This window comes from Bradyrhizobium sp. USDA 4502 (assembly GCF_054063355.1).
In genome coordinates this window covers 5,442,791-5,897,388 of record NZ_JBSSGF010000001.1, presented here as the reverse complement: position 1 = coordinate 5,897,388, position 454,598 = coordinate 5,442,791, and the positions used below count along the sequence as shown (strand labels likewise).

The window sequence follows — 454,598 nt, the reverse complement described above, 5'->3', positions numbered from 1 at the left end:
CGCGGCAGGCGAGGTAGACGTTGTCCTGCACCGTGAGGCCGGGGAACAGCGCCGAGATCTGGTAGGTGCGGCGTAAGCCCCGGCGGATCCGCTCATAGGGCGGGAACTGGGTGATATCCTCGCCGAAGAAGCGGATCGTGCCGGAGGAAGGCGCAAAGTCGCCGGTGATGCAGTTGAACAGCGTCGTCTTGCCGGCGCCGTTCGAGCCAAGCACCGCGCGCCTTTCGCCGGGCCGCACCGTGATGGTGACGTCGGTCAGCGCCGCCAGCGCGCCGAACAGCCTGGTCACGCCGCGCAGCTCGAGCGCCGCGCCAGCGCCGACCACGGACAGCCGCTGCGCGACGCTATCCATGGCGACCTCCGCCTGAACGTTGCGTCGAGGATGCGTTGCGCCGCCGCCAGCGTTCCCACAGGCCGATCACGCCGTCGGATGACCAGAACACGATGGCGAGGAAGCCGAGCCCGATCAGCAGCCGGAAGCGGTTGCCGTCGAGTCCGAACTTGATCAGCACGTCGAGCGCGAAAGTCCGCAGCAGCACGAAGATCAGCGCGCCGATGAAGGGTCCGATCGGCCGCGTGATGCCGCCCACCACGGCGATGATCAGGACGTCGATGCAGGCGCCGACGCTGACCGAGCCGGGCGAGATCTGCCGGTAGTTCCAGACCTGCAGCACGCCGCCGAGCGCGGCGATGAAGGCGGCGAAGGCGTAGGCCGCGATGCGGTGCGCATTGGGGTTGAAGCCGAGCGCCGCCATGCGGCGGGAATTGTCGCGGACGCCCTGCAGCGCGAGGCCGAACGGCGCCCGCGAGACATACTGGACGGCGAAGTAGCAGATCGCGGCGACGCCGAGCGTGACATAATAGAAGGCGATATCGGCGCGCCAGTCGACGCCCCAGAACTGCGGCGTCGCGACGGTGTTGATGCCGGTGTGGCCGTTGAAGATCGCCCAATTCTGGTTGGTAAAGTAGTAGAACGCGGCACCGATCGCGAGCGTAATCATGATGGTGTAGATGCCCTCGGTGCGCACCGCGAGCGCGCCGCCGAGCGTGCCGAACAGCGTCGCCAGCGCCAGCGCCATCGGGGTTGCCAGCCACCACGGCCAGCCGAGGCTGATATTGGCGTTGCCGCTGATGCCGAACACCGCGACCATGTAGCCGGCGAAGCCCGCGATGGTGAGCTGCATCAGGCTGACCATGCCGCCATAGCCGGCGAGGAACATCAGGCTGAGCGCGATGATGCCGAGGATCAGCGTGGTGGCGAAGATCTCGATCAGGAAGAAACCGTTGGCGATCAGCGGCATGATCACGAGGATCAGCGCGACCAGCCAGGCCGCCGGGTTCTGGAATTCCGGCCAGGCACGGATGAAGGCTCGGCGGGCCGCGTTGGCGGATGGATCGGGGCGGAACTGGGTGCTCTGGAGCAGCGACATCTGTCATCGCCTCGCGAGCAGGCCCTGCGGCCGCAGCGCCAGCACCAGCACCATGATCAGGAAGGTGACGACGATGGCGTAGGTCGGGATGTAGACCGAGCCGAGCTGCTCGGCGAGGCCGATGATGACGGCGCCGAGCGCCGCTCCCGGGATCGAGCCCATGCCGCCGACGATCACGACGACGAGGGAGGCGAGCAGGAACCGCGTATCCTCGCCCGGCGACAGCGACTGGAAGGTGCCGCCGACCACGCCGGCAATGCCGGCAAGGCCCGCGCCGAGCGCGAACACCAGCACGAACACCAGCTGGATCCGCACGCCGGTGGCGGCCAGGATGTCGCGGTCGTCGACGCCGGCACGCACGATCATGCCGATCCGCGTCCGGTTGAGCGCCAGCCACATCGCGATTCCGATCACGACGGACGCAGCGAAGATCACCAGCCGCACCAGCGGGTATTGCAGATAGACCGGTTCGCCCGTTGATTTGATCGCGGTCAGCAGCGGCAGCTGGATCGGGCCGATCAGCCAGCTCGGGGTCTGGATCTGGTAGAAATCGCCGCCGAACACCCAGAGCATCAGATCGGCGAACACGATCGACAGCCCGATCGTCACCATCGTCTGCCTGAGGTCCTGACCCTCCATGCGTCGGAACACGACGAGCTGCAGGATCACGCCGACCAGCGCCACCGCGATGAAGGCGATGATGAAGCTGAGGAGCCACGACCCGGTCCAGCTGCTGATCGCGTAGCCGACATAGCCGCCGAACAGATAGAGCGAGCCGTGCGCAAGGTTGACGTTGCGCATCAGGCCGAAGATCAGCGTGAAGCCGCTGGCCACCAGGAAGTAGAGCCCGCCGAGCGTGATGCCGTTCAGCACCGCGTTGAGGAACACGCGCTTGCGGCCGATCGCGGCCTCCAGCCCCGGCGGCCAGATCGCGAACACCAGCCACGCGAGCACCGCGACCGCGATGATCACGATCAGCGCCCAGGCCGGATGGCGTTCGATGAACCTGGCCATCTCCGTCGCGTTCCCTCACTGGTCGCGACCGTCTGCCGGGCCGCGTGTCCAGTATCCTACCGAGGGCGTAAGCTCAGGATTTGATCGACAGTATCTTTTATCGTGCGCTCCGGAACTCCTTCACGGCCGCAACACCTTGGCGGCGCGGCGATAGTCGGTCGGGGCCATGCCGACATTGGCGGCGAAGAAGCGGGTGAAGCCGCTCTGCGAGGAGAAGCCGAGGTCGAAGCCGATATCGGCGATCGGCGTCTCGGTCGCCACCAGCGCATCGAGCGCCTGCTCCATGATCAGCGTGTTCATGTAGAGGTGAGGGGTGACGCCGGTCTGGGTGCGGAACAGCCGGTAGAAATGCGGCCGCGACAGCCCGGCCTCGCGCGCGATCGCATCGAGCTCGATCTCGGCGCCGGGGCTTTCCGACATCAGCTTGATCGATTTGCGCACCCTGAAATCGGTCACCGCGGCCGCCGCGCGCGCATCCTGCGCGGCCTGCCAGCTCTCCTCGTAGCAGGAGTCGATCAGCTGCCGGAGTTCGCAATCGAGGCTGCGCAGCGACGGCGCGCCGCACACTAGTGCTGCGGTGCGGCGGATCAGCCGGTCGAGCGCTTCGGTGCGCGGAAAGAAGGTGCGGCCGAACCGCAGGCCCTGTGCCGTCGCGGGCTGCGGCGCGAACCATTCGGCGTTGACATAGAGCACGAAGAAGATCGCGCCGTGATCCATGTCGGTCGGCAGAAAGTTGTGCGGTTCCCACGGGTTGACCGCGACGACGGTGTCGTCCTTGAGCAGCAGCCGCTGCTCCGAGACGTCGATCTGCGCCGGCGTTCCGCCGACATGAAAGATCAGATGCCCCTCGCGGTGCGCATGCACGTTGAAGGGACGGTTCAACTGATAGACCGTCGCGCGACCGAACCGGCCGTGGAAGACGGCAAGCGCCCTGCTCATGCCTCCCCTCCCGCGGGATGTTCTTGTCTTTTCGACAAGCGTTCATCATCCGCCCGCGGAAAGCAAGGGCGAGCAGGGCTCTTGATGCAACCGCGCACCATGCCCCGGCCGTTCAGCCTGCACTGCAACAAATACGTCAGTACTTCTTGCACTCCGGGACCGTGCGGCTCGGCAGGCCGATCTTGGCGAACACCGCCGGATCGTAGCCCAGCGTCTGGTTGACGTTCGGGATCACCTTGACGACCTTGCTGAACAGTGCGCCCTTGCCGTCATCGACCACCTCGGTGACGAAATTGGTGCCGATCGCCTGGCGGTTGGAGTCGAGCTTGATCTTGCCGTTCGGCGCGTCGATCTCGATCTTCGCCAGCGCGTCCTTGAGCTTGGCCTGGTTGTTGGAGAGATCGCCATTGACCTGGCGCAGCGCCAGGATCAGCGCCATCGTCGAGCCGTAATAGTTGGTCGCGAGCAGCGACGGGCTCGGGAAGCGTTTGGCCGGCGGGAAGGCATCCTGATAGGCCTTCACGAATTTCTGCCAGCCCGGATCCTCCCAGGTATCGGCCTGGCCGCTCGCGGCGATGGTGCCGATCAGCGCGTTCTTGGCGTTGCCCTTCGACGACAGGATGGTCTGGTCGATCATGATCGAGCCGCCCATCAGATGCGCCTTGCCGCCGGCCTGCTGATACTGGTTGAGGAAGTTGACGGCGTCGGCGCCGCCGAGGCCGAGATAGATCGCGTCGACGTCGTCAGGCAGCGCGGCGATCACGGAGGCAAAGTCCTTGGTGCCGAGCGGCACCCATTGTCGGTTGGTGACCTGGCCGCCGGCGCCGCAGAACTCGAGCACCAGGCCAAATACCTGGGTGTAGATGAAGGAGTAGTCCTCGCCGACGGTCGCGATCTTGCGATAGCCCTTGGTCTCGTAGGCGTATTTGCCGAGGCCGACCTGCCACTGCGCGCCGTCCATGTTGTAGCGGAAGAAGTTCGGCGCCGGATCGACATAGGTCGTCTCCTGCGCGCCGGAGGCGGCGTTGACGAAGGTCAGCTCCGGATGGGTCTTGGCGAAGTTCTTGACCGCGATGCCTTCGTCGCCGGACAGCGGCGACAGCAGGATCTGCACCTTGTCCTGCTCGATCAGCTTGCGCACCGCGCGCACCGCGGAGTCGGGCGTCGCGTCGGTCGAGGCGACGACGAATTCGAGCTCCTTGTCGCCGATCTTCTTGCCGAGCACGTTGAGCGCCGTCTGGAAGCCGCGCATGCCGTCCTCGCCGAGCACCGTGTAGGTGCCCTCGAGCGTCGCGGTGACGCCGACCTTGATCTTCTCCTGAGCGAACGCCGTGCCCGAAAGCAACAGGCTGCTCAACGCAATCAGTCCCAAACTGCCTTTCAACATCGCGCTCCTCCCTCTGCGTTGTCGCCGGCGTCCACTTGCCGTGCGAAGGCTGATGGGCGTCCGGTTGTTGCCGGCAAAGCTAGCCGAAGGCAGGCGCGGCGCGGATGTCGTCGACGCGGGGTGGCTTAACGGGCAGTCTCATTTTGATTGTTGCGCCGCAGCGCGGCTCGCGGCGCAAAGCCGCGGAGCTTGTTCGGTGTCGTCACCCGGGAAAGCGGGTGATCCAGTATATTCGAGAAACGGCGGTGCTGGAGCCGAGAGGTTGGGGCGTACTGGATGCGCGGATGACGACGCCGGAGAGGAATGCGAGCAGGCAGCTTCCTTCGCGTCGTCCCGGCGAAGGCCGGGACCCATACGCCGCGGCGGACGTTGTTGTAAGGACACGTCGTTCCAGCGATGCTTGACAATCGGAATTTGTGGTTATGGGTCCCGGCCTTCGCCGGGACGACACTCAATTTGTTGCGCGACTTGTGAGTCATACCGTTTGCGTTCTCGCGACATATTTTGTCCGAGCTTTGCTCTTCTTTCCGCCCTCTCTTGAACAGAGGGCGCAGGGAAAGCCGGGTGCCGATCGCACCCATGGGCCCCGAGCAATGGGTAGAAAGCTCGGGGGTAGGACCACAGGTGTAACCGGAAACAACCCGGCTTTCCTGCGCGATGGGTTACGGCTTATACATGCTCTCCCCGGCGAGACTGGGCTTTTTTGTCACCGCCCTCGCAAACGCTTGCGCGCTTTGCGAGAGGACACCTGCCGCTAGGGCGTCAGGCCTGCACGATTTCGCCGTCCGCTTCATGCGCACTCGTCAGTTGCGCTTGTCGCGTCCACCGCATCTCACCGCAACACCCGTGACGATGCGCAGCGCCCCTCGATCGGGTGAGACGGGCGTTTCTATACACTGAGTTACGCTTCGGATAAAGCGAAATATTTTTGCTGCGGGGACTTGCGCCGTCGGGCAAATCAGTGGCAGGGGGCACGCTCATGCCAGCTCCAGTCCGCCGTCGACGGTTATGATCTGACCGGTCATCCATTGCGTGGCGGGACCGGCGAGCCGCACGATCCATTCGGCCACGTCGTCCGGAAGGCCGCGTCGTCCAAGCGGGATGCGTGTGCGTTCCTGCTCCTTTACGGCCGCCGCCTGCTCGTCGCTGAGACCCATCATGCCGGTGAGCGCGCCGGATTCGGTCGGCCCCGCCGCAACGGCGTTCACTCTCACGCCGAGCGGCGCAAGCTCGAGCGCCCAGCAGCGGGTCAAATGCTCCAGCGCCGCCTTGCTCGCTGCGTAGTGCGACAGGCCTGCCGCCGGCTTGTGTCCGTAGGTGCTGGAGACGTTGACGATGGCGCCGCGCGTCGCCGTCAGGTGCGGAAGCGCGGCGGCGGCGAGCAGGCTCGGCCCGACCACATTGACCGCGAAGATGTCCGTGATCCGGTCGGCCGTCGCATCTTCCAGCGCCAGGATCGCGCCGGCGCCCGCATTGTTGATGACGGCATCGAGCCTGCCCCAGGCCGCGATCGCCTTGGCGACCGTGCGCCGCGCATCATCGGCGGAGGCGGCATCCGCGATCAGGCCCGTGATGTTCGGATGCTCGGCAACCGCTTCCTCGAGGGGGCCGGGCCGGCGGCCGGTGACCAGCACCTTGTCGCCTTGCCGTGCGAAGGCGAGGGGCGGCCGCGCGGCCGATGCCGGAGGTGCCGCCGGTCAGGATGATGACCTTGTCGTTCTTCATGTGATCGTCCTTTACGAAACTGCGATTGAGGTGAGGTCGAGCGCGAGCAGCAAGAGAGGCTCACCTCTTCCCATCGGGGAGAGCCAGGCTGAAGCCGGGCTCGATCATTCGATTCAAAATCAGGCCCTTCGGGCCGAGATGAACGCGAGGATGTCGGCATTGACGATGCCGGGCTGCGTGGTGCAGAGGCCGTGCGGCAGCAGGTCATAGATCTTGAGCTGGCTGTGCTGCAGCAGCTTGGCCGACAGCAGGGCGGAATCGGAGACCGGCACGATCTGGTCGTCGCCACCATGCAGAACGAGCGTGGGAACGGTGATGGCCTTCAGGTCATCGGTGAAATCGGTCTCCGAGAAGGCCTTGATGCAGTCGTGGTGCGCCTTGGCGCTTCCGGTCATGCCCTGGCGCCACCAATTCCAGATCACCGGCTGCGATGTTTCGGCACCGGGACGATTGTAACCGTAGAACGGGCCGGATGCGAAATCGAAGTAGAATTGCGCGCGGTTGGCGGCGAGCTGATTGCGCAGGCTGTCGAAGACCTCGATGGGCAGGCCACCGGGATTGGCCTCGGTCTTCAACATCAGCGGCGGCACGGCACCGATCAGGACCAGCTTCGCCACACGATTCTTGCCGTGGCGCGCGACATAACGCGCGGCCTCGCCGCCACCGGTGGAGTGGCCGATGTGAATGGCATTGCGAAGATCGAGATGCTCGACGAGGGCCGCGACATCAGCCGCGTAGTGATCCATGTCGTGCCCGTCGCTGACCTGGCTCGATCGGCCGTGACCGCGTCGATCATGGGCGATGACGCGGTAGCCGCGGCCGAGGAAGAACAGCATCTGGGCATCACAGTCGTCGGAGCTGAGCGGCCAGCCGTGGTGGAAGACGATCGGCTGGGCAGATTTCGGTCCCCAATCCTTGTAGAAGATGTGCACGCCATCTGTTGTCGTGATCGAGGTGACGGGACGCACCGTGTCGCCGGCGCCGGTCGGAGCTTTTGTTTCCTTGCCGACGGCGGATGTCGAGCGGATTGTCAGCGACATTGCCGACATGATCGAAGCCGTGAGCAGCTTTCGTCGCGACGTCCGTGCGAGCCGGGCGACCGAGTTGTTCCAGGCCATCTTGCTTGTCTCCTGTTGTTAGCGTGGGCATGCTGATGGTTTACGCCGTCAATTGCGCCGCTGCCCCAGAGCGATTGAGACCGTTGCAGCGCAATTGCTGCTAGCGCATGCGGCGCCGCCAATTGCTCGGCGTATCTCCGGTCAACCTCCTGAAGGCCGCGGCAAACGCGGTCTGGGAGGCGTAGCCCAGCGCGGCCGACACCGTGACGACGGACGCGTCGGTATCGCGCAGCATCTTCATGGCCTGCTCGAGTCGGTGCTGGCGCAGGAAAGCATGCGGCGAGAGCCCGGTGCTCTCCTTGAAGGCGCGGCAGAAGTGGAAGCGCGACAACCCCGCATCCGACGCCAGCGCGGCGAGCGAGACGTCCGCATCGCTGTCCGAGCGCAGGCGCTCGATGGCACGACGAAGCACCGCAGGCGACAGCCCGCCGACCGCCGGCGGCACATTGATGGTCGAGCCGGAATGCGCGACGAGCAGGCGGGTCGCCAACAGGTCCGTCAGCTGCTGCCTGAACAGGGTATCCAACGCGGTGTTGTTCTCCAGGAGGTCAGCCCCGCTGGTCAGCAATCGCGCCGTGATGGCGTCGGGATGTCCGATCCGTTCGGTCAGATCTGCCAGAGCACCCAGATCGGCTTCGCTTGCGATGCGCTCGAGCGTGGCGTGTGGAAGATAAAGCTGGATCAGATTCAAGAGTTGAGGCGAATCTGCGCGGCCCGCCGAACCGGCCGCAACGACATCCCACCGCGAGGTCGCGCCGGCGGGAATGACCGTCACCACCCCCGGCCGCGCGGTGCCGATCGCAACCGATTTTCCGCTCCGCCGCTCGAGCCGTTGAATGCCGGCGGGATAGGCCATGATGACGTGGTCGGCCATCGGCTTGACGATCTCATGCACGGGATCGTGTTGCCAGTAGGCAATCGAGCCGCCGGATGGCTCCAGAGCGAAGCGGACCGGCCTCGTCTTCAGCACGCGTGCCATTTCGGTATTGGCCGAGCGCTGGCCGGGAAGCGGCGGGCCATCCGGGCGGTCGTCGGGTGTCGCCGGCCGATCGTTCGGAAGATCATGCAGGACAGGCTTGTTCATGGATTTGCCTTCGCGCCGCTGACGGTGCCACTGATATCGAGCATGACGGCTTTCCCGGATCATGAGTGCGCGGCCGGCATGCCAGCTGGCCGCGATGCGGGAAAAAAGGCACGGTTTCCGAGACGGCGATACTGTGCCGCGGGATAGCCTCTGTTCGCCGGTCGTCAGGTCATCCCACGTCCTCCGCTGCGGCGATCCATCCGGCTGCGAACGGGACGCCGGCGTACATGGGTTTCCATGAGGTGCGGCCGGGACGTGGCGGGGTTACAATCGGGGCGTAAACCGCCCAGCTTGATCAACTCCGGCCCTCATTTGACCAATAGCGCCAAACACGACAGTGCCGATCTTGAGGCTGCTCCCAAGATTGACGCCAAGATTGACCGCAAGGCTGATCGCTCGCGGGCGAGGCAGCCCAGCACGATGCCAGCGTTGCCCCGCCAGCGCGCTTTCCTGGCGATCGCAGCCTGCCTCGCCGGCATTACCGCCAGCTGGCTCACGAAATCGCCCTTCGGCCTGCTGGCCGTGGTGGCTGCCCTATACCTCCATGTCGACCGACGGGCAGCCCTGCTCCTGCGGGTCGTGTGGGCCGTCGCGTTCGTCGGCGCGATTGCCGCGCATTTCCATGCGCACGACCCCCAGAGCGCCGCGCTATCGCTGGCGCTGTTTGCCATCCTCGCGCTTTGCATCGGCGAGATCGTCGCGATCCCGTCATCGGTAAAGCTGAGCGCCGATGCGGTGCAGGCCATGCGGATCATCGAGAGCATGCCGGCCTACACCTGGTCGGCGAGCCCGGATGGTCACATCACCCATGTGAGTGCGAGTACGCTGGCCTATCTCGGCGAGCTCGCCGACAAGACCGGGCTGTTTCACGTTCTGGACAATGCCGGCTGGCGGCGTGCCATCCATCCCGACGACTATGCGCAGGTGATGGAGATCCGCCGCCATTCCCTGAAGACCGGCATTCCGTTCGATGCAGAGTATCGGGTGCGCGGCTCGGACGGAACCTATCGCTGGTTTCGGTCGTTCGGTTCGCTGTCGCGCGATGAGCGGGGCGAACTGGCCGGCTGGTACGGCACGATGATCGATATCGAGGCGAAGAGGCAGGCGGAGGACGCGCTGCGCAAGAGCGAACGCCAGCTTCAGCAACTGATCGACGCGGTGCCCGCGCTGATCTGGAGCACGACGCCGGATGGAACGCCGACCTATGTCAACAAGCGGTTCAAGGTCGCAACCGGTGCTTCCCTCGAGGACATCACCGCGCCCGACGGATCGCCGTCGCTGAGTGTCGTTCACCCGGACGACAGGGCGGCCGCGATTGCGGCGATCACCCACTCGTTCAGGACGGGCGAGCCTTACGTCATGATCTATCGCCAGCTCCGCGCCGGGGGTGCCTACCACTGGACGGAGACCCGCGCCGAGCCGCTGCGCGACGATGCCGGCAATATCATCCAGTGGTACGGCGTGAGCGTCGATATCCACGACCTGGTGACGGCCCAGGAGGCGGTGAAGGAGAGCGAGCGATCGCTGCGCCAACTCGTCGAGACGCTGCCGGCCATGATCGATTGCGCCGCGCCGGATGGCGAGCCGATCTATCGCAGCCGTCAGCTCCGCGAGTTTCTTGGATACGATCTCGAGGAGCTCGACGGCAATGAGAAGGGGCGCCTCGAAGCGACGCTCGACGCCGGTGTCCATCCCGACGACCTTGACGGCGTCAAGCAGCGATACGCGCACTCATTGGCGTCGGGCGAGCCGTATGCCCGCAGGCACCGTCTGCGGCGTTTCGACGGCGAGTATCGCTGGGTCGAGACCCGCGCCGGCGCGATGCGCAACGCCGATGGCGCCATCGTGCAGTGGAATGTGATCTGTCTGGACATCGACGCCGAGGTGCGGGCGCAGGAAGAGTTACGGATGGCGCAGGCCGAGCTTGCCGGCGCAAGCCAGGCGGCGAGCCTTGCCGAGCTCTCGGCATCGATCGCGCACGAGGTGAACCAGCCGCTGGCCGCCGTCGTGGCCAATTCGCATGCCTGCCAGCGCTGGTTGACGGCGGACCCGCCAAACCTGGAGCGGGCGCGCAAGACGGTCGAGCGCATCATCCGCGACGCGAATGGCGCCGCCGATGTCGTGAGCCGCATCCGCGCCTTGTTCAGGCAATCGCTCGACAAGCGAAGCAGCGCGGAGTTGGGCAGCATCATCGCCGAGGTGCGCGAGCTGATGTCCGAAGAAGCCGTGCGGCGCCCGCATCCGGCTCGATATCGATGTCGAATCCGCCATACCGCCCGTGACCGTCGATCGCGTTCAGATCCAGCAGGTTCTGAGCAACCTGATCCGCAACGGCATGGAGGCCATGGAGCGGGCCATCGACGACAGATCGATCCGGATCCGCCTCGATCGGATCGAGGATGCGGTTCGGGTGCGGATCAGCGACCGTGGCCCGGGCGTCGAATTCCCAGACCGGGTGTTTCAGCCGTTTTTCACGACGAAGGAGTCCGGGATGGGCATGGGCCTTGCGATCTGCCGCTCGATCGTCGAGTCGCATGGTGGGCATTTGTGGGCGGAAGAAAATGAGCCGCACGGCGCCAGCTTCATTTTCACATTGCCGATCGAGGCGAACAGGGCGACATGACGGCCGAGGAGCAGATTGTCTTAATCGTGGACGACGACGAGCGCACTCGCGAGGCGTTGAGCGAGCTGTTGGCCTCGCATGGCGTCGAGACCGCGACGTTCGCCTGCGCCGGGGCGTATATCGACGCCGGGAAGCCGGACGTGCCGGCCTGTCTGGTGCTCGACGTCGAGCTACCCGACATCAACGGGCTCGATCTGCAGCGGCAGATCGCGCAGGGCGATCATCCGCCGATCGTGTTCATCACCGGGCATGGCGATATCCCGTCGTCGGTTCGTGCCATCAAGCATGGTGCGCTGGATTTTCTGACCAAGCCGTTCAGCGATGACGACGTGATGGCCGCGATCCGGGCGGCGATCGACCAGGACCGGGTCAGGAGGGCGGATCGCGCCGAACTCTCCGGCTTGCGGCAGCGTTACCTCAGCCTGACGCCGCGTGAGCGTGACGTGCTGCCGCTCGTGGTCAGCGGCCTCATGAACAAGCAGGCGGCAGCGGAACTCGGCATCAGCGAGGTGACGCTTCAGATCCATCGAAGGAATGTGATGCAGAAAATGGCGGCGGCGTCGCTCGCCGACCTCGTGCGCAGCGCGGAGCGGCTGCAAATTCCCGTCACCCACTCCCGGCGCGGCGGAGGGACCGACCGTGAGTAAGAGGGTTGTCGCTGTTGTCGACGACGATCCGAGGCTGGTTGAATCGCTGGCGGAGCTGTTGGAGTCCGCAGGCTATCAGACATGCTGCTTCTCGTCGGCGCAGGCGCTGCTCGCTGCCGGCTTTGCCAATGTGGACGTGCTCATCACCGATGTCGGCATTCCCGGGGTTGATGGCTTCGAGCTTCGCAGGCGCGCCCTGAAGCAGCGGCCGGACCTGCCGGTGTTCCTGATCAGCGGTCGCCATGAGGTGGCGGATCAGAGCCGTGCCCAGGGATTGAGCGGATTCTTCCGCAAGCCGTTCGACGGCCAGGCGCTGCTCGCCGCGGTGGATGATGCCCTGCGTGACGGAAGGGAGGGGAAGCATGAGGATTGACGCGCCGCTGCAACGACGCCTGCCGTCAGCCCGGCCGCTGCCGGGCGATAATGCTGCGCAACCGGTCGTCCTGATCGTCGATGACGATGCGTCGGTGCGGGAGGCGTTGTCCGAATTGATCCTGTCGGTCGGCTTCCAGTCGATCGGCTTCGCTTCCACCAGGGAGTTGCTCGAGGCGGATGTCCTGCAACGCCCCGGCTGTCTCATCCTCGACGTGCGGATGCCGGGCGCCAGCGGTCTCGACCTGCAAGCCTATCTGGTCCAGAACGGCAATCCCAAGCCGATCATCTTCCTGACCGGACATGGCGACATTCCGATGACCGTGCAGGCGATGAAGGCCGGCGCCATCGACTTCCTCACCAAGCCAGTGCGGGACCAGGCGTTGCTCGACGCCGTGCTCGCCGGCATCACGATGGATGCGGCGCGCCGGCAGCAGGCCCTGGTCGTCAAGGGCTATCTCGAACGCGTCAGGATGCTGACACCGCGCGAGCGCGAGGTGCTGCACAGGGTTGCGCATGGCGGCGTCAACAAGCAGATCGCCTTCGAGCTCGGGATCAGCGAGGTGACCGTCAAGCTGCATCGTGCCAACGTCATGCGCAAGCTGCAGGCGTCTTCGATCGGTGACCTCATCCGGATCTGGGAGGCGCTGCCGAAAGCCGTGCGCGAGACCGCCGTCGAAGGATGATCCTGGCACTCTTCCGCAAGCTGAGCAGGAACTCGATCACGCGTTGGAACAACACGCGGCCCGATGACGCAGCTCTCGGTTGACCTGCCGACGGTTCGAGCATCAGGCCAAACGATGGCGCGACGCGCGTGGCGGATTGTTCGCAAAGCGCAGTTGCCGGAACCGATCGCAGCGAGCGTCGGAAATTTCGATAATTGGGACGAACGTCGAAGTTCCCCTACGTTTGCCCAACATTGTCCATCATGAGTCTATCAACTTCGCGTGTGGTGCCTGTTGAATGCGGAGACAGGGGATCGCCGGAACCTGAGGTGCAGAGACTCGGGTCGCGTCAACAGGCAGGCGGAGCGGAACAATCAAGCAAATCGTGGTGCAACGATGCCCGCCGCCTTTGCCGGGGCGGGCAAGGCGAAGGTATTTCATTGCTGCGGCGCGACGCGTTCTGCGTTCAGCGTGCGTCGCTGTCGTCGGTTGCTCGCTGTGCGAGCAGGCTCACGCGCTCGACTTCTTTGGTCTGTTCGGTTCCGACGATCCGCCGCCGGTCAGCGCCACGACGCTGTCCTATCGGTTGGAGATCGAAGCCAAGACGCCGGAGGGCAAGAACGATAGCGACGCCGAACAGGCATTGCGCGATGCCGCCGGCACCTATCGCCTTCGACAGGAACCGCCCCCGGACGGGGAAGGTCTCGCGCGCCGGCTGCAGGCAGATATCAATCCGCTGCTCGATGCCCTTTGGGGGCTTGGTCGCTACAACGCTCAGATCGATGTGACGATAGATGGAGTTCCAATCTCCCTCGACGAGATCGGGCTGGCCGCGGCGGCGCGTCGGGCCGACAGCTTTCGCAATCGGACCGTTGTGCCCGTCAAGGTCATCGCGCGACTTGGTCCGTTGTTCAAGCTGCGCGCCGTAGATGTAGACTATCCGCGCGACCAAGCGCCGCAGGGATTGCCGCGCCGCGCGTTTGCGCTGAAGTCCGGCGATCCCGCGATCTCTGCCGACCTGCGCGCCGCGCAGGTGAAGCTCGTCGACTGGTTCCGCAGCAACGGACATCCGCTCGCGAAGGTCGCCGACGTCAAGGCCACCGTCGATCATGGCGCCGCCGCGATGGACCTTCGGCTGCGGGTCGAAGCGGGCCCCAAGGCCGGCATCGGCGCCGTGACGATCTCGGGCGGAGACGTCGATCCGAGAGTGGTGGCCACGCACGTCTACCTGAGGGAAGGCGAGCCTTATTCGCCAGAGCGGCTCGCCTTGGCGAAAACCTCGATCGCAAAGATCCCGGCCATCGGGGGAATTCGCGTCCGCGAGGCGGACCAGCTCGATGAGAATGGCAATCTGCCGGTCTTCATCGATTTGACGGAAAGGCCCAGGCACGCGGTGGGCCTCTCGGCGAAATATTCCACCGTCGATGGTCCCGGCATTGCTGGCTACTACGAGGATCGGAACATATTCGGCGGCGGCGAGCGCCTGAGGCTCGAAGCGTCCGCCTCGCTTTTGCAACGGATCGACGGCACGTCCTTCACCGGCTTCAATAATCTGAGCGGCTCGGATTTCGGCGCACGCTTTACCGGCACCTTCATCAAGCCGGGCTTGTTCGGTACGGCCAACGATCTACTGATCGAGGCCACTGCGTTCCGCGAGCGTGTCGGCAACAACGACCTCGGCGGTTACACTGACGACACGGTGCGCGGCACATTCGGCGTGATCCATCGCCTTTCGGAGGCGGCTTCGCTGCAGGCCGGTCTCCAGGTCGAGCAATCGAAATCGCAGGACGTGCTGGGGCGGGTCGATGCGACATTGATCGGCTTCACGGCGACCGGCCGCTACGACACGACAGACAATCCGCTCGACCCCACGCGCGGTGTGCGCCTCTCGGCGACCGTCAATGCCTATCCGAAGCTGATGGGTTCCACGATCGATCTGTTCGAAGCGCGGGTTGCGGGCTCGGCCTATTATGCGCTCGACGAGCAGGCCGACTACGTGCTGGCGGGTCGGTTGGCCGCAGGCTTGCTTGCGGGCGCGCCGCTCGACCAGATTCCGGACGCACATCGCTTCTTCGCTGGCGGCGGCGGATCCGTACGCGGTTACGGCTTCAACACCATTTCGCCGATGATGTTCGGTCAAATCACCGGTGGTCGCAGCCTGATCGAGGGCTCCGCCGAGGTGCGGGTCAGGATCACTCCCACCATCGGCCTCGTGCCATTCTTCGACTTTGGCACCGCCTCCCGATCGTCCCTGCCAGGCTTCGACGACTATGTGGGCTACGGCGCGGGACTTGGCTTGCGCTATCTCACGCCGGTCGGCCCGATCCGCCTTGACGTTGCGACACCGCTGAACCCTCGCCCCGGCGACAGCCGTTACGCGATCTATGTCAGCATTGGGCAGGCCTTCTGATGCGCATCCGACGGCTGTTCATTATCGGTTCCGCCGTCGCGGCCTTGGGTCTCATCGCTGTCGCGGTGCTTGGTGTCGTTCTCTACCGAATGGTGGGCGGTAGCGGCGAGAACCAGCAGGATGTGCTAGCCAGTCTCGTCTCGCGGACGCTCTCGACGCCGGCGACCCAGGTCCATGTCGGCGCCGTCGATGGTGTGCTGTCCTCGGATGCAACGGTCCGCGACGTTAGCATCACCGACAAGGACGGTGTCTGGCTGACGCTCGACAAGGCGCGCCTCGTCTGGCGACGCAGCGCATTGTTGCTGGGGCGGCTGGAAATCGACCGTCTCGAGATCGGCACGCTTGAGATCAAGCGAAAGCCGCTTCCGTCCGATCAGCCTGCCGCCGAGTCCGATCAGCCGATCCTGCCTGACCTTCCGGTGAAGGTGCAGGTGAAGGCTTTCGACCTGCGGGCCCTGACGCTGGGACAGTCGATTCTGGGTGAAGCTTTGAGTGTCGCGGCGACCGGCAATACCGAGCTCGGCTCGCCCTCGGAAGGGCTCGTCTTCAACCTCGATGCCACCCGCAAGGATTTTCCGGGCCACTTCAAGGCCGCTCTCGCCTACGTTCCGCAGGGAAATGCGCTTACCCTCGACGTCACGCTCGACGAGCCAGCCCACGGACTCATGTCGAAGCTCGGCCATCTGCCGGGCGAGCCGCCCGTCACATTCGCACTGGGCGGCAAGGGCACGCTCGACAGCTTTCGCGGTGCCCTGAAGTTGCAGGCCGGCCCCACGATCGATGCGACCGGCACGATTGCGCTTGACCGAAACGGCGCGGCCCGAGTGCTCGCAACGCGCCTTGCCAGTCACCTCGAACCGTTGTTGCCGGCGATCGCCGCGCCGGTCTTCGCCGGCGAAACCCATCTCGACAGTACGACACATTTTGGTGACGACGGCAGCATCGCCCTGGACGGGCTGACGCTGACGAGCCGTCTCGCACGGCTCGACGCGAAAGGTTTGCTCGGAGCCGACAAGGTCGTGGATTTTGCGGCTTCGATCCGCTCCTTGCCAAGCAACGGCGACGTGACCGAGACTGACCAAGGCTCGATCCGCAGCCTCGTTTTCGACAGCCGCGTCAACGGCCCAATCAAGGCTCCCACAGCATCGGTCAAGCTCGCGCTGTCGGGTGCTCATCTGCCGGACGGAGACATCGAGACGCTTGATGCTTCGATCACGGCCGTTCCTCGTGCCGAGGCCGGCGATCCGGCAACGCGCATCATCCTTGACGCGAACCTGCGTGCTTCCGGCATCGCGCCACGCGACGCGAGTTTGGCGGCCGCGATCGGCAACACCGCGTCGCTCGTGCTCCACGGCGATACCGACCTGGGCGGCCGCGCCAGGATCGAGCGTCTCGAGATCGGCACATCAACGGTTCAGGCCACCTATACAGGCGATGTCAGCGCCGATCGCCTGAATGGCCGGGCAACCGGAACCGTGCCCGACCTCGGCGCCTTTGCCGACCTTGCCGGGTTGAAGCTCAAGGGCTCGGTGGCGTTCGGCCTCGATCTCGACACGGATTTACAGCGTGGCAGCTTCGATATCAGAATGTCAGGTGCCGGCGAGAAGCTTGCGACGGGACTTGCGGCGCTCGATGGGCTTGCGGGGGCGCGGCTCGCACTCGCAGCCGACATCTCTGCTGATGGTCGCGACACTTACACGGTCCGCGACGCGTCGATCGATGGTGCCCGTGTTGCGGTTCGCGCCAAAGGAACAGTGACGCGCGACTCGAGCGACCTGTCGGCGCGTGTGGACCTGCCGGATCTCTCGGCGGCCGATGCGCGCCTCACCGGTGCGGGAGCTGTCGACGTCGGCCTGACCGGCGGGCTCGCACATCCCGGGGTTTCGTTCGCGGCCTCGGTGGATCGCGCCACCGCGATGCGGCGTCCGATTCCGCATCTGGCGCTCGCCGCGACGGTCAACGACATCAACGGAGTCTGTGCTGTCGAGGTCAAGCTCGACGGCTCCGTCGACGGCAAGCCAGCGCGCGGGATTGTTCAGGTGAGCCGTCGATCGTCGGAGCCCGACGATCGCGCAGCTCCCGCCGCTGCCGGTTGGCACGCAAAGACCATCGACATCGCGATCGGATCGGTATCCCTGAAGGGGGCAGCAACGATCGACGCCCAGAGATTCGCCAGCGGGCAGATTCGCTTCGCAGCCGGGGCGCTCGCCGATCTCTCGCCGCTTGCCCTTACAGAGCTCGCCGGTTCGGCCTCACTCGACCTTGCCGCTTCGGCCGATGGCGGCCAACAGTCGATCCGGCTTGCCGGCAAGGGCGCGGGAATCCGTGCCGCGGGTGCGGCCGTCCGCAGTTTCGATCTGCGCGCCGATGGCGCCGATCTCTACAGCCATCCGGTGCTCAATGCTGATGCGCAGGTCAATGGTGCCGAGTTCGGCGGTCAGACAGTCTCAAACGTCACGCTGGCGGCCGCGGGCAATGCCGATGCGAGCACGATCGGCCTGTCCGCCAAGGCTGCCGGATTCGATCTCGATGCCGCGGGTGCACTGACCACCAGGGAGCGGGTGCGGTTCGATCTCAACCGCTTCACCGCGCGCCGTGGCGCCAAAGCGATTGCGCTGCAGGGCCCCGCGGGCTTCACGCTCGACGATGGCACGGTGTTGATCGAGCATCTGGCGCTCGGGATTGGACGTGGCCGCTTCACGGTGGACGGCAAAGCCGGTCAGGTGCTCGACCTTAAGGCCATGGCCAGCGCGATCCCGCTCGGCGAGGCCGATGTCGCGATACCCGGTCTGGGCCTGAGCGGGACCCTCGACGCGTCAGCGGCCATTGCGGGCTCCATGAGCGCGCCGACCGGCCAGTACAAGGTCGCGGTCAAGCAGCTCACCGCGCCGCAGACCAGAAGCGCCGGCCTGCCGCCGATCGACGTTGCCGCGGACGGACGGCTCGATGGCAGCCGCGCGAGCCTGAACACCACAATTGCCGCGGGAAGAGCCGGTGCGATCGCGGCGTCGGGCACGGTGCCGCTCGACGCCACGAGTCCGATCGCGCTGACCGCGAAGGGCCGCCTCGATGCCGCCATCGCCAATGCCGCGCTTTCCGCCTCCGGCCGTACCGTGTCCGGCAGCGTTACGCTCGATGCCCGTGTCGGCGGCACGCGTACCAGGCCACAGATCGGCGGTGTCGCCACCATGAGCGGAGGTACCTTCCGTGACAGCATGCTCGGTACGCGCCTCGATGCCGTCGAGGCGAAAATCACCGCCGAAGGAGAGCGCATCGTCGTGGAGCGCCTGACCGCGGTGACGCCCAACGGCGGTACGTTGTCCGGCTCCGGTGAGGTACGGGTCGCCCCGGATGCAGGTTTTCCAGGCACGGTCTTGATTCGCGGTCAGCAGGCGACGCTTGCCTCCAGCGCGCTGGCGACCGCGCAGGCCAATCTCGCTATCGACGTCACAGGCGCCCTGGCGCGCGATCCGCGGATCGTCGGTCGCGTCGACTTGACTCGCGTCAACGTCGATATTCCGGATCGCCTGCCGTCGACGCTGAAGCCGATCGACGGCATCAACCATGTGAACGCCTCGGGACAGGCCGCTGTACGGCTTGCAGCTGCGCGCAAGGCCGAAACGCCGAAAGGCAACAAGAAGCGTCCGGCGCTCTTCAACGCCGCGCTGGACGTGACAGTTTCGGCGCCGAACCACGTCTTCATCCATGGCCGCGGGGTAACCGCGGAACTCGGCGGCTCCGTTCATGTCGGCGGTACGAGCAACGCGCCGGTTCCGAAGGGAGCCTTCTCACTCTATCAGGGCAAGCTGGTGGTGCTCGGAAAGACGCTGACCTTCACCAAAGGCAATCTCTCCTTCAATGGTGATCTCGCGCCCGAGCTCGATTTCGCGGCAGAGATACAGGCCTCTGACATCACCGCGCAGGTCGGAATCTCGGGCCCGGCGGCCGCGCCGGTCTTCGCCTTCCATTCGCAGCCCGAGTTGCCGCAGGACGAGATCCTGTCGCGCATTCTCTTTCAGAAAGCTTCGGGCAGCCTGACGACCTCGCAGGCCGTGCAGCTCGCAGGGGCCGCGGCTCAGTTCGCAAGCGGTGGCGAGGGAACGGTGGACCGCATGCGCCGCTCGCTCGGGGTCGACAATCTGGATGTGGGCGCCGGAGCGGGCGGTCCGATGGTCGGTGCCTCGCGCGCGATCGGCGACAGGCTAAGCGTGGGCGTGCGGACGGGCGCGAGCGCCAGCCAGTCAGGAGTGTCGGCCAATGTCGACGTGACGCGCCATATCCGCGTCGAGTCGGATGTCGATGCGAAGGGCTCGACATCCGTCGGAGTCGGCACGCGATTCGAATGGTAATGGCGACCGAGATCGCGCCTCACTTCGTGGTGTAGCCGCCGTTGACGAGGATGGTCTGGCCGGTCATCCACCAGCCGTCCGACACCAGCAGGCGGATCCACGGCACGATATCCTTGATGTCGGTGAGCCCGGTCTTCGAGAACCCCGACAGCGCCGCCGCCGATTTGTGATAGGCGACCGCGTCCGCGCCTTCGGCCGGATAGAAGAACGGCGTGTCCATCGGGCCGGGGCCGATCGCGGTGACCGAGATGCCGCGCGCGCCGAATTCCTTCGAGGCCGCGCGGGTGAAATGCTCGACCGGGGCCTTGGTGCCGGCATAGGCCGCATAGAACGGTGTGTAGGCGCCGAGCAGCGACGTCACCAGCGTGCAGATCTTGCCGTTGTCGTTGACGTGGCGGCCGGCCTCCTTGAGGAAGAAGAACGCGGACTTGGCGTTGATCGCGCTCATCGCGTCATATTCGGCCTCCGAGATCTCGACCATCGGTTTCTTCAACACCTTGCCGACGGTGTTGATCGCGATGTCGGGACGGCCGATCGCGGCGACCGCGTCGGTGAACAGTTTTTCCATCGCGCCTACTGTTGTGAGATTGGCCTGGAAGGCGACCGCCTTGCTACCTGCGGCCTGCAGCGCCGCCACCGTCGCGTCGGCATCGGCCTTGGTGGCCGCGCTGTTGTAGTGGATCGCGATCGCCCTGGCGCCGTGGGCGGCGAGATCGCGCGCGATCAGGCCGCCGAGATTCTTGGCGCCGCCGGCGATGATGACGGTTTTGCCCTTGATGCTGTGGTCGGTCATGGCGTTCGCCTCTCCAGGTCTCGCGGCCGCGCCCTGCGGCCGCTTTCTGGAGACGACAATATCGTCTGGAATTTGCCGATAAAGCCATGCATCCTGATATCACTTGTCGGGAATGGCGAACAATCGGGGACGATTTTGGACCGCATCGACCTGTTCCGCATCTTCGCTCGCGTCGTCGAGTGCGCGAGTTTTACGCGGGCGGCCGATACGCTGGGCGTGCCGCGCTCGTCGGTCTCGTCAGCGGTCGCAGAACTGGAGCAGCGCGTCGGCACGCGGCTGCTGCATCGCACGACGCGAAAGGTGTCGCCCACGCATGACGGCGCGGCGTTTTACGAACGAGCCTTGCGCGTCGTTGCCGATGTCGACGAGGCCGAGACCCTGTTTCGGCACGCCGCCGCCGAACCGTCCGGCAGGCTCAGGGTCGACGTGCCCGGGCGGATCGGCCGCCTGATCATCGCGCCGGCGTTGCCGGCTTTCCTTGATCGTTATCCGCAGATCAACATCGATCTCGGCGTCACCGATCGCGCTATCAACCTGATCGAGGATTCCGCCGATTGCGTCGTGCGCGTCGGCCCGCTCAGCGATTCCGGTCTGATCGCGCGGCCGCTCGGCAATCTGACGCTGATCAATGTCGCAAGCCCCGGATATCTCGCGTGCCACGGCACGCCGCGAACGCCCGACGATCTCGGCGCGCATTGGGCGGTCAACTACGCCTCGCCTTCCACCGGCCGCATCGAGGAATGGGAGTGGTGCGAGCAGGGCGCAACGCGCAGCATCGCGATGCGCGGCCGCGTCACCGTCAACAGCGCCGAGGCCTATATCGCCTGCTGCCTCGCCGGCCTCGGCCTGATCCAGATTCCCGCCTACGACGTGAAGCGGCACCTCGATGCCGGAGAGCTCGTCGAGCTGATGCCGCGGCACCGCGCCGCGCCGATGCCGATGACCTTGCTCTATCCGCACCGTCAGCATCTGTCGCGGCGGCTGCAGGTGTTTGCCGACTGGTTGACGGATTTGCTGAAGCAGAAGCTGCTCGCGGTGGAGTAGGGGCGCAGGCTGGCGTTCCCGGTCGTCGGGACGTATAATCTCGGTGCTCGTGACGGTAATCTGATGACCACTTTGGTAAGCAAACTCGGCCCCGCAATCGCAGTGTTGGCGCTGTGCCTGAGCGGCCAGCAGCAGGCCAATGCCCAAGCCGGCCCGGTGCGCTACTGGACGCCGGGCTCGCTGTTCGGCTTCGGCGGCAGTCTCGCCGACGGCCAGAAGGCAGATACCTACGGAAACTTTCCGAGCTTTGACGCCGCCGGCGCGCGAGGCGGCGATTTCTCGTATCTGAACGGCCGGCCCGACGGCTGGTTCGCCGGCAGCGAAGGCGGTCGCGTCGGCTGGAACGCGCTCGGCCAATCGGCGGCGTTCGGCTCGCTGGAATATCAGGGCGCGCAGTTCGGCTACAATTTCAGGGGTGTCGGTAATACGCCCGTGACCTTCTTCGCCGGCTTCGACACCCTGAAATACAATCCGCCCGGTGCCGGCGGGCCGCTGGCGCCGTTCAGCGGCAATCCCGGTGTCAACGCCGGCTATTCGGCGCGCGCGGGACTCGAGTTCCGGCCGACTTCGAATCTCAGCCTGTCCTTCGGCGCGAGCTTCACCCAGCAAGGGGCGGAGCGGATGGACAGCGACATTCATTCGCAGCTGCTGCCCGGCCAGTCTCCGGTCCTGTTCGGCGGGCGCTGAAGCGCGATGAGATTAGGCTGAATCGTTATCGCGCTTTAGCTCTTTGTTTGAGCATGATCTTTTCGGAAAACCGCTTCGCACTTTTCCGAATCATGCTTTAGCGCGTCAGCGCAAGACGGCAGCGCCGCGGTCCTGATTCAACCAAAACTTCAGAACCCAAGAAGGCTCGAAGTCACGGGCACAGTCAGGATCGAAACATGGACATGCAGGGCAAGATCGCACTCGTCACCGCCGCGGCATCCGGCGCGGGCCGCGCCGGGGCACGCATCCTCGCGCGCGAGGGCGCGGCGGTCGCGGTGGTCGACCAGAACGAGGCTGGCGCGAAGGCGGTGGTCGACGAGATCAAAAAGGGCGGCGGGCGCGCGCTGGCGCTGACCGGCGATCTGCGCGACGACGGCTTTGCGCGCGACATCGTCACGGCGACCGTGAAGGAATTTGGAGCGCTCGACTGCGTGTGGAATCACCTCGGCATTCCCGGTCCGTCCGTGATCGACGATCTGGAAGGCTGGGATCTCAGCGTCGATCTCAACCTGCGCTCGCAGCTGATCACCACCAACGCGGCGCTCGGCCAGATGACCGCACGGCGGCAGGGCAGCATCCTGTTCACTGCATCGACCTCGGGCCTGGTCGGCTCGCCGTGGAGTCCGACCTATTCGGCGGCCAAGGCCGGCGTGATCGGGCTGGCGCGCGCGCTCGCCAAGCGCCACGCCAAGGACGGCGTCCGCGTCAACGCGATCTGCCCCGGTGCGATCGACACGCCGATGCTGCGGGTGTTCGTCAACCGGCCGGACCAGCCGGGCCACAACGAGGCCGATCCAGAGGAGCTGATCAAGGCCGCGGTCACCCGCAATCCGATGGGCCGCGCCGCGCGTCCCGAGGAGATCGCGGAGGTCGCGGTGTTCCTGCTGTCGGACAAGGCGTCGTTCGTCACCGGCATCGCGATGCCGGTCGACGGCGGGACGGTGGCGTAGCGTCTTCCAGGAATTGCCCTAAAGCATGATCCGGAAAAGTGCGAAGCGGTTTTCCGAAAAGATCATGCTCAAACAAAGAGCTAAAGCGCGATGACGATTCAACCTAATCTCATCGCGCTTTAGAACTTCGCCCTGATGCCGGCATAGGCCGCGAGCGGCATGCCGGGCACGAAGGTGCGCGGATCGGTCAGCTGCGCCATCAGGTTGGGCGCAGCTCCGGCGCTGGCGAAGCCGCCGGTCTCGTAGAACGCGCCGCCGAGATAATAATGCTGGTTGAAGACGTTGTTGATCAGGCCGAACACCTCGATATTCGGCGTGATCTTGTAGGAGGTGTGCAGGTTCACGACCGCGTAGGCCGGGACCTTCTGGCTCTGGTTGGTGTCGTCGCCGATCAGCCATTGGCTGCCGACCACGTTGATGTCGGCGCCGACCTTCCATGCGTCGGTGGCGAGGTACTCGACACCTGCCTTGAAGCGGTGCGCCGGAATGCCCGGGATTTGGTCGCCCGGCTTGACGTTGATGAACCGGACGTCATCGTTGTTCGGGTCGGTCAGGGCGTTCGGGTTGTCGGGAGCCGGCAACGTGTTTGCGCTTCGATAGGTCGCGTCGATGAAGGTGTAGTTGGCATAGGCGTTCCAGCGATTGACGCGGTAGTCGAGCTTGGCTTCGATGCCCTGCCGCAGGGTCTGCCCCGCATTCTGGAAATAGCCGAAATTACCTGTGCCGATGGGGCTCTGCACCCGGATGATATCGTCGTCGGACAGAGTGTGGAACGCGCCGAGGCCCCAGCTCAGCATGCCGGTCCTGGCATCGTTGCCCCAGGTGCCGCGGAAGCCGGCCTCGATAGTGTGCGACACCACCTGCTTGAGCGGCGGATCGGACACCAGGAAGGAATCGATGACGCAGGGGCGGGCCGGATCGGAGCAGCCGAGCTCGAGCGGCGTCGGCGCGCGGTTGGCCTCTGAATAGCCGGCATAAACGGTGAGGTTCGGCGTGATCTTGTAGGTGCCGCCGATCACCGGGTTGAGGCGCTGGAATCGGTTGCTGCTGTTGAGCTGGTCATTTGTCCCGGTCTGGTCCTGCAGATCGATCTGGGCATAGTTGAATCGTCCACCAGCAGTGACCGAGAACCTGTTCGTCACGTCGAAGGTATCGGTGAGATATACGCCGGTGTAGGTGTTGGTTGCGCGCAGGTCGACCGGGGCGAGACCGGCATCGGGCTGGTTGATGAAGATGCCGGTGCCGGTCACGAACAGGTTGTTCGGATCGATGGTTCCGAGCTCGCTGGTCGCCGTGAATTTCGTGTTGCCGTGGTCGACACTGACGCCCATCACAACGTGGTTGTCGTGTCCGAACAGCTTGTCCGAGTTGGTCAGCTGGGCTGTGCCGCCGAAGCTGTTGGTCGCGGCCCGGTTGCGGTCGACTTCGCCAAGGAAGGCGTTGCCCAGCGTGTTCGGAACCGAGGGACCTCCCGCCGGACCGAAAATCGGCAGGTCGTCGCCGATGCACAAACTGTCTCCCGCGTCGCAGGCATGCACGTCGGTGCCGTTGCCGTCGACATGGGTCTGCCGGAAGCCGCGGAAATAGGCATTGCCCTGGAAGGACCAGGTATCCGAGAAATTATGGTTCAGCGTGGCGTTGACGAAGGCGAGCTGAAGCAGCGTCGTCTGCGGCCAGGTGTAGACGCTCGACCAGCGCTGATTAAGCATCTGCACCGGCGTCGCTGCGACGTTGCCGAGCAGGTTGCTGGCGCCGGTGAAATTGACATGAAATTCGGTGTCGTCGCTGCGTGCGCCAACGTCCACATACATGCGGTTGATGTGCGACGAATTGGCGTAGTCGCGCCAGCCGCGATCATACGCGGATTCGAACGCAGCGTAGGCGGAGATGTTGTCCCTCTGGCCGCCGGCCTGCACGCTGCCCTGCACGCGCCCGTAAGAGCCGCCGAACAGTTCAGCCTCGGAGCCCTGATAGGTGAAGCCGTTCTTCATCTGGATGCTCAGCGCGCCGCCGATCGCGTTGAGGCCGAACACCGGATTGTTGGGAAACAATGCGACGCTGTCGATGGCCTTTTCCGGGATGAAATCCCAGTTGACCACGTCGCCCCAGGATTCGTTGATGCGCACGCCGTTCTGATAGACCGCGATGCCCTGCGGCGTGCCCTGGACCGGCGAGGCGGTAAAGCCGCGGTAGTCGAGATTGCGCTGGAACGGATTGCCGGTCTGGTCGCCGAGCGTGACGCCGGGCAGCTTGCGGTTCACAGCATCGAGGAAGTTAGTCGAGTAGTTGTGGCTGAAATCCTGCGTCGTCATCACCGCGGTGTTGGACGGGACCTTGTCGCGATCAATCAGGGTGGAGTCGCGGTCGGAGGGGCTGGGTGCAGCGGTGCCGACATCGGGTCCCGCTGCCGGAGCAACAGGTCCGGTTCGGGTTCGCGCGGTTCGCGTGGTCCGAACCACCGGCCGTGCCGCCGGCCTTGCGCTGCGGGTGCCGGCCAGCGGTGTGGGCGCAATCACGTTGACGGGCGGCAGTTCGGTGGGGGCCGGATCGGCCGTCTGAGCATGCAGGACAGTCGATGGCAGTGCAGAGCCAATAACGGCCAGCACGGCCGCAGCGCCGTGCGTATAGACCGAAGAAGACAAAGACCGTGTTGCCGCACGCAACAACGCACCAGCCATGACGCCCACCCCTAAGCCGCGGTTCGGCTTGATCCCCAACGAACCTTGGCTCGGAGACTGCGGGAGCGGCGTGGCTTTGGCAAACAACATCAGTCCCGGAAGGCCGGGATTCTTTTCCAACTGTAATCGGGAAAAATTCCCGATTTTGATGGACGGGCACGTGAGCCCAATAGGGGCCGGATGATTCCGGCCGACTTGGCGCAAATTGCTGCCCAAAAGGTGGGCATCGCCGCCTTTTGGGACCGCCGATCGTCTAGTCCTTGAACTCGCAGCCGAGGCGCAGCAGGGCCTCGTCGACCCAGCGGCGGTCGCTGGTGCCGGCGAGGATTTGCTGGATGGCCTTTTCCTCGGTCGCCTTCTTGGCCTCGGTCAGCTTGCAGATCGCCTCGGCGTCGTCATAGGGCACGCAGAGCACGCCGTCGTCGTCGGCCACGACGAGATCGCCGGGCTCGACGATCATGCCGTCGATCGAGACGGCGCAGTTGATCTCGCCCGGGCCGTCCTTGTAGGGTCCGCGATGGGCGACGCCGGCGGCGAACACCGGGAATGATCCGGCGCGGATCGCGCCGGCATCGCGGATCGAGCCGTCGATCACGAAGCCCGCGACGCCCTTCTTCTCGGCCAGCGTCGACATGATCTCGCCGATGATGGCGTTGACCAGCACGCCGCCGGCATCGACCACGATGACGTCGCCGGGCTGGGCCAGGTCGATCGCCTTGTGGACCATCAGATTGTCGCCGGGCCGGGTCTTGACCGTCAGCGCCGGGCCGCCGAGCCAGCCGCCCGCGTGCATCGGCCGCAGCCGGTTGGTGCCCGCGATCCGTGACATCGAATCGCTGATATTGGCGACCGGCAGGGTGCGGTAGCGCGCGACGAGATCGGGCGACACTTTCCGCTTCGCCTTGTGAATAGCAAATCCTATGGCCATCGGTTTTCTCCGGTGTGTTGGGCGTGATTGTACGTTTGCAATCGGGACGACGGAAATATCTTGCTTGTAGGACCATCACCGTCATTGCGAGCGAAGCGAAGCAATCCATGCTTCCGCAGATGCGGAGCGATGGATTGCTTCGTCGCCGACGCTCCTCGCAATGACGGGGCCGTAAACATCGATCGCTTCGCTCAATGCGCGCGGCGGTCGAGATGGGCGTTGAGGCGAGGATAGACGCGGCGGGCATTGCCTTCAAAGATCTTGGCCTTGTCCGCCGCGCTCAGCGGCAGCGCGTCGATATAGCGCCGGGTGTCGTCGAAGTGATGACCGGTTTCAGGATCGATGCCGCGCACGGCGCCGACCATTTCCGACGCGAACAGGATGTTCTCGACGGGAATCACCCTGGTCAACAGCTCGATGCCGGGCAAGTGATAGACGCAGGTGTCGAAGAACACGTTCTTCAAGAGATGCTCCGACAGCGGCGGCAGCTTCATGTCCTGCGCCAGGCCGCGGTAGCGGCCCCAGTGATAGGGCACCGCGCCGCCGCCATGCGGGATGATGAACCGCAGGGTCGGGAAGCGCTTGAACAGGTCCGAGGTCAGGAACTGCATGAAGGCGGTGGTGTCGCCGTTGAGGTAATGCGCGCCGGTGCCGTGGAAGCAGGGATTGCAGGACGAGGAGACATGGACCATCGCCGGCACGTCGAGCTCGACCATCTTCTCATACAGCGGATACCACCATTCGTCGGTCAGCGGCGGATCGCACCAATAGCCGCCGGCGGGATCGGGGTTGAGATTGCAGCCGACGAAGCCGAGCTGCGTCACGCAGCGCTCCAGCTCCTCGATGCAGTTCGCGGGCTTGACGACCGGGCTCTGCGGCAGCTGGCAGACGGGGACGAAGTTCTGCGGGAACAGCGTGCAGACCCGGTGCACGAGGTCGTTGCAGATCGTGGTCCATTCGCGGCTGGTCGCTTCCTTGCCGACGTGATGCGCCATGCCGGCCGCGCGCGGCGAGAAGATGGTGACGTCGGTGCCGCGCTCCCTTTGCAGGCGAAGCTGCGCGCCCTCGACGCTGGAGCGGATCTCGTCATCGGTGATGCCGAGATTGGTGGTGAGCGGCCGGCGCGACTTGTCGGCGAGGCCCGCGAGCTGCTTGTCGCGGAAGATCTGCAGCTTGGCCGGCTCGGTGGTGTAATGGCCGTGACAATCGATGATCATGGTTGCTTCCTTGGCAGGGGTGTCAGTGGGCGACGGATGACGGGATCGCGTCCGTCAATTCCGTCTCGCGCGGCTTGACGCGCATGGTGGCGGCGATGGCGGAGGCGACGAGCAGGAAGCCGGCGATCCCGACCAGCGCCCAGGAGAAGCTTCCGGTGGAGTCCTTGATCAGCCCGATGCACCACGGCCCGATCAGCCCGCCGAACTGCGCCAGCGTGTTGACCAGCGCGATCGAGGCGGCGCCGGCCGCGCCCGTCAGCAGCGAGGCATTGATGCTCCAGAACAGCGGGTTGCCGGCATTGAGGCTGAAGCCGACGATGCACAGGAACGCGAAGGCCAGCACCGGGCTCGCGACATAGGCGCTGCCGAGCATCGCGACCGCGGCCAGCAGATAGACCGCCGCGAGATGAAACTTGCGATCGCCGGTCTTGTCCGAGCTGCGACTGACCACGATGGTGCCGATGACGCCGAGCAGCGGCGGGATTGCCGAGAGGAAGCCGACCTGGATGTTGCTGAGATTGCCCATGCCCTTGATGATCTGCGGCAGCCACAGCAAGAGCCCGTAGATCCCGACCAGTGCGCAGCCGAACAGCGCCGCCAGCAGCCAGACCCGGATATCGAGCACGCATTCGATCAACCTGTGCTGCCCCTGTTGTTCAATCTCGGCCCGCTCGGCGGCGAGTTCGCCCTCCAGCCAGGCCGCCTGTTCCTTGGTGAGCCAGCTCGCCTTGGCCGGGCGGTCGGTGAGATAATAGAGCGTGAACAGGCCGAGCAGAATGGTCGGCACGCCCTCGGCAAGGAACATCCATTGCCAGCCGTGGAGACCGGCAGTGCCATCGAACCAGGTCATGATGCTGGTCGAGATCGGCCCGCCCAAAACCGCCGAGAACGAGCCGGCGATGATGTATCCCGCCACCGCGCGGGCGCGATAGCGCGCCGGGAACCAGTAGGTGAGGTAAAGCACCACGCCGGGCATGAAGCCGGCTTCCGCGACGCCGAGGCCGAACCGCATCACATAGAGGCTGAGCGGATCCCAGACGAAGGCGGTCAGCGCGGCGACGAGGCCCCAGGTGATCAGGATGCGCGCCAGCCAGATCCGGGCCCCGAGCCAGTGCAGCATCAGGTTGCTCGGCACCTCGAGCACCATGTAGCCGAGGAAGAAGATGCTGGCCGCGAAGCCGAAGATCGCGGGGCTGAGGCCGAGATCCTTGTTCATCGTCAGCCCGGCATAGCCGAGATTGATACGGTCGAGATAGTTGAAGAACATCATCACGAACAGGATCGGGATCAGCCGCCAATAAACGCGGTGGATGGTCTGCTGTTCGAGCTCGCTGACAGAAGATGCGGTCACTGAAATCCTCCCGTTCATTGCGATGGCGTTCATTGGGTCGCGACGCCATTTCGGATGTTGTTGGGCTGTCCGGTCTCTCGTTCGTGCGGCAGGCGTTCGGCCCCGTCCGGCGCGCCGCCCGCTGCCATTGTTCTGAGGTCGATGCCCTGCTGCTCGGGCAGCAGCAATGCCGCGCAGAAGGCGGCGGTGTAGCCGCAGATCGCGCAGATCGCCATTGCGTCGCCGAGATGCATTCGCGTCGAGAGAATGCCGACGGTCGCCGGCACGATCGAGCCGAGGCCGCGCCCTGCGCTCAGCGCAAAGCCGGCGCCGTTGGCGCGGATGCTGGTCGGAAACAGCTCGGCAAAGGTCGGCATCAGGCCGGAGGCGAGGCCGGCCTGCAGCGCGCCGAGGAAGAATCCGAGGATGATGGTGATGCCTTGGCCGATCGGCGCCTGGGTGTAGACGACGACGTTCAGTGCCTGGCAGACCAGGAACAGCATGAAACCCTTGCGGCGGCCGATGCGGTCGGCGATCAGGCCGAAGGCGATCGGTCCGACGAACGATCCGAAGATGTTGACTGCGAGATAGCCGGCGGTGTGCGTGACCGGCAGATGCAGCCCGGTTTGCAGATAGGTCGGCAGCCAGGTGATCATCACATAAGCCGCGCCGAGCGTGCCCGTGGTGAAGAAGGTCGCGACCAGCGTCTTGAACAGATGCTCGCCGGTGAAGATGGTCCAGAAGCTGTGCGTCGGCGAGGCGGCGCGCTGTGCCTTCTCCTCGACGAAGATCGTGGATTCCGGCACGAAGCGGCGGACGAAGAAGACCAGCAGCGCGGGGAGGATTCCGATCGCGAAGAACACGCGCCAGGCCATGTTCTGCGACAGCCAGCCGAAGATGACGGGAAACAGCGCCACCGACAGCGCATTGCCGACGGCGTATCCGCTCTGGATCGCGGCGGCGACGCGGCCGCGCATGCCGGCCGAAACCACTTCGGCGACCAGCACGGCACCGACCGCGGCCTCGCCGCCATAGCCCATGCCCTGGACGGCGCGTGCGACCAAGAGATACCAGAAGCCGTCGGCAAAGGCGGCGGCAAAGGTCGAGACCGCGACCAAGAGGATGGTGAATTGCAGCACGCGCACCCGGCCGAACCGGTCCGCGGCAATTCCGGCGACCCAGCCGCCCAGGGCGGTGCCGATCAACGAGCTGGAAGCCAGAATGCCGGCGTCAGGCCGCGACAGGCTCAGCGTTGCGATCAGCGCCGGCGTGACGAGCGCGTAGATCGTCGTGTCCATCGAATCGAGTGCAAGGCCGCCGAAGGCGGCGAAGAAGGTCTTGCGTTCGACGGCGGACAGCTTGGACAGCCACCCCAGATCCATGTTCGTTTCCTCTTGTTGCGGCCTCTTGCTGGGCCGTTTCTGCGAGATTTAAGGTGCGTCGAGTGCCGCCGGGTTCACCACATTCGCGCGATCGATGTCGCGTTGCGTGAGGACCGCGACAATGTTGCGCGCAGCCTCGACGCCGGTCCGCGTGATCGATGCGCCGGTTTGGGCTGCGATATGCGGCGTCACGATCAGGTTCGGTGCCTGCAGGATCGGCCTGTCCTTGGCCGGCGGCTCCTCCGCCAGCGTGTCGAGGCCGGCACCGGCGAGATGGCAGCTTCTCAGCGCCGCGCACAGCGCGTCCTCGTCGACCAGCGCGCCGCGCGCGGTGTTGATCAGGAGGGAGCCCGGCTTCATGGCGTTGAGCCGCCCGGCATCGATCATGCCGCGCGTCGCATCGGTCAGCGGTGCATGCAGGCTGACGATGTCGGAGACCGCGAGCAGCTCGGCGAGATCGGCGGCTTCGCGCGCCAGCGCCGGATCGACGCGGCCTCTGGTTCGGCCGAGCGCGACGACGCTCATGCCGAGCGCGGCCGCCGCGCGCGCGACGTGCCGGGCGATGCGGCCGAAGCCGACCAGGCCGATTGTGCGGCCGCGGATTTCGCGGCCGCGATAGGTGGCGCGGTTCCAGGCGCCGGAATGGGTTCGCGCGTTCAAGCTGACGACGTCGCGCCCGAGCGCGAGGATCAGCGCGATGGTGTGCTCGGCAACCGCAGGCGCATTCGCATCGCCCGCGACCATCACCAGCACGCGCCTGGCGGTTGCGGCATCGATATCGACGCTGTCGACGCCGGCGCCGTGCTTTGCGATCACGCGCAGGTGCGGATTGCCGGCGATGGTGGCGGCGGAGAACACCGGATTGCCGCGCATCAGGATCGCCTGCGTCGGCGCCCGCGCCATCTCGTGCGCGAGACGGTCGGGCGTGACGGCATCGCGCATCAGCACGACATCTGCACCGATCTCGCTGAGGACATTGACGGCAGCCGGCGCGAGGCTGTCGCCGGTGACGAGAACGCGAAACGGAACGGTCATCTTCTATCGTCCGCTGCGATATTGCATGGCTGACCCGCTGCGAGCGCCGCGCCGTCGTGCCTGAACCTGACGCATTTCGCGCGCTTCTCCCTTGGAGGACTGGTGATTTCGCGCGAAGATCGGGAAACGGCCCCGTGAGGTCAAATACCTTGTTGACCCCCGACTTATAGGGAATCGGAATAAGCGATGGATTACAGGCAGCTTCGTTACTTCATCGCGGTAGCCGAAGAGCTCAGCTTCAGCCGCGCCGCCAAACGCTTGCATGTCAGCCAGCCGCCGCTGAGCACGCAGATCAAGGCGATGGAGGAAGAACTCGGCACGCGCCTGTTGGCGCGCACGCGGCGCGCGGTGGAACTGACGCAGGCCGGGCAGTTGCTGCTGGAACATGCGCGGCGTGCGGTCAGCGAGCTTGATCTGGCGTCGGAGACGGTGCGCCGTGCGGCGCGCGGCGAGGCCGGGATGATCCGGGTCGGCTTCACCGGCTCGGTCCCGATGCTCGACATGTTCGCCGAGCTGTTCCGCAGCTTTCGCGCCAGCTATCCGCGGGTGAAGATCGAGCTCCGGCACATGTCGACGGCAACGCAGCTGCGCGCGCTTGCCGACGCCGAACTCGATGTCGCGATCATGCGCCCGCCGCTCGATTTCAGGCCGGCGGCCGATCTGCAGGTCCATCTGGTGTGGCGCGACCGGCTGATGGTGTTCCTGCCGCTGGATCATCCGCTGGCCGGCGCGAAGGGCGCGCTCGAGATGGCCAACCTTGCCGAGCATGAATTCGTCGGTATGGCCGAGAGCGGCTGCGGTGTCGGCGATCAGGCCGCGATGCTGTGCCGGCGGGCGGGCTTTGCCCCGCGTGTGGTGCAGGAGGCGCATGAATTGCGCACCGTGCTCAGCCTGGTCGCGGCCGGGATCGGGCTTTCGATCCTGCCGTCCTGCTACCAGCAGGCCGGCGTGATGAATGTGGTGGCGAAGCCGCTGGACACGCCGGATGCGGAGAGCCGCATGCTGGTGGCGATGCGCTCCAACGCTTCGCTGCTGCCGCGCCGGTTCGTCGAATGCGCGCTGCAGGCGGCGTCGCGCAGCGCACCGCCGCTCGTCCCCGAGGTCGCAGCAATGAGTCGTTGATCGTGCTTCACGCCCTATACTTTCGTCGACCGTAGTCTTCCGGCATCCCGTCTGGCCCTGCTCTTGCATCGTTCAATGTCAGGTGCTGGGGCGCGGATGTGTCGTGTTCTCGCCTGCGGCGGCAGCGTCGCAGACGAGCAGTCTGTGACGCGCGCCCGCAGCTGGATCGACACTTACGGAGACGACGACATGCACGCCATCACGCGTGCGGCACTGCTGCTCGGGACGATGTGGCTGACATCGCCGACCCTGGCGCGAGACGACGGCCGCTACGCCAATTCACCGCTGAAGCCTTGGTTCGAAAGCCTGCGCAGCGGCTATGGACAATGCTGCTCGGATGCCGACGGCTATGTGGTCGCCGATCCCGACTGGGAGTCGGATCACGGCCACTATCGCGTGCTCATCGACAATGAATGGGTTGTCGTGCCGAACGAGGCGGTGATCACCGAGCCGAACAAGGTCGGGCGCACCATGGTGTGGAAGCACTATATCGACGGCCACCCGCGCGTGCGCTGCTTCATGCCGGGCAGCATGACCTGAGCCGCATCGTACGGGCTGCAACTCAGGCCGGCGGGACGAACACCCGGTTCGGGAATGCCTGCTCGACGACGTCGAGAAACGCGCGAACCTTTGCGCCGACCAGCCGTCGCGAGCTCTGCAGTGCCCAGATCTCGACCGGAGGTCTGGCATCTGTTCCCCAATAGGCAAGCCGACCCGCGGCAATGTCGTCATCGACCAGCAGCTTCGGCAGCAGGGCCGCGCCCGCGCCTGCGAGCACCGCATCGCGCATCATCAGCATCGATGAGAGACGCAGCATTGGCCGCGGCCTGAGCATCATCTCTTCGCGTTCATTCCGGATGCGCCAGACCATATCGGGCGGCGTCGGCGACATCAGAACGGCATCGACGGTGACGCCATCGGGATCGCGCGCGGCGGTCATCGGTCGTTGCTGATCGGGATGCGCCACGACCAGCAGCTCGTCGCTGAGGAAGCGGCGGCCGACCAGACGTTCATCCGGTGACGGGTTGATACGGATGACGAGGTCATAGCCGTCTTCCACCGGATCGACCAGGCGATCCTCGGCGACGATCTCGAGCTGGACGTCGGGATAGGCGCGCGCAAAGCGCGCACCGATCCGGCCGAACGCGACATGGGCGAGCAAGACCGGCGCGCTGACCCGCAAGCGGCCGCGCGGTGTCGATGCGCCGAGCACCACGGCTTCGCCGGCCTCGGCGATGTCGGACAATGGACCGCTGGTGCGCTCGTGCAGCGCGCGGCCCTCATCGGTCAATCGCAGGCTCTGCGAACCCCGCTCGATCAAGCGGACGCCGAGACTCTGTTCCAGTTCGGCGACGCGGCGGGACAGCGTGGCCTTGGCCCGTCCGGAAGCGCGGCTGGCGCGGCCGAGCCCGCCATGAGCGGCCACCAGATTGAAATCGGCGAGTGCCTGAAGGTCCATCGAACTGTTCCATATTCGAAACGATGTGTTCAGATAATGCCATCTCCAAAGGAAAATTGGAACAGATAGCTTCTCCGCAACGGCAGACGGTCTGCCCCAAAAGAGGAGTATGCGACATGACCATTCTGGTGACAGGCAGCACGGGCACCATCGGCACCCAGGTTCTCAATCATCTCGCCGGTCAGGGCGTCGAGGTTCGGGCCCTGACGCGTTCGCCCGGCAAGGCGCAATTTCCGCAGCACGTGACGGCGGTTCGCGGCGATCTTGCCGACGTGGATTCGGTCCGCGCGGCGCTCATTGGCGTCAGCACGCTGTTCCTGCTGGTGCCGAATGCCGCCGACGAACTGACGCAGGCGATGCTGACGCTGACCGCCGCGCGCGAGGCCGGCGTCAAGGGCATCGTCTATCTCTCGGTGTTCAAGGGCGTGGCCTATGCGGACGTGCCGCATTTCGCCGGCAAGCACACGGTCGAGCGGATGATCGAGGCGCTCGATCTTCCCGCGACCATCCTGCGTCCGTCCTATTTCATCCAGAACGATCTTCGGCTGAAGGAGCCGCTGCTGAACTTCGGCGCCTACGGCATGCCGATCGGCGCGAAGGGCATCTCGATGGTCGACATCCGCGATATCGGCGAGGCGGCCGCGATCGAGTTGCTGCGCCGCGAGCGCGCGTCCGCACCGCTGGGCCGCGAGACCTACGCGCTGGTCGGCCCCGACGTCGTGACCGGCGAGGGCGCGGCTGCGATCTGGCGCGATGAGCTTGGCCGCGCGGTCAGCTATGGCGGGGACGATCTCGCGGCGATGGAGCAGCGTTTCAAGGCAGCGATGCCGGCATGGCTCGCGCTCGACATGCGCCTCATGTTCGGCCGGTACCAGAGCGACGGCGCGGTCGCGACGGCCGATGAGCTGGCACGCCTGACGAAGCTGCTCGGCCGCGCGCCGCGGGCCTATCGCGATTTCGCCCGCGACGCCGCCGCGCAGTGGCACAAGGGCTAGCTGCGAATGAAGGCTTTACAGCGAAGCAAGCGCTTCCTTCACCTCTCCCCTGCGTGCGCAGGGGTGTCCGGGGAAATTCAGGCATAGCGGAGCTCCATCTGGTCAGGTGAGATGGTTGATTTCCGACGGCTGGGGTTGATGGGCGGAGGTTTGTCGATGGCAGCGAGGGATCGACGCGTGAGCAGGAGCTGGCCGACGAGTTCGGCGAACCTGAGCGGGAGCATTTTGATGCAGTTGGTGTGAGCGGCGATGCGCAGCAGCAGGTAGGCAATCATCGCAGCGAGCACCTGAAGGCGGATCGCGTTGTCGTTGGCGCCGAGGAACTTGCGAATATCGAGATGCTGCTTGATCCAGCGGAACAGCAGCTCGATTTGCCATCGGCTCTTGTAGAGGGCGGCGATCTCGACGGCGCTACGGGCAAGGTCGTTGGTCAGGAGTGTGATCTTGCCGCCTTTCTCGCGTCTGATCTTGATGCGGCGGAGCGGGATTGGAAGGCGCGAATCGCCCTTGCTGGTGAGCTTCACCTCGTCATCGGCAAGGATTTCGAAGCCATCCCCGTTACGCTTGCGGATGGCGCGATGCCTGAGCGAGCGAAGACGGATGCTCGTCTTCGCCCGGGTAACGAAGAAAGCCTTGCTATCATTGATCTTCTGCCACCAGTCGAAACGGCAATAGCCCTTGTCAAACACATAGGTGGTGGCGGGCTGGATTGGGGTCTGTCGGCCGATCTCGATGTCATTGACGTTCGCGGCCGTCATCTCGACGCAGGTCGGGACATCGCTCCTTGGGTCGTAGACGACATGCAGCTTCATGCCGCGGATGCGGCCGTTCCACGTCGCCCAACTGCAGACCTTGCCGAGCGGGATCGGACTGGCGTCGATCAGACGCACCATCTCCATGCCTTCACTCCGCAGCTGGCGACGCGCCATCGCCGACAGCGCCGCAAAGGTTTGCGCGAAAATGCCGATCGGACGGCGGGCATTGGCATCGGACAACGTCGAGCGCGACAGCTTGCCGGTTCCCAAGTGATAGTGATGCTGCGAATTGGCGTTGAAGCCAGTCACCACCCCGCGCAGACTGCTGTTGCCGCTAAGCTGGGCATAGATCAGCGCCACCAGATGATCCCAGCTCCTGAACGACTTGTCGTAGGCATCCCCGTCCAGACGATCCACAACCGTCTGAAACTGCCGTCGATTGATCGGTTCAAGCAGCCTTCCAAAAATGCTACCGCGATATCGCATGCTCGGCCCTCTGTGTCTCGACAACCAGAAAAGACCGATTTGCCTCGGTCCTGCCGAGCATGCACCGCGACACAGTGAATCATTCCCCGGACACCCCTGCTGCGTGCGGGGAGAGGTCGCATCGCATCGAAGATGCGATGCGGGTGAGGCGGAGCCTCCGCGAATTTTTCTGGCTCCGTTGACGTGGTGACAGCCCCTCACCCCAACCCTCTCCCCGTAAGAACGGGGCGAGGGAGCGCAGTTCCGTTGCGGCCGCCAAGCGAACACGATGTCTAGTTGCTACGGCGCACGAGGAAGCGCGTGATCACGCCGCCAAGCGTGGCGTGGTCGAGCGGTTCGGTGAGCGAAGTCTTGGCGGCTTCGATCAGGGCATCCGGCGCGAGGCCGCGGCGCAGGTCGCAAAGCGCGCCGGCATAGTCGGCGGTGAATTCCGGATGCGGCTGCACCGACAGCGTCGTGCCGTTGGCGTAGAGCAGGGCGGCGTGCGGCGTGAACGCGGACGACAGGATGGTGCGTGCGGAGGCGGGCGCGTCGACCACCTGGTCCTGATGCGAGCAGGCGACGGCGATCGTCTCGCCGTCGATCAGTCCGTTGTCCGGCGCGATCCGATAGACATGGCGTCCGATGCCCCAGCCTTTCTCGGATTTGCGCACCGTGCCGCCGAGCGCCTGCGCGATCAGCTGATGGCCGAAGCAGACGCCGACAGTCGGAATGCGCTTGTCATGGGCCGTGCGCACGAAGGCTTCGAGCGGCGCGATCCACGCGACGTCGTCGTAGACGCCGGCGGCCGATCCCGTGATCAGGATCGCATCCAATGCGACCGGATCCGGCAGCGTCTCGCCATTGGCGAGGCTGACGACGTCGCAGCCAACAGATGGATCGGCGGTCGCCACCATCCGCTGAAACATCTGCGGATAGCTGCCGTGGCGCTCGCGGGCTTGCGGGTTGACGAGCCCGGTTTCGATGATGGTGATGCGGGGCATGGAACGCGCTGACGGATGAGCGGGGACGCCTCAGCCTTTACTCCGAAAGCGCCAATGGCGACAAGCTGCGCGTGGGCGGTTGCCGATCAATTCCGCGACGGTACCGCCGCGTCGATCGTGGCGGTGTGCTGCGCTGTCGGCGCCGGCGTCGTTGCGACGATCACGGGCTCGGTGCGGTAGCGCGGCAGCTGATCCTCGAGCGAGTAGCCGACGCAGAGCGCGAGGCTCGACCAGACCGCCATGCTGAAATACAGCGACATCCAGGCGATCTCCTCGCGCCATTCCGCGATGTCATGGGTCACGACCCAGCGCCGGCTGACGTCGCGCAGGCCTTCCAGCGGATGCAGCAGCGTGCCGCCGGCGGCGAGGTTGGCGCGCCAGCGATTCAGATACATCGGGACGTCGACGGTCATCAGGAAGGCGAGGAAGCCGGCGATGCCGACGATCGCGACGATGAAGGCCCAGCGCACCGGGCCATGAAACTCCGGCAGCAGCCGGCACAGAGCAATCCCGACCAGGAAGAACACCACCGCCCAGATCGAGTTCTCGATCGCGTTGCAGAGATAATGGGTGGTCAGCACCGCATACCAGGAGAAGCATTCCGCGATCACGATCAGCGGCACGATGATCCAGGCGATGTTCACGGTGGTCTCGGCGCCGGTCATGGTGCCGAGCTGATGCAGGATGATCGCCCATTGCGCGGCGAAGCAGACCTCGGCGACGGTGGCGACGGTGCGGCCGACCACGACGCTCGACAGCCAGGTGTCGAACAGGCAGATGCGCTGCACGTCGGCGCGCGGCAGGACCGAGCGGAAAGCACAGCCGAACACATAGGCCGCGCACAGCAGCATCATCAGGCCGATGCCCGAGGTGTTGCTGAAGCTGCCATTGGCCTGTTCATTGAACTGGCGGTAGAGCGCGAACCAGACCGCGATGTTGGCGGCGCTGACGAGGCTCAAGAAGCCCCACCACCGGACCACTGGATTTGACCAAGCCAGCGAAACCGGCCGTGCCCGCCACTCCATGCTCATTCACCGCTCCGCGTGTAACCGAATTGATATTGAACTGTAGCAATTCTGTCATAGAAGGCGGCGAATCACGAACTAAAAAAATTGCGTGTGGGAGCGAGCCGGGCAGATCCGATTGTGACAGTGCCCGATTGTGACAGTGTCCGATTGTGACAGTGCGCGATTGTGACAGTGCGTGGTGGTGCGTGACCGTCAGCCGCGCAGCGCGGTCTCGGGAATGGTGCGGCGGACCACTTCGCGCATCGCGAAGCTGGAATGGATGCGGGCGACGCCCGGCATCCGCGACAGATGCTGCTTGTGGATGCGCTCGAAGTCGGCGATGTCGCGGGCGATCACCTGCAGATGATAATCGTCGCTGCCCGACATCAGATGGCAGGACACGACGTCGGGACAGCGTGCGATCGCCGCCTCGAAGGCTGCGAGATAATCCTCGCTCTGCTTCTCCAGCGTGATGGTGACGACGACGGTCGTCACGAGTCCAAGCGTTGATGGTTCGAGGTCGACGCGATAGCCGCGGATCACGCCGATCTCCTCGAGATGGCGGATGCGTCGCGCGCAGGCGGTCGGCGACAACCCGACCTTCTCGGCAAGCTCGATCTGGCTGGCGCGGGCATCAGCGACCAGCTCGGCGAGGATTTTGAGGTCGATACGATCGAGACCGTCCACGCAGATTTCCTTCAAGGGCTGAGCTGGAAGCGAAGGATATGGGCGTATTCGGCTGTGAGCAAGCCGGAAATCGCTGAGAAACGCCATGTGACGGGGCATAGCCTTGATGGCGGCGGAAACGAATCCTTCAAGGAGCGGACCATGCGCATCGGCGTGCCCAAGGAAATCAAGGTCGAGGAATATCGGGTCGGGCTGACGCCTGCCTCGGTGCGGGAATATGTGGCGCACGGCCACGAGGTCGTGGTCCAGCGCGGCGCCGGTGACGGCATCGGTGCCGGCGACGACGTCTACACCCTGGCCGGCGCGCGCATCGCCGACACCGCCGAAGAAGTGTTTTCCGTCGCCGAGATGATCGTGAAAGTGAAGGAGCCGCAGCCGACCGAATGGATCAGGCTGCGCGAGGGACAGATCCTCTTCACCTATCTGCATCTCGCGCCCGACGTGCCGCAGACCTCGGGTCTGATCGCCTCCGGCTGCACGGCGGTGGCCTATGAGACGGTGACCGACGCACATGGCGGACTGCCGCTGCTCGCGCCGATGAGCGAAGTCGCCGGGCGGCTCGCGATCGAGGCCGCGGGCGTCGCGCTGCGCAAATCCGCCGACGGCATGGGCAAGCTGCTCGGTGGCGTGCCCGGCGTTCCGCCGGCGCGGGTTGCGATCATCGGCGGCGGCGTGGTCGGCACCCATGCGGCGCGGATGGCGGCAGGCCTTGGCAGCGAAGTCACCATTCTCGACCGCTCATTGCCGCGGCTGCGCGCGCTCGACGACCTCTTCCTCGGCCGCGTCCGCACCCGTTACGCCACGCTGGAAGCGATCGAGCAGGAGGTCTTCGCGGCTGATGTTGTGATCGGCGCGGTGCTGGTGCCGGGCGCCAGCGCGCCAAAGCTGGTGTCGCGCGCGCAGCTTGCAGGCATGAAACGCCGCGCGGTGCTGGTCGACGTCGCGATCGACCAGGGCGGCTGCTTCGAGACCTCGAAGCCGACCACGCATCAGGCGCCGACTTACCTCGTTGACGACATCGTGCATTATTGCGTCGCCAATATGCCGGGCGCGGTGCCGGTCACCTCGAGCCACGCGCTCAATCATGCCACCTTGCCGTTCGGGCTGGCGCTGGCATCGAAGGGGCTGCGCGCGCTGGTCGAGGATCCGCATCTGCGCGCCGGCCTCAACGTGCATCGCGGCCGCATCACCAACCGCGCCGTGGCCGAAAGCCAGCATCTGTCGGCCGTGATGCCGGAAGAAGCGCTGGCGTCGTAGGAAATTCGAAAGATCTAACTGCAGCGCGGGTCCCAACCTCCCCTTCAAAAGGGGAGGTTGCTTTGCTCGCCAGAGCAAAGCGGGTGGGGATCAACTCTCTCCACATAGAGCGTCGCCTGCGGCTGACCCCCATCCCGACCTTCCCCCTTTCAGGGGGAAGGAGAAGACAGATATTTAGTCCGAATGCTTCGCTTCATCCGGGCTACGGCTCCGTCATCCGCACGACGCGTTATGCGTCCCAAGAGGTCATTTCTCAACGAATCTTGGCCCGGCTTCATCTGTCAATTCTTTCAGCCGGCTCTGCATGACATCAATGATGTGCGCGCGCTTTGCCGCGATACGTTCGATGGGGCCGCCGATGCCGATAGCCAGCGGAGCGCGTCGCTTTGGCAGAGGAACGAGCATGCCTATTGTGTTTGCGCCCGGCGTCGTGCGGCCGCCTGACTCGGAATAGCCGCGGCGGCGAATGCGCTCGACCTCCTCGAGAAAGGCGGATTCGCGAACGCGCGCCGATTGACTCGGCTCCTCGGCGTTGTTGCGCCGGATAATGCCGCGAATTTTGGTGTTCGGCATTTGGCTCAGCAGCACATGTCCGAGCGCGGTCCGCACCATCGGTCGTATTTGACCGGCTTGTGCCGTGTACTGAAGCTGAGAGCCGCCAGGGACCACGTGCAGATATTGCATCCCGGCCGCGCCGGCCTGTTGTCCGAGCATGACGGTTTCGCCGCCCGTCGCGGTCCAGAGTTCCTCCATCAGATCGGTGAGCTTGGTATCACGGAACGGGGAACGACGGATCCAGTCACCGAGCAGATTGACCCGGTAACTGGGGATGAAGAGCCGGGTCTTTCGCTCGTATTCCAGGTAGTTCAATTCGACGAGACATCGAAGCAACATTGACGTGCTCGATTGCGGCATCTCCAACGCGGACGATATTTCGGTCACGGAAGCAGCCCGCTTTGTTTTCCGAAAGAACTCCAGAACTGCAAACGTCCGCATGGCCGATTTGACGATGGCCGTCTTATTCGGATTCGGCATGGCTGGCTCCTCGGTGGGTCAAGTACCGCACCTCCATCACATATGTGATGTTAGGGCAAAACTGCTTCACTTGACGACAACTTTGGCCCAGATTGGCGCCAATAAGATCAAGCCGCATGGAAACGCAGAGAGCAGGGGAAGGCGGATGCCCGGCCGAAGTTTGCTCGAGAAGATCTGGGGCCAGCATGTCATTGCTCGCCTCAGCGAAGACACAGACCTCCTTCATATCGACCGCCATCTGCTGCACGATCTCGGTGGCTCGCGCGGCCTGCTCGATCTGAAGAGCCGGAGCCTCAAGGTCCACAATCCCGAACTGACCTTTGCAACGCCGGATCACGCGCTGTCGACGGCGCCGGGCCGCGCCGGAACCAGCAAGATCGGACTGGAATTGCTGGCTGCGCTGCGGGTCGAGACCTCGGCGAGCGGCATCACGCTGTTCGACGTCGATCAGCCCGGCCAGGGCATCGTCCACGTCATCGGTCCGGAGCTCGGCCTGAGCCTGCCAGGCGCGACCATCGTCTGCGGCGACAGCCACACCTGCACCCATGGCGGCTTGGGGGCGCTCGCCTTCGGCATCGGATCGAGCGAGCTCACCCATGTGCTGGCGACGCAGGCGCTGATCCAGCGCCGCCCGAAGACGATGCGCGCGCGCTTCGAGGGCAAGCTGCCGCTCGGCGTCACCGCCAAGGACATGATCCTGGCGCTGATCGGCCATATCGGCGCCGCCGGCGGCACCGGCTATGCGGTCGAATATGCCGGCAGTGCGATCCGCGCGCTGCCGATCGAGGGCCGGCTCACGATCTGCAACCTCTCGATCGAGCTCGGCGCCAAGATGGGCATGGTCGCGCCGGACGAAAAGACGTTCGAATTCCTCCGCGGCCGTCCCTATGCGCCGCAAGGCGAGATGTGGGATCTCGCGGTGAAAGCGTGGCGCGAATTGCCGAGCGATCCCGACGCGGTGTTCGACCGCGAGGTCGTGATCGATGTCGAGAAGATCATCCCGCAGGTGACCTGGGGCATCAGCCCCGAGCACGTCGTCGGTGTCGACGGCGTGATTCCCGACCCGAAGGCGGTCGACGATCCCTTGCGGCGCGCCGCGATCGAGACTGCGCTCGAGTATATGGGCCTGCAAGGCGGGGCGCCGATCGCGGGCACGCCGGTCGATTGGGTGTTCATCGGCTCCTGCACCAACAGCCGGCTCAGCGATCTGCGCGCCGCGGCCGAGGTTGCGCGCGGCCGCAAGGTCGCGGCCGGGGTCCGCGCCTGGGTGGTACCAGGCTCGGAGAACGTCAAGCGCGAGGCGGTCGCCGAAGGGCTCGACAAGATCTTCATCGACGCCGGCTTCGAGTGGCGCGAGCCGGGCTGCTCGATGTGCCTTGCCGCCAATGGCGAGGTGGTGGCGCCCGGGCAGCGCTCGGTCTCGACCTCGAACCGCAATTTCGTCGGCCGGCAGGGGCCGCGCGCGCGGACGCATCTGGCGAGCCCCGCGAGTGCCGCAGCATCCGCCATTGCCGGTGCGATCGCCGATGTCAGGATGATGGGACGCTAGAGTATGCCAAAACCGTTCGACAAGCTCACCGCAACCGCCGCGCCGATCATGCGCGGCAATATCGATACCGACGTCATCATCCGCATCGAGCGGCTGGTGGGCAATTCGATCCGCGGCACGCTCGGTAAATGGGCGTTCGGCTCGCTGCGCTATCTGCCCGACGGCTCGGAGAATCCGGAGTTCATCCTGAACCGCGAGCCGTACCGCGAGGCGGAGATTCTGGTGACCGGGCCGAATTTCGGCTGCGGCTCCTCGCGCGAGGGCGCGGTGTGGTCGCTGCAGGAGCGCGGCATCCGCGCCATCATCGGCTCCGGCTTCGGCGACATCTTCTTCGCCAACTGCTTCCAGAACGGAATCCTGCCCGTCATCGTCGACAAGGCGGTGGTCGATCAGCTTGCCGCCGACATCGAGGCGACGCAGGGCGCGGGCAAGGTCTCGATCGACCTCGAGGCCCAGACCGTCGTCTCGCCGTCGGGCGCGCGGCATTCGTTCGAGATCGATCCGCGGCGGCGCGAGGGGCTGCTGAAGGGGCTCGACGAGGTGGCGCTGACGCTGCAGCGCGACGACGAAATCCACGCCTTCCAGGCCTCCGACCGCGCGGCGCGGCCATGGATTCATTCGACAACGACACCCGCTTCAAGGACACCGGCATGAGCACGCAATCCAACATGGTCAAGGTCGCCGTCGTCGGCGGCGAGGGCATCGGCCCCGAGGTCACCGCGCAGTCGCGTCGCGTGCTCGACTGGTTCGCGGCGAAGCGTAACGTGCCGATGACGCTGCGCGAGGCGCAATACGGCTTGATCCCGTATCTGGCGACCGGCAAGGTGCTGCCCGAGGACACCGCCGAGGCGATGGACGAGGCCGATGCGATCCTGTGGGGCGCGACCGGCGGGCCGGAGACCACCGAAGTGCCCGCGGCCGCGCGCAAGGCCGGCAGTCTGCTGGGGCTGCGCAGCAAATACGATCTCTACGCCAATCTGCGGCCGATCGTGGCGAGCCCGGCACTGTCGGCCTCCGCGCCGCTCAAGGCCGAGGTGCTCGACGGCGTCGATTTCGTCATCATCCGCGAATTGACCAGCGGCATCTATTTCGGCGAGCCGCGCGGCATCGAGACGCTGCCCGACGGCCAGCGCCGCGGCTTCAACACCGAGCAATACACCACGAACCAGATCCGCCGCGTGGCGCGCTCGGCCTTCGAACTGGCGCGGACCCGGCGTAACAAGGTCTGCTCGGTCGACAAGGCCAATGTGCTGGAGACCAGTGTGGTCTGGCGGGAGGAGGTGATCAAGCTGCACAAGGAGGAGTTCTCCGACGTCGAGCTGACCCATCTCTATGTCGACAACGCCGCGATGCAGATCGTGCGCGAACCGCGGCAGTTCGACGTGATGGTGACCGGCAACATCTTCGGCGACATCCTGTCGGACTGCGCGGCGATGGCTTCGGGCTCGCTCGGCATGCTGCCGTCGGCCTCGCTCGGCCCGGTCGATCGCTTCGGCCGGCGCAAGGCGCTCTATGAGCCGGTGCATGGCAGCGCGCCCGATATCGCGGGCAAGGGCATCGCCAATCCGCTCGGTTCGATCCTGAGTGTCGCGATGCTGCTGCGCCTGACGCTAAACCGGCCCGAGGACGCCGACCTGCTCGAGAAGGCGGTGCAGACCGCGCTGGCCTCCGGCGCCCGCACGGCCGATATCGCCGAGGCCGGGGCGAAAAAGCTGTCGACCGTCCAGATGGGCGATGCGGTGCTCGGCGCACTCGACAGGATCTCGGCCAAGGAGCACGCGTGATGGCGCGCCTCACCATGCCCCACATTTCAAGGCGATCGGCGCTGACGGTCATCGCCGCCGGCGGCGCCGCGCTGGCGACCGGGCGTGCGTGGGCGCAGGCGGCCGCGGGCCGCGCGATCTATCCGGTCGCGGTGCCAGTCTATCAGACGCAGTTCGTCGCCGACCGTATAGGCTACTTCAAGGAGGCCGGGCTCGACTGCAAGCTGGTGCAGGGCGGCAGCGGCGTGAAGACCCGCGAGATCATCGCCTCGTCGCAGGGCGATATCGGCATCGGCGACGTCACCCATCCGATGCAGCTGACCAATCACGGCCGCGCCGCGCGCGTGCTGTTGCCGGTCGACACGCGATCGAACTCGGTGATGTTCATTATCCGCAAGGATCTGAAGGACCAGGGCATCAACTCGCTGGAGGCGTTCACGCAATGGAAGCGGCCCGACGGCCGCAAGCCGATCGTCTCGGTCTCCTCGCTCGGCGGCACCAACCATGTCTGGTCGTCCTATTACATGGAAACCATGGGGCTTGACGACAAGGTGACCTGGATCGGCACCGGCAATGTCGACACCATGCTGGGATCGCTGAAGTCGAAGCAGGTCGATATCCTCGTCAGCTCGCTGTCGCTGTTGAACGAGGCACAGCAGCAGGGCTGGGGCGAATTGCTGTTCGATGGCACCGACGAGGCGATCTGGAACAAGCATATCGGCGGCAAGGTGCCGGTCACGGCGCATTTCACGCTGCAAGCCACCATCGACAAGGACCCGGCCAAGATGCAGGCCTACGTCACCGCGCTGTGGCGGGCCTCGCAGTGGATCAAGACTCACAAGCCGACCGAGGTCTACGACGCCATCGAGCCCTATGTCGGCAGCACCTCGCGCGAGGCCAATCTGCTGGAGATCACGTCGATCCAGAAGGTCGCGGATTATGAGGGCTCGATCGACGCCGCGAGCTTCGCTCGCGGCGAGAAGGTCTGGTTCCGCGAGATGACCGGCATCAAGCCGCTCAAGATCGCCGATGTGGTCAATTCGAACCTGATCGAAGCGGCGCGAAAGGCCTATCCGGGTTGAGCGCGCTCGAGACAAGCGCAACCGTATCGCCGCGCGCCTCGGCCGATCGCCGCGTCGAGGTCAAGGGCCTGAGCAAGTCGTTCCAGCTCGCCAAAACCACGATCGAGGCCGTGCGCGACGTCACCTTCGACGTCCGCCGCGGCGAGTTCGTCGCGCTGCTCGGGCCGTCGGGCTCCGGCAAGAGCACCGTGCTCAACATGATCGCCTCGCTGATCCGCCCGACCGGCGGCGAGATCCTGATCGACGGCAAGCGCGTCGTCGCCGGCAAGGCGACGCCCAATGTCGGCTATGTGTTCCAGCGCGACACACTGTTTCCGTGGCGGACCGTCGGCGACAATATCGGCTACGGGCTGGAGTTATCAGGCGTGCCGGCTCACGAACGGAACGAGCGCATCGCCGAATGCGTCGCGCAGGCCGGCCTGAAGGGATTCGAGAACGCCTATCCGTCGGCGCTGTCGGGCGGCATGCGCCAGCGCGCGGCGCTGATGCGGACGCTGATCGTCGAGCCGCAGATCCTGTTGATGGACGAGCCGTTCGGCGCGCTCGACACCCACACCAAGATCGACATGCACGAGGTGCTGCTTCGGATCTGGGAGCGCGAGCAGCAGACCGTGCTGTTCGTGACCCACGATCTCGGCGAGGCACTGACATTGGCCGACCGCATCATCCTGTTCTCGGCGCGGCCGGGCCGGATCAAGGACATGTTCGAGGTCGATTTCGACCGCCCGCGCGATGCGGTGAAGGTGCGCGAGACCCCGCATTATGCCGAGATGTTCCAGCACATCTGGCATTCGCTGGGCGAGGAATTCGTCAAGGGCCGCAGCACATGAAACGGTACGGCACGCTCGGCACGGTCGGCTGGCAGGTCTTGATCTGCGTTGTCGTGCTGTCAGTCTGGCAATGGGGCTACGACCTCCGCACCAAACTGCCCTGGCTGGTGCCCGACCTGCTCGATCCCTACTTCATCTCGAAGCCGTCGATGATCTTCGATAACTTCCTGATCCAGAGCTGCCTGACCTCGAAGCTCGGCGCCTTCAACAGCTGGTTCAACGGCGACTTCGGAAAGTGCCTGGCGCGCAACGAGAACAACCTCTGGGCCGCGACCGCCATTACCCTGAAGAATACCTTCTTCGGCTTCGTCACCGGCGTGGTCAGCGGCTTCGTCGCCGGACTGATCCTGGGACGATCCGATCGGCTGAGCGCGATCTTTCAGCCCTTCATCACCGCGGTGAATTCGATCCCGCGGATCGCGCTGGCGCCGATCATCGTGCTGGCATTCGGGATCGGCGACATGTCCAAGATCGTGACGTCGTGGATCGTCGTCGTGTTCCTGGTGTTCTTCAACACATTCGAGGGCGCCCGCTCGATCGACGAGGGTTTCACCAACGCGGCGCGGCTGCTCGGTGCCAGCGAGTGGCAGATCACCAGGACGGTGGTGATCCCCTCGACCATGGCCTGGGTGTTCGCCTCGCTGACGCCCGCGATCTCCTTCGCGCTGATCGGCGTGATCGTCGGCGAGTTCATCGGCGCCGAGCGCGGCATCGGTCGCCTCATCATCGAATCGGAGGCGCGCGGCGAGGCCTCGGGCATGATGGTTGCGGTCGTGGTGCTGATGCTGGTCGGCGTGGTGCTGTCGGCGATCATCTGGCGGCTGCAGGCCTATCTGTTGCGCTGGCAGCGGCAGCGCAGCGCCGAGTAGGCCGCGGGCCGTGGCGACGTCGCATTTGCCGCCACGGCCGGGCTGGATCTAGGCTGCATTTTCCGATGGCGAGGTCTCGCCGTCGAGCCAGTCCTGTTCCTTTGCCAGCGCGCGCCAAGCCGCTTCCATTCGCTTGAAGCGATTGTAGGTCGGCCCGTCGTCGGCACGCTCGGCAAGTTGCGCGCAGTTCTCCGCATTGTCGCGGAAGTGCTGTGACTGTTTCATGGAACGTCCTCCTATTAGTTAAGGACGTGGGACATCAATTCAGGCTATTCAACGCGTGGAACATGGGTATTTCGCCACACAGATGAATGCCTGTTCAGCGAGTTCCCGGCGCGATATTTCGCGACTGAGCGTGAGCAATTGCAGCACGGTCGATACAGGAACGGTGCGTCGCACTCGACGTTCCTCCTTCACGTCGCAACTGGAGGAGGAGAGACGGCATGAGGACGTATCTGCTAACCGCGGCCATGGTGACCGCGATCGCATCGCCTGTGTTCGCCGATGATATCGGTGTCCGCGCAGGTCCCGTCGGCGCAGGCGTAACGGTTGGTCGGGCACCCGAATATCGCGATCGCGATCGTGATCGCACCACGGTGATCAGGGAGCGTGAGCCGCGCCATGACCGGACCACGGTCATCAAGAAGCGGGACGAATTCGGCAATCGCAGCAAGACCGTCATCCATAACGACGACGATTGACGCCAACTCAGGCGATCTTGTGTGAGCATGAACGTCCGTCGCTGACCTCGTCACGGCGGACGTTTGCTTGGTGCCCCAGGCATGGAGCGACGATGGCGGCCGAGACGGAGCTCAAATTCCACGTTCCCGCGCGCAAGCTCAAGGGACTGAAGAAACCGCTGGTCGCCGGCAGCAAGAGCGGTGCACCATCCGAGAGCGATCTCGTCTCGACTTATTTCGACACCGCGAAGCACAAGCTCAAGCGGCACGGACTGACGTTGCGCGTGCGGCGGGATGGCGGCAACTATGTTCAGACTATCAAGTCGGGAGCGGGTCCGCAGTTTGAACGGGGCGAATGGGAGACTGACCTAGCGAACGGAAACCTCAACCTCGACAAGGCTGAAGGCACGCCGCTCGAAGACCTCGCGTCTGGCAGGCTGGGTCGCAAGCTGAAGCCGGTGTTCGAGACGTCGGTGCGGCGTATCACCGTGCCGCTGCGGACCAAACGCAGCGAGATCGAACTCGCGATCGATCGCGGCTGCACCACGGCCGGGCACCGTTCGCGCCGAATCGACGAGGTCGAACTCGAGCTCAAGAGCGGCCGCCCGCTCGACCTGTTCCGGGTCGCCAGGGCGCTGGAGCGGAAGGCGGCGGCGGAGCTCGATCTGCGTTCGAAAGCCGAACACGGCTATGAACTTGCCGATGGCGAGGAGCATGTCGTCGTCTCCGCCGGGAGCATCGTGCTCGACGCCGGACTTACCGCCGGCGCGGCGTTTCGGGTAATCGCGCGCGCCGCGCTTCGTCATTTCTCGTCGAATGCCGATGCCGTCCGCGAGAGCGAGGCGGAAGGCATTCACCAAATGCGGGTCGGGTTGCGGCGGCTGCGCGCCGCGATCTCGCTGTTCTCGAAGATCCTCACCGTAGCCCCGACGGAAGACATCAAGACGCAGCTGAAATGGCTCACCAACGCGCTCGCGCCGGCGCGCGAGCTTGATGTGTTCGTCAAGGAAGATATCGAGCCAGCATCGCATGACGCGCTGCTGCGGCGCGGCGGCAAAGCGATCCGGCAGGAGTTTTCCGGCCGCCGCGATCGTGCATTTGCCGGCGCGAGGCACGCGGTCAATTCGCGGCGCTATCGCTCCATGCTGATCGACACGTTGCAATGGATCGAGGCAAAGCGGACCATTGCCGCGGAGGACGAAGGCGGTCCGATCGAGGACTTCGCCGCCGCGCTGCTGCATCGCCGCATCAGGAAGCTGCGCAAGGATGGCCGGCGTCTCGACGAGCTGTCGGCCCGGGAGCGGCACAAGGTGCGCATCAGGGCCAAGAAGCTCAGATACGCGATCGATTTCTTCGAAAGCCTGTTTCCGCGCAAGGGTGAACGCAAGCAACTCGCGCGGCTGTCCAGGCACCTGAAGCGGGTCCAGGATGCGCTTGGCTCGCTCAACGATTTTGTCGCGCACCGCAAGCTGGCGGTCGATGCGACGCTGAAGTCCCCGCATCGGAAAGAGCGCGCCAGCGCCTTTGCCTCGGGCGTTGTGCTTGGCCGAGAGGAACAGGCGGTCAAGCCGCTGATCAAGGTCGCCGCGAAGGAAGTGCGAGGACTCCAGAAATTTTGACGAGCGTGTGGTGGCGAACCTCGGACATCTATGCTGCTGGTGATGCCCCCGACTGCCTCTCCCGCTCGGCCGCTTCGATGCGACATTCCTCTGCGTAGGCACGCAGGCGCTCGGCCGTCAACGAGTCCATGCCGGTGCGTGCCAGCCGCTCGGCGCGGTCGGCCTGATCTCTGAGATCATTGATGGTCCGGGTCATGTGTGCCTCCATGCCCGGACAATTTGAATCGAATTGCGACGTTCCCCGGCCGGTCAGGACGTGGCTAACGGGTGGTTAAGGAGGCACGGTTGCTCAGGTCACCGGCGCCGGGTTGAACAGCGTCAGATCGTTGTGGATGCCCCAGCGGTCCGACCACGGCTTGGTGCGCCCGCTCGCGACGTCGAGGATCAGGCGGAACAGGTCCCAGCCGGTTTCCTCGATGGTCTTCTCGCCGGTGGCGATGCAGCCGGCGTCGAAATCGATCAGGTCCTTCCAGCGTCGTGCCAGCTCGCTGCGGGTCGCGACCTTGATGACCGGCGCGGCGGCGAGGCCATAGGGCGTGCCGCGGCCGGTAGTGAACACCTGCAAGGTCATGCCGGAGGCGAGCTGCAGCGTGCCGCAGATGAAGTCGCTCGCCGGCGTCGCCGCAAACAGCATGCCCTTCTGCCGCGCCTTCTCGCCCGGCGACAGCACGCCCGCGATCGGGCCGGAGCCCGACTTGACGATCGAGCCGAGCGACTTCTCGACGATGTTGGCGAGCCCGCCCTTCTTGTTGCCCGGCGTGGTGTTGGCGCTGCGGTCGGCGCCGCCGCGCGCGAGATAGCCGTCATACCATTCCATCTCGCGGATCAGGGCGCGGCCGACATCCTCGTTGACGGCGCGGCGGGTCAGCAGCTGGATCGCGTCGCGCACCTCGGTGACTTCCGAGAACATCACGGTCGCGCCGGCGCGCACCAAGAGGTCCGCGGCAAAGCCCACCGCGGGGTTCGCGGTGACGCCGGAGAACGCGTCGCTGCCGCCGCATTGCAGGCCGATCACAAGGTCAGCGGCCGGGCAGGTCTCGCGCTTGCGCGCGTTGAGCACCTTCAGCCGGGCCTCGGCCTGGGTCATGATGGCGTCGACGATGGCGCCGAAGCCGTCAAACGCCTCGTCCTGCATCCGCACGATGGCATCGCCGACGCCCTCCGGCACCAGCCGTTCGGGCGCGAGCTTCTCGCAGCCGAGTCCGACGACAAGGATCTCGCCGCCGAAATTCGGATTGAGCGCGAGATTCTGCAGGGTGCGGATCGGCACCACGGCGTCGGGCGCCGTGATCGCGACGCCGCAGCCATAGGCGTGCGTCAACGGCACGACGTCGTCGACATTGGGATATTTCGGCAAGAGCTCGGCGCGGATGCGCTTCACGGCATATTCCATCGTGCCCTTGACGCATTGCACGGAGGAGGAGATGCCGAGGATGTTCTTGGTGCCGACCGAGCCGTCGGGATTGCGATAGCCCTCGAAGGTGAAGCCTTCGAGCGGCGGCAGCGCGGGCGGCACCGCGGTCGCGATCTCGAGCTGATCGAGCGGTGGCGCCTCGGGCATGCGGATGCGTGCCTCGTCGACCCACTCACCGGCCAGGATCGGCGACAGCGCCGTGCCGATCACCTCGCCATAGCGGACGATCGGCGCGCCCTCGGCGATGTCTTCGAGCGCGGTCTTGTGGCCCTGCGGCACGAAAGCACGCAGCGTCAGGCCGCACGCGAAGCGGGAGCCGGCGGGCAGCCCGAAATCATTCACGACGATCGCGACATTGTCGCGCTCGTTGAGCTTGATGTAGCGGGGCTGCTCCTGCGCGCCGATCGACTGGTCCATGCCGTATTCCTCCTGGCTTCACTTCACCTCTCCCGCTTGCGGGGGGAGGTCGGATCGCATCGAAGATGCGATCCGGGTGGGGGCTCTCTCCACAGTATGATTCGTGGAGAGAGCCCCACCCCGACCCTCTCCCGCAAGCGGGAGAGGGGGCGCGGCGTCTTACGAGGCTGCACTCTGTTCCAACTGCTTCAGCCCGGGAACGTGTAAGCCGTCTTCACCGTGGTGTAGAACTCGCGGGCATAGGCACCCTGTTCGCGTGCGCCGTAGCTCGAGCCTTTGCGGCCGCCGAACGGGACGTGGTAGTCGACGCCGGCGGTCGGCAGGTTGACCATCACCATGCCGGCTTCGCTGTTGCGCTTGTAGTGCGAGGCGTATTTCAGGCTTGACGTGCAGATGCCCGAGGCGAGGCCGAACTCGGTGTCGTTCGAGATCGCCAGCGCCTCTTCATAATCCTTGGCGCGGATCACGCAGGCCACCGGGCCAAAGATCTCCTCGCGGGCGATGCGCATCTGGTTGGTCGCCTCGGTGAACAGCGCCGGCTGCAGATAGAAGCCGGGCGTCTCGCGGTTCAACAATTCGCCGCCCCAGTGCAGGCGGGCGCCTTCATCCTGGCCGATCTTGATGTAGCGGAGGTCCTGGTCGAGCTGGCTCTGGTCGACCACCGGGCCGACATGCACGCCGCTCTTCAGCGCGTCATCCACCGAAAGCCCCTTCATCCGCTCGGTCATCGCGGCAACGAAGCGGTCGTGAATTCCCGCCGTGACGATCAGGCGCGAGGACGCGGTGCAGCGCTGGCCCGTCGAGAAATAGGCCCCGTTGACGGCGACCTCGACCGCGACCTTCACGTCGGCGTCGTCGAGAACGACCAGCGGGTTCTTGCCGCCCATCTCGAGCTGGAACTTCTTCATGGGGTTGGAGAGCACGCAGGCCTGCGCGATCTTGCGGCCGGTCTGCACCGAGCCGGTGAAGGAGATCGCTGCGACATCGGGATGATCGAGCAGGGTCTGGCCGACCACCGAGCCCGAGCCGACCACGAGGTTGAAGACCCCCGCCGGAATGCCGGAACGCGCGATGATCTCGGACAGTGCATGGGCGGAGCCCGGCACCAGCTCGGCCGGCTTGAACACCACCGTGTTGCCGTAGCAAAGCGCCGGCGCGATCTTCCACGCCGGGATTGCGATCGGGAAATTCCATGGCGTGATCATGCCGACGACGCCGACGGGCTCGCGGGTGATCTCAACGTCGAGGCCGGGGCGCACCGATGCGCCTTTCTCGCCCAGCAGCCGCAGCGCTTCGCCGGCGAAGAATGCGAAGATCTGTCCGGCGCGCGCCACCTCGCCGATGCCTTCCGGCAGCGTCTTGCCCTCCTCGCGGGCGAGCAGGCGGCCGAGCTCTTCCTTGCGGGCGAGGATTTCGACCGAGATCCTGGTCAGCGCGTCGAAGCGTTCCTGCGGCGTCGAGCGCGCCCAGGCCGGGAATGCGGCCTTCGCGGCGGCGATCGCCTTTTCGGTCTGCGCCTTGTCGGCCTTGGCGTATTCGCCGACGACATCGGTCGTGTTGGAGGGGTTGATGTCCCGCGTGATGCCTGTTCCGTCGACCCATTCGCCGGCGATGAAGTTCTTCTGGTGAGCGGTCATGTTTCCAACCTTTCTTGTTAGCGCACGAGGCAGGGACGCTTGTCGTCGAAGGTCCACCCCTGGATCAGGAACTGCATGGCCAGCGCGTCGTCGCGGGCGCCGAGACCATGCTGTTTGTATAGCGCGTTCGCGGCCTCGATGGCACCGCGATCGAGCTCGATGCCGAGGCCCGGCCGATCCGGGATCGCGATCTTGCCGCCCTTGATCTGCAGCGGCTGGCGCGTCAACGCCTGGCCGTCCTGCCAGATCCAGTGGGTGTCGATCGCGGTCACCTTGCCGGGCGCGGCGGCGCCGACATGGGTGAACATCGCCAGCGAAATATCGAAATGGTTGTTCGAGTGCGAGCCCCAGGTCAGGCCGTTGTCGCGGCAGGTCTGCGCGACCCGCACCGAGCCCTGCATGGTCCAGAAATGCGGATCGGCGAGCGGAATGTCGACTGCGCCAAGCCGCAATGCGTGCGAGAGCTGGCGCCAGTCGGTCGCGATCATGTTGGTCGCGGTCGGCAGCCCGGTGGCGCGGCGGAACTCGGCCATGATCTCACGGCCGGAGAAGCCGGCCTCGGCGCCGCAGGGATCCTCGGCATAGGCGAGCACGCCATGCATGTTGCTGCACAGCCGGATCGCCTCGTCGAGCGACCAGGCGCCGTTCGGGTCGAGCGTGACGCGCGCCTTCGGGAAGCGTTTTGCAATTGCGGTGACGGCCTCGATCTCCTCTTCGCCCCTGAGCACGCCACCCTTGAGCTTGAAATCGGCAAAGCCGTAATGCGCCTGCGTCGCTTCGGCGAGGCGCACGATGGCATCCGGCGTCATTGCAACCTGATGGCGCAGATCGAACCAGTCGGGCTTGCCGGTCTCGCCCTCGACGTAAGGAAGGTTGGTCTTCCTGCGGTCGCCGACGAAGAAGAGATAGCCGAGCGTCTCGACGCTTGAGCGCTGCTGGCCTTCGCCAAGCAGCGCCGCGACCGGGAGATTGAGATGCTGGCCGAGCAGGTCGAGCAGCGCGGATTCCACCGCGGTGACCGCGTGAATGGTGATGCGGAGGTCGAAGGTCTGCTTGCCGCGGCCGCCTGCGTCGCGATCGGCGAAGGCCTGGCGCATCGAGGCCAGGATGTTGTTGCAGGCGCCGATGGTCTGGCCGACGACGAGGCCGCTTGCGTCCTCGAGCGTCTTCTTGATCTTCTCGCCGCCCGGCACCTCGCCGACGCCGGTGTGGCCGGAGTTGTCGGTGAGGATAACGAGGTTGCGGGTGAAGAACGGCGCATGCGCGCCGCTCAGATTGAGGAGCATGCCGTCGCGGCCGGCGACCGGGATCACCTCCATCGCCGTGACAACGGGTGCCCCGGCAAAGCCGGTGCGGATCGTGTCCTGGATCATCTGCTCCTCCCCTTCGTCCTTTGCTGTTTTCGCGGCCGTTCAGCTTATTCTGCCGCCTGCTGCGCGGCGGCCCGCGGCAGCTTTGCTACCAGCGCCGCGAGCTCGGCGATCTCCTGCTCGGTAAGATCGGTCAGCGGCGGCCGCACCGGGCCGGAGTAGCGGCCAATCACCTTCATGCCGGCCTTGATGATCGACACCGCATAACCCTTCTTGCGGTTGCGTATCGCGATCAGCGGCAGGATGAAATCCTTCAGGCCTGCATGGATGGTCTGATGATCGCGCCGGCGCACCGCGGCGTAGAAATTGGTGGCGAATTCGGGCACGAAATTGAACACCGCCGACGAATAGGTGGTCACGCCCATGTCGAGATAGGGCAGGGCGAAGGTCTCCGCGGTCGGCAGGCCGCCGATATAGGTCAGGCGATCGCCGAGCCGGGTGTAGACGCGGGTCATCAGCTCGATATCGCCGATGCCGTCCTTGTAGCCGACGAGGTTCGGGCAGCGCTCGCAGAGGCGCGCCAGCGTATCGGGCTGCAGGATCGCATTGTCGCGGTTGTAGACGATGACGCCGATCTTGACCGACGAACACACCGCCTCGACATGGGCGGCGAGGCCGTCCTGCTCGGCATGCGTGAGATAGGGCGGCAGCAGCAGCAGGCCGTCGGCACCGGCCTTCTCGGCGCCGACAGCGATCTCGCGCGCGATCGCGGTGCCGTAGCCGGTGCCGGCCAGCACGGGAACGCGACCCTTGGTCTCGTCGACCGCGATCTTCACGACGTGCGGAACTTCACTTGGCGTCAGCGAGAAGAACTCGCCGGTGCCGCCGGCGGCGAACAGGCCGGCGACGTCATAGCCGCACAGCCAGTCCATGTTGGCGCGATAGGTCGCCTCGTCGAACGAATAATCCGCGTTGAACGGGGTCACGGGGAAGGACAGGAGGCCGCCACCGATTCTAGCGGCCATCTCCTGAGGGGTCATCTTGCTCATGGCGCCACTCCTTGAATGTTTCTGGGAACGGGATGCGCGAGCAGCGCGCGTCCATGGCGGAATTTCTAGGGAATGCTTCGATGCGCGTCCAAGCCAAACGCGGTATCGAGCGATGCTAACTCTGCATCAATCGCCGCGCAGATGCGGCGCTGCGATTTCGGTTGCGATCTCGATCAGCGGCGGCAGCAACTGGTTCTCGTGATCGCGCCGCCAAACCATGAACAGCTCGACCGGCACGGGTGATCGCAGCTTCAGCGGCTTCAGCTTGACCTCCGCGATCTTCAGGCTGGCGGCCGCTTCCGGCACGATCGCAACGCCAAGCCCGGCGCGCACCATGGCGAGGATCGAGTGGATCTGGCTGAGATGCTGCACATAGCGCGGCAGCACGTCGGCGCGCGTGAACATCGACACCAGGAGATCATGGAAGTAGCGCGCCTCATAGGGCGAATACATCACGAAGGGCTGGTCGTCGAAATCCTTGATGCTGACGGTCTCGGCCGCGGCCAGCGGATGCTTCTTCGGGATCGCGGCGAGCAACGGCTCGGCCACGACGCGCCGGCTGGCGAATTCCGGCCGCGCGATCGGCGGGCGCAGCAGGCCGGCATCGATCTGCCCGGTGGTGAGCGCCTCGAACTGATCGCCGGAGACCATCTCCTTCAGCGAAAAATCGACCTCGGGCAGGCGCGAGCGGCAGGCCGCGATCAGGTCGGGCAGGAAGCCGTAGGCGGCCGCGGCGGTGAAGCCGATCTTGAGCGAGCCGGTCTTGCCGAGCGCGATGCGGCGGGCCACCTGCGAGGCCGATTCCGCCAGCTTCAGGATGCGCCGCGCCTCGGGCAGGAAACTGCGTCCGGCCGGCGTCAGCCGCACCGAGCGGCTGGTGCGTTCCAACAGCGGCGCGTCGATGATGTGCTCGAGTACCTGGATCTGCCGGCTCAGCGGCGGCTGCGTCATGTTGAGCCGCGCCGCGGCGCGGCCGAAGTGCAATTCTTCGGCCACCGTGACAAAGCAGCGGAGCTGGCTCAGGTCGAACATCGATGCAAGCCCGGAATTGATCGCGCGGGGATTTGTACGTTCTAGCATCGATGCCTCCCACTGGCCAAGAAGACAAAAAAGCAGATAAACAAGCAGACAAAGACGGCGGCCGAAGCCGCCGTTTGGTTTTCTGCTCCCTCTCCCCGTTCTTACGGGGAGAGGGTTGGGGTGAGGGGCTCTCTCTGCGCAACGGCCGCCTCGATGTGCACGCGCGATCCGAACGAGTCGGAAGGACTGTCTCTGCGGAGACGTATTGCTTCGCCTCTCACCCGAAATTCGCTGTGCGAATTTCGACCTCTCCCCGCGGAAGGCGGGGAGAGGTGAAGCGCGCTCACGCCGCCTTGAGCTGCACCCGCTTGATCTCGCCGACGATGAACAGATAGGCGATCGCCGCGACCAGCGCGTTGGCACCGACGAACACCAGCGCGCCGTTGAACGAGCCGGTGGCGGCCAGAATGTAGCCGATGACGATCGGCGTCGTGATCGAGGACAGGTTACCGAAGGTGTTGAACAAGCCGCCGGAGACGCCGCCGGCTTCCTTCGGCGAGGTGTCGGAGACGACCGCCCAGCCGAGCGCGCCGATGCCCTTGCCGAAGAAGGCGAGCGCCATGAAGCCGACCACCAGCGCCTGGCCGTCGACATAGTTGCAGGCGATGATCGACATCGACAGCAGCATGCCGCCGACGATCGGGATCTTGCGCGCCATGGTCAGCGAGCCGGTGCGGCGCAGGATATAGTCCGAGATCACCCCGCCGAGCACGCCGCCGATGAAGCCGCACAGCGCCGGCAAGGTCGCGACGAAGCCGGCCTGCAGGATCGAGAGCCCGCGCTCCTTCACCAGATAGACCGGGAACCAGGTCAGGAAGAAATAGGTCAGGGTGTTGATGCAGTATTGGCCGATATAGACGCCGAGCATCATCCGGTTGCCGAGCAGCTGGCGGATGTGGTCCCAGCTGGGGCCGCTGTCCTGAGTCTTGCCAGCCTTCGCCGCGTCCATGTCGACAAGCGCGCCGCCCTGCTTGATGTAGTCGAATTCGGCCTCGTTGATCGCGGGGTGTTCCTTGGGCTCGTAGATGGTCTTGATCCAGGCAATGCCCGTGACGATGCCGAGCGCACCCATCACGTAGAACACATGGCGCCAGCCATACTCATGGGCGATCCAGCCCATCAGCGGCGCGAAGATCACGGTGGCGAAATACTGCCCCGAATTGAAGAAGGCCGAGGCGGTGCCGCGTTCATTGCCGGGGAACCAGGAGGCGACGATGCGGGCATTGGCCGGGAATGACGGCGCCTCGGCGATGCCGACCAGGAAGCGCAGGGCAAACAGCAGGACCACGGCCGCGCCCGCGGAGAGGAATCCGACCAGGCCCTGCGTTGCGGTGAAGATCGACCAGACGATGATGCTGATCGCATAGACCCATTTGGAGCCGAAGCGGTCGAGCAGCCAGCCGCACGGCACCTGCGCGACCACATAGGACCAGCCGAACGCCGAGAACACGTAGCCCATCGCGACCGGATCGAGATGCAGTTCCTTGGAAAGGGCGGGGCCGGCGATCGAGAGCGTGGCGCGATCGGCATAGTTCACGGTGGTGACGAGAAACAGCATCGTCACGATCAAGAGCCGGACGCGGGATCGCCGCGTGTCTGCGGCGGACACAATTGCGCTCATTAGCGCCTCCTCGAAAATTTCCTCGGGGTCTGTCCTAGAGACATGACGACAATGGGTCCAAGCCGAAACGGGTATTGATCCATACCGATTTTGAATGGATCGGCCCGGTGTCATTCCACCTTTGCCGCTATTGCCAGGGTTTCGTATTTAGTGTACCAATAGTACAGTTATTAAGGGCGCAGCGTTGCGCCCGGCTGCTCGAGGTCGAATGCTGATGACCACGCCGCGCGACTATGAGGTGTTCGAGGCAGGTGATGTGACGCTGCAGGGCGGTGCCGTGTTTCCGCAACTGAGGCTCGCCTACAAGACCTATGGCACGCTGAATGCGGCGCGGGACAACGTCATCCTCTATCCGACGTCGTTCGCCGCACGGCACACCGACATCGAATGGCTGGTACAGCCGGGCGGCGCGCTCGATCCCGAGCGCTACTTCATCGTCATCGCGAATCTGTTCGGCAATGGCCTGTCGTCCTCGCCGTCGAATTCGGCCGAGGTGCTCGGCGGCGCGCCGTTTCCTGCCTTCACCTATCATGACGCGGTCGCGATCCAGCGGCGGCTGCTGGTTGAGCGGTTCGGCGTGACAAAGCTCGCGCTGGTCTATGGCTGGTCGATGGGCGGCATGCAGGCCTATCACTGGGCCGCGCGGTATCCCGACATGGTGGAGCGCGCAGCCGTGGTTTGCGGCAGCGCGCGATGTTCGCCGTATAATCATGTGTTCCTCGAAGGCGTGAGGGCCGCGCTGACCGCCGACCCGGCCTACCGGGACGGCCGCTTCGTCAGCAAGCCCGCGGCGGGCCTTCGTGCGATGGGGCGCGTCTACGCCGGCTGGGCGATGTCGCATGAGTTCTATCGCGAGGAAGTCTGGCGCGCGGCCGGCTTTAACTCGCTGGAAGACTACCTCGCGGGATCCTGGGACGGTGCCTTCGCGCGGCGCGATGCGAATGATCTGATGGTGCAGATCGCGATCTGGCAGGCCGGCGATATCAGCCGTTGCGATCAATTCGGCGGCGACTTCGACCGGGCGCTGGCCGCGATCAAGGCGCATGTCCTGCTGATGCCGGGGCGTACCGATCGCTATTTCGACCCGCGCGACAACGAGGCTGAACTCGGCCGCCTGGTCAACGCGCGCTCGGCCGCGCTGCATGCGATTCCGTCGATCCACGGGCACCGGGCCGGCAATCCCGCCAACAACGCCGAAGACCGCGCCTTCATCAACGCCGAAATCTCGGCGCTGCTGCAACGCTGACAGGTGAGACGACATGAGCACCGCAGAGACCAGTGACGCCGGACCCCGCCTGAAGCCGCTCAGCCCGCTGACCTTGCGCGATTTGTCGACCAAGTCGAACCTTGCCGGCGCGGTGCGCGCGGCAAGCCATTACGGGATGATCGTCATCGTCGGCGCGCTGATCTCTCTGGTCTCATCGCGCTACGGTCTGCCATGGGCGCTGCCGCTGATTGCCGTGCAGGGCTACTTCGTCGCATTCCTGTTCATGGTGGTGCATGAGACCGCGCACAAGACGGCGTTCCGCAGTCCAGTGCTCAATCTTGTCGTCGGCAATCTGTCCGCCTTCATGATCGGACTGCCCTACCAGTACTACTGCCTGTTTCACTGGGACCATCATCGCTACACGCAGGATCCGGAGAAAGACCCGGAGCTGATCGTCGGCCCCAAGCCCGCGTCGGACACCCAGCTGGCGATCGCCTATTCGGGACTGCTGCAGGTGTTGGTTCGCATCCGCCTGATGTTTTGGCATGCACTCACCGGAAAGGTGGTCGTGCCGTGGATTCCGGAGCACAAGCGCGCCTCGATCGTGCTGGAGGCGAGGCTCTATCTCGCGGGCTATCTGCTGTTGCTCGCGGCCTCGTTCGCGCTGCACAGTGCGATCCTGCTCTGGGTGTGGATCGTGCCGCTCCTGGCCGGTCAGCTCATCCTGCGCCCCTATCTCTATGCCGAGCACACCGGCTGCGAGCGGACGCGGAGCGCGTTCGAGAATACGCGCACCACGATGACCGGCAGGATCATGAAATGGTTCGCCTGGAACATGCCTTACCATGTCGAGCACCACGCCTATCCCACGGTGCCGTTCCATGCGCTGCCGAAGCTGAACGCCATCGTCGATGGCCACATCGTGTATCGCGGCAGCAGTTACCGGGCCGTCACGCGCGAGACCTGGGTCTGGTTCCGCCGTCAGCGCCAACGCTCTGCTTGATAGTCAAGCGTCCGCGCGGGGCCGCAGCACCAGATTGACGAGATTGCGGGCGTAGGCCGGCGTCAACGGCTTGATGCCGAAGACGTAGCGATAGAACAGGCTGCCATAGATCGCATCATAGATATCGGCGGGGACGCCCGGTGCGTCGATGCTGCCGTCCTTCTGGCCGGCGGAGATGATCTCCAGCATCTTGCTGCGACGCAGGCCAAGGTAACGCTCGTAAAACAGCTCCGCCGTGCCGGTCTTCGAGATACATTCCGAGATCACGGCGAGCTGCACCCGGCCGAACTCGCCCTGCAACGCCTCGACATAGGTTGCGACGTGGCGGCGGATGCGGGCCACCGGACTGCCGGTTTCGGGCAGCGGCACGGCCCGCGAGGCCTGGTCGAGGAAGGCATCGATCAGCAACGCTTCGCGCGACGGCCACCATTTGTAGATCGTCATCTTCGAGACGTTGGAATGTTTGGCGATCGCGTCGATGGTGGTCGCGGCGAGGCCCGTCGTCGCCATCAGCTGATAGGCGCCTTCCAGGATCGCGGCCGTTGTCGCGGCGGAGCGCGGCCGCCCGCGCCGCCCCGTTGCCGCTTCCTCTGTTTCCGTCTTGCCGCTGGCCATGGCCGGACTTCGCGTCCCGCGTCTTTCAATCATTGCGCTGCATGCGGGCATAGCATGAAATCGCGCTCGGTTTCAGATCGTCGCCGACGCTGATAGTGTACAACGCGCAAGCCAAAGCTTGCGTGCGGCACATTGCCCTCGCTCTGTCCAGCTCAGCCGATCGAACAGGAGTGTCCCCGTGAAGGCCGTCTACAGTGATCTGCACCGCAGCCATGATCCGCAATTCTTCCTGGTCCGCGGTGTGGTCCAGCGTACCACCGAACAGCCCGAACGCGCCGACCGCCTGCTGGCGGGCCTGAAGGCCGGCAAGCACACGCTGATCGAGCCGACCAGGTTCGGGCAGGGGCCGCGGGCGCGCGTGCACAGTCCGGAATATCTGAGCTTTCTCGCGGACGCCTGGGACGAATGGTCGGCGCTCGGCAATGCCGGGCCGGAGATGATCGCGAACATCCATCCGGTGCGCAATGCCGGCACGTACCCTGCTCATATCGTCGGCAAGCTCGGCTGGCACACGATGGACACCGCGGCTCCGATCGGTCCCGGGACCTGGGCAGGCGCCTGCGCCTCGAGCGACGTCGCGGTCACCGCCGCGCAGATGGTGCTGGACGGCGAGGATGCCGTCTACGCGCTGTGCCGCCCGCCCGGCCACCACGCCTATCGCGACCTCGCCGGCGGCTTCTGCTTCCTCAACAACAGCGCGATCGCGGCCGAGCATCTGCGCCAGAAGCATGAGCGCGTCGCGATCCTCGACGTCGACGTGCATCACGGCAACGGCACGCAGGGCATCTTCTACGAGCGGCCGGATGTCTTCACCGTCTCGATCCACGCCGATCCGTCGTTCTTCTACCCCTTCGTCTGGGGCTATGCGAATGAGCGCGGCGCCGCAGGTGGCCTCGGCACCAATCTCAACATTCCCCTCGCCAAGGGCACCGGTGACGACGACTACATGAAGGCGCTTGCCGTGGCGGAGAAGGCGATCCGCTCCTTTGCCCCGACCGCGCTCGTGGTTGCGCTCGGTCTCGACGCCTCCGAGAAGGACCCGCTTGCCGGTCTCGCCGTCACCACCGACGGCTTCCGTCGCATCGGCGAGGGGCTGGCTCGCTTCGGATTGCCGACGGTGCTGGTGCAGGAGGGCGGCTATCTCTCCGACATCCTCGGCGCCAATCTGACGGCGGTGCTCGGCGGGTTTGAGGCCGCACGCTAGCGCGGTCTCGGGCGAGGCGGTGACCGGTCCGCGCAAGGAAAGCCTGTCAAAACAGGATTCTGGAGCATCGGCCTTGATTGATCAAAGCCGACGCCCCGGCCGCGAGGCGCGCAACAGAGCGTCGTGCACTTGCGTGTCCGCAACCAAAATCACATCATGCCGTTGGTATTCGGCGCTGGCTTATGATTCTGCCTGGCGGCTTCAGCCGGCCAGGTGGACAGCAACGCGAGGACGGCCATGAGTGACCTGCTTCGCATCGCCATTGTCGGCTTTGGCGAGATCGCGTGCCGGCAGCACCTGCCTGCGATCGCGAAGACGTCAGGCGTGGCTCTCGTTGCGGTGGTTGATCCCGTGAAGACTCCGCCCGGCCTGCCGCATTTCCGCGACATGCAGGAGCTGTTGCGCGACGGGCCGGAGATCGACGCGGTCGCGCTGTGTACGCCACCGCAGGTGCGCCACGCGCAGGCCGCCGCCGCACTCGCGTCGGCCAAGCATGTGCTGCTGGAGAAGCCGCCGGGCACGACGTTAAGCGAACTCACGCCGCTGATCGCGGCCGCGCAGGAGGCGGGCCGGACATTGTTTGCCACATGGCATTCACGCTATGCGGCCGCGGTCGGTCCTGCGCGGCAATTGCTCGCGAGACGCACCATCAACAAGGTGACCATCATCTGGAAGGAAGACGTGCGCGTCTGGCACCCAGGCCAGGCCTGGATCTTCGAGGCGGGTGGCTTCGGCGTGTTCGATCCCGGCATCAACGCGCTGTCGATCCTGACCGAGATCCTGCCGCGTGCGGTCTTTATCAGGAGCGCGGCGTTGGACTTTCCGTCCAATCGGGAGGCGCCGATTGCGGCAGAGATCGAACTTGCCGACGCGGGCGGATTGCCAATTCACGCCGAATTCGATTTCCGCCAGACCGGATCGCCGAGCTGGGACATCCTGTGCGAGACCGAGGCCGGGCCCGTGACGCTGTCGAAAGGTGGAAGGCAGCTGCGCGATGGCGGCAGGCTGGTGGTCGATGCGCCGGATGAGGAATATCCCGCGCTGTACCGCCGCTTCGTCGCGCTGACCTCGGAAGGAAAATCCGATGTCGACCTCGCGCCCTTGCGGCTTGTCGCCGATAGCTTCATGCTCGGGCGACGGCGCCTCGTCGAGGCGTTCGAGGACTGACAATGACATCAGCCAGCATTGGTCGCGCTCCCTTCGGCAAATTGCACGACGGCACCGTGGTCGAGCGCGTGATCTTGCGCGGTGAACATGGTTTTGAGGCCGCCATCCTTCCGTTCGGCGCCACGCTGCAAGCGCTGCTTGCGCCGGATCGTGACGGGCATTGCGACGACATCGTGCTTGGCCACGATAGGCTCGACGGCTATCTCGCACAGCGCAAATTCTTCGGCGCGACGATCGGGCGCTATGCCAACCGGATCGCCGGCGCGCGCTTCGTGCTCGATGGCGAGACGGTCACGCTCGAGGCCAACAATGGCCCCAATGCGTTGCACGGCGGCCTGCAGGGCTTCGATCGCAAGCTGTGGCGGATCGTCGAACTATCAGATGAACCGGAACCGACGCTGGTGCTGGCGCGCGAGAGCCCGCATGGCGAGGAGGGCTATCCGGGCAATCTCGCGGCGCGCGTGACCTATCGCGTGCGCAGTCCGATGGAGCTCTCGGTCACCTACGAGGCGACGACCGACCGGCCGACCTGCCTCAACCTCACCAATCATAGTTTCTTCAATCTCGAGGGCGCGCGCTCGGGCATGCAGATCCTCGATCACCGCCTGACGATCGTCTCCGACCATTTCCTCGCGGTGGATGCCACGGCGATCCCGCTCCACGAGCCGCCGCGGCCGGTCGACGGCACGCCGTTCGATTTCCGCAAGCCTACAGCCATCGGCGCGCGGATCAGGATGCATGACGAGCAGCTCCAGCTTGGGCGCGGCTATGACCACAATTTCTGTCTGGCTTCGGGGGCGGGCCTTCGTCTCGCTGCGCGCCTCGAGGCGCCGCACAGCGGCCGTGTGATGGAGCTGCTCACCGATCAGCCGGGACTGCAGTTCTATTCCGGCAATTTCCTCGACGGCTCGACCGCTGGCAAGGGCGATCGTCTCTACCGGCAATCCGACGCGCTCTGTCTCGAGCCGCATGCCTGGCCTGATACGCCGAACCGGCCCGACTTCCCGTCGGCGCGGCTCGATCCGGGGCAGTTCTATCGGCGCAGCATCGTCTACCGCTTCTCAACCGCGTGAGTGACGCCATGACCGACCGTGCCGCCGAGCCGTTGATGGAAGAGGTGCCGACATCGGTGCTGTCGGCGGAGCGTTGCCATCTCGGCGAAGGCCCGACCTATGATGCGGCGACCGACACCGCCTGGTGGTTTCGATATCCGCGAGCGCCGGCTGTTCGAGCATCGATTTGCAGGTGGCCGCACCGTCATTCACGAACTGCCGAAAATGGCGAGTGCATTGGCGCGGATCGACGGCGAGCGACAGCTGATCCTTACCGAAGATGGACTTTATGTACGGCACGTTGCCGACGGCCGCCTCGAGCTGTTCGCCGCGCTGGAGGCCGACAATCCGCTGACGCGCTCCAACGATGCGCGTGTGCATCCGTCGGGCACGTTCTGGCTCGGCACCATGGGGCGCCATGCCGAGCAGGGTGCCGGCGCGATCTATGCGCTGCGTCAGGGCCGCATCGTGCGGCTGTATCCGGGGATCACCATCCCGAATGCGATCTGCTTTTCGCCCGCGGGCGACATCGGCTATTTCGCCGATACCGCGACCAACGTGCTGCATCGCGTGCCGCTCGATCCATCAACAGGACTGCCGGTCGGCGAGGCCACCGAATTGATCAGGCATCGAGGCCGCGGCGGGCTCGACGGCGCGATCGTCGATGCCGACGGGATGATCTGGAACGCGCGCTGGGGCGGCGGTTGCGTCGACGTTTACGATCCCACCGGCCGGCATCTGCGTTCGCTACGCGTACCGGCGAGGCAATCGAGCTACCCGGCGTTCGTCGGCCGCGACTTCTCGCGCGTGCTGGTCACCACGGCCTGGCAGGACATGGATGAGGCGCGGCGTGCGGCCGATCCCGAGCATGGCAGGACGTTCCTGCTCGAGGCCGCCGCGCGCGGTCGGGCCGAGCCTGACGTCAAACTATCCTGACGCAGCGCGGCGTTGTTGACGCGACCGGATTATTTGGACGATAGTACAAATATGGTCCGCAAACCTGCCAGGTCTGACGTGAAGGCCGCCGCCGGCACCCGCAAGCCGAACATGCGCGAGGCGATCCTCGCCGCGGCGGAGGAATTGTTCTCGACCTACGGCTTCAACGCCGTCTCGGTGCGCGACATCGCGCAGGCCGCCGGCGCCAATCCGGGCAGCGTGACCTATCATTTCAGGACCAAGGACGGCCTGCTGCTGGAAATCTATCGGCGCCATTGCGGCCCGATGAACCGGCGGCGCTCCGAGCTCTTGGCCGCGGCGCGGCGGGTGCGTGATCTGCAGGACCGGCTGGAGGCGATCGTGCGCGCCTATGTGTTGCCGGCCTTTACGTCCGGCAGCGATCTTGCCGGCGGCGGAACGCGGTTCACGCGATTGCGCGCGATCATGTCGGCCGAGGGCAATGAGGTCGTGCGCAAGATCATTGCGCAGACCTTCGACGACACCAGTCACGCCTTCATCGACGCGATTCATGAAAGCCTGCCGCATATTCCTCGTACCGATCTGGTCTGGCGCAGCCACTTCCTGCTCGGCGCGCTCTACTACACGCTGGTGACGCCGGAGCGCGTCTCGCGCCTGTCGCGCGGCAGCGCCGACGGCACCGATGCCGGCCACGCCATCGAGGAGCTGGTGCGCGCCACCGTCGCCGCGTTGCAGGCCGCGCCGCTCGACGAAGGGGCGCCGCGCAAGATCCCGGGCGCAAATCCGGGGCGAGTGGTGACCTGAACGTCCGGAGCTTGTCGCGATGGAGAAACTTCGGCTACGCGCCGTGCTCGGCAATCATCCGCACATCCGGGCGATGAAGAACGGTGAGCTTCGCTCCGACCTGTTCGATCTCGACTTCACCGAATTCACGCCGACCAACGCCGCGTTCAAGCCGATGGTGCGCGAGCAGGCCTTCGACGTCTGCGAGATGGCGATCGTGACCTATCTGATGGCAAGGGCGCACGGCAAGCCGCTGGTGCTGCTGCCGGCGGCGATGGTCGGCCGCTTCCAGCACGGCCATGCGCTCTATCGCGCCGACCTCGGTACGCTCGTGCCTGCCGATCTCGAAGGCACGCGGGTCGGCATCCGCTCGTTCACGACCACGACCGGGGCATGGATGCGCGGCATCCTTGCCAATGACCATGGCGTGAACCTCGACAGGATCAACTGGGTCACGTTCGAGGATCCGCATGTCGCGGAATATGTCGACAGCACCGAGCGTGCGCCGAAGGGCAAGACCATCGTCCAGATGCTGAGGGACGGCGAGCTCGATGCCGTGCTGGGCGAGACCTCCAGCGATCCGGCATTCAAGCCATTGTTCGCCGATCCAGCCGCAGAGGCGTCCCTGTGGTATGCGCGGCACGGCGTGGTGCCGGTCAATCATCTGGTGGTGGTGACATCGCGGCTTGCGGCGTCGCGGCCGGACGTGGTGCGGAGCCTGTACGAGCTGCTCAAGCGCGGCAAGGCAGCGGCCGGCCCGCCCGGCATGCCGGACCTGCTGCCGTTCGGCGTTGCGGCGAACCGCAAGCCGCTCGAGCTGATGATCGACTATTGCGTGCAGCAGGCGTTGATCCGCCGGCGCGTCACGGTCGACGAGCTGTTCGACGACACAACACGGGACCTGAACTGATGACAATCTCCTGCGATCCGCGGCAATGGCAGGTCGGCATGCTCGGCTATGGCGAGGTCGGTCGCATCCTTGCCGAGGATCTGCGCCAGCAGGGCGTGAGGGTTTCGGCCTACGACATCAAGCTCGACCGCGGGCAGGGCGCGGCGCTGCGCGCACACGCGGCGGAGATCGGCGTCGAGCTCGCGCAATCCCATGCCGTTCTTGCGGCGCGGGCCGATTTCATCATCTCGGCGGTGACGGCGAGCCAGGCGGTGCCGGTGGCCGCGGCCTGCGCACCTGCAATCCGGAGCGGGGTCTGGTTTCTCGATTTCAACTCGGCCTCGCCCGGCGCCAAGCAGCGCGCGGCGGCGTACATCGACAGCGCCGGTGGCCGCTATGTCGAGGGCGCGGTGATGACTTCGCTGCCGCCGTACCGGATCAGGGTGCCGCTGCTGCTCGGCGGCCAAGGCGCGCGGGAGCTGGCGCCGCTGCTGGTCGCGCTCGGTTTTGCGGCGAAGGTCGCAAGCGACGAGCTTGGGGTCTCCTCTGCAGTCAAGATGTGTCGCAGCATCATGATCAAGGGGCTGGAGGCCATGGTGATCGAGAGCTTCACCACCGCGCGCGCCTATGGCGTCGAGGATGCGGTGCTCGCCTCGCTCAAGGAGACCTTTCCGTCGATCGACTGGGAGAAGCAGGGCGCCTATTTCTTTCAGCGGGTGATCGAGCACGGCCGGCGGCGCGCCGAGGAGGTGCGCGAGGTGGCGGAGACCGTGCGCGAGGCCGGGCTGACGCCATGGTCTGCCTCCGGCACCGCCGAGCGGCAGGGCTGGATCGCCGACCTTGCCGATGAGGGCGTGTTCGGAGCCAAGGGAACGCCGGACTTCGCCCGCAGCGCCGACTGGCGTACCGAGGCCGACCGGATTCTCGCGCGCATCAAGTCCTGAGGTCTCGCCCGGAGAATCCGCCGCGTTCCCTGCCGACGCGCAATGCGCTATTGCTCCATGAACAGTTTGTTCTGGAGGCACTCCCATGAAGAATTCCGGCAAGGTCGTCGCCATCACGGGGGCGGCACGCGGCATCGGCAAGGCCTGCGCGGCGCGCTTCCTGTCCGACGGCGCCAGGGTCGTCATCTCGGATGTCGACGCTGCAGGGCTTGTCCACACCGCCCAGGAGCTCGGACATATCGATCAGTTGCGGGCCGTCGAGGCCGACGTCAGCAAGCGCGCCGATGTCGACCGCATCGTCGCGACCGCGGTGAAGGAATTCGGCCGGCTCGACGTCATGGTCAACAATGCCGGCGTCGCGCGCAACCGCGACTTCCTCGACATCAGCGAGGCCGAATTCGACGACGTGATGGGCATCAACCTCAAGGGCGCGTTCTTCGGCGTCCAGGCTGCGGCGCGCCAGATGATCGCGCAGGGCGGTGGCGGCGTCGTCGTCAACATGTCCTCGGTCAACGCGCTGCTCGCGATCCCCTCGCTCGCGACCTATGCGATGTCCAAGGGCGCGATGAAGCAGCTCACCTCGGTCGCCGCCGTGGCGCTGGCGTCGCACGGCATTCGCGTCGTGGCGGTCGGACCCGGCACGATCCTGACCGAGATGGTGGCGACGGCGATCTTCTCGTCCGAGGATGCGCGGCGCAGCGTGCTGTCGCGCACGCCGGCCGGCCGCTGCGGCGAGCCGAGCGAGGTCGCTGCCGTCGTGGCATTCCTGGCCAGCGACGATGCCTCCTACATCACCGGCCAGACCATCTATCCCGACGGCGGGCGGTTGATCCTGAACTACACGGTCCCGGTCAGCGAGAAGAAGTAGCGGGCAGGTTTAATCGCGAGCACACTGCCAAAATATCGAAAACAACCCCATGCAAAGGAGCCGGCCGGCGGCCGGCCTTCGACCAGGCGACTTGACGCGCCGGGCAAATCGGGGCTATTATTCCATTATTCAGAAATCGTGCGATCGCCATCCGGCGTCATCACCCGCGCATGCGCATGCGGGTGATTCAGTATTCCAGAGGCGGTCGTGCTTGAGCCGATGGGCCGCCGCGGACTGGATCGCCCAGTTGAACCGGGCGATGACCGGTGAGGATGAGGACGCCGCTACCGGCCCTTGAACTGCGGCTTGCGCTTCTCCATGAAAGCGCTGCGGCCTTCGCGGAAGTCCGCACTGTCCATGCATTCGATGCCGACCTGCTTGATCGCCGCCATGTCGCGGTCGGCTGGATCCCTCAGCACCTGCGCGATGGTGATCTTGGCGGCCTTGATCGCCAGCGGCGCATTGCCGGAAATGGTGCGCGCGATCTCCATGGTCGCGTCCCAGAGCTCGGCGTCCGGCAGCACGCGATCGACGAGGCCAATTCGCAGCGCCTCGGCGGAATCGATCCGCATGCCCGTATACATGATCAGCCGCGCCCAGGACGGCCCGACCAGCGACACCAGATGGCGCAGCCCGTCATAGCCATAGGCGATGCCGAGCTTGGCGGCGGGTATGCCGAACTGGCCGCTCGAGCCGGAGATGCGGATATCGGTCAGCATCGCGACCTGCATGCCGCCGCCGAGGCAGAAGCCGCGGATGCAGGCGATGGTCGGCTTCGGATAGTCGGCGAGCAGGGCGCGCTGGGCGGCGCTGCGCCGTGAATATTCCTCGGAGGCCTCGGCGTTGTGCCTCGTCTTCTCGAACTGGCTGATATCGGCGCCCGATACGAAGGCCTTGTCGCCGGCGCCAACCAGGATCACGACGCGGACAGCCGGATCGTCGCGCAACGATGTCAGCGCCTCGCCGAGCCCCTCCCACATCTCCAGCGACATCGCATTGCGCTTGTCGGGATTGTTGAAGGTGATGACGCCGACGCCGTCGACGACGTCCTGCAGGATCTTGCCGTCGGCAAGCGATTTGTTTGACATGTTGAGCCTATGAGGGTCCGGACTGATCGAGCGAAGGCTAGCACCCGGCCGACAGCCGGGGCAGGCGGTTTGGAGCACGGCGCGATTGCATTGCCGGGTAGCAACTCTCCCGGTAGTTGTACGGTTCGCAAAATAAACTGCCGGGCAACGGTTGCGCCATAGAGTGCGCCGCCGGCGCTCCGTCCCGGCTTAACTTTTTCCTAGTTTTTCGACGGTATGGCTGTACGCACCTGCGCGCCAGGACCATTCGGCCACGCGCTGGAATGCGTGCCGCAGCTCCCCGCTACCATCGCGTCGGTAGCGGACTTCCCCACCCGGACCGGCAGTGAAGCCGGTCAATCCCGACCTCCGTGCATTCACATCGCCTCGGGCGAGGTTCAGTCGTGTCCGTCGAAAAGTTTCTCAAGCAACGCGCGGTCAAGATCACCGTCAACGGCAGCTACACGTTGCCGAACTGGTACGATGCCCAGGGCAAATTGCGCACCTTCGCCTGCCGCACCACGCGCGTCTCGCCGTTCCGGATGATCGTGGACGTGCCCGTCGTCGGCAAGGTCGGCGACCGGCTGACTTCGTATTTCGAGGAGTTCGGCAAGTTCGAGGGCTGCATCACCGACACGATGAGCGGCAGCTTCCTGCTCGAGCTCGAGATGACGCATGCCATGCGCGAGAAGTTCGCCGACAAGCTGACCTGGATCGAGAAGAAGCAAAAGGATCCGAGCATCCGCGAGGCGCGCAACAACCCGCGTTTCGTTCCCGTCGCGCCGCATGCCATGTTGACGCTGGCGGACGGCACCATGCAGAGCTGCTTCATCATCGATATGTCGCTGTCCGGCGCGGCGGTCTCCTCCGAGGCGCAGCCGCCGGTCGGCATGCCGCTGGCGATCGGCGCCTGCGTCGGGCGGGTGGTCCGGCATCTGCCGAACGGCTTCGCCATCAAGTTCGTCGAGACCTACAAGCAGAGCGAGCTGGCCCGCATGATCTCGCGCAAATCCAAGGAGCTGCAGGTGGTCTCGGTCGACGCGGACCCTGTCGCCTAGACTTGGGCGTGTACTCATAAATCTGGTACGCGCGTGCGGAGATAGCGAGGTCTGAGTTGTCCTCCAAAGCAGACATCGACGGACGCCTAAGTGAATGTCCGCAACGGGCCAAGGCCGGACTCCCCCGCTGACTGGCCGTTCAATGATTACCCCCATCGATAACACGGAGCGCCGGTTGGCTAGCCGTGAGCGGCACGTTGTAGGTCACGATCGGCTGGGTGAGACCCTTCAACGAAAGTGCGCCAAGATGTTCAGTCGCTACGCTTCCTTTGAGAGCCACGTTGACGCGCTGGCTGAGCAGAATTTGGCCGTCCTTAGCCTCGCCGCACAGCCGTGCCGCCACATTGCACACGGTGCCAATCGCAGTATATCCGAAGCGCTCGGAAAATCCGATCTGGCCCAAGGTCGCGTAACCCTGGGCGATGCCGGCGCCAAATCCCAACTCACGGCCTCGCTCGCGCCAGGCCGCGGTCAGCGACGACGCAGCCTCGCGCATCGCGACGGCCATATCGACCGCGCGCAGAGCCGGGTCGGGGATCGGTACGGGGTCGTTGAAGAACACCATGATCCCGTCGCCGGAGAACTGGTCGAGCGTCCCCTCGAACTGGCTGACGAGCGGCCCGAGCGCGCCGTGATACTCGCGCAGGAAATTCAACACCTCCTCTGGCTCGGCGCTCTCGGTGAAGGCAGTATAGCCGCGCAAATCGCAGAACACGACCACGATCTCGCGGCGGTGGCTTTCGAGGATCTTCTCGTTTCCCTGCGAGACGATCAGTTCGGCCAGTTGTGGAGCGAGGAAGCGCTTCAGACGTCCGATGCGGCCCAATTCCTCGACTTGCTCGGCGACCCGCGCTTCGAGGCCCCGATTAAGCTCGGCTACTTGATCTGTGCGCTCCCGCAGTTCCTTGAGCAGCCGCGTGTTCTCGATGGCGATCACGGCTTGTGCCGCAAAATTTTCCAGCAACTCGACCTGCTTGTCGCTGAATTCTTGCACCTCCTTGCGGTAGACGGCAAAGGCGCCGACAAGCTTGCTCTCTTTGAGCATCGGCACAATCAGAACGGTGCGGGCTGCGGCGACCTTGTAGATCAGATCGTCGGGATGCTCGGTGGCAATATCGGCAATGTGAACCAGCGCCTTGGTCTCGACGAGGCGCCCCAGCGAAGGCGCCCCATCAAACGGCGCGATGAAGTGTGGCGGCGTTTCTTGGTCGGGCGCATACGATTGCGGCACGTTTTGCGCGGCCATTCGCGCTACCCGCCGCAACCTGTCGCCTTCGTATAGGAGCAGCGTCCCAAAACTGGCGCTGCAGATGCGCACGGCATTTTTCAGCATGGCCTCGAACACCGGCCCAAGCTCGCCAGGCGAACTGGCTATGACCTTCAATATCTCGGCCGTAGCCGCTTGCTGCTCGCGGGCCTCCTGCAACTCTTTGGTCACATCGGAGATCGGAGAAATGCCGCGCTTATTTTTAATGGGCTTTTTGTGGTCGCCCATAGAGTTCGCCTTGCGGGTTTTCGCCGCGCTCCTCTTGCCTCTCGTTTTTGACGGCCGCGCCATATCTTACCCTGGGGGTCAGGAGGCGCATCTTATAGGGTCAGGCCACAATTCTGGAAGGGCGGGTATAGCCAGAATTATCCCTTGCCAAATGGCCAGGCCGATGTCTGCTCCGGGTCTTGGTCGTGTAAAAACGCCAGTCCCGAGGCAGTCGGGACTGGATTGGTGTCATGCCGCGATCGCAGCCATCAGCGGCTTGATCCCGACGATGTTCATGACCCGTGTCAGATTGTAGGCCAGGACGGAGAGCGCCATTTCGGCCGCCACTTTCGGAAGCGTTTTGGTGAGGAAGTGTGTCGCTCCCATGCGGGCCTTCATGGTGCCGAACGGATGCTCGACAGTTTCGCGGCGCTGACGCATGGCGTGCGGGCTTGCATCAAGGCGCTGCTGCACAGCCTCGAGCAGATGCTCATGCTCCCATCGCGTAATCCGCCGTTCTGACCCAGGCGTGCATTGGGTCTTGAGCGAACAGCTTTGACAGGCCGTGGTCCAGTAGCGCCGCAGCACCTTGCTGTCTTCTTCATTCGTATAGCGATATGATAGCCGCTCCCCGGCCGGGCAGCGATAGACGTCCTCCTCTGGCAAATAGGCAAAGTCCTGTTTACCGAAGCGTCCGTCTGCCTTAGCGCCGGACGTTAGCGGTTTGGGCAGAGTTACCGTGATGCCCGCTTCGTGGCACGCAAGGATCTCTGGGCTGTTGAAGTAGCCGCGATCGGCTACAGCTTCGAGCGTCTCAGTCTTCAGAACAGCCTTCGCCCGCTTGGCCATATTGGCAAGTTGTGCCCGATCCGAGCCGCTGTTCGTCACCTCGTGCGTCACAATCAGATGGTGTTCGGTGTCTACGGCGACCTGTACGTTGTAGCCGACAACACCAGAGCCGCGCCCGCTCGTCGCCATCGAGCGGCTGTCGGGGTCGGTCAGGGAGATTTGCTGGTCGGGTGACGCAAGCATCTGCTTCTCGTAGACGGCAAGCTTGCCCATTTCCTCCTTCAGTTTCGTCAGCTTCTCGGTAAGCCTCGTCACCTTCGTGGCCAGGGCCTCGGTCGGCTCCTGGCGGTCGGCCGTGTCAAGTTGGCTCAGATAGCGCGCGACGCTCTCCTCCAACTGAGCACGCCGTCGCTCCATCTTCGCGCGCGTGAAGTTCCTGTCCCGGTTGTTCACGGCCTTGAACTTGCTGCCATCGATGGCGACGCTCGCCGTCGCCAGCAGACCCATCTCTCGGCAGAGTTCGACGAAGCGCGCACATACCCTGCGCAGCGCCAGGCCGTTGTCCTTGCGGAAGTCCGCAATCGTCTTGTGATCGGGAGCGAGCCGACCCAGCAGCCACATCACCTCGACGTTGCGCCCGGCCTCTCGTTCCAGCCGCCGGCTCGACTGTACCCGGTTCAGATAACCGTAAATGTAAAGCTTCAGGAGCACCGAGGGATGGTACGACGGCCGACCGGTGGCCGCCGGCTCCACACCCTCAAAGCCCATCTCAGCCAAACCGAGCGCATCGACAAATACGTCGATCACGCGAACAGGGTTGCTCTCGTCAATGAAGTCATCGAGGCATTCGGGCAACAGCGACCGCTGTCCACGATCCGCCTCTTCAACGAAGCGCCTCATCGATTCCCCCAAAGAATCACAGGAGAATCATAACAGCAGCCCAGCGTTTTCACACAGCCAGGGTCAGAAGGCGACATCCGCGTGGTCGGGGTCGCGAGTCCGCTTTACCTCTCGAAAGCGGACATCCCGGATTTATGAGTACGCACCTTGGTCTGCGGCCGCGCGTCCGATCCGCGCATTACGTCAGCTCGTCCGGATCTTCGGCCGCGCGCATCCGCGAGATAGTGTCCTCGGTTGCATTTGGACCGGCCGCCGCGATCGCGATCTCGCGCGCCAAATTGGTGCATTCGGCCCACATCAGGAAGAACACCAGCGGCGGGCGTTCGCGCGCTTCCAGCAGTTGCCGGCAGCGCTCGGCCGCGCCGTCGATCGCCCACCACTGTTGGGCGACCACCATGACCCTGCGGAAGCTCCGCAACGTGCCGGAAAATTTTTGCGGATCCGCGCCCACGAGCGCGCCGCAATGGTTCAGCCAGTTCAGGCCAGCGTAGATCGCAATCCCGTAGTCTTCGATCGCGGTGCCGGTGAAATCGACGACGGTCTTGTCGTGCGCGCGCTGGCGCAGGAAAGCATCGATCATCTCCGCCTGGCGGGCCGGATCGACCAGCAGCGAGATGTCCTGCCGCGGCACCATTGGGACATAGCGCATCGCCTCGAGCCGCGTGTGCTCCCAGATGGCGCTGATGTCGCCGAGCAGATCGCCGGACTTGCGTTTGCAGGCCGGATAGACCAGCACGCCATTGTCGGCGAGATCGAGATAGCGCGGGACCACCTTGTCGAGCGCGGCGAGAAACGCCGCCGGATCGCTGAGGCCGCGCAAATCGCTGGCGGCGTCTTCCGCTTGTGCAGGCTTGTTGCCGCGTGTCCAGCCGAAATTGGCCATCCCCGGACGCCCCGATCTCAACCCGGCTATCAGGTTAGTTGGAAAATGCGGCGAAGCAAATGCGGCATTTGCTGCTGCGCCGCCGTGCGTGCCCGCCGCTGCCGGTTGACGCGAGAGACCGCCGCGCCTAGCTGATGGTTAATGGCGCAACGCAGGTTGTTGCCGCTTTCGGGACCTATCGCCATGACCGCTTCTGATCGGCAATCGCATTGGCAGACCGTCTATCTGACCAAGGGAGAGCAGCAGGTGAGTTGGTCGCAGGCCGATCCGCAGCCATCGCTGCGTCTGATCGAATCGATCGCACCGGGCCGCGACGCGTCGATCATCGACATCGGCGGCGGGGCCTCGCGCCTCGTCGATGCGTTGCTTGCGGGCGGTTTCCACGATCTGACGGTGCTCGACCTCTCCGAAGCGGCGCTGGCGAGCGCGCGGGAACGGATCGGCGCAGCAGGTGACGCGGTGCGCTGGATCGTAGGTGACGCGACGATCTGGCAGCCGCAGCAGACCTTCGACATCTGGCACGATCGCGCGGCGTTTCACTTCCTGGTCGAGGAACCAGACCGCGCAGCTTATCTCGACCGGCTGCATCGCGGCGTCAAAGCAGGCGGGCACGCCGTGATAGGCACCTTCGCGCTGGACGGCCCGGAGAAGTGCAGCGGCCTGCCGGTGCAGCGCTATGACCCCGCGACGCTCAGCAGGACCATTGGTCCGGCATTCGAGTTGATCGCGCATGAGGCGCACCGGCACGTCACGCCCTGGGGCGCGACGCAGTCATTCCAGTTCAGTGTGCTGCGGCGCAAGTGACCGGCCAGAAGGAGAGCTGAGATGACGGACGCGCCACGGACGATCGGCGAGATCGCGAGCTATCACGCTCATGTCTATTACGACCCCGCGACCAGCCGGGACGAGGCGGAGCGGCTGCGCAACTGGATCGGCGAGCGCTTCCTGGTCACGCTCGGACGCTGGCACGACGTCAAGGTCGGCCCGCACGATCAGGCGATGTATCAGGTGGCGTTTGCGGCCGAGCTGTTTCCGACCCTGGTGCCGTGGCTGATGCTGAACCACGGCAGCCTGAGCATCCTGGTCCATCCCAACACCACCAATCCGCGCCGCGACCACCACGACGATCCGCTCTGGATCGGCACGCCGCTCGCCGTCCATGCCGACAAGCTGCCCGAAGAGGCCGAGATGGAGCAGGCGCCCGCGCCGAACACGTCGCCGACATTGCACCCGTGAGCGTCGTCGCCGGTCGCCGGGGTGCGTAAAGTTTGACGTAATTGTGCTGCAGCCAAGTCGTTTCAAACTCATCGCGTTTTGCAACGTGAGGTTAAGTCACGGTTCCTAGGCTCACCCGATAATTTCAGGGGCGGGCGCATTTGGGCATGTTCTTTTCGTTTCGAAGCCGGTCGTTGTGGCGGGTGGTGGGACCGCTGCTGGCCATCGTGTTGCTGCTGGGCGGCCTGTCGGCGGGCAGCCTGCAGGTGATGTCCGCGGTCAGGGCCTATGTGGCCGGCGAAAGCATGTGGTCGAAGGGGCAGAAGGACGCCATCCACTACCTGCAGACCTATGTCAGCACCGGTGCGCCGCTCTATCTGCAGAAGTTCGATGCCGCGATCGCGGTGCCGCTGGCCGATCGCACGGCGCGGCGCGCGCTGGAAGCGCCGGGCGACAATGACGCGGTGGCGAGGGCCGGCTTCGCCAGGGCAGGTAATCATGATGACGACATCGGCGGCCTGATCTGGCTGTTCAAATATTTCCGCACGATGCACCACGTGGCCGGCGCGGTGACGGCATGGCGCAATTCGGATGCGCTGCTCGATCAGCTGATTGAAATCCGGAACGAGGCGGCGAGCGACGTCGCGCTGCACGATCCGTCGGCTGCGACCATCAGGCATTGGGCCGAACGGATCGGTACGGTCGATGCGGCGCTGAGCACGCTCGCCGTCGATTTCTCCGATCATCTGGGCAAGGCGTCGCGTCAGGTCTCCGCGCTGCTGCTGCTGGTCAACTTCGTGATCGCGGCCTGCCTTGCCGGCATCGTGCTGGTCCACACGCGGCGGATGCTGTGGCGGCGCTGGCTTGCCGAGACCGCGCTCGCGGTCGAGAAGGAGCGCGCCCAGCTCACGCTGGCGTCGATCGGCGATGCCGTCATCGTGACGACGCAGGACGATCGGGTCGACTACATGAACGCCGCCGCGCAGCGGCTCATCGCGGCAGGGCAGGAGGTGACGGGACGGCCGCTAGCGTCGCTGTTCAACATTGCCGAGCAGCCGGTGCGCGGATCGTTCGACGCCGCCGACGAAAGCCGGCCACAGCTCCTGGTGCGGCCGGACCACTCCAGCGTGCCGGTCTCGGTGGTCGAGACCCCGATCGTGCATGCCGGAGAACCGGCCGGCCGCGTCATGATCATTCACGACATGACCGCCGAGCGGCGGCTGGTCGAGGAATTGGCGTGGGCTGCCTCGCATGACGCGCTCACCGGCCTTGCCAACCGCCGGCAGTTCGAGTTCGAACTGCACAAGGCGATGTCGGGCTCGCCGGCCGTCGGCGCCGACCTGATGCTGATCGATCTCGATCAGTTCAAGATCGTCAACGACACCTGCGGCCACATGGCGGGCGACCGGTTGCTGAAGCAGGTGGCGAGGCTGCTGGCGACCGAAGTCGGCAGCAGCGGCCTTGTCGCGCGTCTTGGCGGCGACGAGTTCGGCATTCTGCTGCGTGACGACGGCTCCGCGACGCACGACGTCGCTGCCGACGTTGCGGAGCGGGTCAGGGCGGTGATCGAGCAGTCGAGCTTCATTTATGAGGGGGCGAGCTTCCGGATCAGCGCGAGCATCGGCCTGGTCGGGCTGGCCGACAGTGCCGGCGTGCAGGACGCGTTGCGGCTTGCCGACGTTGCCTGTTTCCTTGCCAAGGACAAGGGACGCAATCGCGTCCAGGAGCACCGCCCGTCCGACACCGGCATGGCCGTGCGCGTTGCCGAGATGAGCTGGGTCAATCGCATTCGCAAGGGACTGGATGAGGGGCGCTTCTGCCTCTACGAGCAGGAGATCCGCCCGGTGAACGGCGTGCTGAAGGGCAACGACCGGCGCGAGCTCTTGCTGCGCCTGCGCGACGAGAGCGGCGCGCTGGTGCCGCCCGGCAGTTTCCTGCCCGCCGCCGAACGCTACGGGCTGATGTCGCTGATCGACCGCTGGGTGGTTCGCCGCGCCTTCGAGATCATCGCCGAGCGCAAGCACCAGCCGCGCAAGATTGCGAGCTACGCCATCAACCTGTCCGGCGCCACCATCGGCGACAGCGACTTCGTCGACTTCGTCGCCGGGCTGTTCGCGCAGCTTGACGTTTCGCCGGCATCGGTGTGTTTCGAGATCACCGAGACCAGCGCAATCTCGAACCTCGACGAGGCGCAGAAGTTCATCGCGCGGCTGCGCGAGATCGGCTGCAGCTTCTCGCTCGACGATTTCGGCACCGGCATGTCCTCGATGGCCTATCTGAAGCACCTGCCGGTCGACATCATCAAGATCGACGGTTCGTTCGTGAAGGAGATCCTGAACAGCAAGGTCGATCGGGCGATGGTCGAGATGATCACCAAGACCGCGAAGATCATGCAGAAGCAGGTGGTCGCGGAGTTCGTCGAGAACCTCGCGATCCTGGACGAGCTGCGCCAGATCGGGGTCGATTACGCCCAGGGTTACGCCATCGGGAAGCCGGTCCCGGTGCTCACTCTCTGGGAAGAAAAGATCGCCTGAGCTGCCGAAATCGTCCCGAATCGGGACCTTTTCGGTCAATTCAGCCCGCCCAAGGCTGATTCTCTGGCACTTTCCATCCGAAAAACGTTTAAAAAACCTCTCGTTGTGCGCTTTGTCTCGATTATGCCTTACTCTAATTCCCTGATATGATGAGTGATCGGTGAATCCCGGTGGGCCGGGTAACAGGCCCCAGAGCACCGAACTTGGGGATTGATGGGTCAACGAACGACGAAACCTGCCCGGCGTAAGTCGAGCCGCGGCATGTCTCTGGTGGGCAGCACGGCGTTTGCCGTGAGCGCGCTTGCCCTTTCGTCTGGCCTTGCCGCCTGGATGGTCGGCATCGACCCCACCGCTTGGCTTCACGGTCCGGCGCTCGCCAACACCTCAGCCTCGCTGAACTTCGACGATCGCTTCGGCTCGCGCTCCACGATCAATTCGGCCTCACTCTATTATCCACTGCGCCGCGGGTTCCGTTCGAGCCGCGGCGATTTCAATTCCGAGTTCGGCCAGATCGAGGACGCGCTGTCCGGCCAGCTGCGCGACACGCAGACCGAACTGCCGACCAGCCAGTCGGCGACGGCCTCCGTCGCCGCCACGACCACAGCGACGACGTCCACCGTGCCGATGCCGCGGTCGCGGCCGGCCGAGGCCAATCTGCTTGCGCGTAACGATCAACCGCCACCGCCACAGGCGCCGGTGCAGCAGGGCGACAATCGGACGTTCCTGCAGAAGATTGCCGACATGATGCCGGGCAAGATGCAGCTGGCCTCGCTCGATCCGAATGATGGATTGTTGTCCGGTCCGAGCCCCGACCTCGGCAAGCTCGGTTATGACAGCACGACGGCGGTCTACGACATCACCGGCCGCATCGTGTACATGCCCGACGGCACCAAGTTCGAGGCGCATTCAGGCCTCGGCAATCTGCTCGACGACCCGGCACACGTGAATGCCCGCAACGCAGGCGCGACGCCGCCCGGCATCTATGAGATGAAGCCGCGCGAGAAGCTGTTCCACGGCGTGCCCGCGCTGCGCATGACCCCGGTCGATGGCAGCGACACGTTCGGGCGCGTTGGCCTCTTGGTCCACAGCTACATGCTCGGACCGAATGGCGACTCCAACGGCTGCATCTCGGTCAAGCACTACGACAAGTTCCTGCAGGCCTACCGCAGCGGCACGATCAAGCGCATCGCCGTCGTCATCAACATCAAGGATGTTCAGTCGGCCTCGACCCGCGCGGCGTCGAACTCGTAGGCCGCGCGCCGGCGCCTCCGGCAAATTGCGCAGGCTCCTGAAGAGTCCAGCCTTCGATCCGCTGACCGACTCCAGCGCGGCCTGGCTGCTTCTTCCATCGTCTCGGAAAATCGCACCACGTTGTCGCCAGCTCTCCCTGGAGGCGGCGCCGGCTTGATTGTCTCCACCGACACGGTGCAATTATGTATACCGAAAATCGGACATGAATACCCTGATACCTCATAATTGTCTATTTTGCGGATACGATGTATACATAGCGTATTCATAAACGCTGAGAGGCGGACCAGTGCCAAAACCCTTTCCAATGAACGCGTGGTACGCGGCCGGCTGGGATGCCGAGATCAAGCACGCGCTGTTGCCGCGGACGATCTGCGGAAAGCATGTCGTGATGTACCGGAAGGGCGACGGCGAGGTGGTGGCGCTGGAGGATGCCTGCTGGCACCGCCTCGTGCCGCTCTCCAAGGGCCGGCTCGATGGCGATGCCGTGGTCTGCGGCTATCACGGCCTGAAATACAATGCGCAGGGCCGCTGCACCTTCATGCCCTCGCAGGAGACGATCAATCCGTCGGCCTGCGTCCGCGCCTTTCCCGTCGTCGAGCGCCATCGCTTCATCTGGCTCTGGATGGGCGATCCCGCACTGGCCGATCCCGCGCTGGTGCCGGACATGCACTGGAATCACGATCCGGCCTGGGCCGGCGACGGCAAGACCATTCACGTCAAATGCGACTATCGCCTCGTTGTCGACAATCTGATGGACCTGACGCACGAGACCTTCGTGCACGGCTCGAGCATCGGCAATGATGCGGTCGCCGAGGCGCCGTTCGACGTCACCCATGGCGAGAAGACGGTCACCGTGACGCGCTGGATGAAGGGCATCGAGGCGCCGCCGTTCTGGGCCAGGCAGCTGCAGAAGCCGGGCCCGGTCGATCGCTGGCAGATCATCCGCTTCGAAGCGCCGTGCACCGTCAACATCGACGTCGGCGTCGCGCCGGCCGGTTCGGGCGCGCCGGAGGGCGATCGTTCGCAGGGCGTCAACGGCTATGTGCTGAACACGATCACGCCCGAGACCGAGAAGACCTGCCATTACTTCTGGGCGTTCGTCCGCAATCACCGCATCACCGAGCAGCGGCTGACCTCGGAAATCCGCGACGGCGTCGCCGGCATCTTCCATGAGGATGAGATCATCCTGGAAGCGCAGCAGCGGGCGATGGACGAGAATCCGGACCGGGTGTTCTACAATCTCAACATCGACGCCGGCGCAATGTGGGCACGGCGCGTCATCGACCGCATGGTGGCGAAGGAAAATCCGCCGCAGCAGCTGCAGGCTGCCGAGTAGGCGAGGGGCGAGCCATGGCGGAACGCGAGACCGATCGTTCAGTGTCGCAGACCGTGCGGGCGCAGCTTGCGCTGCGCGACCTCGTTCTCTCCGGCGGCCTGCGGCCCGGCGAGCGGATCTCGGAGCTGCAGGCGGTCGAGTTCACCGGCGTGTCGCGCACGCCGGTGCGGATGGCGCTGGTCCGGCTGGAGGAGGAAGGCCTGCTGGAGGCGATCCCTTCCGGCGGCTTCATGGTCAAGGCATTTTCCGAGCGCGACATTCTCGATTCGATCGAGCTGCGCGGCACGCTGGAGGGCCTGGCCGCGCGCTTCGCCGCCGAGCGCGGCGTCTCGTCGCGTGATCTCGAGCCGCTGAAGGAATGCCTCAACGAGATCGACGGCCTGGTGCGGCAGGATCCGATTTCGGTCGAAGCCTTTTCGTCCTATGTCGCGTTCAACGCGCGCTTCCACGCGTTGCTCACCGAGCTGTCGCGCAGCCCGCCGCTGATCCGGCAGATCGACCGCGCCTCGGCGCTGCCATTCGCCTCGCCGAGCGGCTTCGTGATGGCGCAATCGGCGTTGCCTGAGGCGCGCCAGATCCTGCTGATCGCGCAGGATCACCATCGCATTGTGGTCGACGCCATCGAGAACCGCGAGGGCGCGCGCGCCGAGGCGATCATGCGCGAGCACGCAAGGCTTGCGGCACGCAATCTGCGGCTGGCGCTGCGCAATCGCAGCCATCTCGATCTGCTGCCGGCGCTGGCGCTGATCAATTCGGCAGCCGGCTGAGCGGAGAACGCCATGCGATTCATCGAGACCTGGACATCCGCCACGCTGCTCGCCGTGCGCGACCTCACGCCCGGCATCCGTGAATTCCTGCTGCGGCCGGATAACTTTACGGGTGCGCCCTATCCGGTCGGCAGCCATATCGATGTCGGCGTCACCATCGAAGGCCAGCCGCAGACCCGCTCCTATTCGCTGGTCGGCGAAGTCGATCCGCAGGGCTACCGGATCGCAGTTCGGCGCGCAGCGGATTCCCGCGGCGGCTCGCGCTACATGTGGTCGCTCGCGCCGGGCGTGCGGCTCACCGTCACGCTGCCGACCTCGCTGGTGCAGCTCGACTGGACGCGGCGGCAGTTCTGCCTGATCGCGGGCGGCATCGGCATCACGCCGATCGTCGGTGCGGCACAGGCGCTCGCCCGCCGCGACGCCGGCGTGACGCTGCACTATGCCGTGCGCACGCGCGGCGATGCGGTCTATCTCGATATGCTTGAGCGTGCGCTCGGCGACCGCCTCACCGTTCATGCCGGCGACGAAGGCAGGCGGCTCGACCTCGACGGCGTCTTTGCGGCGCTGCCGCAGGACACCATGACACTGTTCTGCGGCCCGATGCGGATGCTGGACGCGGCGCGGCGCGCCTGGGAGGCATCCGGCCGCCCGCTCTCCGACTTGCGCTACGAGACCTTTGGATCGAGCGGGCTGCTGCCGACCGAGCCGTTCCGCGTGCGGCTCAGGGGCGAGGGGACTGAGCTGGGGACCGAGTTCGTCATCCCGCGCGACCGGTCGATGCTGGACGTGCTCAACGAAGCCGGTCATGAGGTGATGAGCGACTGCCGGCGCGGTGAATGCGGGGTCTGCGCGCTCGACGTGGTCGATGTCGACGGCGAGATCGACCATCGCGACGTCTTCTTCAGTGACCATCAGAAGCGGGAGAGCCGCAAGATCTGCGCCTGCGTCTCGCGTGCCCGCGGCACCATCACGGTCGACACCCTGCATCGGTCGGACGCGCCCTGACGAGCCGAGCGGCGCTACGCCGCGTGCACCGAGTGCTGCGGATCGTGATCGAGCAGTGCGGAGATCTCGCTGCCTGACATCGGCCGCCCGATCAGATAGCCCTGGACCTCGTCGCAACTGGTCTGGCGGAGATATTCGAGCTGATCCGCGGTCTCGACGCCTTCGGCCACGACGCCGATCTGCAGCTCCTGCGCGAGGCCGATCACCGATTTGACGATCGCGGCGCAGTCCGGCTGGGTCAGCATGTCCCGGATGAAGGATTGATCGATCTTGATACGGCTGAACGGCAGCTTGCGCAGATAGGTCAGCGACGAGAAGCCGGTGCCGAAATCGTCGAGCGCGACCGTCAGGCCGAGCTCGAGCAGCGCGTGCAGGATCGCGGGCGCCGATCCGTATTTCGAGATCAGCATCGACTCGGTGATCTCGATCTCGAGACGGTTCGGCGCGACGTTCGCCTCGGCCAGCGCGTCGACGATCGTCTGCAGGATGCCGACGTTCTGGAACTGGACCGCGGAGAAATTGACTGCGATCCGGATGTCGTCCGGCCAGCGCGACAGCATCGTGCAGGCGCGGCGGATCACCCACTCGCCGAGCTGGTGGATCAGTCCGCTTTCCTCGGCGATCGGGATGAAGACGGTCGGCGGGATCAGGCCGCGCGTCGGATGCTGCCAGCGCAGCAGGGCCTCGAAGCCGGTGACGCGGCCTTTGCGGATGTCGAGGAACGGCTGGTAGACCAGAAACAGCTCGTCCGCCTCGATCGCGTGCTCGAGATCCCGCTGCAGGGCACGGCGGTCGCGCGCCGACCGGTCGTCGCTGGCCTCGAAGAAGCAGATGGTGCCGGGCGCGGATTTCTTCGCCCGGTAAAGCGCGATGTCGACATGCTTGAGCAGGTCGTGGGACGTGCTGCCGTCCCGCGGCGCCAGCACGATGCCGATGCTGATCGTCCGGTTGACCTCCAGCCCATCGATCGGGAACGGCTCGGCAAAGGCCGCGACGAACCGTTCGGCGATCGCCAGCGCGTCCTCGGGCCGCGTCAGATTCGACATGATCAGCGCGAACTCGTCGCCGCCGATCCGTGCGACATGTTCGGCCGCGCGCGTGCAGCGCTGCAGCCGGGCCGCCACCTGCACCAGGAACTCGTCGCCTGCCGGATGGCCGAACCTGTCGTTGACCTCCTTGAAGCGATCGAGATCGAGCAGCAGCACCGCGAATTCCTCGCCCGACCGCGCCAGTCGGTTCAGTGCGCCGTTGAGCGCCTCATTGAAGGCGACGCGGTTCGGCAGATGCGTCAGCGGATCCTGCCTCACCGTCCGCTCGGCCTCGTGCTGGGCGATGATCCGGCGCCTGAACTCGAACGCGTTGACGAACACGCCGCGCAGCAGCACCGAACCGTAGACCAGCACCAGCACGGCCATCAGGAGGTAGACGAAATCGCCGTCCCGGCCGAGGCAGATCGCGGTGCCGACGAAGATCGGCGCGGTGAACGCAATCGCGGCGATCGGGATGGTGGAGAACGCGAAGGCGCCGCCGGCCAGCATTCCGGCGCACAGGCAGGTGATGACGAGCTGGGCGCCGCTCGATGCGTTCGCGAAGAAGGCGACGGGGACGACGCCCCAGGCCGTCCCGAGCGCCAGCGCATTGCGCACCAGCCGGTACATGGTTCGGCGCGACACGAATTGCGGCTTGGCGATGCGGCGCGATGCCCGCGCCTGCAAGCCGAAGAACAGCGCCGCGCTGCCCACGGCGGCCGCCCACACCAGCGCAAAGGCCCAGTCCGGCGATTGCCACAGCGCAATCGCCAGCACCATCGCGTTGCAGGCGTTGGCCAGCATGATGCCGAAGGAATAGCCGAGCACCAGCGAGACCTGTTCGGCGCGGATGTGGCCGGCAAGCGCTTCATCCGTCGGTGGTGCACCGAAGGCCGCGAGGTCGCCCGCGAACAGGGTCGCGAAATATGATCTCAGATGGGTCCGCATCACTACTTGCCTGCCCGGTTTGGCCATGGCGCAGTGGCGAAGAATTCTCTGCAAACCTTTGACAAACTATGAACTATTGGAACGGACCGTGCCGCGGCCGGCCGCTCCTTCGGTTCCACCGGCAGGCATTGCTAACAAATCGATACAAATGCGTGACGCGAGGTCACGGAGCGGCAAAGCTTGCCGCGGGCCGCGCTGCTTGATCCCCCGCGGGTTTTTCGCAATGAGTCGGGTTCCCGCGAACGGCAAAAACCAGAAGGTGCGCATGAGTCTCCCGATGACGAACCACGATCCCGGGTTCCGTATCACGCGGGCCAGCCATGTCGTCCTGAGCGTTCGTGATCTTGCGGCGAGCCGGCAGTTCTACGAAAAGGTGATTGGGCTGATCCTGACCGCGGAGGAGGGCGGCGCACTCTATTTCCGCGGCGTCGAGGAGGCCTGTCATCACAGCCTTGTGTTGCGCAAAGGCGAGGGCGCCGCCTGCGCACGGCTCGGCCTGCGGGTCTTTCAGGACGATGACCTCGACCGGCTCAAGGCCTTCTTCGAAGCGCAGGGATGCCGGGCCGCCTGGGCCGAGGTGCCGCATCAGGGCCGCACCCTGCATGCGACCGATCCGGCCGGCACGCCGCTGGAGTTCTGCGCAACCATGCCGGTCGAGCCGCGCATGATCACCAAATTCACCCGCCATGCCGGCGGCTCGGCGCTGCGGCTCGATCACTACCAGGTGCTGACGCCCGAAGTGCGCAAGGCATGCGAGTTCTACACCGCGGCAGGCTTCCGGCTCAGCGAATATATCGCGCCGGTGGGCACATTGGATCTGCGCGGCGTATTCCTGCAGCGCAAGGGCAATCCGCACGACATCGTGTTCTTCAACGGCGCCGGACCGCGGCTGCATCATTTCGCGTTTCTCGCGCCCGAGGTTCACCATCTGCTCAACGCCTGCGATGTCGCCGGCGAGCTCGGCTATGGCGCGGCCGTTGAACGCGGCCCCGGGCGCCATGGGCCGGGACACGCGATGTATGTCTACATGCGCGATCCCGATGGGCATCGCGTCGAGCTGTTCAACACGCACTACCAGATCATGGACATCGAGAACGAGCCGGTCGGGTGGGATCCGTCCGACCACACGATCTCGTTCCCGTGGGGACTGCCGGCGCGGCAGGCCTGGTTCGAGGAGGCGACGCCGTTCGAAGGTGTCGCGATCCGCGAGCCGCAAATGAAGCCGAAGCCGCTGACGCTCGAGAGCTACCTCGCGAAGTAGCATGTCATTGTCAGCCGATTATCCCATCCATGACGTGGCCATCGTCGGTCTCGGGCCGGTCGGTGCCATCTTCGCCAATCTGCTCGCGAAATCCGGCTTGAGGGTCGCCATCGTCGAGCGCGTTGCCGACATCTACGACAAGCCGCGCGCGATCACGCTCGACCACGAGGCGCTGCGCGTGCTGCAGGCGATCGGGCTCGGCGATTTCATGGAGCAGGCGATCGCCCCGCATAACGGCTCGCACTATCTCGGCGTCGACGGCGAGATCATCAAGATCTTCGATCCGATGCCGCCGCCGTTTCCGCTCGGCTGGATTCCGAACGTGACCTTCGTGCAGCCGGACGTCGAGCAGGCGCTGCGCGACAAGCTCGCCGACTATCCGCATGCCGACATTTTCCTTGCGGCCACGGGCGTGGCGCTGCAGCAGGACGATGGCGCGGTGATGCTGACGGCGCGCCGCGAGTCCGGTGAGGAGTTCTTGATCCGCGCGCGCTATCTGGTCGGCTGCGACGGCGCCAACAGCTTCGTCCGCAAGCAGCTCGGTATCGGCCTCGACGACCTCGCCTTCGATGAATGGTGGATGGTGGTCGACACGCTGACCAGCGATCCCGCCAGGCGGCCGGCCAGGAGTTTTCAGTATTGCTGGCCGTCGCGTCCCGGCACCTTCGTGCCGGGCCCGCGCAATTTGCGGCGCTGGGAGATCAAGTTGCTGCCCGGCGAGGACCCCGAGGCGGCCGGCACGCCCGACAACGTCGTGAAGCTGCTCAAGCGTTTCACCGATATCTCGGACCTCACGATCTGGCGCTCGGCGGTCTATCGTTTTCACGCGCTGCTCGGCCGGCGCTGGCGCGACCGCCGCGTGCTGCTGATGGGCGATGCCGTGCACCAGACGCCACCGTTCCTCGGGCAAGGGCTGTGCGCGGGTATCCGCGATGCGGTGAACCTGGCCTGGAAGTTGCGGCTGGTTCTTCGTGGCGACGCCGGCGATGCGCTGCTCGACAGTTACGAGATCGAGCGCAAGCCGCATGTCCGCGCCGTCGTCGCCAGCGCCAAGGAATTCGGCAAGATCATCGGCGAGCTCGATCCGGTGGCCGCCGTCGAACGCGACATGCGGCTGCGCGCCGACCTGAAGGCCGGCAAGGCCGAAACCATCAGGCAAAAATTCATCCCCGATCTCGTCTCCGGCCTGATCGCGCGCGATGCCGCGCTTGCCGGGCGGCTGTTCGTGCAGCCGCATGTGCGCGCGCCGGATGGGCGGACCTGCCGGCTCGACGATCTGCTGCAACCGGAATTCGCGATCGTGACGACCGCGGCGGCTCCGATGGCGTGGCTGTCGGACGCGTTCGCTGCCGCCTGGCAGCGTCTGTCGGGTGAGCGCGTCGTCATCGCCACATCAGACGAAACTGCCGATCGAGGCGGTATCCTGACCGTGATCGAACGCGACGGTTTGTTCGCGGACTGGATGCGGCAGCATGACTCCGCGGCGGTCATCGTGCGGCCGGACCGCTACGTCTTCGGCGCCGCGCGCAATGCCGGCGAGCTCAGTATGCTTGTCGAGCAACTGCTCCAGAACCTCAGCGCAGGGCGCTAGTCTTTTCAAGCCGCCGCTTTGTCTGTACCACCGGAAGAAAGAAATTCCGGGGGAAACCAGTGAACAACAACAACGATGCGGCAGAGTATGATTACGTCATCGTCGGCGCCGGCTCGGCCGGTTGCGTACTCGCCAACCGGCTGAGCGCTGACGGCAAGCACTCGGTGCTGCTGCTCGAGGCCGGACCGAAGGACAGCAACATCTGGATCCATGTCCCGCTCGGCTACGGCAAGTTGTTCAAGGAAAAATCCGTCAACTGGATGTACCAGACCGAGCCCGAGCCGGGCCTGAACGGGCGGCAGGTGTTCCAGCCGCGCGGCAAGGTGCTCGGCGGCTCCAGCTCGATCAACGGCCTGCTCTATGTGCGCGGCCAGCACGAGGACTATGACCGCTGGCGACAGCGCGGCAATGCCGGCTGGGGCTATGACGACGTCCTGCCCTATTTCAGGAAGGCGGAGGATCAGCAGCGCGGCTCCAACACCTATCACGGCGCCGGCGGCCCGCTGCCGGTGTCGGATTGGCGGCATCATGATCCGCTGTCGGAAGCCTTCGTGCATGCCGCAACCGAAGTCGGCATTCCTACCAATCCGGATTTCAACGGCGCGACCCAGGAGGGCGCGGGCTTCTTCCAGACCACGACGCGGCGCGGCCGGCGCGCCTCGACGGCGCGGTCCTATCTGCGGCCGGCGCTGACGCGCGGCAATCTTCATGTCGAGACCTCGGCGCTGGCGCAGCGCATCCTGTTCGACGGCAAGCGCGCGAGCGGCGTCGCCTACAAGCAAGACGGTCAGTTGCGCAAGGCCAAGGCGCGCAAGGAGGTGCTGGTATCGAGCGGTGCGTACAACTCGCCGCAATTGTTGCAGCTCTCCGGCGTCGGCCCGGCCGATCTGTTGAAGCAGCACGGCATCGACATCGTGCTCGATGCGCCCGGCGTCGGCAACGATCTGCAGGATCACATGCAGGTCCGCATCGTCACGCGCTGCGCGCAGACCGTCACGCTGAATGACGTCATCAATCATCCCGTGCGCCGCGTCATGGCGGGCCTCCGCTACGCCGCGCTGCGCAAGGGACCGTTGACGATCGCCGCCGGCACCTCCGGCGCGTTCTTCAAGACCAGCCCGCGGCTGGCCTCGCCCGACATCCAGATCCACTTCCTGCCGTTCTCGACCGACAAGATGGGCGAGCAGCTGCATCCGTTCTCGGGCTTCACGGCCTCGGTCTGCCAGCTGCGTCCGGAGAGCCGCGGTTCGCTGAAGATCAGGAGCGCGGACCCGGGCGTGCCGCCGGAAATCCGCATCAACTATCTGGCGACCGAGACCGATCGCCGCGCCTTCATCGACGGCATCCGTATCCTGCGCAAGATCCTGGCCGCGCCGGCGCTGAAATCCTATTCAGTGGGCGAGGTCGATCCCGGCGCCACGGTGGTCAGCGACGACGACCTGCTCGATTTCTGCCGGCGCACCGGCAGTACGGTCTATCATCCGACCTCGACCTGCCGGATGGGCAACGATCCGCTCGCGGTGGTCGACCAGCGGCTCAAGGTGCGCGGCATCGAAGGTCTGCGCGTGGTCGATGCGTCCGTCATGCCGGACCTGATGTCGGGCAATACCAATGCGCCGACGATCATGATCGCGGAAAAGGCGTCCGACATGATTTTGGAGGACGCGCGGTAGGAGTCCTCAGTTCCGTCATCCCCGCGCAAAGGCTTCGCCTTTGTCGCTGGAGGAGCGCGCTCTCGCGCGCGTCTCGAAGGATGCACGGCCCCGATATTTTCGACGCGTCGCCCTCCTTACTCGTGGCCAGACCTGGGCCGTCGACCCTCCGAGACGACCGCTGCGCGGTCTCCTCAGGGTGACGGTGAGGGAAGCTCCGTAGCCCGGATGAAGCGAAGCGTAATCCGGGGCTAGTCTAGCGACGGAGGAGAGAGTCCCGGATTGCGCTGCGCTCCATCCGGGCTACAAGGTCTCAGCCCTTATACGCGCGCACCCGCGCGACCATCTGCTCGACATGGGCTATCGGCGTCTCGGGGAGAATGCCGTGGCCGAGATTGAAGATCATCCGTCCCTTGCCGAAGTTCTCCAGCACATCGTCCACCGCGCGGTCGAGCGCGGCGCCGCCGGCGATCAGGGCCAGCGGATCGAGATTGCCCTGCACCGCGACCCGGCTCTGCACGCGCTCGCGGATCATCGACGGCTCGGTGGCCCAATCGATCGAGACCGCATCGACGCCGGTTTGCTCGACATAGGCCGGCAGCATGCCTGCCGCGCCGCGCGGGAAGCCGATGATCCTGGCATCGGAGACCTGCTTGCGCACCCCGGCCACGATGCGCCGGGTCGGCTCGATCGCCCAGCGGGCGAACTCGCGCGGCGGCAGCACGCCGGCCCAGGTGTCGAAGATCTGCAGGCAGTCGGCGCCGGCCTTCAACTGGCCGACGAGATAGTGGATCGAGTTCTCGACCAGCACGTCGATGATCTTGGCGAACGCATCCGGATGGCGGTAGGCAAGCATCCGCGCGGGTGCCTGGTCCGGCGTGCCCTGTCCGGCCACCATGTAGGTCGCAACCGTCCACGGTGCGCCGCAGAAGCCGATCAGTGCGATCTCGGGGGCGAGTTCGCGACGGACGCGGCGCAGTGCTTCAAAAACCGGCTCGAGCGTGTCGAAGTTGGCATCGGTTGCCAACGTCGCGATTTCGCCGGGCGTTGCCAGCGGATCGAGCCGCGGTCCTTCGCCGGCCTCGAAGCGCACAGAGCGGCCGAGCGCGTAGGGGATTACCAGGATGTCGGAGAAGATGATCGCGGCGTCGAAGTTGAACCGGCGGATCGGCTGCAGCGTGACCTCGGCGGCGAATTCGGGCGTGAAGCAGAGATCGAGGAAGCCGCCGGCCTTGGCGCGCAGCTCGCGATATTCCGGCAGATAGCGGCCGGCCTGCCGCATCATCCAGAGCGGCGGCACGGCCTGGCGGTGGCCCGATAGCACGTCGATGAGCGGCTTCTTGGTGGGATCCTGGGGCACGCGGATAGTTCCTGATCACGGTCAAATTTGCGCCCCTGATACACGCTGCAGCGCAATGGGCCAAGGCGGTTCTGGAACCCCCCTTTGCGCGGCCGCGTTGTCCCCCGAATGGAGGGACGACATGGCCGACAAATTCGATCCTGCCCCGCACGACAAGCATGCCGAGAAGCCGCACGAGGCGCAGGCTGCCGACCGCAAGGCCCGCACCCGGCTGAAGGAGGGGCTCGAGGATACCTTCCCGGCCTCCGATCCGGTCAGCGCCACGCAGCCCGCGCCGTCAAAGCACGACGGCAATCGGGACAATTAGCTGGTGTATGCCAGCGGCTGCTAACCACGATGCCAAGAGAGTTCCACATGCGGCGAACTATTCGCCGCGGAGCGATGGCCCGGAGCACCGGGCCCGTCCGCATACCGTGATCGCCGGGATAGTCTAGACGGGGCCGCTTGCGGGGCGCTGCATCCGGTCAGATTCGAAGGTCACGCCGAGCCGGCGCTCCAGGCGCCAGGCCACAATGCAGTGCCGCCGGATCGGTTCGCTCTCGATCTCGAGGTCGAACGCGAGCGGGATTGCGACGTCGCTTTCCACGGCGAGCCCCGCGCCGCCGGTCGAGAGGTTGAGCACAAGACATCCGACACTGCTGTTGCGGAAGAAGATCGTCCCGCGCTTCAGCAGGATCGTTCGTTGGCTGTCGGTCTTGTATCTTATCGTTGTGCTCACGGCAGTCTCCTCCCCCGATGTGATGCCCGTCGCGATCGGTCCCCTCAAGCGCGATGGTCGCGCTTTCGCTTCTTGTTCGAGCACGATCTCCGCGCAAACGCTTTGCGTTTGTCGCGAGGGAAAACCGCTTCGTACTCTTCCGGATCATGCTCTAGTTCACCAGCACGGCGCCATCGCAGCGGATGCCCAGCACCCAAACGTCGACCTGGCCGAGCCCGATGCCGAGCGTCGCGAGCAGCGACGCCAGCACCTGATCGACTGAACTCGTCACGCCGTTCAGGATGCTCATGACGAGCGCCCCCAATCCCGGGATCGGCAGCCCGAGCGGGCCGAGATTGATGGTCAGCGAGAGGTCGCCGAGCAGACTTCCTGTCAGCGATGAAAGGAAGTTGGTCGTCGTCACCGTCTTCTTGGTGCCCGACTGGATGTCGCTGTAGCTGAAATTGACATTGGTCGGCGTGGTGTTGCCCATGCCGGCATGGGCGAGGCCGGTGACGGTGGCGAGACCAAGGTTGACCAGTGTCGCCGGCGGCGGATTGGGCTTGGTCGTGAAGTTGGTCATGTCGGCGACCGTGACGTTGCCGATCCATGCATCCACGATCCCAGGCGTCACGCCGATCGTGACCTGCGAGGTGTTGATGTTGGGGTGGCCGCAGGACACCGCGTTGAGCGTCGCGGTGCCCGAGGCGACCTCGACATAGACCGGGAGATTGATCGCAGACACGGTGCCGGAGCCGAGCACATTGATGGTCGCCAGGATCCTGGTCTGCGCGGTGTGGACGCTCACACCCTGGGTGCCGATCGCGATCCAGCTCGAGCCGACCGGGCGCTCGCCGATCGTTGCGATCACGGAGACGTTGGCGATGCCGGGCAGGCCGAGATTGATCGAGGTCGCGATCTGATGGTTGCCGTTGGCGATCTGCGCCACCGTGGAAATCAGGTCGAACACCGAAACGCTGGCGCCGACCTTGGGTTTCTGCCCCACCGTGAGATTGGCGAAGGGACCGAGGTCGACCAGCGTGCCGGGCGAAATCTTGGTGGTGGAGCCGGTGACGGCCTGGGAGATCGTCGACAGCGCGGTGGTCGCCGCGTTGGCGCCGTTGGTGATCTGCTGGGTGGTCAGCGCCGACGCGACGATGTCGCCGACCTTGATGTTGCTGCTCAGCAGGTCGCTATAGGTGACGCCGGTCAGGTTGACCCGGGTCGCCAGTGCCGACAGGAAGTCCAGTGCGTCGATCTTCGCGCTGATCAGCGCATTGTAGTCCATCACCGAGAGCGACAGCGTGGTGCCGAGCATCGAGCCGAGCAGCGCATTGAGCGCGCCGCCGTTGACCGAGAGCAGCCTCGACCCGATCGCGAACGAGGCCATTTCGGTCGATGTCGCGGTGGCGGTCGTCTTGATGGTGAAGCTGCTCGCGCCGGTGAGGTACCGCGCGAAGTAGAGCGGGGTCTGGGTGTTCAGCGTGACCCGCGCGGCGTTGGGAGTGCCGACCGCCGGGGTCACGAAACGGGCCTGCGGCGCGATGGCGCTGTTTGCGGTGTAGGTTCCTGTCTCGACCTTGACCAGCGCACTGGCCGGGTACTTGTTCTGCGTCACCGTCGCGGTGGCGGCGTTGACCGGATTGTTCAGGTTGGCGGCGGCGACGATCGCGGCGAGATCGGCGGTGCTCTGCGTCTTGCGCCGGTCGGCGAAGATCGTGCCGAGATCGATGGCAAGACCAGCGCACCCGATCAGGAGCGTCATCAGGCCGGCGCTGATCATCGCGAAGTTTCCTCGTTCGTCGGCGCCAAAGCGCCGCATCAGTATGAGGACGCCTCTCATCCTAGAATCCCCCGTACTGAATCGCCGCGGAGCGGACGATGGTGCTCGCCGGGGCGGGGACGAAGGGCAGCTTGTAGATGAAGTTGCCGGCCGCGTTGTAGTTGACCGTCACGACGTAGACGTTGGCATTCGATGGAGACGGCGCGGCATTGACCGTGAGATTGCCGGGGACGAGCAATGGATAGGTCGACGCGTTGGCGGTGACGTAGCTCGTCGCGAGGCTGTTGCGTTCGGTGTCGGTCATTCCCGCGATGGATGACCGCGCCGCTTCGGCGGCGAGTTGCTGAACGCCATGCACCATGGCGAGATACGAGCCGAAGACGATGATGCCGAAAATGAAGGCAAGAAACAGCGGCAGCATCAGCGCGAATTCGACAGCGGACGCACCGTTTCGGCAGCGAAAAAACCTGGTCATTGCAACACACCTCGAAACGCCAACGACGACGTCACGTTGCGAGGCTTTGATTAAGGAAAACTATGAAAACGCTTCCGCGAATCAGCGGCCGCAATTCAGACTTATCGGGTCAGTGAAGCGTTATGGGGCGATCAGAATATTTGATGCGATATCCGCAAAAACCCGGGGTGTGGTGCGGTTGAGGTGCTGCAGCGTGTGGAGATGTAGTTGTTGGATACCGTGATACGCGGAGCAATGCACGTAACAATACATATGGCCTGCAATATCAGTGCCTTGGCGGGTAATTGTAGCTAAACAAAAGTGCAACCAAATGTTAGTATAGCCTGATCACATACTGTGGAGATTGGAATTGCGTCCCGTGCTGAGACTGGAGGGCTCGCGATGCATAGACCGCGTCAGCATTTGAATATTCCTACTGAAATCGTTCGCACCGTCGTTGCGATCGCGGAGACAGGCAGCCTGTCGAAAGCCGGGGAGCGTCTCGGCCTCAGCCAGCCGGCGATCAGTTCGCAGGTCAAGCGCCTGCAAAGCCTGATTGGTGGCGCACTCTTCGTCAGAACCGCAAACGGCACCACGACCACCGAGCTCGGCAAGGTCGCCGTGCAGCAGGCGAGGCGCATCCTCGAAGCCAACGATCAACTGCTTCGGCTCGGCGGCAATCATGAAGGACCCCAGCCGTTGCGGCTGGGAATCAGCACGATGCTCGCGGAGGAATTCCTGAAGCTGCATCCCTCCGATGCACTCGCCGACGTTCTGCTGCACGCCGACATGTCACCGGCCGTCATCAGGGGGTTGATCGACGGCTACATCGACATCGCGTTCGTCTACAGCAACCCTTCGCAGGAGAACGAAGACGAGGTGACGATCGCCGCCGAAGCCGAGGAGCGGTCGGTGTGGGTGCGATCGCGCGATTTTGTGCTGCGGCCGGGCGCCCCGATCCCGATCCTGGCCTGGCCTGGTGACGACTGGATGATCCGGACGCTCACCAAGCACAACATCACGTACAAGATCGTGTTCAGGAGCCCGAACCACCAGCTGCGACTGGAAGCCGCCCGGGCCGGGTACGGCCTGACGGCGTGCCCCGAGCGGATGATCCCGTCCTCGCTGATCTCGGCGAAGGATTATTATCTTCCGGAGCTTCCGTTGCAGAAGCGCCTGCTGTGCGTTCGCCCTGGTCTCGAAGGCAGCCGCGCCACGGCGATGGTGCAGCGGTTGTCCAGCCTGTTCTTCAGCGGCGCGAAGCCGATGCGTCAGGTGAGCAACATGTAGCCGGTGCTGCCGCGGTCCGGCGGCACCGATCAATAGTGCGGTGGGCGTTCGTTGGCGGGGCCGGGCGCCGGGCGTTCGGCCTCCTGAAGCCGGTCGCGCAACTCGGCGATCTGGCGCGTCAGCGCGTCGATCTGCTTCCATTGTGCCGTGATGGTCTGGTTCAGCGTCTCGATGGCCTCGTCCTGATAGGTCAGGCGAACCTCCAGCGCATCGATCCGCTCGCTCAGCTTGGCCGTGTCATTCATGGACGGCAGCCTCGCAGGGGGCAGCCTCGCGCTCCGCGTCGCTCGAACGCGCACCCGCACGCTCGCGCAGGCCGTGGCCGAGCGCAACACGCTCGTCGAACACAAAACAGTCGCCGCGCCAGCGGCTGTCCTGCTGCGGGGTTTCCTCGAGATATTTCAGGATGCCGCCCTTGAGGTGATAGACCTCGGCAAAACCTTGCGCGAGCAGATAGGCGCTGGCCTTCTCGCAGCGGATGCCGCCGGTGCAGAACATCGCAATCCTGCGGTGCTTCGCCGGATCGAGGTTTCTCGCCGCAAATTCCTTGAATTGTCCAAAGCTCGCGATCCTGGGATCCACCGCGCCTTCGAACGTGCCCATCGCGACCTCGAACGCGTTGCGGGTATCGAGCACCACGATGTCAGGCGCGGCGATCAGCTCGTTCCAGTCGGCGGCATCGACATAGGTGCCGACCTGCCGCGTCGGATCGACCGTGGTGTCGCCGAGCGTGACGATCTCCTTCTTCAGCCGCACCTTGAGCCGCTGGAACGGCATTTGCGCGGCTTCGGAGAACTTCAGCTCGAGATTGTCGAGGCGGCCGCCGAACAGCGTTCCGTACCTGAGCTCCGCAACGAAGTCATCGATGCCTTGGTCGGTGCCGGCAATGGTGCCGTTGATGCCCTCATGGGCGAGCAGCACGCTGCCCTTGAGATCGAGCCCGGCGCAGAACGCGCGCAGCGGCTCGCGCAGCGCGCGGAAGTCCGGCAGCGCGGCGAACTGGTAGAAGGCGGCGACCTTGAAGGGCATCGCCGGGATTTATCAGGCCGGCCAAGCCGGCGAAACCCGCAAAGCCATGCATTGTCGGGATATTTCCCCTGGCATGCCAGGCATTGCTCAGCCGGGGATGAGTGTGCCATGTACTTTGTACTCCCTTGGCATCATCCGCCGCAGCCGCATCAGACCATCACGATCAAGCGAGCACTCCGTTATGAGGAATTTCCATTTCGCCGGCCGTTCCACGGTCCACGCCCAGAACGCGATGGTGGCGACGTCGCATCCGGAAGCGGCGCTCGCGGCCATCGAGGTGATGCGCGAGGGCGGCACGGCCGCCGACGCGGCGGTTGCAGCCTGTGCGCTGCTCGGCGTCATCGAGCCGCAATCGACCGGCATCGGCGGCGACTGCTTCGCGCTGATCCAGCCGAGGGGGGAAGGCAAGATCACCGCCTATAACGGCAGCGGCCGGGCGCCGATGGCGGCGACCGCCGACTGGTATCTCGAGCGCAAGATCCATTCGGTGCCGCTGACCTCGGCACATGCGGTCAGCATTCCCGGCGCGGTCGATGCCTGGGACGTGATCCTGAAGGACCACGGCAAGTTCGGCTTCGACCGGCTGCTGCAGCCCGCGATCAAGGCCGCCGAAGAGGGCTACGTGGTCGCGCCGCGCATCGCCTTCGACTGGAAGAACGGCTTCGAGAAGCTGAAGAACGGCACCAACACCGAGCGCTATCTGTTGCCGCACGGCAGGCCCGCGGTTGCCGGCGACGTGATCCGCCAGCCCGAGCTCGGCAAGACGCTGCGCGCGATCGCGCAAAAGGGCCGCGACGCCTTCTATAGCGGCGAGATCGCCGCCGACATGGTCGACACGCTGCGCGGCATCGGCGGCCTGCACACGCTCGAGGACTTCGCCGCGCACTCGACCGAGGCGACCTCGCCGATCGGCACGATGTACAAGGGCTACGACGTCTGGCAGTGCCCGCCGAACGGCCCCGGCATCACCATGCTGGTCATGCTCAACATCCTGTCGCGCTTCGACCTGACCAAGTTCAAGCCGCTCAGCATCGAGCGCTTCCATCTCGAGGCCGAGGCGGCACGCATCGCCTACATGATGCGCGAGCAGCATATCGGCGATCCCCAGCACGTGCATGTCGACGTTGCCGGCATCCTCGCCAGGGAATTCGCCGAAGAGCACATCAAGAACATCCGGATGGACCGGCTGCTCGAACTGCCGAACGTCGCGCCGCCGATGAATCCGTCGACGGTCTACATCACGGTGGTCGACAAGGATCGCAACGTCTGCTCGTTCATCAATTCGATCGCGCATTCGTTCGGCTCGGCGATCGTCTCCAACAAGACCGGCGTCCTGCTGCAGAACCGCGCCGGCGGCTTCCGCATCCAGCCCGGACATCCGAATTGCATCGCACCGGGCAAGCGTCCGCTGCACACCATCATCCCGGCGCTGGTCACCAGGAACGGCCGTGCGCTGATGCCGTACGGCGTGATGGGCGGGCAGTACCAGCCGGTCGGCCAGACCCGTGTGCTGACCAACATGCTCGACTATGGCTGCGACATTCAGGAAGCCATCGATATGCCGCGCGGCCTGCACTACGAAGGCGTCTACCAGCTCGAGGACTCTGTGCCGGCGGAGATCGTCGAAGGCCTGAAGAAGATCGGTCACAAGACCACCAGCGTGGTCGCGCCGCTCGGCGGCGGCCAGGGCATCTGGATCGATTGGGACAAGGGGACGCTGACCGGTGGCTCCGACCCGCGCAAGGACGGCTGCGCGCTCGGCTACTGATTGTCGCGGCCGATCAGGGGCCGCCGGAAACAAGGTGTTGTCGCGGGGATGGTGCTAGTCCTGCCCCGCGGAAGCCCGTCACCGGCATCACCTACTCATATCTGGCGGCGCAACTGATCGGTGATCTCATCGCGGGCGCGTCGTCGCCATTGATCGGCGATTTTGCGCTGGACCGCGACGGCGGCATGGCCGGTCACTGAAAAATGGCTAGGGATTCGACCCGCACTGGGCTAGAGACGGCCGTCCTTCACGAGAGGTGCAAGATGCGATCTTCCCGACGCACGATCATCAAGACTGCATTTGCCGGCCTTGCGGCGGCAGTCTCCACGTCCGTTGTCAGCGGGACAGCAACGGCCCAAACTGCAGGAAAGCCCATGACCACAGCTTCAGGCCTCCAGATCATCGACAGCAAGGTCGGCACCGGCGCCTCGCCGAAGACCGGCCAGACCTGCGTCATGCACTATACCGGCTGGCTCTACGAGAACGGCCAGAAGGGCAAGAAATTCGACTCCTCCGTCGATCGCAACGAGCCGTTCGAGTTTCCGATCGGCCAGGGTCACGTGATCAAGGGCTGGGACGAGGGCGTCGCCACCATGAAGGTCGGCGGCAAGCGCACCCTGATCATCCCGCCGAACCTCGGCTACGGCGCGCGCGGCGCCGGCGGCGTGATCCCTCCGAACGCCACGCTGATGTTCGACGTCGAACTGCTTGGCGTCAAATAAGCCGATGGGCGTCAAGTAACCGGCTCACAACAACAAGGGCGCAGCGATGAAGATCTCGATCCTCGACGATTATTTCGACACGCTGCGCACCCTCGATTGCTACCGCAAGCTCGACGGGTATGACGTCAAGATCTGGAACGATCACGTCCAGGACGTCGATGCACTCGCCGAACGGCTGCGCGATACCGACGCGCTGGTCCTGATCCGCGAGCGAACCCAGATCCGCACGCCGCTGCTCGAACGTCTGCCGAAGCTGAAGCTGATCAGCCAGCGCAGCGTCTATCCGCATATCGACATCGACACCTGCACGCGGCTCGGCATCATCGTGTCGTCGAGCCAGCATGCCGATACGCCGTCCTACGCCACCGCCGAGTTCACCTGGGGCATGATCCTCGCGGCGATGCGCGCGATCCCGCAACAGATGGCGGCGCTGAAGGCGGGCAAGTGGCAGATCGGCGTCGGTCATACGCTGCGCGGCAAGACGCTCGGCATCTATGGCTACGGCCGCATCGGCGCCGTGGTCGCGGGCTATGGCAAGGCGTTCGGCATGAACGTGCTGGTCTGGGCGCGCGAGCCGGCGATGGCGAAGGCGCGCGCCGACGGCTATGAGACATCAGTCAGCAAGGCGGATTTCTTTGCCCGCTGCGACGTGCTGTCGCTGCATATGCGCTTGGTCGACGCGACGCGCGGCATCGTCAAGGCGGAAGACCTCGCGCGGATGAAGCAGACCGCGCTGATCGTCAACAACAGCCGCGCGCCGCTGATCGAGCCGGGCGCGCTGGTCAATGCGCTGCGTGCCGGCCGGCCCGGGATGGCCGCGATCGACGTCTACGAGAAGGAGCCGCTGCGCGACACGGCGGACCCGCTACTCAACATGGACAATGTGGTCTGTACGCCGCATCTCGGCTACGTCTCGCGCGACGAGTACGAAATCCAGTTCACCGACATTTTCGACCAGATATTGGCGTACGCGGCGGGTACGCCGACCAATGTCGTGAACCCGGATGTGCTGGCACATCCGCGCCCGCGCGGCTGAGCAGCGTCGTTCATGCTCGATCGGCCGGCTCGATGGGGCGGCCGTGTCATCTCTCGTTCAGCGAGGCCAGTGAGCCGCTGAGGTCACCCTGCCGACGATCCTCTTGATGCCGCCGAGTGCCTTCTGTCCCTTGCCCTTGGCTTCCAGGATCGCGCCTCTGCCCTGCATCGCCGGAGAGCCGGTGACCTTGCCAAGACGCCGCTTGAACCTGCCGATCGCCTCGTTGGCCGTGCCCTTGATCCTATCGGTCGTGCTACCCATGAAATTACTCCTTCGAATACGCTGAGATAACGCGCCGGAACATGGCGATGTTCCGATTCGGCGAGGTTCCGATTTTCCGCTCGCCTGCGCGGCTGCTTTTCGCTAGCGTTCCACGCACGAAATCAGGCCAACGAAAGCAAGAATGATGAGCGGTTCCCACGATCACACCCATTCCCACGACCATCACCATCACGACGACGAGCGCTGGAAGCACGACGGCGTCCGCGTGATTCCCGGCAACCAGCTCGATCCGAATGTGCCGTCGACCGCCGGCATGGACCGCAAGGCCGCGATCAATTTTGCCCGGGTCGGGGCGCAGAAATTGTGGGCAGGCACCGTCAGCATCAAGCCGGATGCCAAGACCGGCGCGCATCATCACGGCCATCTCGAAAGCATCATCTATGTCGTCAAGGGCAAGGCGCGGATGCGCTGGGGCGAGAAGCTGCAGTTCACCGCCGAGGCCGGCCCCGGCGACTTCATCTTCGTGCCGCCCTACGTGCCGCATCAGGAGATCAACGCCAGCCGCGACGAGGTGCTGGAATGCGTGCTGGTGCGCTCCGACGGCGAGGCGGTCGCGATCAATCTCGACATCGAGCCGATCGAGAAGCCGGAGACCGTGCTGTGGGTCGACCCGGTGCACCGCCATCCCGACGAGAAGAAATAGCCGCGACATTTGCGTCGAGATTCCGGGTTCACGCTTCGCGTGCCCCGGAATGACAGTCCAGGGGAGGAGGCCAGCATGACGCTCGTGCGTTACGAGAGCGCCGACCACGTCGCGACCATCACGATGGACCGCGTCTCCTCGCACAACGCGCTCAACAATGCGCTGTGCGACGAGCTGCAAAATGCCTGGCGGCGCTTTCGCGACAGCGATGACCGCGTCGCGGTGCTGGCCTCGGCCGAGGAGAAGTACTTCTGTGTCGGCGCTGACGTCCGGGATTTCCCCGCCAATATGTGGCAGGCGGTGCCCGGGCTCGGTGTCGAGCTCGACAAGCCGGTGATCGCGGCGACGTCGGGCTGGGTGGTGGGCGGCGGCTTCGTTCTGGTGCAGATGGCCGACATCTGCGTCGCCTCGGAGACGACGCGGTTCGTCTATCCGGAAGCCAAGATCGGCACCACCGGCGGCGGCGTCTCCTCGGTGCTGGCGCGCATGCCGCACAAGATCGCGATGGAGTTCCTGCTCGTCGGCGAGGAGCTGTCGGCCGAGCGGGCCTACCAGATCGGCTTCGTCAACCGCATCACGCCACCGGGGCAGCACCTTGCGGCGGCGCAGGAGCTGGCGGCCAAGATCGCGGGCAACGCGCCGCTGGTGGTGCAGGCGCTCAAGAAGCTCGCGCGTGACGCGATGCCGAAGGGGCCGCTGGAGACGGTCGCGGAGGTGCGCCGGCAGCTCGACGCCATCAAGGACAGCGACGACCTCAAGGAAGGCGCCAGGGCGTTCAGCGAGAAGCGCAAGCCGAGATTTACGGGGCGATGACCTTTTCCGTCATTGCGAGGGGCTCGCGACAAAATTGCAAGCAATTTTGCGCTGCGACGAAGCAATCCATCTGTCCCCGAGCGGAGATATGGATTGCTTCGCTGCGCTCGCAATGACGGGGCCTAACCCCTAGGCAAACACCCGGTGATCGATCACACCGTTCGGCACCACATAGCCGTAACGCGTGTTCGACGGCTCTACGCCAGCCTTCTCATACTGCGCCTTCATCATCGCAAAGCGATCGCCCTTGAGGTCGAGCATCGCGCGCTTCGGCTGGATGTTGTAGAGCCGGGCGTTGTTGTCGCCGAAGATCGCCGTCTTCACCGGCCCGTCGGCGGGGCCGAGCGGTGCGTAACCGAACTTCTTCTGCATCATCTCGGGGATCTCCAGCCGCCGCAGGCCCTCGATCTGCCATTGCGGCGCGCCGGTCCACAGCGCATCGGTACCCCAGCAGACGTGGTCGGCGCCGAGCCCCTTGATCAAGGTCCCCATCAGCGCGGCGCAGACATTGGGTTCGGCGACCAGCGTGGTCGCGAACAATTGCCCGACATCGCCATAGACATTGTTGACGCCGTACTGCGCCGGGATGTCGGCGAGATCCGAGGTCCAGGCGATGCGGCCGGTGCGCTCGAACTCGGCGAGCGCGACCTTCGGATCGCCGCCGACATGGCGATAGGCCGAGTGGTAGATGATGAAGTTGAGCTGCGGCCAGTCCTTGGCGGCCTTTCCGACATCGGCAACGTCGGCGAAGCCGCGCAGATTCGGATACTGCTTCTCTATCCCGGGCGGAAACAGTCCCTTGTGGACGCAGACGTTCCTGATGCCCGCCTTCACCATCTTCTCATAACCCTTGTAGGCGACCTTCTCGTCGTCAAGCCGCCAGGGGTAGCGACTGATCTCCTTGTGGGTGTTGTCGCCGATCGTGTAGCCCTTGCAGGATTCCGGCTTCAGCGCCAATGCGGCGTCGAGCTTGTCGAGCCAGCCGGGCTGCCCGGGCGTGAAGATGGCGTGGCAGAACACGCGCCGCGAGCCGGCCTCGTCGTTCATTTTCTTGCGCGCGTCGGCCATCTGCTCGTTGGTCAGGAACCAGTCCTGCTCGATATCCGACGGCGCCGAGGAGATCAGCGCGATCTTGGTGTCGGAATCGAGAAACATCTCCTTCTTGTAGTTGTCGAACTTGAGATCCTCGATGGTCTGCTCGTGATCGTTGAGCTCCTTGTTCCAGCCGGCCTTGCCGACCGCCTTGCGCATTTCCACAAAACCCATGATGCGGGTGTCGTCGCGCAGGAAATGCGTGTGCATGTCCATGATGAACTGGTCTTTCAGGGAGTTGGCGCGCTCCTGCGCCATTGCGGGTGTCGCGGCCTCCGCCGGCGTCACGACGAATAGCTCCCCGTAAACCTGGTTCATCGCGACGAAGGAGGCGGCCATGCCGGCCGCGGTCTGGAAGAATCTCCGGCGATCGAGGCCCTGCTTGCCGCCGAGATCGTCGGCCATCGCGAGCAGCCGCGCCTCGACCTCGCGCTGACGTTCGTTCTGCGGGTCGGGATAGAATTCGTCGCTGGAGACGATCTGGGTCGGGATCGGCGTCTGGTGCTGGCACAGTTCGGAGGGCATCAAGGCGGCAAGTTCATCGTCGGTGAGATTGCTGCTCATTCTTCGCTCCCGCTTCTCGCCGGATTTTTCCGGTCGGATCGCGGAGACTAGGACCAAGTCCGCCCGTCGTCCGCGCCGTTTGCCGGAAACCGCATTCACAAAATCGTGCATCGGATTGGCGGACGCGAGATGCGCCCGTCGCGCAACCGGACATGCGCGCTGCTATGCTCGATCGCACCGGATCGGACGAAGAAATCCGGAAGGGAGCGAACCATGATGTCATCTGACCATTCGCGGCGCAGCATGATCAAAGCCATCGGCATTGCAACGGCCGCCGGCGTGTTCGGCGCAGCGTCGGCACAGGCAGTGCCCGCGGTTCCTGTCGAAGGAGAAATATGGAGCAACGAATACTGGGCGAAGAAGGGTGACATCCCCTTGTGGATGTTCCGCAAGCGGATCGGTGCGCCGAAGCCGGGCGAGCCCGCGCGGCCGGTGGTGTTCTTCGTCCACGGCTCGTCGGTGACATCACGGGTGTTCGACCTCACGGTGCCGGGCAAGGGCGAGTATTCGCTGCTGAACACATTTGCCCGCTACGGCTTCGATTGCTGGACCATGGACCACGAGAACTACGGCAAGTCCGGCCGCACCTCGGGCAATGCGGATATCGCGAGCGGCGTCGAGGATCTGAAGGCCGCGGTCGAGGTGATCGCGCGCGAGACCGGGCAGGGGCGATACCACTTCGTCGGCGAATCCTCCGGCGCGTTGCGGGCCGGCGCTTTCGCAATGGCCGCACCCGAGCGCATCGACCGCCTGGTGTTCGCGGCCTTCACCTACAAGGGCGAGGGCTCGCCGACGCTGGCAAAGCGCGCCGAGCAGCTCGCATATTATCGCAGCCACAACATGCGCAAGCGCGACCGCGACATGATCCGCTCAATCGCAACCCGCGACAGGCCCGGCACGTCGGACCCCGCCGTGGTCGAGCTGCTGGCCGATGTCGAGATGCAGTTCGGCGACCAGATCCCGACCGGCACCTATCTGGACATGACCGCCAATTTGCCGGTGGTGCATCCGGAGAAGGTGCTGGCGCCGGTGCTGCTGGTCCGCGGCGAATATGACGGCATCGCCGCGGTTCCGGACCTCGAGGAGTTCTTCAACAAGCTGCCGAACGGCGATCGGCAGTTCATCATCCTGCCCGGCACCGCCCATTCGGTGGCGCTTGCCACCAATCGGGAGCTGTTCTGGCATGTGACGCGGGCATTCCTGACCATGCCGACACCGATTGTGACCTGACGTCACCCTGCGGCAGGACGCCGCAAGAAAAATCGGCGCGGTGATGTCGGGACGCGGCGAGGCGGTTCGTCCTCGGGGCACAACCCCGCGAAAAGGAGCGCCTTTCATGGCCAAGCCGACAATGATCTTCGTCAACCTGCCGGTCAGCAATCTCGCCCACGCGACCGCCTTCTATGAGGCGATCGGCGCGACCAAGAACGCGCAATTTTCCGACCACACCGCCTCCTGCATGGTGATCTCCGACACGATTCACGTCATGCTGCTGACGCACGACAAGTTCCGCGAATTCACCCCGAAGAAAATTGCCGACACCAAGTCCACGAGCGAAGTGCTGATCTGCCTGTCCGCCGACAGCCGCGACGCGGTCGACGGCTACGTCGCCAAGGCGAAGGGCGCGGGCGGCAGCGCCGATCCGTCGCCGCAGCAGGATTACGGCTTCATGTACGGCCGCAGCTTCGAGGATCCCGATGGTCACATCTGGGAAGTGATGTGGATGGACGTCGAGGCGGCGATGAAGGCGCAGTCCGCCGCGGCGACCGCCTGATCGCATCCCGTCATCACGAGGAGCTCAGCATGTCCAAGGTATCTCCCTGCCTGTGGTTCAACGGCGAGGCCGAGGAGGCCGCGAACCTCTACGTCTCGCTGCTGCCCAACTCTCGGATCGAGACGGTCCAGAAGAACGTCATCGACAGCCCCGGCGGAAAGGCCGGCACGGTGCTGCTGGTCGAATTCACGCTCGCCGGTCAGCGCTTCATGGCGCTGAACGGCGGGATGAGGATGGAGCATACCCACGCGGTCTCGTTCGCGATCGACTGTGTCGACCAGGCCGAGGTCGATCGCCTGTGGGATGCGCTGCTCGCGGCCGGCGGCACCGCCGAGCAGTGTGGCTGGCTGCGCGATCGTTATGGCGTCGCTTGGCAGATCGTGCCGGCGGCGGTCCGCCAATATCTCGGCGGGCCCGACGCCGCCGGCGCCGCGCGTGTGATGCAAGCCGTGCTCGGGATGATCAAGCTCGATATCGAAGGTCTGCGCCGGGCCTATCAGGGCGAGGCGGCGGCGTAAGGCAAGGCTTCGCTGGCATCGCCCGGCGCGCCGCCTTCGCTAAAGCTTCGGCGCGTCAGGGATTCGTGGCCTCGTCGAAGCCTTGGCGTAGACGGGACCGGGCGATCCAGCATTCCAGAGACTTCGGTGCTCCGCCGACACGCGGCGTACTGGATGCCCCGCATGAAGCGGGGCATGATAGTGCGCCTGCCACCGTGAACCCGGCTGCGGCCCGGCGGTGCCGTCCAAGGAACGGGTCGGTGATCCAGCCGTTGTGACGCGGAAGCCAAGTCGGCCGCCACAATCGAACCAGCCCTGGTTGCCAATTGTCGGCACGATGGTTCCGTCACATGACCGTGGCGACGGATCGCGGATGCAGCTGATATCGTATATTTGTCGCAAGCTGCGTTCCCCTCGCACCGTGCTTGCCCTTTGAACATCGTATCCAAATCTCCTTCTGTTCCGCGACGTCCCGCCGCGCGCACGGCGATCGTCGCGGCAATCGTCTTCATCGTCGCCCATGTCGTGCTGCTGCTCGGGATCACGGCGCCGGACAAGCTCTATTTCGACGAGGTGCATTACGTGCCGGCGGCGCGGCAGATGCTGCTGCCGGTGCGCGAGGGGGCGATCCTCAACCCGATGCATCCGCCGCTCGCCAAGGAGATCATCGCCCTCTCGATCAAGGCATTCGGCGACGTGCCGCTCGGATGGCGCTATCCCGCGGCGCTGTTCGGTGCGCTGGCGCTGGTCGGCGTCTATCTCGGCGGGCTTGCGCTGTTCGCGTCGCAGCAACGCGCGATCGCTGCCGCGCTGCTCGCCTTCTTCAACCAGATGCTGTTCGTGCAGTCGCGGATCGCGATGCTGGATATTTTCGCACTCGCCTTCGGCCTGTTCGCGATCGCGGCGTTCGTCCACGGCTTCAGGCAAAAGCAGCCGCAATCCGCCTTTGCGTTGGCGGGCCTCTTCGCGGGGCTTGCCAGTGCCTGCAAATGGAGCGGGCTGTTCGTGCTCGCGACCTGCATCGCGATCGTCGCTGTGATCCGCCTGATGCAAGGCTGGCGCACGCGCTTTGCCGACGGCAATGCGGAGGATTGGTACCGGCCGGAGCTATGGCCGGATTTTCGTCTTCCTCACTTCATCGTCTGTTTCGTGCTGATCCCGGCGGCCGTTTATCTCGCGACCTTCGTGCCGCTCTGCGGCCTCTCGTTCACGGATATCATCGAGGCGCAGCGCCGCATCTTTGCCGACAACACCACGACCGCCATCGCGGGCCACACCTATATGAGCTCGTGGCCGTCCTGGCCGTTCCTGCTGCGCCCTGTCTGGTACCTGTTCGAGAAGGTCGGTGATGACAGGTTCGCCGCGATCGTGCTCCTCGGCAACCCGTTGGTGCTGTGGCCGGCATTGATCGCGCTGATCATTGCGCTGCGCGACTGGATCGTCGGGCGCGGCCGTGATGCATTTCTCGTGCTGGCGTTCTACCTCGGCCCGTATCTCGCCTGGGCGCTGCTGCCGCGCACGCTCGGTTTCATCTATTACTATCTCCCCGCGGCGACCACCGCGAGTTTCGTGCTGGTCTACGCCTTGACGCGCAAGGGTGCGCCGCGCTGGCTGCTGTGGGCGTTCGTTGCGGTTGGATGCGCAGGGTTTGTTGCGATGCTGCCGGTCACGGCTGCTGTCATCGAGACGTCGATGGCGACGTTCAACCGGTTGATGCTGTTTCAGGGCTGGATATGACGGTCTTTAAAGCAAAGTGATCCGCCTGCCGGGCATGGCAGGCGGATCGAGGCTGCGGGAGGTTACTGCGAGGCGGTCTTGGTATCCATGTTGACGACCTGCACGCGTCGATTGGTCGGGTCCATCGGCGCGCTCGGGTCCTTCGGCCGGGTCTTTCCGTAGCCGACCGTCACGAGATCCGAGCCGTTCAGGCCGTAATGCTCGACCAGAAATTTCTTGATGGTGTCGGCGCGGCGCTCCGACAGGTCCTGGTTATAGGCCTCGCCGCCGATCGCGTCGGTGTGGCCGGCGACGACGAAGGTCGAGCCCTTCATGCTGGCATCGGACAGTGCCTTGCCGAGCTCCTGCATCGCCTGGGTCGAGCCCTTGCTGATGTCGGCCGAGTTGTAGTCGAAGTGGATCTCCAGATCGATCTTCGGCTTGTTCGCCGCGATGTCGGCGATCTCCTGGCGTTCAACGCGCGACAACGAACGGGTCTGCCGGTTGCGGACGGTGTTGAGGAAGCTTGCCTCCTTGGCGGAAGCCGCGAGGTCGACCTGCGTGCCGGCGGAAAGGCCGCGGGTGGCCGACTTCGGCTTCAGCGCATTGAGAATCTGTGCGGCCGGAACGGCCTCGCTGCCGGCCAGTGCGACGCCCGCCGTCATCGACAGCGCGGCGCCGATTGTCAGAAAAGACAAGGAAAAAGAGCGGGTCATGGTTTTCGTCCTCAAATGTCGGGCTAGCCAATCCGGCTTGCTGTCGTTTTGATGCTGGAAGAATAGGACCGGTTCAAAGCCCGGAATGTGATCTGGGTCACGGTTGGGTGTGCCGCCCCGCCTTGCGCCAGGCAGGGCAGGCGGGAGAGCGAGGACATCATGGCCCACGTCAATCGCGTCCTCCGCTCGATCAATGACGAAGCCGCCTCGCGCTACGTCGATATCTTCCTTCGCCCGGACGGCACCATCGGCTTCGAGGAATATCGGCGGGACGCCGAAGATGGCCGCGGCTGGTTTCCGGTTGGCGGGCATTCGTCCCGCATCTTCCATGGAGAAAGCGCCGCGCTCGCGGCGGCGACCAGGGACGTTCCGTGGTTGCGGCGGGTCGTCGGATCGACGTAGCCGCTCCGAATGATGCGGAGCTGATTTCCGCCGCGCGGCTCTCCACAGCTGCGCGAATCTCACTACATTGCTGGGGCAATGTCCCGCGCCGCCGAACCCCTTTTGTTGAACAATGCTGCCGCCCGCCATATCTGGCTGCGCGCGCAGCGGCTCGATACAAAGGTGCCGTTCGGCGAGGGGGCGTCAGCGGTGGCGGCCGCCGTCGATCATCTCGGCTATGTGCAGATCGACACCATCAACGTGATCGAGCGCTGCCATCACCACATCCTGTTCAGCCGCATTCCGGACTACCGCCGCGCCGACCTCAAGCAGGCGCAGAGCCGGGACAAGAGCGTGTTCGAGTACTGGACGCACGCGCTGTCCTACATTCCGTCCAAGGACATCGGCTTCTTCCTGCCGGCGATGAAGGCGCACAAGCGCGAGGGCCACAAATGGTTCTCGTCGGTGACCCCGGCGGATACGCGCAAGGTGCTGCGGCTGCTTCGTGCCGGTCCGCTGACGATCCGCGACATCGATGACGACGTGCTGACCGAGAAGGAGCATCTCTGGCAGAGCCGCAAGCCCTCCAAGCGCGCGCTGCAGCTCGCCTTCTACGGCGGCGTGGTCACGATCAGCGAGCGCGCCGGCATGCTGAAGACCTATGAGTTGATGACCCGGCACTTCGGCTGGGACAAGCCGCCGAAGCCGGCCCCGGCCTCGGCCCGGACCGCCTATCTGCTCGACCGCGCGCTGCGCTCGCAGGGCATCGTCAGCCTGGATTCGATCTGCCATCTCGATGCGCCGAGCAAGAAGGCGGTACGCAGCCTGATCGAGGCGCGCCTGCGCCGCAAGGAACTGGTCCGGGTCGCGCTGGAAGGCGCCGGCAAGCAGGAGCATTGGGCACGGCCCGAGGTGCTGGACGCGACCGGCGAGGGTGATCCCACCCTGGTTCACATCCTCTCGCCGTTCGATCCGCTGATCATCCAGCGCAAGCGCACCGAGCTGTTCTTCGGCTATGGCCACCGTTTCGAGGCCTATGTGCCGAAGGAGAAGCGCCTGTTCGGCTATTTCGCGCTGCCGGTGCTGGTCGGTGACGACATCGTCGCCGCCCTCGACCTCAAGACCGACCGGCAGAGCAAGAAGCTCCTGATGCAGAAATGGAGCTGGGTCGGCAACGGCAAGAAGCAGGCGGCACGCAAGGAGCTGAAGCGGCGCATCGAGGAAGAGCTCGACCGCTTCGAGCGCTTCCAGCTCGCGGACTAGCTTCCATCGATGATCAGATTGCGTTGAGTAAGCATCAGCATCGCATCTGCGTTCCCTCTTCCGCTTGCGGGGGAGGGCTAGGGTGGGGGCTCTCTCCACGAGTCGTATCGCGGAGAGAGCCCCCACCCGGTTCGCATCTGTCGATGCGAACCGACCTCCCCCGCAAGGGGGAGAGGTGCAGCGAGTTCGCCGCGGGACCCGATTCCACCTAACCGCATCGCGCTTCAGCACTGTCGCCGCTGGTCGTCCGTTTGTCGCTTGGGGTTCCCGTTTGCGCTGTGAGCTATGAGTTTTTGCCATTGCTCAAAGCGGAGCCAGCCAATAATCCTCACGGCAAGCAACACCCGGGGAAAGCTCATGAGCCAGACAGCAACCATCGCGCCCGATCGCGGCGTCCGCAGCGAGATCGAGACGTCGACGATCCGCGCGATCTCCTGGCGGCTGATCCCGTTCCTGATCCTGGCCTACTTCTTCTCCTATCTCGACCGCGTCAATCTCGGTTTCGCCGCGCTCACCATGAACAGCGAGCTGAAGTTCTCGCCGGTGGTGTTCTCGTTCGGCGCCGGCATTTTCTTCATCGGCTATTTCATTTTCGAGGTGCCGAGCAACCTGGCGCTGGAGCGGTTCGGCGCCAGCAAGTGGATCGCCCGCATCATGGTGAGCTGGGGCATCCTCTCGGCGTTGATGGCGGCGGTCTATGACGAGCACAGCTTCTACGCGCTGCGCTTCTTCCTCGGGGTGGCCGAGGCCGGCTTCTTCCCCGGCATCATCCTCTATCTGACCTACTGGTACCCGGCCGAGTATCGTGCGCGCTTCCTCGCCGCCTTCGCGCTCGCGGTGCCGATCTCGACCGTGATCGGCGCGCCGATCTCCGGCCTGCTGCTCGGCCTCGACGGCGTGATGGGCTTGAAGGGCTGGCAGTGGCTGTTCGTCATCGAGGGCATTCCCTCGGTGCTGCTCGGCATCGTCACCTGGTTCTACCTGACCGACCGGCCGGAGAAGGCCGAGTGGCTCTCGGCCGAGCAGAAGGCGTGGCTCAAGGCGAAGCTCGACGCCGAGGTCGCGGCCAAGCAGGCGGCGAAGCATTTCACCTTGGGCGAGGCGCTGTCCTCGCCCAAGGTGCTGGCGCTCAGCGCGATCTATTTCGGTTTCGTCGCCTCGCTCTACGGCATGCAGTTTTGGCTGCCGCAGATCGTCAAGGCGTTCGGTCTGACCAACGCGCAGACCGGCTTCGTCACCGCGATCCCGTACGCATTCGGCACCGTCGCGATGATCCTGTGGGCGCGCCGTTCCGATGCCACCCGCGAGCGCGTGTTCCATGTCGGCGCGCCGCTGCTGCTGACCGCGCTGGCGCTCGCGGTCTCCAGCTACATCACCGATCCGGTCATGACGATGGTGGTGCTGACGGTCGCCGCGATCGGCGTGTTCTGCACCTTCGCGGTGTTCTGGACGCTGCCGACCGCCTGGCTCTCCGGCACCGCTGCCGCCGGCGCGATCGCGCTGATCAACTCGATCGGCAACCTCGCCGGTTTCGGCGGGCCCTATCTGATCGGCTGGGTCAAGGAAGCCACCGGCAGCACGTCGACCGGGCTGCTGGTGCTGTCGCTGTTGCCGCTCGCGGCGGGCCTGCTGGTTTTCCTCGGTAGCCATGAGACCAAGACCGAGTTCGCGGGGGCGAAGTAGCTCGCCCTCAAATCACGTGCTCCCGTAGCCCGGATGGAGCGCAGCGCAATCCGGGGACCCTCCCGCCACCGGTGAGGTCCCGGATTTCGCTCCGCTTCACCCGGGGCTACGCATTTTCCGAACTCCGCACCCGCCAAATCCGATCCCGCTCACGAATTGGTTATCACTGACGAATATTGACATTTATCAGTGATAAATCGATACTCTTCATCAGTCGTCAGCCCGATGGAGATTTCAGATGTTCGTTCGTTCCGTTTTCTCGAGCTATTACAAGCTCTTAACCGGAGCGTCGCTGGCTTTCGCGGTGTTCGCGCTGACCGGCTGCAATGAAAAGGCGGCTGAAAACGCCGATCCGGGACGCCCCGTTCTGGTGGCGACCGTCCATTATGAAGCTGAAACCCCTGAGCGCAGCTTTGTCGGCACCATCAAGCCCCGTATCGAAGCCGATATGGGCTTTCGGGTCGCCGGCAAGGTGGCCAAGCGGCTGGTCGAGGTCGGACAGACAGTCGACGTCGACCAGCCCTTGGCCACCCTCGACGAGGTCGACCTGAAGCTGCAGGCCGAGCAGGCGGAGGCGGAATTCCGCGCCGCCACCGGCGTGCTCGCGCAGGCCGGCGCCGCCGAGCAGCGCGCCAAGGATCTGAAGGCCAAGGGCTGGACCACCGACGCGGCACTCGATTCCGCCAAGGCCGCCGGCGACGAGGCCCGCGCGCGGCTGAACCGTGCCGAGCGCTCGGTCGAGCTGACCAGGAATTCCCTCTCTTATGCAACGCTGGTGGCCGACACCCGGGGTGTCGTCACAGCGACCATGATCGAGCCCGGCCAGGTGGTTGCCGCGGGCCAGGCTTCGATCCGTGTCGCCCGACTTGGCGAGAAGGAAGCTGTCGTCGCGATCCCAGAGACGCTTCTTGCTCGTGCCAGGTCGGGCGTAGCCACGGTGACGCTGTGGTCGGACGCCAAGAAGAGCTATGCCGCCAGGCTGCGCGAGGTCGCGCCGCAGGCCGATCCCGCCACCCGCACCTATCTCGCAAAATTCTCGCTGCCGGACGCCGACGAGGCGGTTTCGCTCGGCATGACCGCGACGCTGACGCTCGCCGACAAGGCGAGCGAGCGGGTGGCCAAGTTGCCTCTGTCGGCGCTGTACAGCCAGGGCGGCGATCCCTCGCTCTACATCGTCGACGACAAGGGCGACATCGCGCTGAAGCCGGTCAAGGTGAAGGCCTATGAGAGCAACAACGTCGTCATCTCCGGCGGCGTCGACGATGGCGCCAAGGTGGTCGCCCTCGGTGTGCAGAAACTCGATCCGAGCCAGAAGGTGCGGGTCGTGTCGTCGCTGTCGTTCTAACCCTCGCATAGCAGCGGAAACGGTTCTGGGACTGGTCTAGAACTTGGAGAGTTCGATGAAGCGCTTCAACCTTTCGGCCTGGGCGGTCAGCCATCCGACGCTGGTCCTGTTCCTGATGATCATCCTCGCCGCCGCGGGCTTCTTCTCCTACGAGAAGCTCGGCCGCGCCGAGGATCCGTTCTTCACCGTCAAGGTGGTGAACGTCTCGGTGATGTGGCCGGGCGCGACCTCGCAGGAAATGCAGATGCAGGTCGCCGATCCGATCGAGAAGAAACTGCAGGAGCTGCCGTTCTTCGACAAGGTGCAGACCTATTCCAAGCCGGGCTTCACGGCGATGCAGGTCTCCTTCAAGGATTCGACCTCGCCGAAGGACGTGCCCTATCTCTTCTATCTCCTGCGCAAGAAGCTGGTCGATGTGCAGGGCGAGCTGCCCTCCGGCATACTCGGTCCCGTCGTCAACGACGAATTCTCCGACGTCGATTCGATCCTCTATATGATGACCGGCGACGGCGCCAATTATGCGCAGCTCAAGAAGGTCGCGGAGGGTTTTCGCCAGCGCCTGCTCAAGGTGCCGGGCGTCACCAAGATCGATCTCTACGGCACCCAGGACGAGCGTATTTTCGTCGAGTTCTCGCATGCCAAGCTGGCGACGCTCGGCATCACGCCGCAGGCGCTGTTCGATTCGCTCGCCAAGCAGAATAACGTCACCCCGGCCGGTACCGTCGAGAGCTCATCGCAGCGCGTGCCGCTGCGCGTCACCGGCGCGCTTGACGGCGTCAAGGCGGTTGCCGAGACGCCGGTCGAGAGCAACGGCCGCGTGTTCCGGCTCGGCGATATCGCGACCGTAAGCCACGGCTATGTCGATCCGCCGAGCTTCAAGGTGCGTCAGGAAGGCAAGCCGGCGCTCGGCATCGGCGTCGTCACCGCCAAGGGCGCCAACATCCTCGAGCTCGGCAAGGAGGTCCAGAAGGCGACCGCCGAGTTCCTGAAGGCGGTGCCGCAGGGCGTCGATGTCCAGCAGATCGCCGACCAGCCCAAGGTGGTCGAGCACGCCGTCGGCGAGTTCGTGCACTCCTTCGTCGAGGCGCTCGCGATCGTGCTGTTCGTCTCCTTTGTCGCGCTCGGCTGGCGCACCGGCATCGTGGTCGCGCTGTCGGTGCCGCTGGTGCTCGGCATCGTCTTCATCGTGATGAACGCAATGTCGCTCGACCTGCACCGTATCACGCTCGGCGCGCTGATCATTGCGCTCGGCCTTTTGGTCGACGACGCCATTATCGCGGTCGAGATGATGGTGGTGAGGATGGAGCAGGGCTGGGACCGCATGAAGGCGGCGTCCTTTGCCTGGGAATCCACCGCGTTTCCGATGCTCACGGGAACGCTGGTCACGGCCGCTGGCTTCCTCCCCATCGGCTTTGCCAATTCTGCGGTCGGCGAATATGCCGGCGGCATCTTCTGGATCGTGGCGATCTCGCTGGTCGCCTCCTGGTTCGTCGCGGTGATCTTCACGCCCTATATCGGCGTCAAGCTGTTGCCCAACATCAAGGTGCACCAGAACCACGATCCGCACGCGATCTACGAGACGCGGATGTATCGCGGCCTGCGCAGCGTCGTGCAGTGGTGCGTCGATCACCGCATCAAGGTGGTGGCGGCGACCGTCGGCGTCTTCGTTGCCTCCATCGTTGCGTTCGGCCACGTCCAGCAGCAGTTCTTCCCGCTGTCGGAGCGGCCCGAGTTGTTCCTGCAGCTGCGTCTGCCCGAGGGCACCGCCTTCAACGTCACCGAGAAGGCGGTGAAGCAGGCCGAAGGGCTGCTGAAGGGCGATGACGACATCCAGACCTACACCGCCTATGTCGGCCAGGGCTCGCCGCGCTTCTGGCTCGGCCTCAACCCGCAGCTGCCGAACGAGGCGTTTGCCGAGATCGTGATCCTCGCCAAGAACGTCGAGGCGCGAGAGCGCGTTAAGGCCAAGATCGAGCAGGCCGCCGCCGACGGCGCTTTGAACCAGGCGCGGGTCCGGGTCGACCGCTTCAATTTCGGTCCGCCGGTCGGCTTCCCGGTCCAGTTCCGCGTGATCGGCCCCGATGCCAACAAGGTGCGCGACATCGCCTACCAGGTGCGCGACGTCATGCGCCAGAACAAGAACGTCAAGGACGTCCAGCTCGACTGGAACGAGCAGTCGCCCTACCTGAAGCTCGCCGTCGACCAGGATCGGGCGCGTGCGCTCGGCCTGACCCCGCAGGACGTCTCGCAGGCGCTGGCGATGCTGATCTCGGGCGCGCCGGTCACCACGATCCGCGACGGCATCGAGAAGGTCGGCGTGGTCGCCCGCGCGGTGCCGTCCGAGCGGCTCGATCTCGGCCGCGTCGGCGATCTCACCATCACCACGCGCAACGGCGTCGCCGTCCCGCTGCAGCAGATTGCCAAGATCGAATATGCGCATGAGGAGCCGATCCTGTGGCGGCGCAACCGCGACATGGCGATCACCGTGCGCTCCGACGTCGTCGACGGCGTGCAGGCGCCCGACGTCACCAACCAGATCTCGCCGAAGCTGAAGGACATCCAGGCCCATCTCGAGCCAGCCTACCGGATCGAGCCGGGCGGGGCGTTCGAGGAATCCGCCAAGGGCAATGCGTCGATCTTCATCCTCTTCCCCGTGATGGTGATGGTGATGCTGACGCTGCTGATGATCCAGCTGCAGAGCTTCTCGCGCCTGTTCCTGGTGTTCCTGACCGCGCCGCTCGGCATCGTCGGCGCCTCGCTGGGGCTCAACGTCGCCAACCAGCCGTTCGGCTTCGTGGCGCTGCTCGGCCTGATCGCGCTCGCCGGCATGATCATGCGCAACGCCGTGATCCTGGTCGACCAGATCGAGAGCGACGTGGCGTCCGGCCTGACCCGGCGCGAGGCGATCGTCGAAGCCACCGTCCGGCGCGCCCGGCCGGTGGTGCTGACGGCCCTGGCCGCCATCCTCGCCATGATCCCGCTGTCGCGCTCGGCATTCTGGGGCCCGATGGCGATCACCATCATGGGCGGTTTGTTTGTTGCGACTTTCCTGACCTTGCTGTATCTGCCGGGCCTTTACGCCCTCTGGTTCCGCAAGACCCTCGAGGAAAGCGGCTCCGAGCAAACCAATACTGCGCCGCAGCATGCCGGCGATGCGCAACGCGCATTTCCGCTTGCTGAGGCGGCCGAATAATTGAAGATTGAGCAGGCCAACATGACACTGATCTCGGAACATAGCGAAACCGACACCCGCGAGCGGATTCTCGTGGTGGCGGAGCGCTTGTTCCGGCAGATCGGGTATCAGAAGACGACGGTCGCCGACATCGCCAAAGAGCTGCGGATGAGCCCCGCCAACGTGTACCGCTTCTTCGATTCGAAGAAGTCGATCCACGAGGGCGTGGCCCGCGGCCTGATGGGCGAGGTCGAGATCGAGGCCCGGCGCATCGCGCGCTCGGAAGGGCCGGCGGCGCCACGCTTGCGCCAGATGATGACGACCATCAATCGCATGAACACCGAGCGCTATGTCGGCGATTCCAAGATGCACGAGATGGTCGAGATCGCGATGCAGGAGGACTGGGACGTCTGCGTCGCCCATATGGAGTGTATCGCCTCCATTATCGGCGAGGTGATCGCGCAAGGAGCCGCGTCGGGGGAGTTCGAGATCAAGGACCTGCAGCTCGCCTCGCTGTGCGCCTGCACCGCGATGATGCGGTTCTTCCATCCCCAGATGATCGCCCAATGTGCCACCAAGCCGGGCCCGACCATCGACCAGATGATCGATTTCGTGATCGCCGGCCTGTCGCCGCGCGGCCGCGCCAATTGAGCGCCAGGGCTGACATTTTCGTCAGTTGACTTCCTTGTCATTCCGGGGCGATGCGTAAGCATCGAACCCGGAATCTCGAGATTCCGGGTCTGGTCCTTACGGACCATCCCGGAATGACGAGGACGCAATCGTGACCGTCAAAGACCTGCATTTCTACGAGCCGAAGAACGGCCACGGCCTGAAGCACGACCCGTTCAACGCCATCGTCGCGCCGCGGCCGATCGGCTGGATCTCCTCGCGCGACAAGGGCGGCAACGTCAACCTCGCGCCCTACAGCTTCTTCAACGCGTTCTGCTATGTGCCGCCGATCATCGGCTTCTCCTCCACCAACTGGAAGGATAGCGTCGCCAACATCCAGGACACCGGCGAGTTCGTCTGGAATCTGGCGACGATGGATCTCGCCAGACACATGAACGCGACCGCGGCGCATGTCGCGCGCGATGTCGACGAATTCAGGCTCGCGGGGCTTACGCAGGTCGCCGGCAAGCTCGTCAACGTGCCGCGGGTCGCCGAAAGCCCGGTGTCGTTCGAATGCAAGGTGAGCCAGATCGTCCAGCTCCAGGGCGCCGACGGCAAGAAGGCCGAGGCCTGGCTGACGCTCGGCGAGGTCGTCGCCGTCCACATCGACAAGGCCTTCATCAAGGACGGCGTCTACCAGACCGGCCTCGCGCGCCCGATCGTCCGCGCCGGCCGCCGCGGCGACTACTTCGAGATCAAGCCGGAAAACATGTTCGAGATGATCCGGCCGGATTGAGTGCTGCTCTATCCTCCCTCTCCCCGTTCTTCACGGGGTCGAGACGAGCGAAGCTCGCTCTTAGAGGGTAGGGTGAGGGGCTGCTTCCACCAGTTGTGATGGTCGTGAGACCTGTACCCCTTCACCCTAAATTCAAGCTGCGCTTGAATTTCGACCTCTCCCCGCAAGCGGGGCGAGGTAAGGGACGTTGCTCCGCTGCGGATTCGTGCGCTCCGCAACGACGGCCCGCACCACAACAATGTGAAATTTCCGCGCGCGGGGATGAAAAACCGTCACTCGCAACCTCTCCGAGAGCAGTCTAACCTCCACCCGCCAGGCCGGATCAACGGCCGGCCAACAGAGTGGGAGGATGCGATGACACGCCACGAGCGGAGCGATCCGAACGAAGAACAACGCGATCCGAATGTTTCACGGCGCACGCTGGTTCAGGGACTTGCGGTTTCCGCCGCTGCCGTAGCTAGCATCGGCAACGCGCTGGCCCAGAACGCGCCCGCGCCGGTCGGGCCGCCGACGACGATCACCAGCCCGCCGCGCGACTTCAGTCCGCGCGGTGCGCCGACCACCTATTTCTGGGACCCCGACATCATCGCGGTCGATCCGTCCTTCAACGACCTTGCCCAGCCCAACACCTCGATCAAGCGCCTCTATACCGGCCTGTTGTGGGCGGAAGGCCCGGCCTGGAGTTCGCAGGGCCGCTATCTGCTGTGGAGCGACATCCCTAACAACCGGCAGATGCGCTGGTCGGAAGATGACGGCCATGTCAGCGTCTTCCGCATGCCGTCGAACTACTCGAACGGCAATTCGTTCGACTTCCAGGGCCGCCAGCTGTCCTGCGAGCATCTCACCCGCCGCGTGACGCGCTACGAGAATGACGGCACCGCGACCGTGCTCGCCGACAACTATCAGGGCAAGCGGCTGAACTCGCCGAACGACGTCGTCGCGCATCCGGACGGCAGCTACTGGTTCACCGATCCGCCCTATGGCGGCCAGCTCTATGAGGGCGAGCCTGATGCCGCGGGCGGCCCGAGCAATCCGGCCGGCAAGCTCAATCCCCGGATCGGCCAGCCGGCGGGCTTCGTCCCGGCCAAGCGCGAACTGCCGACCAATTGCTACCGCATCGATCCCTCGGGCCGCGTCGATCTCGTGGTCAGCGAGGACCAGGTGCCGGATCCGAACGGCCTCTGCTTCTCGCCCGACTACAAGAAGCTCTACGTGGTCTCGACCGGCAAGGGACCGGGCGATAGCGGACCCGGCGGCAAGGGTGACGTTTTCGTGTTCGATGTCGGCGCCGACAACAAGCTTTCCAACGGCAAGCGGTTCAGCGATTTTACGATCGACGGCGTGAAGTGCGGACCGGACGGTATCCGCTGCGACGTCAACGGCAATGTCTGGTGCTCGAGCAATGCCGGCCGCGCGGTCGGTTACAGCGGCGTGACGGTGTGGTCGCCGGAAGGCAAGCTGCTCGGCCGTATCCGGCTGCCCGAGGTCTGCGGCAACATCACCTTCGGTGGTCCCAAGCGCAACCGCCTGTTCATGGCCGCAAGCCAGTCGCTCTACGCGGTCTATACCGCAACCCAGGGAGCGGGACCCGCCTAGCTCGTCCTGCATGGGGATGGCGTCTGCGCCATCCCCGGCTACCTGATTGTCGCAGCTCAGCTTTCGGAACTGAACGCGTGGCGTGCCGTTAACAAAATGGCGCCTGGGCCGCGTCAATTTCGCTTTATCTGCGAAGCGAAGTGTTCACCGGTGAACGGCACTTTCCGATAAGATCACCCATCCGCGCCGCCGTTTCATGAGGGATCCGCCATGAGCTTCCGCCGCGACTATATGACAAAACCGATCTTCTCCTGGGCGCGTGGCGTGCTGCCGACGATGTCGGACACCGAGCGCGAGGCGCTGGAAGCCGGCGACGTCTGGTGGGACGCCGATCTTTTCACCGGCAATCCCGACTGGTCGAAATTGCTGGCGTTCGCGCCGGCCAGATTGACCGAGGAAGAGCAAGCCTTCCTGCACGGTCCGGTCGACGAGCTCTGCAGGATGCTCGACGAATGGAAGATCAACTGGGAATGGCGCGACCTACCGCCCGAAGTCTGGGCCTTCATCAAAGCCAAGAAATTCTTCGGCATGATCATCCCGAAGGAATACGGCGGCCTCGGCTTCTCGCCCTACGCGCATTCCGAGGTGGTGCGCAAGATCTCGTCGCGCTCGCTGACCGCGGCCGTCACCGTGATGGTGCCGAACTCGCTCGGGCCCGGAGAGCTCTTGATGCGGTTCGGCACCAAGGAGCAGCAGGACAAATGGCTGCCGCGCCTCGCCTCCGGACAGGACATTCCATGTTTCGGCCTGACCAGCCCGGAGGCAGGCTCCGACGCCGCCTCGATGATCGACACCGGCATCATCTGCAGGGGCAATTTCGAAGGCCGTGAGGTGCTCGGCTTGAGGCTCAACTGGCACAAGCGCTACATCACGCTCGGCCCGGTCGCGACGCTGCTCGGCCTTGCCTTCAAGGCCTATGATCCCGATCACCTCGTCGGCAGCGAGGAAGAGCTCGGCATCACCGTCGCGCTGATCCCGACCCATCTGCCGGGCGTGTCGATCGGCCACCGCCATCTGCCGGCGATGCAGGTGTTCCAGAACGGCCCGAACTGGGGCAAGGACGTCTTCATCCCGCTCGACTACATCATCGGCGGCGAGGCACGGCTCGGTCATGGCTGGAAGATGCTGATGACGGCGCTCGCCGCCGGCCGCGGCATCTCGCTGCCGTCGCTGTCGGCGGCCGGCGCTGCCTATGCCGCGCGCACCACCGGCGCCTATGCCCGCATCCGCGAGCAGTTCGGCATCTCGATCTCGAAATTCGAAGGCATCGAGGAGCCGCTCGCCCGCATCGCCGGCACGGCCTATCTGCTCGACGCCGCGCGACGGCTGACCTGCGCCGCACTGAACGAGGGGCATCATCCCGCCGTCATCTCCGGGATCATGAAGCTGCACGCCACCGAGAGGATGCGGATCGCGATCGACGACGCCATGGACATCCATGGCGGCAAGGCCGTGATCGACGGGCCGCAGAATTATCTCGGCGGGCTCTACCGCTCGGTGCCGGTCGGCATCACGGTCGAGGGCGCCAACATCCTGACCCGCAATCTGATCGTGTTCGGGCAGGGCGCGATCCGCGCGCATCCATATCTGTTGCTGGAGATGAACGCGCTCGGCGAGACCGACCGCGACAAGGGTCTGACCGCGTTCGACACCGCGTTCTGGAAACATATCGGCCACAGCTTCGCGACCATGTTCCGCGCCTGGGGCCGCAGCTGGAGTTTTGGGATGTTCGCACCGGCGCCGGATGCCGGCGATGCGACCGAGTTCTATCGCCAGCTGTCGCGCTACTCGTCGGCGTTCGCGCTGTGCGCCGACATGGCGCTGCTCACCCTCGGCGGCGCGCTGAAGCGCAAGGAGATGCTCTCGGCACGCTTCGGCGACATCCTGTCCGAGCTGTATTTGCTCTCCGCTGCTTTGAAACGCTGGCAGGACGAGGGCCGACAGAAGGAGGATCTTCCCGCGCTCGAATGGTGCATGGCGTCCGGCTTCAAGACCATCGAGAACCGCTTTGCGGAAATCTTCGCCAATCTGCCGAACCGCCCGGTGGCTTGGCTGCTGAAATTCCTGGTCCAGCCGTTCGGTGCCCGCGTCACCGGCCCGACGGACCGCGTCGTGCAGCAATGCGCGCAGCTCGTGCTGTCGCCGTCAGCGGCGCGCGACCGGCTGACGCCGGACCTCGCCTTTGTCGAGGACGACGGCGGCATCGCAAGGCTGGAGAAGGCCTTCCGCCTCGTCACCGAGGCCGAGGATGCCGCCAAGCAGCTGCGCGCGGCGCGCCTGCATGACTGGAAGGAGGCGGTCAAGAAGGGCGTCATCACCGAGGCCGACGGCGAGAAGCTTGCCGCTGCCCACGAGGCCGTCGCCAAAGTCATCGAGGTCGATGATTTTGCGCCGGAGGCGCTGTCCCCGATTTACAAGAAATCCGCCGACGTGCATCAGTTCTTCCAGGAACTTGGTGAGCAGAGGGCGGCGAGCTGATGGCGCGACCAGTCTTTATCGTCGACGGCAGCCGGACGCCGTTCCTGAAGGCGCGCTCCGGTCCCGGCCCGTTCACCCCGGTCGATCTTGCCGTACAATGCGGTCGGCCGCTGCTGGCACGGCAGCCTTTCGCGCCCACCGCCTTCGACCAGGTGATCCTCGGCTGCGTCAACGTGATCGCCGACGAGATGAACCCGGCACGGGTTGCGGCGCTCAGGCTCGGTATGGGCGAACAGATGGTCGCCTTCACGGTGCAGATCAATTGCGGCTCCGGCATGCAGTCGATCGACACCGGCTATCGCTACATCCGCGAGGGCATCTCCGACCTGATCCTCGCCGGCGGTGCCGAAGCCTTGAGCCACGCGCCGCTGGTCTGGCCCAATTCGGGCGTGCGCTGGTTTGCCGGCTTCGCCGGCGCCAAGGGGCTAGGTGCCAAGATCGCCGCGGCGCTGAAGGTGAAGCCGAGTTACTTCAAGCCGATCATCGGCCTCGAGCGCGGGCTGACCGACCCGATCACCGAGCTCAACATGGGGCAGACCGCCGAGAAGGTCGGTCATCTCTTCGGCATTACGCGCGCGCAGTCTGATGCGTATGCCGCCGAGAGCCATCAGCGGCTGGCCAACGCGCAGCAGCAGGGCTTTCTCAAGGGCGAGGTCGAGACCGCGTTCTCCCGCGACGGCAAGTTCTTCGACCATGACGACGGCGTCCGACCGGACTCGACGCCCGAGACGCTCGCAAAGCTGAAGCCGGTGTTCGAGCGTCCGTGGGGCCAGGTCACCGCCGGCAATTCCTCGCAGATCACCGACGGCGCCTCCTGGGTGATCCTGGCGTCGGAGAAGGCGGCGGCCAAGCACGGGCTGACGCCGAAGGCCGTCATCCTCGACAGCCAATGGTCGGCGCTTGATCCCTCGATCATGGGCCTCGGCCCGGTGCTCTCGGCGAGCGCGCTGCTCAAGCGCAATAGCCTGACCTTGCAGGATGTCGAGACCTGGGAGCTGAACGAGGCCTTCGCCACCCAGGTGCTGGGCTGCCTCGCGGCATGGAACGACGAAAAATTCTGCCGCGAGATCCTTGGGCTCGATGGCGCGGCCGGCGAGATCGACCGCGCGAAGTTGAACGTCGACGGCGGCGCGATCAGCCTCGGCCATCCGGTCGGCACCAGCGGCAACCGCATCGTGCTGCATCTGGTCAATGCGATGAAGCGGCTCGGCACCAGGCGCGGCGTCGCCACCGAATGCATCGGTGGCGGGCAGGGCGGCGCGATGTTGATAGAGACGGTGTGATCATGGATTCACGGATCATGGACCTTCTCGCCGATCGCGTGCTCGAACTCGGGCCGAAGCCTGCCGCCGACAGTCCCTACAAGAATTTCAAGCTGACGCGCGATGACGACGGTATCGCCTGGCTGCTGTTCGACCGCGCCGGCGCCAGCGCCAACACGCTGTCCGCCGATCTACTCGAGGAGCTCGATGCCATCGTCGCGGCGCTGGAGAACCAGCGGCCGGCGGGTCTCGTGGTGCGCTCGGCCAAGCCAAGCGGCTTCATCGCCGGCGCTGACGTCAATGAGTTTCGCGGCGCCAGCGATTCCAGCGCGGTCGAGACCGCGATCGGTCGCGCCCATGCGGTGATCGACCGGCTCGAGGCGCTGCGCGTGCCGTCGGTCGCCGTCATCCACGGCTTCTGCCTCGGCGGCGGCCTCGAGGTCGCGCTGGCCTGCCAGATGCGGATCGCGATCGACGATGCCAGGTTCGGTTTCCCAGAGGTGATGCTCGGCCTGCATCCAGGTCTTGGCGGCACCGTGCGCTTCACCGAGCTGGTCAACCCGATGCAGGCGATGACCTTGATGTTGACCGGCAAGACCATCGACGCGCGCCGCGCCAAGGCGCTCGGCCTGGTCGACGCCGTCACCCAGGAGCGCCATGTCCGCAACGCGGCGAAGGATGCGGTGTTCGGCCGGCTGAAGCGCGCCAGGCCGGGCGCGCTCAACTCGATTCTCAATCTTGGTCCGGTCAGGGGCTTCCTCGCCTCGCGGATGCGCAGCGAGGCCGAGAAGGCCGCGCCGCGCAAGCATTACCCGGCGCCCTATGCGCTGATCGATCTGTGGGAGAAGCACGCCGGCAACCGCGCGGCGATGCTGAATGCGGAGAAGGCCTCGTTCGCCAATCTGATGGTGACACCGACCGCGCAGAACCTGATCCGTGTGTTCTTCCTGCGAGAGCAGATGAAGAAGCTCGCCGGCAGCGGCAACAAGGTTGCGCACGTCCATGTCATCGGCGCCGGCGCGATGGGCGGCGATATCGCGGCGTGGTGCGCCAACCAGGACATGCGGGTGACGCTCGCCGACATGAAGGCCGAGCCAATTGCGGGCGCGATGAAGCGCGCCGCGGAGTTGTTCGGCAAGATCATGCGCAAGCGGATCGACCAGCGCGACGCGCTCGACCGGCTGATCCCCGACATGGACGGCGAGGGCGTCCGCAATGCCGATCTGATCATCGAGGCGGTGCCAGAAAAGCTCGAGCTGAAGCAGAAGGTCTATGCCGGCCTCGAGCCGAAGCTGAAGCCGGGCGCGATCCTCGCCACCAACACCTCGAGCATCCCGCTGCAGGACCTGCGCACCACGCTGGCACGGCCGGAGCGGCTGCTCGGCCTGCACTTCTTCAACCCGGTGTCGCGGCTGCAACTCGTCGAGGTCGTCAGCCATGACGGCACCGATGCGGCGATGCTCAAGGAGGCGCTCGCGTTCGTCGGCGCCATCGACCGCCTGCCGCTGCCGGTGAAGAGCTCGCCGGGCTTCCTCGTCAATCGCGCGCTGACGCCCTACATGCTGGAAGCGATGATGATGCTGGACGAGAAGACCGATCAGCGCCTGATCGACGCAGCCGCCGTCGAGTTCGGCATGCCGATGGGGCCGATCGAACTCGCCGACCAGGTCGGCCTCGATATCTGCCTCGATGTCGGCGACATGCTGCGCTCGAAGTTCGGCGACACGCTGCCGCCGACGCCTGCGTGGTTGCGTGAAAAAGTCGCCAAAGGCGAGCTCGGCCGCAAGACCGGCAAGGGCTTCTACACCTGGAAGGACGGCAAGGCGGAAAAGGCGCCGCTGCCGGAGACCGGTCCCCGGGTCACCGATGAGATGATCGACCGCCTGGTGCTGCCGATCTCGAATGTCTGCGTCGCGGCCTTGCGCGAAGGCATCGTCGACAATCCCGATATGGTCGACGGCGCGATGATCTTCGGCACCGGCTATGCCCCGTTCCGCGGCGGCCCGCTCAACTATGCGCGCAGCCGCGGCGTCGACGATGTGGTGTCGGCCATGCAGGCCTTGATGCGCAAGTTCGGCGGACGATTTGCGCCGGATCCCGGCTGGGAGGCATTCAAGTGAGCGATTCGCAAGTGACCGGCTCGCAAGTGACCGACGCCCACGCTCACGCGCCGCTGAGCAACGACGCCGAGCCGAAGGGCGATCTCTGCATCCGCACGCTGGCGATGCCGGCCGACACCAATGCCAATGGCGACATCTTCGGCGGCTGGCTGCTCAGCCAGATGGATCTCGGTGGCGGCGTGTTCGCCTCCAAGGTGGCGAAGTCGCGCACCGTGACGGTCGCGATCGACGCGATGAACTTCCGCAAGGCGGTCAATGTCGGCGATCTCGTCTCCGTCCACGCCAATCTGGTGCGCATCGGCCGCACCTCGATCACGGTGCATCTCGAGGCCTGGGTGCTGCGCCGCCGCGAGCAGCAGTCGATCCTCGTGACCGACGGCAATTTCACCTATGTCTCGATCGACGAGCAGGGCCATCCGCAACCGATTCAGCGCGACGGCGCGACGATCGAAACCTGACATCCTCCGCGCGCCAGTGCCGCTGATTCGGTGGGAAAGGAAACGCGTCGAAACTGAGTCCGGAGCGTGGTTTGATTGCAAAAACCCGGAGTTTTTGGCGCTTCGCCGCGCAAAATAATCGAGGAACAAACAGCCAGCGACTCCGTTGTCGGGCCGAAGTCAAACCGAGGCTGACAATGTCCGACAGTTACGTGATCGAAGTGAGTTCGCAGACGGCGGGTATCGTGGTGCGCGATACGCGTGGTTATCAGTTCTTTGCTGCATCGCACCTTTTTGACCGCCTTGAAGGCCAGATCTTCCGCAATGCGCGCGAGGCCGAGCGCGCGGCGCGCCGGCTGCTCGCCGGTCAATCCATGCAGATGGCATCGTAGAACGCCTTCGCGTCATTGCGCATGGCCCGGGCGAAGCGTCCACCTTCGCCCAGGCCTTCCCTGACCCGGCACTGCACGTTGACCTCCGTGCCGAACGGTCGCACCATGGGCGACTCGCCGTTTCAAGGGGGCCGCCGTGGCCGGACTCTCCCATCGCCAGACTGAAATCCTCAACATCGCGCGCGCGTTCGGCCGGGTCATGGTCGAAGACCTCGCCAAGCGGTTCGAGGTGTCGGCGCAGACCATCCGCAAGGACCTCAACGATCTCTGCGACCAGCGCTCGCTGACCCGCATCCATGGCGGCGCGATCATCGCCTCGGGCGTCGAGAACCTCGCTTACGAGGCGCGCCGCTTCGTCGCCGCCGAGGAAAAGAAGGCGATCGGCGCTGCCGCGGCGGCACGGATTCCGAACGGCTGCTCGCTGTTCATCAATATCGGCACCACCACGGAAGAGGTCGCGAGCGCGCTGACCTCGCATGAGGACCTGCTGGTCATCACCAACAACCTCAACGTCGCGATGCTGCTCTACCGCCATCCGCGCATCGAGGTGGTGGTGGCCGGCGGCACGGTGCGCCGCGCCGACGGCGCCGTGGTCGGCTCCACCGCGACCCAGCTGATCGGCCAGTTCAAGGTCGACTACGCCATCATCGGCGCATCCGCCATCGACGAGGAGGGCGCGCTGCTCGACTTCGACTATCGCGAGGTGCAGGTCGCGCAGGCGATCATCGCCAATGCGCGCAACGTGATGCTGGTCTCGGACTCGACCAAGCTGCGCCGCAGCGCGCCGGTGCGGATCGCCCATATGAGCCAGATCCAGACCTTCGTGACCGATTCACCGCTTCCTGCGGGCCTCGCCAATATCTGCCACAGCCGCGGTATCGAGGTGGTCGTCGCGATGGACAAGCCGCAAGTCGATCTCGACGACAACGCCGCCGACGCGGCACCCGCGGCGCTGCGCAGCGCGCAAGGCGCTTGATCTCTCAAGTTTTAGCGAACCTGTTTCGGATGCCTTTCGGCCGCTGTTGTAGCCTGCCTGAGGTGGAGCGGTTCATTGGTCAGCACGCAATTCAAGATCGTCACGGCATTGGGCATGGCGGCGATGTTCGGCGTCGTCTCGTTTGTCCTTGGCTTTAACGTCGCATCCGCGTGCGCGACGGCGCTGGCCGGCGCTGTTTCTGCGCTTGTGGTCATGCGTGCGTTCGATGGTGAGACCCAGCCGCCATCGAAGAGCGTCCGTGCCGACATCTTTCGCCTCGGCAGCGAGAGCCGCCAGGCCTGGCTTTCGGAACTGGAACAGCAGAACGGCCGTGGCAGGAAACTGCTTTACGGACTGTCGCGGATCTTCCTTTCGGGATCGCCGTGTCAGCGCATCGCGAGCGGGGGCTTCCTCGCGCAGTCGGTAATCGGCCTGGTGGCGATCGTCCTGTTCTGGCTTGGCCAGGCGATGGGCTTTGACATGCGGCTGTTCGCAATCCCGCCGTTCGGGAGCCTGTTTGCGGATGGCATCCCGATGTCGGCTGAAGCAATCGCGGGGGTGAGGTTCGAGCACCTCTTCCTGCCGCTGGTCGCGCTCTACGCCGTCACGTTTTCCCTGTTCCTGATCGCATTGCTTGGCGATCTCGCGACCATCCTGCGCGATGGCGAGAGCAGTGGAAGTATCTCACGATGCCGCTGTTCTGCTTTGCATTCTGGGCACTCCTGGCGCACCGAAAATCATCGGGATATAGCGCCCTGCAAGTCGCGCTCGGCGGCGGACACCTCTGGGCCTATGTCGCGATCTTCGTGTTCTTTCCGCTTTTCTTTCTCGTGCTGTCGGCGTCGCTGCCAGGCAATCGGGCGATCCGATGAACAGGGCTCGCTCGATCGGGCGAATCTATCTCCGCTTCGCGCTCAAATGGTATGCGATCCTTTTCGTCGCATCGTTGGTCTTCTACGTCCTGTTCGCCAGCGGTCACACATTCGTCGCGTCGACCGGTGTGCTCTTGCTCGCCGTCTACTTTGTGCGCGACAGCCGAGCTTGCGCCAAGCGGGTAGGCGGTGAAGTTCACCGTACCTACGATCCCGAAAAGGCTCTGCCGGAATTGCGCGTCGGACGATCGCCACAGCGTCCCTGACCGTCCGCCACCGCCTTGCCTGGCGTCACGCCAAGCGTCGCTCGTCCCGTCCCTCCAAAAGCCCTGACCACGGGCACTCCGCCCAAAGAATCCCCAGCCCGAGTTCCCCATTTTCACTTTGCTTTCGTTTTTGGTTGTGATTTACTCCAATACGAAAGTAAAACCGTCAAAGCGAAGGCGGTTGCCGGGGGAAGCGTTCTTTGGACCAGATTTACGACCTCGCCATCATTGGAGGCGGCGTTAATGGCTGCGGCATCGCACGCGATGCGGCGGGCCGGGGTAACTCTGTTTTCCTCTGTGAAATGAATGACTTGGCTAGCGGGACGTCGTCCTGGTCGACCAAGCTCGTGCATGGCGGTCTGCGCTATCTCGAATATTACGAGTTTCGTTTGGTGCGCGAGGCGCTGATCGAACGCGAAATCCTCTGGCAGATCGCGCCCCACATCATTCGGCCGCTACGTTTCGTTTTGCCGCACCACGCCGGCCTGCGTCCGGCCTGGCTGCTGCGGCTCGGCCTCTTCCTCTACGACCATATCGGCGGCCGGCATTTGCTGCCGGCGACGCGCTCGGTCGATCTGACGCGCGACGCGGTCGGCAAGCCGCTGATCCCGGGCCGCTACACCAAGGGCTTTGAATATTCCGACTGCTTCGTCGACGATGCCCGGCTGGTTGCGCTGACCGCGCGCGATGCCGCCGATCGCGGCGCCGAGATCCGCACCCGCACCCGCGCGGTCGAGATCAGGCAAGTCGACGGCGTCTGGCACGTCACGGTCGAGGACAGCGTCACGGGTGCCCGCGACACGATCCAGTCACGCGTGCTGGTCAATGCCGGCGGTCCCTGGGTCGAACAGGTCCTGGCCTCGGGCGCCGGCGTCAACGCGCGCGCCAAGGTGCGCCTGGTGCAGGGCTCGCACATCGTGGTGCCCAAGCTCTACGACCACGACCGTGCCTACATCTTCCAGAACGCCGACGGCCGCATCATCTTCGTCATTCCCTATCAGAACGACTTCTCGCTGATCGGTACCACCGATCGCGACTATGACGGCGATCCGGCCAAGGTGAAGGCGACGCAGGAGGAGATCGAATATCTCTGCGCGTCCGCCAGCGCGTATCTCGCCAAGCCGGTGAAGCCCGAGGACGTGGTCTGGAATTACTCCGGCGTGCGTCCGCTCTATGACGACGGCGCCAGCGAAGCCAAGGCCGCGACCCGCGACTACGTGTTCGAGCTAGATACGCCCGGCGGTGCGCCGCTACTGTCGATCTATGGCGGCAAGATCACGACCTATCGCCGGCTCTCCGAAGAGGCGCTGGAGCGGCTGTCGCCTTATCTCCGCGGCACAAAGGCGCAGGAGGGCTGGACCGGCAAGGCGCCGCTGCCCGGCGGCGACATGGATGTATCCGCGGTCGCGGCGCTGAGCGCCGAATTGATCCGCACCTATCCGTTTCTCGCGCAATCGCACGCCAATCGTCTCGCGCATGCCTATGGCACGCGCGCCAGCAAAGTCTTGGGCAATGCAACATCGACGGCCGATCTTGGCCGCTCCTTCGGCGCCACCTTGACGGAAAGCGAAGTCAGGTACCTGATGGCGAACGAATGGGCTCGGACTGCGGACGATGTCGTCTGGCGGCGATCCAAGCTGGGCTTGCGGATGACGGCGGGTGAAATCGCCGCGCTCGACGAGTGGATGCTCGCCAACCGCGTGTCCGGTGAACGTCCCCTCCGCGAAGCGGGAGGACGGGCATGAGCGTCACACTGCAGAATGTCACGCGAACCGTGGATGGCATTCCGACCATCCGCGACGTGTCGCTGACGCTGGAGCGTGGCACGCTCAGCGTGCTGCTCGGGCCGACGCTGTCGGGCAAGACCTCGATCATGCGGCTGCTCGCCGGCCTCGACAAGCCGACCACCGGCCGCGTGTTGGTCGACGGCAAGGACGTCACCGGCGCCGACGTGCGGCAGCGTTCGGTCGCGATGGTCTATCAGCAGTTCATCAACTATCCCTCGCTGACGGTCTACGAGAACATCGCCTCGCCGCTGCGCGTGCAGGGCAAGCCGCGCGCCGAGATCGAGCGGCGGGTGGCGGAAGCGGCCGGCCTGTTGCGGCTCGAGCCGTTCCTGAAGCGCACGCCGCTGCAACTCTCCGGCGGCCAGCAGCAGCGCACCGCGATCGCGCGGGCGCTGGTCAAGGGCGCCGACCTCGTGCTGCTCGACGAGCCGCTCGCCAATCTCGACTACAAGCTGCGCGAGGAGCTGCGCGCCGAGCTGCCGCGCATCTTCGAGGCCTCCGGCGCGATCTTCGTCTATGCCACCACCGAACCGTCGGAAGCGCTGCTGCTCGGCGGCGACACGGTGTGCATGTGGCAAGGCCAGGCGCTGCAAACCGGCGCGACGCCGAAGGTCTACCGCCATCCCGACACGCTGCGCGTTGCCCAGGTGTTTTCCGATCCGCCGCTCAACATCATCGGCATCGAGAAGAAGGGCGCGCAAGTGATCTATGCCGGCGGCGAGCAGGCGCCCGCGGCCGGCCTCTATGCCAATCTGCCCGACGGCCGCTACCGGACCGGCTTCCGCGCACACCAGCTCGAGGTCGGGAATGTCGCGGCCGGCCGCCACAAATTTTCCGCCGCGGTGACCGTGACCGAGATCACCGGGTCGGAGAGCTTTGTGCACGTCCATGTCCACGGCTCGAATTGGGTCGCGGTGCTGCACGGCGTGCACGAATATGAACCCGGGCAGGTGCTCGATGCCGCGCTCGATCCCGACAACATCTTCGTGTTCGACGCCGCCGACCGCCTCGTCGCATCGCCCGCGACCTCGTTTTCGGGCAACGTGCATCGCAGTGCGCGCGCTGCAAACGCGTCAGCCGGCAACGGCAAGTGAGGGAGATGCTTCATGGCCCGCATTGACCTCGTCGATCTCGCGCACTCCTACGGCGGCAACGACGCGCCGCAGGAATCCTTTGCGCTGAAGCCGGTCACCATGACCTGGCGGCAGGGCGGCGCCTATGCGCTGCTCGGGCCGTCCGGCTGCGGCAAGACCACGCTGCTCAACCTGATCTCCGGCATCGTGACGCCGTCGCGCGGAAAGATCCTGTTCGACGGCCGTGACATCACGCCGCTGTCGACGCAGAAGCGCAACATCGCGCAGGTGTTCCAGTTCCCGGTGATCTACGACACCATGACGGTCGGCCAGAACCTGGCCTTCCCGCTGAAGAATCGCGGCGTCGCGAAGGCCGAGGTCGACGCGCGCGTCAGGCAGATCGCCGATCTGCTCGACCTCACGCCCTATCTCAAACGCAAGGCGACGCGGCTCACCGCCGACGCCAAGCAGAAGATCTCGCTCGGTCGCGGCCTGGTGCGCTCCGACGTCGCGGCCGTCCTGTTCGACGAACCGCTGACGGTGATCGATCCCGAGCTGAAGTGGCAGCTGCGCTCCAAGCTGAAGGCGCTGCATCGCGAGCTCGACCTCACGATGATCTACGTCACCCACGACCAGACCGAGGCGCTGACCTTCGCCGACACCGTCGTCGTGATGCACGACGGCCGCGTGGTGCAGAGCGGCACGCCGGCCGAATTGTTCGACAAGCCGGCGCACACCTTCGTCGGCTATTTCATCGGCTCGCCCGGCATGAACATCGTGCCCGCCGAGGTCAGTGGTCACGAGGCGCGGGTCGACGGCCATGTCATCGGCCTGCATCGAAACTATGGTGTGCTGCCTGCTGGCAAGAAGATCGAGATCGGCGTGCGGCCGGAATTCGTCGATATCGCGTCGCCGGCGTCAGGGCTGCTGTCGGCCACCATCGAGCGGATCGACGATCTCGGCCGCATCCAGTTCGCCCGCGTGCGGGTCGGCGATACCAAATTCGCCGCGCGCGTGCCGCCGGGCTTCTCGGTCTCCGGCAACACCGCCGGGCTGATCTTCAATCCCGCGCACGTCCACGTCTATGCCGACAGCCATTTGGTGGAGGGGGTCGCCTGATGGACAAGACGATCAACCAAAAAGCCTGGTTCCTGGTGCTGCCGGTGTTCCTGGTGGTGGCGTTCTCGGCGGTGCTGCCGCTGATGACCGTCGTGAACTATTCGATGCAGGACACCTTCGGCAACAACCAGTTCTTCTGGAACGGGGTCGGCTGGTTCAAGGAGCTGCTCGATCCATCGACCGATCTCGGCGGGCGCTTCCTGGCCTCGCTCGGCCGCAACCTGTTCTTCTCTGCGGTGATCCTCGCGATCGAGGTGCCGCTCGGCATCATCGTCGCGCTGTCGATGCCGCGCGAAGGCTGGAGCGTCGCGGCCTGCCTCGTCATCCTCGCCTTGCCGCTGCTGATTCCGTGGAACGTGGTCGGCACCATCTGGCAGATCTTCGGCCGGCCCGATATCGGCCTGCTCGGCTATGTGCTGAACCACCTCGGCCTCAACTACAATTACGTGTCCAATGAGGTCGACGCCTGGGTCACGGTCATCGTGATGGACGTCTGGCACTGGACCAGCCTCGTCGCGCTGCTCTGCTACGCCGGGCTGAAGTCGATCCCCGACGCCTATTACCAGGCGGCGCAGATCGACGGCGCCTCGCGCTGGGCGGTGTTCAAGGCGATCCAGCTGCCGAAGATGAACCGCGTGCTGCTGATCGCGGTGCTGCTGCGCTTCATGGACAGTTTCATGATCTACACCGAGCCGTTCGTGGTCACCGGCGGCGGCCCCGGCAATTCGACGACCTTCGTCTCGATCGAGCTCGTCAAGATTGCGCTCGGCCAGTTCGACCTCGGCAAGGCCGCGGCGCTGTCGCTGGTCTACAATCTGATCATCCTGATCGTGTGCTGGGTATTCTACACCGTGATGGTCAATGCCGGCTCCGAGCGTCCGGCCAAGGAAGGAGCGGCGTGATGCATTCGATCCCCGGCCGCCGCCTGATCATGGCGCTGTTTTTGATCTTCCTGCTGTTGCCGATCTACTGGCTCGTCAACATGAGCTTCAAGACCAACGCCGAGATCGTCTCGACGATGACGCTGTGGCCGCACACGCCGACGCTGCAGCACTACAAGCGCATCTTCACCGACGAGAGCTGGTATTCGGGCTACATCAATTCGCTCGAATACGTGGTGCTCAACACAATCATCTCGATCGCGGTGGCGTTGCCGGCGGCCTATGCGTTCTCGCGCTACCGCTTCCTCGGCGACAAGCATCTGTTCTTCTGGCTGCTGTCAAACCGCATGGCGCCGGCGGCGGTCTACGCGCTGCCGTTCTTTAACCTGTATTCGGCGATCGGCCTGTTCGATACGCCGTGGGCGGTCGCGCTCGCGCACTGCATCTTCAATGTGCCGCTGGCGGTGTGGATCCTCGAAGGCTTCGTCTCCGGCGTGCCGCGCGAGATCGACGAGACCGCGTTCCTCGATGGCTATTCGTTCCCGCGCTTCTTCATCAAGATCCTGGTGCCGCTCATCGCAAGCGGCATCGGCGTCGCCGCCTTCTTCTGCTTCATGTTCTCCTGGGTCGAGCTGCTGCTCGCGCGCACGCTGACCTCGGTGCAGGCCAAGCCGATCGCGGCGATCATGACGCGCACGGTCTCGGCGGCCGGCATGGACTGGGGCCTGCTCGCCGCCGCCGGCGTGCTCACCATCATTCCGGGCGCGCTGGTGATCTGGTTCGTCCGCAACTACATCGCGCGCGGCTTCGCGCTCGGCCGGGTCTAGGAGGCGATCATGGAATCCATCGCATGGATGGCCTGGACGCTGCCGACCGCGATCTTCTTCGTACTGCTGGCCTCGACGCTCGGCGTGATGACCTGGCTCGCGGCGGTTTATCCCGAGGCCGAGCGGGTCGGCGTGCTGCGCATCCCGACCACGCGCGGCGATCGTTTGTTCATTTCGCTGGTGCTGGCGGCGGTGATCCACCTGGTGTGGATCGGCCTCGTCGGCACCGATCCGATCCTCACCCTGCCGATCGGCGAGGGCGTGGAAATTTCGAGCCTGTGGCTCGCAACGCTGATTTCGCTTCTTTCAGCCGTGGCGATCTTTCGCACCGTCTGACGAAAGCGAAGAAGAGCAGATCCGGGGTCAACCCGGGCCTGGGGTTTTGTTTGTCGCTGCAACCGGAGGAATCATAATGCGACATTTGAGAACGACAAAGGATAGTCTTTTGACTATGACCAGCGCCGCCGCGCTGATCGCGGCCTCGCTCGCGGTCGCCACGCCGGCCCGCGCCGCCGACGATGCCGTGATCCAGAAGTGGATCGCGGAATTCCAGCCCTCGACGCTGTCGAAGGAAGACCAGAAGAAGGAGCTTGAGTGGTTCGCCAAGGCCGCCGAACCCTTCAAGGGCATGGAGATCAACGTCGTCTCGGAAACGATCACGACGCACGAATATGAATCGCAGACGCTGGCCAAGGCGTTCTCCGAACTGACCGGCATCAAGCTCAAGCACGACATCATCCAGGAAGGTGACGTCGTCGAGAAGCTGCAGACCCAGATGCAGTCGGGCAAGAACGTCTATGACGGCTGGATCAACGATTCCGACCTGATCGGAACACACTTCCGCTACGGCCAGACCATCATCCTGTCGGACTACATGAAGGGTGAGGGCAAGGAGGTCACCGACCCGATGCTCGACGTCGACGACTTCATCGGCAAGTCGTTCACCACGGCGCCGGACGGCAAGCTCTACCAGTTGCCCGACCAGCAGTTCGCGAACCTCTACTGGTTCCGCTACGACTGGTTCACCAACCCCGAGTACAAGGCCAAGTTCAAGGCCAAGTATGGCTACGAGCTCGGCGTGCCCGTGAACTGGTCGGCCTATGAAGACATCGCTGAGTTCTTCACCAACGACATCAAGGAGATCAACGGCGTCAAGGTCTACGGCCATATGGACTATGGCAAGAAGGATCCCTCGCTCGGCTGGCGGTTCACCGACGCGTGGCTGTCGATGGCCGGCAACGGCGACAAGGGTATCCCGAACGGCCTGCCGGTCGACGAGTGGGGTATCCGCATGGAAGGCTGCCGTCCGGTCGGCTCCTCGGTCGAGCGTGGTGGCGACACCAACGGCCCGGCCGCGGTCTACTCGATCACCAAATATCTCGACTGGCTGAAGAAGTATGCCCCGCCGCAGGCCCAGGGCATGACCTTCTCGGAAGCAGGTCCTGTGCCGGCGCAAGGCAACATCGCTCAGCAGATGTTCTGGTACACCGCCTTCACCGCCGACATGGTGAAGCCGGGCATCGCCGTGATGAACGCGGACGGTACGCCGAAGTGGCGTATGGCTCCGTCGCCGCACGGCGCTTACTGGAAGGAAGGCATGAAGCTCGGCTATCAGGACGCCGGCTCCGTGACGCTCCTGAAGTCGACCCCGCCGGATCGCCGCAAGGCAGCCTGGCTCTATCTGCAGTTCATCATCTCGAAGTCGGTGTCGCTGAAGAAGAGCCATGTCGGTCTCACCTTCATCCGTGAGTCCGATATCTGGGACAAGTCGTTCACCGAGCGTGCGCCGAAGCTCGGCGGCCTGATCGAGTTCTACCGCTCGCCCGCGCGCGTGCAGTGGACCCCGACCGGCAACAACGTGCCCGATTATCCGAAGCTCGCGCAGCTGTGGTGGCAGAACATCGGCGATGCGTCGTCCGGTACCAAGACGCCGCAGCAGGCGATGGACGCGCTGGCCGCGGCCCAGGATTCGGTGATGGAGCGTCTTGAGAAGTCCGGTGTGCAGGGCGCCTGCGGACCGAAGCTGAACAAGAAGGAATCCGCCGAGTTCTGGTACAAGAAGGCCGAGAAGGACGGCACCATCGCTCCGCAGCGCAAGCTCGCGAACGAGAAGCCGAAGGGCGAGACGATCGACTACGACACGCTGATCAAGTCGTGGCCGGCCAACCCGCCGAAGCGCGCCGAAGCGAAGTAAGGCGCAAGCAAAGGCGTACCAGCCCACGCCATCCGAAGACGACGAAAGGCCGGGAGCGATCCCGGCCTTTTTGCTGATTGCCAGGTCATTCCGGGATGGTGCGCAAGCACCAGACCTCAGGTGCGCAACTGCGCACCGGGGAATCTCGAGATTCCGGGTTCGATGCTTCGCATCGCCCCGGAATGACGATGTGGAGAGAGGAGCGCTCCCTACTCCGCCGCCTCGGTCGCCTTCAGCGTCGGATAATCCGTGTAGCCCTTGGCGCCGCCGCCGTAGAAGGTCGCCTTGTCCCACTCGTTGAGCGGCGCGCCGGTCTTGAGCCGCTCGACCAGATCGGGGTTGGAGATGAACGGCTTGCCGAACGCGATCAGGTCAGCCGCGCCGGCTTCCAGCACCTTCTCCGCCAGCGCGAAGTCGTAACCGTTGTTGGCGACATAGGCCTGCTTGAAGCGCTTGCGCAGCGAGGCGTAGTCGAACGGCGCGATATCGCGCGGGCCGCCGGTTGCGCCCTCGACGACGTGGAGATAGGTCAGCTTCAGCGCACTGAGCTGGTCGACGATGTAGTCGAACAGCGCTTGCGGATTGGAGTCGGTGATGTCGTTGGCCGGCGTCACCGGCGAGATCCGGATGCCGGTGCGATCGGCGCCGGCCTCGGTGGCGACCGCCTTGGACACGTCCAGCATCAGCTGGGCGCGGTTCTCGATTCCGCCGCCATAAGCGTCGGTGCGCTTGTTGGTGCCGTCGCGGGCGAACTGGTCGAGCAGATAGCCGTTGGCGCCATGGATCTCGACGCCGTCGAAGCCGGCCGCCAGCGCATTCGCCGTGCCGCGCTTGAAGTCCTCGATGATCCCGGGAATTTCCGACAATTCGAGCGCGCGCGGCTCGGACACGTCGGCAAACGTGCCGTTCACGAAGGTCTTGGTCTTGGCCTTGATGGCGCTCGGCGCCACCGGCGCGCCGCCGTTCGGCTGCAGTGCGACATGCGAGATGCGGCCGACATGCCAGAGCTGGATGAAGATGCGGCCACCGCGCTCATGCACCCGATCGGTGACCCTGCGCCAGCCCTCGACCTGTTCCTTCGAATAGATGCCGGGCGTGTCCTGATAGCCCTGGCCCTGCTGCGAGACCTGGCTCGCCTCGGTGATCAGAAGGCCGGCGGAGGCGCGCTGGCCGTAATAGTCCACCGCGAGCGGGCTCGGCACCATGCCGGGCGGCACCGCGCGGTTGCGCGTCAGTGGCGCCATCACCAGGCGGTTCGGCAGCGTCAGCGCGCCGAGCTTGTAGGGCTCGAGAAGTTTGGTCGATTGGCTCATGTAAATGTTCCAGAGAATGACTGATGAAGGACAATTGTGCATTGCCGCGACGAGCGCAATGCCCGAGGCATTCGCGCTCCGCAGACTAGCCGCGCACAATTCCGCCCATGTGGCCGGCATCGAGGAACAAGGTGTGCGCGTTGACGTAGGAGGATTCATTCGAAATCAGGAACAGCGCAGTATAGGCGACCTCCCAGCCGGTGCCCTGGCGGCCGAAAGGCACTGTCACGGCGCGGTCCGATCGCCTGCGGCTGGCGTCGCGCCCCATCGGCGTGTCCATGAAGCCGGGCGCGATCACATTGCAGCGAATGCCCTTGTCCTCGCCGGCCCGCGCGATCGCCCGCCCCAGCGCGATCTGCGCCGCCTTGGAGGATTCATAGGCCGGGTTGCGGCCGCCGGCGCGCTGGCTCGCCATTGAGGAGATCAGGATGATCGCGCCGCCCGGCGCCATCACCTCCAGCGCCTTCTGCGCGAACAGCATGTGGCTGCGCACATTGACGGCATAGTCGCGGTCCCAGGCTTCGGCCGTCATCTTGGGCAGCGACAGGCCGGAGGAGATGCCGACATTGAGCGCCAGCCCGTCGAGCCCGCCGAGCCGCTGCGCGCAGCGTTCGACCGCGGGCGCGATCGCCGCGACGTCGGCGACATCGACCACGTCGGTGAAGGCCTTGCCGCCTTCGCCTGTGATCTGCGCGACGGTGTCGTCGGCGGCGTCCTTGTTGACGTCGAGGCAGGCGACCGACGCGCCCTCGCGCGCGAACAGCACGCTCATGGCGCGGCCGTTGCCGATCGGCGGGGCTTCATCCACGGTTGTGCGCTGTCCCGCGCCGACCACGATGACGCGCCGCCCGGCGAGGCGGCCGTGGTTCTTCGCCAGTCCGAGCGCTTCGGCATGCAGCGAAGCGGACGGATCGATGGCTTTCGGTGCGTGGGTTGTGGTCGACATGGCGTGCTCCCTGACGTCTTGTTGTTGTCAGGGAGCAGTAGCACGGGCGAGGGCGTGAAGCGAAAATCCCGTCGCGGGGAATATGGATCGCCGAAGCGCGTCAGCTGACGCCGAGGAAATCGCGCTTGCCGATCTCGACGCCGTTGTGGCGCAGGATGTCGTGCGCGGTCACGGCGTGGAAATAGAAGTTCGGGAACGAGAACGCGCTGAGGAATTGCTGACCCTTCAGGGTCATCGTGCGATCGGGGCCGATCGGGAAGGTGACGTCCCTGGCGTCGGCGCCGTCGAACTGCTCCGGCTTGAACGACTTCACATAGTCGATGGTCTTGGCGAGCCGCTGCTTCAGTTCACCGATGCTCTTCTCGGTGTCGGGCGTCGACGGCACCTCGCTATGGGTCAACCGCGCACAGCCGCGTGCGGCGTGATCGCAGACCAGCTGCACCTGCTTGGTCAGCGGCAGCATGTCGGGATAGAGCCGCGATCCCAGCAGCACCTCGGGCGCGATCTTCTTGGCCTCGCAATGCGCCTCGGCCTTGGTCAGCTCGCCGGTGAGGCTGTTGAGGATCTGCAGGTAGGCGGGGACGACGGCGTCATGAAAGGACATGTGATGCTCCCTGTTCTGATGAAATCCGGATGTTACCGAACGGCGATGCTGCAAGTGGGGCGGCAAGGGGAAGAATACAACTGCGGGGAGCTGTAACACTTGGTCAAATATTTCCCGCGGGCGGCATTCTTGATCCCGTCATCCTGAGGAGCGCGAAGCGCGTCTCGAAGGATGCACGGCCCCAGTGTGGCCGATTCATCCTTCGAGGCTCGCTCCGCTCGCACCTCAGGATGACGGATCGCCAGAGTCTGCGTAGCCCGGATGGAGCGCAGCGCAATCCGGGGAGGCGCATCGGGGCTTGTCCCGGATTGCGCTGCGCCGCATCCGGGCTACGGAAAATGGGCGTTTGCTCTACCGCATCCCCGGTGCCGCGGCATCGGCGGCAGGCTGGGTGCGGCCGCCGCGCATCCGCGCCAGGAGCTCCGCGGTCGGCCAGGAATCCGCCGGCAGGCCGTATTTCATCTGCATCGCCTTCACCGCGCTGCGGCTTGCCTGTCCGAGCACGCCGTCGATCTTGCCGACGTCGTAGCCGGCGCGCGCGAGCAGTCCCTGCAGCTCCTTGATCTCATTGAACGGCAATTGCGCGACCGGACCGTGCGGCCGCTGCATCGGCGGTGCGCCCGCGATGCGGCCGGCGAGATAGCCGGCGGTGGTCGAATAGATCAGCGAGTTGTTCCACTCGGTGTAGGCGGCGAAGTTCGCATAGGCGAGGAACGCCGGACCCATCCGGCCCATCGGCAGCAGCAGCGAGGCCGGCATCTTGTCATTCGGCAACGGCTTGCCGTCGGTCAAGCTGACGCCGAGCGCCACCCATTTCGAGCGCGGCAGCTTGATGGTGAGGTCGGCCTGGTCCCACGGGAAGTTTGCCGCCTGCGGCACGCGCACCTCCTGCAGCCACGGCTCGCCGCGCCGCCATTTCAATCCGGTGGCGATGTAGTTCGCGGTCGAGCCGATCACGTCGGGGCCGCTTTGCAGGAGATTGCGGTGGCCGTCGCCGTCATAGTCGACCGCGTAATTGAAATAATGCGTCGGCAAGAATTGCGTCTGGCCGAGCTCGCCGGCCCATGAGCCGATCATCTCGTCGGGTGTCAGGTCGCCGCGCTCGATGATCTTCAGCGCGGCGATGGTCTCGCCCTGGAACATTTCGGAGCGGCGGCAATCATAGGCCAGCGACACCAGCGATTTCAGCGTCGGCAAATTGCCCATCTGGACGCCGAAATCGCTCTCAAGTCCCCAGAACGCGGCGATCACCGCCGGCGGCACGCCATATTCCTTTTCGGCGCGCGCGAACGCCGCGGCATAAGTCCGGATGTATTGCTGGCCCTGCTGCATGCGATAGTTCGCGGCCATGCGGCCGGCGAACTGGGTGAAGATCTGCCCGAACACGCGCTGGCCGCGGTCGCGGTTGACGATGCCCTGGTCGTAGATCAGGTAGGGCGCGGCCTCCGCGATCGTGCGCTGCGAGACGCCGGCGGCGGCCGCCTTCTGCTTCAGCTCGGCGAGGAAGCGATCGAAGTTCTGCCCGTTGTTGCAGGACGCAGCCCTCGGCGAGGCGACGGCGGCAGGACGCGGCCTGACCGACGCGGGATTCAAGGGGCTGGGCAACGGCTGCTGCGCCGAGGCGAAGGTAGTGAACGCCAGCGCCCCCGCGATCGCTGCGATCATGATCGGGGCGCGGAGGGAAGAGGCTGGCATCGATGTCACCGGCTGGAAAAAGGGGAATTGAGGTCCAATCTGCATACACCAGGGCGACACCGGGCAACAACGGGGGTGCCGCTCTTAGACCAATTGGGCTGAGGTAGGTTGAGCCGCCGCCGCTATGATCGGCCGGTGATTCGCGGGCAGGGGTGCCGGCGGATCGATCACGCCCGGAGGGACCCATGTGGAGTTTTCTCGAGCGTCTTTTGGATTCGTCGACGTTTTCGCCGCACGGCATCTGCCTGCTGTGGGAGCCGGAGCTGATCTGGCTCCACGTGATTTCAGACGCGATCATTGCCGCTTCGTATTTCTCGATCCCGTTTGCGCTGGCGATCCTCGTCTCCAAGCGGCGCGATTTCCAGTTCGGCTGGATGGCCTGGCCGTTCGCCGCGTTCATCCTCGCCTGCGGCCTGACCCATGTGTTCTCGATCTACACGCTGTGGGTGCCGATCTACGGTCTCGAGGGCCTGCTCAAGGCACTGACCGCTGTCGCCTCGATCTTCACCGCAGTGCTGCTCTGGCCGCTGATCCCGCGGATTCTCGCGATCCCGACCGAAGAGCAGTTGCGCGAGGCCCATGTCGCGCTCGCCGAGGAGGGACGCCAGCGCCAGCGCTCGGAATTCCTGCTCGAGCGCTTTCGCGAGGCCGAGGCGAATGAGAGCAAGATCCGTCAGGCGCAGAAGATGGAAGCGGTCGGCCAGCTCACCGGCGGCATTGCGCACGACTTCAACAACATCCTCACCGTCATCACCGGCACGATCGACATCCTGGCCGAGGCAGTCACTCACAACCGCCAGCTCACGGAGATCACCGCGCTGATCCGCGACGCCGCCGAGCGCGGCGCATCGCTGACGCGGCATCTGCTCGCCTTCGCGCGCAAGCAGCCGCTGCAGCCGAGCGACGTCGACGTCAACGCGTTGATGGTCGACACCATAGAGCTGCTGCGGCCGACCATCGGCGACCATGTCGACATCGATTTTCGCGCCGCACCCGATCTGCCGCGCGCACTGGTCGATGGTAACCAGCTCGTCACCGCGATCATCAACCTTGCGCTCAACGCGCGCGACGCGATGCCGAAGGGCGGCCGGCTGACGATCGAGACCCGCACGGCCGAGCTCAAGCCATCGGACGTGAGCGGCCATGACGGGCTTGCCGCCGGCGACTATGTCGCGATCGCGCTGACCGACAACGGCCGGGGCATTGCGGAAGTCGATCTGGCCAAGGTGTTCGAGCCGTTCTTCACCACCAAGGACGTCGGCAAGGGCACCGGGCTCGGCCTCAGCATGGTGTACGGCTTCGTCAAGCAATCCAACGGCCACGTCGTGCTCGACAGTGAGATCGGTCGCGGCACCAGGGTGATGCTCTATCTGCCGCGCGCGGCAGTGGTCTCAGCGGCAGCAGTGCCCGAACAGCGGCAGCCGGACGCGCGCGGCGCGCGGGAAATCGTGCTCGTCGTCGAGGACGACAGACTGGTGCGCTCCTATGTGCTGACCCAGATCGAGAGCCTCGGCTACACCACGCAGTCGGCCAATAATGGCCGCGAAGCCCTTGCCGTGCTCGACAGCGGCGCGCCGATCGATCTGTTGTTCACCGACGTCATCATGCCGGGCGCGATGAACGGGCGCGACCTCGCCACCGAGGCGCGGAAGCGCCGCCCGGGTCTCCGCGTCCTCTTCACGTCGGGCTATACCGATGACGCCATCGACCAGGACGGCAAACTCGTGCAGGGCATCCTGTTCCTGGCAAAACCCTACAGCCGCGCCGAGCTCGCCCGCATGTTGCGCGTCGCGCTGCGCGAGGAGGGGGTGGTGATCGCGCAGGAGCCGGCGGCGTAGCGTGCTTCCGAACCGGCGGCGTAGGCACGATCTCGTAGCCCGGATGAGCGAAGCGATATCCGGGGCGGTGCCCCCGCATGTCGCTTCGCTCATGCGGGCTACGGACGGCGCCGCACATGACCAATCATTAACCCGCGCCGCGTCGCTGCGACGCACTGGTTCCCCTTGCGGCTTCCGCGGCAAAATCCCTACCTCAGCGACGTCAGTTGTGGCAGCATTCCGCTCGCCGTGAGGGAACAACGATGAATTATTTCCGCACCGCGCTCCTGCTTGCCGGCCTCACCGCCCTGTTCATGGGAGTCGGCTATCTGATCGGCGGCGGCACCGGCGCCGTGATCGCGCTGATGGTCGCGGCTGCGACAAATCTGTTCACCTACTGGAATTCCGATCGCATGGTGCTGTCGATGTACGGCGCCCATCAGGTCGATGCGGGCTCGGCGCCCGAACTCTACAATCTCGTCGCCGAGCTCGCACAGCGCGCCGCTCTCCCGATGCCGCGCGTATTCCTGATGGACGAGGCGCAGCCCAATGCGTTCGCGACCGGCCGCAACCCGGAGAACGCGGCGGTCGCCGTCACCACGGGCCTGATGCAGCAACTCAGCCGCGAGGAGCTTGCCGGCGTGATCGCGCATGAGCTTGCGCATATCAAGCATCACGACACGCTCACCATGACGATCACGGCGACGATCGCCGGCGCGATCTCGATGCTGGCGCAGTTCGGTATGTTCTTCGGCGGCAACCGCAACAACAACGGCCCCGGCATTGTCGGATCGATCGCGATGATGATCCTGGCGCCGCTCGGCGCCATGCTGGTGCAGATGGCGATCAGTCGCACCCGCGAATACGCCGCCGACAATTATGGCGCACGCATCGTCGGCCAGCCGATGTGGCTTGCCTCCGCGCTCGCGAAGATCGAGAACGCCGCGCATCAGGTGCCGAACATGGAGGCCGAGCGCAATCCGGCCACCGCGCACATGTTCATCATCAACCCGCTGTCGGGCCACGGCGTCGACAACCTGTTCGCGACCCACCCCTCGACCGCGAACCGCATCGCCGCGCTGCAGCAGCTCGCCGCCGAGCTCGGCACCCAGACCGCGCCGCGCCCGGCCGGTGGAAGCTATCCGCCGCGCAGCCCGTGGGGCGGATCCGGCCAGCGCGGCCCGTGGGGGTAGGGTGAGACCAAGCCGTAGCCGCGAAGGCGGTGTGCTCCCTCGCCCCGTTCTTAGGGGAGAGGGTTGGGGTGAGGGGCTGTCTCCGCAAATACGGCGATAGCTGCATTCGCGGAAGCTCCCCCTCACCCGGAACGCATCTAGCGATGCGTTCCGACCTCTCCCCGCACGCGGGGCGAGGTGAAGTGAAGGCAGCTGCTACGCGCTCGCGGCGTCCAGCCGTTCGACCTGATCCTTGCTCAGCTCAAGTTTGGTCGCCGCGACCAGCGTTGCGACCTGCTCGGGCCTGGTGGCGCTGACAATCGGCGCGGTGACGGAGGGTTTTGCCATCAGCCAGGCGAGCGCGACCGCGGCCGGCTCGGCGCGGGTTTCCGCGGCGACCTCGTCGAGACCGGCCAGGATGCGCATGCCGCGCGGGTTCATGTATTTTGGAATGCTGCGTGCCCCGCGCGGGCTCTTGGCGAAGTCGCTCTCCGAGCGATATTTGCCGGTCAAAAATCCGGCGGCGAGCGAGAAGAATGTGATCACGCCGACGTCGTTCGCCTCGCAGACGCGTTGCAGCGCGCGTTCGTAGCTTGAGCGTTCCGCGAGGCTGTATTCGGGCTGCATGCTCTCGTAGCGCGGCAGGCCGTTCGCCTTGGCAATGTCGAGCGCGCTCTGGAGTCGCTCCGCCGAGAAGTTCGAGGCGCCGATCGCCCTGACCTTGCCGGCCTTGACCAGTTTGTCATAGGCCGCGAGCGTCTCTTCCTGCGGTGTCGTCTCATCGTCCTTGTGGGACTGGTAGAGGTCGATGAAATCGGTCTGCAGCCGCCGCAGCGAGTCCTCGACGGCGCGCGCGATGTAGTCCGGCTTCAGCCCGACATTGCCGCCGCCCATGTCCATGCCGACCTTGGTGGCGAGGATGACGCGGTTGCGGTTGCCGCGCGCCTTCATCCATTTGCCGATGATCGTCTCGGATTCGCCGCCGCTGTGGCCCGGCACCCAGCGCGAATAGACATCCGCCGTATCCAGGAATGTCAGCCCCTGATCGAGCACGGTGTCGAGCAGGCGAAACGACGACGTCTCGTCCACGGTCCAGCCGAATACATTGCAGCCGAAGCACAGGGGAGGGACAGTGAGGCCGGAGCGGCCGAGCGCGCGATGCTTCATGAGTTTTCTTTCGCTTGTTCTTGATAGCGGGCGCCGGACACTGAGGCAGATCGCCCTTGTTTGCAAGGCGTTGTGCCGCAACCGCCTGGCAGGCGCTTGGCGGACGCGGATGGATCGGGACCGCTCGTCGGTCAGGTCAGGCACGCTGCCCCTCGACGCTGCATCGACTAAGGAAGAGATTCTGTCGCAGAGCAGAAACGCGATTTTATTTGCCGCGGGTCTGATGTAGATTGCGCGGCGAGCTGCCACCGGTTGCGCCGAAATCCGGAGAATGAGCGGCAGCGCGACTGGCCATCGGCAGGCCATTTCTTCTCATTTTTCAGTACGAAATGCTCTGCCCGGGCCGCGCGCCTGGGTGAAAGTTTTTTTCATTTCAACCAAACGGAGCGATTGCCATGCATTTCTGCTTCTCTGGTGAATACACCCCGCGTTCCCTGAACAACATCATGGAAAACCCGACGACCAATCGATACGAGGCCGCGAAGAAGTTGATCGAGGCCGCCGGCGGGAAACTGATTTCGATGTACAGCACGGCGACCGATGGCCCCGGCGTGATGGTGATCTTCGACGTGCCGGATCCGAGCTTCGCGCCCGCGATCAGCGGCGTGGTGGTTGCGGCCGGCGCCATGCAGAACGTGAGGCTGGTCCGGCTCTTTACCCAGGACGAGATCAAGGTGGTGCGTCAGCACGCGACCAAGCTCAAGACCGCTTACACGCCGCCCGGTGGCTAGCAGACCGAGCGATCCAAGACGGCGCAGATTGATCTGATGGCCGGTGTCACTCTCGCGCGGCGGCGCTTGCTGGCGTCCCGCGCGGAGGCGAGGGCCGTTGCGCGCCGCTGATCCGGGGCGTCAACGGATGGGCACCAGCTCAGGCGGATGTCCTGGCTACGTGCATGCCGGCCACAGCCCCGGCCGGTTGTGCCGTCGCATGACGTCCGCCGCCTCGCTCGGCCTCCGCTTCAGCAAGACGAGCGCAGTACGCGCTAAGGCGCGATGAGATCAGGGCGTGTACTCATGAATTCTTCGCGTCCGCTTTGATCTCGGAAGCTGACGTTGAGGCCGACATCGCCGTATGTCGGCCTTGGGCCAATAAGCAACATCCAAAGAAGTTCAGTTGACTACGTGCGGGCCTCAAAGTTCATGTTGAACGGCGTCTCGGTCGCGCGACCGAACTACTTAGAGCCCGCCCCTATAACGCATGCTCGCATGTCCAGCCCTTCTTAGCGGACGACTAGCAAATGCGACAGGGGATGCGAAGTATCGCCTTGGCCGACCAGCGCCGCTTGGGGATGGAAAATCACACCCCCCGCTTCTTCAGACCGAGCCCCTCGAACTGCGTCTTCTGCTCGTCACTCAGGTTCCAACGGAAATCGTCGACCGCGTCGTTCACGCTGATGATCGCCTCTCTCATCGCTTCCAACCGCGCCTTTGCGGCCTTAAGGCGGGCCGGCGGGGTGAGCGCGTCCTTTGGCGGGCATGGGTTTAAGGCTTCCATGGTGCCCATCGTGGTATCCTGCACCACTTCGAGCGCTGCGCGTTGCGTATCGTTCAGTTTCAGGCTGGCGACGATGTCGTCGAGGGGCCATTGCTGGGCGACGAGCTGGCGGTATTGCTTTTCGGCCTGTTGCTCGTCTTGCGGTTCACGGCTCGCCTGGCAGGCGGCGTCCTGCATCTCCTTCAGCTTCGCGGCCGCAGCGTTAGCGCGGCGGTCGCGTTCGGGCGAGTTGAGCTGGGCCTTCTGTTCATCGCTTAGGAGATCGTAGAATTTTTGAAATGGCGGCATAACGGTCGCAACTGCGCTCAGCATCGCGTTGACGCGGCTCTGCATGGCCGCGAATCGCTCCAGCGCGGTGGTTGCGGTCTGTGCTGGACAGGAAGCGCGGATGGTGTTGCCGGCGGAAATCCAGGCGCTCGCGAGCTCGTCGAAGGCTGCGCGCTGCGCCTCGTTCGCCGCGACCGCCAGGCCGATCCGCTCGAGGGGAAGGCCGGTCGTCTCGGCGGTGTCGCCGCTACAGAATTCCTGCACCGAGGGCGCTTTGCGATGCCGCCTCCCGGCGGGGCGCTCGGCCGCAAACGCTGAGAGATCGCTCGCAGCGTAAGGCGAGAAGATCGCGGCGTAGAGATCGCCGTAGCCATAGGCCCAGAAGCCGGTGCCATCATTGAGAAGCGCGTAGTCATAGAGATCGCTATAGGCAAACGGCCAGAAGAGCGGACCGACCCAGCCGTATGAACCGTCGGAGTGCTGCCACCAGCCTTGCGCAGCTCGGCCGCCCTGCCAGCCGGCCAGCGCGGCGACGGCAGTGAGCTGCGCGCGCTCACTCGGGCCGATCGACTCGGCGGCGGGGCGAAGATCTTGCGGTCTTAGAGCAGCCATGCGGACGCGGCTGTGGCGCGCCGCTATGCGTGCGTGGCGGAGACCTGCGACCGACAGCACGCCGGCCATCGCGAAGCGCGCGACACCCACGGGGCCGCCAACGCGCAGGCGGAAACCCGCCTCGGCCGCGCTCGGCAGCGCTCCCAGAACGCCAATTACAACGCCGGCCGCAGCCATTCCAAGGCGGGACTTTGACATGATCTCTCCCTCGGTCTCTCCCTTGGCGGTCCAGGCCACATCGCGTCACAAATATGACTCGCAGCGGAACCGAAAGTTCCTCCCGCCGTTTTCATTGGGTGAACCTGCGGTCAGGTGACGACGTCAACGGATTAGTCGCGTCGAGTACACGCGCTGGGTCGAATCGTCATCGCGCTTTAGTTTGGTGTGTGATTCGCGCAAACGCGTTGTCGCGAGGGAAAGCCGCTTCGCACTTTTCCGGATCATGCTTTAGCGCACGTCGTCCTCGGTCGAATCCTCCTCCGTTTTCGGCGGCCAGGCGCCGCGCCGGACCAGCGCCTCGTGCAGGAGATGTGCACGCTGTTCGTCGCACCCGATGGCTGCAAGGTGGTCGAGGGCGCGATCGGCAAGGACGGCTGGTGCAAGGCTTTTGCCGCGGTGGATTGATCGGTGGATTGATCCTTGGCTCACAACTCCCGCGCATTCGAGAACGCGAACGAGGACACGCGCCGCGTGGTCTCGTCCAGGATCAGGGTGCGCGTGATCGGCGGCTCGGCGCGCTGGCTGCAATTCTCGCGCTCGCAAAGCCGGCAGTTGACGCCAATCGGGGTGCCCTCGACCTTTTCCAGATCCATGCCGGTGGCATAGACGAGTTTTGCCGCATGACGGATCTCGCAGCCGAGCCCGATCGCAAAGCGCGGCTGTGGCCGCGGGTAGGGCGCCACCGGCCGGCGCACCATCTGCGCGATGGAGAAGTAGCGCGTGCCGTCCGGCAATTCGATCACCTGGCTGAGCAGGCGATCCGGCATGTCGAAGGTCGAATGCACGTTCCAGAGCGGGCAGGTGCCGCCGAACTTGGAGAACGGGAAGGTGCCGGAGGAGAACCGCTTCGACACGTTGCCGGCATTGTCGACGCGGAGCAGGAAGAATGGCACGCCGCGCGCGTTCGGCCGCTGCAGCGTGGTGAGGCGGTGGCAGACCTGCTCGAAGCCGGCGTTGAAGCGCTGCGCCAGCACGTGGACGTCGTAGCTCAAGGCTTCGGCTGCGGAATGAAACGCCTGATAGGGCATCATCGCGGCGGCTGCGAAGTAATTGGCGAGCGTGATGCGGTAGAGCCGGCGCGCGGTATCGTCGAGCGGACCGGCGCGGCTGACGATGGCGTCGATCGCGGCGCCGCACTCGACAAAGCCGATCTGCAGCGCAAGCTGGAAGCTGCGGCCGGAGCTGTCGACGAGTTCGGAGATCAAGAGCTGCCGGCGATGCCGATCGAAACGGCGCAGCGTCTCGCGCATCACGTCGACCGGCATCACGCGGGTCAGAATCGAATGTTTTTCGCGCAAGCGCGTGGTCAGCGCCGTGAACAGGCCTTCGGTCGGCACGTTGAGCTCGTCGCGTAAATTCTCCGCGGCGGTCTCGAGCTCCGGAAAATAGTTGCGGTTGGCCTCGATCAGGTCACGCACCCGCTCGATCGGATTGGCGTCGAATTGCGAGCCTTCGCGGTCGGCCATCTGCGCCGCCACCAGCGTTTCGCCGCGGCGCGCCTCGGTGTAGGCGGCGTAGAGCCGCTGCAGCGCATGCGTCACGCCGGGGCAGAGTTCGGCGAGGTCCCGCAGCTCCTGCTTCGGCAGGTCGATCTGGCGGAACAGGGGATCGGAGAAGATCTCGTTGAGTTCCGCGAAGAAGCGGTCCTCGTCGGCGGTGGCGAGGTCGCGCAAGTCGAGGTCGTAGGTCTCGGCCAGCCGCAGCAGGATCTGCGCCGTCACCGGGCGCTGGTTGCGCTCGATCAGGTTGATGTAGGAGGGCGAGATGCCTAGCCCCTCGGCGATCTGGGTCTGCGACAGCCCCAATTGCTGGCGGATCCGCCGGAAGCGCGGACCCACGAATAGCTTCTTTCCGGATTCACCGGGCACGGGTTGGTCTCGCTTGCCGCAGCAAATTCTGACCGCCTCGCCCCGCGCGCGGGGAGAGGCCGGATCGCATCGCCAGATGCGATCCGGGTGAGGGGGACTCTCCGCGAGTCTCGCTGCGGAGACAGCCCCTCACCCCAACCCTCTCCCCGTAAGAACGGGGAGAGGGAGAAGAAAAACCGGCGGGCATGGCAGGCTTCCTGACCTATTTTGTGACAGAATTTACAAATCGACATTTATTACAAGTTCAGATGTTACATGACATCACCAATAAAAAACAAGGCATCTGTACGAACTTCTTGTTTTCGCGTTTATCTCCTGACACGCGGTTCGCAATGCTCTGTCAAGAATGTCGATGCGAGCAGGTTGCGGGAATTAAGGTACAGGCGGCTGGGCAAAGGCAGCCCGATTTTTTGAAGGAGACTGACGATGAGCAAGGGCAGCAATTTCTGGGTGATCGGCGGCGAGTTCGGGTCGATGAACTTCCACAAGCTCGTCGAAGGCTCGGCCCAGGTCCGCGGTCCGTTCAAGACCCGCAAGGAAGCCGAAGAGTGCTGGAAGGAAGTCTCGGAAGAGAGTCGCCACAAGGCCGGCGTGCGCTTCTCCATCGTCGAGGAGCCGTCGCGGGTTTCGGCCTGAGCGCCAGAATTTTCAGAGCTAAGAAAACGTCCAAGGACGGCGGCCCCATCCGGTTCATCCGGGTGGGGTCGACCGCTTTTGGGACAGCGTCAGGTCTTTGATCTGGGGATAAGTGGCCGCCTAAGTGCTTGGGAACCAACGCCCTTTGCGGACATCTTGGTTGCTGATAGGTTAATGCGCAGGAAACCCGTCACCACGAGACCGTAAGGCATGTCCGATCCGCAGAACACCGGCAGTGAGGCGCGCGAGATGCGGCCGACGCTGCGAGAGGCGCTGCGGCGGGCGCGGATCGAGGCGGCCGATCGCACCGGCGTCGTCGTCGAGTTGCGCGACGCCGAGGTGGCGCGGCTCGAGATCCTCAACGATGCGCTCGATCCGTTGTTCGCGCAGGTGCCGGACAAGGTCGATCTGTTCGACCGCGGCATCAGCCAGGGCGAGACGCCGCGGCTGTGGATCGACGTCGTCGCGCATGTGCTGATGGGGCGCGACAAGCGGATCTACCGCTTCGTGCAGGACACGAGGTTCGGCCGCATCGTGCTCGCCGAATCGCATGACGTGGCCGCGATCGTCGATGCCGTCACCGACTATGTCGCGCGCCGCCTGATCGAGCGCGAGCATGCGATGGTGGCAACGCCGCTTCCGGTTGCCGAGCCGCCGGCGCCGCCCCCCGTGCCGGTGGCGCCGAGGCGCCGCGGCGGGATCGGCATGTTCGTGTTCGGCTTCGTCATGGGCGCGCTCGCGCTGTTCGGTCTCGCGCTGTATGCGAGCTTGCAAAACTTCTAGCCGCTCAAGGGGCGGGGCATCGTGGTCATAACACCCGCCTCGGCATTTTTCGGCGTCCTGGCGGCAGCCGCGGTGGTCGGCAGCGCGGTGCTGTTCGGCAAGTGGCAGACATTGCGGCGCGCCGAATACATCCGCACCTTTCACTGGCCGGCGGGCCTGTTGGCGCGGCTCGAGAAGCGTCACCCCGGCTTCACCCGCAAGGACAGTGCGCTGGTCTCGCGCGGCCTGCGGCAGTTCTTCCTCGCCTATCTGATGAGCGGCAAGCGCTACGTCTCGATGCCGTCGCAGGCGGCCGACGACCTCTGGCACGAATTCATTCTCTACACCCGCGAATACGACGCGTTCTGCCGCCGCGCCTTCGGCAGCTTCCTGCATCACACCCCCGCGGTCGTCCTGGTGAAGGAACGGCGCAGGAGCAATGAGGGGCTGCGGCGGGTCTGGTGGTACTGCTGCAAATACGAGAACATCGATCCGGTCAGGCCGACTCGGCTGCCGCTGCTGTTCGCGCTCGACGCCAAGCTGAGCATCGCGAACGGTTTCATCTATCACACCGACTGCGAGGCGCTGCGCCGCAGCGGCATCGGCGGCAGCAGTCCCTATTGCGGCGGCGATTTCTCCGACTCCTCGATCGACGGATCGTCAGCCGGCTTCGGCGATGCCGGCAGCGACGGGAGTGGCGGCGGCGATGGCGGTGACGGCGGTGGTGGCGGCGGCGACAGCGGAGGCGGCTGCGGCGGTGGGTGTGGCGGCGGCGGGGGCGGCGATTAGGAAAGTCGTGCTTGCTTCAATTCGCGAATGCCGGCGTGCTCGCCGAGCCCGCGCACGGTCTGCTCGCAGCGCCACGCATTGCCGTCACGCTCGATCGTGAACAAATTGTAGGCCGCCGCCGGATAGTGCTTGCGCGCCAGCGCCGATGCCGACGGCACGCCGATCGCCGGGATCTTCCGCTCCGGGCCGTCGAACCACATCGTCGAATGGATGTGGTCGTGGCCATGCAGCACCAGCTCGACGCCGTGGCGCCTGAGCAGCGCCAGCAGCTGATGCGAATCGGTCAGCCGCTTGGCGCGGCCGTCGGAGTGCAGCGGGTGATGCACCAGGAGGACGCGGAAGGCGTCCTCCCGCGACAGCTGCGCGAGGATCGCATCAAGCGCATCGAGCTGGGGATGGCCGAGCCAGCCGGTCGCCATCAGCGGCGGCGTCGGCACCGCCGAGGAGACGCCGATCAGTGCCACCGGCCCGCGGCGGCGCACGAACGGAAAATGCGTTGCCGCGCCGTCGGCGTCGCCGCGCAGGTAGTCGCCGAAATGACTGACGAAGCGATGCCGGGTCGCGCGCACATAGGCGTCGTGGTTGCCGGGGACCACGGTGACGTCGGCAGGCAAACCTACCTCCTCCAGCCATTGCCGGGCCGGATTGAACTCGGCATCCAGTGCCAAATTGACCAGATCTCCGGTCACGGCGATGTGGTCCGGCTGCTGCGCCTGCATGTCCGACACCAGCGCATCGAGCACGTCGCGGCGGTGATATTTATGACGGTTGCGCGTCCAGTTCAGGTAGCCGAAGGCGCGCTTGCCGGCCAGATCGCGCAGCCGCGCCGCCGGCAGCGGCGGCAGATGCGGGTCCGACAGATGCGCGAGGCGGAACGCCGCCATCATGCGATTCCCTTCGGATCGTCCGCGAAAAGTGGCCGGCAGCCGGTCATGTCGTGCTATCCCGAACGTCCTGCCCTGTATTGGCAAGAGCCGCGCAGGCGCGCAAGGATCAAAGCACGGATCAAGCACCATGATGTCGAGGGTTCAGTGACGGTCCTGCTCGATTTACGCAAGCGCTACGAGCCGCAGATCAGATGGGTGTTTCATTTCTACTGGCGGCTTGTCCGCAGCATGACGCTCGGGGTCCGTGCCGTCGTGCTCGATGCCGACAACAGGGTGTTCCTGGTCAAGCACAGCTACGTCCACGGCTGGTATCTGCCCGGCGGCGGGGTCGAGGTCGGCGAAAGTTTTATCGAGTCGCTGCGGCGCGAATTGGAGGAGGAGGGGCGGATCGAGCTCAAGGGCGAGCCGGTGCTGCATGGCATCTTCCACAACAGCCACGTCTCGCCGCGCGATCATGTCGCGGTCTACGTCGTCAGGAACTACCGGCAGGACCGCCTGCCGGAGCCGAATCGCGAGATCGTGGCCTGCGGCTTCTTCGATCCGGCTGATCTGCCTGACGAGACCACCCCGGGCACGCGGCTGCGGATCGCGGAGGTGCTCGAGGGCAAGCCGCCGACGGCGACATGGCGGTGATGGACCGCGCCCGCGCCAGATGCTATCCCGCGCCCCACAATGACCGAATTGTCCCTGACCATCCTGCCCGAGACCCCGAAAGACGCCCAGGCGATCGAGCGTCTGCACGAGCGCACCTTCGGGCCTGGCCGCTTCGTGCTCAGCGCCTACCGGCTGCGCGAGCATGTCGATCATTTGCTCGATGTCTCCTTCACGGCGCGGATCGGCACGCTGCTGGTCGGCTCGGTGCGCCAGCTGCCGGTCACGATCGGCGATACGCCGGCCCTGATGCTTGGGCCGTTGACGGTCGAGCCGCCGTTCCGCAGCCGCGGCGTCGGCCGTGCGCTGCTCGAGCGTGCGATCAACGACGCCCGCGCCAAGGGCCATCGGCTGATCGTGCTGGTCGGCGACGAGCCATACTACGCACGGGTCGGCTTCAAGCCGGTCCCGAAGGGACGAATGACCATGCCCGGCCCGGTCGATTACAGTCGCCTGCTTGTCATGGAACTGGTCGACGGCGCGGCCGAGGGCGTGTCCGGGCCGATCCAGCCGGACTGGAGCAAGGCGATCTGACTCCGCGCGAGCGGTGCCGGAACGGTTGCGCACCATCGGAAACTGAAGCACAGTTGAGGCAAGCGCCGGGACAAGACCGGCGCATGTCATATCAACAGGGAGAGTGCGCGCCATGATCAAAGTCAGTGTGATGTATCCGAACAATCCAGGCGCACGCTTTGATCACGACTATTATCGCGACAAGCACATGCCGCTGGTGAAGGCGCGCCTCGGCGACGCGTGCAAATACTACACCGTCGACAAGGGTCTCGCCGGGGGCGCGCCGGGGCAACCTGCAACCTATGTCGGAATGTGCCACATCTTCTGCGACTCGGTTGAGGCCTTCGCGGCCGGCATGGGCAAGCACGCCCAGGAGATCATGGGCGACATCCCGAATTACACCGACCAGCAGCCGGTGATCCAGATCAGCGAAGTCGTCGTCGGCCACTGACGACACAAGCGTTAGAGTTTGATCCCTCTGCCGCTGGCGGCAGAGGGATACGCTTGGCTCAGAACTTCAGATTGGCGAACGCCCGCACGCCGAGGCCCGGCATAAGCACCTCGTCCTTGGTATAGGAAACGGAGTTGCGGATGTTCTGGTTGAGCAGGTTGTTGCCGGCCAGACCAAGCGTCATCTCGCGCGCGCCGATCCATGACGAATTCAGCTTGGTGTTGTAGGTGATCTCCGCGTTGAGGAGATTGTAGCCCGCGGTCGGGGTCTCTCCGATGACAGCGATGTCGTTCTGCGCGAAGGCGTGCACCAGATTGATGCGGGTCAGCCAGTTGCTGTCGCGCCAATAGAAGCCGCCGCCAAGCCGCACCGGTGGAATCCGCGGCACGTTGCTGCCGTCGGTGAAGGTGGCGCGCACCACGTCGAACTGGTTCTCGATGCCCCAGATGCCGCCGTTGAGCGGGCCGATGTCGAACTGGCTCTGGAATTCGGCGCCGCGGAAGATCGCGTCGCGCTGCGAATAAACCGCCTGCCGCGCCTCATTGTTGGGATCGCCATTGCCGCAGGAGTCGAAATCGTCGCCGCACATCACCCCGGTCAGGCGGCGATAGATGAAGTTGCTGAAGCGGGTGTAATAGGCGGTGGCCTCGAAGCGGAACGGTCCGGTCGCCTTGCGCAGGCCGATCTCGACCGATTTCGCGGTCTCGATGGTCAGGTTCGGATTGCCGATGTCGAATGTCGCGGTCGCATCATGCGCGCCGCGCGAGAACAGCTCCGCAGGCTTCGGCGCGCGTTCGACATATTGCGCGGTGATGCTGCCGACGAGATCGCCGGGCAGGTTCTGCAGCAGCCCGATGCTGCCGCTGACCGGCGTGTAGGACGGATTGCGTGCGATCGAGCTCTGCGGTACGCCGTCAGGCAGATAGTCCGCCGGGAAATTCGGCATCGATCCGTGCAGGTCGACATGCTCGATGCGGCCGGCGATTTGCGCCTTGGTCGAATCCGTGAATTTGAATTCGTTGAACACGTAACCCGCGACGCGGTTGTTGTTGTTCGGACTCCACAGCCCGTTGAACAGCGAGCCCGGATCGTCCGGGCTCGGCGCGGTCAGCTCCTGATGCCCGGCCTGCACGCCGAACGCCGTCGTCACCGTGGCGAAGCGCGCGTTGAACGGCATCATCTGGACCTCGACGCGGGCTTCCTGCTCCTTGTTGGTGAAGGTCTGCCGCACGCCGTCGCTGAACGGGTCGGTCGGATCGGCGAGGCCGAGCTCGTTATGGCGATAGTCGGTCGCGCCGACCCAGAACCGCACCGCGTCGATCGCAGCAGTATAGGGCCGATACTCGCCCTTGACGGCGATCTTGGTCTGGTGCGCGTCGATCCGGGTCTGGTGATCGGCGCCGTCGGTGCCGGGGATGTGGTAGAGCGAGTCGTTCTGGGTGATCGCCGCGCCGATATAGCCGCCCTGGAAGAAATAGGAGGCGCCGACCGACGCGCCGTCCGACTGCGTCGCGGAGTTCGGCTGGCGGCCGTTGAATGGCTGGCCGGGCACAAATAAATAGGGATAGCTCGGGATGCTGTAGTCGCTGGTGGTGCGGCCATAGACGTCGGCATGCACGGCGACATTGTTGCCGCCGGCGTCCAGCAGCATGCCGCCCTCGACGCCGCGGTTGACCGAGCTCACCGAGGTGCGGGTCTCGACATTGAGGCAACCCGGCGCGCCAGCGTCGGCCAGCGGCGCCTTTACCGGCAATCCGTAGCTCTGGAACGGCGCCGCCGCGCAGGTCGGCATCGCATCGGGAATCCGGTTGTTGGTGGCGCTGACGACGCCGCCGATCGAGGTCGAGCCGTAGCGCAGCGCGGCCGGGCCGCGCACCACTTCGATCTGGTTGGTCGAGAGTGGATCGATCGGGACGAAATGATCCTCGCCGAGATCCGACACGCCGCCGCCGCCGAGACCGTTTTCGACGATACCGACGCGATTGACGTCGAGGCCGCGGATGATCGGCCGGCTCGACGCGCCGGGCGCGAAGCTCGAACCGGTGATGCCGGGTTTGGAAAACAGGAGGTCGCCAAGCGTGGCGCTGCCGGAGCGCCGCAGTTCCTCGTTGGGTATCACGGTGACGGTGGCGAACTGATCGGTCACCACGGGCAGCACGCCTTGCTGCGGTGCCGGTGCGGGCGCCGCAGGCGCCGGTTGCGCGGCCGCGGCGCGTTCGCGATTGCGGCCCGGCGCGGCCCGGACAATATGGCTCGGCGTGCGCGTTGGCGCCGTCCGGTGCCGTTGGATCGGGCTCGGTGCCGTCACGGTGATGTCAGGGAGTTGCGTCGGCGTGTCGTCGGCCAGGGCATTGTGGCTCATCGCGCCCAGCAATAGCCAGCTCACGCTCCCGATGTGGAGTGCTCGTTTCTTCTGAAGTGTCATTGTCCCGATCCAGGCCCGTCGAAATGACGGATCGATTCCGATTTGCCCCATCGGCGCAGGTCGCGAATGTGGCGCGGCCGTCCGCTCAGGGCGTGCAGCAATCAGTCGATGTCAGGACAGGGGAGGTGCGCGGGAGTGGAAGGCCGCCGGCGCCGATTTCAGATGGGCGAATTCGGCATTGGTAGTGCGGAACAGAAGCTCGATGGCTTCCGGCAGCAACAGCACCGGCGGCGCCGTGAACAGCATGCTGCTCGCGAGCGAGATGACGGCGCAGATCGCGCAATTGTCGGCCGGATGCCGCTCGTTGTCGTGATTGGCGGGCTGGGTCGTCCCGGTCACCTGGACCGCGAGGTCCGGCGTCGCCGAGGTCCCGATATAGGCGAGATCGACCAGCGACAGCCCGGTCTGGACTGCGGGTGCCGCTTGCGCAGCCGCGATCGGATGGAAATGCCCGAACGACAGCATGAACTGGACGGCGAGCGCGAACAGCGCAAGCCGCGAGCCAGTCTTGATGTGTCGCCGGAACCACTGCATGTCTGATGACGCCCGCCCAATCGGGAGCGCGTCAACACCCCAGCGCCCCGATGTTACATTATAACATCGGATGGCGTCCGCGATGTCAACCGGCGTTCAGACAAACCGTGTCGATGCATTGCCTGTGTGTGCTTGATGCAACGCAGACGTGAGCCCGGCCGGGCTCAGCGTCCCTCGCGCAGCCATGTTGCCGCGAATGCGCCGAGCAACAGCAGCAGGCCGACCAGGCCGCCGAACATCGGCAGCACGCCGACACCCTTGACGACGCTGGCGTCGCGCATCTTGACGCCGAGCCAGCCGTCGCCGCGGAAGATCGAGGAGGAGCGCACCGGCACGACGCGCGGCATATCGAGGCTCGAACCGTCGACGATGCGCCGTGCATCGCCGCCGGTCGCCTGCGCCAGCGGCTTCAGCATGTCGGTGGTCGAGGTGACCTCCGAGAATTCCTTCGGGTTGGTCGGGCCGACATTGATCAGCGCCTTCAGCGTGCCGTCGGTGGCCTGCCACAGGCCGAGCTCGTTGGCGGGCAGCGTCGCGCGCCACTCGCCGGGATCGCCGGCGGTGAGCGTCAGTTCATGCGTGGTGCCGCTCGGCGACGTCACGGTGACCGGCGAGACGGTGTCGGCCATGGTCTGGCGCACCACCATGAGATCCTTGCCCTGCACCTGCATGCGCAGCGCCTCTTCGTCGAGGTCGGGCTGCTTCATCAGCCAGTGCGACACCCGCCGCAACAAATCGAGATGCGGGCCGCCGCCCTCGTAGCCGCGCGCCCACAGCCAGATGTGGTCCGAGAGCAGCAGCGCGACGCGGCCTTCGCCGAAGCGCGACAGCAGCAGCAGCGGCTTGCCGTCGGCTCCGGTCATGACCGGCGGATTGATCGCGTTGCGGGTATCGACGGTGCGGAAGAACCGGCTCCAATGCGGCGGCTCGGCATTCGAGCCTTCCAGCCCGCGCGTCACCGGATGGCGCTTACCGGCATCGCTCAGATGCGCGTAGAACGGCTTCTCGGTCACGCCGACCGGTTCGGCCGGCAGCACGGAGTCCAGCGGCGTGCGCCAGATGCTGGTGGTCGAGGCGTAGTCGGGGCCGGCGGAGACCAGCACCGCGCCGCCGGCGCGGACATAGCGCGCGATGTTGTCGAAATAGGCGATCGGCAGCACGCCCTGGCGGGCGTAGCGGTCGAAGATGATCAGCTGGAATTCGTTGATCTTCTGCTGGAACAGCTCGCGGGTCGGAAATGCGATCAGCGACAGCTCGTTGATCGGCGTGCCGTCCTGCTTCTCCGGCGGACGCAGAATGGTGAAGTGAACGAGATCGACGCTGGGGTCGGACTTCAGGAGGTTGCGCCAGGTGCGTTCGCCGGAATGCGGCTCGCCGGACACCAGCAGCACGCGCAGCTTGTCGCGCACGCCGTCGATCGCGACCACGGCGCGGTTGTTGACCGGCGTCAGCTCGTTCTCGAGCGGCGAGGCCTCGATCTCGACGATGTTGGGCCCGGCGTGCTTGATGTCGATGTCGACGCTCGAGGTCTGGCCGCTGGTCAGCGTGCGCTCGTTGATCACTTCGCCGTCGCGGCGGATCGTGACCTTGGCGCGCTCGCCGGTGACGCCCTGGTCGTCGAGCCGGAAGGTGATGGTCTGGGTTTGGCCGACGATGCCGAAGCGCGGCGCGGCGGTGATCGCGATGCGGCGGTCGCGCTCGTCCTTGCGGCCGGTGATCAGCGCGTGCACCGGCGCCTGGAAGCCGAGCGCCTGGGCGTTGGCGGGAATGTCATGCACGCGGCCATCGGTGATCATGAAGGCGCCGGCGACGCGCTCGACCGGAACGTCCGACAGCGCCGACGTCAGCGCCCCGAACAGCTTCGTTCCGTCGGTCTCGCCATCGGCCTGACCGGCCTCGACGACGCGGACCTCGAGGCCCTTGATCTGCTTCAGGCTGTCGACCAGCGCCTGCCGCGCCTTGTCGGTCTCCTGGTTGCGCGTGCCGAAATTCTGGCTCGGGCTCTTGTCGACCACGACGGCAGCGACCGAGGACAGCGGCTCGCGGTCCTCGCGGGTGAAGGAGGGATTGGCCAGTGCCAGCAGGATCAGCGCCAGCGCCGCGACCCGCACCGCGGCGCCCCGCGCGCGCGACACCAGGAGCAGCACGGCAATGACGACGATCGCGCCGAGCGCAAGCCACAGCACGAGCGAAGGAACCAGCGGTGTGAACGCGATACCATAGTTCATGACGTCACTCCGTCATTCCGGGGCGATGCGAAAGCATCGAACCCGGAATCTCGAGATTCCGGGTCTGGTCCTTCGGACCATCCCGGAATGACGGTGTTGGCAGCTGAAGCACTTGCATCTCTATTGTCCCAGCCGCTCGATCAAGGCAGGCGCGTGCACCTGGTCGGCCTTGTAGTTGCCGGTCAGCGTGTACATCACGATGTTGACGCCGGCGCGGAAGGCGAATTCGCGCTGGCGCGGCTCGCCCGGCGTTAGCGGCAGCATCGGCTGGCCGTCGGGGCGGATCGCCCAGGCGCCGGCGAGGTCGTTCGACGTGATGATGATCGGCGAGACGCCGTCGCCGCCGCGCGCCGGGCGCTGCGCAGCCTCGTCGTCGTCCTCGCGCGGCAGCGCCTCGACCCAGGTCTGGCCGGAGTTGAAGCGGCCGGGGAAGTCGCGCAGCAGATAGAACGTCTTGGTCAGCACGTGCTCGCGCGGCACCGGTTCGAGCTCGGGTACGTCGAGGGTCGACAGCAATTCGCGCAGCGTCTGCATGCCGGGCGTTTGCGATGAGCCGTTGTCCCCCGGCGGCGCTTCGACGGCGTCACGGGTATCGAAGATGACGGTGCCGCCCTGCTTCATGTAGGCGTCGATCTTGTTGATGGCGTCCTGCGGCGGCTTCGGCGCGCCCGGCACGATCGGCCAGTAGATCAGGGGGAAGAAAGCCAGCTCGTCGCGCGCGGGATCGATGCCGACGGGATCGCCGGCTTCCAGCGCGGTGCGCTGTCCGAGGAACAGCGTCAGTCCGGACATCCCCGCCTTGACGATGGAATCGACATCGGCATTGCCGGTCACGACGTAGGCCAGCCGCGTCTGCGACACCGCCTTGATGGCGAAGTCGTCGCTGCTGGCGTTCTGCGCGCGGCTCGGCGAGGGCACCATCGTGGTCGCAAGGATGAAGGCCAACGCGAGCGCGGCCGGTGCCGCGCGCCGCCGGATCAGCGCGGCAAGGCCGCCGCCGAGCATGGCCACCACGATCGCATCGAGCAGGAACAGCGCCAGCGCCGTCGACAGCATGATGCCTCTCAAATCGCGCGGCTCGGCGTTGGTGTAGCTCGCACGCGTCGCGCGCAGGGCCGAGGTGTCGAGCGGCGCGATCCGATCGGCGGAGGCGAGCGTGTTGACCGCGATCGGGCTCTCGGCAGTGCCGTAGAAGCCGGGCGGATGGTCGGCCGTGCCGCGATCGCGATAGTCCGCCGACATCGGCTTGGCGCTCGAGGGCGGCGGGCCGAAGACGCCGAAGCCGTCGAGCGTGCGCAGCGGCGCAACCGTCTCGGCATTGGGATCGCTGGCGACGCCCGGGCCGGGCTTCGAGGTATAGCCGGACATGTCGATCAGCCGGCGCAGCATCTCGACGAAGGTGCCGGACATCGGCAGATCCGACCAGCGCATGTCGGCGCCGACATGGAACAGGCTGACCACGCCCTTGCCGCGACGCTCGCCGGTGACCAGCGGCGTGCCGTCCTCCAGCGAGGCCCAGCTCTTGGTCGAGAGCACGGCGTCGGGCTCGGCCAGCACCTGGCGGTTGACGGTGATGTCCTTCGGCACGGTGAGGCCCGAGAACGGGCCATCGGCGGCGAACGAGGCCATGTGCTGCGGCTTCTCCCAGGTCAGGCTGCCGCCGAGCGTGCGTCCGCCGCGGCGGAGCTTGACGGGAACGAGGTCGTCATCGGCCTGGGCGAGGCGCGGACCTGCGAAGCGCACCAGCACGCCGCCTTGCTCGATCCAGGCATTGAGCCGGTCGCGGATCTCCGGCGACAGCGTGCCGACGTCGGCCATCACGATCATCGGCAACCGCTGGTCGAGGAATTGCCCGATCACCTGCTGTGGCGCGCCGCGATCGCCGAGCCTGACATCGGCAAATGGCGATAGCGCGCGGGAGAGATAGAAGGTCGACGCCAACAGCGGCTGCGCGGTGTCGTTACTCGCACCCGAGACCACGCCGATGGCGCGGCGGCGCCAGCGCCGGTCGAGCAGCTGCACGGCGCCGGCCGAATGCTCGCCGGAAATTTCGAGCCGTGCGATGTCGTTGCGCAACTCGACCGGAAGATCGAAGGCGGCTTCGGTCTCGCGATCCTGCGGTCCGAATGTGTAGCGCGCCTCGCCGATCGGCGAGCCCTTGGCGTCGACCGCGCGCACCGTTCCCGCCGCGATGCCGCTCTCGGTGCGCAGCACCTTCACCGTCATCTTGGCGGCGGCGTTCTCGGCCGCGACCAGCGCCTGCGCCGACTGCGCTCCGCCCGCATAGATCGTCAGATTGCGGCTTTCGATCACCTTGCCGAGCCCCTCGGTGAATTCGCTGCCGCGTCCGGTGTCGACGCCGTCGGACAGCCAGGCGATGTCGCAGTCGCCGGTCGACTTGAGGAAACGTCCAAGCGCGCCGAGAGTTTCAACCCGATCGACCGAGTAGGGCTTCGGCGCGAGCTGGCGCAGCGCGACGCGCGCGGCGCCGGCCGGCATCAGCGTGATGTCGCGCGCGGGCTCGGACAGCGGCACCAGCGCGACGCCACGGCGGTCGCTGTCGGCGTTGGCGATCAGTTCGTCGGCGGCCCTGATCCGCGCGTCCCAGCTCGAGGCCGCGCTCCAGCCGTCGTCGAGCAGGATCACCAGCGGCAATTTACCGGCGGCAACGCCGCGTCTGCGGATTCCAGATCGGGCCGGCAGCGGCGAAGATGACGAGCGCGGCGGCGGCGAGCCGCAGCAGCGTCAGCCACCACGGCGTGCGCGACGGCGTCTCCTCCTTGGGCGCGATGTCGAACAACAGCCGCGTCGGCGGGAATTCGATCCGGCGCGGCCGCGGCGGCATCACGCGCAACAGCCACCACAGCGCCGGCAGGCTGACCAGCCCCAGCAGCAGCAGCGGTTCGGCGAAGGAGAGGGGGAGGCCTGCGATCATGCGCTGCGTCCCGCCTTGACTATTGAGCGGCCACCGCCCTTGCTCACCATCATGCCGGCATGCAGGAACAGCAGCAGCTCGGCCGCGGAGCGGCTGGTGGTGTGGGTCGAGAACAGCCAGTCGAGCCGATTGGTCTCGCCGCGGATCTGGTCGCGATGCAGCGCGACCCGGGCGACATAATCGCTCGCCCAGCTCTCGGCGCGGCCCGCGGTGATGACGCTGCCGATCTCCGGCTCGACGAATTCGACCCGGCCGGAATAGGGGAAGGTCTCTTCGGCGGGATCGACGACCTGGATCAGGGTGCCGTGCGCGCCGGAGGAGGAAAGCCCGGCCAGCATCGCCGTGATCTCCGTGATCGGCGACCAGAAATCCGACAACACGACGACTTCGGCCAGCGACGATGGCACGAAGGACGGCGGCAGGCTCGCGCGCGTCGTCTCGTCGTGCAACATCGCTTCCGCCATCTTGTCGATCACGTTGAGGCTTGCGGTCGGGTTCAGCAGGCCGGGAATGCCGACGCGTTCTCCGCCCGCAACGAGCAGCTCGGCGAGCGCGAAGGCTACGATCAGTCCGCGCTCCAGCTTGCTGTCGCGCGCCTCGCGCGAGGCAAAGGCCATCGACGGCGAGCGGTCGGGCCAGATCCACACCGTGTGCGCGGCTTCCCACTCCTGCTCGCGGACATAGAGATGGTCGTCGCGCGCCGAGCGGCGCCAATCGACGCGCTGCGACGGCTCGCCGGAGACGAAGCGGCGGTATTGCCAGAAATTCTCGCCCGAGCCGGCGCGGCGGCGGCCGTGCAGGCCATGGATGACGTTGGCAGCGACACGGCGGGCCTCAAGCACCAGACGCGGCAGCGATGCGGCGAGCGTTCGGCTTTCGCCATCGGCACGTCGAACCGCAAGGATCTCCTCGTTCTGGTGCCTGTTGTCTGCGGCCATCAACCGATCCGGGTCTTCAGTTGCTTGATCACGTCGGGAATGGTGCGGCCCTCGGCGCGCGCCGAGAACGTCAGCGCCATGCGGTGCTTGAGCACGGGCTCTGCGAGATCGAGCACATCGTCGATCGACGGCGCGAGTCTCCCGTCGAGCAATGCACGGGCACGCACCGCGAGCATCAAGGCCTGGCTGGCGCGCGGACCCGGGCCCCATGCGATCAGCTTGCCGGCCTCGCCGCCCTCGGTGCCGGGACGCGCGGCGCGGACCAGCGTCAGGATCGCCTCGACCACGGAATCACCGACCGGCAGGCGGCGCACCAGGCGTTGCGCGGTGAGCAGCGTCTCCGCGTCCATCGACGGCTTGGCCGCGGCCTCTTCGGCGCCGGTGGTTTCGAACAGGATGCGCCGCTCGGCGTCGCGATCGGGATAGTCGACGTCGATTTCCATCAGGAAGCGGTCGAGCTGCGCCTCGGGCAGCGGATAGGTGCCTTCCTGCTCGAGCGGGTTCTGCGTCGCGAGCACGTGGAACGGCTTTGGCAAATCATGCCGCGCGCCGGCAATGGTGATGTGCTGCTCCTGCATGGCTTGCAGCAGCGCCGACTGGGTGCGCGGGCTGGCGCGGTTGATCTCGTCGGCCATCAGCAACTGCGCGAACACGGGACCTGCGATGAAGCGGAACGAACGCTTGCCCGCCGAGCTCTCGTCGAGCACTTCGGCGCCGAGAATGTCCGACGGCATCAGGTCGGGGGTGAACTGAATGCGCTTGGCATCGAGGCCGAGCGTGACGCCGAGGGTCTCGACCAGCTTGGTCTTGGCGAGGCCGGGCACGCCGATCAACAGCGCGTGGCCGCCCGACAGAATCGTCACCAGGGTGTTTTCGATCACCTGCTCCTGGCCGAAGATGACGGTGGAGACCGCTTCCTTGGCGGCCTTGATCTGGCCCGCGACCTGCTCGGCCGAACGGACGATCACATCCTCCAGTTTCTCGACGCTGTCTGCACCAGCCATTCGATCCGCTCCTTTTTGACGATGCGCGCACATCGGCGCGTCGTCATCATCTGTCGTCATCTCGGCCCTCATGCTAAACCTGAGCGAAGGCCATGTATTCGTTGAATTAAACTATCCCCACCTTATCGGTGTTTCAGGGTATGAACGGCATCACGATGTGGCGAGAATGACATCCCGATCACATCTCAGGATATGTGCACCAAACGTGCCAGATTGAAGGTAGGAAACCTTAAGGCAAACAATGGCGAAGCAAGGGCAGAGCGATTCCGGCAGGGAAACTACGGGCCTCGGGAGCAAGGGTCTCGAAGGGCTCACCACGGCCGCCAATCAAGCTGCGACATCGGGTCCGGCCGGACGCAAGGGCCTGCCGCCGGTTCACCTGTGGAATCCGCCATTCTGCGGCGATCTCGACATGCGAATCGCGCCTGACGGCACCTGGTTCTACATGGGAACGCCGATCGGCCGCCCCGCGCTGGTGCGGCTGTTCTCCACGATCCTGAAGCGCGAGGACGGCAAGCACTTTCTCGTGACACCGGTGGAGAAGGTCGGCATCCGCGTCGATGACGCGCCGTTCCTTGCCGTGGAAATGCAGGCCGGGGAAGACGCGCGCGGCCGCCTGCTCAGGTTCCGCACCAATGTCGACGATTGGGTCGATTGCGAGAAAGGCCACGGCCTCAGATTCGAGGCGGCCGAGGACGGCGGATTGACGCCCTATCTGCACGTCCGCGCCGATTTGTGGGCCAAGGTCACCCGCGCGCTCTATTACGATCTGGTTGACATGGGCGAGCAGCGGATGGTCGATGGTCAGGAGATGTTCGGCATCGAGTCCGGCGGCGAGTTCTTCGCGATGGCCGATGCCAGTCAGGTGAGGGACGCACTTTGAACGAGCCGTTGCTGAAGGTGGAGCCGGCGACGATCAGCTCGACGGAATTCTTCGCGCGGGCCCGCACGCGGCTCACTTTCGATGTGCCGCCGGGCCTGGTCGATCCGCATATCATTCCGCGCACCGGAGATTCCGGCAACGACCGCATGCTCGAGATCGTGGCGCAGGAGCAGCCGGTGCGGCCGGCCGCGGTGCTGATCCCGGTGGTCGATCATTCCGAGCCGACCGTGCTGTTGACGCAGCGCTCGCCCAATCTGTCGAGCCATGCCGGCCAGATCTCGTTTCCCGGCGGCAAGATCGACGCCACCGACGCTTCGCCGCTCGATGCCGCGCTGCGCGAGGCCTGCGAGGAAGTCGGGCTGAAGCGGGAATTCATCGACCCGGTCGGCTATCTCGACCTTTATGGCACCGCGTTCGGCTTCCGCATTCTGCCGACGGTCGCGAAGGTGAAGCCGGGATTCACGCTTGCGATCAACGAGGCGGAGGTGGTCGATGCGTTCGAGGTGCCGCTCGCCTTCCTGATGAATCCCGAGAATCATCAGATCCACACCAAGGAATTCCGCGGCATGGACCGGTCCTATTACGCGATGCCGTTCGCCGAGCGCTACATCTGGGGCGCGACCGCGGGCATTCTGCGCGTGCTGTATGAGCGGATCTATCTGTCATGATCCGCACGGTATTGACCGAGATCGGAATCTTTCTGGTCCCGTTCGCGGTCTATGCCATCTTCCTCATCGCGACGCGGTCCGGCGTGACGCTGCCGGCGTCATGGCCGCTCGACATGATCGCAAAGCTGACGCTGGTGGCGCTGGTGATGGTCATCGTGAGCTTCGTGCTGTTGGCCGAATTGACTGGCGCGCCGCCGAATTCGACCTACGTTCCAGCCCATATCGAAAACGGCAAGCTGGTGCCGGGAGTTGAGAAATGAGCGAGGTGCGCCTGTTGTCCGACGCGCCATGGCTCGCTTCCGGGCCTGCGGCGCGCGTGCTCGGCCTGCTCAACGCCGACGGCGAGGAAGCCCGAGTGATCGGTGGGGCCGTGCGCAACGCCTTGATGCGGATTCCGCTCGCCGACATCGACATTGCCACCACGGCGCTGCCTGAGGAGGTGATCCGCCGCGCCAAGCGGGCGGGCATCAAGAGCGTGCCGACCGGTATCGAGCACGGCACGGTGACCCTGGTCGTCGACAGCCAGCCCTTCGAGGTGACGACGCTGCGCGAGGATACCGAGACCTATGGCCGCAAGGCCAGGGTGGCGTTCGGGCGCGACTGGGTGCGTGACGCCGAGCGGCGCGACTTCACCATCAACGGCCTGTCGGTCGACGCTTCGGGCGTCGTGCACGATCACGTCGGCGGCCTCGCCGACATCGAGGCGAGGCGCGTGCGCTTCATCGGCGATCCCGCGCAGCGGATTGCCGAGGACTATCTGCGCATCCTGCGCTTCTTCCGTTTCCATGCCGCCTATGGCGCGGGCGAGGTCGATCGCGCCGGCTATCTCGCCTGCATCGGCGGGCGCGCCGGATTGGCCGGCCTCTCCGCCGAGCGGATCCGCATGGAGATGCTCAAGCTCGTGGTCGCGAACGGCGCCGCAAGTGCAGTGGTCGCGATGGGTGACGGTGGCTTGCTGCAGCCGCTGTTCGGCGGCGTCGCCTATACCGGCCCGCTTGCGGCGATGATCGAGATCGAGCGGCTGATGAAGCTCGCGCCGAGCGCGATGCGAAGGCTCGCCGCGCTGACGGTCGCCGTGACCGAGGACGCGCGGCGCATCGCTGGCCGGCTGCGGCTCTCCAACGCCGAGGCCAAGGCGCTCGATTCGATGGGCCATCGCTGGTGGCGCTTGCCCGGCATGGACGAGGCGCATGCCAGGCGCAGGCTCTACCGGCTCGACGAGGAGCCGTATCGCGACCGGGTGCTATTGGCCTGGGCGCGAACCGGCGCGGACCAGGATGTCGATCAATGGCGCGCGCTCGCCACGCTGCCGGAGCGCTGGCGCGCGCCGCACTTTCCGTTGCGGGCGTCGGATTTCATCGCGCGCGGCATTGCCGAGGGACCGGCACTCGGACATGTCCTGACCCTGGCGGAGGATGCCTGGTTGGCCGCGAACTTTCCGCTGGAGCCGAAGATGCTGTCTGATATCGCCGACCAGACTGCGGCCCGTTTCACCCGCGACCATCGGCTTTGAATTTTCTCTGAGTTTTCTTGCCGACGTCTCGATGCCGCCGTGGTCAGCGGCGGCACGGTGACGATTGGCTGAACGACGATCGGTCGAACGTCGCATGGAGGCGATGCTGCCGGCATCCGCCAGTCAGCATCGCGCCAACGGATCTCACGCCGCCTTGCGCTTCTTCTTGCGGTCGCCGTCGTCGTCTTCGTCCTCGTCGTCTTCTTCTTCCGCGTCGTCCTCGTCTTCGTCGTCTTCCTCTTCATCGTCCTCCGGATCGAGCTCGGTCGATTCGAGTGCGACAAGCGGCAAGGTTTCGCGAAACAGATCGCCGTCCGTACCCATCCACAGGCACGCGACCTTGTCCTCGTCGATTTCGACGACCGTGATCGGATGGCCGCCGGACTTCAGCATGACAACATCGCCTGGTTTCAGTTCCATGATTTTCCTCCGCGCTGGATGACGCGGACGGCAGGCTAGCGACCGGTGATGACAGTCAAATCACGGCCGGCGCCTGGCGCAGTGGATTTGCTGTGAAATCAGCCGCTGTGTTATTTCCGCGCGGCCGGAACCAGTTCGCCCAGCGAGCGGATGATGCGGTCCGGCTTCACCGTCGATCCCGGCGGCAGCCCGACACCGTGCACGTCCATCCAGATCGCGTAGATGCCAAGCCGCTGTGGCGCCACGACTTCCCACTCGAGATTGTCGCCGATCATCCAGGTGTCCGGTGCGGTGACGCCGAGCGCTTCCATCGCGTGCAGGTAGGCGCGCTCCTCCGGCTTGCCGAAGCCGTGCTCGCCCTCGATCTGGATGTGATCGAAACGATGGCCGAGCGCGAAGCGCTCGACCTTGGCGCGCTGCATGTCGGCGGCGCCGTTGGTGACCAGCGCGAGCTTGATGCCAAGCGCCTTCAACGCATCGATCGCTTCATGCGCGCCGGGGAAGACGAACATCTCCTCCTCGCGGTAGGCAGTGAAGCGATCGGCGATGCGGTCGGCGAGATCGTCGGGCAGCGCGCGGTGACCGGCCGCCGCAAGCGCCGCGAAGCCGCCCTTCACGGTGAGCCGCCGCGCCTCGCCGAGCTTGATCCGCCAGATCGGCTCGGCGGTCGACCAGAATTGCCTCGCGTAGGCCAACAGCGCCGTCGCGACCTGATCCGGGGGCAGGGGCGCCAGCTCCGCGGCGAACTCCGTGGTGATCGTGTTCCAGGCGATCTCGGGGCGTCCATAGGCCGACAGGATGGTGTCATCCATGTCGATCAGCATCGCGCGCGGCAGGTTCATCACGGCCATTTCACCTCCGGCGGCAGCGACGACAGGATCGAATCCACATTGCCGCCGGTCTTCAGGCCGAAGATCGTGCCGCGGTCATAGAGCAGGTTGAACTCGACATAGCGTCCGCGGCGGACCAACTGCTCGTCACGATCCTCCGCGCTCCAGGCGGCCGCGAAATTGCGCCGCACCAGGTCGGGATAGATCTTCAGGAAGCTGCGCCCGACGTCCTGGGTGAAGGCGAGATCGGCTTCCCAGTCGCCGCTGTCGTGCCAGTCATAGAAGATGCCGCCGATGCCGCGGGCTTCCTTGCGGTGCGGCAGATAGAAATACTCGTCGCACCATGTCTTGTACTTGTCGTAGTCGGCAACGCCGTTCGGCCCGCTGCACGCTTCTTTCATCGCGGCATGGAAGGCGACCGTATCGGGGTCCTCCTGGGTGCGTCGGCGGTTCAGCACCGGCGTCAGGTCGGCGCCGCCGCCGAACCACGCCTTGGTGGTGACGACGAAGCGGGTGTTCATGTGCACGGCGGGCACATTCGGATTGCGCAGATGCGCGATCAGCGAAATGCCCGACGCCCAAAATCGTGGATCGTCGGCGGCACCTGGAATCTGCGCGCGGAATTCGGGGGCGAACTCGCCGTGCACGGTCGAGCAGTGCACGCCGACCTTCTCGAACAGCCGGCCCTTCATGATCGACATCACGCCGCCGCCGCCCGGCTTGCCGGTGTGGTCGGTGCGGTCCCAGGGGGTCCGCGCGAACCGGCCGGCGGCGCCGGGATAAAGCGTGGACGGGGCGTCGTCCTCGAGCTTCTCGAAGGCCGCGCAGATGTCGTTGCGCAGCGCCTCGAACCAGCCGCGCGCACGCGCCTTGCGGTCCTCGATGATGGCGGGGTCTGTTGGCAGCATGACTAACCTTGCGGGCCGAAGTATGTGCAGCTCTCGTTGCAGCTGTCGCGATGGACGCTGACGCGGGTCAGCTTGCCTGCGTGTTGCAACCGCTCCCAGATGAAGCGCGACAGATTCTCCAGCGTCGGCACGCCGATCGCCTCGATCTTGTTCAGGAACTTGTGGTCGAGCGTCTTCTGCACCTCGGCCATGGCGCGTTCGAGCAGGCCGAGATCGACTACCATCCCGGTTTTCGGATCGGGCGTGCCGCGCACGGTGACTTCGGCGCGAAAGGAGTGGCCGTGAATCTCCTCGCTGGCGGTGCCAAAGGTCGTTCCGGACAGCGCGTGCGCAGCCTCGAACCGAAACGCTTTCGTCAATTCCCACATCTCGTTCAACAATCCGATTCTGTTAGTTCATCTAATCCCGAGCGTCTTGTGCGTCTGCACGCTAAGGCGCCATTGCGGGTGCTTCAGGCAATAGGCGATCGCCCGCTCGGTATTCTCGATCACGTCGGGGCCGTCCATCGGCTGCAGCGAGAAGCGCTCGAAGGCGAGGCCTGCGAAATCCTCCGGTGTGTTCTCCACCTGCGGATAGACCAGTTTGAGCTCGTGCCCCTTGCGCACCACGAGCTCGGCTGCAGCCTTGGGACTGACGCAGATCCAGTCGAGCCCGTCGGGCGGGACGATGGTGCCGTTGGTCTCGATCGCGATCGCAAAGCCGTGGCCGTGCAGGGCATCGATCAAGGCCGCGTCGACCTGCAGCAGCGGTTCGCCCCCAGTCAGGACGACGTAGCGGTCGGCCTCGCCTCCTGTCCATTGCGCGGCAATGGTGCCGCCAAGCTCTTCCGCGGTCGCATAACGGCCGCCCAGCGTGCCGTCGGTGCCGACGAAATCGGTGTCGCAGAACTTGCAGACAGCGCCGGCGCGGTCCTGCTCGCGGCCGCTCCAGAGGTTGCAGCCGGCGAAGCGGCAGAACACGGAAGCGCGGCCCGCATGGGCGCCTTCGCCCTGCAGGGTGAGAAAGATCTCCTTGACCGCGTAGCTCACCAAAAATCCCTTAAGTTGCCGAACCGGCAATTCCCGAACCGGCGCTTCCTGAACCGGTCTGCCGCAGCGCCTCGCCGACGGCCATGGCCGCCGTGACGGCCACATTGAGCGAACGCATGGTCGGCCGGATCGGAATCACCAGCCGCGCATCTGCGGCGGCCACCACCGCGTCGGTCACCCCCGCCGTCTCGCGCCCGAACAGCAGGACATCGGAGGCCGTATACGCGAAATCAAGATAGGATTTCGCCGCCTTGGTCGTGAACAGCACCAGCCGGCATCCGGCCTCGGCCCGCCATTCCTCGAATTTCGACCATGAGTCGTGACGCTTCAACCGCACATGGTCGAGATAGTCCATACCCGCCCGGCGGAAATTCCGATCCGAGGTGTCGAATCCCGCCGGTTCGATGATATGGGCTGACACGTCCAGGCAAGCGCAGAGGCGCAGAATCGTCCCTGTATTCTGGGGGATGTCGGGCTGGAACAGCGCGATCTGCATGGTGCGGGCGGCCTGTGAAATCCGGATGAAATTGTCTCAATAAAACATCGCTCGGCGCGGATTTCGTGCATTGCACGTGTGCGAGCCGATAGCGGGCTTGCGCTCGTCCGGCAAGGGTGCCAATAGAACGATTCTGGACTGCTGTTCCGCCATTTGGGGTGGGGAATAGCGGTTTTCTGCCGCCGCGGGGGCCGCGGGCGCCGGCAGCCTTTCTTGGGGCGCGTCCTGCGTCTCCAGGGCGGTTCCACCGGCTGCAGAAAAGAAAGGGCTAGGAATCGTGACGACAGCGTCTTCGGCGGACCATCCGACACGCCGTGATTTTCTCTTTGTTGCAACCGGAGCTGCCGCCGCGGTCGGCGCAGCCGCCACCGTCTGGCCGCTTGTTGCGCAGATGAACCCGGATGCCGCGACGATCGCGGCCGGCGCGCCGATCGAGGTCGATCTGACGCCGATCGCCGAGGGCCAGGACATCAAGGTCTTCTGGCGCGGCAAGCCGATCTACATCAGCCATCGCACCAAGAAGCAGATCCAGGAGGCCCAGAGCGTGGCGCTCTCGAGCCTGCCCGACCCGCAGCCCGACTCGGCCCGCGTCAAGGCCGGCCACGACCAGTGGCTGGTTGTGATCGGCATCTGCACCCATCTCGGCTGCATCCCGATCGCCCATGAAGGCAATTACGACGGCTTCTTCTGCCCCTGCCACGGCTCGCAGTACGACTCCTCCGGTCGTATCCGCCAGGGGCCGGCGCCCGCCAACCTGGCGGTGCCGCCTTACGCCTTCCTTTCCGACACCAAAATCCAGATAGGCTAAGTCCCGGCCCCTCCGGGATTTCAGCTTCCACTTGGACCCATCGCGTCGTTTTTCTTCTTCAGGATCGCATCAATGAGCGGACCATCTGATTTCCAACCGAGCAACCCCGCCTTGAAGTGGATCGAACGGCGCCTTCCGATCTTCGGCCTGATCCACTCCTCGTTCGTGGCCTATCCGACGCCGCGCAACCTGAACTACTGGTGGACCTTCGGCGCCATCCTTTCGATGATGCTGGCGCTGCAGATCCTGACCGGCGTGATCCTGGCGATGCACTACACGCCGCACGCCGACCTCGCCTTCAAGTCGGTCGAACTGATCGTCCGCGACGTCAATTACGGCTGGCTGCTGCGCAACATGCATGCGTGCGGCGCGTCGATGTTCTTCTTCGCCGTCTACATCCATATGTTCCGCGGCCTCTATTACGGGTCGTACAAGGAGCCGCGTGAGGTGCTGTGGATCCTCGGCGTCATCATCTACCTCCTGATGATGGCGACGGGCTTCATGGGCTACGTGCTGCCGTGGGGCCAGATGAGCTTCTGGGGCGCCACCGTCATCACCAATCTGTTCTCGGCCGTGCCCTATTTCGGCGAGAGCATCGTGACCCTGCTGTGGGGCGGCTATTCGGTCGGCAACCCGACACTGAACCGCTTCTTCTCGCTGCACTATCTGCTCCCGTTCGTGATCGCCGGCGTGGTCGTGCTGCACGTCTGGGCGCTGCACGTCGCGGGTCAGAACAACCCGGCCGGCGTCGAGGCCAAGACTGAGAAGGACACCGTTGCGTTCACGCCGTATGCGACGATCAAGGACATGTTCGGCGTGTCCTGCTTCCTGATCTTCTTCGCCTGGTTCATCTTCTACATGCCGAACTATCTCGGCGACGCCGACAACTACATCCCGGCGAACCCGGGCGTGACGCCGGCGCACATCGTGCCTGAATGGTACTACCTGCCGTTCTATGCGATCCTGCGTTCGATCCCGAACAAGCTCGCCGGCGTCGTGGCGATGTTCTCGGCGATCATCATCCTGTGCTTCCTGCCCTGGCTCGACAGCGCACGGACCCGTTCGTCGAAGTATCGCCCGCTGGCCAAGCAGTTCTTCTGGATCTTCGTGGTGGTCTGCATCCTGCTCGGTTACCTCGGCTCGCAGCCGCCGGAAGGCATCTATGTGATCGCCGGCCGCATCCTGACGGTCTGCTACTTCGCCTACTTCCTGATTGTGCTGCCGCTGCTCGCCCGCATCGAGACGCCGCGTCCGGTGCCGAACTCGATCGCCGACGACGTGCTGGCGAAGAGCAAGGGCAGGGCCGCGACCGCGGCCTCTGTGATGCTCGCGATGGTGGTGGCCGGCAGCCTGCTCGTCGGCGGCACCCAGAACGCCAAGGCCGAGGAGAGTGGCAACGCGCCGCCGGCCCAGAAGTGGTCGTTCTCCGGTCCTTTCGGCACCTATGACCGTGGCTCGCTGCAGCGCGGCTTGAAGGTCTACAAGGAAGTCTGTGCCGCCTGTCACGGCCTGTCCTATGTCGCGTTCCGCAACCTCGCCGATCCCGGCGGTCCCGGCTATTCGCCGGCGCAGGCGGCGGCGTTCGCGTCCGAGTACAAGATCAAGGACGGTCCGAACGACCAGGGCGAGATGTTCGAGCGTCCGGGCCGCCCGGCGGATTACTTCCCGTCGCCGTTCCCGAACGAGCAGGCCGCGCGCGCGGCCAATGGCGGCGCGGCGCCGCCCGACCTCTCGCTGATCACCAAGGCGCGGTCCTACAAGCGCGGCTTCCCGCAGTTCGCGATCGACTTCTTCACCCAGTACCAGGAGCAGGGACCCGACTACGTCGACGCCATCCTGCAGGGCTTCGAGGACAAGGCTCCGGCGGGCGTCACGATCCCGGAGGGCTCGTACTACAACAAGTACTTCCCCGGCCACGCCATCAAGATGCCGAAGCCGCTGTCCGATGGTCAGGTGACCTTCGACGACGGTTCGCCGGCGACGGTCAAGCAGTACGCGCATGACGTCACCACGTTCCTGATGTGGGCCGCCGAGCCGCACATGGAGGAGCGCAAGCGGATCGGCATGCAGGTGTTCTTCTTCCTGGTCGTCTTCGCCTTCCTGATGTACTTCACCAAGCGCAAGGTCTGGGCCAACGCCCACTGATCTCGGGTACGGCATAGCGAGTTTGAAAAAGCCCCTTCGGGGGCTTTTTTGTTTGCAATCTCTCCGTCATTCCGGGGTGACGCGGTAGCATCGAACCCGGAATGACAGTGTCGTCAATTGCGTCGGCCGCCGAGTGCGGACAAGATGCCGGCCAATCAGCCGGCAAACATTGCGGAGGAACTCATGGGTACCAGCATCAGCTTCAAGCGTCCGGACGGCAAGGAAGCGTCGGGCTATCTCGCCAATGCGGCGCGCGGCAACGCACCCGGCGTCGTCGTGATCCAGGAATGGTGGGGCCTGTCGGACCAGATCAAGGGCCTGTGCGACCGCTTCGCGGTGGCTGGCTTCGATGCGCTGGCGCCCGATCTCTACAAGGGCAAGGTGGTGCCGTATCACGACACCGATGCCGCGGGCAAAGAGATGAACTCGCTCGACTTCATGGACGCCACCACGCAGACGGTGCGCGGCGCCGCGCAGTATCTCGCCAAGAACGGCGCCAAGGTCGGCCTGACCGGCTTCTGTCTCGGCGGCGCGGTGACCATCATCGGCTCGGTGCATGTGCCGGAACTGACCGCGGGCGTCGTGTTCTACGGCATTCCGCCGGAGCAGGCCGCCAAGCCCGCCGACGTCAGGATTCCGCTGCAGGCGCATTTCGCCAACAAGGACGACTGGTGCACGCCCGAGCTCGTCAGCAATTTCGAGAAGACGATGAAGGCCGCCGGCAAGTCGCTCGAGCTGTTCCGCTACGACGCCGAGCACGCCTTCGTCAACGAGCAGCGCCAGTCGGTGCACGACCGCGAGGCCGCCGAACTCGCCTGGGGCCGCGCCACGGACTTCTTCAAGAAGCACCTAGGGTAAGGCGATTGCAAAACCACCGGCGTCGTCCCGGCCAAGGCCGGGACCCATACGCCGTGGCTTTTGCAATGGGCACGCTGGCAGTCATCTCGCCAAATAACTACGCCCTGTGGTTATGGGTCCCTGCTCCCGTGCGCAATTGCGCACTAGGCAGGGACGACGGCGAGACTTAACTTTCCTTCACCCCGTCCCACCACGGGCAGGTCCCCGACATCAGCCTGAAATTGCCTTCCATCACCTGCACCGGTGCGCGCTTGCCCTCGGCGGCGGCGCGCATCCGCATCTCGCGCGCGACGGCGCGGTCCCCCGGCGACAGCCAGACCCGCTCGTGGCCCCACAGGCTCGGGCCGTCATGCATCTCGAACGGCGTCCAGTTCGCCGGATCGATCTCGCGGCCGCCCCAGCCGCACTCGACCATGAAGGCGGACGGCGACCTCGCGTAGAACGACGTCATCAGGTCGTTGGTGTGGCGGCCGAGCGTGACGTTGACGCGGTCTTCCTGCTGCGCGACGTCATAGGCTTGGCCGACATCGTCGAGCGAGAACAGCTCGACCATCAGATGATGCATGCCGTTCGTGCCGGTCTCGATCAGCGCCAGCGAGTGGTGGCGGGCATTGACGTGGAAGAAATAGGCGCGGAACGGTTTTTCGATGTAGTCGCTGAGGCCGAAGCCGAGCACGTCGACATAGAAGCTCATCACCGGGGCGATGTTCTCGACGGTCAGCACGGCGTGGCCGAGGCCGAGCGGCCCGGTGCGGAAGCCGGAGATCGAGCGGCCCGGCCTGAACGGCGTGTCGTCAATCTCGGCGCCATGAAACGCCTCGAGGCGGTTGCCGGCGGGATCCCGAAACGAGATCAAACCGCGCACCCGCCTGCTATCTACGAGCGCCTGCGGCTCTGATGTCACCGCGACGCCGGCGCGCTCCAGCCGTGCCGCCAGCGCGTCGAGGGCCGCACGGTCAGCCACCTCCCAGCCGAAGAACCGGGTGCCTTCGCCCTGGGCGCGGTCGATCACGATGCGCTGCTTGCGGTCGTCCATCCGGAACGCGAGCAACGAGTTGCCGCGCTCGACCGCCTGCAGCCCGACGAGGCCAGTGCCGAACTGCCGCCAGTCGTCAAGCGCGTCGGAGCCGAAGCCGGCATATCCGAGACCCAAAATCGCCATCTGCGCCTCCGCTATCTGTCTGTTTTTTGGGCGGCCGGCCGGCCGCCATTTCGGCAAATGCTACGCGGTTTCTTGCCCCTTCAAACCCCGAAAATGCCGTCCAGGGGGCGTCCCGCCTTGGGGCAGGGCTGCCGGGCCATCCCTTGACACGGCCCGCGCCGGGTGGTGAGTAACGGGCATGAGCACCGTTGCCAGCCCATCCCGTCGTTGGTGGCCCACCTTCTCATAGGTGGCCGGTGCGTTTTCTTTTTTCACAAACGTCGAAGGTCGCCATCGCAGTGCGACCGATGGTTAGTTTATTTGCCCTTCGTTTGTCCTGTGTGGCGCTCTCTCGGCAAGTCTCGTAAGAGGATCACATGAACAGGACAGTCTTCTCCCTGCCGGCTCGAAGCGAATATCTGACCAATGGCGGCCTTGCGGTCGCGCGCGTGGTCGAGCAGTTCACCGGCGGCGCCAACCGCCTCGACGATTTGATCGCGCTACTGGACCGCCGCCGCGGCGTGGTGCTGTCCTCGGGCACGACGGTACCGGGCCGCTACGAGAGCTTTGACCTCGGCTTTGCCGATCCGCCGCTGGTGCTGGAGACGTCAGGTACGAACTTCTCGTTGCAGGCGCTGAACCCGCGCGGCGAGGTCCTGATCGCCTTCCTCGGCGACGTGCTGCGCGAGCCCTGCGTCGTGATCTCAGAGCGGAGCGCAACGCGGCTCGCCGGCCACATCATCCGCGGCGCCGCGCCGGTCGAGGAAGACCAGCGCACCCGCCGCGCCAGCGTGATGTCGCTGGTGCGCGACATGGTGGCGGCGTTCACCTCCAATGCCGATCCGCTGCTCGGCCTGTTCGGCGCCTTCGCCTACGACCTCGTGTTCCAGATCGAGGACCTCGTGCAGAAGCGCGCCCGCGAGGCCGACCAGCGCGACATCGTGCTCTACGTGCCGGACCGCCTCTTGGCCTATGACCGCGCCACCGGCCGCGGCGTGGCGCTCACTTACGAGTTCGCGTGGAAGGGCAAATCCACCGCCGGCCTGTCGCAGGAGACCGCGCCGAGCCTCTACGCCAGGAACGGCCGGCAGGGCTTTGCCGATCACGCCCCGGGCGAGTACCAGGCGACCGTCGAGGTCGCGCGCGCGGCGTTTGCCCGCGGCGATCTGTTCGAGGCGGTGCCCGGGCAGCTGTTTGCCGAGCCCTGCGAGCGCTCGCCGGCGGAAGTGTTCCAGCGGCTCTGCCGCATCAACCCGTCGCCCTACGGCGCGCTGATGAATCTCGGCGCCGGCGAATTCCTGGTCTCGGCGTCGCCGGAGATGTTCGTCCGTTCCGATGGCCGCCGGGTCGAGACCTGCCCGATCTCGGGCACCATCGCGCGAGGTTCGGATTCGATCGGCGATGCCGAGCAGATCCGAAAGCTGTTGAACTCGGAGAAGGACGAGTTCGAGCTCAACATGTGCACCGACGTCGACCGCAACGACAAGGCGCGCGTCTGCGTGCCCGGCACCATCAAGGTGCTGGCGCGGCGTCAGATCGAGACCTACTCAAAGCTGTTCCACACCGTCGACCACGTCGAAGGCATCCTGCGGCCGGGCTTCGATTCGCTCGACGCCTTCCTGACCCACGCCTGGGCCGTGACCGTGACCGGCGCGCCGAAACTGTGGGCGATGCAGTTCGTCGAGGATCACGAGCGGTCGCCGCGGCGCTGGTATGCCGGCGCGATCGGCTGCGTCAATTTCGACGGCAGCATCAACACCGGGCTCACCATCCGCACCATCCGCATGAAGGACGGTCTCGCCGAGGTGCGCGTCGGCGCGACCTGCCTGTTCGATTCAGATCCCGCCGCCGAGGATCGTGAGTGCCAGGTCAAGGCGGCGGCGCTGTTCCAGGCGCTGCGCGGCGATCCGCCGAAGCCGCTGTCGGATTTCGCGCCCGACGCCACCGGCTCCGGCAAGAACGTGCTCTTGATCGATCACGACGACAGCTTCGTGCACATGCTGGCCGATTACTTCCGCCAGGTCGGTGCCAACGTCACCGTGGTCAGGCATATCCATGCCCAGGACATGCTCAAGAAGAAGGGCTGGGACCTCCTGGTGCTGTCGCCCGGGCCGGGGCGCCCGGAGGATTTCGGCATCGCGAAGACCATCGACACCGCGCTGGAGAAGCAGCTGCCGATCTTCGGCGTCTGCCTCGGCGTGCAGGCGATCGGCGAGTATTTCGGCGGCCAGCTTGGCCAGCTCGGCCAGCCCGCGCATGGCCGTCCCTCGCGCGTCCAGGTGCGTGGTGGCCGGCTGATGCAGAACCTGCCCAATGAGATCGTGATCGGCCGCTACCACTCGCTCTATGTCGAGCGCGACAGCGTGCCCGAGGTGCTGGCGGTGACCGCGACCACCGAAGACGGTGTCGCGATGGTGATCGAGCACAAGACCCTGCCGGTCGGCGGCGTGCAATTCCATCCGGAATCGCTGATGTCGCTCGGCAACGAGGTCGGCCTGCGCATTGTCGAGAATGCATTCCGGCTTAATGTGAGTAGCAAGTGAAGGCTAAGTTTAACCATCGTCATTCCGGGATGGTGCGTTAGCACCAGACCCGGAATCTCGAGATTCCAGGTTCGATGCTTCGCATCGCCCCGGAATGACCCTCAGAGCGAGACCAATGACCTTCGACCACGACATCAAGGCGACCGTTCGCACCATCCCGGACTACCCGAAGAAGGGCATCCTGTTTCGCGACATCACGACGCTGCTGGCGGATGCTCGCGCCTTCCGCCGCGCGGTCGATGAGCTGGTGCATCCCTGGGCGGGGGCGAAGGTCGACAAGGTCGCCGGCATCGAGGCCCGCGGCTTCATCCTCGGCGGCGCGGTGGCGCATCAGCTCTCCGCCGGCTTCGTGCCGATCCGCAAGAAGGGCAAGCTGCCGCACACCACGGTGCGGATTGCCTATTCGCTTGAATACGGCATCGACGAGATGGAGATGCATGCCGACGCCGTGCAGCCCGGCGAGCGCGTGATCCTGGTCGACGATCTGATCGCGACCGGCGGCACCGCGGAGGGCGCGGTGAAGCTGCTGCGCCAGATCGGCGCCAATGTGGTCGCCGCCTGCTTCATCGTCGACCTGCCTGACCTCGGCGGCGCGGCCAAGCTGCGCGCGATGGACGTTCCGGTGCGCACGCTGATGGCGTTCGAGGGGCATTGATCTCTTAGCCTCGCCCCGCGTGCGGGGAGAGGCCGGATCGCATCGAAGATGCGATCCGGGTGAGGGGACTCTCCGCGCACTCCAATCTCGGTCGAATTTGCGGAACCAGCCCCTCACCCCGACCCTCTCCCCGCAAGAGCGGGGCGAGGGAGCAGAGTCATCCCCGCTGCAGCAGCATGCTCAATTCGAGATCGCGGAACGTCGTGTAATTCCGCCGGATCCATTGATGCAGCTCGGTCGATGAATCCCTTTCCTGGCGCAGATAGCCGGTGAAGGAGAAGTTCAGCCGGTCGATATAGGTCTTCAGGAACACCGGCAGCGCGCGGAAGCGCAGCACCCGGCTGGCGGTCATGACCGGCGGCAGCTCGCCGCGCACCACGAACTCGTTGTCGATGACGATCAGCGCATTCGGCGGGATCGTGCCGAGCAGCGTCTGGTAGCCGCGCACCGAGGCGCGGTCGGTATCGGCGACGTACAGGATCACGGGTGAGACGCGGCGGCGCAGCGCCTCCTTCATCAGCCCGATCTCGTCGCACATTTTGAAGAATTCGTCGAAGGCGTGGTAGCCGAGGTCGATCACCTTGCCGATGCCGTCATTGACGATGACGCGGTCCATCAGCTGCATCTTGCCGTAGGTGTCGATCACATCTGCCGTTTCGGTGATCCGCGGCAGGTAGTCGAGCAGCGACGGCTCCTTCAGATTGATGTCGTAGCAGACCACGTCGCCGTTCTTGAGCAGCAGGAATTCGCCGAGCAGCCGCGCGATCAGCGTCTTGCCGACCTGCGGGCGGGGCGAGCAGATGATGTAAACGGGCGTCGATGACATCGCCCGCTATATCAGGCCAAATTTTCGCCTAATCCAGCCCCATCAAGGTCGAAGGTCCGACTATTTTTCGCCTTTGGCCGACTTGGCGCCGACCAGGTCGGTCAGCTTGATCCGGTCGTACTCGCTCCAGACATTGGCGAGCCAGTGCCGGACATAGCCGCGCAGCACGAAGGAGTAGTTGGCGGCGTCGTCGTTGATGCCCTTGTTGGCGACGAATTTCAGGAACGGAACCGAGGAGACCTCGACCTGCTCATAGGCCATTTCGTTGAGCTTCGGGATGGTCAGGTCCACGGCATCCTTGATGCGGTGGAAGTAGGAATTGTAGGTCGCCTGGTCCCACTGGAAGAACTGGGTGTCGTTGATGAAGTTCTTCACCAGGAAATATTTCGCGCCGCTCATGAAGTTGGCGGTTTCGGCGATCTCGTCCAGCGAAGCGATCGACGGGCCGAGGATATGGAACACGGCGAAGGTGATCTGGCCGGAACGCGCCGCGTCGAGGAAGCCGATATCGCGCAGCGAGGCCAGCGCGGGCGACAACAGGCCGGCGCGGACGTCGATCACGGTAACCGAGGGCCCCGAGTTCAGCGTGTCGAAGATCTTCATCTGGTCCGCGGTCGTCGTCATGTCGACGATCTCGGTGATGTCAGGATGGAAGCGCTTCAGCGTGCCGCGCGGCGATTCGGTGTCGAACGCCCGGGTCTGCACGTTATTGGCACTGAAATAGTCCAGGAGCGTCCGCGAGACGGTGGTCTTGCCGACCCCGCCCTTGTCGGCGCCCACCACGATCACAACCGGCTTTGCCATGGAAGTCCCTTAAAGCGCGCTCCCGATCGCGATGGCGATCGGCAAGTCCCCACACTGCTTTGGGCGCGAACATGGCAGAAACGAGGGAGAATTCAATTCCTTAAGGCGTCCACGATCGGTTTGGTGGGAATTTCCTTAATGGACTGAGTAAGCTAGGGCCATGATCCGGAAAAATGCGCAGCGGTTTTCCGAGACAATCATGGTCAAATCAAACCGCTACAGCGGTCAGCGGCGCGGGCCCCAAGGGCCCTGGAGCGGACCTTGAAGCGGACCAAACGGTCCCTGCCTCGGAGTTGTGTCCGGCAGCGGCGGCGGATTGTCCGGCTGTGCCGTCGGCGTATCGCCCCATGGGCCATGGGTCGCCGGCGGAGGCTGGTCGCCCGCCGCGGACGGCTCATCCTGCGGCTCCGTCTCGTCCGGCAGCGCCAGCGGTCCGGGATCGTGGCCGCCGGCGTATTTCACCAGGGCATCGACCCGGGACTTGACCGAGGGATGGGTGGCAAACAGGTCGGCAAACCCCTCGCGCGGATTGTCGACGCAGAGTTCCATCACCGCCGAGGTGGCGTCCGGCAGCTCGCCGCGGTTCTCGATCTTGCGCAGTGCAGAGATCATCGCGTCGGGGTTCTTGGTCAGCTCCACCGATCCGGCATCGGCGAGGAATTCGCGCGAGCGCGACAGCGCGAGCTTGACCACTTGCGACAGCAGCCAGGCCAGCACGATCAGCGCGACCGCGATGATGATCACGATGATCGCGCCGCCACCGGAGCCCTTGCTGTCGCGGTCCGAGGAGGATGACGACGATCGTGAGGATGACGACCAGCCGCCACCGCCGCCGCTCGAGTTCCACGACAGGTTCGTGAACAGGCGGAAGAACAGCTCGCCGAAGAAGCCGACCACGCCGGCGATGATCACGGCGATCACCATCAGCTGCACGTCGCCGTTCTTGATATGGGTGAGCTCGTGGCCGAGCACGGCCTCGATCTCCTTATCGTTCAGCGCCTTCAACAGGCCGGTGGTGACGGTGATGGCGTATTGGCTCCGGTTCAGTCCGGTCGCGAACGCATTCAGCGCCGGGCTGTCTATCACCTTCAGCCTCGGCATCGGGATGCCGCGCGAGATGCAGAGATTTTCCAAGAGATTGTAGAGCCGCGGCTCTTGCTGCCGCGTCACGCTCTCGCCGCCGGTGACGGCATCGATCATCTTCTGGTGGAAGAAATAGGCGATCACGATCCAGGCCGCTGCCGCGATCGTCGCCCACGGCAAGGCCGAGACCAGGTCGCGCAAGGCCCGCGTCAGGTAATAGTCGACGGTGCGGCCGCTATCGATCATCACCTCCGCGACCAGCGCGCCGGCATAGACCAGCACGTAGATCAGCAGGAACAGGCCGGCAAGCAGCAGCATCGAACGAAACTTGTTCGATGCGACATGCGTGTAGAGACCATAGGCGGCCATGGTGCGCGTCCGCTCTCACCGTCATTCCGGGGCGCGCGGCACGCGCGAACCCCAATGCGCAATTGCGCTTTGTGGAATCTCGAGATTAGTGAGTGAGATGAGATTCCGGGTTCGATGCGTTGCATCGCCCCGGAATGACCGAAGGGGCGTCATCTCGAAGGAAGTAATCAGAACTTCACGCTGGGCGCCGCCTCGACTTCCGTGCGGCTGGCGCCGAGGTCGAAGAAATCCTTGCGGGTGAAGCCGAACATGCCGGCGAACAGCGCGGCCGGCATCTGCTGGATGCCGGTGTTGTATTCCTGGACCGCATTGTTGAAGAAGCGGCGGCTGGCGGCGATCTTGTTCTCGAGATCGGAGAGCTCGGAGGCGAGCTGCTGGAAATTGGCGTTGGCCTTGAGGTCCGGATAGGCCTCCGACAGCGCGATCAGCCGGCCGAGCGCGCCGGAGAGCTGGTTTTCCGCCGCCGAGACCTGGGCCGGACCCTGCGCCGACATCGCCGAATTGCGCGCCTTGATGACGTCGTCGAGCGTGCCGCGCTCATGCGCAGCATAGCCCTTCACGGTCTCGACCAGGTTTGGGATCAGGTCGTGACGCTGCTTGAGCTGCACGTCGATGTCGGCAAAGGCCTGTCCGACCCGCTGGCTGAGCGCCACGAGGCGGTTGTAGGCGCCGAATGCAAACAGCACGAGAAGCACGATGACGCCGATAACGATCCAGCTGGTCGACATGACGGGGCAGCTCCTGATGGACGAGACGGCGGCACCGTAGCCCAAGATCGGGGCGCAGGGCAGCCCGCCGCGGAAAGGTGGGCAAGCGTTAGTCGGTGATGGCCGCAAATTAGTTCAATATCGTCCCGGCGAAGGCCGGCAACTGTTATGTTGGATTGGTCTGCAGGTACGGCTTTCGGTCTCGCATCATGGCATTGAGGACCGTCAACAGCTTCCTGGCGACGGCGATGAGGGCGAGTTTGGCTGGTTTTCCGGCCTGTCGCAGTCGTGCATAGAAGGCCTTGAACGGATCGGCCCTGCGAACTGCGTTGAGGGCCGCCATATAAAGGGCGTCACGAACGCGCTTTCGGCCGCCCGCAATCTTGCGCTTGCCGCGGAAGGCGCCGCTGTCGACGTTGAAGGGAGCAAGGCCTGCGAGCGCTGCGAGTTGTTTCGGTCCGACCCGCCCGAGTTCCGGCATCTGGGCGATGAGCTGCATGCAGGCCACCGGACCCACGCCGGGCAGCGAACGCATTAACTTCGCATCGTCCGCGATCTCCGCTTCGGCTTTAATCAAGGCGCCGATGTCGGCCTCGATCTCGGCGATCTCGCTGTCGAGGACCTCGACGAGGCGGCCAATGCGTTCGGCCATGGCGCGATCGTCGGCCTCGCTGCGCCGGTTCTTCTCCTGGGCGCGCATGAGGACCAGCTGATCCCGCCGTTTTGCAAGCCTCGCCAAGGCGCCCCGTGCAGGATCGGCGACCTGCTCGGGGGTGGGCTGCATGGCCCGCGCAAAGGCCGCCAGCATCCGCGCATCGATCGGATCGGTCTTGGCCAGCAGGCCGCTAGCCCGTGCAAAGTCGCGGGCACGGGCCGGGTTGATCCGTGCGAACTGGATCCCGGCCTGACGCAGCGCCTCGCGCAGCGCGAGGTCATAGATACCCGTCGCCTCGAAGACCACCAGCGCATCGCATTGCCAACGCGCCACCTGCTGTGTGATGGCCTGTGTCGCGTTGGCAATGCGCCTCGGCACACCGTCAGCCTCATCAAAGATATCGAGGTGCTTCTTGGAGATGTCGATTCCGACGTAACGAAGAGCTATGGTCACGGTGCCTGTCCCTGTGATGCGAGGTCTGTTGGCGCAGCCTCGTGCAACTGTTCAGGTTGATAGATGGAACGGGCGGGAGACCGAGCCGGCTCACGGCGTCAAGCGCCAAGGACCCAACGGCTTCCCGCCCACCCACATCGTGACAGACTTCCAAGACACAGGGACCCATACGCCGCGGCCCGCGGAAGGGGCGTAAGCGGCGACGGCTTCACTCGCAACAAACCTCGGTGGTTATGGGTCCCGGCCTTCGCCGGGACGACGTAACTAGACCGCATCGCCCCAGCGCCAGCGCCGGGCGCGGGCGTAATCGGTTTTGGCACGGCGCGGGATCCGCGCAACCGATACGCCCTCGGGCGTGCACAGTTTCGCCGCGATCTCGACCTTGCCGACGTCCGGCTGCGCCAGCACGCGCGATGGCCTGTTCTCAACGCGCGCGCGGCTCAGCGCGACATAGGCGAAGCGCTCGTCCTCGAAGGGTAGCTCCGCGCCCTTGACCTGCTTGTGCGCGCGCGAGCGTTGCAGGCGCTGCGAGAAGTGGCACCAGTCGGGCGCGACCAGCGGACAGCCACCGTCATGCGGGCAGGGTGCCACGACGTGAGCGCCGGCGGCGATCAGGCGTGCGCGCAATGCGATGATCCGCGCATAGCCGGCGGGCGTACCGGGCTCGACGACCAGCAGCGTGTCGCTGGTTTTCGACCACAGCGCATCGGCCAGCGCCCCGCGCTCGGCATCGCCGAGTTCGCCGATCATGTAGCTGGCGACGACGAGGTCGGCGGGCTCGGCCTTGTCGAGCAGGGCGCGCGCCTCGCCGAGTTGATAGCTGGCGTCGTGCAGGCGAATGCTGCCGTGAAACAGCTCCTCGGCGAGCGTCCGCAACGCGCCGTTGGCATCAAGTAGGGTGAAGTCCCGCAGCGACGTGAACGCTTCCGCGGCGGCCCAGGTCGCGGTCCCCGGACCGGCACCGACATCGAGCAGGCGCGCCGGCGCGAAGTCCGGCCTGATCTCCGTCAGGGCGTTGAGGCTCGCTGCGACGGCGGCATAGGTCGCCGGCATCCGCGCCAGCGCATAGGCCAGCGCATCGGTCTCGGTCCTGATCGTCGAGGAGCCGCCGCCCACGCGATAGGTCTGCGAGATCACCGCCGCGCGGCCGGCGGCGTCGCTGCGCGACAGGCCTTCGAGGCGGGCGTTAAGGGCGGCGCGCAGTTCGGCGGGGAGATCGGGTGAGGTCATGTGACGGACTATCCCACGTCATTGCGAGCGGAGCGAAGCAATCCATAGCGCCGCGTGCTGAGGTATGGATTGCTTCGTCGCTATCGCTCCTCGCAATGACGATGCGGAGGCGCGGGTATCACGAAAATGACGTCGACGCGCAGGTGCTACGCCTAAGCCACGTTCTGGTCGAGGATGTCCACCGCGCCCTGCAGGTCGACCGACACCAGCTGCGACACGCCGCGCTCGGCCATGGTGACACCGAACAGCCGGTTCATCCGCGCCATCGTGATCGGATTGTGCGTGATGATGATGAAGCGTGTCTCGGTCGAGCCGGTCATCTCGTTCAGCAGGGTGCAGAACCGTTCGACGTTGTGGTCGTCGAGCGGCGCGTCGACCTCGTCCAGCACGCAGATCGGCGACGGGTTGGTCAGAAACACCGCGAAGATCAGCGCGAGCGCCGTCAGCGCCTGCTCACCGCCCGAGAGCAGCGAGAGCGTCTGCGGCTTCTTGCCGGGCGGCTTGGCGATGATCTCGAGGCCGGCCTCGAGCGGATCGTCGCTCTCGATCAGATGCAGCGCGGCTTCGCCGCCGCCGAACAGCTCGGTGAACAGCCGCTTGAAGTGGTTGTTAACGGTCTCGAACGAGGTCAGCAGGCGCTCGCGCGCCTCGCGGTTGAGGCTCTGGATGCCCTGGCGCAGCCGCTTGATCGCTTCGACCAGATCGTCGCGTTCGGTGGTCAGCGCGGTGTGCTGGGTCTCGACTTCCTTGAGCTCTTCCTCGGCACGCAAATTGACGGCGCCGAGCCGCTCGCGGTCGCGGCGCAGCTTTTCGAGCTCTTCCTCGACCTGCGTGACCGGCGGCAGCTCCTGGCCGGGTTCGATCTCGGCCATGCCGACGACCGCGCTGGGCTCGACCTCGAGCATGTCGTGGATCTCGCGCTCGATGTCGGCGAGGCGGCGGCGGGTGCCTTCCATACGCTCCTCGGCGCGCGCGGTAGCTTCGCGGGATGAGGACAGCGCTTCGAGCGAGGCCTTGGCGAGGCGATCGGTTTCCGCCATCGCGGCTTCCGCGGTCGCCAGCGCGTCGGCGGCGATGCGGCGATCGCCTTCGGCGTGCTCGATCTCCGTGATCAGCGCGCTGCGCTTCTCGGCGAAAACTTCGGGCGCATTGGCGAGTTCCTCGCGCTCGGCCGACACCTCGGCGATGCGCGCCTCGACGGTCTCGACCTGCGAGGCGGCGCTGGTCTTGCGGTTCTGCCACTCATTGCGCTCGGCAACGATCGCCTGCACGCGGCGGTCGGCGAGCTCGGCCTCGCGGGCTAGCGCCTGCGCCTCGGCGCGGACTTGCGCCGCGGCCCGGCGCTGGTTGTCGATCTCGGCGCGAACCGCGGCGAGCTGGGCCTCGGTCTCGACACCCGGCGGCAGTTCGGCGAGCGCGGCAGCCGCGCTCTCATGCGCGGCTTCGGCCTCGGCGCGGTCGGCGGCGACGCGGCTATGCGCCTCGGTCAGCGCCGATTTGCGCGCGGCGTGGCGGTTGATCTCGCGCTCGGTAGCGGCATGACGTTCGCGCGCGGCGTCGGCCTCGCGGCGGGCGGCGCGGACGGCTTCGCGCGAGGCACCCTCGGCGGCGGACGCCGAGCGCAGTTCCTCTTCAGCCGTCTCCAGCGCCTGGCGCTTGGTGGCGGCATCGATGCGGGCCTGTTCCAGCTCGTGCTCGATGTCGACAAGACGGGCGCGCTCGGCAAGACGGCGGGCGGCGCCGGTCGGGGCATGCGCGTCGGCGACGAAGCCGTCCCAGCGCCAGACGTCGCCTTCGAGCGACACCAGCCGCTGGCCGGTCTTCAGCTGCGACACCAGCGCCGCGCCGCGTTCCTTGGCCACGACGCCGATCTGGGCCAGGCGGCGCGCCAGTTCCGGCGGCGCCTGGACATGGTCGGCCAGCCGCTCGACGCCATCAGGCAGCGCCGGATCTTCGCCGGCCACGCCGATATTGGTCCAGCGCATCGGCGCCGACGAATCCACCGGCGCATCGAGGTCGTCGCCGAGCACCGCGCCGATTGCCTTCTCATAGCCCTTGGCGACGGTGATGCCGTCGATGATCGGCGGCCACAGATTCTTGGTCTCGCTGGTGACGAGCTTGGAGATGGTGCGGGCTTCGGTCTCGAGCCGCTGCACGCGCTTCTCGGCTTCGGTGAGCGGATTGCGCGAGGCTTCCAGCGTCTGCCGCGCGGCGGCGTGATGCGCCTCGCTGGTCTGCACGGCGGCCTCGGACTCGGCAAGCGTCTGCTGCGCCATCTCCATGGCGGCGGCGAGCGCGTCGATGTCGCCGAGATTGCCGGTCTCCTGCGCGAGCTTGGTTTCCTCGGCCTGGACGTTGGCGATCTCCTGATCGAGCCGGGCCAGCCGCTCGCGATGCGTACGCACGCCGGCTTCGAGCTGATTGCGCTTGGCGGTGAGATCGGCGAGCTGCGTGGTCAGCTCGGAGAACTGGCGCTCGGTCGCGGCCAGGATCTCCTCGGCCTCAGCGACGCGCTCGTCGACGCCGGAGCGCTTCTCGACGCGCGACTTGATCTCTTCCTTCAGCTCTGCGTCTTCGGTGTCGAGCCGCTGCAGCGCGATGTCGGCATCGGAGGTCTGCTGCTGCTCGCGCGCGATGTCCTGGGCGAATTGGGTGAGACGGCGATCGAGCTCGCCGACGCGCTCCTTGGCGCGCTGCTCCTCGCGGTCGAGCATCTCGCGCGTGTTGGTCAGGCGCTGCAGGCCGGCGGCGGCGCGCGCTTCGGCATCGCGCAGCGCCGGCAATTCGGCGGCGCGGATCGCCTGGATGCGGGCGGATTCGGCCTGCTCGCGGGTGCGCTCGGCCATCTCGCGCACGGAGATATCATGGGTCTGCGCGGCGTCGTTGACGTCGGCATTGGCCTCGATCCAGCGCAGATGGAACAGCATGGCTTCGGACTTGCGCACCTTGGCCGCGACCTCACGGTAGCGGATCGCCTGGCGCGCCTGCTTCTTCAGGCCTTCCATCTGGCCTGTGAGCTGGCCGATCACGTCCTCGACGCGGGTGAGGTTGGTTTCGGCCGCCTTCAGCCGCAGTTCCGCCTCGTGGCGGCGGGCATGCAGGCCGGCCACGCCGGCGGCGTCTTCCAGCACGCGGCGGCGCTGCTCGGGCTTGGCCTGGATGATCTCGCCGATCTTGCCCTGGTGGACCAGCGCCGGCGACCGCGCGCCGGTGGCGGCGTCGGCGAACAGGATCTGCACATCTCTTGCACGGACATCGCGGCCGTTGATGCGGTAGACTGAGCCGGCTTCGCGCTCGATGCGGCGGGAGATTTCCAAGAGCTGGCTGTCGTTCACCGCGGCCGGCGCCGAGCGATCGGAATTGTCGATCGTCATCACGACTTCGGCGTGATTGCGTGCCGGACGGTTGCCGGAACCGGCGAAGATCACCGCGTCCATGTCGGCGGCGCGCAGCGACTTGTGCGAGGTCTCGCCCATCGCCCAGCGCAGCGCTTCGACGAGATTGGATTTGCCGCAGCCATTCGGTCCGACGACGCCGGTCAGGCCCGGCTCGATCATGAAATCGGTGGGGTCAACGAACGACTTGAAACCGTGCAGGCGGAGGCGCGTGAGCTTCATGTACACAAATCTCGTTTGGCCGGGCGCGAATCTCCCTGCCGTGACAATACCATGGAAGGCAATGTCGGTGTGTGGGTGAGTTGCTGCGTGCAGCTCTCATGAGCGGCGACAATGGCGATGCGAGCGCGTCAGGGCAACCGCTTGAGCAAGCTTTTCCCAAGGGATTTGCAGGGTTTTATGGCCCTTGCATGTCCTCGATGATTCGCATCGCGCGAATCAGGTTTTCAACAACCAAATGATGCGACGGGCGCGTGCCGTGATCGCAAATCATCCACAATTATCGTGCCTCGACTCGAAAGCGAGGCACGAAGACGTCAGGTTCGCGGGCTCCCGATCAGCTCTTCAGCAGCGGATCGATGTGCTTGCTGAATTCCTCGAACGAGGTCTCGCCCTTCAGCATCTCGCCGTTGACGAAGAAGGTCGGCGTCGAGTTCACCTTCAGCACCTCGTTGGCGTATTTCTGGTCGGCCGCGATCTTGTCGAGCAGCTTCTGATCCTTCAGGCAGTCCTCGACCTGCTGCTGGGTGAGGCCGGCCTGCTTGCCGATCCGGGTCAGTGTCTCGGTGGTGTTCTTCACCACCCAGTCGTTCTGCTGGCGGAACAACAGGTCGATCACGGCAAAATACTTCGGCGCGTCGTCCTTGGCGATACAGCGCGCCAGCATCGAGCCGGCGGCGGCCTTGATGTCGAGCGGGAATTCGCGGAACACGTAGCGGACCTTGCCGGGGTCGATGTAGGTCGACTTGATCTTCGGGAACACGGTCTCGTTGAAATTGGCGCAGTGCGGGCAGGTCATCGAGGCGTATTCGACGATCGTCACCTTGGCGTCCTGCGGGCCGAGCCCCATGTCCGGCAGCGACTGCGGCTTGGCGACCTCGGCGGCGGTCTGCGCGAACGCGTCGGTGATCAGGCGCAGCGGCGACAGGCCGGCGAGGGCGGCAAGCCCGGTCAGCGAGAGAGCGGTGGTGAAGGCGCGGCGCGTGATGATCAAGGTCAGCTCCCGGATTGGCGCATTCACGCCACAATGAAGGGGTCCCGAAAAAGAAGCCTTCGCTAGCTTGAAACGGCCATTGTGGCAATGCCGCGGTCTTGCGGCGGGCCTGCCGAAAAGCGTCAATTTCGCTTGATCGAGGCACCCAAACGGGCCAGCGCCGCGCGCAGATCGTCGTCCTCGACGGCCGCAAGGTTGGCCGCCTCCCGGGCCACCGTTTTGGCGTCCGGCGGGCGCGGCCGTACCGGGCGGCTGCGGCGCGAGAGCGGCGCCTGTCGGATGGTCAGGCGGCCGACCGCATGCCAGCCGAAGAAGCGGTTCACCCGTTCCAGGATGACGTCGGAGGAGTGCTGGATCTCCAGCGCCATCGGCCCTTCGACCCGCAGCACCAGCGTCGCCGGCTCCTGCGGCTGTCCCTCCACCGGCCGCGGCCACTGCATCTTCAGCGGCTCGCAATAGGCGGCAATTCGCTCGCCCGCGATCTCGGTCCAGCGCGTCACCAATTCGCGCGCGGCAAAGCCCTGCTTGGCATAGGCGTCGGTGAAGACGTCGCTGAGCAGGATCGACAGGGGCTTGGCGCTGATCGGGCCGGGTCTGGACATGGGAGGGTTATAGCAGTGGTGGTGATGTGGCTGAAACCGTGTTCATCATTGTGGCGGCGTTTTCCGTGCCGGGCGAAGAAAGACGTGGATGCCCGGGTCAAGCCCGGGCATGACATGGCGAGATGTGGCTTAAGATGCGTTCATGAGTTCTCGCGCTGCCGCCAAAATCAAATCGACCGATCAGCAGGCCGACCGCCCGGCGCGTCTGCTCGCCTGGTATGACCGGCATCGCCGGACGCTGCCGTGGCGCGCGGTGGCGGGGGAGCGGGCCGATCCGTATCGCGTCTGGCTGTCGGAGATCATGCTGCAGCAGACCACGGTACGGGCGGTCGGGCCCTATTTCGAGAAATTCGTGTCGCGCTGGCCCGACGTGACCGCGCTTGGGCGTGCCTCGCTCGACGACGTCCTGAGGATGTGGGCCGGGCTCGGCTATTATTCGCGGGCGCGCAATTTGCACGCCTGCGCGGTCGCGGTGATGGGCGACCACGGCGGGGTGTTTCCGGACACCGAGGAGGGCCTGCGCGCGCTGCCCGGCATCGGGCCGTACACCGCGGCCGCGATCGCCGCCATCGCCTTCGACCGCCGCACCATGCCGGTGGACGGCAACATCGAGCGCGTGGTCAGTCGGCTCTACGCCATCGAGGAGGCGCTGCCGCAGGCCAAGCCGCTGATCAAGGAGATGGCGGCGACATTGCTCGGCCCGTCCCGCGCCGGCGACAGTGCTCAGGCGCTGATGGATTTGGGCGCGACGATCTGCACGCCGAAGAAGCCGGCCTGCGCATTGTGTCCGCTGAATGACGACTGCGCGGCGCGCACGCGCGGCGACCAGGAAACGTTCCCGCGCAAGGCACCGAAGAAGAGCGGCATCTTGCGCCGCGGCGCGGCCTTCGTGGTGACACGCGGCGGCGAGCTCCTGGTGCGCTCGCGCCCGGAAAAAGGCCTGCTCGGCGGCATGACCGAGGTGCCGGGGTCGCAATGGCTGGCCGGGCAGGAGGACGCGGCGGCACTGGCGCAGGCGCCGGACCTCAAGGGCGTCACGCGCTGGCACCGCAAGGCGGGCGTCGTCAGCCACGTGTTCACGCATTTTCCGCTCGAGCTCGTCGTCTACACCGCCAGCGTTCCGCCGCGGAGCCGCGCGCCGGATGGCATGCGCTGGGTGCCGGTGGCGACACTGGACGGCGAGGCGCTTCCGAACGTGATGCGCAAGGTTGTCGCGCATGGGCTCGATCTCTGACGATGCGATGAATCACATCATCGGCACATTTTTTTGAGCATGATCGTTTCGGAAAACCGGTTCTCAGTTTTCCGGATCATGCTCTGACCTGCTGACACCATGCTGGCAGCAGGGCTTCGCTATCACCTCCGGAAACCGGAGGCCGCCATGATCGCAACCGCACTCGACCGCATTCCGATGCCGCCCGTCGCAAAGCTACTGGGGTGGCGCGTGGTCGACGCCCGTCCGCAGGAGGGCTGGATCAGGATCGTGTTCGACGGCAAGCAGGAGTTTTGCAATCCGGCCGGCTTCATCCAGGGCGGCATGCTCTCGGCGATGCTCGACGACACGATGGGGCCGGCGGTGTTCGTGATGACCGAGGGGCGGCTCTTCACCACGACCATCACGATGACCGTGAATTTCCTGGCGCCGGCAAAGCCCGGACCGATCACCGGCGAGGCGACGGTGACGCAACTCGGTAAGACCATCGCCTTCGTCGAGGGAAAGCTGAGCGCCGCCGACGGCACACTGCTCGCGACCGCGAGCAGCAGCATCCGCCTGGTGGAGGCGGCGCGCGCGCTGCGGTGAAGCCGCGCCCGCATTGGCAAATCCGTCATGCTGAGGTGCGAGCGAAGCGAGCCTCGAAGCATGCACGGCCGGCCGGGGTCGTGCACCCTTCGAGACGCCGCTTCGCGGCTCCTCAGGGTGACGGTGATAGATCGTGCGCCGCGCTACAACTCAACCCGTCCGCTGCACGATCGGCGGCTTGGCGTTCAGTCCCTCGACCTGGAAACCGGCGACGCGCTTGTAGTTGGCGGCGATGTCTTCCAGCTCCTGCTGCGACAGCACGTCGGTGACGACCTTGAAGCCGTCAGGCGCGCGCTCCTCGACCAGCTGCATCACCTGCTCCGGGCCGTTGCGGCGGTTCAGCATCACGAGGTCCGTGGTCGCGGGCCGCCGCTCGGCCTCATAGGCCGCGAGCGCCGCCTGCGTCGGGCCATGCGCCAAAATCTCGCGCGTCAGCACGCGCGCATCCAGGATCGCCTGCGAGGCGCCGTTGGAGCCGATCGGATACATCGGATGCGCGGCGTCGCCCATCAGCGTGACGCGGCCGAAGGTCCATTGCGGGATCGGATCGCGATCGACCAGTGGATATTCGTAGGCATGCGGGCAGTTCCGGATCAGGCCGGGGACATCGAGCCAGTCGAAATTCCAGCTCTCGAACCAAGGCAGGAACTCGTCGAGCTTGGCGGTCCGGTTGTAGTCCTCGCGGCGCCATTGATAGGTCGGCGGCATGTGTCGCTCGGCGACCCAGTTGATGTCGAACTTGCCGTCGGGGCCGGCCTCCTTCGAGATCGGGTAGCAGACGAATTTCAGGATCTCGTGGCCGGCCATGATCATGGTGCGGCCGGTCAGGAAGGCATCGCCGCGGGTGATGCCGCGCCACAGGATGCGGCCGTTCCAGATTGGCGGCCCCTCCTGCGGATAGAGCTTCTCGCGCACCGCCGAATGGATGCCGTCGGCGGCGATCAGCACCACGCCGTCATAGCTGCCGGCGGGCTTGCCGGTGGCGCGGTCGATGAAATCGGCGCGGACGCCGTCGGCGGTCTCGATCCAGCCGGTGAGGTGATGGCTGGTGAGAATGTTCGCAGCCCCCAGCCGTTCGGTCGCGGCATCGAGCAGCAGCTGTTGCAGCCGGCCGCGATGGATCGAGAATTGTGGCCATTTATAGCCGGCCTCGAGCCCGCGCGGCTCGCTCCAGATCGGCTTGCCGTGCTTTGAGAAATAGGCGAGCTCGCGGGTGCGCACCGCAGAAGCGTCGAGCACATCGTGCAGGCCGAGCTCGATCAGTTCGCGCACCGCATGCGGCAGCACGTTGATGCCGACGCCGAGCGGCCGCAGCTCGGGCACGCTCTCGAAGACGCGGGCCGGCACGCCGATCTGGTGCAGGCTGAGCGCCAGCGTCAGCCCGCCAATTCCGCCACCTGCAATGAGCACAGTCATAAAAAATCCCCTCAATTGGCCATGGTCATCGCACGACGGCACCGCCGCGGGCAAGGTCTGCGGCGCGCGGGGTGGACGGCCAAGGGGGCTGCCGCTAACCTCCGCGCCGTCAGAACAAGAACCAGAGCCGCGTTCGCAACGAACCGACAAGGCTCGGAGAGGACAGCAACATGCTCAAGCTCTATTTTGCCCCCGGCACCTGCGCGCTCGCGTCCCACATCGCGCTGGCCGAGGCCGGCGCGCCCTACACGACCGAGAAGATCGACTTCAAGACCAACCAGCAGAACAGCCCGGAATACCTGAAGATCAATCCGAAGGGCCGCGTGCCCACTTTGGTGACCGATCGCGGCGTGCTGACCGAGACGCCGGCGATGCTGGCCTATATCGCGCAGAGCTTTCCGCAGGCGAAGCTCGCGCCCGACGACGTCTTCGAATTCGCCAGGCTGCAGGCCTTCAACTCCTATCTGTGCTCGACGGTGCATATCTGCCACGCCCACAAGATGCGCGGTCCGCGCTGGGCGACGCAGGAGACGTCGTTCGCCGACATGAAGGCGATGGTGCCGAAGACCATGGGCGCCTGCTTCAACCTGATCGAGCGCGACATGCTGAAGGGCCCGTGGGTGATGGGCGAGAACTACACCGTCGGCGATGCCTATCTCTACACGCTGACCCTGTGGCTCGACGGCGACGGCGTCGACATCGCAACGCTGCCCAAGGTGAAGGCGCATCGCGCGGCGATGGAGGGCCGCCCGGCGGTGCAGAAGGTGCTGGCGGAGCAGAGGGCGTAAGGCCCAAAAATTCGGTGTCGTCCCGGGCAAGCGCAGCGCGACCCGGGACCCATAACCACCAACGATCGTTGTTACGCGACGCCGGGGCCGCAGCTCACTCTCACAACGCAACCCTGTGGTTATGGGTCCCCGGCCTTCGCCGGGACGACGTGTGGAGAGAGCTGGGCTACACCTTCCCCGTCTCCAACTCGCGTCCGGTCTCCAGCATCAGCTTGCGCAGCCAGAGCGAGCCCGGATCCATCTGCGCCCGTGTCGGATAGAACATGTGCTGCTCGTCGATCCCTGGATCGAGCGGCGGCGTCACCGTCATCAGCGACAATTGCCTCGACAGCGCCGAGATCAGCCGGCGCGGCACGAACGCGACGAGGTCGGTGCGCGCGGTGACGTGCAGCGCCTCGATATAACCCGGCACCACCAGCGCGATCCGCCGCTCGATGCCCTTGGCGCGCAGCCAGGTGTCGATCAGGTCCTCGTTCTGGCCGCGGATGATCACGGCGACATGGCGGGCGGCGAGGAACGCCTCGCGCTTCTTGAGCTTCGCGCCGGCGAGGTGGCCGCGCCGCACCGCGAGTGCATCGCTGTCGGTGTAGAGCCGCTGGCGGTGAAAGCCCTTGAAGGAGTCGCCGATCGAGATCACGAGATCGATGGTGCGGGCGAATTCGGGCGTGAAGATCGCAGGTCCCCGCCACGGCACCACGTCGATGGTGACGTTCGGCGCGATCTGCGTCACCTTCTCCATCAGCGGCGGCATCAGGAGCTCGACCGCGAGGTCGGGCATCATCAGGCGAAAGTGCCGGTCGCTGCGCGCGGCGTCGAAATCGTCGGAGACGAACAGCGCGCGCACCTGGTCGAGCGCATGGGCCAGCGGCGAGCGCAACGCCTGCGCCCGCGGCGTCAGCTCCATCCGCGCGCCGGTGCGCACCAAAAGCGGATCGCCGATCAGGTCGCGCAGCCGCTGCAGCGCGTGGCTGGTCGCCGGTTGCGACAGATTGAGCCGCATCGCCGCGCGGCTGACATTGGCTTCGCGCAGCAGGGCGTCGAGCGCGACCAGCAGATTGAGGTCAAGCGAATTCAAATTCATCGAGTGAATATATATCATACTACCTATCGATTGGAAGAATGCGCGCAGGCGCCGCAGGATTGCGGGCAAGGCGTTTTTCACGAGAGCCGAAGACCGCATCGCGTGAGGAAACGCCTGAAATCAGGGTCTATCAATCGCAAGGAGACGCGCCATGAGCGCAGCCGACAACAAGAAACTGGTGCAGGAGATGTTCGTGATCGCAGGCAGTCCCGATCCTGCGGTGCGCGAGAACTCGCTGTTCATGGCAACGCTTGCCGACGACGCGATCTGGACCGTGACCGGGCAATATTCCTGGTCGCGTACCTTCACCGGCAAGCAGTCGATCATCAACGATCTGCACGGCCATGTCCGCTCGAAACTGGTCGAGCGCGGCCGCACCGTCGCCCATCGCATCATCGCCGACGGCGACATCGTCGTGATCGAGGCCAAGGGCGACAACCTCACCAAGCAAGGTCAGCGCTACGACAACGACTATTGCCTGGTGTTCCGTTTCGACGGTGGTCGGATCAAGGAGGTGCGGGAATATTGCGACTCGGTCCTGACCGAGAAGGCGCTCGGCGCGTTTCCGGCGTAGCGGTCCGCCGCTAACGGACGGCACAAACGAAGACGGCGCCCATCCGGGCGCCGTCGTCTTGCCGTCGTGTGGATTGGCTTACGCCACCTTGGACTTGAGGTGGCCGAACATGATGTCGCGCGCCGCGTCGTCCATCTCGGCCTTGAAGGTGTGCTTGTCCTTCAGCGCGATCGCGCGCGCCGCCGCCGGCCGCGCCGAGATCTCGTCGACCAGCCGCTTGACGTTCGGATATTTGGCGTAGCCTTCCTCGCCGAGGATGAACGCCGCCATCCGCGCCCAGCCCCAGAACGCCATGTCGACGATCGTGTAGCTGTCGCCGACCATGTAGCGCTGTTTCGCCAGGTGATCGTCGAGGATCTTGTAATGGCGGTGCGCCTCGTACTGGTAGCGGTTGTTGGCGTAGTCGAGATCCTTCGGCGCGAAGTGCTTGAAGTGCACGGCCTGGCCGGAATAGGGGCCGAGGCCGGTCGCGATGAACATCAGCCAGGACAGCGTCGCGGCGCGATTGGCCGGCGTATTGGCGGGCAGGAACTTGCCGTGCTCCTCGGCGAGGTAGAGCAGGATCGCGTTCGAATCGAACACCAGCACGCCGTCATCGTCGATCGCCGGCACCTTGCCGTTCGGGTTGACCTTGAGGAATTCCGGCGCGAACTGCTCGCCCTTGCGGGTATCGACCGGAATCGCCTCGAACGGCAGGCCGGACTCTTCCAGGAACAGCGCGACCTTGTTCGGGTTCGGCGCACCATTGAAATAGAATTTGATCATGAAGGGACTCCCTTGGTTCTTGTAGCCGGCGAGATCGCGACGCGGCGGGGAAGGCCGCAGACCGGCTCCTCTTGCGCAAATTTCGCTGCGCTGCGCAAGCGACGAGTTTGTGAATCAGGGTCGCGTGGCGCGCTGGTCAGCCGGCCCAGAAGAAGCCCAGGATACCCGCGACGACCAGCGCGATGCCCGCGACGTCCAGCGCGGCGGCGGAGCGGGTCGCAGCACGCAAATGGGAGACCTGCGTCGCGCGTTCCGATCCCCGCGCGTAGCCATGGACGATGATCTCTTCATTGAACTCGCCATGCGCCTCGAGGGCGAGCGTCAGCCCGACGCAGACGAGCAGGATGCCGAAGATGATCAGGCCGAAGAATCCCAGCAGGCCGATCAGCAGCATTGGAAACATGCCGAGCAGAAAGACCGGCAGCAGCGGCACCAGCAGCAAGGTCTCGGATTGTCTGCGCATCGGGCGACCAGTCGAAGCGGCAAGTGGTGGGACCGAATCTAGTCCCGCCGTCGCGGCGCAACAAGGCGGGCCGCATTCAAGACGGCGTCATCTTTCCCAACGTGTCATTCCCCGGTGCGCAATTGCGCATCTGAGGGCGCCGGGAAGCGGCGAGCCCGGAATGACGAGGAAGATTGGTCGGCTTGCCTCAGCCCGCCGCCATCTCGGAGCGGATCTCGGCGCGCAGTTCGTCGATCAGCCGCAGGCCGCTCTTGGTCTCGACGTGCCAGAAGGTCCAGCCGTTGCAGGCGCCGGAGCCCTGCGCGACCGCGCCGATGCGGTGGATCGAGCCGACCTTGTCGCCGAGCATGATGGCGCCGTCGGCGCGCACCAGGGCGCCGTGGCGCTTCTTGGCGTCGACCAGCCTGGCGCCCGGCACGATCATGCCGCGTTCGATCAGTTCGGAGAACGCCACCCGCGGTGCCTCGCGCGCGGTCATGAACGGCGCCAGCGTTGCTTCCGGCAGCGGCTCGATCGCGGCGATGCGCGCCTCGGCGGCGGCGGCATAGGCCTTGTCGCGCTCGAAGCCGATATAGCTGCGGCCGAGGCGCTTGGCGACGGCGCCGGTGGTGCCGGTGCCGTTGAACGGATCGATCACGAGATCGCCGGGCTTCGAGGACGACAGCAACACGCGGGCGAGCAGCTGCTCGGGCTTCTGCGTCGGATGCACCTTCTTGCCGTCGCCGTCCTTGAGGCGCTCCTCGCCGGTGCACAGCGGGATCAGCCAGTCGGAGCGTGCCTGCACGTCCTCATTGGACGCCTTCAGCGCTTCGTAATTGAAGGTGTAGCCCTTGGCCTTCTCGTCGCGCGCGGCCCAGATCATGGTCTCGTGCGCATTGGTGAAGCGGCGGCCGCGGAAGTTCGGCATCGGATTGGACTTGCGCCACACGATGTCGTTCAGGAGCCAGAAGCCGAGGTCCTGCATGATCGCGCCGACGCGGAAGATGTTGTGATAGGAGCCGATCACCCACAGCGTTGCCGACGGCTTCATCACGCGGCGGCAGGCCAGCAGCCAGGCGCGGGTGAAATCGTCATAGGCAGCGAACGACGAGAACTTGTCCCAGTCGTCGTTGACGGCATCGACATGCGACTCATCGGGGCGCTTGAGGTCGCCCTTGAGCTGCAGATTGTAGGGAGGATCCGCGAAGACCAGGTCGACCGAGCCGGCCTGAAGCTTCGACAATTCGGCCACGCAATCGCCAATGACGATGTGGCTCGATGGGGCACTCTCAAATTTAGTGCGGGGCGCCCTTGCAGACGCCCCGCGACGCGACACTACCATGACTCAAGAACTCTGACTCAGGCGACGCTGTCGGCGACGCGGGACTAAACAACCGACTGGCGTCACATTGACCCGGCAAAGTAAAAATCGACTTAATTGGAAATCTTCATGCAAAAGATTGCAGCATCTTTTGCGCGGCATGGCGCAGTGCCGTCGGCGTTGTGCTGCAACATCAGAGCATTCGGCGAAAAAATTGCGGATCATCAAACCGGCACGATTTGCGCGGTAGATTCGCCCTCATTCGCAGCCGTTTGCACCGCAAGGGATGCGCCTCTTCCGGACTAGGCAATTATTGCCGGGCAGGATATTGATTAACAGAATGGAAATTTTAAGTTGGAGTGTCCCGCGTTGGGTCGCCGACTGGAATGAAGGGAAACCACCATGCGCTATGATGATTTCCGCCGCAGCGACGACATCGAAGACCGTCGCGATGAAGGCGGGATGGGCGGAGGGGGCGGTGGCGGCTTCGGCATTCCGATGGGTGGTGGCGGCCTCGGCATCGGCACCATCATCGTCCTCGGCCTCCTCGGCTACGCCTTCGGCATCGACCCGCGCATCCTGATCGGCGGCGCCGAGATTCTCACCGGCGGCGGCCAGGCGCCGACCTACCAGACCGACCGGCAGTCGTCGGGCGGGCAGGCCAAGCGCGGCGCGCCGACCGACGAGATGGGCAGCATGATCGCCGGCATCCTGGGCGAGATCGACGATCGCTGGAGCGAGATCTTCAAGGCCAGCGGGCAGACCTACACCGGTCCGAAGATCGTGCTGTTCCGCAATGCCACCAATGGCGGCCGCTGCGGCATGGCGCAGTCGGCGATGGGACCGTTCTACTGTCCGCCGGACAAGACCATCTTCCTCGACACCGGCTTCTTCCGCGAGGTCGAGACGCGCTTCCGCGGCTGCTCTGGCAACGCCTGCAAGTTCACCGCGGCCTATATCATTGCGCATGAAGCCGGGCATCACATCCAGAACCTGCTCGGCATCATTCCGCGCGTGAACCGGCTGCAGCAGCAGGCCGGCAGCAAGGCCGAGGCCAACGCGCTGCAGGTCAAGGTCGAGCTGCAGGCCGATTGCCTTTCCGGCGTCTGGGTCAACCGCGAGGAGAAGAAGCGGCCGGGCTTCCTCGAGGCCGGCGACATCGATGCCGCGCTGACCACCGCGAACGCGATCGGCGACGACACGCTGCAGCGGCAGGCGACGGGCAGGGTGGTGCCTGATTCATTCACCCACGGCTCCGCGGCGCAGCGCAAGGAGTGGTTCATGAGGGGCTACCAGCAGGGCACAGTGCAGGCCTGCAACACGTTCGGCGGTAGCTTGTAGCCGTGTGCCGGTAGCGTCATCCCCGGATGAGCGCGAATGCGCTCACTCGGGATATGTTCGCCTCTTGGCGGGCCTCGAAGGATTGCGGAGCCCGTGGCCCATCCTTCGAGGCTCGCTCACCGGTGCAAGTGCACCGTAAGGCGAGCACGTCAGCGGGATGGAAAGAGGTGTAAATGTCCTCACTCGACGAATCCAAATCATTCATCCCGCTCAACATTGCGGTGCTGACGATTTCCGACACCCGCTCGCTGGCGGATGACAAGTCGGGCACCACGCTCGCCGATCGTCTCACCGCGGCCGGCCACAAGCTCGCGGCGCGCGAGATCGTCACCGACGATGTCGAGGCGATCAGAGCCGTGATCCGGCGCTGGATCGCCGATCCTGCCGTCGATGCCGTCATCACCACCGGCGGCACCGGCTTCACCGGCCGCGACGTGACGCCAGAGGCGGTCGAGCCGTTGTTCGAGAAGCGGATGGACGGCTTTTCGATCGCCTTCCACATGCTGAGCCACGCCAAGATCGGGGCGTCGACGATCCAGAGCCGCGCCACCGCCGGCGTTGCGGGCGCGACCTTCATCTTCTGCCTGCCGGGCTCGCCCGGCGCCTGCCGCGATGGCTGGGACGGCATTTTGGCCGCGCAGCTCGACTACCGCACGCGCCCCTGCAATTTCGTCGAGATCATGCCGCGGCTGGATGAACATCTGCGCCGGCCAAAGGCGAAAGGCGCGAGCGCTTAGCCGCTGCTTTTTTGTCATCCCGACGCGCAATTGCGCATCTGAGGGCGTGTGAACCACGAACCCGAATCTCAAGGGTGAGCTTCCGTGGCCCGGATGGAGCGAAGCGAAATCCGGGGCAGTCTCTTCCGCTGCAGCACCGCTCCCGGATTGCGCTTCGCTCTATCCGGGCTACGCAGTCCAGACGTCTCGGCGCTGCGGCTTCACAACTCCAGCTCCCAGGTCTCGCCGACCAGGTCGACGCCAAAACTGTGATGCTTCTCTTCCTTGACCCGCTGGAAGCCGGCGCGGGCGTAGATGCCGCGCGCGGCGACCAGGATGCTCTGGGTCCAGAGCGTCATCTTCTTGTAGCCCTTCTCGCGCGCGGCGCGGATGCATTGCTCGACCAAGGCGCGGCCGACGCCGAGCCCGCGCGCCTTTTCTTCCACAAGCAGCAGGCGCAGCTTGGCGACCCCGTCGCCGCCGTCGACCAGGAAGACCGAGCCGACCGGCTCGCCGTCGACCTCCGCGATCCAGCAATGCTCGCGGGCCGGATCGAACGATCGCAAAAACTGCGCGCAGATATCGGCCACCAACGCCTCGTAGCTGATGTCCCAGCCATATTCCTCCGCGTAGGCTTGTCCTTGCCGCGAGACGATCCAGCCCATGTCGCCGACGCGATGGCTGCGCAGCAGGAAGCCGACCGGTTTCTCGGCCGGCGGCTCCAGCGATTGCTCGATCGTGCCCATGGCGCGCACCACCGCGGCGCGACGGTCGCTGTCCATCTGCTTCAATAGTGCCCCGACCTCGCTACGCGAGCGGCGGTCGAGATCGGCGGCTGCGGTACGGCCCTTGGCGGTGAGGGCCACCTCGTTGACGCGTTTGTCGGCCTTCGATGGCTTCCGCGTCACGATCTGGCGGCGCTGCAGCGCCGCCAGCGTGCGGCTGACGAAGCCGGCATCGAGGTCGAGATCGCGCACCAGGTCGGTTGCGGTGCAATTTTCGCGGTGCGCGAGCTCGTAGATGATCCGCGCTTCCTGCAGCGTGAATGTCGAGTGCAGCAGCTTCGGCTCGATGATGCCGAGCTTGCGGGTATAGAACCGGCTGAAGCCGCGGACCGCGGCGACCTGGTTCTCGAGCGTGGTGTCATAGGAATTTGATTTCATCAAATATATTATTTGACGGAATCAAATAATCCGCAAGCGCTTTGTTCAGGCCACCATGATCCGGCTCCGCAGCATGGTGCGGGAGGAACGGCCGAGCCGGCGCAGCAGGCGCGCCTCGGAGCGGCGGGCGTCGGGCCGGTAGCCGCCGATCCGCTCGTAATGCTCGCGCGCGATCAAAAGGCCTTGTTCGGCCGAGGGCCCGGTGATCATCCGGGCAACGAATTTGAGGCCGTCGCGCAGGCCCGGATCGGTGTAGGGTGCGCGGGCGTAGCGGAAGATGCCGGCGCGGTCCTTGCCGCTCGCCGCCACCATCTGGATGAACTGGGTGGTTTCCTCGATCCAGCCGGCATCGAGCACCGCGCCCGGATGCAGGAACATCAGCCAGGGCGACCGCGCCTGCCGCGCGCCTGCCGCAAGCGCGGCGGCGCGCGTGCCCTCGAAGCGCAGGAAGCGGCAGCCGGCGACGTCGGCGACGCGCTCCATCACATCGCTGTTGCCGCGGTCGACCAGCAGCACTTCGCGGATGACGCCCGCGGCCGCGCCCGGCACCAGCGCCGCCAATGTTGCGACCGCGGTGCGCTCGACGCCGTCGGTTGGAATTATCACGCTCAGCATGATTTTGAGGCTTCGATGGCTCAAACGGTGGAGAAACTCCGGCCGTGTTATCACCTTGTCATATTCAAAGCAGCCTGTTCGCCTGCAGAATTTTGTAGCAAGGTTTTGTGGAATTTCTCCGTTCATGTTCTTGATTTGTTCTCGTGCTGTGTTAGCTTCAAAGCATGAGCCGAGCATCCTCTCATGCCCTCAAGCACCCGCCGGTAACGGCGCCCTCCGATAACCCGGCGGGTGCACCTTCCCCTTTTCCCGAGCTTGCGGTCGCGATCGAGCGCGAGCGGCGGCGCGGCCGCGGCGCGCAGTCCAACGCCAGCGGCCGCTACGAGGCCGAGGCGCGCGTTGCCTTCGACGACGGCTGGCAGAGCCTCGAGGACCTGCCGCCATTTGCGACCAGCGTGGCGCTCGACACCTCGCGCAAGGTGATCACCCGCAACGACTCGCCCGACATCGGCTTCGACCGTTCGATCAATCCGTATCGCGGCTGTGAGCATGGCTGCGTCTATTGCTTCGCGCGGCCGACCCACGCCTATCTCGGCCTGTCGCCGGGGCTGGACTTCGAATCGAAGCTGTTCGCCAAGCCGGACGCACCCGCGCTGCTCGAGAAGGAGCTGGCGGCGCCGGACTACGAGGCGCGGATGATCGCGATCGGCACCAACACCGATCCTTATCAGCCGATCGAGCGCGACCGGAAGATCATGCGCGCCATCCTCGAGGTGCTGGAGCGCGCCGGCCATCCGGTCGGTATCGTCACCAAGTCGGCACTGGTCACCCGCGACATCGACATCCTGGCGCGGATGGCCAAGCGCAATCTCGCCAAGGTCGCGCTCTCGGTGACGACGCTCGACCCGAAGCTTGCCCGCACCATGGAGCCGCGCGCCTCGACCCCGCCGAAGCGGCTCGAGGCGATCAAGCGGCTCGCCGACGCCGGCATCCCGACCACGGTGATGGTCGCGCCCGTGATCCCGGCGCTGAACGACTCCGAGATCGAGCGCATCCTCGATGCCGCCGCACATGCCGGCGCCAGGGAGGCGAGCTACGTGCTGCTGCGCCTGCCGCTCGAGGTGCGCGATCTGTTCCGCGAATGGTTGATGGCGAACTATCCCGACCGCTACCGTCACGTCTTCACGCTGATCCGCGACATGCGCGGCGGCCGCGACTACGACTCGCAATGGGGCACCAGGATGAAGGGCACCGGCCCGATGGCCTGGATGATCGGCCGCCGCTTCGAGATCGCCTGCGAAAAGCTCGGCCTCAACAAGAGGCGGACCAAGCTGACCACCGATCACTTCGCCAAGCCGAAGCGCAACGGGCAGCAACTCAGTCTATTCTAGGCGAGGGCGTAGCCCGGATGGAGCCCAGCGAAATCCGGGGTCCCGTGTTAGCGGCTGATGCTTTCCCGGATTGCGCTTCGCTCCATCCGGGCTACGAAGACGTCAAACAGTGAGTGCAAACATGAGTAACGCCCCGACCGCACGCTTCACCGTCCTCACGTTGGGCGTGAGCGACATGCGCGCCAGCATCGGCTTTTATGAATCGCTTGGGTTCACCAGGAAGATGCGCGCGACCGGCGAGGAGGTCGCATTCTTCGAGACCGGCGGCACCGTGCTCGGCCTGTTCCCATGGCATCTGCTCGCCGCCGATGCCGGGCTGCCGGATCAGCCACGGCCGTCAGCGTTCCGCGGCGTCGCGATCGCCTGGAACTGCAACGACGACGCCGAGGTCGATCGTGTGATGGCGTTCGCGCTGTCGAAAGGCGCCAGGCTGCTGAAGCCCGCGCAGCCCACCAGCTATGGCGGCTATTGCGGCTATTTCGGCGATCCCGACGGCCACGCCTGGGAAGTGGTGCGCGCGCCGGGCTTTGAGGTTCGCGACGACCGCCGGGTGTCAATTCCCGATTAGAGCGCCGATCCCGATGAGGGTGGCGGATTGAATAACGGGGAAGGGCGCCAGGTTCCCGGTTGCGCCGCGGGCCGGGCTTGATCACGATCCCCGCATGATTCGGGACAAGTCCAATAGCACGTCAAAGACCGCGTCGAAGAAGAAGCCGGCCGAGCCCGCCAAGCCGGACAAGCGCGTGATCGTGGTGACGCGGCCGAGCTTTCGGCGCGAGCGCGCGCTGATCAAGCGCGGCGTCTGGCCGGTCGCCGGCTGCGACGAGGCCGGGCGCGGGCCGCTGGCGGGTCCGGTGGTCGCCGCCGCCGTGGTGCTGGACCCAAATCGGATACCCAAGGGCCTCGATGATTCGAAGCGGCTGACCGTCGAGCGCCGCGAGGAACTGTTCGAGGAAATCTGCGCGACAGCAGCGTTCTCGGTCGCGGTGGCGTCACGGTCGCGGATCGACCGCGACAACATCCTGCGCGCCTCGCTGTGGGCGCTGGCGCGCGCCGTGCATGCGCTGCCGGAAATGCCGAAGCATGTCTTCGTCGACGGCCGCGACAAGCTCGCCACGCCCTGCGACTGCGACGCCGTGATCGGCGGCGACGGCATCGTGGCCTCGATCGCGGCGGCCTCGATCATCGCCAAGGTGACGCGCGACCGCCTGATGTGCGCGCTGGCGCTGGATTGCCCCGGCTACGGCTTCGAGCAGCATAAGGGCTATGCCGTCCCCGAGCACCTCGAGGCGCTCGATCGGCTCGGCCCCAGCAGCCATCACCGCAGCTTCTTCGCTCCCGTCGTCGCGGCGCGGCTGAAGCATTTCCCGGTCCCGGCGGAGCCCGACCTGTTCACGGTGGACGCCGAAAGCGAAGCCGCGGCATCCGAAGCGGCGTAAAGCGCGGCGGCGCCGCACTCTCGGTGTCATCGCCCGGCTCGCCGCCTCCGCGAAAGCTTCGGCGCGCCAGGGGGCCGTGGCCTCGTCGAAGCCTTGGCGAAGACGGGACCGGGCGATCCAGTATTCCAGAGACCGTTGTGCTCAAGCCTGGCCGCCGCGGCGTACTGGATGCCCGCCTTCGCGGGGCATGACAGCGATGTTTGACTTTGCACCGTGGACACATCCAGCCCGGTTGCCTCCACCGCCGCCGCCGTTTATCAAAAACGCTCGGGATCAGATGGCGCCGCTTGATACGGGTGGCTGGGGCATTTCAGGCGTTTCATGCGGTTTACCTCCCTGGTTGTCGAACTGATCCGCGCCCGGCCGCGCCTCGTGGTCTGGATCGTGGTGCTGGCGCAGGCCGCGATCTGGCTGTTCCTGCCGGCCATCTTCTACGGCAGTCCGCCCGGCAACCTCGCCACCATCCTCGCCTTCGGCCGCGAATATCAGGTCGGCACCGACATGGGGCCGCCGCTCGCGTTCTGGCTCGCCGACATCGCCTTCCGCGCCGTCGGCAATCACGTGTTCGGCGTCTATCTCCTGGCGCAGGTCTGCGAAATCGTCACCTTCATCGCCTTCTACGTCCTGGCGCGCGCCATCGTCGGCGGCCCGCAGGGCGTGCTGGCGGTGCTGCTGTCGATGACGGTGGTGGTGTTCTCCTCGCCAAGCGTCGAGTTCGGCCCGCTGATCCTGGCGCGCCCGCTCTGGGCGCTGCTGCTGCTGCATTCCTGGCAACTGATCGGGCAGAACCGGCGCAACGCCTGGTTCGCCTGGTCGATCGATTGCGGGCTCCTGCTGCTGACGACGCCGGCGGCGATCGGCATGATCCTGCTCGTGACAGGCTTTGCGCTCGCAACCGAGCGCGGGCGGCGCATGCTCAAGTCGGTCGATCCGATCTACGCGCTGCTGGTCATCATCGTGCTGGCGCTGCCCTACCTGATCTGGCTGCTCCGCGCCGACGTGCTGGCGCTGCCGGCCTTGCCGGCATTCGCCGATCTCAGGGCGCACGCGCTGCGCTGGGGCGTGGTGCTCGGCGGGCTGATCGTGGCGACCGCCGCGATCGCGCTGCTGGCGATCCTCAATTCGCGCTGGTTCGCCCGCGATACGGAGGATGCTCCGATTATCTATCGTCCGCCCGTCAGTCAGCTGGCGCGGCAATTCGTGTATTTCTTCGCGTTCGCGCCGGCGATCGCCAGCAGCTTCGTCTCCGGGCTGTTCAATCTCGATCGCGCCTTCGGCGGCGCCGGCGTGGTGCTGCTGATGTCCGGGCTCGCCGTCGTGGTCGCGACCGGCGACCTGATCCCGCTCAGGCGGCAGCGGCTGCTGCGTTCGGTCTGGGCCCTGGCGGTCGCGGCGCCGGCCGCGCTGGCGCTGGCGGCGGCCCTGTTCCTGCCCTGGACCAGCACCACGGAGGCGTCTACCTCGTTGCCGGCAGCCGCGATGGGCCGCTTCTTCGATGACAGCTATGAGCGTCGCACCAACCAGCGCCTGCGCGCGGTGGCCGGCGATCCCGAACTTGCCAGCCTGATTGCAATGAACCGCCGTCGCCCGCATCTTTTGCTCGACGCCACGCCGCAGCGGACGCCGTGGCTGTCGGTCGCAAAATTCAACGAGACCGGCGGCGTCGTGGTGTGGCGCGCACAGGACACCGCCGGCACGCCGCCGCCCGACATCGCGCAGCGCTTCCCCGGCCTCGTGCCGGAAGTGCCGCGTTCGTTCGACCGGCTGGTCAACGGACGGCAGCCGGTGCTGCGGATCGGCTGGGCGATCGTGCGGCCGAAGGGGACGTGATTTGACGTGGAGCCGTAGCCCGGATGAAGCGGAGCGAAATCCGGTGCCGCTCGTTTACGCCACCTGATCCACCCGGATTGCGCGGAGCCTGTCATCGGGCGCGCGTCCGCGCGACCCGTTGGCTCCATCCGGGCTACGAAGCTACGCGCTCGCCACCTGCAGCACCTTCGCGATCGCGCGCAGATCCTGCCACGACAGCCGCTTGTACGACGGCGAGCGCAGCAGATAGGCCGGATGGAAGGTGGCGACGGCGCGGATCGTGCGCGTGCCGGTGTCGTAGTCGATCCATTTGCCGCGCGTCCGCATGATGCCCTCGCGGGTGCTGAGCAGCGCTTGCGTCGAGGGATTGCCGAGCGTCACCAGCACGTCGGGATTCACGAGTTCGATATGGCGTTGGATGAAGGGCAGGCACACCTGCGTCTCCTGCGGCGTCGGCGTGCGGTTGCCGGGCGGCCGCCACGGGATCACGTTGGCGATGTAGGCTTTGCTGCGGTCGAGCCCGATCGCCGCGATCATGCGGTCGAGCAGCTTGCCGGAGCGGCCCACGAACGGCAGGCCCTCGATGTCCTCGTCGCGGCCCGGTGCCTCGCCGACGAACATCACGCGCGCCTGCGAGTTACCGTCGGCGAACACCAGCCTGGTCGCGGTGTGCTTGAGCGCGCAGCCGTCGAAATTCTCCATCAGCCTGCGCAGGGCTTCAAGCGTCGGCGCAGTCCGCGCAGCCTCGCGCGCGGAAGCGATCGCGGCATCCGGCGCCACGGTGATTTCGCTGCGCGGAACTGACGGCATCGGCGGCGGACGCAGCGGATTGAGCGCAACTGATGGGCGCGGTGCGGCTGGGGCGGGAACTGGCTCCGGCTCCTCGAGCCGGTTGATCGGCGCATCGCCGAGCGCGCAATCGACCCCGGCCTCGAGGTAAAAGGCCAGCAATTGCTGCAGTGTAGGGGTGGGCTCGGGCGGCAGGGCCATCATGGGCGCAATCTAGAGCATCGACCAGAAAAGTGGAGGGCGGTTTTCGGAAAAGATTATTCTCTTGCGGTACCCGGGCCGTGCAAACCCATGGAAGCGCAATTCCATGGTTGTCCTTCCGCCAAAAATCGGAAACAACGACCCGTGAAAAGCTTAGAAGCGTTCTCAATGGGCTGAGATCAAAGATCATGAGTGCTGAAGACCTTCCTCCGCGCGAGTCTATGGAATTCGACGTCGTCATCGTCGGCGCCGGCCCGTCGGGCCTGTCGGCGGCGATCCGGCTGAAGCAGCTCAATCCGGAGCTCTCGATCGTCGTGGTGGAGAAGGGCTCCGAGGTCGGCGCGCACATCCTGTCAGGTGCGGTGATCGATCCGGCCGGGCTCGACAAGCTCGTGCCCGATTGGCGCGAGGATGCCGACTGCCCCCTGAAGACGCAGGTCAAGGACGACCGCTTCTACTGGACGACGTCGCAAGGTTGGTTCCGCATCCCGAACTTCATCATGCCGCCGTTGATGCACAATCATCACAACTACATCGGCTCGCTCGGCAATGTCTGCCGCTGGCTGGCGCCGAAGGCGGAAGCGCTCGGCGTCGAGATCTATCCGGGCTTTGCCGCGGCCGAAGTGCTTTATGACGACAAGGGCGCGGTGCGCGGCATCGCGACCGGCGATATGGGCATTGCCAGGGACGGCAGCCACAAGGATTCCTACACCCGCGGCATGGAGCTGCTCGGCAAGTACACGCTGTTCGCCGAAGGCGCACGCGGCTCGCTGTCCAAGCAGCTGATCGCGAAGTTCAATCTCGATGCCAACTCCGAGCCGCCGAAGTTCGGCATCGGCCTCAAGGAGGTCTGGCAGATCGACCCGGCGAAGCACAAGAAGGGTCGGGTGCAGCACACGCTCGGATGGCCGCTGAACGACAAGACCGGCGGCGGCTCGTTCCTCTACCACTACGACGACAACCGCGTCGCGGTCGGCTTCGTCGTGCATTTGAACTACAACGATCCGTATCTGTCGCCGTTCGACGAATTCCAGCGCTTCAAGACCCATCCCGATGTCCGCGAGCTGTTCGAGGGCGGCAAGCGGCTCGCCTATGGCGCGCGCGCCATCACCGAGGGCGGCTACCAGTCGGTGCCGCGGCTCTCGTTCCCGGGCGGCGCGCTGATCGGCTGCGCGGCGGGCTTCGTCAACGTGCCGCGCATCAAGGGCGTCCACAATGCGATGGGCTCCGGCATGCTCGCCGCCGAGCATGTCGCGGCCGCGCTCGGCGCCGGCCGCGCCAATGACGAGCTCGTCGAATACGAGAACGCCTGGCGCTCGTCGGCGATCGGCAAGGACCTGTTCAAAGTCCGCAACGCCAAGCCGTTGCTGTCGAAGTTCGGCAACCTGCTCGGCATGGCGCTCTCCGGCTTCGACATGTGGTGCAACACGCTCGGCTTCTCGCTGTTCGGCACCCAGTCGCACGCCAAGCCGGACCGCAAGACGCTCGATCCGTCCAAGCAGCACCAGCCGATCGCCTATCCGAAGCCGGACGGCAAGATCTCGTTCGACAAGCTGTCGTCGGTGTTCCTGTCCAACACCAACCATGAGGAGGACCAGCCGGTCCATCTCAAGGTCGCCGATCTCAATCTGCAGAAGACCTCGGAACACGACGTGTTCGCCGGTCCCTCCAACCGCTATTGCCCGGCCGGCGTTTATGAATGGGTCGAGGAATCGACGGGTCCGCGCTTCCAGATCAACGCCCAGAACTGCGTCCATTGCAAAACCTGCGACGTGAAGGACCCCAACGGCAACATCACCTGGGTTCCGCCGGAGGGCGGCGGCGGTCCGAACTACGAGGCGATGTAAGGCCAGGGTGAGCTCAAGGCGGCCGACCACATTTGCGTGAGGCGGCTGCGCGAGTTGCCGCAACCTCCGCTTGGCCTCTCCGCGCGTGGAGCGGCCAGATTGCACCCCCGGTTACAACAGAAGGCGCGAAAAGGGGTGCCGTGGCGCCCTTATCTCGCGCCTTTTTGCGTCCGCGCGCGAATATGCCCGGCCCGGTCACGATACCGCCATAGTGGAAGCGTCTTGCGGAGGCTGGCTGGATCGGCGGGCCTAAAGGCCTAATCTGCCAGTTGATTCGTCATGGGTTGCCTTTGGGCGATCCTTGCGGATGAGCGCCAAAAGCGGCATTGTCCCCCGCCGTGATGCCGCCGCTTGGGTTCGCATTTTGAGACTGATCGCAAGATCTTGGCCATAAAATCCATCTTGGCGTAAATCCCTGGAGCAAGGCGACCGTGATGCTGTCCACCCGATTCCACCGCCTGACGATTGCCGTTCTCGCTGCCGCGGCGCTTGCCGTGCCTGCGCAGCTTGCAGCGCAAACGCCGGACCATCCGACCGACAATACCGCGCAATTCCCGTCCAAGAACGACCTGAAGTCGCTGACCACCGCCGGTAGCTATCTCGCCGCCCGCCACGCCAGCGTCGAGCGCGATGCGACCTCGGCCGCGACGTTCTACCGCTCGGCGCTGCGCACCGACCCGAAGAATTCCGAGCTGCTCGACCGCGCCTTCATCTCCTCGCTCGCCGACGGCGACATCGAGGAGGCGGTCAAGCTTGCTGACCGCATCCTGACCCAGGACAAGGCCAACCGCGTCGCGCGCCTGGTCGTCGGCGTGCGCGATCTCAAGCTGAAGAAATATGCCGCCGCGCAGTCCAACATCAACCAGTCGGTGCGCGGCCCGATCACCGATCTCGTCGCGACGCTGCTGTCGGCCTGGGCCGCCTATGGCGCCGGCGACAGCAAGGCCGCGGTCGCCTCGATCGACAAGCTGACCGGCCCCGAGTGGTACCCGATCTTCAAGGACCTCCATGCCGGCATGATCTACGAGCTGTCCGGCAAGGAGAAGGATGCCGGCGCCCGCTTCGAGCGCGTCTACAAGCTCGACGATTCGATGCTGCGCACGGTCGACGAATATGCGCGCTGGACCTCGCGCAACAAGGACGCGGCCGCCGCGACCGCGATGTACGAAGCCTTCGACAAGAAGCTGCCGCGTCACCCGCTGGTGCTGGAAGGCATCAAGGAGACCAAGGCCGGCAAGAAGCTGCCGCCGCTGGTCGAGTCACCGCAGGCCGGCGCGGCCGAGGCGCTGTACGGCATCGGCGCGACGCTGACCCGCCGCGGCGGCGAGGACCTCGCGCTGGTCTATCTGCAACTCGCGCTCTATCTGCAGCCCAACCATCCGCTGGCGCTGCTGTCGCTCGCCGATCTCTATGAATCGGTGAAGAAGCCGCAGATGGCGATCAAGGTCTATGAGCGGATGCCGGCGTCCTCGCCGCTGAAGCGCAACGCGCAGATCCAGCTCGCGACCAATCTCGACGCCGCCGACCGCAGCGACGAGGCGATCAAGATCCTCAAGGAAGTCACATCGGATCAGCCGAAGGACATCGAGGCGATCCTGGCGCTCGGCAATATCGAGCGCGGCCGCAAGAAGTTCGCCGACTGCGCCACCACCTATTCGCAGGCGATCGACGCACTGCCGGCCGGCGGCGACAAGAACGCCTGGGTCACCTATTACTATCGCGGCATCTGCGAGGAGCGCTCCAAGCAGTGGAACAAGGCCGAGGCCGACATGCGCAAGGCGCTCGAGCTGCAGCCCGAGCAGCCGCATGTGCTGAACTATCTCGGTTATTCCTGGATCGACCAGGGCATCAACCTCGACGAAGGCATGAAGATGATCAAGCGTGCCGTCGATCAGCGCCCTGACGACGGCTACATCGTCGACTCGCTCGGCTGGGCCTATTACCGGATCGGCAATTACGAGGAGGCGGTGAAGAACCTCGAGCGGGCGATCGATCTGAAGCCGGAAGATCCGACCATCAACGACCATCTCGGCGACGCCTACTGGCGCGTCGGCCGCACCCTGGAAGCCAAGTTCCAGTGGGCGCATGCCCGCGACCTCAAGCCCGAGCCGGAAGAGCTGCCGAAGATCCAGGCCAAGATCGACAACGGCCTGCCGGACGACACCTCCAACGCCGCCGCCGCCGAGAAGAAGAAGGACGACGACGGCAAGGGTGGTTGAGCGGCGGTCGTCGCGCTGCAACTTCATAAAATACCGTGATGCCCGGGCAAAAGCGCGAAGCGCGTCTTCGCGCAAGATGTCCCGGGCATTGACGTTTGCCCGTCATGGCCGGGCTTGGCCCGGCCATCCATCCCTTCGAGAAATTCGTTCTTGGTTGATAGATGCCCGGGTCATAGGCGAGCGGAAGCGACGCCGTCCTTCAGACGGCTATGCCCGGGCATGACGAGTCATGGCGGAATTTCCATCCAAACAAAGGGATAGGATCGTGCGGCGATTTACGCTAATCGCATCACGATGTGTGTTTTTTAGGGGTTTATCGCCGTGCCGGCGCTGATTGAAGAAGGGCGTGCCAAGGTCAACCTGACGCTGAAGGTTGTCGGGCGGCGCGTCGACGGGTTTCACGACTTGGAGAGCGTCGTCGCGTTTGCCGATTGTGCCGATCGCCTCACGCTCGAGCCGGGACCGGGGCTGTCGCTTTCGATGGCAGGGCCGCTGGCCGATGCCTGCGGCGACACCTCTGACAATCTGGTGCTGAAGGCCGCGCGGCTGCTCGGCGAGCGCGTCGCGGACCTCGAGGTCGGCCACTTCACGCTGGAGAAGGTGCTGCCCGTTGCGGCCGGCATCGGCGGCGGCTCGGCGGATGCCGCGGCGGCGCTGCGGCTGTTGGCGCGGCTCAACGAGCTCTCGCTCGACGATAGCAGGATCATGGAGGTCGCGCTGCAGACCGGCGCCGACGTGCCGGTGTGCGTCGCCTCGCGCGCCTGCGACATGACCGGCGTCGGCGAAGGCCTGCTGCCGCTCGACCTGCCGAAAATGCCGTGCGTGCTGGTCAATCCGCGCGTGCCGGTTGCGACCAGGGACGTCTTCAATGCGCTCGGTCTGCGCAACGGCGAGCTCCTGATCGGCGCCACCGACGTCGTGATGCAGGCGCCGTCATGGCCGGAAGCCGGCCGCGCGATCGACGATTGGATCGCGGCGCTGGAGCGCGGCACCAACGATCTCGAAGCCCCCGCGGCGCGCATCCAGCCCGTCATCAGTGACGTGCTGTCCGCGCTGCGTGAGACCCGGGGCGTTCGTCTGGTGCGCATGTCGGGCTCGGGCGCGACCTGCTTTGCCGTGTTCGGAACCGACGCCGACGCCGAGGCGGCCGGCGAACAACTCCGCGCCGGTCACCCCGGCTGGTGGGTGCATGCGGGCACGCTGAGCTAGCGCGCGCCCATTCTCTCTCCGTCATTCCGAGGCTCGCGCCAGGAGGCGCGCCCTCAGGCGCGCAATTGCGCACTGGGGAATGACGATGGAGAGGGGTGCGACAAAACAACCCGACGGGCAACTCAGCAAAACCTGTCAATCCTCGCGCGCGAAAATATTTCGCTTTATCCGAAGCGTAACCCAGTGCTATAGAAGCAGCCGTCTCACCCGACACGAGGGGCGCTTCGCGGTCGTCACGAACGTGGGTCGAGATGCGGTGGACGCCGATTGCGCAACTGACGAGTGCGCATGAAGCGGACGGCGAAATCGTGCAGGCCTGACGCCCTAGCGGCAGGTGTCTCTTCGCAGGACGCGAACACGTCGTTGCGAAGACGGTGACAAAAAAGCCCAGTCTCGCCGGGGAGAGCACGTATAAGCCGTAGCCCATCGCGCAGGGAAAGCCGGATTGCTCCGGTTACACCTGTGGTCCTACCCCCGAGCGTTCTACCTTTTGCTCGGGGCCCATGGGTGCGATCGGCACCCGGCTTTCCCTGCGCCCTCTGTTCAAGAGAGGCCGGAACAACAAGCAAAGCTCGGGCTTAAGACGCCGCGAGAACGCGAAAGCATGACTCACAGCTCGCGCCATCAACTCCGTGTCGTCCCTGCGAAAGCAGGGACCCATAACCACAATTGGTTGTTGGTGAGCGATGTTGGAACGACGAATCCCTTCAACTACATCCGCCGCGGCGTATGGGTCCCTGCTTTCGCAGGGACGACGGTGTCAATTGCGGCGTGCGCCGCCCCCTCAGCGCCGGGCAGCGTTGCGCCCCTGATTGCTTGGCAAGCCAAACCTCGTTTGCCATAACAGGATGAAAGAACAACGTTGCGCGTGCGGGACCGTTCGGAATCCGCCTGCAGCCAAAGAGCCGGGAGGATGCCATGGCCAATGTCCGAGTTCTCGCCACCGATCTGGAGTTTCCCGAAGGTCCCGTCGTCATGCCCGACGGTTCGGTCGTGCTGGTCGAAATCCGCGGCCAGCGGCTGACGCGGGTCTATCCCGACGGGCGCAAGGAGATCGTCGCCAAGGTGCCGGGCGGCCCGAACGGCGCGGCACTCGGTCCCGACGGCAAGATGTACATCTGCAACAATGGCGGCTTCTCCTGGATTCCGACCCGCAACATGATCATGCCGGGACCGCAGCCGGAGGATTATCTCGGCGGCTCGATCCAGTGCGTCGATCTGCAATCCGGCAAGGTCGAGACCGTCGTGACGAAATGCGGCGAGCACGCGCTGCGCGGACCGAACGATCTGGTGTTCGACAGGCAGGGCGGCCTGTGGTTCTCCGACCTCGGCAAGCGCCGCGCCCGCGACATGGATGTCGGCGCGTTCTATTATCTGAAGCCCGGCATGAACGAGATCGTCGAGGCGGTGCACGGTATCCTGCCGGCCAACGGCATCGGCCTGTCGCCGGACGAGAAGACCGTCTACATCGCGGAGACGCCGACCGCGCGGCTGTGGGCGTATGAAGTTTCCGAGCCCGGCACCGTCAAGCCGCGCGACGTGATCTATCGCGGCGAGCGCGGCAAGCCGATCGCCGGCCTCGGCGGCTACCAGATGTTCGATTCGCTCGCGGTCGAGGCATCGGGCAATGTCTGCGTCGCGACGCTGGTGTCGGGCTGCATCTCGGTGATAGCGCCCGACGGCACCGTGGTCGAGCAGGTGCCGACCGGCGATCGCGTCACCACCAACATCGCCTTCGGCGGCCCCGAGCTGAAGACCGCCTACATCACGCTGTCGGGCAAGGGCGAACTGATCGCAATGGACTGGCCGCGGCCGGGATTGCCGCTGAATTTTCTGAATAGATGACGATTGCGGTTCGCGAAGCGCAATCGTCATTCCGGGATGGTGCGAAGCGCCAGACCCGGAATCTCGAGATTCCGGGTTCGATGCTGCGCATCGCCCCGGAATGACAAAGATGGAGAGATCTCGAATGCCCTGGCTTGAACCGGTCACCCTTCGCGGCGCGCATGCGCGGCTGGAGCCGTTGTCACACGATCATCGCGACGGACTGGTCGACGCGGTGAAGGACGGCGAGCTGTCAAAGCTCTGGTACACCGCGATCCCGCAGCCGGAGAACATGGCCAAGGAGATCGACCGCCGGCTCGGCCTGCAAAAGGCCGGATCGATGCTGCCGTTCACGGTGTTCGACGCCGAGGGGCGGATCTCGGGCATGACGACCTACATGAACGTCGACACGCCGAACCGTCGCGTCGAGATCGGCTCGACCTGGTACGCCAAACGTGTGCAGCGCAGCGCGGTCAACACGCAGTGCAAACTGCTGCTGCTGACTCATGCCTTCGAGAAGCTCGACTGCATCGCGGTCGAGTTCCGCACGCATTTCTTCAATCACCAGAGCCGGCGCGGCATCGAGCGTCTGGGTGCGAAGCAGGACGGCATCCTGCGCAGCCATCAGATCGCGCCCAACGGCACGTTGCGCGACACTGTGGTTTACAGCATCATCGCCACCGAATGGCCGACGGTGAAGGCGCATCTGACCTATCAACTCAACGAAAAGCCGCGCTGATACTTTGGTCGGCGCCAGAAACGAGACGATGGAAACGTTCGATTATGTGATCATCGGCGCAGGCTCCGCCGGGAGCGTGCTGACCAACCGCTTGAGTGAAGACGCGGGCACCAGGGTGTGCGTGCTCGAGGCGGGGCCGAGCGACTGGCATCCCTACATCCATCTGCCGGCCGGCTTCATCAAGACCTTCCATATGAAGAGCGTGAACTGGGCCTATCAGCAGGAGGTGGGTCCCTACACCGGCGGGCGCAGCATCTATGCGCCGCGCGGCAAGACGCTCGGCGGCTCGTCCTCGATCAATGGCCACATCTACAACCGCGGCCAACGCCAGGACTTCGACACCTGGGCGCAGCTCGGCAATCGCGGCTGGGGCTATCCCGACGTGCTGCCCTATTTCCGGCGCATGGAGAGGCGGATCGGCGAGGGCGACGACACCTATCGCGGCCGCGACGGCAACCTCACCGTCACCACCATGGACTGGCAGGATCCGCTCTGCGAGGCCTTCATGGCAGGCGCGGTCAGCCTCGGCATTCCGCGCAATCCCGATTACAACGGCCAGATCCAGGAGGGCGTGTCGTACTGCCAGCGCACCATCCTGAACGGCCGCCGGGTCAGCGCCGCGACCGCGTTCCTCCATCCGGCGCGGCGGCGGCCCAATGTCGACGTGCGCACGCATGCGCATGTCACCGGCATCATCTTCGAGGGCAAGCGCGCGGTCGGCGTGCGCTACAACCGCGGCGGCAAGCACGGCGATCCCCTGGAGATCCGCGCCACCAAGGAGGTCATCCTCTCCGGCGGCGCCTACAACTCGCCGCAGCTGTTGCAGCTCTCCGGCGTCGGCGCGCCCGAGCTGTTGCAGGCGCACGGCATCGAGGTGCGCCACGCGCTGCCGGGCGTCGGCGAAGGTTTGCAGGATCATTACGCGCCGCGCTCGGTGGCGCGGGTCAAGAACATCAGGACCATCAACGAGCTTCGCCGCGGCTTCAGCCTGTGGGGCGAGGCGATCAAATGGGCGACGACGCGGCGCGGCCTGCTGTCGCTGTCGCCTACCATGGTCTACTGCTTCTGGCATTCCGGCGAGACCACCGAGAGCTCCGATCTGCAGCTCACCTTCACGCCGGCGAGCTACAAGGAAGGCGTGCAGGGCCAGCTCGAGGACGAGCCCGGCATGACGGTGGCGTCATGGCAGCAGCGGCCGGAGAGCCGCGGCTATGTCCGGATCCGCTCCGCCGATCCGTTCGCGCCGCCGATCATCCAGACCAACTACCTCGCCGAGGAGATCGACCGCCGCGTCGTCGTCGCCGGCATGAAGCTGGCGCGCCGGCTGCTCGCCTCCGAGCCGCTCAGTCCGTATTTCGCCTATGAGGACTTTCCGGGCCCGAAGGTCACGAGCGACGACGAGCTGCTCGCGGCCGCGACCCAGCGCGGCACCACCACCTTCCATCCCGGCTGCACCTGCCGGATGGGACCGGCGGACGCGCCGTGGGCGGTGGTCGACGACCAGCTGCGGGTCCATGGCATGGAGGGCCTGCGCGTGATCGACGCCTCGATCATGCCGCGGATGATCTCGGCCAATCTCAACGCCTCGACCTTGATGATCGCCGACAAGGCCTCCGACATGATCCGCGGCAAGGCACCCGAGGCGGCTGCGAAGCTGCCGGAATATGCGTGAGGGAATAGAGGCGAGCGCGATGTTGCTTCTTGATCAGCGCGCTGTGTCTAACACCGTCATGCTGAGGAGGCCGCGAAGCGGCCGTCTCGAAGCACGACGGCCCGAGTGGGGCCGTGCATCCTTCGAGACGCGCTACGCGCTCCTCAGGATGACGGGACTAATATCAGGAGCTCAGCCGTAGACGAACGCCTTGTCCTTGAGGTCGATCGCCGGGAATTCGTCCTTCTCGGCCCAGTAGTCCTGGTTGTGCTGCCACTCCGGCTTGTCGCCGCGCTTCGGCAAGAGGTGCATGCCGCGCATCATGTAGCCGGGGTTGAAGTTCTCCGGATCGATCCACGGCAGCAGCGGCATGTTGTGGTCTTCGGGGCGAAGCTCCGGCGTCACCTTGTTCGCGCCGGTCGCCTTCATGTGCTGCAGCAGGCGGCAGACGAAGTCGCCGACCAGATCGACACGCAAGGTCCAGCTGGCGCGGAAATAGCCGAACACCCAGACGAGGTTCGGCACGCCGGTGAACATCATGCCGCGATAGGTCACGGTATCGGCGAAGTCGAGCGGCTTGCCGTCGATCTCGAAGTCGATGCCGCCATTGGCCGAGAGGTGGAAGCCGGTCGCGGTGATGATGATGTCGGCCTCGAGCTGCTTGCCGGACTTGAGCAGGATGCCCGTCTCGGTGAAGCGGTCGATCTCGTCGGTGACGACCGACGCCTTGCCGCCCTTGATGGCGTGGAACAGGTCGGCATCCGGCACGAAGGCGATGCGCTGCCGCCACGGCCGGTAGCTCGGCGTGAAGTGGGTGGCAATGTCGTAGTCCTTGCCGAGGACGGCTTCGACCGCCGCCAGCAGGTCCTTCTTGGCGCCCTCGGGCTCGGCGAAGGTCCGCCTGGTGAAGGCGTCCTGCTCGAACAGTATCTTGCGGCGGGTGATCTCGTGGATCCAGTGCTCGTCGACCTGCAGCCTGCGCAGCTCCTCGGCGATCTCGATGGCGTTGCGGCCGGTGCGGAAATAGGTCGGCGAACGCTGCAGCATGGTGACATGGCCGGCGTCCTTCGCCATCGCCGGGATAAGGGTTGCGGCGGTGGCGCCGGAGCCGATCACGACCACGCGCTTGCCCTTGTAGTCGAGGTCGTCGGGCCAGGTCTGCGGATGCACGATGGTGCCCTTGAACTTCGCCATGTCGGTCCATTCGGGCGTATAGCCCGCATCGTGGCGATAATAGCCCTGGCACATCCAGAAGAAGTTGGTGGTGAAGCGCAGCCGCTCGCCGGTGTCGATGCGCGTCGCATCGATGGTCCAGAGATTGGTTTCGTTCGACCACTTCGCCGCGGTGATGGTGTGGCGATAGCGGATGTGACGGGCGATGTCGTTCTCCTCGATCACCTCGCCCATGTACTTCAGGATCTCGGCCGCGGTCGCGATCGGCGCGCTGGTCCACGGCTTGAAGCGATAGCCGAAGGTGTGCAGGTCGCTGTCGGAGCGGATGCCGGGATAGCGGTGGGTGGACCAGGTACCGCCAAAAGTCTTCTGCGTCTCCAGCACCACGAAGCTGGTGCTGGGGCATTGCGTGGCGAGGTGGTAGGCGGCGCCGACGCCGGAGATGCCGGCGCCTGCGATCAGGACGTCGAAATGCTCTGTGGTGACGGGCTCGGCGGCCCGGATCTGGGTCTGGACGTTCATCTTCCCTGGTCTTCTTGCTTGTTGGCTTGTTTGTTGAGCTGCAGAAGCAAGACGCCGGAGCCATTGCCCCGGCGTTTGCCGATATCGGAACTAGACTTCGCGGCGGCTGAGGAAAGCCAGCCGCTCGAACAGGTGCACGTCCTGCTCGTTCTTGAGCAGCGCGCCATGCAGCGGCGGGATCAGCTTGCGCGGATCGCGCTCCCTGAGCATCTCCGGCGTGATGTCCTCGTTGAGCAGCAGCTTGAGCCAGTCGAGCAGCTCCGAGGTCGAGGGCTTCTTCTTCAAGCCCGGCACCTCGCGGACTTCGAAGAAGATCCGCAGCGCCTCTTCCACCAGGCGCTTCTTGATGCCGGGGAAATGCACGTCGACGATCCTACCCATCGTCTCGGTGTCGGGGAACTTGATGTAGTGGAAGAAGCAGCGGCGCAGGAAGGCGTCCGGCAGTTCCTTCTCGTTGTTCGACGTGATCATCACGATCGGGCGCAGCTTCGCCTTGATGGTCTCGCCGGTCTCGTAGACGTGGAATTCCATGCGGTCGAGTTCGAGCAGCAGATCGTTTGGGAATTCGATGTCGGCCTTGTCGATCTCGTCGATCAGCAGCACCGGGCGCTTCTCGTTGGTAAAGGCCTCCCACAGCTTGCCGCGCTTGATGTAGTTCTTGATGTCGGACACGCGGGCGTCGCCGAGCTGGCTGTCGCGCAGTCGCGAGACGGCATCGTATTCGTAGAGGCCCTGCTGCGCCTTGGTGGTCGACTTGATGTGCCAGGTCAAAAGCGGCGCGTCGATCGCCTTGGCGACTTCCTCGGCCAGTACGGTCTTGCCGGTGCCGGGCTCGCCCTTCACCAGCAGCGGGCGCTCGAGCACGATGGCGGCATTGACGGCGACCTTGAGGTCATCGGTGGCGACGTAGTCCTTGGTACCCGTGAATTTCATCTATCTGTTTGCCTTGCTTCGTTCGTCGGCGGCCCGGGCCCCCACACGAAACGACCGCTCTCGCAGCGGTCGCATGTCCTCTCCGATATCTTGTCCGGTACAATTCTAATTGAAAAAGCCGGGCGGTCTAGCGCGGATTCCGCAGCGCAGCGGTACCGATGTGGGCTTCCGCATGGAATGTCATGCATCATCTTTCCGCTCTGCGGAATGATCGCCGGCGTGGCGCGACCTTGCCGCGATGGCGCGGGCGCCGCCACGGACCGACGGCGGCGGAGGTAACCCGGTGAAAGTGGATGGCTGATCTCGGTATGAAGCACGGCCGGGGGCCCTTGACGCCACCGGCCCAGCGGGCGATCTAGGTGGGTATGTTCCTGCAGTTTTTCACATCGCTGCGCGACGCCCAGGTCCCCGTGACGCTACGGGAATATCTGACCTTGATGGAAGCGCTTGACGCCGATCTCGCCGAGCAGACGGTCGAGAACTTCTACTATTTGTCGCGCGCCGCGCTGGTGAAGGACGAACGCAATCTCGACAAGTTCGACCGCGTGTTCGGCACCGTGTTCAAGGGGCTCGAGAGCCTGCTCGACGCCATGGGCAAGGCGGAGATCCCCGAGGAGTGGCTGAAGAAGCTCGCCGAGAAATATCTCACCGAGGAAGAGAAGAAGCAGATCGAGGCCATGGGCTGGGACAAGCTCATGGAGACCCTGAAGAAGCGGCTCGAGGAACAGAAGGGCCGCCACCAGGGCGGCAGCAAGTGGATCGGCACCGCCGGCACCTCGCCGTTCGGCGCCCATGGCTATAATCCCGAGGGCGTCCGCATTGGGCAGGAGAAGAACCGCAACAACCGCGCCGTGAAGGTGTGGGACAAGCGCGAGTTCAAGGATCTCGACGGCAATGTCGAGCTCGGCATCCGCAACATCAAGGTGGCGCTGCGGCGGCTGCGCAAGTTCGCGCGCACCGGCGCGCCAGACGAGCTCGACCTCGACACCACGATCAAGGAGACCGCCAACCACGGCTATCTCGACGTGCACATGCGCCCCGAGAGGCGCAACGCGGTCAAGGTGCTGGTGTTCTTCGATATCGGCGGCTCGATGGATTCGCATATCGAGCAGGTCGAGGAACTGTTCTCGGCCGCCAAGAGCGAATTCAAGCACATGGAGTATTTCTACTTCCACAACTGCCTCTATGAAGGCGTCTGGAAGCAGAACAAGCGGCGCTTCACCGATCGCACGCCGACCAGGGACGTGCTGCACAAGTACCCGCACGACTACAAGGTGGTGTTCGTGGGCGACGCCTCGATGTCGCCTTACGAGATCATGGTTCCCGGCGGCTCGGTCGAGCATGTCAATGAAGAGGCCGGCTCGGTCTGGCTCGACCGCATCATCCGCACCTATCCGCACGCGGTATGGCTCAATCCAGTGGCGCAGAAGCACTGGGACTATTCGGAATCGACCACCATCATCCGCCGCCTGTTCTCCGAGCGCATGTATCCGATCACGATCGAAGGTCTGGAGAACGCGATGCGGGAGCTGGTGCGGTAACCAATCCCGTCATTCCGGACGGTCCATGGGATCGATCCGGAATCTCGAGTTGATGAAATTCGATCGTCATTCCGGGTTCGATGCTGCCGCATCGCCCCAGAATGACGATCAAGAAAAGCCAGGGAGAGCCCCATGCCCCAGAACATCCACCGCGGCATCAAGGTGATGATCGACGAGGCCAATGCCGAGATCGAGACCATCAGCGCGGCCGACGCGATCACGCTGATCGGCAAGAACGACGTCGTCATCGTCGACATCCGCGATCCCCGCGAGATCGAGCGCGACGGCAGGATCCCCGGCGCGTTCTCCTGCACTCGCGGCATGCTCGAGTTCTGGATCGATCCGAACAGCCCCTATGCCAAGCCGATCTTCCAGGAAGACAAGAAGTTCATCTTCCACTGCGCCGGCGGCCTGCGCTCGGCACTCGCCGCCAAGACCGCGAAGGACATGGGCCTGAAGCCCGTCGCGCATATGGGCGGCGGCTTTGCCGCCTGGCGCGAGGCCGGCGGGCCGATCGAGGCGTGGGAGCCGAAGAAGAAGGGCTAGGCAGGATGTCACACGCGGGCTTGACCCGCGTGTCCATCGCTTCAAGGCAAGATGGATTGCCGGATCAAGTCCGGCAATGACGATGGAGAGACACGCAAGATGACGATGACCGACGATCCGCTCGTTTCGACCGAATGGCTGGCTGCGCATCTCGGCGATGCCAACGTCAAGGTGCTCGACGCGACCTTCAAGCTGCCCGGCGTGCTGCCATTGCCGAAGGACGATTATCTCGCCGCGCATCTGCCGGGTGCTGTGTTCTTCGATGTCGACGCGGTGTCCGACCATGCCAATCCGCTGCCGCACATGTTTCCGAGCGCCGAGCAGTTCGGCCGCGACATCGGTGCGCTCGGCATCGGCAACGCCGACACTGTGGTGATCTATGATGCCGGCGGCTGGGTTGCGGCGCCGCGCGCCTGGTGGATGTTCCTGTCCTATGGCCATCGCAACGTGCGCATTCTCAACGGCGGCCTGAAGAAGTGGCGCGCCGAGGGCAGGGCGGTCGAGAGCGGCGAGGTGAAGCCGAAGCCTGCGACCTTCAAGGCGAGCTACGATCCGAAGCGCGTGCGCAGCATCGAGCAGATGATCGCCAATGTCGAAAGCCGTGCCGAGCAGGTGATCGATGCGCGCGCCGCCGACCGCTTCGAGGGCCGCGCGCCGGAGCCACGGCCGGGCATCCGCGCCGGCCACATCCCAGGCGCCCGCAACGTGCCCTACAACCAATTGTTCGATGCCGCGACCGGCGAGATGAAGCCGCTCGATGACCTGCGCAAGTCGTTCGCGGGCGCCGGCGTGAAGCTCGATGGCCCCATCGTCACGAGCTGCGGGTCCGGCGTCTCGGCCGGCGTGCTGACGCTTGCGCTCTACCGGCTCGGCGTCACCGAGAGCGCGCTCTATGACGGCTCGTGGTCGGAATGGGGGCAGGCGAGCGGCCCGCCGATCGCAACGGGGCCGGCCTGACAGGTCATTCCTGCTTGCTAGCGCCGGGTGAGCGGCACCAGGGTCGGCTGGCCGAACGGATCGAGCTGCTGCTGCTGAACGACCTGCCGAACCGGCGGCGCGCGGACAATCCGCCGCCGCTCCTTGCGATGTGCCGGCTTGCTGACCGCGCTGCGCTCCGGCTTCTTCGCCTCAGCGGCCTTCGGCGCTACCGGCACTTCGACAACAACTTCGGGCCCACCCAGCGTTGCGATCTTGGTCGCGGCCGCGATCGCCTCGGGTGATGGCGGCGGGGCGGGCTCCGGCGCAACCATTGCTGGTGCCGGTGCAGCAGGCGCGGGCTCGCTGGTTGTGGCGGGCGGATCAGCGACGGCGGCGACCTTGGCCTCGGTGGCCGCCGGTGCGGCTTCGGCGGCAGCGGGCGTCGGCTCCGATGCCGCCGAGGGATCTGCGGTCGGAGTCTGAGCCGCAGTGTCGGCGGATTGGGCCGGCGCCGGGGTCTCCGTGGCTTGGGCCTCCGGCTTCGGCGGAGCGGGTGGGACCGGATCATCCGCCGTCACGGCGGCGACCTTCTCCGGCTCGGCTGCAGGGGCGGCGATCTCAGCGGGAGCGGCCGGTTGTTCGGACGCGGCCGGCTCGGACGGGGCTGCTGGCGTATCGGTCGTCACCTTGTCGGCGGCGGGCGGGTCGACCCGCACCATGGCAAGCACTGGCGGCGTCTCGGGCTGCTGCCCGAATTGCGGCTCGGGCGGCGGCGCCCGGCGGGCCGGAATGCTGGCGAACTCTTCATGCGCCGCGCGAAACAGCGCGGCTGCCCCTAACCCGAACACCAGAAGCGAAGTCGCCAGCACGATCGCGGCGAACAGAAAACGAAGGCCGGGGAGCATGGGCGCGGGTTCCCCCTTCTGCGGGAGGGTCTTCGATGTCGAGGGAACGCGGTGACCACACAAGAAAGCCGGCGTCGCGAGCGCGAATCAGGCCGATTCGAAGATATCGCAACGTCCCGCGACTGTTTGTTACAAAATGCGGGTGATTGATGACTTTGGCCACGTGGACAAACATTCCCGACCCGTGAGACATCTTTGCCGCAGCGTTGACGCGAAATCACAAAAGGCCCGGAATAGCCCGGGTTTCGCGGATTTGTCTTGAATGCGCCGCTATCTTCCTGCATTGGGCCGTTAACAGTCCGGTGTGGCTTGGGGACTATAACAGAGCAATGATGATCAACCGCATTCTGACGATTTGCGCTGCCGCGGCTCTCGGCGTGGCAGGAACCTCGCTTGCGCATGCGCAGCAGGGTTACCCGGCGCCCCAAGGCACCGCCTATTCGACGGCGCCCCAGCCCTACCCCCAGGGCAGCATGCCGGATTTCGACGCACTCAATGACGATGACGGGCAGGATTCGGCTGCATTGCCGCCGCCCGGCCCGGTGCTGTCGCCGAACGACCCGCGCTATGGCCGTCCGGCGAATGCGCCCGCCTATTCCGATCGTGGCGCGCCGACCGGTCCGGTGATGTCGCCGGACGATCCGCGCTATGGCCGCCCGATGAATGCTCCTCCGGTCTATTCCGACCGTGGCGCGCCGACTGGGCCGGTGATGTCGCCCGATGATCCCCGCTATGGCCGTCCGATGGGGCCGCCGCCGGTGATCTACGGCGATCGTCCGGGTGCGCAACAAGCCAATCGCGACAATGGCGTTCCGGCCGCCGGTGTTTCCTACGGCGACGACCGCGGCGGCATGCGTCCGCCCGAGGGCGTTACCGGAGCCGTGCCGCAGCAGCAGGCGCCGGTCGATGCCAACGGCAAGCCGGTGCAGATCGCGGCGCTGCCGCCGGACGAGCAGCCAGAAGACGCCCCGGCGCAACTGCCGCCGAATCTGCGTCGCCAGGAAGTGTCGTTCGCGACCAAGGAGCCGGCAGGCACGATCGTTGTCGATACGTCGAACACCTACCTCTATTACATCCTGGGCAACGGCCGGGCGATCCGTTACGGCGTCCGTGTCGGCCGCGACGGCTTCACCTGGACCGGCGTGCAGAAGATCACCCGCAAGGCCGAGTGGCCGGATTGGCATCCGCCGACCGAGATGATCGAGCGTCAGCCCTATCTGCCGCGCTTCATGGCCGGCGGACCCGGCAACCCGCTCGGCGCCCGCGCGATGTATCTCGGCTCGACCGTGTACCGTATTCACGGCACCAACCAGCCGTCGACCATCGGCAAGTTCGTTTCGTCGGGCTGCATCGGCATGCTGAACGAAGACGTCTCCGACCTGTTCGAGCGCGCCAAGGTCGGCACCCGCGTGGTTGTGCTGCCCGGTGGTCCGCCGCCGGGAACGGCGACGGCTTCTGCCACGCCCCCGAACCCAATGGCTCCCTCTGCGGCCCAGGCTCAGGCGGCCGCGCCGCTGCCCGGCACGCAGCCGACCACGGTGCAGCCGCTGCCCGCACCGGTGACGGTGCGCTAGGCCAACCGGCAAGTTCATCATTGAAAAAGGCGCGCGAACAGCGCGCCTTTTTTTGTTGCAACAAGCCGCGCATTTCGACGTTGCAGCTTGGGAAGCAATGCGATGCAGGACGTCTGCGAGACCTATCCGCCGCTGAATGCGCCAAAGCCTGTCGCCGATGACGTATGGATGATCGATGGTCCGATCATCCGGTTCGGTCCGCGCTGGTTCAAGATGCCGTTTCCAACGCGCGCGACGATCGTTCGTCTGCCGGGTGGGCGGCTGTTCATTCACTCGCCGACACCATTGCTGGCCGAGCTCAAGGCCGCAATCGTTGAGCTGGGCGTACCGCGCTGGATCATCGGTCCGAATCGTCTGCACTATTGGTGGATTCCGGAATGGCATGCTGCCTATCCGGATGCGCGCATCTTCCTTGCGCCCGGGATCAAGCAACAGGCGGACAATCGGCTGACCTTCGAAGGCGAGCCACTGGAACGATCATCCGGCTATCCCTGGGATGAGTGGATCGCGACGCTGCCGGTGGCAGGCAGCTATATGACGGAGGTCATGTTCTTCCATCTGCCGTCGCGGACATTGCTGCTGACGGACCTGATCGAGAATTTTGAGGCCGGACGAGTCCGCTCGCCGTTGATGCGGTTCCTGATCTGGCTCGGCGGCGTGCGCGATCCCGATGGCAGCACGCCAACCGATCTGCGCTCGACCTTCCTGCAGGACAGGGACGCGATGAAGGCCGCCGTCGCCCGCATGATCGAATGGGATCCGGAGCGGATCATCCTCGCCCACGGGCGCTGGTACGACCGGAACGGCCGCGCCGAGCTCGAACGCGCGTTCCGCTGGCTCGGCTAGTCGCGGTGAATGCTGCTGTCAGGCCAGGCGCCGCGGCGGCTCGTTGCCCTTGGTGAAAGCGTCGATGCACTCGACCATCTGCTGATAATGCGCCTGCAGGCTCTCGCGCGTCGCGTAGCCGAGATGCGGCGTGATCACGACATTGTCGAGCTTGCGCAGCGGGTGATCCGACGGCAGCGGCTCGACCGAGAACACGTCGATGCCGGCGCCGGCGATCGTCTTGTCGCGCAGCGCCGCGAACAGGGCGTCCTCATCGACGATCGGCCCGCGCGCGGTGTTGACGAGATAGGCCGACGGCTTCATGCGGGCGAGATCGGCGGCGCCGACCAGTCCGCGCGAGCGCGGGCTCAGCACGACATGGATGGTGATGATGTCTGATGTCGCGAACAGCTCGTCCTTGCTGGCATAGCCGACGCCGGCCTCCTTGCACTTCTCCGGCGTCAGATTGGGACTCCAGGCGATGACGTTCATGCCGAACACTTTGGCCATGCCGGCGACCTTGCTGCCGAGCTTGCCGAGGCCGATGATGCCGAGCGTCTTGCCCTCGATCTCGGTACCGGCAAAGGTCTGCCAGGCCTCGCCGGCGTGCATGCGCGCATTCTCGCGGCCGATGCCGCGCGTCAGTTCCAGGATCAGGCCCATGGTCAGCGGCGCGGTGGGATCGCGGTTATATTGGGTGCCGCACAACACCACCTTGCGGTCCTTGGCGGCCTCCATGTCGATCGCCGCGTTGCGCATGCCCGACGTGATCAGGAGCTGCAGCCTGGGCAACGCGTCGAGCAGGCTCTTCGGGAATGGGGTGCGCTCGCGCATCGCGCAGATGATCTCGAAATCCTTCAGCTTCGTTGCCGCTTCGGCCTCGCTCGCGAACGGCTTGTCGAACACGGTGACGTCGACCCGGTCCTTGACCTTCGGCCAGTCGGCCACCGAAAGTGCGATGTCAAAATAGTCGTCGAGGATTGCACAGCGGAGCCGCATCGGGGAGGTCCATTCAGGGTGAGGACGACGGCGGGAGATCAACCGTCGGGATACCCGTTATGGTCGCGCGCAATCGGCAGGCGCGCAAGCGGCCGCGGTTTCAACAAGCGGCGATTGTTACGCGCGCGGAGACGGCTTCTTCGTGGTGCGGATATCGGCGAGCATCGAGCGGACCGCCGGCGACAGCGCCATCTGCTTGGCGCGACAGGCCGGACCCGGGCCGCGCATATAGTGCAGTTCCGGCCGGTAGGGATTGAAAGCCTTGGCGACGAAGGCGCGCCAAAACGCGCGGAATTCGGCGAACAGCGTCGCCTCGCCTTTAGTCGCCGGGCGCGGAAGGGGTGCTGAAATGATGGTAGCCATGACGTGGCCTCAACTGTTTTGGCCGCGGTTCTGCCGCGAAAATCGCCGTTTTTCGACGTTGAGAACGAGTTTTGGCCTGATTTATTAAAAGATGGTTTCAATTGTCGTGATTCGGCGCAGACATGACGTCGAATCCGTAATCACCCGTGGTGAAGCCGCGAAACGTGGTGAACGGACGGAAAACAGAGGTCCCGCGGTTGCGCTTTCGGGGGCCGGCCGTTACATCGGCGGCAGCAAAATTTCCACAAATCGGATCAATTCCAGGGACAGCGGATGGCTCGCCAGTTCATCTATTTCATGCAGGGTCTGACCAAGGCGTACCCGACCCGCAAGGTGCTCGATAACATCCATCTGAGCTTCTACCCGGACGCCAAGATCGGCGTGCTCGGCGTCAACGGCTCGGGCAAGTCGACCCTGCTCAAGATCATGGCCGGTCTCGACAAGGAGTATAACGGCGAGGCCTGGGTCGCCGAGGGCGCCCGCGTCGGCTATCTCGAGCAGGAGCCGCACCTCGATCCGGCACTCAACGTTCGTGAGAACGTCATGCAGGGCGTCGCCAAGCAGAAGGCGATCCTCGACCGCTACAACGAGCTTGCGGTCAACTATTCGGACGAGACCGCCGACGAGATGACCAAGCTGCAGGACGAGATCGAGGCCCAGGGCCTGTGGGATCTCGACAGCAAGGTCGACCAGGCGATGGACGCGCTGCGCTGCCCGCCCGACGATGCCGATGTCACCAAGCTATCCGGCGGTGAACGCCGCCGCGTGGCCCTGTGCCGCCTGCTGCTCGACCAGCCGGAATTGCTGCTGCTCGACGAGCCGACCAACCATCTCGACGCCGAATCGGTGTCGTGGCTGGAAGGTCATCTGCGCAACTATCCCGGCGCGATCCTGATCGTGACCCACGACCGTTACTTCCTCGACAACGTCACCGGCTGGATCCTCGAGCTCGACCGCGGCCGCGGCATCCCCTACGAGGGCAATTACTCGTCCTGGCTGGTGCAGAAGCAGAAGCGACTCGAGCAGGAAGGCCGCGAGGACGCCGCGCACCAGAAGACGCTGGCCCGCGAGCAGGAATGGGTGGCGTCCTCGCCGAAGGCGCGCCAGGCCAAGTCGAAGGCGCGCTACCAGCGCTATGAGGATCTGCTCAAGAAGGCGAGCGAGAAGCAGACCCAGACCGCGCAGATCATCATTCCGGTCGCCGAGCGGCTCGGCGCCAACGTCGTCGACTTCGAAGGTCTCAGCAAGGGGTTTGGCGATCGCCTCTTGATCGACGAGCTCACCTTCAAGCTGCCGCCCGGCGGCATCGTCGGCGTGATCGGTGCCAACGGCGCCGGCAAGACCACGCTGTTCAAGATGATCACCGAGCAGGAGACGCCGGACAAGGGCACCATCACGGTCGGCGAGACCGTGCATCTCGGCTATGTCGACCAGTCGCGCGACGCGCTCGAGGGCAACAAGACGGTGTGGGAGGAGATCTCCGGCGGCAACGAGCTGATCCTGCTCGGCAAGAAGGAAGTCAATTCGCGCGGCTACTGCTCGGCGTTCAACTTCAAGGGCGCCGACCAGCAGAAGAAGGTCGGCGCGCTGTCGGGCGGTGAGCGCAACCGCGTGCATCTCGCCAAGATGCTGAAGTCGGGCGCCAACGTGCTGCTGCTCGACGAACCGACCAACGACCTCGACGTCGACACGCTGCGCGCGCTGGAAGAGGCGCTCGAGGATTTCGCCGGTTGCGCCGTCATCATCAGCCATGATCGCTGGTTCCTCGACCGCATCGCGACCCACATCCTGGCCTTCGAGGGCGACAGCCATGTCGAATGGTTCGAGGGCAACTTCCAGGATTACGAAAAGGACAAGATGCGCCGGCTCGGCCAGGACAGCATCATTCCTCATCGCGTGAAGTACAAGAAGCTGACGCGCTGACCAGTATGAACGGTCGAACGCGGCATCTCGCCGCGCTCGACCGTTCTTCGTTGGCAGGATCGTGACGGCATCGCGGCGCAATCTGCGGCCAGTTGTCACTTTGCACGCACGCGGGATTGCGTAGATAGAGCGCTCCGCAATTTTCAATCCTGCGAGCACTCCAACATGTCCGCTGTTTCAGACGCGCGCACCCCCCTGAAGGGTCGCTCGCTGCGTCCCGTTCCGATGCTGATCTTCGGATCGCGCTGGCTGCAATTGCCGCTCTATGTCGGCCTGATCATCGCTCAGGGCGTCTATGTCGTGCTGTTCCTCAAGGAACTATGGCACCTGTTCGCCCATTCCTTCGATTTCAGCGAACAGCAGATCATGCTGGCCGTCCTCGGCCTGATCGACGTCGTCATGATCTCGAACCTGTTGGTGATGGTGATCGTCGGCGGCTACGAGACCTTCGTCTCGCGCCTCAATCTGCAGGGCCATCCGGACGAGCCGGAATGGCTGAGCCACGTCAATGCCAGCGTGCTGAAGATCAAGCTGGCGATGGCCATCATCGGCATATCCTCGATCCATTTGCTGCGCACCTTCATTGAGGCCGGCGCGCTGTCGTCAGGCAAGGGCAACTACACCGAGACCGGCGTGATGTGGCAGACCATCATCCACTGCGTCTTCATCCTGTCGGCCATCGGCATCGCCATCGTCGACAAGCTGTCGAACGACTCGATCGAGGGCGCCAAGCAGGCCGCGCATTGAGCGCGGCCGCCAAGGTTCACAGCAATCCGGTGTCGTGGTAAGGCTCACGACACTGATATCGCGGGCGTTGGCCTGATGCCGCGCCCATTGGACCGCTGCGTGAACAGGTTGTTGGATTTGACATTCCTCCGCGCGCTTGCCCTCGGGCTCCTGCTCGCATCCGTCGTCTCACCCGCGCGCGCCGCCGATGCCGCGTTCACGCAATTCATCGCCTCGCTGTGGCCGGAGGCCAAGGCCGCCGGCGTGTCGCGCGAAACCTTCGATCGCGAGACGCGCTCGCTCGAGCCCGACTACAAGCTGCCCGACCTGATCCTGCCAGGACGTCCCAAGACCGGCGCACCGGCGCAGGCCGAGTTCGTGCAGGTGCCGGCCGATTATATCAGGGAAGCCTCGATCGCGCGGCTCGCCGCCGAAGGGCAGCGGCTGATGCAGAAGTATCGCTCCTCGCTCGATGCGATCGAGAAGCGGTTCGGCGTCCCGGCCACCGTCGTGCTGGCGATCTGGGGCCGCGAGACCGACTACGGACGCTATTCTCTGCCCTACGACACGTTGCGCGTGGTGGCAACGCAGGCCTATGTCGGCCGTCGCAAGGATCAGTACCGTACCGAGTTCATCCTAGCGCTGAAGATCCTCGGCGAGGGCGCGGTGACGCGCAAGGAGATGCGCTCATCGTGGGCGGGAGCGACCGGCTACACCCAGTTCCTGCCGTCGGAATATTACAAGCACGGCGTCGATCTCGACGGCGACGGCCGCGTCGACATCTGGCATTCGGTGCCGGACGCGCTCGCCTCCGCCGCGCAGCAGCTGGTCAACAAGGGCTGGCAGCCCGGCGTGCGCTGGGCTTATGAGGTGCAGGCGCCGGCCAATGCCGACTGCACAATGGGCGTGCCTGAAGTGACGAAGCCGATCAACCAGTGGCTGCGCGCAGGCTTCGTGCCGGTGCGCGGGCAGAAGCTCGGCGCCGCCGAGCAGGCGCAATCGGCGTCGCTGCTGCAGCCGGAAGGCAGCTACGGTCCCGCCTTCCTGACCACGCCGAACTACTTCGTGATCAAGGAATACAATTTCTCCGATCTCTACGTGCTGTTCGTCGGCCACCTCGCCGACCGCATGACGAGCTCGCAGCCGTTCGCGACGCCATGGTCGGCGTCGAAGCAGCTGCGCTCCGCCGATGTCGAGGCGATGCAGCAGCAGCTGACGAAGATCGGTCTCTACAAGGACAAGCTCGACGGCAAGGCCGGGATGCAGACCCGCGCGGCGCTCGGCGCCTATCAGAAGCAGGCCGGGCTGAAGGTCGATTGCTGGCCGAGCGAGGCGGTGCTGCGCGCGATGAACGGGCGGCGCTGATCGGGCCGGCTCGCAGGGCCGCCTGTGGCGAAAAGCAAAAACCCGGCCGCGAGGCCGGGTTTCGAATGTGATGCTGAAAACGTGTCGGTCGATCAGTCGCAAACCTGGATGCGACGGAAGCGCCAGCCGTAGCCGTCCCAGAAGCGCTCACGAACCATACGGCACGGGGCCTCTTCGACGTAAACCGGCGCCGGTGCGACATAGACCGGGGCGGGGCGAGCGCCTGCGATAGCGCCGCCCAGCAGGGCGCCGCCGATCAGGCCGCCGGCAACGCCGGCCGCGACGGCGCCGCCGTCACCAGCCTTGGCAGCCGGAGCAACGGCCAGCGAACCGGCAATCGTGGTGACGGCGACAAGGGCAGCTAAAGTCTTCTTCATGTCTTTGGCTCTCCTGGAAGGTGGTGGCGTCGTGGTTCGGCGCCGGGTTGAGGTGACTCACACGCTGATCTCGAACTGCTGTCTTGCTAAACAGCGCAGAACAGTCAACCGAAAGTAAACGTCCGCAGGCTGATCGCGCAGAAAAGCGGTTTTTTCTGGCCATCTGCAGCAGATGTCCCGGAGAAACAGTCGGTTTTCCGGGACAACTGGTTCGATTTAATCGAGATGAACGGCGATCAATCGCAAACGCGGACGCTGCGAACACGCCAAGTGTAGCCGTCCCAGAACCGCTGGCGCTGCCAGAAGCAGTCGGGGCCGTAGCCGGGCTCGGCGACATAGGCCGGGCCGGGCGCATAGTAGCCGTATCCGGGACCGTAATAGCGGTTCTGCGATGCGATCGCGCCACCGACGATGGCGCCACCGATCAATCCCGCAGCGACGCCGGCGGCGACACCGCGTTGTGCCTGGGCGGGGGCGGGCACCGCCACAGTCGAAGCCGCCACAGCGGCAACGGCGCAAAGCGCCAGCAATGTCTTCTTCATGGCCTCACCTTTCTCGCGGCAGCAGGGACAGCGTGCATTGGCGATCTGTCTCGCCGGAGGGTTCCATATTCAGCTTGAATGATCAATGAACGACGCTGCCGCATTCGCGACCAAATGCTTGCAGCTTTTGCAATATCTTGCAACGCACAAGCCCGATAGCGCCGCGGCGAGGCGTGTGCTCATGGGAGCCGGCGGCGAAGGAAGCGGTTATTGGCCCGTCAGCCACCCGGCGGGTGTCGGATTCCTGACCTCCGATCGATTTAGACTCATTCCAATATGAATCCCGCATCAGTTTGGAATTGCTACAAAAACCGCTTTTTCCTTTTGCATCCCGCGGGAGCCGACAATATCCATATTGCCAAGCATCACCGTTGGACCCCGCCTTTCTCCGATGATTGTCTGTTCCTGTAACGTCCTCAGCGACCACGATGTCCGCAATGCCGTTAATGGCGGTGGGGCCGTGACACGAAATGCCAAGCAGGTGTACGGCTGCCTCGGCTGCAGTGCCGAATGCGGCCGCTGCGCGCGCACCATCAAGGCGATCATCGACGAGGCGCTCGGTCCCTGCGCCAAGGCCTGCTGCTCCGGCTGCCCCCACAGCGGCCATCCGCACGCCGCCAACGAGGACGCCGAGCCGGCCGAATTCGCGCTCGCGGCCTGCTGAAGCTTCTCGTTTCGACGCGCTTCCTGACGGCGAACGGGCTTCCGCTTCGCTGGAAGACGCTGCGCCAAATCCTTCGAATCCGGTTACCCACGCGCTGCTTCTGCGAAGGGTTGCTCTTGCCCGCAAACTGATTTAGAAACGTTCTAAGTTTTAGCGCCGGCTTAGGTTGGCCGCGACAGGTGGAGTGGATCATGCAAGGCGACCCGAAGGTCATCGATTATCTGAACAAGGGGCTGCGCAGCGAACTGACCGCCATCAATCAGTACTGGCTGCACTACCGGATGCTCAACAATTGGGGCCTCCTGGAGATGGCCAAGGTCTGGCGCAAGGAGTCCATCGAGGAGATGGAGCACGCCGACAAATTCGTCGATCGCATCCTGTTCCTCGACGGCTTCCCGAATCTGCAGGTGCTCGATCCCCTGAAGATCGGCCAGGACGTCAAGGAGATCATCGAGTGTGACCTCGCCGCCGAGATCGGCGCGCGCACGCTCTACCAGGAGGCGGCGACCTACTGCCATGGCGTCAAGGACTATGTCAGCCGCGACCTGTTCGAGCAGCTGATGAAGGACGAGGAAGACCACATCGACTTCCTCGAGACCCAGCTCGACCTGATCAAGCGCATCGGCCTTGAGCTCTACACCCAGAAGCACGTCGGCCATCTGAAGGGCGAGGATTCCTGACCGGCTGTCTGCCGGCGCGCCGAGCGTCTGCCAAAATACGAGAGGCCGTCCTTGCGGGCGGCCTCTTTTGTTTTTGCGAACGGGATCGAGCTATTCGTCAGTAGCACCGCGTGATGTTGACCGTGCGGTCGCCGCCCCGGCCGGGCACCGTGACGCTCTCGGTGGGGCAGCTCGACACATAGGGCCGATCCGACGGCACCACGGCCGGCGGATAGCGATGCGCCCAATCCCACGGCACGTCCTGGGTGTAGGTGTAACGGACGTCGCTCGAGACTGGCGCCGGGACGTCGGCAGCGAAGGGAACGCTCGCCGCGCCATCATAATAACCGCCCGCGTCCGGCAACACGATGCCGGGGACCCGCACATGATGGCGGAAGGCTGGATGGTGCGAGGAGAACGTGCCGCGCGCTGCGGATCCGGATCTCGCATATGTCTCGGTCGGGGAAGCAAGCAGCAGCGCTGCAACGCCAAGGGACGCCATCAGCGCCCCAGTTGTTCGATACGCCATTCTTCGAAGAGCCATGGCACGCACCAACTCGCGGTTACGGAGCATTTCTGCAGACGCTAGGCCGCGCCTCACGGCGCCCGCAAACTCATCCTTAATTATTGGTTAAAAAGTAAGGTTAACAGGGAGTAACTGTTTCAAATTGACGCGACCTCGCGCGCAGGCTTCCCGCGCAGGCGGCGGGCGCCGTTCAGACCGCATCCGCCGGAACGAAGCAGCTGATGATGATGCTGCCGCGGTGGTGCACGTACCACACCACGGCCTCGCCGACCGGGTTGCCGCGATCGCGGATCACGGCGCGCTCCGGCACCATCATCCACTCGCCCTCGATCGGCACCCAATAGGCGCCGCCCCGAACGTCGTAGCTGGTGCGATGGCCGTCGGAGATGTCGCAGCACGGCACGCCATTCGGCGCGATCACGCTCTTGAACCAGGCGCGGATATCGGGCGGCACGTTGTCATATTGGCCGTTGTCGAACGCCAGTGCAGCGCCCGCCATCATGGCGAGCCACGCAAGCACCGCGACATGCGTGAGCTTTCGCATTGCCTTCCTCCGGCGAAAACTTCTACGTGACCCGCGCGTAGCGTCACGCGAATCCGGTGTTTGCGCGATTAGGCACGAACCGCGCGCGGGATGCATGCTCAAAGAATCAGCGAATCCGCGTGTCTTGCTTGATGCAGTGCGGGATGGTTGCGCTCAGGTTGGTTGCTTCGTGCGCGCCTTCTTCGCGGCTTTCACCGCGATATTGTCCCGCGCCATTTCGAGCACGCTGCGCAGCGTGATCTGATCCGCTTTCGCGAGGCGGACATTGGTGCTGCCGCTCTTGCCCCAGCCGCCCGGCACCGGCCGGAAGATCTCCGGCTCGGCCTCGACCAGCATCGCCTGCTGCTCAGGTGTCAGCTTCACCATGCCCCAATCCTGCTCGGGATAGCCGAGGGTTGCGAAGATGCGCTTGCCGACGCGGAAATCGGTTGTGCCGTGATGCGCGCCTTCAACGACCTCGGGCAGGCTCAGCGCAATGCGGCGGAAGCGATCAGCGGACATTGCCATGACCTCGATCGCTACATCGTCGGCGCCGTCTGCAACAGTCCCTGCAATTGCCTGGCATAGAACTTCGCATCGCCGGTGGTGAGATGGCCGCGTGTCTCGCTGCTTGCCGGGATCAGATCAATCCTGCCGTTCTTGATCCGCTTCACTGCAGCTTCAGTGACGCCGGTCTCCGGCGGGTTGCGTTCATCGTCGGCGGCATTGATGGCACACAGGGTGGCCTCGATCTTCTCCATTCCGGCGGAAGGATCGTAGTCGTGCGAGGCCTCCCATTGATAGATGTAGTCGTTGGCATCTGATGTGACCGGCAGCGCCAGCTGGTCGTCGACCAGCTTGTCGGCCTGCGCCGCGGTCGGCGCCAGCGTCTGGTAATTGAGCGTGCCGCCGGCACTGGCGAAGCGATAGGCGGCGACGGCGTATTTCATCATCCGCGGCTGGCTGGTGTAGTTGCCGCCATTGTAGTCGGGATCGTTGCGGATCGTGTCCAGCATCGTCCGACGCAGCATCCAGTTGCGTGCCGCCATAGCGGTCGGCTGCGAGGCCATCGGCACCAGCACGTCCATCATCCGCGGATAGCGCACGCCCCAGATCCAGGTGTGCATGCCGCCCATCGAGTTACCGATCACGAGCCGCAGATGCCTGATGCCGAGCCCTTCGGTGACCAGCCTATACTGCGCGTCGACCATGTCGTTGTAGTCGTATTTCGGAAAGCTCGTCCGCATCGCGTCCGACGGCTTCGACGATTTGCCGTGCCCGATGCCGTCAGGGATGATGATGTAGTATTTCGCCGCGTCAAGCGGCTGGCCGGGGCCGAACAACTGGCCGGCAAAGCTCGGCGTCAGCATGCTGGCGGCCGAGCCGCCGGAGCCGTGCAGCACCAGCACCGGCTGTCCGGTCGGTGCGCCGACCGTGGTGTAGTGCAGCCGCAATTCCGGCATCACCTCGCCGCTGTGAAACTTGAAGTCCTTTGCGGTCCACTCGCCGTCCTGCGGCGTGGGGTAATCTGCAGCCATGGTCGGTACCGATATCGAGACGAGAGCGGCCACAAGCGCCGCGCACCAACGGATCATCATGCTTCTTCCCACGCGCGGCGCGTTTGTCCAGCCGCTTCGGTGCAAGCCTAGCATGGAGGAAGGAGATGTCCGAGAGTACGTCGGCACGGCTGGCGAAGAAGTGTTCGGCTAACTCTGCTTCAGCACGTTCAGCGCATACCATCCCCAATAGACGCGGTGACGCTGGATCAGGCCGTCATCGATCTCCATGACCTCGACCAGATCCATCTGATCGCCGTCCGGAGACTGCCGTGGATACTCCCAGGTGAGAAGGCGGCCGTCGCTGAAGAAGCCCTGCTTGAAGCGCCGCCGTTGCGGCGGGTTGGTGCGGAACACGCGCGTGATGAACTCGCACAGCGCGTCGCGGCCGCGGACGATCCCGTCTTTGGTCTGCATCAAATGCTGGACCAGCGGGCTCTCGATCGAGGCGTCGGCTGCGTAGAGCGCGAGCGCCGCCTCGAGGTCCTTGTTGCCGAGCGCTTCATCCCAGAGCCTGTAGATGCGTTCCGCGTCGTTGCTGCCGGCTGTCATGATCGTTCCCTTGTGTTTGATCGACTGCCGCCCATTTGAACGGAACAGGCCCCCGCGACGTTTCAGGAAAATCTGAAATGAGCTGCGCGGCACGGCGCATGCGGGTAGGACGCTTCGGCGCGATCTGGAGGACAATGCGGTGGGATCATCCCAGGCCTTGCAGACAGGATTTTCGCGGATCGCCGAGGCCTTGGGCGATCCGGTCCGCGAGGCCATGGTCAGTGCGCTGGCCGACGGCAAGGCGCTGCCGGCGGGCGAGCTTGCTGCGGTCGCCGGCATTTCGCCGCAAGGCGCCAGCGCGCATTTGCAGAAGCTGGTCGACGCCCGCGTGCTGTCGGTGTGGGCACAGGGCAGGTTCAGATATTACCGGATCAGGGACGACGACGTCGCGGCGCTGATCGAGAACCTCGTCGATCTTGCGGCCAAGGCCACCGTCGGGCGGCGGCGTGCGATGCCGGCCGAGCAGCTCAGGCGATCGCGGACCTGCTACCACCACCTTGCGGGTCAGCTCGGCGTGCTGTTGTCGAATGCGCTGATCCGCCGCCGCCTCGTCGTGATCGACGGCCGCGATGGTCGCGTGACCGAGCAGGGGTTGGCCTGGTGCCGGGCCGAGGCAATCGATTTCGATTCGGCGCGGCAGCCGCATCTGCGGCTCTGCAACGACTGGACCGAGCGCGTGCCGCATCTCGCCGGTCCGTTTGCCAATGCCGTGCTGGCGCGGCTGGTCGAGATGCGCGGCGTTGCGCCGCATCGGATTCCGCGCGCATTGCGGATCACCGATCGGGGGCGGGCGTTCTTCGACCGGCTTGGCGTCCAGGTTCCGTTCTGAAGGCGACGAGGTGAACTAGCGGCCGTCCTCGACCTCGGTCTCCGGGCGGTCGTTACCGGATGCGGTTTCGGTCAACCACTTGCCGTCCGACGTCTCGTACTGGATCGCCTCGGTGCGGCCGGGGACGCGCTGCTCGTTGGCGGCGCGTCGGGCAGCGGCGAGTGCCGCGGCATGGGTAGGAAATGGTTCCGAGAACACCCCGTTGACGGTATAGGCCCAGCCGCCGTCGTGCTGGACGACCTTGTAGATCACGTGGCTCATCCGGAACCTCGCTCCACCGTGGACGATGACACTGCCAGAATAGACCACGATGTCGTATTTTGCAGCAGCCGATCGTCCTTGAGAGAGCCGCCCCGTTGCCGCGGGCGAGGGAGACCGACATGTGCCGCAATATCAAGACGCTGTTCAACTTCGAGCCGCCCGCCACCGAAGACGAGATCCACGCCTCGGCGCTGCAGTTCGTGCGCAAACTGTCCGGCTTCAACAAGCCGTCGCAGTCCAATGAGGCCGCCTTCAACCTGGCCGTGACCGAGGTCTCGAATGCCGCGCGCAGGCTCCTGATCTCGTTGCAGACCACGGCACCGGCGCGCGATCGCGAGGTGGAGGCGGAGAAGGCGAGGGAGCGTTCGCGCCTGCGATTTGGCTGAGGGCGGGGCGCACCGTGATGCAGGTCACGGTACGGCGCCACGCGTCCGGGCATCGGTGCAGTTCACCCGATCCCGGAGCAACGCCATGAAGCCTGCCCTGCTCACGTCCTGTTCGATTGCGTTTGCCGCGCTCTGGACCTGCGGCATGCTGTGGTCGAGCGGGACGGTCGACCTTGCCAACGTCATCATCCTGTCGGCCTGCGGGGCGTTCGCGGGCGTTGCCTGGTACTACGCGATGCGCTGGGTCTTCCAGCTCATGCACCTCGCTCGACCCTCCGATCCTCCGGCCAATCCCGGCGCGGAGCCGTAGGCATCGGGCGCGGCACGGACAGAGCTGGCCGTGTCGCCGCGCGAGGACAGGAAGGATTACTTCTTGTCCTTCTTGCGGTGCTTCTTCCTTTTCTTGTGATCGTCGTCCTCGTCGTCATCTTCCGCGAAGTCGATGGCGTCGACGTCAAGCGCGATCGCCTCCGCTGCCGCGCGCTCGGCGGCATCGCGCTCGGCGAACTCGGCGGCTTCACGCTCCTTGGTGCGCTTGTAGTCTTCCCAGGCGTCGAAGATCATGTGCAGCCACGGCATCACCTGTTCGATCGACGGCAATTGTCCGGGCGGGCCGGCTTCACCGCGCGGGCCGGCCGGTCCCTGCGGTCCCTGTGGGCCAGCTTCGCCGCGCGGACCCTGCACGCCCGCCTTGCCTTGCGCTCCCGGCTTGCCCTGGGGCCCCGCCTTCCCGACCAGTCCGGGCTTGCCTTGCGGGCCCGGCTTGCCGCGCGCACCTTCCGGCCCCGGCCGCCCCGGATGTCCTTGCGGACCGGGCCGACCCGGCTCGCCCTGACGGCCCTGCGGCCCCTGCGCCCCTCGTGACCCCTGGCGGGAGATTGTCTCGTCAGCCACTGATATGCTCCGTCGCGATTTCAAGCCGCTTGTAACAGAGGTTGGATGACGGCTTCAATTGTGCCGGGCGCGGCTGATGCAAGCGATCAACAGTCATAATTCGATGCGAAGATTGTGACGGGAGGACGCGTTGCGGATTCTGAACGACAGGCGCGGGGCAGTTGCGGGTGACGCAACAGGGCCGCCGACGTTCGACATCGTGGTGACGCGGCACGATCTGCGCGATGAAGTGGCGTTTCGCAACACCGGCGTCCTCGATCTGTATGCCGAGCTGTTTCCTCCGAACGAGCGCGACGCCCCCGACGACATTGTGCGCTGGGTGCTGTCAGATGATGTCGGCGAGCGACGAGAGTTCAGCGTCGGTGATCAGCAGCTGTCATATTGCCTCGACTCGCGCTGCTTCATCCTGCGCGCGGAAGGGCGCGCGATCGGCCTCGGCTTCTTCACCTACGATCACGCAAGCGAGCTGATCTACTGCAACTATGTCGGCGTCGCGAAGGCGTGGCGCGGCGGCGGCCTGGCGGGCCGGTTCTATCGCGAGATGATCGAGATGCTCGACGCCTTGTTTCCGCGCAATATCGGCGTGGTGCTCGAGGTCGAGCCGTATGATCGCGATCGCTTGGCGGCGATCATCGGCGATCTCGAACGGACCGGCGTGAGGCGGCTCGCAGCGGATCAACAGACCGAGATTCGCAGATTGCTGCGCGTCAACTGGTACGACAAGCTTGGCTATTGCTTCTTCTGCGACGCGCGCGGCATGCAGCCGCTTGAGTGTCGCTCGCCATGCCTCGATCCATCGCTATTGCCATCCGCTTGGGTCGGCGCGGAGGAAAATTATTGGTTGGCCTGGCAGTCGCGGACCGGCGCGCCCTCGGCGGAGGGCGAGCGCGCGGGTGAGCTCTGGCAAAGAGCCGTCGCTGCGATCTATGTCGAGATCCTCGCAAAATCGCTGGTCGACGACGATCCGAAGGGGCGACGCGACTATTGGGACTATGCGACGGCGCTGGTCGCGCAGACGCTGCAACAGGCCGCGACGGTCGAGGTGCGTCTCGCTCGCTGCCTCGATGCCGACGGCAGCGAGCTATTGTCGCGCTGGCGGCGGCTTTCGATCGACCTGCCGATCTAGCGTCGACGTGCCGCAAAGCGTGATGAGATCCGGTTGAATCGTCATCACGCTTAGCTCGTTGTCCAAGCACGATCTTCCCGGAAAGCCGCTTCGCGCGCTCCCGGATCTTGCTCTAGGCTGCGGCGTGCTCGCTCAGCGGCACGTCGATGCCGTCGGCCGAATATTCGCGGATCTTGTTCCGCAATGTCCGAACCGACAGCCCGAGCACGCGCGCGGCGCGGGTGCGGTTGCCGTCGCAGCGCGCAAGCGTTTGCAGCACGAGCTCGCGCTCGACTTCATCGACGGTCGCGCCGATCAGCAGTGGGACGATTTCATTTGGAGCCAGCGACGGCAGCAGAGCTTCCGGCGACGGTACGGTGGACGCGTAAGACATGAACTCCTCCCGATCAACGCCCGCTTCGTCGGTGAAGCGAAGACATCGAGAACCAACTACCCCGTAGATCCACGGTGTGCCGGTTTGGTTAACAAGCCCTTAACGCGCCCCTAACTCCCTGCTCTGTAAGCAAAATACCCAGAAATCGCCACGATTGCGGTTCCATCCGTCACAATGTGCGGTAGCCGCCATCGACCATCACGATCGATCCCGAGACATAGGCCGACAGGTCCGAGGCGAGGAAGATGGCGGGGCCGACGATGTCCTCCGGCTTGCCGGCGCGGCCGAGCGGGGTGTGGTCCATGAAGACCTTGACGAGGTCGGGATTGGTGGCGCGCACCTTCTCGTTCAAAGGCGTCTCGATGAAGCCCGGCCCGATTGCATTGACGCGCACACCATCCTTGCCGAGTTCGGCGGCCAACGCCTTGGTGAAGCCGAGCACGCCGTGCTTGGAGGCGGTATAGGCCGGCGAACTCGGCGTGCGCAGATGCACGAAGGACTGGATCGAGCCGATGTTGACGATGCGCCCCTTGTTCTTGCGCAGCGGCGCGAGGAACGAATGCGTCACGTTGAACACGCCGGTGAGATTGATTGAGATGATGTCTTCCCAATCCTTGATCACTTCCTCGTCGGTGCCGAGCATGCCGTTGCGGCGCGCGATGCCGGCATTGTTGACCAGGATCGAAACCGGCCCGACCTTGTCGGCCACCTGCTTTGCCATCGCGACGCAGGCGTCGCGATTGGTCACGTCGAGCGCAAAGCTCTCCGCCTTGCCGCCGGCATTGCGGATCTCCCTGGCCGCTTCCGCCGCCGCATCGCCGTTCATGTCGAGCAGCACCACGCGCGCGCCCTCGCGGCCGTAGCCCAGTGCGATGGCGCGCCCGATGCCCGAGCCCGCACCGGTGATGACGGCGATGTGATTGTCGAGAAGGGCCATGGCGTTTCCTCGTTCTGATTTGTGAGCGTTGTCGACAACACTATTCAAAACTGCGCCAACCGAAACGCCAAGCCGCGTTTGCGCGTTGCTGTTATCCGGATTCGGATGACAGTTACGGACCGCGGACATGGACCCGCATATCAGACACTGGAAAGTTGCGATCGAGCGCTTTTGCGCGGCGCCGGATCCCGACTACCGCGAGATGGCCAAAATGGTCGCGGAGATCGCCGCGACCGACATCGACGAGACGCTGCGGCATGCGGCCGCACAGGTGCTGCCGATCCTGCGCCAGGCGGCGATGAAATCGGCCGACCGCCGCACCAAAGCGATGGCGCTGCGCCGTCTCGGCATCGTCAACGACGCACTGCACATGCTGTCGGCGCCGCGGTTCGGCCGGCGCGGCTTGGCGCCGAAGGCGCTGACGCAGGAGGAGCAGTACCGGCAATTGCTCGGCCTGCCGTTCGGCCGCCGGCTCGCAGCGACCGAAGTCCAGCAGGCTTTCAAGCGCGCCGCCAAGACGGTGCATCCCGACGGCGGCGGCAACGGCGCGGCATTCCTCGAACTCGCCGCCGCGCGCGACGCCCTGATCAAGCATCACTGACGCTGGATCGCGTCATATCTGACAGCACAAGGACGGACGCCGCGCTGTTGCCGCGTGTCCGCCCTGTGCGTGATCGAATGGCGTTCGCTCAGAACGCGCAGGTGCCGTTGTTCAGGAGGCCGGTCTTGTAGCTGAACGCGGCGTCGAAGGTCGGCAGCTCCTCGCTGACGATGGAGAAGTTCGCCGGCCACGGCGTGGTCGGGATGCTCTGGTCCCAGATCTGGCAGAAGCCGGTGTCCTGCCAGCGGATCAGATGATAGGGCGTGGCGCTGGCCGGGCTTGCCGCGGCAAGCACGGACACGGTGGCGGCAATGGCGGCACAGGCAATCGCAAGACGACGCATGGGAAATCTCCGGTTTGAAAAATGAATGCTCCGCGGGGCAATCCTGGAGCTCAGGGGCCGATCGCCCCGGACATGCAGTGAGTATTGCAACCCCGGGAACAGGTTCAACACCGGTGGTGCGAAAGCACCCGTCAACAAATCGGCCATCGCTGTGCCAAATTGCGCCTGTTTACGCGCTTGCTACAGTCGGAGCACCGCGATTCGCAGCCGTGTCACGACGCGAGCAAATCGACGAGAGCAAATCGACGTGAGTAAATCCTGGGGAGACCGCACATGAAACCTTCATCCACCCTGCGTGCTGCGCTTGTCGCGCTGCTGGCGTTCATTGGCCTTGCGTTCTCTTCCGCGGCCCGCGCCGACAGCGGCTTCGTGACGCTCACGATCTACAAGGCCGGATGGATCATCGGTGGCTCCGGCGGCAGCGGCGTGTTGACCTTCCGCGGCCGCTCCTACCGGCTCTCCACCGGCGGCCTCGACTACGGACTGGTGTTCGGCGGCTCCAAGACCGTGCTACGCGGCCGGGTCAGCAACATCAACCGTCCGTCCGACGTTGCCGGCGTCTACGGTGCGGCCGGCGCGGGGCTTGCCGTCGGACGCGGCGCGCGTGCGATCGTGCTGACCAATCAGAAGGGCGCGGTGTTGGAGTTGACCGGCCACCAGGTCGGCCTGATGGCCAACGCCGATCTGAGCGGGCTTGCGATCACGATGCGGTAGAGCATTTCGTTCGGTTTATCCCCGTCATCCTGAGGAGCGCGTCTTCGCGCGTCTCGAAGGATGCACGGCCCGGCTGGTGGCCGATTCATCCTTCGAGGCTCGCCGAAGTGGCTCGCACCTCCAGCGACAATGGCATAGCCATTGCGCAGGGATGACGGGGACAGCTAGTCTAAAGCGTTGAGTGCGCGAAGCCGCAAGGCCGTGCCGGCACCGGCCGGGGCGAAGCCGCGTTCACCTGAACAGATGCAGCGCGGCGTATTGCAGCAGCATGATGGTCTTGGCGTCGACGATGCGGCCATCGCTGATCATGGCGAGCGCGTCGTCGATCGCAAGCTCGAGCACCTCGATGTCCTCGCCCTCGTCGGCGAGCCCGCCGCCGTCACCGATGCGCATCGCGGCATCGTATTCGGCGACGAAGCAATGCAGCTTCTCGGTCACGGCGCCCGGAGACGTGAAAGCCTCGAACACCTTGCGCACATGCACGAGCCGGTAGCCGATCTCTTCCTCCGCTTCGGCGCGGATGCGTGCTTCCGGCTCGGCATCGTCGAGCATGCCGGCGGCAACCTCGATCAGCAGATCGTCATAACCGTTGGCGAAAGCGGGGAAGCGTAACTGGCGCACCAGCACGACGCAGCGGGTCGTCAGATTGTAGGGCAACAGCGCCGCGCCGTTGCCGCGATCGTAGACCTCGCGCACCTGGGTCTGCCATTCGCCGTTGGCGCGCCGGTAGTCGAACGTCGCGCTCTTCAGCTCGTAGCGGCGCTTCGAAAGCAGCTCGACGTGCTTGACGCGAACGCGGTCGGCGATGCTCATGCGTCGGTCCTCAGCCCTCTCACGGCGTCGCTTCGCGCCCGTCGAGCCATTTGGCCAGCATCACCGAGGTCGACTCGTCATAGCCGAGCGATTGGTAGAACGCGCCGGCCTTGGCGTTCTCCCGCCGCACCAGCAGTTGCAGCTTCGGCACGCCGGCGGCGCGCAGCCAGTCCTCGGCCGCCGCCATGATGGTGCGGCCAAACCCCTTGCCCTGGCGGTTGGGATCGACCGCGACGTAATAGACCCAGCCGCGATGACCGTCGTGGCCGACCATCGCGGTCGCCACGATCGCATTGGCGTCGCGGCCGACCAGCACGGCTGAATTCGGTCCGCGCCGCGCCAGCGCGATGTCGGCAGCAGGATCGTTCCATGGCCGCGTCAGGCCGCAGGCCTGCCACAGCGCGACGACATCGGCGATGTCGTTATCGGTGATCTCTGCAATGGCGAGGGAGGCAGAGGAGGAGGGCATCGTCGCCTGCGCGGTCACAGCACCTTGCCCGGGTTCATGATGCCGAGCGGATCGAGCATCGCCTTGACCTGCCGCATCAGCTCGATCGCGACCTTATCCTTGACGTCAGGCAATTCGTCGCGCTTGAGCACGCCGATGCCGTGCTCGGCCGAGATCGAGCCGCCCATCCGCAGCACGATCTCGAACACGACGGCATTCACGTCGTGCCAGCGCGCCAGGAAGTCGGCCGCATTGGCGCCGACCGGCTGGCTGACATTGTAGTGGATGTTGCCGTCGCCGAGATGGCCGAACGGCACCGGCCGCGAACCGGGGATCAGCTTCACCACGGCAGCATTGGCTTCCTCGATGAAGGCGGGCACGGCTGCGACGGGCACCGAGATGTCGTGCTTGATCGAGCCGCCTTCCGGCTTTTGCGCCGCCGACATCTCGTCGCGCAGCTTCCAGAACGCCTGGCGCTGGCTCAGATTGGCGGCGATGACAGCGTCATCGACGATGCCGTCCTCCATGCCCTGGGCCAGGATAGCCTCCAGCGTGTCGCGTGCATCGTCGCGCGACGACGACAATTCCATCAGCACGTACCAGGGGTGCTTGCTCTCAAGCGGATCGCGGATATCGATGCCGTGGCGGATCGAGAAGTCGACCGCGACGTCGGCGAGCAGCTCGAAGCTCGTCAGCGCTCCGGCCGCTTGATCGCGCGAGATCGACAGCAGCTTGAGTGCGGCCGCCGGCGAAGCCAAGCCGACATAGGCGGTCTCGACCGCACGCGGCCGCGGAAACAGCTTGAGCGTCGCCGCGGTGATGATGCCGAGCGTGCCTTCGGCGCCGATGAAGAGATTGCGCAAATCGTAGCCGGTGTTGTCCTTTTTCAGCTTCGACAGCGCGTTCAGCACCCGGCCGTCAGCCAGCACGACTTCGACCCCGAGCGCCATTTCGCGCGCCACGCCATAGGCAAGGGCTCCGGTGCCGCCGGCATTGGTCGAGAGGTTGCCGCCGATCGTGCAGCTGCCTTCTGCGCCGAGCGACAGCGGAAACAGCCGGTCGACCTCGGCTGCCTTTTGCTGCGCGATCTGCAGCACCACGCCGGCCTCGCAGGTCATGGTGTTGGATTCGACATCGATATCGCGGATCTTGTCGAGACGCCGGAGCGAGACCACGACCTCGCCATTGTGCGGCGTCTGGCCGCCGACCAGGCCGGTATTGCCGCCCTGCGGCACCAGCGCGATCCTGTGCTCGGTCGCAAGCTTGCAGATCGCAGCGACCTCGGCGGTCGAGCCGGGGCGCAGCACCAGCGGCGAGCGGCCGTGGAACAGGTCACGCTCCTCGGTGACGTAAGGCTTGATGTCGGCGGCGTCGGTCACCGCATATTTCGCGCCGACGATGGCGCGGAATTTCTCCAGCAATTCGGGCGGAAGCGGCGGCACCGCTGATTGGACGATGTTCATTTTTTCTTGGTCTTTCACTCAGTCGGGGATCTTTGCCTAAGCATGCCCTTCGCGCAAACGCTTCGCGTTTGTCGCGAGGGAAAACCGGTTCCCGGTTGGCGCCAACGCGGCCGTTCCGGTCCGGGTCATGCTTGTTACCGCCCAACGGCTGCGCGGCGCAGCCGGTCATTGATGGCTTCGCCCAATCCCTCCTCGGGAATCGGCGTCACCGCGATCGCATCCGCGTTCCTCTTGTCGAGGGTGCGAAGGTAGCCGAACAGATTGGCGGCGGCCTCGGCAAGATCGCCGCGCTCGGACAGGTTCATCTCCACGGAGGCGCATTCGCGCCGCGCGACCTTGGCCGGCCCGAACGACAGCAGGGCTTCGCCGACATGGACGTCGCTGGCGTTGAGCCGGACCGGTGTCCGCGGCGCGTAGTGCGAGGCGAGCATGCCGGGGGCAACCGGCTGGGCGTCGCTTTCCGCGTCTTGCGGCGGCGACTGCAAGGGATGGCCAAGCACGCGCTCGATCTCGGCGCGCGTCAGCCCGCCCGGCCGCAGCAGCACCGGATCGGAGAAGCAGCCGACGATGGTGGATTCGACGCCGACCTCGACCGGCCCGCCGTCGACGATCAGGTCGATGCGGCCCGCCAGATCGCCGTTCACATGCTCGGCGGTGGTCGGCGAGACGTGGCCGGAGAGATTGGCCGACGGCGCTACCACGGCACCGCCGAAAGCCTTGATGATGTCGCGCGCCACCTTGTGGGCCGGGATGCGTATGGCGACCGTGTCGAGCCCGGCGGTCGCGAGTTCCGCAACCGGACAGGACAGCGCCTTCGGCAGCACCAGGGTCAGCGGACCCGGCCAGAACGCGTCCGCCAATCGCAGGGCCTGCCCATTGAACAGGGCAATCCGGCGGGCGGCGCCCAGATCGGCGACATGGGCAATCAGGGGATTGAAGGCCGGCCGGCCCTTGGCCTCGTAAAGCCGGGCGATCGCTGAGGCGTTGCCAGCATCGGCGCCGAGGCCATAAACCGTCTCGGTCGGAAACGCCACCAGGCCGCCCTCGGCCAGGACCCCGGCGGCGGTCGCCGTGGCGGCGGCGCCTGCGGACAAAACGTGCGTTTTCAGACCTGTATCCACTGTGACTAGATTCCTCAATTGGGTGGCTCGTGGTCCCTTGCGGTCCCCGAAACCCGACGCTATAAGCCGGCCCTCAGTCGGAGTGTGGCTCAGCCCGGTAGAGCACTGCGTTCGGGACGCAGGGGTCGCAGGTTCGAATCCTGCCACTCCGACCAGATTTCCTTAGGTTTTTTCTTCTCATCGGTGGCTGTTCCCGAGTCAACCACCGATTTGACCACCGAAACATACCGCGCTTTTTGGCCAATGGCTGCCGCCGCCCCGTGCAAATAATCGGGATGGTGATGGCCATAGGTTTCCTGCAGCACCTCCGCCGACATGCCGAGGAACCCGGCCGCCTCCCAAATCGGCACGCCGCGCTGCATCAACCAGGTCGCTGCCGTGTGGCGCAACGTGTGCGGAGTGACCTTCCCGGGTAGCCTGGCCAGATCCACGGCAGATTTGAAGCCTTTCTTGACGGAAGCGACCGGCTTGCCATTGAACTCGACGAAGCAGGTGCTGATCAGCTTCCGGTCTTGCCAACGACGCAAATGAGCCAATAGCCGGGGTGGGAGCGGAGCTGGCGTCTGACGCTTCTTGGTGGCTCGCTTCCCGATCGGCCTTCGGTAGAAGATACCACGCTCGAGATCGACGTACGAGTGCCCAAGCTCGGGGTATGGCGATGCCGCCGCGATCGCGCCTGCCCGCGTGCCGGTGTAGAGGCCGATCAGGATAAATCTGGCCACGTGTCGCAGCGGTCGGCGGTCTGTCCATACCGGGTCGCCCTTTGAGCTGCCTGCGTGGATGGTCTGTTTCTCGCGATAGCGCCAACATTGCCAAATCAGGGCCGCCGCCTCGCTGCGTGTCAGCCAACGATCGCGCGCCTCACCTTTTGCCGGGAGGGACACGCGAACCGTGCCCCGGTGAAAGCCCTCTTTTGCATGATGGTTGATCGCAGCACGAAAAGTCTCAAGGTCACGACGCGCGCCGCCCCGGCTGCCGCGATGTTTGACGTAACCGGCACAGGTTTGCGCGTTGACTGCCGCCAGCCTCTTGCCACCCCAGAAATCGTTGAGCCGGTCGATCCTCGCTTCGATCTCAAACTGATCACCGGGTTCGCCGATATCGGTCAGATAGATCGACAGCACGTCGGCACAGTCGATGTCGTCGATATCCCGCCGACTGCGCTCCGGTTGGTATTTCTGCGCGATGTAGTTTGCTAGCGCTTGCTCTGCTTCTCGAGGCGGCTTTGTTTCAGACGGGCCCGCAAGGCAGCCTGTGGCGATATGGCGCTCGCCGTCTTTGATGATCCAGACAGCTTGGGCGACGAGCTTTCCGCCGCGATATCGTGCCTTTCGCTTATAGAGACGGGCTCCCTTACTTTGACGCGGCACAGTTCCCTCATCTTCTCGATGTTTTCGAGCGTAGTATAATCTCTGCCGGCAATTCTTTCTATTTCGAGTCGGCCGCGCCGTGCTTCTCGTCGCAGGCCAGAAGCAGTCATCGATCCGTCTGGAAAAGCCAACGATGCGGCAGCAGACAGACGGATAGGCATATCACGCGAAATCAGACCTGGGGAGAGATGCGCTCTGGCCATGCCAAGACCAAGTCATCTAGATCCGAGTGGCATGCAGATGTCGATGGTCCAAGTCCACGCGAACCTTCCGATGGTCTGAGGCGAGCCAATTTTTCTGGTGACGTTACGACCTCAAAATTCGAGCAGTCGAAGCTTCGCGCGGCATGGCAAAATTAACTCGAGAAGTATATCGACCTTTGCAAGAATCGCTTCGTCATCGCTCCATTGACCGAGGTTCGGGCTCTTCCTTACGCGATCAATGCCTCGCGTCGAGTGTCATAATCTCGTCCATTGCGGGCTGCTATTAGTATAGGCGAAGGCTTCTACCGTGAAAGCGGAGCGTGCTCGCCCGTGGGACAATCGGCGGCTTCCGCGTGCAAATCGGAACACTGAGACGAGTTTTGGAAATGGTCCAAATCGAGAATGCCCTCATCGCAATTACCTCGTAGCCCTTGGCCTGTGTGTGCATCGCCACATGCAAGCCTGATGCGGTCCCGACGTTCATGTCGACCGCGCGGGAGAACGTCGCTAACCAATCGGGACAATAGTCCGCGCGCCGGTACCGTCAGCCATCCTTGCGGGTGACCTTGGTGCTTCTGGTCGCTCAGGGGCTTGGATATGTCGGCGTTGAGCTTTTCGACACTCTCCCCGAGCTTTATCAGATCCGACGCTCATTTCATGGCTTCGGAAGCGATCGCGCCGGCGTCGGCCGCGCCGGCCAAATCAACCGCAGGGCCGACGACGTCGGCCGTCTTGAGCAAGCGAGCGCCGAGTTTTGGTACGACTTCTTGAACTTGTCCTAGCAATGGTCCAAGACCTGCGTAGAGCTCCCTGAAGAACGCAAGCGCGAGCTCCTCTTCGCCTCTGAACCACCAGCAAGCGAAATCGATGATGGATATCTCCTGGCCTTCGACTGCATCGTTGAGGTGGTGACGGACCAGATTCATCGTGCTGATGAGCCCGCCCGGTTTGACCTTTGAGAGGGAGTGACGGTGAGGGGGAGCGACGTGGCACGCACACCTTGAAGGTGCCTTCCAGCGTGATCGGCCGGGCCTGACGCCACCTGCAAGCCGACATCCCGGATTTTGCTCCCGAGAGGCCGCTTAGAATTACGTTTAGACCTCGGCAGTGTATGATTCAGGGCGCAGGCCAGCCCGTTCCGGAGGCCCGTGCAGGAGATCTGCCCTACGTGTTGACCAACCATCCTTGTCTGGAGTTTTCGTGACCTCCTTGCCCCCTCAGCCGCTCAGCCCGCTAGACGGCCGCTATCGCCCGGCCGTCTCCTCGCTCTCGGACCATCTCTCGGAGGCCGGCCTCAACCGGGCTCGGGTCGAGGTCGAGGTGGAGTGGCTCCTAGCTCTCACGGACTGCTCTCTGTTCGGCTCCTCACCGGTGAGTGCGGCAGACAAGACAAAGCTGCGCGCCCTTTACACCGACTTCGGGCAGGCCGAGATCGACTGGCTCGCCGAGCGCGAGGCGATCACACGGCACGACATTAAAGCGGTCGAATACCTCGTCCGCGACCGGCTCGTGCGCTTAGGCCTTGGCGCGGTCGCCGAGCTGACGCACTTCGCCTGCACCGGCGAGGACATCAACTCCGCAGCCTATGCCCTCACTGTCAAGCGGGCGGTGACATGCGTTTGGCTGCCTAAGCTCCACGCCGTAATCGACACGCTGGCAGCACTGGCAGTATCGCACCGAGATGTGGCCATGCTCGCTCGGACGCACGGACAGCCCGCGACGCCGACCACGATGGGCAAGGAGATCGGGGTGTTCGCGTGGCGGCTGCGGCGCGTCGCCCGGCAGATCGAGGCGTCGGAGTATCTCGCGAAGTTTTCCGGTGCCACCGGCACGTGGTCGGCACACCTCGCCGCCGAGCCCGACGTGGACTGGCTAACCCTCTCCCGCGAGTTCATCGGATCGCTCGACCTTGGCTTTAACCCTTTCACGACGCAGATCGAATCGCACGACTGGCAGGTGGAACTGTACGACCGCGTCAGGCACGCCGGCGGCGTTTTGCACAACCTCGCTACCGACGTGTGGACTTACATCTCCCTGGGCTACTTCGCGCAGATCCCAGTCGCCGAGGCGGCCGGATCATCCACGATGCCGCACAAGATCAATCCGATCCGGTTCGAGAACGCTGAGGCGAACCTTGAGATTTCGGGCGGCCTGTTCAGCACGCTCGCGCAGACACTGGTCACATCTCGCCTGCAACGCGATCTCACCGACTCAACCACGCAGCGCAATATTGGGGTCGCCTTCGGGCACTCGCTGCTAGAGCGGTTTCCAGTTGAGGTGAATCGGAACAGTCAAAGGGGATTCCCACGGGCACGCAAATCAGATTCGGTGTTGCCCGCGACAACATGCGGGGCATGCGATGGCGAAGGGATACTCCAAGGACCTCAGGGTGCGTGCGGTTGAGCTTGTTGAGTCCGGCGAAAGCGCACGTGAGGCTGCGCGCATTCTCAATCTCGGCGCTTCGACTACGATCCGATGGATGGATCGTTGGAGGAAGACCGGAAACGTTGAGGCCAAGCCCGGCACCGGGCACAGCCGCTCGCCGTTGGAGCAGCACAAGCAGTGGCTGATCGAGCTGATCGCCGCGGAGCCGGACCTGACGCTCGAGGAGATCCGCGCGCGTCTGCGCTCTCAGAGAAAGCAAAAGGCCGGCATCGGTTCGATCTGGCGTTTCTTCGACCGTCACAGCATCACCTTCAAAAAAAAACACTGCACGCCGCCGAGCAGGATCGACCTGACGTCGCTGCCGAGCGTGCCGCGCTGAAAGCCGAGCAGCCCAAGCTGCGTGCACCGCGCCTCATCTTTATCGACGAGACTGCGGTCACGACGAAGATGGTCCGGCACTATGGGCGCTCTCCTCGCGGTGAGCGCCTCGTCTCTGGCGTGCCCCATGGTCACTGGAAGACGCTGACGCTTGTCGCCGCGCTGCGCATCGATGGCCTCACGGCGCCCTATGTCATCGACGGTGCAATGGATGGGCCCTCGTTCCTGGCTTATGTCGAGCAAGTCCTGGCGCCGACCTTGCGCAAGGGCGACATCGTCTTCATGGACAACTTGCGCACTCACAAGATCGCCGGTGTCCGCGAGGCGATCGAGGCTGTCGGCGCCCGCGTGCGTTATCTGCCGGCCTACTCGCCCGACCTCAATCCAATCGAACAGGCCTTCTCCCGGTTGAAAGCTGCGCTGCGCAAAGGCGCCACCCGCACGGTCCAAGCCCTGCTCAAACTCATCGGCAAACTCGTCAAGTCGTTTGCGCCGCAGATGTGTGCCAACTACTTTAGGCATGCTGGATACACCAGATGATCCACATCATGTGGAAAATGCTCTAGCCTTGGATAATCTGCAGCGCGGTCTCGGAGAGATCTGTCTCGCGGAAGACGTGCTTCGTGCCGATCTCGAGGCGAATTGGGAGGTGCTCGCGGAGGCGATTCAGACGGTCGTACGCGCTGAAATCGTCGCTGGTCGTTCGCACATCACTGAACCCTACGCCCTGCTGAAGGAGCTCACCCGCGGCCGCCGCGTCGGTGCGGCGGAGTTAGCTGAGTTCGTGCGTGGCCTCGATATCGGGGATGCGGCGAAAGAGCGCCTCCTGAGACTCACGCCCGCGACGTACACCGGACTAGCTTCCGCCGCCGTCGACGAGCTCTGACGTACCGGGTTCTGCGGCTCGTCGAGGACGCTCCCGCGGGAGGGCAAGCGGGCGAGTTTCAAGGTCCTCGATGGGTCGTAGCACCGGTTGCGTCCGCGCTGCACAGCAGGCCCTGTTCGCTGCAATCGCGTCAGTAGCGCCAGAGGTGTGAGGCCGATAAGCACGACAGGCTCGCGGCGTAGGGGCCTTTGCACAATGCGGAAGGGTGAAACTGGAATCCATCCGGCGAATCGAAATCGTGGCCCGTGCTTCTGGGCGTGTCGAGGAATTTTTGGGGACGCAAAGGATTCGTCTTTGCGAAAGTTGGACTTCTCATCTGGCCTTAATGAACAAAGGCTGTGGTTCGTCCACAGCGAAAACAACCTCGTCGTCGATGTTCTGGACACTCAGAATTCCATGACCGTCCGGAACTGGTTTGATTTGCTTGGCATCGCGAACTTATTCAGGCATCGGCGTGGCTCCTGGGGCCCGACGCCTCAGGCTCGACGTCAAATCGTAGAAGAATTCGGTCGTTTCTCGAAAGAACGGACGACGCGAGCGGCCTAGCCTACCACTACGCGTCTTGTCCTGGATGCGTCCGGCTGCCGGCTCACGACCCGCTAGCCTCGCGCCCCACATGGAGGAATGCACCATGACGGCCGGCTCACTCGCGCAGATCACCACTGTTGCCAGCTTTCCCAAGCACACGATGCTGGAGAATCTAGCGGTGCGCGCTGATGGATCCATCCTGGCTGTCGCGTCGCCGCAAAGGCAAGTCTGGTACGTGCCGGTTTCCGCAAAAGGCGTGCCGGTCGAACCGACCCTGCATACCCTCGACGAAGGGCAACTAGCCCAGTGCTTCGTCGAAGCGTCGCCCGATATCTTTTACGTGGCCACTTATGGTCATGCCACCTTGCATCGCTTTCCGAAAAGCTGATGGAGCGGCCACGGTGACCAAATCGAGCCAACCAGGGCGGAAGACTGCCACTTCTCGACCCGGCGACGTTGACCGGCGCTCAGCGAGAGCTGTTCGAGTCGCTGATGGGGACATGGGGCGCCTACGCCAAAAAAATTGGGCGTTCAGGCAACGACCGAAGACGGCCGATTGATCGGTCCGTTCAACATCTTTCTTCTTCACCCCGAGGTGGCTACGAAATTGGGGGAGTTCCAGGCAGCCGAGTCGAGCAACATTGCCTCCGCGCGTGAGAGAGGTCGTAATCATCGCGGTGGGGGCGCTCTGGAGTGCAGAATATGAGCTCTACGCGCAGAACTCGTTGGCATGCCAGGCCGGACTGTCCGACCAAGCCGTCGCCGCGCTTGCCGTAGGCGGCATTCCGGACGACCTGAGCGATGATGAAAAGATCGCGGTCTATCTCGTGCGCTAACTGTCGGTCCTTCGTCCTGTCGACGAGGAGTTATATTGTCTGCGAGAAAGCCTTCGGCAAAACAGGTTTGTTCGACATCATCGCAGTAATGGGTGTTTACAATGCCGCGTGCTCGGCGCTCGCCCTGTTCGAGGTGCGGGCGCCTCCGACCGCGGCCAGTCGACCGATAAACCGGACAACGGCCTGGTGAACTGCGATCCAGGCCACATCCGCGCCCCCGTCCGTCCGCCCGTCTCCTCTGAGCAGTCATCGTTATTCAAGTGCATCGCGCATCTGCTCGATCTCGGGACGAGGGCGGCCAAGATCGATCAAGGGTACACCGGCCGCGAGGAGTGACCGGCTGGCATCGGGACAAAATGCGATCAAAACCTCTGGATGCTAGTTCTAGCTTCTCCACTGCTCGTGGTCACTAATTGTAGATCCCTCCGAAATATCAATGCCCAGGCGGGTGAGTAGATCTTGGAAGACAAGCCGGGAATGCTTAGGTTTTTATGCATTGCCCGCCGAGTGATCAACTTGAAGATGTGGCCATGATTTGCCCCGTCCGGTGAGACGGGGGAGGAGGTTATTTGAGGTACATTGTTGCGATATCCGGGCCGGTGGCCGTCGGTAAATCGGCTCTGGCCAACGAGTTCATTAGCCGATTTGGGGCTCACAAGATCTCGACGCGGACGCTGCTGATCGATGCGGGCGCCAAGGACAATCGCGCCGACCTCATCGACACCGGCAAGAGACTGGACGTCCAGACCGACGGTGCGTGGGTCCGTGACGGTGTCCAGAAGCAGCTCCAGAAGCATCCCGACGAGGACATCGTCTTGTTGGATTCCGTGCGGACGGCGCGGCAGATCGAGCACATGCGCGACGCTTTCGGCGAGAAGTTCATCCACATTCACGTGACGGCGCCGTACGACGTCGTCAAGGAGCGATACGAGTCGCGCGGCTCCGTCACCGACACCGGTATGCAATACGAGGCTGTCAGGGCCGACACGACGGAGGGCGGCGTCTGGTCTCTCGACCGCATCGCCGATCGCGTGGTGGAAAACTGGCGATGCGAGCCGCCGTCGTTGCTGGCAAAGGCGGTCGCGGGATTGGGTCTGTTTCCCTTGGCGCCGACGCCGTTGGTCGACGTGATCATCAGCGGACAATATGGCAGCGAGGGCAAAGGCCACATCTGCGCCCATCTGGCCGGCGATTACGGCGTTCTCGTGCGCGTCGGCGGACCCAACGCAGGCCACAACGTGGCCTTCCCGAAGTACAACTACAGGCAACTTCCGTCCGGCACCCAGTCCAACAAGGCGGCGAAGATCCTGATCGCGGCGGGTTCGACGATCTCGCCCGAGCGCATGCTCCAGGAGATCGCCGTTTGCGGGCTCACGCCGGATCGCTTGGTCATCGACGAACAGGCGATGGTAATCGAGGACTGGGACAGGTCGTTCGAAAGCAAGGATGGCGGGCTCGGTACGATCGGCTCGACGAAACAGGGGGCCGGTTCGGCGTTGGCGCGCAAGATCCTGAATCGTGGCGAGCAGCCTTTGTTGGGAGATCCCGTCCGACTTGCCAAGGATCATCCTGATCTGCTGCCGTTCGTGAAATCCGTGCAGAACGAGCTGGAGGACGCATACAGTGCCGGAACGCGTGTCATGATCGAAGGCACGCAGGGCACGGGCTTGAGTTTGCATCATGGGATCTATCCGAACGTGACGGCGCGGGAGACGACGGCCTCCGGCTGTCTGGCCGATGCGGGCGTGGCGCCTGCGCGGGTGCGGAAGGTCGTCATGGTCGTTCGGCGATATCCCATCCGCGTCGGTGGTAAATCGGGTCCCATGGGAATCGAGATCGACTTCGAGACGATTTCCGAACGGTCCGGCCTAACGGTGGAGGAGATCAGGAAAATCGAGGTCGGCTCCGTTTCGGGCAACCAGCGAAGGGTCGCTGAGTTCGATTGGGAGCAGTTGCGCCGATCCGCCGCGATCAACGGCGCCACCGACATCGCGCTTTCGTTTTCCGACTACATCAGTATCGAGAATCGCAAGGCTCAACGATTCGAGCAGCTCACCGATGAGACGCGCGCGTTCATCGCGGAAATGGAGAGGGTCGCGAACGCCCCGGTGTCGCTGATCTCGACCCGGTTCGAGAGGTTCGGCGTGATCGACCGGAGGAATTGGCGTTGAAGGAGGAAGATCTGCTGCGGAATTACCCTCGGCTTTGGCATATGGCCGAGGACGGCAGTTGGGAATCGATCAAGAAGCACGGACTTTTGTCGACGACGTCGCTGCTCGATCTCTATAAATACAAGGGGAAGCCCAGGCACGAGCTCGAATCCGCCAGGCGGCCGGACTCGGTCCTCATCGCGGCCGACGGCCTGCCTCATGCGGTCGTGCGCGACCAGAAGCCGATGACCGCTTCTGCGCTCGAGAAGTGTCTGACCGATGGCACCACGCCGGAGCAGTGGTTCGAGACACTCAACGCGCGCGTCTTTTTTTGGCTCTCACAGGTGCGGCTGAGAGGGCTACTCAATGCGAGAGCTTACAGAGGCAGGCCACAGACCGTCTTGACGCTCGACACCGCAAGCCTGGTCGACGCCAACCGGGATCGCGTCAGATTGAGCCCGATCAACAGCGGCGCTACGATCTACAATCCAGCCCCACGGGGGCTAGATACGTTTCTTCCCATCAAGGAATATCCGTTCGAGAAATGGCGGAAGAAGCGACCGCTGCGGAACTCGGTCGTCGAACTCACTGTCCTCGACGGAGTTTCCGACATCACCGATCATGCCATCGCCGTTCATTCAGTCCACGACGGCAAGCTGACCGAACTTTGGCGCCGACGAGGTTCGGATCGCAACGACGGTCCCTGATTGCTAGGTGGCGTGAATCGAGCCTTCGATGCGTGCCGGCCGTTGCGCCTTTCTCAGAAGGTCCGCGATATGGCTCGTCAGTCCGATTTCGCCCTCGATGCGGACGCCGACATCTCCCGGAAGCCGCTCGAGAAAGCCCCGCAGAGCCTCCAACCCGCGGGAGACTTCGAACGTCTCCCAACGCGGTGCGTCTCCGGGCACGATCGTGGACGCAGCGCTGTCCGTTGCGCCCTTGTGCAATTGAACGAGCCAAGCGCGCGAGCCGTCGTGAACCCATTCGAAGCGAACCGGACCTAGAGCGGCTCTCGCGTGCTCGTAGAGTGCGCGGACATCGGCCGTCACCGAGTCTGGAATCTTCTCCGGCACCTTTCTCCCGAGCATGAAGTGATCGCCTTCGCCGGCGGTGCCTTCGATGACCAGGTGGCCATTCGCGTCCGTTATCGCGGCACCCGAATGGGTCGCCGGCACGGCTGCCTGGCAAAGGACGGCGGGAATCTGGCTGCCTTGCGGATCCTCGATCGCCAACAGCTTGAATGGATCGGTCCAGCCCTTGACCGTCGTGTATCGGCCGGGCTCCTGTTCTCGTGGGCACGTACGCGTCCACACCTCGCGCGACGCGGTGTCCTGACCGAAGGTGAACGGCGCGACCCTTCTGGCGAAGCAGGTCGTGCGAGGGACCGGCAAGCCGATCGCATGAGCGACGAGAAGACCGAAGGTCTTGTCGCCGATGTGCTGGCTGAACCTGTTCGGCCACTTCATGGCGGGGCGAGCGGGTGCGGACTCGGTGCCCTCATATTCCCACATCAGCGTGTGCGTTCGACGCCAGCCGCGGGGCTTTGGATGGATACTGAACTCCAGCCGGCCGCGGTCCGCCGCGACCGTCTCGGGCTCGAAGCCGTATACGATGCGGATGACTGCTCGCGCGAGGTCGGACGGCATTGATGCCGTTCCTTCCTTCTCGACGCAGCGCGGAGTGTCGTCCGGGGCGAATTCAGCGACGCCGCCTTGAATCACACCCGATACGCCACCGTCGGAGACGTCAACGGTCTCGTTTGCTATGACGAAGAGACCCTCGGCCGACATCCGCTCGAGTAGCAACTGGGCTTCATCCACGTTTGCCAAGCCATAATGGAAGTCCCGGCTGCGAGGACTTTCCGGCGTGAAGCTACGCAGGTTGATGGTACCTTCCGGACTTCGCTCGATGAGACTGCTGAGGCCGACCCGAACGGTGCCGAAGACGTGGTTCGGCTCGTGGCCTGCCACTCGGCAGAACTGCTGGCGAGGGATTTGTCCACCCGGCGAGTAGCTCACGAATTGGGCGACGTTGCCGATCCTCGCGAGTTCGTCGAGCGATTGGTCTTTCCTGAGCGACATATGCAAGACCTCGTCGCGAGAGTGATCGAGAATTAAACTAACGCGGGTGCTACAGGCACCACTCGATCACGTCCAGACGGCGGCGGGGATATCACCGCATTTCACCGTGCGGATCTGAGGGTATTGACTCTCGGACTGGGGGAATACAGGGCTGAGAAACGCGCGAGCCACTCGCGCTTGGCCTCTTCTGGGGAAAGATTGCGGACGACAACTGGGGCGGGGATGACGTCCTGGCCTCTCAGCCAGTCATCGGTTCCTGGGGGCATGATCTGGTGTTGTTCGGCCGCCAGCACCCGGAGATCGGCCTTCTTCACCTCGCGCGGCAGCGGGGTCGGAATGCCGAACCGCGAAAAGATCGCCTGTTCGACCTCTCCTTCGATCCGCTTGTAGTCCGGAAGCATCTGCTTGAGCGGGCGAGTGATGTCGCCCAGAAAAGCCTCGGCGGCGTCGTGCATCAAGGCTTCGAACTCGAAACCGGTTGCCGTCTCGCTTACCAGCAAACTGTGCTCGGCGACCGAATAGAAACGGTTGCACTGTCCCGAATAGCGGCAGATGTGCGCGAGCCCTTGGGCGATGTCTTCGATCGTGAAGGGGCTCGTGTGCGGCGACGCGAAATCGAACCAGGCTCCGCTCTGGAGCATGATTGATGGTCCGACGTCTATCCTGACCGCTATCATCCTTTTCGCGTCCCAAGCCATGGAGCCCTCGAATATACCTCGGAAAGCCAACCTTGTTCCATCTGCGTCGCGCGTCACACACGCGTGTTTGAACAAGGTTGCAAATTCATGCTTATCCTATTATGCAGATTTACATGAAATTGGCAAGCGAAACGAAGCGAATGCTCGTAGCTGAGATTCGCGATCGGATGGATGCTCGGAAGCTAAATCCGACGCGGTTTGCGAAGGATTGCGGTGTCGATCAGAGCCAGATCAGCCGAGTGCTGGCAGAGGACTTTCGAGGTCTTAGTCACAATATATTGCAAATTTGCATAAATCTTGGAATAGACCCGCTGCGCTTCGTGGTGCCGATGAAAGAGGACGAGATCGCCAAACGTCGCATCATGGAAAGCGCGTTGGCCGCCTGGGACGGGACCGCGCAAGACGCGGATCTGCTTGTTTCGGTGCTGAGCGGGATCGCAGCGATGCGGGGTATGCGCCGGAGCTAGCACGATAATGCCAAACGAGACGGGGCGGCTACCTCAAGGGCGGACAGGTATCTCGGCCTCGAGCTCGGAGGACCAGGGACACCAGAATGATTTTGGCAGAAGGCTCCTGCCTACCTCGTCGAGATGCTCCTCGACGTACGTGACGTTGACGTCGCAGACCTCGATCTGCATTTCGAACAAACCGACCGTTTCGGGACAAGGTGGACCGACCAAGTTGGATTGTATGCCACCTTGGACTGAGCGACGACACCTGAAACGTGGCGCTTTGGGCTTTTGGGATCGGCGAGCGCTGCCCGCATTTCGTTTATGGCGGCTTTGCCATGAACCTCGAAGACGAAGTGCTTCAGCTCCTTCTTCGGGGACATCTGACGAAAGCTGAAGCGCGCGATATCGGAGCGGGATTGCTTTGCAGACGAAGCCCCGCAAAGAGACAAGCCGGCGAGTATCGCTAGAGTGACCGGTCGGCGTGCCATCAAGTGCTCCTCAGTGATCCCTGTTCGTATCTCTAAAAAATCATCTGGTTGCACATACGACCACCGCACAGACGCGGACCGTCGTTCTCCCAGCACTTGTACAGATTGCCTTCCCACGTAGCGAACACGGAGCTAAACTTGTCTTTTACCGGTTCTGTGCCGGCGTGAAGAATTGGGATGCCCTCCTCGACGTAGGCGCCGTAGCATCCGAGGTTCACGAAGACGACCAGGGCGACGCCGAGCGGATAGCTCTTGCTGATCTTCTTGCTTACCACTCGATCGAGTGCCGCTGGGATCGCCTCGAACCTCTTCCGCCATTCCTCGACCGGATCGGGCCGCCAGTTGACGTCGTCGGGTTCGTCCCCGCGCCGGCGGCCGTCCATGTCAGCCTCGGTGGCCTCAATTGAAGGATGTGATCGCCGGTCTGGATCTCGAAGTCGGGGCGCTCGTCGGGCACCAATCGGACTTCTTCCGACGAAAGCGCCGATGCTACTCTCGAGGCTATCCAGGCGTCGCGCAGGAACGCCAACCCTGGCTGCCGGAAATAGACCTGACGAGGGATCCGCCTCGGCGCCGAGATTTCGTCGATGCGAAAGCGAAAGGCTTCCGTCGGCCACCATCGTGACAGTTCGGTCTTCCAGCCGTCGAGTGTCTTCTTCGGGATACGATTTGCGTGGTCCATCGCTAATCGCTCGATGCCTCGCTTGAAATACGATTCCAGGAGGCCACGAAGGCCTGGAGAGTTCGCCGCGCAACCTTCGGCGCCGATGGCGTGCCGGAGCGACATATGTTGGGGCCGCCATTCCGCGACTCGGATATTCTTTTCGTCAGAAGGATTAGCGTGAGAGGCATCGTCACATGACCGGCAAGTGGTCGACGCCCGGCGTGCCCCACAAGGGCTGGGTCTGCGACGGCGTGGAAGACCTTGGTGCTCCGGATGCGGTTTGCGAGATGTGCGAACTGCAGGAAATTCGCTACGTCCATACGATGTCCCACCCAGAGTACGAAGGAGTGCTCGACGTCGGGTGCGTTTGTGCCGAGCGGATGGAGCAAGACAAGGTCGGGCCGCGGCAGCGCGAACGCGCTTTGAGAGGCGCCGCTCGACGCAAGAGCCATTGGCTCGACCGCAGCTGGAGAGTATCTTCGCAAGGCAATTCTTTCGTCAACACCAACGGATTCAACATCACCATCTTCCAGAACGGGGATGGTTCATGGGGAGGCAGAATCTCCGAGCGGGAGACGGGGCGCTTCATAGTGGCAAGACGGCGATATGAATCCGAAAGGAAGGCCATACTGGCAGCCTTCGACGGCATGATCTTCCTGAAACATAGACGTGGCTGGGGTGCGTAGGGCGGAGCAGTCGACTTGCCGCGCATCCTTCTACGCTTTCGAATCGCTTTTCCCCGCAATTCACTGATTGGGCTTAAGAGCCGGCCCCCTGTCTTAACGAGTGCATTTCTGCCAATTCCGCTGGGAACATCGCTGGTTCGCGAAGGATACGAGGGCGTAGGACTCCACAGGGCTTGAACCGTCTATCCACAGACGCAGGACCACGCGCCCCAGTTCGGAATGGCGCGGCGGGTCGTGTCCCCAGTGATGGTGTAGCTCGGTAGAACGAGGCTTGGCCCGACGAGCCTCTCGGCCCGGCTGGTTCGCGGCGTTCGGCAACTGGCCGCGGTGGAGCACGCCGAGGACGGCGAACCGGGAATGAAGGCCTGCTATCTCGTGCGCGGCCGGATGCGTGAGAGGTTCTGCTACTTGGAAGGTGACAACGAGCGCTCAAGTTACTCAGTCGGGTAATGCGCTCCGGAGTGACTTCGCCGATGCTGTCCTGATCGTCGCCAGACACAGCGGAGCCTACGACATTCTCGGATGCCTCGATGAGCTTGCTCAAGCTGAACCGTGTGCACTGCGGTGCGGTCCGTTTACGCCGATTTCGCCGTGGCCATGGATTCAGTACGACCCGCGTCAATCGTGACTTCGACCATCGCCCGCCGTCTGGCGATCTCCTTGCGAAGACGCTCTCTGGCGCACATACGCAAGAATTCGGACGATGGTCCGAGCTGGTGTCGGCTCTCGGGGAGCGACGGGTTGGCGATCCTCATGAGTCGTCCGTGAAGAATGCGGATTGACTTGAGAAATAAGCAGAATTGGTCTTGATGTAGTATTCGATTTTGCCGGAAAGCGGGGTATTGGACCTCGCTTTCTTGCGTTTTAGGTTTTGCTTTTGGGTGATTCGTGATTCCCTGACAGCGTCGTCGACATTGGGGAATGCGATGAGCAAGCCGCAGAAAGACCTGTTGCTTCCGGCGCTTGATCAGATCATCGACATGGGTCATCCGCTGGTGCGGTTGGCAGCGCTGATCGACTGGAACATCCTGAATGAGCGCTTCAGTTCGGTGTGCCAAGCAGGGTCGGGACAGCCGGGCTTGCCAACGCGGCTAGTCGCCGGCCTGTTCATTTTGAAGCACATGCACAACCTGTCAGATGAGGTGCTGTGCGCTCGCTGGATCGAGAACCCCTATTACCAATACTTCTGCGGCGAGCTGAGCTTCCGCCACCGTCTGCCGTTCGATCGATCGTCGATGACGCGCTGGCGGCAGCGGCTCGGCGAGGAGCAGCTCGTTGCGCTAATCCAGGAAAGTCTGTCGGTGGCGCACAAGACAGGCGCCCTCGGCCCGAAGGACCTGGAGCGCGTGGTGGTCGATACCACGGTGCAGCCCAAGGCGGTTGCGCATCCGACCGACGCGCGGCTCCTGCATCGAGCAATCATCAAGCTGGTCGGGCTCGCCAAGCGCAACCGTGTGCCGCTACGCCAGAGCTATCTGCGCCTGGCCAAGCGCGCCGCCATCATGACCGGCCGCTATACCCACGCCCACCAGTTCAAACGCGCCCGGCGGCAGCTCAAGTTCCTGCGGACACGGCTTGGCCGGATCATCCGCGACATCCGCCGCAAGATTGATGGCGATACGGTGCTGGAAGCTCGCTTCGGCCCGTTGCTCGGTTTAGCGCAGCAGGTGCGCAGCCAGGATCAGCATCAGCGCGGTCCGAAGGTCTATGCGTTACATGCTCCGGAGGTTGAGTGCATCGGCAAGGGTAAAGCCCGCGCGCCCTACGAGTTCGGCTGCAAGGTCAGCATCGCCACCCCTGTGACGTCTCCGAAGGGCGGCCAGTTCGTGCTCCATGCCAAGGCGCTGCATGGCAATCCCTTCGATGGGCACACGCTCGGTCCCGTAATCGCCGACATGGAGAAGCTCACCGGGGTGGAGGCTCGCGGTATCCACGTCGACAAAGGATATCGCGGTCACAACCACCCGCATCGGTTCAGGGTCTGGATCTCGGGTCAGGTCCGCCGCGTCACAGCTTCCATCCGTCGCGAGATGAAGCGTCGCGCGGCTGTCGAGCCCGTCATCGGCCACGTCAAGGCCGAGCACCGCATGGACAGAAATTATCTCAAGGGACGCCTCGGCGACCGCATCAACGCTGTTCTCGCCGCTGCCGGCTATAACTTCGGCCTGCTGCTGCGATGGCTCGCAGAGCTCTTGCGTGTCATCATCCGAGCCTTCTTCGAGACCGTCCCGGCTCGAAACACCGCTTAAGCCGGGCGCCGGCGCCAGTTCTTCACGAACGACTCATGACGGCGATTCCTTGGCGAGGGTCTCTAGGTTCGTTCGGCGCCCCGGTATGTCGGAGCCGACGGCCTTCTGGGCCCAAATCGATAATGACCGTCACCTTGGTCCCTTCGATCCGCCCGCGTTCGAACAGCGTGGCGGCTAGGACCTCAAGTGCCTCGCGATGCAGCGAACGAACAGCCCGGTCGGCCTTCATGAATTCTAGGTTGGCCGCGGACCTCACCTCACGGTAGGACAGAAGCTGCCTCGTATCGTCGGTCCGCCCAGGTAGAGCAGGGTGTCCGTTCGGCGAGGCCGAGAGAGCCGACCAACGACGTCGCGACGGCGGTAGCATTCTCCAGATCGGAACCGTCGCTCCGGCGTCCGCCGGCGCCGTGCGACACCGACCCACAGAGCAGATGCTCCCCGGCGCGTCCGGCCAGGAGCACCTGAAGGCGATGGTGGTAGTCCCGATAAGGTGCCTTCGAGCGTGGGGGCGGAGTGTCTGACGACGGCCGGCACTTCTGCGCATGCTGGCCAGCATGGCGTGCACTCCCTCGGGTCCGAACCGCACCACATCCACAATGATATGAGCCGCGTCATGGGCGGCAGTACTCATGATTGCCCAGCACCATCACCATCGGGATGTGCATTGGCACGATCCGCCGCAGATGCTCGAACGCGCGCGTGACCTCGCATACATCGCCGGCGACGATCACCGCATCGACACCATCGACGATCTATTGTCTTGGTCGGAAGGACGCCGAGAAAATCTGAATCTTCATGCGTTCGCTCTGCAATCATGCTTTCGGAGCAGCGTGGCCAGTTTCGTCGCGACTTCACAAACCTTTCCCAATCGGCCAGATGGCGCCGTCCGTGGATGAGCAAGGAGCCGGTTAAGTCGACGGCGGAGGTGTGACCGACATCCGTCAAGCCTAGGGTGGGCTAGCACCAATGTTGCCGCAGCTTGCTCAAACACGCAGTGCAGGAGTGCCATCATCGCCATATCCAGCTGGCCGCTTCGCAGTGAGACGTGCGAGATCCTGTGCGATCAAGTCGAGCGGATCTGCTAGGCGGTTGCTGTCCACAGAAGACCCTTGGTGCCGATGATACGCGGGCGGTGCTCGAGATTTTCTAGCCGTTGCGGATCGAATTCGTACCGGTTCAATCGTCCCATGGAGGCAGCCCGGACCATGAGCGGCCCGCCGATTCCGTGACGAGGATCCACGGCTCCGGCCGAGGCTTGACGGCGTTCGCGGCGGTTTTCGCGCGGGCCAGCACCGCCGCTCGTGCCAACGTGGTATCAGCCATGTTGTATTCGGCCGTAGGGAGCCGCTTCAGGCTGCCAGCCTTCGTCTCGATCCATCGCACAAAGCCCTCCGACTCCATCAGAGAATGGAGACGCGTGTAGTCGTCCTCGTCGGCGCGATGCAGTTCGACCCGTACGCTGTAGTTGGTCATGATTACTCCTTAGGCACTCCTCGGGCGCTCAAGTCGAGGAACGGATCGCCGAGGTCGTTCGAGGTGAAGTGGTTGCAGGCGCCCCTTATGGAATAATCGGGTTGTCGACTCCGGGACACCAGTTGATGGTTGCCGTCGAGTTCCAGCCAATCGTAGCCGCTCGGACTGTCGAACCAGGGTGTCAGGAGACGCATGAATGCGCCGACCGCGAGTGACGCCAAGGTCCCGTTGGTCCAAACGACCTGAGGATTGATGCCGGCATCGGCGTAATCGTTCTCTTCCCTGTCCAGGCGCTGTTGCGTGAGGAAGCCAAGGCAGCGCATGCAGGGGCCCCCCGGCCGTGTCGAGATCATCTGCCCGGCAACGGCATAGTGCCGATCGGAGAGGCGCGTCACGTCCATGCCGATGTCGATGTAGGGTAGACAGAACCTGCGCGGCGGCGCTTTCTAGATACATGCGCTGCCGATATCCGTCGACGCAACCGAACACGACGTGGGCATCTTTCAACAGATCGGCGGCGCCTTGCCACTCGGTCTTCGAAACCCTGACGTCGGCCCACGGTCGCATCGAAAGTATGAGGCGTTCCGCGATCGTGACCTTCGCCGTCCGATTGATGACGTCGTTCTCGGTGGCGCCGACGAGTCGGTTGAGGTTGCTGGCCTCGATGTCCTGCGGATCGATCAGGCGGAAATGCCCAACTCCGACGTGTGCGAGTTGTTGCGCAATGTGCGAGCCGCCGCCACCGAGCCCGACGATCGCGACTCGGGTGCTCGCGAGCAGCTTCTCGGCGTCGTCGCCGAGAAAGCTCTGGCGGCTAAAATCTCCTCGGGCGGTCATGCGAGACGATCCACGCCGCCCTCGCGGCGGACGACGTCGATCGACAGTCGACGACCCACAACGTCAAATTCTGAGATATCTACGATCGTGTCGCGGTCGAGCCATACACGACCGTTAGCTCGGTCGTGACTAAGCACGACGGCGCCGTGCGGCATCTCCCGGCGAACCTTGAAGAAGTCAGGAATGAACCTCAGCTGTTCACGCACGTCGGTTCTGCTGAAATGTGGCCGGCCATGATGTTCATGCAGGTGGACGTGGACCATGCCGACGGATCGCAGCAGTGCGATTTCGAGCGCCTTGCGGATCGCCTCCTGCCCCATCATGGCGCCGACCGTGCTGTCGTCTACGTACTCATCGTCCGCCAGGGGATGGTAGTCGGCCGCGAGCAACACCAAGCTGTCGTCGCCGACCGTGGTCGCGCGAACCGAGATGAAGCCGACGCGCTCGGCCGCGAACGGATGGGGGCGGGCAAGATCCCGCCTGACCTCCTCGAGGAAGCGGTCCGTCGCTTTGAAGATGGTCTTCATCGAAATGCCTCCAGATGGCCGCCCAATATGGCGAGCGGAGGCTGGCTCGGCGACACCCCGCTCCAGGACCAAGTGAACCAAGTCTTCGCCAGGATGAACGCGTTCTCGTTCCAGTTCAGTCCCAGGCCCAGGTTCACGGGAAGATAGAGCTTCGTGGGGTAGGTTGGGTTCGGATAGTTGAGGCAGAGGAGGGCATCCATCTGCTGCTGCTCACCGCGGACAAGGAAATGCAACCCAATCATATGGATGTAGCGTCGAGCGCTTTCGTCCATGTACTTCACGGCGCCGGAGCAGATTGCGGCGATCGCGACCAGCTCCGGCTCGATGACGGCTCCCGTGAACGAGCCCCCGACGGCGTTCATCAGGAGGAACCACCGGACCGCGCGTGGGTCATGAACTGCTCGCGGTCGTGCAGTTCGATCTCGGCGTTGTCATCCAGGTCCTTGAGCCCGTGCGGGGTGATCTGCGCCAGCACCTTCGCCTGGTCGATTTCGAGCGTGGCCTTGAGTTCGCGGACGATCCATTTGCCGCGACGCACCTGGTAGGGAGCGCCGTCGACGATGATCGTGATGAGCTTGCGGGCTTTTTCGAGCTCTTCCTCGGCCTCGCGGATTTCTTCCTCGGCGGCCTTCAAGTCGCGCTCGGCGTGCTCGAGGTCGCCCAATGCCTTCTGTTCCGGATCCCCGGGTCGCGCCGGATCGTCATGGTCAGACATTATCGTCTCTCCTCGCGTCGGAAGAAAAGGGTTCGCAAGCCGACACCAACCTTGCGTGGGCCGCCTCCTAGGACCACAATTCCCTCGATGGCACCCGTCAGTTATGTATACGCATAGTTTTCTGACCAGTCAATGGATTGAGGGTCGGAAAATTGACGGGTCAATAAATAAACTATTTGTGATGAGTGCTATGACAGACAAAGAAGACATTCGCTGGGGTCTCCAGCGCCGCTTCGAGATGATCGAATGGAGGGCCTATTGGCTCGGGCGCATCAATCGCAGCGACTTGGAGGGCTGTTTTGGGGTCTCGACGCCGCAGGCGTCGGCGGACCTGCGGTCGTACCAGGAGGCCGCTCCAGGCAACATCGAGTACGACGCCACAGAAAGGGCGTACGTGCCGACGGCGAATTTCCAGCCGAAGTTCTTGAGGGGAGGCGCCGACCGGTACCTGATCCAGTTGGATGCAATTCTTACGGGAGCAGTGCCGGCAGTTGACACCTGGTTTGGAAGTCCACCACCAGCTGCGGTGATGCCCGCCGTTGCTCGAAATGTGGACTCAGAGACTTTGCGGACCTTGCTGAAAGCGATCACCTTGCGACGCGAAGTCGAGATCGAATACCAATCCCTGACAAGCACACGTCGTCGCGGAATTGTGCCGCACTCATTGGCCTCCGACGGTTATCGATGGCACGTAAGAGCGTGGTGTTCCCAGCGGCACGAGTTTCGGGATTTCGTGCTGTCGAGGATACTATCGGTCGGGGAGAGCCGCCCCTCGGACGTCAATCCGAGCGACGACATCGTGTGGAACACGATGGTAACCTTGCGGATCGTAGCGCACCCTGAGCTGACCGCGGCACAGAAGAGGGCCATCGAGCTCGATTTCGGGATGAAGGACGGGGTGCTGGCTCTGACCTCGCGAGTGGCACTCGCCTTTTATGTGAGGCGTCGCCTCAACCTTGATTTGATCCGGTGGAATGTCCCGCCCGAACGCCAGCAGATCTATCTGACCAACGCTGCCGAGGTCGACGAAATCCAGCGAAAGGCGGAGGAAGAAGCTCGGATCCGGATTGCTGCATCGAAGCAGTGAGGATGATTCGCAACCGCTACCTCCAATCATCATCAACGAATCGACGGTAACGGCGCCCATCCGACTTTGCCCAAAACTGGCGGCTTGCATTGAGCGATGATTGCACCGTCGAGCACGTTGAGGGCGGCGAACAGGGGGCGTGCCATGACGCTGGTAGACGTGGGTGACGCCCTCGATGTAGCCGAACCCCATAGGAGAAGCATGGGCTGGGTTCGTTCCGGAGCCTGAATTTGGGTCTTCTCATCGACGCAAAGCACCACGGCCTTGTCAGGCGGATTGAGATAGAGCCCGACCACGTCGCGCAGCCTCTCGAACGAAGAAGGGATCGGTCGAGAGTTTGAAGCTGCGGGTACGGTGGCCGCCTTTGCGGAGCAATTCGTTTGGGGATGCTCGCTGAAACTCATTGAAGATCAATGACGCCAGTTTCCCCCCAAAATCCGTACAAGCCCTTGATCCTTATCGCTTCTCGTAGTTCCCTAGGGAGCGCCAAATGTTCGCTATTCCACGACATTTTACGATACGGCTCCATTCGCCGGGAGCTTTCCTGCTCGACGACTGATTGATCACGCCGGCCGCCTGAGCAGTTGCCGCCTTGTGCTCATTTGCGTCCCGGTGACGCAGCTTCGAGCCCTCATCGCGCCTTGGCGGGCAATCCCCACCACGAAACAAGCGGCGGGCGTCCCTCGTTTCCGCTATGATGAAGCCATGACGATCGGGATTACCGGACCCGGCCGGAAAGGACCACGGCAAAGTGGCGTGGTCAGGCTGATCGTTGCGGCCATCGTCATCACGATTTGCCTGATCCTGCTCTCGTTCGCGAGCGACTTCCTGGTCGATTGGCTGTGGTTTTCATCGATCGGCTACCTACAGGTTTTCCTGACGGCGATCGGCGCCAAGGCAATCGTCTTTCTCTCCGTCTTCGCGGTGACCACCGTCGTCCTCTCGCTGAACGGAGTCCTGGCGGTGCTGTTTGCCATGCAGCAGCCGCTACAGAACCGAGTCGCCCCGGGGAAGGTCGCCGGTTTTACGGCGCCGCCCGATCCGTTCGTAGAGCTGCGCGACCAATTAGCCCGGCCGCGGTTTGTCGCGCTCGGTGCGGGCGTGCTCGCCGTGCTGGTTGCCGCAGGCGAAGTCGGCAATTGGAACATCTTCCTGCAGTTTCTCTACCACGTGCCCTACGGTGCGCAGGATCCGCTCTACAACAAGGACATCGGGTTCTATCTCTTTTCGCTACCCGCCTATATCGCGATCAAGAACTGGATGCTGCTGACAATTATCCTGGGCGCGCTGTTTGCCGGAGCGATCTACTGGGTGCGCGGCGACATCGAATACGATGTTCACAACCGTTCAATTTCGCCGACCGTGATCGCGCATGGCTCGGCGCTGATTGGCCTTCTGTTCGCGGTGAAAGCCTGGTCCTATGGGCTCGACCGCTATCTGCTGCTCTACGGCGACAATGGTGTCGTGGTCGGGGCGAGCTACACCGATGTCCATCTGGGGCTGCCGGCTCTGTGGTTGATGATCGGGCTTTCGATCATCGCGGCGCTCATCGCATGGGCCAATTTGCGGGCGTGCACCTACCGGCTTCTTGCCGCCGCGTTCATCCTCGTCGGCGTCGGCTCTGTCATGCTGTCGAGCCTCGTCCCTTCGCTTTTCCGGCACTTCGTCGTCAAGCCGACGGAGTTGGAGCTGGAGAAGCCCTACATCGAACGCAACATTGCGCTCACCAGGCAGGCCTACAATCTCGACCGGATCGCAACCAAGCCGTTTGCCGCTGAACAGAGGCTGACCTTCAAGACGCTGGAAGCGAACAAGGCGACCATCGACAACATCCGGCTGTGGGACTGGCTGCCGCTGTCGAATACCTACGCGCAGCTGCAGGAGATCCGTACCTATTACAAATTCCACGATCTTGACGTCGATCGCTATTGGCTCGACGGCTCCTACCAGAGCGTGATGCTCTCGGCCCGCGAACTCCGGGCCTCCCTGCTGCCGGCGAACGCCCAGACCTGGGTCAACCGCCACGTGCTGTTTACGCACGGCAACGGCGCAGTGATGAGCCCGGTCACCCGCAAGAGCACGGAAGGACTGCCGTTCTTCTATTTGCGCGATATTCCGCCCGTTGCCGACGGTGGCCCCAGGATCGACGAACCGCGCATCTATTTCGGCGAAGAGAGCGACGACTACGTCATCGTCAAGGCCAGCATCCCGGAGTTCGATTATCCGAAGGGGAAGGACAACGTCTATGCGGCCTATGACGGCAGCGGCGGTGTGCCGATCGGAGCATTGGGATGGAGAACGCTGTTCGCCTACTACTTCAACGACGCGAATCTGGTCCTCTCAAGCTATATCACGGCCGACAGCCGGATCATGATCCGGCGCAACATTACGGAACGGGTGCGCACGATCGCCCCATTCCTCAGGCTCGATCATGATCCCTATCTGGTCGTCAGCAACGGTCGGCTGTTCTGGATGCAGGATGCCTACACCACGAGCTCCTATTTCCCCTCAGCGCAGCCCGTGCCGGAGCTCGATCTCAACTACATCAGGAATTCGGTGAAAATTGTCGTCGATGCCTATAACGGGACGGTCGATTTTTACCTGATCGACCCAAGCGACCCCATTGCAGCGACCTACCAGCGCATCTTCCCGGACCTGTTCAAGCCGTTCATGGCCATGCCGGCGGATTTGCAGAAGCATATCCGCTATCCGGAGAATCTGTTCCTGATCCAGGCGCGGCTGTATCAGACCTACCACATGGAGCAGGCCGAAATATTCTACAACCGCGAGGACTTCTGGCAGTTTCCGCGACAGCCGGGCGGCGACGGCACTTCGGTGATGACCCCCTATTACATCATCATGCGGCTGCCCGGCGAGCCGCAGGCCGAGTTCTTCCTGATGCTTCCCATGGTACCGAGCCGTCGCGACAATATGATCGCGTGGCTCGCGGCGCGTTGCGACGCCCCCGACTACGGCAAGCTGATTGTCTACGAGTTCCCCAAGGACAAGCTTGTCTACGGGCCGTTTCAGATCGAGGCACGGATCAATCAGAATACCGAGATCTCGCAACAACTCACGCTGTGGAATCAGATGGGCTCGCGGGTGATACGCGGTGCGAACCTGCTGGTGATCCCGATCGAGAACTCGATCCTTTATGTCTCGCCGCTCTATTTGCGCGCCGAGCTTGGACACCTGCCGGAGCTGAAACGCGTGATCGCGGCCTACGGTGAGCACGTCGTGATGAAGGAGACGCTCGCTGACGCCCTGGCCGCGTTGTTCGCGGAGCCCGGTGCGGTGCCGGCGGTTTCAAACGCAACGGAAACGGTGTCCCCTGCGGGCGGGACGGCGAGCCCGGCGCAGCAGGCGCTCGATCACTACAATCAGGCGATGGAGCGATTGAAGGCGGGAGACTGGAAAGGTTTCGGTACCCAGTTCGATGCCCTGCGCGAGCCCCTTGAGGAAATGAACCGACGCTCCGCCGGTCACTAGAGCATGATCCGGAAAAGCGTGTAGCGGTTGTCCGAAAAGATCGTGTCAAATCAAAGGGCCAGAGCGGGATGACGGTCGAAGAAAAGTCATCGCGCTCCAATGGGCTCGGGGAATTGTGAGTGCGGACGCACGCCTCAATCGGGTATTGTTAAAGGTCGCATTGCAATTTCAATCACATAAGAGTTCGCAGTTTCGTTCCGATTGGCGCGCCATTGAGCCCTCATCCGCAAACCCGGAACTGACCCGCTTCGGCACGCAAAAGCGGCCATTTCGAGCGCATGCCTGCGGCTCCCGATTCAGATTGCGGTGCCGTTGGCCGCGATCACATTCGTGAACGATTGCGCAGGTCTTTCGGAACGGGCTCGCGCGAGAGCGTGCCTTGGTCGTTCGCCCCTCGCGAACTGATCGGCGCAGCATCAGACGCGATAGCTAGACTCCGCTGCAAATCCGCTGCTATACTTTCAGTTGCTCGACCGGCGTAAGGCACGCGCCGACATTTCGTTTGATTGCGATATCGCGAAAAGGAGCTCGACGATGGCGATCACGCTGACGGTCTTGGCGAGCCTGCTGCAACTGCACGGGCCGGGTGCGACAATCGAAAGCGATCATCAGGGTATCGACGCATTGCTGAGTGGTGTGCGCGAGCAGAGCCTTCAGGAACAGGGCGCTCAGGAACAGAGTCCTCAAGAACAGAGCGCTCAGGACGTCTTGCAGCTGGGGGTGGTTTCCGAACAGCCTCAGGCAACTCAGGTCTATTTCAGGCGCGGGGCCTTTGCCAGGGGGCCCTATGCGGGCGGCTTTCGCAGGGGCGGCGGCTACTATCCGGGCGCCGGCGCATTTCGCAGGGCCGGCGGATATTATCCCGGAGCAGGCGCGTTCCGACGAGGTGGCTTCGTCAGGGGCTACTAGAGCATGATCCGGAAAAGTGGAAACCGGTTTTCCGAAATGATCATGCTCAAACAAACAGATGAGATCATGATGCGATTCCGTGGAAACGCATCATGATCTAGCCCGATCGCAGCTTGCTGGTATCCGCATGTCGGTTGACGCTTCAAATTCCGTCGCGTTCCAGGAGCAGCCGATCACGCAGTTGCTGGTCAAGGTCGCGGCGAGGTGCAACATCGATTGCTCCTATTGCTACTGGTTTCGCGATGCGGCCGTCTACGACAAGCCCAAGCTGATGAGTGCGGAGGTGCTGCAACAGCTGTTGCTGCGCCTCGAACAGCACGTCGCCAGATACTCCCTCGTCGACTTTCCCGTGATCCTGCACGGCGGTGAGCCGCTGCTTTGGGGTGTCGATAATTTTCACCGTTTTGCGGAGGGCTGCGAGGGCATTTCATCCCGGACCGGCTGCGAGATCCCGATCGCGGTGACGACCAACGGCGTGCTGATCGATGATGAATGGCTCGACTGCTTCGAGGCCCGCAATATTTCGGTGGCGATCAGCATCGACGGGCCGGCACATATTCACGACGCTCATCGCAAGACGTTTCAAGGTACCGGCACCCATGCCGCTGTGGAACGTGCCGCCCGCATGCTGGTGTCGCGCGACATCGGTGTGATCGCCCTCGCAGTCTGCAACCCGGCCTACGCGCCGCAGGAATACGCGGATTTTTTCGCGGCGTGCGGTATCTCCAACTACGACATCATGATTCCCGACGCGACGGTGGACGAGAAGCCGTCGTCCATTGCCCCGTTCTATAACGGCCTTTTCGACTTGTGGCTGGAAGCCAATCGCGCGAGGCCGACGTCGAATGTCCGCATCATTTCCGACATGGTCGCGGCCCTGATCGGCAACAACGCGCCGACCGAAGGTGTCGGCCACAAGCCGGTCGAGCTTTGCACGGTCATGACCGACGGCACGGTGGAGGCCCATGACGTGTTGCGGATTGCGGGTGACGGTTTCACCAACACGCGGTTCAACATCTTCGATCACGCGATCGACGACGTCAGGACCGAGCCGCGCTGGAAAGCCGCACGCGATGCTTCGGTCAATCTTTGCGAGAAGTGCCGGCAATGCAAGTTCATGAACGCCTGCGGCGGAGGCTACCTTCCGCACCGCTTCTCCACGAAGAACGGTTTCGACAATCCGTCGGTTTATTGCAACGATCTCTATTCGATGTTCGAGAACATGCAATCCGTGCTGGAACGTCATCTCTACGTCCGCAAGCAGGACGGGGAACGGATTGACGTGCGCAACGCAGCGGCGGGCGGTTAGGCAATTCGAGAGATTTTCCCGTTCCGATGGAATCGGAACGGGGCTCTAGATTCTTGTTTTGACGCGACCGCCTCAGGACCACCGTCGAAAAACCAGGCTGGCGTTGACGCCGCCGAATCCAAAACCGTTCGAGATCGCGTGTTCGATCGCCATCGGCCGCGCGACGTTCGCGACGAGGTCGATGCCCTGCGCTGCGGAATCGGCGTTCTCCAGATTGAGCGAGGGCGGCGCGACCTGATCGCGCAACGCCAGGATCGTGAAGATCGCCTCGATGCCGCCGGCGGCGCCGAGCAGATGTCCGGTCGCCGACTTGGTGGCGCTGACGGCAATTCCTCCCGCGCGCCCGAACACGCGCTTGATCGCCTCCAGCTCGGAGAGATCGCCGACCGGCGTCGATGTCGAATGCGCGTTGAGATGCTGGACCTCGTCGGGCCGCAAGCCGGCCTGCTGCAGCGCCGCCTCCATCGCGCGCCGGGCGCCGTCGCCGTCTTCGGGACCAGCGGTGATGTGATAGGCGTCCGCCGTCGTGCCGTAGCCGACGAGCTCCGCGATCGGCTTGGCGCCGCGCCGAAGCGCGTGTTCGAGCTCCTCGATGACGAGCACGCCTGCGCCTTCGCCCATCACGAAGCCGTCGCGGTCGCGGTCGAACGGTCGCGACGCCCGCGCCGGCGTGTCGTTGAACGACGTCGACAACGCCCGCGCCGCGGCAAAGCCGCCGAGGCTCACCGGATCGATACAGGCCTCCGCACCGCCGCAGATCGCAATGTCGGCTTCGCCTGATCTGATCAGGCGCGCGCCGTCGCCGATCGCTTGCACGCTCGCCGCGCAGGCGGTCACCGGCGCGCCGATCGGACCCTTGTAGCCGTAGCGGATGGTGATGTGCCCGGCCGCGAGATTTGCCAGGAAGGATGGAATGGTGAACGGCGACAGCCGGCGCAGGCCGCTCTTTTCCGCCGTGCGCACGGCGTCCGCGATCGCGGGAAACCCGCCGATCCCGGATGCGATCACGGTGGCGGTGCGCTGCTGCGCAAGCGCGTCGGCCGGCATCCAGCCGGCCTGCGCCACGGCTTCCGCCGCTGCCAGCAGCGCGAACAGGATGAACCGGTCCATCTTCTTCTGGTCCTTGCGCGGGGCTGCGGAATCGGGATCGAACCCACCCTCGGCATCCCCAGCCTTGTCAGGAACCTGTCCTGCAACGCGCCCCGGCAGCACGGTCGCCCACGCCGGCAATGCCGTAAGCCCGGAATGCCCCGCCAGCAGCCTCGACCACACCAGTTCGGTGCCACAGCCCAGCGGAGCCACCGTCCCCAGGCCCGTCACAACAATTCGACGCATGGCTCTCCTGTCGCGCCCTTGGTGCGAACCGGCATGGCCGGGATTCGAACCTGCCCGGGCGTCGGGTCTTTACATGATGATCATCATCTATTGTCTCGACCGACCGGCCGTCAAGGGATTGACTTCGCCCTCAACGCGCCGTTCGTCTGGTGGTGGGGACGTGGCCGCTCAAGGCTGGAACAAGGGGTTGATGAGCGACTGCAGCTAGTGTGCTGAATGCGAAGTTCGTGCGATTTCGCGGCAGCCACTTTCACGAACTTCGCATTGATAAAGCACATTAGAATCATAAGTTTGCTAGTGTCCTTATCGAATCCGAAGTTCGCTCCGAAGGTGCGGCAAATGATGCGAACTTCGGATTCGGGACACTAGCCGGCAACGATCACGCCGGGACGACGATATGGTCCGGCGCAATGCCCGCCCGGTGACGCTCATACATCGCGGTGTAGGCGGCCTCGATATGCCGGGTGAAACGTTTGGTATCGAACAACGGCGCCGTCGGCCGGTTGGCCGCCAGCCTCGATCTGAGCGCCGCGAGCCTCGAAGGATGGGTCGCAAGATCGACCGCCATGCGCTCGTAAGCCTCGGGCGATTCCGCAATCAGCTCGGGCAGGCCGATCGCATGGAGCAAGCTCGCCGCGACCCGGCTGGCAAACGTGTCGCCGAGAATGGTCAGCACCGGCAGGCCGGCCCATAGCGCATCGCTGGCGGTGGTGTGGGCATTGTAGGGAGTGCTGTCGAGGAACAGGCCGGCGAGGCGATGGCGTGCGAGATGGTCGGGCAACGACATCCGCGGTGCGAACACAAGGCGCTCCGCAGCCACGCCACGCGCGACCGCCTCCTTTCGCAAATTTGCGGCAGAGTCGGCGTTGGCTTCGAGCAGCCACAACATGCTGCCCTCGACGCGGCCGAGAATCCGCATCCACCGATCGAACATGTCAGGCGTGATCTTGTAGTTGTTGTTGAAGCAGCAAACACGAAGCCCGTCGGCGCCAGCCCCACGTCGCCGCGCGTGAACACGCGATCGGCAATGACGCGTTTGTCGTCGTTGGCCTGATAGCTGTCGGGCAGGGCGACCACCTTTTCGCTGTAGAATTCGCGATGGTGATCCGGGATCACGATGTGATCGGCGATGATGTAGTCGATGAACGGGGCACCGAGTGTTCCCGGATAGCCCAGATAATTGACCTGGATGGGGGCAGGCCGGCGGCCAAGCACTCTGGTGCGGGATCCCCCGGTAAAGCCTTTCAGATCAACCAGAATGTCGATTTCCAATTGTCTGATCAGGTCGGCGACCTCATCGTCGTTGATGTCCCGGACCTCGACAAATCGATCGAACGACGCCTCCAGCCGTCGACGCATCTCCGAGGGGTCATCGGGCGACCACGAGATTGCCACCGTCTCGAATTTCGACCGGTCGTGGCACTCGAACATCCCTGCCATCAAGAGCGATGTCGCGTGGTTGCAGAAATCCGAGGAGAAATAGCCGATGCGAATTCGATCGTGATCGTAGCGCTCGCCCCGCCAGCGCTGGCTTGCAGACGGCGGATGATTCTTCGCGGTCCATCGCGTGGCGCATAGCAGTTGGTCGGCGGTCGACGAAGGAACGCTACAAAACAGAAATGGCGGCGTCGTCGCGTTCCGGGTCCTGATCAACTCGATAAGTTGGTCGCACTCGGCGTCAAAGCCGGCCCAGTCGCAAATGTGGGATTTGGCGTGCAGGCGATAGCCTTCGATGTCGGCCTGATCCGGTTTGAGCGCGACGGCCTTGTCATAGGCGGCGAGTGCCTCGGGATAGCGCGCCAGAGTGGACAGAACCTTGCCGCGGTTGGCGTGGGCAGCCGCATCGTCGCCCTTGTGCTGGATCGCCTTGTCGATGCTGGCGAGCGCCGCGTCGTGATGCCTGAGCCTGAACAGCGCCGAGCCGCGGTTGTTGTAGGCCTCGCCATAGTCGGGCTGGAGCGCGATCGCCTTGTCGTAACTTGCAACTGCCTCTTCGAGACGATCCAGTTCGATCAGCACGTTGCCGCGATTGTAGCACGCGCCGGCAATTTTCGGGGCCCGGTCGTAGCTCGCGAGCGCATCATCGAACCTCTTGAGGTCGTTGAGCACGTTGCCGCGATCGTTGTGTGCGCCGGCATCGTTGGGCTTGAGCGCAATCGCCCTGTCCAGGCTCGCCAGCGCCTCCTCGGGCCGCTGCAGCTTTCTCAGCGCGGTGCCCCTGTTTCGATGGGCATCCGCATGGTCAGGCGCGAGCGCGTGCACGCGATCGAAGCTTGCGAGCGCCTCCTCGTGGCGCCCAAGGTCGGCGAGCGTAAGTCCGCGATTGTAGAGCGCCGGCGCGAGGTTTTGCTTGAGCGCGACCGCCCTGTCGAAGCTCGCGAGCGCTTCGTCGAAGCGGCGCAACGCGCGCAGCGCATTGCCGAGGTTGCTGTGCGCGTCCGCGACGTTGCCGTTGAGCCTGATCGCGCGCCGGATCAGGTCGACGCCGCGCTCGCTACGGCCGGTCTGCGCGGAAATCAGGCCCAGCAGATGCAGTGCATCGAAGTTGTCCGGCTGCTGTCGGAGCATGTCTTCATAGATCTTTTCCGCTGCCGCGAGCTGACCCCGCTGATGCAGCGCGACAGCCTGCGCGAAGGCGCGCTGCAAGTCGGTCGAACTGGATTTTTGAAATTCACCTGTTTCGGGCATCAGACGTCTTCACGCGCTCCGTGTCCGGGTCCTGGCCTCACGCTGGCAGACCTGTCGCATCCTGTGCCCGCGATATGGATCGCCCGCCTATTAAAGGTTGAAAACTGGCAGATCGTTCTCGATCGCGCAACGGCCTCCAGGAACAGCTCCAGGAACAGCTCCACCAATAGTCGGGCTGAAGCGGATGGTCCTCGGTCAGCCCGGCGGCTGCCTCGTCGTCGGCCGCAGCCGAACCGTGGACAGTCACGACGGAAGCGGGGGCATCGTCTGGAGCATCAAGGCCGGCGTTCACGATGCGGGCCGCCATTCTAGCTTGAACACGCATCGTTGCTGAGAAGCGGCGTTGGGTTCTCGGTCGAATTTTCCCCGCCGCGATACCATGGCTTGAAACGAAACCCGGTTCTCGCATACGACCATGGCGCGGTCAGGGATCGGGCGCTGCCCTCCGTCGTATATTCTGAAGCGACGTTAGGGTCTGGATTATAGAGCGAGAAGACGCCGCGCCAGCTGCCGTCCGGCTGCTCCTGGGCGTAGGACAGCTCCACCTTGTTTCGTGAGACCGAAACCAGACGATCCGAACGTGATCGAACACGAATGGCCGCTCGAACCAGATCGTCGTTTCGTCCTGCTTGATTGCGACGTTGGCCTCCTGTCTTGCCGTGCCGCCGCCCACCAGCAGGGGAATCCCCAGCGGCACCGCGACATCGGCGGTGGCGGTTGCATTGAGACGGTGGGCGGAAAGCGTCGATGCAAAACCATCCGGCCGCGCGATGATGGTCTTCTTCGTGAACGGGCCGTGCGGGCTATCTGCCGTGGCAACCAGCGCGACGGCATTCTGCGTGTTGTTGTAGTAGCCGTGATAGAAGATGACATATTCGCCGTTCGCGCGCCGACAGGCATAGCTGATCGACAGCCCGGACGCTTCCTCGGGCAGCGAGGGGGTGATCACGGCGCCATGGCGCGTGAATGTCATGCCGTCGACGCTGGTCGCCAGCTTGATCTGCTTCGACGCGCGGTCGAGGTAATAGATCATGTACGGCTCGGCTGCTCCGGGCTCATACACCACCTGCGCCGGGCCGATCCCGCCGGGCTCGGAAGCGTCCGACTGAAAGGCGATTCCTTGCGGGATCCAGGCTCCTTCGTTCGTCGACGTCCAGAGCCGCAGCTGAAACCAGCCCGTCGTATAGGCTGACGCATAAAGACGCCTTGTATGCGCATCCGGCGCGATCGCGGATGGCCACGCCAAATGAAGAACGCCATCGGGCGGCGACAGCGCCGGCGTCAGGCTCGACACCAGGCCGTCGTCGCCGAACTCCCAGATGTGATAAATGCCGCCGCTCCCGAGGCCATTGAGAAACCAGCTTCTGGCAATTGCGCCTGCCGGGAAAAGCGTGAGGATGACGAAAACAAGCCCCCGCGCAATCATGAAATTTATCCTGGGTCGTGCCGTCTATCGAGCAAACAATTCCGCTGTGATGACACACTCGGGCGCCCGTTTCGCCCGGAAATTTGTTTCTGGAAATGACGCGGGCCTCGGATTGCAACGCGCAGGATACGCCGGCGGACTCAGTTACCGGCATGCTCGCCGTGATGTTGCTGCGCCGCAGAGCTGTCTTGAAATCGCTGCCGCGGCGGAGATCGGCGATCGCTTTGTTCGCGACCTCGATCAGCGAGCGTGGCGCGGATCAACGCAGTGACATTCGGGGATAAAGCGGCGGGGCTTCAGGCACCTACCTCGTGCACCTCGTAAGCCTCGCGGGGCAGCGAACTGCAGGCGGGACGCGTACGATGTCCACGTGAGCGCCTGTGAATATGCTGGATAAGCGGGAAATGAGCCGTCAACACCCGCTTTGCGTGTCATCCTGCAATTCATCCGAATCACGTCTGAATGGCTATGAGGATTGAATGGCGACGAGGTTTCGAGAACTGCCGTGGAAGCGCAATTTCAAGAAGGTCCCGCCTTCGATCATGAGTCAGTTGAGTGCTCTGAAGGGGGAAATCTTTCACATTGGCGCAACCAAGACGCTCGCTGCAGCGGAAATCGCGGCAACTCCGCTCAAGTTGCTGAAGATCGGCTCAACCGCAGGCTCGGTTTCGGAGACAATTCCGCCAGAGGACATGGGCCCATACTCAGATCGCAATCGGAACGGATGGGAGGTGGTTCGGCGCGACCTGCGGAAGATCAAAAAATCGTTCTACTGGGAAACACCCAACTTTGGCGACGCAGCCACCTATGGAACACATCTCCATGAGTCGAAACGGGACGTTTTTCAACGAGAGGTTCACGAGGCGAGAAACTATTCGATTTTGACGCACGTACTACGCACTGACCCAAGTGGCGGCATAGTCGTGCATTTGCGGATCAAAGAGGACTTGGATAAGTCGAGCGCGAAATTGGAGGACGAACTGCTCTTCATGCTGAATTTGCTTCAGGAAAATTGCGGAGCTATCGGCGTGGTGAGCAGCGACACGCCTATCGCTGAGTATATCAAGACGATCGCTTTAGACTGGGAGATATTTCCCCCGGGCAATGCTGGGGAGGTTGCTGAGAGGCTGTTGAGGGGAAGATCGCTAAGCGCTGCAGCACGCGGAAAGATCGAGGAACGCGTTCGCCTCTTCGCGAAACTCACACCGTTGGCCTATTTGCGAGGGTCCGGAGGATTTGGATCGTATATCGGTGCCAAATATGCGGATGATTTGGTTGTCTTTGAGAACGTCCAATACGGGAACGCGCTCTACCTGCTGTATGACGCTTGGGAGCAAGTCTCGAAAAGATCGCGAATTGATCTGCTTCGCGGGACGGACGAGAGGTTTGATCGACTTCCGCATCGCGATGGTTGGGAAGACGCTTTCGAGAAGATACTTCGTCGTGAAAAGCGGAAGAGAGGACTCAAATAAAACTTCGCGTTTGTGCTACGACCGACAACACCACGCGCGGATCATTCGGAGAAATGGGAATCAGTGCACTGTCACCGTAACGGACAAAAATTGTATGGATCACCTCCTATACCTTAAATCGTCGCCAGCCGGGGGCATCCCGAGCACCTGAACGTCCCACGCGTGGTTCGTATGTACGAACCCGTTCCCTCCCTCTCTGTCGGTGAGCTTGGCGTAAACCAAAAATCGCGTACCCAGTGGATGAGCGCGCCGCAGCGACTTCGGAAAACGGACACGCAAGTCTCTCGGAAGCGCTTGGCCTGCAATTGGCCTGACGTGAAGGTCACCATGAAGACCTGAGCCACTCTCAAGATAGGTTTCAACGACAATTAGGATGTAAGGCTCTTCCGGCTTTCCCATGCCCGCCTCCCAAGTAGCGAATGATCTTCATTGCGGTGACAGCGCATCCCGTCTCGCCCGTGTCGTTATCCCCGACCAGTCGCCGCGTTACCAGGCGCAGCAACGCCGCGCAGACCACTTTGAAAACGAAGTTAAATGTACTGTCACTGTAACTCTGGTTGCCGTAGCTCTGGCTAATTGTGGCGATCCAAAAATTCATCAAACGTTACGGCTTGCACGCCATCAATTTGCAAGTACTTCAACTTGCCCTTCGCATCCGTGACGATGATGTCGCCATCACAGCACGCGACGCCTGCTATCTGCCATTCGATCGCCTTATCGTAGGGGCCGCGAAAACCGAACGTCGCTTGTGCGCTCTCCGCAATGGCGATAATTGATTCCCTATGCTCTTCACTCAAGGGTTCTCGCTTTAACTTCGTGCCCTTGAATACCTCAGCCTCATCGTCATACACCTTTGCGAATTCGTTATACGCGCAACTAAACAGTCTCGCTTCGCCAGTCGCGATGTCCTCAAGTGCGGCGGCAAATTCGTTTTCTGAGGATTGGCTGAGAGCGCGCAGGCCGCGTACGTCAAAGGTGTATGTCAACTCAGGGCCTCAGCTATTCCGCTTCGTCCTGAGCGTCGTCAAGTGCCGCTGTCAGTGCGTTGGTTAAATACTCGTTCTGATATTTCGGCTTGATGCCCGAGAGGCGAAACAACTCGTAATCGTCAATGTCTCCCTCCTCAACGGCGCGCGAATAAACGCGCGCGAACGTAGTGCCGTACTTGCCCAGCTTGTACTTCCATTCGGCTTGACGTCTGCCGCCGCCGCGTTTTGCCAGATCCGGGCTGCCAACCTGCTTGATGTAAGCCTTCCACTGAGCGATGGCGTTGTCCGAGTACCTGCCCGTTTCGACCAAGCGGTAGAGACTCGCCGCCATCGATAGCTTAGTAAGTTCGCTAAACGATCGCAGTTCGTCTACGTCGAAATTTGAACTGTGGATCGTCTGCTTTGCGGCCAATTCAACCAGATCAACTGGCGCCAAAAATTGTACCGCGAATTTGTTGCAACGCCGTTCGATGTCGTTCTTGATCACATCCGGGTCAGACATACCGGTCTGATTCAAGACGCAATGATATACCTCGTGGGCTAAGGTAAATAAGCGGCGCGAGTAGATCTGGCCTTTGGTATTGACGACGATCGAATTAAAGCTCTTTGGGCTTGTGATCGCGAAGCCAGCCCCGTCGTCGCTCGGAAAGCTCCACTGAAAAACTAGCGTCTCAAGAGCCTCAATCTGCCTGCGTACGAACGCATACAGAAGCCGCGAGTCCTTGAACTCAAACTGTTTTGCTATCGATAGGCCGATTCGCTCACGAAGGGACGCCGCCCGTTCCTTTTCGTTCTTTCCGTCCATCTGGTTGACGAGCGCGCTGTTCGGCTTGAATGCATCCCTTGTCGAAGCGTCAGCCTGGACTTCCTTGGCGAATTCGATCGCCTTGATCGTTGCCCTCTGATAGCCTCGTTTGGTTGGCGTAGATTGTCGAAAATCAGCGATCGTCGTTTCAGGTGTAAGGTCAGTCGAGAACAAGAAAAACTCAGGGACGACCAACTCAGTGGCAATCTCGTTCAATATTCCGCGCCTACGGCCGGAAGGATCGCTCAGAACGTTTTCGATTTCGGCGCGCGAATGACCAGTGCGCTTACTTAGGTCAGATTCGGACAGCCCTCTAGCCTTGAGTATTCTGTCTACGTTTCTTTTGATCGACGGCATACGGCATCCAGATAGAGTCAAAAATGAAGTTAAGCGACTTTTCCAGTGTTTTGCAACTAGGAGTTGGGCTTCATACCGGCACAGTGCTACTACAATCGATCGCCGAATTCGCTAGTGCGCCGCTCAGTAAAAAGATTGAGCGCCTAGTCAGGATCGCTCGGCTTCGCCGCGAGCGCTTCAAACGCGAACAGCGGGCGACCGACAACATCGACGCGATACTGGACGAACTGCTCGACGCTCAGACTAACCTTGAACTCAAGAAAGTTCAGCTATTCTCGGAGTATAAGATCGGTGCGCTTATCAACGTTATCTTTGCAGTGTTCTTATACTACTACCTCGCCTGCGCGGCCATGGCTCCCGAAACCGATGTGGGGACAGTTGAAGGTTGGGCACTGGTACTGATTAGTGTTAGTCCAGCAACTCTAACTTTGATCGTGCTTGCAGGTCGGTGGTTTGCCAATACTGGCGGTGTCCGAACATCTGTAAAGGGGCTCGAATCAAAGATATTTGCATCATAACAAGAAGGGACTGCTGGGCAGAAACCAGATGGTTCTGTGGGCGCCTTTCGTCCTCTAGGGAGCACCGAGCCTCAACCTAGACCGTTACTCCAGTTCATATCGCTTCTCGGCGGGATCACGCGCTCGCCTGGCGCCCACAGCCTTCGGTGCCCGCGCCGCGGATGCCGGCTCCTGGTCCGACACGACCACGCTCGCATGCTGGGTGACGTCGCCGACGATGGCGTTGTCGCCGCCCTCCAGCTTCACGTTCTGCACGGTGACAAGCCCAACAGGCCGGCAATTGGAAAGAGAGGGGTACTTCCTCAGTCGGACGCAAGGAGCCCACAGGGTTGGCGCTGGCAGCTTACAGGGGCTAGCCCGGATGGACGGTCCCGTAGATTTACCATGACCCGGAATTCCAGCTGCCCGGCGCCGGAGCGGGCGCTAAGTTGATCGCGCGGGGGCGGCGCCTTGAGGTCAGGAGGCCGCAATGGAGCGTCTGTATTTGGGCATCGCCGTCACCAGCACTTACGCGCTGGTCACCATTGCGCTGATCCTGGCCTTCGTGCGCTGACCGCCGGGAATCCGGATCTTTGCTCGCGGGGCCGCTACGGGGTGCGTTGTCGTCTTCGCGGAATGCGGCAATGTCCGGCTACCGTTAACCTTTTACTGCGTCAGCGGGTTTAATCGTCATGCCGAGGCCTGTAGCGATAACCCTGATGAGTTTGGCCGTTGCAACGCTCACGGCGTTCGGCATCGCCGCAGCCCTCATGATCCATTAGCGGGAATGGGCCAGCGGGATTTCGCGCCCTGCGGCCCATTGGTCGTTGAGGCGCGCGGCCATTTGCGAAACGCAATCACTTCATCCCCACCAGCATCCTGCGCACGTCTCCCAACAACGCCCGGATCTGCCGCCGCTCGGCGATCGCATCCCCCGTGAACCGGCCGTGCTTGCGCGCATTCCGGTTCGCCCGTGGCGCGCCGGATCCCTTTGCGCCGCCGTGCATGCGGCAGCGCGTCTTGCCGCGCACCGCCGGCGCGCGGCAAGAACCGCCGCAGCGGGTCCTGGCGCCGCAACGCCGGCTCGCCAGCATCGGGCCGGTCGTTTGGATGTGGCCGCTCATGCCTGAGCGTCCTGCCCGGCATCGACGGGATTCCGCCGTCGCCTCGCGCCCGCGGGCCTCAGTGCCCGCGCCGCGGATGCCGGGCTGTTGTCGGACAGGATCACGCTCGCATGCTGCGTGACGTTGCCGACGATGGCGTTGCCGCCATCCTCGACCTTCACGTTCTGCACGGTGATCGCGGGCTCGCCATGGCTCCGGTAGCGGTTCAGCGCCTCGATCTGGGCGGGAAAGGTGCGGGCGAGCCGGCCCAATGCGCGCGCGGCGCTGTCGTGCTGGGCGAGGTCCTTGGCATGCGCGAGGTGATGGGCACATCGCATCGCCATCACATGAACCGACACCATCTGCGCCACCAGCATGGCCTCGACGGAATCCCGCGGGCCGATGCTTCTCACCATCGAGATCATGAAGGCGAGGTTGACCTCGCAGGGCTTGCCGCCGCTCACGCTGGCCTTGACCAGTTGCCGCAGGATGCCGTCCATCGCGTCGCGGTCGGCGACCCCCAGTGCGTTCGCCATCAGCCGTGCGCCGAGCTTTGGATCAGGATGGTCGATGCAGAAGCCGTGCGAGGAGAATTTGATCCGCGGGGCTGCGGCAGTCTGGGTCTGGGCGGTTGCGGCGATCGCCATTGCCGTCGTGAGGTCGGGAGCGGTGTCCATGTCGGGTATTCCCTGGATTGCGCGCGGCAAGCGCGCAGACGATCGCTCGCTGCGGGAGCCGGCGCGATGTCATTTGTGAGGAGGGGTTTCGGTCTCACGTGCATCCGTCGCGCCCGCTCTTGCGGGCGAGGGGGTACTTGCACGATTTCGGAATATTGGAAATGTATCCCTGATTTGCCCGACGCGTCAAGTGGCGTTGTCGGGCGCCGGCGGCCGCCCGGCGCCTTTGCATGGGGTTGTTTTCGATATTTTGGCGGCGTGGCCCCGGCGGGAGTTCCGCCGCCGTCGCCCGCAGTCATGCCGGCAAGGCACGGTGCGGTCCGTGTTAGCGGGTACCGTGCGCCGATTGGATCATTATACTGGCGGGGAATGTTGCGACAGGCGTGGCGAGGCGCCGGCCTGGGATGAAGGAGCATCGATGAGCGAGACCATTGGCCACCCCGATCCCGGCCTCGATCTGTCCGACGGGTTCAAGCCGCACACCTCGCATTGGGGCGTGTTCTCGGCACGGCTCGGCAAGACGGGTCTCGAAGTCAGGCCCTATGCCGCCGATCCCGATCCGAACCGCATCATCAACAATTTCCCCGGCGCGCTGCGCCATCAGGCCCGCATCGCGAGGCCTGCAATCCGCCGCGGCTGGCTCGAGCGCGGGCCCGGTCCGGATGATCGCCGCGGCCGCGACGACTTCGTCTCGGTGAGCTGGGAGCAGGCGCTCGATCTGCTCGGCGGCGAGCTGACGCGGATCCGCGACACGATCGGCCCCGGCGCGGTGTTCGGCGGCTCCTACGGCTGGTCCAGCGCGGGCCGCTTCCATCACGCGCAGAGCCAGGTGCACCGCTTCCTCAACATCGCCATGGGCGGCTATGTCCGCTCGGTGAACACCTATTCCTCGGGCGCGTCATCGGTGCTGCTGCCGCAGATTCTGACCGGCTATGAGGACATCACCAAGCGCAACGTCACCTGGGAGCAGATCGCGGCCGAGACCGACATCGTGCTGGCGTTCGGCGGCATGGCGCTGAAGAACTCGATGGTGGCCGGCGGCTCGATCAGCAAGCATGTCGAGCGCGGCGCGATGGAAGCCGCGCAGCGGCGCGGCTGCAAGTTCATCCTGGTCAGCCCGCTGCGCGACGATCTTCCCGTCGAGGCCGGCGCCGAATGGCTGACGGCCACCCCCGGCACCGACACCGCGCTGATGCTCGGCATCGTCCACACTTTGGTCAGCGAAGGCCTGCGCGATCAGGCCTTCCTCGATCGCTACACCGAGGGCTGGCCGGTGTTTTTGCGCTATCTGACCGGCGAGAGCGACGGTGTGCCCAAGAGTGCCGAATGGGCCGCGGCGATCTGCGGCATCGATGCCGGCACCATCAAGGCGCTCGCGCGGCGGCTTGCCGGCCGCAGAGCGCTGATCACCGTGTCGCATTCGTTGCAGCGCGCCGAGCATGGCGAGCAGCCGGTGTGGATGGGCATGGTGCTGGCGGCGGCGCTCGGCCAGATCGGCCTGCCCGGCGGCGGCTACGCCTATTCGCTCGGCGCGATCGGCTATTACGGGCGCCGCGTCAACGCCGTGCCCGGGCCGACGCTCGGGCAGGGCCGCAACGGCGTCGCCGACTTCATTCCGGTGGCGCGCATCGCCGACATGCTACTCAATCCCGGCACCAGCTATCGCTACAATGGCGAGACGCGGACCTATCCGGATATCCGCCTCGTCTATTGGGCCGGCGGCAATCCGTTCCACCATCACCAGGACCTCAACCGCCTGCGCAAGGCGTTTGCGCGGCTCGACACGCTGGTGGTGCATGAGCTGGCCTGGACCGCCACCGCCCGCCACGCCGACATCGTGCTGCCCTCGACCATGACGCTGGAGCGCGAGGACATCGGCTATTCCAGCAACGATCCCTTGATGGTCGCGATGCACCGGATCGCCGAACCGGTCGGCCTTGCGCGCGACGACTACGAGATCTTCGCCGATCTCGCCGAGCGGTTAGGCGCCCGCGAGCCCTTCACGGAAGGACGCACCTCGCGGCAATGGCTGGAGCATCTCTACGAGCCGACCCGCAAGGCGCTCGCCGCGCGCGGGCTCGAGGCGCCGAGCTTCGAGGAGTTCTGGGCGCGCGGCAGCCTGGTGGTGCCGCAGCATCTCGACGACGGCGGCTCGTTGCGCCGTTTTCGCGAGGACCCGGTGGCGCGGCCGCTGCCGACGCCGAGCGGCCGCATCGAGATCTTTTCGCAGAAGATCGCTAGCCACGGCGATGCCGACTGTCCGGGCCATCCGGTCTGGCTCGAGAAATCAGACACGCCGACATCCGACGCGCCGTGCTTCCTGGTCGCCAACCAGCCGGTGACGCGCCTGCACAGCCAGCTCGATTTCGGCGGCCATTCGCTTGACGCCAAGCATCGCGGCCGCGAGGTCGCGCGCATGAATCCGAGCGACGCCAAGCCGCGCGGCATTGCCGATGGCGACATCATCCGCATCTTCAACGCGCGCGGCGCCTGCCTCGCCGCGGTGCATGTCACCGACGGCATCGCGCCCGGCGTGGTTCAGCTGCCGACCGGCGCCTGGTACGACCCGATGGACCCCGAGGAGGAAGCGCCGCTCTGCGTGCACGGTAATCCGAACGTGCTGACGCGCGACATCGGCACGTCATCCTTCGCGCAGGGCTGCACCGGCCAGCTCACCAGCGTCGAGGTCGAACGCTTCAACGGCAATCTGCCGCCGATCCGGGCGTTCGATCCGGCGTAATTTCGCGCGGAGATCACGAACAAATCATCGCTGGGCGCTGGATGGCGCCCACGCGTTCGGCTACGGCATCACGAGATCGCCCCTGAGTTCTGGATTTGCCGAGATGCACCTGAAAACCCTGTTTCACATCGCCGTCGCCGCGACCGTTGCGCTCGGATCGTCCAACGCATGGGCGCAATCGGCCGCCGAGCCGGCCTATGGACCGGAGTTGCAGGGCTTCGACTATCCCTATCCGGTCGAGCATTATCGCTTCAGCTCGCAGGGGCAGGAGCTCGACATGGCCTATCTCGACGTCAAGCCGGCGACGCCGAATGGCCAGACCGCGGTGCTGCTGCACGGCAAGAACTTCTGTGCCGCGACCTGGGACGGCACCATCAAGGCGCTCAGCGGCGCCGGCTATCGCGTGATCGCGATCGACCAGATCGGCTTCTGCAAATCCAGCAAGCCGGAGCGCTATCAGTTCACCTTCCAGCAGCTCGCCGGCAACAGCCGCGCGCTGCTCGCCTCGCTCGGGATCGCGCATTCGATCATGGTCGGCCACTCGACCGGCGGCATGCTGGCGATGCGCTACGCCCTGATGTATCCGGAGGCCACCGACCACCTGGTTTTGGTCGATCCGATCGGCCTGGAAGACTGGAAGGCCAAAGGCGTGCCGTGGCTCAGCCTCGACGGCTGGATGCAGCGCGAGACGCGCGTCACCGCAGACAGCATCCGCGCCTATGAGCGCGCCACCTATTACGCCGATACCTGGGATGCGTCCTACGAGACGTGGGTGCAGATGCTGGCCGGCATGTATCGCGGAGAGGGCCGCGCCGCCGTGGCGTCGAGCTCGGCGCGGCTCTACGACATGATCGCGACCCAGCCGGTGTTCTACGAATTCGAGCAGATCAAGCCGCCGACGCTGCTCTTTGTCGGCGACAAGGACACCACCGCGATCGGCAAGGACACTGCGCCGCCGGAGATTCGCAAGACGCTCGGCAATTATCCGGTGCTGGGCAAGGAGGCGGCCAAGCGGATTCCGCATGCGCAGCTGATCGAATTCCCCGACCTCGGCCATTCGCCGCAAATCCAGGCGCCGGCGCGCTTCCACGAGGCGCTGCTCGGCTGGCTGCAGCATCCGGAGACCGGCGCGACGCTGGTCAAGTAGGCGACGGCGAGACAGGCGAGCGACATCATGACGACAGCCGAACTGGTCAGCGTGTTCACGGTGGATGGGCAGGGCGGCAATCCCTGTCCGATCGTGGTGGATGCTAGCGGCATGAGCGCCTCCGAGATGCAGGATGTTGCCCGCCGCCATGGTCACGAATCCGGCTTCGTGCTGCCGGCACAGAGTGACGATTTCGACGCCACGTTCCGCTTCTTCGTTCCGAACCACGAAATGGAAATGTGCGGCCACGCGACCATCGGTGCGCTCTGGCTGCTTGCGCGCCAGGGAAGGCTGCCGGGCGACACCATCCGGATCTCGACGCGCAGCGGTCCGGTCACCGGCTTCATCAGCCGTGATCGTCACGGCGAGCCGCGTGTCGAGATCACTCAGCCGGCCGGAAAGGCCGTTCCGCTCACCACGGGGCAACGCGACGACGTGCTGCGGGCGCTCGCGGTCGGGCCGGAAGCGATCGACGCGGCGACACCGTGCAACGCCGTCACATCGCGGATCAAGACACTCGTTCCGATGCGCTCCCCCGAAGCGCTGAATGCGCTCGATCCCGCGACAGGGGACGTCGAGGCGGTCTGCGGCCGGATCGGATCGACCGGGCTCTATCCATTTGCCGTGATCGACCGAAAAGCTCGCCTGTTCGAGGCGCGGCAATTCCCGCGCTCCTCCGGCTATCGGGAGGATGCCGCGACCGGCATTGCGGCCGCGGCGCTGGCGTTCGGCTTGCTCGACTACGGCCTGGTCGCTCCTGATGACGACGAGATTCGAATCCTGCAGGGCAGGGCGATGGGGCGGCTGTCTGAGATTCGGGTCCGCATCGGCTTCGCCGGCGGCCGTCCCGTCGGCTGCCTGCTTGGCGGCAATGTCGCGCTGCTGGCTGCACTGTCACACTGAGCAGCCGCCAGCGCGGGGCGCCGGCTTCGCGAACAGTATCCAGGTCTAGTCAGCGGCACGCCTGGCTCGCTCCTGCGCCTTGGCGTGCACCGGTGACGATTTCCGCGCACCGGGGCCGGGATGCACGTGGACCGCCTTCGCGCTCAGCGGCTCGCCGCATTCCGAACAGACCATGACGGGATCGAACATCTTCTTGCAGGTCTTGTGTTCGTGCAGCATCGGCCGGCCGCGCGAATCGACCATGTGGACGTTGCCCCAGTGCACGATCGACATGATGATCGGATAAAGATCGAGCCCCTTCTGCGTCAGGATGTATTCGTAGCGCTTCGGCGCCTCCTGATACGGAATCTTGCGCAGCACGCCGAACCGGACCAGCTTCTTCAGCCGGTCGGCAAGCAGATGCCGCGTGATCCCGAGCGACGCCTGGAAGTCATCGAACCTGCGGATGCGCAGGAAACATTCGCGCAGGACCAAGAGGCTCCAGCGGTCGCCGATGACAGCCACCGTGCGGGCCACCGAGCACGGCTCCTCCTCGAGGGCATCCCATTTCATCAGCATCTCCTGCGGTCTGCGCCGACATCGCCTTTTAAATTCTAAAACAGAACTAGCGCAATTTCAATAGGATGCTTCGCCTGCAGCCGTGACTTGGTCATTGGATGACAAATATCATATTGACAGTTCTAAAATAGAACTTAAGGTCCCGGCTCGATCAACGCGGTGGCTGAGGGCTGCTGGTACTCAAAGGGAAGGGCGTTCCATGGTTGCTCCGCTCAAGGTCGAATTCCATTTCGATTTTGGAAGTCCGAACGCCTATCTGGCGGAGCAGGCGCTGCCCGAAATCGAGAAGCGCACCGGCGTGAAGTTCGACTACATCCCGGTGCTGCTCGGCGGCGTCTACAAGGCGACCGGCAACATGTCGCCCGGCGAGTCGCTGCGCGGCATCAAGAACAAGCCCGAATACAACGCGCTCGAGACCGAGCGCTTCCTGCGCCGCTACAACATCACGACGTTCAAGACCAACCCGTTCTTTCCGGTCAACACGCTGATGCTGATGCGCGGCGTCGTCGCTGCCGATTTCGAAGGGCTGTTCGAACCGTACTTTCGCGCCGCCTATCACCACATGTGGTCCGAGCCCAAGAAGATGGACGATCCGCAGGTGTTCCGCGAAGCGTTCCTGTCCTCCGGCCTCGATATCGACCGCATCATCGCCCGCGCCCAGCAGGACGAGGTGAAGAAGAAGCTGATCGACAACACCAGCAACGCGGTGGCGCGCGGCTCGTTCGGCTCACCGACCTTCTTCGTCGGCGACGAGATCTTCTTCGGCAAGGACAAGCTGCGCGAGGTCGAGGACGAGATCGTCGCGCAGCTGGCCGCGGGGCGGCGCAAGACCGCCTGAGCGGGAAAATTCCTCAAGACAACAAATCAGGCCCAAAGGGCTGTCACAGGGAGGTTTCAGTGCAGGCGTCGACCCAGTTTGAAGGAAGTGTGGAAGGCTTGCCGAACCGCATCCACGAGGTGATCGATCACCACGTCGGGGCGACGCCGGATCATCCGGCGCTGATCGACGACAAGATGCGGCTGACCTACCGCGAGCTCGATCGGGCGGTCAGTCGCGTCGCCGAGGCGCTGCGGGCGCTCGGCATCCGCGCCGGCGACCGCATGATGATCGTGAGCGAGAATTCGATCCCGCTCGCCTGCCTGCTGCTGGCGGCGAGCCGGCTCGATGCTTGGTCCATCGTGGTCAATCCCCGGCTGTCGCCGCGTGAGCTCGACCAGATCAGGGATCACAGCGGCGCCCGCCGCGTGCTGCTGACCGCCGAGGTCTCGCAGGAGGCGGCTACGCATGCCGCGCGTTACGAGGCCGCCGTGCAGGATGTCGGTCCGCTCCGCGGCATCGCCGTCACCGGTTTGAACCTGGCAACCGTGGCGGAGCCGGTCGAGGCCGACGGCGCCAACCAGGTTGCAGTTCTCATCTACACCTCCGGCACTACGGGCACGCCGAAGGGCGTGATGCTGACCCATCGCAATCTCTTGTTCAGCGCCCGGGCGACGGCAAGCTTCCGAAAGATGGCGGCCGATGACGTGCAGTATTGCGTGCTGCCGATCTCGCATATCGTCGGCATCTCGTTGCTGACCATGACCCTGATGATCGGCGCCACCGTGCGTCTGGTGGCGAAATACGATCCGGCCGCGCTGGTCAAGGCGATGACTGAAGAGGGCATCACGATCCTGAACGGCGTGCCCGCGACCTATCAGCGTCTGCTCGAATACCGGCGCAATACCGGCCTGCCGAAGCTCGATCGCGGCCGGTTGCGGGTGATCTCGGTGGCCGGCGCGCCGCTCGACCTTGATCTCAAATCACGGGTCGAGCAGGAGCTCGGGCTGCCGCTGCTCAACGGTTACGGCATCACCGAATGCTCGCCGGGCATCTCCGGCGTCCGGCCCGACAATCCGCGGGCCGATCATGCGGTCGGCAGCGTCATGCCGGGCCTCGAGGCAAAACTGGTCGGCCGCGACCTCAAGCCGGTTGCGGCAGGGGAAGTCGGCGAGCTGCATGTTCGCGGCCCCAACGTGATGCGCGGCTATTACCGCGCGCCCGATTTGACCGCCAAGGCGATCGATCCCGACGGCTGGTTCAACACCGGGGATCTGGCCCGCTTCGAGAACGATGCGCTCTACATCGTCGGGCGGACCAAGGAGATGATCATCCGCTCCGGGTTCAACGTCTATCCGGCCGAGATCGAGGCGGTGCTGAGCACGCACGACGCCGTGGTGCAGTGCGCCGTGGTCGGCCGGCCGGTCGAGGGCAACGAAGAGGTGGTTGCCTTTGTGCAGCTGATCAAGGGTTCGACCGCCACGGTACAGGACCTGATGGCGCATATTGCCCCGCAACTCACCTCGTACAAGCGGCCGTCGGAGATTATCCTGATGGACGCGCTGCCCGCGACATCGACGGGCAAGTTGCTGAAGCACAAGCTCGCGGAGTCGCTGCGCGGCTGAGGCCGAGCCGTCGCCGCAAGCCAGTTCACTCAAACAAGACCGGAGAACACCATGCAGAAGAGAAACAGGACGGTGGCCGTCATTGGTGCCGGTGATTTTATCGGCGGCGAGATCGCCAAGAAGTTCGCCTCCGAAGGCTTCACGATCTTCGCCGGCCGCCGCAACGGCGACAAGCTGGCGCCGCTGGTCAAGGAGATCGAGGCCGCCGGCGGCGAGATCCATGCCCGCTCGCTCGATGCGCGCAAGGAAGAGGAGATCACGGCCTTCCTCAACGATGCCGACAAGCATGCGCCGCTCGAGGTTTGCATCTTCAATATCGGCGCCAACGTCAATTTCCCGATCCTGGAAACCACCGAGCGCGTGTTCCGCAAGGTCTGGGAGATGGCCTGCTACTCCGGCTTCCTGGCCGGGCGCGAGGCGGCGCGGCTGATGATGCCGCGCGGCGAGGGCAACATCTTCTTCACCGGCGCCACCGCGTCACTCCGCGGCGGCAGCGGCTATGCCGCGTTTGCCAGCGCAAAGTTCGGTCTGCGCGCCGTGGCGCAGGCAATGGCGCGCGAGTTGGGGCCGAAGAACATCCATGTCGCGCATCTGATCATCGATTCCGGCGTCGATACCGAATGGGTCCGGCAGCGCCGCATCGAGGCGCTCGGCCCGAACGCGCTCGACGATCCCGATCTCTTGATGCCGCCGGCATCGGTCGCGGGCGCCTATTGGCAGCTCTATCAGCAGCCGAAGAGCGCCTGGACCTTCGAGCTGGAAATCCGGCCCTTCGGCGAGAAGTGGTAGGGAGCCGGTCAGATGGAGCTCGCGCTATCCCCTGAAGATGCGGCGTTCCGCGATGAGGTTCGCGCCTTCATCAAGGACAACTACCCGGCGGAGATGCGCGTCGCCAATCCGGAGACCGATCTCTCCAAGGAGCAGATGCTGCTGTGGCATCGCATCCTGCACAAGAAGGGCTGGATCGCGCCGCTCTGGCCGAAGGAATATGGCGGGAACGGCTGGTCGATCACCCGCCGCTTCATCTTCGAGCAGGAGACGACGCGCGCCGGCACCATGCCGCCGCTGGCGTTCAGCGTCACCATGGTCGGCCCGGTGATCTACACCTTCGGCAACGATGCGCAGAAGAAGAAATTCCTGCCGCGCATTTTGTCCGGCGAGGACTGGTGGTGCCAGGGCTATTCAGAGCCGGGCTCCGGCTCCGACCTCGCGACCGTCCGCACCAAGGCGGTGCGCGAGGGCGATCATTACATCGTCAACGGTCACAAGACCTGGACCACGCTGGCGCAGCATGCCGACTGGATCTTCTGCCTGGTGCGTACCGATCCCACGGCCAAGCCGCAGTCCGGCATCTCGTTTCTCTTGATCGACATGAAGTCGCCCGGCGTCACCGTGCGCCCGATCATCACCATCGACGGCTCGCACGAGGTCAACGACGTCTTCCTGGAGAACGTGCGTGTCCCCGCCGAGAACCTGATCGGCGAGGAAAACAAGGGCTGGACCTACGCCAAATTCCTGCTCGGCAATGAGCGCACCAGCATGGCCGGCATCGGCCGCTCGACGCGCTACATCGCGCGGCTGAAGAAGATCGTGAAGGCGGAAATCCCCGAAGACGATCCGGCGCATCTGGAATTCATCCGGGACATCGCCCGCGTCGAGCTCGACGTGCTGGCGCTGGAGGCGACCGAGCTTCGCGTCGTCGCCCAGATGGCGCGCGGCATCGACCCGGGACCGGCCGCCTCGTTGTTCAAGATTCGCGGCACCGAAATCTTCCAGGATATCACCGAGCTGACGCATCGGGCGATCGGCAATTACGGGCTTGCGATCCGCGAGCATCCGGTCAGCGCCAACCACTTCATGCCGGGCCCCGACTACGGCCACACGGCGTCTGAGAAATATCTGAACTCGCGCAAGCTCTCGATCTACGGCGGGTCTAACGAGATCCAGCGCAACATCATCGCCAAGGCGGTGCTTGGACTCTAGCCACAAGCAACGAGGATCGGATGGATATCCAGTTCACGGAAGAGCAGGAATTGTTGCGGTCCAGCGTCCAGCGGCTGCTGCGCGACCAGTATGACTTTGACGCCCGCCGCAAGATCGTCGCGAGCGAGGAGGGTTTTGGCCGCAAGCAATGGGCTGAATTCGCCAGGCTCGGCCTGCTCGCCGCGCCGTTCTCGGAAGCGGTCGGAGGGCTCGGCGGCGGGCCGTTGTCGACCATGATCATCATGCAGGAGTTCGGCCGCCATCTTGTCGTGGAGCCCTTCGTCGAGACGGTCGTCGTCGCGGGTGGCTTGATCGAGCAGGCAGGTTCCGACGCGCAGAGGCAGGCGTTCATCGCCGACATCATCGCTGGCACGAAACTCTGGGCGCTGGCCTGGACCGAGAAGGGCTCGCGCTTCGATCTCGCCACCGTCACCACCACGGCGCGCCGCGAGGGCAACGATTATGTGCTCACCGGCGAGAAGACGACGGTGACCGCCGCGCCGTGGGCGGATTATCTGATCGTCTCCGCGCGCACCTCGGGCCATCGCCACGATCGTGGCGGCGTCAGCCTGTTCGTGGTCGATCGCCGGGCGGCCAATCTCGACCTGCAAAGCTTGAAGACGATCGATGGCCGCAGAGCGGCCGAGGTCAGCCTGCGCGGCGTGCGCGCGCAATTGCTGGGCAGTGAAGGCGAGGGCGTCGCCGCGTTGGAGGCCTGCCGCAACCGCGCCATCGGCGCGCTCTGCGCCGAGGCGGTCGGCGCGATCGGCGAACTGAACGCTGCGACCCTAGACTATTCCAAGACGCGAAAGCAGTTCGGCGTCACGATCGGCAGCTTCCAGGTGCTGCAGCACCGGATGGTCGACATGTTCATCGCGCATCAGGAGGCGTTGTCGCTGATGCAGCATCTCAGCCTCAGTCTCAATGACGATGAGGCCGGCGTGTCTCGGCTCGCCTCGGGTGCCAAGTCGAAGATCGGCTATGCCGGCAAGTTCGTCGCCGATCAGGCGGTGCAGCTGCACGGCGGCATGGGCATGACTGACGAGCTCAATGTCGGCCACTACTTCAAGCGGATTTCCTCCATCAACATCCAGTTCGGCGATCCCGCCTATCACGTGCTGCGCTATGCGCAGCTCGACGCGGCCGCCTAAGCCAGAGAGGCAAGCATGTCACAGGATGCAGTCATCGTTTCCACCGCGCGCACCGGCGTCGGCAAGGCCTATCGCGGCGCGCTGAACAACACCGACGGCCCGACCTTGGCCGGCCATGTGATGGCCGAAGCGGTGAAGCGTGCCGGCATCGCGCCCGGCGAGGTCGAGGACGTGGTGATGGGCTGCGCGATGCAGCAGGGTACCATGGTGATGAACGTCGCGCGCAAGGGTGCCATCCGCGCCGGGCTGCCGGTGACGGTCGCCGGCACCACCATCGATCGGCAATGCGCCTCCGGCCTGCAGGCGATCGCGGTCGCCGCCCGCTCTGTCATGCTCGACGGCGTCGAGATCGCGATCGGCGGCGGCATCGAGTCGATCAGCCTGGTGCAGAACGAGCACATGAACAGGTTCCACGCCGTCGACGACGAGCTGATGGCGATGAAGCCCGAGATGTACATGTCGATGCTGGAGACGGCGGAAGTCGTCGCCGAGCGCTACGGGATCGGGCGCGACAAGCAGGACGAGTACAGCCTCGAGTGCCAGCGCCGCGTCGGCGCCGCGCTGCAGGGGGGCCGCTTCAACGACGAGATCGTGCCGATCACGACCAAAATGGCCGTGGTCAACAAGGATACCAAGGAAGTCAGCTACCAGCAGGTGACGCTGGCGAAGGATGAGGGCCCGCGGCCGGATACCACGGCGGACGGGCTCGCCAAGATCAAGCCGGTGTTCGAGGGCAAGACCATCAGCGCCGGCAATGCCAGCCAGCTCTCGGACGGCGCCTCGGCCTGCGTGATCATGAGCGACAAGGTTGCCGCGCAGAAGGGCCTGAAGCCGCTCGGCATCTTCCGCGGCTTCGTCGCCGCCGGCGTCGAGCCGGACGAGATGGGCGTCGGCCCGGTTGCCGCGATCCCGCGGCTCCTCAAGCGGCACAACCTCAAGATCGACGACATCGATCTCTGGGAGCTCAACGAGGCCTATGCGGTGCAGGTGATCTATTGCCGCGACAAGCTCGGCATCGATCCGGACAAGCTGAACGTCAATGGCGGCTCGATCGCGATCGGCCATCCCTACGGCATGACCGGGGCGCGGCTCACCGGTCACCTCTTGATCGAGGGCCGGCGGCGCAAGGCGAAATACGGCGTGGTGACCATGTGCATCGGCGGCGGCATGGGCGCGGCGGGCCTGTTCGAAATCGTCCACTGAGCGGAAACGCGGGAGAGACTTGTGAAGACAGCAATCACTGAACTGTTCGGCATCCAGCATCCGATCATCCAGGGCGGCATGCATTTTGTCGGCTTCGCCGAGATGGCGGCCGCGGTGTCCAACGCCGGCGGCCTCGGCATCATCACCGGCCTGACCCAGAAGACGCCGGAGCTGCTGGCGAAGGAGATCGCGCGCTGCCGCGACATGACCGACAAGCCCATCGGCGTGAATCTGACCTTCCTGCCGAGCTTCACCGCGCCGCCCTATCCCGAATACATCGCTGTTATCCGCGAGGGCGGAGTCAAGGCGGTGGAAACCGCGGGCCGCAGCCCGGAGCAGTACATGCCGGCGCTGAAGGCGGCCGGCATCAAGGTGATCCACAAATGCACCTCGGTGCGGCATTCGCTTAAGGCCGAGAAGATCGGCTGCGACGCGGTCAGCGTCGACGGTTTCGAGTGCGGTGGCCATCCCGGCGAGGACGACATCCCGAACATGATCCTGCTGCCGCGTGCGGCGGACGAATTGAAGATCCCGTTCGTCGCCTCGGGCGGCATGGCGGACGCGCGCAGCCTTGTCGCGGCGCTGTCGATGGGTGCTGCCGGCATGAACATGGGCACGCGCTTCATCGCGACCAAGGAAGCACCGGTTCATCCCAATGTGAAGCAGGCGTTGCTCGACGCCGACGAGCTCGACACGCGCCTCGTGATGCGCGCGCTGCGCAACACCGAGCGGGTGCTGAAGAACAAGGGCGTCGATGAGCTGCTCGAGATCGAGCGCGAGAAGGGCGCCAGGCTGAAGATCGAGGACATCCACGAGCAGGTGGCCGGCGTCTATCCGAAGGTGATGATCGACGGCGAGATGGATGCCGGCGCCTGGAGCTGCGGCATGGTGGTCGGCCTGATCCACGACATCCCGACCGTCAAGGAGCTGATCGACCGCATCATGACCGAGGCCGAAGCGATCATCCGGCAGCGGTTGACCGGCTTCCTCGACGGCAAATTCGAAACCACGCCGGCCCGCGCGGTCGCCTGACGGGAGAGTGCCATGACCGAGCATGTCAAGGTTGAGATCGCCGCCGGCGTCATGACGCTGACCTTGCAGCGGCCCGAGAAGAAGAACGCGCTGACCGGCGCCATGTATGACGCCATGTCGCACGCGCTGAAAGAGGCCGAGACGGATCCGGCCGTCCGCGTCATCCTGTTCCAGGGCGACGGCGACAGCTTCACCGCGGGCAACGACCTCGCCGACTTCGCGAGCCAGGCACGCGGCGAAAGCGCGGTCGATAGCCCTGCGCATCGCTTCATCGAGACCATCAGCAAGGTCGGCAAACCGCTGGTCGCGGCCGTGCAGGGCAACGCGGTCGGCGTCGGCACCACGATGCTGCTGCATTGCGACCTGGTCTATCTCGCCGAGAACGCGCGGCTGATCACGCCCTTCGTCAACCTCGCGCTGGTTCCGGAAGCGGCGTCGAGCTGGCTGCTTCCCTTAAGGATCGGGCATGCGCGCGCCTATGCGATGTTCGCGCTCGGCGAACCGATGGACGCGCAGGGCGCGCTGGCATCGGGCCTCGCCAACGCCGCGGTGCCGCAGGCCGATCTGCGCAAGAAGGCGTATGACGCGGCTGTCGCACTGACCAGGCGGCCGGCGGGGTCGCTCAGCATGACCAAGAAGCTGATGCGCGAGCAGCAGAAGATCGCGGCGCAGATCGCCGAGGAAGGCGTGCTGTTCAAGGAGCGGCTGACGACGCCCGAGGCGCGCGAAGCCTTTGCCGCCTTCGCCGAACGGCGTCAGCCTGATTTCACCAAGCTGTCGGCCTGACCGACAGCGGAACTCACGGACACATCGAGGGAGTGAAAGCATGCGCGTCACCGGCAGCCATCAATACCCGACCATGGAATCCGTGATCTACGGCAAGCCGGCGGCCGAAGCGCTGCGCGAGGAGGTCGAGCGGCTGGATGCCAGGCGCGTCTATCTGATCGCCAGCCGGACGTTGAACACCACGACCGACGAGATCGAGAAAATCCGTCAAGCCCTCGGCGACCGCCACGCCGCGACCTTCGACGGCGTGCCGCAGCACACGACGCGGGACGTGGTGACGCAGATCGCGCGGCAGGCCAGCGAGGCCAAGGCGGACCTCGCCGTCGCGATCGGCGGCGGCTCGGTGGTCGATGCGGCAAAGATCTTGCTGATGTGCATCGAGCACGCGATCTTCGAGCCTGATGGCCTCGACGGCTTCGAGACCACGCCGGACCGCCGCTTCGGGCCATTCCGCACGCCGAAAGTCCGCATGATCGCGATCCCCAGCACGCTGTCCGGCGGCGAATACAATTCCGGCGCGCTGGTCACCGATACCAGCCGCAAGCTGAAGCAGATCTTCAACCATCCAATGATGATGCCGCGCAGCATCATCCTCGATCCCGCGATCACGAAATATACGCCGGAGAAGCTTTGGCTCGGCTCCGGGACGCGGGCGATGGATCACGGCATCGAGGCGATCTGCTCCAGCCGCCCCAACGTGCTGGTCGATGCGGTGTGCCAGCAGGGGCTGCGCAATCTGCACGACGGCCTGCTGCGCACCAAGGCCCATCCTGACGACGAGGCGGCGCGGCTGAGCTGCCAGCTCGGCTCCTGGCTGTCGGCGTTCGGATTGCAGTCGCGGGTGCCGATGGGCGCCAGCCACGCCATCGGCCATGTGCTCGGCGGCACCTGCGACGTGCCGCATTATTTCTGCACGGCGGTGATGATGCCGAGCGTGCTGCGCTACAACCGCCCGGCGACGGAGGCCGCCCAGCAATCGATCGCCGCTGCGCTCGGCGCGCCGGGGCGCGATGCCGGCGAGGCGTTTGCGGCGTTCATCGCGGAGCTCGGCCTGCCGCGGCGGCTTGCCGATGTCGGCGTCGGCGAAGATCGGTTTGAGCTGATCGGCCGGAACGCCATGCTGTCGATCTTCACGCGGGCCAACCCGCAGCCGATCCGCGAACCCGCCGACGTCGTCAAGATCCTGAAGCTCGCCGCCTGAGGCATCAGCACCGGAGCAGCCGCCATGGCCGCCTTGCGCATCTTCTCCTATTTGCCGAACCCGCGAGTCTGGAAGGCAACCATCGCGGCGCGGTTCTGCGGCGTCGATGTCGAGGTCAGGGGCGCCTCCGGCAAGGAATTGCGGGACTGGCTGTGGGATTACGACGCGCGTCCGTTAGCAGAGGACGAACGCGCCTCGCTGTCGTCGCTGGCACGAACCGGGCGGGTCGGACTGACCGGCGCGCAGCTGTTCAAGACCGACGCGTTCATGGCGGCGCAGCCGTTCGGTAATGTGCCGGCCGCGTTCGGTGCCGACGGCAAGGTCGGGATCTTCGAATCGAACAGCATCATGCGCGCGGTGGCGCGGCTCGGCGAGGCAGCATTCCCGCTCTACGGGCGCGACGCCTATGAGGCGTCGCGGATCGACAGTTTTCTCGATGTCAGCCTGGTGTTCGCGCGGGACTCGCAAATCTATCTGCTGGCGCTCTCGGGCGGCAGGGTCGATGCGGCCATTCATGCGCGCGCCAAGGATGCGTTCGCGATCTATGCGTCCGGCATCGAGCAGGCGCTGTCGCCGCGGCGGGAGGCGCTGGTCGGGAACGGTATCTCGATTGCCGACATCTGCTTTGCCGCCGAACTCGCGCTGTTCATGAATGAACATGCGCGGACCGAGCAGCTGAAAAAGCAAGGATTGGCGAAAATCCTGCATTCGGGCGTGCAGGATGAGTATCCGCTGATGTTCGCTCACTTTGATCGCCTGATCGCGCATGAGCACGTCGGGCTGGACCTCAAGCCTTATGTCGAGAAGCTGCTGTCGAAGGCGGCCGCCTGACCATGAAGGCCATAGGCCGCAACGCGGAGGGTTGATCGCATGACCGCACCTGTCTGTCTGATATCCGGCGTTGGGCCCGGCACCGGTTCGGCGCTCGCCAGGAGGTTTGCCGAGGGCGGCTATCGTGTCGCGCTGCTCGCCAGGAACGAGGCGCGTCTCGCCGCGCTCGAGCAGCAGCTGCCGGGCGCAAAGGCCTATCGATGCGACGTGTCCGATCCCGCGCAGGTCGAGGCGGTGGCCTCGGCCGTGGAGCGCGATCTCGGCAGCCCGGGCGTCGTGATCCACAACGCCGTCGGCGGCGCGTTCGGCACCTTCCGCGAGATCGATCCGGAGATTCTCAATCGCAACTTCCAGGTCAACACGATGGGACTGTTGTACCTGGCAAGGCGATTTGCCCCGGCGATGATCGCTGCCGGCAAGGGCGCCATCGTTGCGACCGGCAACACCTCGGCGTTGCGCGGCAAGGCCGGCTTCGCGGGGTTCGCGCCGACCAAGGCAGCGCAGCGAATTCTCGCCGAGGCGATGGCGCGCGATCTGGGGCCGCAAGGGGTTCATGTCGCCTATCTCGTGATCGACGCCGTGATCGATCTGGAGTGGACGCGCAAGCGCTGGCCGGAGCGGCCGGACGACTTCTTCATCAAGCCGAAAGCGATCGCCGACGAGGTCTGGCACGTCGCCCATCAGGATCGCAGCGCGTGGTCGTTCAATGTCGAGATCAGGCCGTTCGGCGAAGCCTGGTAGCGCCGCGCGCCGGTCGCAAGAGTTGGTCAATTCATAAAAGCCCAGGGGAGAATTTCATGTTGTTGAAGACGTTTGCCGTGTCCGTTGCGATGCTCGCGGCGCTTGCCGCGGCTCCGGTCCGCGCCGAAACTCCGGGGGTCTCGGAATCGGAGATCAAGGTCGGGGCGACGTTCCCGTTCAGCGGCCCGGCGTCTCCGCTCAGCAACACCGGCAAGGGCCTGATCGCCTACGTCCATTCCGTCAATGACCGCGGCGGCATCAACGGCCGCAAGATCAACCTCATCACCTATGACGATGCCTACACGCCGCCCAAGGCCGTGGAGCAGACCCGCAAGCTGATCGAGAGCGACGAGGTGGCGTTCCTGTTCAGCCCGCTCGGCACGCCCGGCATCGGCGCGACCATCAAATACGTCACCGCGAAGAAGGTGCCGCATCTGTTCGTCGTCAGCGGCGCGACCAAGTTTACGAATTTCGCGGAATTTCCGCTGACCACCACGGGACTGCCGAGCTACAACACCGAAGGCAAGATCTACGCAAAATACATTACGCAGACGGCGCCCGATGCGAAGATCGCGATCCTCTACCAGAACGACGATCTCGGCCGCGATTTCGTCGCCGCGTTCAAGGAGGTGTTGAAGGCCGATTTCGACAAGAAGGTGGTGACGTCTCCCTATGAGGTCACCGAGCCGACCATCGAATCCCGCGTGGTGACGTTGAAGGCGTCGGGTGCGCAGGCGTTCCTGATCGCCGGCACACCGAAATTCGTGGCCCAGGCGATCAAGAAGGCGAACGAGATCGGCTGGTCGCCGCTGACCATCGTCAACTATGTGTCGAGCTCGGTGTCCGCGACCATCGTGCCGGCGGGCGCGGACAAGGCGGTGGGCGTTGTCGTGGCGACCATCACCAAGGATCCGAACGACAAGAAGTGGGCCGACGATCCCGGCATGAAATGGTATCGCGCCCATTTCGAGAAATATCTCCCAGGCGCCGATATCGGCGACAACAACTATCTGTTCGGCACCCAGCAGGGCCAGATCCTGGAGCAGGTGCTGAAGCAGTGCGGTGACGACCTGTCGCGCGAGAACATCGTGAAGCAGGCGCGCAACATCAGAGGGCTCGTGCTGCCGACGCTGATGCCGGGCATCGCCATCAACACAGGCCCCGACAACAGCATGGCCTATACGCAGCTTCAGCTGCAACGCTGGACCGGAAGCTCATGGGAGCAGTTCGGCGGCGTGCTGAGTGCCGACCTGAACTGAACCGGGTCGACCGAGGCTAGTGGAGCCGTCGCGCGATCGGCTTCGCCAGCGTGCCTTGCCACTCCCGCTGCGCTGGTCGGTCGCTTGACCGCAGGCTGTTCAGCAAGGCGGTGGTCTTCGGCTGGACCCGCGAGCCGTCGATCACCTCGAGCCGGCCGCAGCGGTTGAGCGTGTGCAGCTTGCGTCCGGTCCACAGCGGCCCGGGTTTGAGCAGATGGCGCACGGCCTGCCGGTAGGTGGTCGGCGACAGTTCGAGCACTTCCGCAAGTCCGAGCGCCGCGCCGTACCCGTTGCTGCAGTCCTGCACCGGCCGCCACAGCTTGCCGTTGATGGTCACGAAATTGCCGGCCGGCCGCGTCGTCGCGCGATCCATCAGGATCGGATTGCTTGCATGCGGCCGCCACGGGCCGAACAACTGCTCGGCGTAATAGATCGCCAGCGTGTCGGAATATCCGCCGGTGCCGTCGCGCCAGGCTCCGAACATGTAGTAGAGGCCGTCATGCTGCGTGATGGTCGCGTCGGCGAGTTCGAGCCCGGACAGCAGCGTGCCTTGCCGTTCCCACTTGTCGGGAAAGCGAACGCATTTGTAGATCGGGACATCCCGATGCGCGGTGCTCTCCGGGATCATCCACAGCTCGCCATTGTTCTCGATCAGGAACGGGTAGGACAGGTGCCAGGGCTCTTCGAGCACCGGCAGCACGGTGCCGACCGGACCCTTGCTGTCGAATTCGATCGCGGAGATGATGCCCTTGCCGGTTCGGTGGTCGAGATCTTCGAAGAACACGAAGGTCCTATCCTGCCACTTCACCGGGACGGGATCGGCATAGAAGTGATTACCGGGATCGCCGAGCACGTTCCAGGCAGGTCCCGACAGGTCACCGGTCCGCCAGACATCCGCGTTGTCGGCGTAGCGCCAACCGACATGCCAATGCGGCGCGTAGCAGCAGAGACGATAGATTTCCTTCGCGATCGAGGTCGCGACGCCGCGCACGACAAAGGGCGCGGGATTTCGTGGCGCGCTGGCCGCCGGCACCGCCAGTTGCGGGACCAGTCGCGGAGCCCCCGACAATATCGGCGGCAGCATGGACAAGGTGCGCGCCATCACCGTTTCGAGCCCGCCGCTCAGGCCGGCGGCGATTTCCGCCGAGGGATGGCCGCGGTCCATCACCGCGCCGTCGAGCTCGTTGACGATTTCAATCACCGGCAGGTCGCCGGCGAGAATGGCGGCCAGTGCGGCGGCTTCGCCCGCCTGTCCGTTGAAGCGTGGACGGAGATAGAGCCTGGCGGAGCAGTTCGGGTCCCGCTCGGCAGTGGTGAAGTCGACCACCACATCGGGGTTGCCCATGCGCGGCCGTTCCGCAATCGTCTTCAGCCTGTCGACATCACCCGCCTTGCCCTTGCGCAGCACGATGCGCTCGAGCTCGAACAGCATGTCGAGGCCGGCGAGCCTCGGCCCCGGCGTCGTCGTCCAGGCGATTTGAACGGGAATATCCTGATCGTTGACGCGCAGCGTCTCGCGGCGCATCCAGAGTCGCGCCTGCGCGCGATCGCAGCGAAACTCGATAATCATGTCCAGCCCAATTTCCTAGTGCGCGTCCACTCCCACGGCGTTGCCGAGAATGCGGACGTATTCCTCTATCATGGCATCCAACGAATAACGCGACTTCAGGCCCACGGCACTTTGCCGCAGCTGGTTGCTCAACAAACGATCGGTCAGGACTTTCGACACGGCGGCCGAAAACTCCGCCTCGTTAGCCGCGTCAACGAACACCGCCGCGGGCTGTCCCTGGTAGGACAGCACCTCGCGCAGCACGGGCAGATCGTTGACGACGCAGGGAATGCCGGCGCTCGCGGCTTCCACCGCGGCGAGGCCGAAGGTTTCGGCCTGCGTCGGAAATACGAAGACGTCGAGGCACGCCAGGAATTCGGCCATCTGGCGCGGTGGAATCTCGCCGATGAAGTGCAGCCGGTCCGCGACCTTCAGCTCGTTTGCCAGGGCTCGCAGCCGTTCCTCGTCCGCGCCTTGTCCGGCGAGGGCAAGATGCCAGGATTGGTCGGAAGCCAGCAGGCGAATTGCCGCATCGAGCCGCTTGTGCGGATGCAGCCTCGCCGCGCAGCCGAGCAGCGTGCGATCCGGCGGCAGTCTGAACTGCTGCCGCGCGACGTCCTTCGGCAGGCTGCGCGACTTGTCGTCGAAGCCATGCGGGACGTGCGTCATGCGCGCGCGATAGGTCGCGGGGTAGCGGGCGTATTCGCGTTCCATGTCGCGCGAGTTCAGCGTGATGCACTGGAAGAAGCCGGTCGAGCCCATGAAGATGTCGGCGGCGCGCACCGGCATGCTCATCGACATCGCCGAGGACACCTGATTGGCGATGACAGGAGCGCGGCAGACGAGCCGCGACACGCCTCCGCCGATCACATTGCCGAAGTGCTGGAAGGTCAGCACGACATCGGGCCTGATGGTCCTGAGATGACCGGCGAGCGTCCACAGCATCCGCAGCAGGGCCAGGGGATTTCCCGGGCGGGTCTGCGCGCAATAGAAAGTATTGGGCGGCTCGTCGAAGGAATCCGATTTGCGGAAGAAGAACAGGTTGGCGACGTCATAGCCGCGCGCGGTGAGGCCAGCGCCGACGAGCCGCGATATCTCCTGCGCGCCGGCGTTCTCGGCCTGGGTCTGCACCAGGACGACACGCAGCTTTGGCTTGCCCACGTTCGATTGATCGCGTGATGCGGTCGATGCCTCGCGCAATTCTATGCTTGGCCTGTAATGGAGCACGGCTTCCTCACCCGTCGAAGGAATGAAATCGCCTCCCTCGCTATTGCGCGCGTACTTATCACGCGAAGCGCGCTCGTAGACCGAGTAGCGCGTGTTGAGGTTACTGCTCATTTAGTGCGATCAGACATTGCCAGCAATCGAGAGCCATTGTTTCACACATAGGGTACAGCCGGCTCGTTAACTAATTGGTTACGTCCGCATGAGGAGGGGGTAACCGTGGATTAACCATAGATATTTACGTTGGAGCAGTACTGTCAGTTGAATTCGAGTAACAGCCCCATGAAGTTCGGTAGCCGCGTAGGCCCGAGACGTTCCGAACCCACGGAACCCGCCGCGTCGTGGGAAGCTGCCGGCGTGCCGACCAGCCGATCCTCTGCGGAAACCACCAAGGGCGTGCTTAGCATTCCCGGCGTGGTGGCTTTTTTCCGCGAGAACGGTCAACGCATTCTGATGCTCGCCGCGGTGATCTTCGCGGTCGGCGTCATTCTGCTGATGTTGATTCCGGCGCGCTATGCCGCGACCGCGCTCGTCGTGGTCGATCCGCGCGAGCAGCGCGTGACCACCGATCAGGACGTCCTGCCGGGGATCGGTCAGGATGCCGCAGCACTGCAGAGCTATGTCGAGATCGCCAAATCCGACGGATTTCTCGGGCCGCTGATCGAGCAGCTCAAGGTCGCCGAGGACAGCGACATCTCCGGCGGCAGGACCGACCCGACGCGCCTGCTCGACCGGTTCCGCAACCGGCTCGACATCTCCCGGCGCGGATTGACCTATGTCATCGCCATCAAGTTCACGTCCAACAACCCGCAGCGTGCGGCCTATTACGCCAATGCGGTGGCTGAGGCGTTCGTCGCCAGCCAACGTGGCACGCGCAGCGTGGCGACCGACGAAGCCGCCGACTGGCTGAAGAGCCGGCTCAAGACATTGAACGACCGCCTGCGGTCTTCGGAAGATGCCGTTGCGAAGTTCAAGCTCGAGCACCGGATCGTCAACGCCGGCAAGGAATCGACGACGCAGCAATTGCGCGTTACGGATCTGACCCAGCAGGTCGCCGCCGCGCGCGCCCGCACCGAGGAGGCCAAGGTTCGCTACGAGCAGCTGCAGCGCGACCTGAAGGCCAATGTCGACGGGCCGGTCAAGCAGGACCTGCTGAGTGCGCTGCGCGCCCAGCGCTCCGCGCTCAACGACCAGATCGCACAGAAGCGCGGGGTGCTGGGCGATCGTCATCCGGACCTCGTGATGGCTCTCAGCCAGCTCAGCGATCTCAACCGACAGATCGAGATCGAGCGGAAGAAGAACATCGACACCGCGAAGTCGGAGTATGAAGCGCAGCGCGATCAGCAGAAGGCGCTCGAGGATCAGCAGAAGGCGGTCGAACAGCAAATCCTGGTCGACGGTCAGGCGCTCGTCAAGCTGCAGGAATTGCAGCGCGACGCCGATGCCAACAAGAATATCTACGAGCAATTCCTCTCGCGCTACAAGACTACCGACGAGCAGCGGCTGCTGCAGAGCTCGCAGACCAAGGTCGCATCGCCTGCGACGCCGCCGGTGCGCTCGACGCTGCCGCCGCTTCCGCTGTTGCTGGTCGCGCTCGCGATCGTCTCGCTGCTGACATCGACGGCGATCGTCGCCGTTCCCGGTCTGAATCTGAAGCAGCTCCCGATCAAGGCCATTCCGCCGCTTCGTCGGGCCGAGGCGCCCGCGCCGCCGGCGCGTGCCGCGCCGCAACCAGCGCCGCCGCCGGGATTGCCGGTGCTGGCCCGCATTCCCAACATGGTGTCGCCGGACGCCGTCAGGAGCGTCTGGCAGACCCCGATCTCGTCGACGGCCGAACCCGATCTCAGTCCGCATCTTCAGCTGCTGATCGAGAACATCGAGCAGCTTTCGGGAGAGCACGGCAAGGTGGCGCTGTTGCTGTCGGTCGAGGCCGGTGCGGGCGGCAGCACCGTTGCACGGTCGCTGAACCGATCCGCCGTCAAGAACGGCATGCTCAGCGTCCTGATCGAGGTGGAATCCAGGCGCGCCGAGGCCGCGCCGCCGCAAGGATCGGGCATCATCAAGGCCGACCTGCCGTCGGTCGTCGAGCTGCTGGGCGCCAGCAGCAAGGCGCCGCCCTATCCGCCGGACGATATTCGCGCCGATTTCGGCTTGATCATCGTCGACGCATCGTCGCTTGCCCTTCAGCCGGCCGCGGTGGCGCTGGCTGCCCATGCCGACCTCGTGATCCTCGTGGTTCGCGAAGGTGCGGCCAACTCGGCCGCGATCGGCAAGGCGCGGGCCGATCTATCCGGCTATGGTTCGGTCCCGACCGCGCTGGTCGTCAATCGCGTGGCGGTCGATGCCGCCGTTCGCGGTCGCCAGGGCGAGGCGCTCGGCCTGGCGAGCCGAAGGCGGTTCGGCTGAAGCTAGCGCCTTTTCCGTTCCGATAGTATCGGAACGCGGCTCTTCGCTCGAAAAACGCTCTAGTCGTTGCTGTCCGCAACGCGGACCGCGTAGGCGTCACCTTTCGACGGCCACAGATGCGACAGCACCAGAATGGATGGGTCGACGCCGGTCCGCCGCCGGCACAGCACGTTGAGCGCGATGGTGGCGACGACCAGCGAAACCGTCGCTGAGATCGCGGCGCCGAGCACGCCGAGCCACGGGATCAGCACGACAAATCCCAGCAGCCGTAGCGCCACATTGGCCGCGACGACGGGAACATAATCACGCTCATGGCCTGTCAGCTGCAGAACAGCGGCAGAGGGTCCGCCTGCCGCCTGGAAGGCCGTTCCGATCGCGAGCACGATCAGCACCCACTGCTGCGCCGCGAAGTGCGGCCCGAACAGGCCGAGCAGATAGGGGGCGCCCACCCAGACGATGACGAGCCCGCTGAGCACGCAGAGCGCGGTCACCTCGGCCATCAGCTTCAACGTATGTTCGAGCTCGCCGTGGTTCTTGCTGAAATACAGCGAGGGGAGCCGGCGCGCGCCGAACGTGTAGAGCGCAGCCGACAGCATCGCGAAGATGTTCGCCAGCCGCGAGGCGGCGAAATAGACGCCGGCGGTTGCCGGATCCAGCATCCAGTAGACCAGGATGACGTCGAAATACTGGTTTGCCGCTTCGAGAATGGAGGCGAGCCAGAACCGGAATGCGCTCTTGTTCCAGCGCGAGGCCTCGAAGCGCGCCGTGACCGACCGCAGGTTCGGCAGCACCCGCACGATCGATACGATCTGCACGACGAGCCCGAGGGCCATGGCGGCCGACATCGCGCTGAACAGCTCGGCGGGGGTGAGCTGCCGGTGGCCGAACAGCACCGCGATCAGGAACAGGACGACGGCGACGCGCCAGAAGAACTCTCGATTGCCTTCACCCATCAGGATACTGACCAGCGATCGCGCGATCTGGCTGCCGAGCATCAGCCCTGCATTGATCGCGGTGAACGCCGAGACCGACAGGATCAACAGCCACCACTCGCCGCGAATGCCTGCCACCGCGGCGATCGCGGCGATCGAAATCAGCATCCCGATGGCGGAGTTCTTCAGGCTCGACAGCAGCACACCCTTGGTGAACTCGGCCTCGCCGCGCACCTCATACTCGTTGAGAAACCGAACCAGGAGCAGCTCCTGGCCGACCAGGCCCACCACCGAGGCGATCTGGGCGACAGAGAGCAGGGTTGCGAAGTTTCCAAACGCGTCCGGCGTCATCGCCCGCGCGGCGAGCGAGAACAACGCGAATGCGAGCCCGCCGCTACCAACCTTGAGCAGGATGGTCCCGGCAACGCCGCGCGTAACGTCGCGCCGTAACAATTGGAGCACGGAGGCAATCACCAGAGACGTCTCAATATCCAGTCGGGCTGTTGACCGCAGCAATCGGTGAAGCCTGGAGTGTTAATGTTCTCTTGCTAAGATTCCGTTCCATTCGAATGGCTGCCGGGCCCAACGCAGTTGTGAACAGGGCCAGGTCGCGTTGCTCCATTCTGGAACGGCGCCGTCTGCCCTGTCTCCAAACGGCGCAGGTTGGATTTGCCTCCAGCGTCCAGTCCAGTGGTGCGGACCTTACCGGAAGAGACCGCGCTTGCGCGTCAACGCCATTTGTCGCTGCTCGATGGCCTGGCAATTGCCTCGCCATCCCGCTGCGGAGCCTGCAAAGGTTCGGTTTCATGGCCGACCGCCGTGCAAGCCATGTGCCGAGAGACCGCTGATCGTGGTCCGGACGTTTTCATTAACCGCAATTCTGGAACTCGCCGTGTTCGATCGGCAAGGCGGCACCGCAGGCAAGGAAATTGCAGTCCTGCGGCCAACCAGAGCTTTTCCCGTTCCGATGGAATCGGAACGGGGCTCTAGATTCTTGTTTTGACGCGTTTTCTTCACGCGAACCGGTATCCACTTCGCTCGAAAACGCTCTAGCCGTCGGAGCGGACGAACATGATTGCCGAGAAAAGTGCGACCAAGCCAATCGTGGCCTGCGAGACCGAGGTCATCGAAGCGGACGTCGCAATTGTCGGAGCCGGTCTGGCAGGCTCGCTCGCAAGGGCTGTGCTCGCCCGAGCCGGATACCGCGTCGTCCTGATCGACAAGCGATCGATCCCGCCGGACGAATTCCGGGTTGAAAAAATCGCCGGACGGCAGATCGATATCCTCCGCCGCCTCGGCTTCATCGACGACGTCGAGGCCATTGCCGCGCCCTATGACCGGGTGCTCAACATCAGGGGCGGCAAGCTGGTCGATATCGGCGTCGGCCGGTCCTACGGGATTTCCTATGCCAACCTCGTCAACATGGCACGCGGCCTGACGCCTGATGCGTCGACCTTGCTGCTCGACCAGGTGACCAATGTCAGTTGCAGCGAGGAACGTCAGCAATTGACGCTGGCCTCGGGAAAACGCGTCGTCTCGCGTCTGGTCGTTCTGGCGACCGGCATGGCGAACATGCTCGGCCACAGTCTCGGAATGCGCCGGCAGATGCTTGCTGCGCGCCACTCGGTCTCGTTCGGCTTCACGATCGCACGGCCGGACAACGCGCCGTTCGATTTCGATGCGCTGACCTGCTATGGCGAGCAGGCGGCTGACGGCGTCGACTATCTCAGCCTGTTTCCGATGTCGGGCGGCATGCGGGCGAACCTGTTCATGTTCCGCGATCCGACCGATCCGATCATGCGCGAGCTGCGCCGCGACACCAGACGAACGCTGCTTCGCCTGATGCCGGGATTGCAGCCCAATCTCGGGGATTTCGAGGTGGTCGGCCAGGTGCAGAACTGGGTCATGGATCTGACCGTGACCGAGGGCCATCTGCAGCCCGGCGTCGTGTTGATCGGCGATGCGTTTCAGACCAATTGTCCCGCAGCCGGAACCGGCGTTGGCCGACTGCTGGTGGACGTCGAACGTCTTTGCACGGACTATGTGCCGCGCTGGCTGAAGACCGCCGGTATGGGCGCGGACAAGATTGCGCAGTTCTATTCCGATCAGGACAAGCTCGCCGCGGATCAGCACTCGCTGCACCTGGCGAGCTTCCGCCAGGCCTTGACGTTGAACACCGGTGTGCGCTGGAACTTGCGGCGGAAGCTGCACTTCCTGCGCCGCATGATCACACACCGGGTGGACCGGATTCATCCGGGATGGGTGATGCGCGTCCGCAGCGCGCTCCGCTGATCGGGCTGCCAGCGCCGGGCGGCGCTAGCGCGTGCCGGTCGAGGTGCGGACCGGCCTGAAATCGGTCACACGCTTGGCGGCCTGCTTGATCCAGGGCGCCTGCTTCAAGGCAAACAGCGCGAGCGAGCCGGCTGCGCTCCCGGCCTGCGTCACGGCCGACATCGGGGTCGGCTGACCGCCGAAGTACGTCTTGTAGGGTTCGTCACCGATGGTGAAGTCCAGCACCCGGCCGCCGCGCTCGATGCAATCCCTGGCGACGCTCTCGAATGTCAGCGCGCCGATCGATTGGCTCTTGTACCCCTCGACATCAAACGCCGTCATGACGACAAGGAGGCTGTCACGGTGAACCAGCCCAAGGGCCGCCGCGATGACTTTGCCGTCCATCTTCATGGCGTAGAGCCGGGTAAACGAGCCCATGCCGCGAAGCGCCACGCTCGAGTAGAAATCGAAATACTCCGGTCGCTGCAATAGGTCGCCATCACCCTGTTCGTGAAACCGCGGACCGCGAAACTTTCTCATCGTCTCCATGGCTTCGCCGACGGAAGCGCTATCGTCGCAGCATGAGAAGGTGAGTGTGCCTTTCTTGTGGATCTGGCGCCATTTCTTTGCCAGCTCCTTCTGGTACGACTTTCCCATTGCATTGATCTGCCATTGCTCGAACGGCGCGACCAGGACCGTCGCGTAAGCATTGGTATCCATCAGGCTGCGATGGGGCGCTCCCAGCAGATTCTCGATCGGCATCCTCGCATCGAGCAGCTTGGGTATGCGCAGCAGGTCGAACGGCCGCAGCAACTGTCGAAGCCTTTCGCAAGCACGCTGGTCTTGCAGCAGGTCGGTGAAGGTCGCGATGCTGCACACCGGCGACAAATAGTCGGACACGCGGAGATCGGCGAATTCGATGGTGCGCATCGGGCCGCGCCGCACGCGCAGCATCGGCAGCACGGCCGCAAGCGACCTGTTCGCACGATGGCGGACGGCGACGACCAGCGGTTTGGCCGACGCAGCGGGAGCGAGCTTGCGATAAAGGCTGTCCAGCCATATCGGATGCTGGAAGGCGGTCGCGTCCGAGCCTTCAAATAATTTGACGTACTCTTCAGACAGGAAGTCGAATGCGTCGTCGATGCTGACATCGAACGCGTCATCATTCTTGTTCATGTGAGACCAAACAAAACGACAGTTTCAAAGCGCCGATTGTATCCGGCACGCCGCCCTTATAGCAAAGGTCGATCGGCTCGGGCAGCGGCAGAATACGATTTGTATTAATGTAATGCCTCGACCTTTGCACATTGTTGCTGGGGCGGGCCATTGCCGTCATCGCATCGACTGCGATCGGCTGTCATCTCAACGTGGCCGGGTCCGAGGGATCAGCATCGTTAACAATCCTTTAAGGATGCGTTCAATCGCGCCGTGGTGAGATATCGCACCCGGTCTGGACCGGATATTGCAGTTAAGGGCTCGCAAGTCCTGGAGTCCCGCCGAAATGCTGAGTCACAACCAAAAAACCCGCGCTTCCTACGCAATTTCGTTCCCGCAGGCCGACCGCAAGCCGGCTCGGCGTCTCAATTCGGACATGGCTGCTCCGCCTGTCCGGATTTGCGACATATCGCGGGCCGAGCGGATGTCCCCGGCGCCGGCACAGATCGGATCATTGCCACACGGCGCGCCGGAGCGGCGTATCAATCCTGTCGGCAGGGCTGCGACTGCCGGTGTTCCCCGGGCAACCATCGGTGGACTGCGGCTCGCCGTGCTCGATCGCGAGCAGACCGCCGAGTTCATGGTCGAGGCTGTGCATCCGAACCGGCGTGCCAATCGTCCGCTGTATCTGACCTCCGCCAATGGCGAGGTGCTGTCGCGCTGCTCGACCGAGCCGATGACGGACCGGCTGTTCCGTACCGCCGACCTGATCAACGCCGACGGGCAACCGCTGGTCATGGTGTCCAAGCTTCGGTCGCCGAATCCGCTTCCCGAGCGCGTCGCGACCACGGACCTGTTTCACGACGTCGCGCGCAAGGCGGAAGAACTCGGGCTGACTTTCTATCTGTTCGGCGCCAACGAGACCGAGAACAAGGCTGCCATCGCCAATGTCCGCCGGGCCTATCCGGCGCTCAAGATCGTCGGCCATTCGCATGGCTATCTGCGCGGTGACGCGCTGCGGGCCAAGGTCGACGAGATCAACGCTCTGGCGCCGGATTTTCTCTGGGTCGCGCTCGGCGTGCCCTATGAGCAGGCTTTCGTCGACGAATTCATGCCTCGGCTCGGCAATGTCGGCGTCATCAAGACCTCGGGCGGGCTGTTCAACTTCCTGTCCGGCTCGCGGCCGCGTGCGCCGAGATGGATGCAGATCGTCGGTCTCGAGTGGGCCTGGCGCCTGTGGCTCGAGCCGCGGCGGCTGTTCTGGCGCTACCTGACGACCAACCCGCACGCGCTCTATCTGCTGTTCAACCGGACCCGATCCTCCTCAACGAAGGACTGACGCCTCTCACGAGTGCAATGTGCTGCTCCGATCCACCGGAGCAGCAAGCTCATTCCATGAGCGGGGTACAACTGAATGGACGGACGTGCGATTGACAGCTCGATCTGGCAGGCACCCGGCGTCGGGGCGGAGAATTTCGCCAGGACCGTCGTCGGTTGGTCGATCACCATCAATGTGATCATGTCGATGGGGACCTTCCACGCCGCGCTGCTTCCGACCGAGTTGACCCTGGTGCAGCAGGCCGTCGCCCTGTTGATGTGGGGCGTCCTGATTTACGCAAGCCTGTTCATCCGTCCCTGCCTGCGGCTGGCCCTCAATCTCGACATGCTCGTGATCGTCGCGTTCTATGCGTTCGCCACTGTTTCCGTGCTGTGGACCAACCTCGGCGTGGCGGCCCTGATGAAGGCCGCGGCGCTCGCAATCACGACGCTTGGCGCGTTCTGCATGATCACCCGCGTCGATATCGACGACATCGTGACATCGGCCACTCGCGGCCTGTTCGTGCTGATCGCGGCCTCTGCGCTCTGTGCGGTGATCCTCCCGGACATCGGGGTCGATCAGACCTGGATGCACAAGGGGCAGTGGCAGGGGGTCTTCGAGTCGAAGCAAACCCTCGGCTTCGCCGGCGCCTATCTCATGTTCTTCGCCTGCTATCGAAAGATAGCGGGACAAGGATGGCTGCCGTTCCTCGTGACGTTCGTGCTGGCCTCGACCTGCGTCATGCTGTCGGAGTCGCGCGGCGCCGGCGCCCTGTCGCTGGCTGCCTGCGCGCTGCTGCTCACCTCCCTGTGGTCGGTCCGGTGCATGCAGGTCTACGCGATCCTGCCATGTGTCATGTGCGTCGCGGCCGCGCTATTGATCCTGTATTTCTACACGACCGGATACGATTCGATTCATGCCTTCGACACGACGATCGACTTCACCGAGCGAACCTTCATCTGGCAGTACGCCATCAGCCATTTCGATGACGCGCCGCTGTTCGGATTTGGCATCAACGGATTCTGGACCAATCCGGCGATCTACGACTATTTCAACCAGAACCACGGCTGGGTGCTCGACAATTATCACAACGGTTATATCGCCATTCTCGTCGAGACCGGATTCCTGGGCTATTTCCTGTTCACGGCGAGCGTCTTCCTGTTTTCCTACAAGGTGCTCTGCCTGATCGTAGGGCGGGCGATCGACCGTCTGCACTGCGCGTTGATCATCGGGTTCGTCTTCCTCAACTGCCAGACCAATTTCACCGAGACGGTCTTCCTTCGCTCGACGATGTTCACGTCGGTGCTGCTGATCGCCTTCTTCCTCGCCATTTGCCGGCCGGTGCCGTCATCGCGCGTAGAGCCGCGCGAGTTGGAGCAGCCATGACCGCGTTCCGATTGCTTCTGCAAAGAGCCTTCGTCATGCTGGCGGCGGCGGCACTTGCTCTCCCGCTGATCGCGCCGGCGAACGCTGCGGGGCAGGGGGCATCGCCGGACGCCGCGCCATTGGGGCGCGGCATCAATATTCTCGGCTATGACGGCATCTGGGAAGGCTACCGGAACGCGCCGTTCCGGCTGGAAAACCTCGCCGCGATTCGCAGGGCCGGATTTTCCCATGTCCGGATCAACTTCTTCGGCTTCAGGCATATGGAGTCCGGCAACATCCTCGATGATGCCGTCCTGCGGCGCCTCGATGCCGTGATCGAGCAGGTGCTGGAGAATAGGCTCGTTCCGATCCTCGATGAGCACGACACCGATCTCTGCCAACGCGACGTGGCCGAATGCGGCGTGAAGCTCAAGGCATTCTGGCGCCAGATCGCATCGCGCTATGCGGGGAAATACCCGGCGCTGGTGTTCGAGATCCTGAACGAGCCCGGCGGCAACATGACCTCGGCCGAATGGAATGCGCTGCTCGGCGATTGTCTTGCCATCATCCGGGATACCAACCCGAAGCGCAATGTCGTGGTCGCGATCCTGAACACCGAGGAGCTGCCGATCGATCAGCTGGTGCTGCCGGCCGGCGACCGAAACCTCATCGTCACATTCCACTATTACCTGCCGCTGCAATTCACCCATCAGGGCGCGCCGTGGTCGCCGACCTTCTCGAAGATCGGTCCGTTGCGCTGGGGCTCTGCGGAAGACGAAGCCAGGGCCTCGGCCGATTTCGACAAGATCCGCTCCTGGTCCGAGAAGGAACAGCGCCCGATCTATCTTGGCGAGTTCGGTGTCTATGAACGTGCGCCCGCGGAGAGCCGCGCGACGTATCTGTCGTTCATGGCGCGACGCGCGGAACGCAATGGCTGGGCGTGGGCGTACTGGCAGTTCGACCACGATTTTGCGGCATTCGACGGCGCCCGGCAACGCTGGAAGGCGGACATCCTCCGCGCGATCATCCCTCCGGTCCGCTAAGCCGTTCGATTGGACGCAGCGTCCGATTCAGGATTGGCCGGCGGCCTTGACGACGCGATTGTCCCGCGCAACGAGCACGCCACCCTTGTAGACTGAACGCCCGGACGCCCGCGCCACCACGGCCTCCTGGATATGCACGGCGTTCAAGGTCACGAAATCGGCCTTGGCCCCCACATGCAGGCCGTAGTCCTCGAGCCTGAGCGCCTTGGCGCCGGCCGCGGTGATCATGTCGAACGCGATCGCGAGCTCCTCATCGGTGTAGAAGCCCGAGCGGTATCCGATCATCATGGCACGGCCCAGCATGTCGCCGTCGCCATAGGGCCACCAGGAGTCGCGGATGTTGTCGTTGCCGCTGAACACCGTGACGCCGGCTTTCCGCAACAGCGCGACCGGCGGGAACGGCCGGCTGCCCGGCGCATTCGTCATGATCGCCACGCCCGAGCGCGCCAGACTGTCGGCGGTCTTCTTTAGCGCATCGGCGGGAATGTCGCCGAGCCCGTAAGCGTGGCTGACGGTGACGCGGCCCGCCATGCCGAGCGCGCGGGTTCGCGCCGCGATCTGCTCGACCTCGAAGGCACCGAGCATGCCGCCGTCATGAAGATGGATATCGACATCGACGCCGTGCTTTTGCGCAACGCCGAACACGACATCGAGATGGCCCTCGACATCCCGGTCGAAGCTTGCGGGATCGAGCCCGCCGACGGCGTTGGCGCCGAGCTTGACGGCCTCGTCGAGCAGTTGCGGCGTGCCGGGGCTGGTGAGGATGCCGTTCTGCGGAAACGCCACGAGCTGGATATCGATCAAGTCCCTGTATTCCTCGCGAACCCCGAGGATGGTCTCCAGCGACTTCAGCCCCACCGAGCCGTCGACCATGACGTGACTGCGCATCTGCGTCGTGCCATGGCCGATGCAGAGGTCGAGCTGGTTCCGCGCGCGCACGTCCATCGGCGCGGCGGCGGCAAGGTTCTCGGCCTGAAAAGCCACCCGCTCATGGACGTCGAATCCGTCGGTGCAGGGGCGGTGCGGCCGCCAGGTATCGCCGTAAAAACTGGTGTCGAGATGGATGTGGCCTTCGACGAAGCCGGGCACGACCAGCGCATTGCCGAGATCGACGATCTCGACCCCGCTCGGGCGTTCGCCTTTCGCCTCGATCGCAACGATGCGGCCGGCACGGACCAGCATATCGCGGCTGGCGCCGTCACCGAACCTGGCATTGATGAAGAGTTTGTCGGCTGGCATCGGATCTGTTCCTCTTGTCGCTTGCGTCGCATGCAGATCGCGCGGCTCTCCATGCCTTGCCTAACATGGTCGGAGGAATAATACTCCGCTCGCACAAGCAGACAAGGAACCGAGAGCGTTGCCGGAGATTGCAAGCAGGGAAGAGTTCGATGTCAAGCGCGCAGCCCTTGCCGCGACCATCGGCAACATGCTGGAGTTCTACGACTTCATCACCTACAGCTTCTTTGCGACCGAGATCGGCCGCACCTTCTTTCCCGCGCACAGCGAATACGGCAGCCTCATGCTGTCGCTTGCGACCTTCGGTGCCGGTTTCCTGACGCGGCCGATCGGCGGCATCGTGCTCGGCATCTTCTCCGACCGGGTCGGACGGCGGCCGGCGATGCTGCTGAGTTTCGCGCTGATGGGCGGCGCGATCCTGACCATCGCGCTGACGCCGTCCTATGCCGCGATCGGCATTGTGGCGCCGATCATCGTGATCCTGGCGCGGATGGTGCAAGGATTTGCGCTGGGCGGCGAGGTCGGGCCGACCACGGCCTATCTGATCGAGATCGCTGCACCGAGGAACCGCGGCCTCGTGGTCGCCTGGCAGCCTGCCAGCCAGGAGATCGCGGCGACGGTGGGCGCGCTTGTCGGTGTCATCCTGAGCAGCACGATGGCGCCCGACATGCTGCAGACCTATGGATGGCGCGTCGCGTTCCTGCTCGGGGCGGTCTGTCTGCCGTTCGGCATCTGGATGCGCCGCACGCTGCCGGAAACCGTCTCGCATGGCGAGCACGTCGGTGGGCAGGTCGAACGCTCGAGCCATGTCGCGCTGGCGCGGCGGCATCTTCGCGTCATCGTGCTGGCGGTGATGATCCTGGCCAGCGGCACGATCTCGACCTATGTGACGCAATACATGACGACCTACGCCAAGAATACGCTGCATGTGTCGCCGTCGCTGGCGTTCACGGTATCGCTGGTCAGCAACGGACTGCAGATCATCGGCGCGGTGCTGGGCGGCTGGCTTGCCGACCGGCTCGGCCGCAAGCCGATCATGATCTGGCCGCAGCTGGTCGTGCTGGTGCTGACCTATCCGGCCTTCCTGTGGATCGTCCAGGACCCCGGCGCGTGGTCGCTGCTGTTCGGCTTCGGCATCCTGTCGTTCATCGGGTCGCTGCCGTTCACCGCGTTCTATGCCGCCTTCACCGAAGCGCTGCCACAGAGCATTCGCGGCGGCGTGTTCGCCACGATCTACGCGGTCGCCATCGCGACGTTCGGCGGCACCGCGCAACTCGTGGTCACGTGGCTGCTGCACGTGTCAGGCGATCCGCTGGCGCCGTCCTGGTATCTTCTGCTCGCGGCGGCGGTCGGCATCGTGGCCATGAGCCTGATGCCCGAGACCGCCCCGGTGAAGGTCGGCGAGAAATAACGCCGGCAGACGCGCTCAATCCATGTCGCGAAAGGCGTGGCCGTTGGCCTCGATTTCCTTCACGAGCTGCGGCGGCAGATTGGCCTGCGCCGAGGTGCCGTCGAACACCCAGTCCTTGGCGTCGGCAAGGTCGGGAAGGCCGGCGCCCTTGCGGACGTAGAGACCGACCGATGCCTTCTTCGGATTGATGTAGAGATCGTAGTCCATTGCGCGCCTCCTCTCCGTTTCACGTTTGGCGGAAGCTCCGGCAACGGCCGGAGCCTCCTGGAAGAGTCAACGCCGGCAAGACTAGGCGGGTTTCTTCGCCTCCGGCGCAAGCACCACCGACGCTTCGCTCGTCAGCATCAGGAAGGTGATGGTCTCCTGGAAATACAGCTGAACCGATTTCGCCGAGTGGCTGAGATAGCCGATCGAAAGATCCTGGCCGATCGAGAGCTGGAAATCGCCGCCGCGGGTGGTCAGCAGGACGCCACCCTCGATCGCGGGCGCCCAGATGATCTTGCCGTCGATCAGGCGCTGGATGTGCTGCAGCACCGGATAGCCGTCGTCGGTCGCCCCACCGATCGCGGTATAGGGCTCGGTGCCGAGCAGCAGCGTATAGGGACCGTTGACGCCGGCAAGCCGCAACTGGCTGACCGCCTGCGCGACCACGGCGGGATAGTTCTTGACGCTCGACGGCAGCGTCAGCACCGGGTTGCTGGTGCCCTCACGGATACCCTCAATGCCGGCGGCCGCGTAGCCGTCGAACACCGCGCGATCCTCGGCGAAGGCAATCTTGCGCGCCGCTTCCTTGAGCGGATCCCAGTCGGAATCATTCGCGCCGCGCTCGACATCGTCGATCGCCTGGCGCGAGAGCTCGAACGGCACGCGCAGTTCGACCAGCGCGCGAACGTCGCGTTGCGTCGCCTCGACCCCGTCGCCCGGCGCTGCAATCTTCTTGAGATGACCGGTGCCGACCGCGGAGAAATCCGTTCCCTTCGGACCGTCGACGTCGACGACACGGCGCGCCGCCAGATGGCGCTTCAACGTGCGCGAGGCCTCCTCTTCGATCTGGGCCCATGCCGCGTCCGAGATAGGGGCGAGTCCCCGATGAAGATTATTCATGTCCAGCCTCTCCTTTCAGTGAGCCGATCCCGAGCGAGCCGTCGGACGGCGATATTCGTGGTGCAGGTGTGTCGCCAGCCCCGGCGTCATCCAGCGACGGCTCGGCGGGCGAGGGTGCCGGCGCCTCGCTCGCGACATCCTCCAGGAAGGTCGCCGACGGGACGAAGAACAGCATGCCGGTGACGGCACGGCTGAAGTCGAGCAGGCGGTCGTAGTTGCCCGGCGGCTTGCCGACGAACATGTTCTCGAGCATCTGCTCGATCCGCTGCGGCGACTTGGCATAGCCGATGAAATAGGTTCCGAACTCGCCCTTGCTGATATTGCCGAACGGCATGTTGTCGCGGACGATATCGAGCTCCTCGCCATTCTCGACGATCGTGGTCAGGGCGTTGTGCGCGTAGCTCGGCTTCACCGCATCGTCGAGCTCGATGTCGGACAGCTTGGTTCGGCCGATGATCTTTTCCTGCATCTCGACCGGCAGCTCGTTCCACTTCTTCAGGTCGTGCAGGTATTTTTGCACGATCACATAGCTGCCGCCGGCGAACGCCGTGTCCTCGTCGCCGATGATGGTGGCGTCAGTGGCCGCCTGGTCCTCCGGATTCTCCGTGCCGTCGACGAAGCCGAGCAGGTCGCGTTCGTCGAAATATTTGAAGCCGTGCACCTCGTCGGAGGTCGCAACCGCATCGCCGAGCCGCGTCACGATCTGGGTCGCCAGCTCGAAGCACAGATCCATCGGCACGGCGCGGATGTGAAACAGCAGGTCGCCCGGCGTTGCGACGGCGTGGTGGACGCCGTTGATCTCGCGGAACGGATGCAGGCCTTTCGGCTTCGGCGCACCGAACAGCCGGTCCCATGCGTCGGAGCCGATGCCCATGACGCATGACAGCCGGCCCTCGAGATCGCGGAAGCCCACCGCACGCAGCAGCGCGCCCAGATCGGCGCACAGCGACCGCACCACCGCGTCATATTCCGGATTGGGCTTGATCGTGACCGCAAGGAAGATGGCCGCGCGCGTCAGCTTCGCAGCGACCGGTTGCGGAACGGCTGATGGCACGCATGTCTCCTTGACTAAACGGCACTTCCACGAGGACAAAAGGCAGGCGCTGGACGCCGGATCGGCGTCCAGACAGGGGCAGAGGAGCATGCCACTGGAACCTTTACAAGGGCTCGAATGGCTCACGCTCTTGCAGAGGTGCCTGCCTCAATCGACGGGCTTGCCGGACTTCTCTTCCTCGAGGGTCACCGCGATCGCGGCGTTGGCCGAGAGCCGAACCTTGGAGCCTTCGACACCCGCCACGAAGCCGAGCTCGATGAAGTGATGATGGCCCTTGTGGAAGCCGTCGCTCTCGCTCTTCTTGAGCTTGATGCGGTTGCCCTCGACGTGATCGACGGTGCCGACATGCACGCCATCGGCGCCGATGACCTCCATGTTGTCCTTGATCTTGTGCTGCGTCATGGCGCTCTCCTGGTTGCAGGTCAGCTTGTATATTCGGCTTGCATATGACGCCGGCAGACGACGCGGCGATAACAGCGCGTCGTGGGCAATCCGGCCTGTCTCACACCGGTTCGAATTCGTCCGCCGCTGCGTTTTCCGGCTTCTTACCGTTGAAGGTGAGGCCGGCCCTGGTGGCCGAGAGCTTCACCTCTGAGCCGTCGCGCACGTCGCCGGAAAGGATCATCTCCGCCAGCGGATCCTGTACGCTGCGCTGGATCACCCGCTTCAGCGGGCGGGCGCCGTAAGCCGGATCCCAACCCTTCTCGGCGAGCCAGTCCCGCGCCTTCGGGTCGAGCTCCAGCTCGATCTTGCGATCCTCGAGCAGCTTGCGCAGCCGCGAGAACTGGATCTCGACGATGCGGCCCATGTCGCTCTTCTGCAGCCGGTGGAACAGGATGATCTCGTCGATCCGGTTGAGGAATTCGGGCCGGAAGTGCGCCCGTACCATGTTCATCACCTGCTCGCGCACCGCGCTCGTGCTCTGACCTTCCGGCTGGTTGACCAGATATTCGGCGCCGATGTTCGAGGTCATGATGATCAGCGTGTTGCGGAAATCGACGGTGCGGCCCTGGCCGTCGGTCAGGCGGCCGTCGTCGAGCACCTGCAGCAGCACGTTGAAGACGTCGGGATGCGCCTTCTCGATCTCGTCGAACAGCACCACCTGATAAGGCCGCCGCCGCACCGCTTCGGTCAGGGCACCGCCCTCGTCATAGCCGACATAGCCGGGCGGCGCGCCGATCAGCCGCGAGACCGAGTGCTTCTCCATGTATTCGGACATGTCGAGGCGGATCATCGCGGTCTCGTCATCGAACAGATATTCGGCAAGCGCTTTCGCGAGCTCGGTCTTGCCGACGCCGGTGGGACCTAAGAACATGAACGAGCCGATCGGCCGGTTGGGGTCCTGCAGGCCGGCGCGGGCGCGGCGCACCGCGGTCGACACCGCGCGGACGGCCTCGGCTTGGCCGACGACGCGCTTGCCGAGCATCTCCTCCATGCGCAGCAGCTTGTCCTTCTCACCCTCCAGCATCTTGTCGACTGGCACGCCGGTCCAGCGCGACACTACCTGCGCGATATTGTCCGCGGTCACGGTCTCGCTGGTGGACGAGGTCTCGCCGGCCTCGACCGCCGCGAGCTTCTTCTCGAGCTCGGGAATCCGGCCATAGGCCAGCTCGCCCGCCTTCTGGAATTCTCCCTTGCGCTGCGCATTGGCGAGCTCGGTACGCAACTGTTCGAGTTCGCCCTTCATCTTCTGCGCATCGGAAAGCTTGCTCTTTTCCGACCGCCATTTCGACGTCATGTCCGCCGATTTCTTTTCCAGGTCGGTGAGATCCTTCTCGAGCGTCTGCAGGCGGCTCCTGGAGCCGAGATCGGTCTCCTTCTTCAGCGCTTCCTGCTCGATCTTGAGCCGGATGATCTCGCGGTCGAGCGAATCGAGTTCTTCCGGCTTGGAATCGACCTGCATCTTCAGCCGGGCGGCCGCCTCGTCCATCAGGTCGATCGCCTTGTCGGGCAGGAAGCGGTCGGTGATGTAGCGGTTCGACAGCGTGGCAGCGGCGACCAGCGCCGAATCCGCGATGCGCACGCCGTGATGTTGCTCGTATTTGTCCTTCAAGCCGCGCAGGATCGAGATGGTGTCCTCGACCGTCGGCTCGGAGACGAACACCGGCTGGAAGCGCCGCGCCAGCGCTGCATCCTTCTCGACATGCTTGCGGTATTCGTCGAGCGTGGTGGCGCCGATGCAATGCAGCTCGCCGCGGGCGAGCGCGGGCTTCAGGAGGTTTGATGCGTCCATCGCACCGTCGCCCTTGCCGGCGCCGATCAGCGTGTGCATCTCGTCGATGAACAGGATGATGCCGCCCTCGGCCGAGGTCACTTCCTGCAGCACTGCCTTGAGCCGTTCCTCGAACTCGCCGCGATACTTTGCGCCGGCGATCAGCGCGCCGAGATCGAGCCCGAGCAGCGCCTTGTCCTGCAGGCTTTCCGGCACGTCGCCGTTGACGATGCGCAGCGCGAGGCCCTCGACGATCGCGGTCTTGCCGACACCGGGCTCGCCGATCAGCACGGGATTGTTCTTGGTCCGCCGCGACAGCACCTGGATGGTGCGGCGGATCTCCTCGTCGCGGCCGATCACCGGATCGAGCTTGCCATCGCGCGCGGCCTGGGTAAGGTCGCGGGCATATTTCTTCAGCGCGTCATAGGCGTTCTCGGCCGATGCGCTGTCGGCGGTGCGGCCCTTGCGCAGCGCGTTGATGGCCGCATTCAGGTTCTGCGGATTGACGCCGCCCTTGGCGAGCAGCTTGCCGGCCTCGCTGTCCTTGTCGGCTGCGAGCGCCTGCAGCAGCCGCTCGACGGAGACGAAACTGTCGCCGGCCTTGTCGGCGGCCTGTTCCGCCGCCGCGAAGGCGCGCGCGGTCTCGGGCGCCAGGTAAATCTGTCCCGAACCGGCGCCGCTGACCTTCGGCACCTTCGCCAGCGCCTCTTCGGTCGCCTTGAGGATCGCGCGCGAATTGCCGCCGGCGCGGTCGATCAGGCCGGCCGCGAGGCCCTCATTGTCGTCGAGCAGCACCTTCAGGATGTGCAGCGTCGAGAACTGCTGATGTCCCTCGCGCATCGCGAGCGATTGTGCCGACTGAATGAAGCCGCGAACGCGATCGGTATATTTTTCTATGTTCATCGTGGCACCTCAAGGCAACGCAGGCTCGTCGAGATCAAGTCAGCCACGCAGTCCCGCCGGCGACAGATGGCGGAACGATGACATCCATCATGCAACAGCCCCGTGCAATTGCGCCGGCGGAAAACCGCGGGCCCAAGGCTGCCGCATCTCGCATCGTGTGGTCCTTTCAGGAGAGTGTCAATCGCGCAGCGCGCTCGCTGGGATGCTGCGGTTAAGCCGTTGCGAGGGCTGATGTTCGTCGCTGGCACTCATCGGCAGGCACTGCTACGGCCGCGCCGGCAAGCCGGGTGCACGCGTCGCGCTGACTACGGTTCGATGGATCGTCGGGCTCGCGAAGCGAGTGTTGGATGAGCATGGATCGCCGTGATCGCACAAAGGCCAAAGGCATGATCGGGACACGCTATCGGAATCGATCACGTCGCGATCCGCGTCGCTCGCATCGATGATGCAGAGAAGCAACGCGCGATGTTCCACTGCATCGCGCAACGTTGCATCACGGCGCACTCTGAACTGACCATGAATAGCCGCGTGAGCGCGTTTCCGTTTGCGTCGATGCGTTTCAGGCTGGTGTAAGGTCAAGGCGCTAGCGATGAAGTGTGTCGGTGCATTGCCGACGCACGGAACTTTTGTTCCGTCTCACGTTCAACGTGCTCATCGAAGAGGCTCCCAATGACAACTCGTCTCCTTTCGACCGTGTCGTGTGCGGCGATTGCCACGGCGCTGTTCTATGCGACCGCGGTGCCCGCAATCGCGCAGGATGCGGCATGCGCGCCGGTCTCTGCCGTCGAGACCGCGCCGCCGCCGTTGCCGACCTACGATCAGCCGCCGGTGCCTGGTCCCGGCTATATGTGGTCGCCGGGCAATTGGTCGTGGGACGAGGATCGCGGCGATTACTACTGGGTGCCGGGCACCTGGGTGCAGCCGCCGCGGGTCGGACTGCTGTGGACGCCCGGTTACTGGGGCGCGTTCGGCGGCGGCTTCATCTTCCATCAGGGCTATTGGGGTGATCGCGTCGGCTTCTACGGCGGCATCAATTACGGCTTCGGCTACGGCGGGTCGGGCTATGAAGGCGGCCGCTGGGATCACGGCAACTTCTTCTACAATCGCACCGTGAACAATCTGCAGGGGGCGCGGATCACCAACGTCTACGAGAAGAACGTCACGATCAATCAGACCACCGTCAACAACGTCAGCTACAATGGCGGCCGCGGCGGCATCGAGATGCGGCCGACGCCGGCCGAGCGCACGATCGCCAAGGAGCAGCACTTCGCGGCGACGCCGTTGCAACGCAAGCAGGTCGAGACCGCAAGCCAGGATCCGAACCTGTTCAAGCGGACCAACAATGGCGTGCCCGCAGTCGCCGCAACGGCGCGTCCCGGCGAATTGAAGGGACCGGGCGTAGTTCGCGCGCGGCCGGCCGGCGAGGCGGTGCCGGCCAACGCCGCACGGCCGGCGGCCGGGGAGCCGGGGCACCCGGGAGCTGCACCTGCACCCGCGCCCGCAACAGCACCGGCTGCTTCCCATGCGCTCCCGGTCCCGGGAAAGGAGCTTCCGGCGGCGCATCCGCCCGCCGAGGCGAACAAGCCCGCGGCCGAGGAGAAGCGCGCAGCACCTGCTCCCGAGACCAAGGCCGAGCCGCACCCTGCTGCGCCGGCACCTGCCGGATCCCTAGCGCTTCCGGTTCCCGAGAAGGGCGTTGCGGCGCATCCGCCCGCCGAAGCGAACAGGCCCGCGGTCGAAGAGAAGCGCGCGGCGCCTGCCGCCGAGCCGAAGCTTGAGCCGCATCCTGCAGAAGCGGCGCGGCCTGCCGTGCAGGAGAAGCGGCCCGAAGAGGTGCGCAAGGAAGAGCCGCGTCCCGAGCCTGCCGCGAAGCCCGTCGCGCGGCCCGAGCCAGCGAGGCCCGAAGCGCGACCGGAGCCAGCAGCGAAGCCGCAAGCGCACCCGGAGACGATGGCGCGCCCTGAGCCGCATCCGCAGCCGCAGGCCGCCCATCCCCAGCCGGCGGCACGGCCGGAGCCGCACGCCGCTCCGCATGCTGCGCCTGCGGCAGGTCATCCCGCAGAGGAGAAGCGGCAGGAGCAACACTAAGGCACGTCCGCGCTCCGCTGGCTCGTTCCGGCGGACCGCGGTATTGTTCCGCCTGTGCAAGCGATCATCAGTGGAGGTTGGTCATGGCACAGAGTCATGGCGGCGATGGACAGCTCGACGATGGCAAGCCGCGCTTGAGCGAGGACGACATGCAGCGTGCCCTGCTCGGTCCGAGGGGCGTGCCAGGCAAGGCGGATACCGCCAAGATGACGCCGCAACAGCAAAAGAACATGCCGAACTATCTGGACCCCGGACATACATCCTAACTTGTCATGTGACGTGAGCGCATGCTGCGTCGGCCGCTTCCGGGCGGCGCGCCTGCGCACTTGCAAATCGCCTGCTTTTGCGCCCTCATGATTGCAGGTGCACTCACGGTGTTGCGGAGCAGGTTGTGAGAAATCCGTACGAGGTTCTTGGCGTTGCCCCGACGGCGTCTGCGGCCGATATCCAGAAGGCTTATCGAAAGCTGGCGAAGAAGCTGCATCCGGATCTCAATCCGGGCGACAAGGCGGCCGAAGACAAATTCAAGGAAGTCGCTGCTGCGAACGATCTGCTCTCGGATGCCGAGAAGCGCAAGCGCTTCGACGCCGGCGAGATCGATGCTGATGGCGCCGAGCGGCCGCAGCATCGCTACTACCGGGATTTCGCCACCGCGGATGCGGGGCATCCCTATGCCGACAGCTCCGGCTATGCCGACTACATGGACCAGGACGACGCCTTCGCCGAATTGCTCCGGCGCAGCGAGCAGGCGCGCGCCAACCGGCGTGGCCGCGATTTGCATTACGCTCTCGCGATCGACTTCGCGGAATCGATCACCGGTGCGAGCAAGCGGCTGACGCTTCCCGACGGCGGTACGCTGGACGTGACGATCCCGCCGGGGCTCGTCGATGGCCAGATCATTCGGCTGCGCGGCAAGGGCATGCCCGGCAGCGGCAAGGGCGGTCCCGGCGATGCGCTGATCGAGGTGGAAGTTCGCCCCGATCCGCGCTTCACCCGCGAAGGTGACGACATTACGCTGGAACTGCCGATTTCGCTGTCCGAGGCGGTGCTCGGCGGAAAAGTCCGCGTTCCGACGCCGACCGGTGCCGTGACCATGACGGTTCCGAAGGGATCGAACACCGGCACGACCATGCGGTTGCGCGGCAAGGGCGCGCCCCGCGTCGGCGGAGGCCATGGCGACGAACTCGTCAAGCTCAAGGTGGTCCTGCCCAAGGGACCCGATCCCGAGCTCGAGGCGTTTGTGTCGAACTGGGATCGAAAGGCATTCGATCCGCGCGAGGATGGTGCATCATGAACAAGCAGCAGTTCCTCATCGATGCGGGTCTGGAGGTGCAGACCCTGGAGTTCTGGATCGAGCAGCAATGGCTGGTGCCGGACGAGACCGCCAGCGAGATCAGCTTCTCCGACACCGACGTGGCGCGCGCGCATCTGATCCGCGACCTGAAGGGCGACTTCGGCGTCAACGACGAGGGCATCGACGTCATCCTTCATCTGGTCGATCAGCTGCACGGCCTGCGCCGTGCGTTCGAGCAATTGCACAAGGACATCGCGTCGCCACCGCGCTAGGCGCCTCACTTGCGACGAACCTCAGCCTTGGGACTCAGCCTTGGGATCAGCCTGGGAGACGATCATGACGGACAAGCCGACGCCGCTGGCGCATGGCGAGATCGACGTTCTTATCCTGCAGGCGCTGGTGCGCAAGCTGATCGCGAAGGGCGTGCTGACGCCGGACGACGTCCGGTCGATGCTGTTCGAGGCCGCCAAGAATCTTGACCTGGTCGGCAGCGAACTGACGACGGAAGCCGCCAACATCATCGTGCAGGAGGATCTCGCGCCGGCATTCCTTGGCGGCTAGCGCATGATCCGGAAAAGTGGAAGCCGGTTTTCCCTCGCGACAAACGCAAAGCGTTTGCGCGCAGATCACGCTCAAACAAAGAGCTCAAATAAAAAAGGCTTCAGGTCTGGCCGCCGCGGGTGGAGACCAGCCGGATCCGGGTGACCTGACCGGCATTGCCGGCGAGATAGGCTTGTGCGTCACGCACCAGCCGCTCCACGGCGGCCGCGTCATAGCTCGGATGACGGGTGTTCAGATGCAGGTCGGTCTCGATCTGCATGACGTTTGTCGTGTCCGCGGCGCCGATCTCGACCGAGAACGACACCAGCGATACGTGCGGGCTCTTGAAGGCCATCGCTCGATCTCCCTCATCGCGTGACGCGCGGCGCGCATCGGTACGATGGGCGCAGTCTATCTCAAGCTGCCGAATCTTGCTCGGCCGCTCGCATCGCAGCCGGACGCGCCCTGTCGAGCTCCTCGATCATGCCGCGGGCGATCTCGCGCTCGCCCATGATCACGATGTCGGCGCCAAGTGCCTTGAGATGATCGACCTCGGCGTCGGAATGCGCACGGGCGATGATCTGGATATCGGCATTCGCGGCGCGCGCCTGTTCGACGATCTGGCCGGCCTCGAAGGCTTCGGGAATGGCGATGACCAGCGATCGCGCGCCGGCCGGATTGGTCGCGCGCAGCACGCTGGCGCGCGCGGCGTTGCCCATCAGGGCTTCGATGCCGCGCTCCTTGAGCTTGGCGACCATGTCGTCGGACGCCTCGACCGCGAGAAACGGCGCGCTGCGTTGATGCAGCGCATCGCCGACGATGCTGCCGACCCGGCCGTAGCCGACCAGGATGGTGTGATCCTGCAATTCGGTGACCGGGATTGGTTCAGAAGCTGCGGCAGTTGGCGAGGAGGTCTGCGGCTTCTTGAGTCGCGACGTCAGCCAGTCGACGACCGCGAACACCAGCGGGTTGAGCATGATCGAGAAGATCGCGCCCGCCAGGATCAGGTCGCGGCCGGCCTTCGGCAGCAGATTGAGCGCAACGCCGAGTTCGGCGAGGATGAAGGAGAATTCGCCAATCTGGGCGAGGCTCGCCGAGATCATCAGGGCGGTTGCCATCGGATGACGGAACAGCACGACGATCAGAAGGGCGGCGATCGACTTGCCGACCACGATGACGAACAGCGTCGCTGCGAACGGCCAGGGCTCGCGGACCACGCTGAGTGGATCGAACAGCATGCCGACGGAGACGAAGAACAGCACCGCGAACGCATCGCGCAGCGGCAGGGTCTCCTGGGCCGCGCGCTGGCTGAGCGGCGATTCCCGCAGCATCATGCCGGCGAAGAAGGCGCCGAGCGCCAGCGAGACGCCGAACAGCTTGGTCGCGCCGAACGCGATGCAGAGCGCGATCGCGAGCACGGTCAGCCGGAACAACTCGCGCGAGCCGGTATGCGCGATGTAGTGCAGGACCCACGGGATCAGCCGGCGCCCGACCACCAGCATCAGCGCGATGAACACGGCGATCTTGATCAGCGTCAGCACCAGCACGCCGGTCAATCCGAGACCGAAACGAGCGGCGAGCGGGTCGGAGGTAAGCGCCGCGCCATCGCCGCCCTGCAGGCTCGCCACCGCCGGGAACAGCACCAGCGCCAGCACCATGGCGAGGTCTTCGACGATCAGCCAGCCGACCGCGATCTTGCCGCGTTCGGTGTCCATCAGGCGGCGCTCCTGCAGCGCGCGCAACAGCACGACGGTACTTGCGACCGACAGCGCGAGGCCGAACACCAGACCCGCGCCGACGGTCCAGCCCATCAATAGCGCGAGGCCGAGGCCCATCAATGTGGCGACCGCAATCTGCGCAATCGCGCCGGGCACCGCGATCGCGCGCACCGACAACAGATCGTTCAGCGAGAAATGCAGGCCGACGCCGAACATCAGGAGAATGATACCGAGCTCCGCCAGTTCGGTTGCCAGCGCCTGATCGGCAACGAAGCCGGGTGTGAAGGGACCGACGGCCACGCCCGCGAGCAGATAACCGACCAGTGGCGGAACCCGAAAGCGCTGGGCGATGGTTCCGAAGACAAAAGCGAGGCCGAGGCCCGCGACGACGGTCGCGATCAGAGGTGTGTCATGCGGCATTTCGCCTTGTCGCACAGCATCCGTGGCGGTGCACCGCGACCATTTGAGGCGCGGCATTCCGCGCGGAAATCGTGATCTATTGCTCATGGCGTGAGCATATGATCTCATGCCGGGATGGATCCGCGGCTTCCCGAGACCGATCTCGTCATCTTCGACTGCGACGGCGTGCTCGTCGACAGCGAGGAATTGAGCTGCCGCTGCCTTGCCGAGGCGATGGTGCAGGCCGGCATCGGGATGAGCACCGAGCGGGCGCTCGAACTCTTCCTCGGCCGCAGCACCGCGGCCGTGGTCGACTACTGCCGGGGCGTCGGAAAGCCGCTGCCCGAGACGTTTCTGCCTGACCTGGCGCTGCAGGTCCGTGAGACCTTCCGCTCCCGACTGAAGCCGATCGCCGGCATCGCGGCGGTGCTCGAGGAATTGCGGCTGCCATATTGTGTCGCCTCATCGAGCGATCTCGAGCGGGTGAAGTTCTCGCTGGAGCTGACCGACCTCGCCGCCAGCTTTGGGCCGCGGCTCTACACCGCGCAGATGGTCAGGCAGGGCAAGCCGGCCCCTGATCTGTTCCTGCATGCGGCAAGCGCGATGGGCGCCGCGCCGCGCCGCACGCTCGTGATCGAAGACAGCGTCAGCGGCGTGATGGCCGCGAAGGCGGCGGGCATGAAAGTGTGGGGATTTGTCGGCGGCGCCCACTATCGGTTGGCGGATGGCAGTGCTCTGCTGCGGCAAGCGGGGGCGGATCGAATCTTCGCCGCGATGACGGATTTCTGGATGGAAGGCTGACGCAAGACGATGGCTGCGCCCGACAACGAAAAGTCTCGCCTCGACGATGCGGCGCGCGCCGGCTGGCTGTATTTCATCGCGGGCCACACCCAGGATGAGATTGCGAAAATGCTGCAGGTGTCGCGCGCCTCCGCGCAGCGCCTGGTGTCGCTGTGCCTGGCGGAGCGGCTGATCACGTTTCGCCTCGAACATCCCATCGCGGCCTGCATGGAGCTGGCCTCCCGGCTGAAGGCGCGGTTTGATCTGGTGCATTGCGACGTCGTGCCGACCGATCCGGCGGCGCCGCTGTCGAATGCGGGAATCGCTGAGCGCAGCGCCAATCTGCTGGAGACGACGCTGCGCTCGGAGACGCCCGTGATCGTGGCGCTCGGCACCGGCCGCGCGGTGCGCGCCGCGGTCGAGCGGGTCTCGCCGATCGAGCGGCCCGATCACCAGATCGTCTCGCTGGTCGGCAACATCTCCGCCGACGGCTCGGCGAGCTTCTACGACACGGTGGGACGGCTCGCCGACCGCACCGGCGCGCGCCATTACCCGATGCCGCTGCCGTTCCTGATGTCGAGCGAGGACGAGCGCAACCGCATGGTGCGCATCGACCCGATCGCGCGGGTGAGGGCGGTCGCCGCCAAGGCCGATCTACGGCTGATCGGCATCGGCCAGATGGACCAGAAGGCCCAGGTCCATGTCGACGGCTTCGTCACCCGCGAGGAACTGCTGGAGATGATGCGGCTCGGCGCGGTCGGCGAGGTGACCGGCTGGGCCTATGACGCCAAGGGCCGCCTGATCAAGGGCGGCACCAACAAGCGCCTGACCAGCATTCCGCCGCAGATCCCAGCGGAAGCGACCACGATCGCGGCGGCGGTCGGCGCCGCCAAGGTGCCGTCGATCAAGGCCGCATTGGCGGGCCGGGTGGTCAACGGCCTCATCACCGATGAGGCTACCGCGCGCGCGGTGCTGGATCGTTAGGCGCCACGAGTCGTACTTCACCTCGCCCCGCTTGCGGGGAGAGGTCGGATCGCATCGGAGATGCGATCCGGGTGAGGGGGAGTCTCCGTGCAGTCGTCCGCTTCGTATGCGCGGAAAGAGCCCCTCACCCCAACCCTCTCCCCGTAAGAACGGGGCGAGGGAGCGCAGTCCCGCTGCGGCCGCAAATCAAGTTGCCTTCTGGGTCTCAGCGCCCTTCTTCATCTCCGCAAACACCTCCATTCCAGCGTGCAGTGGAACCCGCGAACGCGCGGGACGGCGCTCCCGCGCGCTTGACAAAGTTTGGCGACAGTATGAACATACGCTCAACACGTGGGCATATGCTCAACGTGACATAAGGGAGGTCACCTTGAAAAACGTCCTTTGCGCCGTTGCGGGCGCGGCTGCTGTTTTGATCTCTGCCCCCTCGATCGCCCAGACCACGCTGACGGTGGCGACCGTCAACAATGGCGACATGATCCGCATGCAGGGGCTCACCAGCGAATTCACCGCGAAGAACCCCGACATCACCGTCAAATGGGTGACGCTCGAGGAGAACGTGCTGCGCCAGCGCGTGACCACCGACATCGCCACCAAGGGCGGCCAGTTCGACGTGCTCACCATCGGCACCTATGAGGTGCCGATCTGGGCCAAGAAGAACTGGCTGGTGCCGCTCGACAAGCTCGGCGCCGATTACGACGTCGGTGACCTCTTGCCCAAGATCAAGGACGCGGTCTCGGTCGACGGCAAGCTCTACGCCGCGCCGTTCTACGGCGAAAGCTCGATGGTGATGTATCGCACCGACCTGTTCGACAAGGCCGGCCTGAAGATGCCGGAGAGCCCGACCTGGGACTTCGTGGTCGACGCCGCCAAGAAGCTGACCGACAAGTCCGCCGGCGTCTACGGCATCTGCCTGCGCGGCAAGGCCGGCTGGGGCGAGAACATGGCGTTCCTGACCGCGATGGCGAATTCCTTTGGTGCGCGCTGGTTCGACGAGAAGTGGGAGCCGCAGTTCAATTCACCGGAATGGAAGAAGACGCTGACGACCTATGTCGACCTGATGAAGCAGGCCGGCCCTCCCGGCGCCTCTTCCAACGGCTTCAACGAGAACCTCGCACTGTTCAACGCCGGCAAATGCGCGATGTGGATCGATGCCACCGTGGCGGCGTCGTTCGTGAGCAATCCGAAGGAATCCACGGTCGCCGACAAGGTCGGCTTCGCGCTGGCGCCGAACACCGGGCTCGGCAAGAACGCCAATTGGCTGTGGGCGTGGAGTCTCGCGGTCCCCGCCGGCTCGAAGAAGGTCGAGGCGGCCGAGAAGTTCATCGCCTGGGCGACCAGCAAGGACTACACCAAGCTCGTCGCCGCGAAGGAAGGCTGGGCCAACGTGCCGCCGGGCACGCGCACCTCGCTGTACAACAACCCCGACTATCTGAAGGTCGCCCCCTTCGCCAAGCTGACCTTGGCCTCGATCGACGCCGCCGATCCGAACAAGCCGACGGTGAAGCCGGTGCCTTACGTCGGCGTGCAGTACGCGGCGATCCCTGAATTCCAGGGTATCGGCACCCAGGTGGGCCAGCAGTTCTCCGCGGCGCTCTCAGGCTCGACCACCGTCGATGCGGCGCTCACCGCTGCCCAGTCCGTGACCGAGCGCGAAATGAAGCGCGCGGGCTACATCAAGTAAAGCACGCCTGAAACAAAGCCGGGGCGCGACAGCCGCCTTGGCCGCCCGACCAGCTTAGACCTCCCGAGCTGGGCCACTTGCGACCATCCTGTCCCGCAGCGGGATGGTCGCTCCTTTCCTTGAGAAGGAGGCGGGGATGGCGACCCAGCAGACCCAACTGCTTGCACGCACGCTGCTCACGCCCGCGGTGGCGCTGCTGTTCATCTGGATGATCGTGCCGCTGGCGCTCACGATCTATTTCGCGACCCTGCATTACAATCTGCTCGATCCCGGCTCTGAATCATTCGTTGGGCTGGAGAATTTCCGCTACTTCCTGACCGATCCGGCCTTCCTCGCCTCGTTGCAGAACACGTTGGTGCTGGTCGGCTCGGTGCTCGCGATCACGATCATCCTCGGCGTGCCGCTGGCGCTGCTGCTCGACCAGCAGGTGGTCGGGCTATCGATCGTCCGGCTGATGGTGATCGCGCCGTTCTTCGTGATGCCGACGGTGAGCGCGCTGGTCTGGAAGAACCTGTTGATGCATCCGGTGTCGGGCCTGTTCGCCTGGATCGCGCATCTGTTCGGGCTGCCGGCGATCGACTGGTTCAACGACGCGCCGTTGTTCTCGGTGATCCTGATCATCTCCTGGCAATGGCTGCCGTTCGCGACCCTGATCCTGCTGACCGCGCTGCAATCGCTCGACGAGGAGCAGAAGGAGGCGGCCGAGATGGACGGCGCGAGCGCGATCTCGACCTTCATCTACATCACGCTGCCGCATTTGGCGCGCCCGATCACCGTGGTGATCCTGATCGAAACCATCTTCCTGCTCACGGTGTTCGCGGAGATCTTCGTCACCACCGGCGGCGGCCCCGGCCTGCAGACCACCAACATCGCCTTCCTGATCTATTCGCAGGCGCTGATCCAGTACGACGTCGGCAGCGCCTCGGCGGGCGGCCTGGTCGCGGTGGTGCTCGCCAACATCGTCGCCTTCTTCCTCGTTCGTATCGTCGGCCGGAATCTGGAGGCGTAACGTCATGGCGCGGATGGTCACGACACGGCGCAAGGTGATCTCGACGGCGGCGGCCTGGCTGGTCGGCTTCCTGATCTTCTTCCCGATCCTCTGGATGGTGCTGGCGAGCTTCAAGACCGAGCTCGAGGCGTTCGCGATCCCGCCCTCGTTCCTGTTCTTCCACTGGACCACCGAGAACTACGCCACGGTGCAGGAGCGCAGCGACTATTTCCATCACGCGCTCAACTCGATCATTATCGCCGGCGGCTCGACCTTGATCGCGATGCTGATCGCGATCCCGGCGGCGTGGTCGATGGCGTTCTCGCCGACCAAGCGGACCAAGGACGTGCTGCTCTGGATGCTCTCCACCAAGATGATGCCGCCGGTCGGCGTGCTGGTGCCGATCTATCTGATCTACCGCACCTTCGGCCTGCTCGACACTCGCTCCGGCCTGATCTTCATCCTGTGCCTCGGCAATCTGCCGATCGTGATCTGGATGCTGTTCACCTATTTCAAGGAGATCCCCAAGGACATCCTCGAGGCGGCGCGGATGGACGGCGCCACGATCGGCCGCGAGCTGATCTATGTGCTGACGCCGATGGCGGTGCCGGGGCTGGCCTCGACGTTGCTGCTCAATCTGATCCTGGCGTGGAACGAGGCGTTCTGGACCCTCAATCTGTCGACGCTCGAGGCGGCGCCGCTCACCGTCTTCATCGCGTCCTATTCCAGCCCGGAAGGATTGTTCTGGGCGAAATTGTCGGCGGCGTCGACGCTCGCGATCGCGCCCATTCTCGTGCTCGGCTGGTTCAGTCAGCGGCAGCTCGTCCGCGGCCTGACCTTCGGCGCGGTCAAGTAGCAGAAAGGCTTTTGCCATGGGTCAGATTACGCTGCAGGGTGTGCAAAAATCGTTCGGGCCGGTCCACATCATCAAGGGCGCCGATCTCGACATCGCCGACGGCTCCTTTGTCGTGTTCGTCGGTCCGTCCGGCTGCGGCAAGACCACGCTGCTGCGGCTGATCGCAGGGCTCGAGGATGTCACCGGCGGCGCCATCCTGATCGACGGGCGCAACGTGGTCGACGTGCCGCCGGCCAAGCGCGGGCTGTCGATGGTGTTCCAGTCCTACGCGCTCTATCCGCATATGAGCGTGCGCGGCAACATCGCGTTCGGCCTGAAGATGGCCGGGATCGCCAAGGACGAGATCAACCGCAAGGTCGAGGCCGCCGCGGCGACGCTCAACCTCACGCCCTATCTCGACCGCAAGCCGCGCGAGCTCTCCGGCGGCCAGCGCCAGCGCGTCGCGATCGGGCGCGCCATCGTGCGCGAGCCGAAGGCGTTCCTGTTCGACGAGCCGCTGTCCAATCTCGATGCCGCGCTGCGCGTGCAGATGCGGCTCGAGGTGACGCGGTTGCAGAAGCAGCTCGGCACCACGGCGATCTACGTCACCCACGACCAGGTCGAGGCCATGACCATGGCCGACAAGATCGTGGTGCTGAACGGCGGCAAGATCGAGCAATACGGCTCGCCGCTCGAGCTCTATGAGAAGCCGGCCAACCTGTTCGTCGCAGGCTTCATCGGCTCGCCGAAGATGAATTTCGTCACCGGTGAGATCGCCAAGCAGCAGGGCGCCGCGACCATCGGAGTGCGGCCCGAGCATTTGAGGGTCGAGCGCGACGGGCAGGGCGGCTGGCACGGCACCGTCTCGGTCGCCGAGCATCTCGGCAGCGACACCTTCCTCTATGTCGACGCCGGACCGCTGGGAATGCTGACCGCGCGCTATGTCGGCGAGCTTGACCTGCATCCCGGCGACCGGGTGTCGCTGATCCCGGATCCGGCGCGCATCCACCGTTTCGACGACAGCGGAAAATCGATTCACGCGTAGAGCATGATCCGGACCCGGAGGGCCGCGTTAGCGCAAAGCGTGAAGCGGCTTTCCGAACAGATCATGCTCAAAGAGAAGCTAAGGAAGAAGAAAATGTATCTCGAAAAATTCAGGCTCGGCGGCAAGACCGCCATCATCACCGGCGCGGGTCAGGGCATCGGGCTCGCCTGCGCCGAGGCGCTCGCCGAAGCCGGCGCCAAGGTCATCATCGGCGATCGCGACGCCAAGGTTGCCAATGACGCGCAGGCGGCGCTGAAGGCCAAGGGCTTTGACGCCGACATCGCGCTGATGGACGTGACGGATTCCGGTCGCGTCGCTGCGGTCGCCGACGAACTGGTCGGCAAGTACGGCAAGGTCGACATTCTCGTCAACAATGCAGGCATCGCCCGCAGCGAGACGCCGGCCGAGACCGTGACCGACGAGCACTGGCTCAACGTCATCGACGTCAACCTGAACGGCACCTTCTGGTGCTGTCGCGCCTTCGGCAATCACATGCTGAAGGCGAAATCCGGCACCATCGTCAATGTCGGCTCGATGTCCGGCTTCATCGTCAACAAGCCGCAGGAACAGTGCTTCTACAACGCCTCCAAGGCCGCGGTGCATCACCTGACGAAATCGCTCGCCGCCGAATGGGGCGCGCGCGGGGTTCGCGTGAACGCCGTGGCGCCGACCTATATCGAGACGCCGCTGAACGCCTTCGTGAAGAACAGCCCCAGAATGTACGACGCCTGGATCGGTGGAACCCCGATGGCGCGGATGGGGCAGGTTGACGAGATCGCCTCCGTGGTGCTGTTCCTGGCGTCCGAGGCGGCGAGCCTGATGACCGGAAGCATCGTTCTGGTCGATGGCGGCTACACTTGCTGGTAGGCTTGCGCCCGGGGATTGTGCTCAACGGAAGATAGAGCGGTCATGCGGCAAGCCTATATCGGGGTGGACGTCGGCAGCACCAGCGCCCGGGCGGGCGTGTTCGACGAGTCGGGGAAGCTGCTCGGGTCGGCCCGGCATCCGATCCGGGTCTGGCACGAGCCCGGCGATATCGTGGAGCAATCGTCCGATGACATCTGGGCGGCCTGCGTCGCCTCCGCGCGCGGTGCGATGCGGGAGGCTGCGGTTGCCGCCGAACACGTCAAAGGCATCGGCTTCGACGCGACCTGTTCGCTGGTCGTGCTCGACAGGGCGGGCCGGCCGCTCACCGTCAGCCCGTCGGGCGATCCCGCGCGCAATGTCGTGGTCTGGATGGATCACCGCGCGATGGATGAAACCGAATTCGTCAACGTGACCGGCGACAAGGTGCTGCGCTATGTCGGCGGCGCCATCTCGCCGGAGATGGAGATCCCGAAGATCCTCTGGCTGAAGCGGCATCTGCCCGCGACCTTCGAGGCCGCCGGGCATTTCTTCGATCTTGCCGACTATCTGTCGTTCCGCGCGTCCGGCTCGCTGGCGCGCTCGACCTGCACGATCACCTGCAAATGGACCTATGTCGCCGGCGAGGGCGGCTGGAGCGAATCCTTTTTCAAGCGGGTCGGGCTCGAGGCGCTCGCGGCCGACCGTTTTGGGCGGATCGGCAGCGAGATCGTGCCGCCCGGCTCGCCGCTCGGTCGCGGGCTGTCCGAGGATGCCGCGCGCGATCTCGGCCTGCTGCCGGGAACCGCGGTCGGTGCCTCCCTGATCGATGCCCATGCCGGCGGCGTCGGCGCGATCGGCGGCCGCGATGGCTCCGGCGCCGAGGTCGATGTCTGCCAACGGCTCGCCTACATCATGGGAACGTCGGCCTGCATCATGGCGACGACGGTCGATCCCTGCTTCGTGCCCGGCGTCTGGGGTCCGTATTTCGAAGGCATGGTGCCGGGCTTCTGGCTGAACGAGGGCGGCCAATCGGCGGCGGGCGCCGCGATCGATCACCTGCTCAAGTCGCATCCGGCGCATGCCGAGGTTGCGCTCGCGGCGAAGACCGACGGCGTCGACGTCATCGAATATCTCGAGAAGCGCATCCTGGCGCGCAGCGGCAATGCCTGTGCTGCGGCGTTGCTCGCGCGCAACGTTCACGTTCTGCCTGAGTTCCTCGGCAACCGTTCGCCCTATGCCGATCCCGGCTCGCGCGCGGTGATCGCGGGGCTCGATCTCGACACCGACGTGTCGGCGCTGGAGCGGCTGTTCATCGCCGGCCTGTGCGGGCTGGCCTATGGCCTTGCCGACGTCATCGACGCCTTGCAGGCGCATGGCGTCAAAGGCAAGACCATCGTGATCGGCGGCGGCGCGAGCCGCAGCCCCCTGGTGCGCCAGATCATGGCCGACACGACAGGCTACACGGTGGCACTGCCGGAGACCCAAGAACCCGTCTTGCTCGGCGCCGCGATGCTGGGCGCGGTCGCCAGCGGTGCGCACAACTCGATCAATGCGGCGATGGCCGGCATGTCGGCGCTCGGGCGGTTGAGCGAGCCGACCAGGCCGGAGCTCGCCGAGTTCCACCGCAAGAAGCGCGGCGTGCACAAGATGCTGCGAGAGCTTGAGCGCGACAGCCGCGAGGCGATGAGGCGGGCGCCCGGCGAAGCGCCGACGTAAGGTTTGCCCCATGCTGCTGAGTTGCGGAGATGCGCTGATCGATTTCCTGCCGTCGAAGACGGCGGATGGACGTGAGGCCTTGACGCCCGCCGTCGGCGGCTCCTGCCTCAACATCGCGATCGGCAGCGCCCGGCTCGATGTTCCCACCGGCTTTGTCGGCGGCATCTCGACCGACACCTTCGGCAGGATGATCGCCGATCATGCCGCGGCGTCCGGCGTCGATCTTCGTCGCGCCACGCGGAGCAATCGCCAAGCCACGCTGGCCTTTGCGCGCGTCACCGGCACCGAGACGCAATACGCCTTCTACGACGCCGACACCGCGTCGCGGAACTGGACCTATCGGCGCGATGCGGTCGCGCTTGACGGCGTCACCTGCGTGCATACCGGCTCGACCACGCTGGTCCATGACAAGGGTGCGGCGGAGACGCTGGCCTTGATCGAGGATGCGCGGCCGAACGTGACGATCTCGCTCGATCCGAACTGCCGACCGAACCTCGTCAAGGACAAGGACGCCTATCGCGCGCGCATGCTGGCGTTCTGCGGCAAGGCCGACATCGTAAAGATGTCCGACGTCGACTTCGCCTATCTGTTCGGTGACGAGGCCCATGCTGCGCGGGCCGAGACGCTGCTGTCGGGCGGCGCATCGCTCGTCGTCATTACGCGCGGCAATGATGGCGCTTGCGCCTGGCATCGCAAGGCAGGACCGATCGCGGCCGAAGCGCCGGTGGTCAACGTCGTCGATACGATCGGCGCCGGCGACAGCTTTCAGGCGGCGCTGCTCGCCGCGTTGCATCGGTTGGACCGGATCGCGCAGCCGCAGTTGCGCGACGTCTCCGCAGCCGAGCTGACCCGTGCGTTGTCCTTTGCCTGCAAATGCGCCGCTTTCACCTGCACGCGGCCCGGCGCCGATCCGCCGCGCAGCCGGGAGTTGCCGGCCGACTATTGGTAAGCCATGCAGGGCCTCAGCCGGCGCGGCGTCCCGCGCGATGCCGTCGCTTGACGCTTAGTCTCATTTTGCGTGCTGCGCCTGCGAAGGCAAATCTGCCCGGCGATGCGTGAAGGCGTCCGAAGCACCCGATATCGCTCGGATTTGATGCCAACCCGCGATCGCTGCATTTCGATCGTGCGAAGTCATGCTGCTTCGGCTTCGCATGGAGCGCATCGGTTGTCTTTGTGAAAGACCGCGCTAACATGGAACCCATCCATCGATACCTGTCGTCGTCTTTTTTGATCGTCTATTGCAGCGCAACCAGGCCATGCAACGGGTTGCGGGCTCGCCAGGGCGACCGGGCCTCGAAGGGAAGTAGCAGACACGCATCCCTAATATTGCAACCAAGAAATAACGGGGGAAGATATGTATGTGAGAGGGATTGCGGCATTCGCCGCCGCGCTCGGCGTTGGCCTGTTGTCGGGCGCCGCCATCGCGCAGGAAGTCAAGCAGGAGAAGCAGTCGGTCCTCGGCAACGCCAATGTTTCTCCGGTGACCCAGGAGCAGCTCAACGCCGCCGACAAGAACAGCAGGGATTTCCTGCTCACCAACGGCAACTATGCCCAGACGCGATTCTATCCGGGCAAGCAGATCAGCCGGGACAATGTGAAGGACCTGCACGTCGCATGGATCTTCCAGACCGACGTCAAGGAATCGCTTGAGACATCTCCGATCGTCGTCGATGGCGTGATGTTTGTCACGACGTCGTTCAGCCATGTCTATGCGCTCGACGCCAAGACCGGTCAGCAGCTCTGGCACTACGCCCACAAGATGGGCCCGATCACGATTTATTGCTGCGGTCCCAACAATCGCGGCGTCCAGGTGCTCGGCGACCGGGTCTATCTGGCGACGCTTGATTCCAAGCTGATGGCGCTGAATGCCAAGACCGGCGAGGTGGTCTGGACCACCAACATCGCCGATCCCGAGCTCGGCTACAGCGAGACGATGGCGCCGACCGTGGTTAAGGACAAGGTGCTGATCGGAACCAATGGCGGCGAATACGGCATCCGCGGCTTCGTGCGCGCCTATGACGCCAAGACCGGCAAGCAGCTCTGGAATTTCCACACCATTCCGGAGAACTCCGTCGGTGTCTGGGCGACCAAGGATGCCACCGGCCGTGACATGCATCGCAATATCCAGGCCGAGAAGGACATGCTCGCCAAGATCGGCGATCCCTATGCCAAGCTCGGTGGCGGCGTGTGGCAGAACCCGTCGGTCGATCTCGCGACCAACCGGATCTACTTCGTCGTCGGCAACCCGTCGCCCGACCTCGACGGGTCGAACCGGCCCGGCGACAACCTCTACACCAACTCGCTGGTCTCGCTCGATCTCGACACCGGCAAGTATGTCTGCCACTTCCAGTACATCGCCCATGACGTCTGGGACCTCGACGCGGTCAGCCCGACGGTGCTGGTCAACGTCAAGGACAAGAGCGGCAAGACGATTCCCGGCGTCATCCATGCCGGCAAGACCGGGCACATCTATGTGCACGATCGCAAGGACTGCAGCCTGATCCGCTTCTCCGAGGCGATGGTGCCGCAGGAGAATATGTGGGTGCTGCCGACCAAGGAAGGCGCGCGCATGCTGCCCGGCGCCAATGGTGGCGTCGAATGGTCGCCGATCGCGACCGATCCGGGACAGGAGCTGGCCTACGCCATCAACCTGCATCAGCCCATGCACTACCGTGTCGAGAGCTCGCCTTATCCGAACGGCAAGCTGTGGCTGGGTGGAGCCTTCACGGCAATCCCCGGTGAACAGCAGTCAGGCAACATCACCGCGGTAAACTACAACACCGGCAAGATCAAATGGCAGGTCAAGACACCCGAACCCATGATCGGCGGCATTCTGGCTACCGCCGGCGGTCTGGTGTTCACCGGTGAAGGCAATGGCAAGTTCGCGGCCTATAATTCCTCCACGGGCAAGGAGCTGTGGAGCTTCCGCGCCGGTGCCGGCGTCAATGCGCCGCCGTCGAGCTACATGGTTGGCGGCAAGCAATATGTCGTGGTCGGCGCAGGCGGTAACACCCAGGTCGACTTCAAGCGTGGCAACAACATCATCGCCTTCACGCTCGACTGAGCCAAGGCGCGATGTATCATCACGCGTGCAAACATTGACGGCGAGGCGGGACCCGTTCGGTCCCGCTTCGGCTTTGTTCGGATGAGCTAATGTTCGGTAAATGGATGATTTGCTGCGCCGCGCTGTTGCTGGTTGCGTCACAGGCGCGCGCGGAGACGATCGAAGAGAAGGCGCAGGTCTGCACCGGTTGCCACGGCGAAGACGGCAAGCCCGTCGACAAGACCATTCCGACGATCTGGGGCCAGCAGGCCGGCTATCTCTATATCCAGCTCCGCGATTTCAAGCGCGGCGATCGCAAGAGCGATATCATGCAGCCGATCGCGACGCAGTTCGAGCGCGACGACATGCTGGCGATCGCGGAATATTTTTCGCAGAAGCCGTGGCCTGACCTCGGCCAGCCGCGTGCGTCCAAGGACGTCGCGGCGAAGGCGCTCAGTGCCAGCGCTTCGGTCGGCTGTCCGGCCTGCCATCTCGATCGCTTCCAGGGCGACGGCACCGTGCCGCGGCTTGCCGGCATGGGACGGGATTACCTCGCCAAGACCATCGCCGATTTCCGCACCCGCGCGCGCGGCAACAATCCCGGCATGTCCGACCTGATGCTGGCAACGTCGCCCGACGACCTTGCCGCACTGGTGGACTATCTGGCGGGGCTATAGCTGCGGACACTCGTCATGCCCGGGCTTGTCCCGGGCATCCACGTCTTGATATCCAGGCAAAAGAAGACGTGGATGGCCGGGACAAGCCCGGCCATGACGTCCGAGCAAGTCGCCTCAGCGCGGCGTCAGTTCCTCGCGCAGCACTGAGAGGATGGTGAGATCGGCGGCGTGCTTGCCGGCCTTGTCGGCCAGCGCAGGGTCGGCGCCGTGCGCCAGCAGTGTCCTGGCAATCGCCGGATGGTTGCCTTCGGCGGCGATCATCAGCGCGGTGCGGCCGCGCGCATCGCGGTCGTCGACCTTGGCGCCGGCGTCCAGCAGATATGAGACGACCTCCAGCGCTTGCGCCTCCGGCACAGTCTCGTCAGGCCCGGCCGCCCACATCAGGAGCGTCAGATCGTTGGCGTAGCGCGCGTTGATGTCGATCTCGCGCGCGAGCAGTTGCTTGACGATGCCGAGCTGGCCGCCGGCCGCGGCGTAGACGACCGGCGGCTTGCCGGTGTCGTCGGCCTTGCGGCCGTCGGCGCCGTGCGCCAGCAGCATGCGCACCACCATGTCCCTGCCGGCATAGGCCGCGGCCGCGACCGGGGAGGCGCTGCTGCGTCCGGTGAGATTGACGTCGGCGCCGCGGTCGATCAGGCGCTGCACGATCGCCACATGGCCGCGCTCGGCAGCAAAGTACAGCGCGGTCGATCCCGCGAGGTTGCGTGCATCGACCGGCGCGCCGCGCGCCAGCAGCAGGTCGACCATGGCAAGATGGCCGGAGCGGGCGGCATGGCTCAGCGGCCTTGCGCCCATCCGGTCCCGCGCATCGACCGAGGCGCCGTGATCGAGCAGCTCGGTGGCAAGGTTGATGCAATCGGCATTGGCGGCCGCAAACAGCGACAGCGAGATCTCGATCGCGCTGAGCTGGGCCTTGTCGGTTTCGTATTTGCGGATCAGCTCGCGGCACCGCGCCGGATCGGGCGCCGCGAGGCTGCCGTGCACGCTGCCGGCAACGATCAGCGCGGCGAGGGCGATGCGGCGATACAAGGCGTGGTCCTCCGTCATGCTGACAGCAGCGCCATTCGGTTCGAGCGTCGCATGATCCTCCGTCGCTGCCAAGCCGCGCGGCCGGGAAAGCCCCGCCTACTCGGCAGGCCATGCGCCGTCGCGGCTCCGTGGCATTTCGCCATGCGTCCGAGCCGATGGACTTGCCGCCTGCCGCGCGGCACGATGCGGGCGTCGACCCTATCTGACGCGAGTCCTTGCCCAAATGAGCGACGATCTGTGTCTGCTGTCTGCCGTTGAGCTTCGTGGGCGCATCGCCCGCAAGGAGGTTTCGCCTGTCGAGGTTACGCGCGCGGTGCTCGCCCGTGCCGAGCGGCTGCAACCCGAATTGAACTGCTTCATCACGCTGTGCGGCGATGCGGCGATGGCGCAGGCGAAAGCCGCCGAGCGGCAAATCACGGCTGGCGAGCCGCCCGGTCTGCTCCACGGCATCCCCTTCACCGTGAAGGACATCGTCAACACCAAAGACGTCCGGACGACCTTCGGCGCGGTGCCGTACCGGGACAACGTGCCCGACAACGACGCCGTCGCGGTGGCACGCCTCCGTGCCCAGGGCGGCATATTGATCGGCAAGACCACGACGCCGGAGTTCGGCAGCAAGTGCCTGACCGATTCGCCGCTGTTCGGGCGGACGCGCAATGCATGGAGTGCCGAGCGGTCCAGTGGCGGCTCCAGCGGCGGCGCGGCGGTAGCCGTCGCGAGCGGCATCGCACCGCTGGCGGTTGCGACCGATGGCGGCGGCTCCACCCGGGTTCCCGCCGCCTGCAACGGCGTGGTCGGAATCAAGCAGAGCAACGGGGTGATCCCGCATAGCCAGGTGCAGGACGCGTTCGGCAACCAGACCTATGTCACACCGACCACGCGCACCGTTGCCGATACGGCGCTGATGATGCAGGCGATGGCGGGAGAGGATCTGTCGGACCCCTGGTCGATCGGGGTGCCGGTGCCTGACTATCTCGGGCTTGCCGCGCCGCGCGGCGACCTCAAGGGCCGGCGGGTGCTGTTCTGCCTGTCGCCGCCGGGGCGTCCGGTCACATCCGATGTGGCCGCGGCGTTCAAGGCAAGCCTCGACCGTCTGGCGAGCCTCGGCGCCGCGCTCGAAGAGTTTTCCGGCGACGGCTTTGACATCGAGCCGATCTGGCGTGCGATCAATCACACAGTCTGGCGCACCCGCTTCGAGAAGCTCGCGGCCGATCATCAAAATGATCTCAGTGCAACCTTCCTGAAGCAGCTCGCGCTGGCGGCGCAGGTCAGCGGTGTCGACTACCAGCGGGCGATGTTCGAGCGCACCGCGCTGTTCCGCCGGGTGCAGTCGCTGTTCGCGCGCGGCGATCTCCTGGCGATGCCGACCTTGACCCGGTCGGCTCTGCCGATCGACCAGGACCTGTTCGGCACGATCGAGATCGACGGCCGGAGTTTCGACAGCGTGCGGCCGCACTGGTTTCCCTGGACCATGCTGTTCAACATGACAGGTCATCCCGCCGTCAGCATCCCCGCAGGTTTCGGCCGCGACGGCCTGCCGATCGGACTGCACCTGGTCGGCCGCTTCCGGGCCGATGCCGAACTGTTGCGCGTTGCAGCGTTGTTCGAGGCGGCGAGCGACTTGCTTGGTCGCTGGCCGACCTGACGTTGTCGGCGACGCCGGCCGCGGCGTCGCTGGTTCAGCCGCTTTGCCCGGTGCTCGCATTGGCGACGGCGCGCGCGACATTGGCGATCACCTCGTTGCACTTCTCCATGGGGGCACTTGCCCCGGTCAGGTAAACCGTCACCACGATCGGCTTGCGGCCGGGCGGCCAGAACACGCCGATGTCGTTGTAGGTGCCGCGCTCGCCGGTGCCGGTCTTGTCGCCAACCCGCCAGTCGCGGGGCACGCCGGCACGCAGCCTTGCGTCGCCGGTTTTGTTGGCGACCATCCAGTCCACCAGCTTCTGGCGCGAGACGGTCTGCAGAACGTCGCCGAGCACGACGCGCTGCAAATCCTTCAGCATCGCGACAGGACTCGTGGTGTCGCGCTGGTCGCCGGGCACGGCTTCGTTCAGCTCCACCTCCCAGCGGTCGAGCCGGCTGACATTGTCGCCGATGGTGCGGAAGAAGCTGGTAAAGCCGGCGGGCCCGCCGATCTCGCGCAGCAGCAGGTTGGCGGCGGTGTTGTCGCTGAGCGTGATGGCAGCCGCGCAGAGTTCGGACAGAGTCATGGCCGATCCGACGTGCGCCTTAGTGACCGGCGCGTAGGCCAAGATATCCTTGGCCTCGATTTGCACGCGCTGATCGAGGCTGGATTCGCCGCGGTCGACCCGGTGCAGCACCGCAGCCGAGGCCAACGCCTTGAAGGTGCTGCACATCGGGAACCGCTCGTCGCCGCGCCGGCTCGCGCGCAATCCCGTCTCCATGTCGAGCGCGGCGACGCCGAGCCGGCCGCTGGTTGCCAGCTCGATGCGCGCAAACTCCTGCTGCAGCCGCTGCGCCGGCTCGCCTGGTCCTGCCGCTGCGCCTTGCCGCGGCAAAGTGCAGGACACCGCAAGGCCCAGCGCGCGCAATCCAAATGTCCGTCTCGTCAGCATGTCGAATCTCCCGTTGGCGGCGCGAACCTGCCGGGCGGCGTGACGGCGCACAAACAATCATTTATACAGCGAGACATGAGGAAAACTTGGTCATGACGCCGTGCGCCGGCATCTCCCGCTGAACGCGCTGCGCGCCTTCGAGGCCTCCGCGCGGCTGCTCAGCTTCACCCGCGCCGGGCTGGAGCTGCGCGTGACGCAGACTGCGATCAGCCATCAGGTCAAGCAGCTCGAGGATCTCCTAGGCACGAGCCTGTTCCGCCGGCTGCCGCGCGGGCTGGTGCTCACCGACGAGGGGCTGGCGCTGCTGCCGGTGCTGTCAGACGCGCTCGACCGGATCGGCGCCGCGATCGACCGCATCGAGGCCAAGGGCACCCGCGAGGTCGTGACCGTCGGCTGCGTCACGACGTTCGCGACCGGATGGCTCTTGCAAAGGGTCGACCGCTTCAAGCGCGCGCATCCCTATATCGATTTGCGTCTGCTCACCAACAACAACCGCGTCGACATCGCAGGCGACGGGCTCGATCTCGCGCTGCGCTTCGGCGACGGCTCGTGGCACGGCACCGAGGCGATCCATCTGTTGTCCGCACCGCTCTCGCCGGTGTGCTGCCCCGACGCGGCGGACCGGCTGCGCAAGCCGTCCGATCTCGCGCAGGAATTCCTGCTGCGGTCCTACCGCGCCGAGGAATGGCCGCTATGGTTTGCGGTCGCCGGCGCGCCGTGTCCGAAAATCCAGGGGCCGATCTTCGACAGTTCGGTCGCGATGGCCGAGGCCGCCGCGCGCGGCGTCGGCGTCGGGCTGGTGCCGATCGCGATGTTCGAAAATGAGCTGGTCTCCGGCCGGCTGCTGCGGCCGTTCGCGGCCGAGGTCCCGGCGGGATCCTATTGGCTGACCTGGCTGAAGTCGCGCGAGGTGACGCCGGGCATGCGCGCGTTTCGCGACTGGCTGCTCGAGACGCTGCGGACGGAGGTGAATGAGGTGGAGGACGCCGTCGCGCCTGCACCGCGGCGGAAGATCAAGACAAAGGCCGGACCGAAGCCGCGGACCAAGACCAAGCGGCGTTAACGTCTGACGACGTGATTCAACTATCGTCGCCAATATTTCGGAATTATCGAATGATGCCGCTGATTTGCCCGACATGTCAAGTGCCGTGTCGAACGCCCGCAGCCGCCGGCTACTTTGCATGGGGTTGTTTTCGATATTTTTGGCGGTGCGCTCCCGCCGGCTGGCTATCGCATCTGGCGCGCGCTATGCCAGATGGCACGCCACGGAATGCCCGTTCCTGCCTTCCAGCAACTCCGGCGCGCTCTGCCGGCAGCGCTCCTCGGCGATTGGACATCTCGTGTGGAAGTGGCAGCCCTTGGGCGGATTCATCGGGCTCGGCACGTCGCCCTTCAGGCGGATGCGGTCGCGCTTCGCCTTGGGATCCGGCACCGGCACCGCCGAGAGCAGTGCCTTGGTGTAGGGGTGCTGCGGGTTGCGGTAGAGATCGCTGGCCTTGGCGAGTTCGACGATGCGGCCGAGATACATCACCGCGACGCGGTCGGAGATGTGCTCCACGACCGAGAGATCGTGGGCGACGAACAGATAGGTCAGGTTCAGCTCGGCCTGCAGATCCTCGAGCAGGTTGATGACCTGGGCCTGGATCGAGACGTCGAGCGCGGAGACCGGCTCGTCGCACACGATCAGCTTCGGCTCCAGCGTCAGCGCGCGGGCGATCGCGATGCGCTGGCGCTGGCCGCCGGAGAATTCGTGCGGGTAGCGGCGCATGTGCTCGGCCTTCAGCCCGACCTTGACCAGGAGGCTCGCGACGCGGTCCTCGCGCTCGCTGGCCGAGCTCACGAGGTTATGGATGATGAAGGGCTCGCCGAGGATCGCGCCGACCGTCATGCGGGGATTGAGCGAGGCGAACGGATCCTGGAACACGAGCTGCATGTTGCGCCGCATGGCGCGCAGGTCGCCGCCGCCGAGGCCGGTGACGCTCCGGCCGTCGAACACGACCTCGCCCGAGGTCGGCTCGATCAGGCGCAGCACGCAGCGGCCGGTGGTCGACTTGCCGCAGCCGGATTCGCCGACGAGGCCGAGCGTCTCGCCGCGGTTGACCGAGAACGACACGCCGTCGACCGCATAGACCTGGCCGACCTCGCGCGAGAGCAGGCCGCCCAGCACCGGAAAATGCTTCTTCAGATTGGAAACGCGCAGCAGCGGCTCGGTCATGACGCGTCTCCGAGGTGGCAGGCCATGCGGTGGCCGGGCGCGATCTCGCGCAGCCGCGGCTCCTTTTCGGTGCAGATGCTCATGGCGTATTTGCAGCGGGCGGCAAAGCGGCAGCCGGGCGGCGGATTGATCAGGATCGGCACGGAGCCGCCGATCGCCTCCAGCCGCGTCTTGTGCGCGGCGTCGAGATCGATGCGCGGGATCGAGCGGATCAGGCCCTGGGTGTAGGGATGGCCGGGATTGCCGAACAGTTCGTCGACCGGCGCCTCCTCCACCACCTTGCCGGCGTACATCACGACGACGCGCTGCGCGGTCTCGGCGACCACGCCCATCGCGTGCGTGATCAGCATCACCGCCATGCCGAAGCGTTCCTTCATGTCCTGCAACAGGTCGAGGATCTGCGCCTGGATGGTGACGTCGAGCGCGGTGGTCGGCTCGTCCGCGATCACGAGCTTGGGCCGGCACGCCAGCGCCATCGCGATCATCACGCGCTGGCGCATGCCGCCGGAGAACTGGTGCGGATAATGATGCACGCGGCCCCCGGCGTTGGGGATCTGCACCAGCTTCAGCATCTCGATGGTGCGCTCGAGCGCCTGCTTCTTGGTCACCGCCTCGTGGCGGCGCAGGCTCTCGGCGATCTGCTCGCCGATGGTCAGCACCGGATTGAGCGAGGTCATCGGCTCCTGGAAGATGAAGCCGATCTCCTTGGCCCTGATGTCGTCGAGCTGGTGGCTGGTCAGCGGCACCAGGTCGCGGCCCTCGAAGATGATCTCGCCTTCGACGATCTTGCCCGGCGGCATGGCGATCAGCTTCAGGATCGACATCGCGGTGACGGTCTTGCCGCAGCCGGATTCGCCGACCACGCACAGCGTCTCGCCGCGGTTGATGCTGATGTCGACGCCGTCGACCGCCTGGAGGATGCCGTCGTCGGTGGTGAAATGGGTTTTCAGGCCCTTGATGTCGAGCAGCGCCATCAGATCACCTTGCGCGAATCGAGCGCGTCGCGCAGCCCGTCGCCGATGAAGTTGATGGCGACCACCGCGATGAAGATCGCGCCACCCGGGAACAGCGCCCAATGCGGGCCGATGTCGAGAAAATCCTTGGCGTCATAGAGGATGCGGCCCCAGGTCGGCGTATCCGGCGGGAAGCCGAGGCCGAGGAACGACAGCGTCGATTCGGCGATGATGGCGGCGGCGACGTCGATCGTGCCGGCGATGATCACGGGGCCCAGCGCGTTGGGCAGGATGTGGCGCACCACCTGGCGCACCGGGCTCGCGCCGAGCGCGCGCGCCGCCTCGACGAATTCCTTCTCACGCAGCGACAGGAACTGGGCGCGCACCAGGCGCGCGACCGGCATCCAGCGCAGGCCGCCGATCACCAGCACGATCAGGATGAAGATGCCGCCCTCCGGGCCGAACATCGCCTTCAGCCCGTCGCGGAACAGATAAATCAGCATCAACAGCAGCGGCAGTTGCGGCAACGACAGGAACAGATCGGTCAGCCACATCAGCGCATAGCCGAGCGCGCCGCGCGACATGCCGGCGAGGGCGCCGATCAGCGTGCCGACGAACACCGAGACCAGCATCGCGGCGAGGCCGACCGCGAGCGAGATGCGCCCGCCATAGATCATGCGGGCGAGCAGGTCCTGGCCGAGATCGTCGGTGCCGAACGGGTGCGCCAGCGAGGGGCCCTGCAGGCCGGCCACGACGTCCATGTCGCTGATCGAGACGCGCCAGACGAACGGACCGATCACGACGGCTGCGATCAGCAGCAGCAGCAGCACGGCGCTGACCACGGCCGGACGGTGCCGGCGGTAGCGCCGCCAGGTTTCGCGCCAGGGCGAATAGCCGCGCCGCTCAGCGGAAGGAGATGCGAGGGTCAAGCCAGCCATAGAGGACATCTGCGATCAGGTTGAACAGCACCACGAGACACGCGAAGACGAAGGTCACGGCCATCACGACCGGCGTGTCATTGGCGAGGATGGAGGAAATCAGGAGCGAGCCGATGCCGGGAATCCGGAAGATCTGCTCGGTGACGATGGCGCCGCCGAACACGGCAGGCATTTGCAGCGCAATGAGCGTGACGACCGGGATCATCGCGTTGCGCATCACGTGTTTGACGATCACCTTGGCCTGCCCAAGTCCCTTGGCGCGGGCGGTGGTGACATAGTCGAGCCGGATCACGTCGAGCATCGCCGAGCGCACGAAGCGGGTCATCGACGCCGCCTGGAACAGGCCGAGCACCATCACCGGCATGATCGCCTGCCGGATCATCTCCAGCAGCCAAGGAATGCCGCTGCCCGGCACGTCGGTGTAGACGAAGGGCAGCCAGTCCAGCTTCACCGAGAACACCAGGATGAACAGGATGCCGGTGAAGAAGGTCGGCAGCGAGAAGCCGATGAAGGCGAAGGTGTTGGCGAGCTGGTCGAAGATCGAATAGGGCCGGGTGGCGGCATAGACGCCGACCGGGATCGCGATCAACAGCGCCAGCAGCTGCGCCGAGCCGATCACGTAGAGCGTGGTCGGCAGCCGCTGCAGGATCAGCGTGTCGACATTGATCCGGCTGACAAAGGAGAAGCCCCAGTCGCCTTGCGCCATCGCCGCGAGCCAGTGCAGGTAGCGAAGATAGATCGGGTCGTCGAGGCCGAACTTGGCGCGCAGCGCGGCCTGCACCTCGGGCGGCACGTTCGGATTGGTCGCGAGCTCGCTGAACGGATCGCCCGGCGCGAGCGCCAGCACGACGAACAGCACGAGCGAGATCCCGAGCAGGCTCGGGATCGCGATCATCAGGCGACGCAGGATATATTGACTCATCGAGAGATCATCTAACTAACGCTCGCACCTTGAGCACGTTGATCTTGCTTCCAGTCGAAAGGCGAGCTTCACCTCGCCCCGCGTGCGGGGAGAGGTCGGAATTCAAGCACGGCTTGAATTCCGGGTGAGGGGGAGTCTCCACGAACTCATCTTTCACGGTGTTTGCTGCGAAAGCCCCTCACCCCAACCCTCCAAGAGCGAGCTCCGCTCGTCTCGACCCCGTAAGAACGGGGAGAGGGAGAAGATGCACCTACTCAAACTCCGAACCTGTCCCCGTGTCTCAGGTTTCACGATACCAGTCTTGCAGATTGTCGGTCTGGTTGGCCCAGCCGGAGAGCGCGGGCCGCACCGTGTTGGAGCAGGCTTCCACCGCGAGGCGGTGCATCACCGGGATCACCACCGTGTCCTGCCACATCAGATCGTTGCACTTGATGTAGAGCTCGGCCCGCTTGATCGGATCGGTCTCGGTATCGGCCGCCTCGATCGCGGCGTCGAAATCCTTGTTGACCCAGCGCGGGAAGTTCTGCCCTTGCCACTTGTTCTCCTTGGTCGCGACATTGCGCGACAGATAGCGGCGCATGTGCAGGCCCGGGTCGGGTTGTGTCATCGGGATCTGGAACATCTCGATGTCGGCGTAGAACTTGGAATAGGTGTCGGGGTTGGCGACGTCGGAGGAGAAGAACACCGAGGCCACCACCGACTTCAGCTCGACGTCGATGCCGGCCTTCTGGCAGGCCTGCTTGACGATCGCCTGGGTCTTCTGCCGCGGGCCGTTGATCGAGGTCTGGTACAGCAGCTTCAGCTTCTTGCCGTCCTTCTCGCGGATGCCGTCGGAGCCGACCTTCCAGCCGGCCTGTTCGAGCAGCGCGCTCGCCTTCTCGACCGAGAACTCCCATCTGGTGTTCTTGGAAACGAACTCCTCGGGGCCGTTGAGATAATTGGCGGTGGCGCGGCCGGCGCGGCCGTAGATCACCTTCTTGACGGAGTCGCGGTCGACCAGCAGCGCCAGCGCCTTGCGCACCGCCGGATCCGACAGGATCGGATGCTTGGTCTTGATCGACGAGCGTTCGCCGTCGACCTCGGTGTTCGGGTCGGTGAAGTTGATGGCGATGAATTCGATGTCGCCGCCGACGGCATAGAGCGTCTTGCCCTTGCCGCCCTTTTCCAGCCGCAGCAGCACCTCGTCCTCGACCTGGATGTTCCAGGCGAAATCATATTCGCCGGTCTGGATCACCGCGCGCGCCGCCGACACCGCATCGCCGCCGCCCTTCATCTCGATCGTGTCGAAATAGGGCCGGTTCGGCATGTGGTAATCGGGATTAATTTCGCCGCGCACCAGATCGCCCGGCTTGAACTCGACGAACTTGTAGGGGCTGGTGCCGACCGGCTTCAGATTGTTCGGCGCCTCGCGCGACTTGCTGCCCTTGTACTCCGCGAAGAGATGTTTCGGGATGATGCAGCCATAGGCGCCGACGAACGCGTTGGCCCAGAACGGCGTCGGATCCTTGAACTTGATGCGGACCGTGAGGTCGTCGACCTTCTCCACGGTCATGCCGGAATAGGTCCCGCTCGAGACGGCCGCGGTCGCGGGGTCGGTGGCATATTCCCAGTTGAACACGACGTCGTCGGCGGTGAAGGGTTTGCCGTCATGCCATTTGACGCCGGGCTTGAGTTTCCAGACCACCGACTTGGCGTCTTTGGAAAGCCCGCCGTTCTGGATCGAGGGGATTTCGGCGGCGAGGATCGGGTTGAGATGGCCGTCGACGTCCCAGCTTGCCAGCGGTTCGTAGAACAGTCGCGAGCCGTCCTGGTCCTTGGTGCCGGTGGCGAAGTGCGGATTGAGCAGGGTGGGGCCCTGCCACCACAACAGCTTCAGCGGACCGCCGCCGCCGCGCTTGGTCGGCTTGTAGGGATTCGGGCTCTGCGCCATCGCGACGCCGCCGATCGCAAGGATCTGGTTGGCCATCGGCGCGGTGAGGCCGACGGCAATCATTCGCTTGACGAAGGCGCGGCGATCCATCCGCCCGTCCTTCACGTCGTCGATCATGCCACGCAGATTCCTGTCGAACATTGTCCCCTCGGTCCGGCTCAATTGGTTATTGCGGCGGGCCGTGGAACCGGCCGCCGTGTTGGCGGCAGGATGGCACACCGAATGACCGCGAAGGTCAACGCCTCCCGCCCTTCAGCGCCTAGGTCTTTTGGCTATCGCTTGTGCAGAACCTCCCCTTGCCGCACACCGGTTCAGCAGATCGGCGCCAAAAGCGCGCCCTTGCGCGCCTCGCAGTGCGGAAAATTTGTTCGTTATCCTTTGTTCCGAGATGCTTTTTTGCCACGCAGGCCGGAGTTCGCGTCTGAAGCGATCCCTCCGCAAACTCGTCATGCCCGGCCTTGTGCCGGGCATCCACGTCTCCGTTTCCGCGTGAGAAAGTCGTGGTTGGCCGGGACAAGCCCGGCCATGACGATGGGGATATGCGATTGCTTGATCCCGGAGAGCAGGTCCGGCCCGCACACGCGGTTCTCAGGCGATCGACATGTCCAACGGCGGTGCAACATTCGCCGGCAGCGGACTGACATAAGGCGTTCTTGTGGTCCGCTTCTTGAGGTCGGCCTTGGCGGCCGCGATCAGCTCCGGCTCCATCAGCGCCTTGACGCCGAGGCCTGCCATCGCCTTGGCGGCCTGCACCATCGCCTTGTGCGCGGCCGGCGTCTTGCCCTGCGCCACAACCTGCCAGGTGTGGAACGGCGTGCCGATTGCAACCGTCGGTGCATGGACCTGCACGGTCGGCACCACCCAGCTGACGTCGCCGACGTCGGTCGAGCCGATCAGCGGATTGCGCGTGGCGTCGATCGGCACCAGGAAATCGGCGAGCGGCCGGTCGGTCGGCTCCATGCCGATCGCATAATAGACCGAAGCGATGTCCTTGTCGGTCAGGGTCGCGCGGATCTTGCCGGCGAAATCCTTGTCGGCATCGTCGAAATGCGGGGGGCCGAGCTCTTCCATGATCCGGTGCAGCGTCTGTTCCAGCGGCGTGTTGGGCAGGATGTTGGAGACCGCGGAGATGATCTTCATCTCCACCTTGGTCTCGGTCATCAGCGCCGCGCCCTGTGCGATCTTGTGCACGCGCTCGACCAGCTCGTTCATGCCGGGCAGGTCGCGGGCGCGGATCGAATAGCGCACCCGGGCATGGGCCTGCACCACGTTGGGCGCGATGCCGCCGGTGTCGAGCAGTGCGTAGTGCACCCGGGCGTCGCTCGGCATGTGCTCGCGCATGTAGTTGACGCCGACATTCATCAATTCCACCGCATCGAGCGCGCTGCGGCCGAGATGCGGCGAGGCTGCCGCATGCGAGGTGCGCCCGATGAACGTGAAATCGGCGCGGGTATTGGCGAGCGACGGCGTCACCGCCACCTCCCAAAAACTGTGCGGATGCCAGGTGATGGCGATGTCGGCGTCCTCGAACGCGCCACAGCGCACCATGAAGGCCTTTGCCGCGCCGCCTTCCTCGGCAGGACATCCGTAATAGCGCACGCGCCCCGGCACCTTGTTGGCGGCCAGCCAGTCCTTCACCGCGGTCGCGGCGAGCAGCGCGGAGGAGCCGAGCAGATTATGTCCGCAGCCATGGCCGTGGCCGCCGCTTTCGACCGGGCGATGCTCGGCGATTCCGGCCTCCTGGCTGAGCCCGGGCAGGGCGTCATATTCGCCGAGGAAGGCGATCACCGGGCCGCCTTCGCCCCATTCGCCCATCACCGCGGTCGGGATCTCGGCGACGTTCTCGGTGATGCGAAAACCCTGATGGCGCAGTTCGGCCAGATGTTCGGCGGATGAGCGCGCCTCGGTGTAACAGACCTCGGGCATCGCCCAGACCCGGTCGCTCAATTCGATGAAACGCGGCTTGATCGCGTCGACGCCGCGCCAAACATCACTACGGTTGTCCATTTGCTCCGATCCCTTAACGCTAGAGCATGATCCGGAAAAGTGTGAAGCGGTTTTCCGAAAAGATCATGCTCAGACAATGAGCCGAAGCGCGATGATCTCATCGCGCTTTGGGCAATCTGAAGCGCGAAACGCTAGCAGCTTGTCGCGACGCCGCCTAGCGCGCGCCGGCAGACCTGCATTTCCGAATGTCACGTCTTGGTGTGCAGAAATGTTTCTGCGTCAGGCGACGCTGAGCCGCTCAAGGCCTTTCCAGTCGAAGGCGATGCCGTGCCCCGGGCGATGATCGGGCGCGATCGCCATGCCCTGCTCCAGAACCAGCGGGTGCTCGATATAGCGGTCGAGGCCGAAGCCGTGCGCCTCGAGATACGACCGGTTCGGGCACGCAGCCAGCAGATGCACGGTGATGTCATGCGCGCCATGGCTGGTGACGGGAATATTGAAGGCCTCGGCGAGCCGGGCGACCTTCATGAAGCTGGTCACACCGCCGCAATTGGTGACGTCGGGCTCGGCATAGGACAGCGCGCCGCCGGCGATATACGGCTTGAACTCCCACAGGCTGCGCAGGTTCTCGCCGGCCGCGATCGGCACGCCGCCGGCCTGCACGATGCGGGCGTGTCCCGCGACGTCGTCCGGAATCGTCGGCTCCTCGAGCCAGGTCAGGTCGAACGGTTGCAGGGCGCGCGCGGCGCGGATCGCTTCCTCGACGGTCCATTTCATGTTGGCATCGGCCATCAGCGGAAACTCGTCGCCGAGATGGCCGCGCATCGCCTTCACGCGCGCCACGTCGGATGCAAGGCTCGGCCGGCCGACCTTCATCTTGATGGCGCGAAAGCCCTTGGCAAGATTGTCGTCGGTCTGCTTGAGCAGGCCATCGAGCGGCAGATCGAGATCGATGCCGCCGGCATAGCAGGGCACCCGGCGGTCGAAGCCGCCGAGCAGCCGCCACAGCGGCAGCGATGCCCGCCGCGCCTTGAGGTCCCACAACGCGATGTCGAGCGCGGACAGCGCCAGCACCGCCGGGCCGCCGCGGCCGCCATAATGCAGCGCCCACCACACCTTGTGCCAAAGCTGCTCGGTGTCGTCGGCCTCCATCCCGCGCGCGATCTCGGTGATTTCGCGGCCCAGGATATCGGCGATGGCGCCGCCATTGCGGCCGACCGTGTAGGTGTAGCCGGTGCCTTCGGCGCCGTCGGCATCGCGGGCGCGGATCGTGACGAGCTCGAACGCCTTGATCTCGCCATGCGTGCTGTCGCTCAGCACCACCGGAAGCGGGATCTTGTAGAATCCGATGCTGAGGTCCTTGAGGATGGCCACGCCGGAACTCCTTGTCATGGGACGAATGCAATGCGTGAGACACGATCTCAAAAGCCCCGGCTGCCTGCAACCTTGCGCCTGCGAATGTCTGCCTTGAGCGATCAGTCTGCCTTCCTCTATGATGTGGCTCGCGAGGACGTGGTCCGACCATGGATGATGCAATTCCGTCTCTATTACCGAGAAATTCGGGCCACCAGTTCGTGATCTATGCCGATGCCTGCTCGGGCGTTCCGGGCGCGCTGCATGAGCGCACCTTCGCGTCGGTGAACGACGTGGTGCGCCGGCTGCATCCTGCGCCCGAATTCATTCTGTTCCCCGGCGACGAGATCATCGGCCTCACCGCCGATGCCGACGCGCTGCGTGCGCAATGGCGGCATTGGTTCGAGGTCGAGATGTCCTGGTTCGACCGGCGCGCGGTGCCGTTGTGGCACACGACCGGCAACCACACTACCTATGACGAGATGAGCGAGGCGGTGTTCCGCGAGGTGCTGCAGCTGCCGCGCAACGGCCCGCCCGGTCAGGAGGGGCTGTCCTACTGGGTTCGCCGCGACGATCTCCTGATAGTGTTCGTGCACACGCTGTGGAGCCGCCTCGGCGGCGAGGGGCATGTCGAGACCGACTGGCTGCAAGCCGTCCTCGCACAGCACAAGGACGCCAGGCACAAGCTGGTGCTGGGCCATCATCCCGTGTACGCCATCAACGGCTACAGCGGTAGCTATCAGCGCGAGATCGGCCACGAATACCGCGAGCGCTTCTGGGATATCCTCGTCCGCGCCGATGTCGCCGCCTATCTGTGCAGCCATATCCTTGCATTCGACGTCCAGGTTCATCGTGGTGTGCTGCAGGTCTGCACGGCGGGCGCCGGCACCGCGCACCGGATGCCCGAAGGCGTCGAGTATCTGCATTGTGTGCAGGCCGCGCTCGATCAGGATGGGTTCCGCTATCAGGTGCTCGATACCGAAGGTGTGGTGCGCGAGCAGCTCGCATGGCCGCTGCCATCGCTGGACCAGGCCGCGTGGTCGCCGCTGCCGCGCGGGACCAGCCCTGCACCGCTGTCGGGGACATTGGCGCCCGCGACGGTCATCGCGCTGAAACTGTCGGGCCGCACCGCCGCGGGAACCGCCGCGCCACAAACGCTGCTCTGCACGCCCGCGCCCGGCGTGATCGCACCGCTCTGGCTTGGCTTGCGCGGGCCGAACCAGACGCTCACCTTGATCCTTGGACGTGAGCGTGGACGCAGTCCCTATTACTGGATCGGTCCCGATCTCGGTGCCAACAGCGATTTCGACCTCGACATCGCCTTCTATCCGGACATGGGACCGGGCGGCGTGCTGTGGCGACGCAGCGGTGACACGCGCTGGACGTCGTGCGCGGCGATATCGGCAACGGGGCTGGAGCGGTTCGCATGGCCGGCGGTCTGGAACGTCGGGTGCGGCGAGGGTGGGCCGGATGACAGGCGCTATGCCGGACCACGGTTCGAGATCGCTATTTCCGTCATCGCATCGTAGTTAATCGCGCCCGGGCCGACGCGCTCGACGTCGGCGCTGCGGCTGAGCGGGCTTCGACGCCCGCATTGCGGTCGCATTGGCTCCAATGAATGGCCATGGAAAAATCAGATGCCAGCCAAACTTCGCGCGTAGGTTTTATCGCTTGCTGACCTCGAAAAGGAATCGACCATGCGCAATCTCACAGCATTCGTCACTGTTGCCGCGCTCGTCCTCGGAACGCCCGCCTTGGTGCAAGCGCAAGGCACGCAACCCAATGCGCCGCCGCAGTCATCTGATCAGTCCACTGTCATCCGGAGCATACAGGTCGTCGACATCAAGGACCTCAAGCCCGAAATGCGATCGAAGATCGAGGATGCGATGGCAAAGACCAAGGAGGACGACATCCAGTCGCTTCGGAAGTCGATTGACGCGACACCGCAGGCGGTCTCCGCGCTCAAGGCCAAGGGCCTGACTTCGTCGCAGGTCGTCGCTATCAACATTGCCGATGGCGTGCTGACGATGTTCGCCAAAACAGCCTGACCAGGGTCAGCGAATGTCGGTATCGGTGGTTGGACCTCCCCGCGGCCACCGATGCCAACAACTCCCGCAGCCGGCGCTGCGGGAGTTTTCATTTCTGATAGGCGCGGCCCGTCCAATGGACCCTCACCGGGGAGAGCGATCAGTCAGGCTCGTTGGGCCTGGTACGTTCCGCGCGTTTCAATTCGCGATCGATCAGCGTGCAGACGCGCCGCCGCGCCAGCAGGTCGAGCCGCGCGCGCGTGGTGCCTTGCTTGGTCTTGCCGTTGATGTCGAACGACCAGGCCCAGAGGTCGGGTTCGATGTTGGTGAGTGTGTATTGAATGTCCCGATGACGACCGATCAGCTTCTTCATGCCGTTTCTTCTTGTTGGCTGAAGATTGCATAGCCAGATCGTGAAGGCGTCTGTATCCGGTCGAATACTGAGTCGGGTGTCCGCAGGGCGGAATTTTCCAAATCACTGATTTGGGGTCGCTGTGCAGTGGCTGCGTGCAACTGACGAGTGCGCACGAAGATTCGCAGTCGTCCTGGCGAAGGCCAGGACCCATTACCCCAAGTGCGCAATGTTGCGCGACGCTAGGGCCACGATCTCGTTCACTGTCAAATGCGGTAGTTGTGGTCCTGGCTTTCGCCAGGACGACAATGACGAGTCCTGCCTGCAACATCCGCCGCAGCGTACGGGTCCCTGCTTTCGCAGGAACGACGGGTGGAGAAATCTCAGCTCAGCGTCACTACAACAGTCATCCCACCCCTCACAAATTTATCACCCCGCGCCGCGCGGCATGGGCGACGGCGTCGGTGCGGCCGGTGGCGTCGAGCTTGTCGAGCAGCGAGCCGACATGAAACTTGGCGGTGTGGACGGAAATCCCGAGCCGCTGTGCGATCATCTTGTTGGACGCGCCTTCCGCCAGCAGCGCCAGCACGTCGAGCTCGCGCGGCGTCAGCTCGAAGTCGCCGCCCGCGGCCTCGCGGTTGCGTGCGACGACCGCAGCCGTGGCCTGTTCGCCCGGCGCGGCGAGCCGCAGGCCGGCGACGCTGCCGAGCAGGGTCGCCAGCCGGTCGGCGAGGACGGCGTCGTCGACCTCGAGCGCGATGACGATGTCGTTGGCCGGCTCACCGCTCACGTCTCGGGCCTCTCGCCGACTGTCACCTTGAAGTTCAGCGGCTCGCCGCCGCGATGCACGGTGAGCTCGACCACCGTGCCGACGCTCTGCGGTCCGAGGCCGCGCGACAGCGCGCGCACGCCGGACAGCTTCTCGCCATTCACGGCAATGATCACGTCGCCTTGCCGGATGCCGGCGGCGGCCGAGGGGCCGGCCTTGTCGACGTTCATCACCATCGCGCCGAGGCCGTCGTCGAGACGGACCGGCTGCAATCCGACGCCAAGATATCCGCGCGCGATGCGGCCGCTCTTCTCGAGCTGGCCTGCGACCCGCTCGATGGTCGTAGCCGGGATCGTCAGCACGCGGCGCGGGCCGAGCACGGCCATGCCGAACGGCTCGCCCGCGGCGTTCAGCGCCAGGCCGCCCTGCTGGCTGTGCCGCAGCCGGACGTCGAGCTCGATCCGTGCATCGATTTCGCCGCCGCGCAGGCTGCGCCAGGCCGGGCCGGACAGTGCGACGATGCCGAGCCGCGCGGTCGGCGCGCCGCGGTCGGCGGCGACGATCACCGCGAGCGATCCCAGCGCGGGGTTCTCGGTCGAGAGCTTGACGGGGGCGACATCGCCTTCGACGTGCAGCAGCGCGACGTCGGTGGTGTGGTCGCGTCCGACGACGGTCGCTGGCCTGCGGCTGCCGTCGGCGAACTGGATTTCGATCTCGCCCTCGTCGGCCAGCGCTTCGTCGGCGGTGACGATCAAGCCCGCCTTCCAGACAAAGCCGGAGGCGCGCGCGCGATGCGAATGCACGGAGACGATGGCGGGCCCAGCGCGCGCAATGGTCTCCGCGAGGGCTGATGACAGCGATGACAGGATATTCGGTTCGGTCATGGGAAACTCCGTTGGCTTCCCTCAATCTGGGATGTCGCGGCTGACGGCGATACTGGCCGGATGGGCAGGGCGTGGCCGGGCCGCCCGGAACTGCCGCTCAGCTCAGCCGCTGCAGGGTCGCCTTCGGGCTCTCGCCGAACTTGGCGCGGTAGGCGCTCGCCATCCGGCTCAGATGGGTAAAGCCGAGGTCGAATGCAATATCGACGATGCGCTCGCCCGGCCGCGCCGTCTTGAGGCGGGCGTTCAGATGGGCGAGGCGGATGTCGAGCAGCATCTCGGACACGGTGGTGCCGAAGTGACGGCGGAAGCCGAGTTGCAGCGCGCGGATGCCGGTGCCCGCGATCTCCGCGAGCTCGGCGAGGTCCAGCGGCTCGGTTGCCCGGCTCTCGAGATAGGCGCGCACGCGTTTCAAGGCGGCCGGCTGGGCCTCGGTGCGGCCGTTGAAGACATCGATCGCCGAACTCAGGCTGTGCCGCTGCCCGTTGAGCAGGACATTGAGAAACGATTCGCGCCAATCGGCCGCCGCGACCGCCGACAAAGTCTTGCGCGGCCCGAGCTGCTCGGCGGCCGTGACAAGCTGCTCGATCCTGGCAGAGAGCGTCTGCCCGAGTGGCCCGCTCAGCGCGACGGCCGGATCGAACTCGACCGGCCTCACCGCCACGCCGCCAAGCGCCGCGGCGCGATGCTCGACCAGCTTGCGGTCGAGCAGCAAGATCAGCTGGGCGCAGTCGCCGCGCCAGGTCATCTCGGTCGGAATGGTCGGCGACAGCAGCGAGGCCGTGTGCTGTGGTCCGGTGGTCAGTTCGCGCGCGGCGGTGCGGATCGCGGCCGAGCCGGACAGCGGCATCTGCAACAGGAAGAAGCGGTCGAGGCAGCCGGGATTGATCGCGACCGACCCGCCATAAGCGACGTAGTTGACGGAGAAGCCGTCGAAGTCGGCACAATTGTGATGCGCGGAGAAATCGCTCGCGGAATGATCGACCGGCGTCAGATCGTGCGGACAGAAGATGCGGCCGATCGCTTCCGCCGCGTCATCGACGCGCGCCGTCGCGACGCGTGCGAAATCCTTGAGCCTTGCGCTTGCCGGATTTGCGCTTGCCGAAACCTCGTTGCCAACAGCAGTCACGACGGCCGTCCGGAGTTGTTTGAGGTCTAAAACATCAGGCAGCCTAGAGCATCCCGCGGTAAAGGGGAACGCCGTTTCGTCGTGCAATCTGCCCGATCGGCGGTCAGGACGATGCGACGGCATTGGGCAGCAGCCGGCCGGCGCAACGCTCCCGCATTGCAGCATGAACGTGCCGGGTGCGGATTCGTTTATCGGCTAGACAGCCTCACCGGCCGGCGACAGGCTCCGTGCCGGCACTGCGCATCAAAACTGGAGAGGCTGACATGGGCACGCTCGAAAAAGGAATTACCCGAACCGGCACCGGCTACGGCGGCAAGACCTGGAATATCCTGGGCCAGGTCTACTATCCGAAGGCGGTCACCGACTCGACCTTCGCGTTCGAAACCAACAGCGATCCCGGCCAGTTCGTGCCGGTGCACATCCACCCGACCCAGGACGAGTTCATCCTGGTGCAGGAAGGCGTGCTCGACCTCAAGCTCGACGGCGTCTGGGTGCAGGCCAAGGCCGGCGACCTCGTGCGCATGCCGCGCGGCATCCCGCACGGCTATTTCAACAAGTCGGACAAGCCGGCGCGGGCGCTGTTCTGGGTGTCGCCGATGCAGAAGCTCGAGGCGCTGTTCGAGAAGCTGCACAATCTGCAGGACCCCGCCGAGGTGGTGCGTATCTCCGCCGAGCACGAGGTGGACTTCCTGCCGCCGGAAGCCAACGACTAGCCCGGCGGTCAAACAGACAATACGCACACGAGGCGGCAATCGCCGGAGCTGGACTCCGGCGATGACGGGGACGCGTGCGCTTAACGAAATTGGACCTGTTCATTCAATTCGGAGCGGTTTCATGGTCAAGCAGAAGCATGTGTGCGTCATCGGCGCCGGCATTTCCGGCCTTGCTGCCGGCAAGGCCTTTGCCGGTCGCGGCCACAAGGTGACCATCATCGAGCGCAGCGGCGATCTCGGCGGCGTTTGGGAGCCGGCGCGCTCCTATCCCGACGTGCAGACCCAGAGCCCGAAGGAGCTCTATCGCTACACCGACAAGGCAATGCCGGAGTCCTATCCGGAATGGCCGAAGGGTCCGCAGGTCCATGCCTACTTGCGCGACTATGCCCGCAGCCACGGGCTCGACGGCGCGATGCGGTTCGACACCAAGGTCGAAGGCATGACGCGCCGCACTGACGGCAGGCCGGGCTGGACGCTGGCGCTGCGCTCGACCGACGGCGCCACCGGCCACGAGGATTTCGACTTCGTCGCGGTCTGCACCGGGCAATTCAACGAGCCGCAGGCCTTGCCGCTGGCGGGCGAGGACGGCTTCAAGGCGCAGGGCGGGCAGATTCTGCATTCATCGCAATACGGCGATCCAACGCTTGCCAAGGGCCGCAAGGTGGTGGTGCTCGGCGGCTCCAAATCGGCGACCGACATCGCGGTGAATGCGGTCAATTCCGGCGCCAGCGAAGTCACCATCGTGTTTCGCGAGCCGGTCTGGCGGATTCCCTATTTCGTCGGCGGCCTCGTCAACTTCAAGCGCATCCTCTACATCCGCGCGCAGGAGCAGATGTTTGCGAGCTGGGGCATCGGGCCGATGGCACGCCTCGCGCATGTGGTGGCAAAGCCGTTCGTGTGGGCGAACTGGCGCGGGCTCGAGAGCATGCTGAAGATGCAGCTCAAGCTGAAGCAATGCGGCATGGTGCCGAAGGAGCGGATCGAGGACGGCGTCAACTGCTCGGTGCCGATCGCAACCCCCGGCTTCTATCCGATGGTGGCCGACGGCCGGATCAAGGCGGTGCGCGGCACCTTTGACCATTACGACGGCAAGACCATCGTGATGAGCGGCGGCCAGCGCGTCGCGGCCGACCTCGCGGTGCTCGCGATCGGCTACAAGCTCGGCGTGCCGTTCCTGCCCGAGGAGTATCAGAACAAGCTGGTCGAGCCCGACGGGCAGTACCGGCTGTACCGGCTGATAGCCAATCCCGATCTGCCCGACATGGGCTTTGTCGGCTTCAATTCGAGCTTCTGCACCGTGCTGTGCGCCGATCTCGCCGCGAACTGGCTGGTGCGCTACGCCGACGGCCAGCTGGCGCGGCAGCCGAGCGCGGCCGAGATGCACGACAACATCGCGATGATGCTGAACTTCAAGCGCGTCGAGCGTCCGGCAGCGGGCGTCTATGGCGGATTGTGCGTCGCGCCGTACCACTTCAAGCATTTCGACGAATTGTTGGCGGACATCGGCACCAAGGCGTCGCGCCGCAACCCGCTCGTCGAAAAGTTCACGCCGCCGGATGCGGACGCCTATGCCCGCTTCCTCGCGACTGCGCCAGCATACAGAGCGGTGGCGTAGAGCATCACGGGATTGGGGCGAGCAGCAAGGGCGCTGCGCTCCCTCTCCCCGTTCTTACGGGGAGAGGGCTGGGGTGAGGGGCCGTCCCCGCATCTGCGGTGATAGCTGCGTTTGTGGAGACTCCCCCTCACCCGGAACGCATCTAATGATGCGTTCCGACCTCTCCCCCGCACGCGGGGCGAGGTGAAACGGAGGCCGCTAATCGCGGCCGGCGTCGAGGAAGGCCTGCGCCAGCCGCTCGGGATTGGAGAAGCAGAGCTCGTGGCTGCCCGGCACCTGGACCAGGCGGAACAGTCCGAGCTTCTCCGACAACCGTGGATGCCAGGGCAGGCTGTGCGGCATCGCGGTGTCCTCCGTGCAGTTCACGTAGGACTTTGCGATCGGCATCTCGGCCGGATTGGTGCGCAGCGCGATCTTGTCCTGGAAGGTCTTCAGCGGGTGCGGGTTGAGCTTGTCATAGGCGCGCTGCGCCGTCTCGAGATCGGCGTCGTTGATGAAGGCCTCGCGCCAGATCGGGAACGGCAGCACCACCGAGCCGTCGCCCCGCTCGGCATGAATGGCGTCGAACAGGCCGCGATAGTGCGGCGGCACCATGTCGTTGAGGCATTCGCCATTGTTCGGGACAAAGGCGTTCCAGTAGACGAGGCGGCGGATGCGGTTCGCGGCGGCGTCGGCGACGCCGGTGATGACCATGCCGCCATAGCTGTGGCCGACCAGGACGATGTCCTTGAGGTCATGCTCGGCGAGATAATCCACGATCGACTGGATCGCCTCGGCGAGGCCGGAGTCCTTCCGGTCGCCGGGGCGGTTACCCCTGATGGTCGGGGTGTGGACGACATGGCCGGCCTTGCGGATGGCGGCCGCAACCGGCTCAAACTCGGCGCCGGTATGCCAGGCGCCATGGACGAGAACATAGGTCGACATGTTGTACCTCCCTGTCTGGATTGCCGCGTCCGGACGACCCCGGGATACGCGCAGGTTTCATCCGCTTCCTGATGGATATTGACCTGGACCCGCGGAACGCGCTTGGCTGTGAGCGAACCGGACTGGACTCGGAGTGAACTGATGCAGCAAATCGCCGCCGCGGATCGCTCGCGCAGGCTGAGCTGGAATACCGCGGACACCAGGCCCGGCGAGCAGTTCGCGTATTACCGCGAGGCGATCTGCCAGGCCTTCATGAACCTGACGCCGGAGCCGCCGGCGACGCCGGGCTTCCTCGCCCGCGTCGAGACCGTTGGGCTCGGTTATGGCGCGGTCAACCGGGTCAGCTTCCCGGAGCATGTCGTGCGGCGCTCCGCTGCCGACATCGCCGCGTCCAGCCGGCGCTGCTACTACCTCAATCTGAAGCTTGCCGGCCGCTGCCGCATCCAGCAGGCGGGACGCGAGATCAGCCTGTCGCCGGGGCAGGTCGGAATCTTCGACAGCGGCCAGCGCTTCGCGCTGCTGCACGACCGCGGCCCGGCGCTGCAGGTCGCCTCGTTCTGGGTGCCGGCCGAGGCGCTGGATGAACGGCTGCCGACGGCGCCCGAGGTCGCGCCGGCGCGGGTCTCGGATGATCCCTTCGTCGGCCATCTCATCACCGAGACGGCGCAGGTTCTGAACACATCCGCCCTCTGTGCTTCGGATGCGGACAACGCGCGGCTGTTCGGCGTGCTGCTCGATCTGGTCGCGCTCAGCCTGTCGCGCAGCGGCCGCGCCGGCGTCGCCGAGAGTGCCGGCCTTGCCGATGCGACGTGGCTTGCGCTGCGCCGCGCCGTGGACGGCAGGCTGCGCGAGCCCGGGCTCGGCGTTGCCGCCATTGCGGCTGCGATCGGCATCAGCGAGCGCTATGTCCACAAACTGTTCGAGCGCGCCGGCACGACATTCGCCAGCCATGTGATAGACCGCCGCCTCGACGGCGCCGCGCGCGATCTGAGAGACCCCGCGATCGCCGGGCGCGCGATCGGCGACATCGCGTTCGACTGGGGCTTCTCCGACCTGTCGCATTTCACGCGGCGCTTCAGGCACCGCTTCGGCTGCACGCCGCGCGACTGGCGCCGCGGCTGACCAACGCTTCGGAAATCGCCATGGCGCAGCCGTTCACCTACCAGGTCAGCCCGATGCGGGTCGTGTTCGGGGTCGGCACGGTCGCACAGCTGGCGGCCGAGCTCGACCGGCTCGGCATCAATCGCGCGCTGGTGCTGGTGAGCCGGCGGCAGCAGGCCGAACTCGGCGATCTCGCCGACCTGACCGGCGGCCGTGTGGCCGGATCGTTCGACGGTGCAGTGGTGCATACGCCGGTCGCGGTGACAGAACGTGCGATGGAGATCGTCCGCGAGCTCAAGCCCGACGGCGTGGTTGCGGTCGGCGCCGGCGCCGCGACCGGCCTCAGCAAGGCGATTGCGCTGCGCACCGACCTGCCGCAACTGATCGTGCCGACCAGCTATGCCGGCTCCGAGATGACGCCGGTGCTCGGCGAGACCGTCGGCGGCGTCAAGACCACGCAATCGTCGCCGAAGATCCTGCCCGAGGCCGTCATCTACGACGTCAACCTGACCGTCTCGATGCCGGCGAAATTCTCCGCGATCTCCGGCCTCAACGCCATCGCGCACGCGGCCGAGGCGCTGTACGCGCGGGACGGCAATCCGATCACCTCGCTGATGGCGGAAGAGGCGATCGCGAAGCTTGCCTCGTCGCTCCCCGACGTGATCGCGCGGCCGAACGATCTCGAGGCGCGCTCGGACGCGCTCTATGGCGCGTGGCTGTGCGCAGTCTGTCTCGGCACCGTGGGCATGGCGCTGCATCACAAGCTCTGCCACACCGTCGGTGCGTTGTTCGACCTGCCGCATGCCGAGACCCATGCGGTGCTGCTGCCGCATACCATCGCTTACAACACGCCCGCCGCGCGCGATCCAGTCAGCCGCGCGGCGAGGGCGCTTGGGGCGGCCAGCGCCGCCGATGGCCTGTTCGATCTGTCGGCAAGGCTCGGCGCGCCGCGCTCGCTCGCCGAGATCGGCATGCCCGAGGACGGCATCGCAAGGGCAGCCGCGCTCGCCACCAAGAACCCTTACTGGAATCCGAGGCCGATCGAGGAGAGCGGCATCCGCGAGCTGCTGAAGCGCGCGTGGTCCGGGTCGCGGCCGCAAGCCGGATAGATCACACACCGATCGCGTTGCGCGCGATCACGTCGCGGTAGAACGCCGCGCTCAATTTCGGCACCCGGGCCTGGGTCTCGAAATCCACCCGGTAGAGGCCGAAGCGCTTCTCATAGCCGAAGATCCATTCGAAATTGTCCATCAGGCTCCACAGGAAATAGCCGTGGACCGGGACCCCGTCGGCGGTCGCGCGCTGCAATTGGGCGAGATAGTTGCGCAGGAACATGATGCGGTCGAGATCGTAGATCTGCCCGTCCGGATGCACCTTGTCCTCACCGGACGTGCCGTTCTCGCTGATATAGATGCTCTTGATGTTCCACAGCTTGGCGGCGATCCGCGGCGCCCAATAGATCGTCTCCGGCGCGATCCGCAGCCATTCCGAGCTCATGTGCGGGAAGGAAGCCGGCATCGGCAGCGGCTTCCAGCCGGGGGCATGGTCGGTGGCAAGGATGTAGCATTGCGGCGCGTAGATGTTCAGCCCGACGAAATCATTGGGCTGCGAGATGATCTTCAGCTCATCCGCGGTGAATTTGGGCGCGTCCGCGCCGGCATATTGCAGGAAGCCTTCGGTGTACCTGCCTTCGAGGACGACTCCGAGAAAACCTGCGTTGAGCTCGCGGGTCGCGGTTTCGGTGGCGCGGATGTTCTCCGGCGTGTTGAAGGCGGGCACGCAGGCGGTGATGTTCTCGGCCGGCCCGACTCGCGTGCCGGCACGGCCTTTGGCGCGAATCGCCTGCACCGCAAGGCCATGCGCCAGCGCCACATGATGGCGCGCCTGGTTCACCTCGCCCGCCGGCAGCTTCAGCCCCGGGGCGTCGACGCCGAGCGCATAACCGAAGGGGAGGAAACGTCCGACCTCGTTGAGGGTGAAGACGTTCTTCACGCGGTCGGTCAGTCGCTGCGCCACATAGCCGGCATAGTCGCCGAACGCCTTCGAGGTGTCGCGCGAGCGCCAGCCGCCGACGCGGTCCTGCAACGCCTGCGGCAGGTCCCAGTGATAGAGCGTGGCGTAGGGCTCGATGCCGTTCGCAAGCAGCTCGTCGACCAGACGGTTGTAGAAGTCGAGGCCCTTCGGGTTCGGCGTGCCGGTGCCATCGGGAAATACCCGAGGCCAGGCGATCGAGAAGCGATAGGCCTTGGCGCCGAGATCCTTGATGAGGCGGACGTCCTCCTTGTAGCGGTGATAGTGGTCGTTGGCGCGGTCGCCGGTCGAGCCGTCCTCGATCTTGCCCGATGTATGGGTGAAAGTGTCCCAGATCGATGGGCCGCGGCCGTCCTCATTGACCGCGCCCTCGACCTGGTAGGACGAGGTTGCGGTGCCCCAGACGAAGCCCGTGGGAAAGTTCGTGCCGTCCGGCCGCGACGCACGGTTTGCAGCCTCGGCAGGGCCGGTCAAACCGAGCGCCGAGAGGCCTGCAAGGCCGGCAAACTGCCGGCGCGAGAACTTTCCGAACATTGTTGTCTCCCGTCGCGGACGTTGCCGCTGGAATGCGGGCCGTAGGTTAACCTTCCATCCCGCCGTTGAGCAACAAGGGTCGGCGGGCCCAAGCGCCGTGGCGAGCGGCGCACCAATCAGTGCGAACCATTGTGATGTCAATGTCGCGGAGTTGTCAGTTTTGTGGCGACATTTTCTCTACTAGATTGCCTGCTACGTCCTTCCGCAATGACATCCGAATATCCCCGAGATTCCCGTGAGCTTCGCGCGATGAACAAGCCTGCAACCCATGTCCGAAGGGCGCTGCTGCGTCGTCTTGCCACTGCGATCGGCTTGGCTTTGGCGATGGCCGCAAGCGCGCAGGCCGAGCAGACATTTTCGTTCGATCGCACGCCCGGAAAGCTGCCGAAGACGGTCGTCCCGTTGCATTACGCGATCGAGCTGACGCCTGATATCACGGGCCTCGCTCTGCCAGGCGTCGAAACCGTCGACCTCGAGGTGCGCGAGGCGACCGCGCAGCTGACGCTGAACGCGATCAACACGACTTTCACCGAGGTCACGATCGATGACGGCGCCCAGCGCGCGGAGGTCGCGACCGACGCCACCGCGCAGACCGCAACGCTGACCTTCGCCAGGCCGCTTGCGGCCGGCCGCCACAAGCTACGCATCGCCTTCACAGCGCAGATCAACAAATTCGGCACCGGCCTGTTCTCGGTCGACTACCCGACCAGGACCGGGGTCAAGCGGATGATCTCCAGCAAGCTGGAGCCGGCCGATGCAAGGCGGATCTTCCCGTGCTGGGACGAGCCGTCGTTCAAGGCGAGCTTCGCGCTGACCGTCGTCATTCCGCGCAATCTGCTCGCGGTCGGCAACATGCCCGTGACCAGCGAAGAGCCGGTCGCCGGCGATCTCAAGAAGGTTGCGTTCGCGCCGACGCCGAAGATGTCGAGCTATCTGTTCGTGCTCACGGTCGGCGAGCTCGAGCACGTCACAGCGGATGCCGGCGGCGTCACGGTCGGCGTGGTAACGACGGAGGGCAAGGGCGGCCAGGGCCGGTTCGCGCTCGACAGCGCGGTGAAGCTGCTCGCCTATTACAACGACTATTTCGGCGTCAAATATCCGCTGCCGAAGCTCGACCTGATCGCCGTTCCCGGCGGGTTCGGCGGCGCGATGGAGAATTGGGGCGGCATCACCTTCTTCGAGAGCCGGCTGCTGTTCGATCCCGCGACGTCCGCCGAGACCGCGCGGCGTGGCATCTTCGCCATCATCGCGCACGAGATGGCGCATATGTGGTTCGGCGATCTCGTCACCATGGCGTGGTGGGACAATCTCTGGCTCAACGAGGGCTTTGCCAGCTGGATGGCAACCAAGGCCTCGGAGCAGTTCTATCCGCAATGGCAGGGCTGGCTGAACGGCTACGGCGCGAAGCAGTTCGCCATGGCGCTCGATGCGCGGCGCACCTCGCATCCCGTGCAGCAGCCGATTGCCGATCACAGCGAAGCGGTCACGGCATTCGACGCCATCACCTACAACAAGGGGCAGGCGCTGATCCGCATGCTCGAGACCTATCTCGGCGAACCGGCGTTCCGCGACGGCATCCGCAAATACATGGCTGCGCATGCCTACAGCAACGCGACAACCGCTGATCTCTGGCAGGCGCTCGAGAGTAGCGGCGGCAAGACCATCACCGGTATCGCCGCCTCCTTCACCGCGCAGGACGGCGTGCCGCTGGTCGTGGCCGAGACGGACTGTGATGGCGCCGCGCAGCGCCTGACCTTGCGGCAGGATCGCTTCGTGATCGCGCCGGCCAACAATCCGCCGCTGCCGGCCCGCAACTGGCAGATCCCCGTTGCGGTCGGACCGGCGCATGGCAAGCCGTTTGACGAGATATTGTTGAAGGGGAGCACCGATATCCCGGCCGGCGCCTGCGGCGATGCGATCAAGGTCAACCTCGGCGACGTCGGCTACTTCAGGGTCGAGTACGGCCCGAAGAACCGTGCGGCGTTGCTGAACGCATTCCCGCAAATGCAGGTCGCCGACCGTCTCAATGTCGTTACCGACAGCTGGGCGCTGGTGCAGGCGGGCCGCGCGGAGGCGCCGTCCTATCTCGCGCTGCTCGATGCGCTCGATGCCGGTGACCATCGCGCGGTGTGGGACCAGGTGATCTCGACATTCGCGGCGCTGAACCGGCTGTCGCGCGGCCGCACCGAGCGGCCGGTGATTCAGGCCTATGCCCGCGCCAAGCTGCGCCCGGTGTTCGATCGGGTCGGATGGGACGGCGCCGGTTCAGGCGACGATGACACTGCGTTGTTGCGTGCAAGCCTGATCTCGACGCTTGGCGATCTCGGGGATGCAGCTATTGTGGCGGCATCGAAGCGGCGCTTTGCGGCATTCGTCGATGATCCCAATTCGCTTCCGACCTCATTGCGCGATGCCGTCGCGCATGTTGTCGGTGTGACCGCCGATCGGGCGACCTACGACCAGCTGCTGGCGCTCGCGCGCAACAGCACGGCGACCAATGAACGGCTGCGCTATTATCTCGCGGCGGCAAGCGCCCGCGATGCCGAATTGGCGCGGGCGACGCTGGCGTTGACGCTGACCAACGAATTGCCCGACACGATCGTGACGGGGATGATCAACGCGGTTGCGTCCGCCGGCGAGCAGCCGCAGCTCGCCTGGGGCTTCGTCCGGACCAATTTCGATACGTTGCTTGCAAGGCAGGGGCCGAACTTCCGCGACCAGTTCGTGCCTAACTTCATGACCAATTTTAACGATGAGGCGCACGCGGCGGAACTGGCCGCGTTTGCTCCGTCGCAATCGACCACCGGCGGACGGGTGATGGTGGCGCGATCGGTGCAGGCGATCGCGATCTCGGCCGATCTTGCCGCGCGCGTGCTGCCCGCCGCCGACGCCTGGATCAGGGCGCACAAGCCGTGAGATCGCGAAGCAGTTTCCGGCGGCGCGCGATGCGGCTATGCTCCGTGCGCGGCATGCAATCAACGATGCGAGGCTGAGATGGTCAAAGGTTCCGATTTGCTGGTCGCGGCCCTCGAGAATGAGGGCGTGGAGCGGGTATTCGGCGTCCCCGGCGAGGAGAATCTCGATGTCGTCGAGAGCCTGCGCAAATCCTCGATCAAGCTGATCGTCACGCGCCACGAGCAGGCCGCAGCGTTCATGGCGGCGACCTATGGCCGGCTGACCGGAAAGCCCGGCGTCTGCATGACGACGCTCGGCCCTGGCGCGCTCAACCTGACCACCGGCGCCGCCTATGCGCTGCTCGGCGCGATGCCGATGGTGATGCTGACCGGCCAGAAGGGCATTTTGAGCAGCCGGCAGGCCAAGTTCCAGATCGTCGACATCGTCAACACGTTCCGTCCGCTGACCAAGCTGTCGCTGCAGATCGTCAGCGGCGCGACCATTCCGACCCTGGTCCGCGACGCCTTCCGAATTGCGACGCAGGAACGGCCGGGGCCGGTGCTGCTCGAACTGCCGGAGGATATCGCAGGCGAGGAGATTGCGCCGGTCGAAATGATACCGCCGCATCCGATCGAAATTCCGATCGCGCACGCGGCTGCGCTCGACCGCGCCGCCGACATGATCCTGAAGGCGCAGCGCCCGCTGATCATGCTTGGTGCTGCGGCATCGCGTCCGCGTTCGACTGCCGGGATCGGTGACTTCGTGCGGCGCACGAAAATCCCGTTCATTACCACGCAGATGGGCAAGGGCACGGTATCGGGCGGCACCAATCAGTATATGGGGACCGCCGCGCTGAGCGAGCGCGACTATGTGCACGAGGCGATCGACCGCGCCGACCTCATCATCGCGATCGGTCACGACACGGTCGAGAAGCCGCCTTTCATCATGGGCCCGAAGGGGCCGCAGGTGATCCATGTCAGCTACATGCCGGCAACGGTCGAGCAGGTCTATTTCCCGCAATGCGAGGTGATCGGCGATGTCGGGCCGAGCCTCGAATTGCTGGCCGATCGGGTCGAGGGGAAGCTGCCGCATGCCAGCGCGCTGCTCAGCCTGCGCCAGAGCATTCTGGCCAAGATCACCGATCGCGCCACCGAGGGCCGCTGGCCGCCGACGCCGCAGCGCATCGTGCACGATGTGCGGCAGGTCATTCCCGAGGACGGGATCGTCGCGCTCGACAACGGCATGTACAAGATCTGGTTCGCACGCAATTACCGCACGCTGCTCGCGAACTCGCTGCTGCTCGACAACGCGCTCGCGACCATGGGCGCCGGCCTACCGTCGGCGATGATGGCGGCGATGCTGTATCCGAACAACCGCGTGCTCGCGGTCTGTGGCGATGGCGGCTTCATGATGAACTCGCAGGAGCTCGAGACCGCGGTCCGCCTCAAGCTCAATCTGGTAATCCTGATCCTGGAGGATTCTGCCTACGGCATGATCCGCTGGAAGCAGGCGGTCGACAATTTCCCGGATTTCGGCCTGACCTTCGGCAATCCGGATTTCGTCAAATACGCCGAAAGCTACGGCGCCAAGGGTTCGCGGATCGCGAGCACGGATGCGATCGTTCCGACCCTGGAACGGGCGTTTTCCGGCGGCGGCGTGCATCTTGTCGTGGTGCCGATCGACTATACCGAGAACAAGCGGGTGCTGGTCGACGAATTGCGCGAGAAGGTGCAGCAGATCGATGTGTCGTAGAGCATGATCCGGACCCGAAGGGCCGCGTTAGCGCAAAGTACGAAGCGGTTTTTCCTCGCGACAAACGCAAAGCGTTTGCGCGGAGATCATGCTCAAACAAGAAGCCAAAGCATTGCTGCGGTGGCCAAGGAACGAAAAGCCCTCGGCTTGATTGAACGTAAGCCGCCATGGTAGCACGCCACTGCATCACCATTGCGCAGATGGTCGGCGATACCAGATCTGAGAGGTCACGTGACTGCACCAAATCCTGCCGCCGGCAAACCCATCGATCCCGCCCAGCTCGCCAATGTGCCGCGGCTGGTCACGGCCTATTTTGCCGGCAAGCCCGACGCTGGCGATCCCGCTCAGCGGGTTGCGTTCGGCACCTCGGGCCATCGCGGCTCGTCGCTGAAGAATTCCTTCAACGAGGACCATATCCTCGCCACCACGCAGGCGATCTGCGATTACCGGCGCGAGAAGGGTCTCGCCGGGCCGCTGTTCATCGGCATCGACACCCATGCGCTGGCCGAGCCGGCGCTGGCCAGCGCGGTCGAGGTGTTCGCGGCGAACGGCGTCGAGATCATGATCGACGCGCAGGGCGGCTACACCCCGACGCCGGTGATCTCGCATGCGATTCTGAGCTACAACAAGGGCCGCAGCACCGGCCTCGCCGACGGCGTCGTCATCACGCCGTCACACAACCCGCCGGAGGACGGCGGCTACAAATACAATCCACCGCATGGTGGTCCGGCCGACACCGACGTCACCGCCGTAGTCGAGAAGAACGCCAACCGTTATGTCGAGGCCGGCCTCAAGGGCGTCGCGCGGCTGTCCTATGATCGCGCGCGCAAGGCCGCGACCACGCATCTGCACGACTACATCACGCCCTATGTCGCCGATCTCGGCAACACCGTCGATCTCGCGCTGATCAAGTCTGCCGGCGTCAAGATCGGCATCGACCCGCTCGGCGGCGCGGCGGTGCACTACTGGCAGCCGATCATCGCGCGCTACGGCATCAACGCGTCAGTCGTCAACGAGGCGGTCGATCCGACCTTCCGCTTCATGACCGCGGACTGGGATGGCAAGATCCGGATGGACTGCTCGTCGCCTTATGCGATGGCGAGCCTGATCGGGATGCGTGACCGTTTCGACGTCGCCTTCGCCAACGACACCGACGCCGACCGCCACGGCATCGTGACCCGCTCGAACGGGCTGATGAACCCGAACCACTTCCTCGCCACCGCGATCGCCTATCTGTTCGCGCACCGGCCGCAATGGAGCAAGGACGCCGCGATCGGCAAGACCATCGTGTCGAGTTCGATCATCGATCGCGTCGCGAAGAAGCTGAACCGCAAGCTGGTCGAGACGCCGGTCGGCTTCAAATGGTTCGTCGATGGGCTCGGCAGCGGCGGGTTCGGCTTTGCCGGTGAGGAGAGCGCTGGCGCATCGTTCCTGAAGCGCGACGGCTCGGTGTGGACCACCGACAAGGACGGCATCATTCTCGGCCTCCTGGCGGCCGAAATCATCGCCAAGACCGGCCGCGATCCGAGCGAATTGTTCGGCGAGCTGACCGCCGAGCTCGGCGTTCCCTATTACGAGCGCATCGATGTGGCGGCGACGCCGAAGCAGAAGAACGCGCTGAAGGCGCTCGGACCCGAGCAGCTCAACATGACGCAGCTCGCCGGCGATGCCGTCCGTGCGGTCAGGACCAAGGCGCCGGGCAACGACCAGCCGTTCGGCGGCATCAAGGTCGAGAGCGAGGCGGGCTGGTTCGCCGCGCGTCCCTCCGGCACCGAGGATGTCTACAAGATCTACGCCGAAAGCTTCTGCGGGCCGGATCATCTGAAGCAGATCCAGGGCGACGCGCAGGCCGCGATCGCCAAGGTGTTCTGAAAGGCGCGGGCCGGCGGAATTCATGCGAATATTGTTAACCGGCTCCTCCGGCTGGCTCGGCCGTTTCCTCGCGCCGCGGCTTCGACAGGCCGGCCATGATGTGGTCGGTCTCGACGTCGTCCCGGGCGAGGCGACCGATGTCACAGGCTCGGTAGCCGAACGATCGGTGGTCGAGCGTGTGTTCGCGGATTACGGCATCGAGGCCGTGATCCATGGCGGCGCGCTGTACAAGCCCGACATCGCGCGGTTCGCGCCGCAGGCCTTTGTCGACGTCAACGTCACAGGCACGCTCAATTTGCTGCAGGCAGCAGTGGCTGCCGGCCACGACCGTTTCGTCTTCACCTCGACGACCTCGTTGATGATCTCGCAGGCGATCCGCGACGAGGAAGGCCATGCTGCGGTATGGCTCGACGAGACGACAGGACCGCTCGAGCCGCGCAACATTTACGGAGTGACAAAACTTGCCGCTGAAGGGCTGTGCCGTCTGTACAGCCGCGAGCACGGGCTGAACTGCGCGGTGCTGCGCACCAGCCGCTTCTTCCCCGAGGATGACGACACCATCCGTGACATCCATGGCGAGAACCTGAAGGCGACCGAGCTGCTGTACCGCCGCCTCACCGTCGAGGACGCCGCCGATGCCCATGTCGTGGCGCTGGACAAGATCCGCGGCTTCGAGGTCTTCGTGATCAGCGCGCCGACGCCGTTTGCGCGCAGCGATGTCGCCGACCTGAAGACCGACGCGGCCGGGGTGATCGCGCGCACCTTCCCCGATGCGCCGGCGCTGTTCGCGCGGCGTGGCTGGCGCCTGCCGAAATCGATCGGCCGGATCTACGACGCAAGCAAGACCGAACGGTTGCTCGGCTTCCGTGCCGGCACGGATTTCGCAGCGGTGCTCGGCGCCTTGCGCAGCGGCGCGCCGCTTCCCTTTGCGCACGATCCCGACTATGTCTCGCCGTCAACGAGGCTCGCAAATGGCTGATTTCCACGGCGTCTTTCCTTACCTGGTGTCCCCGGTCGACCCCGCCGGCCATGTCCGCACCGAGGTGCTGGGCCGGCTCTGCGACGATCTGGTCAAGGCCGGCGTCCACGGCCTGACGCCGCTCGGCTCGACCGGCGAATTCGCCTATCTCAACAATGCGCAGCGCATGCAGGTGGTGGCGACCACGATCGAGGCCGCGCAGGGGCGCGTGCCGGTGGTCGCCGGCGTCGCCTCGACCTCGACGGCGGATGCGGTGGCGCAGGCCAGGGCCTACCAAAAGCGCGGCGCGACCGGCATTCTCGCGATCATGGAGGCGTATTTTCCGGTCGGCGACGCGCAGGTGGAAGCCTATTTCCGTGCCATCGCCGATGCCGTCGACATTCCGGTCGTGATCTACACCAATCCGAATTTCCAGCGCTCCGACCTCACGCTCGACGTCATCGCGCGGCTCGCCGGGCATCCGCGCATCGGCTACATCAAGGACGCCTCGACCAACACCGGGCGGCTGCTGTCGATCATGAACCGCTGCGGCGACAGCCTGAAGGTGTTCTCGGCCTCCGCCCATATTCCGGCCGCGGTGATGCTGATCGGCGGCCACGGCTGGATGGCGGGCCCGGCCTGCATCATCCCGCGGCAGAGTGTCGAGCTCTACAATCTGTGCCGCCGCACCCGCTGGGATGAGGCGATGGCCCTGCAGCGCAAGCTGTGGCGCATCAACGAGGCGTTTGCCCGCTTCAACCTCGCCGCCTGCATCAAGGCCGGGCTCGCGAGCCAGGGCTACGACGTCGGCGATCCCGTGCCGCCGCAGGCGCCGCTCACGGCCGAGCAGCGCAAGGTGGTCGAGGCGGCGTTGCGCGATCTGGGCTGAGGCCGTCGGGGGGCTGCGCGGCAAAATGCCGGGCAATCCGCCTTTGGCCATGCCGGAAACCTCCGCTTGGTCAGCGCGTTTGTTGCGTGGAGCACAGCAATGAATCGGCGTACCGTCCTTGTCCTGGCCGTGATCGCGGCCGTTCTGCTGATATTCGCGGCCGGCAGCATCCGTCAGGCGCCGTGGAGCGGCCCGGCTGCCCGCGCGGTCGCCGAGCGCGGCGCGCTGTCGGATGCCGAAAAGGCCAATGTCGAGATCTTCGAGAAGGTCTCGCCGTCGGTCGTGCAGGTGGTGACGCAAACCGCCGCCAATCCGCTGAGCGAGGATCAGGAAGGCGGCGCGGCGTCGGGCACCGGCATTGTCTGGGACAATGACGGCCACGTCGTCACCAACAACCACGTGGTGCAGAACGCGAGCCAGGTCGCCATCCGCTTTGCCTCCGGCGAAGCGGTACGCGCCGAAATCGTCGGCACCGCGCCGAACTACGATCTGGCCGTGCTGCGCATCCGCAGCGCGCGCAAGCTGCCGCCGTCATTGGCGCTCGGCAGCTCGTCCGATCTCAAGGTCGGCCAGTTTGCCTATGCGATCGGCAATCCGTTCGGGCTCGATCAATCGATGTCCAGCGGCATCATCAGCGCGCTCAAGCGCCGGCTGCCGACCTCGAGCGGCCGCGAGATCTCCAACGTGATCCAGACCGACACCGCGATCAATCCGGGCAATTCGGGCGGCCCGTTGCTCGATTCCGCCGGCCGGCTGATCGGCGTGACCACGGCGATCCTGTCGCCGTCGGGCTCGAATGCCGGCATCGGCTTCGCGATCCCGGTCGACATCGTCAATCGCGTGGTGCCGGAGCTGATCCGCAACGGTCGCGTGCCGACGCCGGGGATCGGCATCGTGACCGCGAATGAGGCGGTTGCCACCCGTATCGGTGCCGAAGGATTGATCGTGGTGCGCACGACACCGGGGTCGCCGGCCGAGCGCGCCGGGATACGCGGGGTCGACATGTCGACCGGTGAGCTCGGCGACGTGATCACCGCGGTCGACGGCAAGCCGGTCCACCGGCTCTCCGATCTGGCCGACCAGCTCGAGCAGATCGGGGTCGGCAAGAAGGTGCGGCTCAGCGTGAACCGCGACGGCTCGGCGCGCGATGTCGAGGTCGCCATCGTCGATATCGGCCGGGCGCAATAATGTCGTCACTGGCCTGACGCGTGCCACCGGATTGTGCTTCCGCGCGCCGCGCGACGAGACGCCTGTCCTCCGGCCGGCGCGTGGTTGTCAGGCCGCCAAAATCCGCTAAAACCCCCGCCAAATTCTCTGGAAATTCTTGGAAGCTCGAAGGACCCTCTGATGAACATTCTTCCCGGCAATATGCGTTTTGGTGCGGGCCAGCCAGTCAAGCGTCTTGAAGACCAGCGGCTGGTCACGGGGAAGGGGCATTTCATCGACGACAAGCCGCAGGACGGCGCGCTCTGGCTGCACGTGCTGCGCGCGCCGCACGCCCATGCCAACATCAAGTCGATCGACGCCAGGGCGGCGCTGGAGATGCCGGGCGTCAAGGCGGTCTATACCGGCGCCGACCTCGTCAAGGACGATATCGGCACGCTGCCGACGCTTGCGATCTTCAAGCGGCCCGACGGCTCGCCGATGACCGTGCCGCCACGGCGCCTGCTGGCGCATGATGTGGTGCGTTACGCGGGCGAGGGCGTCGCGGCCGTGGTCGCGACCTCGCGGGTGCTGGCGCAGACCGCGGCCGAGGCGATCGAGATCGATTACGAGGTACTGCCCTCGGTGGTCGATCCGGTCGAGGCGATCAAGCCCGGCGCGCCGGCGGTCTGGCCGGAGGCGCCCGACAACATCGTGGCCGCGATGAGCTATGGCGATGCCGCCAAGGTGGAGGAAGCCTTCGCCAACGCCGCGCACAAGGTGTCGCTCGACCTGGTCAGCCAGCGCCTGGTGCCGTCGGCGATGGAGCCGCGCTCGACCATTGCCGAGATCGAGAAGAAGACCGGCCGGCTGATTCTGCACGTGCAGTCGCAGACTCCGGGTTCGACCCGCGACCTCTTGGCGGAATCGATCCTGAAGCGGCCGAAGGACAGCGTGCGCGTGCTGGTGGGCGACATCGGCGGCGGCTTCGGCCAGAAGACCAGCCTGTATCCGGAAGACGGCATCGTCGCCTATGCCGCGACCAAGCTGAACGAGAAGATCCGCTGGCGCGGCGACCGCACCGACGAGTTCGTCGGCGGCACCCATGGCCGCGACCTGACCTCGACCGGCGAGTTCGCGCTCGACGCCAAGGGCCGCGTGCTGGCCTACCGGGTGCGCTCGATCGGCGGCACCGGGGCCTATTCGTCGGGCACTGCCAACATCATTCCGCTGGTGCTCGGCCCGTTCGTGCAGACCGGCGTCTACGACCTGCCGCTGGTGCATTTCGAGGTGAAGTCGGTGATGACCCACACCGCGCCGGTCGGCGCCTATCGCGGCGCCGGCAGGCCCGAGGCGGTGTTCATCGTCGAGCGGCTGTTCGACGCCGCCGCGCGCCAGATCGGCATGGACCCGCGCACCATCCGCAAGGTCAACTACATCAAGCCGGTGCAGCTGCCCTACACCAATGCGGTCGGGCAGGTGTACGACTCCGGCGCCTTCGCGCACATGCTGGAGCGCGCGTCCGATTTGGCCGACTGGAACGGCTTTGCCGCGCGCAAGAAGGCGGCGAAGAAGAAGGGCCTGCTCTACGGCCGCGGTCTCACCAGCTACATCGAGTGGACCGGCGGCCGCGCCCACACCGAGAACGTCTCGCTGCACGCGACCGCCGAGGGCCGCGTCATCCTGCATTCCGGCACGATGGCGATGGGGCAGGGCCTCGCCACCACCTACACCCAGATGATCGCTGATACGCTCGGCATCGCCATGGACAAGATCGATGTGATTCAGGGCGACACGGATCTCGCCACCGGCTTCGGCAGCGTCGGCTCGCGTTCGCTGTTCGTCGGCGGCACCGCGGTTGCGGTCTCCAGCAACGACATGATCAACAAGGCGCGCGACAAGGCCTCCAATTTGCTGGAAGCCTCCGTCGAGGACATCGAGTATCGCGACGGCTTCCTCACCGTGGTCGGCACCGACAGGCGCATCAGCCTGTTCGAGATCGCGGCCAAGGAGAACGGCGCAAAGCTCTCGGTCGAGAGCGAAGGCAATGTCGACGGGCCGAGCTGGCCGAACGGCACCCATATCTGCGAGGTCGAGATCGATCCGGAGACCGGCGTCACACGGGTGGTGCGCTACACCACGGTCGACGACGTCGGCGTCGCGGTCAATCCGATGCTGGTGACGGGGCAGGTGCATGGCGGCGTTGTCCAGGGCATCGGCCAGGCGTTGTACGAAGGCGTGGCCTACAGCGAGGAAGGCCAGCTGCTGACCGCGAGCTATCAGGACTATTGCATCCCGCGCGCGGATGACATTCCGCCGATCACGGTGACGCTCGATGGCTCGGCGCCGTGCAAGACCAATCCGCTGGGTGCCAAGGGCTGCGGCGAGTCCGGCGCGATCGGCGGGCCGCCCTGCATCACCAACGGCGTGATGGATGCGCTGAGCGAGGTCGGGATCACCCAGCTGAACACGCCGCTGACGCCGTCGAAGATCTGGCAGGCGATCCGCGACGCCAAGGTGGGGGCGGCATAGGCCGCGCTTTCTCCTCCACCGTCCCGGGGCGCGCGTTAGCGCGAACCCGGAATCTCGCGCCACAACATCGAGGTTCCCCGGTGCGCAATTGCGCACCTGAGGTTCATCGCTTTGCGATGCCCCGGAACGACGGTGCCCTACAGTCCCAGCACCATCTTCGCGATGATGTCGCGCTGGATCTCGGACGATCCGCCGAAGATCGTATAGGCGCGGCCGTTGAGATATTCCGGCACCACCGGCAGCAGTTCTTCGGGGATCGCCGGCTCGTGGTTGAGCCGGTAGAATGGCCGCGCCGGCTCGACGGCAAGCCCGTCCTGGCCGATCACGTCGACGCCGAGCCGCGTCACCGCTTGGCGGATCTCGCTGACCCTGAGCTTGATCAGCGACGACACCGCGCCGGGATTTTGTCCGGTCTGCAGCGCCGACAGCACCCTGAGCTCGGTCATCTCGAGCGCGTCGATATCGACCTCGACCTCCGACATCCGGATCGCGATGTCGGGATCCTCGATGGCGCGGCCGGTGACGTCGGAGCCAGCGAGATCGGAGATCGTCTTCAGCGCTTCGCGCAGCTTGGCCGACGCGATGCCGGAGCCGCGCTCGAATTCCAGCAGATATTTGCCGTAGGTCCAGCCCTTGCCTTCCTCGCCGACGCGGTTGGCGACGGGCACACGGACGTCGTCGAAGAACACCTGGTTGACCTCGTGGTCGCCGCCGATCGTCAGAATCGGGCGCGTGGTGATCCCCGGCGTCTTCATGTCGATCAGGATGAAGCTAATGCCGTCCTGCTGCCGCTCGCCGTCATTGGTGCGCACCAGCGCGAACATGCGGTTGGCGTGGTGCGCATGCGTGGTCCAGATCTTGGTGCCGTTGATGATGTAGTCGTCGCCGTCGCGCACCGCGCGGGTCTTCAGCGAGGCGAGGTCAGAGCCCGAGCCCGGCTCGGAATAGCCCTGGCACCAGTAATCCTCGCCGGAGAGAATCCGCGGCAGATAGAAATTCTGCTGCTGGGGCGAGCCGAACCCGATGATGACGGGGCCGACCATCTTCACGCCCATCACGTTGACATTGGGCACGCCGGCGCGCGCGCACTCGGCCTCGAAGATCCAGCGCTGTGCCGGCGTCCAGTCCGGTCCGCCATGTTCCACCGGCCAGCCCGGCGCACCCCAGCCCTTCTTGTGCAGCGCGCGCTGCCACGCCATGCCGATGTCGGGGTCGGAGAACACCGATGGCGTCAGCGCGGTGGCGCGCTTCATCTCCGGCGTCAGGCTCCCGGCAATGAAATCGCGGACTTCCTGCTCGAAAGCGCGTTCCTCGGCGCTGAAGGTGAGATCCATGGTGCGCTCTCCGTTAGGCGTGGGCGCGGCCGCTGAGCGCGGCGTGGCGGCGATAATGATGGGCGCTGTTGCCGAACAGCGTGTCGAAGGCGAGCAGCCGCTTGAAATAGGCGCCGATGTCGAGCTCCTCGGTGACACCCATCGCGCCGTGCAGCTGCACCGCCTGTTCGGCGACGAAGCGCGCGCATTTGCCGATCTTCGCCTTGGCGCCGGACGCCGCACGGCTGCGGGCCACAGGCTCGGCATTGGCCATCAGCGCGGCGCGCAACGCCATCGAGCGCGCCTCGTCGACCTGCATCGCAACGTCGGCGAGGCGATGGCGGATCACCTGGTTGGCCGATAGCGGCCGGCCGAACTGTTTGCGGATTTTTGTGTATTCGAGCGTGGTGTCGAGCAGCGTCTGCATGATGCCGACCGCCTCCGCGCCGAGCGCGGCCATCGCACGATCGACCACGGTTTCGGTCGCGGGCAGCGCATCACTGCCGTCGCCGAGCAGCGCATCGGCGGGCAACTGCACGTCCTTCAGATCAAGATTACAGCCGCGCCCGCCGCCGAGCCGCGCGTAGTCGCGCAGAGTGAGCCCGGGCGTCCCCTCCGGCACCAGGAACAGGCCAAGCTTGCCGGACGCACCATTGGCGTTGGCGATACGGGCCGAGACGATGATCTGGTTGGCTGAAGCGCCGTCGAGCACGGCGATCTTGCTGCCGTTCAGGCGCCAACCGTCGGCCGTCTTGCTGGCCGTCGTGTCGACATGAGCGAGATCGAAGCGCGCGGCGCGCTCGGAATGCGCGAAAGCGAGCGTGAGCGCGCCCTCGCCGATTTTGGGCAGGATCGCCTGCTTCTGCGCGTCGGTGCCGCACTCGGCGACCAGCGCGGCGCCGATCACGACCGTCGAGAGGAACGGCTCGGACACCAGCCCGCGGCCGAATGCTTCCATCAACAGTCCGATCTCGATCGCGCCGCCGCCAAGCCCGCCATGGGCTTCGCTGATCGGCAGCGCCAGCCAGCCGAGCTCGGCGAACTGTTTCCAGATCGCGGGCGAATAGCCCAGCGGATCGTTCGCCGCTTTCTTGCGATGCTCGGGGTTAAAGGTTTCCGCCACGAAGCGGTCGGCACTTTCGCGCAGCAGGCGCTGCTCGTCGCTGAGGGTGAGGTCCATCTGGCTTGCTACACGTTGGCGGTTTTCTTGACGGAGGGATGCAGACCCGCGGGGTCCACCACCATGCCGAATTCCTGAAGGTTGTGGGCGTGGCAGAGCTGATGCAGCGCGAAGGCCTGATCGATCGCGGCCGGCTGTCCCATGATGTCGATCGAGCGGTTCACCGCCTCCTTGGAAAGCTTCAGCGCAAAGGCGGGCTTTGCGGCGATCCGCCGCGCCAGCGCCAGCGTGAACGACGAGAGATCGCCGCGCGGCACCACGTGATTGACCATGCCGAGGCGATGCGCCTCGTCGGCACTCCAGACATCGGCGGTGAACAGCATCTCCTTGGCCTTGCGCGCGCCGAGCTCCCAGGGATGCACGAACCATTCGACGCCGCATACGCCCATCGTCACCACGGGGTCGCAGAACTCGGCATCGTTGCTGGCAACGATCAGGTCGCAGGCCCAGGCCAGCATCAGTCCGCCGGCAATGCACTTGCCGTGCACCTCGGCGATCGTCGGCTTTGCCAGATTGCGCCAGCGCCTTGTGATCTGCAGATAGATCTCCTGCTCGCGCGCGAAGCGGCCATGGGCGTTCGGCTCGGCGAAGCCGCCCCAATTTCCGACTGGCGGGAAATCGACACCCGCCTGGTTCTTGGCCCCTGGCCTGAGATCGTGACCGGCCGAGAAATGCGGGCCGTTGCCGGCGAGGATGATGACCTTGACCGCGTCGTCCTGCACCGCCCGGTCGAAGGCGGCGTTGAGATCGTAGGTCATCTGCAGGTTCTGGGCGTTGCGGGCCTCGGGGCGGTTCATCACGATCCGCGCGATCGCGGGCTCGGGCCGTTCGACAACAATCGTCTCGAATTGTTCAGACGCCAATGGATCCTCCCGCGATCGATTTTTTTGCCATGATGAACGGCGCGGGCAGGGATAGGCAAGCGTCATCATCCGCAAAAGAAGCCGCGAAATCCGCCGCACGGGATTATCCGGCGAAAATCTGTTACGCTGACGCAGAATCCACCCGGGGAGGACCATCTTCATGCGCAAGCTTTGGACCGTGCTCGCAGCGCTGGCGACATTGAGCCTGACCAACTGCGGCTACAACGCGATCCAGACCAGTGACGAGCAGGTCAAGTCGAGCTGGTCGGAGGTGGTGAACCAGTACCAGCGGCGCGCCGATCTCGTGCCCAACCTGGTCAACTCCGTGAAGGGCTTTGCACAGCAGGAGAAGGACGTGCTGCTCGGCGTCACCAACGCGCGCGCCAAGGTCGGCAGCATCCAGGCAACGCCCGAGGTGCTCAACGACCCGGCCGCGTTCCAGAAGTTCACGCAGGCGCAGGGCGAACTGACCAGCGCGCTGTCGCGGCTGCTGGTCGTCACCGAAAACTATCCGCAGCTGAAATCGGACGCGCTGTTCCGCGACCTGATGGCGCAGCTCGAAGGCACCGAGAACCGCATCACGGTGGCGCGCAATCGCTACATCAAGGCAGTGCAGGACTACAACGTCGGCATCCGCACCTTCCCGAACAATCTGACCGCGATGGCATTCGGCTACAAGGAGAAGCCCAACTTCACGGTTGACAATGAAAAGGAAATATCGACCGCGCCGAAGGTCGATTTCAATAATCCGTCGCCGGCCCCTGCGCCGTCGAAATAACGCCGGCGTGCGCGCATCGCGATGACCGCCGCACGCGTCATCCTGCTCGCCTTCCTGCTGGGCTTCGTGTGCCCGGCATGGGCCGAGGTCGCGGTGCCTCCGCTCACCGGCCGCGTCGTCGACCAGACCGGGACGCTGTCGGCGAGCGATGTCGCCTCGCTCACCGACCGGCTGAAGGATCTGGAAGCCCGCAAGGGCAGCCAGATCGCGGTCTTGATCGTGCCGACCACGGGCGAGGAAACCATCGAGCAGTTCTCGATCCGCGTGGCCGAGGCCTGGAAGATCGGGCGCAAGAAGGTCGACGACGGTGCGCTCCTAGTCGTCGCCAAGAACGACCGGCACTTGCGCATCGAGGTCGGCTATGGCCTCGAAGGCGTGCTGAGCGATGCCGTCACCCATCGCATCATCGACGAAGACATCACGCCGAAATTCAAGGCCGGCGATTTCGCCGGCGGCATCTCGGCCGGCGTCGACCGGATGATCCGCCTGATCAATGGCGAGCAATTGCCGGCGCCGGAGCCCGAGCATTGGCAAGGGCCGAACCTGGTCGACTTCGCCAATCCGGTGACAATCTTTATCGTCATCATCGTGGCCGGCGTGTTGCGCGGGATACTGGGGCGGTTGTTGGGCTCGGTCGCGACCGGCGGTGTCGTCGGCGTCTTCACCTGGATGGTAGCCGGCTCGCTCGCCACGGCGCTGGTGGTCGGTCTGTTCGCCGCCGTCGCGGCGCTGATCTTCGGCGGATTGAACTTCGGCGGTCCGACGGCAGGCTCGGGACCGTACCGGCGCGGCGGCGGCTGGTCCGGCGGCGGGGGCTGGAGCAGCGGCTCGAGCTCGAGCGATAGCGGCGGCTTCAGTGGCGGAGGCGGCAGCTTCGGCGGCGGCGGCGCCTCGGGGAGCTGGTAGGCATGGGCATCAAGCGCATCGGCAAGCATCTGCTCGAGCACCGCTGGCGGGTGCGGCGTGATTTTCCGCCGCGCGTGCTCGACGCCATCGAGCGAGCGATCAAGGCCGGCGAGGCCACTCATTCCGGCCAGATCCGTTTCGTCGTCGAGGGCGCGCTCGACGGTGTGCCGCTGTTCCGCAATCAGCCTGCACGGGAGCGTGCGCTCGACGTGTTCTCGCATTTGCGAATCTGGGACACCGATCACAACAATGGCGTTCTGATCTATCTGTTGCTCGCCGACCGCGACGTCGAGATCGTCGCCGACCGCGGCATCGACGCGAAGGTCGGCCATGCCGGCTGGGAGGCGATCTGCCGCACGATGGAAACGGACTTTCGGGCAGGCCAGTTCGAGCAGGGCGTGATCAAGGGGATCGAGGCGGTGTCGCGCGAGCTGGCAAAGCATTTCCCGGCTCCCGCCGGCCCGAATGAGCTGCCGGACAAGCCGGTGGTGATTTGAGTTCGTCATTCCGGGGCGATGCGAGAGCATCGACCCTCAGATGCGCAATCGCGCATCGGGGAATCCAGAGGTAATGGCTTGAGATTCCGGGTTCGCGCTACGCGCGCCCCGGAATGACGGTAGAGAGAGCGTCTACGCCTTCACCGATGGCCGCGCGCCGACGCGGTTGAACCAGGCGACGATGTTGGCGTTCGACTGGTCCAGCGGCTGGCCGACCTGGTTGCCGAAATCGAGCCAGCAATAGAGCAGCATGTCGGCGAGCGTGAAGCGCTTGCCGCAGATGTAGTCGCGGCCGTCGGCCATCTGGTCGTCAAGCCATTTGATGCGGTTGGCGGCGATCATCTTCAGGCCGGGCGAGGCTTCGGGCGCAACGGGAATGCGCTTTTCGAAGAATTTCAGCGCTTCGCCGAAGCGGTAACCGTTGGCGAGCGGCTCGGCGATGTTGAGATCGACGCGGCGTGTCCACATCCGGCATTCCGCGCGCTCTTCCGGCGTGGTGCCGATCATCGCCGGCGAGGGGTGCTTCTCCTCGAGATATTCGCAGATCGCCGTGATCTCGGAGAGGTAGTTGCCACAGTCGAGCTCGAGTGCCGGCATCTGGCCGTGCGGATTGCGCTTCAGGTGTTCCGTCTCGCGGTTCTCGCCCTTGCGCAGGTCGACGGTCTGTTTGGGTATCTCGATGCCCTTCTCCACCATGAACATGCGCACGATGCGCGGATTGGGTCCGATCGAGTCGTAAAGCTTCATGATCCTCGCTCCCTGTTTCTTCAACGTTGTTGTTGCCGCTGTTGAACAGGCCGGGCGCGGATTTGTCAAATGTGAAGGCGCTCGGTCGCCCGAACGTCATTGCGACCCGTTGGCTCGCAACGACGGGGAGGAACTGAGCTCAATCGTCGAGCTTGTTGAGGTCGCGCACCGACTGCATGATCGGCTCGAAATTCGAGCGCGCATCGAGTGCATCGAACAGTTGCGCGGTGTCCTCGAGCAGGCCGTGCGAGCGCTGCAGCGCGATCCGGACATCGTCCTGCGGCGTGTCGGACAGCCGGCCATGTCCTGACAGCAGGATCTTCGAGTTGAGGCCCTTCAGCCGCTCCAGCGACTGGATATAGTCGGCGATCGAGCCGGAGCCGAACACGCCGCCCATCACGCCGCCGGGCATCAGCGTGTCGGCGGCGAACAGCAGGCCCTTGTCTTGGTCGAACAGCGTGATGCAGGCCGAGGTGTGGCCGGGCGTGTACATCACGTTGAGGCGGAAATTGCCGAGGTCGATCAGGTTGCCTTCCTCGAGCCAGATGTCGATATCGATCGGCACGTTCGGCTCGTTGAACATCTTGCGCAGCATCGAGAAATCGTCGCGCAGCATGATCTTGTTGGCGGCGAGCCGGTGCGCGGCGATGTAGGCGCTGCCGTGGAAATGGTACGCCGCGCCGATGTGGTCGAGATGCTCATGGCTCAGCACCACCATGTCGATCATCTCGGGCGTCACCCCGAGATGGTTGAGACAGGCGACGAGCGACGGATAATTGCTCGACAGTCCGACGTCGATCATGATGGTCCGCTTGCTGCCGCGCACCAGATAGGCGTTCGCCGCACGGTTCTTGAAGCGGATCTGATAGACGTCGTCGGCGGCCTGGATCAGCGTTGCGACCTCGGCGTCGAACAGCGTCTTGAACGGGCTTGGCTTGCGGTCGCTCATGGGGTTGCCGCCGTCCGGTAAGTGACCGCGTTGGATGCGCGCAGGCGCTTCGAGAGCGCATCCATCACCATCAGCGCGAACGCCGGCTGCTGGCTGACCAGATAGACGAAGCGGGCGTGGTTGATCCGCATCACCCGCGTTGCGGGCGCGGAGGCGATCGCGGTCGCCGAGCGCGCCGAGCCGTCGATCACGGCCATCTCGCCGAAGAACTCGCCCTTGCCGAGGCTGACGATAACAGTCTTGTTTCCGCGATCGATCTTGGCGATGTCGACCTTGCCGTCGAGCACGACAAACAGCTCGCGGCCGGTCGAGCCTTCCTCAAAGATGACGTCATCGACACCAAATTCCTTGATGCATTTCTCGATCGTCATGGTGCTCTCCTGCCTTCTGGCTGGAAGATGACGGTATGTTAATCGGGAAAGCGCCGCGCGCAAACGGAAGCGGCGCAGATTGCCGCAGGGCAGCATCGCCCAAATCCGGCCCGGAAAACTCCCTAAAATTTAGGTAATGGCGGAGCGGGGTAACCATTTCGCAAGCAATAAAAGTTACCGAATTGTCAACCTAGTCTGGAGACTTTGAACGTGAGTGAGCAGCAGAGCGAGCCGGTCAGCGGTCAAACCGGCGCCGAAATGGCGGCGAAAAGCGAGCCCGTGATGGCCGCGACCGGTGTCGAAGCTCCCCGGCTTGCGCCCGAGCAGGAAGAGACGTCGCCAAAGGCGGACGCGCCCCGGATGGACGCTCCCAAGGTTGAACCCTCGAAGGTTGAACCGCCCAAGATCGAGCCCAAGATCGAGTCCATGATCGAGCCGAAGGTCGAGGCCAAGGTCGAGCCGACCAATATGGACGTGCCCAGGGTCGCGACCGGCAAGCGGGAAGAGCCGCATTTTCCGGGCAAGCTGATGATCATGGCGCCGGGTGACCGCACCTGGGACCATGAGGCGACGGCATCCAGGCCAGGCGCCGAACAGGCGGCCAAGGCGGCAGGCAAGCCGGCCGGCACGCGCCGGATCGGGGCGATGGCCGCGGTGATCGCTCTGGCGACCGTGGCCGGCGCCATCGGCGGTGCGCTCGCGACCGCGGGGCTCGGCCACCTTGCCGCCCCCGCCGCTGCTTCCGTCAGGGATGTGGCTGCCAAGGACGCCGCCGCCAACAAGGAAGCGGCCGATGCCGCGCTCGCCCGGATCGAATCCGAGGTCGCCGCGCTGAAGGCCAGCGTCGAGCAGACCGCCAAGGCCGGCCAGGCCCAGTTCAGTAAGGCCAGCGACCGGATCGAGAAGGTCGAGAAGGCCCAGGCCGAGCCGATGGCCAAGCTCAACAAGCTCAGCGAGGCGGTCGACAAGCTCCGCGCCGCGCCGCAGACCACCGTCGCCGCGGCGACGCCCGCCCGCGAGGTCACGGGCTCGATCACCCCGGCGACTGCCGCGGCGGCGCCGGCCGCCCCCAGGCCAGAGGTCGGCCGCCTGCCGGTGGTCGACGGCTGGTCGCTGCGCGACGTCGGCAATGGCGGCGCGCTGATCGAGGGCCGCGGCGGCATCTACGAGGTTTACGCCGGCGACCCCGTCCCGGGCCTCGGCCGTGTCGACGCCATCCGCAAGCAGGATGGCCGTTGGGTGGTCGTCACCAGCAAGGGCCTGATCGTTTCGCGCTAGAGCATTTTCGGTTCTGACTGAATCAGAACCGAAGCTCCAGCTCGTCGTTTGGACGCGTTTTCTTCACGCGAACCGGGGTCCACTTCGCTCGAAAACGCTATGATCTCCGCAACACGACAACACCAAGGCGCTTCACCACGATGTGAAGCGCCTTTTTTCTTGAATAGGGTTTGCCGCGCGGTGTTAGTGGGGGCATGAGCCGCGCGCTGAAATGCCTTCTGGTGATGTCCGTTCTGCTCTGCGGCGCCGCGCCTGGACGTGCCGCCGAGGATCGCGCGCTCGAGCGCGGCGCGGCGGTTATCGATCCCGCCACCCTGCGCGAGCTCGACCACGGCCGCTTCAGCCTCGGCCGGATGCTCGCCCCAGAGCGTTCCGCCGACACGCCGCTGTCCAACCGCGGTCTGTTCGGGCTCGCCGCGATGGTTCCGGTGCGCGAGGCGCTGGATCGCGAGTTCGATCGCTACGTCGCAAAGCATAAGGCAAGCCTGCCGAATGAGAGCATTGGCGTCGGCGACGGCTTTGCGTTTCAGCTGTTCGATCGCGCGCTGCTTGAATCCCCCGACGTCCGCTTCGTGCTGTCAGGCATCGTCAACCGCATGGACCGCGCCTATGTGGCGCCGAAAGATTGCGGCGAGATCCGGCTGATCTACCGGCTGACCCGTACCGATGTGCCGCCGATCGGCGAGAACGCGGTGTCGCAACGGCTGCCGATGACGCTGAACCTCGTGCTGAAGGCGAAGGGCGACGGCAACGACGCATCGCTCGGCTGCCGCGAAATCGCGCGGCGCTGGCTCGCGACCGGCAGCGCGCCGCCGGCGATAGAGAAGTTGCTCGGCAAGGATGGTCCGCTCGCCCTGATCGATGCGCGCAATATCGATCGTATCGAGACCAATCTGCAGATCGCGCACGCGCCGAAATCCGCGGTGCGCGATTTCCGCACTGACTATCTGCTCAAAGTGTTCGATTATGACGGCGCGGCAAAGCGCTTTGCCGAAGCGCCGCTGGAGAACCAGATCGATCGCGACCGCATTTTGGCGGACGGGGCACTGAGGCGCGACTTCAAGGCGTGGCTGCTTGACCCCAAGCATTTTGCCGAGCTCGATCGCGGCACCTTGCTGATCCCCGATCGCTTCCTCGCGACCGTAGCGGTCGCGCCGACGCCGACCGGTTTCGATGTCAGCGAGCTGGAGCCCGAATTCGGCATGGTGCAGGGCGAGGGCACGGCCGGCAATGCGGTGTTCTCGGATGATGACGTCGTCGGCGCCCTGCAGAAGGCTGCGGCCGACGGAACGAAGCTGCAGAACATCCAGTCGCTGGCCGGCTTCGAGCGGCGCCTCAACGATGTCACCTGCGCGGGCTGCCACCAGACCCGCGGCATCGGCGGCTTCCATTTCCCCGGCGTCGACTGGATGGCGGCAAAGCCGTCGAACTCCACCGTGGTGCCGGCCTCGCCGCATTTCTTCGGCGACCAGCCTCGCCGCCGCGATATCCTTGCAAGCTTCCGCGACGGCAAGGCGCCGGACTTTTCGCGCGGCTTCTCCAACCGGCCGCAGCTGCGCGGCAGCACCGAGCTTGCCGGCACCGAATACAGCGACGGCTGGGGCGCGCATTGCTATCTGCCGGGCGCGAGGCCCGCCGAGAGCGACCGCAGTTTCCGCGGCTGGACCTGCGCCGACGGCCTTGCCTGCCAGGTTGCCGGGAAGGCCTCGCACATCGGCATGTGCTTCGTGAAGGGTCGGTGATTTTCCGCCGGAACCGAAGCGGCTGCGCGTCATTATTCGATGCTACATTCCACGTCGCGACCACGCACCGAACAACCCAGCCTTGAGCGGAGACCAGCCGATGAGTGCTCCCGAGGACGACAAGCAGCGCGACCGCGAAATCGCGGCCAACGAGGCCGAGCGTCAGACGGTCAGCGCCGTCCGCGTCAGCAGCTGGGCGATCGGGCTCGCGGTCATCATCGGCATCATCGTTGTGGCCATCGTCTGGGCCTGGATGAAAAGATAGCTTCCTAGGCGTCGGATGCCTGCGATGGAATGCTCGATGACCTCGTAGCCCGGATGGGGCGAAGCGAAATCCGGGATTGCGTGATCCGATTGCGAGACTTGTCCCGGATTTCGCTTCGCTCCATCCGGGCTACTCACGAAGGTGGTTAGTTCGCTACGCCACAGCGCCCGATGCGCGCAGCTTCTGGATCGTGGCCTCGTCGTAGCCGGCCTGGCGCAGGATTTCGTCGGAATGCTCGCCGACCTCGGGCGGCTTGCGCGGCTGCACCTTCCTCGCGCCGTCGATGAAGATCGGGCTGTTGACGGTCAGCATGGTGTCGTTCTCGAACCGCACCAGCACCTCGTTCTCGATCATCTGCTTGTCGTTCGGGATGTCGTCGAGGATGCCGACGACGCCGAACACGAGACCGTTGCCGTCGAGGATCTTGCGCCATTCGGCGAGGTCCTTGCCGGCGAACACCTCGTCGAAGATCTTGATCAACTCGACCGAGCGCGCGTGGCGGTCCGCCTTGGTGGCGAAGCGGGCATCGGCGACGAGGTCCTCGCGGCCCATGCAGCGCGCCAGCGTCGGCCATTGCCGGTCTTCGTTGAGCAGCGACAGGATCAGCCAGCGGCCGTCCTTGCACTTGTAATGGTTGGTGACCGCGTTCAGCGCCTCCTCGCGCGGCTTGCGCTTCTTGAACTTGGCGCCGGCGAGCTTGGCCTGCGCCAGCACGCCATTGGCCCAGACGCCGTTGGCCATCAGATTGGTCGAGACGTGCGAGCCCTTGCCGGTCTTCTCGCGCTGGAACAGCGCGGTGACGATCGCGCCGTAGAACGCCATCGCGCAGGGGTGATCGCCCATGCCGGCGACGGAACGGGCCGGCGTGGTCTCCTCGTCGGCGCGCACCAGATCCATCAGGCCGGAGCGGGCCCAATAGGCGTTGGAGTCGAAGCCGGGCTTGTTGGCCTCTTCGCCCTTCTCGCCATAGCCGGTGAAGGACGCGTAGATCAGCCGGTCGTTGAGATGGGCAAGATGGTCGTAGGTGATGCCGAGCTTTGCGCGCACCTGCGGCGGCATGTTGGTGATGAACACGTCGGCCTCGGCGACGAGCTTGTACAGCACCTGCTGCGCGTCAGGCTTGGTGAGGTCGAGCGCGAGGCTCTTCTTGTTGCGGGCCTCCAGCATCCACGCGAAATTGTGCTCGCTCGATGGATAGCCGGGCAGATTGGGCAGATTGCGATAGGGATCGCCGGCGCCGGGCGGCTCGATCTTGATGACGTCGGCGCCGAAGTCGGACAGCACGGTGGCGGCCGCGGGTGCCGCGATGAAGCTCGCGCAGTCCAGGACCTTGAGCCCGTCAAAAATGCCTTTTTCCATCGTGCCGTCGCTCCCGTGGCGCTTGTTGGTGTTTTTCCGGTAGCTGGAATTATCGCAAGCAATGATCCCGATCGGACCGCCATTTGACCCATCTGGGGGGCACGATGCAACCAAGTCATTCCGGACCTGACGCCCATGCACCATGCCGGAATGACATGTCGGTGATGAGTATTACTCCACCCCCGCCATCAGCGCCGCATTGCCGCCCGCGGCGGCGGTGTTGATGGTGATCGTCTGCTCGGTGGCGAAGCGCGCGAGGTAATGCGGGCCGCCGGCCTTGGGGCCGGTGCCGGACAGGCCGCTGCCGCCGAACGGCTGCACGCCGACCACCGCGCCGATCATGTTGCGGTTGACATAGATGTTGCCGACCTGGAGGCGGTCGATCACGTGCTCGATCGTGTCGTCGATGCGGGAATGGATGCCGAGCGTCAGCCCGAACCCGGTCGCCTCGATCGCACTCAGCACCTCGCCGAGCTTGTCGGCGCGGTAGCGCACGACGTGCAGGATCGGGCCGAACACCTCTTCCTTCAATTGCCCGGCCGCCGACAGTTCGAAGATGTGCGGCGCGACGAAATTGCCTGATGGCGCCTCGCCGGCGAGATGCACGCGGGCCTCCTGCTTCATTTGCGCGATATGCGCATCGAGCCGCTGCTTGGCGTCGGCATCGATCACCGGTCCGATATGCGTCGACGGTTCGGAGGGATCACCGATCTTCAATTCGCGCGCGGCGCCGGCGATCATCTCGATCATGCGGTCGGCGACGTCGTCCTGCACGAACAGCAGCCGCAGTGCCGAGCAGCGCTGGCCGGCGGAGCGGAACGCCGAGGTCACGACGTCATCGGCGACCTGCTCGGGCAGCGCGGTAGCGTCGACGATCATGGCATTGATGCCGCCGGTTTCGGCGATCAGCGGCACGATCGGGCCGTCCTTGGCGGCGAGCGTGCGGTTGATCGACCGCGCGACCTCCGTCGAGCCGGTGAAGACGACCCCGGCAATGGCGGGATGCGCCACCAGCGCGGCGCCGACCGCGCCCTCGCCCTGGACCAGATGCAGCGCCGATGGCGGCACGCCGGCCTGATGCAGCAGGGCAACCGCTTCGGCTGCGATGCGCGGCGTCTGCTCGGCCGGCTTTGCGATCACCGCATTGCCCGCCATCAATGCCGCCGTCACCTGGCCGAGGAAGATTGCGAGCGGGAAATTCCACGGCGAGATCGCGACGAACGCGCCGCGGCCGTGCAGCTCCAGCACATTGCTTTCGCCGGTCGGGCCGGGCATCGTCTCGCCTTCGCCGAACAGCTTTTGCCCCAGCGCGGCATAATAGCGGCAGAAGTCGATCGCCTCGCGCACTTCCGATAGCGCGTCGTCGAGCGTCTTGCCGCCCTCGCTTTGCAGCAGAGCGAGGAAATGGGCGCGGCGCTGCTCGAGCAGCTCCGCGGCCTTGTCCAGGATCGCCGCGCGTTTTGTCGCCGGCGTGGCGTTCCAGGCCTTGAAGCCGCGGCGCGCCGCGGCAACGGCGGCATTCGCCTGCTCGGTGGTTGATGGCGTGACGGAAGGCGAAGCCTTCCGTTCGGCCGCGATCGCCGACGTCAGCGCGCCGAGCGCCTTGCGTTCGCCGAATTCGATGCCGTGCGAGTTCTCGCGCTGCGGCCAATAAAGCTCGGCCGGCAACGGAATCGCGGAGTGCGACGCCTTGTCGTCGGTGCCGACGATCTCGGCCGGGCGGCGCAGCAGGTCCACGATGGACACGCGATTGTCGGCGGCCAGCGCCACGAAGGACGAGTTGGCGCCGTTCTCGAGCAGCCGCCGCACCAGATAGGCGAGCAGGTCGCGGTGGCTGCCGACCGGCGCATAGGTGCGGTGGGCGATCTCGGGCCTGTCCTCGCCGAGCTGGGCGTAGAGCGCTTCGCCCATGCCGTGCAGCCGCTGGAATTCGAAGCTTGAGGGATCGTCGGCGAGTTCGAGGATGGTTGCGACCGTCAGCGCGTTGTGGGTGGCGAATTGCGGAAACAGCCGAGGCCGCAGCGCCAGCAGCTTTCGCGCGCAGGCGACGTAGTTCAGGTCGGTCATCGCCTTGCGGGAGAACACCGGATAGCCGTCGAGCCCGCGCTCCTGCGCGCGCTTGATCTCGGTGTCCCAATAGGCGCCCTTGACCAGGCGCACCATCATCCTGCGATCCAGCGCACGCGCGAGCGCATCGACATAGTCGATGACGTCGGCGGCGCGCTTCTGATAGGCCTGGATTGCGAGGCCAAAGCCGCTCCAGCCGGCGAGCGAGGGGTCGGCGAACGCGGCGGCGATGACGTCGAGCGACAGCTCCAGCCGGTCGGCCTCCTCGGCATCGACGGTGAAGTTGAGGTCGAACGCCTTGGCGCGGCGCGCGAGATCGATCAGCTGCGGCACCAGCTCGGTCATCACCCGCGCGTGGCTCACCGCCTCGAAGCGCGGATGCAGCGCGGAGAGTTTCACCGAGATGCCAGGCCGGTCGGGCAGGGGTTGATCGCCGGCCGCTTTGCCGATCGCATCGATGGCGCGGGCGTAGGATTCGAAATAGCGATGGGCATCGTCGGCGGTGCGCGCACCCTCGCCGAGCATGTCGAACGAATAGCGCGAGCCGCGCGCCGTGTGCGATTGCGCGCGCGACAGCGCCGCCTCGATGGTCTCGCCGAGCACGAAATGGCTACCCATCAGCCGCATCGCCTGCCGTGTCGCGGCGCGCACCGCCGGCGCACCGAGTCGCTTCGTCAGCCGCCCGATCGTGCCCTGCGGCGTCTCGCCGGGCTGGATCACGCGCGCCGACATGCCGAGCGCCCAGGCCGAGGCGTTGACCAGGAACGCGCTCGATCTGGTCTCGTGGTTGACGAAGTCGCCCTGACCGAGCTTGTCCTCGATGAACTGGTCGGCGGTGCGCGCGTCCGGCACCCGCAGCAGCGCCTCCGCCAGCACCATCAGCGCCAGCCCTTCCTTGGTCGACAGCGCGAACTCCCGCAGCATGTCCTCGACCCCGCCAAGCGGATCGTCATTGGCCCGGATCGCCTCGATCAGGCGGGTTGCCGTGCGATCGATCCGTGCCTCCGCCTCTGCGCCAAGCTTCGCGTCCTGGCGCAGGCGGGCGGCGATGGTGGCGTCGTCGGGCGCGTAGGGCGCGCTGAACAGGGGCGGGAGCGGCGACGGGTCTGGCATGGCGGTTCCTTGAGATTGTGTGGGAACACGTACGCGCTAGCGAACCGTAGTTCGATAGACAAATTAGCAGATTTGCCTTAGAAAATTAGGATCAATTCGAGAATTACCGTAGATATGACCGAGATCGATAAGACTGACCGCAAAATCCTCTCGATCCTGCAAGGGGATGGCCGGATTGCCAATGTGGAGTTGGCGGAAAGGATCGGCCTGTCGCCGACCTCGGTCGGCGAACGGTTGAAGCGGCTGCAGCGCGACGGCTTCGTCGAGGGCTATGGCGCCCGGCTCAATCCGCACCGGCTCGGGCTTGGTCTGCTGGTGTTTGTCGAGGTGCTGCTCGACAAGACCACGCCCGATGTATTCGAGAAGTTCGCCAGGGCGGTCCAGACCGCGCCGGAAGTGCTCGAGTGTCACATGGTGGCCGGCGGCTTCGACTATCTGGTCAAGGCGCGGGTCGCCAACATGACCGCCTATCGCAGGTTTCTCGGCGAGACCCTGCTGGCGCTGCCGGGCGTGCGCGAAACGCGAACCTACGCGGTGATGGAGGAAGTCAAGCGCGACGCGCCGCTGCCGGTCTGATCCACAGCCATGCGCCGGATGTCTTGGCATCGCGACACGCCCGCGATAATCCTTTGGTCGAGTTGGGGCGGTGGTTCATGAAAGACGCTGATCAGCCGATACGAATGAAGCGGGCCGGATTTGCCGGCGCGCTTGCTGTGCTCATGCTGTCGTTGCCGTCGGCCATGCCGGCCCGCGCGGCCGAGCTCAGCTCCGGCATCCTGCAGCTCTACACCTCGGTCTCGATCTATCCGCCGTCGGCGACGGGGATGACCGTCTGTTACGGCTTCGTCTGCCGGCGTCGCGAGATGCTCGACTTCAGCGCAGCCGACCGGGCGGCCCTGGCCAAGATCATGGCCACGGGCCGCGCCAATGCCGCCGCCGAACGCGCGGCCGTGCAAAAGGCCGTGATCTGGTTCGACCGGCGCATGGGGCCGATCCTCGGCACCGACAAGCGCGTGGCGAAAGCGGATTTCCGCGCCAACGACGACAAACACAATTATGATTGCTGGGACACGACGCGGAACACGACCAGCCTGATGCTGGTGATGCAGGCGTGGAACCTGTTCAGGTTTCATGACGTTGGGGATCCCCACTACCGCGGATTTTCGTTGGCGCAAACGCCGCACAACACCGCCGTCCTCGTCGAGCGCGCGACCAAGGTGGAATGGGCTGTCGATCTCTGGCCCCGCGGCTATCTGCAACCGCCTGATGTCATGACCGTCGCCAAATGGGTGACGGAAGATTGAACGATTGAGCATTGCAGCTGCGCGTTCCGCGCTGTTCCATCCTCATTGATTGCAGAGGTCGCGATCTGCGTCATTTGACGCTGGAACTGGACTCCATGGTTCCAAAAAATACATTCAGTCCCCATCACCATAAGAACCAAGTGACGCGTTAACACCGGCAGCATTCGGTCAACCCGAGGCTACCACATGCGTTCACGTTCGATCTGCATTGATGCCGCCAGCGGCGGCGTTCGCTTCCCACAGCTGCTGGCGCTTGCGCTGCTGCTTTGGCCTGTGCTCGCCGGCCCTGCCCGTGCGGGTGATGTCGAGGATTGCAGCGGGCCGCCGACGGACAAGGCCGAGGCGGCGTGCTCGGGCATCATCAACGATACCGCACGCTCCACGGAGGACCGCACCAAGGCCTTCACCGGCCGCTCGCGATTTGGCATCGCGCGCGGCAAGATCGATCAGGCCCTCAGCGATGCCGATGCAGCGGTGCAGCTGAATGGACAATTCGTGCCGGCGCTGATCGCGCGCGGCTATGTCCAGCAACGCAAGGGCAGCTTGGATCAGGCCCGCGCCGATTTCGATCGCGCGATCGAGCTCGAGCCGAAGAACCCGTTCGGCTTCCTGGCGCGCGGCAATCTGCGCGCCGACCAGCACGCCTGGAGCGATGCGATCTCGGATTACGACCAGGCGATCACGTTGCGGCAGGATCTTCCCGCTGCCCGTGTCGGGCGCGCGCGGGCCTATGTCGAAACCGGACAGCCCGATGCGGCGGTGGCCGACGCCAACACCGCGATTGCCGTCAACGCCGGCACGCCGAATGCATTCTACTGGCGGGGTCAGGCCCATCGCCGCAAGGGCGACATGGATAAAGCGATCGAGGATTTCTCGCGTGCAATCGCGCAGGCGCCGCAGGCCGAGCGCAACGCTTATTTCGCCCGTGCCCAGCTCTACAGCGCCAAGGGTGACTATGCCCGCGCGATTGCCGACTTCGACCGGTTGTTGGCGGTGCTTCCCGACAACAAGGAGATCCAGCAGCAGCGCCAGCAGGCGGTCACGATGCAGGCCGAACTAGCCAAGGCAGCAGGCGGCGCCGCGCCGCCGCAGGCCGCACCGGCTCCAGGCGCGCCGCCGGCGCGGCCAGCCGGGCCGGCGGCGGGTAACCAGCAGGTCGAGCAGGCCAAGCAGCTCGTCGCACAGGGCAACTACGCAGGCGCCGTTGCCAATCTCACCCAGGTGTTGGGCGGCGATCCCCGCAACGAGGCTGCGCTGCGCCTGCGTGCACTGGCCTATTCAAAGCTCGGCCGGCCGGCGGACGCGCGCAACGATCTCAATGTCCTGCTCAAGCTCAAGCCGGACGATCCGCAGCTGCTGGCGGCCCGCGCGCTCAATGCCGCCGGCACGCGGCAGTTCGATCAAGCGATGACCGACGCCGGCCGTGCCATCACGCTCGATCAGAACAATTCGTTGGCCTATCTGGCGCGTGGCCTCGTCAAGGCCGGCACCGGCAAGGTGCAGGACGCGCTCGCCGACTACGATCATTCGATCTCGCTCAATCCCAAGGAGACGCTCGCTTTCACCGAGCGTGGGCTCGCCCATATCGGCCTCAACCAGCTCGACAAGGCGCTGCTGGATTTCGATCAGGCGCTGGCGCTGGTGCCGACCAATTTGATCGCCAAATCGTGGCGCGGCCTCGCGTTGATGCTCAAGGGCCGCGCAGATGAGGGACTGGTCGATATCGACGCTGTGCTGGAGCGAAGCCCGAACAATCCGACGGCACAGCTCGGCCGCGGGCTCGCGATGCTGACTTCCTCCCAGTATGACCGCGCCATTGCCGCCTTCGACCAGATCATCACGCGGGCGCCCAACGATGCCTTCCCGCATGTGCTGCGCGCCCGAGCCTATCTCGGGCTGAAGAAGCCGGACAACGCGATGAAGGATCTCAACTTCATCCTCTCTGCGCGGCCCGATTATCAGCCGGCGCTGACATTGCGCGGCATCACTTGGTCGGCGTTGCGCAACTACGACAAGGCGGTCGAGGATCTCGACCGGGCGATCGCGCAGAAGGAGACGGTTGAGGGCCTGTTCGCCCGCGCCAAGGCGCATGAGGCGCTCAACCATGTCGACAAGGCGACCGAGGACTTCCGCAAGGCCACGCAGCTCACCCCGTCAAGCGTGTTCGACGTGCTGGCGCAGGCCGAGTCGAAGCGCAAGGTTCAGCAGCTGTCGAAGCGGGTGCCGTGCGGCAACGGCCAGAGCGGCACGTGCCTGTGATGCTGCAATGCGCAGCCGCGCTTCCCGGCGCAAAAGGTAGTCGTCGGCGCGCGAGCGGTGGCCGCCGAAATAGTTCAACGCCATATAGTTCAACGCCATGGCGCGCGGGCATCGTGCCCGCCCCGCCGAACGTCACGTTGTCTGGTGTGTGGATCGGCCCCCACTCCCGGATGGCGTCCGAGAGTGCGCCGCCGGATCTGGCGCTGTGACGCTAGACCTTGAGGTTTTCGGCTGACGTCTTGCCGCGATTTGCAATCTCTTCGTATTCAACCGACTGACCTTCGTTGAGGGTCTGAAGGCCAGCCTTCTGAACTGCTGAAATATGAACGAAAATGTCCTTGCCGCCCGATGCGGGCTGGATGAATCCATAACCCTTGGTCGGGTTGAACCACTTCACTGTACCTTTGGGCATTCCAGTCGTCTCCGCGGAATCAATCGAAAACAGACCAGTCGGTCCCCGCAAAAACCGGCTTGTCCGCAACGACAGGATAGCAGTTTGAAAAAAGCTGGGTAGATCAAACGACGGTGTGTTTTTGACCGGAAACAACCCGCTTTGCGGGGGTTTTACGCCGGATTGCCCGTTTCGTGGTCAATTGATGCGCTGCAAAAACGGATCGGTTCCGGTGTACCGAACTGGATCGATCGTCCCGCGCGCTGCCTTTTCGGCCGGCGCGCGGGGATCGACCGGCGGCGTCTCAATAGGTCGCGGAGAGGTATTCGACGATCTTGCCGACGTCGGCTTCGTCGATCGGCGCACCGTAGACCTTGATCATCTTGGTCACCTCGGCCTGCCAAAAATCCTTCTTGAACTTCTCGCCCTGCGGTTGGGTCTTGATGTAGTCGGCCGAGTGGCAGGCGGTGCAGTTGTTTTGCACCACCTCCAGGTTGGGACCCGGCTTGAAGGCCGCGGTTTCCTCGGGGACCGTGTAGTTCACGGGCGCGGCGATGGCAGCGCCGATCGACAGCGCGGCGATCGCGGCGAGGGATGGAAGCAGCTTGCTGGTCATGATGCTTCTCCTCACGCTGCGGTGACGCGCACGGTTTCGACGACGTTGCGCAGATAGCCGGCCGGATTCCACAACGGATCCATCGGCTGGGTGTCGCCGGCATTGTTGGTGGCGCGCACCTTCAGCTCTGCGGGACCGGCCGCGAGCTTCACCGGCAACTTCCATTCGCGGAAGGCGTATTTGCCGAGGTCCTTGCCGAGCTTGGCCGGCGTCCAGCTCTTGCCGCCGTCGGTCGAGACCATCACCTCCTTGATGCCTTTACCGCCGTCGAAGGCAATGCCGCGCAGCATGGTGCGGCCGACCTTCAGCTTGGCGCCGTCGGCAACGCTGGTGATGAACGAGCGCACCGTGAAACGATTGATCGGGATCGTCGCCTTCGGTGCGGTGCCGGGCTCGACCGCATTGTTCGGCGTATCCGGTATCCGGTAGGCGGACTTCATCCAGAAGCCCTCGAACACGTTGTCGATCACGGCGATCTCGTTGAGGTGCTTCACCCAATAGGTGCCGTAATAGCCGGGCACCACGAGGCGGAGCGGGAAGCCGTTGAGGAACGGCAGGTCCTCGCCGTTCATGCCCCAGGCCAGCATCACCTCGCCGTCGCGCGCGTGGTCGATGTCGAGCGCCTTGACGAAATCCGGCGTCTTGTCGCTGACAGGCCCGTCCATGCCGTTGAAGGTGACCTGCTTGGCTCCGGCCTGCACGCCGGCCATGTCGAGCACGGTCTTCAGCGGCACGCCATGCCAGCGCGCGCAGCCCATCGCGCCGTTGCCGAGCTGGCCGCCGGCGACGCGCGGACTGAAGAAGCCGCGGCTGTTGCCGGAGCACTGGTTGACGGCAACGATATCGGTCGCCTTCAGCTTCCTGATGTCCTTCAGCGACAGCTTCAGCGGCTTGTCGACCTTGCCCTTGATCTCCAGCGTGAACTTGTCCGGATCGAGATTGTAGGGGAGGTCGGCGAGGTGATAGCGGACGAAGAACGCGTTGTTCGGCGTGAGCGGGCCGTCGTTGAAGACCGCAAACGGCGTTTCCAGCTGCGGCGGGCGGGCGGTCAGGCCGATCATCGGGCGCTTCTGCGGATAGCGCACCAGCGGCCGCTCGCCATTGCCGAAGGGCAGCGTCACGGTGTCGAGGGCGAGTGCGCCCCTTGATCCCAGCCCCGTCACCAAAGCCGCCAATCCGGCGCGCTTCATCAAGTCTCGTCGATCGAGCATTCCGCTTCCTCCGAAGCTGTTCTGTCGTGAGCCGGTCATCACCAGGCCCAGATTGCCTTGCGCGCCTTCGCATCATGGAATGCGCGCGGTCCAAATGTCGCACCTGACAACCGCGAGTCAATTGAGCTTTCGCAGCGTTGCGTCGCAACAACGAAAAGCCCCGGTCGCGTGGACGACCGGGGCGTTTCCATCCAAGTAGAAGGTTCGATCAGTAGCAGACGTTCACGGTGCGATAGCGATAGCCGTAGGGCGTCAGCACCAGGCGGGTGGCGTAGCAGCCGGAGTCGACGAAGCCGACGGCAATGCCCGGGCCACCCCAGAAGTGATGGTGATGCGGATGCCAGAAGAACGGCTTGGCGGAAGCTGCGGTCGGCGCCAGCGCGGCGACACCGAGGGTTGCGGCAGTGGCGAGAGCGAGCGTGACTTTGCGAAACATGGTCTTCTCCTTCGGGTGCGCGTTGAGCTCTGTCGCGGCGCGGTTGCAGTGTTACCCATCGCCAGTCAGTCGCATCCGGCACCGGGCACGTTCGAGCATCTCTGCTGAACGCACCGTCGGATGTGCGGCAGGTCACATTGGGTTGGAGCGGAGATGAACTAGGTCAGGCCGCGACGGCACGCCGGTCGTCGACCAGCGTCGATAGGAGCTGCGTCTTTTCGACCGTGCGCACGGTCATCGGCTCGTTGCGGCCGCGGATCGCGACCTCCTGCGCCGGCAGGGCATCGTCGGCCAGCCCGGCGGTGACGCGCACCTCGTCCGAGATGATCGCGTCGCAGGCCAGCGCCTTGGTCATGTCCTGCAGCCGTGCCGCGACGTTGACGGCATCGCCGAGCGCCGTGAACACCATGTGGTCGCGATAGCCGATATCGCCGACGATCACCTCGCCGCCATGGATGCCGATGCCGAAGCGGATCGGCTCGCGCAGATCGTGGCTCAGGAACTGGTTCAGCTCGTCGATATGGGTTGCGATCAGCGCCGCCGCGCGCAACGCTTGGCGGCAGGCCACCTGCCGGTCGGTGGCAAGCCCGAACAGCGCCAGCATGCCGTCGCCGATGAACTGGTTGGGCCGCCCGCCGGCTTCCAGCACCGCCTGCGATACCGCGCCGAGGAAGCGGTTGACGATGAACACGGTGTCGAACGGCAGCCGCTTCTCGGCAAGCTGCGTCGAGCCGCGCATGTCGACGAACATGCTGACCAGATAGCGCTCCTGGCCGACCCGTGCCGGATTGGCGGCGTGTGCGTTGGCGGACGTCGTGCTCGGCAGGAACAGCTGGAAGAAATTCAGGTCGGCGGTGGGCCGCAACTGGCAGGCCAGCCGGATCGACGGATCGTCATTGCCGACCCGGTGCAGCACGAAGGCTTCGCGCGGCGAGGGCTCGGGCAATCCGGCGTGGTCGCCGATGATGCGGATGCGGCAGGTCGAGCAGCGTGCGCGGCCGCCGCAGACGCTCGCATGCGGCACGTTGTAGCGCAGGCTTGCTTCCAGAACGCTCAATCCCTTCGGTACCCGCAGCGTGCGGCCGTTGCCGTAGGACAGCGCGATCATGCCGCCGCGGCGCTCCAGCAGGGCCCGCGCGCCGCGCGCCAGCAGCACGAGGCCGAGCAGGCCGAGATAGCCGATGGTCAGGCCGTCGGTGATCTTCTCGAGCGTGGTCCCCTGCGCCGCTGTGCCGAGCTTCTGCACCGACAGCTCCTCGCGCCGCCAGTCGGGATCTTGATAATCCGCGACCGTGGCGCGGCCGCCCTGGTAGACGCCGAGCATCGCCAGGGTCGGGATCAGCACGGCTCCGGCGAGCAGGAACGGCGCGGCGCGCTTGAAGAACGGACGCAGCCGCAGCCAGAAATACAGGCCGATGCAGCCATGCACCCAGGCGATCACCAGCACCGCCAGCATCTGCCACAGCCGGTTCGGCGAGGCGATGAAGAAGGTGTACAGCTCCTGGGGGTAGAGCTTCTCGTGCCCGTACAGGGTCTGGCCGAGCCGTACGCCGACGACGTGGGCGACGATCAGCATCGGGATGCTGAGGCCGAGCGTGAGTTGCAGCGGCTCGATCGCCTTCCAGTGGAACTCGCGGCGCTGATAGAGTGCCCAGATGCCGAGCCCGGTATGCACCAGGCAGGCGCTGTAGAACACGATCGCGACCGGCAGGAACTGCCAGAACTCGGTGTGGTAGTAGACCCCGATCGCCATCGCCTCCGTCGAGATATTGCCGAGCGCGTGGTTGAGGAAATGGCTGGTCAGGTAGGCGAACATGATCGCCCCCGTGACGATGCGGACCTGCCGCAGGCCGATACCGCGGGCCATGTCCTGCAAGTGCTCGCGCGAGGGGGAGGCCATGTGATTCATGATCGGCAAGTCTAGTGGTTAATTCCCGCGCTGAACACCACCGCGGGTCCGGACCAGCCGTGAGAGCGGGCCGTGCGGCACGTTGACACTCCGTTAAGAGTCGAACAAAAAGCGCGCCGTGACGATAGCCCAAGCCGAACCCGGAGCCGATAACAACAGCGTTAAGCCGGCCCGTTCGCGCGCGCCGGACTGGCGGGGCGTCATCGCCGTGATCGTTGCCATGACCGCGATGCGGCTGGTCTACGCCCATGCGCTCGATCTGCGCACCGACGAGGCCTATTACTGGACCTGGTCGAAGGAAAACGTGCTGTCGTTCCTCGACCATCCCCCGATGGTCGCCTGGTTCATCCGCTTCGGCACCGCGATCCTCGGCGACACCAATCTCGGCGTCCGCCTCGGCGGCATCGTCGCGATGCTGGCCACCCAGCTCCTGCTCGCCGACATCGTCCGCCGCGTGACGGCCAACAACGTCCGCGCCGTGATGCTGGCGTTGCTGCTGCCGGAGGCGGCGCTGTATTACGGCCTCTTGATGGCAAAGGTCGCGCCGGATACGGCGCTGATCCCGTTTTCGGTGGCGATGCTGTGGTCGCTGGTGCGGCTTGCGCAAAGCGGTGACGGGCGCTGGTGGCTCGCCGCGGGGTTGTTTGCCGGGCTGGCGCTGCTGTCGAAATTCACCGCGATCATGTTCGCGCCGGCGGTGCTCGCCTTTGCGCTGGTGCCGGATTGGCGCTGGCGCTGGCTGCGCAGCCCGTATCCGTATCTTGCCGCGCTGATCGCGATCGTTGTGTTCTCGCCGGTGCTGATCTGGAATGCCGAGCACGACTGGGCCTCGTTCCGCTTCCAGGCGGTGCGCGCCACCGCCGAGCGCGCCTTCACGCTGCGCACCGTCGGCGAATTCGTCGGCATGCAGTTCGGCCTGGTCGGCTTCGTGCTGCTGCCGGTGACGCTGTTCGGCACCGCGCTGACGGCATGGCGCGGCTATCGCAAGCGCGAGCCGGTTGCGATCCTGCTGGCGACCGCGGTCTTGGTGCCGTTCATCTACTTCCTCTGGAAGTCCTTGACGCTGCGGGTCGGCGACACCTGGCCGATGTTTTTGTGGCCAGCCGGATTTGCGGCGGTCGCGATCAACGTCACGCGGATGCCGTTCGAGGGCTGGTCGGTCGGGCTCGTCAAATCGACGGTGTATTGGGCGCGGACCGCGATCACATCAGGCATCGTGTTCGTCGTCTGCGTCTTCCTCTACTACATGTTCGCGCCGTGGAATCTGATCGGCCGCACCGATCCGATCGGCACCGAGGCGGGCTACGATGTGGTGGCTGCGCGCACGCTGGCGCAGGTTGAGGCGACCGGCGCGACCTGGGTCGCGACAACGGATTATCGCACCTATGCGATGCTGCGCTGGTTGCTGCGCGGGAAGGTGACGGTCATCGAAATCAACGAGCGCGGCCGCTTCCAGGGCTTTGCCGATCCCGGCATGAGCAAGATCCGCGATCACGCCGGCATTTATGTCGGGCGCGAGCCCGAGAACAATCTGCCGCTGTGGAGCGAGACATCAGCGGTGCGCCAGCCGCTGGAGCGCGTGACGCGCAGCTGGCGCGGCATGGTGATGGACACCTATGCGCTGGAGAAGATCAGCGGCTGGACCCCCGATCTGTCGCCGCCGCCGGACACCACCTTCTTCCGCTGGCGCGTGCTGGCCTCCTCCTTCTCCCCGCTTGCGGGGACGAGACGATCAGAGCTCGCTCTGCGAAGGTCGGGATGAGGGGGAGTCTCCACGGGGACGGCGAGAATTGGTCTCGCGGAGACTCACCCTCACCCGGAATTTGCGCTTCGCGAAAATTCCGGCCTCTCCCCGCAAGCGGGGCGAGGCAAGCACCTCATTCCTCTTCCTCGCGCTTGCGGATCAGGTCTTTCGCGAGATCCGTCAGCGCCGGGCGCGGCAGGGCGTTGAAGGGAAGCGGGCGGGTGACGTCGATCGCGGCGAGGCCAAGCCGGGCGGTCAACAGGCCGTTGAGCATGCCTTCGCCAAGGCGTTGTGACAGTTTTGCCGCGATGCCGTGACCGAGCATCTGCTGGATCAGGCTGTCGCTGGCGGCCATGCCGCCGGTGATGGCGAGATGCGCGACGACGTGGCGCAGCAGGCGGATCATGCCGAGCGCGCCGGGCCGGCCGCCATAGAGCCGCGCCAGCTGCCGGATCATCCGCAAGCTCGCCACGAACACGAACAGCACGTCGAACAGCGCGCGCGGGCTGACCGCGGTGACGACCGAGACGCGCTGCGCGGCGGTCGATACGAGCCGTCGCGCTTCCTCATCGAGCGGTGTCATCAGCTCGCGCTCGGCGAGGCGGATCATGTCGGCGCCGTCGATGATGTCGTCGGTGTGGCTCTGCAGCGCGCTGCGGGCGCGAGCGAGCTGCGGGGTCTGGTGCGCGAGCTTGAGCAAATCGGCGACGATCACCCGGCTTGCGGCGCGGTCGTCGCTGATCAGCACCTCGGCGGCGCGCAGATGCAGCTTCTCGATCGTCGCAAGCCTTGCCAGGCCGACGAGCTCGCGCGTGGTCACGACCGCGAGCGCCACTGCGGCGATGACGGCGAGCGCGAGCCCGAGGAAGCCGAGGCCTTCATTGCGTGCGAACAGGTCCTCGACGAGGTTGAGGACGCCAAGCCCGGTGCCGAGCACCACGAGGCCCGCGACCGCGCTCCAGAACAGCGTGCCCCAGCGGAAGCCGCGGCGCGCCGGCACCAGCGGCGTATCGACCGGGACCGGAAGCTGCGCGGGCTCGGCCTCAGGCACGATCTGGATCGTGCCGCGGGTGAGGCGGCCGCCGTCGTCCGGATCCATCACGACCACGCCGGGATCGTCGAGCTTGAACGTCGCCGGCCGCCGCGGGGGCGTCTTCTCGTTCATTGCAGTTTGTCTCCGATCAGGAACTGGAGGGCGCGGTCAAGGCGGATGTGAGGCAGCACCGGCTCTGCATCGCCGTTTCGTTCCAGCTTTGGCGGACGGAAGCGCAGGAAGCGGTAGTCTACGGCCTCTGTGTCCGAGCTTGAGAGGCCGCGGAAACCGCCGTTGAACAGCTCCTCCGGATTATCGGGCAGGTCGCCCGGAAAGGTCGCAACTTCCGTCTCGCCGTCGAGCCGCTCGCCATTGGCGACCTCGCCCGGCGCCGGCGTGCCGAGGATCGACGGCAGCCGGTCGCGCCCGCGCTGGACCTGCGCCTCGCGCGTGGCGCGCACCGCGGCGAGCGCGACGACGTCGATATCGGCGCCGGCATATTCGGCGCGCTCGGCGGCCTTGGCCACGATCCGCCGCAGCACGGCCTCCAGCCGGTCGTGGCTCTGGTGGTGCAGATGGTCGGCCTTGGTAGCGGCGAAGAGGATGCGGTCGATGCGCGGCCGGAACAGCGCGCTCAGGATCGTGCTGCGGCCGATCCGGAAGCAGTCGAGAATGCCGGCGAGCGCGGCCTCGAGATCGTGCAGCGCCTCGGGGCCGGCATTGAATGCGGCGAGCGCATCGGCCAGCACGATCTGGCGGTCGAGCCGCGCGAAATGATCGCGGAAGAACGGCCGCACCACGACGTCCTTGTAGGCCTCGAAGCGCCGCCGCATCATCGCCCACAGCGAGCCGTCGGATGCGCTGCCGCCTGCGGGCACGTCGAGTGGCGCAAAGGTCAGTGCCGGCGTATCGGCGAGATTGCCGGGCATCAGGAAGCGGCCGGGCGGCAACAGGCTCATCGCGAAGCGTTCGTCGCGGCAGGCGCGCAGATAGTCGGTGAACAGGCGTGCTTCGGTCAGCGCGGCCTGCTCGTCCTCTTTGGCCTCTGGCTTCAGCGTCGCGAGATGGGCGTGCCAGGGTGCCGCGAGTTTTGCGCGCAGCGGCTCGCGCGACAACGCAAGGCTCTCCGCCGACCATTGCTCGTAGCTCTTGTTGAGCAGCGGCAGATCGAGCAGCCACTCGCCGGGATAGTCGACGATATCGAGGGTCAGCGTGCGGTCCGCGCCATTTTGCCGCTGATACTCGATCACGAGACGGAGCTCGGAGATGTCGGTGGTCGAGCTCGGCCAGGTCCGCTCCTCGACCAATGTCCGGACATGGTTCTCATAGGCGAAGCGCGGCACCGCATCGTCGGGCTGCGGGGCGAGATAGGCGCGCGCGATCCGCCCCGAGGCATAGACCTCGAACACCGGGAAGCGGCCGCCGCGGGTCAAACCGTGCACCAGCGCGGTGATGAACACGGTCTTGCCGGCGCGCGACAGGCCGGTGACGCCGAGCCGCACCGTCGGGTTGAAGAAGCCCTCGCCATAGTCGAGCAGCGCCCGCGCCGAGAGACGGGCTTCCTCGACGATATCAGTGAAGCTGGGGGGCATGGAGGGTTAACGATAAACCCGGCAGGAGGGACCAAAAGGGCGGGCGATCACCCGCAAGGTGGCGATTATCGGGCCAAAATCAAGCTTCACATTTCCGGCGCCTTTGCAGGCGAGGGGTTGTCGGGGGGCACGGGAATTGAAAGCGTCTCACCACCCGCGCTCCCCATCGTCCATCGGCCCACGGGAAAGCCTGCATGACGGTCTTCCGCCTGAAGCAACTTGCCTCGACCTCGATCCACGCGGCCGGCGCCGCGCTGTGGAACTACGACCGTGCCGAGCTGATCGCCGACGGCGTCGTCCATCTCGTCGGCGTCGCTTTCGGGCTGGTTGCCGCCACCGCGCTGATCGTGCTGACCGCAGTCTATGCCGGCCCGTTCGACATCGCCGTGGTGTCGGTCTATGTCGCCGGCCTGCTTGCAATGCTGGTGCTGTCGGCGACCTATAATCTCTGGCCGGTGTCGCGCGCCAAATGGGTGCTGCGGCGCTTCGACCATTCCGCGATCTATCTGCTGATCGCCGCGACTTACACGCCGTTCATCGTGGAACTGAAGGACAGCACCTTCGCGATCGCGCTGCTGGTCGGGGTGTGGTGCGTGGCGATCGTCGGGATCTGGCTGAAGTTGCGCTATCCCGGCCGCTTCGACCGGCTCTCGATCGGGCTTTATCTCGCGATGGGCTGGAGCGGCATCATGCTCTACGACCGCGTCGTGAAGGCGCTGCCGGCGATGGCGCTCGGCTTCGTGCTGGCCGGCGGCATCCTCTACAGCCTGGGCGTGATCTTCCACTCCTGGCGGCGGCTGCGTTTCCAGAACGCGATCTGGCACTGCTTCGTGCTGCTCGGGGCTGCCTGCCACTACACGGCGGTGTTTGACGTCGTGCTGGCGAGCTGAAGTTCTCGCCATCTGCGGCGAATGGGCTATCATGTTTCGTGATAGGCGCATTCAGCCCTCACACCGTCACCCTGAGGAGCCGCGCAGCGGCGTCTCGAAGGGTCGACGGCCACCAGCCGGGCCGTTCATCCTTCGAGACGCGCGTCGCGCTCCTCAGGATGACGGAAGGCGCAGGGCAGCATGGGCAAGGCAACAACGTACGAGCAAAGATATCGGGAGGATGGCCATGCAGGTGGCAGGTAAGGTTGTGGTGGTCACCGGCGGTGGCAATGGCATCGGCAAGGCGCTGTGCGAGGCGTTCCATGCCGCGGGCGCATCGAAGGTCGTGGTCGTCGACCTCGATCATGGCGCGGCCGAGAAGGTCGCGGCCACGGTCGGTGGTGCCGCATTCAAATGCGACGTCGGGCAGGAGAAGAACATCCTGCATGTGATCGACGAGACCGAGCGCATGTTCGGCCCGATCGCGCTGTTCTGCTCCAATGCCGGCATCGGCGGCGGCTTCGATCCGCTGTCGGTGAACGCCGGCGGCACCTCGGACGAGCCGTGGTCGCGGAGCTGGGCGATCCATGTGATGGCGCATGTCTATGCCGCGCGGCATCTGGTGCCGCGCATGAAGACGCGCGGCGGCGGCTATTTCCTCAACACGATCTCGGCCGCGGGCCTCTTGTCGCAGGTCGGCAGTCCGGCCTACTCGACCACCAAGCACGCCGCGGTCGGCTTTGCGGAAAACCTCGCGATCTCGCACCGCGCCGACAACATCAAGGTCTCGATCCTCTGTCCGCAGGGCGTCGACACCAGCATGCTGCGCTCGATTCCGAAGGGCCCGCAATCCGGCGACGGCGATCTTTCCGCCGAGCAGGTCGCGCAGGATGCGCTCAAGGGCATCGAGCAGGAGACCTTCCTGATCCTGCCGCACCCGCAGGTGCTCGGCTACATGCGCAAGAAGACCGAGAATTACGATCGCTGGATTGGCGGCATGGCCAAGATCCAGGCCAAGATGCGGGAAGCGCACGGTAAGTGAGACCTGTAGCTCGGATGGAGCGAAGCGTAATCCGGGTCGAACGTGCGCGCGTGAATCCCGGATTTTGCTGCGCTTCATCCGGGCTACGATATCGGCCTCGCAACTGAGGCGCCTCACTCCTTTGTGATCTGCGCGATCTTGTCGCGCAGATAGGCATCCATCAAATCGGGCGCCGAGGCGCCGAACATCCTGATGCGGCCGGTGTGCAATAGCAGCAGGAGGCCGGTCGCATGCGCGAAGCAGTCCACCATCACCGTGTTCGCCTTCGACCTGGAGGCGCCGAGCGCCTCTGCGGCTTCGGCGATCGGATGCAGCGCCGCCTCCAGCGCGGCGTTCAGCGCGTGATCGCGGTCATGGCCGAGCCCGGCCGGCTTCATGCCGCCGCGGAACAAATAGAAGCCGAGATCGAGGTCGCGCGGGTTGTCCGCGTAATAGCGGAAGAAGCCCATGCCTGCGGCGTGCAGCTTCTGCTTGGCGCCGCGCGTCGTCGCGACTGCCGCACTGACGGCTTCGCCGAGCGATGCCAGCGATTGCCGCAGCACCTCGGCGTAGATCGCCTCCTTGGAATCGAAATGGAAGTACAGCGCCGCCGGCGTGTAGCCGGCCCGCGTCGCGATCGCCCGCAGGCTCGCGCCCTCGAGGCCTTCCTCCGCGAACACGCTGCGCGCCGCGTCGAGGATCAGCTCCCGCTTGTGGCGGCTGACCGCTTCCTTCCTGCTCTCGCGCATCTGCATGGCCCGGCAAATCCGTTCTTGACTCAATTCTAACAGCGTTAGATAATTTAACAATGTTAGAATAAATGAGCAAGGGAGAAGCGCCATGCTGATGACGGCTGCGGACTACCGGGAATCCCTGCGCCGCTACAAGCCGCGTGTGTTCATCAACGGCGCGGCGGTTGCGAGCGTCGCGGACGAGCCGTTGCTGGCGCCCGGCGTGGCGGGCGTCGGCGTAACCTATGATTTCGCGCTGCAGCCCGAGCATGTGCCGATCATGACGGCGCGGCAGGGTACCTCGGGCAAGACCGTCAACCGCATGCTCCACATCAATCGGAGCTCGCAGGACCTGCTCGACAAGCTTGAGGCGGTGCGGCTGGTGTGCAGGACGTCGGGCTGCGCGCAGCGCTACCTGACCCATGATGCGCTGAATGGTCTCTTTCAGGCGACCAGGCTGGCCGACGATCGCCACGGCACCGATTACAGCCAGCGCTTCCTCAACTATCTGCACGAGGTGCAGGACCAGGATCTGACGCTCGGCATCGCCATGACCGATGCGAAGGGCGACCGCTCGAAGCGTCCCGGCCTGCAGGTCAATGCGGACGTCTACGTCCATATCAAGGAGCGCCGGCCCGACGGCATCGTGATCCGCGGCACCAAGGCGATCGTGACCGGCGCGCCTTACATGCACGAATTCCTTGTCATGCCGTGCCGCACCCATGTGCCTGCCGACAAGGATTTTGCCGTCTGTTGCGCCGTGCCGGTCGATGCGCCCGGCGTCACCATCGTCGCGCGTCCGGCCGGCCGGCCCGGCGATGCCGCGGCGAAATTCTCGGCGAAGTATGGCCAGTCGGTCGGCGTCGTGATGTTCGACGACGTGTTCGTGCCGCATGATCGCGTGTTCCTTGCCGGCGAGACCGAGGAGGGCGGTTTCCTCACCACCTCCTACGCGACGCATCACCGGCATTCCTGCATCGGCGCCCGTGCCGGCTTCGGCGATCTCTTGATCGGCGCCGGCGCGCTGATGATCGAGGCCAACGGGCTCGATGCCGAGAAGCATGCGCATATCCGCGAGGCGATGGTCGAGCTGATCACCATCACCGAGAGTTTCTATGCCTGCGGCGTCGCCTCCTCGGTCTACTGCACGAAGGATCCGGCGGGCTCGGTGATGCCGGATGCGGTGTTCTCCAACATCGGCAAGCTGCTGCTGGCGACCAAGATCTACGACATGCACCGCGTCGCGCACTACGTCTCCGGCGGGCTGATCGTCGCGCTGCCGGGTCCCGACGAGGATCACAATCCGGAAACGCGCGCCTCGCTTGCCGCGGTCATGGGCGGACGTCCCGATATTCCGGCCGAGCAGCGCGCCGAGGTGGCGCGGCTGATCGAGGACCTCACGGTCTCGCACGAAGCCGGCTGGTATTCGGTGATCTCGTTGCACGGCGGCGGCTCGCCGGAGGCGATGAAGCGCGAGATCTGGCGCAACTATCCGGTGATGGAGAAGGCCGAGCTGGTCGTGAATCTGCTCGGCCGCGACCTCGTCGACCAGGGACAACGGGTGTCGAAGCAGCCCGGACGCTGCTGCGCCTCCGGCTGCGAGGCGCCGACGCCGTCAGCGGCGCCCATGCTCGGCGATCCAATGCCCTCGTAATAAGGTTGCGAATATATGTCCAGCCGTCATTGCGAGGAGCGGCAGCGACGAAGCAATCCATATCTCCACTTGCCGAAAGATGGATTGCTTCGCTTCGCTCGCAATGACGTGGCGAGATTGCCGCTCAGCTCTTCTGCGCGTAGAGCAGCGGCACCGCGGAATCGACCATCACCTCGATCAGGCTGGTGCCTTGGTGCGACAGGGCGCGCTGGTAGGCGCCCGGAAGCTCGGCTGATTTCGTCACCCGCACGGCGTCGCAGCCCAGGCCTTCGGCGAGCTTGACGAAATCGATGCCGGGCAGATCGAGGCCCGGCACGTTGCGCACCTGCATCACCTGGCTGAACGAGCGCATCGCGCCGTAGCCGGAATTGTTCAGCACCACGACCGTCAGCGGCAGCTTTCGCTGCGCTGATGTCCACAGCGCCTGGATCGAATACATCGCCGAGCCGTCGCCGATCAGGCAGACCGTGCGTCCCTGACGTCGACCGAGCGCCATGCCGACCGCGGCCGGCAGGCTGTAGCCGAGGCCGCCGCTCGCCATGGTGTAGAAGCTGTCCTGGCCGTGCATCGGCATCGCCTTCTGCATCAGCGGGCGGTGCGACGGTATTTCCTCGACCAGCGCATCATGCGGCCCCATCGCGGCCGAGAGCGCGTGCAGCGCGTATTCGGCAGGGATCGGGTCGCCGGCGGCCGGAGCCGGCGGCAGGACACGGCCAGCCGGCGCGGTGCGTTTCGTCTCAAGCAGCATCTCGAGCAGCGCCGTCAGCGCGGGCTTCATGGTCGCGACGATGCTGTGGCCGGTCGGCGTCATCGCGGCGGCGTCCGGATCGTCGGTGATCTGGAAGATCGTGGTCGAACCGTCGAAGATCGCGGCATGGCCCTCGACATGGAAGGTGAAGACCGGCGCGCCGACCACGACGACGAGATCGTGATCGCGCAGCGCATCGGAGAGCTGGCCCGGCGCGGCATGCAGGAAGCCGGCAAACTGCGGATGCCGTTCGGGGAACGAGCAGCGCGCCGAGAACGGGCTGGCCCAGACCGCGGCCTTCGACTTCTCGGCGACGTCAACCATGAGATCGACCGCCTCGGCCCGATCGACGGCCGGGCCGACGACGAGGGCAGGGCGCTTGGCCTCGCCGAGCGCGGCCACCAGCGCCTGCATCGCGGATGGATCAGGACCGATTTCGCGACTGACCTGGCGCGCGTCGAGCGGCTGTGTCGCATGCGCCCAGTCGTCGATCGGCACCGAGACGAAAGTCGGCCCGCAGGGCGGCTGCATCGCGACATAATAGGCGCGCGCGATCGCGGCGGGCACGTCTTCGGCGCGCGCCGGCTCGACCGCGAATTTCACGTAAGGCCGCGGGAATTCGGAGGCCCGCTCGGCATAGAGGAAGGCCTGCAGCGGCATGATCGAGCGCGCCTGCTGGCCCGCGGTGATCACCAGCGGGGTCTGGTTGCGATAGGCGTTGTAGATGTTGCCGAGCGCGTTGCCGACGCCGGCCGCCGAATGCAGATTGACGAAACCGGCATTGCGCGTCGCCAGCGCATAGCCGTCGGCCATGCCGACGACGGAAGCCTCCTGCAGGCCGAGCACGTAGTCGATGTCGTCGGGCCAGTCGCTCAGGAACGGCAGCTCGGTCGAGCCGGGATTGCCGAACACCTTCTTGATGCCCCACGCGCGCAGCAGGCCGAAGGTGGCGTCCTTGACGGTGACGGTCGTGCCTTTGCTGGCGGCGGGTTTGCGCGAGGACATCGGGCGGCTCCCATTTCTGTCTTGTTACGTTCCGTCATTGCGGGCGGCAAAGCGGAAAGGCAATCCACCTGTCGATGGATTGCCTGACGATGTCAAGCCGCTGGGCCCATAGTTGCCGCGGCAACGGCTGCAATTGCGGCTAGTTGGCCTTCTGCAGCGCGGTGGTCTGCTTGGCGAGCTGCTTGTCGAAATCCTGCTCAAGCCCGGCCACATAGGTGGCATTTTCGCCCGGCTTGACGAACGGGTTCGGCGCGCCGTCCTTCATCTGCGCCCGCTTGGCCTGCATGGCGTAGACCTCCGGATGCGGTCCGAGCAGCACGTCGACCTTCATCGCCTTGACCTTGGTGAAGGTCGAGCGGTAGTCGTCGACGATGCCGGGATAGGTCGGACGGCCGACCAGCCGGTTCAGTGCCACCGTTCCGCTACAGAAGAACAGCACGTTGCGCGCCTGGCTGCTGTCCTTGACCGTGATCTCCCAGCTGGTGCAGCCGGGCGAATGGCCGGGGGTGGTGTGCGCGGTCAGCGTGACATCGCCGAGCGTCACCTTGTCGCCTTCCTTGACGGTGCGGTCGACCTTCACCGGCGTAAAGGCGAGATCGGCGTTGTTCTCGTCGCCCGGATAATAGCCGCCCTCGAGCAGGGGCTTGTCGCGCTCGCCGGCGATCAGTTGCGCGCCGGTCTCCTTCTTGATCTCGGCAAAGCCGCCGGTGTGGTCGAGATGGGCGTGGGTGTTGAGGATGATCTTGATGTCGCGCTCCTTGAAGCCGAGCTTGGCGATGTTGTCCTTGATCATGCCGGTCGACTGCTGCATCGCCGTGTCCATCAGGATCAGCCCTTGCGACGTCTTGATGACGTAGACCGCGATCCCGTCAGTGCCCACATAGTAGATATTGTCGATGAGCTGGAACGGCTCGAACGGCGCGGTCCATTTCTTCATGACAACAGCCATGAAGTCCTTGAGCGTCTGTGCCTGCGCACCGGTTGCGATCAGCGCGAGCGCGCACAGCGCGGCTGCGATCGTCCTCATGGTTGCCTCCCTCTTTGTTGTTGTTCGTGCACGGGCGGCACTATGCGTGCTGGCGACGCCGGCCGCAAGCTGCGGACGGCAAGCCGCAGGGCTGACGGCCGTCCGTCCGGCGCATTCCTGTTCTGCGTTCAGCTCGCGTATTGCGCGATGCCGTGACCGAACGACCAGTTCTCCTTGGCGACCTCGACGAGGTTGATGACAACATCGTCCGGCCGTCCCTGCAGCTGGCTCTGATAGTCGTCCACGATCCGCTTGTAGAACGCCTTCTTCGTCTCGACGGTACGCCCGGCATTCATGGTGATCTGGATGAAGATGAGATCGTCGCTGTAGGTATTGCCGAGATAGTTGTCGGCGTAGTTCAGGTCGCCACGGTCGTGCTCGGTGATGACCTGAAACTTGTCATTCTCGGGCACGTTGATCACCTCGCGCATCGCCTTGTAGACGATCTCGCCAAGGGTCTTGCGATATTCCGCGGGCTTGCCGCGCTTCAGGTCGATACGGACGAATGGCATGGTGGGTCTCCTGTGTGATGCGAGGCTCGGCCCCGCGTGATCGGGATGTACGACGGTGCGAATGGGCATCGTCCGCTTGCGCCGGCGAGGTCGGTGCGTTCAGCGGGCCGCCTTGAAGGCCTCCCAGCGCGCATCGCGCTCTCTCTGATATTTGGGCGTTCGCTCCGCAACCATGTCCGCCCAATGCAGCGGCTTGCCGCAGGACTGGCAGGCCGGACCGAGCCCGGCCGGCTTGCCGCAGACGAGGTGCGTATAGTTCATCGAAAGACCGTCCCTGGGTGATTTGCACCAGGTCTCGCCCCAGGCGCGCAGCGCGAACATGACGGGGAAGAACGCCGCGCCCTTCTCCGTCAGATGATATTCGTGGCGCAACGGACGCTCGTTGTAGACGCGCCGCGTCACCAGTCCGTCCGCCTCCAGCTTCTTCAGCCGCGCGGTGAGCATCTGCGGGGTCGCGCCGGTATAGGCCTGAATCTCCTCGAAGCGATGGTTGCGCGCGAACAGCTCGCGCAGCACCAGCACCGTCCAGCGGTCGCCCACCACGGTCTCCGCGCGCGCCACCGGACACAGCGTTTGGTCAGCAGGATTGCCCTTTGGCCTTGCCATCACGTTTTCTTCATCCAGCATTGTTGCTATGATTTTCATAGCAATATGGGCTATCGTCAAGGCGGGTGCAACGGGCGTTTCCGCCCGGTCCCTCACATTTCAAGGAGCACGCCATGAGTACCGAAGGCAGAAAACCGGGTATCGACATGAAGCTCGAGGTCGTGGCGATTCCGGTGTCCGATGTCGACCGGGCCAAGCGCTTTTATGAAAATCTCGGCTGGCGGCTCGACGCCGATTTCGTTAGGGCGAACCGGTCCCGGGCGCTGCTACTGACGCCGCCGGGCTCGCCGACCTCCATCCATCTCGACAAGGGATCCGCGCTGCCGCGCTTCCTGATCGTGAACGACATCGAGGCGGCGCGTGCCGAGCTGATCGCGCGTGGCGTCGACGTCAGCGAGGTGTTCCATCGCGGGGCGGAGGGCCGCATTAAGGGACCCGATCCGGAGCGGCCGAGCTACGGTTCGCTCGCCACCTTCAACGATCCCGACGGCAATGTCTGGCTGCTCCAGCAGGTGACACAGCGTCTGCCCGGACGCGTCGACGGAAACAGTACGACGTTCACCTCATCGACCGATCTGGCCGCCGCGCTGCGGCGCGCATCGGCCGCCCATGGCGAGCACGAGAAGCGAACCGGCGGGCACGATGCGAACTGGCCGGACTGGTACGCCGATTACATCGTGCGCGAACAGGCCGGGAGCCCGCTGCCGGAGTGACGGATCAAACAGGAGTATCCGTCATGGCGGCGCGAACGATCGCGCAGTTTCGCGAACAGGCCACCGCGCTCGGCGTCAAGGCTGCCGGGGTGTACGCCGGCCGAGTAGGCGGCGTCACGCCTTGAGGCAGGCGCCGCGCTCGGACAAGACCTTCTCGGCCTTCGGCGTCAGCTCGTAGAGGTCGCCGTCCTTGGCGACGTATCCCTCCCTGATGAGCCGGTCGACTTCGCCTTGCACGTCGTCGGCGAAGGCAATGGATTGGGCGATGTCGCAGAGAACCGCGACCTGTTCGTCTCTAAGCATGGCGTCCTCCGTCAGGGCGGGGAACGCGCAAGCCGGGTTTCGGTTCCAAGGGGCCGGATGATACACCCGGCTTTCACCCGGTGAGCTGTGGCTCCGGGTGTTGCATCTTACCCATGCCGCGCATCGAGTACCGGCGCGTAGCCACCGCGGTCTCGGCGAACATGGGCACAGCGCGGGCCGCGGAAGTGGGCGGGTATGACGAGGCGGCCGCTGTCCGCGGCCTCTGCCAGGATCCTCATCCGCGTCTCGCGCGCGAGCTGTGGGTCGGCACAGGATGATGTCGACAGATCGGGCTGGAAGATCTGCACCGGGTTGTGCACGCGCATCGCCGCAAAAGATCGCGCGATGTTGTGCGTAGTCTACCATCAGCCCCATCTGGCCGCTGGTGTGGCCCGGCAGCGGGACCAGCCGCAGGCCCGGTCCCAACTGATGGCCATCGTCGACCAGATCGACACGGCCTGCCTCGACGATCGGTATGACGCTCTGCTCCAGGGCGCGGGCGTGGATCGGCGGAGCACGCCCGGCATCATGCTGCGTCATCCAGTCGGCCAGCTCGCGGCGGCCGAACAGATACCGCGCGTTGGGAAAGGTCGGCTGCCAGCGGCCGTTGTCCTGGTGGGTATTCCAGCCGACGTGATCGACATGCAGATGGGTGCAGAATACGACGTCGATGGCGGCCGGGTCGACGCCGCACGCGCGCAACCGGTCGAGGAAGCCGCTGCCGCGGCGCCGATGCCAGGCCGGAATCTCGGGGATGTCCTTGTGCTCGCCGATGCAAGCGTCGATCAGCAGCGTTCGGCCGCCGGTTCGCACCACAAAACTCTGGATCGCGTGTTTCGCGAGCCCGCGGGCGAGGTCGATGAACACCGGCTCCAGCGTGGCACGATGCGCTTCGATCAAGCCGCGATCGTATCCGGGCAGGAATTCGGCGAGCGGAAGGCCGAAATCGTCGTGGTCGACGATGACGTCGACGGTCGCGTCGCCGATCGCAAATCGCATGACCGCTCCTTCCCGGAGAACCGTGCATCCCAACGCGCGGTCACTATGCAGGGTGGCGCCGTCGATCGCAAGTTGGTGAGCGGCTATCAGACCATGCCGCGCAGCAGGCCGAGCAGGCGGCCGCACTCATCGTCGGTGCCGACCGTGATGCGCAAAAAGTCCTCGATCCGCGGCTTCTGGAAATGCCGCACCAGCACGCCGCGCTCGCGCAACCTCGCGGCGAGATCGGCGCCGCGATGGCTGGGATGGCGGGCGAACACGAAATTCGCCTGCGACGGCAGCACCTCGAAGCCCAGTTCGATGAGGCCACGGACCAGCGCCTCTCTGCTCCGGATGATGCGTTGCCGCGTCTCCTCGAACCACGCCTCGTCCTCGATCGAGGCGACCGCGCCCGCGATCGCGAAGCAGTCCAGCGGATAGGAGTTGAAGCTGTCCTTCACCCGCTCCAGCGCCTCGATCAGCGGGCGCTGGCCGATGGCGAAGCCGACCCGCAGGCCCGCCAGCGCGCGCGATTTGGAGAGCGTCTGGATCACGAGCAGATTATCATGGCGCGCGACCAGCGGTACCGCGCTCTCGGCGCCGAAGTCGACATAGGCCTCATCGACCACCACCAGCCGGTCGGGATGCTCGGCGAGCAGCGCCTCGATCGCGGCGCGCGGCAGCGCGGTGCCGGTCGGTGCGTTCGGATTGCACAGCAGGATGGCGCTGCCGGGCCGCCGGTAGTCGGCAAGGTTCACCCGCATCGCGGCGTCGAGCGGCACTTGCGCGTAGCTGACGCCGTAGAGGCGGCAATAGACCGGGTAGAAGCTGTAGGTGATGTCGGGAAACAGCAGCGGCGCATCGTGCTTCAGCAGCGCCGGGAACGCGTGGGCCAGCACCTCGTCCGAGCCGTTGCCGACGAACACCTCGTCCGCCGCGACGCCGTAGCGCCTCGCGATCGCCTCACGCAGCGCGGTTGCGCGCGGGTCCGGGTAGAGCCGCAGGCGATCCGTGGTCGCTGTGATCGCCGCCACCGCGCGTGGCGACGGCGGGTAGGGATTTTCGTTGGTATTGAGCTTGATAAGGCCGTCGATTTTCGGCTGCTCGCCGGGCACGTATGGCGACAGATTGTGGACGACCGAACTCCAGAAGCGACTCATGATCTGCGATCCAGGGATGAACGCGATCACAATAAGGAATACGAGGCGCTGATGAAAGCGCCTCTTTATTCCCTCGCATCATGACGCGCGTCGTGCTCGCGCGTTACCAGGTCGCCGTGCCCTTCATGGTCGGCTGGCCCTCGGCATTCGCGGTCCACAGCTCCATGCCGCCGTCCTTGTCGCTGGCATTGATCGAGAACTCGCTGCCCTCGAACAGCGGCTGCACGCCGCGATAGGCGAGCTTCTTCGGCGGCTTGCCGCCGCGCAGCTTGGCGGCGAACTCGACGATGAAGGAAGCCTGCAGCGGGCCGTGGAAGATCAGGCCCGGATAGCCCTCGACCTTGGTGACGTAGTCGCGGTCGTAATGAATGCGATGGCCGTTGAAAGTCAGCGCCGAGTAGCGGAACAAGAGCACCGGGTCGGAGACGTGGCTTTCGCGATGCTGCGCGACCGGGGGAGGCGGCGGCGCCTTGGCGGGCGCTGCGCCTTGCGTGCTCGTCATCTCGCGATAGACGATGTCCTGCCGCTCGCGCACCGCAAGCCCGCGCGAGGTCGTCACCTCGTGATTGACCGAGACGAAGCACAGCGTGCCGGTCGAGCCCGATTTGACCGTGACGTCGACGATCTTCGAGGTGCGTTTGGCCTCATCTCCGATGCGCAAGCTGTCGAAGAATTCGAGCTCGCCGCCGGCCCACATCCGGCGCGGCAGCGGCACCGGCGGCAGGAAGCCGCCGCGGGTCGGGTGGCCGTCGGGGCCGAGCTGCGACATCGGAAACACCGGCTGCGCCAGGCACCAATGCGTGGTCCACGGCGCGGCGTCACCGGCCTTCGGCTCGCCGATCTCCTGGAACAGCGTCGCGCGCAGCCCCATCACGAGATATTTGGTGACGACGTCGGAGGCCTCCGTGGTCTTGCCGATCCATTGGCGGAGATGATCGAGGTCGAGTTTGTCGCTCATGATTGTGTTGCCCGGGCAGGAGGGATTTCAGGAACGTCTGGTGCGCTCGCCGATCGCGGGCACCTTGCCGTAGTGCCTGTCCTCGCCGACCACGATCGCGGCCGGCGCCGGATAGCTGACCTTGCCGTTCGGCGTGTCGACCTCGACGCGGCGCAGATGCGGATGTTTCGCGAGGTCGTCCATGCTGTTGACCTCGGCAAAGGCAATGTCGGCCTCGGCGAGCTTCGCCAGCAACTCCTCGCGCGTCAGCTTGCCGAAGCTGTCGCTGACGATCTGGTCGGTGACGGCGCGGTTGCGCACGCGCTCGACCATATTGGCAAAGCGCGGATCGTCAGGCAGGCCGGGCTGGCCCAGCACCTTGGCGCAGAGCGTCTTCCACTCGCGCTCGCTCTGGATCGAGATCAGGATCTCCTTGCCGTCCTTCGAGCGGAACACGCCATAGGGCGCGATCGAGGGATGGGCGAGGCCGATCCGCTTGGGCGACTTGCCGTCCTCGGCATTGAGCAGCGGCACGGTGAGCCAGTCGGCCATCACGTCGAACATCGAGATCCGGATGTCGGCGCCGTCTCCGGTGCGACCGCGACCGATCAGCGCCTCGAGGATCGCGGCATGCGCAGTGGCGCCGGTCGCGACGTCGACGATCGACATGCCGACGCGCGAGGCGCCCTCGGGGCCGCCGGTGATCGAGGCAAGGCCGCTCTCGGCCTGGATCAGGAGGTCATAGGCCTTGCGGTCGGCATAGGGGCCGGTGTCGCCATAGCCCGTGATCGTGCACATGATCAGCTTCGGATAATCCTTGCGCAGCCGCTCGCGCGAGAAGCCGAGCTTGTCCATCGAGCCCGGTTTGAGGTTCTGCAGCAGCACGTCGGCACCGGCGATCAGCTCTTCCAGCTGCGCGCGGCCTTCCTTGGTGGCGAGGTCGACCACGGCGGAATCCTTGCCGCGGTTCAGCCAGACGAAATAGCTGCTCTGGCCCTTCGCCGCGGCGTCGTAGCCGCGGGCGAAATCGCCCTCGGGCCGCTCGATCTTGATGACATGGGCGCCGGCGTCGGCGAGGCGTGACGAGCAGAACGGCGCGGCAACCGCCTGTTCGACGGCGATGACGGTCAATCCCTCAAGCGGCAGCATGATCAAGCAACTCAGTAGGAGCGGGGCATGCCGAGCACGTGCTCGGCGACGTAGGACAGGATCAGATTGGTCGAGATCGGCGCCACTTGGTAGAGCCGGGTCTCGCGGAACTTGCGCTCGACGTCGTATTCCTCGGCAAAGCCGAAGCCGCCATGGGTCTGCACGCAGGCGTTGGCCGCTTCCCAGGAGGCATCGGCCGCCAGCATCTTGGCCATGTTGGCCTCGGCGCCGCAATCGAGACCGGCTTCATATTTGCGGGTGGCTTCCTTCACCATCAATTCGGCCGCGCGCATCGAAGCGTAGGCCTTGGCGACCGGGAACTGGATGCCTTGATTCTGCCCGATCGGCCGCCCGAACACGCTGCGCTCCTTGGCGTAGTTGGTCGCCTTGGCGATGAACCACTTCGCGTCGCCGACGCATTCGGCCGCGATCAGGATGCGCTCGGCGTTCATGCCGGACAGGATGTAGCGGAAACCCTTGCCTTCCTCGCCGATCAGATTCTCCGCCGGCACCTTCATGTCGGTGAAGAACACTTCGGTCGTGGCGTGGTTCATCATGGTGCGGATCGGGCGGATCTCCAGCCCCTTGCCCTTCACCTCGCGCATATCGACGATGAACACCGAGAGACCGTCGGTGCGCTTCTTCGACTGCTCCTTCGGCGTGGTGCGCGCCAGCAGGACCATCAGGTCGGAATATTCGGCGCGGCTGGTCCAGATCTTCTGGCCGTTGACGACGTAATGGTCGCCCTCGCGGCGCGCGAAGGTTTTTAGCGACGACGTGTCGGTGCCGCTGGTCGGCTCGGTGACGCCGAACGCCTGCAGCCGCAATTCGCCGGTCGCGACCTTCGGCAGATACTTCGCCTTTTGCGCGTCGTTGCCGTGCCGCAGCACGGTGCCCATCGTGTACATCTGGGCGTGGCAACCGCCGCCATTGCAGCCGGCGCGTTGGATCTCTTCCAGGATCGCCGCCGCCGCCGACAGCTTCAGGCCGGCGCCGCCATATTCCTCGGGGATCAGCACCGAGAGATAGCCGGCCTCCGTCAGCGCATCGACGAATTCCTTCGGATAGGCCATCTGGCGATCGAGCTTGCGCCAGTATTCGCCGGGAAACTGCGCGCAGAGCTTTGCCACGGCGTCGCGGATGTCGGAATGGTCGTCGGTGTGTTGTTCGTGTGCGGTCATTGTTTCGTCTTGCCGAGAGGTTGCGCCAGAGCGTTTTCGAGCGAAGTGGAAATCGGTTCGCGTGAAGAAAACGCCCGCTGTTGTGGGGCCCCGGTAAACTCCCTATGCTGTTTTGTTATAGCGTATGAACCTGCCTTCCAGGATTGGCAAGTATGGATTTCCGCCAGCTTAGGACCTTTGCGTGCGTCGCGGAACTCGGGAGCCTGAGCAAGGCATCCGATACCCTGCGGGTCGCGCAGCCGGCGCTGAGCCGGCAGATCAAGCTGTTGGAACACGAGCTGCGCACCGAATTGTTCACGCGCAACGGCCGCGGCATGGTGCTGACCGATGCCGGCCGGCTGCTGCTGGCGCGCACCAGCGGTATCGTGCGGCAGATCGACCAGATCCGCGACGACATCCAGTCCGCCGGCGGCGCGCCGTCCGGGCGCGTCGTGCTCGGGCTGGTGCCGACGGTGAGCTGCGTGCTGTCGGCGCGGCTGGCGCGGCGCACGGTGGAGCGCTACCCCGGCATCTCGCTGTGCATCGTCGAGAGCTACAGCGGCCATCTGATCGAGTGGCTGCATCGCGGCGAGATGGACCTTGCCGTGATCTACGGCCCGTCGGTCGATCTGCATCTGGCGGTGCAGAGCCTCGGCCGCGACAGCATCGTCGCGGTCGGCCCGCGCGGCAGCGGGCTGAAGCCGAAGAAGCAGGTCGACTTCGGCTGGCTGATGCGCCAGCGCCTGGTGCTGCCAAGTCATTCGCACGGCCTCCGTGCGCTGCTCGAACATGCCGCGGCCAAAAAGAAGATCGATCTCGACGTCAAGCTCGAGGCGGATTCGTTTCGCGTGCTGACCAGCCTGGTCGAGGAGGGGCTCGGATATACCTTGCTGCCGCCGTCCTCGGTGCGCGCCGAGGTGGCGGAGGGCCGGCTCGAGACCGCCGCCATCGCGCGGCCGGCGCCGCGGCGCGAGCTGACGCTGGCCTCGCCGGTCGAGCATCCCGGCTCCAACGCGATGACGCTGATCGCGAAGCTGTTGCGCGACGAGGTCGCCGCGCTGCGCGCCGAGGGGCTCTGGGATATCCAGCTCGCCTGAGCGCGGCTTCGCATCAGCTCACCTTGAAGCCGAGATGGCCGCGGAAGCGGTTCTTCAGGTAGGCGCCGTCGCGCGGCGGCAGCGCGCGCTCGACTTCGCCGGCCGCGATCCGGATCCGCGCCAGCCGCGGGCCGCCGCCGAGATCGCGCAGGCTGGTGCGGAATTTCTCGATGCCGGCCATGTCGGCGATCTCACAGACATTGCCGATGCCTGCGCCGCTCGCAATCACTTCGAGCCTGGCGCCGAGGCCGGAGTGACTCGGCTGCATGCCGGTCTCGCCGAAATGGCCGTTGTCGAGCACCGCGATCGAGAGATTGCCGGGCTGCTTGGTCGCGATCGTCAGCAGGCTGCCGATCCCCATCAGCTGCTCGCCGTCGCCGGTGATCACGAGCACCGGGCGCTTCGGTTGCGCCAGCGCGAGGCCGAGCCCGACCATCGCCGCGCCGCCCATCGCGCCCCACAGATAGAAATTGCCGGGATGCTCGCCGGCGTCGAACACGTCGTAGGAGGAGGAGCCGAGCCCGGAGATCACGAGCAGATCGCCGCGGTCGGCGAGCAGCGCCTTCACGGCGGCGCGGCGATCGAGAGTGCCTGTTGATGCCGACATCAGTGCGTCTCCCTGGTCCACTTCTTGCGGCCGATCATCCGCTGCGAGATCAGCACCGCGACCTGCTGGTCGCCGTCATAGGCGAGCGAGGCGGCGGCCGAGATCACCTCCTCGGCATCGTCGGGGTTCTCCAGCCGCAGCACCGTAGTGCCCATGATCTCGAACGCCTGCGGCGTCGCCCGGCCCATCGGGATCTGCCAGGGATTGAATTCGGCCCATTCGCCGCGCATCGTCACCAAGGTCAGCAGCGGGAAACGGCAGCTCGCCATCAGCGACAGCATGTTGACGCAATTGCCGACGCCGCTCGATTGCATCAACAGCACCGCGCGATCGCCGCCGAGCCAGGCGCCGGCCGAAAGCGCCACGCCCTCTTCCTCTGTCGTCAGCACCGTGGTCTTGATGTCGGCATCGGCGTGCGACAGGTTGATCAGCTTGGAATGTCCCGCATCGGGAACGTAGGACACCTGTGCCACGCCAAAGCTCTTCAGCGTGCGGTAGATCGCAACCGGCCAGTCCCGGCTGGTCGCGCTGTCCTGGTGAACGGCAATCTGGTCCATCATGGCCTCGGCGGTAGCGTTTTCGAACGAACCGGGTACCGGTTCGCGAAGAAAAACGCGTCAATACAAGGGACGCGCATTGGCGCGTCCTCACACCGCTGGCTTTAAGCCAGGTCAGGGGTTTATTCTCTTCGCATCTGGCTCGCCCAGCTATGCCGGAATTTTATAGGGCCAGGGTTTTGCAGGGCCGACGCAAGCGAAATGGCGGCTGGAGCCGGCTGCGTCCTTTGGTCGGGTCGAATGACAGCCCCATTACGGCCTAAAACGACGCTCTATGCTAGAAGATGCCGGTTGGCGGCAGCGCCGGCTTCATTTTCAAGGCTTCATTTCGCATATCGATATATCCGTCGCATTTTCAGGGATCAGGGCATGATTGTCCGAGATCGGTTTCGCGGCCTCTTCCCAAAGTATTTTCTCGCACTGTTCCTGGCCGTCGCGCTTCCGCTCGTGATCAACGGGTCGATCGAAGCCTGGTTCGGTTACCGCGATCAGCGCGCAAGGCTGGACCAGTTGCTCGGTGTTCAGGCGACTTCCGCGGCCGCTGAAATTCATAACTTCATCTCCGACATTGCAAGCCAGCTTGGCTGGCTGGTCCAGCTTCCTTGGACCGACGAGGCCGACGAGGGGCGCCGAACCGATGCGTTGCGTCTGTTTCGTCAAGCGCCGGCCGTCGTCAGCCTGACACTGATCGACAACAATGGGTTGGAGCGTCTCTACGTCTCACGGGTCGGCCTCAATCGAATTGAAAGTCGTATCGACCGATCGGCTGAACCTGCGCTGGTCGGCGCCCACGCGCGCCAGGTTTGGTTCAGCGATGTCAGCTACAACAGAGGCTCAGAGCCGTATTTGACCATTGCGCTCGTGGGTAACCGATCCGCGGTCGGCGCAGTCATCGCCGAAGTCAATCTCAAGCTGATCTGGGATGTCGTATCGGCGATCAAGGTGGGAGAGACCGGCCTCGCCTTCGTGCTGGACCGGCCGGGCCGCCTCATTGCCCATCCCGACATCAGCCTCGTCCTCCGCGGGCTGGAAGAAACAACCTCTCAGCCGTTTCGCACCATACGCGACGCGATCGGCCCGGGAGCGGGCTTTGCAACGGGCCGCGACGGACAGGGACGTCCGGTTGCCGCCCGCGCGGCTCCTGTAACAGGTCCCGATTGGACCGTCGTGGTGGCGCAGCCGCTCTCCGAGGCTTACGCCCCGATCTATGCCGCGTTGCGACGGACCACAGTGCTTCTCGCAGGCAGCACCGTATTTGCAGGGCTGCTCGCTTATGCATTCGCGCACCGGATGACCGAGCCGATCAGGCTGCTCGAGGAGGGGACGGAGCGGATCGGCGCCGGATCGTTCGAGCACCGCATTTCGATCCAGACCGGGGACGAATTTCAGCGTCTGGCAAGCAGCTTCAACAGGATGGCCGGCGAGCTCGCGCTGGCGCAGCAGCACCAGGAGCGGATCGCGAAGCTCAAGCGGTTTCTCGCGCCTCAAGTCGCCGATCTCGTCGATCGTGCCGGCGATGACAGCGTGCTTGATGGCCGCCGCACCGATGTCGTCGTTGTGTTCTGTGACTTGCGCGGATTCACCGCGTTTTCCGCAGGCGTCGCTCCCGAGGAGGTCATGAGCGTGCTGTCCGAATATTATGAGGTTCTGGGCAGGGTCATTGCGCGGTTCGAAGCAACGCTCATCAGCTTCTCGGGAGACGGGCTGATGGTGCTGGTGAACGCACCCGTGCCGGTCGAGGAGCCGGCGCTGAGAGCCGTCGACCTTGCGACCGAAATGCAGAAGCGCGTGCAGGGCTTGATCGGCGGCTGGCGGTCGCGGGGCTACCAGGTTGGCTTTGGAATAGGGCTTGCAAGTGGATCGGCGACGGTTGGGCGGATCGGCTACGAAGACCGGCTCGATTACACGGCCATCGGCAGTGTCGTGAATCTCGCCGCCCGCCTGTGCGCATCTGCCGCAGATCGGGAAATCCTGATGGACGCAGGGACCGCCGCAAGCGTCAGAGGCAAGCGCTCCCTCGAGGATATCGGGAGTCGGCAAATCAAGGGCTTCGATGACGCCATTCCGGTGTTCGGAATATCTTTTTGATGTGCGTTGGCAGATGCCGACCGGAGCGGTTCGGTGCAGTCCATTGGCGACTGGCTTCGGATCGTGGGATATACTTCCGCCGACGGCGAACGCCAGCGGGTCGATAGAGCATGAGTTGCGCTCACTCTCGTGCAGCCACATCCCACGGACGCGGCAGCCGGCGTGAGGTCCTGTTGTTGATGGCCACCGCCGCGGCCTGGACCACATCCTCGCGGGCGCAGAAGCCGTCGATGCCTGTGATCGGCTATCTTTGTCCGGAATCGCCGGAGTTGTTTGGCAGCCGGCTGAACGCTTTCCACCAGGGACTTCGTGAAGCCGGCTTTGTCGAGGGCCGCGACGTTGCGATCGAATATCGATGGGCCAATGGGCAATATGCCCGGTTACCTGCACTGGCCGGCGAATTGATCGCGCGCGACGTCGATGTGGTGGTTGCGCCCGGCGGCGCGCCCGTCGCGCTTGCCGCCAAAGCTGCCGGCGTCACCAAGACAATCGTTTTCGAGATGGGCGGCGACCCCGTTCAGCTGGGTGTGGTGGACAGCCTGTCGCGGCCGGGAGGCAACATCACGGGAATCTCGAGCCTGAGCGTTGACGTGTCGCCGAAGCGGCTCGAGTTGATGCACGAACTTCTGCCGGCGGCGAAAACGTTGGGGGTCGTGACCAACCCGACAAGTCCAACGGCCAGCTCGCAACTGCAGAGGCTTCAGGCCGCTGCCGAAACTTTGGGAGTCCATCTGCAGATATCGAGGGCAAGCAAGGAGGAGGAGTTCGAAGCCGTATTCGCTTCCGTAGCGAGAGAGTCGACAAACGCGCTTGTTTTCACCTCCGATCCCTATTTTGCATTTCGCAGCCGGCGATTGGCCGATCTCGCACTGAAGTATCGTGTTCCCGCAATCACGCAGACCCGGGATTTCCCGACAGCCGGAGGCTTGATGAGCTACGGCGGAGATTTCGTGCAGTCGCATCGACGCGCGGGCGTCTATGCCGGCCGGGTTCTGAAGGGTGAGAAGCCTGCCGATCTTCCGGTCCAACTGGTCACCAAGGTCGAGTTCGTCATCAACCTGAAGACCGCCAAACTGCTTGGCCACGAGTTCTCTGCTTCAGTCGTCAGCGGCGCAGACGAAGTGATCGAGTGATTAATTCGTTCATGAACCCGGTCGTCCGGCCGGCACGGACTGAGCGGTCCGGCCGGACCGTGACATCGCGTGCGCTCACGGGCTCAACTGTTGGGCTGTAGAAACGCGCCGTATTGCTTGCTCGTGGCGACCGCGGCGGCCGCCTGTCCGATGACACGCATTGCCGCCATCATCGGCCACGGCCCAAGGCTCACCCTGCGAACACCGGCACGGGCGAGCTCCCCGATTTCGGGCACGCCCTGCGTCACCATGATGTTGACGGGCAGGGGCGTCAGCTGAACCAACCTCTCGATCAGTGCAAGGTCGGTGAGGCCCGGCACAAAAATTCCGTCGGCGCCCGCATCGGCATAAGCTTCCGCGCGCCTTGCCGCCTCATTCAGGCATTGCTCGGGCGAGCCGAACTTCAGCAGAAACGGATCGGTTCGCGCATTGATGAAGAGATGAACGCCGAGTTTCTGCGCGGCGTCCCGTACCGCCCTGATCTTCGCGGCATGCTGCTCCGGAGCGACGAGCTGCCGCTTTCCGCCGACAAGCCCGTCCTCGATGTTGATGCCGATCGCGCCGGCCTTCAGGATCCTCGCCGCCGAATGCGCGGCGGCATCCGGCGTGTCGCCATATCCCGCCTCCAGATCGATCGACAGCGGAACCGGCACCGACGCGGTCATCCGCGAGACCAAGCCTTCCACGATGTCGAGCGGGGCATTTTCGCCGTCGGCGTAGCCGAGTGCGGCCGCGACCGCGCCGCTGCTAGTTGCGATGGCCGGCGAAGTCTTCGCGATCGCCTTGGCGGTGGCGACGTCCCAGGCGTTGAACAGGACGAGCGGATCGCCCTGCTTGTGAAGTCGGTGAAACGCTTCGGCGTAGTGCTGCTGTGTCGTGGCGTCCATTGCGCGCACTCCTGGTCAGAGAATTCGAAGGATGGTGTGGCTGACGCGGCCGCAGGTGGTGGCGTCCGTTCAGTCGGCGGCGTGCGTTGTGAACCAGTCCATGATCAGACCTGTGACCTCGGCCTCACGCTCGAGGTGCGGGAAGTGGCCGACATCGGGCAGGACGATGCGCCGATGTGGTCCCTTGAAGAGCGGCTCTTCCTTGATCGAATACCGCGCCGTCGGATCGTTGCCGCCATAGATTGTCAGCGTCGGTGTATGCATGTCGTTGATCGGTAGGCGGCCCGCAACTCCCGCATCGACCAGGCCATTGTAGTATTTCAGCGCCGCCTTCATGGTGCCGGGAGAGCTGAGCGTCTCCTTGACCGAGCGGAGATGCTCGTCGTTCTGCAGGGTTGGCGACCACAGCTTCCAAAGGTAGTCGACGAAGGGAAGGCCCTCGATGTTGACCGCCGAGTGAGCGCCAGGCACCGTGAAGAAATAGACATGGAAAACCGATCGAACGGCATCGGGATCGCTCCGGAGGCTTGGGATTGTGATCGGGTGCGCGGTGTTCATGACCACCGCGGCCTTGATCGCCGACGGCGCCGTGGCCAGTGCCTGGAAGGTTGACGTACCGCCCCAATCCATGCCGACGACGTAGGCCCGTCCGTCGTCGCTCAGCGCCGCGATCAACGCTTCGAGATCCTGGCCCAGCGCGATCGGATCGAAGATGCCGTCGGCCGGAATCTCGGTCGGCGCATAGCCGCGCAGGAACGGCGCGACCGCGCGATAGCCGGCATCCGCGAACACCTGCAGCTGCTTTCGGTACGACCAGGCGTTGTCGGGAAAGCCATGCATGAACATGACGAGCGGTCCGCTGCCTTGTTCGAGATAGGCAAATCGCACGCCGTTGGCCTGCACGTATTTCAGGGCGGGTTCGCTGCCGGCGGCGTCACGCGTTGCCAGTGCGGTGCTTCGGGTCGTCATCGCTGCTCTCCATTTGTGTCGTCGTTGCGCTGCCGGGCAAATATGTGCGCAGCGCACATATATGGTCAAGTTGTTTTTTGTGCGCAGCGCACATATTATTCCCGGCATGGAACACGGAATCGCTAATCTGCTGGGCGCGCTGTCGCTCGCTGTCATGGATCGTATCGAGCAAGGCGCGCGCGAGGTCGTCGGTCGCGGCGGCGAAACGCCCGCGGCGCTCATCGTAATCGGCTATGGTCAGGGCATGACCAACGACAAGCTGAGGCGGATCCTTGGCCTGTCGCACTCCGGAACGGTCCGCCTGGTCGATCGGCTGGTTTCGGATCGGCTTGTCGAACGCCGGGCCGGCAAGGACGGCCGCGAGGTCGCCTTGCACCTGACGGCATCGGGCGCCGCGTCCCGCAACGAACTGCTGGCGTCGCGGATTTCGGCCGTGACGTCGCTGCTCGACGTGCTGTCGGTCGCTGAGCGGAAGCAGCTCGCAACGCTGATCCGCGAGCTGCTGGCAAGGCAGGATACATCAGAGATGGATCGCTTCACGATCTGCCGGATGTGCGACGACCGCGTCTGCACCAATTGCCCGTTGCCGACCAACAAGGGCCAGCACGCGCGCTAGAGAGGTTACTCTGAATCGAGCGGCCAACTCCGCTCACCTCGCCCCGCGTGCGGGGAGAGGTCGGAACGCATCGCTAGATGCGTTCCGGGCGAGGGGGAGTTTCCGCAAACACAGCTATCACCGCTTATGCGGAGAGTGCCCCTCACCCCAACCCTCTCCCCGTAAGAACGGGGAGAGGGAGCGCGGTGCCATCGCGGCCGCTATTCGACCTCATCTCCTCACGCTCCAGCAGCTTGCCGTCAGCGCGCGCTCTTGCCCGCCATGAACACGTACATGTCCCAGAACGTCTCGGGATGATCGACCTCGAAGCGGTGCCACTGATCGAGATTGGTCTCGTCGGCCGTGCCCTGAAACTGCTTGCGGAATCGGTCGAGGACCGCCGGATCGTCAAACGGCTCGAACCCCTCGAACGACAGGCCATGCTCGTTCAGGAATGCCGCGATCGCCGGAATCGTCAGGCGGTGTTCCATGACGTTGAACAGCAGATCGCGGCAGCCGCTCATGCTGTAGAAATCCTTGGCGCCGATCAGCGGCTTCCATTTGTCAGCTTCGCGGAAGATGTCCTGCCGGCAACGTCTGATGTCGTCGGCGGTGGCGCGATAATTGCGCGCCGCGATGCGATCGCGGGCCTCGACGATGACCCGGCGCGCCAGATCGCTGTAGAGCCCGATGCGCATCGTGCCGCCCGGCCGCAGCAGCGAGACCAGCACGCGCCAGCCGGCCAAGGGTTCGGCAAGATGATGCAGCACGCCGACCGACTCGATGCTGTCGAAGCTGCGATCGATCGAAGCCAATTCCAGGATGTCCGCCTGCGCATACTCGATGTTGCGCAAGCCGAGCTCCCGCGTCTTGCGGCGCGCATAGGCGAGGCTGGTCATGCTGATGTCGACGGCAAGCAGGCGGGCGTTGGGATAGACCTGCGCGATCTGGATCGCGTGCGAGCCGGTGCCGCAACCCGCGATCAGGATATCCCGTTCGGCTCGCTGGTCCGCGGTTGCGACGGTCCTTCCCCGCGCCCGATCGGCGGCGAAGGCCGTCAACGGGTTGACGGTCCAGCGCGGATAGGGATTTTCCTCGTATTGGCGCATCACCTCGACGGACATGTCGTTCCTGATCGGAGTGAGCGCTGCAATAGCGCTGCGCTCTTCGATCTCCTCGCGCGGCTCGCGAAGCTGCACCCGCAACAGGCCGGCGACGGCCGCGGGCCAATCCCGGCGCAGCAGCGCGTCCGCCGTCGGCAAGGCATGAAGCGGGAAGTAAGTAGCGACAACGGCGAGCGTGAGCGGCGTGATCGCAGCGCCCGATGCCAGGTCCTGCAGCAACCGGTCGCGCAGCGCGCCCGCGCCTTCGCTTTCCGCCGCGCTCTGCGCATAGACATATTCGTTGATGAAGCACTGCCGCGCGAGCGCGCAGGCAAAGGCTACGATATCGTCGTCGACGTCATCCTGATCCGGCTTGCTCGCGAGCCGCAACAGCTCGGCCCGCGCATATCCGAACAGCACCTCAAGCTGCATGCTCGCCAGCGTCGTCGTTTCCATCGCGCAGCGCAGGAACAGGTCGTTCGCGAGCGGGGCGACGCCTTCGCTGCCGAACAATTCGACGCTTGTGACCGGTAGCGGCCACTTGCTTGCAATCCGCCCGACATAGCTGGTGACGGTCGGGCTCTGCAGGATGAAGCCGACCGCCTTCGCGTCCATGCCGAGCGCCAGCGCCTTGCTGAAATGCGCGGCCGCCTTGCTGCGATTGCCCAGCGCCTGGTAGGAATTGCCCGCGTTGTAATGGCAGGGGGCATTGACGTCGTCCGCAGCAATCGCTTTCGTGAACATCTTCGCGGCAGCCCGGTGATCGCCGGCAGCCTGCGCCATCAGGCCGAGAAGATTCAGGCTCTGCACATGGCCAGGCTCGCGCGCGAGAATCTGCCGGCAGATCTCCTGCGCTTCGTTGAAGCGGCGCATCCCGTAGAAGCGGCTGGCCTCAGCGGCGAGGCCGCCAATGCTGACACCCGTGGAGCCGAAGGCAGGTGCGTTTTTGCTGGACGCGTCCCGTTGCTTCCCGGCGGCACGCCGCTCTTTTCGGTTCATGTTCCGTCAACTGGCCCAAGCTGCAAGACGCGGTGCATCAACCACCACGCCCGGGAAGACATAGGGCCGATCGTCTTTGTGGCCAAGGACAATCTGGCTTCAGCCCGGGATCCGCACCGGCAGGTTCTCGATGCCGCGGACGAAGCTGGAATAGACCCGCTTCGGCTCGCCGACCACCTCGATGCGGTCGAAGCGCTTCAGCATCTCTTCCCAGACGATCCGAAGCTGCAACTCGGCGAGCCGCATGCCGACGCAGCGGTGGATGCCGAAGCCGAACGACAGGTGGATGCGCGGCCGCGGGCGGTCGATGATGAACTCGTTCGGACGATCGATCACCTCGTCGTCGCGGTTGCCGGAGACGTACCACATCACGACGCGGTCGCCCTTCCTGATCGTCTTGCCGCCGATCTCGGTGTCCTGAAGCGCGGTGCGCCGCATATGCGCCAGCGGCGTCTGCCAGCGGATCACCTCCGGCACCATGGTGTCGATCAGTGCGGGATTCTCCTTCAGCTTCCTGAACTGGTCGGGATGCTCGTGCAGCGCCAGCACCGAGCCGCTCATGGTGTTGCGCGTGGTGTCGTTGCCGCCGACGATGAGCAGGATGATGTTGCCCATCAGATTGTCGGGGTCCATGTGCCGCGTGGCGTCGCTATGCGCCATCATCGACAAAAGGTCGTTGCGCGGCGGGGCGTTGACGCGCTCGTTCCAGAGCTTCGAGAAATAGGCGTAGCACTCGTCCATCTCCTGCCGCCGCTCCTCCGGCGAGTTGACGACGCCGCTCTTCGGCAGCGCGGTGGAGACGTCGGACCAGCGCGTCAGCTTGCGCCGCTCCTCCCAGGGGAAGTCGAACAGCGTCGCCAGCATCTGGGTGGTCAATTCGATCGAGACGCGCTCGACGAAGTTGAAGGTCTCGTTGCGCGGCAGATTGTCGAGCACGCTGGCCGAGCGCTGCCGGATCAGCTTTGCCAGCTCGTCGAGATGCGTGGGCGTGAACATCGGCGACACGGTCTTGCGCTGATGGGCGTGCCTCGGCTGGTCCATCGCAATGAAGCTCGGATAGTCGTAGCCGGGCGGCACGTCGCGGATCGAGATGCCGCCGAGCGTGGAGTCCGAGGAGAAGATGCCGTGGCTAGTGTCGACATGCATGATGTCGTTGTACTTCACCACCGACCAGTACGGCTCGATCGGCGCATTGGTGCAGTAGTGCACCGGCTCTTCCTTGCGCAGCCGCTCGAACCACGGCCACAGCGTGTCGTTCTGGAACAGTTTTGGCGCGCCGGGATGAAAATCCTTGAGCGGTGTCGAATACGCTTCCTCGCGGGCCTGGCGCAGCAGCTCGGCCCGGTCGGCACGGATGGCGGTCTGGACGTTCATGTTCCTTGATCCCGTTGGCTCGCGACGCGTCAGGCGGCGATGCGCACTGGCAGCGTCTCGTAGCCCTTGATGAAGCTGGAATACACCCGCTGCGGCTCCTCCACCACCTCGATGGTGTCGAAGCGCTTGAGGATCTCCTCCCAGATGATCTTGAGCTGCAACTCGGCAAGCCGCAGGCCGACGCAGCGGTGGATGCCGAAGCCGAACGAGATATGGGTGCGCGGCCGGGCGCGGTCGATCAGGAACTCGTAGGGCTTCTCGATCGCTTCCTCGTCGCGGTTGCCCGAGACGTACCACATCACCACCTTGTCGCCCTTCTTGATCTGGCGGCCGCGGAATTCGTAGTCGGCGAGCGCGGTACGCCGCATATGGGCGAGCGGCGTCTGCCAGCGGATCACCTCGGGCACGAAGCTGTCGATCAGCGCCGGGTTCTCCCGCAGCTTGCGGTACTGTTCCGGATGCTTGCTCAGCGCATAGATGCTGCCGGACAGCGTGTTGCGCGTGGTGTCGTTGCCGCCGACGATCAGCAGGATCAGATTGCCGAGGAAGTTCTTCGGGTCCATGTTCCGCGTGGCGTCGCTGTGCGCCATCATCGAGAGCAGATCGCTCTTCGGCGGCTGGCTCGAGCGCTCCTTCCACAGCCTTGCGAAATAGTTCGCGCATTCCATCAGCTCGGCCTGCCGCTCGTCTTCGGTGGCGACGAGGCCGCCGGCGCCGGGCAGGGTGGTCGCGACGTCGGACCAGCGCGTCAGCTTGCGGCGGTCTTCCCAGGGAAAGTCGAACAGCACCGCGAGCATCTGGGTCGTCAGCTCGATCGAGACCTTGTCGACCCAGTCGAACACCTCGCCGCGCGGCAGATTGTCGAGGCACTCGGTCGAGCGCTTGCGGATGTTGGTGGCGAGCTCGTCGAGGTGCGTCGGCGTGAACATCGGCGCCACGGTCTTGCGCTGCGCGGAATGGCGCGGCTGGTCCATCGCGATGAAGCTTTCGCGGCGCAGATCCGGCGGCACGTCGCGGATGGTGATGCCGCCGAGCGAGGCGGCCGAGGAGAACACCGAGTGGTTGGTCTCGATGTCCATGATGTCGTTGTAGCGGGTGATCGACCAGTACGGACCGAACATCGAGTCCTTGCAGTAGTGCACCGGATCCTCGCGGCGCAGCCGGTCGAAATACGGCCAGAAGGTATCGGTCTTGAACAGTTCGGGATTGCCGGGATCGTAGTCCGAAAGCGCAAGCGAGTTGGCGCGTTCGCGTGCGGCGTCCAGATTCGTGTTGTCGACGAGATCGATGGTCCCGTGCATGAGCGGCTCCTCAACCGTTTGACCTGCCGGGGCATGGCCGGCGCGGCATGTTTTACCGAATTACATTCTCATTCCGCGGTTTGCGCAAGGGCTCTCGACGCGCATTTGGCCGCATTGATGTCAGGCCAAAGCGGCCGAATCCGGGCTTTTCCGGTGGGGAAGGGGCCGCGGCCGCGACCACGCCCGTTTGAAACGGCGTTTGATTTGGCCGGGCGGCGGCGTGCGAACGGTGCGGGTGCCGTTTATTGACTGCCGGTCTTCTCGCCGGCGGGCTTTTCGCAGGGGTAGGTGTCCTGCATCCCCCACAGCAGCAGCAGAGCGATCACCATCTCACCTTTCGCCGAGCGCTTGTCGGCGGACTTGAGCATGATCACTTCGGTCTGCTCGCTGCTCAGTGCGAGGTCGTCGGGCATGCAGAACAACAATTGGCCGCCATGCCGTTTCAGCCAGGCATTGGACGCCATCAGGCCGCCCCTGACGCCGTCGAGGTACATGTGATTGAAGATGCGGAAATTCTCACTCTTTGGATTGCGATAGGAATCCAGCCGCACGTCGACGGCAGCGGCCGGAGCTGCCGTGAGCGCCAGGAGGCATGCCGACAGGATCCATCTGGTCATCGCTGCGGTTTCCTCGCTTTGCGGCGGCGTCTTCGCCTCCATCGCCTGATCGTTAAGTATGTCATTGCCGCCCGGGGGTTCGACGCCGGCGGTCGATCGAGGACTGCGCGCTTTCCGGCATTGCCGTTAAGGCATGGCCAACCGCATCCCGCCAAAAATCGGCCGGCGATCTCGACCTTGTGTGAAACCTGGATCACACTCGCGACGACAAATCTGTGCTTTTGATACCCAGAGATTGTCCCGCCAGGAGCCATCCCGTGAACGACATGAGCTGGACCCCGCTGGGTCCGCCGCAGCCGCCTCCGCAACCGGCCCCGCCGCCGATGCCGGTGGCGTTTTCAGGGAACCGGAAGGAATTCTTCCGCCTGGTTGCGCGCGGCGCCGGGCTCGAACTGGTCACGGTCGGCTTCTACCGGTTCTGGCTCACCACCGACATCCGCCGTCATCTGTGGTCGAACAGCCAGATCGATGGCGACGCGCCGGAATATACCGGCCGCGGCAAGGAGCTCCTGATCGGCTTCCTGGTCGCGCTCGCGATCCTGGTGCCGATCTATCTCGGCTATTTCCTGATCGGCATCGAGGCGGAGCATCTCAAGGCGTTCGCCTCGCTGCCGCTGGTCGCCTTCTTCTATTTGTTCGGCCAGTTCGCGATCTATCGCGCGCGGCGTTACCGCCTGACCCGCACGGTGTGGCGCGGCGTCCGCTTCTGGATGAGCGGCTCGGGCTGGGTCTATGCGCTCAAGGCCTCGCTCTGGGGCGTGCTGGTCGTGATCACGCTCGGCCTCGCGCTGCCGTGGCGCGAGGCGGCGCTCGAACGCTACAAGATGCGGCACTCCTATTACGGCGACCTTCAAGGCTCGTTCGACGGCCGCGGCTGGGAGTTCTTCAAGCGGGGCTGGTGGCTCTGGGTCCTGATGCCGTTCGCGCTCTACAGCACGATCTTCGCCCCGTTCGCCTATGCCGCGTTCAAGGCGGTCGAGTGGCGCTGGTGGCTGTCGGGAATCCGTTTCGGCGAAGTGAGGCTGGAGTCCACGCTCCGCCGCGGCGCGCTGATCGGCCTGTACTGGAAGGTGATCGGCTGGGTCATGCTGCTCGGCGTGGTGTTCGTGGCCTATCTCGCGCTCTGCACCTTGCTGGTCGCCAGCATGGACGGCTCCTCGATCGCGGACTTCTTCAGGACCGAGGCGTTCGCCAAGAGCATTCCGCTGATCGTGCTGCTCGGCATCGGCTACCTCGCCTTTGCGCTGGCGCTGAACGTGGTGTTGCGCGTTTATCTGATGCGCGATCTCTGGGTCCGGGTGCTGTCCTCGACCATCGTGCACAACATCGGCGCGGCCGCCAACGTCACCGCGCGCGGCGAGCTCGCCAACGCGCTCGGCGAAGGCTTTGCCGACGGCCTCGACGTCGGGGGCTTCTAGCTCCATGGAATCCGATTCCGGTCAGACCAATTCCGCGGCGCCGGCTCCCGGCGGCGTCTTCTTCGACGGCCTGTCGAACCGGCGGCGCATCGTCGCACTCAGACTGTCCGACGCACTGGAGATCCGCGAAGACGGCGCACTGCTCGCGCGCTGGGTGTTTCACGACATCCGCCGCGCCGACAGCCCGTCCGGCCTGTTGCGGCTGAGCTGCCTGACCGCACCGCCTTTGGCGCGGCTCGACATCCGCGACGCCGGGCTGATCGCCGCGCTGGTCGCGCGCTGCGATACGCTCGAGGAAGGGCTGCCGAACCGCAGGGGCGTCGCCGCGATCGTCGGCTGGTCGCTCGCGGCCGCGGTGTCGATCGTGCTGGTGGTGCTGTTCGGCGTGCCGCTGGCCGCCGAGCGGCTGACGCCGCTGGTGCCCGACTCGTTCGAGCGTCGCATCGGCGATGTCGCGGAGGCGCAGGTCAAGGTGCTGTTCGACGGCAAGCCCTGCAGCAACCCGGCCGGCCAGGCGGCCTTCGCGAAGCTGGTCGGCAAGTTGCGGCAGTCCGCGGGCTTCGACACATCGGTGCAGTCGGGCGTGCTGGCGACATCGGTGCCGAACGCCTTCGCGCTGCCCGGCGGCAAGGTCTATCTGTTCGACGGGCTGCTGGAGAAAGCCGAGAACCCCGACGAGATCGCCGGCGTCCTGGCGCATGAGCTCGGTCATCTCCGGCACCGCGACAGCATGCGCGAATTGATCCACAACGGCGGCACCTCGTTCCTGATCGGGCTGTTGTTCGGCGATGTCACCGGCTCCGGCGCGCTGATCTTCGCCTCGCGCTCGCTGGTGACGTCGTCCTATTCGCGCGACGCCGAGACCAACGCGGACAGCTTCGCGATCGAGACCATGCACAAGCTCGGCCGTCCGGCCAAGCCGATGGGCGAGCTGATGTTCCGCGTCACCGGCAAGGAGGGCGGCAAGGGGCTCTCGCTCGTCTCCAGCCATCCCTTGACCGAGGACCGCCTCGCGCGCATGGACAAGGCCGATGCCGCCAGCCGCCCCGATGGTCCGCCGCTGCTGTCATCGGCCGAATGGCAGGCGCTGAAGGGCATCTGCAGCGGCGCCGGCAAGGTGTGACGGCGCAGCCGCCGACGGTCGCTCTCTACTTCACCAGCCGGAACTTGCCGCCCTCGACCTTGATCAAGAACGCCGAACGCTCGTCATAGCCGTTGTGATCGGTCGGGCTCATGGTCGAGAGGCCGTTGTTCAGGTAGACGTCCTTGCCGCGCTCGAGCTCGTCGCGCAGCGCGGCGCGGAATTCCGCCGTGCCGGGCTTTGCGGTCTTCAGCGCATTCGCCGCCGCCCGCTTGAACAGCGTGACGGCGTCCCACAGATGCGCGCCGAAGATGTTCGGCTTCTGCCCGTTGGCCTTCTCGTAGGACGACACGAACTCGTCACGCACCTGGCGGAACGGATCGTTCGCCGGCAGATCGTCGGCGATGGTGAAGGCTTCGCCGGTGAAGATCGCGCCCTCGACATTGGCGCCGCCGAGCTTGATGAACTCCTCCGAGGCCACGCCATGGGTCTGGAAGATCTTGCCGGCATAGCCGCGGCTGCGCAGCGCCTCCTGCGGCAGTACGGCGGGCGTGCCGGCGGAGGCGATGAACACCGCTTCCGGATTGGTCGCGATCACCTTGAGCGCCTGGCCCATCGCGCTGGTGTCGGCCCGCGCATAGACCTCATGCGTCGTCACGGTGAGGCCGAGCTGCGGGGCGAGCCGCGACACCTCCTTGTAATAGCCTTCGCCATAGCCGTCGGAGACGCCGATATAGCCGAGCGTCTTGATGCCGGACTTGGCGATGTATTTCAGGATCGCCGCCGCCATCAGGTCGTCATTGGGCACCACCTTGAACGCCCAGCGGCGGCGGTCGTCCATCGGCTGCACGATCGCGGTCGCCGCCGCGAGCGAGATGATCGGCGTCTTGCTCTCCACGGCGACGTCGAGCATCGGCATAGTCACCGGGGTGAGCGAGGAGCCGATCAGGATATCGACGCCGTCCTGGATCACGAGGCGCCGGGCATTCTGCGTGCCCTTGGTCGGGTCGGACTCGTCGTCGAGCGCGATATAGGTCACCTTCTCGCCGCCGATCTCCTTCGGCAGCGCGGCGATGGTGCGCATCTGCGGCTGGCCGAGCGCCGAGCCCGGTCCGGATCCGGACACCACGACGCCGACCTTGATGTCGGCACGCGCGCCCGGCGCGATCAGGATCGCGCTCGCAAATGTCAACAGTCCGGCCATGGCCAGCTTCATTGCAACTCCTCCCAGCAGGTTCTTTTTATCTGCGGCCGATGATAGCCGACCGCCGTCCGGTCGCGCATCATATTGATTTCGCCCGATCCGTCTGTCCCCCTGATTGGGGACATTGGGCGGCGCGGGCAGGGTCTGCGCCTGCTCGAGTTCTGCCCTGATCGGTCGGGGTGCCGAAACGGGGAACGGGGATGGCGAGGCCGACATCGTCCGGAGCTCTTGAGCGGGATCCGCCCGTCCTCAACCTCGCGTTTACCAATCCCTTAAAGGCCGTGAGAACCAGTTTCCCTAATCGGGCGGCAACGACCTGCTGTTATTGAAGGACAGGAAAAGGGAGTACGAACCATGTTCAGCATTGTTCGGATCCTCGTCTTGATCGCATGTGCACATGCGGGATCCGTGGTTGCGGAAGTGCAGTGGGACGGCGCGCAGTCATCGCCAGCGGTCCACGTCCATGATTGAGCCTCATCCGATTGCGTCCGAGCACGCGCGCGCCATCTGCGAAGAGATTGGCGAACGGCTGCGCTATGCCCTGCGCGGCGATTACGCCGATCTGCCGCCAAGGCTGCGCGAGCTGGTCAACGAGCTCGCTCTGCAGGATTGTGAAGCGCCGTCGCTGGTGCCCACGATGGCGGCGATGACGAGACCGTTGGTCGTCGCGGCCTAGGTCATCGCCTCACGACGATCTGCCGATCCGCCGGCGTGCCCTTCAAGAGCTACAATCAGTGCACGGAAATCGGACTGAATAACGGTTGGGGAAGCGGTGAAGTCGCCGCGTACTGCAGCACCCTTGCGCTGAAGTAGGGAACAGAAGCCCGCTTACACGTTCTTCGCGACCTTCCGCGTCCGCGTTGGCCCGGCGCCGGCGATCGCCGGCTTGATATTCCATACCGCGCGCACGCTTGCGAAGGCATGGGCGATCACCGGCTCCTGGCGGCGGGCGGCGAGGCTGGCGAAGGAGAGATCGCAGGTCAGCTTCACCTTGTCGACGACCACGAACTGATGCGGCCGCGCCATCCGCGGCGCCAACACGTTTTCGCGTGCGAGGCTGAGGCAGAGGCCGGACTCGACGAAGTCGATCATCGCCTCTTCCTGGTCGGTGTAGCCGATCCGCTTCGGCAATGCGCCGAGCGGGCGGAAGATGTCGTCGAGCAGCCGCCGGTGGCCGGAGTGCGGCGGTGTCGCGAGCCAGGGCAGCTCGGCGAGCTCGGCCCAGCCCTTGCCCATCACCCGGTCGCGCCAGGCGATCGGTGCGATCACCCGGTAATCGTAGCAAAGCAGCGGGGCGAGCTGGTAGCGGCCGTCGACGATGGTCCGTTCGGTGAAGCTGTGATGGACGAGCTGGTCCTGTGGCGTGGCGTCGACATAGTAGCCGACGTCGAGTTCGCCGCGGCCGATCTGCGCCAGCACGTCGTCGCTCACGCCATGGCGCAGGAAGACTTCGGTGCGCTGAGAGGACATCGCAAGGCTGCGCACGAACGGTCCGAGCCGGGTGAATTCGGGGTCGAGGATGGTGCCGACGCGCAGCGTGCCGCGCTGTGCCTCGTTCAGCGAGTCCGCCATCGCCTTGAAATCGGAGGCGGCCGCGACCGCCCGGTGCGCCAGCGGCAGCAGCGCGGCGCCGGCCTCGGTCAGGGTGAATCCGGCAGGTGTGCGGTTGAACAGCTGCAGCCCGGTGCTTTCCTCGAGTGCCTTCAGCTGCAGGCTGACCGCGGGCTGGGTCAGTTTCAGCATCGCCGCTGCGCGCGATACCGTGCCCTCACGGGCAACCGTGATGAAGCAACGCAAGGCCTGGGTACGGGGAAGCTCGATCATCGCACGTGCTTATAGCACACTTTTTTTGCGCGCATCCGACCTGCGTCGTGCATTGTCATACGATTATAATACAACCAATGCGAGAAGTCAGGACGGCCGCCACGCGATCGTGCCTTCGGTGCGCGCGCGGACCTCGGGCGAAGCAAGGCAGGTCGCGACCGCTTCATAGCCCGCCGCGCCCGGGACGGGCGTAACGCAGATCGGCCGGCTGTGATTGGCGGGGCACAGGATGATCGCTTCATCGTCGCCGACCGCGTCGAGATCCAGGATCGCGTTGGAGCGAGTGAGGAAGAACAGCGGCCGGGCCTCGGGTCCGCGGCGGCGCAGATGCGCGATGACGGCTTCCTGGCTCGCCGCATCGAGCCCTTGCTCGAGCATGTCGATCACGAGGATCGCGTCGTCGCCGGCCTCGAGCGCCGCGAGCAGGGCGGTCAGCGCCGGCGAGTCCACGGCGCCGTCGGCCAGCAGGGTGGCAAGGCTCGCCGCGACCCTGGCGTCGTGCGCCGGATCGGCATCGAGGCGCGCCCGCACGGCCGCGCCGCCGTCGGCCGCGCGGTCCAGCCCGACGAAGCTGGCGCCGGGCACGGCTTCGGCGAGCCGTTGCGCAAGGCGCGTCTTGCCGCTGCCGAGCGGGCCGACGATGTAGTTCAGCCGTTTGATGTCGCGCAGCTCGAAGCGCTCGCCGCCCCACGGCCACGGCAGATCGAACGCGACGCCGATCGCCGGCCGCGTCCGGACCGCACCGATGATGTCACCGGTCGCGGGCATCCTGCCGCCGCCAAGGTCGGCGCGCAGGCGGCGCAGTTTGGCGATGCTGTCGCCGCATTGGCGGATGCGCGCTTCGAGCATGGCCTCGTGCGCGGCCAGCACGCGGCCAAGGATGACGGCGTCGCCGTTCAGGATGCGCGCGACTTCACCGATGCTGAGGCCGAGCGCGCGCAGCTCGACGATCTCGGCGCCGCGCGCCATCTCGGCCGGACCATAGGCGCGCCATCCCGCCGGCGTGCGGCCGGGCGCGATCAGGCCGCGCTCCTCGTACAGGCGCAACGCTTTCGCGGAGATGCCGAGCTGTCTTGCAGCTTCGGACGGGCTGAGGAAACGGGCGGCAGCAGCATTCATCGAATCACCTCGCGTCGTCTGACCGCGCCTCTATGGAGGCGGCCGCAGGGGCAAGGTCAAGCGGGGAGGTGGGACCCGTCCACGGGCGGCTCCCTCACTCGCGCAACACACTCGATGTCGTCCCTGCCTAGTGCGCAATTGCGCACGGGAGCAGGGACCCATAACCACAAATGTTGATTGTTATGCACCGCTGGAACGACGAGTCCCGTCAACAACATCTGCCGCGGAGTATGGGTCCCGGCCTGCGCCTGGACGACGGCGGTATGTGTCGCGAGCGCCTGCGCTCATCGCCCACCCTCACTCCAGATGGTTCACCTTCGCCACCCAGGCGCGGACGTCGGCGAGGACGGCGGGCAGCACGGCCTTGACCTCCTGCACGGTCATGCCGGGCTTGATGCGGGGGTCGTAGAGCAGGTTGAGCAGATATTGGTCGTAGAGGTCGAAATAGCCCATCGAGACGTTGTCGTTGAACATGGTCCACGGCACGGTGGCGGTGTCGTTGATCGGGCCGAGCGACTGCAACAGCTCCTCATAGGCGCAGTCGAGGAAGACGAAATCGCCGTTGTCGACGGTGAGGATCACGTCGGAATGCTCGATCTCGTAGTTCTCGTTCTTGCGGAAGCCGGACAGGCATTGCGGGTCGAGCGAGGAGCGGATCTCCCTGGCGCGCTCCTGGCCGTAGAAGGTCGCGATCGTGCGGTACAGCTCGCGGTCGCGCACCAGCTTGACCACGACATTGGCCGCTTCGTTGTTCTCGGTCATCGCGATGTCGAGATGCTGCACCTTGCTGCGGATGTCGGCGACGACCCTGGCGAGCTGGGCCTTGCGGTCGGCGCGGCTGCCGTCGGCGAACACGCGCACCGGACTGTCATACTTGCGGATGCGGTCGACCCGCCCGGCGAGATGATATTCGGCACCGAACGCGGTTTTCAGAAAGCCCTCGACGATCTCGGCGTCGGTGAAGACCTTCTTCTCGTTGCGCTGGCGCGCGGCGATCGCCGGTACCTCGGTGGCGGCCGCGGGCAGCGCGGCATCAGCGAGGCAAGCGGCGAGCGTTGCGGCGAGAAGGACGAGGATGGAAGGACGGTGCTGGGGCATTGTGACAACGCTGCCGCAAGGCTTGCGGCAGCGCAAGGAGGGATCAAGGCGACGGGATCAGCGATCTTGCCGAATGGCGGCGCCTGGTTCCGTTGAAATCGACGCGATCAGTTGTTCTTCACCACCACGGTGGTGCCGACCGAGACCCGACCATAGAGATCGGTGACGTCGTCGTTGGTCATGCGGAAGCAGCCCGACGAGACGGCCTGGCCGATCGTCTCCGGCTCGTTCGAGCCGTGGATGCGGTAGAGCGTCGAGCCGAGATACATCGCGCGCGCGCCGAGCGGGTTCTCGATGCCGCCGTTCATGTGGCGCGGCAGATCGGGGCGGCGGCGCAGCATCTGCGACGGCGGCGTCCACGACGGCCATTCCTTCTTTGCGGAGATGCGGTGGACACCGCTCCAGCGGAAGCCGTCGCGGCCGACGCCGATGCCGTAGCGCAGCGCCTGCCCGTTCGCCAGCACCAGATAGAGCCGGCGCTCGGCGGTGTTCACCACGACGGTGCCGGGGGCGTAGTTGGTCGGGTAGTTGACGGTGGTGCGCGGGATCGGGCTTGCGCCGCCGCCGCCGAAGAAGCTCGGGGCTTCGGACTGATAGCCGCGGGAGTCGAAGAACTGGGCGTTGGCCTGACCGGCACCTGCCAGGATCGTGAGCGCGGCAAACATCAAGGCAATCGGGCGCATGGTCGTCGTCCTCGCGAACAATCAAATATGCAGTCAGAGAGGCCACAATTACCGGCGTTTCGCAAGCGACGAAGCCGTGACCTCAGGCATTTTCGAACAACACGGTTTAAAAAGGCAACAGATCGGAAGCGATACCTGCATTGTCCGGCCAAGCCTTTGACGAAGCGGCTGAAGAATGGTTGATCTGGAGCGTTTTCAAGCGAAGTGGGTACCGGTTCGCGTCAAGAAAACGCGACCAAACAAAAGCTGGAGCGTTTTCAAGCGAAGTGGCCACCGGTTCGCGTGAAGAAAATGCGACCAAACAAAAGGATACGAGCATGATCCGATTCGATCGGATCGGATCATGCTCTGAGCGACCTCAAGAACATCTCGAAACGGGAGCGAGAGCATGAATGGTGCGGAAAGTCTGGTGCGGACATTGGTCGCAGGCGGCGTGGATGTCTGCTTTACCAATCCCGGCACCTCGGAGATGCATTTCGTCGCGGCGCTGGACAAGGTCCCGGGCATGCGCTGCGTGCTCGGTCTGTTCGAAGGCGTGGTGACCGGTGCGGCCGACGGTTATTTCCGCATGAAGGGAACGCCGGCCTCGACGCTGCTGCATCTCGGGCCCGGCCTCGCCAACGGCCTTGCCAATCTGCACAACGCCAAGAAGGCGCATTCCGGCATCGTCAACATCGTCGGTCAGCATGCCACCTACCACATCGGCTACAATGCGCCGCTGACGTCAGACATCGAGGGCCTGGCGCGGCCGATGTCGTCCTGGGTGCGCACCTCGCCGGATGCCAAGTCGGTTGCGGCCGACGGCGCGGCCGCGATCGCCGCCGCCAGGAGCGCGCCGCCGCAGATCGCAACCCTGATCCTGCCGGCCGACACCGCCTGGAACGAAGCCGACGGCATCGCCGAGGTGCCCGTGGACACGCAGCGCCCGAGCTATTCGCCGCAGGCGGTCGATACCGCGGCGAAGATCCTGCACGGTGATGCCGCGCATACGCTGCTGCTCGTCACCGGCAGCGCGCTGACCGAGCACGGGCTGGCGCTCGCCGAGCGCATCGCCGGCAAGACCGGCTGCACGGTGATGGGCCAGACCTATCACCCGCGCATGGCGCGCGGCCGCGGCCGCTTCTCGATCAACCGCATTCCCTATGTGATCGAGCAGGCGTTGCCGATCCTGAAGAAATTCCGTCACATCGTGCTGGTCGAGGCCAACGATCCCGTGGCGTTCTTCGCCTATCCGAACAAGCCGAGCATGCTGAAGGCGGAAGGCTGCGAGGTGCATCGCATGACCGCCTGGGGCGAGAATTCGGTTGCGGCGCTCGAGGCGCTCGTGGGTGCGCTGCATGCGACCGCGCAGGACGTGAAGCCTCAGCAATTGCAGGAACTGGTCAAGCCGACCGGTGCGCTCGACCACGCCACGATCGCGCAGGCGATCGCGTGCGCGATCCCCGAGAACGCCATCATGGTCGACGAATCCGTCACCACGGGCCGCGGCTTCTTCCCGCCGACGGCAGCGGCCGCGCCGCATGACTGGCTGCAGAACATGGGCGGCTCGATCGGCTTCTCGACGCCGGTGGCAACCGGCGCCGCGGTCGCCTGTCCGGACCGCAAGGTGATCTGCATGGTCGGTGACGGCAGCGCGATGTACACGATCCAGTCGCTGTGGACCCAGGCGCGCGAAGGGCTCAACGTCGTGACCATCGTGTTCGCCAACCGCATCTATCAGATCCTGCGCGGCGAGTTCGACGGCGTCGGCGCCGGCGAGCCGGGCAAGCGGGCGCAGGACATGCTGAAGATCGATCGGCCGACGCTCGACTTCGTCGCACTCGCCAGGGGCATGGGGGTACCGGGCAGGGCGGTGACGACCGCCGACGAGTTCAACAAGGCGCTCGCGGAAGCCGTCGCGGAGCCGGGACCGCGGCTGATCGAAGTGCAGATGTAGAGGCGTAGCTGAAAGGCCGCGGCGGCGGCCCAGTCCAGTCGGAGGCGTCGATGCAGACCGAGCTGAACAAGGTGATCGCCGCCGTGGAGGAATTCTATGCGCAGGAGATGTTCCTGCTGGAGCGCGATCTCGGCGAGCGAACGCTCACTCACCGGCTGGCGGTCTATGTCGAGCGGCAATTTTCCGGCTGGCAGGTCGATTGCAACTACGACCGGCTCGGCGAGCGCACGCTGCGGCTGCCGCGCGGCTCGGGGAGCTCGACCGACGACCATCTCGGCAAGTCGATCTATCCCGATATCGTCGTGCATCAGCGCGACATCCCGAACAATCTCCTGGCCATCGAACTGCGCAAGGACAGCAATCACCAGCCGATCGAGCACGATCAGCGCAAGTTGCAGGCGCTGACCGATCCGAATGTCTGGTTTGCCTATGCGATGGGCGTGCTGGTGATCGTCGGACAAAGCGGGGTGAGCTTCTCCGAGGTCTATGCCGGCGGAGCCATCGATAGCGCGACTTCGCTCTGGTTTGCCGAGCGGCTACGCGAGAGCGGGCTCGCGAACAGGCGCGACGATGGCGCTCCGCATTAAGTCTATTGGTGAATCTTTCCTCGCGTTTGCAGTGATAGCCCGTTTGGATCATGCGTCGCCCCTGCACGCGCGGCACAACAGAAGGTGCGGGAGGTGGAGCAATTCCTGGAGCTGGTGGTCAATTTTCAGAACGATCCGATGGCGGTGCGGATTATCAGCTCCGCAACTCTTTCGCTCCCCCTCCCGCACCTGAATTCGCTGGTCCAACGCTCGCTGGTCCAGCCCGCACTGATCCAACTTCCACTGCCCCAACTTTCCACTGCCCGAGGTGGTCGGCGCACTCGATTGCGACGCGACGGGCCGAGGCAACATCCGCACCGAGACAGTAAAAAGGCCGCCTTCGGGCGGCCTTTTCCGTGCTCGACAAGTCCGTGCTCGGCAAGTCCGTGGTCGCCAGTTGGATCACCAAGCGCGATTGTTTCTGTTTATTGCTTGGCGGCATCGCTGCCGGTCCCGGCAGCGCCGGTCGCGGCGGCACCGGTCTTGGCGCTCGATTTCTTGGCGGTCTTCTTCGCCTTCTTCTTCGGCGCCTTGGCCGCCTCGCCCTTGGTCGCGGTGTCGCCGCTTTGCGCGGCGGGCGCCGGGCTGCCGCCCGCCTTGTCCTGCGCGAGCGCGGTGGACGAGACGAAGGCAAGGGCGGTGGCGGCGAGGATCAGTGTTCGCATCGGATGTTCTCCCAAGTTGGTTTCCGGCGAGCCTCAACGGGACAGAATGTCGCAGGGTTCCGCGGCGCCGATCAGCAGTCCGTGAGCTCTGCGTGAACGGCATGGCCGCCGCGGAACCGGGAACCGGGCGCCGCGTTGTCTGGCCGGGCAGGAGTTCCGAGGAGAGACGCCATGCGCTGGCGGTCAATGACGGAAACCACCAATACGATGCTCGACACCGCCCCCGAGGACAGCTTCTACGCGGCGGGCTGGACCATCAGCGGCGTGGCGACGCTGGCCACCATCGTCGCGATCTGGATGTTCGGGATCTGAGAGCGAACGATCCACGACAAGGCAACCGGTGCGCTATCGCCGGCGGCCGGGTCGCGGCTTGGGTCGTCCGCTACTTCCGCAAAATTGCCAGCGCTTCCCGATAGAGCTGCGAGAAGCTGACCAAGAGCGCGCTCGACAGCAGGAACATCGCCAGGCTGTCGTAGTCGTCGGGCGTCGGCCAGGAAAACTCGAAATAGGGCGGCATGAACGCCCACCAGACGATCGGTACCGTGATGATGGTCGCAAAGGCGCCGGCGGGCGCGCCGCCCATCAGGCCGGCGATCAGGATCGCCGGCACGAAGCCCGCGAAATAGAATTGCATGCCGAAGCTCGCGAACATCTCCTGGGTCGCGGTGGCCAGCACCACCGCAAGCAGGGCGACGACGAATGTCGACAAGGACCAAGGCCGCAGCTTCAAAATGTAGTCGTTGCCCTTGCGCATCCAGACTCCCGGCCCCGCGAGTTCCGGGAAGGTAGCCGAGGAGGCCTGCAAACAAAACCCCGTACGATTCCGAGGGGCAGGGTTGTGTTCGATACAGTGAAAAGGAACCGGCCCGGTCAAGCCGCCGCCGCATTGTCGCGCATATTGCATTGCGGCACGGTGATTGGGGGCAACACGATGCTCGAGCTTCTGATTGTCGCTCTCGTCGCCGGGATCGGGTTCGTAGCCGGGTACGGCGCACGCGAGCTGATCTCGCGCCGGCGGCGGCGATCCGCCCCGCGCGCTCACGTTCGTGCGCCGCAGGTTCGCGCCGCGAATGACGACAGCTCCGCCTCCGGCTGGTATCGGCGGACCGGCACGCAGGATGCCGTTCACGCCATCCCGCCACCCGACGAACTCGACGGCGCCGTTCGCGACCTGCTCGGCGAGCTCAGCCGGCGCACCGCCAACCCGCCACCCGCCCCGCACCGCCGCCGGCAGTGAGCCGGAATGCCGGGCCGCATCGCCGAGATCGGCGCCGCTGGCCTGCCGGTGTTTTGCGCGACGAGTTAATTCAAAATTCGGAAATGGCGTAACCCGTTGATCCGGCTTGCCTCGGCTACTTTGCATGGGGTTGTTTTCGACATTTTTGTGAGGCGGTCCCGGAGGACAGCAGAATGTCGACAATCGTTCACACCTGGCAGAGTTCAGGAGGCAGGATGGTGGACGCACAAGGGATCGAACCTTGGACCTCTCCCGTGTGAAGGGAACGCTCTCCCGCTGAGCTATGCGTCCGGGATGTGACGTGCCAAAGGCCGCTGGTCGGCGGCCGGTCGAGTGTGGCGCTTCGTCAGAGCGTGCGATTTACGAAGTGCCGGGCAGGGGTGTCAAGCCAAGACCTGCGGGAATCAGGCCCCTTGCTGGCGGGCGCGGGAGGCGTGTGACTGCAGCGCCCGGATGCGCTCGGCGAGCGTGCCGCCGCCCTCGGGCATCCCGCTGCCCGGCGAGGCGCCGTTGGCGGGCTTGGCCGCCGCCTTGCCCGGCACCGTCGGCTCCGCCGCCAGCATGGCCTCGATCGCCGAATTCGGGCCCTCGAGCTGGATCGCGAGCTTGGCCACCTCGGCGGCAATGTCGTTGATGCGCTCGCGCAGCAGCGCATTCTCCATCCGCTCGGTCGCCCAGGAGCTCTCGGCCTGCTGCTGGATCGCGTTGATGTCGCGCTGCAGCTTGCCGCGTTCGTCGCTGACGGTGCGCAGCTGCTCCTCGACTTGAGCCTTCTCTTGGCGCAGCTTGTCGAGCGCGGAGGATTTGCCGCCGCCCACTGCTGCGATCTCCTCGCGCAGCTCCTGCACCGTCCGCTCGGCGGCGGCGTTGGCCTGCTTCAACTGGCCGTTCTCGAATTCGCGCTCGGCAAGCAGCTTGCCCTGGGTCGCAAGCCGCGTTTCGAGGTCGTTGACCCGGTTGCCGAGCATCTCGGCTTCCTTGACCTGGGCGACGAGCTGGCGGTCGAGATCGGTGACGCGCTGGCTCAGATTCTCGACCCGGCCGCGTGCGTCGGTGAGATCGCGCGTCGCGGTTTCCGACTGGTTGCGCTCCTGGGCGAGGCGGGCTTCGGTTGCCGCGAATTCCCTGGCGGCATCGCCGACCCGGTTCTTCAGCTCCTCGACCTGGGTCCGCACCGCGACCAGTTCGATCTGGCGGCTGTCGGCGGTCATCGCGCGGTCGTTGAGCTCGGCGTTGATCTTGCCGAGCTCGCCCTGCTTGTCGGTCAGCGCCTGCTCGGCGTTGCGCAACAGCTCGGTCTTGGCCGAGAACTCTTCCTCGGTGGCGCGAAGCTGATCCTTCATCGCCTTTTCGCGCGCTTCCAGCGCGAAGATCGCGGCGTTCTTCTCGCCGAGCTCGATCTTCATGCGGTTGATCGCATCGGTCTTCTTGCCGAGCTCGGCGAGCTGGCTCGTGGTCTTGCTCTTGAGCTGGTCGACGCTCATCTCGAGCCGGCGAGCCGACATGGCGAATTCGGCGCGGAGCTGGTCCTTGTCGGCCTGGATCTCGGCCATCGACAGCGGGGTGGCCGCCTCCATGCGGCGCGTGGTCAGCCGTACCGCCCGGTTGTGCACCAGCGGAACGATCATCAGGCCGCACAGCATCGAGATCAGGAAACCGATCGCCGCGTACATGATCGGCTCGATCATGAAGGGTCACTCCAAGAAAAGAAGGAATTTGTTAATCACAATGCCACGGCGGGCCAGCCAAAGGCCAGCCCGATTGCCGCGTTAACCTGAATTGCTAACCGTGCCGGAGCGCCGGCCTCATCACCCGATCAGGGCTGCGACCTCGCGCTTCGTTCCGATTGAATCGGATCGAGGCTCCAGATTCTGTCCTGACGCGTCTTCTTGATGCGAACCGGCGTCCGCTCGGCTGGAAACGCTCTAGAACGGGTTCCAGGTCGCGCGCGGGGTGAATTTGAGATAGCCGACGCTGGCGCCGAGCCGCAAGCCGATGCCCGAGCGAATCGGGACCAGCACGATGTTGTTGGCGGTCAGCGCCGTCATGCCGAAGCCGCCGACGATATAGGCCGAGCCGTCGATGCCGACGAAGCGCTGATAGATCGCCTGGGTCGAAGGCAGGTTGTAGACCAGCGTCATGGTCCTCGCGCCGTCGCCGCCCCAGTCGAAGCCGACCGAGGGACCCTGCCAGTAGACCCTGAGGTCGCCGGCGTTCTTGGTGTAGAGCGTGCCTTCGCCATAGCGCAGCCCGGCCACGAAGGCGCCGGAGCCTTCCTCGCCGAGCACATAACCATTGGGCAGGCCCCACTGGCTGACGGCGCGCTCGATGACCGAGGCGAGTCCGCGCGAGACATTGCCGAAGAACTTGTGTCCGGCATTGACCAGTTCGTCGGGCCCGTAAGTATACGGGGTCGGCTCACGCTGTGGCGGCGGATATTGCGGTGGCGGGCCCTGCTGCGCGGACGCCCCTGCGCTCCAGCACATCAGCGCGGCAAACGCGACCGCGGCAAGGCGTGATGCGAAAGTCATTAAGAACCCCTGCTATCGAAATCCGGGCGCTGCCCTTTAACCTGATGCCAACAGGCACGGCTCTAGGTTGCGCCCGGTGTCCCCTCGACTCGGATGTTATCGGTATCAACTATGACGGCACAACGGCAGGAAAGATATGGATCGTGCCGGGGGATGGCGTTTTTCGGCCTGTTGGCGGGCATTTTGGCGGCCATCTGGCCGTCCTTGCCTGTTCAGGCCATCACAACCGAGCGCGTGGTGACGAACCGCTACTCCGGATTGGCGATCGAGGGATTCGACCCCGTCGCCTATTTCACCGACGCCGCCGCCACCCAGGGGCGGCCGGAATTCGAGGCCGCAGAGAACGGCGTGGTCTGGCGTTTCCGCAACGAGGGCAACCGCGCCTCGTTCGTGGCGCATCCCGAAATCTATGGCCCGCAATTCGGCGGTTACGATCCGACCGATCTGGTGCGGGGCGTCACCTGCGCGGGCAATCCGCGATTCTGGGCCGTGGTCGGGAATAGGCTTTACCTGTTCAACCGGGAACGCAGCCGTGACGCGTTCGCCGCCGATCCCGCGCGCTTTTTGAAGGAAGCCGCGGCGCGTTGGCCGGAGCTGGAAGACAATCTCGCGCAGTGATTACGGCGCCGCGGCCGGATCGCCCCAGGCAATGAATTCCGGCACCAGGAAGTCTTCGCGGCCGAGCCCGAAATGCAACGGGCTGCCGTTCGAATCGGTGACCTTGCCGCCGGCCGCAACGACGACTGCGTGCCCGGCCGCCACATCCCATTCCGATGTCGGCGACAGGCGGGGATAGATATCGACTTCGCCCTCGGCGACGCGGCCGAATTTGACGGCCGAGCCCAGTACGGCGCGGACCGCGCCGCCGCGCGCGTCGATGAAGGCTTCGGTGCGCGCATCGCCATGCGAGCGGCTCACTGCCACCGTCCATGGCGCGCCGCGCGGCGGGCAGGGACGGGTCTTGATCGGCACCGCCTGCGAAACCGCGCCGCCCTGCAGCGTCAACCGCTCCGCGCCCTTGCCGACGATGCCGCGCCAGATCAGGCCGAGCGCCGGTGCGCCGACGATGCCGAGCAGCGGCACGCCTTGCGTGACCAGCGCCACATTGACGGTGAATTCATTGCGGCCGGCGACGAACTCCTTGGTACCGTCGAGCGGATCGATCAGAAAGAAACTGTCCTTGTAAGGCGGCGTCGCCAGCTGGACGCGCTCCTCCGACAGCAGCGACACCTGCGGCGCGAGCCGCGTCAACCCTTCGACGATGATGTGGTCGGCGGCGAGATCGGCCTCGGTAACCGGCGAACCGTCGCTCTTGCCGGTCACATTCATCGCGGAACGATTGACGGCAAGAATTGCCTCGCCGGCGCGGATCACAAGTTCGGTCAGCGATTCGAGCAGCGTGGCGGCAGTCTCGCACCCGATCAGGGACGGTTCTGCCTTATTCATGTGCGGGTCTCATGTCAGCGGGTCGCATATCCTGTTTGTGTTCCCTTATCAGTCTTGCCGCAAGCTGGCAGCATCCGTCTGCGCGGTGTATCAAGCCCACAGGCATGCGTGATTCGCACTCCTCGGTCGGCGTGCGGCTTTCCAGGAAACAATTGATGTCTGGCACTTCGTCTCCCGGTCCCGCTCCCGACGCGCTCGAACTCGCGGCGCTCTTGTGCTCGCGGGTCTGTCACGATCTCATCAGTCCGGTCGGCGCGATCGTCAATGGGCTTGAGGTCCTTGACGACAATCCCAAGCCCGAAGACCGCGACTTCGCGCTCGATTTGATTCGCAAGAGCGCCAAGACCGCTTCGGCGCGGCTGCAGTTCTGCCGGTTGGCGTTCGGCGCGGCCGGTTCCTCCGGCGCGCAGATCGACCTCGGCGATGCCCAGAACATGGCGAAGGGGCATATCGAGGACGGCAAGGTGACGCTGACCTGGAATCTGCCGCGGCTGCTGTTGCCCAAGAACCGGGTCAAGCTGCTCTTGAACATGCTGGTCATTGCGCAGCAGACCATTCCGCGCGGCGGCACGCTCACCATTGACCCGGTCGGCGAAGGCGAGGCGATGAGCTTCCGCATCACGGCCGCGGGCCTCAATGCGCGCGTGCCGCAGAACATCGTCGATCTCCTGAATGCAACCTCGCCGAACACGGTCGATGCGCATGCGGTGCAACCGCACTACACCCGCCTGCTGGCGGAAGCCTGCGGGCTGAAGGTGACGCTCGCGCTCGACGGCGACAAGGTCATCATTGCCGCGGCCTGACCGCGGCCGCGCCGATATCATTAATCAAAGGTTACGACCGGCCGCGCGATTCGATCGCGCGGCCTTATCTCTTTGTTGATCCCGTTCCTTTCCATTTGCTCAACCAAACTTAAACGCTTTGCGGAGAAGCTGACCTGAGTTCCGTCAGGCGCGTCGATGTTGCGCGCCGCTGCGTTTTCGGCGTTTTTCGAAGGTTGGTTTCATGGACGATCTGTTGCGCGAGTTCCTGACGGAGAGCAGCGAGAGCCTGGATACGGTCGACAACCAGCTGGTGCAGTTCGAGCAGGATCCGAACAACGCGAAAATCCTGGATAACATCTTCCGGCTGGTGCACACCATCAAGGGCACCTGCGGCTTCCTCGGGCTGCCGCGGCTCGAGGCGCTGGCGCATGCCGGCGAGACCTTGATGGGCAAGTTCCGCGACGGCATGCCGGTGACGGCGGAAGCCGTGACGCTGATCCTGTCCTCGATCGACCGCATCAAGGAGATCCTCGGCGGGCTCGAGGCGACCGAGGCCGAGCCCGAGGGCAACGACCGCGATCTGATCGATCAGCTGGAAGCGATGGTCGAGCACGGCATGGCGGCGATGTCCGATTCGACGCAGTCGATATCGTCAGGCTCGACGCAGTCGATGCCGGCTGCTGCCG

At 64.9% G+C, this 454,598-nt stretch carries 414 protein-coding genes, 2 tRNA genes and 8 pseudogenes (2 of these 424 running past the window's edge); 224 read left to right on the top strand and 200 right to left on the bottom strand.

What is annotated here, in order from left to right; all coding sequences use genetic code 11:
- The 8 genes from ACVW1B_RS27495 to ACVW1B_RS27460 all read right to left on the bottom strand — a co-directional run.
- Window positions 1-352 carry the 5' end (the start) of an ABC transporter ATP-binding protein gene (locus tag ACVW1B_RS27495; RefSeq protein ID WP_253607032.1) on the bottom strand. The gene continues 431 nt to the left of window position 1, outside the view, so the window shows 352 of its 783 coding nt (coding positions 1-352); it begins with the start codon at window positions 350-352; the stop codon falls past the left edge of the window.
- A complete protein-coding gene (locus ACVW1B_RS27490) occupies window positions 345-1,430 on the bottom strand; it encodes a branched-chain amino acid ABC transporter permease (RefSeq protein ID WP_253607033.1) in 1,086 nt (361 codons plus the stop codon). Before ACVW1B_RS27490 ends, ACVW1B_RS27495 begins: the two co-directional genes overlap by 8 nt.
- Window positions 1,431-1,433: 3 nt before the next feature.
- Complete coding sequence (locus ACVW1B_RS27485; RefSeq protein ID WP_168855385.1) at window positions 1,434-2,444, bottom strand: branched-chain amino acid ABC transporter permease; 1,011 nt, start codon at window positions 2,442-2,444, stop codon at window positions 1,434-1,436.
- Window positions 2,445-2,564: 120 nt separating this feature from the next.
- A complete protein-coding gene (locus tag ACVW1B_RS27480; RefSeq protein ID WP_016847806.1) occupies window positions 2,565-3,383 on the bottom strand; it encodes a helix-turn-helix transcriptional regulator in 819 nt (272 codons plus the stop codon).
- A 136-nt stretch (window positions 3,384-3,519) separates the two neighbouring features.
- Entirely contained in the window at window positions 3,520-4,770 is a 1,251-nt protein-coding gene (locus tag ACVW1B_RS27475; protein ID WP_028333311.1) for an ABC transporter substrate-binding protein, read from the bottom strand.
- A 977-nt stretch (window positions 4,771-5,747) separates the two neighbouring features.
- A complete protein-coding gene (locus tag ACVW1B_RS27470; RefSeq protein WP_456822499.1) occupies window positions 5,748-6,404 on the bottom strand; it encodes an SDR family NAD(P)-dependent oxidoreductase in 657 nt (218 codons plus the stop codon).
- A 210-nt stretch (window positions 6,405-6,614) separates the two neighbouring features.
- Entirely contained in the window at window positions 6,615-7,613 is a 999-nt protein-coding gene (locus tag ACVW1B_RS27465; RefSeq protein ID WP_253607035.1) for an alpha/beta fold hydrolase, read from the bottom strand.
- A 100-nt stretch (window positions 7,614-7,713) separates the two neighbouring features.
- Window positions 7,714-8,697, bottom strand: coding sequence for a helix-turn-helix domain-containing protein (locus ACVW1B_RS27460; protein ID WP_309145013.1), 984 nt, complete (start codon window positions 8,695-8,697; stop codon window positions 7,714-7,716).
- Window positions 8,698-9,444: 747 nt separating this feature from the next.
- Here ACVW1B_RS27460 and ACVW1B_RS27455 point away from each other — a divergent pair.
- The 4 genes and pseudogenes from ACVW1B_RS27455 to ACVW1B_RS27440 all read left to right on the top strand — a co-directional run.
- Window positions 9,445-11,320, top strand: a pseudogene (locus tag ACVW1B_RS27455) (PAS domain-containing protein); the annotation flags it as partial.
- Window positions 11,317-11,967, top strand: coding sequence for a response regulator transcription factor (locus ACVW1B_RS27450; RefSeq protein ID WP_253607038.1), 651 nt, complete (start codon window positions 11,317-11,319; stop codon window positions 11,965-11,967). The pseudogene ACVW1B_RS27455 and the gene ACVW1B_RS27450, both read left to right, overlap by 4 nt.
- The gene (locus ACVW1B_RS27445; protein ID WP_456792895.1) at window positions 11,960-12,340 is read left to right on the top strand and encodes a response regulator transcription factor; all 381 of its coding nucleotides are present in this window, start codon (window positions 11,960-11,962) and stop codon (window positions 12,338-12,340) included. Before ACVW1B_RS27450 ends, ACVW1B_RS27445 begins: the two co-directional genes overlap by 8 nt.
- Window positions 12,330-13,025, top strand: a complete 696-nt coding sequence (locus tag ACVW1B_RS27440; protein WP_253607040.1) for a response regulator transcription factor — start codon at window positions 12,330-12,332, stop codon at window positions 13,023-13,025. Before ACVW1B_RS27445 ends, ACVW1B_RS27440 begins: the two co-directional genes overlap by 11 nt.
- A 445-nt stretch (window positions 13,026-13,470) precedes the next feature.
- Here the strand turns inward: ACVW1B_RS27440 and ACVW1B_RS27435 are convergent, their stop codons facing one another.
- Complete coding sequence (locus ACVW1B_RS27435; RefSeq protein WP_253607041.1) at window positions 13,471-14,115, bottom strand: hypothetical protein; 645 nt, start codon at window positions 14,113-14,115, stop codon at window positions 13,471-13,473.
- A 12-nt stretch (window positions 14,116-14,127) separates the two neighbouring features.
- Between ACVW1B_RS27435 and ACVW1B_RS27430 the strand changes: the two genes are divergently transcribed.
- Together ACVW1B_RS27430 and ACVW1B_RS27425 are read left to right on the top strand one after the other, a co-directional pair.
- The gene (locus ACVW1B_RS27430) at window positions 14,128-15,414 is read left to right on the top strand and encodes an autotransporter assembly complex protein TamA (protein ID WP_253607042.1); all 1,287 of its coding nucleotides are present in this window, start codon (window positions 14,128-14,130) and stop codon (window positions 15,412-15,414) included.
- The gene (locus ACVW1B_RS27425) at window positions 15,414-19,763 is read left to right on the top strand and encodes a translocation/assembly module TamB domain-containing protein (RefSeq protein WP_253607043.1); all 4,350 of its coding nucleotides are present in this window, start codon (window positions 15,414-15,416) and stop codon (window positions 19,761-19,763) included. The genes ACVW1B_RS27430 and ACVW1B_RS27425 overlap by 1 nt, the downstream gene beginning before the upstream one ends.
- 19 nt (window positions 19,764-19,782) lie before the next feature.
- Here ACVW1B_RS27425 and ACVW1B_RS27420 read toward each other — a convergent pair whose 3' ends face one another.
- Window positions 19,783-20,556: an SDR family oxidoreductase gene (locus ACVW1B_RS27420; RefSeq protein WP_456822498.1), complete on the bottom strand. Its 774-nt coding sequence runs from the start codon at window positions 20,554-20,556 to the stop codon at window positions 19,783-19,785.
- 135 nt (window positions 20,557-20,691) lie between these two features.
- On the opposite strand from ACVW1B_RS27420, the gene ACVW1B_RS27415 reads away from it, so the two are divergent.
- The 3 genes from ACVW1B_RS27415 (at window position 20,692) to ACVW1B_RS27405 (ending at window position 23,258) form a co-directional block, all read left to right on the top strand.
- Window positions 20,692-21,600: a LysR family transcriptional regulator gene (locus tag ACVW1B_RS27415; protein WP_456822497.1), complete on the top strand. Its 909-nt coding sequence runs from the start codon at window positions 20,692-20,694 to the stop codon at window positions 21,598-21,600.
- A gap of 63 nt (window positions 21,601-21,663) precedes the next feature.
- Window positions 21,664-22,287: a hypothetical protein gene (locus ACVW1B_RS27410; RefSeq protein WP_253607046.1), complete on the top strand. Its 624-nt coding sequence runs from the start codon at window positions 21,664-21,666 to the stop codon at window positions 22,285-22,287.
- Window positions 22,288-22,484: 197 nt separating this feature from the next.
- A complete protein-coding gene (locus ACVW1B_RS27405; protein WP_253607047.1) occupies window positions 22,485-23,258 on the top strand; it encodes an SDR family NAD(P)-dependent oxidoreductase in 774 nt (257 codons plus the stop codon).
- Between the two features lie 119 nt (window positions 23,259-23,377).
- On the opposite strand, the gene ACVW1B_RS27400 is transcribed toward ACVW1B_RS27405, so the two are convergent.
- The 6 genes from ACVW1B_RS27400 to ACVW1B_RS27375 all read right to left on the bottom strand — a co-directional run bounded on the left by ACVW1B_RS27400 (window position 23,378) and on the right by ACVW1B_RS27375 (window position 31,828).
- A complete protein-coding gene (locus ACVW1B_RS27400; protein ID WP_309145014.1) occupies window positions 23,378-25,864 on the bottom strand; it encodes a TonB-dependent receptor in 2,487 nt (828 codons plus the stop codon).
- Window positions 25,865-26,189: 325 nt separating this feature from the next.
- Window positions 26,190-26,864 (bottom strand): RraA family protein, encoded by a 675-nt coding sequence (locus ACVW1B_RS27395; RefSeq protein ID WP_253607048.1) that lies wholly within the window; start codon window positions 26,862-26,864, stop codon window positions 26,190-26,192.
- A 191-nt stretch (window positions 26,865-27,055) separates the two neighbouring features.
- Complete coding sequence (locus tag ACVW1B_RS27390; protein ID WP_456822496.1) at window positions 27,056-28,081, bottom strand: amidohydrolase family protein; 1,026 nt, start codon at window positions 28,079-28,081, stop codon at window positions 27,056-27,058.
- A gap of 22 nt (window positions 28,082-28,103) precedes the next feature.
- On the bottom strand, window positions 28,104-29,432 hold the full coding sequence (locus ACVW1B_RS27385) for an MFS transporter (protein WP_253607050.1): 1,329 nt from the start codon (window positions 29,430-29,432) through the stop codon (window positions 28,104-28,106).
- 29 nt (window positions 29,433-29,461) lie between these two features.
- Window positions 29,462-30,793: an MFS transporter gene (locus ACVW1B_RS27380; protein WP_253607051.1), complete on the bottom strand. Its 1,332-nt coding sequence runs from the start codon at window positions 30,791-30,793 to the stop codon at window positions 29,462-29,464.
- 48 nt (window positions 30,794-30,841) lie between these two features.
- Window positions 30,842-31,828 (bottom strand): NAD(P)-dependent oxidoreductase, encoded by a 987-nt coding sequence (locus ACVW1B_RS27375; RefSeq protein WP_456822495.1) that lies wholly within the window; start codon window positions 31,826-31,828, stop codon window positions 30,842-30,844.
- Window positions 31,829-32,014: 186 nt separating this feature from the next.
- Between ACVW1B_RS27375 and ACVW1B_RS27370 the strand changes: the two genes are divergently transcribed.
- Window positions 32,015-32,950 (top strand): LysR substrate-binding domain-containing protein, encoded by a 936-nt coding sequence (locus ACVW1B_RS27370; RefSeq protein ID WP_253607053.1) that lies wholly within the window; start codon window positions 32,015-32,017, stop codon window positions 32,948-32,950.
- Between the two features lie 189 nt (window positions 32,951-33,139).
- Window positions 33,140-33,490: a hypothetical protein gene (locus tag ACVW1B_RS27365; protein WP_225158832.1), complete on the top strand. Its 351-nt coding sequence runs from the start codon at window positions 33,140-33,142 to the stop codon at window positions 33,488-33,490.
- Between the two features lie 22 nt (window positions 33,491-33,512).
- On the opposite strand, the gene ACVW1B_RS27360 is transcribed toward ACVW1B_RS27365, so the two are convergent.
- On the bottom strand, window positions 33,513-34,409 hold the full coding sequence (locus ACVW1B_RS27360; protein WP_253607054.1) for a LysR family transcriptional regulator: 897 nt from the start codon (window positions 34,407-34,409) through the stop codon (window positions 33,513-33,515).
- Between the two features lie 116 nt (window positions 34,410-34,525).
- Between ACVW1B_RS27360 and ACVW1B_RS27355 the strand changes: the two genes are divergently transcribed.
- Window positions 34,526-35,404 (top strand): NmrA family NAD(P)-binding protein, encoded by an 879-nt coding sequence (locus ACVW1B_RS27355; protein WP_456822494.1) that lies wholly within the window; start codon window positions 34,526-34,528, stop codon window positions 35,402-35,404.
- Between the two features lie 77 nt (window positions 35,405-35,481).
- On the opposite strand, the gene ACVW1B_RS27350 is transcribed toward ACVW1B_RS27355, so the two are convergent.
- The 4 genes from ACVW1B_RS27350 to ACVW1B_RS27335 all read right to left on the bottom strand — a co-directional run bounded on the left by ACVW1B_RS27350 (window position 35,482) and on the right by ACVW1B_RS27335 (window position 39,337).
- Window positions 35,482-36,645, bottom strand: coding sequence for an IS4 family transposase (locus ACVW1B_RS27350; RefSeq protein ID WP_057015126.1), 1,164 nt, complete (start codon window positions 36,643-36,645; stop codon window positions 35,482-35,484).
- 272 nt (window positions 36,646-36,917) lie between these two features.
- A complete protein-coding gene (locus tag ACVW1B_RS27345; RefSeq protein ID WP_253607056.1) occupies window positions 36,918-37,628 on the bottom strand; it encodes a type 1 glutamine amidotransferase in 711 nt (236 codons plus the stop codon).
- Between the two features lie 86 nt (window positions 37,629-37,714).
- Window positions 37,715-38,653, bottom strand: coding sequence for a hypothetical protein (locus ACVW1B_RS27340; protein ID WP_253609890.1), 939 nt, complete (start codon window positions 38,651-38,653; stop codon window positions 37,715-37,717).
- Window positions 38,654-38,848: 195 nt separating this feature from the next.
- On the bottom strand, window positions 38,849-39,337 hold the full coding sequence (locus ACVW1B_RS27335) for an Lrp/AsnC family transcriptional regulator (protein WP_253607057.1): 489 nt from the start codon (window positions 39,335-39,337) through the stop codon (window positions 38,849-38,851).
- A 126-nt stretch (window positions 39,338-39,463) separates the two neighbouring features.
- Between ACVW1B_RS27335 and ald the strand changes: the two genes are divergently transcribed.
- Window positions 39,464-40,579: an alanine dehydrogenase gene (gene ald / locus ACVW1B_RS27330; RefSeq protein ID WP_253607058.1), complete on the top strand. Its 1,116-nt coding sequence runs from the start codon at window positions 39,464-39,466 to the stop codon at window positions 40,577-40,579.
- Window positions 40,580-40,825: 246 nt separating this feature from the next.
- On the opposite strand, the gene ACVW1B_RS27325 is transcribed toward ald, so the two are convergent.
- Window positions 40,826-41,614: an IclR family transcriptional regulator gene (locus ACVW1B_RS27325; protein ID WP_253607059.1), complete on the bottom strand. Its 789-nt coding sequence runs from the start codon at window positions 41,612-41,614 to the stop codon at window positions 40,826-40,828.
- A 145-nt stretch (window positions 41,615-41,759) separates the two neighbouring features.
- Here ACVW1B_RS27325 and leuC point away from each other — a divergent pair, with 145 nt between their 5' ends.
- The 6 genes from leuC to ACVW1B_RS27295 are packed head-to-tail and all read left to right on the top strand — an operon-like array spanning window position 41,760 to window position 47,707.
- Window positions 41,760-43,163: a 3-isopropylmalate dehydratase large subunit gene (gene leuC / locus ACVW1B_RS27320; protein WP_253607060.1), complete on the top strand. Its 1,404-nt coding sequence runs from the start codon at window positions 41,760-41,762 to the stop codon at window positions 43,161-43,163.
- A 3-nt stretch (window positions 43,164-43,166) separates the two neighbouring features.
- Complete coding sequence (gene leuD, locus ACVW1B_RS27315; RefSeq protein WP_057016901.1) at window positions 43,167-43,817, top strand: 3-isopropylmalate dehydratase small subunit; 651 nt, start codon at window positions 43,167-43,169, stop codon at window positions 43,815-43,817.
- Window positions 43,814-44,947, top strand: a complete 1,134-nt coding sequence (gene leuB, locus ACVW1B_RS27310) for a 3-isopropylmalate dehydrogenase (protein ID WP_253609891.1) — start codon at window positions 43,814-43,816, stop codon at window positions 44,945-44,947. Before leuD ends, leuB begins: the two co-directional genes overlap by 4 nt.
- The gene (locus ACVW1B_RS27305) at window positions 44,947-46,008 is read left to right on the top strand and encodes an ABC transporter substrate-binding protein (protein ID WP_141340739.1); all 1,062 of its coding nucleotides are present in this window, start codon (window positions 44,947-44,949) and stop codon (window positions 46,006-46,008) included. The genes leuB and ACVW1B_RS27305 overlap by 1 nt, the downstream gene beginning before the upstream one ends.
- Window positions 46,005-46,838 carry an ABC transporter ATP-binding protein gene (locus ACVW1B_RS27300; RefSeq protein ID WP_253607061.1) on the top strand — a complete coding sequence of 278 codons (834 nt, stop codon included), beginning with the start codon at window positions 46,005-46,007 and terminating at the stop codon, window positions 46,836-46,838. Before ACVW1B_RS27305 ends, ACVW1B_RS27300 begins: the two co-directional genes overlap by 4 nt.
- On the top strand, window positions 46,835-47,707 hold the full coding sequence (locus tag ACVW1B_RS27295; protein WP_057016904.1) for an ABC transporter permease: 873 nt from the start codon (window positions 46,835-46,837) through the stop codon (window positions 47,705-47,707). The genes ACVW1B_RS27300 and ACVW1B_RS27295 overlap by 4 nt, the downstream gene beginning before the upstream one ends.
- Before the next feature lie 48 nt (window positions 47,708-47,755).
- Here the strand turns inward: ACVW1B_RS27295 and ACVW1B_RS27290 are convergent, their stop codons facing one another.
- Window positions 47,756-47,932, bottom strand: coding sequence for a hypothetical protein (locus ACVW1B_RS27290; protein WP_168857282.1), 177 nt, complete (start codon window positions 47,930-47,932; stop codon window positions 47,756-47,758).
- A gap of 218 nt (window positions 47,933-48,150) precedes the next feature.
- Here ACVW1B_RS27290 and ACVW1B_RS27285 point away from each other — a divergent pair, with 218 nt between their 5' ends.
- Window positions 48,151-48,408, top strand: coding sequence for a hypothetical protein (locus ACVW1B_RS27285; protein WP_057016905.1), 258 nt, complete (start codon window positions 48,151-48,153; stop codon window positions 48,406-48,408).
- A 92-nt stretch (window positions 48,409-48,500) separates the two neighbouring features.
- On the top strand, window positions 48,501-50,006 hold the full coding sequence (locus ACVW1B_RS27280) for a CYTH and CHAD domain-containing protein (RefSeq protein ID WP_253607062.1): 1,506 nt from the start codon (window positions 48,501-48,503) through the stop codon (window positions 50,004-50,006).
- A gap of 28 nt (window positions 50,007-50,034) precedes the next feature.
- Here ACVW1B_RS27280 and ACVW1B_RS27275 read toward each other — a convergent pair whose 3' ends face one another.
- The 7 genes from ACVW1B_RS27275 to ACVW1B_RS27245 form a co-directional block, all read right to left on the bottom strand.
- Complete coding sequence (locus ACVW1B_RS27275) at window positions 50,035-50,202, bottom strand: hypothetical protein (RefSeq protein ID WP_168857280.1); 168 nt, start codon at window positions 50,200-50,202, stop codon at window positions 50,035-50,037.
- A gap of 93 nt (window positions 50,203-50,295) precedes the next feature.
- The gene (garD, locus tag ACVW1B_RS27270) at window positions 50,296-51,837 is read right to left on the bottom strand and encodes a galactarate dehydratase (protein WP_253607063.1); all 1,542 of its coding nucleotides are present in this window, start codon (window positions 51,835-51,837) and stop codon (window positions 50,296-50,298) included.
- A gap of 188 nt (window positions 51,838-52,025) precedes the next feature.
- Window positions 52,026-53,474, bottom strand: coding sequence for an aldehyde dehydrogenase family protein (locus ACVW1B_RS27265; protein WP_456792890.1), 1,449 nt, complete (start codon window positions 53,472-53,474; stop codon window positions 52,026-52,028).
- A 17-nt stretch (window positions 53,475-53,491) separates the two neighbouring features.
- On the bottom strand, window positions 53,492-54,847 hold the full coding sequence (gudD, locus tag ACVW1B_RS27260) for a glucarate dehydratase (RefSeq protein WP_253607065.1): 1,356 nt from the start codon (window positions 54,845-54,847) through the stop codon (window positions 53,492-53,494).
- Window positions 54,848-54,891: 44 nt separating this feature from the next.
- Window positions 54,892-55,833 (bottom strand): 5-dehydro-4-deoxyglucarate dehydratase, encoded by a 942-nt coding sequence (gene kdgD, locus ACVW1B_RS27255; RefSeq protein WP_253607066.1) that lies wholly within the window; start codon window positions 55,831-55,833, stop codon window positions 54,892-54,894.
- Window positions 55,834-55,959: 126 nt separating this feature from the next.
- On the bottom strand, window positions 55,960-56,865 hold the full coding sequence (locus ACVW1B_RS27250; RefSeq protein WP_092089636.1) for a LysR substrate-binding domain-containing protein: 906 nt from the start codon (window positions 56,863-56,865) through the stop codon (window positions 55,960-55,962).
- A 331-nt stretch (window positions 56,866-57,196) separates the two neighbouring features.
- The gene (locus ACVW1B_RS27245; RefSeq protein WP_253607067.1) at window positions 57,197-58,534 is read right to left on the bottom strand and encodes an MFS transporter; all 1,338 of its coding nucleotides are present in this window, start codon (window positions 58,532-58,534) and stop codon (window positions 57,197-57,199) included.
- 214 nt (window positions 58,535-58,748) lie between these two features.
- Here ACVW1B_RS27245 and ACVW1B_RS27240 point away from each other — a divergent pair, with 214 nt between their 5' ends.
- Both ACVW1B_RS27240 and ACVW1B_RS27235 read left to right on the top strand, forming a co-directional pair.
- Window positions 58,749-59,780 carry an alpha/beta fold hydrolase gene (locus ACVW1B_RS27240; RefSeq protein ID WP_253609892.1) on the top strand — a complete coding sequence of 344 codons (1,032 nt, stop codon included), beginning with the start codon at window positions 58,749-58,751 and terminating at the stop codon, window positions 59,778-59,780.
- Window positions 59,781-59,793: 13 nt separating this feature from the next.
- Window positions 59,794-60,744 (top strand): fatty acid desaturase, encoded by a 951-nt coding sequence (locus ACVW1B_RS27235; RefSeq protein WP_456792889.1) that lies wholly within the window; start codon window positions 59,794-59,796, stop codon window positions 60,742-60,744.
- Window positions 60,745-60,747: 3 nt separating this feature from the next.
- Here ACVW1B_RS27235 and ACVW1B_RS27230 read toward each other — a convergent pair whose 3' ends face one another.
- Entirely contained in the window at window positions 60,748-61,359 is a 612-nt protein-coding gene (locus ACVW1B_RS27230; RefSeq protein ID WP_253607069.1) for a TetR/AcrR family transcriptional regulator, read from the bottom strand.
- Between the two features lie 178 nt (window positions 61,360-61,537).
- On the opposite strand from ACVW1B_RS27230, the gene ACVW1B_RS27225 reads away from it, so the two are divergent.
- The 8 genes and pseudogenes from ACVW1B_RS27225 (at window position 61,538) to ACVW1B_RS27190 (ending at window position 69,181) form a co-directional block, all read left to right on the top strand.
- Window positions 61,538-62,563 carry a histone deacetylase family protein gene (locus ACVW1B_RS27225; protein ID WP_456822493.1) on the top strand — a complete coding sequence of 342 codons (1,026 nt, stop codon included), beginning with the start codon at window positions 61,538-61,540 and terminating at the stop codon, window positions 62,561-62,563.
- Between the two features lie 237 nt (window positions 62,564-62,800).
- The gene (locus ACVW1B_RS27220) at window positions 62,801-63,730 is read left to right on the top strand and encodes a Gfo/Idh/MocA family protein (RefSeq protein WP_253607071.1); all 930 of its coding nucleotides are present in this window, start codon (window positions 62,801-62,803) and stop codon (window positions 63,728-63,730) included.
- Window positions 63,731-63,732: 2 nt separating this feature from the next.
- Window positions 63,733-64,803, top strand: coding sequence for an aldose epimerase family protein (locus ACVW1B_RS27215; RefSeq protein ID WP_253607072.1), 1,071 nt, complete (start codon window positions 63,733-63,735; stop codon window positions 64,801-64,803).
- A gap of 35 nt (window positions 64,804-64,838) precedes the next feature.
- Window positions 64,839-65,718, top strand: a pseudogene (locus ACVW1B_RS27210) (SMP-30/gluconolactonase/LRE family protein).
- Between the two features lie 51 nt (window positions 65,719-65,769).
- Window positions 65,770-66,501, top strand: coding sequence for a TetR/AcrR family transcriptional regulator (locus ACVW1B_RS27205; RefSeq protein ID WP_253607073.1), 732 nt, complete (start codon window positions 65,770-65,772; stop codon window positions 66,499-66,501).
- A gap of 19 nt (window positions 66,502-66,520) precedes the next feature.
- Window positions 66,521-67,390: a substrate-binding domain-containing protein gene (locus tag ACVW1B_RS27200; protein WP_253607074.1), complete on the top strand. Its 870-nt coding sequence runs from the start codon at window positions 66,521-66,523 to the stop codon at window positions 67,388-67,390.
- Entirely contained in the window at window positions 67,390-68,313 is a 924-nt protein-coding gene (locus ACVW1B_RS27195) for a DUF1932 domain-containing protein (protein ID WP_256558645.1), read from the top strand. The genes ACVW1B_RS27200 and ACVW1B_RS27195 overlap by 1 nt, the downstream gene beginning before the upstream one ends.
- Window positions 68,314-68,398: 85 nt before the next feature.
- Window positions 68,399-69,181: an SDR family NAD(P)-dependent oxidoreductase gene (locus tag ACVW1B_RS27190; protein WP_253607075.1), complete on the top strand. Its 783-nt coding sequence runs from the start codon at window positions 68,399-68,401 to the stop codon at window positions 69,179-69,181.
- A 284-nt stretch (window positions 69,182-69,465) separates the two neighbouring features.
- Here the strand turns inward: ACVW1B_RS27190 and ACVW1B_RS27185 are convergent, their stop codons facing one another.
- Entirely contained in the window at window positions 69,466-70,269 is an 804-nt protein-coding gene (locus ACVW1B_RS27185; protein ID WP_253607076.1) for an enoyl-CoA hydratase, read from the bottom strand.
- A 383-nt stretch (window positions 70,270-70,652) separates the two neighbouring features.
- On the opposite strand from ACVW1B_RS27185, the gene ACVW1B_RS27180 reads away from it, so the two are divergent.
- Window positions 70,653-71,306, top strand: coding sequence for a PilZ domain-containing protein (locus ACVW1B_RS27180; RefSeq protein WP_253607077.1), 654 nt, complete (start codon window positions 70,653-70,655; stop codon window positions 71,304-71,306).
- A 139-nt stretch (window positions 71,307-71,445) separates the two neighbouring features.
- On the opposite strand, the gene ACVW1B_RS27175 is transcribed toward ACVW1B_RS27180, so the two are convergent.
- From ACVW1B_RS27175 to ACVW1B_RS27165, 3 genes are all read right to left on the bottom strand, one after another.
- Window positions 71,446-72,801, bottom strand: a complete 1,356-nt coding sequence (locus ACVW1B_RS27175; protein WP_253607078.1) for an adenylate/guanylate cyclase domain-containing protein — start codon at window positions 72,799-72,801, stop codon at window positions 71,446-71,448.
- Between the two features lie 228 nt (window positions 72,802-73,029).
- Window positions 73,030-74,469 (bottom strand): IS1182 family transposase, encoded by a 1,440-nt coding sequence (locus tag ACVW1B_RS27170; protein WP_253607763.1) that lies wholly within the window; start codon window positions 74,467-74,469, stop codon window positions 73,030-73,032.
- A 178-nt stretch (window positions 74,470-74,647) separates the two neighbouring features.
- Window positions 74,648-75,352, bottom strand: a complete 705-nt coding sequence (locus tag ACVW1B_RS27165; RefSeq protein ID WP_092085941.1) for a hypothetical protein — start codon at window positions 75,350-75,352, stop codon at window positions 74,648-74,650.
- 183 nt (window positions 75,353-75,535) lie between these two features.
- Here ACVW1B_RS27165 and ACVW1B_RS27160 point away from each other — a divergent pair, with 183 nt between their 5' ends.
- The 7 genes from ACVW1B_RS27160 (at window position 75,536) to ACVW1B_RS27130 (ending at window position 83,460) form a co-directional block, all read left to right on the top strand.
- On the top strand, window positions 75,536-76,156 hold the full coding sequence (locus ACVW1B_RS27160; RefSeq protein WP_253607080.1) for a class I SAM-dependent methyltransferase: 621 nt from the start codon (window positions 75,536-75,538) through the stop codon (window positions 76,154-76,156).
- 21 nt (window positions 76,157-76,177) lie between these two features.
- Window positions 76,178-76,588, top strand: coding sequence for a DOPA 4,5-dioxygenase family protein (locus ACVW1B_RS27155; protein WP_253607081.1), 411 nt, complete (start codon window positions 76,178-76,180; stop codon window positions 76,586-76,588).
- Window positions 76,589-76,734: 146 nt separating this feature from the next.
- Window positions 76,735-79,101, top strand: a complete 2,367-nt coding sequence (locus tag ACVW1B_RS27150; protein WP_456822492.1) for a putative bifunctional diguanylate cyclase/phosphodiesterase — start codon at window positions 76,735-76,737, stop codon at window positions 79,099-79,101.
- Between the two features lie 261 nt (window positions 79,102-79,362).
- Window positions 79,363-80,352: a DUF2778 domain-containing protein gene (locus ACVW1B_RS27145; RefSeq protein WP_225158626.1), complete on the top strand. Its 990-nt coding sequence runs from the start codon at window positions 79,363-79,365 to the stop codon at window positions 80,350-80,352.
- A gap of 286 nt (window positions 80,353-80,638) precedes the next feature.
- Window positions 80,639-81,688 carry an aromatic ring-hydroxylating dioxygenase subunit alpha gene (locus ACVW1B_RS27140; RefSeq protein ID WP_310882712.1) on the top strand — a complete coding sequence of 350 codons (1,050 nt, stop codon included), beginning with the start codon at window positions 80,639-80,641 and terminating at the stop codon, window positions 81,686-81,688.
- Window positions 81,689-81,702: 14 nt separating this feature from the next.
- The gene (locus ACVW1B_RS27135; protein ID WP_456822491.1) at window positions 81,703-82,455 is read left to right on the top strand and encodes a GntR family transcriptional regulator; all 753 of its coding nucleotides are present in this window, start codon (window positions 81,703-81,705) and stop codon (window positions 82,453-82,455) included.
- Window positions 82,456-82,467: 12 nt separating this feature from the next.
- Window positions 82,468-83,460 carry a PDR/VanB family oxidoreductase gene (locus ACVW1B_RS27130; RefSeq protein ID WP_253607085.1) on the top strand — a complete coding sequence of 331 codons (993 nt, stop codon included), beginning with the start codon at window positions 82,468-82,470 and terminating at the stop codon, window positions 83,458-83,460.
- Between the two features lie 14 nt (window positions 83,461-83,474).
- Here ACVW1B_RS27130 and ACVW1B_RS27125 read toward each other — a convergent pair whose 3' ends face one another.
- A complete protein-coding gene (locus ACVW1B_RS27125; protein WP_253607086.1) occupies window positions 83,475-85,436 on the bottom strand; it encodes a putative bifunctional diguanylate cyclase/phosphodiesterase in 1,962 nt (653 codons plus the stop codon).
- Between the two features lie 277 nt (window positions 85,437-85,713).
- On the opposite strand from ACVW1B_RS27125, the gene ACVW1B_RS27120 reads away from it, so the two are divergent.
- From ACVW1B_RS27120 to ACVW1B_RS27110, 3 genes are read left to right on the top strand one after another with little or no spacing between them, the layout of a single operon-like run.
- Entirely contained in the window at window positions 85,714-86,697 is a 984-nt protein-coding gene (locus ACVW1B_RS27120; protein WP_456792887.1) for a VOC family protein, read from the top strand.
- A 1-nt stretch (window position 86,698) separates the two neighbouring features.
- Window positions 86,699-88,288, top strand: a complete 1,590-nt coding sequence (mhpA, locus tag ACVW1B_RS27115) for a bifunctional 3-(3-hydroxy-phenyl)propionate/3-hydroxycinnamic acid hydroxylase MhpA (RefSeq protein WP_253607088.1) — start codon at window positions 86,699-86,701, stop codon at window positions 88,286-88,288.
- A 59-nt stretch (window positions 88,289-88,347) separates the two neighbouring features.
- The gene (locus ACVW1B_RS27110) at window positions 88,348-89,961 is read left to right on the top strand and encodes a GMC family oxidoreductase (protein WP_253607089.1); all 1,614 of its coding nucleotides are present in this window, start codon (window positions 88,348-88,350) and stop codon (window positions 89,959-89,961) included.
- Between the two features lie 292 nt (window positions 89,962-90,253).
- Here ACVW1B_RS27110 and hemE read toward each other — a convergent pair whose 3' ends face one another.
- Window positions 90,254-91,300, bottom strand: coding sequence for a uroporphyrinogen decarboxylase (gene hemE / locus ACVW1B_RS27105; RefSeq protein ID WP_253607090.1), 1,047 nt, complete (start codon window positions 91,298-91,300; stop codon window positions 90,254-90,256).
- 121 nt (window positions 91,301-91,421) lie between these two features.
- Here hemE and ACVW1B_RS27100 point away from each other — a divergent pair, with 121 nt between their 5' ends.
- Window positions 91,422-91,607, top strand: coding sequence for a hypothetical protein (locus tag ACVW1B_RS27100; protein WP_028333252.1), 186 nt, complete (start codon window positions 91,422-91,424; stop codon window positions 91,605-91,607).
- Window positions 91,608-91,730: 123 nt separating this feature from the next.
- Here the strand turns inward: ACVW1B_RS27100 and ACVW1B_RS27095 are convergent, their stop codons facing one another.
- The 3 genes from ACVW1B_RS27095 to ACVW1B_RS27085 form a co-directional block, all read right to left on the bottom strand.
- Entirely contained in the window at window positions 91,731-92,018 is a 288-nt protein-coding gene (locus tag ACVW1B_RS27095) for a PilZ domain-containing protein (RefSeq protein ID WP_229189556.1), read from the bottom strand.
- Window positions 92,019-92,169: 151 nt separating this feature from the next.
- Window positions 92,170-93,840, bottom strand: coding sequence for a pilus assembly protein TadG-related protein (locus ACVW1B_RS27090; protein ID WP_253607092.1), 1,671 nt, complete (start codon window positions 93,838-93,840; stop codon window positions 92,170-92,172).
- 1 nt (window position 93,841) lies between these two features.
- The gene (locus ACVW1B_RS27085) at window positions 93,842-94,255 is read right to left on the bottom strand and encodes a TadE/TadG family type IV pilus assembly protein (protein WP_092085917.1); all 414 of its coding nucleotides are present in this window, start codon (window positions 94,253-94,255) and stop codon (window positions 93,842-93,844) included.
- Window positions 94,256-94,636: 381 nt separating this feature from the next.
- On the opposite strand from ACVW1B_RS27085, the gene ACVW1B_RS27080 reads away from it, so the two are divergent.
- A complete protein-coding gene (locus tag ACVW1B_RS27080) occupies window positions 94,637-95,524 on the top strand; it encodes a LysR family transcriptional regulator (RefSeq protein WP_225647711.1) in 888 nt (295 codons plus the stop codon).
- A 29-nt stretch (window positions 95,525-95,553) separates the two neighbouring features.
- On the opposite strand, the gene ACVW1B_RS27075 is transcribed toward ACVW1B_RS27080, so the two are convergent.
- Both ACVW1B_RS27075 and trhO read right to left on the bottom strand, forming a co-directional pair.
- Window positions 95,554-95,769 (bottom strand): SlyX family protein, encoded by a 216-nt coding sequence (locus tag ACVW1B_RS27075; RefSeq protein WP_253607093.1) that lies wholly within the window; start codon window positions 95,767-95,769, stop codon window positions 95,554-95,556.
- Window positions 95,762-96,553, bottom strand: coding sequence for an oxygen-dependent tRNA uridine(34) hydroxylase TrhO (gene trhO / locus ACVW1B_RS27070; protein WP_253607094.1), 792 nt, complete (start codon window positions 96,551-96,553; stop codon window positions 95,762-95,764). Before trhO ends, ACVW1B_RS27075 begins: the two co-directional genes overlap by 8 nt.
- Before the next feature lie 181 nt (window positions 96,554-96,734).
- Between trhO and ggt the strand changes: the two genes are divergently transcribed.
- From ggt to ACVW1B_RS27055, 3 genes are all read left to right on the top strand, one after another.
- Complete coding sequence (gene ggt, locus ACVW1B_RS27065) at window positions 96,735-98,321, top strand: gamma-glutamyltransferase (protein WP_076826098.1); 1,587 nt, start codon at window positions 96,735-96,737, stop codon at window positions 98,319-98,321.
- Between the two features lie 263 nt (window positions 98,322-98,584).
- On the top strand, window positions 98,585-99,043 hold the full coding sequence (locus tag ACVW1B_RS27060; RefSeq protein ID WP_028333243.1) for an FKBP-type peptidyl-prolyl cis-trans isomerase: 459 nt from the start codon (window positions 98,585-98,587) through the stop codon (window positions 99,041-99,043).
- Between the two features lie 46 nt (window positions 99,044-99,089).
- Entirely contained in the window at window positions 99,090-100,079 is a 990-nt protein-coding gene (locus ACVW1B_RS27055; protein ID WP_253607095.1) for a D-2-hydroxyacid dehydrogenase family protein, read from the top strand.
- Between the two features lie 57 nt (window positions 100,080-100,136).
- Here ACVW1B_RS27055 and ACVW1B_RS27050 read toward each other — a convergent pair whose 3' ends face one another.
- Window positions 100,137-100,340, bottom strand: coding sequence for a CsbD family protein (locus ACVW1B_RS27050; protein ID WP_225158610.1), 204 nt, complete (start codon window positions 100,338-100,340; stop codon window positions 100,137-100,139).
- Window positions 100,341-100,485: 145 nt separating this feature from the next.
- Between ACVW1B_RS27050 and ACVW1B_RS27045 the strand changes: the two genes are divergently transcribed.
- Window positions 100,486-101,004: a cupin domain-containing protein gene (locus tag ACVW1B_RS27045; protein ID WP_028338582.1), complete on the top strand. Its 519-nt coding sequence runs from the start codon at window positions 100,486-100,488 to the stop codon at window positions 101,002-101,004.
- Window positions 101,005-101,079: 75 nt separating this feature from the next.
- Window positions 101,080-101,817: an enoyl-CoA hydratase/isomerase family protein gene (locus ACVW1B_RS27040; protein WP_229189549.1), complete on the top strand. Its 738-nt coding sequence runs from the start codon at window positions 101,080-101,082 to the stop codon at window positions 101,815-101,817.
- 129 nt (window positions 101,818-101,946) lie between these two features.
- Here ACVW1B_RS27040 and ACVW1B_RS27035 read toward each other — a convergent pair whose 3' ends face one another.
- Window positions 101,947-103,473 carry an amidohydrolase family protein gene (locus tag ACVW1B_RS27035; protein ID WP_253607096.1) on the bottom strand — a complete coding sequence of 509 codons (1,527 nt, stop codon included), beginning with the start codon at window positions 103,471-103,473 and terminating at the stop codon, window positions 101,947-101,949.
- Window positions 103,474-103,686: 213 nt separating this feature from the next.
- Between ACVW1B_RS27035 and ACVW1B_RS27030 the strand changes: the two genes are divergently transcribed.
- From ACVW1B_RS27030 to ACVW1B_RS27015, 4 genes are all read left to right on the top strand, one after another.
- A complete protein-coding gene (locus ACVW1B_RS27030) occupies window positions 103,687-104,703 on the top strand; it encodes an alpha/beta hydrolase (RefSeq protein ID WP_253607097.1) in 1,017 nt (338 codons plus the stop codon).
- A gap of 106 nt (window positions 104,704-104,809) precedes the next feature.
- Window positions 104,810-105,247: a VOC family protein gene (locus ACVW1B_RS27025; protein ID WP_253607098.1), complete on the top strand. Its 438-nt coding sequence runs from the start codon at window positions 104,810-104,812 to the stop codon at window positions 105,245-105,247.
- 29 nt (window positions 105,248-105,276) lie between these two features.
- Window positions 105,277-105,765, top strand: a complete 489-nt coding sequence (locus ACVW1B_RS27020; protein ID WP_253607099.1) for a VOC family protein — start codon at window positions 105,277-105,279, stop codon at window positions 105,763-105,765.
- A 411-nt stretch (window positions 105,766-106,176) separates the two neighbouring features.
- Complete coding sequence (locus ACVW1B_RS27015; protein WP_253607100.1) at window positions 106,177-107,481, top strand: phospholipid carrier-dependent glycosyltransferase; 1,305 nt, start codon at window positions 106,177-106,179, stop codon at window positions 107,479-107,481.
- A gap of 62 nt (window positions 107,482-107,543) precedes the next feature.
- Here ACVW1B_RS27015 and ACVW1B_RS27010 read toward each other — a convergent pair whose 3' ends face one another.
- Window positions 107,544-108,176, bottom strand: coding sequence for an OmpA family protein (locus tag ACVW1B_RS27010; protein WP_253607101.1), 633 nt, complete (start codon window positions 108,174-108,176; stop codon window positions 107,544-107,546).
- Between the two features lie 159 nt (window positions 108,177-108,335).
- On the opposite strand from ACVW1B_RS27010, the gene ACVW1B_RS27005 reads away from it, so the two are divergent.
- From ACVW1B_RS27005 to ACVW1B_RS26945, 13 genes are all read left to right on the top strand, one after another.
- On the top strand, window positions 108,336-108,578 hold the full coding sequence (locus ACVW1B_RS27005; protein ID WP_253607102.1) for a hypothetical protein: 243 nt from the start codon (window positions 108,336-108,338) through the stop codon (window positions 108,576-108,578).
- 78 nt (window positions 108,579-108,656) lie between these two features.
- Window positions 108,657-109,820, top strand: coding sequence for a winged helix-turn-helix domain-containing protein (locus ACVW1B_RS27000; RefSeq protein ID WP_253607103.1), 1,164 nt, complete (start codon window positions 108,657-108,659; stop codon window positions 109,818-109,820).
- Between the two features lie 357 nt (window positions 109,821-110,177).
- Complete coding sequence (locus ACVW1B_RS26995) at window positions 110,178-111,503, top strand: MFS transporter (RefSeq protein ID WP_253607104.1); 1,326 nt, start codon at window positions 110,178-110,180, stop codon at window positions 111,501-111,503.
- A 238-nt stretch (window positions 111,504-111,741) separates the two neighbouring features.
- On the top strand, window positions 111,742-112,848 hold the full coding sequence (locus ACVW1B_RS26990) for an efflux RND transporter periplasmic adaptor subunit (protein WP_253607105.1): 1,107 nt from the start codon (window positions 111,742-111,744) through the stop codon (window positions 112,846-112,848).
- Window positions 112,849-112,903: 55 nt separating this feature from the next.
- Window positions 112,904-116,041 (top strand): efflux RND transporter permease subunit, encoded by a 3,138-nt coding sequence (locus ACVW1B_RS26985; protein WP_456822490.1) that lies wholly within the window; start codon window positions 112,904-112,906, stop codon window positions 116,039-116,041.
- A gap of 21 nt (window positions 116,042-116,062) precedes the next feature.
- Window positions 116,063-116,671, top strand: coding sequence for a TetR/AcrR family transcriptional regulator (locus ACVW1B_RS26980; RefSeq protein WP_141340507.1), 609 nt, complete (start codon window positions 116,063-116,065; stop codon window positions 116,669-116,671).
- 130 nt (window positions 116,672-116,801) lie between these two features.
- Window positions 116,802-117,425, top strand: coding sequence for a flavin reductase family protein (locus ACVW1B_RS26975; RefSeq protein ID WP_253607107.1), 624 nt, complete (start codon window positions 116,802-116,804; stop codon window positions 117,423-117,425).
- 354 nt (window positions 117,426-117,779) lie between these two features.
- The gene (locus ACVW1B_RS26970) at window positions 117,780-119,021 is read left to right on the top strand and encodes an SMP-30/gluconolactonase/LRE family protein (RefSeq protein ID WP_253607108.1); all 1,242 of its coding nucleotides are present in this window, start codon (window positions 117,780-117,782) and stop codon (window positions 119,019-119,021) included.
- A 210-nt stretch (window positions 119,022-119,231) separates the two neighbouring features.
- Window positions 119,232-121,499 (top strand): acyl-CoA dehydrogenase, encoded by a 2,268-nt coding sequence (locus ACVW1B_RS26965; RefSeq protein ID WP_253607109.1) that lies wholly within the window; start codon window positions 119,232-119,234, stop codon window positions 121,497-121,499.
- On the top strand, window positions 121,499-122,782 hold the full coding sequence (locus ACVW1B_RS26960; RefSeq protein WP_253607110.1) for an acetyl-CoA C-acetyltransferase: 1,284 nt from the start codon (window positions 121,499-121,501) through the stop codon (window positions 122,780-122,782). Before ACVW1B_RS26965 ends, ACVW1B_RS26960 begins: the two co-directional genes overlap by 1 nt.
- Window positions 122,783-122,784: 2 nt before the next feature.
- Entirely contained in the window at window positions 122,785-124,881 is a 2,097-nt protein-coding gene (locus tag ACVW1B_RS26955; RefSeq protein WP_253607111.1) for a 3-hydroxyacyl-CoA dehydrogenase NAD-binding domain-containing protein, read from the top strand.
- A complete protein-coding gene (locus tag ACVW1B_RS26950; RefSeq protein ID WP_057016954.1) occupies window positions 124,878-125,339 on the top strand; it encodes an acyl-CoA thioesterase in 462 nt (153 codons plus the stop codon). Before ACVW1B_RS26955 ends, ACVW1B_RS26950 begins: the two co-directional genes overlap by 4 nt.
- Window positions 125,340-125,515: 176 nt before the next feature.
- Complete coding sequence (locus tag ACVW1B_RS26945) at window positions 125,516-125,710, top strand: hypothetical protein (RefSeq protein WP_057016955.1); 195 nt, start codon at window positions 125,516-125,518, stop codon at window positions 125,708-125,710.
- Here the strand turns inward: ACVW1B_RS26945 and ACVW1B_RS26940 are convergent.
- Window positions 125,686-125,817: a hypothetical protein gene (locus tag ACVW1B_RS26940; RefSeq protein WP_256521284.1), complete on the bottom strand. Its 132-nt coding sequence runs from the start codon at window positions 125,815-125,817 to the stop codon at window positions 125,686-125,688. The genes ACVW1B_RS26945 and ACVW1B_RS26940 overlap by 25 nt on opposite strands.
- Before the next feature lie 29 nt (window positions 125,818-125,846).
- Here ACVW1B_RS26940 and ACVW1B_RS26935 point away from each other — a divergent pair, with 29 nt between their 5' ends.
- From ACVW1B_RS26935 to ACVW1B_RS26895, 9 genes are all read left to right on the top strand, one after another.
- Window positions 125,847-126,686 (top strand): DeoR/GlpR family DNA-binding transcription regulator, encoded by an 840-nt coding sequence (locus ACVW1B_RS26935; protein WP_057016956.1) that lies wholly within the window; start codon window positions 125,847-125,849, stop codon window positions 126,684-126,686.
- A 75-nt stretch (window positions 126,687-126,761) separates the two neighbouring features.
- On the top strand, window positions 126,762-127,751 hold the full coding sequence (locus tag ACVW1B_RS26930) for a hypothetical protein (RefSeq protein ID WP_253607112.1): 990 nt from the start codon (window positions 126,762-126,764) through the stop codon (window positions 127,749-127,751).
- A 273-nt stretch (window positions 127,752-128,024) separates the two neighbouring features.
- A complete protein-coding gene (glpD, locus tag ACVW1B_RS26925; protein ID WP_225158590.1) occupies window positions 128,025-129,569 on the top strand; it encodes a glycerol-3-phosphate dehydrogenase in 1,545 nt (514 codons plus the stop codon).
- Window positions 129,566-130,705 (top strand): ABC transporter ATP-binding protein, encoded by a 1,140-nt coding sequence (locus tag ACVW1B_RS26920; RefSeq protein ID WP_168857235.1) that lies wholly within the window; start codon window positions 129,566-129,568, stop codon window positions 130,703-130,705. Before glpD ends, ACVW1B_RS26920 begins: the two co-directional genes overlap by 4 nt.
- Before the next feature lie 12 nt (window positions 130,706-130,717).
- Window positions 130,718-131,803 (top strand): ABC transporter ATP-binding protein, encoded by a 1,086-nt coding sequence (locus ACVW1B_RS26915; protein WP_253607113.1) that lies wholly within the window; start codon window positions 130,718-130,720, stop codon window positions 131,801-131,803.
- Window positions 131,803-132,705: a carbohydrate ABC transporter permease gene (locus ACVW1B_RS26910; protein WP_028338609.1), complete on the top strand. Its 903-nt coding sequence runs from the start codon at window positions 131,803-131,805 to the stop codon at window positions 132,703-132,705. The genes ACVW1B_RS26915 and ACVW1B_RS26910 overlap by 1 nt, the downstream gene beginning before the upstream one ends.
- Window positions 132,705-133,511: a carbohydrate ABC transporter permease gene (locus tag ACVW1B_RS26905; protein WP_028333212.1), complete on the top strand. Its 807-nt coding sequence runs from the start codon at window positions 132,705-132,707 to the stop codon at window positions 133,509-133,511. The genes ACVW1B_RS26910 and ACVW1B_RS26905 overlap by 1 nt, the downstream gene beginning before the upstream one ends.
- A gap of 9 nt (window positions 133,512-133,520) precedes the next feature.
- A complete protein-coding gene (locus ACVW1B_RS26900) occupies window positions 133,521-133,847 on the top strand; it encodes a DUF2160 domain-containing protein (RefSeq protein WP_016846242.1) in 327 nt (108 codons plus the stop codon).
- Window positions 133,848-133,962: 115 nt separating this feature from the next.
- Entirely contained in the window at window positions 133,963-135,705 is a 1,743-nt protein-coding gene (locus ACVW1B_RS26895; protein ID WP_038382516.1) for an ABC transporter substrate-binding protein, read from the top strand.
- Window positions 135,706-135,914: 209 nt separating this feature from the next.
- Here ACVW1B_RS26895 and ACVW1B_RS26890 read toward each other — a convergent pair whose 3' ends face one another.
- The 4 genes from ACVW1B_RS26890 to ACVW1B_RS26875 all read right to left on the bottom strand — a co-directional run bounded on the left by ACVW1B_RS26890 (window position 135,915) and on the right by ACVW1B_RS26875 (window position 140,263).
- Window positions 135,915-137,018 carry an alkene reductase gene (locus tag ACVW1B_RS26890; protein ID WP_057016961.1) on the bottom strand — a complete coding sequence of 368 codons (1,104 nt, stop codon included), beginning with the start codon at window positions 137,016-137,018 and terminating at the stop codon, window positions 135,915-135,917.
- An 85-nt stretch (window positions 137,019-137,103) separates the two neighbouring features.
- Complete coding sequence (locus ACVW1B_RS26885; RefSeq protein WP_229189532.1) at window positions 137,104-137,964, bottom strand: SDR family NAD(P)-dependent oxidoreductase; 861 nt, start codon at window positions 137,962-137,964, stop codon at window positions 137,104-137,106.
- Between the two features lie 100 nt (window positions 137,965-138,064).
- The gene (locus ACVW1B_RS26880; RefSeq protein WP_253607114.1) at window positions 138,065-138,568 is read right to left on the bottom strand and encodes a DUF1993 domain-containing protein; all 504 of its coding nucleotides are present in this window, start codon (window positions 138,566-138,568) and stop codon (window positions 138,065-138,067) included.
- A gap of 351 nt (window positions 138,569-138,919) precedes the next feature.
- The gene (locus ACVW1B_RS26875; protein ID WP_253607115.1) at window positions 138,920-140,263 is read right to left on the bottom strand and encodes a lytic murein transglycosylase; all 1,344 of its coding nucleotides are present in this window, start codon (window positions 140,261-140,263) and stop codon (window positions 138,920-138,922) included.
- 185 nt (window positions 140,264-140,448) lie between these two features.
- Here ACVW1B_RS26875 and ACVW1B_RS26870 point away from each other — a divergent pair, with 185 nt between their 5' ends.
- Window positions 140,449-142,101 carry an ATP-binding protein gene (locus tag ACVW1B_RS26870; protein ID WP_253607116.1) on the top strand — a complete coding sequence of 551 codons (1,653 nt, stop codon included), beginning with the start codon at window positions 140,449-140,451 and terminating at the stop codon, window positions 142,099-142,101.
- Between the two features lie 242 nt (window positions 142,102-142,343).
- Window positions 142,344-143,273: a zinc metalloprotease HtpX gene (htpX, locus tag ACVW1B_RS26865; protein WP_141340519.1), complete on the top strand. Its 930-nt coding sequence runs from the start codon at window positions 142,344-142,346 to the stop codon at window positions 143,271-143,273.
- 195 nt (window positions 143,274-143,468) lie between these two features.
- Here htpX and ACVW1B_RS26860 read toward each other — a convergent pair whose 3' ends face one another.
- A complete protein-coding gene (locus tag ACVW1B_RS26860) occupies window positions 143,469-144,419 on the bottom strand; it encodes an aldo/keto reductase (protein WP_253607117.1) in 951 nt (316 codons plus the stop codon).
- Window positions 144,420-144,814: 395 nt separating this feature from the next.
- Here ACVW1B_RS26860 and ACVW1B_RS26855 point away from each other — a divergent pair, with 395 nt between their 5' ends.
- Window positions 144,815-145,150, top strand: a complete 336-nt coding sequence (locus ACVW1B_RS26855; RefSeq protein ID WP_028333204.1) for a GYD domain-containing protein — start codon at window positions 144,815-144,817, stop codon at window positions 145,148-145,150.
- A gap of 568 nt (window positions 145,151-145,718) precedes the next feature.
- On the opposite strand, the gene ACVW1B_RS26850 is transcribed toward ACVW1B_RS26855, so the two are convergent.
- Together ACVW1B_RS26850 and ACVW1B_RS26845 are read right to left on the bottom strand one after the other, a co-directional pair.
- Window positions 145,719-146,972 (bottom strand): Spy/CpxP family protein refolding chaperone, encoded by a 1,254-nt coding sequence (locus ACVW1B_RS26850; RefSeq protein ID WP_253607118.1) that lies wholly within the window; start codon window positions 146,970-146,972, stop codon window positions 145,719-145,721.
- Between the two features lie 467 nt (window positions 146,973-147,439).
- Entirely contained in the window at window positions 147,440-148,882 is a 1,443-nt protein-coding gene (locus tag ACVW1B_RS26845; protein WP_253607119.1) for a helix-turn-helix domain-containing protein, read from the bottom strand.
- Window positions 148,883-149,308: 426 nt separating this feature from the next.
- Here ACVW1B_RS26845 and ACVW1B_RS26840 point away from each other — a divergent pair, with 426 nt between their 5' ends.
- From ACVW1B_RS26840 to ACVW1B_RS26830, 3 genes are all read left to right on the top strand, one after another.
- Window positions 149,309-149,518, top strand: a complete 210-nt coding sequence (locus ACVW1B_RS26840) for a DUF4170 domain-containing protein (protein WP_016839740.1) — start codon at window positions 149,309-149,311, stop codon at window positions 149,516-149,518.
- Window positions 149,519-149,728: 210 nt separating this feature from the next.
- The gene (locus tag ACVW1B_RS26835) at window positions 149,729-150,301 is read left to right on the top strand and encodes a hypothetical protein (protein WP_253607120.1); all 573 of its coding nucleotides are present in this window, start codon (window positions 149,729-149,731) and stop codon (window positions 150,299-150,301) included.
- A 21-nt stretch (window positions 150,302-150,322) separates the two neighbouring features.
- A complete protein-coding gene (locus ACVW1B_RS26830; RefSeq protein WP_253607121.1) occupies window positions 150,323-151,069 on the top strand; it encodes a glycine-rich domain-containing protein in 747 nt (248 codons plus the stop codon).
- On the opposite strand, the gene ACVW1B_RS26825 is transcribed toward ACVW1B_RS26830, so the two are convergent.
- A complete protein-coding gene (locus tag ACVW1B_RS26825) occupies window positions 151,066-151,953 on the bottom strand; it encodes a metallophosphoesterase family protein (protein WP_456822489.1) in 888 nt (295 codons plus the stop codon). The two genes, ACVW1B_RS26830 and ACVW1B_RS26825, sit on opposite strands and share 4 nt — an antisense overlap.
- Before the next feature lie 147 nt (window positions 151,954-152,100).
- Between ACVW1B_RS26825 and ACVW1B_RS26820 the strand changes: the two genes are divergently transcribed.
- The 3 genes from ACVW1B_RS26820 (at window position 152,101) to ACVW1B_RS26810 (ending at window position 153,571) form a co-directional block, all read left to right on the top strand.
- A complete protein-coding gene (locus tag ACVW1B_RS26820) occupies window positions 152,101-152,589 on the top strand; it encodes an NUDIX domain-containing protein (protein WP_016839736.1) in 489 nt (162 codons plus the stop codon).
- A 39-nt stretch (window positions 152,590-152,628) separates the two neighbouring features.
- Entirely contained in the window at window positions 152,629-153,141 is a 513-nt protein-coding gene (locus ACVW1B_RS26815) for a GNAT family N-acetyltransferase (protein ID WP_038386020.1), read from the top strand.
- 112 nt (window positions 153,142-153,253) lie between these two features.
- Entirely contained in the window at window positions 153,254-153,571 is a 318-nt protein-coding gene (locus tag ACVW1B_RS26810; RefSeq protein ID WP_225158578.1) for an EthD family reductase, read from the top strand.
- A gap of 58 nt (window positions 153,572-153,629) precedes the next feature.
- Here ACVW1B_RS26810 and ACVW1B_RS26805 read toward each other — a convergent pair whose 3' ends face one another.
- The 6 genes and pseudogenes from ACVW1B_RS26805 to ACVW1B_RS26780 all read right to left on the bottom strand — a co-directional run bounded on the left by ACVW1B_RS26805 (window position 153,630) and on the right by ACVW1B_RS26780 (window position 163,635).
- A complete protein-coding gene (locus ACVW1B_RS26805; protein ID WP_456822488.1) occupies window positions 153,630-155,996 on the bottom strand; it encodes a TonB-dependent receptor in 2,367 nt (788 codons plus the stop codon).
- Window positions 155,997-156,107: 111 nt separating this feature from the next.
- On the bottom strand, window positions 156,108-156,530 hold the full coding sequence (locus ACVW1B_RS26800) for a DUF2946 family protein (RefSeq protein WP_456779276.1): 423 nt from the start codon (window positions 156,528-156,530) through the stop codon (window positions 156,108-156,110).
- A 164-nt stretch (window positions 156,531-156,694) separates the two neighbouring features.
- Entirely contained in the window at window positions 156,695-158,758 is a 2,064-nt protein-coding gene (locus ACVW1B_RS26795; protein ID WP_456779277.1) for a hypothetical protein, read from the bottom strand.
- 120 nt (window positions 158,759-158,878) lie between these two features.
- Window positions 158,879-161,693: pseudogene (locus tag ACVW1B_RS26790) on the bottom strand (DUF4159 domain-containing protein).
- Window positions 161,690-162,631: a DUF58 domain-containing protein gene (locus ACVW1B_RS26785; protein WP_456792865.1), complete on the bottom strand. Its 942-nt coding sequence runs from the start codon at window positions 162,629-162,631 to the stop codon at window positions 161,690-161,692. Before ACVW1B_RS26785 ends, ACVW1B_RS26790 begins: the two are co-directional and overlap by 4 nt.
- On the bottom strand, window positions 162,631-163,635 hold the full coding sequence (locus tag ACVW1B_RS26780) for an AAA family ATPase (protein WP_038386028.1): 1,005 nt from the start codon (window positions 163,633-163,635) through the stop codon (window positions 162,631-162,633). Before ACVW1B_RS26780 ends, ACVW1B_RS26785 begins: the two co-directional genes overlap by 1 nt.
- 241 nt (window positions 163,636-163,876) lie before the next feature.
- Between ACVW1B_RS26780 and ACVW1B_RS26775 the strand changes: the two genes are divergently transcribed.
- Genes ACVW1B_RS26775 through ACVW1B_RS26760 form a run of 4 tightly spaced genes read left to right on the top strand, consistent with a single transcriptional unit; the run spans window position 163,877 to window position 166,699 of the window.
- Window positions 163,877-164,518 carry a DUF1285 domain-containing protein gene (locus ACVW1B_RS26775; protein ID WP_092085829.1) on the top strand — a complete coding sequence of 214 codons (642 nt, stop codon included), beginning with the start codon at window positions 163,877-163,879 and terminating at the stop codon, window positions 164,516-164,518.
- Window positions 164,519-164,550: 32 nt separating this feature from the next.
- Window positions 164,551-165,186 (top strand): CoA pyrophosphatase, encoded by a 636-nt coding sequence (locus ACVW1B_RS26770; protein ID WP_456781848.1) that lies wholly within the window; start codon window positions 164,551-164,553, stop codon window positions 165,184-165,186.
- The gene (locus tag ACVW1B_RS26765) at window positions 165,183-165,446 is read left to right on the top strand and encodes a DUF6111 family protein (protein WP_028333189.1); all 264 of its coding nucleotides are present in this window, start codon (window positions 165,183-165,185) and stop codon (window positions 165,444-165,446) included. Before ACVW1B_RS26770 ends, ACVW1B_RS26765 begins: the two co-directional genes overlap by 4 nt.
- A complete protein-coding gene (locus ACVW1B_RS26760) occupies window positions 165,443-166,699 on the top strand; it encodes a CCA tRNA nucleotidyltransferase (RefSeq protein WP_456822487.1) in 1,257 nt (418 codons plus the stop codon). The genes ACVW1B_RS26765 and ACVW1B_RS26760 overlap by 4 nt, the downstream gene beginning before the upstream one ends.
- A 144-nt stretch (window positions 166,700-166,843) precedes the next feature.
- Here ACVW1B_RS26760 and ACVW1B_RS26755 read toward each other — a convergent pair whose 3' ends face one another.
- From ACVW1B_RS26755 to ACVW1B_RS26730, 6 genes are all read right to left on the bottom strand, one after another.
- On the bottom strand, window positions 166,844-167,092 hold the full coding sequence (locus ACVW1B_RS26755) for a DUF2158 domain-containing protein (RefSeq protein WP_225647785.1): 249 nt from the start codon (window positions 167,090-167,092) through the stop codon (window positions 166,844-166,846).
- A 137-nt stretch (window positions 167,093-167,229) separates the two neighbouring features.
- On the bottom strand, window positions 167,230-167,970 hold the full coding sequence (locus ACVW1B_RS26750; protein WP_438078562.1) for an HAD-IA family hydrolase: 741 nt from the start codon (window positions 167,968-167,970) through the stop codon (window positions 167,230-167,232).
- A complete protein-coding gene (hemF, locus tag ACVW1B_RS26745) occupies window positions 167,961-168,857 on the bottom strand; it encodes an oxygen-dependent coproporphyrinogen oxidase (protein WP_456822486.1) in 897 nt (298 codons plus the stop codon). Before hemF ends, ACVW1B_RS26750 begins: the two co-directional genes overlap by 10 nt.
- Window positions 168,858-168,859: 2 nt before the next feature.
- The gene (locus ACVW1B_RS26740) at window positions 168,860-169,225 is read right to left on the bottom strand and encodes a 6-pyruvoyl trahydropterin synthase family protein (protein ID WP_092126881.1); all 366 of its coding nucleotides are present in this window, start codon (window positions 169,223-169,225) and stop codon (window positions 168,860-168,862) included.
- Window positions 169,226-169,252: 27 nt separating this feature from the next.
- Complete coding sequence (gene queE, locus ACVW1B_RS26735; protein WP_456779282.1) at window positions 169,253-169,885, bottom strand: 7-carboxy-7-deazaguanine synthase; 633 nt, start codon at window positions 169,883-169,885, stop codon at window positions 169,253-169,255.
- A 10-nt stretch (window positions 169,886-169,895) separates the two neighbouring features.
- The gene (locus ACVW1B_RS26730) at window positions 169,896-170,381 is read right to left on the bottom strand and encodes a tRNA (cytidine(34)-2'-O)-methyltransferase (RefSeq protein WP_229191605.1); all 486 of its coding nucleotides are present in this window, start codon (window positions 170,379-170,381) and stop codon (window positions 169,896-169,898) included.
- Between the two features lie 277 nt (window positions 170,382-170,658).
- Here ACVW1B_RS26730 and petA point away from each other — a divergent pair, with 277 nt between their 5' ends.
- The 3 genes from petA (at window position 170,659) to ACVW1B_RS26715 (ending at window position 174,192) form a co-directional block, all read left to right on the top strand.
- Window positions 170,659-171,189, top strand: coding sequence for a ubiquinol-cytochrome c reductase iron-sulfur subunit (petA, locus tag ACVW1B_RS26725; RefSeq protein WP_016839713.1), 531 nt, complete (start codon window positions 170,659-170,661; stop codon window positions 171,187-171,189).
- A 72-nt stretch (window positions 171,190-171,261) separates the two neighbouring features.
- Window positions 171,262-173,334: a cytochrome c1 gene (locus tag ACVW1B_RS26720; protein WP_456822485.1), complete on the top strand. Its 2,073-nt coding sequence runs from the start codon at window positions 171,262-171,264 to the stop codon at window positions 173,332-173,334.
- A gap of 183 nt (window positions 173,335-173,517) precedes the next feature.
- Window positions 173,518-174,192, top strand: a complete 675-nt coding sequence (locus ACVW1B_RS26715; protein WP_456822484.1) for a dienelactone hydrolase family protein — start codon at window positions 173,518-173,520, stop codon at window positions 174,190-174,192.
- A 166-nt stretch (window positions 174,193-174,358) separates the two neighbouring features.
- Here ACVW1B_RS26715 and ACVW1B_RS26710 read toward each other — a convergent pair whose 3' ends face one another.
- On the bottom strand, window positions 174,359-175,354 hold the full coding sequence (locus ACVW1B_RS26710) for a VOC family protein (protein WP_456779284.1): 996 nt from the start codon (window positions 175,352-175,354) through the stop codon (window positions 174,359-174,361).
- A 356-nt stretch (window positions 175,355-175,710) separates the two neighbouring features.
- Between ACVW1B_RS26710 and ACVW1B_RS26705 the strand changes: the two genes are divergently transcribed.
- The gene (locus ACVW1B_RS26705) at window positions 175,711-177,876 is read left to right on the top strand and encodes an anthranilate synthase component I (protein ID WP_456822483.1); all 2,166 of its coding nucleotides are present in this window, start codon (window positions 175,711-175,713) and stop codon (window positions 177,874-177,876) included.
- A 115-nt stretch (window positions 177,877-177,991) separates the two neighbouring features.
- The gene (locus ACVW1B_RS26700; RefSeq protein WP_018273383.1) at window positions 177,992-178,531 is read left to right on the top strand and encodes an adenine phosphoribosyltransferase; all 540 of its coding nucleotides are present in this window, start codon (window positions 177,992-177,994) and stop codon (window positions 178,529-178,531) included.
- 157 nt (window positions 178,532-178,688) lie between these two features.
- Here ACVW1B_RS26700 and ACVW1B_RS26695 read toward each other — a convergent pair whose 3' ends face one another.
- The 9 genes from ACVW1B_RS26695 to ACVW1B_RS26655 all read right to left on the bottom strand — a co-directional run bounded on the left by ACVW1B_RS26695 (window position 178,689) and on the right by ACVW1B_RS26655 (window position 189,868).
- Entirely contained in the window at window positions 178,689-179,357 is a 669-nt protein-coding gene (locus ACVW1B_RS26695; RefSeq protein ID WP_076830282.1) for a P-loop NTPase family protein, read from the bottom strand.
- A 60-nt stretch (window positions 179,358-179,417) separates the two neighbouring features.
- A complete protein-coding gene (locus tag ACVW1B_RS26690) occupies window positions 179,418-180,161 on the bottom strand; it encodes a P-loop NTPase family protein (protein WP_016839706.1) in 744 nt (247 codons plus the stop codon).
- A 225-nt stretch (window positions 180,162-180,386) separates the two neighbouring features.
- The gene (locus ACVW1B_RS26685) at window positions 180,387-181,613 is read right to left on the bottom strand and encodes a M48 family metalloprotease (protein ID WP_456779286.1); all 1,227 of its coding nucleotides are present in this window, start codon (window positions 181,611-181,613) and stop codon (window positions 180,387-180,389) included.
- Window positions 181,614-181,780: 167 nt separating this feature from the next.
- Entirely contained in the window at window positions 181,781-182,341 is a 561-nt protein-coding gene (locus ACVW1B_RS26680) for a LemA family protein (protein WP_016839704.1), read from the bottom strand.
- A gap of 145 nt (window positions 182,342-182,486) precedes the next feature.
- Window positions 182,487-183,428: an IS110 family RNA-guided transposase gene (locus tag ACVW1B_RS26675; protein ID WP_456822482.1), complete on the bottom strand. Its 942-nt coding sequence runs from the start codon at window positions 183,426-183,428 to the stop codon at window positions 182,487-182,489.
- 264 nt (window positions 183,429-183,692) lie between these two features.
- On the bottom strand, window positions 183,693-184,658 hold the full coding sequence (locus ACVW1B_RS26670; RefSeq protein ID WP_456822481.1) for a small ribosomal subunit Rsm22 family protein: 966 nt from the start codon (window positions 184,656-184,658) through the stop codon (window positions 183,693-183,695).
- Between the two features lie 152 nt (window positions 184,659-184,810).
- On the bottom strand, window positions 184,811-188,275 hold the full coding sequence (gene smc / locus ACVW1B_RS26665) for a chromosome segregation protein SMC (RefSeq protein ID WP_456822480.1): 3,465 nt from the start codon (window positions 188,273-188,275) through the stop codon (window positions 184,811-184,813).
- A 334-nt stretch (window positions 188,276-188,609) separates the two neighbouring features.
- Window positions 188,610-189,266, bottom strand: a complete 657-nt coding sequence (locus ACVW1B_RS26660) for a DsbA family protein (protein WP_028338651.1) — start codon at window positions 189,264-189,266, stop codon at window positions 188,610-188,612.
- Window positions 189,267-189,388: 122 nt separating this feature from the next.
- On the bottom strand, window positions 189,389-189,868 hold the full coding sequence (locus ACVW1B_RS26655; protein ID WP_028334785.1) for a DUF721 domain-containing protein: 480 nt from the start codon (window positions 189,866-189,868) through the stop codon (window positions 189,389-189,391).
- Window positions 189,869-190,010: 142 nt separating this feature from the next.
- On the opposite strand from ACVW1B_RS26655, the gene mutY reads away from it, so the two are divergent.
- Both mutY and ACVW1B_RS26645 read left to right on the top strand, forming a co-directional pair.
- Complete coding sequence (gene mutY / locus ACVW1B_RS26650; protein ID WP_310882501.1) at window positions 190,011-191,102, top strand: A/G-specific adenine glycosylase; 1,092 nt, start codon at window positions 190,011-190,013, stop codon at window positions 191,100-191,102.
- Window positions 191,103-191,249: 147 nt separating this feature from the next.
- Window positions 191,250-191,669 (top strand): PaaI family thioesterase, encoded by a 420-nt coding sequence (locus ACVW1B_RS26645; RefSeq protein ID WP_076830297.1) that lies wholly within the window; start codon window positions 191,250-191,252, stop codon window positions 191,667-191,669.
- A gap of 150 nt (window positions 191,670-191,819) precedes the next feature.
- Here the strand turns inward: ACVW1B_RS26645 and ACVW1B_RS26640 are convergent, their stop codons facing one another.
- Window positions 191,820-193,085 (bottom strand): flavin-dependent oxidoreductase, encoded by a 1,266-nt coding sequence (locus tag ACVW1B_RS26640; RefSeq protein ID WP_456779290.1) that lies wholly within the window; start codon window positions 193,083-193,085, stop codon window positions 191,820-191,822.
- 170 nt (window positions 193,086-193,255) lie between these two features.
- Here ACVW1B_RS26640 and ACVW1B_RS26635 point away from each other — a divergent pair, with 170 nt between their 5' ends.
- A complete protein-coding gene (locus ACVW1B_RS26635) occupies window positions 193,256-193,873 on the top strand; it encodes a glutathione S-transferase family protein (RefSeq protein WP_456779291.1) in 618 nt (205 codons plus the stop codon).
- 166 nt (window positions 193,874-194,039) lie between these two features.
- Here the strand turns inward: ACVW1B_RS26635 and ACVW1B_RS26630 are convergent, their stop codons facing one another.
- The gene (locus ACVW1B_RS26630; protein ID WP_253607137.1) at window positions 194,040-194,954 is read right to left on the bottom strand and encodes a LysR family transcriptional regulator; all 915 of its coding nucleotides are present in this window, start codon (window positions 194,952-194,954) and stop codon (window positions 194,040-194,042) included.
- A gap of 151 nt (window positions 194,955-195,105) precedes the next feature.
- Here ACVW1B_RS26630 and ACVW1B_RS26625 point away from each other — a divergent pair, with 151 nt between their 5' ends.
- Entirely contained in the window at window positions 195,106-195,528 is a 423-nt protein-coding gene (locus tag ACVW1B_RS26625) for a nuclear transport factor 2 family protein (RefSeq protein WP_057016996.1), read from the top strand.
- Between the two features lie 78 nt (window positions 195,529-195,606).
- On the opposite strand, the gene ACVW1B_RS26620 is transcribed toward ACVW1B_RS26625, so the two are convergent.
- The 3 genes from ACVW1B_RS26620 to ACVW1B_RS26610 form a co-directional block, all read right to left on the bottom strand.
- On the bottom strand, window positions 195,607-196,293 hold the full coding sequence (locus ACVW1B_RS26620; RefSeq protein WP_028334792.1) for a glutathione S-transferase family protein: 687 nt from the start codon (window positions 196,291-196,293) through the stop codon (window positions 195,607-195,609).
- A gap of 136 nt (window positions 196,294-196,429) precedes the next feature.
- Window positions 196,430-196,756 carry a hypothetical protein gene (locus ACVW1B_RS26615; protein WP_253607140.1) on the bottom strand — a complete coding sequence of 109 codons (327 nt, stop codon included), beginning with the start codon at window positions 196,754-196,756 and terminating at the stop codon, window positions 196,430-196,432.
- A 187-nt stretch (window positions 196,757-196,943) separates the two neighbouring features.
- Window positions 196,944-198,077, bottom strand: a complete 1,134-nt coding sequence (locus ACVW1B_RS26610) for a site-specific DNA-methyltransferase (protein ID WP_057016998.1) — start codon at window positions 198,075-198,077, stop codon at window positions 196,944-196,946.
- Between the two features lie 381 nt (window positions 198,078-198,458).
- On the opposite strand from ACVW1B_RS26610, the gene ypfJ reads away from it, so the two are divergent.
- Both ypfJ and moaB read left to right on the top strand, forming a co-directional pair.
- On the top strand, window positions 198,459-199,397 hold the full coding sequence (gene ypfJ / locus ACVW1B_RS26605) for a KPN_02809 family neutral zinc metallopeptidase (RefSeq protein WP_028334795.1): 939 nt from the start codon (window positions 198,459-198,461) through the stop codon (window positions 199,395-199,397).
- A 173-nt stretch (window positions 199,398-199,570) separates the two neighbouring features.
- Window positions 199,571-200,134, top strand: a complete 564-nt coding sequence (gene moaB, locus ACVW1B_RS26600) for a molybdenum cofactor biosynthesis protein B (RefSeq protein WP_028342967.1) — start codon at window positions 199,571-199,573, stop codon at window positions 200,132-200,134.
- Window positions 200,135-200,334: 200 nt separating this feature from the next.
- Here the strand turns inward: moaB and ACVW1B_RS26595 are convergent, their stop codons facing one another.
- Together ACVW1B_RS26595 and ACVW1B_RS26590 are read right to left on the bottom strand one after the other, a co-directional pair.
- Entirely contained in the window at window positions 200,335-201,276 is a 942-nt protein-coding gene (locus tag ACVW1B_RS26595; protein WP_253607142.1) for a bifunctional helix-turn-helix transcriptional regulator/GNAT family N-acetyltransferase, read from the bottom strand.
- Between the two features lie 45 nt (window positions 201,277-201,321).
- Window positions 201,322-201,891: a glycosyltransferase gene (locus ACVW1B_RS26590; RefSeq protein ID WP_092087357.1), complete on the bottom strand. Its 570-nt coding sequence runs from the start codon at window positions 201,889-201,891 to the stop codon at window positions 201,322-201,324.
- A gap of 164 nt (window positions 201,892-202,055) precedes the next feature.
- Here ACVW1B_RS26590 and ACVW1B_RS26585 point away from each other — a divergent pair, with 164 nt between their 5' ends.
- The 4 genes from ACVW1B_RS26585 to ACVW1B_RS26570 all read left to right on the top strand — a co-directional run bounded on the left by ACVW1B_RS26585 (window position 202,056) and on the right by ACVW1B_RS26570 (window position 206,491).
- Entirely contained in the window at window positions 202,056-203,222 is a 1,167-nt protein-coding gene (locus ACVW1B_RS26585) for a PA0069 family radical SAM protein (RefSeq protein WP_456779293.1), read from the top strand.
- A gap of 121 nt (window positions 203,223-203,343) precedes the next feature.
- Window positions 203,344-203,790, top strand: coding sequence for a VOC family protein (locus ACVW1B_RS26580; RefSeq protein ID WP_456779294.1), 447 nt, complete (start codon window positions 203,344-203,346; stop codon window positions 203,788-203,790).
- 94 nt (window positions 203,791-203,884) lie between these two features.
- Complete coding sequence (locus ACVW1B_RS26575; protein WP_253607145.1) at window positions 203,885-204,661, top strand: ribonuclease HII; 777 nt, start codon at window positions 203,885-203,887, stop codon at window positions 204,659-204,661.
- A 321-nt stretch (window positions 204,662-204,982) separates the two neighbouring features.
- Window positions 204,983-206,491, top strand: a complete 1,509-nt coding sequence (locus ACVW1B_RS26570) for a glycosyltransferase family 39 protein (protein WP_456822479.1) — start codon at window positions 204,983-204,985, stop codon at window positions 206,489-206,491.
- A 141-nt stretch (window positions 206,492-206,632) separates the two neighbouring features.
- Here the strand turns inward: ACVW1B_RS26570 and ACVW1B_RS26565 are convergent, their stop codons facing one another.
- Window positions 206,633-207,463: a uracil-DNA glycosylase gene (locus ACVW1B_RS26565; RefSeq protein ID WP_456822478.1), complete on the bottom strand. Its 831-nt coding sequence runs from the start codon at window positions 207,461-207,463 to the stop codon at window positions 206,633-206,635.
- A 185-nt stretch (window positions 207,464-207,648) separates the two neighbouring features.
- Here ACVW1B_RS26565 and ACVW1B_RS26560 point away from each other — a divergent pair, with 185 nt between their 5' ends.
- The 6 genes from ACVW1B_RS26560 (at window position 207,649) to ACVW1B_RS26535 (ending at window position 216,970) form a co-directional block, all read left to right on the top strand.
- A complete protein-coding gene (locus ACVW1B_RS26560; protein ID WP_283068778.1) occupies window positions 207,649-209,307 on the top strand; it encodes an electron transfer flavoprotein-ubiquinone oxidoreductase in 1,659 nt (552 codons plus the stop codon).
- 434 nt (window positions 209,308-209,741) lie between these two features.
- The gene (locus ACVW1B_RS26555) at window positions 209,742-211,526 is read left to right on the top strand and encodes a tetratricopeptide repeat protein (RefSeq protein ID WP_225160009.1); all 1,785 of its coding nucleotides are present in this window, start codon (window positions 209,742-209,744) and stop codon (window positions 211,524-211,526) included.
- Window positions 211,527-211,847: 321 nt separating this feature from the next.
- Window positions 211,848-212,735: a 4-(cytidine 5'-diphospho)-2-C-methyl-D-erythritol kinase gene (locus ACVW1B_RS26550; RefSeq protein ID WP_456792850.1), complete on the top strand. Its 888-nt coding sequence runs from the start codon at window positions 211,848-211,850 to the stop codon at window positions 212,733-212,735.
- 918 nt (window positions 212,736-213,653) lie between these two features.
- Window positions 213,654-214,580, top strand: coding sequence for an SMP-30/gluconolactonase/LRE family protein (locus ACVW1B_RS26545; protein WP_456822477.1), 927 nt, complete (start codon window positions 213,654-213,656; stop codon window positions 214,578-214,580).
- A gap of 124 nt (window positions 214,581-214,704) precedes the next feature.
- Window positions 214,705-215,298: a GNAT family N-acetyltransferase gene (locus ACVW1B_RS26540; protein ID WP_456822476.1), complete on the top strand. Its 594-nt coding sequence runs from the start codon at window positions 214,705-214,707 to the stop codon at window positions 215,296-215,298.
- Between the two features lie 28 nt (window positions 215,299-215,326).
- The gene (locus ACVW1B_RS26535) at window positions 215,327-216,970 is read left to right on the top strand and encodes a GMC family oxidoreductase (protein WP_456822475.1); all 1,644 of its coding nucleotides are present in this window, start codon (window positions 215,327-215,329) and stop codon (window positions 216,968-216,970) included.
- A 171-nt stretch (window positions 216,971-217,141) separates the two neighbouring features.
- On the opposite strand, the gene ACVW1B_RS26530 is transcribed toward ACVW1B_RS26535, so the two are convergent.
- Together ACVW1B_RS26530 and ACVW1B_RS26525 are read right to left on the bottom strand one after the other, a co-directional pair.
- Window positions 217,142-218,644, bottom strand: coding sequence for a flavin-containing monooxygenase (locus tag ACVW1B_RS26530; protein WP_456822474.1), 1,503 nt, complete (start codon window positions 218,642-218,644; stop codon window positions 217,142-217,144).
- Between the two features lie 90 nt (window positions 218,645-218,734).
- Complete coding sequence (locus tag ACVW1B_RS26525) at window positions 218,735-219,577, bottom strand: AAA family ATPase (protein WP_456792847.1); 843 nt, start codon at window positions 219,575-219,577, stop codon at window positions 218,735-218,737.
- 365 nt (window positions 219,578-219,942) lie between these two features.
- Here ACVW1B_RS26525 and ACVW1B_RS26520 point away from each other — a divergent pair, with 365 nt between their 5' ends.
- The 3 genes from ACVW1B_RS26520 (at window position 219,943) to sseA (ending at window position 222,621) form a co-directional block, all read left to right on the top strand.
- The gene (locus ACVW1B_RS26520) at window positions 219,943-221,118 is read left to right on the top strand and encodes a vWA domain-containing protein (protein WP_456823071.1); all 1,176 of its coding nucleotides are present in this window, start codon (window positions 219,943-219,945) and stop codon (window positions 221,116-221,118) included.
- 132 nt (window positions 221,119-221,250) lie between these two features.
- Window positions 221,251-221,664, top strand: coding sequence for a rhodanese-like domain-containing protein (locus tag ACVW1B_RS26515; protein ID WP_438078615.1), 414 nt, complete (start codon window positions 221,251-221,253; stop codon window positions 221,662-221,664).
- 99 nt (window positions 221,665-221,763) lie between these two features.
- Window positions 221,764-222,621: a 3-mercaptopyruvate sulfurtransferase gene (gene sseA, locus ACVW1B_RS26510; protein WP_456822473.1), complete on the top strand. Its 858-nt coding sequence runs from the start codon at window positions 221,764-221,766 to the stop codon at window positions 222,619-222,621.
- A gap of 17 nt (window positions 222,622-222,638) precedes the next feature.
- Here the strand turns inward: sseA and ACVW1B_RS26505 are convergent, their stop codons facing one another.
- Window positions 222,639-223,487 (bottom strand): hypothetical protein, encoded by an 849-nt coding sequence (locus ACVW1B_RS26505; protein WP_456822472.1) that lies wholly within the window; start codon window positions 223,485-223,487, stop codon window positions 222,639-222,641.
- Between the two features lie 329 nt (window positions 223,488-223,816).
- Here ACVW1B_RS26505 and ACVW1B_RS26500 point away from each other — a divergent pair, with 329 nt between their 5' ends.
- Complete coding sequence (locus ACVW1B_RS26500) at window positions 223,817-225,061, top strand: L,D-transpeptidase family protein (RefSeq protein ID WP_456822471.1); 1,245 nt, start codon at window positions 223,817-223,819, stop codon at window positions 225,059-225,061.
- Window positions 225,062-225,163: 102 nt separating this feature from the next.
- Window positions 225,164-225,907 carry a DUF4336 domain-containing protein gene (locus ACVW1B_RS26495; protein ID WP_456792842.1) on the top strand — a complete coding sequence of 248 codons (744 nt, stop codon included), beginning with the start codon at window positions 225,164-225,166 and terminating at the stop codon, window positions 225,905-225,907.
- An 18-nt stretch (window positions 225,908-225,925) separates the two neighbouring features.
- Here ACVW1B_RS26495 and ACVW1B_RS26490 read toward each other — a convergent pair whose 3' ends face one another.
- Window positions 225,926-226,885: a D-2-hydroxyacid dehydrogenase family protein gene (locus ACVW1B_RS26490; protein ID WP_456822470.1), complete on the bottom strand. Its 960-nt coding sequence runs from the start codon at window positions 226,883-226,885 to the stop codon at window positions 225,926-225,928.
- A 117-nt stretch (window positions 226,886-227,002) separates the two neighbouring features.
- Window positions 227,003-227,248, bottom strand: coding sequence for a hypothetical protein (locus ACVW1B_RS26485; protein ID WP_456822469.1), 246 nt, complete (start codon window positions 227,246-227,248; stop codon window positions 227,003-227,005).
- Between the two features lie 273 nt (window positions 227,249-227,521).
- Here ACVW1B_RS26485 and ettA point away from each other — a divergent pair, with 273 nt between their 5' ends.
- The 3 genes from ettA to ACVW1B_RS26470 all read left to right on the top strand — a co-directional run bounded on the left by ettA (window position 227,522) and on the right by ACVW1B_RS26470 (window position 231,262).
- Window positions 227,522-229,171 carry an energy-dependent translational throttle protein EttA gene (gene ettA, locus ACVW1B_RS26480; protein ID WP_456822468.1) on the top strand — a complete coding sequence of 550 codons (1,650 nt, stop codon included), beginning with the start codon at window positions 227,522-227,524 and terminating at the stop codon, window positions 229,169-229,171.
- 165 nt (window positions 229,172-229,336) lie between these two features.
- On the top strand, window positions 229,337-229,918 hold the full coding sequence (locus ACVW1B_RS26475) for a TIGR00645 family protein (RefSeq protein WP_438078625.1): 582 nt from the start codon (window positions 229,337-229,339) through the stop codon (window positions 229,916-229,918).
- Window positions 229,919-230,017: 99 nt separating this feature from the next.
- A complete protein-coding gene (locus tag ACVW1B_RS26470) occupies window positions 230,018-231,262 on the top strand; it encodes a lytic murein transglycosylase (RefSeq protein ID WP_456822467.1) in 1,245 nt (414 codons plus the stop codon).
- Between the two features lie 92 nt (window positions 231,263-231,354).
- On the opposite strand, the gene ACVW1B_RS26465 is transcribed toward ACVW1B_RS26470, so the two are convergent.
- Together ACVW1B_RS26465 and ACVW1B_RS26460 are read right to left on the bottom strand one after the other, a co-directional pair.
- A complete protein-coding gene (locus ACVW1B_RS26465) occupies window positions 231,355-231,639 on the bottom strand; it encodes a hypothetical protein (RefSeq protein WP_016843728.1) in 285 nt (94 codons plus the stop codon).
- A 236-nt stretch (window positions 231,640-231,875) separates the two neighbouring features.
- A complete protein-coding gene (locus tag ACVW1B_RS26460; RefSeq protein ID WP_016843729.1) occupies window positions 231,876-232,181 on the bottom strand; it encodes a hypothetical protein in 306 nt (101 codons plus the stop codon).
- Between the two features lie 391 nt (window positions 232,182-232,572).
- Between ACVW1B_RS26460 and ACVW1B_RS26455 the strand changes: the two genes are divergently transcribed.
- Both ACVW1B_RS26455 and bfr read left to right on the top strand, forming a co-directional pair.
- The gene (locus tag ACVW1B_RS26455) at window positions 232,573-232,845 is read left to right on the top strand and encodes a (2Fe-2S)-binding protein (RefSeq protein ID WP_253607159.1); all 273 of its coding nucleotides are present in this window, start codon (window positions 232,573-232,575) and stop codon (window positions 232,843-232,845) included.
- Between the two features lie 191 nt (window positions 232,846-233,036).
- Window positions 233,037-233,525 (top strand): bacterioferritin, encoded by a 489-nt coding sequence (gene bfr / locus ACVW1B_RS26450; RefSeq protein WP_026193251.1) that lies wholly within the window; start codon window positions 233,037-233,039, stop codon window positions 233,523-233,525.
- A gap of 97 nt (window positions 233,526-233,622) precedes the next feature.
- Here bfr and ACVW1B_RS26445 read toward each other — a convergent pair whose 3' ends face one another.
- The 5 genes from ACVW1B_RS26445 to ACVW1B_RS26425 all read right to left on the bottom strand — a co-directional run bounded on the left by ACVW1B_RS26445 (window position 233,623) and on the right by ACVW1B_RS26425 (window position 236,661).
- Entirely contained in the window at window positions 233,623-234,033 is a 411-nt protein-coding gene (locus tag ACVW1B_RS26445; protein ID WP_253607160.1) for a hypothetical protein, read from the bottom strand.
- Between the two features lie 187 nt (window positions 234,034-234,220).
- The gene (locus ACVW1B_RS26440) at window positions 234,221-234,574 is read right to left on the bottom strand and encodes a hypothetical protein (protein ID WP_076830365.1); all 354 of its coding nucleotides are present in this window, start codon (window positions 234,572-234,574) and stop codon (window positions 234,221-234,223) included.
- 153 nt (window positions 234,575-234,727) lie between these two features.
- On the bottom strand, window positions 234,728-235,075 hold the full coding sequence (locus ACVW1B_RS26435; RefSeq protein WP_456822466.1) for an MmcQ/YjbR family DNA-binding protein: 348 nt from the start codon (window positions 235,073-235,075) through the stop codon (window positions 234,728-234,730).
- Window positions 235,076-235,092: 17 nt separating this feature from the next.
- The gene (locus ACVW1B_RS26430) at window positions 235,093-236,148 is read right to left on the bottom strand and encodes an alpha/beta fold hydrolase (RefSeq protein WP_456794127.1); all 1,056 of its coding nucleotides are present in this window, start codon (window positions 236,146-236,148) and stop codon (window positions 235,093-235,095) included.
- 111 nt (window positions 236,149-236,259) lie between these two features.
- A complete protein-coding gene (locus ACVW1B_RS26425; protein ID WP_310880301.1) occupies window positions 236,260-236,661 on the bottom strand; it encodes a nuclear transport factor 2 family protein in 402 nt (133 codons plus the stop codon).
- A gap of 139 nt (window positions 236,662-236,800) precedes the next feature.
- Here ACVW1B_RS26425 and ACVW1B_RS26420 point away from each other — a divergent pair, with 139 nt between their 5' ends.
- The gene (locus tag ACVW1B_RS26420; protein WP_310880300.1) at window positions 236,801-237,490 is read left to right on the top strand and encodes an ArsR/SmtB family transcription factor; all 690 of its coding nucleotides are present in this window, start codon (window positions 236,801-236,803) and stop codon (window positions 237,488-237,490) included.
- Window positions 237,491-237,505: 15 nt separating this feature from the next.
- On the opposite strand, the gene ACVW1B_RS26415 is transcribed toward ACVW1B_RS26420, so the two are convergent.
- Window positions 237,506-237,751, bottom strand: coding sequence for a DUF2188 domain-containing protein (locus ACVW1B_RS26415; RefSeq protein ID WP_016840968.1), 246 nt, complete (start codon window positions 237,749-237,751; stop codon window positions 237,506-237,508).
- A gap of 119 nt (window positions 237,752-237,870) precedes the next feature.
- Here ACVW1B_RS26415 and ACVW1B_RS26410 point away from each other — a divergent pair, with 119 nt between their 5' ends.
- Together ACVW1B_RS26410 and ACVW1B_RS26405 are read left to right on the top strand one after the other, a co-directional pair.
- A complete protein-coding gene (locus tag ACVW1B_RS26410; protein WP_057019313.1) occupies window positions 237,871-238,137 on the top strand; it encodes a DUF2277 domain-containing protein in 267 nt (88 codons plus the stop codon).
- A gap of 85 nt (window positions 238,138-238,222) precedes the next feature.
- A complete protein-coding gene (locus ACVW1B_RS26405; RefSeq protein WP_456822465.1) occupies window positions 238,223-238,447 on the top strand; it encodes a hypothetical protein in 225 nt (74 codons plus the stop codon).
- Window positions 238,448-238,503: 56 nt separating this feature from the next.
- Here the strand turns inward: ACVW1B_RS26405 and ACVW1B_RS26400 are convergent, their stop codons facing one another.
- On the bottom strand, window positions 238,504-239,031 hold the full coding sequence (locus tag ACVW1B_RS26400; RefSeq protein WP_456822464.1) for a collagen-like protein: 528 nt from the start codon (window positions 239,029-239,031) through the stop codon (window positions 238,504-238,506).
- Window positions 239,032-239,161: 130 nt separating this feature from the next.
- Between ACVW1B_RS26400 and ACVW1B_RS26395 the strand changes: the two genes are divergently transcribed.
- Window positions 239,162-240,157: a hypothetical protein gene (locus ACVW1B_RS26395; RefSeq protein ID WP_456822463.1), complete on the top strand. Its 996-nt coding sequence runs from the start codon at window positions 239,162-239,164 to the stop codon at window positions 240,155-240,157.
- Window positions 240,158-240,269: 112 nt separating this feature from the next.
- On the opposite strand, the gene ACVW1B_RS26390 is transcribed toward ACVW1B_RS26395, so the two are convergent.
- Window positions 240,270-240,530, bottom strand: coding sequence for a helix-turn-helix domain-containing protein (locus ACVW1B_RS26390; protein ID WP_016840962.1), 261 nt, complete (start codon window positions 240,528-240,530; stop codon window positions 240,270-240,272).
- A gap of 169 nt (window positions 240,531-240,699) precedes the next feature.
- Window positions 240,700-241,467 carry an SDR family NAD(P)-dependent oxidoreductase gene (locus ACVW1B_RS26385; protein ID WP_253607166.1) on the bottom strand — a complete coding sequence of 256 codons (768 nt, stop codon included), beginning with the start codon at window positions 241,465-241,467 and terminating at the stop codon, window positions 240,700-240,702.
- 127 nt (window positions 241,468-241,594) lie between these two features.
- On the opposite strand from ACVW1B_RS26385, the gene ACVW1B_RS26380 reads away from it, so the two are divergent.
- Complete coding sequence (locus ACVW1B_RS26380) at window positions 241,595-242,068, top strand: hypothetical protein (RefSeq protein WP_253607167.1); 474 nt, start codon at window positions 241,595-241,597, stop codon at window positions 242,066-242,068.
- A gap of 88 nt (window positions 242,069-242,156) precedes the next feature.
- On the opposite strand, the gene ACVW1B_RS26375 is transcribed toward ACVW1B_RS26380, so the two are convergent.
- A complete protein-coding gene (locus ACVW1B_RS26375) occupies window positions 242,157-242,411 on the bottom strand; it encodes a hypothetical protein (RefSeq protein WP_225160034.1) in 255 nt (84 codons plus the stop codon).
- Between the two features lie 273 nt (window positions 242,412-242,684).
- Between ACVW1B_RS26375 and ACVW1B_RS26370 the strand changes: the two genes are divergently transcribed.
- Entirely contained in the window at window positions 242,685-243,125 is a 441-nt protein-coding gene (locus ACVW1B_RS26370) for a hypothetical protein (protein ID WP_253607168.1), read from the top strand.
- 231 nt (window positions 243,126-243,356) lie between these two features.
- Here ACVW1B_RS26370 and ACVW1B_RS26365 read toward each other — a convergent pair whose 3' ends face one another.
- The 4 genes from ACVW1B_RS26365 to ACVW1B_RS26350 all read right to left on the bottom strand — a co-directional run bounded on the left by ACVW1B_RS26365 (window position 243,357) and on the right by ACVW1B_RS26350 (window position 246,943).
- Complete coding sequence (locus ACVW1B_RS26365) at window positions 243,357-243,938, bottom strand: NUDIX hydrolase (protein ID WP_310880298.1); 582 nt, start codon at window positions 243,936-243,938, stop codon at window positions 243,357-243,359.
- Between the two features lie 19 nt (window positions 243,939-243,957).
- Window positions 243,958-244,407 carry a GNAT family acetyltransferase gene (locus ACVW1B_RS26360; protein ID WP_456822462.1) on the bottom strand — a complete coding sequence of 150 codons (450 nt, stop codon included), beginning with the start codon at window positions 244,405-244,407 and terminating at the stop codon, window positions 243,958-243,960.
- Between the two features lie 14 nt (window positions 244,408-244,421).
- Complete coding sequence (locus ACVW1B_RS26355; RefSeq protein WP_456779314.1) at window positions 244,422-245,849, bottom strand: FAD-binding oxidoreductase; 1,428 nt, start codon at window positions 245,847-245,849, stop codon at window positions 244,422-244,424.
- A 134-nt stretch (window positions 245,850-245,983) separates the two neighbouring features.
- The gene (locus tag ACVW1B_RS26350; protein ID WP_456822461.1) at window positions 245,984-246,943 is read right to left on the bottom strand and encodes an L-threonylcarbamoyladenylate synthase; all 960 of its coding nucleotides are present in this window, start codon (window positions 246,941-246,943) and stop codon (window positions 245,984-245,986) included.
- Between the two features lie 105 nt (window positions 246,944-247,048).
- Here ACVW1B_RS26350 and ACVW1B_RS26345 point away from each other — a divergent pair.
- Window positions 247,049-247,125, top strand: a tRNA-Pro gene (locus tag ACVW1B_RS26345).
- Window positions 247,126-247,263: 138 nt separating this feature from the next.
- Here ACVW1B_RS26345 and ACVW1B_RS26340 read toward each other — a convergent pair.
- Window positions 247,264-247,692 (bottom strand): annotated as a pseudogene (locus tag ACVW1B_RS26340) (tyrosine-type recombinase/integrase); the annotation flags it as partial.
- 54 nt (window positions 247,693-247,746) lie between these two features.
- Here ACVW1B_RS26340 and ACVW1B_RS26335 point away from each other — a divergent pair.
- On the top strand, window positions 247,747-248,169 hold the full coding sequence (locus tag ACVW1B_RS26335; protein WP_456822460.1) for a hypothetical protein: 423 nt from the start codon (window positions 247,747-247,749) through the stop codon (window positions 248,167-248,169).
- Window positions 248,170-249,193: 1,024 nt separating this feature from the next.
- Here the strand turns inward: ACVW1B_RS26335 and ACVW1B_RS26330 are convergent.
- The gene (locus tag ACVW1B_RS26330; protein ID WP_456822459.1) at window positions 249,194-249,469 is read right to left on the bottom strand and encodes a hypothetical protein; all 276 of its coding nucleotides are present in this window, start codon (window positions 249,467-249,469) and stop codon (window positions 249,194-249,196) included.
- A 274-nt stretch (window positions 249,470-249,743) separates the two neighbouring features.
- On the opposite strand from ACVW1B_RS26330, the gene purB reads away from it, so the two are divergent.
- The 7 genes from purB (at window position 249,744) to ACVW1B_RS26295 (ending at window position 256,413) form a co-directional block, all read left to right on the top strand.
- Window positions 249,744-250,946, top strand: a complete 1,203-nt coding sequence (purB, locus tag ACVW1B_RS26325) for an adenylosuccinate lyase (protein ID WP_456822458.1) — start codon at window positions 249,744-249,746, stop codon at window positions 250,944-250,946.
- Window positions 250,903-251,846 (top strand): IS630 family transposase gene (locus tag ACVW1B_RS26320; RefSeq protein WP_141343507.1). Its coding sequence is split into 2 segments (ribosomal slippage): window positions 250,903-251,241 and window positions 251,244-251,846, totalling 942 coding nucleotides; the frame shifts between segments, so codons are not numbered across the junction. Before purB ends, ACVW1B_RS26320 begins: the two co-directional genes overlap by 44 nt.
- 28 nt (window positions 251,847-251,874) lie before the next feature.
- Window positions 251,875-252,192 (top strand): hypothetical protein, encoded by a 318-nt coding sequence (locus ACVW1B_RS26315; protein WP_456822457.1) that lies wholly within the window; start codon window positions 251,875-251,877, stop codon window positions 252,190-252,192.
- Window positions 252,193-252,823: 631 nt separating this feature from the next.
- A complete protein-coding gene (locus tag ACVW1B_RS26310; protein WP_456822456.1) occupies window positions 252,824-253,108 on the top strand; it encodes a hypothetical protein in 285 nt (94 codons plus the stop codon).
- A 265-nt stretch (window positions 253,109-253,373) separates the two neighbouring features.
- The gene (locus ACVW1B_RS26305) at window positions 253,374-253,556 is read left to right on the top strand and encodes a hypothetical protein (RefSeq protein ID WP_456822455.1); all 183 of its coding nucleotides are present in this window, start codon (window positions 253,374-253,376) and stop codon (window positions 253,554-253,556) included.
- A gap of 569 nt (window positions 253,557-254,125) precedes the next feature.
- Window positions 254,126-255,727: an adenylosuccinate synthetase gene (locus ACVW1B_RS26300; protein ID WP_456822454.1), complete on the top strand. Its 1,602-nt coding sequence runs from the start codon at window positions 254,126-254,128 to the stop codon at window positions 255,725-255,727.
- Window positions 255,724-256,413: a DUF7002 family protein gene (locus tag ACVW1B_RS26295; protein WP_456822453.1), complete on the top strand. Its 690-nt coding sequence runs from the start codon at window positions 255,724-255,726 to the stop codon at window positions 256,411-256,413. Before ACVW1B_RS26300 ends, ACVW1B_RS26295 begins: the two co-directional genes overlap by 4 nt.
- A 3-nt stretch (window positions 256,414-256,416) precedes the next feature.
- On the opposite strand, the gene ACVW1B_RS26290 is transcribed toward ACVW1B_RS26295, so the two are convergent.
- Together ACVW1B_RS26290 and ACVW1B_RS26285 are read right to left on the bottom strand one after the other, a co-directional pair.
- A complete protein-coding gene (locus tag ACVW1B_RS26290) occupies window positions 256,417-257,787 on the bottom strand; it encodes a hypothetical protein (protein WP_456822452.1) in 1,371 nt (456 codons plus the stop codon).
- A 101-nt stretch (window positions 257,788-257,888) separates the two neighbouring features.
- Window positions 257,889-258,485, bottom strand: coding sequence for a hypothetical protein (locus tag ACVW1B_RS26285; RefSeq protein WP_456822451.1), 597 nt, complete (start codon window positions 258,483-258,485; stop codon window positions 257,889-257,891).
- Between the two features lie 113 nt (window positions 258,486-258,598).
- Here ACVW1B_RS26285 and ACVW1B_RS26280 point away from each other — a divergent pair, with 113 nt between their 5' ends.
- Window positions 258,599-258,952: a hypothetical protein gene (locus ACVW1B_RS26280; protein WP_456822450.1), complete on the top strand. Its 354-nt coding sequence runs from the start codon at window positions 258,599-258,601 to the stop codon at window positions 258,950-258,952.
- Window positions 258,953-258,985: 33 nt separating this feature from the next.
- On the opposite strand, the pseudogene ACVW1B_RS26275 reads toward ACVW1B_RS26280, so the two are convergent.
- A pseudogene (locus tag ACVW1B_RS26275) lies at window positions 258,986-259,317 on the bottom strand (BP74-related protein).
- Between the two features lie 140 nt (window positions 259,318-259,457).
- Complete coding sequence (locus ACVW1B_RS26270) at window positions 259,458-259,808, bottom strand: hypothetical protein (protein ID WP_456822449.1); 351 nt, start codon at window positions 259,806-259,808, stop codon at window positions 259,458-259,460.
- A 475-nt stretch (window positions 259,809-260,283) separates the two neighbouring features.
- On the opposite strand from ACVW1B_RS26270, the gene ACVW1B_RS26265 reads away from it, so the two are divergent.
- Window positions 260,284-260,775, top strand: a complete 492-nt coding sequence (locus ACVW1B_RS26265; RefSeq protein ID WP_456822448.1) for a hypothetical protein — start codon at window positions 260,284-260,286, stop codon at window positions 260,773-260,775.
- 926 nt (window positions 260,776-261,701) lie between these two features.
- Window positions 261,702-263,024 carry an IS5 family transposase gene (locus ACVW1B_RS26260; RefSeq protein ID WP_456822447.1) on the top strand — a complete coding sequence of 441 codons (1,323 nt, stop codon included), beginning with the start codon at window positions 261,702-261,704 and terminating at the stop codon, window positions 263,022-263,024.
- Window positions 263,025-263,635: 611 nt separating this feature from the next.
- Here ACVW1B_RS26260 and ACVW1B_RS26255 read toward each other — a convergent pair.
- The 7 genes and pseudogenes from ACVW1B_RS26255 to ACVW1B_RS26225 all read right to left on the bottom strand — a co-directional run bounded on the left by ACVW1B_RS26255 (window position 263,636) and on the right by ACVW1B_RS26225 (window position 266,576).
- A complete protein-coding gene (locus ACVW1B_RS26255) occupies window positions 263,636-263,755 on the bottom strand; it encodes a hypothetical protein (RefSeq protein WP_456822446.1) in 120 nt (39 codons plus the stop codon).
- 445 nt (window positions 263,756-264,200) lie between these two features.
- Entirely contained in the window at window positions 264,201-264,497 is a 297-nt protein-coding gene (locus tag ACVW1B_RS26250) for a hypothetical protein (protein WP_456822445.1), read from the bottom strand.
- A gap of 2 nt (window positions 264,498-264,499) precedes the next feature.
- The gene (locus ACVW1B_RS26245; RefSeq protein WP_456823103.1) at window positions 264,500-264,898 is read right to left on the bottom strand and encodes a hypothetical protein; all 399 of its coding nucleotides are present in this window, start codon (window positions 264,896-264,898) and stop codon (window positions 264,500-264,502) included.
- A 40-nt stretch (window positions 264,899-264,938) separates the two neighbouring features.
- Window positions 264,939-265,334 (bottom strand): annotated as a pseudogene (locus ACVW1B_RS26240) (ThiF family adenylyltransferase); the annotation flags it as partial.
- Window positions 265,331-265,861 (bottom strand): hypothetical protein, encoded by a 531-nt coding sequence (locus ACVW1B_RS26235; protein ID WP_456822444.1) that lies wholly within the window; start codon window positions 265,859-265,861, stop codon window positions 265,331-265,333. The pseudogene ACVW1B_RS26240 and the gene ACVW1B_RS26235, both read right to left, overlap by 4 nt.
- A complete protein-coding gene (locus ACVW1B_RS26230; protein ID WP_456822443.1) occupies window positions 265,858-266,223 on the bottom strand; it encodes a hypothetical protein in 366 nt (121 codons plus the stop codon). Before ACVW1B_RS26230 ends, ACVW1B_RS26235 begins: the two co-directional genes overlap by 4 nt.
- The gene (locus tag ACVW1B_RS26225) at window positions 266,223-266,576 is read right to left on the bottom strand and encodes a hypothetical protein (RefSeq protein WP_456822442.1); all 354 of its coding nucleotides are present in this window, start codon (window positions 266,574-266,576) and stop codon (window positions 266,223-266,225) included. The genes ACVW1B_RS26230 and ACVW1B_RS26225 overlap by 1 nt, the downstream gene beginning before the upstream one ends.
- Window positions 266,577-266,766: 190 nt before the next feature.
- Here ACVW1B_RS26225 and ACVW1B_RS26220 point away from each other — a divergent pair, with 190 nt between their 5' ends.
- A complete protein-coding gene (locus ACVW1B_RS26220) occupies window positions 266,767-267,663 on the top strand; it encodes a WYL domain-containing protein (protein ID WP_456822441.1) in 897 nt (298 codons plus the stop codon).
- 83 nt (window positions 267,664-267,746) lie between these two features.
- Here ACVW1B_RS26220 and ACVW1B_RS26215 read toward each other — a convergent pair.
- Window positions 267,747-268,020: pseudogene (locus ACVW1B_RS26215) on the bottom strand (IS630 family transposase); the annotation flags it as partial.
- Window positions 268,021-268,368: 348 nt separating this feature from the next.
- Between ACVW1B_RS26215 and ACVW1B_RS26210 the strand changes: the two are divergent.
- From ACVW1B_RS26210 to ACVW1B_RS26200, 3 genes are all read left to right on the top strand, one after another.
- Window positions 268,369-271,152: a UPF0182 family membrane protein gene (locus ACVW1B_RS26210; RefSeq protein WP_225160051.1), complete on the top strand. Its 2,784-nt coding sequence runs from the start codon at window positions 268,369-268,371 to the stop codon at window positions 271,150-271,152.
- 534 nt (window positions 271,153-271,686) lie between these two features.
- Entirely contained in the window at window positions 271,687-272,061 is a 375-nt protein-coding gene (locus tag ACVW1B_RS26205; RefSeq protein ID WP_253607196.1) for a hypothetical protein, read from the top strand.
- Window positions 272,062-272,188: 127 nt separating this feature from the next.
- A complete protein-coding gene (locus ACVW1B_RS26200) occupies window positions 272,189-273,370 on the top strand; it encodes a radical SAM protein (RefSeq protein ID WP_456822440.1) in 1,182 nt (393 codons plus the stop codon).
- A gap of 72 nt (window positions 273,371-273,442) precedes the next feature.
- Here the strand turns inward: ACVW1B_RS26200 and fabF are convergent, their stop codons facing one another.
- The 4 genes and pseudogenes from fabF to ACVW1B_RS26180 form a co-directional block, all read right to left on the bottom strand.
- A complete protein-coding gene (gene fabF, locus ACVW1B_RS26195) occupies window positions 273,443-274,705 on the bottom strand; it encodes a beta-ketoacyl-ACP synthase II (protein WP_456822439.1) in 1,263 nt (420 codons plus the stop codon).
- A 379-nt stretch (window positions 274,706-275,084) separates the two neighbouring features.
- Window positions 275,085-275,639, bottom strand: coding sequence for an O-linked N-acetylglucosamine transferase family protein (locus ACVW1B_RS26190; RefSeq protein ID WP_456822438.1), 555 nt, complete (start codon window positions 275,637-275,639; stop codon window positions 275,085-275,087).
- 152 nt (window positions 275,640-275,791) lie between these two features.
- Window positions 275,792-277,393, bottom strand: a pseudogene (locus tag ACVW1B_RS26185) (tetratricopeptide repeat protein); the annotation flags it as partial.
- Window positions 277,394-277,817: 424 nt separating this feature from the next.
- Window positions 277,818-278,819 (bottom strand): hypothetical protein, encoded by a 1,002-nt coding sequence (locus tag ACVW1B_RS26180; protein ID WP_456822437.1) that lies wholly within the window; start codon window positions 278,817-278,819, stop codon window positions 277,818-277,820.
- Here ACVW1B_RS26180 and ACVW1B_RS26175 point away from each other — a divergent pair.
- Complete coding sequence (locus ACVW1B_RS26175) at window positions 278,818-279,090, top strand: hypothetical protein (RefSeq protein WP_456822436.1); 273 nt, start codon at window positions 278,818-278,820, stop codon at window positions 279,088-279,090. The genes ACVW1B_RS26180 and ACVW1B_RS26175 overlap by 2 nt on opposite strands.
- A gap of 208 nt (window positions 279,091-279,298) precedes the next feature.
- Window positions 279,299-280,291 carry a hypothetical protein gene (locus tag ACVW1B_RS26170; protein WP_456822435.1) on the top strand — a complete coding sequence of 331 codons (993 nt, stop codon included), beginning with the start codon at window positions 279,299-279,301 and terminating at the stop codon, window positions 280,289-280,291.
- A 572-nt stretch (window positions 280,292-280,863) separates the two neighbouring features.
- On the opposite strand, the gene ACVW1B_RS26165 is transcribed toward ACVW1B_RS26170, so the two are convergent.
- Window positions 280,864-281,277 carry a hypothetical protein gene (locus tag ACVW1B_RS26165; protein ID WP_456822434.1) on the bottom strand — a complete coding sequence of 138 codons (414 nt, stop codon included), beginning with the start codon at window positions 281,275-281,277 and terminating at the stop codon, window positions 280,864-280,866.
- 13 nt (window positions 281,278-281,290) lie between these two features.
- On the bottom strand, window positions 281,291-282,301 hold the full coding sequence (locus ACVW1B_RS26160; RefSeq protein WP_456822433.1) for an ImmA/IrrE family metallo-endopeptidase: 1,011 nt from the start codon (window positions 282,299-282,301) through the stop codon (window positions 281,291-281,293).
- A 164-nt stretch (window positions 282,302-282,465) separates the two neighbouring features.
- Between ACVW1B_RS26160 and ACVW1B_RS26155 the strand changes: the two genes are divergently transcribed.
- Window positions 282,466-282,960 (top strand): hypothetical protein, encoded by a 495-nt coding sequence (locus tag ACVW1B_RS26155; RefSeq protein WP_456822432.1) that lies wholly within the window; start codon window positions 282,466-282,468, stop codon window positions 282,958-282,960.
- 84 nt (window positions 282,961-283,044) lie between these two features.
- Here the strand turns inward: ACVW1B_RS26155 and ACVW1B_RS26150 are convergent, their stop codons facing one another.
- From ACVW1B_RS26150 to ACVW1B_RS26140, 3 genes are all read right to left on the bottom strand, one after another.
- Window positions 283,045-283,215: a hypothetical protein gene (locus ACVW1B_RS26150; RefSeq protein ID WP_456822431.1), complete on the bottom strand. Its 171-nt coding sequence runs from the start codon at window positions 283,213-283,215 to the stop codon at window positions 283,045-283,047.
- Window positions 283,216-283,796: 581 nt separating this feature from the next.
- Complete coding sequence (locus ACVW1B_RS26145) at window positions 283,797-284,063, bottom strand: HGGxSTG domain-containing protein (RefSeq protein ID WP_456822430.1); 267 nt, start codon at window positions 284,061-284,063, stop codon at window positions 283,797-283,799.
- A complete protein-coding gene (locus ACVW1B_RS26140; protein ID WP_456822429.1) occupies window positions 284,060-284,719 on the bottom strand; it encodes a hypothetical protein in 660 nt (219 codons plus the stop codon). Before ACVW1B_RS26140 ends, ACVW1B_RS26145 begins: the two co-directional genes overlap by 4 nt.
- A gap of 418 nt (window positions 284,720-285,137) precedes the next feature.
- Between ACVW1B_RS26140 and ACVW1B_RS26135 the strand changes: the two genes are divergently transcribed.
- The 3 genes from ACVW1B_RS26135 (at window position 285,138) to ACVW1B_RS26125 (ending at window position 289,509) form a co-directional block, all read left to right on the top strand.
- Window positions 285,138-287,459: a molybdopterin guanine dinucleotide-containing S/N-oxide reductase gene (locus tag ACVW1B_RS26135; RefSeq protein WP_456822428.1), complete on the top strand. Its 2,322-nt coding sequence runs from the start codon at window positions 285,138-285,140 to the stop codon at window positions 287,457-287,459.
- 103 nt (window positions 287,460-287,562) lie between these two features.
- The gene (locus tag ACVW1B_RS26130) at window positions 287,563-288,606 is read left to right on the top strand and encodes an alpha/beta fold hydrolase (protein ID WP_456822427.1); all 1,044 of its coding nucleotides are present in this window, start codon (window positions 287,563-287,565) and stop codon (window positions 288,604-288,606) included.
- A 27-nt stretch (window positions 288,607-288,633) separates the two neighbouring features.
- Window positions 288,634-289,509: a PhzF family phenazine biosynthesis protein gene (locus ACVW1B_RS26125; protein ID WP_456822426.1), complete on the top strand. Its 876-nt coding sequence runs from the start codon at window positions 288,634-288,636 to the stop codon at window positions 289,507-289,509.
- A 45-nt stretch (window positions 289,510-289,554) separates the two neighbouring features.
- Here ACVW1B_RS26125 and ACVW1B_RS26120 read toward each other — a convergent pair whose 3' ends face one another.
- Window positions 289,555-290,061, bottom strand: coding sequence for a winged helix-turn-helix transcriptional regulator (locus ACVW1B_RS26120; RefSeq protein WP_026193238.1), 507 nt, complete (start codon window positions 290,059-290,061; stop codon window positions 289,555-289,557).
- 205 nt (window positions 290,062-290,266) lie between these two features.
- Between ACVW1B_RS26120 and ACVW1B_RS26115 the strand changes: the two genes are divergently transcribed.
- The 12 genes from ACVW1B_RS26115 to ACVW1B_RS26060 are packed head-to-tail and all read left to right on the top strand — an operon-like array spanning window position 290,267 to window position 302,696.
- Window positions 290,267-290,905 carry a 2-hydroxychromene-2-carboxylate isomerase gene (locus ACVW1B_RS26115; RefSeq protein WP_076830551.1) on the top strand — a complete coding sequence of 213 codons (639 nt, stop codon included), beginning with the start codon at window positions 290,267-290,269 and terminating at the stop codon, window positions 290,903-290,905.
- A 59-nt stretch (window positions 290,906-290,964) separates the two neighbouring features.
- Window positions 290,965-292,509 carry a class I adenylate-forming enzyme family protein gene (locus tag ACVW1B_RS26110; RefSeq protein WP_310880238.1) on the top strand — a complete coding sequence of 515 codons (1,545 nt, stop codon included), beginning with the start codon at window positions 290,965-290,967 and terminating at the stop codon, window positions 292,507-292,509.
- A gap of 51 nt (window positions 292,510-292,560) precedes the next feature.
- A complete protein-coding gene (locus ACVW1B_RS26105; protein WP_076830559.1) occupies window positions 292,561-293,298 on the top strand; it encodes an SDR family oxidoreductase in 738 nt (245 codons plus the stop codon).
- A gap of 12 nt (window positions 293,299-293,310) precedes the next feature.
- Window positions 293,311-294,492 carry an acyl-CoA dehydrogenase family protein gene (locus ACVW1B_RS26100; RefSeq protein ID WP_456822425.1) on the top strand — a complete coding sequence of 394 codons (1,182 nt, stop codon included), beginning with the start codon at window positions 293,311-293,313 and terminating at the stop codon, window positions 294,490-294,492.
- A gap of 20 nt (window positions 294,493-294,512) precedes the next feature.
- Entirely contained in the window at window positions 294,513-295,643 is a 1,131-nt protein-coding gene (locus ACVW1B_RS26095) for an acyl-CoA dehydrogenase family protein (protein ID WP_456822424.1), read from the top strand.
- A gap of 15 nt (window positions 295,644-295,658) precedes the next feature.
- Window positions 295,659-296,846: an acetyl-CoA C-acyltransferase gene (locus ACVW1B_RS26090; RefSeq protein ID WP_310880235.1), complete on the top strand. Its 1,188-nt coding sequence runs from the start codon at window positions 295,659-295,661 to the stop codon at window positions 296,844-296,846.
- A 21-nt stretch (window positions 296,847-296,867) separates the two neighbouring features.
- The gene (locus tag ACVW1B_RS26085) at window positions 296,868-297,878 is read left to right on the top strand and encodes an NAD(P)H-dependent flavin oxidoreductase (protein ID WP_456822423.1); all 1,011 of its coding nucleotides are present in this window, start codon (window positions 296,868-296,870) and stop codon (window positions 297,876-297,878) included.
- Window positions 297,879-297,890: 12 nt separating this feature from the next.
- Window positions 297,891-298,664: an enoyl-CoA hydratase-related protein gene (locus tag ACVW1B_RS26080; RefSeq protein WP_456822422.1), complete on the top strand. Its 774-nt coding sequence runs from the start codon at window positions 297,891-297,893 to the stop codon at window positions 298,662-298,664.
- Between the two features lie 40 nt (window positions 298,665-298,704).
- Complete coding sequence (locus ACVW1B_RS26075; protein WP_456822421.1) at window positions 298,705-299,865, top strand: iron-containing alcohol dehydrogenase; 1,161 nt, start codon at window positions 298,705-298,707, stop codon at window positions 299,863-299,865.
- A gap of 24 nt (window positions 299,866-299,889) precedes the next feature.
- The gene (locus ACVW1B_RS26070) at window positions 299,890-300,696 is read left to right on the top strand and encodes a glutathione S-transferase (RefSeq protein WP_456822420.1); all 807 of its coding nucleotides are present in this window, start codon (window positions 299,890-299,892) and stop codon (window positions 300,694-300,696) included.
- 39 nt (window positions 300,697-300,735) lie between these two features.
- Window positions 300,736-301,437, top strand: coding sequence for an SDR family NAD(P)-dependent oxidoreductase (locus tag ACVW1B_RS26065; RefSeq protein ID WP_092090303.1), 702 nt, complete (start codon window positions 300,736-300,738; stop codon window positions 301,435-301,437).
- Between the two features lie 56 nt (window positions 301,438-301,493).
- Window positions 301,494-302,696, top strand: coding sequence for an ABC transporter substrate-binding protein (locus tag ACVW1B_RS26060; protein WP_229189132.1), 1,203 nt, complete (start codon window positions 301,494-301,496; stop codon window positions 302,694-302,696).
- Window positions 302,697-302,712: 16 nt separating this feature from the next.
- On the opposite strand, the gene ACVW1B_RS26055 is transcribed toward ACVW1B_RS26060, so the two are convergent.
- Window positions 302,713-304,266: a glucosamine inositolphosphorylceramide transferase family protein gene (locus tag ACVW1B_RS26055; protein WP_456822419.1), complete on the bottom strand. Its 1,554-nt coding sequence runs from the start codon at window positions 304,264-304,266 to the stop codon at window positions 302,713-302,715.
- Between the two features lie 15 nt (window positions 304,267-304,281).
- A complete protein-coding gene (locus tag ACVW1B_RS26050; protein ID WP_456823070.1) occupies window positions 304,282-305,472 on the bottom strand; it encodes a glycosyltransferase family 4 protein in 1,191 nt (396 codons plus the stop codon).
- A 279-nt stretch (window positions 305,473-305,751) separates the two neighbouring features.
- Here ACVW1B_RS26050 and ACVW1B_RS26045 point away from each other — a divergent pair, with 279 nt between their 5' ends.
- Window positions 305,752-307,875: a GumC family protein gene (locus tag ACVW1B_RS26045; protein WP_456822418.1), complete on the top strand. Its 2,124-nt coding sequence runs from the start codon at window positions 305,752-305,754 to the stop codon at window positions 307,873-307,875.
- Window positions 307,876-307,934: 59 nt separating this feature from the next.
- Here the strand turns inward: ACVW1B_RS26045 and ACVW1B_RS26040 are convergent, their stop codons facing one another.
- The gene (locus tag ACVW1B_RS26040; RefSeq protein ID WP_456823069.1) at window positions 307,935-309,260 is read right to left on the bottom strand and encodes a lipopolysaccharide biosynthesis protein; all 1,326 of its coding nucleotides are present in this window, start codon (window positions 309,258-309,260) and stop codon (window positions 307,935-307,937) included.
- Window positions 309,261-309,878: 618 nt separating this feature from the next.
- On the opposite strand from ACVW1B_RS26040, the gene ACVW1B_RS26035 reads away from it, so the two are divergent.
- The gene (locus ACVW1B_RS26035) at window positions 309,879-311,099 is read left to right on the top strand and encodes an FAD-dependent oxidoreductase (protein WP_456822417.1); all 1,221 of its coding nucleotides are present in this window, start codon (window positions 309,879-309,881) and stop codon (window positions 311,097-311,099) included.
- Between the two features lie 24 nt (window positions 311,100-311,123).
- Here ACVW1B_RS26035 and ACVW1B_RS26030 read toward each other — a convergent pair whose 3' ends face one another.
- Window positions 311,124-312,254, bottom strand: a complete 1,131-nt coding sequence (locus ACVW1B_RS26030; protein ID WP_253607223.1) for a GNAT family N-acetyltransferase — start codon at window positions 312,252-312,254, stop codon at window positions 311,124-311,126.
- A gap of 463 nt (window positions 312,255-312,717) precedes the next feature.
- On the opposite strand from ACVW1B_RS26030, the gene ACVW1B_RS26025 reads away from it, so the two are divergent.
- From ACVW1B_RS26025 to ACVW1B_RS26015, 3 genes are all read left to right on the top strand, one after another.
- Entirely contained in the window at window positions 312,718-313,572 is an 855-nt protein-coding gene (locus tag ACVW1B_RS26025; RefSeq protein ID WP_092088715.1) for a WecB/TagA/CpsF family glycosyltransferase, read from the top strand.
- 75 nt (window positions 313,573-313,647) lie between these two features.
- Window positions 313,648-314,937, top strand: a complete 1,290-nt coding sequence (locus ACVW1B_RS26020) for an O-antigen ligase family protein (RefSeq protein WP_456822416.1) — start codon at window positions 313,648-313,650, stop codon at window positions 314,935-314,937.
- A complete protein-coding gene (locus ACVW1B_RS26015; RefSeq protein WP_456792787.1) occupies window positions 314,934-315,959 on the top strand; it encodes a glycoside hydrolase family 5 protein in 1,026 nt (341 codons plus the stop codon). Before ACVW1B_RS26020 ends, ACVW1B_RS26015 begins: the two co-directional genes overlap by 4 nt.
- A gap of 27 nt (window positions 315,960-315,986) precedes the next feature.
- Here the strand turns inward: ACVW1B_RS26015 and ACVW1B_RS26010 are convergent, their stop codons facing one another.
- Window positions 315,987-317,198 carry an amidohydrolase family protein gene (locus tag ACVW1B_RS26010; protein ID WP_456822415.1) on the bottom strand — a complete coding sequence of 404 codons (1,212 nt, stop codon included), beginning with the start codon at window positions 317,196-317,198 and terminating at the stop codon, window positions 315,987-315,989.
- A 187-nt stretch (window positions 317,199-317,385) separates the two neighbouring features.
- Here ACVW1B_RS26010 and ACVW1B_RS26005 point away from each other — a divergent pair, with 187 nt between their 5' ends.
- Window positions 317,386-318,606: an MFS transporter gene (locus ACVW1B_RS26005; RefSeq protein WP_456823068.1), complete on the top strand. Its 1,221-nt coding sequence runs from the start codon at window positions 317,386-317,388 to the stop codon at window positions 318,604-318,606.
- Window positions 318,607-318,621: 15 nt separating this feature from the next.
- Here ACVW1B_RS26005 and ACVW1B_RS26000 read toward each other — a convergent pair whose 3' ends face one another.
- The 5 genes from ACVW1B_RS26000 to clpB form a co-directional block, all read right to left on the bottom strand.
- A complete protein-coding gene (locus ACVW1B_RS26000; protein ID WP_057019217.1) occupies window positions 318,622-318,813 on the bottom strand; it encodes a hypothetical protein in 192 nt (63 codons plus the stop codon).
- Window positions 318,814-318,894: 81 nt separating this feature from the next.
- Window positions 318,895-319,710, bottom strand: a complete 816-nt coding sequence (locus ACVW1B_RS25995; protein WP_456822414.1) for a family 1 encapsulin nanocompartment shell protein — start codon at window positions 319,708-319,710, stop codon at window positions 318,895-318,897.
- Complete coding sequence (locus tag ACVW1B_RS25990; protein WP_456822413.1) at window positions 319,703-320,764, bottom strand: Dyp-type peroxidase; 1,062 nt, start codon at window positions 320,762-320,764, stop codon at window positions 319,703-319,705. The genes ACVW1B_RS25995 and ACVW1B_RS25990 overlap by 8 nt, the downstream gene beginning before the upstream one ends.
- Window positions 320,765-320,911: 147 nt before the next feature.
- Window positions 320,912-321,166, bottom strand: coding sequence for a DUF2171 domain-containing protein (locus tag ACVW1B_RS25985; RefSeq protein WP_057019219.1), 255 nt, complete (start codon window positions 321,164-321,166; stop codon window positions 320,912-320,914).
- 100 nt (window positions 321,167-321,266) lie between these two features.
- A complete protein-coding gene (gene clpB / locus ACVW1B_RS25980; protein WP_456822412.1) occupies window positions 321,267-323,879 on the bottom strand; it encodes an ATP-dependent chaperone ClpB in 2,613 nt (870 codons plus the stop codon).
- Between the two features lie 669 nt (window positions 323,880-324,548).
- Here clpB and ACVW1B_RS25975 point away from each other — a divergent pair.
- The 5 genes from ACVW1B_RS25975 (at window position 324,549) to ACVW1B_RS25955 (ending at window position 327,822) form a co-directional block, all read left to right on the top strand.
- Entirely contained in the window at window positions 324,549-325,967 is a 1,419-nt protein-coding gene (locus ACVW1B_RS25975; RefSeq protein WP_456822411.1) for a hypothetical protein, read from the top strand.
- Between the two features lie 83 nt (window positions 325,968-326,050).
- The gene (locus ACVW1B_RS25970) at window positions 326,051-326,233 is read left to right on the top strand and encodes a hypothetical protein (protein WP_028343296.1); all 183 of its coding nucleotides are present in this window, start codon (window positions 326,051-326,053) and stop codon (window positions 326,231-326,233) included.
- 125 nt (window positions 326,234-326,358) lie between these two features.
- A complete protein-coding gene (locus ACVW1B_RS25965; protein ID WP_212056530.1) occupies window positions 326,359-327,261 on the top strand; it encodes a DnaJ C-terminal domain-containing protein in 903 nt (300 codons plus the stop codon).
- Window positions 327,258-327,533: a chaperone modulator CbpM gene (locus ACVW1B_RS25960; RefSeq protein ID WP_092081643.1), complete on the top strand. Its 276-nt coding sequence runs from the start codon at window positions 327,258-327,260 to the stop codon at window positions 327,531-327,533. The genes ACVW1B_RS25965 and ACVW1B_RS25960 overlap by 4 nt, the downstream gene beginning before the upstream one ends.
- Window positions 327,534-327,597: 64 nt before the next feature.
- Window positions 327,598-327,822, top strand: coding sequence for a hypothetical protein (locus tag ACVW1B_RS25955; RefSeq protein ID WP_016843345.1), 225 nt, complete (start codon window positions 327,598-327,600; stop codon window positions 327,820-327,822).
- A 100-nt stretch (window positions 327,823-327,922) separates the two neighbouring features.
- Here the strand turns inward: ACVW1B_RS25955 and ACVW1B_RS25950 are convergent, their stop codons facing one another.
- Both ACVW1B_RS25950 and ybaL read right to left on the bottom strand, forming a co-directional pair.
- Complete coding sequence (locus tag ACVW1B_RS25950) at window positions 327,923-328,156, bottom strand: hypothetical protein (protein ID WP_028343292.1); 234 nt, start codon at window positions 328,154-328,156, stop codon at window positions 327,923-327,925.
- A 61-nt stretch (window positions 328,157-328,217) separates the two neighbouring features.
- A complete protein-coding gene (gene ybaL / locus ACVW1B_RS25945; protein ID WP_456822410.1) occupies window positions 328,218-329,939 on the bottom strand; it encodes a YbaL family putative K(+) efflux transporter in 1,722 nt (573 codons plus the stop codon).
- A gap of 114 nt (window positions 329,940-330,053) precedes the next feature.
- Between ybaL and ACVW1B_RS25940 the strand changes: the two genes are divergently transcribed.
- The 11 genes from ACVW1B_RS25940 (at window position 330,054) to ACVW1B_RS25890 (ending at window position 342,513) form a co-directional block, all read left to right on the top strand.
- Window positions 330,054-330,719 (top strand): HAD family hydrolase, encoded by a 666-nt coding sequence (locus ACVW1B_RS25940; RefSeq protein ID WP_456822409.1) that lies wholly within the window; start codon window positions 330,054-330,056, stop codon window positions 330,717-330,719.
- A 9-nt stretch (window positions 330,720-330,728) separates the two neighbouring features.
- Complete coding sequence (locus ACVW1B_RS25935) at window positions 330,729-331,682, top strand: sugar-binding transcriptional regulator (protein ID WP_057019228.1); 954 nt, start codon at window positions 330,729-330,731, stop codon at window positions 331,680-331,682.
- A 367-nt stretch (window positions 331,683-332,049) separates the two neighbouring features.
- Window positions 332,050-333,363: an ABC transporter substrate-binding protein gene (locus ACVW1B_RS25930; protein WP_225646512.1), complete on the top strand. Its 1,314-nt coding sequence runs from the start codon at window positions 332,050-332,052 to the stop codon at window positions 333,361-333,363.
- A 136-nt stretch (window positions 333,364-333,499) separates the two neighbouring features.
- Window positions 333,500-334,372, top strand: a complete 873-nt coding sequence (locus ACVW1B_RS25925) for a carbohydrate ABC transporter permease (protein WP_024583852.1) — start codon at window positions 333,500-333,502, stop codon at window positions 334,370-334,372.
- A 4-nt stretch (window positions 334,373-334,376) separates the two neighbouring features.
- Window positions 334,377-335,207: a carbohydrate ABC transporter permease gene (locus ACVW1B_RS25920; RefSeq protein ID WP_028334898.1), complete on the top strand. Its 831-nt coding sequence runs from the start codon at window positions 334,377-334,379 to the stop codon at window positions 335,205-335,207.
- A gap of 16 nt (window positions 335,208-335,223) precedes the next feature.
- Window positions 335,224-336,231, top strand: coding sequence for an ABC transporter ATP-binding protein (locus ACVW1B_RS25915; protein WP_028352159.1), 1,008 nt, complete (start codon window positions 335,224-335,226; stop codon window positions 336,229-336,231).
- A gap of 93 nt (window positions 336,232-336,324) precedes the next feature.
- The gene (locus tag ACVW1B_RS25910) at window positions 336,325-337,098 is read left to right on the top strand and encodes an SDR family NAD(P)-dependent oxidoreductase (RefSeq protein WP_057019317.1); all 774 of its coding nucleotides are present in this window, start codon (window positions 336,325-336,327) and stop codon (window positions 337,096-337,098) included.
- 42 nt (window positions 337,099-337,140) lie between these two features.
- The gene (locus tag ACVW1B_RS25905) at window positions 337,141-338,793 is read left to right on the top strand and encodes an FGGY-family carbohydrate kinase (protein WP_253607236.1); all 1,653 of its coding nucleotides are present in this window, start codon (window positions 337,141-337,143) and stop codon (window positions 338,791-338,793) included.
- A gap of 10 nt (window positions 338,794-338,803) precedes the next feature.
- Window positions 338,804-339,742: a carbohydrate kinase family protein gene (locus ACVW1B_RS25900; RefSeq protein ID WP_057019232.1), complete on the top strand. Its 939-nt coding sequence runs from the start codon at window positions 338,804-338,806 to the stop codon at window positions 339,740-339,742.
- A gap of 405 nt (window positions 339,743-340,147) precedes the next feature.
- Window positions 340,148-341,857, top strand: coding sequence for an outer membrane protein assembly factor BamB family protein (locus ACVW1B_RS25895; RefSeq protein WP_456822408.1), 1,710 nt, complete (start codon window positions 340,148-340,150; stop codon window positions 341,855-341,857).
- Between the two features lie 89 nt (window positions 341,858-341,946).
- Window positions 341,947-342,513: a c-type cytochrome gene (locus ACVW1B_RS25890; RefSeq protein WP_456792782.1), complete on the top strand. Its 567-nt coding sequence runs from the start codon at window positions 341,947-341,949 to the stop codon at window positions 342,511-342,513.
- Between the two features lie 114 nt (window positions 342,514-342,627).
- Here the strand turns inward: ACVW1B_RS25890 and ACVW1B_RS25885 are convergent, their stop codons facing one another.
- A complete protein-coding gene (locus ACVW1B_RS25885; protein WP_456822407.1) occupies window positions 342,628-343,560 on the bottom strand; it encodes an ankyrin repeat domain-containing protein in 933 nt (310 codons plus the stop codon).
- A 205-nt stretch (window positions 343,561-343,765) separates the two neighbouring features.
- On the opposite strand from ACVW1B_RS25885, the gene ACVW1B_RS25880 reads away from it, so the two are divergent.
- A complete protein-coding gene (locus ACVW1B_RS25880; protein ID WP_253607240.1) occupies window positions 343,766-345,187 on the top strand; it encodes an amidase in 1,422 nt (473 codons plus the stop codon).
- A 34-nt stretch (window positions 345,188-345,221) separates the two neighbouring features.
- Here the strand turns inward: ACVW1B_RS25880 and bla are convergent, their stop codons facing one another.
- Complete coding sequence (gene bla, locus ACVW1B_RS25875; protein WP_310880210.1) at window positions 345,222-346,121, bottom strand: class A beta-lactamase; 900 nt, start codon at window positions 346,119-346,121, stop codon at window positions 345,222-345,224.
- A gap of 100 nt (window positions 346,122-346,221) precedes the next feature.
- Here bla and ACVW1B_RS25870 point away from each other — a divergent pair, with 100 nt between their 5' ends.
- Complete coding sequence (locus ACVW1B_RS25870) at window positions 346,222-347,184, top strand: LysR family transcriptional regulator (RefSeq protein ID WP_253607242.1); 963 nt, start codon at window positions 346,222-346,224, stop codon at window positions 347,182-347,184.
- A 183-nt stretch (window positions 347,185-347,367) separates the two neighbouring features.
- Here the strand turns inward: ACVW1B_RS25870 and ACVW1B_RS25865 are convergent, their stop codons facing one another.
- The 7 genes from ACVW1B_RS25865 to ACVW1B_RS25835 form a co-directional block, all read right to left on the bottom strand.
- On the bottom strand, window positions 347,368-348,336 hold the full coding sequence (locus ACVW1B_RS25865; protein ID WP_168855782.1) for an ABC transporter ATP-binding protein: 969 nt from the start codon (window positions 348,334-348,336) through the stop codon (window positions 347,368-347,370).
- Entirely contained in the window at window positions 348,333-349,313 is a 981-nt protein-coding gene (locus ACVW1B_RS25860; protein WP_253609907.1) for an ABC transporter ATP-binding protein, read from the bottom strand. Before ACVW1B_RS25860 ends, ACVW1B_RS25865 begins: the two co-directional genes overlap by 4 nt.
- Window positions 349,310-350,227, bottom strand: coding sequence for an ABC transporter permease (locus ACVW1B_RS25855; RefSeq protein ID WP_456822406.1), 918 nt, complete (start codon window positions 350,225-350,227; stop codon window positions 349,310-349,312). The genes ACVW1B_RS25860 and ACVW1B_RS25855 overlap by 4 nt, the downstream gene beginning before the upstream one ends.
- Window positions 350,193-351,149 carry an ABC transporter permease gene (locus ACVW1B_RS25850; RefSeq protein ID WP_016842735.1) on the bottom strand — a complete coding sequence of 319 codons (957 nt, stop codon included), beginning with the start codon at window positions 351,147-351,149 and terminating at the stop codon, window positions 350,193-350,195. Before ACVW1B_RS25850 ends, ACVW1B_RS25855 begins: the two co-directional genes overlap by 35 nt.
- A gap of 280 nt (window positions 351,150-351,429) precedes the next feature.
- The gene (locus tag ACVW1B_RS25845) at window positions 351,430-353,220 is read right to left on the bottom strand and encodes a peptide ABC transporter substrate-binding protein (RefSeq protein WP_057019238.1); all 1,791 of its coding nucleotides are present in this window, start codon (window positions 353,218-353,220) and stop codon (window positions 351,430-351,432) included.
- A 447-nt stretch (window positions 353,221-353,667) separates the two neighbouring features.
- The gene (locus ACVW1B_RS25840; protein ID WP_225646505.1) at window positions 353,668-355,086 is read right to left on the bottom strand and encodes a M20 family metallopeptidase; all 1,419 of its coding nucleotides are present in this window, start codon (window positions 355,084-355,086) and stop codon (window positions 353,668-353,670) included.
- A 219-nt stretch (window positions 355,087-355,305) separates the two neighbouring features.
- Window positions 355,306-356,418, bottom strand: a complete 1,113-nt coding sequence (locus ACVW1B_RS25835) for a mandelate racemase/muconate lactonizing enzyme family protein (RefSeq protein WP_092081675.1) — start codon at window positions 356,416-356,418, stop codon at window positions 355,306-355,308.
- Window positions 356,419-356,549: 131 nt separating this feature from the next.
- Between ACVW1B_RS25835 and ACVW1B_RS25830 the strand changes: the two genes are divergently transcribed.
- Both ACVW1B_RS25830 and ACVW1B_RS25825 read left to right on the top strand, forming a co-directional pair.
- The gene (locus tag ACVW1B_RS25830) at window positions 356,550-357,908 is read left to right on the top strand and encodes a metallophosphoesterase family protein (protein ID WP_310880207.1); all 1,359 of its coding nucleotides are present in this window, start codon (window positions 356,550-356,552) and stop codon (window positions 357,906-357,908) included.
- 168 nt (window positions 357,909-358,076) lie between these two features.
- On the top strand, window positions 358,077-358,427 hold the full coding sequence (locus ACVW1B_RS25825; RefSeq protein WP_057019241.1) for a hypothetical protein: 351 nt from the start codon (window positions 358,077-358,079) through the stop codon (window positions 358,425-358,427).
- 139 nt (window positions 358,428-358,566) lie between these two features.
- Here the strand turns inward: ACVW1B_RS25825 and ACVW1B_RS25820 are convergent, their stop codons facing one another.
- The 4 genes from ACVW1B_RS25820 to ACVW1B_RS25805 all read right to left on the bottom strand — a co-directional run bounded on the left by ACVW1B_RS25820 (window position 358,567) and on the right by ACVW1B_RS25805 (window position 361,537).
- A complete protein-coding gene (locus ACVW1B_RS25820) occupies window positions 358,567-358,779 on the bottom strand; it encodes a hypothetical protein (RefSeq protein ID WP_168855778.1) in 213 nt (70 codons plus the stop codon).
- Between the two features lie 397 nt (window positions 358,780-359,176).
- Window positions 359,177-359,548: a response regulator transcription factor gene (locus ACVW1B_RS25815; protein WP_057019243.1), complete on the bottom strand. Its 372-nt coding sequence runs from the start codon at window positions 359,546-359,548 to the stop codon at window positions 359,177-359,179.
- Window positions 359,545-360,411: a S1C family serine protease gene (locus ACVW1B_RS25810; protein ID WP_310880206.1), complete on the bottom strand. Its 867-nt coding sequence runs from the start codon at window positions 360,409-360,411 to the stop codon at window positions 359,545-359,547. Before ACVW1B_RS25810 ends, ACVW1B_RS25815 begins: the two co-directional genes overlap by 4 nt.
- Window positions 360,412-360,508: 97 nt before the next feature.
- Entirely contained in the window at window positions 360,509-361,537 is a 1,029-nt protein-coding gene (locus ACVW1B_RS25805) for an AraC family transcriptional regulator (protein WP_310880205.1), read from the bottom strand.
- A gap of 263 nt (window positions 361,538-361,800) precedes the next feature.
- On the opposite strand from ACVW1B_RS25805, the gene ACVW1B_RS25800 reads away from it, so the two are divergent.
- A complete protein-coding gene (locus tag ACVW1B_RS25800; protein WP_050386854.1) occupies window positions 361,801-362,250 on the top strand; it encodes a cupin domain-containing protein in 450 nt (149 codons plus the stop codon).
- Window positions 362,251-362,371: 121 nt separating this feature from the next.
- The gene (locus ACVW1B_RS25795; protein ID WP_310880204.1) at window positions 362,372-363,865 is read left to right on the top strand and encodes a flavin-containing monooxygenase; all 1,494 of its coding nucleotides are present in this window, start codon (window positions 362,372-362,374) and stop codon (window positions 363,863-363,865) included.
- 198 nt (window positions 363,866-364,063) lie between these two features.
- On the opposite strand, the gene ACVW1B_RS25790 is transcribed toward ACVW1B_RS25795, so the two are convergent.
- On the bottom strand, window positions 364,064-364,789 hold the full coding sequence (locus ACVW1B_RS25790) for an alpha/beta hydrolase (protein ID WP_253607248.1): 726 nt from the start codon (window positions 364,787-364,789) through the stop codon (window positions 364,064-364,066).
- Window positions 364,790-364,930: 141 nt separating this feature from the next.
- Here ACVW1B_RS25790 and ACVW1B_RS25785 point away from each other — a divergent pair, with 141 nt between their 5' ends.
- Together ACVW1B_RS25785 and ACVW1B_RS25780 are read left to right on the top strand one after the other, a co-directional pair.
- Window positions 364,931-365,911: a helix-turn-helix domain-containing protein gene (locus tag ACVW1B_RS25785; RefSeq protein WP_456822405.1), complete on the top strand. Its 981-nt coding sequence runs from the start codon at window positions 364,931-364,933 to the stop codon at window positions 365,909-365,911.
- A 20-nt stretch (window positions 365,912-365,931) separates the two neighbouring features.
- A complete protein-coding gene (locus ACVW1B_RS25780; protein ID WP_456822404.1) occupies window positions 365,932-366,999 on the top strand; it encodes a maleylacetate reductase in 1,068 nt (355 codons plus the stop codon).
- Window position 367,000: 1 nt separating this feature from the next.
- Here the strand turns inward: ACVW1B_RS25780 and ACVW1B_RS25775 are convergent, their stop codons facing one another.
- Window positions 367,001-368,455, bottom strand: coding sequence for a GH1 family beta-glucosidase (locus tag ACVW1B_RS25775; RefSeq protein ID WP_456822403.1), 1,455 nt, complete (start codon window positions 368,453-368,455; stop codon window positions 367,001-367,003).
- A gap of 249 nt (window positions 368,456-368,704) precedes the next feature.
- Between ACVW1B_RS25775 and ACVW1B_RS25770 the strand changes: the two genes are divergently transcribed.
- From ACVW1B_RS25770 to ACVW1B_RS25740, 7 genes are all read left to right on the top strand, one after another.
- The gene (locus ACVW1B_RS25770) at window positions 368,705-371,371 is read left to right on the top strand and encodes a M1 family metallopeptidase (protein WP_456822402.1); all 2,667 of its coding nucleotides are present in this window, start codon (window positions 368,705-368,707) and stop codon (window positions 371,369-371,371) included.
- 78 nt (window positions 371,372-371,449) lie between these two features.
- Window positions 371,450-373,102 carry an acetolactate synthase large subunit gene (locus tag ACVW1B_RS25765; RefSeq protein ID WP_456822401.1) on the top strand — a complete coding sequence of 551 codons (1,653 nt, stop codon included), beginning with the start codon at window positions 371,450-371,452 and terminating at the stop codon, window positions 373,100-373,102.
- 231 nt (window positions 373,103-373,333) lie between these two features.
- On the top strand, window positions 373,334-374,974 hold the full coding sequence (gene pgm / locus ACVW1B_RS25760; RefSeq protein WP_456822400.1) for a phosphoglucomutase (alpha-D-glucose-1,6-bisphosphate-dependent): 1,641 nt from the start codon (window positions 373,334-373,336) through the stop codon (window positions 374,972-374,974).
- A 22-nt stretch (window positions 374,975-374,996) separates the two neighbouring features.
- A complete protein-coding gene (locus ACVW1B_RS25755; RefSeq protein WP_456822399.1) occupies window positions 374,997-375,953 on the top strand; it encodes an NAD-dependent epimerase/dehydratase family protein in 957 nt (318 codons plus the stop codon).
- A complete protein-coding gene (locus ACVW1B_RS25750; protein WP_456822398.1) occupies window positions 375,946-376,821 on the top strand; it encodes a dihydrodipicolinate synthase family protein in 876 nt (291 codons plus the stop codon). Before ACVW1B_RS25755 ends, ACVW1B_RS25750 begins: the two co-directional genes overlap by 8 nt.
- Before the next feature lie 99 nt (window positions 376,822-376,920).
- On the top strand, window positions 376,921-378,009 hold the full coding sequence (locus ACVW1B_RS25745) for a S1C family serine protease (RefSeq protein ID WP_038386223.1): 1,089 nt from the start codon (window positions 376,921-376,923) through the stop codon (window positions 378,007-378,009).
- Window positions 378,010-378,168: 159 nt separating this feature from the next.
- A complete protein-coding gene (locus tag ACVW1B_RS25740) occupies window positions 378,169-380,496 on the top strand; it encodes a xanthine dehydrogenase family protein molybdopterin-binding subunit (RefSeq protein WP_456822397.1) in 2,328 nt (775 codons plus the stop codon).
- A gap of 137 nt (window positions 380,497-380,633) precedes the next feature.
- Here the strand turns inward: ACVW1B_RS25740 and ACVW1B_RS25735 are convergent, their stop codons facing one another.
- Genes ACVW1B_RS25735 through ACVW1B_RS25725 form a run of 3 tightly spaced genes read right to left on the bottom strand, consistent with a single transcriptional unit; the run spans window position 380,634 to window position 383,852 of the window.
- Window positions 380,634-381,830, bottom strand: coding sequence for an acyl-CoA dehydrogenase family protein (locus ACVW1B_RS25735; RefSeq protein WP_456822396.1), 1,197 nt, complete (start codon window positions 381,828-381,830; stop codon window positions 380,634-380,636).
- A gap of 13 nt (window positions 381,831-381,843) precedes the next feature.
- Window positions 381,844-382,989 (bottom strand): acyl-CoA dehydrogenase family protein, encoded by a 1,146-nt coding sequence (locus tag ACVW1B_RS25730; RefSeq protein ID WP_456822395.1) that lies wholly within the window; start codon window positions 382,987-382,989, stop codon window positions 381,844-381,846.
- Between the two features lie 8 nt (window positions 382,990-382,997).
- Complete coding sequence (locus ACVW1B_RS25725; RefSeq protein ID WP_038386235.1) at window positions 382,998-383,852, bottom strand: enoyl-CoA hydratase; 855 nt, start codon at window positions 383,850-383,852, stop codon at window positions 382,998-383,000.
- Window positions 383,853-384,012: 160 nt separating this feature from the next.
- Between ACVW1B_RS25725 and ACVW1B_RS25720 the strand changes: the two genes are divergently transcribed.
- From ACVW1B_RS25720 to ACVW1B_RS25710, 3 genes are read left to right on the top strand one after another with little or no spacing between them, the layout of a single operon-like run.
- Entirely contained in the window at window positions 384,013-384,630 is a 618-nt protein-coding gene (locus ACVW1B_RS25720) for a LemA family protein (RefSeq protein ID WP_028334935.1), read from the top strand.
- Between the two features lie 21 nt (window positions 384,631-384,651).
- Window positions 384,652-385,536: a TPM domain-containing protein gene (locus ACVW1B_RS25715; RefSeq protein WP_253607261.1), complete on the top strand. Its 885-nt coding sequence runs from the start codon at window positions 384,652-384,654 to the stop codon at window positions 385,534-385,536.
- Window positions 385,537-385,538: 2 nt separating this feature from the next.
- Window positions 385,539-386,033, top strand: a complete 495-nt coding sequence (locus ACVW1B_RS25710; protein ID WP_253607262.1) for a TPM domain-containing protein — start codon at window positions 385,539-385,541, stop codon at window positions 386,031-386,033.
- 132 nt (window positions 386,034-386,165) lie between these two features.
- Here ACVW1B_RS25710 and ACVW1B_RS25705 read toward each other — a convergent pair whose 3' ends face one another.
- From ACVW1B_RS25705 to ACVW1B_RS25695, 3 genes are all read right to left on the bottom strand, one after another.
- The gene (locus tag ACVW1B_RS25705; RefSeq protein ID WP_253607263.1) at window positions 386,166-386,780 is read right to left on the bottom strand and encodes a glutathione S-transferase family protein; all 615 of its coding nucleotides are present in this window, start codon (window positions 386,778-386,780) and stop codon (window positions 386,166-386,168) included.
- A gap of 139 nt (window positions 386,781-386,919) precedes the next feature.
- Window positions 386,920-387,729 (bottom strand): MBL fold metallo-hydrolase, encoded by an 810-nt coding sequence (locus ACVW1B_RS25700; protein WP_028334939.1) that lies wholly within the window; start codon window positions 387,727-387,729, stop codon window positions 386,920-386,922.
- Window positions 387,726-388,100, bottom strand: a complete 375-nt coding sequence (locus tag ACVW1B_RS25695; protein WP_018273297.1) for a Crp/Fnr family transcriptional regulator — start codon at window positions 388,098-388,100, stop codon at window positions 387,726-387,728. The genes ACVW1B_RS25700 and ACVW1B_RS25695 overlap by 4 nt, the downstream gene beginning before the upstream one ends.
- A 204-nt stretch (window positions 388,101-388,304) precedes the next feature.
- On the opposite strand from ACVW1B_RS25695, the gene ACVW1B_RS25690 reads away from it, so the two are divergent.
- The 3 genes from ACVW1B_RS25690 (at window position 388,305) to ACVW1B_RS25680 (ending at window position 391,385) form a co-directional block, all read left to right on the top strand.
- Complete coding sequence (locus tag ACVW1B_RS25690; protein WP_456792772.1) at window positions 388,305-389,378, top strand: hypothetical protein; 1,074 nt, start codon at window positions 388,305-388,307, stop codon at window positions 389,376-389,378.
- A gap of 194 nt (window positions 389,379-389,572) precedes the next feature.
- A complete protein-coding gene (locus tag ACVW1B_RS25685) occupies window positions 389,573-391,120 on the top strand; it encodes a hypothetical protein (RefSeq protein ID WP_253607266.1) in 1,548 nt (515 codons plus the stop codon).
- A gap of 100 nt (window positions 391,121-391,220) precedes the next feature.
- Complete coding sequence (locus tag ACVW1B_RS25680; protein ID WP_253607267.1) at window positions 391,221-391,385, top strand: hypothetical protein; 165 nt, start codon at window positions 391,221-391,223, stop codon at window positions 391,383-391,385.
- 153 nt (window positions 391,386-391,538) lie between these two features.
- Here ACVW1B_RS25680 and ACVW1B_RS25675 read toward each other — a convergent pair whose 3' ends face one another.
- Window positions 391,539-392,744, bottom strand: coding sequence for a CaiB/BaiF CoA transferase family protein (locus tag ACVW1B_RS25675; RefSeq protein WP_225646481.1), 1,206 nt, complete (start codon window positions 392,742-392,744; stop codon window positions 391,539-391,541).
- 171 nt (window positions 392,745-392,915) lie between these two features.
- Window positions 392,916-395,924, bottom strand: a complete 3,009-nt coding sequence (gene putA, locus ACVW1B_RS25670) for a bifunctional proline dehydrogenase/L-glutamate gamma-semialdehyde dehydrogenase PutA (protein ID WP_310880197.1) — start codon at window positions 395,922-395,924, stop codon at window positions 392,916-392,918.
- Between the two features lie 114 nt (window positions 395,925-396,038).
- Between putA and ACVW1B_RS25665 the strand changes: the two genes are divergently transcribed.
- From ACVW1B_RS25665 to ACVW1B_RS25655, 3 genes are all read left to right on the top strand, one after another.
- Window positions 396,039-396,500: an Lrp/AsnC ligand binding domain-containing protein gene (locus tag ACVW1B_RS25665; protein ID WP_038386239.1), complete on the top strand. Its 462-nt coding sequence runs from the start codon at window positions 396,039-396,041 to the stop codon at window positions 396,498-396,500.
- A gap of 104 nt (window positions 396,501-396,604) precedes the next feature.
- Window positions 396,605-397,228 carry a hypothetical protein gene (locus tag ACVW1B_RS25660; RefSeq protein WP_375166689.1) on the top strand — a complete coding sequence of 208 codons (624 nt, stop codon included), beginning with the start codon at window positions 396,605-396,607 and terminating at the stop codon, window positions 397,226-397,228.
- A 186-nt stretch (window positions 397,229-397,414) separates the two neighbouring features.
- Window positions 397,415-399,487 carry a tetratricopeptide repeat protein gene (locus ACVW1B_RS25655; protein WP_456822394.1) on the top strand — a complete coding sequence of 691 codons (2,073 nt, stop codon included), beginning with the start codon at window positions 397,415-397,417 and terminating at the stop codon, window positions 399,485-399,487.
- Window positions 399,488-399,698: 211 nt separating this feature from the next.
- Here ACVW1B_RS25655 and ACVW1B_RS25650 read toward each other — a convergent pair whose 3' ends face one another.
- The 5 genes from ACVW1B_RS25650 to ACVW1B_RS25630 all read right to left on the bottom strand — a co-directional run bounded on the left by ACVW1B_RS25650 (window position 399,699) and on the right by ACVW1B_RS25630 (window position 404,050).
- Window positions 399,699-399,899, bottom strand: coding sequence for a cold-shock protein (locus tag ACVW1B_RS25650; protein ID WP_057019268.1), 201 nt, complete (start codon window positions 399,897-399,899; stop codon window positions 399,699-399,701).
- 283 nt (window positions 399,900-400,182) lie between these two features.
- Window positions 400,183-400,494 carry a SorB family sulfite dehydrogenase c-type cytochrome subunit gene (gene sorB / locus ACVW1B_RS25645; protein WP_050386875.1) on the bottom strand — a complete coding sequence of 104 codons (312 nt, stop codon included), beginning with the start codon at window positions 400,492-400,494 and terminating at the stop codon, window positions 400,183-400,185.
- An 11-nt stretch (window positions 400,495-400,505) separates the two neighbouring features.
- Window positions 400,506-401,705, bottom strand: a complete 1,200-nt coding sequence (gene sorA / locus ACVW1B_RS25640) for a SorA family sulfite dehydrogenase catalytic subunit (RefSeq protein WP_310880195.1) — start codon at window positions 401,703-401,705, stop codon at window positions 400,506-400,508.
- A 208-nt stretch (window positions 401,706-401,913) separates the two neighbouring features.
- Window positions 401,914-402,141 (bottom strand): hypothetical protein, encoded by a 228-nt coding sequence (locus tag ACVW1B_RS25635; RefSeq protein WP_229192994.1) that lies wholly within the window; start codon window positions 402,139-402,141, stop codon window positions 401,914-401,916.
- A 163-nt stretch (window positions 402,142-402,304) separates the two neighbouring features.
- Entirely contained in the window at window positions 402,305-404,050 is a 1,746-nt protein-coding gene (locus ACVW1B_RS25630; RefSeq protein WP_456822393.1) for an adenylate/guanylate cyclase domain-containing protein, read from the bottom strand.
- Between the two features lie 220 nt (window positions 404,051-404,270).
- Between ACVW1B_RS25630 and ACVW1B_RS25625 the strand changes: the two genes are divergently transcribed.
- On the top strand, window positions 404,271-405,812 hold the full coding sequence (locus tag ACVW1B_RS25625) for a glycosyltransferase family 39 protein (RefSeq protein ID WP_310880309.1): 1,542 nt from the start codon (window positions 404,271-404,273) through the stop codon (window positions 405,810-405,812).
- A 115-nt stretch (window positions 405,813-405,927) separates the two neighbouring features.
- Here ACVW1B_RS25625 and ACVW1B_RS25620 read toward each other — a convergent pair whose 3' ends face one another.
- Both ACVW1B_RS25620 and ACVW1B_RS25615 read right to left on the bottom strand, forming a co-directional pair.
- Complete coding sequence (locus ACVW1B_RS25620) at window positions 405,928-406,959, bottom strand: YcjF family protein (protein WP_310880194.1); 1,032 nt, start codon at window positions 406,957-406,959, stop codon at window positions 405,928-405,930.
- On the bottom strand, window positions 406,956-408,419 hold the full coding sequence (locus ACVW1B_RS25615; RefSeq protein ID WP_456822392.1) for a YcjX family protein: 1,464 nt from the start codon (window positions 408,417-408,419) through the stop codon (window positions 406,956-406,958). Before ACVW1B_RS25615 ends, ACVW1B_RS25620 begins: the two co-directional genes overlap by 4 nt.
- A 194-nt stretch (window positions 408,420-408,613) precedes the next feature.
- Between ACVW1B_RS25615 and trhA the strand changes: the two genes are divergently transcribed.
- Both trhA and ACVW1B_RS25605 read left to right on the top strand, forming a co-directional pair.
- Complete coding sequence (gene trhA / locus ACVW1B_RS25610; protein ID WP_057019273.1) at window positions 408,614-409,309, top strand: PAQR family membrane homeostasis protein TrhA; 696 nt, start codon at window positions 408,614-408,616, stop codon at window positions 409,307-409,309.
- Window positions 409,310-409,535: 226 nt separating this feature from the next.
- Window positions 409,536-410,330: an SDR family oxidoreductase gene (locus ACVW1B_RS25605; RefSeq protein ID WP_225160543.1), complete on the top strand. Its 795-nt coding sequence runs from the start codon at window positions 409,536-409,538 to the stop codon at window positions 410,328-410,330.
- A 113-nt stretch (window positions 410,331-410,443) separates the two neighbouring features.
- Here the strand turns inward: ACVW1B_RS25605 and ACVW1B_RS25600 are convergent, their stop codons facing one another.
- The gene (locus ACVW1B_RS25600) at window positions 410,444-411,058 is read right to left on the bottom strand and encodes a TetR family transcriptional regulator (protein WP_456822391.1); all 615 of its coding nucleotides are present in this window, start codon (window positions 411,056-411,058) and stop codon (window positions 410,444-410,446) included.
- Between the two features lie 91 nt (window positions 411,059-411,149).
- Between ACVW1B_RS25600 and ACVW1B_RS25595 the strand changes: the two genes are divergently transcribed.
- The gene (locus ACVW1B_RS25595; protein WP_456822390.1) at window positions 411,150-412,694 is read left to right on the top strand and encodes a 4-hydroxyphenylacetate 3-hydroxylase family protein; all 1,545 of its coding nucleotides are present in this window, start codon (window positions 411,150-411,152) and stop codon (window positions 412,692-412,694) included.
- 124 nt (window positions 412,695-412,818) lie between these two features.
- Here the strand turns inward: ACVW1B_RS25595 and mdlC are convergent, their stop codons facing one another.
- The 4 genes from mdlC to ACVW1B_RS25575 form a co-directional block, all read right to left on the bottom strand.
- Window positions 412,819-414,447 carry a benzoylformate decarboxylase gene (gene mdlC / locus ACVW1B_RS25590; RefSeq protein ID WP_456822389.1) on the bottom strand — a complete coding sequence of 543 codons (1,629 nt, stop codon included), beginning with the start codon at window positions 414,445-414,447 and terminating at the stop codon, window positions 412,819-412,821.
- A gap of 139 nt (window positions 414,448-414,586) precedes the next feature.
- Window positions 414,587-415,474, bottom strand: coding sequence for a BJP family subclass B3 metallo-beta-lactamase (gene blaBJP, locus ACVW1B_RS25585; protein WP_456792761.1), 888 nt, complete (start codon window positions 415,472-415,474; stop codon window positions 414,587-414,589).
- Window positions 415,475-415,602: 128 nt separating this feature from the next.
- The gene (locus tag ACVW1B_RS25580; protein ID WP_456792760.1) at window positions 415,603-415,986 is read right to left on the bottom strand and encodes a tautomerase family protein; all 384 of its coding nucleotides are present in this window, start codon (window positions 415,984-415,986) and stop codon (window positions 415,603-415,605) included.
- 99 nt (window positions 415,987-416,085) lie between these two features.
- Window positions 416,086-416,592: a winged helix-turn-helix transcriptional regulator gene (locus tag ACVW1B_RS25575; protein WP_456792759.1), complete on the bottom strand. Its 507-nt coding sequence runs from the start codon at window positions 416,590-416,592 to the stop codon at window positions 416,086-416,088.
- A gap of 113 nt (window positions 416,593-416,705) precedes the next feature.
- Here ACVW1B_RS25575 and ACVW1B_RS25570 point away from each other — a divergent pair, with 113 nt between their 5' ends.
- Window positions 416,706-417,305 carry a VOC family protein gene (locus tag ACVW1B_RS25570; protein ID WP_456822388.1) on the top strand — a complete coding sequence of 200 codons (600 nt, stop codon included), beginning with the start codon at window positions 416,706-416,708 and terminating at the stop codon, window positions 417,303-417,305.
- A 114-nt stretch (window positions 417,306-417,419) separates the two neighbouring features.
- On the opposite strand, the gene ACVW1B_RS25565 is transcribed toward ACVW1B_RS25570, so the two are convergent.
- The 5 genes from ACVW1B_RS25565 to ACVW1B_RS25545 all read right to left on the bottom strand — a co-directional run bounded on the left by ACVW1B_RS25565 (window position 417,420) and on the right by ACVW1B_RS25545 (window position 423,013).
- Window positions 417,420-418,607, bottom strand: coding sequence for an MBL fold metallo-hydrolase (locus ACVW1B_RS25565; protein ID WP_456822387.1), 1,188 nt, complete (start codon window positions 418,605-418,607; stop codon window positions 417,420-417,422).
- A gap of 86 nt (window positions 418,608-418,693) precedes the next feature.
- Window positions 418,694-419,746, bottom strand: a complete 1,053-nt coding sequence (gene hisC / locus ACVW1B_RS25560; protein WP_456822386.1) for a histidinol-phosphate transaminase — start codon at window positions 419,744-419,746, stop codon at window positions 418,694-418,696.
- A gap of 103 nt (window positions 419,747-419,849) precedes the next feature.
- The gene (locus ACVW1B_RS25555; protein WP_157347131.1) at window positions 419,850-420,704 is read right to left on the bottom strand and encodes an FAS1-like dehydratase domain-containing protein; all 855 of its coding nucleotides are present in this window, start codon (window positions 420,702-420,704) and stop codon (window positions 419,850-419,852) included.
- A 27-nt stretch (window positions 420,705-420,731) separates the two neighbouring features.
- Window positions 420,732-421,832, bottom strand: coding sequence for a CaiB/BaiF CoA transferase family protein (locus tag ACVW1B_RS25550; RefSeq protein WP_057019286.1), 1,101 nt, complete (start codon window positions 421,830-421,832; stop codon window positions 420,732-420,734).
- Between the two features lie 11 nt (window positions 421,833-421,843).
- Window positions 421,844-423,013: an acyl-CoA dehydrogenase family protein gene (locus tag ACVW1B_RS25545; protein ID WP_057019287.1), complete on the bottom strand. Its 1,170-nt coding sequence runs from the start codon at window positions 423,011-423,013 to the stop codon at window positions 421,844-421,846.
- Between the two features lie 152 nt (window positions 423,014-423,165).
- Between ACVW1B_RS25545 and ACVW1B_RS25540 the strand changes: the two genes are divergently transcribed.
- A complete protein-coding gene (locus ACVW1B_RS25540) occupies window positions 423,166-424,089 on the top strand; it encodes a LysR substrate-binding domain-containing protein (protein ID WP_028334965.1) in 924 nt (307 codons plus the stop codon).
- 13 nt (window positions 424,090-424,102) lie between these two features.
- On the opposite strand, the gene ACVW1B_RS25535 is transcribed toward ACVW1B_RS25540, so the two are convergent.
- Window positions 424,103-424,696, bottom strand: a complete 594-nt coding sequence (locus tag ACVW1B_RS25535) for a thiamine pyrophosphate-dependent enzyme (RefSeq protein ID WP_456822385.1) — start codon at window positions 424,694-424,696, stop codon at window positions 424,103-424,105.
- Window positions 424,696-425,256 carry a thiamine pyrophosphate-binding protein gene (locus ACVW1B_RS25530; RefSeq protein WP_310880182.1) on the bottom strand — a complete coding sequence of 187 codons (561 nt, stop codon included), beginning with the start codon at window positions 425,254-425,256 and terminating at the stop codon, window positions 424,696-424,698. The genes ACVW1B_RS25535 and ACVW1B_RS25530 overlap by 1 nt, the downstream gene beginning before the upstream one ends.
- Before the next feature lie 366 nt (window positions 425,257-425,622).
- Here ACVW1B_RS25530 and ACVW1B_RS25525 point away from each other — a divergent pair, with 366 nt between their 5' ends.
- Both ACVW1B_RS25525 and ACVW1B_RS25520 read left to right on the top strand, forming a co-directional pair.
- The gene (locus tag ACVW1B_RS25525) at window positions 425,623-427,341 is read left to right on the top strand and encodes an adenylate/guanylate cyclase domain-containing protein (RefSeq protein WP_310880308.1); all 1,719 of its coding nucleotides are present in this window, start codon (window positions 425,623-425,625) and stop codon (window positions 427,339-427,341) included.
- A gap of 179 nt (window positions 427,342-427,520) precedes the next feature.
- Window positions 427,521-428,474, top strand: a complete 954-nt coding sequence (locus ACVW1B_RS25520) for an ABC transporter substrate-binding protein (protein WP_456823067.1) — start codon at window positions 427,521-427,523, stop codon at window positions 428,472-428,474.
- Between the two features lie 83 nt (window positions 428,475-428,557).
- Here ACVW1B_RS25520 and ACVW1B_RS25515 read toward each other — a convergent pair whose 3' ends face one another.
- Both ACVW1B_RS25515 and ACVW1B_RS25510 read right to left on the bottom strand, forming a co-directional pair.
- Window positions 428,558-429,361, bottom strand: a complete 804-nt coding sequence (locus ACVW1B_RS25515; protein WP_456822384.1) for an isocitrate lyase/PEP mutase family protein — start codon at window positions 429,359-429,361, stop codon at window positions 428,558-428,560.
- Window positions 429,362-429,430: 69 nt separating this feature from the next.
- Complete coding sequence (locus ACVW1B_RS25510; protein WP_092090084.1) at window positions 429,431-430,330, bottom strand: alpha/beta fold hydrolase; 900 nt, start codon at window positions 430,328-430,330, stop codon at window positions 429,431-429,433.
- Between the two features lie 106 nt (window positions 430,331-430,436).
- On the opposite strand from ACVW1B_RS25510, the gene ACVW1B_RS25505 reads away from it, so the two are divergent.
- A complete protein-coding gene (locus ACVW1B_RS25505; RefSeq protein ID WP_310880180.1) occupies window positions 430,437-430,946 on the top strand; it encodes a MarR family winged helix-turn-helix transcriptional regulator in 510 nt (169 codons plus the stop codon).
- Between the two features lie 239 nt (window positions 430,947-431,185).
- On the opposite strand, the gene ACVW1B_RS25500 is transcribed toward ACVW1B_RS25505, so the two are convergent.
- The 4 genes from ACVW1B_RS25500 to ACVW1B_RS25485 all read right to left on the bottom strand — a co-directional run bounded on the left by ACVW1B_RS25500 (window position 431,186) and on the right by ACVW1B_RS25485 (window position 436,319).
- The gene (locus ACVW1B_RS25500; protein ID WP_456822383.1) at window positions 431,186-433,027 is read right to left on the bottom strand and encodes a methyltransferase domain-containing protein; all 1,842 of its coding nucleotides are present in this window, start codon (window positions 433,025-433,027) and stop codon (window positions 431,186-431,188) included.
- A 99-nt stretch (window positions 433,028-433,126) separates the two neighbouring features.
- Entirely contained in the window at window positions 433,127-434,401 is a 1,275-nt protein-coding gene (locus ACVW1B_RS25495; protein WP_456822382.1) for a cytochrome P450, read from the bottom strand.
- A gap of 29 nt (window positions 434,402-434,430) precedes the next feature.
- Window positions 434,431-435,702 (bottom strand): cytochrome P450, encoded by a 1,272-nt coding sequence (locus ACVW1B_RS25490; RefSeq protein WP_253607290.1) that lies wholly within the window; start codon window positions 435,700-435,702, stop codon window positions 434,431-434,433.
- 242 nt (window positions 435,703-435,944) lie between these two features.
- Window positions 435,945-436,319: a hypothetical protein gene (locus ACVW1B_RS25485; protein WP_253607291.1), complete on the bottom strand. Its 375-nt coding sequence runs from the start codon at window positions 436,317-436,319 to the stop codon at window positions 435,945-435,947.
- A 266-nt stretch (window positions 436,320-436,585) separates the two neighbouring features.
- Here ACVW1B_RS25485 and ACVW1B_RS25480 point away from each other — a divergent pair, with 266 nt between their 5' ends.
- Both ACVW1B_RS25480 and ACVW1B_RS25475 read left to right on the top strand, forming a co-directional pair.
- Window positions 436,586-437,737 (top strand): DUF898 family protein, encoded by a 1,152-nt coding sequence (locus ACVW1B_RS25480; RefSeq protein WP_310880306.1) that lies wholly within the window; start codon window positions 436,586-436,588, stop codon window positions 437,735-437,737.
- 4 nt (window positions 437,738-437,741) lie between these two features.
- Window positions 437,742-438,860 (top strand): M48 family metallopeptidase, encoded by a 1,119-nt coding sequence (locus ACVW1B_RS25475; RefSeq protein WP_310880176.1) that lies wholly within the window; start codon window positions 437,742-437,744, stop codon window positions 438,858-438,860.
- Window positions 438,861-438,885: 25 nt separating this feature from the next.
- Here ACVW1B_RS25475 and ACVW1B_RS25470 read toward each other — a convergent pair whose 3' ends face one another.
- Window positions 438,886-440,034, bottom strand: coding sequence for an ABC transporter substrate-binding protein (locus tag ACVW1B_RS25470; protein WP_057019298.1), 1,149 nt, complete (start codon window positions 440,032-440,034; stop codon window positions 438,886-438,888).
- A gap of 451 nt (window positions 440,035-440,485) precedes the next feature.
- Here ACVW1B_RS25470 and ACVW1B_RS25465 point away from each other — a divergent pair, with 451 nt between their 5' ends.
- Entirely contained in the window at window positions 440,486-440,698 is a 213-nt protein-coding gene (locus ACVW1B_RS25465) for a hypothetical protein (protein WP_310880175.1), read from the top strand.
- Window positions 440,699-440,850: 152 nt separating this feature from the next.
- On the opposite strand, the gene ACVW1B_RS25460 is transcribed toward ACVW1B_RS25465, so the two are convergent.
- The 4 genes from ACVW1B_RS25460 to ACVW1B_RS25445 form a co-directional block, all read right to left on the bottom strand.
- A complete protein-coding gene (locus tag ACVW1B_RS25460) occupies window positions 440,851-441,846 on the bottom strand; it encodes a LysR family transcriptional regulator (RefSeq protein WP_253607295.1) in 996 nt (331 codons plus the stop codon).
- Window positions 441,847-441,933: 87 nt separating this feature from the next.
- Complete coding sequence (locus ACVW1B_RS25455; RefSeq protein WP_256558659.1) at window positions 441,934-442,965, bottom strand: MerR family transcriptional regulator; 1,032 nt, start codon at window positions 442,963-442,965, stop codon at window positions 441,934-441,936.
- Between the two features lie 297 nt (window positions 442,966-443,262).
- On the bottom strand, window positions 443,263-444,063 hold the full coding sequence (locus tag ACVW1B_RS25450; protein ID WP_253607297.1) for a DUF2927 domain-containing protein: 801 nt from the start codon (window positions 444,061-444,063) through the stop codon (window positions 443,263-443,265).
- Window positions 444,064-444,170: 107 nt separating this feature from the next.
- Window positions 444,171-444,746: a L,D-transpeptidase gene (locus ACVW1B_RS25445; RefSeq protein ID WP_310880174.1), complete on the bottom strand. Its 576-nt coding sequence runs from the start codon at window positions 444,744-444,746 to the stop codon at window positions 444,171-444,173.
- Window positions 444,747-445,134: 388 nt separating this feature from the next.
- Between ACVW1B_RS25445 and ACVW1B_RS25440 the strand changes: the two genes are divergently transcribed.
- Together ACVW1B_RS25440 and ACVW1B_RS25435 are read left to right on the top strand one after the other, a co-directional pair.
- Window positions 445,135-446,682 (top strand): acetolactate synthase large subunit, encoded by a 1,548-nt coding sequence (locus tag ACVW1B_RS25440; RefSeq protein ID WP_456822381.1) that lies wholly within the window; start codon window positions 445,135-445,137, stop codon window positions 446,680-446,682.
- Window positions 446,683-446,732: 50 nt separating this feature from the next.
- On the top strand, window positions 446,733-447,269 hold the full coding sequence (locus ACVW1B_RS25435; RefSeq protein WP_456822380.1) for a hypothetical protein: 537 nt from the start codon (window positions 446,733-446,735) through the stop codon (window positions 447,267-447,269).
- 425 nt (window positions 447,270-447,694) lie between these two features.
- Here ACVW1B_RS25435 and ACVW1B_RS25430 read toward each other — a convergent pair whose 3' ends face one another.
- Window positions 447,695-447,934 carry a hypothetical protein gene (locus ACVW1B_RS25430; protein WP_225160571.1) on the bottom strand — a complete coding sequence of 80 codons (240 nt, stop codon included), beginning with the start codon at window positions 447,932-447,934 and terminating at the stop codon, window positions 447,695-447,697.
- A gap of 171 nt (window positions 447,935-448,105) precedes the next feature.
- Between ACVW1B_RS25430 and ACVW1B_RS25425 the strand changes: the two genes are divergently transcribed.
- The gene (locus tag ACVW1B_RS25425; RefSeq protein WP_225160572.1) at window positions 448,106-448,246 is read left to right on the top strand and encodes a hypothetical protein; all 141 of its coding nucleotides are present in this window, start codon (window positions 448,106-448,108) and stop codon (window positions 448,244-448,246) included.
- A gap of 70 nt (window positions 448,247-448,316) precedes the next feature.
- Here the strand turns inward: ACVW1B_RS25425 and ACVW1B_RS25420 are convergent, their stop codons facing one another.
- Window positions 448,317-448,688: a DUF4118 domain-containing protein gene (locus tag ACVW1B_RS25420; protein WP_092090069.1), complete on the bottom strand. Its 372-nt coding sequence runs from the start codon at window positions 448,686-448,688 to the stop codon at window positions 448,317-448,319.
- Window positions 448,689-448,772: 84 nt separating this feature from the next.
- Here ACVW1B_RS25420 and ACVW1B_RS25415 point away from each other — a divergent pair, with 84 nt between their 5' ends.
- Entirely contained in the window at window positions 448,773-449,171 is a 399-nt protein-coding gene (locus ACVW1B_RS25415; RefSeq protein WP_456822379.1) for a hypothetical protein, read from the top strand.
- Window positions 449,172-449,387: 216 nt separating this feature from the next.
- On the opposite strand, the gene ACVW1B_RS25410 is transcribed toward ACVW1B_RS25415, so the two are convergent.
- The 3 genes from ACVW1B_RS25410 to ACVW1B_RS25400 form a co-directional block, all read right to left on the bottom strand.
- Window positions 449,388-449,462: transfer RNA gene (locus tag ACVW1B_RS25410), tRNA-Val, on the bottom strand.
- 113 nt (window positions 449,463-449,575) lie between these two features.
- Entirely contained in the window at window positions 449,576-450,859 is a 1,284-nt protein-coding gene (locus ACVW1B_RS25405; RefSeq protein ID WP_456822378.1) for a hypothetical protein, read from the bottom strand.
- Between the two features lie 237 nt (window positions 450,860-451,096).
- Window positions 451,097-451,702 carry a DUF1134 domain-containing protein gene (locus ACVW1B_RS25400; protein ID WP_016843676.1) on the bottom strand — a complete coding sequence of 202 codons (606 nt, stop codon included), beginning with the start codon at window positions 451,700-451,702 and terminating at the stop codon, window positions 451,097-451,099.
- A gap of 153 nt (window positions 451,703-451,855) precedes the next feature.
- Between ACVW1B_RS25400 and ACVW1B_RS25395 the strand changes: the two genes are divergently transcribed.
- Window positions 451,856-452,320: a YHS domain-containing (seleno)protein gene (locus ACVW1B_RS25395; RefSeq protein WP_310880172.1), complete on the top strand. Its 465-nt coding sequence runs from the start codon at window positions 451,856-451,858 to the stop codon at window positions 452,318-452,320.
- Here ACVW1B_RS25395 and cysQ read toward each other — a convergent pair whose 3' ends face one another.
- Complete coding sequence (cysQ, locus tag ACVW1B_RS25390) at window positions 452,321-453,148, bottom strand: 3'(2'),5'-bisphosphate nucleotidase CysQ (RefSeq protein ID WP_456822377.1); 828 nt, start codon at window positions 453,146-453,148, stop codon at window positions 452,321-452,323.
- A 155-nt stretch (window positions 453,149-453,303) separates the two neighbouring features.
- Here cysQ and chpT point away from each other — a divergent pair, with 155 nt between their 5' ends.
- Both chpT and ACVW1B_RS25380 read left to right on the top strand, forming a co-directional pair.
- Window positions 453,304-453,951 (top strand): histidine phosphotransferase ChpT, encoded by a 648-nt coding sequence (gene chpT, locus ACVW1B_RS25385; RefSeq protein ID WP_310880170.1) that lies wholly within the window; start codon window positions 453,304-453,306, stop codon window positions 453,949-453,951.
- 202 nt (window positions 453,952-454,153) lie between these two features.
- Window positions 454,154-454,598 carry the start of a hybrid sensor histidine kinase/response regulator gene (locus ACVW1B_RS25380; protein ID WP_456822376.1) on the top strand. 2,312 nt of this gene lie beyond the right edge of the window, so only the first 445 of its 2,757 coding nucleotides appear in the window; the start codon lies at window positions 454,154-454,156; its stop codon lies beyond the right edge, outside the window.

Coding starts and splice junctions, on each gene's coding strand:
- ACVW1B_RS25600 (WP_456822391.1), bottom strand. CDS start 411,058: ATGCGCGAGAGCAGGAAGGAAGCGGTCAGCCGCCACAAGCGGGAGCTG.
- bla (WP_310880210.1), bottom strand. CDS start 346,121: ATGCTGACGAGACGGACATTTGGATTGCGCGCGCTGGGCCTTGCGGTG.
- ACVW1B_RS26455 (WP_253607159.1), top strand. CDS start 232,573: ATGATTGTCTGTTCCTGTAACGTCCTCAGCGACCACGATGTCCGCAAT.
- ACVW1B_RS26465 (WP_016843728.1), bottom strand. CDS start 231,639: ATGAAGAAGACTTTAGCTGCCCTTGTCGCCGTCACCACGATTGCCGGT.
- ACVW1B_RS26370 (WP_253607168.1), top strand. CDS start 242,685: ATGAAACCTTCATCCACCCTGCGTGCTGCGCTTGTCGCGCTGCTGGCG.
- ACVW1B_RS26035 (WP_456822417.1), top strand. CDS start 309,879: ATGATTGCCGAGAAAAGTGCGACCAAGCCAATCGTGGCCTGCGAGACC.
- gudD (WP_253607065.1), bottom strand. CDS start 54,847: ATGATCCAGGACACGATCCGCACCGGCTTTGCCGGGGCACCCGTTGTC.
- ACVW1B_RS26580 (WP_456779294.1), top strand. CDS start 203,344: ATGAGTAACGCCCCGACCGCACGCTTCACCGTCCTCACGTTGGGCGTG.
- ACVW1B_RS26795 (WP_456779277.1), bottom strand. CDS start 158,758: ATGAACTATGGTATCGCGTTCACACCGCTGGTTCCTTCGCTCGTGCTG.
- ACVW1B_RS27205 (WP_253607073.1), top strand. CDS start 65,770: ATGGTCCGCAAACCTGCCAGGTCTGACGTGAAGGCCGCCGCCGGCACC.
- ACVW1B_RS25810 (WP_310880206.1), bottom strand. CDS start 360,411: ATGACCGAACCGAATATCCTGTCATCGCTGTCATCAGCCCTCGCGGAG.
- ACVW1B_RS26855 (WP_028333204.1), top strand. CDS start 144,815: ATGCATTTCTGCTTCTCTGGTGAATACACCCCGCGTTCCCTGAACAAC.
- ACVW1B_RS25775 (WP_456822403.1), bottom strand. CDS start 368,455: ATGTTCGGAAAGTTCTCGCGCCGGCAGTTTGCCGGCCTTGCAGGCCTC.
- ACVW1B_RS26765 (WP_028333189.1), top strand. CDS start 165,183: ATGATCCGCACGGTATTGACCGAGATCGGAATCTTTCTGGTCCCGTTC.
- ACVW1B_RS25880 (WP_253607240.1), top strand. CDS start 343,766: ATGAGCGACGATCTGTGTCTGCTGTCTGCCGTTGAGCTTCGTGGGCGC.
- ACVW1B_RS27090 (WP_253607092.1), bottom strand. CDS start 93,840: ATGAGAGGCGTCCTCATACTGATGCGGCGCTTTGGCGCCGACGAACGA.
- ACVW1B_RS25915 (WP_028352159.1), top strand. CDS start 335,224: ATGGGTCAGATTACGCTGCAGGGTGTGCAAAAATCGTTCGGGCCGGTC.
- ACVW1B_RS27375 (WP_456822495.1), bottom strand. CDS start 31,828: ATGACCGTTCCGTTTCGCGTTCTCGTCACCGGCGACAGCCTCGCGCCG.
- ACVW1B_RS26850 (WP_253607118.1), bottom strand. CDS start 146,972: ATGGCTGCGGCCGGCGTTGTAATTGGCGTTCTGGGAGCGCTGCCGAGC.
- ACVW1B_RS25685 (WP_253607266.1), top strand. CDS start 389,573: ATGAGCCGCGCGCTGAAATGCCTTCTGGTGATGTCCGTTCTGCTCTGC.
- ACVW1B_RS26535 (WP_456822475.1), top strand. CDS start 215,327: ATGGAAACGTTCGATTATGTGATCATCGGCGCAGGCTCCGCCGGGAGC.
- ACVW1B_RS26360 (WP_456822462.1), bottom strand. CDS start 244,407: ATGCCCTCCTCCTCTGCCTCCCTCGCCATTGCAGAGATCACCGATAAC.
- ACVW1B_RS26005 (WP_456823068.1), top strand. CDS start 317,386: ATGCTGGAGTTCTACGACTTCATCACCTACAGCTTCTTTGCGACCGAG.
- ACVW1B_RS26000 (WP_057019217.1), bottom strand. CDS start 318,813: ATGGACTACGATCTCTACATCAATCCGAAGAAGGCATCGGTCGGTCTC.
- ACVW1B_RS25710 (WP_253607262.1), top strand. CDS start 385,539: ATGGGCATCAAGCGCATCGGCAAGCATCTGCTCGAGCACCGCTGGCGG.
- ACVW1B_RS25450 (WP_253607297.1), bottom strand. CDS start 444,063: ATGCCCCAGCACCGTCCTTCCATCCTCGTCCTTCTCGCCGCAACGCTC.
- ACVW1B_RS26940 (WP_256521284.1), bottom strand. CDS start 125,817: ATGGTGCGACCGTTCGGCACGGAGGTCAACGTGCAGTGCCGGGTCAGG.
- ACVW1B_RS26810 (WP_225158578.1), top strand. CDS start 153,254: ATGATCAAAGTCAGTGTGATGTATCCGAACAATCCAGGCGCACGCTTT.
- ACVW1B_RS27000 (WP_253607103.1), top strand. CDS start 108,657: ATGTCCCGCGCCGCCGAACCCCTTTTGTTGAACAATGCTGCCGCCCGC.
- sorA (WP_310880195.1), bottom strand. CDS start 401,705: ATGCTCGATCGACGAGACTTGATGAAGCGCGCCGGATTGGCGGCTTTG.
- ACVW1B_RS26075 (WP_456822421.1), top strand. CDS start 298,705: ATGCGCGTCACCGGCAGCCATCAATACCCGACCATGGAATCCGTGATC.
- ACVW1B_RS25475 (WP_310880176.1), top strand. CDS start 437,742: ATGGAATCCGATTCCGGTCAGACCAATTCCGCGGCGCCGGCTCCCGGC.
- ACVW1B_RS25515 (WP_456822384.1), bottom strand. CDS start 429,361: ATGGACGCCACGACACAGCAGCACTACGCCGAAGCGTTTCACCGACTT.
- ACVW1B_RS27460 (WP_309145013.1), bottom strand. CDS start 8,697: ATGAACAAGCCTGTCCTGCATGATCTTCCGAACGATCGGCCGGCGACA.
- ybaL (WP_456822410.1), bottom strand. CDS start 329,939: ATGCCGCATGACACACCTCTGATCGCGACCGTCGTCGCGGGCCTCGGC.
- ACVW1B_RS25705 (WP_253607263.1), bottom strand. CDS start 386,780: ATGAAGCTTTACGACTCGATCGGACCCAATCCGCGCATCGTGCGCATG.
- ACVW1B_RS26460 (WP_016843729.1), bottom strand. CDS start 232,181: ATGAAGAAGACATTGCTGGCGCTTTGCGCCGTTGCCGCTGTGGCGGCT.
- ACVW1B_RS26080 (WP_456822422.1), top strand. CDS start 297,891: ATGACCGAGCATGTCAAGGTTGAGATCGCCGCCGGCGTCATGACGCTG.
- leuB (WP_253609891.1), top strand. CDS start 43,814: ATGAGCACGCAATCCAACATGGTCAAGGTCGCCGTCGTCGGCGGCGAG.
- ACVW1B_RS26260 (WP_456822447.1), top strand. CDS start 261,702: ATGAGCAAGCCGCAGAAAGACCTGTTGCTTCCGGCGCTTGATCAGATC.
- ACVW1B_RS26885 (WP_229189532.1), bottom strand. CDS start 137,964: ATGTCGACCACAACCCACGCACCGAAAGCCATCGATCCGTCCGCTTCG.
- mutY (WP_310882501.1), top strand. CDS start 190,011: ATGAGTTCTCGCGCTGCCGCCAAAATCAAATCGACCGATCAGCAGGCC.
- putA (WP_310880197.1), bottom strand. CDS start 395,924: ATGCCAGACCCGTCGCCGCTCCCGCCCCTGTTCAGCGCGCCCTACGCG.
- ACVW1B_RS26640 (WP_456779290.1), bottom strand. CDS start 193,085: ATGACTGTGCTCATTGCAGGTGGCGGAATTGGCGGGCTGACGCTGGCG.
- ACVW1B_RS26965 (WP_253607109.1), top strand. CDS start 119,232: ATGAGCTTCCGCCGCGACTATATGACAAAACCGATCTTCTCCTGGGCG.
- ACVW1B_RS26095 (WP_456822424.1), top strand. CDS start 294,513: ATGGATATCCAGTTCACGGAAGAGCAGGAATTGTTGCGGTCCAGCGTC.
- ACVW1B_RS27305 (WP_141340739.1), top strand. CDS start 44,947: ATGGCGCGCCTCACCATGCCCCACATTTCAAGGCGATCGGCGCTGACG.
- ACVW1B_RS25700 (WP_028334939.1), bottom strand. CDS start 387,729: ATGAGCGACCGCAAGCCAAGCCCGTTCAAGACGCTGTTCGACGCCGAG.
- ACVW1B_RS27220 (WP_253607071.1), top strand. CDS start 62,801: ATGAGTGACCTGCTTCGCATCGCCATTGTCGGCTTTGGCGAGATCGCG.
- ACVW1B_RS27390 (WP_456822496.1), bottom strand. CDS start 28,081: ATGATCATCGATTGTCACGGCCATTACACCACCGAGCCGGCCAAGCTG.
- ACVW1B_RS27290 (WP_168857282.1), bottom strand. CDS start 47,932: ATGAAACAGTCACAGCACTTCCGCGACAATGCGGAGAACTGCGCGCAA.
- sseA (WP_456822473.1), top strand. CDS start 221,764: ATGACGATGACCGACGATCCGCTCGTTTCGACCGAATGGCTGGCTGCG.
- ACVW1B_RS26285 (WP_456822451.1), bottom strand. CDS start 258,485: ATGGCTTGGGACGCGAAAAGGATGATAGCGGTCAGGATAGACGTCGGA.
- ACVW1B_RS25595 (WP_456822390.1), top strand. CDS start 411,150: ATGCTGATGACGGCTGCGGACTACCGGGAATCCCTGCGCCGCTACAAG.
- ypfJ (WP_028334795.1), top strand. CDS start 198,459: ATGCGCTATGATGATTTCCGCCGCAGCGACGACATCGAAGACCGTCGC.
- ACVW1B_RS27155 (WP_253607081.1), top strand. CDS start 76,178: ATGACGGACGCGCCACGGACGATCGGCGAGATCGCGAGCTATCACGCT.
- ACVW1B_RS26525 (WP_456792847.1), bottom strand. CDS start 219,577: ATGAAATTCACGGGTACCAAGGACTACGTCGCCACCGATGACCTCAAG.
- ACVW1B_RS25630 (WP_456822393.1), bottom strand. CDS start 404,050: ATGAATCACATGGCCTCCCCCTCGCGCGAGCACTTGCAGGACATGGCC.
- ACVW1B_RS26545 (WP_456822477.1), top strand. CDS start 213,654: ATGGCCAATGTCCGAGTTCTCGCCACCGATCTGGAGTTTCCCGAAGGT.
- ACVW1B_RS27265 (WP_456792890.1), bottom strand. CDS start 53,474: ATGACCGCTCACCAGAAGAACTTCATCGCCGGCGAATGGGTCGACGGA.
- ACVW1B_RS27195 (WP_256558645.1), top strand. CDS start 67,390: ATGACAATCTCCTGCGATCCGCGGCAATGGCAGGTCGGCATGCTCGGC.
- ACVW1B_RS27045 (WP_028338582.1), top strand. CDS start 100,486: ATGAGCGGTTCCCACGATCACACCCATTCCCACGACCATCACCATCAC.
- ACVW1B_RS27340 (WP_253609890.1), bottom strand. CDS start 38,653: ATGGAGTGGCGGGCACGGCCGGTTTCGCTGGCTTGGTCAAATCCAGTG.
- ACVW1B_RS26225 (WP_456822442.1), bottom strand. CDS start 266,576: ATGTCTGACCATGACGATCCGGCGCGACCCGGGGATCCGGAACAGAAG.
- ACVW1B_RS26010 (WP_456822415.1), bottom strand. CDS start 317,198: ATGCCAGCCGACAAACTCTTCATCAATGCCAGGTTCGGTGACGGCGCC.
- ACVW1B_RS25765 (WP_456822401.1), top strand. CDS start 371,450: ATGGTCAAAGGTTCCGATTTGCTGGTCGCGGCCCTCGAGAATGAGGGC.
- ACVW1B_RS27215 (WP_253607072.1), top strand. CDS start 63,733: ATGACATCAGCCAGCATTGGTCGCGCTCCCTTCGGCAAATTGCACGAC.
- ACVW1B_RS25660 (WP_375166689.1), top strand. CDS start 396,605: ATGAAGCGGGCCGGATTTGCCGGCGCGCTTGCTGTGCTCATGCTGTCG.
- ACVW1B_RS25830 (WP_310880207.1), top strand. CDS start 356,550: ATGGATGATGCAATTCCGTCTCTATTACCGAGAAATTCGGGCCACCAG.
- ACVW1B_RS26205 (WP_253607196.1), top strand. CDS start 271,687: ATGGCGATCACGCTGACGGTCTTGGCGAGCCTGCTGCAACTGCACGGG.
- ACVW1B_RS27365 (WP_225158832.1), top strand. CDS start 33,140: ATGCACGCCATCACGCGTGCGGCACTGCTGCTCGGGACGATGTGGCTG.
- ACVW1B_RS25950 (WP_028343292.1), bottom strand. CDS start 328,156: ATGGCCTTCAAGAGCCCGCACGTATCGCTGGTGTCGTTCTCGGTCGAG.
- ACVW1B_RS26960 (WP_253607110.1), top strand. CDS start 121,499: ATGGCGCGACCAGTCTTTATCGTCGACGGCAGCCGGACGCCGTTCCTG.
- fabF (WP_456822439.1), bottom strand. CDS start 274,705: ATGCGTCGAATTGTTGTGACGGGCCTGGGGACGGTGGCTCCGCTGGGC.
- ACVW1B_RS25770 (WP_456822402.1), top strand. CDS start 368,705: ATGAACAAGCCTGCAACCCATGTCCGAAGGGCGCTGCTGCGTCGTCTT.
- ACVW1B_RS26710 (WP_456779284.1), bottom strand. CDS start 175,354: ATGGCGATTTTGGGTCTCGGATATGCCGGCTTCGGCTCCGACGCGCTT.
- ACVW1B_RS27230 (WP_253607069.1), bottom strand. CDS start 61,359: ATGGCCAGCGGCAAGACGGAAACAGAGGAAGCGGCAACGGGGCGGCGC.
- ACVW1B_RS25530 (WP_310880182.1), bottom strand. CDS start 425,256: ATGATGGACCAGATTGCCGTTCACCAGGACAGCGCGACCAGCCGGGAC.
- ACVW1B_RS27005 (WP_253607102.1), top strand. CDS start 108,336: ATGGCCCACGTCAATCGCGTCCTCCGCTCGATCAATGACGAAGCCGCC.
- ACVW1B_RS26120 (WP_026193238.1), bottom strand. CDS start 290,061: ATGAAATGGGATGCCCTCGAGGAGGAGCCGTGCTCGGTGGCCCGCACG.
- ACVW1B_RS26235 (WP_456822444.1), bottom strand. CDS start 265,861: ATGAAGACCATCTTCAAAGCGACGGACCGCTTCCTCGAGGAGGTCAGG.
- ACVW1B_RS26045 (WP_456822418.1), top strand. CDS start 305,752: ATGAAGTTCGGTAGCCGCGTAGGCCCGAGACGTTCCGAACCCACGGAA.
- ACVW1B_RS25900 (WP_057019232.1), top strand. CDS start 338,804: ATGCTGCTGAGTTGCGGAGATGCGCTGATCGATTTCCTGCCGTCGAAG.
- ACVW1B_RS26895 (WP_038382516.1), top strand. CDS start 133,963: ATGACCAGCGCCGCCGCGCTGATCGCGGCCTCGCTCGCGGTCGCCACG.
- ACVW1B_RS26715 (WP_456822484.1), top strand. CDS start 173,518: ATGGGTACCAGCATCAGCTTCAAGCGTCCGGACGGCAAGGAAGCGTCG.
- ACVW1B_RS26115 (WP_076830551.1), top strand. CDS start 290,267: ATGGTTGCTCCGCTCAAGGTCGAATTCCATTTCGATTTTGGAAGTCCG.
- ACVW1B_RS25440 (WP_456822381.1), top strand. CDS start 445,135: ATGAATGGTGCGGAAAGTCTGGTGCGGACATTGGTCGCAGGCGGCGTG.
- ACVW1B_RS27050 (WP_225158610.1), bottom strand. CDS start 100,340: ATGGGTAGCACGACCGATAGGATCAAGGGCACGGCCAACGAGGCGATC.
- ACVW1B_RS25890 (WP_456792782.1), top strand. CDS start 341,947: ATGTTCGGTAAATGGATGATTTGCTGCGCCGCGCTGTTGCTGGTTGCG.
- ACVW1B_RS25580 (WP_456792760.1), bottom strand. CDS start 415,986: ATGCCATTCGTCCGTATCGACCTGAAGCGCGGCAAGCCCGCGGAATAT.
- ACVW1B_RS25835 (WP_092081675.1), bottom strand. CDS start 356,418: ATGACAAGGAGTTCCGGCGTGGCCATCCTCAAGGACCTCAGCATCGGA.
- ACVW1B_RS26610 (WP_057016998.1), bottom strand. CDS start 198,077: ATGGTAGTGTCGCGTCGCGGGGCGTCTGCAAGGGCGCCCCGCACTAAA.
- ACVW1B_RS27170 (WP_253607763.1), bottom strand. CDS start 74,469: ATGAGGCGCTTCGTTGAAGAGGCGGATCGTGGACAGCGGTCGCTGTTG.
- ACVW1B_RS25400 (WP_016843676.1), bottom strand. CDS start 451,702: ATGACTTTCGCATCACGCCTTGCCGCGGTCGCGTTTGCCGCGCTGATG.
- ACVW1B_RS25720 (WP_028334935.1), top strand. CDS start 384,013: ATGCGCAAGCTTTGGACCGTGCTCGCAGCGCTGGCGACATTGAGCCTG.
- ACVW1B_RS26055 (WP_456822419.1), bottom strand. CDS start 304,266: ATGATTATCGAGTTTCGCTGCGATCGCGCGCAGGCGCGACTCTGGATG.
- ACVW1B_RS25430 (WP_225160571.1), bottom strand. CDS start 447,934: ATGCGAACACTGATCCTCGCCGCCACCGCCCTTGCCTTCGTCTCGTCC.
- ACVW1B_RS25545 (WP_057019287.1), bottom strand. CDS start 423,013: ATGACCGCACACGAACAACACACCGACGACCATTCCGACATCCGCGAC.
- ACVW1B_RS27395 (WP_253607048.1), bottom strand. CDS start 26,864: ATGGCCATAGGATTTGCTATTCACAAGGCGAAGCGGAAAGTGTCGCCC.
- ACVW1B_RS26145 (WP_456822430.1), bottom strand. CDS start 284,063: ATGAGCGGCCACATCCAAACGACCGGCCCGATGCTGGCGAGCCGGCGT.
- ACVW1B_RS25955 (WP_016843345.1), top strand. CDS start 327,598: ATGACGGACAAGCCGACGCCGCTGGCGCATGGCGAGATCGACGTTCTT.
- ACVW1B_RS27405 (WP_253607047.1), top strand. CDS start 22,485: ATGGACATGCAGGGCAAGATCGCACTCGTCACCGCCGCGGCATCCGGC.
- ACVW1B_RS25520 (WP_456823067.1), top strand. CDS start 427,521: ATGGCCACCGCCGCGGCCTGGACCACATCCTCGCGGGCGCAGAAGCCG.
- ACVW1B_RS26955 (WP_253607111.1), top strand. CDS start 122,785: ATGGATTCACGGATCATGGACCTTCTCGCCGATCGCGTGCTCGAACTC.
- ACVW1B_RS27370 (WP_253607053.1), top strand. CDS start 32,015: ATGGATTACAGGCAGCTTCGTTACTTCATCGCGGTAGCCGAAGAGCTC.
- ACVW1B_RS26720 (WP_456822485.1), top strand. CDS start 171,262: ATGAGCGGACCATCTGATTTCCAACCGAGCAACCCCGCCTTGAAGTGG.
- ACVW1B_RS26290 (WP_456822452.1), bottom strand. CDS start 257,787: ATGTCGCTCAGGAAAGACCAATCGCTCGACGAACTCGCGAGGATCGGC.
- ACVW1B_RS25575 (WP_456792759.1), bottom strand. CDS start 416,592: ATGGCAAGGCCAAAGGGCAATCCTGCTGACCAAACGCTGTGTCCGGTG.
- ACVW1B_RS26575 (WP_253607145.1), top strand. CDS start 203,885: ATGATTCGGGACAAGTCCAATAGCACGTCAAAGACCGCGTCGAAGAAG.
- moaB (WP_028342967.1), top strand. CDS start 199,571: ATGTCCTCACTCGACGAATCCAAATCATTCATCCCGCTCAACATTGCG.
- ACVW1B_RS26170 (WP_456822435.1), top strand. CDS start 279,299: ATGGCGACGAGGTTTCGAGAACTGCCGTGGAAGCGCAATTTCAAGAAG.
- ACVW1B_RS26475 (WP_438078625.1), top strand. CDS start 229,337: ATGTCCGCTGTTTCAGACGCGCGCACCCCCCTGAAGGGTCGCTCGCTG.
- ACVW1B_RS25480 (WP_310880306.1), top strand. CDS start 436,586: ATGAGCTGGACCCCGCTGGGTCCGCCGCAGCCGCCTCCGCAACCGGCC.
- ACVW1B_RS27175 (WP_253607078.1), bottom strand. CDS start 72,801: ATGGGCGACCACAAAAAGCCCATTAAAAATAAGCGCGGCATTTCTCCG.
- hemF (WP_456822486.1), bottom strand. CDS start 168,857: ATGCTGCCAACAGACCCCGCCATCATCGAGGACCGCAAGGCGCGTGCG.
- ACVW1B_RS26390 (WP_016840962.1), bottom strand. CDS start 240,530: ATGTCTTACGCGTCCACCGTACCGTCGCCGGAAGCTCTGCTGCCGTCG.
- ACVW1B_RS27420 (WP_456822498.1), bottom strand. CDS start 20,556: ATGACCGACCACAGCATCAAGGGCAAAACCGTCATCATCGCCGGCGGC.
- ACVW1B_RS25605 (WP_225160543.1), top strand. CDS start 409,536: ATGCAGGTGGCAGGTAAGGTTGTGGTGGTCACCGGCGGTGGCAATGGC.
- ACVW1B_RS26250 (WP_456822445.1), bottom strand. CDS start 264,497: ATGACCAACTACAGCGTACGGGTCGAACTGCATCGCGCCGACGAGGAC.
- ACVW1B_RS26105 (WP_076830559.1), top strand. CDS start 292,561: ATGCAGAAGAGAAACAGGACGGTGGCCGTCATTGGTGCCGGTGATTTT.
- ACVW1B_RS26945 (WP_057016955.1), top strand. CDS start 125,516: ATGTCCGACAGTTACGTGATCGAAGTGAGTTCGCAGACGGCGGGTATC.
- ACVW1B_RS25420 (WP_092090069.1), bottom strand. CDS start 448,688: ATGCGCAAGGGCAACGACTACATTTTGAAGCTGCGGCCTTGGTCCTTG.
- ACVW1B_RS25785 (WP_456822405.1), top strand. CDS start 364,931: ATGCAGCAAATCGCCGCCGCGGATCGCTCGCGCAGGCTGAGCTGGAAT.
- ACVW1B_RS26760 (WP_456822487.1), top strand. CDS start 165,443: ATGAGCGAGGTGCGCCTGTTGTCCGACGCGCCATGGCTCGCTTCCGGG.
- ACVW1B_RS25895 (WP_456822408.1), top strand. CDS start 340,148: ATGTATGTGAGAGGGATTGCGGCATTCGCCGCCGCGCTCGGCGTTGGC.
- ACVW1B_RS26890 (WP_057016961.1), bottom strand. CDS start 137,018: ATGAGCCAATCGACCAAACTTCTCGAGCCCTACAAGCTCGGCGCGCTG.
- ACVW1B_RS26230 (WP_456822443.1), bottom strand. CDS start 266,223: ATGAACGCCGTCGGGGGCTCGTTCACGGGAGCCGTCATCGAGCCGGAG.
- ACVW1B_RS26785 (WP_456792865.1), bottom strand. CDS start 162,631: ATGGCCGCAGACAACAGGCACCAGAACGAGGAGATCCTTGCGGTTCGA.
- ACVW1B_RS27465 (WP_253607035.1), bottom strand. CDS start 7,613: ATGGCCTGGAACAACTCGGTCGCCCGGCTCGCACGGACGTCGCGACGA.
- htpX (WP_141340519.1), top strand. CDS start 142,344: ATGAATTATTTCCGCACCGCGCTCCTGCTTGCCGGCCTCACCGCCCTG.
- blaBJP (WP_456792761.1), bottom strand. CDS start 415,474: ATGAGGACGATCGCAGCCGCGCTGTGCGCGCTCGCGCTGATCGCAACC.
- ACVW1B_RS27430 (WP_253607042.1), top strand. CDS start 14,128: ATGGACCTTCGGCTGCGGGTCGAAGCGGGCCCCAAGGCCGGCATCGGC.
- ACVW1B_RS25655 (WP_456822394.1), top strand. CDS start 397,415: ATGCGTTCACGTTCGATCTGCATTGATGCCGCCAGCGGCGGCGTTCGC.
- ACVW1B_RS25535 (WP_456822385.1), bottom strand. CDS start 424,696: ATGTCGGCATCAACAGGCACTCTCGATCGCCGCGCCGCCGTGAAGGCG.
- ACVW1B_RS26355 (WP_456779314.1), bottom strand. CDS start 245,849: ATGAACATCGTCCAATCAGCGGTGCCGCCGCTTCCGCCCGAATTGCTG.
- ACVW1B_RS26990 (WP_253607105.1), top strand. CDS start 111,742: ATGTTCGTTCGTTCCGTTTTCTCGAGCTATTACAAGCTCTTAACCGGA.
- ACVW1B_RS27250 (WP_092089636.1), bottom strand. CDS start 56,865: ATGTTCGACCTGAGCCAGCTCCGCTGCTTTGTCACGGTGGCCGAAGAA.
- ACVW1B_RS27235 (WP_456792889.1), top strand. CDS start 59,794: ATGAGCACCGCAGAGACCAGTGACGCCGGACCCCGCCTGAAGCCGCTC.
- ACVW1B_RS26245 (WP_456823103.1), bottom strand. CDS start 264,898: ATGGACGTGACGCGCCTCTCCGATCGGCACTATGCCGTTGCCGGGCAG.
- trhA (WP_057019273.1), top strand. CDS start 408,614: ATGACGGTCTTCCGCCTGAAGCAACTTGCCTCGACCTCGATCCACGCG.
- ACVW1B_RS27135 (WP_456822491.1), top strand. CDS start 81,703: ATGGCGGAACGCGAGACCGATCGTTCAGTGTCGCAGACCGTGCGGGCG.
- ACVW1B_RS25920 (WP_028334898.1), top strand. CDS start 334,377: ATGGCGCGGATGGTCACGACACGGCGCAAGGTGATCTCGACGGCGGCG.
- ACVW1B_RS25435 (WP_456822380.1), top strand. CDS start 446,733: ATGCAGACCGAGCTGAACAAGGTGATCGCCGCCGTGGAGGAATTCTAT.
- ACVW1B_RS27480 (WP_016847806.1), bottom strand. CDS start 3,383: ATGAGCAGGGCGCTTGCCGTCTTCCACGGCCGGTTCGGTCGCGCGACG.
- ACVW1B_RS27010 (WP_253607101.1), bottom strand. CDS start 108,176: ATGACCCGCTCTTTTTCCTTGTCTTTTCTGACAATCGGCGCCGCGCTG.
- ACVW1B_RS25970 (WP_028343296.1), top strand. CDS start 326,051: ATGGCACAGAGTCATGGCGGCGATGGACAGCTCGACGATGGCAAGCCG.
- ACVW1B_RS26500 (WP_456822471.1), top strand. CDS start 223,817: ATGATGATCAACCGCATTCTGACGATTTGCGCTGCCGCGGCTCTCGGC.
- ACVW1B_RS26125 (WP_456822426.1), top strand. CDS start 288,634: ATGACGACAGCCGAACTGGTCAGCGTGTTCACGGTGGATGGGCAGGGC.
- ACVW1B_RS25745 (WP_038386223.1), top strand. CDS start 376,921: ATGAATCGGCGTACCGTCCTTGTCCTGGCCGTGATCGCGGCCGTTCTG.
- ACVW1B_RS27410 (WP_253607046.1), top strand. CDS start 21,664: ATGACCACTTTGGTAAGCAAACTCGGCCCCGCAATCGCAGTGTTGGCG.
- ACVW1B_RS26835 (WP_253607120.1), top strand. CDS start 149,729: ATGTCCGATCCGCAGAACACCGGCAGTGAGGCGCGCGAGATGCGGCCG.
- ACVW1B_RS27075 (WP_253607093.1), bottom strand. CDS start 95,769: ATGAATGACACGGCCAAGCTGAGCGAGCGGATCGATGCGCTGGAGGTT.
- ACVW1B_RS27040 (WP_229189549.1), top strand. CDS start 101,080: ATGACGCTCGTGCGTTACGAGAGCGCCGACCACGTCGCGACCATCACG.
- ACVW1B_RS25735 (WP_456822396.1), bottom strand. CDS start 381,830: ATGGATCTCACCTTCAGCGCCGAGGAACGCGCTTTCGAGCAGGAAGTC.
- ACVW1B_RS25470 (WP_057019298.1), bottom strand. CDS start 440,034: ATGAAGCTGGCCATGGCCGGACTGTTGACATTTGCGAGCGCGATCCTG.
- ACVW1B_RS26070 (WP_456822420.1), top strand. CDS start 299,890: ATGGCCGCCTTGCGCATCTTCTCCTATTTGCCGAACCCGCGAGTCTGG.
- ACVW1B_RS26445 (WP_253607160.1), bottom strand. CDS start 234,033: ATGGCGTATCGAACAACTGGGGCGCTGATGGCGTCCCTTGGCGTTGCA.
- ACVW1B_RS25625 (WP_310880309.1), top strand. CDS start 404,271: ATGACCGCGATGCGGCTGGTCTACGCCCATGCGCTCGATCTGCGCACC.
- ACVW1B_RS25750 (WP_456822398.1), top strand. CDS start 375,946: ATGGCTGATTTCCACGGCGTCTTTCCTTACCTGGTGTCCCCGGTCGAC.
- ACVW1B_RS26705 (WP_456822483.1), top strand. CDS start 175,711: ATGAACAGGACAGTCTTCTCCCTGCCGGCTCGAAGCGAATATCTGACC.
- ACVW1B_RS25615 (WP_456822392.1), bottom strand. CDS start 408,419: ATGCCCCCCAGCTTCACTGATATCGTCGAGGAAGCCCGTCTCTCGGCG.
- ACVW1B_RS26740 (WP_092126881.1), bottom strand. CDS start 169,225: ATGTGGGAATTGACGAAAGCGTTTCGGTTCGAGGCTGCGCACGCGCTG.
- ACVW1B_RS25995 (WP_456822414.1), bottom strand. CDS start 319,710: ATGAATAATCTTCATCGGGGACTCGCCCCTATCTCGGACGCGGCATGG.
- ACVW1B_RS26410 (WP_057019313.1), top strand. CDS start 237,871: ATGTGCCGCAATATCAAGACGCTGTTCAACTTCGAGCCGCCCGCCACC.
- ACVW1B_RS26860 (WP_253607117.1), bottom strand. CDS start 144,419: ATGAAGCATCGCGCGCTCGGCCGCTCCGGCCTCACTGTCCCTCCCCTG.
- ACVW1B_RS26505 (WP_456822472.1), bottom strand. CDS start 223,487: ATGCTCCCCGGCCTTCGTTTTCTGTTCGCCGCGATCGTGCTGGCGACT.
- ACVW1B_RS26585 (WP_456779293.1), top strand. CDS start 202,056: ATGAGCCGAGCATCCTCTCATGCCCTCAAGCACCCGCCGGTAACGGCG.
- ACVW1B_RS26520 (WP_456823071.1), top strand. CDS start 219,943: ATGTTCCTGCAGTTTTTCACATCGCTGCGCGACGCCCAGGTCCCCGTG.
- ACVW1B_RS26220 (WP_456822441.1), top strand. CDS start 266,767: ATGACAGACAAAGAAGACATTCGCTGGGGTCTCCAGCGCCGCTTCGAG.
- ACVW1B_RS25525 (WP_310880308.1), top strand. CDS start 425,623: ATGATTGTCCGAGATCGGTTTCGCGGCCTCTTCCCAAAGTATTTTCTC.
- ACVW1B_RS26025 (WP_092088715.1), top strand. CDS start 312,718: ATGTCCCCGGCGCCGGCACAGATCGGATCATTGCCACACGGCGCGCCG.
- ACVW1B_RS25650 (WP_057019268.1), bottom strand. CDS start 399,899: ATGCCCAAAGGTACAGTGAAGTGGTTCAACCCGACCAAGGGTTATGGA.
- ACVW1B_RS26555 (WP_225160009.1), top strand. CDS start 209,742: ATGCTGTCCACCCGATTCCACCGCCTGACGATTGCCGTTCTCGCTGCC.
- ggt (WP_076826098.1), top strand. CDS start 96,735: ATGAGGAATTTCCATTTCGCCGGCCGTTCCACGGTCCACGCCCAGAAC.
- ACVW1B_RS25510 (WP_092090084.1), bottom strand. CDS start 430,330: ATGACGACCCGAAGCACCGCACTGGCAACGCGTGACGCCGCCGGCAGC.
- ACVW1B_RS27060 (WP_028333243.1), top strand. CDS start 98,585: ATGCGATCTTCCCGACGCACGATCATCAAGACTGCATTTGCCGGCCTT.
- ACVW1B_RS25665 (WP_038386239.1), top strand. CDS start 396,039: ATGACCGAGATCGATAAGACTGACCGCAAAATCCTCTCGATCCTGCAA.
- ACVW1B_RS25905 (WP_253607236.1), top strand. CDS start 337,141: ATGCGGCAAGCCTATATCGGGGTGGACGTCGGCAGCACCAGCGCCCGG.
- ACVW1B_RS25395 (WP_310880172.1), top strand. CDS start 451,856: ATGGCGTTTTTCGGCCTGTTGGCGGGCATTTTGGCGGCCATCTGGCCG.
- ACVW1B_RS26380 (WP_253607167.1), top strand. CDS start 241,595: ATGGACCCGCATATCAGACACTGGAAAGTTGCGATCGAGCGCTTTTGC.
- ACVW1B_RS25540 (WP_028334965.1), top strand. CDS start 423,166: ATGGATTTCCGCCAGCTTAGGACCTTTGCGTGCGTCGCGGAACTCGGG.
- ACVW1B_RS26015 (WP_456792787.1), top strand. CDS start 314,934: ATGACCGCGTTCCGATTGCTTCTGCAAAGAGCCTTCGTCATGCTGGCG.
- ACVW1B_RS26695 (WP_076830282.1), bottom strand. CDS start 179,357: ATGTCATCGACGCCCGTTTACATCATCTGCTCGCCCCGCCCGCAGGTC.
- ACVW1B_RS25715 (WP_253607261.1), top strand. CDS start 384,652: ATGACCGCCGCACGCGTCATCCTGCTCGCCTTCCTGCTGGGCTTCGTG.
- ACVW1B_RS25855 (WP_456822406.1), bottom strand. CDS start 350,227: ATGGCTGGCTTGACCCTCGCATCTCCTTCCGCTGAGCGGCGCGGCTAT.
- chpT (WP_310880170.1), top strand. CDS start 453,304: ATGTCTGGCACTTCGTCTCCCGGTCCCGCTCCCGACGCGCTCGAACTC.
- ACVW1B_RS26815 (WP_038386020.1), top strand. CDS start 152,629: ATGACCGAATTGTCCCTGACCATCCTGCCCGAGACCCCGAAAGACGCC.
- ACVW1B_RS26590 (WP_092087357.1), bottom strand. CDS start 201,891: ATGCTGAGCGTGATAATTCCAACCGACGGCGTCGAGCGCACCGCGGTC.
- hisC (WP_456822386.1), bottom strand. CDS start 419,746: ATGAGTCGCTTCTGGAGTTCGGTCGTCCACAATCTGTCGCCATACGTG.
- ACVW1B_RS26020 (WP_456822416.1), top strand. CDS start 313,648: ATGGACGGACGTGCGATTGACAGCTCGATCTGGCAGGCACCCGGCGTC.
- ACVW1B_RS27085 (WP_092085917.1), bottom strand. CDS start 94,255: ATGACCAGGTTTTTTCGCTGCCGAAACGGTGCGTCCGCTGTCGAATTC.
- cysQ (WP_456822377.1), bottom strand. CDS start 453,148: ATGAATAAGGCAGAACCGTCCCTGATCGGGTGCGAGACTGCCGCCACG.
- ACVW1B_RS27245 (WP_253607067.1), bottom strand. CDS start 58,534: ATGAGCGCAATTGTGTCCGCCGCAGACACGCGGCGATCCCGCGTCCGG.
- ACVW1B_RS25460 (WP_253607295.1), bottom strand. CDS start 441,846: ATGATCGAGCTTCCCCGTACCCAGGCCTTGCGTTGCTTCATCACGGTT.
- ACVW1B_RS26730 (WP_229191605.1), bottom strand. CDS start 170,381: ATGCAGATCGCGCTGTTCCAGCCCGACATCCCCCAGAATACAGGGACG.
- ACVW1B_RS25755 (WP_456822399.1), top strand. CDS start 374,997: ATGCGAATATTGTTAACCGGCTCCTCCGGCTGGCTCGGCCGTTTCCTC.
- ACVW1B_RS26330 (WP_456822459.1), bottom strand. CDS start 249,469: ATGAATCTGGTCCGTCACCACCTCAACGATGCAGTCGAAGGCCAGGAG.
- ACVW1B_RS27150 (WP_456822492.1), top strand. CDS start 76,735: ATGTTCTTTTCGTTTCGAAGCCGGTCGTTGTGGCGGGTGGTGGGACCG.
- ACVW1B_RS26680 (WP_016839704.1), bottom strand. CDS start 182,341: ATGTCGACCAGCTGGATCGTTATCGGCGTCATCGTGCTTCTCGTGCTG.
- ACVW1B_RS25425 (WP_225160572.1), top strand. CDS start 448,106: ATGCGCTGGCGGTCAATGACGGAAACCACCAATACGATGCTCGACACC.
- ACVW1B_RS26630 (WP_253607137.1), bottom strand. CDS start 194,954: ATGAATTTGAATTCGCTTGACCTCAATCTGCTGGTCGCGCTCGACGCC.
- ACVW1B_RS26190 (WP_456822438.1), bottom strand. CDS start 275,639: ATGTTCGATCGGTGGATGCGGATTCTCGGCCGCGTCGAGGGCAGCATG.
- ACVW1B_RS25565 (WP_456822387.1), bottom strand. CDS start 418,607: ATGCGATTTGCGATCGGCGACGCGACCGTCGACGTCATCGTCGACCAC.
- ACVW1B_RS27380 (WP_253607051.1), bottom strand. CDS start 30,793: ATGGATCTGGGGTGGCTGTCCAAGCTGTCCGCCGTCGAACGCAAGACC.
- ACVW1B_RS26645 (WP_076830297.1), top strand. CDS start 191,250: ATGATCGCAACCGCACTCGACCGCATTCCGATGCCGCCCGTCGCAAAG.
- ACVW1B_RS26490 (WP_456822470.1), bottom strand. CDS start 226,885: ATGCGGCTCCGCTGTGCAATCCTCGACGACTATTTTGACATCGCACTT.
- ACVW1B_RS26140 (WP_456822429.1), bottom strand. CDS start 284,719: ATGGACACCGCTCCCGACCTCACGACGGCAATGGCGATCGCCGCAACC.
- ACVW1B_RS25675 (WP_225646481.1), bottom strand. CDS start 392,744: ATGGAAAAAGGCATTTTTGACGGGCTCAAGGTCCTGGACTGCGCGAGC.
- ACVW1B_RS26540 (WP_456822476.1), top strand. CDS start 214,705: ATGCCCTGGCTTGAACCGGTCACCCTTCGCGGCGCGCATGCGCGGCTG.
- ACVW1B_RS26805 (WP_456822488.1), bottom strand. CDS start 155,996: ATGACACTTCAGAAGAAACGAGCACTCCACATCGGGAGCGTGAGCTGG.
- ACVW1B_RS25850 (WP_016842735.1), bottom strand. CDS start 351,149: ATGAGTCAATATATCCTGCGTCGCCTGATGATCGCGATCCCGAGCCTG.
- ACVW1B_RS26280 (WP_456822450.1), top strand. CDS start 258,599: ATGAAATTGGCAAGCGAAACGAAGCGAATGCTCGTAGCTGAGATTCGC.
- ACVW1B_RS27435 (WP_253607041.1), bottom strand. CDS start 14,115: ATGATCGACGGTGGCCTTGACGTCGGCGACCTTCGCGAGCGGATGTCC.
- ACVW1B_RS27130 (WP_253607085.1), top strand. CDS start 82,468: ATGCGATTCATCGAGACCTGGACATCCGCCACGCTGCTCGCCGTGCGC.
- ACVW1B_RS25925 (WP_024583852.1), top strand. CDS start 333,500: ATGGCGACCCAGCAGACCCAACTGCTTGCACGCACGCTGCTCACGCCC.
- ACVW1B_RS27425 (WP_253607043.1), top strand. CDS start 15,414: ATGCGCATCCGACGGCTGTTCATTATCGGTTCCGCCGTCGCGGCCTTG.
- ACVW1B_RS26870 (WP_253607116.1), top strand. CDS start 140,449: ATGTGGAGTTTTCTCGAGCGTCTTTTGGATTCGTCGACGTTTTCGCCG.
- ACVW1B_RS26495 (WP_456792842.1), top strand. CDS start 225,164: ATGCAGGACGTCTGCGAGACCTATCCGCCGCTGAATGCGCCAAAGCCT.
- ACVW1B_RS26155 (WP_456822432.1), top strand. CDS start 282,466: ATGAAGTTAAGCGACTTTTCCAGTGTTTTGCAACTAGGAGTTGGGCTT.
- mdlC (WP_456822389.1), bottom strand. CDS start 414,447: ATGTCCTCGCGCAAACCCGCCGCCAGCAAAGGCACGACCGTCACCGTC.
- garD (WP_253607063.1), bottom strand. CDS start 51,837: ATGGACCAGTCGATCGGCGCGCAGGAGCAGCCCCGCTACATCAAGCTC.
- ACVW1B_RS26425 (WP_310880301.1), bottom strand. CDS start 236,661: ATGACAGCCGGCAGCAACGACGCGGAACGCATCTACAGGCTCTGGGAT.
- ACVW1B_RS26210 (WP_225160051.1), top strand. CDS start 268,369: ATGACGATCGGGATTACCGGACCCGGCCGGAAAGGACCACGGCAAAGT.
- ACVW1B_RS25570 (WP_456822388.1), top strand. CDS start 416,706: ATGAGTACCGAAGGCAGAAAACCGGGTATCGACATGAAGCTCGAGGTC.
- ACVW1B_RS25730 (WP_456822395.1), bottom strand. CDS start 382,989: ATGGACCTCACCCTCAGCGACGAGCAGCGCCTGCTGCGCGAAAGTGCC.
- ACVW1B_RS26135 (WP_456822428.1), top strand. CDS start 285,138: ATGAGCGAGACCATTGGCCACCCCGATCCCGGCCTCGATCTGTCCGAC.
- ACVW1B_RS27240 (WP_253609892.1), top strand. CDS start 58,749: ATGACCACGCCGCGCGACTATGAGGTGTTCGAGGCAGGTGATGTGACG.
- ACVW1B_RS27355 (WP_456822494.1), top strand. CDS start 34,526: ATGACCATTCTGGTGACAGGCAGCACGGGCACCATCGGCACCCAGGTT.
- kdgD (WP_253607066.1), bottom strand. CDS start 55,833: ATGAGCAAGATGACCCCTCAGGAGATGGCCGCTAGAATCGGTGGCGGC.
- ACVW1B_RS26030 (WP_253607223.1), bottom strand. CDS start 312,254: ATGAACAAGAATGATGACGCGTTCGATGTCAGCATCGACGACGCATTC.
- ACVW1B_RS25865 (WP_168855782.1), bottom strand. CDS start 348,336: ATGACCGAGCCGCTGCTGCGCGTTTCCAATCTGAAGAAGCATTTTCCG.
- ACVW1B_RS27035 (WP_253607096.1), bottom strand. CDS start 103,473: ATGAGCAGCAATCTCACCGACGATGAACTTGCCGCCTTGATGCCCTCC.
- ACVW1B_RS25620 (WP_310880194.1), bottom strand. CDS start 406,959: ATGAACGAGAAGACGCCCCCGCGGCGGCCGGCGACGTTCAAGCTCGAC.
- ACVW1B_RS25405 (WP_456822378.1), bottom strand. CDS start 450,859: ATGATCGAGCCGATCATGTACGCGGCGATCGGTTTCCTGATCTCGATG.
- ACVW1B_RS25455 (WP_256558659.1), bottom strand. CDS start 442,965: ATGAATGCTGCTGCCGCCCGTTTCCTCAGCCCGTCCGAAGCTGCAAGA.
- ACVW1B_RS26060 (WP_229189132.1), top strand. CDS start 301,494: ATGTTGTTGAAGACGTTTGCCGTGTCCGTTGCGATGCTCGCGGCGCTT.
- ACVW1B_RS26375 (WP_225160034.1), bottom strand. CDS start 242,411: ATGCGTCGTCTTGCGATTGCCTGTGCCGCCATTGCCGCCACCGTGTCC.
- ACVW1B_RS25825 (WP_057019241.1), top strand. CDS start 358,077: ATGCGCAATCTCACAGCATTCGTCACTGTTGCCGCGCTCGTCCTCGGA.
- clpB (WP_456822412.1), bottom strand. CDS start 323,879: ATGAACATAGAAAAATATACCGATCGCGTTCGCGGCTTCATTCAGTCG.
- ACVW1B_RS25490 (WP_253607290.1), bottom strand. CDS start 435,702: ATGCACGGGACCATCGATCTCGTCGACAACACGAATCTGGACGCCGCA.
- ACVW1B_RS27100 (WP_028333252.1), top strand. CDS start 91,422: ATGGCCGACAAATTCGATCCTGCCCCGCACGACAAGCATGCCGAGAAG.
- ACVW1B_RS26985 (WP_456822490.1), top strand. CDS start 112,904: ATGAAGCGCTTCAACCTTTCGGCCTGGGCGGTCAGCCATCCGACGCTG.
- ACVW1B_RS26065 (WP_092090303.1), top strand. CDS start 300,736: ATGACCGCACCTGTCTGTCTGATATCCGGCGTTGGGCCCGGCACCGGT.
- ACVW1B_RS25500 (WP_456822383.1), bottom strand. CDS start 433,027: ATGAACCGAAAAGAGCGGCGTGCCGCCGGGAAGCAACGGGACGCGTCC.
- ACVW1B_RS27280 (WP_253607062.1), top strand. CDS start 48,501: ATGGCGGCCGAGACGGAGCTCAAATTCCACGTTCCCGCGCGCAAGCTC.
- ACVW1B_RS25780 (WP_456822404.1), top strand. CDS start 365,932: ATGGCGCAGCCGTTCACCTACCAGGTCAGCCCGATGCGGGTCGTGTTC.
- ACVW1B_RS25935 (WP_057019228.1), top strand. CDS start 330,729: ATGGCTGCGCCCGACAACGAAAAGTCTCGCCTCGACGATGCGGCGCGC.
- ACVW1B_RS27120 (WP_456792887.1), top strand. CDS start 85,714: ATGACGAACCACGATCCCGGGTTCCGTATCACGCGGGCCAGCCATGTC.
- ACVW1B_RS26700 (WP_018273383.1), top strand. CDS start 177,992: ATGACCTTCGACCACGACATCAAGGCGACCGTTCGCACCATCCCGGAC.
- ACVW1B_RS27030 (WP_253607097.1), top strand. CDS start 103,687: ATGATGTCATCTGACCATTCGCGGCGCAGCATGATCAAAGCCATCGGC.
- ACVW1B_RS25800 (WP_050386854.1), top strand. CDS start 361,801: ATGGGCACGCTCGAAAAAGGAATTACCCGAACCGGCACCGGCTACGGC.
- ACVW1B_RS27190 (WP_253607075.1), top strand. CDS start 68,399: ATGAAGAATTCCGGCAAGGTCGTCGCCATCACGGGGGCGGCACGCGGC.
- ACVW1B_RS26685 (WP_456779286.1), bottom strand. CDS start 181,613: ATGGCCGCCTATGGTCTCTACACGCATGTCGCATCGAACAAGTTTCGT.
- ACVW1B_RS26880 (WP_253607114.1), bottom strand. CDS start 138,568: ATGTCCTTTCATGACGCCGTCGTCCCCGCCTACCTGCAGATCCTCAAC.
- ACVW1B_RS26405 (WP_456822465.1), top strand. CDS start 238,223: ATGAAGCCTGCCCTGCTCACGTCCTGTTCGATTGCGTTTGCCGCGCTC.
- ACVW1B_RS27485 (WP_168855385.1), bottom strand. CDS start 2,444: ATGGCCAGGTTCATCGAACGCCATCCGGCCTGGGCGCTGATCGTGATC.
- ACVW1B_RS26905 (WP_028333212.1), top strand. CDS start 132,705: ATGCATTCGATCCCCGGCCGCCGCCTGATCATGGCGCTGTTTTTGATC.
- ACVW1B_RS27295 (WP_057016904.1), top strand. CDS start 46,835: ATGAAACGGTACGGCACGCTCGGCACGGTCGGCTGGCAGGTCTTGATC.
- ACVW1B_RS27345 (WP_253607056.1), bottom strand. CDS start 37,628: ATGCCCCGCATCACCATCATCGAAACCGGGCTCGTCAACCCGCAAGCC.
- ACVW1B_RS26565 (WP_456822478.1), bottom strand. CDS start 207,463: ATGATGGCCCTGCCGCCCGAGCCCACCCCTACACTGCAGCAATTGCTG.
- ACVW1B_RS27490 (WP_253607033.1), bottom strand. CDS start 1,430: ATGTCGCTGCTCCAGAGCACCCAGTTCCGCCCCGATCCATCCGCCAAC.
- ACVW1B_RS26995 (WP_253607104.1), top strand. CDS start 110,178: ATGAGCCAGACAGCAACCATCGCGCCCGATCGCGGCGTCCGCAGCGAG.
- ACVW1B_RS26180 (WP_456822437.1), bottom strand. CDS start 278,819: ATGATTGCGCGGGGGCTTGTTTTCGTCATCCTCACGCTTTTCCCGGCA.
- ACVW1B_RS26365 (WP_310880298.1), bottom strand. CDS start 243,938: ATGAGCATCGCCGACCGCGTTCGCGTCAAGCACGTCGAGCTGCTTTCG.
- leuC (WP_253607060.1), top strand. CDS start 41,760: ATGCCCGGCCGAAGTTTGCTCGAGAAGATCTGGGGCCAGCATGTCATT.
- ACVW1B_RS26875 (WP_253607115.1), bottom strand. CDS start 140,263: ATGCCAGCCTCTTCCCTCCGCGCCCCGATCATGATCGCAGCGATCGCG.
- ACVW1B_RS25790 (WP_253607248.1), bottom strand. CDS start 364,789: ATGTCGACCTATGTTCTCGTCCATGGCGCCTGGCATACCGGCGCCGAG.
- ACVW1B_RS27275 (WP_168857280.1), bottom strand. CDS start 50,202: ATGACCCGGACCATCAATGATCTCAGAGATCAGGCCGACCGCGCCGAG.
- ACVW1B_RS25740 (WP_456822397.1), top strand. CDS start 378,169: ATGAACATTCTTCCCGGCAATATGCGTTTTGGTGCGGGCCAGCCAGTC.
- ACVW1B_RS26530 (WP_456822474.1), bottom strand. CDS start 218,644: ATGAACGTCCAGACCCAGATCCGGGCCGCCGAGCCCGTCACCACAGAG.
- bfr (WP_026193251.1), top strand. CDS start 233,037: ATGCAAGGCGACCCGAAGGTCATCGATTATCTGAACAAGGGGCTGCGC.
- trhO (WP_253607094.1), bottom strand. CDS start 96,553: ATGCCCTTCAAGGTCGCCGCCTTCTACCAGTTCGCCGCGCTGCCGGAC.
- ACVW1B_RS27080 (WP_225647711.1), top strand. CDS start 94,637: ATGCATAGACCGCGTCAGCATTTGAATATTCCTACTGAAATCGTTCGC.
- ACVW1B_RS26655 (WP_028334785.1), bottom strand. CDS start 189,868: ATGTCCAGACCCGGCCCGATCAGCGCCAAGCCCCTGTCGATCCTGCTC.
- ACVW1B_RS25840 (WP_225646505.1), bottom strand. CDS start 355,086: ATGGACAACCGTAGTGATGTTTGGCGCGGCGTCGACGCGATCAAGCCG.
- ACVW1B_RS26915 (WP_253607113.1), top strand. CDS start 130,718: ATGGCCCGCATTGACCTCGTCGATCTCGCGCACTCCTACGGCGGCAAC.
- ACVW1B_RS26755 (WP_225647785.1), bottom strand. CDS start 167,092: ATGCTGAAGTCCGGCGGCCATCCGATCACGGTCGTCGAAATCGACGAG.
- ACVW1B_RS26270 (WP_456822449.1), bottom strand. CDS start 259,808: ATGGACGGCCGCCGGCGCGGGGACGAACCCGACGACGTCAACTGGCGG.
- ACVW1B_RS25555 (WP_157347131.1), bottom strand. CDS start 420,704: ATGAGCGACAAACTCGACCTCGATCATCTCCGCCAATGGATCGGCAAG.
- ACVW1B_RS27325 (WP_253607059.1), bottom strand. CDS start 41,614: ATGCCGAATCCGAATAAGACGGCCATCGTCAAATCGGCCATGCGGACG.
- ACVW1B_RS26840 (WP_016839740.1), top strand. CDS start 149,309: ATGAGCAAGGGCAGCAATTTCTGGGTGATCGGCGGCGAGTTCGGGTCG.
- ACVW1B_RS25910 (WP_057019317.1), top strand. CDS start 336,325: ATGTATCTCGAAAAATTCAGGCTCGGCGGCAAGACCGCCATCATCACC.
- ACVW1B_RS27285 (WP_057016905.1), top strand. CDS start 48,151: ATGAGGACGTATCTGCTAACCGCGGCCATGGTGACCGCGATCGCATCG.
- ACVW1B_RS26980 (WP_141340507.1), top strand. CDS start 116,063: ATGACACTGATCTCGGAACATAGCGAAACCGACACCCGCGAGCGGATT.
- ACVW1B_RS26625 (WP_057016996.1), top strand. CDS start 195,106: ATGAGCGCAGCCGACAACAAGAAACTGGTGCAGGAGATGTTCGTGATC.
- ACVW1B_RS25885 (WP_456822407.1), bottom strand. CDS start 343,560: ATGACGGAGGACCACGCCTTGTATCGCCGCATCGCCCTCGCCGCGCTG.
- ACVW1B_RS27450 (WP_253607038.1), top strand. CDS start 11,317: ATGACGGCCGAGGAGCAGATTGTCTTAATCGTGGACGACGACGAGCGC.
- ACVW1B_RS26670 (WP_456822481.1), bottom strand. CDS start 184,658: ATGACCTCACCCGATCTCCCCGCCGAACTGCGCGCCGCCCTTAACGCC.
- ald (WP_253607058.1), top strand. CDS start 39,464: ATGCGCATCGGCGTGCCCAAGGAAATCAAGGTCGAGGAATATCGGGTC.
- ACVW1B_RS27165 (WP_092085941.1), bottom strand. CDS start 75,352: ATGGCCAATTTCGGCTGGACACGCGGCAACAAGCCTGCACAAGCGGAA.
- ACVW1B_RS26780 (WP_038386028.1), bottom strand. CDS start 163,635: ATGGCTGGTGCAGACAGCGTCGAGAAACTGGAGGATGTGATCGTCCGT.
- ACVW1B_RS27440 (WP_253607040.1), top strand. CDS start 12,330: ATGAGGATTGACGCGCCGCTGCAACGACGCCTGCCGTCAGCCCGGCCG.
- mhpA (WP_253607088.1), top strand. CDS start 86,699: ATGTCATTGTCAGCCGATTATCCCATCCATGACGTGGCCATCGTCGGT.
- ACVW1B_RS26265 (WP_456822448.1), top strand. CDS start 260,284: ATGACCGGCAAGTGGTCGACGCCCGGCGTGCCCCACAAGGGCTGGGTC.
- ACVW1B_RS27125 (WP_253607086.1), bottom strand. CDS start 85,436: ATGCGGACCCATCTGAGATCATATTTCGCGACCCTGTTCGCGGGCGAC.
- ettA (WP_456822468.1), top strand. CDS start 227,522: ATGGCTCGCCAGTTCATCTATTTCATGCAGGGTCTGACCAAGGCGTAC.
- ACVW1B_RS26435 (WP_456822466.1), bottom strand. CDS start 235,075: ATGTCCGCTGATCGCTTCCGCCGCATTGCGCTGAGCCTGCCCGAGGTC.
- ACVW1B_RS26775 (WP_092085829.1), top strand. CDS start 163,877: ATGGCGAAGCAAGGGCAGAGCGATTCCGGCAGGGAAACTACGGGCCTC.
- ACVW1B_RS26635 (WP_456779291.1), top strand. CDS start 193,256: ATGCTCAAGCTCTATTTTGCCCCCGGCACCTGCGCGCTCGCGTCCCAC.
- ACVW1B_RS26385 (WP_253607166.1), bottom strand. CDS start 241,467: ATGGCCCTTCTCGACAATCACATCGCCGTCATCACCGGTGCGGGCTCG.
- ACVW1B_RS25960 (WP_092081643.1), top strand. CDS start 327,258: ATGAACAAGCAGCAGTTCCTCATCGATGCGGGTCTGGAGGTGCAGACC.
- ACVW1B_RS25485 (WP_253607291.1), bottom strand. CDS start 436,319: ATGACCAGATGGATCCTGTCGGCATGCCTCCTGGCGCTCACGGCAGCT.
- ACVW1B_RS25985 (WP_057019219.1), bottom strand. CDS start 321,166: ATGACGCAGCACAAGATCAAGGACAACATGGAGGTCATCGGCGCCGAT.
- ACVW1B_RS26415 (WP_016840968.1), bottom strand. CDS start 237,751: ATGAGCCACGTGATCTACAAGGTCGTCCAGCACGACGGCGGCTGGGCC.
- ACVW1B_RS26310 (WP_456822456.1), top strand. CDS start 252,824: ATGACGGCCGGCTCACTCGCGCAGATCACCACTGTTGCCAGCTTTCCC.
- ACVW1B_RS26825 (WP_456822489.1), bottom strand. CDS start 151,953: ATGGCGGCGTTCCGCCTCGCGCATCTGTCGGACCCGCATCTGCCGCCG.
- sorB (WP_050386875.1), bottom strand. CDS start 400,494: ATGACCAGCAAGCTGCTTCCATCCCTCGCCGCGATCGCCGCGCTGTCG.
- ACVW1B_RS27160 (WP_253607080.1), top strand. CDS start 75,536: ATGACCGCTTCTGATCGGCAATCGCATTGGCAGACCGTCTATCTGACC.
- ACVW1B_RS27025 (WP_253607098.1), top strand. CDS start 104,810: ATGGCCAAGCCGACAATGATCTTCGTCAACCTGCCGGTCAGCAATCTC.
- ACVW1B_RS25795 (WP_310880204.1), top strand. CDS start 362,372: ATGGTCAAGCAGAAGCATGTGTGCGTCATCGGCGCCGGCATTTCCGGC.
- ACVW1B_RS26570 (WP_456822479.1), top strand. CDS start 204,983: ATGCGGTTTACCTCCCTGGTTGTCGAACTGATCCGCGCCCGGCCGCGC.
- ACVW1B_RS26800 (WP_456779276.1), bottom strand. CDS start 156,530: ATGCAGTGGTTCCGGCGACACATCAAGACTGGCTCGCGGCTTGCGCTG.
- ACVW1B_RS27475 (WP_028333311.1), bottom strand. CDS start 4,770: ATGTTGAAAGGCAGTTTGGGACTGATTGCGTTGAGCAGCCTGTTGCTT.
- ACVW1B_RS25445 (WP_310880174.1), bottom strand. CDS start 444,746: ATGCGCCCGATTGCCTTGATGTTTGCCGCGCTCACGATCCTGGCAGGT.
- ACVW1B_RS26595 (WP_253607142.1), bottom strand. CDS start 201,276: ATGAAATCAAATTCCTATGACACCACGCTCGAGAACCAGGTCGCCGCG.
- ACVW1B_RS25695 (WP_018273297.1), bottom strand. CDS start 388,100: ATGACGATCGAGAAATGCATCAAGGAATTTGGTGTCGATGACGTCATC.
- ACVW1B_RS26970 (WP_253607108.1), top strand. CDS start 117,780: ATGACACGCCACGAGCGGAGCGATCCGAACGAAGAACAACGCGATCCG.
- ACVW1B_RS26430 (WP_456794127.1), bottom strand. CDS start 236,148: ATGATCCGTTGGTGCGCGGCGCTTGTGGCCGCTCTCGTCTCGATATCG.
- ACVW1B_RS25495 (WP_456822382.1), bottom strand. CDS start 434,401: ATGAACGTCCAGACCGCCATCCGTGCCGACCGGGCCGAGCTGCTGCGC.
- ACVW1B_RS26620 (WP_028334792.1), bottom strand. CDS start 196,293: ATGATCAAATTCTATTTCAATGGTGCGCCGAACCCGAACAAGGTCGCG.
- ACVW1B_RS26200 (WP_456822440.1), top strand. CDS start 272,189: ATGTCGGTTGACGCTTCAAATTCCGTCGCGTTCCAGGAGCAGCCGATC.
- ACVW1B_RS26175 (WP_456822436.1), top strand. CDS start 278,818: ATGAAATTTATCCTGGGTCGTGCCGTCTATCGAGCAAACAATTCCGCT.
- ACVW1B_RS25940 (WP_456822409.1), top strand. CDS start 330,054: ATGGATCCGCGGCTTCCCGAGACCGATCTCGTCATCTTCGACTGCGAC.
- ACVW1B_RS26690 (WP_016839706.1), bottom strand. CDS start 180,161: ATGGCAAAGCCGGTTGTGATCGTGGTGGGCGCCGACAAGGGCGGGGTC.
- ACVW1B_RS26615 (WP_253607140.1), bottom strand. CDS start 196,756: ATGCGCAGACAATCCGAGACCTTGCTGCTGGTGCCGCTGCTGCCGGTC.
- ACVW1B_RS27350 (WP_057015126.1), bottom strand. CDS start 36,645: ATGCGATATCGCGGTAGCATTTTTGGAAGGCTGCTTGAACCGATCAAT.
- smc (WP_456822480.1), bottom strand. CDS start 188,275: ATGAAGCTCACGCGCCTCCGCCTGCACGGTTTCAAGTCGTTCGTTGAC.
- ACVW1B_RS25975 (WP_456822411.1), top strand. CDS start 324,549: ATGACAACTCGTCTCCTTTCGACCGTGTCGTGTGCGGCGATTGCCACG.
- ACVW1B_RS25465 (WP_310880175.1), top strand. CDS start 440,486: ATGATTGAGCCTCATCCGATTGCGTCCGAGCACGCGCGCGCCATCTGC.
- ACVW1B_RS25505 (WP_310880180.1), top strand. CDS start 430,437: ATGGAACACGGAATCGCTAATCTGCTGGGCGCGCTGTCGCTCGCTGTC.
- ACVW1B_RS27145 (WP_225158626.1), top strand. CDS start 79,363: ATGTCTCTGGTGGGCAGCACGGCGTTTGCCGTGAGCGCGCTTGCCCTT.
- ACVW1B_RS26900 (WP_016846242.1), top strand. CDS start 133,521: ATGGAATCCATCGCATGGATGGCCTGGACGCTGCCGACCGCGATCTTC.
- ACVW1B_RS26485 (WP_456822469.1), bottom strand. CDS start 227,248: ATGGCTACCATCATTTCAGCACCCCTTCCGCGCCCGGCGACTAAAGGC.
- ACVW1B_RS27020 (WP_253607099.1), top strand. CDS start 105,277: ATGTCCAAGGTATCTCCCTGCCTGTGGTTCAACGGCGAGGCCGAGGAG.
- ACVW1B_RS26440 (WP_076830365.1), bottom strand. CDS start 234,574: ATGCGAAAGCTCACGCATGTCGCGGTGCTTGCGTGGCTCGCCATGATG.
- leuD (WP_057016901.1), top strand. CDS start 43,167: ATGCCAAAACCGTTCGACAAGCTCACCGCAACCGCCGCGCCGATCATG.
- ACVW1B_RS26090 (WP_310880235.1), top strand. CDS start 295,659: ATGTCACAGGATGCAGTCATCGTTTCCACCGCGCGCACCGGCGTCGGC.
- ACVW1B_RS26515 (WP_438078615.1), top strand. CDS start 221,251: ATGCCCCAGAACATCCACCGCGGCATCAAGGTGATGATCGACGAGGCC.
- ACVW1B_RS25635 (WP_229192994.1), bottom strand. CDS start 402,141: ATGTTTCGCAAAGTCACGCTCGCTCTCGCCACTGCCGCAACCCTCGGT.
- ACVW1B_RS26100 (WP_456822425.1), top strand. CDS start 293,311: ATGGAGCTCGCGCTATCCCCTGAAGATGCGGCGTTCCGCGATGAGGTT.
- ACVW1B_RS27200 (WP_253607074.1), top strand. CDS start 66,521: ATGGAGAAACTTCGGCTACGCGCCGTGCTCGGCAATCATCCGCACATC.
- ACVW1B_RS26560 (WP_283068778.1), top strand. CDS start 207,649: ATGAGTGCTGAAGACCTTCCTCCGCGCGAGTCTATGGAATTCGACGTC.
- ACVW1B_RS27055 (WP_253607095.1), top strand. CDS start 99,090: ATGAAGATCTCGATCCTCGACGATTATTTCGACACGCTGCGCACCCTC.
- ACVW1B_RS25680 (WP_253607267.1), top strand. CDS start 391,221: ATGAGTGCTCCCGAGGACGACAAGCAGCGCGACCGCGAAATCGCGGCC.
- ACVW1B_RS25845 (WP_057019238.1), bottom strand. CDS start 353,220: ATGTTCGACAGGAATCTGCGTGGCATGATCGACGACGTGAAGGACGGG.
- ACVW1B_RS26920 (WP_168857235.1), top strand. CDS start 129,566: ATGAGCGTCACACTGCAGAATGTCACGCGAACCGTGGATGGCATTCCG.
- ACVW1B_RS25550 (WP_057019286.1), bottom strand. CDS start 421,832: ATGCTGCCGCTTGAGGGATTGACCGTCATCGCCGTCGAACAGGCGGTT.
- ACVW1B_RS26910 (WP_028338609.1), top strand. CDS start 131,803: ATGGACAAGACGATCAACCAAAAAGCCTGGTTCCTGGTGCTGCCGGTG.
- ACVW1B_RS27185 (WP_253607076.1), bottom strand. CDS start 70,269: ATGTCAAACAAATCGCTTGCCGACGGCAAGATCCTGCAGGACGTCGTC.
- ACVW1B_RS26750 (WP_438078562.1), bottom strand. CDS start 167,970: ATGGCCGTGATGAACCTGCCGCGCGCGATGCTGATCGACATGGATGAC.
- ACVW1B_RS26130 (WP_456822427.1), top strand. CDS start 287,563: ATGCACCTGAAAACCCTGTTTCACATCGCCGTCGCCGCGACCGTTGCG.
- ACVW1B_RS27360 (WP_253607054.1), bottom strand. CDS start 34,409: ATGGACCTTCAGGCACTCGCCGATTTCAATCTGGTGGCCGCTCATGGC.
- ACVW1B_RS25820 (WP_168855778.1), bottom strand. CDS start 358,779: ATGAAGAAGCTGATCGGTCGTCATCGGGACATTCAATACACACTCACC.